Source organism: Parvimonas sp. oral taxon 393 str. F0440 (genome assembly GCA_000223315.2).
Taxonomy (GTDB): Bacteria; Bacillota; Clostridia; order Tissierellales; family Peptoniphilaceae; genus Parvimonas.
Map to the genome: position 1 here is coordinate 57,672 of AFUS01000005.1, position 461,373 is coordinate 519,044.

Genomic DNA, 461,373 nt, shown 5'->3' on the forward strand with positions numbered 1-461,373 from the left:
AAATTTGTTTCAGCTAATTTTTTCTTAGCTTCAATATCTCCGGTTTCCATATTTTCCGCTAAAATTCTTTCTTCGTCAGCACTAAGTAATGGTATTTTCCCAATTTCTTTTAAATACATCTTAACGGGATCATCTATATTAAAACCTTTTAAATCAGAAAAATCTTCTAATTTTATTTCTTCATCTTCAGAATCTTCTTTTTCATCCTCTAGGTCTATTAAATCATCAGTAATTTCAATATCTTCTAAATTTTCAATTTCATCGATAAACTCTACCTGATTTTCAGCTAACTTAGATTTTATTTCTTCAATATCATCAATATCAATAAAATTAAATAAATCTAACGATTCAAGATACTTATTATTAACAAAACCATTATGTTCATTAGCGTATTTAGTAAGTTCCTCTACTATTAGAATTTTTACTTCATCATATTCAATATCATTTAATTTATTATTCATGATGAACCCCTTTCTCAATATTTTTAAGATTTCTGTTTAATTCCATTAACTTTTCAACATTAAAATTTAAATTAGAAATTACTGCTTCATTATTTTTATCCATTTGCCTTAATTTTTCAATATTTCTAGTTGTTTTTCTAATTTCATAATTTAAAATAGTTATATCAAGTAACTTAATATAATCTAAAGTTGATAATTTAATTTGCTCATTATAACATTTAACAATATATTCTACTATTTTTAAATTATCAACATTATTCTTAAATTTCTCAATTAGAGCTGATGGAACAGTTATCGTATTATTCTTTACATTATTTTTGACATACCAAAAAATATCATATAAATTAGAAGTTTTACATAAATCTTCTAATTTATTACTTATATCTACTACATTATTTTCACATCTCATCAATAGTATAATACCCATTATTAAAACTTTTTTGTCAGAATTTAATAATAAATTTTCCGATTTATAATCCATTTCAATTTCTTTTCTTTTTTTCAATTATTTTATCTTTTTTATCAAAATTTAGAAAATCTTCTTTTAACGAATTTTTATCTATTCCAAACTCACTAGATATTTTATTTATATACAAATCTCTCAGTATATTAGTATCTATTTTTGTTAAAAAGTCTAAAATACTTTCATAAAAAATTGTATTATCAGTAATAGAATTACTATTTTTTTTGCTTTTTTTCAAAATTTCATAGTTAAAACCATTAATATCATATGGTGACTCTAAAAGTTTATTAAAGTCATTCAATCCATATTTTTTTATATAATCATCAGGATCCAATTTATCAGGAAGCATTATAATATTAGGTTTAACAGAAATTTCATTAAAAACAGAACTTGTTTTATTTGTTGCACTTATTCCTGCATTATCACCATCATAACATAAATAAACATTGTTTCTGAAATATCTTTTTATAAGTCTTGCCTGGTTTTCAGTAAATGCAGTTCCCAGCCCTGCAACAACATAATTAATTCCATTTTGATACAAAGATATAACATCCATATATCCTTCAACAATTAAAACTTTATCTCTTATATTATTTTCTATTATTTTATCAAGAGCATAAATATTATCACCCTTTTTAAAAATTACACTTTCAGGAGAATTTAAATATTTCGCACTATCATCAACAATAGTTCTTCCTCCAAAACCTATTACTTTTTTATTTTTATTTAAAATAGGAAACATAATCCTATTTCTAAACCTATCAACATAATCGCCAGTCTTAGTTTTGATTATAAGTCCAAGCTCTTCTGCAATTTCAATATCCATTTTTTTAAATTTTAACTCATTATAAAGAGCTTTCCAATTTTCATCAGCATAACCAATAAAAAAAGATTAATTGATTTTTGATTAATACCTCTTTTTAGTAAATACTGTTTAGGAACAGAATTTTCCATCATCTTTTTATAATAAAACCTTGCGACAAATTCATTCATTTCATAATATTTATCAAGATTTTTTTTATCTATATAATTAAAAGAGTTCTCATACTCTAATTCTATTCCAAATTTTTCAGCTAATTTTTTTAAAGCACTAACATAATCCAAAGATTCCAATTCCATAACAAATGAAATGCTATCTCCATGTTTACCACATCCAAAACAATGGAAAGTATTAGTTTCAGGATAAAGAAAAAAAGAAGGAGTTTTTTCACTATGGAAAGGACAATTTCCCATATAATATCTTCCGCTTTTTTTCACAGATAAATAGTCACTAACAACAGAAATAATGTCCGCTTTTTCCTTTATTTCCTCTATTTTCTCTTTTTTTATATAAGACATTTTTCATCACCTTAAGTTAAAACTGTTTAATTTGTATATGTTAAAATTCAAACAGAGTGCATTTATCATTATTCCAAGAACTCTTGAAAAATCATATTTAATATTGTTTAATTCAGATTTTTCAAAACAATCTAAATTGTATAATAAGTAAATAAAATCAAATTCATATTTATCCAATACATAATTGTATTTAGAATTTAATTTTAAGCTTGAATTTATAACTAATTCATATATATCAAAATTAAAAGCTTTCGCATTTTTATCATTATCAAATAGTAGATGATAACCGTTAAAAAGTAAATATTTAATTATAAAATAAGTTAATAACATTTTATAATCAGTTTTTTTAATACTCAATACTTCTTTTATTAAATTATAAATCTCTAAATTTTTAAGCTCTTGCACACTTGTTTTTAAAATTATTTCTGAGAGAATATTCAAAAACAAAATATGTTCTTTTGATTCAAAAGAAATAAAATCTACAAGTTCATATTCATTACAATAAAAAAATTCATTTCGATAATTTAATTTAAAATTATAATTAGAGTACATAGATAAATACATTTCAATACTTTTACTATAAATTGAAATAAGTCCAAACTCATCAGTATAAACTTTGAATATTTTTCCTTTATTCAAATATGTGCTTTCTGAAATAATATATCCATTTATGTTATTATAAATATTATTTTCTAAAATATCCAAACTCTTTCACCTTAAATGATTTATTTCTCCAGTCATCATCTATCTTAACAAATAATTTTAAATTGACTTTTGAATCTAAAAACTTTTCTATATCTAATCTTGCAGATTTTCCAATCTTTAAAATCATATCTCCATTTTTCCCAATTACCATACCTTTATGTGATTTTTTTTCAACACAAATAATTGCGTCTATATCAATTATTGGTTTGTTTTTCTTATTGAAAATTTTTCAATTAATACATTAATTCCATGTGGTATTTCATCTCTTAAGAAAGTAAGAGTTTTCTCTCTAATTATTTCTCCAACTATTTCTCTTTCAGTTTGATCTGTTATCATATCATCTGAGTAGTATTTAGGTCCATAAGGCAAATAAGATTTTATACAATCTATTAAATTATATACATTTGTTCCTTCTGAAGCGGATATAGGGATAATTTTTTCAAATAATTTCATATCTTTATATTTTGAAACAAGTTTACATATCTCCTCTGAATCCAAAGTATCTATTTTATTTATAATGCAAAGTTTTGGAAGATTTATCTTCTTTAACATATCAATTATTAATTTATCCAACTCTCCAATTTCAAAATTAACATCCACCATGTATAAAATTAAATCAACATCTTTTAGAGAATTTCGTGCTTCTTTTAGCATAAATTCTCCTAATTTATTTTTGGGATTTTGTATTCCGGGAGTATCTAAAAATACTATTTGAGAATCCAATGAATTATATATTAATTTTAAATTTGATCTCGTCGTTTGTGGCTTGTTAGAAATAATTGAAATTTTTTCTCCAATAATCCTATTTAACAAAGTTGACTTACCGACATTAGACCTTCCAACCAAACTTACAAATCCCGATTTTATGTCATTCATATTATAAATCCTCTGGACCAAAACTATAAGGTAATAACTCAGAAAATTTTATTATCTTATATTCTTGTTCGTTTTTTATTACAATTATTTCACAATCAATAGTGCAAAATTCTCTAATTACCTGTCTACAAACCCCACAAGGAAATGTCAAAGAATTTTCTTTACCGACAACTGCGATTTTTTTTATCTTTTTTCTCCATCATATATTGCTTTGAATATAGCCACGCGTTCTGCACAAATTGTAGGAGTATATGAAGCATTTTCAATATTACAACCACCATATATTTTACCTGATTCTGTTAATACAGCCGCTCCTACATTAAATTTAGAATATGGTGTATATGCTCTTTTTTGGCTATCTAAAGCACATTTAATCATTTTTTCATAAATATTCATTTAACCACCAACTATAACTAATATTTTAGGAATAAATATTAAAAGTCCAACTATTATAGATATAAAAGCTGAAACTAAAACTGCACCCGATGCCATGTCTTTAATAATTTTTATATTTAAATTATAGTCTTTACATAAAAAATCCATAATATTTTCAATGATAGTATTAATAATTTCTAAAGTCAAAACAACTGCTATCATAATTAATATTACAGATAATTCTACATAAGATAAATTAAAAATTAAAGAACACAACAATACTAACACAGAAAACATTATATGAAATCTAAAATTTCTCTCTGTTTTGAAAATGTATATTATACCTTTAAAGGCACAAAAAAAACTTTCCATAAAACTAGAATTCTTTTTCATTTTTAAAAACTTCCATTAATTTCATAGTTTCTTTTTCCTTATTTCTCATAATTATTTTTTCAGACTCATCAATATGATCATATCCTAATAAGTGAAATACAGAATGACAAACTAAATATAAAATTTCTCTTTCAATACTATGTCCAAACTCTTGGGCCTGTTCAATTGATTTTTCTGTAGAAATTATAATATCTCCTAGAATAAAAGGCATACCTTCTTCTGAAAATTCAAACTCCATCGGAAAAGAAAGCACATCCGTTTCCCTATCAATATTTCTAAATTCAGAATTTATACTCTTTATTTCTTCATTTGTAACAAAAGAAACTGATACCTCAATATTATCTATCATTTTATTTTCAACTTTTAGAGCTGTTTCGATACATTCTATAATTTTTTCTTTAAGATTATCTGTAACTATGAACGCATCTTGCCTATCATCAAAAAGAACATTCATTATTTTTTCTCCGCTAAGCTATCTTCATATTTTGTATAGGCATCTATTATTTTCATTACTATACTATGCCTTACAACATCAGAACTATCAAAATAATTAAAATTAATTCCCTTAATATTATTTAAAATTTTACTTACTGAAACAAGACCTGAAATTTTTCTTCTACCTAAGTCAATTTGAGTAATATCTCCAGTTATAACAGCTTTAGACTCAAAACCTATTCTTGTTAAAAACATCTTCATTTGTTCATTGGTTGCATTTTGAGCTTCATCAAGAATTATAAAAGCATCATCTAAAGTTCTCCCTCTCATATATGCTAAAGGTGCAACTTCAATGATACCTTTTTCTTTTAGTCTAAGGAAATTATCATAACCTAATATATTATATAATGAATCATATAAAGGTCTTAAATACGGATCTATTTTTTCTTGTAGATCTCCTGGTAAAAATCCTAAATTTTCACCTGCTTCAACAGCAGGTCTTGTTAATATTATTTTTGAAACAGTATTGTTTTTTAATGCTTTAGCAGCCATTGCAATAGCTAAAAAAGTTTTTCCTGTTCCTGCAGGACCAATACCGAAAGTAATTATATTATCTTCAATCGCAGAGATATATTTTCTTTGTCCTAAGGTTTTTGGCTTTATAGGTTTTAATTTTGCATTCAAACAAATAACATAATCTAACCAATCATTTAATATCTCTTTATTTTCAGATTTTACTTTTTCAATTATATAAGAAATTTTTTGCTTATCTAAATTTTCGGAAGGATTATCTTTAACTAAAAACTCAATAGTCTTAACACATAATAAAACCATTTTTTCATCTCCTGTAATAGATAAACCTTCCTCACTATTTTTTATAGATACATCAAATTTTTTAGAAATAAAATCTATATTAGAATCTAAATTTCCAAATAAATTCCGAATATCATCAATATCTAAAATCAAATTTTCAGTAACTTTATTCATTCTTTCTCCAATTATTTCCTTAACTCACTTCTGTTATTATCCAAAACAGTAATTAAATCTCTCAATTTTTCTTGAGTTTTAGATAAAACATCATCTACATAAGTATTAGTTTGCATTTTTATAGTTTTAGCGTTTTGTTCAGCTTTCAATAATATTTCATTTGCTTTACTTTCAGCAGCAACAACAACATCATTTTCATTAATCATCTTTTGATATCTTGCTTCAGCATCAGCTTTAATTTTAGAAGCTTCTTTATTTGCTTGTTCTAAAATTTGATTTGCATCTTTAGTTGCATCATTTAAAATTCTATCTTTTTCTTCGTGAATCCATTCTGCTTGTTTAATTTCTTCTGGAATATTTTCTCTCATTTCTTTCAATATAAAAAATAAAGCTTCAGAATCTACCATAACTTTCTTTGAAAAAGGTAAACTTGAACTTTCTTCTACTAAGTCTTCAATACGATCAATTAATTCTAAAATTTCCATTACTCATTCCTCCTAAATTTTTCACCTAATATATCTAAAACAACTTTGTCTACATATAATTCGATATTGCCACCATTAAAATACACATCCTTAACAACAGTTGAACTTATATGTTCATCTGATTTATCAGAGAAAAACAAAATTGTTTCCACACCACAAAGTTCCTTATTAACTTTAGCATTTATCTTTTCAGATTCAAAGTCTAAAGTATTTCTAACCCCTCTTACCAAAACACTGACATTATTATTACTAATATAATCACATAATAATCCATAATGAATATGTACGTCAATATTTTTATATTTTTTAAATATATCTGAAATAATATTTTTTCTTTCTTCAAGAGAAAAAAGAGCTTTTTTATTGAAATTATTTAAAATTACAATATCTACATAACCGAAAATATCTAATGCTTTTAAAATAATATTCTTATGTCCATTTGTTAAAGGATCAAAGCTTCCCGGAAAAATCACCTTCATAATTATTTTTTCCTTCCTAAAAAAATCACTTTAATTTTTGAATATTTCTTTTCTTTTATTATTTCAAAATTTTCTATAGAAATATCTTTATCCGTTTCTATAATAATTATTCCATCTTCTTTTAAAATATTATTATTCCAAATAAAATCCAAAGCCTTTTTTATATACTCATATTTATAAGGCGGGTCCAAAAATATATAATCAAATTTCAAACCATTATTATAAAAATAGTTCAAACAATCCATATAATCCTTATTTATGATTATTGATTTATCTAAGAATTCAGAATTTTCAAGGTTTTTTTTTGTGGTTTTCAAACTATCTTCTGAAAAATCACAAAAATATACTTTTTTAGCTCCTCTACTTAAAAATTCAATACCAATTGCTCCACTTCCACAAAACAAATCTAAAACAATAGAATTATAATCTATTTCAAACAGAATATTAAAAATAGATTCCTTAATTTTGTCTGTAGTTGGTCTAACACTATAATCTACAGGTGATAATAATTTCAATCCCCTCTTTTTACCAGATATTATTCTCATTTTCCAACCCTAATCTTAATATTTTTTACTTATAATATATATGAAATAAAAATAATATTCAAACAAATATATTCATACTGAATTATACCATAAAAAGATTAAATTTTCAACATTTTATTAAAAAACTTTTATGTAAAATATTATAAAAATTCAAACTTTTTTGTAAATAAAATATTTTTAAATTAAAAATAATTTTTTATAAAAGGAAAAATATGATATAATGTACTAAGATATAATTTACTAAAATATTATAATAGGAGGAGATATATGGACTTAAGAGAAAATTCTTTAGAAAAAAGCAAAATTATTGCTAATGAGTTAAAAACTTCTTTAGAAGAAAAAAATATTTTTCATTTAAGAGATATAATTTATGATACAAATGAAGTAACCCTTGCAAATATATTTGAAGAATATTTTGAAATTAAAGACATCCTATTTATGTTTAAAGTTATAAAAAAAGAAAAAACTGCTGAAATTTTTGCCTATCTTCCTCAAAATATGAAACAACAAGTAATAAATGGCTTACAAGATCACGAAATAAAAGTTATGTTAGATTATATGTTTACAGATGATATTAGTGAGTTTTTAGAAGAATTACCTGCTAATATAGTAAAAAGAGTTTTAAATTCTGCATCTAATCAAAGACGTAGTGAAATTAATATGATTTTAAACTTTAAAGAAAATAGTGCTGGGTCTGTAATGAGTACTGATTATGTTGAATTAGATCCGGAAATTACAGCAGATGAAGCTTTAAAAATGATTAAAGATAAGGAAAGGCTTGCAGAAACAATTTCTTATTGTTATATAACTAATAATCAACATATACTTTTAGGCTTTGTTTCAATGAAAAGTATATTATTAGCTTCTGCTAATACTTTGATTTCTGATATAATGGAAACAGATGTCATATCAGTAGAATGTGATGAAGACCAAGAAGAAGTCGCTAAAATTTTTACTAAATATGACCTGTTAGTTTTGCCTGTTGTAAATGATCAACATAGACTTATTGGAATTATTACAATTGATGATGTATATGATATTATTCAAGATGAAGTTACAGAAGACTTACAAAAGATGGGAGGTATCACTCCAATAGAAGGCTCTTACATAAATATGTCAATTATTGAAATGGTTAAAAGTAGAATAACTTGGCTTTTAATTTTAATGATATCAGCAACTGTTTCTGGACTAATTTTATCAAAAAATAGTGATTTAACTTTAAAAATCCCATCTTTGGTTATTTTTATTCCTATGTTAATGGATACTGCCGGAAACGCAGGAAGTCAATCAAGTGCAATGGTTGTTAGAGGAATTGCTGTTGACAATTTAAACATAGGTGATTTTAAATATGTTATTAAAACTGAATTTTTAAATTCTTTGATTTTAGGTGCTATTTTATTTGCTGTAAATATTCTAAGAATTTTAGTATTTATGCCAAAAATTTCAATGTCTATTGCTATTTTAATTTCAGCAACAATTTATATAATTGTCACTATTGCTAATTTAATTGGAGGAATTCTGCCATTATTGGCAAGTACATTGAAACAAGATCCGGCTTCAATGAGCGGACCGATTTTGACAACTGTTTGTGATGCTATTTCTCTTACAATATATTTTTCTTTAGCTTCATTATTTTTAGGGGGTGGACTATATGGAATATAACTTTTTAGAATACAGCAAAGAACAATTATCTTCCCTACTTCCTGAATTAATTAAAAACAAAAAAGTATTGTTAATAAGAGAAATATTTGATGAATATAATATAGTTGACTTAAGTGAAATATTTAGCGAATTAGAACTAGATGAAGCAATATTTGTATTTAAAATTTTACCAAAAGATATTTCTGCAGAATTGTTTACCTATCTAGATTCCGAACATCAAGAGAGATTAATTTCAGCATTGTCATCTATGGAAGTAAAAAACATTCTCGACAATATGTTTAGTGATGATATAATAGATTTTCTTGAAGAAATGCCTGCAAATGTAATAAAATATATTTTAGAAAATGTCCCTGCAGATCACAGGAAAGAAATTAATACCCTTTTAAGTTACGAAGAAAACACTGCCGGTTCTGTAATGAGTACAGATTTTGTAGAACTTCATGAAGAGGATACTGTTGAAGAGGCAATAATAAAAATAAAAAACAAGCTGAAATTGCTGAAACGATAAATGTTTGTTTTGTAATTGATAAAAAAAGAGTTCTTGTTGGTGTAGTAAACTTAAGAGATATAATTATTGCAAAAAATGATAAACTTATTTCAGAAATAATGGACAAAAACATTCACTATGTTTACACCAATACCGATCAAGAAGAAGTAGCTCGATTACTAAGCAAATATGACTTAACAACTATTTGTGTGTTGAATGATCAACATTGCTTGATTGGGATTGTTACCGCTGATGATGTTTTGGATATTTTGACTGAAGAAGCAACTGAAGACATTCATAAAATGAGCGGTATTATTCCAACAGATGGTTCATACTTAAAAACAGGAACTAAAGAAATGGTTAAATCCAGAATATCATGGCTTTTAATTTTAATGATTTCTGCTACTTTCACAGGATATATTTTACAGTATTTTGAAGATAAACTAAGCGCAGTAGCTATTTTATCTGCATCAATTCCAATTATAATGTCCACTGCAGGAAATGCAGGAGCACAAAGTTCAACAATGGTTATAAGAGGTATAGCTGTTGATGACTTAAGTATAAACGACATATTTATTGTCTTGAGAAAAGAACTTTTTGTTGGTTTGCTTTGTGGGGCGATATTATTTATTACTAATTTTATAAGGTTATTTATATTTGGATCAAAAAACACAACATTTAATATAAGTTTAGTAGTTAGCCTAACTATAACGATATCTTTAGTTTCTGCTAACATAGCAGGTGGAGTTCTTCCTTTACTTGCAAAAAAATTAAAAATGGATCCTGCGAGTGCAGCTGCTCCCCTTATTACGACTATAGTTGATGCAACAAGTTTAATAATATATTTTATGTTAGCAATAGTAATACTAAAAATTTAAAAACTCATAGTTTAGATATTATTCTAATATTTATAATATACAGAAAAAAGTGTAGATGAATTTATAAAACATCTACACTTTTTGTATTTACCATTTATATTATTTTTAAAACTATAAATTAACACAATACATAACAACCTTACCTAGTATATTAAATTCATCGTCTTTTGAAAATTTAAAATCTGTAAATGAATGATAAGTAGAAGCGGGTCTAAAAATTATATCATCTCCATCTCTAAAAAACAATTTTAAACTATACTCCCCATTATCAGAAAATACAACAATATCCTCATCTTCCAAGTTGTAAATAGGATAATTTAACTTAACAGCAATATAACTTCCATTAGGTATTATTTTATTCATACTCTCCCCGTTAACATGCATTATTAAAATATTATCATCGTTTGCGTATGGTCCCATAACAGAATCACTTATTTCAATTTTCTCAAAATCAACCTCATAATTAGGTCCATCTGGACTTCCCGCTGATACTCCATAAGGCAAATAATTATATAATGATGCCTTTGTAGAATTAGGTGTATTTGAATAATGTTCCCATCCCAAAATTTCTATTGGACTTGAATTATAAATTTCAGCTAACTTTACTAAACGATCAATTGGAATATTAGTAATTATATCATTTTCATATTTAAATAAATTTTGTTTACTTGTACCTATTAGTTCACCCGCATCTTGTAATGTAAGATTTGCTTTTTGTCTGAGCTCTTTTAATCTTTCACCTGTAGTCATACTATCACCTCTACTATTCTATAATAATTATACAATAAAATAACTTAAAAAGCAATTTATTTTTTATATTTTTAAAATTTTTATCAAAAGTATCTTGACAAGTTATTTTTTATAGTATATAATATTAGTAACTTAAAAAGTGATTTTTTGATTGGAGGAAACAATTATGCAAAAGAGAAAAAATAAGAATCAAGATATAAATACTTTAGAAATGGTTAAATTACTATTAACTTTCACAACTTTTACTTTATCCTGTTTTTTCATGATAATGTATGGAGTAACTGGAAAATTGATTTAATATAAATTTTAATTATTAAGAAATAATTTTTATTTTATTAATTGTTGAGCAATACTGGATTAAAGAAACATTTCAATATTGAAAATATTGAGATGTTTCTTTATTTTTGTTATAATTTTTATAATATATATATATATTAGGAGGATTTTATGAGAAATTATGATATCATTTTAGCAAGTAACTCACAAAGGAGAAAAGAGCTTTTAAAATTCATATACAATGAATTCAAAGTAATTCCTGCTAATATTGATGAAAGAAAATTAGAACAAAAATTTTTAAGTAAAACATTTAAAGATAATAAATCAAAATTTAGTGAATTATGTGATATGCTATCTTTCGAAAAATGTAAGGACGTAAGTAAAAAACATAGTAATTCTCTAATCATTTCAGCTGATACTATTGTTTATGATGATAAATATTTATTTGGAAAACCTAACAATCTGGATGAAGCCAAATATATGTTAGAGTATTTATCCGGAAAAGAACATATTGTACAAACCTCAGTTACAATATACTTTAATGATACTTTCTCAACATTTTGTGAAAAAAGTTATGTATCATTTTATGACTTAGACGATATTCAAAAAGAAACAATTGAATCTTATATAAAAAATGAAAATCCATATGATAAAGCTGGTGGATATGGAATACAAGATGGTGCTAGTCTTTTAATAAAACACATAAATGGTGACTATTTTAATATCGTTGGACTTCCAATTTCAAAACTGAATAGAAAATTATTAGAAATTATATATTAAAAAATCTAGTGACTAAACACTAGATTTTTTCAATTTATTATATAATATTATTCAATTAAAAATTTGAAATACTAGATATCATCAACTTTATAGAATATATTTGTCATTTTTAATAATTTCCCATTTACTTGTGGAATAAGCTCTCCAATACCAATAAAAATATTATCACAGTATATTTTAAATATTCCTTCTTGTTCAATATCGAATGTTTTTCGAAGTCCATTTACAATATGTTTAAAATACTTTTTATCAAAATTTATTCTTTTATATTCAAGTACATCCTCTATTTTCACCAATGAATTATATAATTGTTTTTCATCAAACTTTTTAAGTCTTTCCAAAGAAAAAGCATTTTCAATTTTAAAAATTCCATATTTATTTCTACATAGAGAACTCATATAGGCAAAATTATCAGTATCTAACGCTATATCATTAAACAATGAGCGAATATATGTTCCTTTAGAACAATTTACTTCAAAACGTATTTTATTATCATAAAAATTAAGAATTATGAGCGAATCAATTTCAACTTCTCTTTTCTCTCGTTCTACTTCAATTCCTAACCTTGCATATTCATATAATCTTTTTCCATCTTTTTTCAAAGCAGAATACATTGGTGGTGTTTGCAAAATTGTTTTGTTATTATAGCATTTTATAACTTCAAAAAATTTATTCTTATCCAAAAAGATTTCCTTAGAATTTAGACTTTCTCCCCAAATATCTAAAGTATCAGTCTCTATCCCTAAAGTCATTTCTCCTATATAACATTTCCCCATACTTTGAATATAGTCAACAATCTTTGTAGCATTGCCAATAGCAATAGGTAAAACCCCTGTTGCATTAGGATCAAGTGTTCCGGCATGTCCAACCTTTTTAGTTTTATATAACTTTCTAACAACATTTACTACATCTCTACTTGTAAATCCTTTTGGCTTATAAACATTTAATATACCATTAAAATTCATTTGGATACTCACTTTTCAATTTTTCTAAAAACAAATCAACAACACAATCAAAATTACCATCTATAAGACAACCAGCTGCTTTTGTATGTCCCCCACCATTAAGATGTTTACATACTTTAGATACATCAACAAATTCTTTACTTCTTACACTACCTTTAAATTGATTATCTTTTAATTCTTTAAATAGTATAGAAACTTCAAATCCATTTATATCTCTATAATAATTTACTATATCATCAAGCATATCCATTGTTAAATCTGTACCTTCAAAATCCGATTTAAACATTCCGATTACAGCAACTTTATTATCAAAATATAATCTTGCTCTATTTATTAATTTATTCTTAAGCATTTCTACTTCAAAACTGTTATTTTGATAAAGTTTTTTATAAATAAAATCTTTATCCGCTCCTAAATCATAAAGGTCTGCACAAGCTCTTAATGTAGAAGCTGTTGAAGTTTCGTATAAAAATCTATAAGTATCAGTATTTATTCCTACTAATAAAGCATTCGCTACATCTTTTGAAATATTAAAATTAAATTCTTTAAACAAATTATAAACTATTTCACAAGTTGAACTCATATTAGGAAACACATAATTTAAGTCTCCAAAATAATCATTAGTTTTATGATGATCTATATTTATAATTTTTTTTGCTCTTGTTTTAAAAAGCTCACCAACTTCTCCGGGTCTATCTATTTCTCCACAATCTACATAAATTAATAAATCTAAATCTAGCTCCTCAATTTCTTTTATATTTTCAAGAGTGTCTAGAAATAATAAATTTTTTGGAAAGTTATCAACCTTTATTCCAAATATATTTTTATTTAGATTTTCTCTAATACCGAGTATTACTGATATTGTAGACCCTATATTGTCTCCATCAGGATTTTTATGGGAAATAACTCCAATTTTTTCAGATGATTTTATTATATTTAAAATCTCTTCCGGACTATTGTTCTTCTTCATCAACATTACCATATAATTCTCTCTTTTCTCTGTCCTCTTTTGAAACTTTTATGATTAATTCATTCATTAATGCTGCTTTTTCAAAAGATTCATCTAATTTAAAAATTAATTTTGGAGTGTGTCTTAAATCTAAAGATTCTGAAATTTTTTTCTTCATATATCCGGTTGCACTTTCTAAACCTTTCATAGTTTTTTCTTTAGTTTTTTCATCTCCAAAAATACCTATGTTAACGTAACAAATGCCTAAATCATTTGTTACGCTAACTTTAGTTATATTTGTTATTGATGGATTTATTCTGTTATCTTTTATTCCATTATAAATAGCATCTGATAATACTCTATTTATTTCAGATTCTATTCTTCCTAATCTTTTTTCATTCATAAAAAACCTCTATCTTTCAACTTCCTTATCAATATAGGCTTCAATTATATCAGTTTCTTTCAAATCATTATAATTTGCAATTCCCAATCCACCTTCATATCCGGTTAAAAGTTCTTTAGCATCATCTTTAAATCTCTTCAATGAACTAATTTCACCCTCATGTAAAATTATTCCATCTCTAAGAAGTCTTACTTTTGCATTTCTGGTAATTTTCCCATTTAAAACATAAACTCCAGCTACAGTACCAATTCCAGGAACTTTAAATGTTGCTCTAACCTCTGCTCTTCCAATTACTTCTTCAACAAATGTAGGAGCTAACATACCTTTTACAGCTAATTTAATATCTTCAATTGCATCATAAATTACTCTATATGTTCTGACATCAACATTTTCATGTCTTGATAAATCAATTGCACCTTGTGAAGGTCTAACATTAAATCCAATTATTATTGCATTACTAGCTGCTGCAAGCATTACATCAGATTCATTAATACCTCCAACTGCACCATGGATTATATTAACCTTAACTTCTTCATTACTTAATTTTTCTAAAGAATTCTTAACTGCATCAATTGTTCCTCTAACATCTGTTTTAACAATAATTTTAATTTCTTTTAAATTACCATCTTGAATTTTATCAAATAAATCATCTAGAGAAACTTTATTTCCGGAAGCAATCATATTTTCTTTTTGTACATTTATAATTCTTTGAGCATATCCTCTTGCAGTTTTTTCATCTTTAACTGCATATATAAAGCTTCCAGCTTCAGGGACTTCCGAAAGTCCTAAAATAACAGCAGGCATTGAAGGTGTAGCTTTTTTAATTTTCTTTCCTTTATCATCAAACATAGCTCTAATTCTACCGGTAGATGTTCCTGAAATAACTATATCTCCTGAATTTAAAGTACCTTTTTGTACTAAAATTGTAGCAACAGGACCTCTACCCTTGTCAAGTTGAGCTTCTATTACAGTACCAATAGCCATTCTATTTGGATTTGCTTTTAATTCTTCAACTTCAGCAACCATTAGAACCATTTCTAATAGTTCATCAATTCCTTCTCCCGTTTTAGCTGATACAGGCATCGTAATTACATCTCCACCCCAATCTTCAGGTAATAGTCCATTATCAGCAAGTTCAGTCTTTACTCTTTCAGGATTGGCTCCATCTTTATCTATTTTATTAATAGCTACAATAATTGGAACTCCTGCAGCCTTTGAGTGATTAATAGCTTCAATAGTTTGTGGCATAACACCATCATCAGCTGCAACTACAAGAATTGATATATCTGTAACCTTTGCACCTCTTGAACGCATAGCTGTAAATGCTTCGTGTCCAGGAGTATCTAAAAATACAATTTTACTATTATTAATATTTACAGTATAAGCTCCTATATGTTGTGTAATGCCTCCGGCTTCTTGAGTTGTAACTTTAGACTTTCTAATATAGTCTAATAAAGAAGTCTTACCATGGTCAACATGACCCATTACAGTTACAACAGGCGGTCTAGTTACCAAGTCTTCTTTTTTATCTTCATAGTCAAGTGATAAAATTTCATTTTCATCTGTAATTTCAGGAGTTTCTAATACTACTGTTTTTCCAAATTCTTCTGCAATTAAACTTGCACAGTCAAAATCAATTTCTTGATTTAATCCTGCCATTATTCCAAGAGCAATCAATTTTGAAATTACTTGGGAACCACTTACTCCTAAAAGTTCTGAAAAATCCTTTACAGTTATACTTTCAGGAATTTTTATTTCTCCAACATTTTCTATTTTGTTTTCAAATTCTAAATCACTATCACTTTTAGTTTTATGATTGGCTTTATTTTCTTTTTTGCAGGTTTTAAAATAAGATTTGGATTTCTGTCTTCTCTCATTTTATGTTCATTTAATGACTTATTCTTTTTATTTTTTCTTGACCTTGAAGATGGGTTTTTCTTGCATCCCTTTTTTCTATTGATGGATCAACAACTTCAACAACATCATCTAAAAATTCTCTATTTCTATCATCAAACTTTCTTCCAAAATCTTTTTTATCCTTTGTAAAATTCTTACTATCTTTACCAAAACCATCTTTTTTATCTTTGTTAAAAGGTCTATTATCTTTATTGAAATTTTGTTTTTTATCCCTATTAAAGCCTTCTTTTTTATCCTTACTATATCCTTTATTATCTTTGTTAAAGCCTTCTTTTTTATCTCTATTAAAAGGTCTGTTATCTTTATTGAAATTTTGTTTTTTATCTTTGTTATAACCTTCTTTTTTATCTTTACTATATCCTTTATTATCTTTGTTGAAACCTTCTTTTTTGTCTTTATTAAAAGGTTTATTATCTCTATTATAATCTTCTTTTAAATTTCTATTGTCTTTATTAAAATTATCTTTTCTTTCTTTATTTACGTTAGTTTTCTTTTCATCAACTTTATTTTCTGATTTAACTACTTTTTTTCTTCTTTTTTAGACTTTTCAGATTCAATTTTTCTAAAGTGTCCAATTACAACTTCTAAATCTTTTCCTTCAAGAATAGACATATGACTCTTAACTTCTACTCCCAATCCGTTTATTATATTTATTAATTCCTTGCTTTGAAGATTTAATCCTTTTGCAAGTTCATGTACTCTAACTTTACTCATACTAGCACCCCTTTGCTATTTAATAGAATCTACATATTCTTTCAATTCTTCATAAAATTCTTTACTAATTTCTGATTCTAATGCAACATTTAATCTTTTATTTTTCTTAGCTTTATCAACACATTTATTAGAAATACAGATATAAGCACCTCTTCCGTTTTTCTTTCCTGAAATGTCTAATAAAACTCCTTCTTCTTTATTATTTACAATTCGTATTAACTCTTTTTTTCTTTTTGCTCTCCACAAGCAACACATTTTCTCATAGGAATTTTTTTCGTTTTCATACAATCTCCTATAGCTTAAAACCATTATCTATAAAATCTTGTTCCCCATCAAAACCGACTTCTATCAATCCGTTTTTTATATCTTCTTTATACTTTTCTAAACCTTTAATATCTATTCTCCAATTTGTAAGTTTAGCTGCAAGTCTAGCATTTTGACCTTCTTTACCTATAGCCAACGATAATTGTGAATCAGGAACAATTATTCTTGCTCTATTTTCACTTTCATTAGTAAATACAGCAACAACTTCAGACGGACTAAGTGAGTTTGATAAATATTCTTTTACATCTTTGCTGTAAACTATTATATCAATTTTTTCTCCTTTTAGCTCATTAATAATTGAACTTACCCTAGATCTTTTATAACCAACACAAGCCCCTACCGGATCTACATCATCATTTTTAGAAAAAACTGAAATTTTTGTTCTACTTCCAGGTTCTCTTGCAATTGATTGAATCTCTACAGTTCCATCTAAAATTTCAGGAACTTCCAATTCAAATAATCTTAGAACAAAATTAACATCAGATCTTGAAAGTAATACTTGTGCTCCTTTAGTAGTATTCTTTACCTCTTTAACATAAAATTTTAATCTTTCACCAACACGATAAACTTCTGTTTTTATTTGTTCTGGAGGAGTTACAATAGCTTCAAGTTTTCCTAAATTTATAAATAAATTGTTTCTATCAATTCTTTGAATTTGTCCTGATATAAGCTCTCTTTCTTTGTCTTGAAAGTCATTATATATTACTTCTCTTTCAGCATCTTTAATCTTTTGTATAACAATATTTCTTGCGGTTTGAGCAGCAACTCTCCCAAAGTCCATTGTTTTCAATTTTATAGAAACATCGTCACCAAGTGAATATTTTGTACTAATGGATTTAGCATCATCCAAAGAAATTTCAGTTATATTATCATCAACTACCTCAACTACCTTCTTAATAGCAAATAGTTCGACTTTACCTGTTGTTCTATTTATATTTATTTTTACATTTTCATATTCACCAAAATTTTTTTCATAACTTTTTAAAAGTGCTTTTTCTAAAGAATCAAAAATTATTTCTTTAGAAACTCCTTTTTCACGTTCAATTTCATCTAATGCTCTTAAAAAATCTGTTGTTCCTTTCATTATCTTCTCCTTAAATTTCAATTTGTGATTTAATTATAGCAATATCTTTTCTCAAAAAATCAAAACTTGATTTGCCAATTATTAAAGTTAATTTTTCATTATCAAAAGATTTCAAATTTCCTATAAATTCTTTCTCATTGTTTATCTTTTTATAACTTTTTACTAAAATTTTTTTCCCAATAAATGTTTTTAGTTGTTCATCATTTTTAATTTCTCTTTCTGCTCCAGGAGATGAAACTTCTAAAAAATATGAATCTTCTATAGGATCTACTTCATCAAGCCAATCACTAATTAAATTACTTGCAATTTCACAAGAATCCAAATCAACTCCACCATCTTTATCAATAAAAATTCTGAGCACATATCCCCTTGGTTCTTTAACATATTCTACATCTACAAAATATATACCTTTTTCTAAAAATATATTTGTAAATGTGTCTTTAATAGTGTTTAATAATTCAGTTTCTTTTTTCAATTTTATCTCCTTTCAACTACTAATTAAACTAAAACGAAAGAGTGGGATGACCCACTCTTAACTTAAAAGAATATTTTTATTTATTATAACATATATTATTTTTATTTTCAACTAATTTTATAATAAATTACATATCTCTACTTGCAACTATATTTGCACCAGTATCTAATACATTTTCTAAAATAACATCGCCAACTTTTATTGGAGAAATAACTTCAATTTTATTTAATTCTCTCATAATATCAAAAATCATATTTTTAGGAATTTCTGATGAAGTCTTAACAGGTAATCTATTGTGAATGGCATTCTTTATCTTCACAGTAGAAGTGATAGTTCTAGTTGGAAAAGTTAATTCTTTCTTTCCATAATTTGAACCTTTTGGACATTTATTTCCGATTACTTTATAATCATTTTCTTCATCAACAGATATTCTACAACCAACCGGACAAACAATACATACTATATCCTTCATTATTATTCATCTCCCTTTATCATTGAAATAACAATCTTATCAGTAGTAACAGACTCTACTTGCTTTTTTGTTAAGGCAATTTTTTCCATTTCTGCAGGTGCAACATGAGGTCTTTTAAATTCTTTTATAAGATTTCCATTCTCATCCGCAACTGAAATTACAATATTTTTTTCAACACTTTTAACTCTGAAAAATATTTCCAATCTATTTTCCATATTTTCAACTCTTATATTTTGAGGAACAGTATAAAAAATTCCTTCTCCATTTAGAATTTCAATTTTTCTAAAATTAGAATTAGAATTTTCTAAAATATATTTTGTGGCAGCTCTTCCTGCTTTTTGACTTTCTCCTGTAACAAAATCAACTAAATCATGGACATGACATACATTTCCACAAGCAAAAACTCCATCCATACTTGTTTCCATATTTTCAAATACAAAAGCTCCTTTAGTTCTTGAATCAATATCAATCCCAATTTCACGAGTAATTTCATTTTCTGGAATTAGTCCGACAGAAAGTAACAATGTATCACATTCCAATTCTATTTCAGTACCTTTTATAGGTATTCTATTATCATCAACTTTACTAATAACGACTTTTTCAAGTCTATCTTTTCCTATTATATCAGTAACTGTATGTGAAAGTAACAAAGGGATGTTATAATCATTCAAACATTGAACTATATTTCTTGCTAGCCCATTTGAATATGGCATAAGTTCAACACATGCAATGACTTCTGCACCTTCTAGAGATAGCCTTCTTGCCATAATCAATCCAATATCTCCAGATCCTAAAATTACAACCTTTTTCCCACACATAAGTCCTTGCATATTAACATACATCTGAGCAGATCCTGCAGTTAAAACTCCAGAAGGTCTATCACCTGGAATAGAGATAGCCCCTCTAGTTCTTTCTCTACATCCCATTGCAAGTATAATTGCTTTTGCTTGTATTACTTGATATCCATAATCTTTACTTATCGCATGAATAATTTTATTTTCATCAAAATCAAGAACCATTGAATTTAATCTAATCTCAACATTGTATTCTTTTGCTAAATCTATAAATCTTTGAGCATATTCTGGTCCTGTTAATTCTTCTTTAAAATAATGTAATCCAAAACCATTATGAATACATTGATTTAAAATTCCCCCTGCTTCTTTATCTCTTTCTAAAATTAATACTTTATCTATTCCATTTTTCTTGGCTTCACAAGCAGCTGCAAGTCCAGCAGGTCCGCCTCCAATAACCACCAAATCATAATTTTCTATATTAGACATTTTTCTCCCCTTCTTTTGTTCTTCCTGTTATTATATAACTTCCAAAATTTGTATTATAGACTTCTTCAGGAGGAATATTTAATTCTCTTGAAATAATATCTAATACTTTTGGACCACAGAATCCACCTAAACATCGTCCCATACCGGCTCCTGTTCTTTTCTTAACAGCTCCAAGAGTTCTAGGAGGTAAAGGCATTTTTAAAGAATCTATAATTTCTCCCTCAGAAACAGTAATACATCTACATATTATATTTCCATAAAGAGGATTTTCTTTAATTTTTTCAGCCCTTTCCTCAGGTGATAAATGTTTTATTCTAATAATTTTTCTACTATCTATATAATTTTCTTTTTCTATAAAGTTCACACCGATGTCTTTTAAAATATCTAAACACATTAATCCAATAGCTGCACAAGAAGCCAACCCTGGAGATTTTATTCCTGCCAAGTCAATAAAATTTTTACAACTTTTAGATTCTCTGATTATAAAATCAGCCTCTGTACTGTTTGCTCTTAATCCTGAAAAATTATTTATATTTTCCCAGTATGGAACATTAGAAATAGTTTTTGAAACTTTTTCCTTTACTTCATTTAATCCTTCAAAAGTTGTAGATTTATCAGAAAATTCTGAATTACTTTCAGCATTTGGTCCTATAATGATATTATTATGTGATGTAGGAGCAATCAAAACTCCTTTACCAACTTTAGATGGACATTGAAATAGTACATGTTTAACAAGATCTTTTTGACTCTTATCCAAAATAAAATATTGTCCTTTTGAAGGAATTATCTCAAATTCCTTATCACAAACCATATTATGAACTTTATCTGAATTTATTCCTGCTGCATTTACTATATATTTAGATTTATATGTATTATCATTTGTTTTACTAAAAATGTATCATCTTCTTTTATAATATCTACAACTTCACTATTTAATTTTATTTCAACCCCATTAGAAACAGCAACTTGTGACATTGCAATACATAATTCCCAAGGATCAATAACTCCGGCTCCTGGTGAATACAATGCTTTAGTAACAGTTTTATTTATATTAGGTTCAATTTTTTCAATTTCTTTTTTATCAATTATTCTTAAATTTTCAACACCGTTTTTAATTCCATTATCTAATAATTTCTCTAAAGTTTTTTCATCTTCTTTGTTGAATGCCAAAACCAATGAACCGCATTCATTGTATTGAACATCCAATTTTTTAACTAATTCCTTAATTCTCTTTGAACCTTCGACATTTAATTTTGCCATTAATGTTCCTGGTTCTGGATCATAACCCGAATGCAAAATTCCACTATTGGCCTTTGTCGTTCCATCAGCAACATCAATTTCTTTTTCAAGTACTAAAACTTTTAGATTATATTTAGATAATTCATAGGCAACGCTGGCGCCAATCACCCCACAACCTATCACTATAATATCATACATTTCTTGTATCTCCTGTTAATTATTCATATTTTTCATAAATGGATTATTTTCCTTTTCAAATCGTAAATTACTCTCTGCACCATGACCAGGTAATACTCTATAATCTTTTTTTAAATCATATAGTTTCTTTATTGAATTAATTATTTCGTCAAAACTTCCAGTGGGTAAATCGCTTCTTCCTATGCTCATTCTAAATAATGTGTCTCCTGAAAACATAACATTCCCCATAAGAATACATATACTACCGACTGTATGCCCTGGAGTTTCCATTATATAAAGTTTTTCTCCATAAAAATCAATTACCTCTCCATCATAAAGCCATCTATCAGCTATTAACTCTATATTTTTAAAAGGTGGAATTGACTTTGATAAATTTATAATAGGATCTTTTAGTAAATCTTTTTCTTTTATACTGGCATAAATTGGTACATTAAATTTTTCTTTTATTATATTTACAGCTCCTATATGATCTGCATGTCCGTGAGTAAGTAATATAAACTCTAAGTTTATATTTTCTTGTTCAATAAACTTAATTATGTCCTCACTATCTCCACCCGGATCAACTATAAAGCCTTTTTTTCATTATTATATACTATATAACAATTAACTGCATATACTCCAACAACAATCCTTTTTATATTCATCTTTATCTCCTAGTAACACTTTTTAGAATCCAATTGAATTGTAACTGGTCCATCATTTTCCAATAATACTTTCATGTCAGCTTGAAATTTTCCCGTTTTTACTACAATATGATTATCATAAAATAGTTCTAAAAATTCCTCATATTTCCTTTTAGCTTCAATACTGGATAAACTATTATCAAAACTAGGTCTATTTCCTTTTCTACAATCTCCATAAAGTGTAAATTGTGAAACAATTAATATTTCATATCCTTTATCTAAAACAGACAAATTCATTTTAAAATTTTGATCTTCAAAGATTCTGAGATTTAAAACTTTTTTAAAAATATATTTTAAATCAACATCCGTATCTTCCTTACCAAAACCGACAAAAAGAAGAAGTCCTTTTTTATTCTGGAAACTTCTTTTTTGTCAACTTCTACACTTGCAAAATTAACTCTCTGTATTATAGCTCTCATTAAGCACGTACCCTATATACGTCTAGTATACCCTTTAAAGATTTTATTTTATTGATTAATCTTTCTAATTCGTCAATATTTTTTATTTCAACTATAATATTTGTAATAAAAGTTTTATCCTTTCCTGTTTTTGCAGTTATCCCTACTAAATTCAATTTAGACTCCGAAATAATATGAGCTACATCAGCCAATGCGCCAACTTGATCTAAAGATATAACAGCAACTTCTACTTTATAATATAAATTTTTAGTATTAGTCCATTCAACAGCAATAAGCCTATCTCGGTTTTCAACATTTTTTACATTAGGACAATTACAATTATGAATAGAAATTCCTCTACCTTTTGTTATATAACCAACTATTTCATCGCCTGGAAGCGGATTACAGCATTTTGCAAAACTAACTTCTATATTATCAATACCTTTTACAATAACGCCTTTAGAATTATATTTACTAGAAGATTTTTCACTTTTTACTTTATTTATTATATCATCAGCAGATTCTTGATAGTAATCACTATAAAATTCCTTTAATCTTGGAATAATTTGTTTTAAGTTAATACTTCCAAAACCTATTGCTGCATACATTTCGTCAATAGTATTAAAACTTAATTTCTTTGCTATTTGTAAAAGCCAATCTTCTTTTAATATCTTACTATAAGTAAATCCTAATCTTCTAACTTCCTTTTCAAGCATATCTCTACCTTGAACAATATTTAAAGCCTTATTTTCCTTTTTAAACCATTGTTTTATTTTTGTTCTTGCTTGAGAGGACTTAACTATCTTAAGCCAATCTTTACTTGGTCCAGATGAATTTGGATTAGTAAGTATTTCTACAATATTTCCATTTTTTAATTTATAATTTAATGGAACAATTCTACCATCAACTTTAGCACCAACACAATTATTACCAACTGCAGTATGAACCTTATAAGCAAAATCTATTGGAGTTGCCCCAGCTATTAAATTTATGACATCTCCTTTTGGTGAAAAAACAAAAACTTCATCGGAAACAAAGTCCTCTTTAAAAGAAGTAATAAATTCTCTATTGTCATTTACTTCTCTTTGCCAATCCATAAGCTGTCTAAGCCAAGTTAATTTATCATCAAAACTAGTACTTCTATCAACACCTGCTTTATACTTCCAATGCGCAGCAATACCATATTCTGCTGTTTTATGCATTTCAAAAGTCCTTATTTGAACTTCAAAAACATCACCAGAATTACTAATTAGAGTATTATGCAAAGATTGATATAAGTTTGGCTTTGGAACAGCAATATAGTCCTTAAATCTTGAAGGAATTGGTTTCCACTTAGAATGAACTATTCCTAAAACAGCATAACAATCACTAATAGTTGGAACTATAATTCTAACTGCAGTTAAATCAAAAATTTCATCAAAACTTTTATTTTGTTTATACATTTTTTTATAAATACTATATAAACTTTTTGGTCTTCCGCTAATTTCTCCTTGAATATTGTGCTCTTTAAGACTTATGCTTATTTCTTCAATAATATCATTTATAATTTTTTCTCTTTCACTTCTCTTTTTCTTAACTCTTTCAGCTAAGTCATAATAAATTTCTGGTTCCAAGTATCTTAAAGATAAATCCTCAAGTTCCCACTTAACATTACTCATACCTAATCTATAAGCAAGTGGAGCATAAATTTCTAAAGTTTCTTTAGCCTTTTCCAATTGCTTAGCTTTTTTCATATATTCTAAAGTTCTTATATTATGGAGTCTATCAGCAATTTTTATTATTATAACCCTGATATCTGAGTTCATTGCTAAAAGCATTTTTCTCAAATTATCCGCTTGAGATTCTTGCTTGCTTTGATATTTTATCTTTTTAAGTTTTGTAACTCCATCCACAAGATTTGCAATTTCTTCATCAAACATTTCTGCCATCTGTTCAAAAGTAACTTCCGTATCTTCAAGAATATCATGCATAAGTCCTGCAATAATTGTTGCATCATCCATATATAAATCAGCTAAAATATTAGCAACTGCTACCGGATGAATAAAATATGGTTCTCCCGAATTCCTAAATTGACCTTCATGGCATTCTTTAGTAAAATTATATGCCTTTGTAATTTTTTCAACATCTGCATTTGGATTATAACTTTTAATTTTTGATAATAATTCCTCTAACATTTTGCTCACCTCCTACCTTATATCTTTTATAAGTAATTGAATAGATTTAGTATTCATATACTCATTAATTACAGGAGTATATAAAATATCTATAAATTTATTTTTAATATTATTCTGTTCTGATATAATGTCATTAGTTTTAAACTTTTCATTAAAATATTTAATATATTTTTCAAAATTTGTAAAAATAATTCCGCTAAATTCTAAATCATCTTGACTCAAGACTAACTTTATAACATTTTTATTTTTACCTATAATTGAAATCGACTTAATTTCTACATTTTTTGCACCGAATAAAGGTTCCGGATTTGCCTTGCCATAAGGTTCCAATAACTTTAATTCCTCAACAATATTATAATTTAATAATTTAAAGTCCAAAGAACAATCTATCTTAACTTTTTCTATAAAATTTTCTAAAATCAAATCTGAATTTTTATTTAATTCATTTCTTAATATTTCTAAATTTTCTTTCTTTATTGAAAAACCGGCTGCCATAGCATGCCCTCCCAGTTTTTCAAAAAGATTTGAAAAATCTCTAAGTTTTGAAATTATATTATAATCTTCAATACTTCTGCCACTTCCCTTTAAAATACCATCTTCTTTGGCATTAGAAAAAACTAAAGTGGGTTTATAATAATAATCTTTTATTCTTCCTGCAACAATTCCTGCAATTGATTCATGAATTTCATCATCATATACTACAATAATATCATCATCAAAATACTTATTATCTCTAATTTTCGAATTTATTCTGGAATATGCTTCATTAGTTAAATCTTTTCTCTTTTCATTCAACTCAACCAATTTTTTTGCATAATTACCAGCTATTTCTTCATTTTTTCTAAAAACAACTCTACACCTATACTTGCAGATTCTAGTCTACCAGCAGCATTAATGCAAGGTCCTAATTTATATCCTAATGAAGTAGTTGTAATCTTTCCAACTTCATTTTCTGCTTTTAACTTATTTATTCCAATATTATCACTTGAATTTAGTATTTCTAATCCTTTTTTCACAAAAAATCTATTCTCATCAACCAAATCAACAACATCACAAACTGTTCCCATTGAAACAAATTGTAGTAAGTCTATTAAATAATCTTCATCTCCACCTAACTCATCATATAATGCCTGCATTAATTTAAAAGCTACACCAGCACCACATAATTCTTTAAACGGATACTCACAATCTACTCTATGAGGATTAATAACAGCACTAGCTTTAGGCAATATTTGATTTCCTTCATCGTCAAAACACACTTGATGGTGATCTGTTATTATCATTGGTATATTCAAAGAATTACAATAATCCGCCACCTCAAAAGCTGATATTCCATTATCACAAGTTATAATTAAATCTACTCCATTTTTTTTAGCATTATCTACAATTCCTTTTGAAATACCATAACCATCTTCTATTCTATGAGGAATAGCAAAACTTATATTATCAGTAAAAAAACCTAGACCTTTCATTAAAACAACTGTTGCAGAATTACCATCTTGATCATAATCACCGACAATTTGTATATGTAAATTATTATCTATTGCATCAACTAGAATTTCGATTGCTGTATCTAAATCTTTCATCAAAAAAGGGTTATGAAGGTATTTATAATCAGGATATAAAAAATTTTTTACATTTTTATAGTCAATTTTTCTATTTGCTAAAAGTTGACAAGTTATATAAGAAAATTCACTATTATTTTTAAAATTTTCTTTAGTCAATCCATTATCAGACTTAATAAACCATCTTTTCATAAATACCTCCTTTTTATACTATCTATAAAGAAAAATAGACGAAATCCGTCTATTTAATAAAAACTAATTTTCTTCACTATCTTCCTCTTCATCATCTTCTTCAACAGAAGACTCTTCAGATTTGCTAACGACAGAATGAATAGCAGATTTAATAAATTCTATTTTTGTTCCATCATCAGATGTCTCAATTACAACTTCAGTATCGCTAAGTTCAACAATCTTACCTTTTATACCTCCAATAGTAATTATATTATCCCCTATCTTCAAATTATCTCTCATATCCATTATGGCTTTTTGTCTTTTCTTTTGTGGTTTAATCATAAGAAAATAAGCAATAACCATAAAACCACCTATAATAACTAATTGCATAGTTAACTGATCCATAATATTCCTCCTAAACTTAAATATACGACTATATTTTAACATAAAATGTATTTTATTTCAAATATTTATTTTAATATTTTTCAATCAATTCTAAATAAATTAGATAAAAGAGCTAATATTTTTCTTAGCTCTTTATCTTTTTAAAATACAAATTTATGAAATACAAATTTTTCCATTTATATTTTTAAAATTTATTGTGGAGTTTGGAGTAATTTTTCCTTCAATTATCTTTGTAGCTATTTCAGTTTCAATATTTTTTTGAATGTATCTTTTTATTATTCTAGCTCCGTAGTTAAATGAATAAGTTGAATCTAAAATTAACTTTTTACAATCTTCATCTAAATTAATCTTTACTCCAATATCTTTTAATCTGTTTTCAATTTCTGAAACAGTCATATCAATTATCTTATAAAGTTCTTCTTTTTGTAATGGTTTGAATAGTACTATATCATCAACTCTATTTAAAAATTCAGGTCTAAAAGAGTTTTTCAACTCTTTCATAACTTCATTCTCAGCTTCTTTTGTAATTTTGCCATTTTCATCAATTCCATCAAGCAAGTAAGTTGAACCTATATTGGAAGTCATAATTATAATAGTATTTTTAAAGTCAACCACCCTTCCTTGATTATCAGTAAGTCTTCCATCATCAAGAACTTGTAATAAGATGTTAAATACATCCGGATGAGCTTTTTCTATTTCATCAAATAAAATTACACAATATGGATTTCTTCTAACTCTTTCTGTAAGTTGTCCTCCTTCATCATATCCTACGTATCCCGGAGGTGCTCCTATAAGTCTTGAAACTGAATGTTTTTCCATATATTCACTCATATCTATTCTAACAAGATTTTTTTCGCTATCGAACATACTTTCACATAATGTTTTTGCTAATTCTGTTTTACCAACTCCTGTAGGTCCTAAGAAAATAAATGAACCGATAGGTTTATTTTCGTCTTTTAACCCACTTCTTGATCTTAAAATACAATCTCTAACTAAATCAATTGCTTCGTCTTGTCCAACAACTCTCTTATGCAAAATATCTCCGAGATGTAATAATTTTCTTTTTCTCCTTCGACCAATTTCTTTATAGGAATATTTGTCCACTTAGAAATTACTTCAGCTATTGTTTCTTCTGTAACTTCTTCTTTTAAATAACTTTCTTTTTCTTTTTTCTTTTCATTAAGTTCAGCTAATTTTAATTCTAAATTTGCAAGTTTTCCATATCTTAATTCTGAAAGTTTTTCAAAGTCATATTCTCTTTCAGCTTTTTCAATATCTATTCTGACAGAATCAATTTCAGCTTTCACAGATTTTATTTCATTAATATCTTTTTTATCACTTTCCCATCTAGCAAGTTCAACATTGTACTTGTTTTTCACATCGGAAAGTTCTTTTTCTAAGTTTTGCAACCTCTTTTTACTAATTTCATCAGTTTCCTTAACAAGACCTGCTTTTTCGATTTCTAATTGTAAAACTTTTCTTCTAAGGTCATCAATTTCTTGTGGCATTGAGTCAATTTCAGTTCTTACCATAGAAGATGCTTCATCCATCAAGTCAATCGCCTTGTCCGGTAAAAACCTATCAGTAATATATCTATCACTTAGAGTTACACATGCAATAACTGCAGAATCAGTTATCTTTATTCCATGATGAATTTCGTATTTTTCTTTTATTCCTCTAAGAATTGAAATTGTATCTTCAACAGTAGGTTCCTTTACCAATACTTTTTGAAATCTTCTTTCCAAAGCTCCATCTTTTTCAATATATTTCCTATATTCATCAAGTGTTGTTGCACCTATTGTGTGCAATTCTCCTCTAGCAAGCATTGGTTTTAACATATTTGATGCATCCAAAGCTCCGTCGGTTTTTCCTGCACCAACTAAAGTGTGAATTTCATCAATGAATAAAATTATTTCGCCTTCTGAATTTTTGATTTCTTCAAGAACAGCCTTTAATCTTTCCTCAAATTCTCCTCTAAATTTGGCACCTGCTATTAAACTTCCCATATCTAATGAAAAATTATTTTATTCTTTAATCCATCTGGAACGTCATTATTTACAATTCTTTGAGCTAATCCTTCAACAATAGCTGTCTTACCAACTCCGGGTTCGCCTATTAAAACAGGATTATTTTTTGTTCTTCTTGATAAAATTCTAATTGAATGCCTTATTTCTTCATCTCTACCAATCACAGGATCAAGTTTACCGTTTCTTGCTTCTTCTGTTAAATTTCTTCCATATTTTAACAATTCTTCGCTTGTACTTCCATCTTTATGTTCATTTTTCATATTCTTAATTCCCATCAAAGCATATTTAAAAGAGTTGTATGTTATGTTATACTTTCTAAAAATATCTGATGATTTTATATTCTTTTCTTTCAAAAGAGAAAGGTAAATGTGTTCAGGTAAAATTGTACTATCTCCTGTTCCTTTTATTTCATCTTCGGAATTAAGCAAAATTCTTTGATAAACGGTATTTGGATAAATATTAGAATCTCCATATTGTGAAGGTAAATTATCAAAAGCTATCTTAACATCATTTCTATAGCTGTCTATATTCACATTCATTATATTCAAAATCTTAATAATTATATTATCATTATCAATCAAAGCTTTGTGTAAATGAATATCTGAAATTTCAACATTTGCATTTTTTATTGCCAAGCTTTGAGACTCTTCTACAATTTTCATTGCATCACTACTAAATTTTTCTAAATTCATAATACTCCTCCTTTTTTTTGAATTTAACTTTTCACTTAAAAATTAAATTCAACATAATTAAATATTTATTGCATAATAATAAAACTTTATTCAACTTAACATATACATTCTGTAATAGATAAGTTAAATATCATTATTTTAATCTTATTTTTCCATTAATTTTTTATATAATTCTAATTTTTCACCTGATAAGTTTTTAGGATTATTTATAACTATTTCAAGATATAAATCTCCTGTTTTTCCTTTTAAATCAGTATATCCCTTGTTTGAAATTCTTATTTTTTTCATACTTTCTATCTTTGCAGGAATCTTAACTCTAACATTTCCGTTTAAAGTTTCAATAACCTTTGTAACTCCAAAATATGCTTCCCATGGATATAAACTAACTGTCTTTATTAAGTCTAAACCTTCAAGTCTATATTCATCATTTATAACATTTATTTTTACATATATATCACCATCAAGCTTATACTTATCTCCATTGACTTTTACCTTTTTACCTGTTGTAATTCCTCTAGGTATCTTAACAGTTATTTTTTTAGGAGAATTATTTATATTGACGTAAAGTACTCGCTCTATTCCGGAATATGCTTCTTTAACAGATAAATTCAAGCTAGTTTCATATTTTTGTCTTTGAGGTTGTCTTCCAAATCCTGAGTAAGAATTTCCAGAATATGCATTTGAATTTGTAAAACCATCAAATCCTGAAAATCCGCTAAAATGTGATGAAGTTTTTCCGCTTCCACCAAAAAACATATTAAAGAAGTCAGAAAAACCACCCATATCACTTCCACTATAGGAAGCACTAAAACCATAATTTCTTGGGTCAAAATTATCTCCACCACTAAAATTATAATTTGATCCGAACATATCATATTGTTTTCTTTTTTCTTTATCAGACAAAACTTCATAAGCTTCATTTATTTCTTTAAATTTATTACTTGCAGCTTCATTATTTTGATTAACATCAGGATGATATTTTTTTGCCAACTTTCTATATTCTTTTTTTATCTCTGCATCAGTCGCGTTCTTATCGACGCCTAAAATTTTATAATAATCTTTATATTCCATAAATTCCTCCTTGTTTTGACTTTCTTTGACCTTTAATTTTATTATACCCTATATAGAAAATTTAAACAATATTTTTATAAAAATTAAATATGATTTTTAACTTTATTTAAATTTTAATATTGATTTGTACACTAAAAATTCATACATGATATTGCATACAAAAATATAAACTATTTTACTTGTATTAATAATATTTATATTGTATAATTATATTGTATAAATTAATTTTTTGGAGGTAAATTATGAAAGAAATAAATGCTAAAGGTTTAGCTTGCCCTCAACCATTGATTTTAACTAAAAGAGCTGTTGAAAGTTCAGAAGAAAAAGATTTTTTAGTTATAGTTGACAATGATACTGCAGTAAAAAACTTAGAGAAATTTGCTAAAAGTAGCAATCTGGATTTTAAATTTGAGAAAATATCTGATAATGAATTTAATGTGTTTGTATCAAAAAATAACGAAACTTCTCTAAAGGAACCAAGTGCCTTTTGTTCTGTTGAAAACTCATCAGATACAGTAATAGCTATTTCTAAGAACTTTATGGGAAACGGCTCTGAAGAACTTGGAAAATTGTTAATCAAAGGCTTTGTTTATACTTCAAGTGAATACGAAAAATTGCCAAAAACACTAGTATTTTTTAATTCAGGTGTTGAATTGACTTGTGAAGGATCACCTTGTATTGATGACTTAAAGAAACTTCAAGAAAAAGGAGTGGAAATTATTTCTTGTGGAACTTGTCTTGATTACTTCGGATTAAAAGAAAAACTTTTAGTTGGTGAAATAAGTAATATGTACACAATATATGAGACTCTTTTCAATGCAGGAAAAGTAATTAATATCTAGTAAGCAAAAACCGGCTAATATTAGCCGGTTTTAACTTTAAATTATAATTTATATGATAATACTCCAATTATATTCTTTTCATAATTTTTTAAATTTTGTAATAATTTTTCAAAAGATGAATATCTAGTTATTCCATATTCTTCAACTAATATAACATTTTTTAAATTCATTATATTATTTAAGTCATTTGTTTTCAATATATTTACTTTATCAATATTACAATCATTTAACTTATTAATAATATTTGAATTTGAACTAATTATACTTAATTCTTCAATATTTTCATTATTAATTTTATATTTCAGAACTTCAAACAAATCATTATTATTTTTTATTTCTTGAACAAATTTTATATTATATTTTCTATAATCTCCTTCTCTGTTAATAGTTGGATCAAATATATACATAACAAAATTCATAATAGCAACTAAAATTATTAAGGCTATTTCAGTTGCAAAAACTTTTACTAATAATTTTTTCATACTATATCCAGTATTAATATTTTCTTTAGAACTAAGTTCTTTAGAATAATTAGATTCAACTTTTTCAATAGTAACATTATTATAAACAGATTTATATTTATTTATTAATTCATCAAATTTTTTTCAATCAAATCATTTACCAATTTACTTGGTGTTAAAATTTTTACAGAAACGCCTAAATTAGTTGAAATATAATTTACTACTACTTTTTTGTCCCAATAATCAAAATTTGAATTTTTTAAAGTTACGGCTGATGTATCTAATTCTTTAGCCATTTGTGATAACTCTTTATCACTTACGTCATTAAATAAATAAGCACCATTTAAATTAGATACTAGTAATTTTTCATAAAAATCAGAATATCCTCTTCTACCATATAGTGCATTTGCATTGTCAGTTTCCGGAGCAGTAATCTTATAAGCCAAATAAGTAGAATATTGTACCCCTTCTTTTACTACTGTTTTTTGTTTATCGTTTGTAAAACCAACGGACAAACCAAAACAACACTCAGTACTAAAAACGCTACTAAATTTAAAACTCTTTTTTATATATATTGGATAGTAAATCTCCAAATGAATAATTTTCAAACATATCATATCTCCTTCATTTTAAAAATTGTATAACAATTATCTTTTGATATTAATTTTGCTACTACAAATATTAATAACACTATAAACCAAAATTGGAATGTAAGTAATATTGAAAAACTTTCTGAAAAACTGCTTCTAGGCATAAAAAACAAATTATTCAATATTATTAATGTACAAATAAAGCGTAAAGTTTTATTCTTATAAGAAACATTAAGCATTCTTATAAATAAAAACCTAAAAATATACTAAATAAAAATACACCTAAGTATCCAAAATCAGTATAATTTTCCATTATAAAACTACTTCCTAATCCATGTCCTTGTAAATAATCATCTTTTATTGCTATATAAGAAATATTATGAGCATAACTATTACTTTTTATTGCTAATTCAATACTATTCGTTGTAGTTGTAAATGGCTTTGTATCAAACAATAACTTACCAAAATTTCCATAAGTAAAATATTCAATAATCGGTCCAAAAGTAAAATTTGTAAAACTTCTTACAGCAATATTGCTATTATACAAAAATCCTCTTGCTAAAACTCCAAAACTTGTTCCCTGTTTATAGATAAAATCTACAAATATATCAAATATCTTAAAATTCGAAACCTCAACATTATCTCTGACATAATTTAAAAGTCCCATACCAACAATTATTATTGGAAGACTTGTATAAATTAATATCCTTTCTTTTACTCCTATCCATTTATTTTTAATATCTTCTTGTCCTCTTATAAAGTAATATATAAAAGAAAATATCAAAGTTAAAATAAATGGATTTCTAGTCCCAATAACTAAGTATATTGCATTTGCAAACAAGTTGCTGATTAACACTATAGTAGCATTTCTTTTGTTTGGTTTAGATGCCAAATATATACACATAGAATATACTGTAAAAACTGACAATATATATGTAAAGTAAGGCAAATTACTTTTAAATGATGCATAATATGTGTAATAGGATGTATTTAACTTAAATATCAACCTTTCAATTAGCCTTAAAGTATAAAATGGATATGTCAATATATATACTGCAAGTGAAACAATTCTTACATTTTTTAACCAAATAATATTTTCTATTTTTCTACTTTTATCATCTAATTTTTTATTTTTTTAGTTTTTAATAATGCTTTAGAAATAATTCCTCCAATAAACAGTCCAGAAAGTGAAATCATAACTATAATAAAAGCAAAAACATAAGCATCTTTTTGATAAGTATTAAAACTATAATTTCTTAAATAATCTATTGTAGGTCTTGAAACTAAAAATATAAAAATAGTTATATAAAAAATAAATGTATTATATAATACTTTATATCAGTAAAGCAAAATATTATCAAGCTAACAAAAAAGGATAATAATGTAAAAAGTAATATATCCAATCTCTCTGTATATAAGTAGCTCACTCCAAGAAATAGAGTGAAAATAAAAGAAAATGCTGTAATTAAAGAATAAAATTTTTAAAAGTAATATTCATATAATTATCTCCATTATTCTATAATTTCATTTATATTTTTTATTTGTTCTGGAATAGTAAATTTTGTTATAAAATTTTTCATTTCTGATTTATCCGCTATTCTACAAGTTTCAAAAAAGTCAACAATATTTTCACAAGCTTCATCAATAGAGTTTACAATTCTACCAAATTTACCGTTATTTGAAAGTTCCTTTACTCCTCCAACATCTGTAGAAATAAAAGGAACTCCTAAAGCTAATCCTTCAACAATAGCACCTGAAAAACCTTCTTGTTTAGACATTGAAAACATCAAATCCATTTTTTTATATATTTATATGGATTTTTTGATATCCTAAAAAATGAATATAATCTTCCAAATTGTCTTTTTTTACCAACTCTTTTATATAATTTTCCAATTCTCCAGACCCTAAAAAATATAAATGATACTTTTTATTTAAATTTTTGTGTAATTTTTTAATTGTTTCATAGACTTCTAATGAACCTTTTAAGTTTTCAATTCTACCAATTACACAAATTGCATTTTTTTCAATATTAATATCTGTAACCTCATTTGATTTACCCAAAATACTATCAAAATCATAGCCATTATAAATAGTTAAAACTTTATCTTCGTACTCAGGATAAACCGAAATTATAGACTCTTTAGTTTTTTCTGATACAGAAATTATTTTATCAACCTCCTCTAAATGTTTTCTATGATTATTTCTTTTTTGAGAATCTTTCATAAAATCTTCAATACTTCCATGTATCCAAGCAAATTTTTTTACATTCTCATCTTTTGAAAATTCAAAAGGAGGATTGATTATAGTAAATGAAATTTCTATATCATATTTTTCTTTAACCATTATTTTTCTTACTAAATTTGGAAAAAACTTTCTTATTCTCCACAAAATAGCTCTTTTTACCTTAGATTGTCTATAATCTTGCCATGATTTTAATACTCTTACATTATCACTAACGGGCTCATAACCCTTATCAAAATGCTCAATTTCAAGTATATCAATATCATATTTTTCGCTATCAAGATTATTTACAATTGTTGATAATATTTTTTCAGCCCCTCCCCCTAAAGAAAAGGACCATAAAAAAATAATATTTTCTTTTTTTCAAATAATCACCTTATTTCCAAATTTCTTCATAATTTGTATAGCTATTTTTTAAATCTAAAAAGAGTAAATCATGATGCGGTATTTGTTTTCTTTGGGTGGTAATTTCATATAATCTCCAAATGCAGTTTTTAAATATCCATCATATCCAATAGGAATTGGCATTTTTGTATCTTCAAAGTCAAAATACTTCTTATCTACAAACCATTCTTTTCTATACACCTTTTTCATATAATACGGTCCAGAACAAAGCTCTGTAATATATTTTGAATCATCAATTTTATATTTAGTCATCTTTTTTTCCGCGAACTTCCAAATTTTATATCTAATGTTATTAGATTTAAAAATTGATAATAATAATTTAGAAACTTTTTTCTTTAAGCCTCCATGCTTTTCAGGTAAAACCTGAGCACAAAAAAGAGAATAAATAAGTCCCCACATAATTTGAAATTTTCGCTGTGTTTTTTTGTTTGGACAACCATCAAGAGGTAAAATATCTAATGCTATCCCATGACTTATATTTAAGCCTTTTTGGTACGGTTTAACAGCAGTTGTTTCATTATCTCTAATAGTTATAAAAAGGTTATGGTCAACTAAATCTTTATTAGCTTTAACAAGTGAATATTTTTTAGTATTTGCCTTTTCATTCCATATCATAACTAATTTTTCATAATCTTCTCTTGGCATAAAAAAGTCCAAATCATCATCCCACGGGATAAATCCAGAATGTCTTAAACTGCCAATAGCTCCACCACCACAAAGATAACATAATAAATTATTTTCTTCACAAAAAGAGACAAAATATTTTCCCATTTCTAAACTCTTAAGTTGTAATTCTCTTAAATTTATTTCTTCCATAATTTATAAAATTTTTATTAATTAAATATTCCACTTTGCAACAGTTTTAAAAGGAGTATTTAAGTCATTTTTGAAAAATCTGTGAATATCATCAATACTATTTATTTCATCATCTTCAAATACAATAGACTTAAATCTATTTTGAATTTTTTTGTTTTCAAGCATTTTTATAGCTTCTTCAAAATCTATCCTTCCTGATCTGGAGCATCCAATTAATGTTAATCCTTTCTCCAATATATCTCTAGTATTAACTGCAACTTTATTTTCACTAACACCCATCAACATAATTGAACCTTGAGGTTTAATATACTTTATTATGTTATTAATAGCATCTTCACTTCCGGGCCCTCCAGCACACTCAAATCCATGATCTGTAGAAAAACCTTCAGGAATATCATCACTTGAATATACCTCATCAACAAATGAAAATATTTTTAATTTTTCCAAGTTTCTGCCGACAACAACTATTTTACTATTAGGAAATTTATATTTTAAAACATTTGCCATAATAAAACCTAAACTTCCATTTCCAAAAATAGTTATAGTTTCTTTACTTTCAAGTGAGTTTTTTACAAACCTATCATAAGCATGAAAACCTACCGAAATAAACTCTAAAATAGAAGCTACAGGTAACTCAATGTTATTAAACTTAACAAGTCTATCTGGAGAGATTTTTACAAATTCTCTCATAAATCCATCATGACCACTTGACAAAAAATATGAGCCTTTTACATAATTTTCATAAATTCTTTCATCAAAATTACAAGGTGGTGTATTTGGAATCATTGAAACTAAATCTCCAACTTGAAAAGTATTTGTAGGATCAAAAACAACCTCACCACAAGATTCATGGATTGGAGCCATTGGTAATTTTTTTTCTAATACTTTCGGATCTCTTTTTCCTAAATAATATCTCTGATCTGCATGGCATAAAGATACATATAAAGGTTTTACAATAACTTTATCTCCTAAAAAGCTTTCATCAACATATTTAACTGAAATAAAACCCGGTTTCATTAATTGAAAAATTCTATTTATCATTTTAAATCTCCATTAACATTGCTTTAGCTATCTTTAAATCTGTTACCGTAGTAATCTTTATATTTGAAAAATCACCATTAACCAAAAATACTTTTTCTCCATTTAATACAAATATTTTACAAGCATCTGTTAAAATATTTTTTTCTTCATCTGTTAATTTATTATAGTATTCCATAAATTTATTAATTTTAAATGTTTGAGGGGTTTGTCCTTGAAACATAGTTTTTCTATCAGGAATAGATGAAATAAATTTACCATCTTTAGAAACAACAATTGTATCAAAAGCGGGTACTACTGTGTCAATAATATTATATTTTTTGCAATTTTCGATGTTTTCATCAATCATTTTAATTGAAACAAAAGGTCTAACTGCATCATGTGTCACAAGAATATCTTCATCTGTTAATCCATTATCATTATCAATAGCTGAAATAATATTTAAAATTGTAGAATTTCTATCTTTACCACCATCTACAACAACAATTTTTTCAGATAAATAATTATAATCTTTTTCTATTATATCAACAAGATAGGAATTCCAATCAGGATTTACTCCCACATAAATTTTGTCAATTTTGTTACTTAATAGAAATTTTTCAATTGTATGAATTATTATAGGTTTATCTCCAATATTTAAAAATTGTTTTGGGATATTGGAAATATTCATCCTACTACCTATTCCTCCGGCAAGAATACCAGCATAAATCATAGCCTAGTCCTCCTTATTATATGTTTTTAAAAATGATGGGATTTTTAAAAATCCTATCAGTGTGCCATATCCATAACTTATATGTAAAAGGAAAATACAATCGGAAGCAATAAATTATAAGGATTAAATTTTCCTTTAAAAATTGAACTTAGAGACATCAAAATATTCACTATAAGATATGAGCCAAATACCAATAAAAATAAGTATTTAGTAAAAAATAGTGAAATAATTGATACAAAAAGTGCAATCAAAAAAGCGAAAGGAATATAATGATATAAATTTAAACACTCGGGACAAACAGCAGTTGTAAGTCCTATCCACATTCCATTAGCTTTCTTTTGTTTAATCATTTTTGAAAGTGAATTTCTAGTATGTTGATAAGAAATAATATCATCATCATAACAAAGTTTATATCCAGCTTTTCTAATTCTATAGTGAAATTCATTGTCCTCAGTTCTTAATAATTTTTCATTAAAAAATCCAACTTTTTCCAATACTTCTCTTTTATACATTGCATGAAACATAGACTTAACATATTTTTTCCCTGATGCATTTCTAAAAGGTGCAATCCCACTACCAAACATAGATGACTCTGCTTCCAAAAGCATTTTTTTATAAGCAGTATCCTCATCAATAATATTTGGTCTTTTTCCTCCTGAAACATCTTCTCCTGATTCTATATTTCTAACATTTTTTTCTATAAAATCTTTTGGAACTGATGAGTGTGCATCTATTCTTACTAAAACATCCCCTGTAAAATTTCTTATCACTATATTCCATCCTGCAGATTGAATCTTTTTTGGATTATCTATAATTTTAACATCTAAAAAATCATTATTCTCTTTAAAATCTTGCATAATTTTTTTTGTATTATCTGTAGATATTCCATCAACTAAAATTATTTCAATCTCGCTATGGGGATATGTTTGTAATTCAAAATCTTTAAAAAGAGAAGGTAAAGTTTTCTCCTCATTCAAGGCAACTACACCAATACTAACCTTCATTATTTTTCCTCCAAAAAAACTGATAAAAATGTTTTAAACATAATTTTTATATCATACCAAAAAGAAAATCTTTCAATATATTCTAAATTATACTTCATTTTATCCGGTAAAATATAATTTACATAAATATCATCAATATTTGAATCATTATCTAAGTGTTTGGATATTATTTCATCCTCATCTTTATAATTTATACTGGAATATGATGTAAGTCCCGCAGGGAGCAATAAAGTCGCATACATATAATCAGAATACCTTTCAACATATTTTGTTACTTCAGGTCTCGTTCCAACAAAACTCATTTCTCCTAAAAATATATTAAAAATTTGTGGAAATTCATCTAATCTATATTTTCTTAAAAATTTTCCAACTTTAGTTATTCTCGAATCTGATTTTACAGTTACAAGTGTTCCAATTTTATCCGCATTTGAAACCATTGTTCTAAATTTAAAAATTCTAAATTTTTTACCGTATGTTGTAACTCTTTCTTGTCTATAAAATATACTCCCTTTAGAATCTAACTTTATAGCTATTGAAATTATAACTATCGGAATAAATAATATCAGTAAAATTAAAACAGAAAAAATAATGTCAAATATTCTTTTAAAAACTAAACTAAGTTTCTTTTTTGAAACTATTTCATAATATTTTTTTACAGAATCATTTTGAAACTCTGTAGGCAAATCTATAAATTTTATCAAATTATTTTCTCCTTATTTAAATGTCTGTAATATAATAACATATATTTAAAATAAAGTAAAATTAAAGAACTTTAACATCACCATCATAAACCAAACCACCAACAGTATCTATTGTTACAAGTTGACCGTCTTTAATTAAATTTGTTACATTTTCAGCACCAATAATTGTTGGAATATTAAAATGTAATGCAATTATTGCTGCATGAGAAGTTAAGCCTCCGGTTTCAACTATAATTCCTGATGCTCTATCAATAAATTCGACATATTCTCTATCCGTGAATTTAGATACTATTATATCTCCATCTTTAAATTTATTTTTTAAATCATCTTCACAATTTATTACACAAACTTTTCCTGTTACTGAATCTTTTCCAATTCCAAATCCCTTTATCAAAATTTTCCCAACTGTATGCACTTTTATTAAATTTGTTGTCCCTGCAACACCAACCGGTATTCCTGCTGTTAGTACAACTGTATCTCCATCATTAATATAATTTGCATTTAAAGTAGCTGATATTGAACGTTCAATAACTTCATCAGTATGTTCAGATTTTTTGAAATCAAGCTAGTAACTCCCCAAAAAATTTGTAATTTTCTTCTAACTTTTTCAGAATAAGTTACAGCTATAATATCAACAAATGGTCTAAATTTAGAAATTGATATTGGTGTAATTCCTGAAGCAGTTGCACAAATAATTGCTTTTGCTCTTAAATTTTCAGCAATTTCCTTTGTAGATAAACTAATTGAATTCATCGTATTTAAAGCATCATGTCTGTTTTTGTTTTTATACTATTTTGAAAATCAAATGAATTTTCTGTTGTAATAGCTATATTATTCATAACTTTAACTGCATCCTTTGGATATTTTCCTGCAGCTGTTTCACCTGATAACATAACACAATCACTTCCGTCAATAATTGCATTTGCTACATCTGTAACCTCTGCCCTTGTGGGTCTAGGATTTCTAATCATAGAATCCAACATTTGAGTTGCAGTTATTACAGGTTTTCCTATTAAATTACATTTTCTAATAATTTCTTTTTGAATTTTTGGAATAAATTCCGTTTTTATTTCAACACCTAAATCTCCTCTAGCGACCATTATTCCGTCTGATGCTTCTATAATTTTATCAATATTTTCAACACCTTCTTGATTTTCGATTTTAGATATAATTTTAATATCAGAATTATTTTCATCTAAAATTTTTCTAATTTCATAAACATCTTCAGGTTTTCTAACAAAAGAAGCAGCAATAAAATCTAAATCATTTTTTATTGCAAATAAAATGTCACTCTTATCCTTTTCTGTAATTGAAGGTAAATGTATTATTTCATTTGGAATATTCACGCCTTTATTGCTCTTAATTACTCCGTTATTTTTTACCAAACATTTTATTTCTTTATCTGTTTTTGAAATAACTTCCATTTCTACCAAACCATCATCAACTAGAATTGTTCCTCCAATTTTAACATCATCCGGTAGTAATTTATAAGAAACAGAACAAATTTCTTGATTTCCTAAAACTTCTTCAATTGTAAAAGTATAACTATCTCCTGATTTCAAAACAACTTCATCTACACTAAATTTTCCAAGTCTAATTTCAGGACCTTTAGTATCAAGCATTATAGCTATTGGCAAATCTAACTCTTCTCTTGCCTTTTTTATATTATCAATTCTAACTTGATGTTCTTCCTTGCTTCCATGCGAAAAATTCAATCTACATATATTCATTCCACTAAGCATTAATTCTTTTAAACTTTCAACTGAATCTGAAGCAGGTCCAATTGTACAAATTATTTTTGTCTTTTTCATAATTATCTCCTAAATAGATAGTTCATCAACTATATCATATAAATCTTTATTAAATATTTTTTTGCTTGAAACTGCAACTTCTATAGAAATATATTCAATACTATTATTTCTATATGCCAATGCTAAATTTGTTTTATCTTTTAATAATAACTTAACAGCCATACTTCCCATTTGACTTGCAATTATTCTGTCAAATGAACTTGGAGTACCTCCTCTTTGAATATGTCCAAGAACAGTTACTCTTGTATCTATATTCGCCTTTTCTTGAACTTGTCTTTTAAGCTCATAAGGGCTTAAAATACCTTCTGTTAAAACAATTATATGATGTAACTTTCCTCTTTTTCTACCACGAATTATCTTATTACAAACTTTATCTATATCAAAGTCAACTTCCGGAACTATTATACTTTCTGCTCCTCCGGCAAGCCCGGAATTTAAAGCAATATCTCCACATTTTCGTCCCATAACTTCTAATATATTAGCTCTTCCGTGTGAAGATGAAGTATCACGAAGTTTTGATATAGCATCTATAACTGTATTTACAGAAGTAAAAAATCCTACCGTATAGTCAGTATATCCCATATCATTATCAATCGTACAAGGTATAGCTATCGTCTTTATTCCATATTTACTTAGTACATTAGCTCCTCTAAAAGTACCATCCCCTCCTAAAACTACAAGCCCTTCTATACCGTATTTCTCTAAATTTTTAACTGCCTTCTCCTGACCTTCTATAGTCATAAATTCTTTACTTCTTGCACTACCTAATATAGTTCCCCCTTTTTGAATTATATCAGCAACACTGGATACATTCATTTCAAAAATATCCCCTTTAATAAGACCATCATATCCAAATTTTACACCATAAATTCTAATATTATGATAAATACACGTTCTTACAACTGCTCTTATTACAGGATTCATTCCTGGAGAATCACCTCCACTCGTAAGAATAGCAATTTTTTTCAAAATATACCTCCATTAGTTTATACGAAAACAATCTTTTCCAAAATTATTTTCTAATTCAATAAGTAAATTTTCATTTTTTAAATCAAATTTATTTTCTAATCTTAAAGTTTTATTGTTAGATAAAATATACAAAATTACTTGATTTTCTCCACCATATTTTTCTGAAAATTCTCCAAGTTTTTTCTTAATATTATTATCAAAATTTTCTAATTTTATATATAGTTTCTTACTATAAATTTCTTCAATTTCCTTAGCATCAATTATAGTATAATTAGTATTTCCAAATGAATTAACAGCTACTTTAACTGATATTTCATAAATTTTCCCTTTATGAATATCTAAATCCATTACATCTAAGAGTTCAATACTACTTGAAAAGTCTTCAACATTTACAGTTTTTAACATTTTATTTTTTTATTTCTTCTTGTTTTTACAGAATTTACATAAACTATTACTTTATAGATACCTTTGTCTAAAACTTTTAAGTCAATCAACTTCATAGTTTTTTTAGATTTTATATATTCTTTATAATCATCTAATGGATGTGAAGAAATATAAAATCCTAAAACTTCTTTTTCAAATTCAAGAATATCGTCCTTTGAAAATTTTTCAGACTTAACAAATTTTTCTTGCATAAAATCCGAACTGATTAAAGAAAGCTGTCCCGATAATTCATTTTTACTTTTTGAAACTATTTGTGTAAATAAAGTTTCAAAAGAATTCAAAATTTCTATTCTGCTTTCTTCTATTTCATCAAAAGCCCCCGACTTTATTAAATTCTCAATAGATGTCAAATTAATATTCTTTGAATCTTTTAATTTTTCTAAGAATTCTTTGAAATTTTTAAATTTCCCATTCTTTCTTTCTTCAATTATATCTTTAGCTAAAAGTCTGTTAAATCCTTTTATCTGTGAAAAACCTATTCTCATAAAATTTTTTTCTGTACTAATTTTATAAAAACTAAAGTTTACACTTGGAAGTAAAATCTTTATACCCATCTTTTTAATTTCTTGAAAATATTGAAAAAATTGTCTTTCATAATTAATAACAGAATTTAAAAGGCAAACCATATATTCAAGTGGATAATAATATTTTAAATATGCAGTCCTATAAGCATTTAATGAATAACAAGCACTATGTGATTTATTAAATGCATAATTTCCAAATTCCACAATTAAATCAAAAATATTTTGTGCAAGTTTCTCATCCACTCCATTTCTAACACAACCTTTAATTTTTATACTACCATCTAAATTATCCAAGCCATAAATAAAAATCTTTCGATTATATTCCATAATATCCATATGTTTTTTCCCGATGGCTTTTCTTAAATTATCCGCTTGCCCCCAAGAATATCCTGCAAGCTCTCTAGCAATCTGCATAACCTGTTCTTGATATACAATAATTCCATAAGTAGATTTTAAATACTTTTCTAAACGCTTATCTAAATATCTAATACCATTAGGATTTCTTTTATTTTTTATATAATTAGGTATTTGATTCATTGGTCCTGGTCTAAATAGAGAATTTGCTGCAACTAACTCATTAAAATTATCTGCTTTTAAATCTTTTAAAAACAACCTCATACCTGTACTTTCAAATTGGAAAACTCCAATTGTTTCTGCAGTTTTAAATAAATTTAAAACATTTTTATCATCTAATGAGATTTTTTCTATATCGATATCTTTATTATATTTTTCTTTAACAAGTTTTATAGTATCATCAATTACTGTAAGAGTTCTAAGTCCTAAAAAGTCCATCTTTAAAAGACCTAATTCCTCTAATTCTATCATATTAAATTGTGTTACAATATTTTCTCCACTTTTTGAAAGTGGAATATATTCTGTAAGTTCTTCCTTAGTTATAACAATACCTGCAGCATGAATTGATATATGTCTATGAAATTTTTCAAATTTTTCAGAAGTGTTAATAAGTTTTTTTATATTTATATCTTCATCATATAATTTTTTTAATTCTAAACTATCTCTTAATGCATTTTTAAAAGTAACATCCAAATTATTTGGAATTAGTTTTGCTACTTTATCAACAGTTGATAACTTATATCCTAAAACTCTACCAATATCTCTAACTGCAGCTCGGGGTTTCATAGTTCCAAAAGTTACAATTTGAGAAACATGATTTTTTCCATATTTTTTATTACATAATCAATAACTTCTTCACGTCTTTCATTACAAAAATCTATATCAAAATCAGGCATAGATATTCTTTCAGGATTTAAAAATCTTTCAAATATCAAATCATACTCTATTGGATCTATATCAGTAATTTCTAAACAATATGCGACAATTGAATTGGCTCCGGACCCTCTCCCCGGTCCTACAGGAATTTTATTTTTCTTAGCAAAATTTACAAAATCCCAAACAATAAGGAAGTAATCTGTAAATCCCATTTTATTTATAATTGAAAACTCATAATTAACTCTTTTTTTGATTTCATCAGTAATATTTTCATATCTATTTTTCATGCCTTCAATAATTAAACTATGCAAATAGTCTTCCTTTGTACTTACACCATCAGGAACCTTATATTCAGGCAAATGATATGTTGAAAAATCAAATTCTACATTACATCTTTGAGCAATCATTTTTGTATTATATATTGAATCTTTAAGCGAAGAAAATATTTTTAACATTTCTTCTTCACTCTTTAAATAATATTCTGATTTAGTAAAATTATCTTCCTTTAATTCAGACAGTAAAACTCCTTTAGATATACATCTTGCAATATTAAATAAGTTAAAATCTGTATTTTCTAAGTAATGGACGTCATTAGTTACAACAGTTTCTACATTAACTTCATTTGCAAATTCCAAATACTTATTTATCATCAATTCATCTTTTTCTTCAAAATGAAAATTTAATTCCAAGAATAAATCTTCTTTATTAAACAAACTTTTAAAATTTAATATTTCATTTTTTGCACTTTGAATATCATCTTTATACAAACATTTTCGAATAAAACTTCTCTTTGAACCAACTATTAAAATTAAATTTTTAGAATATTTTTCAAGTTCATCAAAAGTAATAAATTCTCCAGTCCTATTTTCAATAACATATAAATTAGAAACCAATTTACATAAGTTTTTATAACCGAGATTGTTTTTAGCCAATAAAATTATATTATAAAATTCGTTATTCGGGTATAACAAAGTTAACTCACAACCAATAATTGGTTTTATTGAATTTTTCTTACATTTTTTATAAAAATCAATAACACCATACATATTATTATAATCTGTAATAGCCATAGCTTTAAAATTTAATTCTTTTGCTTTTTCTATTAATTTCCCCATAGGATTATAATTGTTCAACAGACTATATTCAGTATGAACATTTAAATGTACAAAATCATTAGCCAAAATTATCACCTCTTTATTGATTTTACCATATTTTTAATAATTTTTAAATATATTTTTGTTAATCACTTTATATTTTTATTATTTTATGTTACAATCTTATAGTATGAAGGGAGAAATGATATGAAATTTACATTAATAACCAATAATATTGACTTATATGAAAAAGTAAAAAATAAGAAAGATTTAGACATAATATTTAACGAAAAATATACATATGGAGATGTTTTGGATATAGTTAAGAAAAAACTTCAAGATGGTTATGAACTTTCTACTCACCCTCTTTGTGGAAGTATAAAACCTAACGAGACACCTTATAGATCTATTTTAATAACGAAATCCAAAGAATTAGATATTAAAGGAATAATAATAATTGATGAAGCAATAGAAACTTATAAAAAATTCCAAAATAATATGAAAACACCTCTATGGATTGATAGAGTTCTTAGAGATTTTAGGTATGTTGACTCTAATATTCTTGTTCAAACAATTGAAAAATTAGGAATAGAATAACTATTTAAAAGCCTTTTACATAATTATTCTAATTAAATAAAATAAAATTTAAAAACAAAAAATACCATGTTATTTTTACAAGAAAAACCGCTAATTTTACTTAGCGGTTTTTCTTTATCTAATTTATTAATAATATGAAAACAAGAAGTATTATTCCAAAATTTATTTTTCAGAATCTTTTTCTTCGTCCTCATCATTTTCTACAACTTCTTCTTTAGGAAGAACTATTCTAACCTTTTTAACTCTATGTTCATAAATTGATAAAATATTATAAATAACGCCATTATCTTCAACAGTAAGCTTTTCCCCGTCATTTGGAATATAGCCTAAAAGGTACATAAGCATTCCACCTAATGTATCATAATCTTCAGAATTCTCATCAAGTTTTAGATTACAAGCATTATTAACATCCTCTATTTCACAAGCACCTGTGGCAATAAAATGTCTATCATCTATCTTTTTGATAGCAGGATTAGTTTTCTTATCATACTCATCATCTATTTCTCCCATAACTTCCTCAATCAAATCTTCCATAGTAACTATCCCTGTAAAACCACCATATTCGTCAATTAATACAGCCATCTGATTTCTCGAATTTTTAAGTTCAAGAAATAAGTCATTTATATTCTTTCTTTCTGGAATAAAATATGCAGGTCTCAAAATAGAACGTATATTAACATTTTCAAATCCAACTTTATATGCCTCTAAGAAAAAGTCCTTAATATATAAAATTCCTATTATATTATCAATGTCATCCTCATAAACTGGAACTCTTGAATACCTCATTTGCATTAATGTTTCAAAATCTTTATCAGGTTCATCAATATCAATCATAAATACTTCAGTTCTTGCAGTCATTACTTCTTCTGCTAAAATGTCATCAAAAGAAATTACACCATCAATCATTTCTCTTTCAGTAGGATTAATTATACCTTGTTCTTGACCTACTTCTACAATAGATTTTATTTCCTCAAGAGTAACTTTAGCTTCAACTCCAGTTGTAGGAACTGAAAAAATCTTTAATATGATATTTGTAGATAAAGATAGCAAATAAACAAATGGACTCATAACTTTATAAACTAAATTTATAGTTCCAACTGAAAATAATGCAAACTTTTCAGCATTTTGTAAAGCTATTCTCTTAGGTACAAGTTCTCCAAAAACTAAACTAAAATACGCTAAAATTATTGTTATTAAAATAAGAGAAACTCTATTTGCAAAAGGAATTGATAAACTTTCTAAAACGCTTCCAAATTTATCTGAAAGTCCTACTGCAGCAGAAGCTGATGTAAAAAATCCTGCAAAAGTGATACCAACCTGAATTGTTGATAAAAACTTTGAAGGTTCTTTTAAAAGTTTCTCAACTTTAATAGCCCTCTTATCTCCTTGTTCTGACAAAGCTAATAACTTCTTTTTATCCATAGAAACTATTGCCATTTCTGATGCAGCAAAGAAAGCATTAGCTAAAGTTAATAAAATTAAAATAATAATTTGAAAATAGACCTCGGGTCCACTATCCATAATAACCTCCTAAAAATTATTTATTTAGAAAAATTATACCAAAAAATTTAAATTTTGCAAATTTACATATAAATTATTATATCTATCTAAATTTTAAAAAATAAAAAGTGTATAAAATACACTTTTTATTAAAGTAATATATTAAATTTATTTTAATAACATTCCACCATAATTTAGAATAACTTGAGCAAATACTAATGCTACAACTGTCATTAACTTAATTAAAATGTTTAATGATGGTCCTGAAGTATCCTTGAAAGGATCACCTACAGTATCTCCAACAACTGCTGCTTTATGTGGTTCTGAACCTTTTCCGCCATGATGTCCTTCTTCTATATACTTTTTAGCATTATCCCAAGCACCACCAGCATTTGACATAAATATAGCCATTAAAACACCTGTTACTAATGAACCTGCCAATAATCCACCAAGAGCTTCTGCTCCGATTAAAAGACCAACTAGCACAGGAACAACTACAGCTAATAATCCAGGAATAACCATTTGTTTTAAAGCTGCCATAGTAGAAATATCAACACATTTTCTATAGTCAGGTGTTCCAGTTCCTTCCATAATTCCAGGAATTGTTTTAAATTGTCTTCTAACTTCTTGAATCATTTCATTAGCAGCATTTCCTACAGCTTCCATAGTTAATGCTGAGAATAAGAACGGTAACATACCACCGATAAACATACCTGCTACTACTTGAGGTTTTGTAACATCTATTGAAGTTAATTTTACAGCTTGAGTATATGAAGCAAATAATGCTAATGCAGTTAAAGCTGCAGAACCAATAGCAAATCCTTTACCAATAGCTGCTGTTGTATTTCCAACTGAATCCAGTTTGTCAGTAATATTTCTAACTTCATGAGGTAATTCACACATTTCTGCAATACCACCTGCATTATCAGCAATTGGGCCATAAGCATCTACTGCGATTGTCATACCACATGTAGAAAGCATACCAATAGCTGCTACAGAAATACCATATAATCCTTGACCAGCATTTGAAAATCCATTTGAAGCCATATAAGATACTAAAATACCTATAGCTATTACTATAATTGGACCAGCTGTTGATTTCATTCCAACAGCTAAACCGGAAATGATATTTGTTGATGAACCAGTTTCTGATTCTTCTGCTATATGTTGAACTGGTTTTTTATCTCCTGAAGTATAATATTCAGTAAATTGTGAAATAATCAAACCAACTAAAATACCTGCAACTGATGAAACAAATGCAGAATTATTTCCTAAAATTTTATTACTTAAAAAGTAAGTTACTATAATAGTTAAAATTGAACTTACAATAGTTCCCATATTTAATGATTTTTGTGGATCTTTATCTCCTCTTACACAGAACAATCCAACTAATGATGCTAAAATACCAGCTGCAGCAAGTGCTAAAGCAAATATAATACCTTCTTTACCAAAAGCAATTGAACCAAGTGTGATACCGGATAAAATAGACCCTACATATGATTCAAAAAGGTCAGCACCCATACCAGCTACGTCTCCTACGTTATCACCAACATTATCAGCAATAACTGCAGGGTTTCTAGGATCATCTTCAGGAATTCCTGCTTCAACCTTACCTACAAGGTCAGCCCCAACGTCAGCAGCTTTTGTATAGATACCACCACCAACTCTTCCGAATAAGGCAATAGATGATGCTCCAAAACTGAATCCTGTAACAATATTAACATCTCCAACTAAAAAGTAGCAAACTGTCATTCCTAAAATACCTAATCCAACTACAGAAAGACCCATTACAGCTCCACCTGAAAAGGCAGTTTGAAGTGCTTTTCCCATTCCATATTCTTTGGCGGCATTTGCAGTTCTAACATTTGCTTTTGTAGCAGCTTTCATTCCAAAAAAACCTGCTAAAATTGAACAAATTGAACCAGCTAAGAAGCAAACTGCAGTAAGTAGATTAATGGCAACCCCCAAAATAATTGCTACAACAATAACGAATATAACTAAATATTTATATTCACGAACTAAGAAAGCCATTGCACCTTCTTCAATATAACCTGAAATTTGTTTCATTCTTTCATTACCAGGTTCAATTTTTGTAATGCTTAAATATTTAATATAAGCAAATACAAGTGCAATAGCACCTACGGCAATTGCACTATAAAAAATTAAATTAGTATCCATTTTTTCCTCCTAAAATTTTTTATTTAATCGCAGCCATAGCAATAGCTACTATAAAAAACACAACTGATGCTATAATAGTAATTTGACTTAAAACAGCGTCTCTAGATTTTTTTCCACCTTTTCCTGAAATATTAGTTTCTGCAGTCAAAGATGCAACACCATCTGACTTAGATTCTTGCATAAGAACAGCAACTATTATTACAATACTAGTAATAAATAAAATTATTTCCATTAAAACTTGCATAACACACCTCCGTATATCTTAATTAACCTGCTAATAATAATATCATATTTGCATACAAAAATCAACTTAAAATATTGAATTTTGAGTTGATTTTAAAAATAAATTATAATTAAATAACTTATTAATATAAATGGAACCAATGGTATTTCATAATGTTTCAATTTTTTTAAATTTCTAACTATTAAAATTTTTACTAAATAAAAAATTCCTGCAACTATAAAAGTAAATAACCCTATATAAATAACTGTGTACCAATCTGATGAAAAACCAATAAAAGATAGCACATAAATATCTCCCGTTCCAAAAACTTCCGTTCCATAAATTAATTTAGAAATACCATATATACTCCCAAATAAAATCATTCCAGAAATCAATCCCCAAAAAGAAATAACAGAATAATTTCCATAGATATTTAATAATAAAATAGGTAAAGCAAATATCATAATTATATTTAAAAAAATATTTTTACAAATCATATCAGTAAATGCACAAATATATATACATAAAAAACAAAGTAAATTTATCATATATAATATGTCATTATTTAAAAACAAGTATATAAAGTATAAATTTACAAGAAATATAATTATAAAATTTAATATATTATAATATCTTTTTAAATAAGAAATTGATACCTTTATAACATCCTTTTTATTTAAAAGTTTAATATCGATTGATGAAACAAATAAAAAACAAAAAACTTAATATTCCACCTATAAAATACATATTAGTATTTTCTTTCTATTTTACTATCTTTCATCAATGCATCCATTTTTTTACATAGGCTACTTGTTCTTTAGCTTTTATTATATTTTTCTCAATTTCATCCTTAACTGATTCTAAAGCTAATTGTTTAGGATTTCTTTTTGATTCTAATTTTATTAAATGATATCCAAATTGTGTTTTAACCGGGTTAGTAACTTTCCCTACTTCAGCATCTATACATGCATTTTCAAATTCTAAAACCATTTGACCTTGAGTAAATTCTCCTAAATCTCCACCTACCTCTTTAGAAGGACACATAGAATGTTCTTTTGCTAAGTTTTCAAATTTTTCTCCATTTTCACAAAGTGCTTTTAATTCTTTCGCTTTGTCTTCACTCTCTACTAAAATATGTTTGGCATTAAAAGTATATTTACTCATAAATAAATTTTTATTTTCTTCATAATATTCTTTTATTTCTTCATCACTGGCATGAATATTATCAAATAATTCATTTAAGAAATGTTTTGCTAAAATAGAACGTTTAATTTCATTAATCTCTTTAACAAAAGCTTCACTTTCATCTAACTTTCTATTATAACAATCTTGAATTATAAGTTCTTGTTTTACTAATTCTTCACATAATTGTTTTTTCCCTTCAGGATTTTTATAAGGTAATGCTCTGTTTCCCATTAATTCTATAAATCTGTCAACATCACTTTCTAAAATTTCCACTCCATTTACAACCGCCATTACTTTGCTTTCCATAAAAAATTCCTCCTTAAATTAATTTGATTCCATTTCCTTCAAATTTAATTTTTTTAGTCTTTAAAAGTCTTCCCACAGCCTTTTTAAAAGATGACTTGCTCATACCACAAATATCCTTAATTCTGTCAGGATCACTTTTATCATTCAAGTCTAAAAATCCACCTCTAACTTTAATAATATCAAAAAGAATATCAGCATTATCATTTATTTCAATATGAGATAAGTTTTTCAAAACTAAATTTAAACGTCCATCTTTTTTTACCTTTGAAATTCTAAAATTAATCGGCTCTCCAATTTCTAAAACTCCAACAATATCTTTATTCTCAATCATTGCATCATATTTTTTATCTACAGCAACAAAAGCACCATAATCTTTATGAATTGAATAGATAATTCCTTCAACCCAGTCACCTTCTTTGTAAGGTGAATCAGAAGTTAAATAATCTCTTATTTTCATTGTTGCACAAAGTCTCTCAGACTTGTCTATATATAAAGCAACTAAATATTTTCTTCCCTTTTCAAGTTTCATAGATTGTTCTTTGAAAGGTAAAAATAATTCTTTTTCAAGTCCCCAATCTAAAAAAGCACCAATTTTTGAAATATCCATTACTTCTAATGTTTCAAGCCTTCCCATAGAAATTTTTGGAATTTTCCTTGTAGCAACAAATCTAGCTTGATTATCTTTGTAAATGAAAACTTCAAGTTCATCGCCTATTTTATCTGTTTCTAAAACTTCTTTTTTTGGCAATAATATATCAAGTTTTTCATTTTTCACATCTTTTATACCGATATAAGCACCATTATTTTTAAAGCGTTTTATAATCAATTTTTGAAATTCTCCTAGATTATACATATTTTCTCCTTTATTTTATATTTTCTTAAAAAATTGTTATACAACTAATTATATTATAATTCCATTTTGATTATTAAATCAAAATTATTATAATGAGACATTTATAGCTTTACAATCGGTCGTAAAACTATAGATATTATACCATAATTTCTTTTTTATTGCTAAGATTAATGTTATTATGGTGAAATTACTTTATCTTTACCACTTGGCGTAAAGCTAAAGTAATTATACCTTAATTTCTTTTTTATACCTTAACTATTGTTATTATGGTGAAATTACTTTATCTTTACCATTTGGCGTAAAGCTAAAGTAATTATACCATAATTGTCTAATTAATGTAACTATGAGAAATTAAAAAATTAATAGTTCATTTTGAAATATTATAAAAATGTAGTATAATATTTATATAAATACTTACTAAATAAGGAGTTTAAATATGTTTTATATAAAAAGAAGATACATTTTGATTTTATTTTCTGCTTTTTTACTAACATCTTGCAGTAAGACAGGGACTAAAAATGTTGATAAAGTAAATAATGAAATAAAAAATTCAACATCACAATTTTCTCTAAATACAGAAGAATTAACCGTATTGGAAAAACCCTATGGTGATTTTTCAGATGAAGACAAAAAATTATTTAATAAAATATTAGAAAAATATAATAAATTTAAAAATGAATCATCTAATGATATAGCATTTGAAACAAAAATATTGGAAAAACTTCAAGAAATTGAAAATTTTTATGGTAAAAAATATATAAATTTTAAAAATGAATCTTCTATTGATGTTAAAGTTGAAGAAAAACTACTTAATCAAAATTCAAAAACAGAATTAAATAAAAAAGATTTTCCTTACGACAACTATTTAATAAAACTTACTGGAAAAGGTAATTTTAGGTATATAGTAAATAATAGAACAATTTCTGATGAAGTTTTAAAAGAAAATGAAAAACCAAGATATATTAGAATCAAAATATTAGATAATTCAAGTGTAGAATTTAATGGTGATATAATAGGAATTATATTCAAAGATAACATACAGTACAATAAATTTAAAAATTTTCCAAGTGGAATTTTCGATGTAGATACTGATATTAAACATGGTAATTATAAACTGTCAAATACAACGAAAGATACTATTATAAAAACAATTTCAAAAAACAATGAAGTGAAAGTTATAAAATTAAAAGAATCACACGAAATAAGATTGGAAGTCGGAATGAAATTTATAATTTCAGGAGTTGACTATATTACACTAGAAAAGATTGATTAAAAAAGGAGACCATAAAAGGTCTCCTTTTAAATTATTGTTAAATAACAAACTCCAGATATCTAACCTAACACAAAGTGTCATTGAAAGGTGAGTTGTTATTTTAATGATTTAGGTTTTCCGATAATCTCTGAATAAAGTACAGCTTTCGATAAACTTTCCTTACCCTTTAGAACAAACTTTTTTGTTTTCTTTCAATCAAATCGTCTAAAGTTAAAATATCTTTTCTCAGTGATACTCTCTCAGTTTTTCGAGAATTGTACATTTGACCAATTCCTTCAAAAGAAGTATTCATAATACTTTTACCTTCGATAGAAGTTGTCATAGCTGTCTTACCTTCATAAGAAAAATTTTCAATAGAATTTCCTTCAATACTAGAAGTCATAATAGTTGTTCCCTCAGGACTTTCATAATCTTCAAAATTATTAGTCTTATAAGTCTTGCTTTTTGAACTATTATTATTCTTATTTTTTTAGTCTTAGACTTATTTGAAGTTTTTACAGTATCATTCTGATGTTTATCGTTTCCTACTTCATCAATTTGAGCTTTTATATTATTAATCTCAGATTTTAAATCGTCAATAAAAGACAAAAAGCTTTTTTCATTTTTCATAGAAATTCACCTCTATTCTGAAAGTGATTCTCTCATCTTAGTATCAGATTTTAAATTCTTTAACTTTTCATATTCATATACAGAAATATTTCCTTCTTCAAATGCTTTTGCAATAGCAAGTGGAATTTTACTTTCTGATTCGACAACTTTTGCTTTCATTTCTTCAATCTTAGCTTTGTTTTCTTGTTCAACCGCAACTGCCATAGCACGTCTTTCTTCTGCTTTTGCTTGTGCTATTTTCTTATCAGCTTCAGCTTGATCTGCTTGTAATTGTGCTCCTATATTTCTACCAATATCAACATCAGCGATATCGATAGATAAAATTTCAAATGCTGTTCCTAAATCCAGTCCTTTTGCCAAAACCGTTTCTGAAATAGCATCAGGATTTTCAAGCACTAAACTATGTCTTTCTGCACTACCTACAGTAGTAACTATACCTTCTCCAACTCTGGCAATGATAGTTTCTTCACCGGCACCACCGATAAGTCTTGAAATATCGGCTCTAACTGTTACTTTTGCAATAACTATCACTTCAATACCATTCATAGCAACTGCTGCTATTTTTGGAGTATTGATAACTTTAGGATTTACACTGACTTGAACAGCTTCCAACACATCACGTCCGGCAAGGTCAATTGCTGTTGCCATTTCAAAAGTCAATTCAATATTTGCCTTTTGAGCTGCAATCAAAGCATCAACTACATTATTTACATTACCTCCTGCCAAATAATGTGCTTCTAATTCTGAAATGTTAATTCTAACATTAGCCTTTGTTGCTTTAATCAATGGATAAATAATTTTTGACGCTCTAACTCTTCTTAGTTTCATTCCTATAAGATTCGAAATCTTAACCTTAACTCCACTGAATAAAGCTGTAACCCAAAGACCTACGGGAACGAAATAAAAGAATCCGAACACCAAAACCACTGCTAAAATAACAATAATACTATTAGTTTTTGGTAACAATTTCATAACTGTTTGTGGTAACATTCTCATAATTAAACCCTCCATTTTTTATTTACACTAACGTGTATGCTTATATTATATCACTTTTTATAAAAAATTCAACAAAAAAGAAACCAATTTATAAAATTGATTTCTAAAAATCATTTCCCTCACATTTTATTTTTGCACTAATTTCATTATTATTTATTTCTAATTCATCAACTAAATGTTTAACAATTCTAAGTCCACGTCCTGAAGTTGTCATATTAATATCTCTATTTTCATTGAAAATATAATTTATTCCGTCTCCCTCATCTTTAACATTTATATGTATACAATCCATATTAACACAGACTTTTAAATTTATACCTTTTTCTTTATTACATTTATTACCATGTTCATAACTATTTATAACTATTTCATTTATAACAATTCGGATATTGAACATCAGTTCTTCATCTCTGATAACACTTGATAATTTCTCCAAAACAAAAGAAACAGCCTCATCAATATCATCCAAATCACTTTTAATAACCTTAATATATTCAAAGTCCATAATTTTCTCCTAATTATTAATATTTTTTATATACCCAATCAAAAATAATTGTTAACATTTTTTTATTTTATTTGCATATTTAAAAAATTTCTAATATAATATATACATTATGAGGTGATTAAAATGTTTTTTAAAAATAAAAATTTATATAAAATAGACTTATTTATTCTTATTTCTTTAGTTTTAATAATTCTAATTGGATTGCTAAATTTATATAGTGCAACATTAAGTTTAAAGAGAAACTTTATGCTATCGCAATCTATTGCAACTATACTTGGTTTTATCTTAATGTTTATATTAATTGCGGTAAATATACAATTTTTAAAAAGACTATATTTACCTATTTATATAATTTCAATAGCACTTTTAATTTTGGTACTTATTATTGGTACAGGAGATTCTGTTGGTGCAAGAAGTTGGATAAAATTAGGTCCTATTTCTTTTCAACCATCTGAATTTGTAAAACTTGGTATGATTATCTGTTTAGCAACTGTTATTGAAAATAACAGTGCAAAATTGAATGAACCTAAAACTTTAATTAAAGTTTTGATTTTCGCTTTTATTCCAGTTGGATTAGTCCTTATGCAACCGGATTTTGGAACTGCTTTTGTATTTATACTAGTAATAGGATCTATGCTTTTTGTGGCTGGAATTAGCTTAAGACTTGTAGTATATACATTAATTACTGCTATTGCAAGTTTACCTGTTTTTATTTTAGCTTGTCTCCTTATCAAAAGAATAGAATCTTAAACTTTTTAAATCCTGAAAGAGACATAACAAATACCGGATATCAAGCAGTACAAGGAAAAATAGCCGCAGGTTCTGGAAAATTTATTGGAAGAGGACTTTTTAAAGGTCCCCAAAATCAATTTAACTTTATTCCAGAAAAACAAACAGATTATATATTTCCTGTCTTTGTTGAAGAAATGGGATTTGTTGGAGGAACAATTTTAATTGGTTTATACACAATTATGTTATACAGATTTGTAAGACTTTCCAAAAAAACAGCTAATAAATTTAATCAAATGTTAATTATAGGGATATGTGCAATGTTTTTAGCACATATTTTTGAAAATATTGGAATGACTATTGGACTTATGCCTATAACCGGTATTCCTCTACCATTTTTAAGTTATGGTGGAACTTTCCAATTAGTAAATTTAATAGCAATGGGAATTGTATTATCCATATCTTGTGAAAAAACTCCGCTAGACTTTATGTAGTATATTTTTATTTTTTTCAATAATAATCTAATAGTTAAAATATATTTAAAAACTCAGTGCTAAAATGCACTGAGTTTTATAATTCATAGTAATTTTTTTCAGTTGATAGATAGTCTACTACTCTTACGACTTTATTTCCCTCAAGATAAACTCTTGGAATTCTCATATTTATTCTACAGATTATATCATAGACATTTGTGTTTGCCATTTCTGCAATTTCAAAGATATCAAGTTTCATATTTTTATATTCACCATAAAGTAAAACTGTATCTCCAATTTTTACATCTTCAATTTCAGAAACATCTATCATTGTTTGATCCATACATACTTTTCCTAAAATTTTAGCCTTTTTATTATTTATCATTACGTAACCCTTATTACTTAGTTCATAAGGATATCCATCTGCATAACCTACAGAAATTGTTGCAACTTTAATAGTCTTATCTGCACAGAAAGTTCTTCCATATCCAACTGTATCTCCTTTGTGGATATATTTTACATTACTAATAGTACTTACAAAACTTACAACTGTATCCATTTTTGTTTTAGAATTTTCTTTTACATATTTTGATGGATAATGTCCATATATTCCAATTCCAACTCTAACCATATCATAATAATAATCATGAAGCAAAGAGCCACCATCATTTGCTATATGTAACATAGGTATTTTAAGATTTTCTTCTTCTAATAATCTTTTAACTTTCTCAAATTTTTCTACCTGTAATTTGGTAAATGAAAAATCATCAATATCTGAAACACATAAATGAGAGTACATTCCTTTAACAACAATATGTTTCATAGAATAAATCTCTTTTAAATAATCTTTTAACTTATCATCAATTAGAAATCCAAGTCTATTCATACCAGTATCTATTTTAATATGAATTTTACATTTTTTTCTACACTTTTCTGAAATTTCATTTAATTCTCGTATCATTCCGATATTGTATACAGTTAATTCTACATTATTCTTTATTAGTTTCTCAAATAAAGCATTTGGAACATAACCTAAAATTAAAATAGGTAATTTAATTTTCTTTTTTCTTAGTTCCATAGCTTCTGAAAAGTTTGCTACACAAAAATAATCTGCACCTTGTTTTTGTAAAAATTCAGCGACAGTACAAGCTCCAAGTCCATATGCATTTGCCTTTAAAACTATTCCAACTTTTGCACCATTGCATTTTTCTTTTATTTTCAAAAAATTGTTTTTTAAATTATCTAAATCAACAAAAATCAATGACTGATTTTCATACATAATATCACTTCCTAATATATTTAATTGCTTTTGGTAAAAATTTAATTATATCTGAAGCTATTATAGAATCTTCACCAATTTCTTCTTTAGCAAAATCCCCTGCTAATCCATGTATAAAAACACCAAGTTTTGCAGAATTAAAAACACTTAATCCTTGTCCAAGTAAAGATAATATAATACCTGTTAAACAGTCTCCACTTCCTGCAGTAGCCATTCCACAGTTTCCAGTGTTATTTATGCATAATTCTTTATTCGACTTAACTATGGTATTTTTTCCCTTTAAAACAATAGTAAATTTATAATTTTTTTCAAAAAACTTATTTACAATCCCTAATCTATTTTTCTTAATATCTTCTAAATCATATAATGACATCCTGGAAAATTCAACTTCATGAGGAGTTATAATAATATTATCTCTATTTAAAATATCTGATTTAATGTCTTTTAAGAAAAAAATAGCATCTGCATCAATAACTATAGGATTTTGAAAATTTTTTATAATCATTTCTAAAATTTTTCTATTTTCTTCATTTCTTCCTAATCCACATCCAATAGCTATGGCATCTAAATTTTTTATTTTTTCAATTATTTCGTCTACATATTTAAGAATAAAACAGCCTCTATTGTCATCATGAATAGATAAAACTATATTTTCAACAGCTTTTATTTGTAGAATATTAGAAATAGAATTAGGACAAATATTATATACAAGTCCACTACCGGTTCGAAGTGAAGCTTTAGCACACAAATCAACACTTCCACACATTCCTACACTACCACCAATTATTCCAACTTTACCAAAATCACCCTTATGTCCATCAACTTTTCTATTTGACATAAGATTTTTATAAGCTAAAATGTTTTTAGTATCTAATTCTATACTTAAAAATTTAACATCCACTACTGCAATTGCATATTCAGAATCATGGGAAACAGAGCAAGAAATTTGTTCTATTATTTTAAATATTTCATTATGAATTATTAAATCAGGTTTACCGGAAAAATTATGTATAACTTCCACATCAATAGGTGAAATATTTCCAAATCCTGTACCTATTGCCTTAACAAATGCTTCTTTTAAGCAAAAAATACCAGCTATTGTCTCATCCCTTTTCCCAGTAGATGAAATATAATCAATTTCTTCACTTGTAAAATATCTTTTTATAAATTTTTCCAAATTTTTCATTTTTGAAAATCTGGTAATACTACAAATATCTATTCCTATCATTATTCAAATTCATCCACTTCTTTTTTAACAAAATTATTTTCTAAAGAATTATATAAATCTTCATAATTCAAAGCCAATATTTCCTCTGGTCTCTCAACATCTTTTAGGAAATTTCTAATCTTATTCTCTATTTCTTTCATACTCTTGAAAGTAATTAAATTTGGAGAATATGAATTACAAATAAATTCCATCACAACATAAGAAATATCCCATTTTAATTTTGACTTATCATCATTTGAAATATCTAATTCATCAACTGCACGTTTTACCCTTTTAACAACAGCATATACGATAAATTCTGAAAATAGTACAAATTCTTCACAAAAATCATTTTCTTCTATATCTTGAATAACTGAAAAAATCAAATTCCATTTAAAATCCTTATTTACCAATTCTAAAAGACCTGTTCCAAATTTCTTACATAAATCATTTTTAAATTCAATTGTATCACAAATTTCGAACGTTTCTCCAATAGTAATAGTTCTGTTATTTGCCCCGCTAAGTCTATTTAATAATTTAACAAAATAATCTTCATAGCGCATAGAATTATGAAATTTGTTTTTAGAAAAAATATAATCTACAATAATATTAGCACAATCTTTAAAATCAACTACAAAACCTGTACTTTCTTTAATTTTAACAGAATACAAATCATGCAACATCTTAGAAACAATTGTTTTTAACTGAATTTTTGATGAATCATAATTACTTTTATCTTCCACATTCTTTAAATGATTATACACACTTTGTAGTTGATTATCTATCATTGTTAAATTAGCTTTAATTGAAAACATTATAGAACGAATAAAATCTTCAGTTATCATATAATTATAGTTTTTATACAATACACTATGATCTATTTCTCCCCAAAATATATTTACTAAAGATTTTATTTGTAATTCAAAATTTACAAAATATCCACCTTCAACAACATATCTTCCATCAACTTTGTATATCTCAAAACCATTTTTTTGAAATGTAGGTTGTTTTTCACTTAGTTTTAATTCTATATTTGAATTTAGTTCACTTCTATAAAATCCATTATCTAACTCAACGGTAAAATTTTTTGAAATTTCATCAAAAATTTTCTTTTCATCATCAATAAATCTACATTCAACTCTTATACCAATTAAGTCTGGAAGATTTTCTATTGCTAATTTATGATTAGGATATCTATAATAATAATTATTTCTTAATAATTTTTCTCTTATACTATCTTCACTTTTTATTCTAGCATTTGTATTTATAAAAAAATCACAATTCAAAAAAATATCATTAAAAAATTTTTTAATGCATCAGATGAACTGGAAATAAACTCCATATTATTGTCCATATGCGCAATTGATTTTTCTAAAAATTGAAAAATTTCAAGTTTCAAAAAAACACCTCCAATCACAGAAATATTTTACCATAGATTGAAAATATTTACAATGTAAAATATTTATAAAAAAAGACTGCTCTCGCAGTCTTAAAATTTATAAACTATCTACAACTTTCTTTAATCTGTTTAATCCATCAGTAAGCATTTCTCTATTACAAGCGATATTCATTCTGAAGAATAATTTTGCATTTTCTCCATATGTTATTCCTGAATTTAGTAATAATTTTCCTTCATTAATAAGTTTTTGATGTAACTCATCATGATCAATATCAAATGCTCTAAGATCTAACCATAATAAGAAACTGGCTTGTGGTCTTTTTACTTTAACTTTTGGAATTTCTCTATTTATAAAATCAATTGCAAAATCAATATTCTCTTCAATATAACTCATACATTCTTCAAACCATTCTTTACCATAAGTATAAGCTGCTACAAATCCAACAGCTGCAAAACTTGCCATGTGGAAAATACCATATCCTACTAATCCGTTTATAAATCTATTTCTCAAATCTTCATTTGGAATTATGGCAACAGATTGAGCTAAACCGGCAATATTAAAAGTTTTACTAGGAGCAGTTAAAGTAACAGTATTATATAAAAAATCATCGTTGATTGATGCAATTGGTGTATGTTTATAATCCTTAAGAATTAAATCACCATGAATTTCATCTGCAATCATCAATACATTGTGTTTTCTACAAATTCTTCCATATTCTTCTAATTCTTCCTTAGTCCAAACTCTACCAACCGGATTATGTGGACTACACAATACACTTAATTTTACATTATTTTCTATAATTTTCTTTTCAAAATCATCAAAATCTATTACATATTTGTCTTCTAATTCAATTAATGGATTTTCAACAACAACTCTGTTATTTAAAGTTATAGCATTAAAGAAAGGAGGATATACAGGAGTATTTATAATAACAGAATCTCCCTCTTTTGTATTGTGCAAAATTGTATTAGCAATTCCGGGTACTACACCGGGAACAGGAACTATCCATTCTTTCTTTATATCCCAGTTATTTTTTCTTTTTGCCACTTTATAAATGATGTAAAGAACTTTTCACAAGGACAGTCATATCCTATTACTCCATTTGATATTGGCTCTTTTAGTGCTTCTAATATTTCATCACAACACTTAAATTCCATATCTGCAATAGACATAGACAAAATTGAATGATCATTTTTTGGTGCACCTGCAGAAATCATATTATTCCATTTTTCAGCATGTGAATTTTTTCTGTCTACATATTCATTAAAATCATAACATTTTCCCATAATAACATCTCCTAAAAATTTACATTAATCTATATTAACTCTTTGATTTCGTCCACCTTATCTAATTTTTCCCAAGGTAAATCTAAATCATTTCTTCCAAAATGTCCATAAGCGGCAATTTGACGATATATTGGTCTTCTTAAATCTAAAATATCAATAATTGCAGCAGGTCTTAAATCAAATACTTTATTTATTATTTCAATTATTTTATCATCAGAAATTTTTCCTGTTCCAAAAGTATCAACATAAATAGAAAGAGGCTTAGCCACCCCAATAGCATAAGAAATTCCTATTTCTAATTTTTCACATATTCCACTTGCAACAATATTTTTAGCAATATATCTTGCCATATATGCTCCTGATCTGTCAACCTTTGTTGGATCCTTCCCAGAGAATGCTCCCCCACCATGTCTTCCAAATCCACCATAAGTATCAACAATTAATTTTCTTCCAGTTAAACCGGAATCGCCCATAGGTCCACCGATTTCAAATCTTCCTGTAGGGTTCACATATATTTTAGTATTCTCATCAATTAAATGTTCTGGTATTACTTCATCAATAACCAATTCTTTAATATCTTTTTCAATTTGTTCAGTTTTAACAGAAGGCCCATGTTGTGTAGAAACTACTATAGCTTCTATTCTTGTAGGAGTACCATCAATATATTCAACTGTTACTTGGCTCTTTCCATCAGGTCTTAAATAAGCTAATATATCATTTTTTCTAACATAAGCTAATCTTTTTGTCAATTTATGAGCCAAAGTAATTGGTAAAGGCATAAATTCATCTGTTTCTGTACAAGCATAACCGAACATCATACCTTGATCTCCTGCTCCAACTGAATTATATTTATCTTCATTTCCTTTTTTATATTCTAAAGCACTGTCAACTCCTAATGCAATATCTCTTGACTGTTCATTTATACTTGTTAAAACTGAACAAGTTGATGCATCAAAACCAAATTTTGCTCTAGTATATCCTATTTCCTTTAAAACATTTCTTACAATACTTTGTATATCAACATACTTAGAAGTTGTTATTTCTCCAACAACCATAACAATTCCTGTAGTAGTTAAAGTTTCACATGCAACTCTTGCAACTGGATCAACCTTTAAAATCTCATCTAAAATAGCATCAGATACCTGATCACAAATTTTATCTGGATGACCTTCAGTTACAGATTCAGATGTAAATAATATTTTTTTCATCTTTACCTCCTTAAATTTTTCAAGTAACACAACTGCATGAGATGAAATTCCTTCCTCTCTACCTTCAAAACCCAGATGTTCAGTTGTAGTTGCTTTGACACTTATATTTTCAATATCAGTTTCTAAAACTTTAGCTATATTTTTTCTCATTTCTAAAATATAACCTGAAAGTTTAGGTTTTTGAGCACATATAACACTATCAACATTTCCAATTTTATATCCCTTTTCTTTCATAAGCCTAACAACTTCTTTAGTCATTATTAGAGAGCTTATATCTTTATATTTAGGGTCATTATCAGGAAATAATTTTCCAATATCACCTAAACATAATGCTCCAATTATAGCATCATTTATTGCATGAACTAAAACATCTGCATCACTATGTCCTAAAAGACCTTTAGAATGCTCTATTTTAACTCCACCAATTATCAAATCTCTACCAACAACTAACTCATGAACATCAAATCCAAGTCCAATTCTCATATTAAATGCCTCTTTCTAATAATATTCTTGCATAATTAATATCTTCTATTGTTGTTATTTTTATATTTGAATATTCACCTTCAACAAGTTTTATTCTTACATTTAATTTTTCAACTATAGAAGCATCATCAGTAACAAAACCATTTTCTTCAAAAAATTTCTTATATCCCTCTAAAATTATATTCTTTTCAAAAGCTTGAGGAGTTTGAATATTATATAATGAACGCCTATCAGGAGTAGAAACCACTTCTAAATCAGAGGAAATAATCTTCACAGTATCCTTAGCTTTTACACCGGTGATAACAGCTTTATAATTACTCAATTCATTTATAACATTTAAAATAGTTTTCTTACTTATAAGCGGTCTAGCTCCATCATGACAGATAACAAAATTTGAATCATTTGATACTTCTTGTAATCCATTAAAAGTAGACTCTTCTCTTGAAGAGCCTCCTTCAACTAATTTAATATTTAAAGAAACACTTTTTATAATATTATTAAAATAATTAAAAAATTCTTTTTTTGTCACTAAAACAATCTCATAAATTTCAGGTATATCAACAAAAGCATTAATAGTTCTCTCAATAACAGATTGTCCACATAAATCTAAAAATATTTTATTTGTCCTTAATCCCATCCTATTTGAGGAACCAGCTGCAACAATTACAACAGAAATTTGTTTTGCCATAATTTCACCTCGACTTATATTGTACCATATTTGAAAGTAATTTTCTATAATTTATCGTAAAATTTATGAGTTTAGTATATATTTCACATATAGTTTATTTTAAATAATTAAAGTACATACATATTTTTTCAAAAATTTTTTTATTAAAATAAATATATCTAACACTTCATCTTAACTTAATTCATTAAATTATTTTTTATTTTTCAACAAAAAAGCGATGAATAATCATCGCCTTTAAAATTGTCTTATTGTCTTATTTTACAAGATCATATTTATATTGTTTTACACCTTGTGCATTACTTACATTAGTGTATCCTAATTTTTTTAATTTTTCAAAAGCTTGTGAACTTCTGTTTGCAGTGTTACAATAAACAATAATTTTTGCATCTTTTTTAGGAACTTTAGCTTCAATATCTTTTTCAATAGTTTCTAATGGAATATTTATAGCATCTTTAATATGTCCTTCATTATATTGTTCAGCAACTCTAACATCTATTACAGTAGCACCTTTCTTTTGTTCTTCTAAAACTGTTTCACCTTTCATTAAATCAGATGCTTTTTTATCATCTTTCTTTTCAGTTTGCTTTTCAGCTGGTTTATTTTCAGACTTTGCTCCACAACCAACTAAAGTTGTTGCTGTTACTAATGATAAAAGTAACATTTTTGATAATTTTTCATCAATTTACCTCCTAAATTTTAGTCAATAAGATAATACCATACATTCTAAAATATGTAAAATAGTTTTTTCTTATCAATTCAGTTTATTAATAAGTTTTTTCTATATAACAATGTTTTTTATGTTATTAGTTATATTTTCCCAACTAAATTGAATAATTTTACTAGAAAAATCTCTTTCAAAATTATTATCATATAAGTTAATTATCTGATTTTCTAAACCTATACTCAGTCTTTGAATATAGTCATCTACCTCACTATCAGCTACTTTATCTGTATCAAACAATTTAGGCATTTTTACAAACTCAATATTTTTAGACTTTACTATATCTTCCCCAACAAAATCAATAAAATTTTCAAGTTCATTCATAACAACTTTTAATCCGCATGCAATTGCTTCTATCGTAACAAGTGAAAGTCCTTCATAAAAAGACGGCATTATAAAAATATCACATGATCTAAACAAATCAGATATTTCTTTCTTGCTCATATAACCATATAATTTAACTTTATCAGATAATTTTTTTGAAAACTCAATTATTTCTTTACATTCTTCTCCTGTTCCGTTTCCTGCTAAAATTAATTCTACATTATATTTATCTTTTATTTTTTCAAAAGCTTTAAGTAGATATATAACTCCCTTAGCTCTGCTAAATTTTCCTGCATATATTAGCTTTATTTTAGAATTTCTATCATATATTTTTTCTTTATCATCATAGTAGAAATCAGTATCATATCCACCACCAATAACATAAACTTTATCTTTATTAAAATTAAAGACTTTTTCTATTTCATACTTTTGTTTTTCCGATAAGGCAAAAATACCATCAAGTTTTGGAATATTAGCTATTATAAAGTCTTTATGAATATCATTTTTATAAAGTTGTCTTAAATCTGTTCCATGACAAAAAGCAAAAATTTTACAGTTCAAATTAAGACTTGCTACAATAGATGTCATTATGTATAAATGATTTGTAAAAATGATATCAGGATTAAATTCCTCAACAATTTTTATTATTTTATTTTTAAAAACTTCAATATATTTCTCTAATTTTTCTCCCACTAAATCAGAGAATAGAAAAGACTCATATGGCATTACATCACTCATACCAACTACTGGAAAAGGTAATTCGTCACTTTTAAATTTTATTATTTCAACATCATTAAAATTTACATCAATAACATCATCTGAATTCATTGCACAAACAACTTTTTGAATATAATTCATAGACTTAAAATTTTTATATACTTCTGTTAAATATATACCACTCCCAGTCTTTGATGGATACTGACTAATTAAATGTAAAATTTTCAATTTAATAACTCTCCTTAAATACAACTATACAATACAATTAAAAGACATAATATTAGTTTGTGACTTTGTTTTAATTATATCATATTATTATTAAATTGTAAAAAAAAAAGCTCCACACGGAGCAAATATAATGTGTTGGATCCATACACACTATATTATGCTTGTGTTGAAGCATCATGTAATTTTTTACTTAATTTGCTAACTTTTTTCGCAGCAGCATTTTTATGAAATACGCTGTTTGTTGTAGCTTGTTTAAGTCTCTTATCAATTTTTCTTAGTAATTCATTAGCTATTTCTAAATTATTTTCTTCTACAGCTAATTCGAATTTTTTAATATAAGTTTTAATTTCAGATTTTCTACTTTTATTTTTAAGAGTTTGTTTTTTTGTAACATCAATTCTCTTAAGTGCTGATTTAATATTTGCCATTTTTTTCACCTCCTCAAAAATAACAGTAATATTATACTATAAATGTATTAACTTTTCAAGTCTTTTTAATAAATATTTTTAGGTTTATCTACATACAAACTAATTTGTAGATATTTTTACAATACCTATATAAATAAATAAAAAAAACTGTGAATATACATCCACAGTTCAAATATTACATTAAATCAAATAAACTTACTTGATTTGTTTGCTGTAAGTTATTTAAAACTCCATGTTCTTTTAAAGATTCTAAAGCATTTTTATTAATTTTTGTTCTCTCTTGAAAATCTTCAATAGATATAAATGGTAATTTTCTAACTTCTTCATATATTGATGTTGAGTTAACATCACTTACAAAGTCCAAAGCTCTAAAAGGAGGTAAGATTTTTCCTTTTCCATCAAGTAAAAATCTTGATGCATCAGACCTTTCTAAATCTACCTTACTAGCAACAATGCCTCTTAAATACATTTCTTCAGCAACTTCAAGAATATCATATACATCCTGTTCTTTTTGTGATGCTAATTTCCCTAATTCCTTTATCTCTTTCATTTTAGTTTGAATCGCTGTAAGCCCTTTAAAAATTAAATTACCAGGATAATTATCTATTTTAGTTGTAAAATAAGTTGCATAAAAAGCTTCAGGATAATGAACTTTAAAATATGCAATTCTATAACTCATCATTACATATGCAACAGCATGTGCTTTTGGGAAAAGATACTTTATTTTTTACAGGATTCTATATACCATTCAGGTATTTTATTTTCTCTCATATAAGACTCTGTTTCCTCATCAAGACTTTTTCCTTTTCTAACTGTTTCCATTATCTTAAATGACCGTTTATTATCAAGACCATTAAATATTAAATAAGTCATTATATCATCTCTTGTACAAATAGTTTGTTTTAACGGTATTCCTTTTTTTATAAGCTCCTGTGCATTTCCAAGCCATACATCTGTTCCATGTGATAAACCAGAAATTCTTATTAATTCTGTTAATGTCTTTGGCCTAGTATCGAGTAACATCTGTCTTACAAAGTTTGTCCCATATTCCGGTATTCCAAGAGTACCAACTCCATCTTTAGAGATGTTGTCAATAAATTTCAAACTGTCAGTAGAATAAAATATATTCAAAGTTTCCTTATCATCCATAGGAATATTTAAAGGATCTACTCCTGTTAAATCTCCCAAATGTTTTATTATAGTAGGAACATCATGACCAAGTAAATCGAGTTTTAAAATTCTACCACTTATAGATTTATAACTAAAATGTGTTGTTTTTGTTTCAGAAGTTGGATCATCTGCAGGAAATTGTATAGGTGTAAAATCATAAATTTCTTTATTATGTGGTACAATCATTACACCGCCGGGATGTTGGCCACTAGTTCTCTTTACTCCAACTATCTTTCTAACATATCTTCTGATATTCCCAGCTGTAAGTGATAATTCATTCTCTTCTACATATTTTTTTACATAACCGAAAGCAGTTTTGTCAGAAACAGTACCAATAGTTCCGGCTCTATATACTTTATCTGATCCAAATAATTCTTCTGTATATTTATGACAAGTAGATTGATATTCTCCCGCGAAATTTAAGTCAATATCAGGTTCTTTATCTCCATCAAATCCTAAGAAAACTTCAAAAGGAATATCATGTCCATCTTTAATCATATTAATTTTACATTCAGGACATTCTTTATCAGGCATATCAACTCCAGATTGTCCACTATATTCTTCATGAAACTCTGAATGTTTACATTTCGGACAAATATAATGTGGAATAAGTGGATTTACCTCTGTTATTCCAGCCATAGTAGCTGCAAAAGAAGACCCTACTGATCCTCTTGAACCTACCAAATATCCATCATCATTTGAACGCCAAACTAATTTTTGTGCAATTATATATAAAACTGCATATCCATTTTTTATAATAGAACCTAATTCTCTTTCAAGTCTATCTTCAACTATTTTAGGTAAATGCTCTCCATATATAGATTTAGCTTTATCATAACATATTTTTCTTAACTCTTCATCAGCACCTTCAATAAAAGGTGGAAATGTCCCATTTGGAATAGGCAAAATGTCATCAAGCATGTCTTTAAAAATATTAGTATTTTTTACTACAACTTCATAAGCTTCTTCTTTTCCAAGATATGAAAACTCTTCAAGCATCTCATTTGTAGTTCTATAATAAAAAGAACCTTCTTTTTCAAGGTTTTTTCTACCTTGACCATATAAAATAACATTTCTAAAAATATAATCATTTTTATCCAGATATTTTACATTTCCAGTTGCAACTACTAACTTTCCTAATTTTTTGCCAATTTCATAAATTTTTTTATTTATCTCTTTTAAATTATCAAAATTTAAAACTTTACCTCTAAAAAATAGATGCTTTAAATTAGATAAAGGTTGAATTTCAAAAAAATCATAAAATTTTGCAATTTCTAAAATTTCCTCTTCGCTTTTTTCTTCTATAAAAGCTCTGAAAAGTTCTCCATCCCAATTTCCTGAACCGATTAAAAGACCTTCTCTATACTCTTTTAATCTCGACTTTGGAAAACCTGCAACTCTTCTAAAATATTTCATCAATCCTTCGGAAACCATTTTATAAAATCCACTTAATGCTTCCATTTTCTTTACATATATTATTGAATTATAAGAAATATTTTTTGCAACAGGCCATTTAGTTTCTAATGTATTTATATTTTCATCAAAAACCTTACCTTCTTTTTCAATAATCTTTATAAGTTCCAAAAGAATTCCTGAACAAGCCTCAGCATCAAAACTTGCTCTGTGATGATTTAATAATTTTACTCCTAATTCCTTACATAATGTATTAAGTTTATGATTTTTTAAATGTGGTAATACTGACCTTGCAAAACCCATTGTGTCTATAAAAGTTGGATTAAATTCAAGATTTAATCTCTTACAATTTGTTTTTATAAAAGAAATATCAAATTCCGCATTATGTGCAACAAAAACTGCATCTTTAGAAAATTCTAAAAACTTAGGCATAATCTCACTAATCAACGGCTTATCTGCTACCATCTCATTAGTAATCCCTGTAATCTCAGTAATCTCTTGAGTTATCTCTTGCTCCGGATTTATTAATTCATTAAAATATTCAACTACTTTTCCATTTTCAACACGAACAGCACCAATTTCTGTAATATTATTTTTCAAATGTGAAAGACCTGTTGTTTCAATATCAAATACTACAAAAGTATCAAAATTAACCCCTTTTTATAATTATATAAAATTCTAGGATTATCTTCTAATAAATTTAATTCCAGACCATATAATGCCTTTATATCTCCTTTTCCAAATAAATCCATCATCTGAGGATAAGCTTGAACAACGCCTATATCAGTTACACCAACAGCAGTATGTCCCATTTCTTGTAATCTTGACTTTAATACTTCCAAATTAACACATCCATCAAGACCACTCATCTGCGAATTCAAATGTAATTCAACTCTTTTTTCTGAAGCATTATCGACAAATACATAACGAGGAGTTTCTTCCATACCATCTATCATCATGGAAATTCCTTTTGCATATTGGTCATATTCAACCCTTCCTACCGCTGTTATATAAATTCCATTTGCAATAGATTTAGAGTTAATTTTCTCATTAAAAATTTGTAATTTTTTATCATCCAAAAACAATTTACAACTCATTGCAGATGTTTCATCTTCAATATCAAATAATGCTAATTTTTTGCCATTTTTTAATTCTCTTATCTCTAAATCATATACTCTACCTTGAATTTTAGAAAAACCTGAATTTTGATCTAAATCTGAAATCTTTAATAGTATATCTTTATCTGAAATCTTTTTACCAATTTTGAAAATCGTATTTTCATCCGATGGTTCTTTGATAATTCTTGATTTTTCAACTTTATTATCATTTTCTTTTTGAATTTCTTTTCTTTTGTTTTCTAATTTGTTTTCAAGCTTTTCAGAACATTTTTCTTCTCTAGGAAATAAAGTATTAAGAATAAGTATTTCAATATCTTCACTAAATTTTCCAGAAACAAATTCTTTTACATCATTTAAAAAAGAATTTGAAAGAAGTTTAAATCTGCATAAAGAATTTGAAATATATATTTCAATATAATCTTCTAAAAAATTTATTCTATCATTATTAGTTAATGAAAATCCGTGATTTTTTAATAATTTTTGAACTTCACTTACAAATTCATCATAGTTTAAATAATAAAAGTATTTATATGGACAATCATTTTTTGAAAAAGTTTGAACTGAAAATTTTACTTCTCTTCCATTAAAAATCTCGTGAAGTTCTTTATCTAAAACAACAAGTTCTTCTATCCCAACATTTTCGGAGTTTGTAAGCAATCTAAAATCTATTTTTTCATCACCAAAAACAAACTCATCAATTATAAAATCATCTGACAAGCTATAATTTTTTCGTTGTGAAAATAAAACTTTTTAAACTCCTATACATATTATTCCTCCAATTTATTTATTTCATTAATAAGCTCTTTAAGTAAATCTTTTTCTTCTACTTTCTTTATGATTTGCCCCTTTTTGAAAATAAGTCCTTTCCCATTTCCTCCAGCTATCCCTAAATCAGCCTCTTTTGCTTCTCCGGGACCATTAACAGGACATCCCATTATTGCAATCTTTAGATTTTTATTTATATGCTTTAACTCTTTTTCAGCTTGTTCAACAATATTAATTAAATCTATTTTGGTTCTTGAACAAGTTGGACATGAAATTAAGTCTATACCATCTTTTAAAAGTCCTAAAGAACGTAAAATTTCCTTTCCAACTTTAACTTCCTCTACAGGATTACCTGTTAAAGAAACTCTAATAGTATCACCAATTCCTTTAGATAAAATGATACCAATTCCTACAGAAGATTTTATCGTTCCTCTAAAACTTGGACCTGCCTCAGTAATTCCCAAATGTAATGGATAATCACATAAACTGCTTAAAAGTTCATATGATTCAACACATATAGGGACATTACTTGATTTTATTGAAATTTTAATTTGGTCAAAATTCAATGATTCCAAAAATTCTACTTGGTCTAAAGCACTATAAACTATAGACTCTTTATTAACTCCATTAAATTTATCAATAAATTTTTGATTAACAGATCCGGAGTTTACTCCAACTCTAATTGGTATATTATGATACTTACAACATTCCACAACTTCTTTAACTTTTTTTCTTCCACCAATATTTCCAGGGTTAATTCTTAAACAATCTGCGCCATTTTCTGCAGCTAATATTGCAAGTTTATAATCATATTGTATATCAGCAATAAAAGGTATTGTAGTCAAAGCTTTTATTTTCTTTATTGCTAAGGCATCATCTAAATCATTTACTGCTGAACGACTAATATTACAACCATCTTTTGCAAATTCATTAATTTGATTTACAGTAGATACAACATCTTTAGTAATTGTATTAGTCATTGATTGTATAGAAATAGGAGAACCCCCTCCAACAGGTACGTTCCCCACATAAATTTTCTTTGTTATTTTTCTTTCCATTAATTTACTCCAAAAAATCCAAGTCTTATTACATCTTTAAATGAAACAAATAAAATAAGACCCATTAAAAATATAAATCCTATAGTATGAATAAGTCCCTCTTTAGATCTTGAAACAGGTCTACCTATAATTAACTCTATGAACAAGAAAATCAATCTTCCTCCATCTAAAGCAGGTATAGGTAATAAATTTATGAAACCTAAATTCACACTTAAAAACGCTGTAATGTATAATAACGAATACAATCCGTTACTTGCTGCACTACTTATTGCCCCAACAACTCCTATAGGTCCAGATAATTGACCTACGCCAACTTTTCCAGTAAATAATTGTCTTAAGATATCAAACATTGAGCCTATGAAGTAAAAAAATGTGTTCAAACTTTCCTTTACTGAAACTAATAAATTTCTTTCCAATTTTGAAGTAATACCTAAAACTTTTTCTTTAGAATTTTCAAATTTTACTTCAATTTCCTTTTCCTGTCCATTTCTTATTACTTTTATAATAGTTTCCTGTTTTTCCAATTTAGATAAACTTGTTTGAATATCTTTCCAAGAATCTATTTTATTTTCTCCGATATTTACAATTTTATCTCCTGCTTGTATTCCATACTTTTGAGCAATAGAATTTTCCTTAATACTTTCTATTGTTGTCGTTTGATGTCCTCTAATGCCAAACAATGCAAAAAGAATAACAAATGCTAAAATAAAATTAAATAGTGGTCCTGCAAAAATAGTTAAAATTCTTCCTCCTATCGTTGCACCGTTAAAATGTCCTCTTTTTGAAAAATCAAGTTCTTCTTCTCCATCTTCTTCATCCTCGCCTTCCATAGCACAAAATCCTCCTAATGGTAAGGCTCTGATAGAATATAATGTCTCTCCTCTTTGTTTTCCAAAAAGTTTAGGTCCCATCCCAACAGAAAATTCATTTACTTTAATTTTAGCCCTTTTAGCAAAAATAAAATGACCAAACTCGTGTACTACGACTACAACCATAAATACTAAAAGTGCTACTATTACTTTTATAATCATTAAATACTACCTCCAAATATATAAAAAAGAATATACACTAAAGGAGTTACAAAAATTATACTGTCAAATCTATCTAAAAATCCGCCATGTCCTTTTATAATATTACTAAAATCTTTTATTCCTATTTCTCTCTTTATTTTAGAAGCAAATAGATCTCCTAATTGAGCTACAATGGAAAGTACAATCCCAGAAAATATTATAAAAACAATATTAAACTTCAAAATATAAAAATTAAATAAATTTAATAATATTAATGATCCAAAAATTCCTCCTAAAGATCCTTCAACAGTCTTTTTTGGACTTATACTTGGATATAATTTGTGTTTTCCAAAAATCATACCAAATAGATAAGCAAATGTATCAGTTCCCCAAGAAATAAAAAACACAACCCATAAAAGATTAGTTTCTCCCAATCTTAAAAAAACTCCCATAGGTACTGTAATATAAATAAAAGAAAACAATAATTTTCCTAAATTTTCAATATTAATTTTATTAAAAAATAAATAATATATGGAAACAACAAGAAAATATAATGCAAAAAAAGTTAATACTAAATCTTTATTTGAAGTTCCTATAGAATATAACATAGCCATAGAAAACAACATACTATGACATATCAAAAATATATTATTTAATTTAAAAGTTCTAAACAATTCAATTAAACATAAAACTGCAATAGCCATAGTGTAACCCACAAGTGCATAGCCTTTAAAATAGATGCAAATAAAAGATATTATTAACATCAAAGCCCCACTTATAGTTCTATTGATAAAACTATTCATTAAATTCCCCCAAACCTTCTATTTCTATTTTGAAAGTCATATATTGCATCATACAAATCATCAGCATAAAATTCCGGCCACAATACATCAGTAAAATAAAATTCTGAGTATGCTAATTGGTAAATTAAGAAATTACTTATCCTTTTTTCATTTCCTGTTCTTATAATTAAATCAACTTCTGAATTTTCTTTTGTATATAAATACTTTTTAAAACTTTCTTCATTTAAATCATCTATTGAAAATTTCCCTTGTGAGATATCATTATATAAATTTTTTATTGAAGAAATAATTTCAGCTCTTCCACCATAATTCAATGCGATATTTAATACCATTCCAGTATTATTTTTTGATACATTTATACTGTTATCGAGTAGTTTAACTATAGAACTTGGTAATTTACTATAATCTCCTATAACCCTAAAAATTATATTATTATCTAGAATTCTTTTTAATTGAGAATTTATATAAAAGACTAAAATATTCATGAGACCATTTACTTCTTCTTCAGGTCTTTTCCAATTTTCAGTCGAAAAAGCATATAAAGTTAGAGTTTTAACCCCTATTTTACAGCACTCCTCAACAATATCAACAACTCTATTCATTCCCTCTTTATGTCCGGCAATTCTGGGCAAAAATCTATTTTTTGCCCATCTTCCATTACCATCCATAATTATACCAATATGTTTAGGTATATTTGTAAAATCTATATCTTTCATTAAATTTCCATTAATTCTTTTTCTTTTGATTTTGTAATTTCTTCAACTTCTTTAACAAATTTATCCGTAACTTTTTGAACTTCTTCCTCAGCTTGTCTTAATTCATCTTCACTGATTTCTTTATCTTTTTCCATTTTTTTCAATTTATCAATTCCATCACGTCTTAAATTTCTAATAGCAATTTTTGCATTTTCAGCATATCCCTTAACAACTTTAACTAACTCTTTTCTTCTATCTTCAGTTAATGCAGGGAAAGGTAATCTTATTACTTTTCCATCATTTGATGGAGTTATGCCTAGATTTGATGCTAAAAGAACTTTTTCTATTGGAGTTATCAAAGAAGCATCCCATGGTTGAATAACTAATAATCTTGCTTCCGGAACAGAAATTGATGCAACTTGTTTAATTGGTGTATCAGTTCCATAATAATTAACAGAAAATTGATCTAATATAGCTGGATTTGCTCTACCAGCTCTTACTGTTGTTAATTCTGTTTCATAAGATTCTATTGATTTTGTCATTTTTCTTTCTAATTCTTTAATTATCTCTTTATACATTTTATTTCCCCCTTACAATTGTTCCTACTTTTTCTCCTCTTGCAACTGCAACTAAATTTTCAGGATTATCAATTCCAAATACAATAAGTGGAATATCATTATCCATACAAAGAGAAGTAGCAGTAGCATCCATTATACCTAATCCTCTATTTAAAATTTCTATATAAGATAACTCTTCAAATTTCTTGGCGTCCTTAAACTTATTAGGATCTTTATCATAAATACCATCTGTACCCGTTTTTCCAAGTAAAATTACATCTGCATGCATTTCGGCGGCTCTTAAAGCTGCTGTTGTATCTGTTGAAAAATATGGCATACCAGTACCTGCTCCAAAAATAACTATTCGACCTTTTTCAAGATGACGTTCAGCCTTTCTCTTTATAAAAGGTTCTGCAACTTCATGAACATTAATTGCAGTTTGAACTCTCGTTGGAATACCCATATTTTCAAGTGTAGCTTGTAATCTTAAGGAATTTATTATAGTTGCAAGCATACCCATATGGTCAGAAGTTGAACGTTCTATCTTTTCACTTGAACGACCTCTCCAAAAATTACCACCACCAACTACAATACAAATTTGAATACCTAAATCATATACATCTTTAACTGATTTACAAATTTTTTCAATTGTTTCATCATCAAGTCCATGTCCGATTCCACCTGATAAAGCTTCTCCACTTAGTTTAATAACTACTCTTTTTAAATTTAAATCCATAAGATAGTCTTTCTCCTTTAATTTTATACACAATAAGTGTATCATTTTTTCGAAAATTTTTCAATATTTAAAATATATTTATAAATATATAAACTTCAAAAAATATATTAAAATTAAATTTTGCATTTAAGTAATATAAAAAAGATTGAAATATAATTCCAATCTTATCTTATTTTTTATCAATAAAATATTTTATTTTTTATCTTTTTTCATTTCTCGCTCTATTTCATCTTTAACTTTTGGAGAAAGTTCATCTTTATTATTCTCCATACCTTTAACTGTATTTTTATATTGATTAACTAAATCCTTAGCTTCTTTATAAGCATTTATATATTCGTTGTCATCACTCTCTATTCCATATTTATTCAAATTATCAACATATTCTATCCCCAAAAGTGTATCTAAAATCGTAAATTCATCTTTGATTTCAAATCTATAATTTGGATAAAACTTACTATCAGAATTTATATATTTTTTCCCGTTCCTTACTTCTATTTTTAGGTTAAAGGCTTCAAAGAATGCTTCTTCTCTGTTTGGCTTTTTAAAAACTTCTCCATTCTTATCAACTATAACACCTGAATTTTTGTTCCAACAATAGTCAGGATATTTTATATTAACTTTATCCATATGAAATACAATACGTCCATTGTCATTTGCTAAAAATACTTTATTTCTAAACTTTTCTATACTAATATTAGAACTTTTACAAGAAGAAAAAAGAATTAAAAAGCAAAAATTAAAAATTAAAATTTTAAAAAATCTTTTCATCATTTTTTACATCTCCATAATTTTCTCCTAAAAGTTGGTGCAACTCTACCATAAAGTTTTCCCTTATAAAGAGCATATTTCTTTCCTCTTTTATTTATTATTTTTATAAAATACAAATATCCGCTATAGGAAATTCCATTTCTGTATTCGGTTTTTCAAAATTTATCTACCGGATTCTTAATATATAAACTATATCTGATAGTAGCAGAATATATTATATCGACATCATTAAATTCAGCAATTTGATTTTGAAAAACTAGATTTTCCTCAATAGCACTAATTCTAATAGAATTCATACTAAAAAGCAAAAGAGAAAATGTTGTTAATAAGACTTTAAAATTAAAAAGTTTAATTTTTTTACTCATAATAACCACCTCCGTATATTATTTTCATTATACCACATTAATGAAACGAATTCAATAATCATTACTGTAAATTATATAAAAAAAGACAAACAGCAATGTTTATCTTAATTCATAATTATATTTTCACTTATATTTTGGATAAACTCGTCAACATTTCTTTTTACAACTTGATTTTCTTCTTTTTCAAAATTAAAATCATATTTCAAAAGCTTATCAACATATTTTATAGCTAATTTTAAAAGCTCATAATCTTTTTGAATATTTAAAATTTTAAATCTAGCTTCTCCTGATTGACGATATCCAAGTATATCGCCATATCCTCTTAGTAAAAAATCTTGTTCAGAAATATAAAAACCATCATTTGATGAACACATTATATCCATTCTCTTTTTTACATTTGTACTTTTATTATTACTAACTAAAATGCAAAAACTTTCATAATTTCCTCTTCCTATTCTTCCTCTTAGTTGATGTAATTGACTAAGACCAAATCTTTCTGCATTGTAAATTACCATTATATTTGAATTAGGAACATTAATTCCAACTTCTATTACAGTAGTTGCAACTAGAACTTTTATTTTTCGGTTTTCAAAATTTTTCATTATCCTATCTTTGTCAACGGGTTTTATCTTCCCATGTATAAACTCAATTTCAACGTCTTGAAAATATCTTTCTTTTAGACGTTCATATAAATTTATAACTGACTGTAATTCCAATGTATCGCTCTCATCGACAAGTGGACAAACAATATATGCCTGACGTCCTTCTGATATATGTTTTTTATAAAATTCATATATCTTTCTTCATAATTTTCATCCACAAAATAAGTATTTACCTTTCCTCTACCACTAGGCAATTCATCAATAGTAGAAATATCCAAATCACAGAACATAACAAGACCGACAGTCCTAGGTATAGGAGTTGCACTCATTACTAATATATCCGGATTTTTTGATTTTTTAGAAAGTAAAAGTCTTTGTTTAACACCAAATCTATGTTGTTCATCCGTAATAACAAAACCTAAATTCTTGTAAACAACTTTTTCTTGAAAAACAGCATGTGTACCAATTATAATATCAACTGCTCCATTTTCAATCTTTTCTCTAATAACTTTCTTTTCCGATTCTTTTAAACTTCCAACTAACAACTCAACTTTTATATTATATTTTGAAAAAAGTTTTTTGGCACTTTCATAATGCTGTCTAGCTAAAATTTCAGTCGGAGCCATTAAAACTGATTGAAATCCATTTTTTATAACATTAAACACAGCAATAAAAGATATAATTGTTTTTCCACAACCTACATCTCCTTGAACTAATCTATTCATTTGCTTATCGCTAGTCATATCTTTAAAAATATCATCTAAAACTTTATTTTGTGAATTTGTCAATTTAAAACTCAATGATTTTATAAAACCAAATGTTTCATCTTTTATCTCAAATTTAATAGCATCCTCATTATTTCTCTTTAATTTTTTCATAGAGAGTTGAAAGTAAAAAATCTCATCAAATGAAAGTCTTCTTTTTGCTCTAATAAAACTTTCATTATCTTTTGGAAAATGAATATTTCTAATTGCAGTATCATAACTTTCCAATTTCAATTCTTTTAAAATATTATTCGGTAACTTTTCTTCAAAAAAAGAATTACTATTTAATAAATTTTTTATAATCTTTACAATGTCTAAGTTAGAAATTCCTTTACACAGATGATATTGAGGAATTATACTTCCAACAACATTCGTTTTATTTTGCATTGTAGGAGCTTGAATTTCCACATTTTTTCCAAACAACTTTACTCTACCATACATTTCATATACATTATTAATCTTTAAATTTTTTGAAATAAAAATATTATTAAAATATACAATTGTGCAATAATTCATTTCTTCATCCATTGCTAAAAATTTTGTAACTCTAATATTTCTTTTCTTTCTATTTTCCATTAAAGAAATAATTTTTAATCTAAATGAGTAACTTCCTTCATCTGTAATTTCAGAAATTTTTTTAAATCTTGTAGTATCAATATAAGAATATGGATAATACTCTAATAAATTATTTACTGTAAAAATTCCAAGTTTATTTAAAAGAGATAATTTTTTCTCTCCTATACCTTTAATATCTTTTAATTCCATAATTATCCTTACAAAAAAAGTCCTTACGGACTTTTCTTTATTCAACTGAAATTAAATAATAATACAATGGCTGACCACCATATACCAATTCAACTTCAACATCTTCATATTTTTCTTCAACAATTTTTGCTAATTTATTAGCATCTTCTTCTTTTACATCTTCCCCATAATAAATACTTACTATAGAAGAATCTTCATCAACAAGTTGATCAATAAGTTTTTCAAAAGTATCTTCTATTTTCTTTTCAGAAATTGTAATTTTATTTTCATTCAATCCCATGAAATCATCTTTTTCAATCCTAACACCTTCAATTTCAGTATCTCTAAGAGCATAAGTAATTTGTCCTACTTTTACATTTGAAATTGCTTCAGTCATAAGTTCAATATTTTCTTCAACAGATAAAGATTCATCAAAATTAAATAATGAACTAAATGCTTGAGGGATTTGTTTTGTCTTTATCACATGAAGTCTTTTTGTAGAGATTTTTGCAGCTTGTTCAGAAACAAGTATTATATTACTATTATTTGGGAAACAAAAATATCATCAGCATTAATCTTTTCAACTGCATTTAAAATATCTTCAGTTGAAGGATTCATAGTTTGTCCACCTGTAATAATTTCATCTACACCCATACTCTTAAATATTTCATCAATTCCTTCTCCAGTTGAAATAGAAATAAATCCATATTTTTTATGTTCTTTAACTTCTTCAGAATGTTTAGCTTCTGCAACTTCCTTATCAGTATGATGTAAATGATTATGTTGTCTTCTCATATTATCAATTTTTAAGTCATGTAAAGGTCCAAATTCTAAAGCCCATTCAATAGCTTGACCGGGATGATTTGTGTGAACATGAACTTTTATAATATTATCACCTTTAACAACAATTAAAGAATCTCCAATACTTGCTAGTTTATCTCTTAAAATTTCATATTCTTCTGAATCACTAGTAACCATAAATTCAGTACAATATCCAAATTTTATATCTTCATCTTGTTGAGCAGCTAAATGTTCAATTCTTGCAGGCTTATTGAATTCATAATTATTTTTAATTTCAACAATTTCATCACCTAAAGCGCCTTCTAAAAGATACATTAATCCACGACCACCAGCATCAACTACTTCTGCCTCTTTTAAAATAGGTAGTATTTCAGGAGTTTTTTCTAAACTTCTAAAACCCTCTTTTAAAATTTCTCTGCAAAATTCAATTTGATCGTCATAATTTGTATAATTAGCTTCAGCAAATTCTCCCATTTCTCTTATAACAGTAAGAATTGTTCCTTCAGTAGGTTTAATAACTGATTTATATGCTACTTTATACGCATTTACAAAACAATCTTTAATTGTTTCTACATCAAGGGTAACACTTTCTTTGCTTCCTAAATAAAAGCCTCTCAAAATTTGAGATAAGATTACTCCTGAATTTCCTCTTGCACCCATCAATGCTCCATCACTAATTGCTTTTGTAACATCAGCACAAGTATTAATTTTTGAATTTTCTAAATTTTTTATTGCTGATTTCATAGTCAAAGACATATTAGTACCTGTATCTCCATCTGGAACCGGAAATACATTTAAGCTATTAACTATCTCTTTATTTGATTCAAGATAATTACGAGCTCTTACAAATGTCATTTGTAACTGTTCACTATTTATCATAAATTCCTCCTAATTATCTTCTAATTTAATTCCATGTACATTAACATTAACTTTTTTAACTGTTAGTCCTGTCAAATTTTCAACATTATATTTTACATTTTCTATTATATTTTCACAAACTGTTGATATTTTTATTCCGTATTGAATAACAATATGTAAATCTATAAAAATATTATTTTCTTTAATTACAACATTAACACCCTTACCTAAATTATCCCAACCTAAAAGTTGATAAATTCCATCTTTAGGAGAAACATTAGCCAATCCGCTAACCCCATAACTTTCTCTTAACACATTAGCTACGATTGTTTTAATCACAGTTGGATTAATAGAAACTTTACCTAATTCATTATTAAATTCCATAAAATACCTCCTAATTTATACATAAGTATATAGATTACTATATCAAATTTTAACAAAAAAATCAAGATTTTTATATATCTTTAATTGCAGATTCCCATTTTACTTTCATAACAAAAAGAAAAATATAAATGCTGCCATACAGTTTGAAAATAAGTTTCCCCAAAAAATAGAATATACTCCTAAATACTTTTCAGTAAAAATAATAAAAACATATCTTAGTAACCAAACTCTCATTATTCCAGTTAATAATGGCATTTTTGTTCGTCCAAGACCAATAAAAACTCCTTGTTCAACTGTAAATATCCCAAAACCTATTACTGAATACATATAAATTGTTAATGCCTTATTAGTTATAGTAGTAATTTCCGGATTTTTTTGGAATAATTCTACAATATAAGGATTTAAAGGTGTAAAAATAATAATTATTGCAAAAACAATTATTAAAGAAAATAAAATACCATAATAAAATATTTTTTTTGCATTCTTTGAATTTCCATTTCCTATATTCATACTTATCATTGTAGTAACTGTAGTTCCTACACTTGTTGGTAATACGAAATATATTGAATTTATATTTGATGCAATTGTAGAAGCATTAAGTGCAATAGATCCATATTTTACAACTTCTTTATTAATTAAAAAGAATCCTATATAAACTAAAATATATGATAAAACACTTGGAATAGCTAAATTCATCGTCTTTTTAATAAAATTTAAATCAAATTTAAAATTTTTCATAGAAAGTTGCATATCCGACTTTTTTATAAATAAATCATAATACATCCAAATACCAATTAAAAAGTAAGACATAAAAGATGCAGAAACTGCTCCAAAAACTCCCAAATTCAAAATTGATAAAAAGACAGTATTAAAAATTATCTTAAAAACTAATAAAATTATCATACGTAAAAATGGAGCTTCAGGATGTCCAGTTCCATTTTTTATAGAATTAAAAATAGATGCCATAAATAAAAAGGTAAAACAAAAGAATAAAGTCCCAAATATTGAAAAACATGTGCAGAAAGTTCCACATTAACTCCTCTTGATATTACATACGATAAAATAATACATAAAGGTGAAAGTAATAGTCCTATCACAAAAGATAAAACTAAAATTTGGACTGATGCTTGTTTAGTTTTCTCAATATCTCCTTTTCCATACATTTGCCCTATTATTGCCGAAGCAGCAACACTTAATCCTTGTGAAAAAGCATTTAATATATTTATTACAGACTGTGAAAAACCAATTGCTCCTGCAATAACATAACCAGCTTTATTATTTAAAAATAATCCGTCTGTAATTGGAATTAAAGATTGCACTACTCCCATCATAAATATAGGGATAGTCAAAATAAAAATTGTTTTCATAACATTTTCACTTAAAATCATATTTCGACGTTCTTCAGAACTTTTATTTAAAAATTTTATATTCATAATAATCACTCCAATTAGATTATATACCTTAATATATATTTTTTCAATCCACAATGCTTATCATCCAATAGGAAATACAAAAAATTTTTTCATTAAAAATAGCTGTCGATTTTTCGACAGCTATTGAAAATTAATATTCAAATTTTTATAATTCGATATCAAGTAAAGCACCAATTGAGTTATCTAATTCTTGATTTTCAAATTTTGTTTCTTCTTGTTCTTCTTCAACAACAGCTTCTTGTTCTTGTTGTTCTTCTTCAACAGTTTCTACAACCGGCTTTTCAAGAAGTTCTTTTATAGATAAAGATATTTTTTGATTTTCTTCATCAATGTTGATGATTTTTACTTCAACTTCATCTCCAATATTTAATACATCTGATGCTTTTTCAATATGATCATGAGAGATTTGTGAAATATGAACTAAACCTTCAACATTTTCTTTCAATTTAACAAACGCGCCAAAATCAACAAGATTTATAACTGTTCCAGTTACAACATCTCCAACAGAATTATTTTCTAAGAATAATTCAAATGGTTTCTTTGTCAATTGTTTTAAACCTAAAGAAATTCTATTTCTTTCTCTATTAAGTTTTAAAATAACAACTTCAACTTCATCTCCAACAGATAAAATATCAGAAGGTTTTTTAATTCTATTCCAAGAAATATCTGAAACATGAATTAAACCGTCAACATCACCTAAGTTAACGAATGCTCCAAAGTCAGTTAATTTTCTAACAGTTCCTGTTAAAACATCATCAACTGATAATTTACTCCAAGCCAAGTCTAATTTTTCTTGTAATTCTTTTTCTTCAACTTCTCTTCTTGAAAGAACAACTTTTTTCTTTCTTTCATCAATATTTATTATTGCACATTCTAATTTCTTACCAATATATGGTGTAAAATCTTTTACGAAGCTAGTTGTAATATGACTTGCAGGAATAAAAGCATTAATACCATCAACAGTAGCTAATAGGCCTCCTTTAACTTCTTTTACTACTTCAGCTTCTACCAACTCTTTATTATTGAATTTTTCAACAAGATTTTGCCAATCTTTCAGTGATTCTACTCTTCTAGTTGATAAAACTACATTACCTTCTCCGTCATCAAGTTTAATTACATAAACGTCAATTTCTTGTCCTTCATGAAATAAATCTTTAGGTTTTTTAGTAATGTCAGAAGATAACTCATCAAGTTTAATAATCCCATCACTTCTATAACCGATATTTACCATAACTTCAGTTTCAGTAACATAAATTATAGTTCCTTTAACTACGTCTCTTGGATAAATTTTCTTAATACTCCCTTCTATTTGTTCCATAAATTCATCCTTGCTTAAAATTTCCATACCTTCAACTACCTCCTCTATTAACCAATCCGGAGTTGAAGCGCCGGCGGTTAATCCTATTTTCTTATATTTTACCATATCTTTCAATGGTAAATCTAAAAATGTTTCAATCCTATATACATATTTACAATGCTTTTTAGCTACATCATAAAGTTTATTTGTATTTGAGCTACTGTATCCCCCAATAACAATCATACAATCTACTTTTTTAGAAATTTCTTCGCAAGAATTTTGTCTTTTTGAAGTTGCATCACAAATTGTATTTTCAATTATAACATTTTCATTCCTATCCTTTATTATATCAGAAAATTGAAAAAATTTCTCTACTAAATTGGTCGTTTGTGAAATAATATATAAATTTTTTTGTTTTTTATCATTTCTGCTTCTTCTTTTGTATTTATTACACAATATTTTTCACCACAATACCCAACCATAGCTTTAATTTCCGGATGATTTTTATCTCCGATAATTATAATTTCATATCCATTTTCAACTTTTTTTTCAATTTTTCTATATATATTCAACAGAACAGGACAAGTACAATCAATACATTTATGTCCATATTCTATCATTTTTTTCTTAATACTTGGATGTATTCCATGAGAACGCAAAACAATAGTTCCTTTTGTTTCTTTCTCAAAATCATCTATTACCTTAAGCCCCTTTTTATCAAATCTTTCCACAACTTGTGGATTGTGAATTAATTCTCCATAGGAATACACTTTTTCATCATTTTGTTTTTCATTTAAAGTATTTTCAGCCAATTTTACAGCCCTTTTAACTCCAAAACAAAAACCCGCATTATTTGCTACATAAATCTCCATATCTTCCTTGATAAATCTTATAGAATAATTCCTCCGTTAATTTATCAATAGCCTCCGAATCCTCCATATTTTCAAAATTACTAATTTCAATCATAGGATAAATATCAACAGTTATTTTAGAAAAAATTTTGTATGTTCCCTCAATATGAATTGGCAAAATATTTACTTTATTTTTTAAAGCAATTAAGGCAACCCCTTTTTTCATATTTTTTATATCAATAGTTTTAACTCTTGTTCCTTCAGGAAAAATTCCTAAAATATTTCCTGATCTAATAACTCTAAAACAAGATTTTATAGCTTTTAAATCAGTATTTTCTCTATCTATAGGTATAACTCCTAATTTAGTAAAAAATTTTGCTGATAATTTTTTTTCAAAAATTTCTTTTTTCGAAAGAAAAAATATTTGTTTCTTAGTTAATGTTGCTAGAATAACAGGATCAAAAATATGAGTATGATTCGCACTTATTATAATCGGCTTATCATCTTTTAAATTTTCAATTCCATTTACTCTTACTCTATAAATTATTTTTATTAGAACAGAAACAATAGCAAGTAAAAATTTATACATTATTTTCTCCTCTAATATATGATAGAAATTCTAAAATTGTTTCTTTAAGTGTCTTATCTGTAGAATCTATTTCAATAGCATCCTTTGCCTTTTTTAAAGGAGAAGCTTCCCTATTCATATCATCAAAATCTCTTTTTTCGATACTTTCTCTAACTTGTTCCAAATTAAGACCTTTTTTTCTTTCACTTTGCAAAAATCTTCTTTTTGCTCTCTCTTTTGAAGATGCTGTCAAATAAAATTTAAAATCTGCCTTTGGAAATATTATAGTTCCAACATCCCTACCATCAAGAACACAACTACCTTCCATTCCTATTTTTCTTTGTATAGCTACCAAATGATTTCTAACATAATCATAACTTGAAACTAAAGAAGCCCCTTTTGAAATTTCATCAGTTCTAATTTCTTTTCCTAATTTTACACCATCTACATAAAGATAATTTGATTTGTAAGTAAAGTCTGTATTTTCAAGAATTTCTTTGATTTTTTCATGATTATCTAAAGGAATATTATTAGAAATTAGTTTATAAGCAATTGCTCTATACATTGCTCCAGTATCTATATAATTAATCTTTAAAATCTTAGAAAGTTTTTTTGCGATGGTACTCTTTCCAACTCCTGAAGGTCCATCTATCGCTATAATATAATCCATAATTACTCTCCTTCTATACAAGAAACTCCGGCTAAATGCCCGGTTGAAAATGCAATGGTTAAGTTATATCCTCCAGTATTAGCATCAACATCTAAAAGTTCCCCTACAATATATAAATTTTTTATTAGCTTACTTTCCATAGTAGAAGCATTAACTTCCTTTACTGAAACTCCCCCAATAGTAATAATAGCTTCACTTAGCGGTCTTAAGCTCTTAAAATTAAACTCTAAATTTTTAATTGTTTCAACCAGTTTTTTTCTATCTTCTTTACTTAATTGATTAACTTGAATTTCACCATTAACTTCGGATTTTTCTAAAACAAGTTCAACCATTGAGCCAATTAATACATTTAAAAGTACATTTTTTAAATTTTTATTTTTATTTTGATCAAATTCTCTTAATAATCTAAGATCTAAGGTATGTTGATCAAGTTTTGGTTTTAAATCAATAGAAACTATATAATCTTTTGAATTATCAAAATACTTACTTGATTTTAAAACAATTGGTCCACTAAAACCTGTATGTGTAAAAAGCATTTCTCCAAACTCAGAATGTATCAATTTTCTATTAGTATTATTAATCTTGAAATCTACAAATTTTAAACTTACTCCTGAATATTTTCTAATATTCTCTTTTACATCAATTCCTACAAGACCGGCTTTTAAATCTGTAATTGTATGCCCTAATTTTTTAAAATCTCATGTCCTTTCCCTCTTGAACCTGTAAAAGGATATGATTTTCCTCCTGTCGCAAATACAACTTTATCAAAAAGACCATAATCTTTATTGCAAACTAATTGAAATTTATCACCAATAAGTTTAACGTCTTCTATTTCAGTATTTAAAATAATCTTAACACCTTTAACATTTAGTGCTTTTTCTAATGCTTTTATAACATCACTTGATTTATCTGAAAGAGGAAAAACTCTTCCTCCACGTTCAACTTTTGTCTTTAACCCATATTCGTCAAAAAATTTTAGTATATCTTCATTAGTATATGAATATAAACTGCTATATAAAAAGTTTTTATTTCTATTTATTTCATCAAAAAATTCATAAATTTCTTTTGAATTTGTAATATTACATCTTCCTTTTCCAGAAATATAAATTTTTTTCCCAATTTTTTCATTTCCATCAAATAAGAATACATCGTTATTCTCATTTTTTGAAAAAATGGCACTCATAATGCCAGATGCACCTGCACCAATAACTGCTATTTTTATAAAATCACTACCTCAAACTTAATAATTTACCTCATATAAGTATAAAATATTTTTTGCAATTAGTCAAATATTTTTATTAATATTTTTGAGTTTGTTTATTTAAAACAATATTATTTAAATGTAATAATAAGTTATATATATTATATTAAATTTCTCATATAAAATCTTTTAGTAAAATAATACAAAAAAATAGGAAGATAAATATCTTCCTAAAAATTTTATAAATAATTATTCAGCTGAAGTAAATGAAGGTCTTTCAACAAAACCACTCTTCAAACATGTAGTACAAACATTAATTCTCTTTACAGAACCGTCAACAACAACTCTAACTTTTCTGATGTTTGCTCCCCATGATCTACTGCTTTTTCTATTTGAGAAAGTTACTTTATTTCCAAATAATTTTGTTTTATCGCAAATTGCACATCTTTTTGACATTTTCATACCTCCTTTTACAAACTCATATTTAACAGTAGTATTATACCATACAGATTGCTCTTTTGCAAGTATTTATATAATTCTAATTTAATATTTTTTTAAATTCATCTATAATCTAATAATACTACTTTATTTTAATATTTTCTAAAAAGTTTTCTACATTTTCTTCTGTTATTATTTCTACTCTAAGTTCTTGTGCCTTTTTTAATTTTGAACCCGCTTTTTCACCAACAACTAAAAAGTCTGTCGATTTGGCTACTGCAGATTGAACTATGAGTCCATTTTGAGAAAAGATATCTTCCAAATCTTTTCTCTTGTAATTTTCAAAAGTTCCTGTTATTACAATTTTTTTATCTGTAAACTCACTTTTTGATATTTCTTCATAAGGAATTATTTCAATTCCCTTTTCAAGTAATTTATCCAAAGCATCTTTGCTATATTCATCATTAAAAAATTCAAAAATAGAATTTGCCACAATTTCTCCTACATCATTAATTTGTAACAGTTCATCAACGGTTGCTTTTCTTAAATTATCTAAATTTTTATACTTTTTAGCTAAATCTTTTGCAGTTTTAATACCAACATTTTTAATTCCAAGTGCATAAATAAAATTTTCAATATTAACTTTTTTACTATGTTCTATTGAATTTAACAAATTATTTGCCTTTTTTTCTTTGAATTTATCTAATGTTAGAAGTTCATCATATTTTAAGTCATATATTTTATAGACTTTATCTACTCCTAATTTATCAAACAATGATTCAATAGTCTTTTCACTTAGTCCTTCTATATTCATTGCATTTTTGCTTGAAAAATGAACAAGTGAAGAAGTTAATTGTGGCGTACAGGCAAGTGTATTTGTGCAGAAAAAATGTACTCCATCTCTAATTAATTCACTATTACAATAAGGACAATGTGTTGGCATTTTTATTTCCATCTCATTTTCATTATTCTCATCCATTGTTCCAAGAATTTCAGGAATAACATCATTTGAACGTCTTATCAAAACTCTTGAATTTATTTTTACTCTTTTTCTTAAAATATCATCATAATTATTTAAAGTTGCTCTTTGAACAGTTACATCTCCTATTTCAACAGGCTCTAAAATTGCAGTTGGAGTAACTTTTCCTGTTCTTCCTACATTCCATATAACTTCTTTTAAAATTGTACTATATTCTTCCGCTTCAAATTTATAAGCTATTGCAAATCTAGGAAATTTATTTGTATATCCAAAAAAGTCTCTAAGCTCAAAATCATTAACTTTAATTACAACCCCATCAGTTAAATAATCAACTTTTTTTCTTAATATATCTATTTCGTTTATTTTATCTTTAATTTCATTCATATTATGACATTTTTTTTCATATCCATTAACTTTAAATTTATTATCTTTTAAAAATGAAATCATTTCTTCTTGAGTTTTGAATTGTTCATCAGACTTAAATCCAACATTATAGATAAAAGCATCTAAATTTCTACTTGCAGTTTTTTTAGGGTCCAAATTTCTAATCGCTCCTGCTGCAGCGTTTCTAGCATTCTTTAAAGGTACTTCTGCAGTCTCATTATATTTTGTTAGAGCAGAAAAAGGCATAATAGCTTCTCCTTGAATTTCAACTAAACCTTTATAGTCAATTTCAAGGGGGATACTTTTTATTGTCTTTACTTGTTCAAAAACTTCTTCTCCATATACTCCATTACCTCTAGTAGATGCAGAAACTAAAATTCCTTTATCATAAGTCAAATTTATAGTTAATCCATCAAATTTAAATTCAACATAATACTCCAAAGTCTTTTTCGTGTTATTTATAGAATTGTATTCATTCAAAAGTTTTTTGCATCTATTATGAAACTCTTCAAGCTCTTCAAAACTTTGAGCCTTTTGTAAACTATAAAGTTCTTTTAAATGTGTATGTTTTTCAAATTTTTCTAAAACTTCTCCACCTACTCTTTGAGTTGGAGAATTTGGTAAAATTACGCCTGCTTCTTTTTCTAATTTTAGAAGTTCATCATAGAGTTTATCATACTCAGCATCACTTACAATAGGTTCGTCTAAAGTGTAATACTGATATGCCCAAAGATTTAATTTTTCTACAATTTCTTTCATTTTATCCATAATTAAGCCCTCTTTATACGCTTGTCTTTCTTTAAATCAAACAATTTAATTCCTTCTCCATCAAACGCAACCATAAGCATTACTTTTGTTCCAGCCTTTTCACATTTTATAACAGTTCCCATACCATATTTTTCGTGTATAATCTTTTCTCCAACTTTATAAATATCTTTAGATGAAGTTTTAGTTGGTTTTTGATGATGATTTAATGGTTTGTCCAGTTTTGTTCTGCCTAAATCTGAATTAGAAACATAAGTTCTGGAATAATCTGTATAAGCATCATTTCTAATTTTTGAAGTAGCAACTCTTTCTTCGTCAAAATTAAATTCAAGATTAATACTTTTGTCATCAACATAATTTATTATTTCATCAACAAAACTTGAAACTCTATAAAGATTTAATTTTCCATACATAGTCATACTCTTTGTAGATGAAATAAAAAGTTTTTCCTTTGCTCTAGTTATAGCAACATAAAATAAACGTCTTTCCTCTTCAAGTCCATCATCTCTCTCTTTAATCGACCTTTCACTCGGAAATATTCCTTCATTCATTCCGATAATAAATACAACCTTATATTCAAGTCCCTTTGCAGAATGAATTGTAGTTAAAGTAACAGTTTCATCTACATCTTCTGTCTTATCTATATCTGATAAAAGGCTATTTGTTTCAAGATATTCTAGTAATTTAACTCCTTTATAGTTATTAGAAATTTCTTCTAAAAACAAATTTATATTTTCTGACTTTTTTTCAAAGTCTTTTTTTTCATTATCTCTTAAATAATCTAAAAACTTAATAGTATCTAAAAGCTCTTTAACTAAGATTTCTATATCTGTATCTTCAACACAGGTGATAAAACCAAAAATCATATCTCTAAAATCTTCGAATTCTGTTCTTAATTTTTTACTTATAGATTCTAAAAATTCATTTCTAAAAAGTCCATCAAAAAGACTTATATTTTCTAAATTGCAATAATCCTCCAATTTTTGTAAACTCACATTCCCTATAGAACGCTTAGGATAATTGATTATCCTTCTAAAAGCATTATCATCTTTGGGATTTGCAATTAGCTTTAAATAAGCTAAAATATCTTTTATTTCTTTTCTGTCATAAAACTTAAGTCCACCGACCATTTTATATGCAATTGAATTTTTTCTTAGAGCATTTTCAATGGCAAAAGATTGAAAATTTGCACGATATAAAACTGCGATATCTGATAAATTATAACCTTCAAAAATCAAATTTGAAATATTTTGCGCAACTTCTATTGCCTCATAATTTTCGTTTTGATAGCTTTTATAAATTATTTCATCTCCGCCCTCTTTTTTAGTCCAAAGATTTTTTCTTTTCTATTCACATTATTCTTTATAAGTTCATTAGCACAATCTAGAATCTTCTGTGTTGAACGATAATTTTCTTCAAGTAAAATTATTTTTGAATTAGGAAAGTCATTTTCGAAATTCAAAATATTTGAAATATTTGCACCTCTCCAACCATAAATTGATTGATCAATATCTCCAACAGCACAAACATTTTTATATTTTGATGCTAAAAGTTTTATAATTTCATATTGAGCATCATTTGTATCTTGATATTCATCAACATAAATATGTTTAAACTTCTCAGAATAGTAATCTAAAACTTCAGGACATTTTTTGAAAAGTTCAATTGTTTTAAAAATAAGATCATCAAAATCCAAAGCATTATTTTTAATTAAAATCTCTTCATATTTTTTATAAATCTTTTCCACTACATCAGTACTATTTCCAAAAGAAAATACTTTGTAAAATCACCAGGTTTAACATTTTTCCCTTTAGCATCGCTTATAATTCCAATAACAGCATTTTTAAATTCTCCAAGAACATTTTCCCAAATAGGATTTTGTTTAAAAATTTCCTTCAAAACTAATTTTTGATCATCTCTATCATAAATTGTAAAATTATTTGAATATCCAATTTTTTCTATATTAAACCTTAAAATTTTAGAGCAAATTGAGTGAAATGTTCCAATCCACATGTTTGAAATATCTCTTTGAAAGATATTTTCTATTCTCTCTTTCATTTCTTTTCCCGCTTTATTTGTAAATGTAATTGCTAAAATTTCATATTCACTTACATTTTTTTCCAAAACCGCATAAGCAATTTTCGTAGTCAGTACTTTTGTCTTTCCACTTCCAGCACCTGCAAGTACCAATAACGGAGAACCGAAATGCTCTACTGCTTCTAATTGCCTATTATTTAAACCTTTTAATAAATCCATACATAACCTCATTAATATCTTTAAAAAAGCAATGGAATTACCATTGCTTTTTTAAAATTTATTTTTCAATAGCTTGAACAATATCATTTGAAATTTTTACAATTTCTATATTTTCAATATTTTTAGCTTTTATTTGAACATTTTTTCCAATATCATCTTTTTTTATCGAAACATAAAGTTCTATTAAATCTGCACTAAGATTTGCTAAATCTGATTCATAACCTTTTACAGTAACTTTAACTTTATCTTGTAAACCTTTTAAAATAACAGCTTTTCCAGTTTCATTTTCTATTACTATATTTGAAGTATCTACTTCTATTGTCTTTTCAATCTTTTTGTCTACATCAATATTAATAACTACTCGAAGATCATTATTTACTAATGTAACATCTGAAGGCAATTCCAAATTAAGACTATATGAACCAGATTCCTTTATTTGTGATAAATCAAAAGGTTTAGTATTTATCTCTGAAATTTGTTCTAAACTTGTTAAATTTCCAACTATGGAAACTACATTAGGAACAATATTCTTTTTTAAAATTTTGACATCACTAGGTGCTGAATTTATCTCAACTAATTTTATTGGCACTTCTTTAAAGTTCTTAAATCCAATAGAGACATTTGTGTCGGTTTTACTAATATGAACTTTTTTAACTTCCTGATTTGACTCATCTACAGGAATAATTTTAGATTGAACGACTTCATCACTATCCTTATTGGTAACATCAACGACACAAACAACTTTTTTTACTTTATTTACATAACTCACAGGTCCACTAACAGTAACTTCAGAATCCGCAGGTTCTTTTATAGCAACTACTTGATTTTTGTTTTTTATCTGACCTACCGTTTCAACCTCAACTTTATAAGTCTTATTTATTTCTTCGTCCAATGTTACAAGTAAATCATTCTCTGAAGCAGATTTAAACTGAACATTATACGGAACTTTATAATTAATTGAAAGTCTATGAGCTCCTGAATAAATTGCATTTTGCATATTAACTTCAGCGACAATATCACTTTTATTTACAGAATAAACATCACTTCTTTTTCCTGTTATTGTAACTGTAACTGTCGGATTTTCGGGACTAATTCTAACAAGTTTTTTGGAATCCAGGACAGATTGATTTTTAAAACTTATAGGAACATCATTAAATTGTCTCGTAACCACAGGATTAACTCCTCCAATAACGAGAAACCACATAACAACTCCAACCGCCAATGAAATCAATTTTAATTTAAAATCTTTTTTTACTGATTCTACTATACTCTTTATATTAATCTTTTTTAACAATTTTATCACCTTGATTTTCAACAATTTCACTAACTTCTTCTTTTATATCTTCAATAATTTCTTTTTTAACTTCTTCTTTAAGCTCTTCCTTATTTACTACATCTTCTGATATTTCTTTATTTTCAAATAAATTTTGGAAGATTTCTTTAAAAGTACTGTTATTTTTTTCTTCAATAACAAAATTTTCAACTAAATAGTTCATCAAGTATTCTTTTGGTACATCTCTGTTAATCTTTGCTTTTTCACAAATAGAAACATATCCCGTTTCTTCACTTACAACTATTACAATTGCATCAGACTTTTCGGAAATACCAATACCAGCTCTATGTCTAGTTCCAAGCTCCATTGAAATTTCTTTATTATCTGTTAATGGTAAAAAACAAGAAGCTGCAATAATACGATCATGACTAATAACTACAGCTCCATCGTGCAATGGAGTGTTAGGAATAAATATATTCATAAGTAATTCATAAGAAATATCAGAATTAATAGAAATACCTGTTTCAATAATATCTCTAAGTCCTGTTTTCCTCTCCAATACCATCAATGCACCAATTTTCTTATCAGCTAAAGAATAAGTCGCCTTGACAAGTTCTTCAATTACATTTACATTACTACTTGAAACTTCAAAATTTACCGGTTTTAATAATTTATTATTTCCAATATGTTCCAAAACTCTTCTAAGTTCAGGTTGAAATACTATTAAAATAGCAATAAAACCAACAGTAACTGCATTATTTAAAATCCAACTTATAGTGTAAAGTTTAAAAAACTCACTAAGTTTTGATGCTATAAAAATAAATAAAATACCCCTTATAAGTTGAGTTGCTCTTGTTCCTCTTATCAAAGAGAATAACTTATAAAACATAAAACTGACTAAAAATATATCAATAATATCTGTTATCCTTATTGTTGATAGCAAAAAAAACATTTTGTCTAAACCCATAAAATCACATCTTTCTAATTTTTATAATTTCCATATTAATTATAATATAATATTAACTAAAATTCAACTTTTCAATAATATTAAAAAATTAGCTAAAGAAACTTCTAATAAGAACCCCACCCTTCCACGATGCTTCGCATCGGGTGGGTTCCCGGGAACCTTGTTGTTTCACAATAAAAAAACTTTCAATTAATTTGAAAGTTTTTGTAATTCATATTCTATAAAAACATAATCTCCAATATTTTTCTCTTTTCCTGTATTTAATTCTATGACTTTTAAAATTTTTCATTATTTCCCTTTAATTTTAATTGATATTCTATAAATGCTCCTCTAAATTGTTTTGCAAAAATCTCAGCAGGATTTTCAGTTTCATATTCAACTATTTTTATTTTTTCAGGTCTTATGAAATTATCATCGTCTATTTTATTTGAATTTCCAATAAAGGATAGTGAAAACTCACTATTAGGAGAATTGTATAATTCAGTGGCTGTTGAATTTTGAATTATTTGTCCATCATTCATTAAAATAACTTTATCAGCCATTGTAAAAGCATCTTCTTGGTCATGGGTTACCAATATTGTGGTCATTTTAAAATATTTTACAAGTTTCTTTATCTCATTTCTCATTGTAATTCTTAAGTTTTTATCAAGATTTGAAAATGGTTCATCAAGCAAAATTAATCTTGGACTTATTACTAAACTTCTAGCAAGTGCAACTCTTTGCCTTTGCCCACCAGAAAGTTCATGAATTTTTCTGAATTCATATCCTTCAAGTCCAACTATTTTTAAAATTTCCATAGACTGTTTTACTCTATCATATTTTTTACATTTCTAAATTTTAAACCATAAGCTACATTTTCTAAAACATTTTTATTGCTAAAAAGTCCATAGGACTGAAAAACAGTTGAAACATTTCTCACTTCAGGATTTAATGAACTTATATCTTCTCCATTTAAAATTATTTGACCGGAATCATTTTTAATAAATCCTCCAATTGAATTTAAAATTGTAGTTTTCCCACAACCCGAAGGACCTAATATACATAGAATACTACCTTCATCAAGTGAAAAGTTTACATCTTTTAAAACTTGTTTTTCCCCATATGTTTTACATAAATTTTTTACTTCTAAAAACATAAAAATCTCCTATTTTCTTTAAAATATAATTAATCAACACAAATAGCAAACTAAAGCTTAAACAAATCATAATTATCAATAGAGCCATTACTGAGGCTATATTATATTTACCACTATTTATAACATCAAACATAACAAGAGTTAATACCTTTTGTGCTGGATAAACAATAAAAATAATAGAGCCCACAGTAGTCATTGTACTGTTAAATCCATTTATCATACTAATAACAAAATTATTTCTAGTATGAGGTAAAACTACATCTTTAAAAATAAAGAATTCATTTGCACCTAAATCTTTTGCACTTAAAATTTGATTTTTATCTATTGTTTCCAAACTTGAACTAAATACTTTTGTAGAAAAAGGCAGTTGCTTAAATGTAACATTTAAAATTACAATTAAAGCTGTTCCCGTAATATAAATTGGATAATTATTAAAAGCTAATATATATCCTATACCAAAAAATGTTCCAGGTAACATATATGGCATCGTAGCAATAAAATCGAAAATTTTTAAAAATCTTACTTCTCTTATATGAATATAATACTGTAGTAATAATCCAATTAGACTTCCAAAAAAAGCTGATATTAAAGAATAATATATACTTCTAAAAACTGTTTTATCTATATGATCTTTGATATCTAAAAAATGCTCAAGTGTAAAATAAATTTTTCCTTTTGAATAGTCTGTAAATGCAGATAAAATTATTGATCCATACTGTAAAATTAATAAAATCAAAAATAATGCTGATAACAAAACCACAAAAGAATAAATAATCCCTTTTTTACCAATATTTACTTCAGATATATTTGATCCAAAACTCGTATTTGAAATTATTTTTGAATTTTTAATGTAAAATATAAATGTAAATATAACCGGAATACAAAGTATTATATTCATAGCTCCTGCCTGAACAATATTTCCATCAGAAATAAAAACATTATAGGATTTCGAAGCTAAAGTTTCAAAAGAACCACCTATAATTAAAGGTGTTGAAAAATCCGCAATACTTCTTATAAAACTTAAAATTGCAACAACTTTAATACTTGGTAATAATTGAGGTAAGATTATATCCAAAATTATATTATTTGTCTTTGCTCCAAGTGACCTTGCACTATTTATCTGTTCCTTATCAATGCTATCAAGTGTAGAAATAATCATTAGAGCACTTAAAGAAATAAGCCCAATACTTTGCATTAGAATAATCCCAAAAGGTCCATATGCATTCAATGACAAATTAAAAATATCATGTGTTATAAATCCTCTACGTCCAAATAGTTTTATATAAGCTAGAGATGAAACAAAAGGTGGTGATATCATTGTAATCATTAAAATAAATGAAATCAATCTTTTAATACTCTTTTTTATGTTAAAACAAAATACCCCTATAGAAACTGATACAATTGTTGTAAGTATAGTAGCAAAAAATGCTACAAATAATGAATTATATAAAAGTTTACTCTGTGTTCTTAAAAAAACAAATCCTTCTAAAGAAAATTTTCCACCAATAAAAAAAGTAGAAATAAAAACTTTTAAAAAAGGAAACAAAATAAAAGTAAATAAACAAAAAACCAAAGTAAGAATAATAAATATATCTATAAATTTAAAATATTTTTTCATAACTATAATTAATTAAGAACCCCACCCTCCCACGATGCTTTGCATCGGGTGGGTGCCCGGGAACCTTGTTGTTTCACAATAAAAAGGGAGATTTCTCTCCCATTTTTATTGTAAAATAACATGCCTCCTTATACTAATACGATGTAAAGTATATTAGAATCTTATTTTCCTTGTGTTAACTCTGCCCATCTCTTAAGAATATCATCTCTTTGTTTACCAAAACTTTCAATATCTTCTTTAATAAATTTATCCTTTGGTAAACCAAGTTCATATCCTTTAGTTCCATCAATAACCATTTGTCCACCATCTTTACCATCAAGCTCAGCAATCATTTGTTGAATTTCAGGTCTTAAAATAAAGTCTTCAAAAGCTTTTGCAACTTCAAGATTTGGACTGTTTTTAAATATTGCAACTCCTTCAGGAACCCAGCATAAACCATCTTCAGGATAAATTGCTGTTAAATTATTTTTTTCAGCAACATCAAATGATGATTTATCAATTGGAATTATACCAATTCCAAATTCTCCGGCAACAGTTTTTTCTTGAGGATCTTTTCCTCTTTTTCCATAAAACTTAACATTATCATTTAATTTTTTGAAATAATCCCATGCTTTTTCTTCGCCATATAGGTCAATAAGTCCTTTTACATTAGCAAAACTTGTTCCTGAAACTGCAGGGTTTGCCATTATTATTTCATCTTTATATTTAGGATCTACAATTTCAGCCCAAGTTTTTGGAACCGGAAGTCCTTTTTCTTGTAAAATTTTATTATTTACTAAAAATCCAACAACTGTAACTCCCTTTGAAATCCAATATCCTTCATTATCCTTAAATCCTTCTTTAATCTTATCAAATCCTTCAGGTTTATACATTTCTAAAAGCCCATCTGTTTTTGCTTTCATAAAAGCATCTATTCCACCACCGAACCATACGTCAGCACTTGGTTTTCCGCCTTCAGCTTTTATCTTAGCAATAACTTGCCCACTTGACATTGAAAGAAATTCAACTTTAGCTTTTGTTTCTTCTGAAAACTTATCAAAAAGTTTTTTATACTTTTCAGATGTCGCAACTACATTTAATGTTTTTCCTTCAAAGTTCTTAGTAGTTTCTACTTTTGTTCCTTCTTTTTTATCTTCTGTTTTTTTAGCTTGACAACCGACTAATACTAATCCTGCAACAATCAAAGATAAAATTCTTGATTTTTTCATATCTTCCTCCTAAATTTATAGTCACCATAATTTACAAAAATTATGGAATAAATAAATGTAACTTTATAACAAAGTATAAAGCTATATATATTATAGCATATATTTTAAATTTATCATAATTTTTTAACAATAAAATTTAAACTTATTATAATAAAAATAATACTATTTTAACAGATTATTCAGAAAGATATTAATTATGTAAAAAATTGTTTTAGATAACAAAACTTTATAAAATTATAAATTTTATCTATATTATATAATAATCATTGTTAAAATATAATATAACAATACTATTTAATTGATAATATTTTTAAAGCCTTTATTTATTAATATTTTTTAATATTTATGTTTTAATTTAGTGTTTTTGTGGAATAAAATAAAGGTATGTATTTCATTACGGGAGGTGTTGTATGAAAAAAGAAAGAAGTGAAATGATTTTACATGGAAATATTTACAAAATTATTGCAATTATATCTATCCCAATTATTTTAAATAATTTTATTCAGCAATTATACTCTCTTGCAGATGCATTTTGGCTTGGAAAATTAGGAACTGCTGAATTTGCTTCAACAAGTTTTACTTGGCCTGTTATATTTTTATTTAATTCAATTGGTATCGGTCTTTCAATAGCTGCAATATCATTAATTTCGCAATTATTGGGAAGAAAAGATTTTTTACACGCACAAAAATATGCAGATACTTTGATAAATATTTCTTTATTATTCTCAATTGTATTTATGTTATTGGGATATTTTAGTTCTAATTTAATAGTAAATCTTATGGGTGCTAGTGGAGATCTTGCAAAATACAGTATAATATATTTAAAATATAGCTATTTTGGAATTCCATTTATATTTCTATATTATATATATTCATCAATTTTATCCGCTCAAGGAAAAAATACCATTCCTACTATGATTAGTACAGTCTGTGTTATATTAAATATGATTTTAAATCCATTTTTTATTTTTGATGTAATTCCATTTACTTCTCTTACAGGACTTGGTCTTGGAGTAAAAGGTGCAGCTTTAGCAACTGTATTAACACAAGGAATTATGTGTTTAGTTGGTTTACTTCACTTAAGAATAAATAAAGATTTAATAAAATTAAATTTAAATAGCTTAGTTTACATAAAATGGGAAAAACCTATTTTAAAAAGAATCTACAGAATTACATTACCTTCAGTAATTGGACAAGTTGGTTCAGCTATAGGTTTCATGATAATGAACTCATTTATTCAAAGCTATGGAACTGAAACTGTAGCTGCTTATGGAATGGTTAACAGGATTAGTGGATTACTAAATATTCCACCTGGTGGAGTTGGTACTGCCATAACTTCAATAATTGGACAAAATATTGGAAATAATAATATAAAAAGAGTAAAAGAAACATTTAAAAAAGCATCCATCATAATAATTATAATGTCATTGATTATTGCATTTATAAGCTTTATATTTAGATATGAAATATTGTCATTCTTTATAAGTGCCCCAAAAGATTCAGTTCTTATGGTTCAAGCAAATAGCTATATGTTCTATACATTAATAACACTTGTAATGCTAAATATGTTTTTCGTATATCAAGGACTTTTCCAAGGTTCAGGAAACAGCAAATATTCAATGGCAATTGATATGATAAGACTTTGGATAATAAGACTTCCTTTAATACTTTTCTTCAAGTATTTAACAGGATATGGAGCAACCGGAATTTGGCTTGCAATGGCAATTTCTAATGTTTTGGTTAGCATAATTGCTCATTTTATATATTTAAAAGGTGGATGGCAACAAGGCTCATTCTACAGATAAAAAAATTAGGTTGGAAAATTTCCAACCTAATTTTTTTATCATAATTTTTATTAAAATTTCTAAATTACAAAAAAGACAGCGATTAATCACTGTCTTAAAAAATATTTTTATAATCCCATTTGTTTTGCAACTTCTTCAGCAAAGTTTTCTTCTTTCTTTTCTAATCCTTCGCCTACTTCGAATCTAGTGTATTCTACTATTTCAATATTTCCACCTAATTCTTTTGCTTTATCATTAACAGCTTCTAAAACTGTTTTACTATCATCTAATACATATTGTTGACTGAATAAAGCATATTGTTGATCAATCAAAGTATTATCTTGAATAAATCTTTCGATTTGTCCTGGTAAAATTTTATCCCAAATTTTTTCAGGTTTTCCTTGTTTCTTTAATTCTTCTTTTAATTCTTCTTCTTCAGCTTTTAAAACTTCATCAGTAATTTGAGACATTGAAGCATATTTTGGAATTCTCTTTAATTGTCTTCCAAGTCTAACTAATTCTTCATTTTCTTTTTCAATTGAACCTTTAAGAGCTAAATATTCTTTTTCAACAAATTCTGAATCTAAATCTTTATAACTTAAAAATTGTGGTTTCATCGCTGAAATATGCATACAAACATTTTGTAATAAATCTTTTGCACCTTTCTTTGTAGCTTCGCTGTCACAGTTAGCTTTAAGGATAACACCTACTTTTTTATTAAAGTGGACATATCCACAAACTATACTACTTTCGCAACATGCTTTAGCAAATGCTAATCTTCTTACTACAATATTTTCTCCAATTGAAGAAATTTGTAATTTTAAGAATTCTTCAAAATTAGTTCCATCTATATTTGATGCATTTAATTCTTCTATATTTTTTAATTCATTATCAAATACATGTTCAGTAACTTTTTTAGTTAATGCTACAAAGTTTTCGTTTTTAGCAACGAAATCTGTTTGTGAATTTACTTCTGTAAGAGCAGCTTTAGTATTATTTTCATCAATAACTAAAGTAATTAAACCTTCAGCAGCAACTTTGCTAGCTTTTTTAGCAGCTTTAGCTAACCCTTTTTCTCTTAAAAATTCAATAGCCTTTTCCATATCTCCATTAACTTCTTGTAATGCCTTTTTACATTCCATCATTCCGGCACCGGTAGTTTCTCTTAACTCTTTTACCAATTTTGCAGTAATTTCCATAAAACCCTCCTATAATATATAATCTATAAAAAACAAGGTAAGGATAAATATTAAAAATTTGAATCCTTACCCCTTTAAATTCCACTTTCTAATTATTCAGCTACTTCTTCAGAAACTTCTTCTACTTCTACTGTAACTTCTTCAACTACAACTTCTTCTGCTTCAACTTGTTCTCCTTGTTTAGCTTCAACAATAGCATTAGCAATTGTACCTGTTAATAATTTTACAGCTCTAATAGCATCGTCATTTCCTGGAATAGCTATATCAACTTCATCTGGATCACAGTTAGTATCAACAACTCCTATAACAGGAATACCTAATATTTTTGCTTCATTTACAGCAATTTTTTCGTTCTTTGGATCTATAACGAAAAGAACATCTGGAAGTTTTTCCATTTCTTTAATTCCGCCTAAGAATTTTTCTAACTTTTCAGCTTCTCTTCTTAATTTAATTACTTCTTTCTTAGGTAATCTTTGGAAAGTTCCATCTTCTTCCATAAGTTCTAATTTCTTTAATCTTTCAATTCTCTTTCTTATAGTCTTATAGTTAGTTAACATTCCACCTAACCATCTATGACTAACATAGAATTGTCCACTTCTTTTTGCTTCTGTTTCAACAGCTTCTTGAGCTTGTTTTTTAGTTCCAACAAAAAGAACTCTTCCACCATCAGCAACAATTTCTCTTACGAAATCATATGCTTGTTCAATTTGTTTTACAGTTTTTTGCAAATCTATAATATAGATTCCATTTCTTTCTGTAAAAATAAATCTTGACATTTTTGGATTCCATCTTCTAGTTTGATGTCCAAAATGTACCCCTGCTTCTAATAAATTTTTCATCAAAATTACTTGTGACATTTTCTTACCTCCTGTTTTTTAGCCACCCATATTCATCAACTTGACAAGAACCTCTTTAGGCAACACTTGTTCAATCCGAATATGTGATTTTTCACCAAAATATTATAACATATTATATATTATTTTCAATACATATATATATTTTTTACAAAAAAATCAGACTCAAGGTCTGATTTTTTCATTCATCATCAAAATTATTTATTTACAATTTCTTTAAGTGATTTTCCAGCTTTGAATACTGGTGCTTTTGATGCTGGAATTTTAATAACTTCTTTAGGGTTTCTTGGGTTTCTTCCACTTCTTGCTTTTCTTTCTCTAGCTTCGAAAGTTCCAAATCCAACTAATTGAACTTTTTCCCCTTTAACTAATGTTTCTTCAACAGTTTGAATAAAAGCGTTTAATGCTCTTTCAGCATCAACTTTTGTAATTTTTCCTTTTTCAGCCATACTAGCTAATAATTCAGATTTGTTCATTAAAATTTCCTCCTAAATACACTATTATATTTAATAATTGCCTATAAAAATGGTATCTTAACCATTGTGCAATATTATTATATATTAATTTTCAAAAAATATCAAGCAATTTAGCCGATTATTTGAAATTTTTTATTGGTAAATAGCTAACTTCTTTTTGAATCTTTTCAAATTCAGTCTTAAATTTTTCTGACATGATAGTTTTTTTCAATCCTTGCTTAATACGTGACTTACTTTCATCAGAAAATTTATCATATTCTTCAACTATTTCATTTAATTTTATTATATGATATCCAAATTTACTCTTAACAGGTTCACTGATTTCTCCAACTTTCAATTTAGCTGCAGCATCATAAAATTCTTGTACCATAACTCCCTTAGTGAAAGTTCCCAAAAGACCTTTATTTTTTTAGCAGATGGATCTTTTGAAACTTCAACGGCTACATCTTCAAATTTTTCTCCGGCTTCTAAACGGCTCTTAACTTTTTTAGCATCTTCTTCATTTTCAACTAAAATATGACTTGCATTAATTTGTGGACCGTCAAAATTACTTCCCTTATATTTTTCTGTGATTTCTTCATCAGTTGGTTCGAAATTTTCAGAAAACCAAGTTTGGAATTTTGTAGAATATAGATTATCTTCAATCTTATATTTTAATTCATCTTCACTAAGTTTAGCCTTTTCAAGTTCTTCATTAAACTTGTCACCTAATTGCTCTTTAACTTTATTAAAATTATCTTCTATTTCTTCTTTTGTTACAGTTACTTTAGCAATTTCTTCTTCAGTTTTACCTTCATCTTTATATTCTTTTTCTAATTTAGCAAATTTTTGCTTAACAACTTCAATATTAGAGAACATTTCTAAGATGTTTTGTTTTAGATTTAAAGAAGCTTTTTTGCCCTCATCAGTTGATTCATCATATTTTGCCTTTTGCTCATCTGTATAAGATGCAATTACTCTGTCATATTCTTTTTGAATTTGTTCCTCAGTAATATACTTATCCCCAATTTTTACCATAGCTCCTCTTGGCGCTTTAGCACAAGCAGTAAAAAGCATAGCTGAAAGTACTATTACACTTGCAAATTTTATTAATCTATTTTTCATACTTCTCTCCTTTTTGACTAATATTTTAATCTTTTGATATTATACATCATTTTTTAATAATGTCAAAGTTTTTTTAACAATTTTGCTTTAAAAATAGCAAATTTTCAACAAAATCAATACTTTCTTCTAATTTTTTCTTATCATAATTATAAATCAATTCAGCATCTTCATTAAAATTAAACTCTATTTTTCTAAATAATGAATCAGAAATTCTGCCGATTAACTCTAAAATACCTCTATCTGTCTGTTCAAACTTAAATACAACTGATTTTTCTCTCTCAATTATTTTAATAAAATTCAACTCTGTAGAAATACTTTTCAAATATGACACATTCATAACATTTAATACTGTTTTTGGAACATCTCCAAATCTGTCAGTTAACTCATCATAGATTTCATTAAAATCTTCTTTCGATGTTATTCCTGCAATTTTTCTATACATATCGATTTTTTGATTACTGTCTCCTATATAATTTGAAGGAATATATGCATCAACCGAAAGTTCTATTGTTGTTTGATTTTTAATTTGTAAATTTTCTCCCTTAACAGTTTTTATACTTTCTTCAAGCATTCTTACATACATTTCATAACCAATTGTTTCTATATGTCCGGATTGACATTCACCCAAGATATTTCCTGCCCCTCTAAGTTCTAAATCTCTCATAGCTATTTTAAAACCTGAACCAAATTCAGAAAAATCTCTTATAGCCATAAGTCTTTTTTCTGAAATTTCAGTTAAAACTTTATCCTTTTCATAAGTGAAATATGCATAAGCTCTTCTAGTTGATCGTCCTATTCTTCCCTTTAACTGATAAAGTTGAGATAATCCCATTTTATCAGCATCATATATAATCATAGTATTACAATTTTTTATATCCATACCTGTTTCAATAATTGTAGTACATAATAATATATCATATTCTCCTTCTTGAAAATCATACATAATATTTTCTAACTCTTTGTTGGATAATTTACTATGTGCCATTGCAATTCTTGCATCAGGAACAAGCTTTGACAATTCAACATACATCTTATCCATATCTTTAATTCTATTATATACAAAATAGACTTGTCCACCCCTATCTATTTCTTTATAAATAGCTTCACGAATTACAGAATCATTATATTCTAAAACAAATGTAGCGATTGTTACTCTTTCCTCAGGTGCATCATCTAAAATACTCATATCTCTAATTCCTACTAAGCTCATTTGCATAGTTCTTGGAATCGGTGTTGCAGATAGAGATAAGACATCAATATTTTCTTTAATTTTTTTAATGATTCTTTATGTTTAACCCCAAATCTTTGTTCTTCATCTATTATTAGAAGCCCTAAATCTTTAAATTCTAAATTCTTTGATAATAATTTATGCGTACCTATGAGTAAATTTACTTTCCCGTTTTTCACATTTTTTAAAATCTCTTTTTGTTTTACAGGACTTCTAAATCTGCTAAGCATTTCTATTTCAACAGGAAAATCTCCAATTCTTTCAATGGCAGTATTATAATGCTGTTGAGCAAGTATTGTAGTAGGAACTAAAAATGCAACCTGTTTATCATCCATCATAGCTTTAAAAGCTGCTCTTAAAGCTACTTCAGTCTTGCCGTAACCTACATCTCCACAAAGCAATCTATCCATAGGTTTAAATTGCTCCATATCTCTCTTGATTTCATTAATTGCCCTAAGCTGTGAATATGTTTCTTCATAAATAAAACTGTCTTCAAATTCTTTTTGCCATGTTGTATCTTCTGAAAATGCAAATCCTCTTATTTTATCCCTTTTCGCATATAGTTGAACTAAATCTATTGCAATTTCATCTAAAACTTTTTTAGCACGAGTTTTTGTTTTAACCCAATCATTAGAGCCCAATCTATTTAATTTTGGTCTATATCCGTCTTTTCCGATATATTTTTGAATTAAATTCATTTGATCTGTCGGAATATATAATTTATCATTTCCTTTATATAAAATTAAGATGTGATCCTTTACAATACCATCAACTTCTATCTGTTGAATTCCTCTATATTCTCCAATTCCATGATTTTCATGAACAACAAAATCTCCGACATTTAAGTCAGTGTAATCTAGTAAGGTATCTTTACTTTTCTTTTTACTTTTTTAGAAGTCTTTTTTACAGTACCATAAATTTCTTTATGTGTTAAAAAAAGAACTTTTTGAATAGGATATTCAAATCCAGATTCTAAATTTAATGTAGAAATCCCTAAAATAGAGCTTTTTAATTCAAATTCTAATCCTTGAAATATATTTGAATTTATATTCTCAGCAAATAAAATTTCCTTTAGGTTATTCGCTTTTTCAAATGAACCGGCAAAAATTACAATTTTATATCCTCTCTGCAATTTATATTTCAAACTCTGAAATAGCATATCAAATTTTCTATTGAATATTTCAGACTCAATAGTTTTTAAATTTACTATACTTTTAGGATTTATTATTTTTGTTCTTTTCAAAAGTTGTGTAAAATTTATTACGCTAAATTCTTTAATTCTTCTTAAGATATTTTCAAAAGGAATTAAAATATCTTTATGAGAATCTAAAATCTCTGCGTTTTCAATAGAAAAAAGTACATTTTCATGAAATAAATTTTCTATTTCCAAATTTCTGTCATAAATTTTTAAAATATCTTCTGTGCAAACTATAGAATCTTGATCCAAATAATCTAAAAGTGTCGAATAACTACCTTTTCTTATATAAGGTGAAATTAAATCCATATTTGAAATATGATAATTTTCCTTTAAATCATTATAAATTTGATAAAATTTTTCTGTTGCTTTTTCAATATCTTTTCCAAATAATTTTAACTTTTGTAACTTCTCAATATCTTTATTCAAACCGTTTAAAATATTTTCAACATCTGCTTTTGATAATACCATTTCTTTTGCAGGTATTATTTCTACCTTCTGCAACTTTTCAACAGATCTTTGACTGTTTATGTCAAAAACACGTATAGAATCAACATCATCTCCAAATAACTCTATTCTTATTGGATTTTTAAAATTTACAGGAAATATATCAAAAATAGATCCTCTTATTGAAAATTGTCCCTTTGCTTCAACAAAATCAACTCTATCATAATGCATTTTAATTAAATTTTCTGTTAATTCTTTAAGATTTACTTCCGAATTTTCGTTAATGTAAATATAATGTGATTTAAAAAAATTTGGTGTACTTATCTTCTTTGACAAAGCACCTGCAGTTGTAATTATTATGAATTTTTCTTTAGAAATAAGTCTATTCATTATCTCTATTCTAATATTTTCAAGATTTGTTTCTAAACTATTTATATTGTGAAATCTTATCTCAAAATTAGGATAAACTACAACTTTATCCCCTACTAAATTTTTTAATTCATCACAAAGTTCGTTAGCTCTATTATCATTTTCGACCAATAAAACTAAATTTTTATTTGGCAAATCGTTGAAAATAGAATACACTAAATGGAACAAACTCTCTTTTATAAGTCCATTACAATAAATAGGAACATTATTTGATTTTAAATTTGAAATCATATCCAAATATGATTCATTATTCTTTAAAAAATCAATTAAAAAATTCATAAATAACCCCTTGTTCACAAAAAATATAGAGGAATATTATTCCTCTATACACATTCCATTAAATTTACACATTGCTTTGTCAACATCACTTTTTATTATTTCCTCAACTGCATCTGCGGAAATTTCTAATACTTTTTTCAAAATTTTCTCCTCTGAAGATGAAAATTTACTTAAAACAAAATCTTTTAAATCCATATAATCCGGACATTTTCCAACACTTACCCTTATTCTAGGAAAATTTTCTGTTTCCAAATGATAAATTATTGATCTTAAGCCATTATGTGTCCCAGCACTTCCCTTTTTTTAATTCTAACAGTACCAAAGGGAATATCTATATCGTCTAATATAACTATAATATTTTCCGGCTTTATTTTGAAATAATTTACTGCATCTATAACTGCTTCTCCGGACAAATTCATATAAGTAAGTGGTTTTAAAAAAATACATTTTTTACCAAACATATTTATTTGACCGAAAAAAGATTTAAATTTTTCTTTATTCATATTGATACTATACTTTTCAGCTAATATATCAACAACTCCATAGCCTACATTATGTCTGGTTCCAACATAATTTTTGCCTGGGTTTCCAAGACCAACTATTAAATATACATTATCTTCCATCAAATAGCATACTCACCGGTCTGTTGTTATTTATTCTATCAATAGCCTTTGCAAAATATTGTGCAACCGATACAACTTCAATTTTTCCACCTAAATTCTTTTCTTGAGGAATAGTATCTGTTACAACACATTTTTCAACTTTTGAATTAGCAATATTTTCAATTGCTTTCCCCGAAAATACTCCATGACTTGCAGTAATATAAACTTTCTTTGCTCCCTTTGCTATTAAAGCATTTGCGGCATTTGTAATAGTTCCTGCAGTATCAATAATATCATCTACAATTATACAAGTTTTTCCTTCAATATCGCCTATAACATTCATTACTTCTGAAACATTTGGACGTGGTCTTCTCTTTTCCAAAATTGCTATAGGTAAATCTAAATAATTAGAGAAATTTCTAGCTCTTGTAACTCCACCTAAATCAGGAGAAACTACAACCATATCATTTTTATCTTCATCTTTTAATTCATCCTTGAAGAAATCTGCTAGTGGTTTAATAGCAGAAAGATGATCTACAGGAATATCAAAATATCCTTGAATTTGTCCCGCATGTAAATCCATAGTTATAACTCTATCAGCACCTGATTTTTCAATCAAATTAGCAACCAACTTTGCAGTTATCGGTTCTCTGGCTTTTGTCTTTCTGTCTTGTCTTGCATATCCATAATAAGGGATAACAACATTAATTCTTCCTGCTGAAGCTCTTTTAAAAGCATCAACCATAATTAACACTTCCATAAGATTGTCATTAGTAGGATTGCAAGTAGGTTGAATAATATAAACATCATAACCTCTTACAGTCTCTTCAACTGAAAGATTAATTTCACCATCACTAAATTTCCCGATATTTATTTCCCCCAATGGCATATCAAGACATTTACAAATATCTTCTGCAAACTTTCTATTTGCAGTTCCTGAAAAAATTTTCATAGGTCCAGTATAAGCTAACATAATTCCTCCTAAAATACTACTTTTTTATTTTTAAATTCTTTTTATAAACCCAATTTTCTTTTTCAAAAGTTTCACAACGTCCAATTACTAATGAACCTTCATTTTCTACGTCTGATACAACAGTTGTACCGGCAGCAATAAAAGTATCATTTGCAATTTTTACCGGAGAAACTATATTGGAATTGCTACCCACAAAACAGCCATCTCCAATTTCAGAAATATGTTTGTTTTTTCCGTCATAATTTACTAAAATACAACCGCAACCCATATTTACATCTTTACCTACAATTGCATCCCCAATATAGGATAAATGCCCTGCTTTAGTATTTTCTCCAACAGTTGAATTTTTAACTTCAACAAAATTTCCAATATGCACTGAATCTTTTAAAACACTCTTTGGTCTAAGATGTGCAAAAGGTCCCATAGTAACAGAATCGCCAACTGTACTATTTTCTATGTAAGAACTCTTAATAACAACATCATTTCCTATATCAGAATTCTCTATAAAAGTATCTCCAGTTATATATACATTTTCTCCAATAACAGTATTTCCAATAATTCTAGCTCCACTTCCAATAAATGTATCTATTCCTATACTTATTCCCTTTTCAATAACAGTATTTTCTGGATTTTCCATTATAACACCATTTCTCATATACTCTGAATTTATCCTATAACGCATAATTTTTTCAGCTTCAAATAATTGTAGCTTAGAATTTATACCATAAATTTCTTCAATGTCATCAAGTTTATAAGTTGAAACATTCTCTCCATCTTGAACTAAAACTTTAATTGCATCTGTAAGATATAATTCATTTTGAACATTATTTTGATCTATCTTTGTTATTGAATTTTTTAATGCTTTTCCATTAAAAACATAAATTCCTGAATTTATTTCTTTGACTCTCTTTTCTTCAATAGTAGCATCCTTATCTTCAACTATTTTTAAAAATTTACCATTATTGTCTTTTATAATATGACCATATCCTGTAGTATCATCAATAAATGCTGTAAGAACAGTTGCTTTTGAATTCATAGCAATATGTTCTTCTAACAATTTTTGCAAAGTTTCTCCTTTTATTAAAGGAGTATCCCCACTCAAAATTAAAACATTATCGTCATCACTGATTTCATCTACAGCAAGTTGAACAGCATAACCTGTTCCATAAGGATATTCTTTACCGATTTTTTGTTCTTTATATAATACCTTATCTCCAAACTTATCTTCAACTTCAACTTTATTTTTCCCTACAATAATTATAGTTTTATCACTACCTGCATCACAACTAGCATCATAAACATAATCAATCAAAGTTCGATTAACTATTTTATGTAAAACCTTTGATTTCTTACTTTTCATTCTAGTTCCTTCACCTGCAGCTAATATGATTGTAATATTCATACTCTAACTCCTAACTATAAAAATTTTTATAACATAATATAAAATTTATTTAAATCTTAATTTTTTAGAAATAAATTCAGTTCTATTACTATGCATAAAACTACATTAATTATATCGTAATTCCTTTTTGATTATTCTTTTATGGTAATTACGATGAAATTAATATATCATATTTTCCTTTTTAGCCATTTTTTTATTGTAAAATATGATGAAATTTTATTTCTAATTCTTTTCAGAATTACAAATAAAATTATAGTTTATCACAAGGCATAAAACTTTTAAATTATATCGTAATCCCTTTTTGATTATTCTTTTATGGTAATTACGATGAAATTAATATAGTTTTATCACAAGGCATAAAACTATATTAATTATAACACATATACTTAAAAAAACAAAAGAGATATACGCAAATATATCCCTTTTAATCTAAATTTTTTTCTAATTTTTAAATTTTTTTGAAATGTTTTTTTAAAATTTTATTTCCAATTACAACACCAAGTCCTCCTAATATAAATACAATTAAAAGATTAATCAATCCATATGTTCCAGTTGAAAATTTTATCATCTCATTTATTGCACTCTCTGTAACTCCATTTTTTCCTACCCAAGTTTTCTTAAAAGATTCTAAGAAGAAATTTACCGGTATTATTTGCCCACATTCACTGCCAACTTGAATCAATCCAAAAGCTATAAATTGAGCAATTTTATTTTGATAACCCATATATGAAAGTATAATTTCTCCTATGATAAAGGCAATTGTATATGAAATAATCCATGGAAGATAAAATCCGACACCAGCCATTGCAATCAAATAAACACCTGAAAAAAGCAAAAAACTTCCTTTTTTCCCAACTTTATTACACATAAACACAAAAACAGTTCCTGCGAATAATCCTGCAATTCCAGGACTTATACAATGTGCATATGGTCCCAATGGGAATAATGCAAATGTTACAATCATTGAAACAACCAAATTTAAAGCTCCTAAAATAGCAACTAAAACTAAATCTTTAATTTTCATTTAATTTTCCTCCTTTTATCTTTTGAAAAATATTAGTTAATTGATTTTTTTCTTGTAAAATAAAATCTTCTGTTATTCTTCCGTCTTCAAGAAATATCACTCTATCTACAACCCTTGACAACAATTCATAGTCGTGCGAAATTAATATTATTGCTTTATCTTTTGCTAAATTTTTTATAATATCCGAAATAATAATCATATTGTTAAAATCCAAACCGCTGGTAGGTTCATCTAAAATCAAAATATCAGAATCACTTTTTGCACAAATTCCCATAAGTAATCTTTGTTTTTCGCCACCTGAAAGAGAGAATGGATGAGAATTTCTTTTATCATAAAGATTAATAGTTTTTAATATTTCTAAAACTTCATCTTCAGTTAAATCTTTTTTAGATAAGAAAAATTCTGAAAATACACTTTCTGAAAATAATTGATAATCTACATCCTGCATCAAGACAAATGGTAAACTTTTACTTGAAATTTTTCCAGAAGTTTTGTTATATATTCCAGAAATCAACTTAGAAATTGTAGATTTCCCAACGCCGTTTTTCCCTACAAGTCCAACTATTTCTCCTTTATAGACATCAAAAGAAATATCTTTGATAATATCTTTAAATATAAGATTATTTATTTCTAATATTTTTTCTTCTCTACTACATCTATTTATATCTGTTAATTCTCTATCAAATGGATTTAAACTTCTAAGATCTTCTGCACTATAATTTAAAGCATCTTTTCTATCTAAATTTACAATGAGCTTTCCATTGTTTATATGAATCAACCTATCAAAAATTTCTTTTAAATAAAAAATTCTATGTTCAACAACGACAATGGTATATCCATTTTTCTTTAATTTTAGAAAAATTTCTTTCAACAACTCAATTCCCAAGTAATCCAAATTTGCAGAAGGCTCATCAAATATTAAAGTTTTTGCATCTAATATTGAAACGCATGCAATAGAGATTTTTTGCTTTTCGCCACCAGAAATTTCTAAAACATTTTTATTTAAAATATTAGAAATACCAAAGAAGTTTGAAATATTTTTTATTTTTTCTACAATTTCTTTAACTTCATATCCTAGATTCTCCAAAGTAAAGGCTAGTTCAGAGGTTGTATTATCAGTAAAAAATTGTCCTCTTGGATTTTGAGAAACAGAACCTATTATTTTGCACAGCTCATAATTCTGACAATCCTTCGTATTTTTATCATCAATAACAATATTTCCTAAAAGTTCACCGTCATAAATATGCGGAATCAGCCCATTTATACATTTGTATATCGCAGATTTACCGGAACCGGAAGCTCCTGTTATTAACACCAACTCTCCTTTATTTATTTCAAAACTTATATCTTCTAAGGCTTTTTTATCAGAATCTTCATAAGTAAAACTTACATTTTCAAATTTTATCAATAAATCCACCTCCCCAAGATGCAACTAGTAAAATCAACATAACAATAAAAATAAAATCTACTATATCAAACTTTTTATAGTATATTGAATTCATATTATCAGTGCACATCGCACATCTTGTATATGCCGACTCCGTCATTTCATTTGCAATATTTGATGCTCTAAAAAGAGTCGGTACAATATAATATTCAAATCGTTTGATAGGTTTAGTAAATGAAACATCTATTCCTCTAAGTTTTAAGGAATTTTTTATAATTCTTTTTTCTGCAAAATAAATGGGAATAAATTTTAAAGTAATCGTACATGCAAATCTAATTTTTTTACCAAATCCCAATTTTCCTAAAACATAGATCAATTCACTCGTTCTTATATCTAAAACAATAAAACTTGCTATCATATATGTTGGACACATCTTTACATTTGAATAACTGATAAAACCTATGAAGGAGAAAAATGAATCATCAGGCAACTTTATATAAAAAACTATATACAAACAAATAAGATAAAAAATTAGAAATTTTATAAATCTTTTAGTTTTTCCACTATAAATTAAAATTAAAGAACAGATGCAAAAATAAATAATATCTAATTTGAAATTATTCCACACTAAAATTAATGTTCCAAAAATTAAATTCATAAAAATTAAGACAAATAAATTTATTCTACGCTGATTTAACAAATTAATTCCTCCAATCATTAAGAATAATAAGAACCCCACCCTTCCTCGATGCTTTGCATCGGGTGGGTACCCGGGAACCTTGTTGTTTCACAATAAGAACCCCACCCTTCCTCGATGCTTTGCATCGGGTGGGTACCCGGGAACCTTGTTGTTTCACAATATAAAGTGCTGTAAAAACAGCACTTATATTAATAACTATAATTTTCAGCTAAATTAGAATTTTTTACCATAGTATTGTAAACTTTAGATTTTTCTAAAAGCTCAATGTGATTTCCTTGAGATTCTATTTTTCCATTTTCCATTACTATTATTTTATTTGCATTTTCTATAGATTTCATTCTATGTGAAATTATCAAAACAGTTTTATTTTTAATAAGTTTATTTAAACTTTCTTGAATTTTCATTTCATTTTCTACATCAAGACTTGCACTAATTTCATCAAGCAAAATTATCGGAGCATTCTTTAAAAATGCACGAGCAATAGAGATTCTTTGTCTTTCTCCACCTGATAGTTTACTTCCATTTTCTCCAATTAAAGTATCGTATTTTTCAGGTAATTTTTCAATAAATTCTTCACAATTAGCAAGTCTTGCTGCCTCTTTTACTTGTTCATCACTTGCATTTTTATTCCCGAATCTTATATTTTCCAGAATAGAAGTATTAAATAGTGTAACCTCTTGAAAAACTATTGAAATATTCTCAAAAAGACTTTCTGTTTCTATATCTTTTATATCATTACCATCTATAATTATTTTTCCTCTATCATAATCATACAATCTTGACATCAATCTTAAAACTGTTGTTTTACCACAACCTGAAGGTCCAACCAATGCAGTAACTTCACCTTGTTTTGCAACAAATGAGATATTATTTATTACTTTGTTTTCTCCATATCCAAACTCAACATTTTTGAATTCTATATCAAAATTATTAAGTTTTTTTGCTTCTCCGGCTTGAGTTTCTGTACTTCTTAACTCTCTAATTCTCTGTAAATTTCCATCTAAATACATTATTTCCGCAAAATTTGCAAGCATTCCATTTACAGCATCAATAATTTTTGAAGCACATAATATATAACCTATTAGATAAAGAAGAGATGCCTCACCTTTTAAGTATAAAGCTGTTCCAAATAATATTGTAGTTCCTAATGCTAAATTTTGTATATTAGTTGAAATACTCAATGGAAGTACCATTTTACCTTCTGCTTTTATATGAATTTTTTCAGAATGGTCAATATCCTCATATATTTTCTTAGTAATTTTATCAACCTGTCCATAACTCTTTATTTCTTGTTGTAATTCAATTGATTCTTGGAAATCTTCTGAAATTCCTCTCATAACATTATAGTACTTTTTATTTCCATTAACTTGCATTTTTTTTGATAGAAGTAGGAATCCGGTTGAGAAAACAATCGGAATCAAGATACAAAGACCCAGCTTAAAATTTGAAATTAATAACATTGTTACTATTAATATTAAATAAACTATAAGACCTATAACCTTTGGAATAGCATGACTTATTGCATGTTCAATAGTTGCAACATCCTTCATAATTGTCTGAGACAAATCCGAAACATCATGCTTTGAAAAAAATGAAAGTGGTAAAGTTTTTAAAATTTCTGCTATTTCAATTCTAATATTTGCACTTTCTTTATATGTTTCATTATACAGACAATCATATTCTATTGACATTAAAACATACATTACGAGTAACATAATTATTACTCCTGCTATAAAAAAAGTAATATTATTTTCTTTTCCCTCAATAGTATTTTGAATAAAAAACATAAGCAAAATCATCGGAATCATTAAACTACAATATGAAAAGAATGATGCTATTGATGCCTTTACGATTCCGGCAGTTCCCTTATCAGTTAATTGAAACATTCTTTTAAGCATTTTCATAATTATATCCTCCATTCATTAGCTTGTGAGAATAAATCTTGTAAAAATTTATATCTTCCGCCAATTTCCATAAGTTCTTTATCCGTACCTCTTTCAACAATTTTTCCCTTATCGACAACTAGAATTTCATCTACATTTCTAATTGAACTCAATCTATGTGCAATCATAATTACAGTTTTATCCTTCATTAAATTAGAAAATGCCAGTTGTATCTCATGTTCATTTTCCGGATCGGATGCGGCTGATGCCTCATCTAAAATTATAATCTTTGCATCTTTTAAAATTGCTCTTGCTATCGCAATTCTCTGTATTTCTCCACCTGAAAGATGAACTCCCTTTGACCCTATTACAGTATTTTCGCGAGTTTCAAATTTATCTAAAATATCTTCACATCTAGCTAATTTTAGAGCTTTCATAACTTCTTCATAGCTTGCATTTTCTTTTCCAATCTTTACATTTTCAAAAATAGTAGTCTTAAATAGTTTTGAATTTTGAAAAACGAATGAAATATTACTCATAAGAGCTTCCTTTGAATAAGTAGAGATATTTTTTCCTCCTATTAAAATTTCTCCCTCATCAATCTTATAAAAACCAGAAATCAACTTTGCTATAGTTGATTTTCCACCGCCTGAAGAACCTACCAAAGCATAAGTTTTGTTTTCGTCAAGTTTAAAACTTAAATTTTCTAAAATATTAACTGTATCATATTTAAAACTAACATTTTTAAATTCTATATCATAAGCTGAAAAATTTTCATCATTTCCATACTTAATATTATTCACTTCCATTTCAGTAAAAAGAGTTTCTAATTTATCTACTGCCTGTGTCGCCATATATTGATGCATTCCAACATACATAATTCTCATAAAGCAATTAAATAAAGTTCCAATAAAGCAAGTGAAAAATATCAATTTAATCATTATTTCTACATTGCTTTTTATTCCTTTTGAAAACATAATAGCAAATGGAGTTACAAAAGCCGCAGCCCCGAGTAATATTATTTGAAATATTACAAAAGGTTGTTTACAGCTTTTACTATATTCATACGCACTTTTAGAATAATCCATAATAGAATCATAAAATGATTTAAAAGAAAATATTGAAGCTTTAAATATTTTTAAAACTTGCATACCTCTAACATATTCAACTGCCTCACTATTTACTCTTTCAAGGCACTTATTATATTTTTCCATAAACTTAACATCTCCATACATAAGTTTAGTAAAAATACCTGATAATATAGTTAAAATAACAGTAGCAATTCCCAAATAGACATCTACTGAAAACATTATAACAAATAAAAGTATAGGTGTTACCAATGCAAGAGTTATATCAGGAATTAAATGTGCAACTATCATGTGTGTATCCGTAGCATTATCATCTATTATTTTTCTTATACGTCCTGACTCATTAACATCAAAAAATGAAAATGAAGCCTTCATTAAATGACTTATTCCTGCTTTCCTAAGATTAGTTTCCAATCTAAAAGCAAATAAATGAGTAATTCCTACAGCTATAAAATAAATTAAAGACTGTAAAAGCATAATAACAAAAATAGTAATTGCGTAATTTTTTGCTTGAGTAATATCTTTTTTCAATAAAAATTCATTCAAAAATTTATACAAATACCAATATGGTAAAATTGAAAGTGCTGATGAAATAAGACTCATAAATATTCCAATATAAACGAGATACTTTTTATCCGGCACATACTTAAATAATTTCTTATAAATATTCATTTAATCCTCCTATTTTTATTAAATTTTCAAGTTGTACTTGATAATTATTTTAAAACGACGTACTCGTCGTTAAAATTATTATAGCACTTTTGATATTACTTTTCAATATCTATAATAATGATTTTTATTTTTATTTAAAAATTTTAAAAAAGTACCTAAAACTTACTTTATACTTCTAATCATCTAGGTTAACAAAAAATTAATTATTCCAAAATTAGTTCATTTAAAAAATTATAATGCTTAAATAATACTAAAAAATTCCACAAAAAAAGACACCTTTCGGTGTCTAAATTTATTAATTATTCTCCTAATTTAGTAGAAGCTAATTTAATTCCAGGTCCCATTGTTGTAGCAACAGAAACTGATCTTAAATATTTTCCTTTAGCTGCAGCCGGTTTAGCTTTTATAATAGCAGAAATTAAAGTTCTTAAATTTTCTTCTATTTTTTCAGCTCCGAAAGAAACTTTTCCTACAGGACAGTGAACGATATTAGCTTTATCAACTCTGTATTCAACCTTACCTGCTTTAATTTCTTTAACAGCATTAGCGATGTCAAATGTAACAGTTCCTGATTTAGGGTTTGGCATTAAACCTTTAGGTCCTAAAACTTTACCAATTCTACCAACAACACCCATCATGTCCGGAGTTGCAACTATTACATCAAAATCAAACCAGTTTTCAGTTTGAATTTTTTGAATGTAATCTTCTGCTCCAACATAATCAGCTCCGGCATCTTTAGCTTCTTGAACTTTGTTTTCTTTACATAAAACTAAAACTCTTAAAGTTTTACCAGTTCCGTGAGGTAATACTACAGTACCTCTAACTTGTTGATCAGCATGTCTTGAGTCAACACCTAACTTAACATGTAATTCAACTGTTTCGTCAAATTTTGCTGTTGAAGTTTTAACTGCTAATTCGCATGCTTCTTTTAAATCATATAAGTTTGTTCTATCAATTAATTTTAAACTTTCTAAATATTTTTACCTTTTTTCATTTATATCCTCCTTGTGGTGTTCGCTTTTTTGCTCCCACTTAATATTACTCTTCTACAGTTACTCCCATACTTCTAGCAGTACCTTTAACCATGCTTATAGCAGCTTCAACAGTTGCAGCATTTAAGTCAGGCATTTTTAATTCAGCAATTTCTCTAACTTGTTCTTTAGTTAAATTACCAACTTTTGACTTATTTGGTACTTTTGATCCTGATTCGATACCTAATTTTTCTTAATTAATACAGGTACCGGTGGAGTCTTAGTAATGAATGTAAATGATCTATCTTGGTAAACAGTCAATACAACCGGAATAATTAAACCAGCTTGATCTGCTGTTCTTGCGTTAAATTCTTTTGTAAATTGCATTATGTTAACACCGTGAGGTCCAAGTGCAGTACCTACTGGTGGAGCAGGTGTTGCCTTTCCTGCTGGAATTTGTAATTTTACTAATGCTTGTACTTTTTTAGCCATTTTATAGTTCCTCCTTAAAAACTAATGTGGTTTTTCGGGTGCTAAACCCCTCCCACTCTCGTATATCTCTGTTTTGAATATTTTTTCAAATTATTTTCAAATTTAATTTTTTATTACGTCACTAAAATCTAATTCAGCAAGCGTATCTCTTCCAAATAAAGAAACGAAAGCTTTTAATTTACCATTTTCTTGAGATACTTCTATTACTTTAGCAGTTAAGTCTTTAAATGCTCCATCTATAATTGTAATAGAATCTCCTTCTTTAATATCCACATCATTATATGGTTTTGTTGAAACACCTAATGCTTCAACTTCTTTTTCTGATAAAGGTACAGGTTTATTTCCTGAGCCTACAAATCCGGTTACTCCTCTAGTATTTCTAACTAAATACCATGAAATATCCGTAATTATCATTTTAACTAAAACATATCCCGGAAATAATTGTTTTTCTTTAATTTTTCCAGTTTCTGTTTCTTCTTTAACCGTTGGAACAACAACTTCAAATATATCAATGTCATTTCCACGATTAACAACTAACTTTTCAATATTAGCCTTAACTTTGTTTTCGTGCCCTGAATATGTATGAACTACATACCATTTAGCTTCTTTTTCTTTAATATCCTTTAATTCTTCTGTTGTCATATAAGCGGACTAAAGTCCTTCCCTCCTTAATAATTAATGGATGATTAAACCTAACAATTTTTTTAATACATTATCCAATCCCCAAATCATAGTTGAACTGATTATAGAAATTGCAACTACTGCAAGGCTGTAATAAAAAACACTTTTTTTAGAAGGCCATATTATTTTTTTAAACTCATGACGTACACCACGCATAAAGCTGTTCTTCTTTTGTTTTTGATCAGTAGTTTTTGCCACCATACTACTCTCCTCCAATCTCTAACTATTTTGTTTCTCTGTGAAGAGTGTGTTTTTTACAAAACTTACAATACTTATTTAATTCAATTCTGTTAGTTGTAACTTTTTTGTTCTTTTTAGTATTGTAATTTCTATTCTTACATTCTGTACATGCCAACACAACTTTATCTCTCATAGAAACACCTCCTTGAAAGCTAAATTTGAACATAATTATACATTATATTACTCATAAAATAATAACATAAAGTAAAATGATTGTCAAGCAATTTAAAACATTTATTATAAACTTTATTATAAAAATATTATAATTTTTTAATTAAAAATTTATGAATTCTATCTGTTCTCTCTATCTTTTTTAATAAGATTTCTAAGAGCAAGTATTGCTGTTTTTATCGCTCTATCTGTATCTTCTATTACATTATTAGAAAGATTTTGTTTAACTCTTTCTTGATTATTTACAACCAAAAATATTGAACCTGCTCTAGTATTCAAATAACTTGATACTATAAATAGTGCTGCTGATTCCATTTCACTTGCCTTTGTATGAAGTCTTTTCCAAGCTTCCCATTTATTTAATAATTCATAGCTTACCGGTTTAGTTTCAGGTTGATGTTGCCCATAGAATGCATCTTTACATTGAACAACTCCAACATGATATTTTTGTTTTGTTTCAATACAAGCATTTGTAAGCTCATTTACGATATTAAAATCAGCAACAGCAGGAAATTCTATTGGCGCATATTCTTTTGAAGTTCCTTCCATTCTGATGGCTCCTGTCGCTACTACCAAATCTCCAGCTTCAACATCTAATTCAATTCCACCACAAGTACCAACTCTTATAAATGTATCTGCACCGATTTTATGCAATTCTTCAACAGCTATTGATGTACTTGCTCCACCAATTCCTGTACTTGTTACAGAAACTTTTTCTCCTTCTAAAAATCCTGTGTATGTTACATATTCTCTATTATCTGCAACTAAAACCGCATCATCAAAATATTTTGCGATTAATTTACATCTTTTTGGATCTCCTGGTAAAATTACATATCTTCCAACATCTCCCGCTTTCATATCAATATGATATTGTTTTTCTTTTAATAATTGTTGTGACATCTATTTTTCCTCCTCGTTTTCTAAATTCAATACTAATTCATACGCTTCATTTTTTGAAATATTAAAACTATTTTTTAACATTTTTACAATATCCTTATTGCTATATCCATCATCTTTTAATTTTAATATCTCTTTTTTTATATCAATATCCACTTTCTCATCAGATATTTTTTCTATTATAAGAACTATTTCTCCTTTTACCCCTTTTTCAGAATAATAAGAAATAACTTCTTCTAAATTCCCTCTTTTATACTCTTCAAACAGCTTTGTTAATTCCCTACATACACATACATTAATATTTCCAAATAAGGTATATATATATTTTAATGTTTTTAAAAGTCTATGTGGACTTTCATAGAATATTCCTGTAACTTTCATATTTTTAAAACTTTGAAAATATTTTTTACGTTCCGAATCCGTTTTAGGAACAAATCCCATATAAACAAAACTTGTCGAATCAAATCCGCTACCACAAATTCCATTTATCAATGCACATGCTCCGGGTAAAATTTCATAAGATATATCTCTTTTTATAACTTCCTGTAAAATCACAAAACCGGGATCGTTTATTATTGGCATTCCCGCATCGGAAATTACAGAAACTATTTTTCCATCTTCTATATTACTTATTATTTCTTCAACTCTCTCACTCTCATTAAATTTATGATATGAAACTAATTTAGTATTTATATTATGAAATTTTAATAAGTTTAGGCTGTTTCTAGTATCTTCACAGTAAATTATATCACTTTTCTCTAAAACTTCCAACGCTCTAAGCGTGATATCTTTCATATTACCTATAGGTGTTGGAACAAAATAAATATTAGAAATTCTCTCCATAATATATCTCCTTAATTTTATCGGTATATTCTCCATTTTTATCATAAATATAAATATTATCTTCAACTAATAGATTACTATTACCGTTTTTAACCAACTCAACCATAAATAAATGTGGCTTTTTGTCAATATTTGTAGAAATAAGTTGAATCCTTTTAGGTTCTAATCTGAATTTTCTGGACTCACTTAAAACATCAACCAAACGTTCCATACTGTAAATCAAAAAAACTTTTCCTGAAGATTTTAGTTTTTTGTATGAAAAATCTAAAATATCTTCAAGTTTAAGTGCATATTCATATCTTGAAATCAAAAAATTCTCATCTTCATTTAATATTCCTGTATTCATTTTTTTATATGGAGGATTTGAGACAATATAATCAACTGATGAATTTTCAAAATCGTTATAACATTCTTTTAAATCTTTATTTAAAAGAATAACATTATTCAGTTTATTTTCAACAATACTATGCTCAATAAGCTTTGCATTTTCTTTTTGTATTTCTATAAGATATACAGTTTTTAAATTATTTAGAAAATTAATTCTAAAACCTATTATTCCGGTTCCTGCTCCGATATCAATTAATATCTTATCTTTTTTAACTTTTGAAAAATAGGATAGCAAAATTGAATCAATGCTGAAAGAAAATTTATTCTTATTTGCAAATATAACACCTTTGGTGTTAGGAATATAATGTTTGTCCATATAATAACCTCCGACCTATATATTTTACCATAAATACGCTTTAAAAGGAATTATTTTTATGATAGAATATACTAAGGTGATTATATGAAATTTACAAGTCAACAAGTTGATGCCATTAAACATTTTGAAGGTCCTGCTCTAATTTTAGCAGTTCCTGGTTCAGGCAAGACAACTGTATTATTAAATAGAATTTTAAATTTAATTAAAAATCATAATATAGATTCAAGTGAAATAATCTCAATAACTTTCAGCAAATCTCAAGGAATTGATATGGAAAAGAGATTTTTAGCTCAAAATCCTGAATTTAGAGGAAAAATTACTTTTAAAACTATTCACGCTTTTTGCTATGAGATAGTTAGAAATTATATGAAATTAAAAAATATCAAAAAAACTTTAATTGAAGGTAATAATGAATTCAATAGAATTTTAATTTTAAAAAGAGTGTATTATCAAAAAAATTACAAAAAACTATCTGATGAAGAAATTAATGACTTCTTTTCAATTTATGACTATACAAAAAATAAGATGTATGATTTTGAAGGATATTTAAGAAAAAATCATTTTATTTCAAATCGTTCTTTAATGTTAAAATTGTATAATTTGTATGATGAAATAAAAATTCAAAATAATTTTATGGATTTTAATGATTTGCTAATTTTGGCTAATGAATATATTTCAACGGATAAAAACTTTTAAAAGCCTTAAAAAATAGATATAAATTTTTCCAAATTGATGAAGGACAAGATACTTCAACTTTACAATTTGAAATAATAAGAAAGATAGTATTTCCAGAAAATAATGTATTCATAGTAGCAGATGACGACCAGTCAATCTATAGTTTTAGAGGTGCAAGTCCTGAAAATCTATTAAATTTTAAAGATATTTATCCAAATTCTAAAATATTTTTTATGGATAAAAATTTTCGTTCCACTAAAAATATAATAAAAATAAGCAATAAAATAATTCAAGGAAATAAAATCAGATATGAAAAATCTTCAAAACATACAACTGAAGAAAACTCTCAAATAATGTTATTTAAAGTTAAAAATTCAACTATTCAAGCAAGAGAATTAGTAAATAAAATTTCTGAAATAAATCCTAACGAAACTATCGGAGTTTTGTATCGTAACAATATATCTTCTCTATATGTAGCAGAAATGTTGAAAAATAATGATATTGATTTTTTTGTAAAAGAAAATAAATTCGATTTTTATTCTAACAGAATATTAAATGATGTAAAAAATATTCTTTTATTTTCTGAAGATACAACAGACCTAGAAGTTTTTAAAAGAATTTATTTTAAACTTAATGCCTATATAAAAAAGGACTTCATAACTAAATTGGAATACAAGCCCTATAATCAATGTGTATTGGAGAGTTTACTAGATTTGTACGAATTAAATGATTTTTATCTAAACAAATTTACATCCTTAAGAAATGATTTTAAAAGATTAAAAAGGATGAAAATGGAAGATAAAATTGACTGTATTCTCTATGAGCTAGGATATGGAGATTATTTGGATAATTTTAATGACTTTTCCAATTTAAATTATAATCTAATTTTTGACTTGATTAAATATTTATCCAAAGATTTAAAAACTTTCGATGAATTTATTGAAAAATTGGACAATTTAAAAGAATTACTTAAAAATGCTTCAAGTTCAAAATCCAATATATCAATTTCAACAATACATTCTGCAAAAGGTTTAGAATATGATAATGTATTTATAATTGACCTAATTGATGGAGAATTCCCACAAAAAAGCATATTAAATTCTTTTGATGAAAAATTATTAGAAGAAGAGAGAAGATTATTCTATGTTGCAATGACAAGAGCGAGAAAAAGACTATTTTTGTATACAATAAAAGAAAGAAACAACTTACCTGTTGAACCTTCAATTTTCTACAATGAATTAAAGAACAAGACCCCCACCCTTCCATGATGCTTCGCATCAGGTGGGTAGCCGGGAACCTTGTTGTTTCACAATAAAAATTAAAAAAGGAGCAAAGCTCCTTTTTTGTGTATAAATTATTTAGTTTTTGCTGCATTAGTTCCTGCTATAATTCCAAAAACTGTTATATCAGTAATTGAAACTGAGCCTAGTCTATTATTACCATGAATTCCACCCGTAGTTTCTCCTGCAGCGTATAATCCTTTTATAATATTTCCATTTTTATCCAATACATTTGCATCCTTATTTATCTTAAGACCACCCATTGTGTGATGAACTGCAGGAACGGCTTTTAAACAGTAAAAAGGTGCTTTATCTACTTTAAAACCTAATCTTCTAAGATTGAATAATGTATCTTTTCCATTTTTTGAATCTTCATTAAATTTATTTATTGTTGCTTTTAAATTTTCCTTATCTATTCCGAAAAAGTCTGCCATTTCATCAATTGAATTTACTTTACAAAGTTTTTTACCTTCTATCAAATTATTATATTCAACTTCATGAGTAGGCAAAATATTTGATTTTTTCATTGACTCTTCGTCCCAAATTTGATATGCAACACTATCTGTTTGAGCCTTAATTCCCATTGAAATTTCTCTTCTAGTACCCAACTCTTCAACAAATCTTTTTCCCTCTTTGTTTACGAGTATTGCACCACCAACAAGTCTTGTATCTCCTGTATATAAAAGTTTACCTGTCTCAACATCACAAACCGGATATAACTGAATTTTATCTAAATCTACGACATCAGCTCCAATAGCTTGTGCCATTTTTATTCCATCACCTGTTGAACCAGCAGAATTTGTTGATAGAATTTTATCATCAACTTCTTTATCATTATCATAAAGCATTTTTTTATTTGCTCCAAAACCTCCTGTTGTTAAAACAACTGATTTTGCATTTACAATCAGTTCACCTGTTTTTATTTTAGCTTTAACTCCAGTAACTTCATTGTCTTTTGTAATAAGTTCAAAAGCATTTGTCTCTGTTAAAATTTCTATTCCCAATTCTTCGGCTTTTGCGTGTAATTTATTTATCAATTCTTTTCCAGATTGTCCTTTAGGAATTAAAGATCTCTTTACTGAATGACCTCCAAAGAACATAAGTTCATCTGTCCATTCAACTTTGATATCATCTCTTAACCATTTTGCACCGTCAAGTGCATTATTAGCTAAAACATCTATAAGTTCTTTATCTCCTCCTGCTTTTTCAACATCTTTTTTAAATAAGTCAATACTGTCTTTTATATTTTCCTTTTCTTGTAACCAGTTCATCGGAGCTGCATATTCAGCACCTGAAATTAAAGTATTTCCTCCAATCAAAGGCAATTTTTCTAAAATTACAACATTAGCTCCTGCTTGTTTAGCTTTTATTGCAGCAATTAAACCTGCTCCACCTGACCCTACAACAACTACATCAACATTCATTTCTTTAGTTTCAAACTTTTCATTCATTGTAGGATTGTTTTTAAGAATTTTTTTATAATCGAGTCCGGATTTGTTTATAGCATCTGCAAGAGCGTTTATAAAAGCTTTTGAAGAATAAGTTGCTCCCGTTACTTCATCCAAATTAAAATCTCCTGAATTAACTTTTTCAATCAATTTTTCAATAGCAAGTTTTCCTACATCTTCCGTTTCAACACTTTCTTTTAATGATACTTTTTTTATTTTATTATTTTCGAAACTTACATCAATAACAATATCTCCGTTATGTCCTCTAGCTTTCCCCTCGTAAGTTCCATTAACTGCCGATTTACAGGAAGTTAAAAATAATACAAAAACAAGTAAAAATGATAAAACTCTAAATAATTTTTTCATAATATCCTCCAAATCTTACAAAATTAATTATATTGAGATTAAATTTCTCTTTATGTATATTGTAATTTTAATTAAAATTATTTTTATATTCATTTAATACATCAAAAATTTCATCAATATCAGTTAAAGTATTTATAGTATTTTTCACCTTGTTTGAATCTTTAAAACCTTTCAAATACCACAAAATATTTTTTCTCATTTCTCTTATTGCTATTCTTTCCGGTTTAAATTCCAACTCCAATTTATAATGCCTTTTTATAGTATCAATAACCTCTTCCAAAGTTGGAGAAGAATATTTTTTTGTTAAATTATAATCCTTAATTTGTTTAAAAATAAAAGGATTTCCAAGAGCATGACGTCCGATTGCAACTGCATCAGCTCCGGTTTCTTCTTTCATTCTTACATAATCTTCAACGCTACAAACATCTCCATTTCCAACAACTTTTATAGGAACATGATTTTTCAAAATTTTTATAGCATTCCAATCAGCTTTTCCTGAATAAAACATTTCTCTAGTTCTGGCATGTAATGTAATCATATATGCTCCTGCTTCAACAATAGCATCAGCAACTTCTAAAAAGTTTTTATTGTTTTCATCAAAACCCAATCTGATTTTAACACTCACCGGAACTTTAGAATTTTTAACCATAGTTGAAACTATACTTTTAACTTTTTTTGGCTCTTTCATCAAGTAGCTTCCCTCATGATTTTTAACAATTTTTGGAGCAGGACAGCCTAAATTCAAATCAAGTTGATATATATCATCTCTTTTATTGAATCTATTTTGTATTATTTCCGCCATAATATTTTCATCACTTCCAAAAACTTGTAATCCTACAGGTCCTTCCCTCTTATCAATATAAGTTATAATTGAAGTATTTTCATTATCATAATATAGTCCCTTTACAGAAACCATCTCTGTAAAAGTTAAACTTGCACCCATTTCACTTGCTAAAATTCTAAAAGCAACATCGCTAACTCCGGCAAGTGGAGCTAAAAAAATATCTCCGCCCAGCATATTATAACCCCTTTTTCATCTTATAAATTTCAAGCATTCCATCAAGAGTAAGTTTTTTATCTATAATATTAATTTTGTCTATATCTTTAGAAATTAAGCTGGAATATCCACCTGTTGCAACAACTTTTAACTTGGAAACATCAAAATCCATCTCTTTTACAATCTCATCAATCAACTTTTCAATAAGTCCAATATATCCGACAACCATACCAACTCTAATATTATCCATTGTATTTTTAGCAACAATTCTTTCAGGTTTAAAAAGCTCAACTCTTGGAAGTTTTGCAGTTTTTAAGAATAGTGCTTCAGATGAAATTCCAATACCCGGAATGATAGCTCCCCCTTGATAAACCGAACTTTCATCAACTACATCAAAAGTAATTGCTGTTCCAATATCTATAATTATCAAAGGAACTCCATATTTTTTAATTCCAGCAACTGAATTTACAATTCTATCTGCCCCTATAGTTTTAGGATTATCATGATTTATTTTAATTCCCAAAGCACAATTATCGTCAATAATTATTGGCTTTAAATTAAAATATTTTTTATAGCATTTTCAATTGAATGCATTACATCAGGAACAACAGAAGCTACAATAACATCTTCTATTTCTGATTTCTTAATATCATTAGCATTTAATATCTCTGTAATTGACATTGCATACTCATCACTTGTTTTATTTTTTATCGTATTAAGTCTAAAATCACAAATTAGTGAATATCCTTCATAAACACCTAATACGATATTTGTATTACCAACATCTATAACTAATAACATATTTTTCTCCAAATCATTAATAATTTTTTTCAATTACTTATTTCAATCTAATTTTAACATTTTTTATATTTTATTACAATTATAATATAAAAAAAAGAGTAATTTTATATAAAATTCTAAATCCTGGCAAAAGATTTTTAAGTATATGTCAAAATATAATATAAATTTAAAAATAAAAGTTATACCAATAATATTAAGCATTTGTATTACAATATAGAAAAACTGATAAGTCAAATAAATTATTGCTAACTGATATAACAGAATTTAATATGGTAAATTATTAAAAAAGATATATTCATAACCTATTCTAAATACTTTTAACGAAAAAATTATATCATATATAAAATAGGTTTTAGTCCTACAATAACTATATCAAATAAGTCATTAAAAGAACTTTAAATACTATTAACTCAAAGAAGAATTAACAATTCATACAAACTAAGGATTTTATTACTAACATAACAGTTTATTAAGGAATTAGAAAATAACAATATAAGACAAAGTATATTTTTTAAAACTATATAAGTAATTGGAAATATTTTTGGAATAATGAAACAAAAAATATTTTATGGATAAAAATATTCTTACTATTGAAAAATTAACAGAAGATATAAAAGAGTTTATTAAATGGTATAATACGAAAAATATTAAGGAAAATTTAAAAGGAATGTCTCCTATTTATTATAGAATTACATTCCTTTGAATAATATATTTAACTGTCCATGTTTTTGGCTTCAATTCATTTTCTAGCTTTTTAATAAAAGTAAAAATTATTCTTCATCTTTTCTCTTATATCCAATCACTCCTACAACTCCTAAAGCTAAGATTGATGTTAAAGCATAACTTACGTTTGATATATTTGTTTTTGGTAATTTATTTGCTTTTTTTGAAGTTCTATTCTTTTTAGAATTATCTTCCGGTTTAACATCTTGACCAGGCTTATTATTATCATTTCCCGGCTTGTTGTTATCTTCTCCAGGTTTGTTATTATCATTTTCCGGCTTGTTGTTGTCTTCTCCAGGTTTGTTATTATCGTCTTGTTTATCTCCGTAAACTACTGCATAAACACTGAAATGATTAGTTTTAAATGTAACTTCTCCATTTTCGTAAGTGAAAGGAATTTCTTTTAATCTACCATCTATATGATATAATTTTTCTACTTTTGCTTTTACTTTTATTGTAACAGTAACTTCCCCTTTTGGTTGTACTTCTCTGTTATTTGCATCTTTTAAGTTTATATCATAAGAGTCATATTCTTTTCCAACTAATTCACTTGGATTCACTCCTTTTGTTAAAAGCTTCCAGTCTTTTTCTAAAGTATTAGTATCTCCACTTACAACTATTGAACTATCTTCGTTTTTTAGTTCAACTTTTTCAACTTCAGGTTCTTGTGGTTTATCTACTAATGAATTTATTGCATCTCTTAGGTCTTTTTCTGCCTTATTTACTTCTTCTTGTGTAGCATCTTCTTTTGCTAAAACTTCTTCTGCTTTTGCCAATGCTTTATTCATCGCTTCGATTGATTCGTCAGTTTTATCCTTTGTTGTTTCCGGATTTTTTGCCTTATCTACTGCTTGTTGTAGTGATTCTTTATTTGCTTCAACCTGAGAATTTTCTTCTTTATATTCTATTACAGTATCATAAATGGATAAAGTTTTAGTATTTATATCAACAATATTTCCAATTTGATTAAAAGTAAGTTTAGTTAGACTTCCGTCTTTTTCTACTTGATATACATTTTTAGCTATTTTTCCATCTTTTATAGTTCTGTGAATAACAAAATTTCCATCTGCCATTTTTGAAACTTCACATCTTTTAACATTTATCAACTTAAATCTAAATAAATCAAAGTCCTTTCCTTCTAAACCCTTTACTAAACTTTTATCAGGTCTTATAGTTTGTAATTTTAAGTCTTTAAAATTCATTCCGGAAACTGTTGTATTTCCATTTGAACAAGTTATTCTTGTATTATTATCATTTTCTGTTCCTTTTTTTACTAAATTTAAAAAAGTTGCGTTTCCACAAGATGAATGATCAAATACGTATTTACCATCTCCCCATTTTTTAGGATGATTTGGTCCTCTTTCTGATTTATCAACAAGTGTAAAAGGAAAATTTTCAATTGCAAACTTATTATCCGGATCTTCAATTCTAACTGAATATTGAACATTTTCGTATAATTCTATTGGTGTTAAAGGAACTCCCCACTCGTCTTCAGGTAATGTTGTTGCAACAACTGTATCATATTCACTTGTAAAAATTACTTTTACTTTACTGTAATCTTGAGGGTTATTTTTATCTTGTTTAATTCTTACATAATTAATCTTATATTTTTCATTAATTTTTTCATGTGTTTCTAAAGGTCTAACAACTATTCTTTCTATGTTAAGATGTGCTCCGGTTGCATAAGGATTTTTAGTTTTATGTCTTATTGGTAAATTTCCATCTCCATTAGCCCTAAAGTAAAGTTCACTAACTTCTTTTATAAATGGAGCATCAGCCATTATAAAGTCCTTATTTTTATCACTAGTAAATAGTATATAATCATCTTTTTCGTAAACTTCTAAAGCTGGAAGTTTACCATTAATAGTTTTTATTTCTGCTACTCTTTCCTGTTTTGTAGCATTATATAAATTAAATGTTACTACCTCATTAGGTTTTAAATCTCTTTCCATATCATCTTCAAGAACTTTTATAGGTATTTCTGACATTGTAATTTTCTTATCTGAAAAGTCACATAAATCTTCAACACAATTTCCTGTAGATTTTTTCTTCATTACAAATTCTGTTAAAACTGTACCATCTTCTTTGTAAACTTTTAGCTCTCCATTTAATTTTTTTACATTAATCTTTATATCTGATAATTCATATTCAACATCTTCTACTAATTTAACATTATATTCTTCATTTTCAACCAGTTTAAATTTAACTACACCGGAATTTGATTTATATGTTACTTTGTTATTATCTCTTCCTATAACTTCAAAACTTAATTCCTTTGCAATAGGAGCATTCCCGCAAGAACCACAAAGTACATCAAATGTAAATTCTTTCTCAATAGGTTGAACCGGCGGTTGTGATTCCTTATTTTTTAATAATAAACTTTTTATTTCGATATTTCCATTCATTAACCTATAAATAGGTGTTCCAAAGTCAGAAACTCCTTTTATACAAGTAAATGTAACATCTTCCATTTCATATTTGACATTGGAAATTAATTTTATAGTATATGTTTTATTTTCTTCAACTCCAAAATTAATTGCACTATTATTATCCGGTTTTACAATTTTGGTTTTTCCATCACTTGTAACTTCAAATGATACATCCTTTATGCTTGATCCTTTTTCGTCTGTTACCAATAATGCTTTACTAATTTCATCTTCCGGATTAGATGGATTTGGAGTAGGAACTACAACCCCTTTCTTTTTTCAACTGTAATTGTATCAGCATCATCTTCTCCATCAAAAGAATATTCACCGTCTTCAACAGTTAAAAAGATATCATTTGCTTCGTAATAATTATTTTCTTCTAGAAAAACACTGTAAACGCCATCTTCCAATTTAGGCATTTGCGCGATTCCATCTTTAGAAGTAAATTCTCCAACTTTTTTTAGCGGATAACCTGTCTTAATTGTAAATTTTAATTCTCCAACAGTATTCTCGTTTTTCTTATTCTTCTTATCCCAAGTAACAACTTTTACTGGATGTGTTTCTTCGGCTTTTGTAAAAATATTTGAACTAATAATAGTTGTAAATACAATAATTAAAGCCAAAATACCTGATAAAATTTTCTTGATTTTCATTTTTTACTTCCTCTCTATAAAAATATACAATATGTTTTAGACTAATAAACATACAATACTATTATATATTTATATATATCAAAGTCAATACAGAAAAGCATTTCATTTAAAAATTTAATATTTATAATTTAAAAATAAGATAATCTTATAAAAAATAATTTAAAATTTCCAAAATACTTATCAATAGATTTAAGAACTTAAAAATGATATTTTAACAAAAAAAACGATTAAGAAGAAATCTTAATCGTCAAAATCTTATAAAATAAATATTAAATTACAATCCACGTTTGAAGAATTTACGGAATTCAGAAACTTCAGCAACACTTTGTGAAATTGATACTTTATATTTTGCACCGTTTACAAATCCTGGATCAAATGTTATAGGTTCAAATTGATAATGTACATTTTCTTTATCAGCAACACAATAACCTACAAATGTTTTTATTGTTGCTCCATTTTCTTTATTAAAGAATTCTGGTTCTCCATATTCTGATAATGTAGCATTTACATTAATTATAACAACTTCTCCCTCTTTATATCCTACAATAAAATTACTATGTTTTGTAACTTTTACAACAACAGCATTAGTCTCATTTTGCATATGACAGTAAATTAACTTATATTCGTCGCCGTTTTCTACACAAGAATTGAAAATTTCACGCATCCTTGCCTTATTTTTTCTGTTATCCTCATCACTTGCTCCTGTTATAGCTTTTTTAACAATATCAAATAATCCCACTATTATTTCCTCCTATATTAATATCATTATTAAAAATTTTTTCACTAAAATTATATCATTTTACAAAACACATGTCTATATTATCACATAAAAAAGTAAGGAACAAATATAAATCTGTTTCTTACTTAATATTAACTACTTATTTTTATTTTTTATAGATGCCTTTATAAAACCGTCAAATAATGGATGAACTTTATTTGGTCTTGATTTGAATTCAGGGTGGAATTGACAAGCAACAAAATAATCACTTCCAGTAAATTCTATAATTTCTACTAAATCAAGTTCAGGATTTATCCCGGAGAAAATAACACCGGCCTTTTCCAGTTCTTCTCTATATTTATTATTAAATTCATATCTATGTCTATGTCTTTCTTGAATTATTTCAGAATTGTAAAGTTCTCTTGCTTTAGAATTCTTTAGAAGTTTACAATCATAATTACCAAGTCTTAAAGTTCCACCAATATTTTCAACATCAAATTGATTTTCCATCAAATCTATAACTGGATATTTTGTAGTATCATCTTTTTCAGTTGAATCTGCTCCTTCTAGATTTGCAACATTTCTAGCTATATCTATAATTGCAATTTGCATTCCAAGACAAATACCAAAATAAGGAATATTATTTTCTCTTGCATATTTACTTGTTGCAATCATTCCTTCGATACCTCTGCCTCCAAATCCACCCGGAACAATAATTCCATCAAGCCCTTTAAATACTTCTTTAGCATTTTCTTCATTAACTTCTTCGGAATTTATCCAACGAATATTAATCTTATGAGCATTTTTGTAACCAGCATCTATCAATGCTTGAGAAACAGAAAGATAAGCATCATGAAGTTGAACATATTTTCCAACAAGTCCAATTTCTAATTCTGTTTTTACATTTCTATAAGAATCAATCATTTCTTTCCAATCATTTTTTACAATTGGTTTTCCTTCAAGAGATAGTTTATGTAAAACATACTCATCTAAACCTTGTTCTTGTAATTTAACAGGAACTTCATATATAAAATCTACATTTTCTGATTGTACTATAGCACCCTTTGGAACATCACAGAAAAGACTGATTTTATTTTTTATTTCATCAGAAATTCTTTCAGGACTTCTAACAACTATTATATTTGTCTTTATTCCTTGACTCATAAGCTCTTTAAAAGAATGTTGTGTAGGCTTAGTCTTTAATTCATTAGATCCAGGTATTGTAGGTACTAAAGTAATATGAATAAATAAAACATCCTCTTTTTTGTTTTCCGCATGAATTTGTCTAATAGCTTCAATAAAAGGAAGTGATTCAATATCTCCAACAGTTCCCCCAATTTCAGTTATGATTATGTCAGCTTTACTTTCTTCTGCAGCCTTATAAACATATCCCTTTATTCTATCAGTAATATGAGGAATTACTTGAACAGTCGCTCCATTATAATCTCCTCTACGTTCTTTTTGGATTACTTCACTATAAATTCTTCCTGTAGTAACATTACTTCTTTGAGTAAGCTCTTCATCAATAAATCTTTCATAATGCCCTAAGTCTAAATCAGTTTCTGCTCCATCTTTTGTTACAAAAACTTCACCATGTTGATAAGGACTCATAGTACCCGGGTCAACATTTATATAAGGATCAAATTTTTGCATAAATACACTAAATCCTCTATCCTTTAAAAGTCTTCCTAAACTTGCCCCACAGATTCCTTTCCCTATTCCAGAAACAACTCCTCCGGTAATAAAAATAAATTTACTCATCATATCCTCCTAAAAAAATTGGTCTTTTTTATCTCTAAATAGAGAAAAAAAAACCAATTTACCAAAATTTAATTTATTCTATTATACTTTATTTTTCTTATACTAATATGATAAAATATTTTTTAAATTATGTCAAGTACAAAAACAAATTATTTAATAAATTATATTCTTGATCTCAATTTTAATATCTTATAAAGTCTTAGTACTGAATAAATATAAGAAGCTAACCTCATTGTTACACCATATTCATCTTTTATATTCATTATTTCGTTATATGCTAATAACATTTTATATTCTACTTTATTTAAAACATCATCTTCTGTCATATCAATACCTGATATATTTTGAACCCATTCAAAATATGAAGCAATTACTCCACCTGAATTTGCTAAAATATCAGGAATTACTCCAATATCCTTTTGCCTTAAAATTCCATCGGCAATATAATCAACAGGACCATTAGCACCTTCAACAATTAATTTTGCTCTAATTTTTTTTGCTTCTTCTTCTGTAATTGCATTTTCTAAAGCACAAGGAATAAGCACATCTACATCTAAAGAATAAAATTGATCAATTGAAATATGTTTAGCATTTTCATAGTTAATTAAAGTATTATATTTTGCAAAATGAGAAATCAACTCTGAAATATTAAAACCGTCTTCATTATAGATTGTATAGATGCCGTGTTCACTATCATACTCTGAAATTGACAAAATATTACCACCCATTCTTGCTAAATGTTTTGCAGTATTAGATCCTACATTACCAAAACCTTGAATTGCAATCTTTGAATCCTTGATATTAACACCAATTTTCTTTAGTGATTCTCTTGTAATAACAGCAACTCCTACACCTGTAGCTTCTTTTCTACCATAAGAACCACCAAAACCTAATGCCTTACCTGTAAAAGTAGCAAGTGTATTATTACCGGTTAATTTTATATATTCATCTAACATCCAAGCCATAATTTTTTCATTAGTATTTACATCAGGAGCAGGAATATCAAATCTGTCTCCAATATATTTATAAAGTTCTTTTACATAACCTCTTGAAAGTTTTTCAAGTTCATTTTCAGATAATTCATCTACATCTACAATTATTCCACCTTTTCCGCCACCGAAAGGAAGATGAGTAGCTGAACATTTTAAACTCATCCAAATAGAGAGAGCTTTAACTTCATCGCCATTTACAGAAGGATGAAATCTGATACCCCCTTTATATGGCCCCATAACATCACAATGTTGCGAACGATAGCCTTTAAAAATCCTGAATTTTCCATCATCCATTTTAACAGGAATATTTATTTCAATAGTTCTTTCAGGTTCTTTTAAAAGTTCATATAAACTACCATCTAAATTTAAAATTTCACAAGATTTTTTTAAAATCATTTGGACATTTTCTAACGGATTTACACTATGCATACAATTCTCCTATAAATAATTTTCCCATTCTAAATATAAATTTTCCTTTTCTTTTATCAACTTAGATAAATCTTCGCTAATTTTTAAAAATTTATCTTTATTATTAAAAATTTCAGGATTTTGAATATCTTTGTTTAAAAGTTCAATTTTATCTTCAATTTCAAAAATTTTATTTTCAATTTCCTGTAATTTTTGTTTTTTAGCTCTTTCTTGTATTTCTATTTCTCTTTTTTTCTTCTTCTCTTTTTCAACTTCTGTTTTTGAAATTACTTTTTCTTCTACTTCATTTTTTTCATTTAACTTTTCTAAAAAATAGTCATAATTTCCATAAAATTCAGTTATTCTTTCGTCTTCCAAATACCAAATCTTATTGACTACCTTATTCAAAAAATATCTATCATGTGAAATTGTTAATACAGTTCCTGAATAATCAACAATTGCTTTTTCTAAAATCTCTTTGCTTTCGATATCCAAATGGTTTGTAGGTTCATCTAAAAGCAAAAAATTAGATTTGGATAACATAAGTTTCAAAAGTTCAAGTCTTGCTCTTTCTCCACCACTCAGTTCTCCAACTGACTTAAACAAATCCTCATCATAAAAGTTAAATTTTGCAAGATGACTTCTAACTTCAAAATTATTCATTCTTGGATAAGCATCCCAAAATTCTTCCATAACAGAATTTTGATTATTCAAAGTTTTTTGTTCCTGATCATAGTATCCAAGTGAAACTCTGGCACCTAAATCACAACTACCTTTAATTGGCTTTAAATCTTTACAAATAATTTTAAATAGAGTTGTCTTTCCAACTCCATTTTTACCAACAAGACCAATCTTATCTCCTTTGTATATATTTAGGTTTATATTATCAAATAAATTCTTATCAACAAATCCCATTGATAAGTCTGAAATTGTCAAAACATCTTTTCCAGATTCAACTTCCGGAACAAGTTTTAATTTCATAGAATTTTTATAAATTTCAGGATTTTCAACTAAATCAATTTTTTCAAGCAGTTTACGCCTTGAACTTGCCTGTTTTATAAATCGATTATTTCCATAATTTTCAAATCTTTGGATAATTTCTTTTTGTCTTGAAATCTCTTTTTGCTGCTTTTCATAGAGATGTCTATTTATTTCAAACTCTTTTTCACGTCTTGAAACAAATTCATCATAACCACAATTAAAACTTTTCAATTTCTTATTTTCTATCGAAAAAATCCTATTACAAACAGAATTTAAAAAATATCTATCATGTGAAATTATTAGACAACTTCCCTTGTAATCTCTAAGATAAGATTCTAAAAACTGAATTGACTCTATATCTAAATGGTTAGTAGGTTCATCGAGTAAAATCATATTTGACGGTTTAAGTAAAATTTTAGCTAGATGCAATCTACTCTTTTGTCCACCACTCAAATTATTTACAGATTTGGAAAAATCCGACTCTAAAAAGCCAAGTCCGAACAAAACTCCTCTAACCTTTGAGTTATATGAATAACCGCTATTCTCTTCAAAATAATGTCTTTTACTTTCATAAATATCAAAAAGTTTATGAATTTCATCTTCACTTAAATTTTTATTTCCCATTTCAATTTCTAATTCTCTAATTTCTTTTTCAAGTAAAATTATATCTTCAAAAACTTCCAAACACTCTTCATAAACTGTTTTATCGCTTGTATATGAAATATTTTGCCTTAAGATAGATAAATTTACATTTTTAGCAAAATTTATATCTCCACTATCAAAAGATAAATCTTTAGTCAGAATGTTAAATAAAGTAGTTTTTCCACTCCCGTTATCTCCAACAATTCCTACCTTATCTCTATCAGAAATTGAAAATGTCAAATCTTCTAATATATTCTCATTCAAAAACGACTTAGTTAAGTCATTAACACTTAAAATAATCATAAAGCACCCTTTTGGAAAATAAACTTGGATTCAAAAGAACTAACCTTTCCAACCGCAAGTAAAACACTAAAATAAATATATGCAGTTTGATGCCAAAGTATTGTAACATCCAACATACCATGTAAAATAACAACAACTGTTAAAGCAATTACAAGTCTAAATAAATTTCTTTTTCTTATACTATATACTAACTTAAATATTCCAATAAAAAGCGGAGCAATTACTAAAATACCGACAATTCCGAAATTTATAAGTATATCTAATACAATATTATGAGCATGATTAGCAGGATGAGTTACCCAACTTGTATTTTGATATGCCATAGGACCACTTCCAAACAAATAAGTTTGTTTAAATAATTTTATTGCATTTTCCCAAATCTCTTTTCTTGTTCCTAAAGAATTACCAATAAATTCATATCTAGGAAAAATCCTGTTTGAAAAAATCATTAGGATAACTATAACTACTGTAAATACTCCAAGAAATGCAAATACTTTTTTATTATTTTTTGTTAAAGAAAGTACTAAGGTTGCAATTAAAATTGTAGGTAAAGCAGTTCTGTTTTCAGTTAAAAAGAGAACAATGAATGCAAGTGTACTTACACACAAAAAATACAATCTATTATTTTTATCCTTATTAGATAAAAAGTAATACATCGCTATTATAATTATAAATTCACATATTGTCGCATAATAATTTGTATTAAAAAACGATGATATAGGTCTATGCAAAGACATATATTCTATAAATTCATACATCTTTAAATTCATACTTAATTTCTTATACAAAACTGAAAGAATAGTTAAAATAAAACAAAATATCGAAACAAGCATATATAAATTTATAATTTTTGAAAATAATTTTCTATTTATAATTGTTCTATAATACATAAAAAACATGGAGAATTCAAATATAATAATTGAAACTCCTATACCATATAAATTTTGTTTTAAAACAGATACAATAAATATAAGACCTGTAAATGCTAAAATATTCTTAACATAAGGAGTTCCTTTTAATACAGGAATAATTTTTCCGGTTACTAATAAATAGAAAAATAGAGCATTAAACGAAAAACTAAAAATAAAAGGTAAAAATACCGTAAATGAAACTATTAAAATTAAAAGTTCATCTACATTAAGCTCATACTTTTCTAATATTCCATTAACATAATTCATATATTTTAAGCCTCTCATAAGCTATCTAACAATATTTTTAAGTTGTAATTATTAACAACTTTTATTAATAATAAAATTTTAATCTAATATAAGTTTTATATATAAATTTTCTCAAAAAACAAATACAATTATTGTACTTTTCACTAAATTGATAATCTTTAAAACACTAAAATTTTTAATAAAACTTATTCCAATTATAGCATAAAAACAAAAAAATAAAACTCTTTAAAAAGAGTTTTATCCTATAATTATAAAGCATCAAGTTTTATAAAAATAACTTAATAAAAATATTCAACATAACTTATCTTACACCAGGATAATCTTTTAGACTATTCATATAATATGTAAGAGTCAATAGGCTTCCATCTAAATGTACATTTTCCAAAACAACATTTTTTGGTAATTTTAAGTCAATAGGTGCAAAGTTCCAAATTCCCTTTATACCACAAGCAACTAATTTATCTGTAATTTCTTGTGCAGGTCTAGCAGGAATTGCCAAAATAGCAATATCAACTTTTTCTTTAGTAACAACTTCTTCCAACTCTGAAATATCTTTTACAACAACGTCATTTTGTTTGCTTCCGATGATTTCTGGAGAATTATCAAAAATTCCTACAACCTTAAAGCCTTTTTTTCTAAATCCACTATAATTTAACAATGCACTTCCGATATTTCCAAATCCAATAATAACTACATTATAAGGTTTATCAACACCCATAATTTTTTCTAATTCAATTTTTAACTCTTCAACATTGTATCCATAACCTTGTTGTCCAAATGCTCCAAAATGATTCAAATCTTGTCTAATTTGTGAAGCAGTCAAACCTGTAATTTTACTTAATTCTTGGGAAGATACTCTAATTATTCCCTTATCTCCAATAAGTTCAAGGTATCTATAATATTTAGGTAAACGTTTTATAACTGCAACAGAAATTTTCTCATCTAACATAATAGCCTCCTACCATCTTTTTCTTTTTTAATTAATTTTTTTAATATGTAAATTTAAAAACGTACTCCCGTTTTAAGTATTATAACACCTATTCAAATTTATTGCAATATTTTTTACAATGTTTTTTACAATACATAACTAATTTCTTTAATCTTTGTCAGTTTATTCCTACTATAATAAAAATTTTTTAATACTTTTTAAACAAAATATCTTGAAAAATGTAAATAAAAGTTTTAAAATATAGTTAATATATTTTAGGAGGTAAACTTGAATAACTTTGAAATAATAAAAGAATGTCCAATTTTTGAAAATTTTACAATAGATGAAATAATGGAAATATTTTCAGTAGTTTCCTTTTACGAAAAACAATACAAAAAAATGATATAATTCTAGCTGAAAATACGAAAATAGAATATTTTGGAATAATTACAAATGGAAAAATAGCTGTGTCAAATTTTGACTACTTTGGAAATAGAAACATACTTAATGTTTTTGAAAAAGGAGATTCATTTGGTGAAGCCTTAGTTTCATTAGAAATGCAAATCCCTCATGAAGTGATTTCTCTTACAAATTCATCTGTAATCTGGATTAAATATAAAAGTCTTTGTAAATCTCAAAATTACCAAAAAATTCTAAATAATTTTTAATTATAATCTCTATGAAAAATTTAATTTTAAATAAAAAATTACACATTTTATCTAAGAGAACTACAAGAGAAAAAATTTTAGAATATCTTTCTAATCAAAAAAAGCTTCTATCATTAGATAGTAACTTTGAAATAAATCTAAATAGAAATGAAATGGCAGATTACCTAGCACTAGATAGGAGTAATCTTTCAAGAGAGCTTGGAAAATTAAAAAAAGAAGGAATAATAGACTTTGAAAAAACAAATTTAAACTACTATAAAAGACCTGTAAAATCACAGGTCTTTTGTTTTAAGAATTTAATTGTTCCAATCTCCATTAATAATTTTTCTATAATTTTCCGGATCAGTATCTCCTTCTGTATTAATCAAAAGAATAACAGAATTTTCATCTATTTTCATTTTTTCTTAATCTCTTCCATAGAAGGTTCTGCCAAAACTCCAAGTAATGCACCCATTGTTGAAGCACCTGATTCTCCAGAAATAATTTTTAAATCTTCTCCTTTATTAAAGGCGTAGGCTCTCATTCCATCAACTGCCATTTCATCAGAACCGGAAATGTAAAAATCAGTATAATTCCATATAATTGGCCAAATAAGACTACAAGTTGTTCCGCAATTCAATCCTGCCATAATAGTTGTTGGAGCTCCACCTACAGAATAAGATTTACCATCTCCTATCTCTGCAGAACGATAAATACAATCTGCAACATTTGACTCCACAATAGTAAATATAGGTTTTTATTTTTATAATGTTCTACAAAATATGCAATCATTCCACCAGCCATTGAACCAACTCCTGCCTGTAAAAAAATATGTGTAGGAATTACATTTAATTTTTCTAACTCATCAGTGATTTCATAAGCCATTGTAAGATACCCTTGAATAATCCAAGTCGGAATTTTCTCATATCCATCCCAAGATGTATCTTGAATTAATATCCAACCATGTTTTTTACTCATTTCTAAAGCATATTTTACTGTATCATCATAACTTAAATCTGTAATCTCTACTTCAGCAGGTCCAACTTTACGAATTGCTTCTGCACGAACTTCCGCTGTTCCATAAGGCATATATACATGAGCTTTACATCCAAATAATCCTGATGCCCAAGACACACCTCTACCATGATTTCCGTCTGTACATGTTACAAATTCAATCTGCTCAAGTCTTTTTCTATACTTATCAGATAATAAATCATTTAAACTTGTAGTATCCGGATTAAGATTTAATTCATCACATAAAATTCTAAACATCGCATAGCTTCCACCAAGCCCTTTAAATGCATTTAGTGAAAAACGCTTTGATTCATCTTTTACATAGATTGCACCAACATTCAACTTTGAAGCTAAATTAGTAAGACAAATTAGTGGAGTTTTCTTGTATTCCTCAATTTGCTTATGAAATTTCAATACAGCCTTCGCCTGTTCTTCTCCATATAATTTTATATCCAATTCCTTTTTTGTATTTGAACTTTCAAGAACTTTTATCTTTTCAAATTTACTATCCATTTTAAAATCTCCTTTCAAATTGACCGTAAAATTATAAAACTTAAAATTTAATATTCATTATCTATTTCATCTAATTCATCCTCAGTACATTTTCTTAAAATATGTTTTACTTTATTAAGTGGATAAGGAACATATTTTTCCTTATAATATTCTACACTTTTAACTTCCACTATTTCCACTTTGTTTTTATCTCCTGCAGGAACTAAAACATAATCTCCCTCACTGATGGAATCATCTGTAGTTATATAATAATAGTATTTATATGAATTTCTAAATTCAACTTTGCAATAAATAAATTCTCCATACTCACGTCTTGGCTTATCATAAAAATCCTTACTTAAAACTTCAATTTTATAAAAATATATCATAAAACTCTTAATTTCTTCAATTATTTCTTTCCATTCATAAGGAAGTCCTTCTTTATCATAAGAACCCTTAAGAACTTTTCTAGGAGATTTTTTAAAATCTACAATCATCTCATAATCTCTTTTTTCGTTAGGAATTTCAACAAAATTATCATTTTTTTCTCTAGTCTCAAGCATATTTGGATCATATAAAGCCTCTAATAAATCTTTAAAATGTTTATTTACATTTAATTTCATATAATAATTTACATCATCACTTATCTGAGTATGTTCAATAGAATTGCTATCCCTATCTAAAATAAGTTTTTCAGTATATACAAAATCCTTATTATCTACATTTTTAACATTCTTATAATCTAACTGAATTCGATTAATTTTATCATACTCATAATTATCAAATAAAATTAAATTATCATAATTCAATATTTCTCTAATTTTTTCGGAAAGACTTTCTCCATCAACTCTTATATTATATCTTAAATTACCTTCATATCTATAACTTTCATAATCTGAATCTGTAAGTTCCATTTGCCAATATCCAATTTCTTTTGAATGTTCTAAACTGTAATAAACATAATTATCCTCTAAAAATTTAGAAATCAGCTTAAAAATTTTCTTTACTTCTTTATCATCAATTTTAAAATTCTTTATACTTGTACTTTCCTTTTGCTTTTTCCAATAATAATAATTTGAAACACAGACCTCTCCATTAATATTTATAAAAATATTCTGTTCAATCTCCTTAAGTTCTTCATTAGGAAATCTATAACCAACATTATTTGAAGTTATTTTTATCTCATTTATTTTCTTTCCAATTGAAAAAGGATTCATCCTTAAAACATTAAGAATATGAGTAAAAATACAATCAATACATAAGCGATATTCTTTTATATCTCTACAATATTTAAAACCTTTAAATTTAATTAGTAAAATTGATGTAAGAGCAGCTAAATCTAAATAATGCTCTATAACATATTTTAATTTAATATGAGATTTAATTTTTCTAAAGAAATTCTTTGAAAAACGCAAGCCTGAACTTTCAAAAATATCTAATTTACAATATTCATTAAACATCTTATTAAAATTTTCTTAAATTCATATTCATTTACATTAGTAATATAATCTTTCCAATTATTTATAAATTGATAAAGACCTAATTTATCCATAATTACTCCATAAAAATATTTTAACAATTATTTTTAAAAATAGATTTTATAAAAAAATTCATATCATCTAAATTTTTGAATTTTTAACTGTCAACTATGAAAAAATTAAATATTTAATAGATTTTATAAATATTATTTTATTAATAATATTTATAAAATTTTCTAATAATACTGCTCATATTACATATAAAATGTAAGATATTTAATTACAAAAATAATTATTAAGATTTAAATAATACATTATATTCTTCAATTCTTCTACGTTATCTATTTTTTTGATTTACACTTATAGCAAACTCTGTACCCTCTATAAATAATCATTCTAATACAATAAGCTATAATTATATTTAATTCGTTTGGCTTTAAATTTTTCAAATCCCAATTAAATTCATTTTTTCCCCAGTAAATAGGTCTCTTATTTTCATCAACCATTTCATTCAAATAATTTTCGACTATAAAATCATCCCAATTTTTATTTTTATCAATCCATTCTGTCTTTATCCAATAATGTAAATTACTTTTCGATGACCTGAGAGATTTCCCATGTTCTATTTTTTCCCTAATTTTATCATCTTTTAAACTATCTCCATCTTTCTTCTCATTATTAAATATCTGTTTTATAAGATATAATTTTCGAGAAAAATTATCTGTTCCAACCTTTCCTCCCAAATTTCCTCCTTCACCTATTGGCAAGTAATTTCCAACTGTATGATAAATGTCTTTAAAAATTTTAAATAAACGAATTGACTCTAAATCAGAATTTTCATCTATAAATTTAAATACAGATACTGTTGTTAATACATCTCCAACGATATCAATAGAGTATTTTTCATCTTCATTATTTTTAGAAAGCCATGCTCCAGATGTTGTCATTTGATTCCTTTTCTTATTATATTTATTAAACTTATATTTTTCTAGAAAATCGTACTTTGTTTTATAAATATTTACAATTTCTTCTGATACCTCGGTATGTTCACATTTCTCAGATTTAATTTCTTTTAAATAAGGATATTCATTTATAATGTTTTTCAATTTATACATCTCCTTTCTGAATCTCAACTACCACTTCACAATGCACTGTTTTACTAAACATATCACATAGTTTTACTTTCTTTAATTCAAATCCACTGTCGATAAAATATTTTAAATCTCTTGTAAGTGTCGCTCTATTACAACTTACATATACAACTTTTTTGATATCATTTTTGATAATAGTATCTACAACCTTTTTATCAAGTCCTTTTCGTGGAGGATCTACGGAAATTATATCTATATTATTGTTTTTTAATATTTCTTCAATTTTTTCTTCACTTTTACCATATAAAAACTCAACATTTTTCACATCATTTAGTTTTAAATTTTCTTTAGCGTCTTTTACTGCATCTTTTACAACTTCTACACCGATTACCTTTTTAAAATTTTCTGAAAAATATATACTTGTTGTTCCTATTCCAGAATATAAATCCAATAAATTTTTATCTTTGTTTTCTCCTAAAAAATCTTTAGCTATTTTGTATAAATTTTCAGTTTGAAATCTATTTACTTGAAAAAAGCTCTTTGGAGAAATATTAAATTCATATTTTCCGATTTTATCAGTAAAATTCTTCTTTGAAAATATTAATTTACTTTCTTGTCCCATAATTATACTTGCTTTTTTAGGGTTTATATTTATATATCCACTTACTAATTTTTCATATTCATTTAAACTTTTTACAAAATTTTGAGCTTCTACTATATTTTCTTTTACAACAACTGTAATCATAATCTCAGACTTGTAATTTGACCTTATGCTGATATTTTTTAAAATTCCATCATCAGTATTTACATCATAGGACTTAATTTTAAATTCTTTTAATTTTCTTGTAAAAATGGTAAAAATTCATTTATACTCTCATCACTTAATGGACAATTTTCAAGTTTTATTTTGCTTTCCCCATTATCCACACAGTAACAAAGTTCAAAATTTTCATTTGTCTTTAATTCAATTTTATTTCTATAATTTAAGTTGTTTTTATTTTCTAAAATTTCAACATTTTCTAATTCTATGCCTATATTTTTTCTAAGGCTGTCTAAAAACATCTTTTTCTTTAATTCAAGTTCTTTTTCATATTTTAAATTTATAAAATGATAGATATCTGTTAGTTTTTCATCGTATAGATTTTCTCTGTATTCACTATATTTCAAATATTTTTTAACAAATCCGTTAGAAAATTTTTTCTTTTTTTGAGTAATTTCAACATCTACAATATCTCCAACAAGTCCACCTTTTACAAAAACTATTCCCTCTTCACTTTTTGCAACTCCAAGTCCCTCATTAGTATTGTCAATTATTTCTAAATTTCTTAATTCCATTATTTTCCTCTTTGTCTTGTAATTTCATATAATCCAAGTTTTGTAAATCCATGAAAATTCCAAATCTTATTATCAAAAATTTGTATTTCCTTAATTTTTTCTTCCAAAATTTCTTTTTCTTTTGTTTTCATATTTATAAAATCTACAATTATTATTCCCGAAATATCTCTAAAAGAAATCTGTCTAATAATTTCCTCAATTGCAATTAAATTTACAGATAATGCATTTTTACTTTTATTTGTTTCATTTGTTTTTTCTTTGAATTTACATCTATTACCGTAAGAGCTTCTGTTTCTTCTATAACTATATTTATATCTTCAACTTCAACTATCTTTTTATTTAATCCCTCTAGATATACTCCGATATTGTAGTCATATCTTGGAGAGTATTCCTCATCGTATTTTAATTCACTTTTCAAAAATTTATTATCTTTAAAACTCTTATATATCTCTTTATCATTTAATATACAGCAATATTTTTCATTATCAAATAGAAAGTCCTCTAAAAAATTCTCCTTTTTGTAGATTAATTTCGGAACCGGTAAATTATGTAAACTATCTACTATTTCTTGCATTTTTTTTACATTTTTTCTTATATCATTCAATAAAGTGTCTTCATCACAATCGACACTTTTTGTTCTCAATTTTACTGAAAAATTTGATTTTATATTTTTTATTTTACTAAATCAAAGTTATGTTCTTTTAATTTTTTGAAATCAAAATATCTTCTCTATTTTTGTAAGATATAACTGAAAACATTGAAGAAACAGAAAAATTCATTGAAACATTTGGTGCTTTTTCTCCTGCATTTATTTTGTAAATCTCAACAAAAATAACATCTCCAACTTTTACTTCTCCAATAGTATCTTTAAAGTCTAAAAATCCATTTTTTCCATTTTTAAGTTCTACAAAAAAACATTGTAATGAATCAACTTTTTTTACAACCCTTACTCTATATATATCTCCAATTTCAAAATCACTAAATACTTTTACAAAATAGGAGTTTAACTTTGAATTTATAACTTTTCCATATTCAATTTTTTCTTCATTTTTGTATATAAATAAATAATCTTTCAAAACTTTCTCCTATTCAACATATTCAAAATTATTCTTTTTATATAAAAATTTTTTCAACAACCCACAAAAATATACACAAAAAATATAATTAAGCTGTGCAAGATTATAATTATACTCTAAAATTAAATTTCTATCTTCTCTAATATTTCTCTCTTCACTTAAATTTTTCAATTTTTTAAAAATCTTATTAAATTGATAATAATAAAAACTTTGATGTATCACTAAAATAGCAATACTAACTAAAAACATAATATTAAAAAATAATTTAATCATAAAAACTCCATAAAAAAAGAACTTGGTTAATCCAAGTTCTATTTTACCATAAATTTATCTATAAGTTAACTACTTTCTACATATATCCCATTCCAGGATTCATTCCGCCAGGCATTTGTCCCATTGGTTCATCTTTAGTTACATCAGCAACAGCAGCTTCTGTTGTTAAAACCATAGATGCCACACTTGATGCATTTTGAAGTGCTGATCTAGTAACTTTTGTAGGATCAACAATTCCATTTTCAAGCATATTTACATATTTTTCACTTAAAGCATCAAAACCAATTCCAACTTCAGCATTCTTAACATTTTCAACGATAACTGAACCTTCTAAACCTGCATTGATTGCAATTTGTCTGACCGGTTCTTCAAGTGCTTTAACAATTATATTAACACCTGTTCTTTCGTCTCCATTAGTTTTTTCAAGAAGTGCTTTAACTTTTGGAATTACATTTAACAATACAGTTCCACCGCCAGGAACAATACCTTCTTCTACCGCTGCTCTTGTAGCTGCAAGTGCATCTTCTATTCTTAACTTTCTTTCTTTAAGTTCTGTTTCAGTAGCTGCACCAACTTGAATTACTGCAACTCCTCCAGCAAGTTTAGCAAGTCTTTCTTGTAATTTATCTCTATCATATTCAGAATCGCTTATTTCTATTTGATTTCTAATTAAAGCAACTCTTTCTTCAATAGCTGATTGTTCTCCTGCTCCATTAACGATAACAGTAAGTTCTTTTCCAACAGTTACTCTTCTTGCCTTACCTAACATTTCAATAGAAGTTTCTTTTAATTCATATCCTAAATCTTCTGAAATAACTGTACCACCTGTTAAAATTGCAATATCTTGTAGCATATCTTTTCTTCTATCACCAAAAGCAGGTGCTTTTACAGCTACACAGTTAAATGTTCCTCTTAATTTATTAACAACAAGAGTTGCCATTGCTTCGCCTTCTACATCGTCAGCAATAATTAAAAGTGGTTTTCCTTGTTGAACAATTTGTTCTAATACAGGTAAAACTTCTTGAATATTAGTAATCTTTTTATCAGTAATTAAAATATATGGATCTTCAAGTTCAGCTTCCATTTTTTCAGTATTAGTTACCATATATGGAGAAACATATCCTCTATCAAATTGCATACCTTCAACAACTTCTAAAGTTGTTCCCATACTTCTAGATTCTTCAACAGTGATAACACCGTCTTTTCCAACTTTTTCCATTGCATCAGAAATTAATTTTCCAACTTCTTCATCGGCTGCAGAAATTGATGCTACTTGAGCAATACTTTCTTTTGTTTCAACAGGTTTTGAGAATTCTTTAATTCCTTCAACAGCCTTATCAACTGCTTTTTTAATTCCCTTTTGAATAATCATTGGATTTGCTCCTGCTGCAACATTCTTTAAACCTTCTCTGATAATTGCTTGTGCTAAAAGTGTTGCTGTAGTTGTACCATCACCTGCAACATCATTTGTCTTAGTTGCAACTTCTTTAACAAGTTGTGCTCCCATATTTTCATAAGGATCTTCCAATTCAATTTCTCTTGCAATAGTAACACCGTCATTTGTAATAAGTGGTGAACCGAATTTTTTATCTAAAACTACATTTCTTCCCTTTGGTCCAAGAGTAACTTTAACTGTATTTGAAAGTTTATTAATACCAACTTCCATTCCTTTTCTTGCTTCTTCATTAAATTTAATTTCTTTAGCCATTTAAAAACCTCCTAATCTTCAACTACTGCTAAAACATCAGCAATTTTTACAACAATATATTCTTTTTTATCAAGTTTAACTTCAGTTCCTGCATATTTTGAGAATATTATTTTATCTCCAACTTTAATTAAATCTTTTTTATCTTCATCCTTTAAAATTTCATCACCAATTGCTAAAACTTTAGCAACACTAGGTGCTTCTTTTGCAGAAGTAGGAAGAACTATACCTGAACTTGTCTTTTCTTCTACCTCAACCATTTCTATAACTAATTTATCTCCTATTGGTTTTAATTTCATAACATACCTCCTATTAAAGTTATTAGCAGTCTATTAACTTGAGTGCTAATTAATTACAAATATATTATACCACATAAAACATAATTTATAAACATTTTTATAAAAAATTTTATTTAAAATATTTTATTATCTGATTTTATTTTTTCTTTAATAACTAACTCAATAATTTTCCTCGCAATCTATGATAATTTTGATAACAACATCTAAAGAAATATCATCAATTTATTCACATATAATATTTAATATAACAGAAATCTTAACCCAATTAGTGTGAGATCTCTCCGCTTCGGTCGAGATGACGTATTGTTGGATTTTCATTTCAAAGAAAAGTGACGTGAAATATTTTTTACATTCTAACTTGTAAACTATAAGTAACTTTTAGTATCAAAAAATCACTCAATTAGATTTTACTCTATTTGAGTGATTTTAAATTTAGAAGATTAATTAAATTGTAATATTATTTCTTCTCATTTTCCTTTTCTTCTGATTTTTTTGATTTTCAGTTTTTGATTTTTCTTCTACTTTCTTTTCTTCAACTTTTTTATCTAAATTATTAAGCTCTTTATTTTCTACAATATCTTTATTTGAATCTTCCTTTATATTATTTTTTTCTTCTGATTTTAGAGATTTATCCTTATTTGAGTTTTTATCATCTTTATTTTCATCAGCTTTTTTATCCTCAAAATTAGGAATGTAATTATTATCTTCTTCATCTTCATAATCTTCATCATCTGAAACAGCTTTTTTTGGCGCTTCAGGTAATTTCTTTTTATATCTAATCTCTCCATTTACTTTTTCAAAATCAGCTAAACTGAATGTTAATGTCTCATCATTTATATAAACATAAGCAATATCTCCAATAATATTTACATCTGTTTCATCTTCAAGATTATAAACTTTCATAAGATATTTCACTACTTCTTGTCTATCAACAGTTATTTTAGACTCAATTTCTGCATTTGGATTTTCAATTATATATTTTAGAGCAGATACTATTTCTTTTGCAGTACAATCTCCATATTGACCTGCTTTAGCATTTTGAATAATTTGCTTTATAGTTATTGCATGATAGTGATTCCCATGTAACCAATAAAAAATTCCTTTAGTTTCCCCGTTTGAGCCGTAAACAGCTAATGTTGTATTTAAATCTCCATAATGTCTCATTGCTCTAAGATTACTGTCAAGATATGGAATTACTTTATCTTTTATTTCCGCTTTTACACTTTCATAAGTAAATAATTCATTTTCATCTACACCAATATCAGAATGGTCACTTCCTTCTTTGATATATTCTGCATCAGGATAATGACTTTTTGGGTTTTCGTGAACAACTCCAACTTCCTTATCTCCAATATATAAATGCCAATGATCTCCATGATCTACAATTTTTGTTACACCTTTCGGCCATTCAAATGGTTTTTATTTTCATCTCCGTGATTACCTTGATATTCTCCAAATTCAGCTTCAGGATAAAGTGATTTTGGATTAGTATATGTGATTCCTTCATTCCCCTTTGAATCATAAATATGATAATGGTCTCCGTGTTTTAAAATCTTTACTATATCATATCTGTCAACAGGATTTTTTCCCAAAACATTTACTATATTTAGATTCTTTCTAGCTTCAAATAATTTTTCACTAGCACTTGGAACATTTGGTTTTTCATTTTCTGTATTATCTTGTGAATCTCCATGATTTCCTTTATATTCTCCAACTTCTGCATTTGGATATTTTGAAGTAGGATCAGTATAACTAATATACTCTTTACCACTTTCAGTATATATATGCCAATGATCTCCATGTCTTAAAATCTTTACAACTTTATCTTTTTTCTCTTCAATAATATTTGTATGTGAATAGTTATTTGAATTTCCTCTATTCCTATTAGAACTATGTGAGCCTACATAAGTTCCAACAGTAATATTAGGAAACATACTAGATGGATTTTCATAAGTTAAATATTCTTTTCCATCTGCTGTATAAACATGCCAATGGTCCCCGTGTTTTAAAATTGATGTTACATTTAATCCTCTTAACTTACTCTTTGAAACAACACTAACAAGAGAAAGTGAATTTCCATCGCCTAATTTTGAAGGATCTGTATAAGTAATATGTTCTTTACCGTCTTTCGTAAAAACATGCCAATGGTCTCCGTGCTTATATGACCTGACTATATCATCTTTTTTTATTTCCGCATCAATTAAAACTTCTGTAGTTTCATCTTTTTTATAATTCGTTTCTTTTTCTACAAATTCAAATTTTTTAGTAGAAGATTTTTCCTTTTCTTCCTGTTTTTTTGAACAGCTTGTAAGTAAAATTGCACTACAAACTAAAATCAAATTCATTTTATAAATTTTATTCTTTAAATTTTTACTCATAATATCTCCCTATTCACTAAAAGATTTAACTAAAGCATTTAAATTTAATTCCATTAACTTTAAATATCCCATTTCAATTTCTTCATCTGTCAAATTTTCCATTGTATATAAAGTATCTGTTTTTGTGTTAGTATTTTTAGCAAGTGTTTCTGCTACTTTTGGAGTTGCTTTTCCTTCAAAGAAAATTGTATTTATTTTATATTTCTTAACAAAATCTGCAATTTTTTGAAGTTGCTTTGCTGATGGTTCATCTTCCGGTGATATACCTGTTACTGCAACTTGCTTTAATCCATAATCATTTGCTAAATAGTTGAAAGCGGCGTGACTTACAACAAAATATTTTTGTTTACTCGTAACTTTTGAAAGCTCTGTTTCAAATTTTTTGTCTAAAGCTCTAAATTCATCTTGTGCTTTTTTTAGATTTTCTTTATAATATGCTTCATTTTCAGGATCTATTGAAGAAATTTTTTTATAAATAGTATCAAGTTGAATAATTGCATTTTTTACACTAAGCCAAGTATGTGGATTTATTTTATCATGTCCATGGCTATCTTCTTTTTCATCTCCGTGATTATGTTCTTCTTCCAATCCATCTCCACTTTCTAACAAAGTTAAACCTTGTGATAGATTTAAAAACTTATTTTTATCCTTAACCGTATCTTCAATCGCAGAAATAAAGGATTCCATATTCGCACCATTATATATAATCAAATCTGCTTTTATAATTTCCTGCATATCTCCTGCTTTAAGTTCGAAGGAATGTGGTTCTTGATTTCCTTTTATTATCGTTTTAACTTCCATTTTATCCCCGACAATTCTCTTTGTAAGATCAGTTACAGGGAAAAAAGTAGTATAAATAACTTTTTTGTTTCCTTTTTGTTCAGTGGTTTTTTGTTCTTTAGTTTGTTCATTTTTATTTGATGAACAAGCAACTAAAAACATACAACTAATCATAATAATTGAAATAATTTTTTAAATTTTGTATTCATAAAAATCCCCTTTATTTTTAATGCAAATAATTCTTATTTGTGTTAATATTATACTACTTATTTTTTATTTTTCAATAGTTAAAATCAAAATTTTTACAAAAAAATACTACTTAATTGAAAAATCAATTAAGTAGTTTTTAAATTTTATAAATCGTCTAAATCATCATCTATTACACTTGCTTTTGAATAAGCTGATGGTTTTGCTTCAAAGAAATCTGTCTTTATTGCATTTGGGTCTGAATACTCACTAACCCACTTCATGCTTTCTGGTTCTTCATCATAACCATCATAAAGTTTACCAAAGTTTAAAGCAGTGCTTCTTAAGTTTCCAAGATATTTTATATAATCTTCAACCATTTGCATTGTAAGACCTGGAATATTTTCCCCCAACACGTATTTTCCCCAAGCTATTTCTTGTTCTACACCTGTTTTAATCATATCTTTATATACAGCAACTTTTTCTTCTGTAAATAATTCCGGTTCTTCATTTTGTAATTCTAAAATCATTTTTTTGAATAACCAAAGATGCGTATTTTCATCTCTATTTATATATCTGATTTCTTGTACTGAGCCAGGCATTTTCCCATTTCTTCCTAAATTATAGAAAAACATAAATCCTGAATAGAAGTAAACCCCTTCAAGAATATAATTTGCAACCATTGTCTTTACTAAACTATATGGATCTTTATTTTCTTGAAACTCATTATATAAGTCTCCAATGAATTTATTTCTTGCAAGAAGATGTTCATCATCTCTCCATTGATATAAAATATTTGTTCTTTCTTCAGGAGAACATATACTATCTAACATATATCCATAACTTTGTGAATGGATAGCTTCTTGATAAGCTTGAATAGTAAGACAAAGATTAATTTCATTTGCTGTAATATATTCTCCAATATATGGAAGATTAGCAGTTTGAATACTGTCTAAAAATATAAGAAAACTTAAAACTTTATCAAAAGCAGTTTTTTCATATTCATCTAATATTTTATAATCTTTTAAATCTTGGAATAAATTTATTTCTTCCGGAATCCAGAAATTATTCATGGCATTACGGTACCATTCAGTAGTCCAAGTATATTTTACATTGTTAAAATCATTTAGATTTGTTGTATTTCCATTTATCATTTTTCTTTTTGATAATTCAATATCTCCATTTTCATTAAATAGAGCTTTTTTATTTAATTCCATAATATCTCCTTCCTATGCTGAACAGCTATCGCATTCTTCAATATCTAAACTCTTACTTCTAATATAATAAATACTCTTTAAACCAACTTCACAAGATAAAATCAAAAGATTTAAAATTTGACTCATCTTATAGTCTGTTGTAATATAAAGATTTAAACTTTGTCCTTGATCAATATGTCTCTGTCTAACTCCACCGGCTTTTATAGACCAAGTTTGATCTACTTCGTGAGCATTTTCATAAAGCCAAAATGTTTCAGGAGTTAAATCAGGAGCAACTCTCGGAATAATTGAACCTTTTTTCTCTTCAAGGAAATATCTCATCATAACAGGATCTACACCTGCTGTAGTTCCTGCGATAATAGAAGTTGAACCTGTAGGAGCAACAGCTAAAAGATAAGCATTTCTAAGTCCGTTTTTAGCAACTTTTTCTTTAAGTTCAATCCATTCTTCAGAATTGTATTCTCTTTTTTCAAAATATTTTCCATTTTGCCATTCTGAACCTTCAAAATATTTATAACTTCCTTTTTCTTCAGCAATCTTTGAACTTTCCTTAATAGCAAAATAATTTATTTTTTCATAAACTTTATCCATAAATTCTAAATGTTCTTCTGTTTGCCACATAATTTTATTTTTTACAAGAGCATGATGATAACCACTTGTTCCAAGTCCAATTGCTCTGTATTTTGCATTAGTTATTTTAGCAAAAGGCGTTGGATAGTAGTTTAAGTCAATTACATTGTCCAATGCTCTTATCATTGTAGAAACTACAAATTCCATTTCTTCATCATTTTTTAGGTCAATATTTCCTAGAACTAAACTTGCAAGATTACAAACTACAAAATCTCCGGCTTTAACATCAGTTACAACATGATCTTCTCCATCTATTTGTAAAATTTTATCTTCAACATCTAAAATTTCTTTCATATTTTGCATTATTTCAGTACAAAGATTTGAAGAGTAAATCATTCCCTTATGTGAATTTGGATTTGCATTATTTGCATTATCTCTATTAAAAATAAATGGAGTTCCTGTTTCAACTTGACTCTTTAGAATTAATTTAACTAAATCTTTTACAGTTAAAATTCTTTTATCAAGTCTTGGCTCTTTAATACAAAGTCTGTATTTTTCTTCCCACTCTTCTCCGTAAAAATCTTCCAAACAAAAGCCCATTACTTCTTTTACTTCATGCGGACAGAATAAATACCAATTAGAATTGATATTTTCCTTTGCTAAACGCCAGAATAAATTAGGGAAACAAATAGCAGGGAAAACATCATGAGCTTTCATTCTGTCATCTCCATTATTTGTTCTAAGATTTAAGAACTCCGGAATATCTCTATGCCATACATCTAAATATACAGCACAAGAACCTTGTCTAACTCCTAGTTGATCAACAGCAACTGCTGTGTCATTAGCAAGTTTTATCCATCTGATAACACCACCTGCAACCCCTTTAAATCCACGAATATCTGAACCATTGGCACGAACTTTCCCGAAATATAATCCCATTCCGCCACCATGTTTAGAAACTTGAGCAAAATTATCTATACTTCTGTAAATTCCCTTTAATGTATCAGGAACTGTATCTATAAAACAGGAAGAAAGTTGATGGAACGGCTTTCTTGCATTTGACATTGTAGGAGTTGCTACAGTTGCCTTTAAATTACTAAGCACATCATAAACTTTTTTTGCAAAAGAAACTCTATCTTTTTCAGGAATTGCAAGATGCATCGCAATACCCATAAACATTTCTTGCATTGTTTCAATTACTTTTTTATGTGAATCACAAATTAAATATCTCTTGTATACTAAATCTAAAGATGAATAAGTAAATAACTCATCTCTACTGTTATCTATATACTTTTCAAGCTCATCAATATCATCATTTGAATAATTTTCTAAAATATATTCTCCATATAAATTAGCTTTTGTTAAAACTTGTATCTTTGATTTAAAATCAACAATATGCCATTCTTTTTCATAATTTGAAATTTCTTTATGAATTTTATAAGCATAAATTCTAGCAGAAATATATTCCCAATTTGGATTTTCCTTTGAAGTCAATTCAGAAGATGCCTTTATCAAAAGCTCAACTTTTTCGTTCAAAGTTGAACTCGGTTTAACAAAGGATAAGAACTTTCTACATAATCTGTCAAGCTCATAACCCTCTGTTGAAAAATCTTTTTGAATTTTTGCAAGCACTTCAATCAAACTTTCATCTTCAATATATTCTCTAAAAGAATTTAATTCTTTTCTTAGTGAATTTCTCTTTTCTCTATATAAGATATAACTTTTTAAAGTTTCATAATGATTATTCTTAGTTAAAGTCTTTTCAACATAATCTTGAACTTCTTCAACACTTATACTTGAATTTTCATCCTTATCTTGTAAAATACTTTCAAATACCTCTTCTGCCAATTGTTTTGAAAGTACCTTTTTATCTTCATCACCAACACTAATAAATGCTTTATAAATTGCATTTTCTATTTTAGAAATATCAAATGATACTTCTGATAAATCTCTCTTTATAATCCTCAACAAAATCACCTCCGCAAATTTATACCCATTATAAAACAAAATATATATAGAAATCAAATTTTATTTTTAACTATATATAGTATGTTTTATAGTATTTTCAAAAATTTTTTGGTGGAAATAAAAATATCACTACAAGTAGTAAAAAATTTTTTTAAATTTTTCTTAAACTAAGAATATAATAAAAAATATGATATAATATTCGTGATAATAAAAATTTTTTATGAAAGGAAAATTCATGAGACTTAGAAAAAAATGGTGGGCAGTTCCGGAAATGAAAGAAAATGCTCAAGTAATATTTAATGCAGAAACTTAAAAGGAAATGGAACGAAGAATTTAAAATATAATCCAATAAATCTTGAACTCGGTTGTGGAAAAGGAAAATTTATAAGTGAAATTGCCGATGTAAATAAAGATATTAATTACTGTATATTAGATTTAGACACAAATGCAATAGTATATGCAACCAGAAAAATCAGAGATTTGGAATTATCAAATGTTCGTGCAATTCCCACAAATATTGAAAAAATTGATGAATTTTTTAACGAAAATTCTATATCCAGAATTTACATAAATTTCTGTAACCCTTGGCCAAAGAAAAGACATCATAAAAGAAGGCTAACTCATCCCAACTTTTTAGCAAAATACAATAAATTACTTGTAGAAGAAGGAGAAATACATTTCAAAACAGATGATGACAATCTCTTCGAAGCAAGTTTAGAATACTTTAACGAAAATGGTTTTGAAGTAATACTAATTACATATGACTTAGCAAACTTTGACTATCCACAAAACATAGAAACAGAATACGAAAATAAATTCAAATCATTAGGAATAAAAATAAAATTCTTAATAGCCAAGAAGAAATAATTATAAAAACAAACAAAAAGACAGCAATTCATACAATTGTTGTCTTTTTAATTTATAAACATTCAAATTATAAAGTTTTTAACTTTTCAATTAAATCTTCAAAACTTCCTTTTTCACAATTTACTTTACATTCAGGATAAGTATAAAGATAATCCGTTACTAAATAACAATTCATCCCTGCACTACTCGCAGCAAATATATCTTGTCTTTCATCATTTCCAATCATCAAACAGTCTTTCGGTTCAACATCCAATTTTTCACATAAATCTAAATAATACTTTGGATTTGGCTTTGAAAAAGAACTATTACTATAATGAGTAACATAATCGAAGTCATCAATATCTAGTCCTGTCCATTTCAATCTAACTAATGCATCTATAGGAAAAACTGGATTAGTAGCAAGAACAACTTTTCTTCCATTCTTCTTTGCAAGTTCAACGGCAACTTTCGCCAAACTATTTTCAGTTGAACACTTTTTTAACTTAGTAAAAAACTCATTTGCATAAAACTTTTTCAATACTTCTTTAACATTAGATAAATCAATATTTATATTACTATTAAACTTATCCCAAAAGGCCTCTTCATTAGTTCTCTTTCCATCATTTTTAATTATTTCATGAGTTGCAGTCCAAATAGTTTCAACAAGCTTCTTACTATCAATATTATACTCTGAAAAAACTTTTGACAATTCCGCAAAATAAATATCAACAAATAATTTCTCATCTAAAGGAAGCAAAGTTCCATCCAAATCAAAAAATATAGCTTTCATTTTTCCTCCAAACATATTACTAATTACATCAAAAATTATATAAAAAGTAATATTAATTCAAAATTTAAAGTCTTTTAAAGAATAAATATATTATAACCTATTTTTTTACAAATTAGCAAATGAATAAAATAAATATATTAAGCATTAAAAATTTTCCCAAAATAATGTATTGTTAATAATTGATTGATATTTTCCTTTTCCTTAACATTAACATTACAGTATGTTTCTATTTAAACGAATTGTAAAGTAACTATTAAGCATCATGAATATAAATTTACATTACATTATGTTTCCATCTATACAAAAAGTTCGGTGTTAATGAAATTTATCAAATATATTTATTTACATTAATGGAATAATTACCGTTAAAATGAATGCTAAAAGAATACTTGCAACACAAAATATAATAAGCTTATTCATTTGACTTTTCGTATTGAATCCAAAGTTGTCATATCCCTTCGCTCCGGCAGTTTCAGGGTAAATCTTTGCAGGCAACTTTAACTTTGTAAGCATAAGATAATCAAAAAATATGATATCAAATAATTTATATCCTTCAGTGATAATGAAAAATCTGATGAATGCACCAAAAAAAGACATATCAGTTTTTACCGTATCAACCATAGCCCATATAAAAACCGCTATTACTCCAACAAATCCGACTATCATAATACATACACCAATTATATTCACCCAAGAAGCTCTGTCCGGTATCTTCTCCATCATTTCCTTTATATCATCAGGTGCACCAAAATGTTTAGAGCCGAACTTCGGAATCACAATAATAAAGTCCATCATCATAAATATAGCTAATAGACACACCAGTCCCAACATAATAAGCGTCTTAATCATCTAAATTATTTCTCCTATAGTTTAATTTTATTCTTACAAAAATATTTTCAGTTTATATGCATATTCTTTCGGATACTCGTGCAAAAATTGTCCGTGTCACATACTTTCAAAAACTTCTGTTGAAATTTTAGCCAGATATCCTTTCAATTTCTTTTCACCCTTAGCTGAAATAGATTCTTCACTTCCACGTCAAAACAAGACCGGGTTAGAAAATTTTCTTAAATTATCTATAGTTTTTTGAATTATGGTAAAAAAATTTTTCCTATATCCCCTTATCTAATCAATCCTTAAAGTGGAATAATTTAAAAATTCTTTTAGTTTCTTTTTGAACAGTTTATCTTTCAGAAGCACTTCAAGCAATGTCGCAATTTACATTACAGTATGTTTCTATTTAAACTTAGCTGCAAAACCAATCGTGCTTTTTATAGCTAAACTCATATTTACATTACAGTATGTTTCTATTTAAACCACGAAACAGAGCTTGTACTCGGAAGAACAATAAAATTTACATTACAGTATGTTTCTATTTAAACTTAAGAAAGAAATATTATGGTTACACATAGAAGGATTTACATTACAGTATGTTTCTATTTAAACATTGTTCCACTTCATAAACTTGCACAATACAAACTTATTTACATTACAGTATGTTTCTATTTAAACAAAAAAAGAAATTTCAAAGTTTAAAGAATAATGCTCAATTTACATTACAGTATGTTTCTATTTAAACGCGAAGAAACTTGCTAGAATGAATGCTGAAGAAAATTTACATTACAGTATGTCTCTATTTAAACACTTGTTACATCATATACAACGAAAGAAGATGAAGATTTACATTACAGTATGTCTCTATTTAAACAAAGAAGTTGAAGATAAGAAGTTAGATTTTTCTAAATTTACATTACAGTATGTTTCTATTTAAACTAACTAATGTATTTAAAGAATTATTAAAGAAAGAAATTACATTACATCCTTTTGTAAAATAATGGATTCATAATTTTTCAATTTACATCCAATAATATTTGCGCTTTATATTACTATTATATTTTTTAAAAAACTATCAATAATATTTAATCTTGTTCTAATCATAAAAGTATATCTTTTCTATGATCTTATTGATTCAGTTTAAAACAAACTATTCATTATATACTGCCAAATAATTTAATATATAAGTACAATGATTTTAGCTAAAATTAAAGCCACTAAAAATAAAACAGGAATAAAAATAATTCTCTTTTTAATTACATCTAAAACACTAGGTATATATTCACTATCCTCTATGCCTTTGATTTTTAAATTTTTGCTGTTCTTAGTCCATAAAATATCCATAACCGCTCCATCAAAGATATTCCAAGATTGAAGAAAAATATTTAATTGAATAAATGCCTGTTTAAAATCATTGATTTTATTCCACAATCCAACAATTAGTATCAAACTTCCAAACATTAAAATAATAAATAAAGAATAAAATATAACCTTATTTCTTTTAACTGTTTTATAATCTGTATAACCAAATTCAACAACCTTATCTATAACGGATTTAGGATAAAAATATACAATATTAATCGCATTACCTCTATATGACAAAGCTACTAATAATGTGAATAATAAGCAATATAAAATTACTTGTAAAAATAAAATATCCATTTTAACATAGCCCCTCCTATATATGTTAAAATACTTAGTGCAATCGGAAAATATAGTTGCTCCTATAGTACACCCTGCTCTAATTCCAAACTTAATTTATTTAACCTTTAATAAATGACTCTTTTATTTCAGACAATTTTTTTAGCTTTTTTTCAAATACCACTTCATTCATCCCATTTTTAATTGCAATCTCATAATAATCATTGAATTCAGGATGATTATTTTCTTTTACAACTGCTAAAAGTTCTGCAAAATATCCCCAAGCATTATTGAAACTTTTTGTTGAACTATAATCTTCTCTTTTTGGCATCCACTGTAGCTTTACAAAGAATTTATTCAGTATCCTACTCCAAGTTTCTACATCATTATCATAACAAAAAAACTTTGTCTCAAACAGACTGCCAAAACGCCTGTCCCAAAATTTTACATTGTCAGGCAAATACCATATATCACGGCATATCAATTCCTTTATTATTCTTTCAAGTATTTCAGCAGGAAAACCACCTACACAATCATAACTTCCAGCAACTGAAGTATGTGTAGCTTCCTCTTTAAGTTCTTCATAAGCTGTACTGCTATCAAGTAATAATAAAGCAATTTTAGCCCTATGTCCAAATGTTTTTCCCGCACTTAGTATTTTGTACTTATTAAATTCGTTCATAAGACAGACCTCCTAAAACTTTATAATAATGTTGTATCAAACAATACAAAGGAAACATTTATTATAATTAGTTTTGTAGTTTTTTATATTATAGCATAATTGCTAATCAAAATACAGAAATAACTCTATTAGGATTAGCAATATAGTAATGACATTTTCACTACTCACAAACAAGACTTGAATCGCCATCTCAATGTCAAAAATATAACTATCCTACGAAATTACAGTATGTTTCTATTTAAACTCATATCACGCAAACGGGCTAGACTATGTACCACATGAATTTACATTACAGTATGTTTCTATTTAAACCACTATATTACACATGTTGGCATATATATATATAGGAAAATTTACATTACAGTATGTTTCTATTTAAACAAAACTCTACAATTCCTACTTTTGGTGTTCCATCATTTACATTACAGTATGTTTCTATTTAAACTCAGCAGTTGTTGCAAGTGCGACAGGTCGTACAAATTTACATTACAGTATGTTTCTATTTAAACTATATTCAACACCTTTTACGGTCCAAATTTCAAAATTTACATTACAGTATGTTTCTATTTAAACGACGGAGAGCAAATCGGGGAAACCACTTATAACTCATTTACATTACAGTATGTTTCTATTTAAACTAAAAAATGCGGGAACGAAGAATACTTTTATGAAAATTTACATTACAGTATGTTTCTATTTAAACTATCTCAGAAAAGATATTGAAAAGAATTTACTTTTATTTACATTACAGTATGTTTCTATTTAAACTTTGGAAATTATTATTTTGTTGAAACCAAAGCACCAAATTTACATTACAGTATGTTTCTATTTAAACTTCAGGTGTTGACAATGCGATAACATCAAAAGTAATTTACATTACAGTATGTTTCTATTTAAACAATTTATCAGCTCAACTTATTGATACTTTTAATACATTTACATTACAGTATGTTTCTATTTAAACAACAGGAGCATATGTAATAGAGGATAAAGATGTAGCATTTACATTACAGTATGTTTCTATTTAAACAAATAAAGCACATATACTAAAGTTGTTCCAATCCCCTCATTTACATTACAGTATGTTTCTATTTAAACCTATCAACAACACCTTTAACAACTCCATATGCGGCTTCAATATTTACATTACAGTATGTTTCTATTTAAACAGATCTTTTTCCTTTTCTTTTTCTTGAAACTACCATATTTACATTACAGTATGTTTCTATTTAAACGCTTTAAAAAGTATCTCTGTATTTTTTTCGATACAATTTACATTACAGTATGTTTCTATTTAAACGTAACAATTTTTTAACAGAAATCAGCAACTATCAAATTTACATTACAGTATGTTTCTATTTAAACGGAGATAACATACTCCCTTTTTTTACTTAGAACTAATTTACATTACAGTATGTTTCTATTTAAACCTTTAGCTTAAGAGCTGTTAATACTAAAAATCCAAAAACATTTACATTACAGTATGTTTCTATTTAAACTGAGTATATTACTATGAAAGAAAAACCCTTATTACATTAATTTACATTACAGTATGTTTCTATTTAAACAAAGAATTTTTTTTGCAAGATTTTTAAATCGTGAAATATTTACATTACAGTATGTTTCTATTTAAACAGTAAAAGAAAGTTTAAAAACTTTTAATCTTGACAATTTACATTACAGTATGTTTCTATTTAAACGCTGCTTGGGGAATTGTTAAGGTTGCAAGTATAATTTAATTTACATTACAGTATGTTTCTATTTAAACCGTGTAGAAGTTTTATATCTTGATGATTTTCTACAATTTACATTACAGTATGTTTCTATTTAAACCTAGAAGTGTGGAAGAAGCAAGAGAAATTATAATAAATTTACATTACAGTATGTTTCTATTTAAACCCATTGCAACATTATAGAAGTGTGTTACGATAGCATTTACATTACAGTATGTTTCTATTTAAACGCTGCTTGGGGAATTGTTAAGGTTGCAAGTATAATTTAATTTACATTACAGTATGTTTCTATTTAAACTATGATAGACATTAAAGTAATCGGTTCAGGTAGTAGATTTACATTACAGTATGTTTCTATTTAAACTTGAAACTTTAACAAAAAACGAGAAAACTATTATTGATTTACATTACAGTATGTTTCTATTTAAACGCATCCTTTAAATGATGATAATATTGTTGCGAAAAGATTTACATTACAGTATGTTTCTATTTAAACAGCTATATCCGTTTCGACATAGATGGTATGGAAATATTTACATTACAGTATGTTTCTATTTAAACTCTCCATTTTCATTATCCAACATCAAGTTATAAACATTTACATTACAGTATGTTTCTATTTAAACGTGGGTAAAATATTGTAATACCTTTGTTGTAATATCATTTACATTACAGTATGTTTCTATTTAAACTGGCACATAATATACAAGATTTAATAGGTGCATTATTTACATTACAGTATGTTTCTATTTAAACAAAACAACAATATTTGATGCTTATAGCTGGCTTTTGATTTACATTACAGTATGTTTCTATTTAAACTTTGATAATGTTAAATCTTTTACATTTATAGACATATTTACATTACAGTATGTTTCTATTTAAACTCAAATTTATGCTCTAGCATAATTCAACTCTTAAATTTACATTACAGTATGTTTCTATTTAAACTTTGAAACGAGAAAGTCATATTTTTTAAAAGCCTTTGATATTTACATTACAGTATGTTTCTATTTAAACCGCATAACGAAATACTAAAGCAAGTATTTTCTAAATTTACATTACAGTATGTTTCTATTTAAACTTGAAACTTTAACAAAAAACGAGAAAACTATTATTGATTTACATTACAGTATGTTTCTATTTAAACGCATCCTTTAAATGATGATAATATTGTTGCGAAAAGATTTACATTACAGTATGTTTCTATTTAAACAGCTATATCCGTTTCGACATAGATGGTATGGAAATATTTACATTACAGTATGTTTCTATTTAAACCTCTCTGTCCTGTCTGCTGAAAAATTCATAATTTTATTTACATTACAGTATGTTTCTATTTAAACGGTGGACAGTTTGAAAGAGACAATTTTAGAATTAATATTTACATTACAGTATGTTTCTATTTAAACAATACCTTATAGTGAAGACATTTTGTTGACTGTTAGATTTACATTACAGTATGTTTCTATTTAAACTTCGCCTAATGTTATGAAAATGTATCTATCTTCAATATTTACATTACAGTATGTTTCTATTTAAACTTCTCTTCTTATGATTTCCCATTTTTCTTTTTGCCCATTTACATTACAGTATGTTTCTATTTAAACCATTTCAAAAATGAATCAAGTTATAAGTGAATTTAAATTTACATTACAGTATGTTTCTATTTAAACTCTCTACCTCTGCTCATATTGTCAATTCCACGATAAATATTTACATTACAGTATGTTTCTATTTAAACAAAAAGTGATTTTAGAAGCAATACAAAAGCAAACATTTACATTACAGTATGTTTCTATTTAAACTGAAAAAGCTGTCAATGATATTTTAAAAGCGGAAATATTTACATTACAGTATGTTTCTATTTAAACTTAAAAGGGGCTTTTGCGACGATAGGAACAATAATATTTACATTACAGTATGTTTCTATTTAAACTGATTTTTTGGACCTTTAGCAAAAACTATTCTTCCATTTACATTACAGTATGTTTCTATTTAAACACTTTTACAACCTTTAACTTTTTTGTGTCTATTTTATTTACATTACAGTATGTTTCTATTTAAACTATAATTTTCTTAAAATTGTATTTATATTGTTTCCTTGATTTACATTACAGTATGTTTCTATTTAAACAATATTAATTTTTTACAAAATTAATATTATTAGTATTTACATTACAGTATGTTTCTATTTAAACCAAGAAAGTTACGGTAAAGAGCCTGACATTTTCCATTTACATTACAGTATGTTTCTATTTAAACACTCTTGGAAATGGAATAAAGACTGCCGCTAAAGTATTTACATTACAGTATGTTTCTATTTAAACGATATTTTATAATAACAAAAATAAAAAATAGAAAGAATTTACATTACAGTATGTTTCTATTTAAACTTTTTCAGGCTAGTGAAAGCAAGTATGACGGAAAAATATTTACATTACAGTATGTTTCTATTTAAACCGGAGCATGATGTTTATCTTGAGCCGTTCTTTGGTATTTACATTACAGTATGTTTCTATTTAAACGCAAGACTAGCAAAGCCAACAAAAGAAGTTGCAAAATTTACATTACAGTATGTTTCTATTTAAACTTTTGTGCCATTTGTGCAATGCCTAAAACAACAGCATTTACATTACAGTATGTTTCTATTTAAACAAAGGCAAAAAATAATCTTGATGAAGAAAAGATAAATTTACATTACAGTATGTTTCTATTTAAACAGGTAGCTCTGTACATATTGAAAATACTACCATTAATTCGAAAATTCTGTCTACCTACAAAATTTTTTTGAAATTTTACACTAAATTTTTTAACCAAAACAGAATTACTTGAAATTTTAACATTTTTTTAATCTGTCGAACCTCCAGTAAATTTCACATACTGAAGGTTGACAAATCATCTTTTTTAATAATTTTACTATCCTTAGTTTAATATATTGAAATTCAAATTATTCAATTATATTTAATTCAATCAATCCGTATGGTAGCATTGTTTTTTCATCAATATAAAATCCATTTTGCACATTATTATTTTGATTAAGCTCAGATAGACTACCTAAAATTCCCTTATAACCACCTAAAAATACTATATTTTATTATTTTGTATTTGTTGTATTAGTTTTTGAATATTATCTTTAATCTTTTTCAATTTTTCTAAATAATTTTCATTATCTTTACTTTTTTCTACCTGATCTTCTAATTTTCTATCCTCTATCCAAGACTCAATATTTGTTATCCTTCTTTCTATTTCTTCCATATAATTATTTAATTTATTTTTAGTACTTTCAAAACTATCTTCTAATTTGTTTTTGAAGTCTACAGATACGTCACATCTAAATAAGACTTCAGTTTCAAATTTTTTTCCACTTCCAATCATCTCTATAGCTACACTAGGAAAAAAGGTTTCAAATTTTGGGGTTTTATAAATAGTCTTTTGCTTATTATCTTTATTTTTCTTCTTGTCGTTTTGATATAAGTATTGAAATTTATATAAATTTTTTAATTCTATATTTTCATTACTAATCTTAATATCTTGAAATAAAATGCTACTTCTAAAGCTATTGTCATCTTCATTTTTTGTACCCGATAATAATGCTCCTTTTAAAGAAGATGCTGGAATATAATACTCTTGTGCATATAAAAATTCATTTTCAGGTAATAAATCTCTCTCTTCATAACTATAAAAAGGATAAATAATATTTATATTATCAATATTTACTATGTTTGAATTTTTTATATTTTTCTTAATATTTTTATAGTCAACACCCTTGTACAATGCTTTTTCCATTCTAGGAGATAAAATCAAGGATGAAATAGTTGTAATTTTAAGTTTCACCATTTACACCTCCAATTTAATAAGATAAGAGTTACCAAAAATAATTGCATTTTTCTTATATAAAGGATTATATTTACTATTATCTATACTTTTCCCAACTTTATATAATTCTGTTTTATCTTCTTTTACTTTAATAACACTCCCTGCAGTTACAAAACTAATTACTTTAGATATTTCATTTTCTATTTCAAAAGGCTTTCTGTCAGATGTATATATATCTAAAACTGAATTATTCTCATCAATATTATCAAAATTTGGTAATAAAACTCCAATATTAAGATAATTTGCATTTGTAGATGATATCTCCTCATCTTCTTCGCTTATAATTTCAATATTATGAATACTGTACTCATTATAACCCGAGCTTCCTTTCCCTCCTAAAAAACATGGAATTTCAGATTTATCACCTATTGTCTTCTGTTCAGAAATACTATTTTTCATATATTTCAAAATATTTGAAATACAAGTTCCTTCCATTACCTTAACAAAGAAACTAAATTCTTTTACAAAATTATCTTCTTTATCTACAAAAGAAAGAATAGGTAAAGAATATGCAACATTTGGTAATCCTGGAAGTTCTTTAATTTGATTTTCTAAACGAAATTTTTGAATGAAAGTTTGATTTTTCTTTATATAATTAAAATTTTTCATCTTTTTTACATTAATTATTTCTTTACTTTCTGAAAGTATCAAAAAATCATTCAATTGACATCTCTCAATAAAATCCATATTTTTAATAGATTCATAGATATTTTTAGCAGATAAATTATTTATATTTTCAGATAAACTATTATATTTATTTTTTATTTTATCTAATTCTAATTTTAAATTATTTATTTCATCATTTAATTTTTCTTCTCTTCTTTATTTAATTCGATACTCTCATTTTTTTTTATATTATTTTTGCTTATTAATTCTTTAACTATCGATTTGCTTTCAATATTTAATTCATTTTGTTCTTTTCATATTCTTTAATTTTTCCTGATTTTCAGCTAACTTACATTCTAAGTTTTGAAGAATAAACGCTTTAGGTGTAGGATAATACCCAGTAGGCATTAAATTTGAAATCATACATTTTTCTTTCTTTTCCTTAACCCCTTTTACAAATATGCTAATCTCATCTTCAGTGCAACATTTCTTAGAACTGTTAATTAAAAAACCAAAAAGTCTTTGAGAATCAGGTATAGTTGTCATTTCTCCTATTTTTTCAATTTAACTTCATATGTTATCATTTCATTCATCCTTTTTTATTCTAATCAATTATTTCTACTTTTATTTGTCCATATCCTCTTGACTTTGAGTTGCCAATTCTATACAATCCACAATTAAATTCTTTCAATACTTTTTCAAGCTCATCTTTTATTAATCCTTCTTTTGAAGAATCTTCTCTTTCCATAGAAAATGGATTATAGAATCTAATAATTCCTTCAAACTCAACACCGGGTTTTATAACTTTATAGGTTCTTGGATTACTAAATATATTTCCGTCTTTTTCTTCCAAACTATTTTTTGTATCTATTAAAAAATAATCTTCTTTTCTATTCTTACATTTTGATACCCTAAAATCAGAGCAAAATAATCTAGGCATACCATTAACTCCTTCAATTCCAAAAATATATTCTGATTTGAAATTTTCGTTTTTATACTTTAAATTTGATATTATTTTATTAATTTTTTCAGTCTTATTTATATCTTCATTCTCATATTTCTTTAAAGTTTTTTCAATAACAGATTTTATATATCCAGTAGTATCTTCCATTTTATATTGATATTTTTCTCTAATTAAATTACGCAATGCTCCTTTAAAAGCTGAACCATGAATAATTGGGTTCCCTTTTTCATCTGTAGTTGTTGACTGATCAACTCCTCCTACGGAAAAACTTTCCGTTTGGTTTCCAATTAAACAACAAGAAACTGTAGTTATTTTTATTTTAATTTCAAACATAATTTCATCCTCCTTTATTTTTCTATAAAATATTATACTCTATTTTTGTTTATATATTATTTTCTATATATGATAATATTTTAAATTCGTTTATTGTTGTGGTTTTTCTTAGAATTTTTTTCTATCGTTTTTAAGATAATTCTTTGTTCATTATATTTAAAAAGTAGTATAAGTTTATCCAACCATTGTGAATCATTTTTATCTTCAAATTTTTTTCTAAATTTTTCCTCGTCAAAATTCATAGTATGAATGCTATTTTCTTGTTCTGCTTCTTTTTGATTAAAACTGTTATTATAGTTTATAAACATTGTTAGGACTTGTTCTTTTTTCCCCAGTTCCATTAATCTTTTTGCTCTATAAAATATTGCTGGCTCAAAATGTACTGATACATATAATTGTTTCACTATTTTTCCTGTTTTTATAGGGATTTTATTTATAAACAGTTTTTCTATACAATTTTCATTTAACTTGCTTAATAAAAAGTTTATCGGTTTATGAAACATAACTGAACGTATTCTTCTCTTTTGATCAGCTTTAGAAACTTCTTCAGATGAAATGATATATTGATTTGTATTAGTTTCTAAACAATAATTATCTTTTAAAAATAACAGTACTAATTTTAACTTTGGAATTAGGATATTAGCTATTTTTCCGCATTCAAAATATCTTTCAGAAGCTCCTTTTTTATCTTCAAGCAAATGGGATAACCAATAATATTTGAAATATAATTCCTTATTTTCTCCTATGTTATTGATTTCTCCAGCTCTAAGATTTGGCATTAAGAAATACAAAGCATACAACATTTTCCTTTCTTTATCTTCTTCTATTTCCAAATTTATTAGAAAATTATGCAATGCTGTCCTTGAAAATATTTTTTCATCCATCATCTTTTTAAGTTCTCCAAGTTCACTACGAAAGCGGAAAAATGAATCATTTTCTTTGAATCCTAGACCTTCTTTATAAATGAAAAACAGATTGTTTGCCATACATATTCCGACAATAGAGTCAAATGATTTTTTAGTTTTCATACTTATCTTAGCTTTAGATAACTCTTTTTCCACTATTTGCCTATAATATCTTATCGGCTGATGGTTATTAACAAAAGCAACTCCAATCGCTATTGATAATTCTATGTTATTCGAATTGCTTTGCTTTATTTTTAACTCTTCATTAATTTCTTTAATCAAAGTACTTAATATTATTATAGAGTCGAATAGAGCATCAATCCTTACTGCATAAAAAATATCATCTCCCGCGACATAAAATGGAACCATTTTTTTAATTAATTTATCTCCATTATCATTATGTTCTTCAATCATTTTTCTAATATTATTTAAGGAAATTTTTTCTGATAACAACTTACTTAATTGTAAATATTCATCATAATTGTCAATTGCCTCCATTATTCTTCCGAGATTATTAATGTCTGCTTTTACAATAGCAATCTTTCCATTACTACTGTCTGTTTCATGATTTTCGTCCATTACAACTAAATCATCCATATTAGTTAAAAATATATTTTCTTTATCATTTTTAGTTTCAATTAACTCTTTCTGGTTCTTTATTTCTAATTCTGTAAACCTAAATAATACTTCACTATTATCTTTTATAACTTGTGATTTAGTATTATTACTTTTAAGTAACCTTTCTGCTTCTCTTAAAATATTTATACTATCCATTTTATCAACAGAAAAAACTACATAATTCAAAAAAATATTTCCCTGATAATCTTCATAAACCTTTTGATATAACTCTTTTAACTTAATTTTAATATCTTCTTTTGATAATTCACAACAAAAAACTACTTTTCCTGAAATCCAAAGAATCTTGTTTTCATCTTCGGACTTAGTATCTTCAAGGTTAAATTTAATTTCAATTTCCTTCAAAATATTGGTTGCAACGTTATTAGATGCAGAAATAATATTTTTAAGAGTTTTTTCATCTGCTTGAGTTTTATCAATCGCCTGAAAAATATATCTCTGAACTTTTTCAACAGTTATTGCTATAATAGTATGCATAAACTATTCCTCCTTTATATCTTTATTAAACATATCTACATAATCTAAATGTGGAAAGAATATTGGATTATTTATTAACATTAAAAGTTGATTGAATTGAAAAATAAATGATAGTAATGTATGATTACCATCAACAACATATGTTTTGCTTTTTAAATCATACTCTTTAAGTTTATTTATTTCTTCATCATTTATAATATAATCTTTTATATAATTTTCCAATTTTTTCTTTTCTTCTTTTAAGTTTTCACCATCTTCTATAAAATTAGTACTATGATTACAATTTAAGAACCAATCAAATAAATTAGTATATTTTTATTATACTTAATATTTAATCTATTTTCTATAGCATTTAATGTAATGTCAAATCCACACTCCATAAAATCACTCTTTCCAATATGACAAAAAATTTTAATCGGAGTTGTACTAGTTTGAGAAGAATATTTTTTATACTTTACACCATAATGTATCCCTTGAACAATCCTCGTTATAGAATTTTTTCCTGTCTTTAAATTATCTATTGAAGAACACCAATCTTTCAAGGCTGCTTTTGTTTTATCTGATTTTGTAATCTTACTTTTACATTCAATAACAGCTGCTACAGCTTCAATAGGAATAAATTTTAAAGTTCCATATCTAAAAATATAAGGAGTATATTGTTCATCATAAACAGCTAAGTCAACTTCTTTGGAACAATGTCCAAAAGAATCCATAATAAAGACTCCTCTTTCAATATTAAATTTTTTTGGTACTAATCTTTCAAATAAATTTTTCCAAATTTCTTCCCTATTGGAACCAAGAGTGGTACCATGCTTACAAGAATAATTTAATTGTGTTACTAACTCTTTTTCTAAATTATCATAATTATCTATGATATGTTGAATATGATTTTTTTGTCCATAACTACCTCCATTATCATATATTTTTTATACTATAAATTTAATTATCTTAAATAAAATTATCTGTAGCTCCGTTGTCTATGCCTAGGATTTCTTTTTCGAGCCATTTTTCGTCTCTACTGTTAAATATTATTAGTGAATCTCTATCTTTTCTTATTATTTTGGCTAATGATTTTTTTAAGGTAAATAGTTGGGATTTGGTTAATTCTCCTTCGAATACCGAATTTTGTACATGAGAGAGATATTTTTTACAAGTTTTGAATGTATCTCTCCACACTTTTGCACCTTTTTCATCAAGCACTATATCATAAACTAATATTATATACATTTCTACCACCAAAGTTTAAAGCTTTCATATTCTTTTTCATTCATTAGATGTTTTACAAGTTTATATGCCTCTAATCTAATTAAATATTTGTAACTTACACTTTTTCCTAAAGTTTTATGCTTTATAGTTTTATTTAATCTATCTTCATATTCTTTTAAAACTATCTGGGAACCTTGTTTTGTAAATTGAAGATAATTTAATCCTTCTATGAAGTGCTTTTCTGTAATTTGCTTTTTATTTAAGAGTGAAAAAATCATTCTATCCCCTATAAGAGGTTTAAATATCTCTGCTATATCAAGCGCAAGTGAAAATCTTCTATCTCCGGGAGAATGTAGATAACTAACAGTAGGATTTAATTGTGTTATGTATATTTGTGAAAGTACAGTCGTATAAATTAGTGTATTTACAAATGAAATTAAAGTATTTATTAAATTATCCGGTGGACGCTTTACTCTTTTTTCGAAATTTATTTCTTTATCAATAATTGTATTCCATGAGTCATAATAAACTTTATGAATATTTCCTTCTATCCCCATAAGTTCAGAAATATTGGTTTGTAAATCAATATGTCTTTTTAAATTTGAAATAATCTCAATAAATTCTTTTACATTTTTCCCTCTTTCATTATAGTACCTTAAGTTTCTTAAAATTCCCTCTGTTGCTCCCTTAACAAATTCTTTTGCTAGAACAAGTCTTTTATCGTCATTAGAAAAGTATTCTACCTGTTTTACGAGTAATTTACCTGAAATATTTTGTTCTTTTGGATAAAAACTGCCTGTATAAAAATTATAATAGTTAAAAAAATGTACAGATATTCCGTATTTTGAAAGCATATTTATCAAACTCGTATTAAAGCCCATTTCAGTCATAACATAAATATCTGAAACAGTTTCTATTGGAATATCTTTTTTATTTCCGTTGTTCGTACAAATCTGTAAAGTATTATCTTTTCTTTTTAAATCTGATTCAGAATATATAAAATAGCTTTTTTCATAACTCCTCCCTATATTAGACATATATCACAATATGCACAATTTTTACATAATTTTATCTTTTTAAATTCAGGGGGCTTTTCACTTTCAACCAAAGTTCTTATTTCTTCCAAAATTTTTGGTATTTTTTCAAAATCTTCCAATTCCAATTTAATTATCTTACTCTTTCTTAGAAGAGGATAGTCCAAAACTCCCGTAATGTCTTTAACTCCTTCATTATGTAAAATCCAAAGATAATATTTTATCTGTTCAATAGAGGCTTCCTCCATTACTTTACTCTTTTTTACTTCATGAATTATATTTTTATCTTTTATATAATCTATATTTATAATATTTTTTACATTAATATGCTTTTCTTCTCCACTATAAAATTCTTCATCAATGGATTTTCCTATTGAAACATCTTCATTTGTATGCTCCATTGTAATCCCATTATAAAAATACCAAAGTTTCCTTTTACAAACAAAATTGTAATAAACCATTATCCCCGTAATTTCTCTATCCATAAAATCACCTATATAAAACTATCATATTCATATTCATAATCTGTTTTATTAACATCAATTATTTTTTCAAATCCTACACCGTCTAACAACTTACCTTCTTCAGAAGTCAATCTTATAAATCCTTTTTCATCATATTTACAATATACTTTGTATAAGTTTATATTTTTTGATATTTCAATTTTTTCTTTTAAATATTTAGTATCATATAAACCAACAGATACAGTATATTTCATAAGTTCGTCTAATTTTTTAGTATATTTTAACTTTAATTCTATTTTTTCATCTTCAGATTCACTGCAAATTAATTTGCTCTTTATATCTTTAAGTTCATTTAATATTGAATTTATCTCATTTTCATTTAAAAGTCCTCTTTCAACATCTACAGGAAAAACATTAAATGATATAATATCTCTAAATGTCTGTTTAGTTTCAGTTTCTATTCCCAAATCTCTTAATGATATATTAATATAATTATATCTGTCCTTGTATTCTTTCAAAAATGCAGACTCCTTTATTTTTTCAAAAGTGAAAAATTCTTTTATTAAATTCTGTTTATCCTTTTCAGTTAAAATACCATCCCCTTTTTGTTTAATTGCTTCTTTACTTAAATCATAAATTTCTTTATAAATAAATCCTTTTTTTGAATCTTTGTTTTCTTTTAATAAATTTTTATTTATTTCTGTAAAAACATAGCAGTTATAATCATTAACTTCTTTTTTCCCTTTTCTATTAACTCTCCCAAGTCTTTGAAATAAGCCATTTAAATCTGAAAGTTCTGTAAATAAGAAATCAAAATCTATATCTAAACTGGCCTCCACTATTTGCGTTGATATCCAAATTTCATTTCCTATATTTTCAGTTTTTCCAATTTCTATTATTTTATTTTCTTTTTCATTTCTTTCTTTTTTTATAAACTTACTGTGTAAAATATTTATATTTACTAATCCCTTTTCTTTCAAATCTGCAAAAATTTCTTGAGATTTTTTTATGGTATTACAAACAACTAAATATTTTTTATTATTTGAATTGTTTTTCACATAATGATTATAAATATATTCAGAATTAAGTTCTTCCTCTACTACTTTTACATTATGTCTTTTCATATCATTTGTAAATTCTTTAGTAATAAATTTATATTTTTGCTCCTCTTTGTTCAAATAATCAAAATTTTCTGTAAACAATAAGTCTTTTATGAAAGGTGGAAAAGTTGCTGTAATTATGCAAACTTTCCCACCTATTTCAATTATATCCTGTATTCCACGAATAAGAGTTGCAAGAAGCTCAGGACTATATGCCTGTATTTCATCTATAACAACTTTTGAATAACTCATCATAGCATTTTTAAATTCAAATCCTTTACTTCTAAAAACAAAATCAAAAATCTGATCAGGAGTTGTTATATTTAAAGGAATAGAAAACTTTTTACTATTTTCGTAATAGGATAAAATTTTATCATTATCTTCACCTTCAAAATTCTCAAGATACATACTCAAAGTGTCGCTATGCAATAATGCGAGCTTTTCTTCAATTTCTTCACCATTACAAATATTATTTCTAATCCTGTAATAAATAGAATTTATAGCTGTTTTTAAAGGCAACACAAAAAAGCCTTTGGTATCACCAATCCAATGTAATCCCGCTTCAGTCTTTCCCATTCCTGTCTGTGCAATTACTATTAAATTTTCTTTTTATTTTCCTTACAAAAATTTTGTAATTCATTCCAACTAGCTTTGTCATCTTCTCTTTTCCAACCGTTCAGCAAATTATCCAATCCCTTTTCCAAAAAATCAGGATAAAATTCAACAGGAATATGAGCACTTGCAGAATAATCACATTTATTAAGTAGTCCTAAAATTTTTATAAAGTTCATTTGATTTTCTTTATAAGAATCTTTAATCTTTTTTAAATTTCTATCTAATTTTTCTTTTCGATTCTTGTCTAAATCAGGATAAATATTTAAAAGTCTCTCTAATATCAACTTTCTATTGTCTTCACAAGTTATATATTTAAAATTATTAATATAATGATGATGATTTAAAATTGCATAAGATGCCAAATTATTCTCATTAAGAAAACTATTAGAAAAATTATTTAATTCAATATACATCATATAATATGACAATATATTATGAGGAACCTCTTTAAACTTATCAAATTTAGTATTGTTTTTAAGCCTTTCAGTAAATAAAAAATCTGCCTTACCTACGTCATGGTATATAATTGCTCTTTCTAAAATTTTACTATCTTCAGTATCTATATAATTCAAACTTATAAGTAATTCTAAACATTTTAATAAGTTTTCTGTATGCTCTTCAATAGTTTCATCCGGTTTTGCAAGTGACTCTGCTATAAATCTATTTTTGAAAATTTCCATTTAATCTCCTAAACTAAACTAACAATATAACCATCTTCATCCAAATAAATATTTTTATCTGTGGATTTATTATATTCTTTTAATTCATCAAAGTCTATTTTGTATTCAGATAAATAACCAACTCTGTACTTTTTAAATTTTCTTTTTCCATCTTGTATTTCATAATTTTTATTAATATAATAATTAGTACCTCTGGCTTCTATTTTTTCAGTTATCTCTTTAAAAATATCTTTTAAAAATATTGTTTCTTGTTCAATTGCATCTGTAGGAACATATCCACTATTATACATAAATTCAATATCATTCGGATTATCTTCATAAATATTAACAAATTTAACTTCTTTTATCTCTACAAAATCTTCACTTCTTCCAAGTGATGTTAAATTGTATATATTTTTTTCAACAGTATCCAAAACTTCTTTAGAACCCCTAATATGAACTACCAAATCTACATCATAAAGAACTTCATAATATTTAATAGAAGTAGTTAATGAAGCATAATAAGAATACGGAATTGCATATTTACTATTTTTCTCTTCATCAAATTGTAATTTTTCAAGCTTTATTTTTGAATTTAAATCATTAATTTCAGACAAAAGATTTTTATATTCCTCTGATTTCTTATCAAATTGTTTTTGTCTCATTTTAAGTTTAGAAATTTCATCTTTTATACTTTTTTCAAAATTTTAAAATCATCTGACTTCTTTTGATAAAATTCTCTTAGATTACATATTCTGATGTATTCTTTCAATTCTTCTTCATCATATATATCTATAGTAGTCCGATTCTTAAAACTATTTTCTTGAGGTTTTAAGGCTTTAGCAATAATTTTATATCCTTCATTAAAAGTATCAGGATTTTTTAATTTAACTAAAATTCCTCTATCATCCATAACATTATTTAAAAAGGTTTGATCCTTATACATTTCTTTCCCTAAGGATTGAAATCTACCTTGAATACTTATATCCATATCTTTGTATTCTTTATAGTTACAAGCATTATGAATTGCACCGATTATGGTTGAATAAGGTGGAAGTGGATAAGTCATTTTATTTTCTGAAGTTTCCTCTTTTTTATAATTAGCTTTATTTTGATGTAACTTTATCCTTAAAAGTTTATCCTTCATAATATTTTTTTACATCCCCTTTTAACTTTTCAAAAAATTCAGTAACACTTATAGGATTTAACTTTTCTTTTATTTCCTTTTCATTTACAAAATTTCCACCTTCAATAAATGCTATTTTATAATCTTCTTTATTTAGCCTTTCAATCAATTCATCAGTTATTTTTAGTGTGCTTTTTGTAACATTCACGACATTATCAAAATAGTGAGTTTTACAACTTCCAATTCCTCCAAATATTAGTAAAGGCTCAGAATTATCAAGATTTCCTTTAACAACTAATGATAAATTTTCTATTGTTTCCAATATTAAATTTACTCTTTCAATTTTTTCTGAAACTTCCGCCTCTGAATCAAAATTTTCATCAACACCCACTTTGTCTAAATCAAATGTTATACTGTATTTCTTTAATGATTTATCAAACTCATATTGATATGGCATAAGTCCAGATTCTCCGGCTTTTTCTTGTAAATTTATTCCATTATCTCTAGCATAAGTTGATGCTAAACATAAATTGTTGTGAAATCTTGTTTCATTAACAAATTCATCACATGCAACCGCATCTGTTAAATAAAATGAACTTTTTCTTATAACTGTTAAATTGTTAGTATTCATATATCCGCCTTCAAGCGCTCTACAATTTGATGCATTCAATTTTTCAGTAACTTCTTTTTGGGTTACTTTTTTATCAACTACAACCTTCAAATCATCATACATTCCACTTTGAGTCATAATTGCATTTTTCATACTTTCTCTGCTTCTGGTAGCATAAATTTTACCATTTTTAAAAACTTTTTGTACAGATGATGCATTCCCCAAACTTTCTCCATAATTTGATGTAATATTACATATAATAGTAAGTGTTAATCCTAAATTTTTCTTTTCTTTATTTTCCATTTTTAAATCCTCCTATTTGTTTTCGTTATTTCCATTTTTATTATTATCTTCTTTAACACGCAATGCATTTACAAATGTATATGCCACATTTTTATTTTTTCAAAATCTTTGAATAAATAATATGCAAAATCAAATGTTACAGAACTATAAGATGAAAGTTGAAGTAATGTTACTGAAAACTTTTCATAATCTTTAAAAGTCAAACATGAAATTAATTTATTCCTATATGCATCGATTTTTCTAGGTGTGTCTTTTAATTTAATAACAACTTTTTCTGCACTTTCCCTTGCATTAAACAAATTAAAATTCATTTGTTTCTCTTCCTTTTCAAATTGCTCTTTTTCTTTTTTGTTATTCACCATAATATCAACTCCTTCGTATATTTTTTGATTTATTCTAATTAATTGACTAATTAAAAAACTATGGTTATCTATTTTGTTTTCTTTGCTATCTTTATTTTTCCCTTACTGCCATCTCTAAGGAGCTTATCAATCAAATAATCTAAATACTTAGTATATAAGATACAATCAATAACTTCATCTAAAATCGGTTCATATTCATCCGTTCTTAATTTGCAAGGACTGTTTATTGCTTTAAAAATATTATCATCTTTTATATTTGAAATTTTTTCGAAAATTCTAATAGCGGAATTTCGTAAAAACATTGTTTCAAAATATTCCTTATTTTCCTTTTTACCATTTTTAATCTGCATATTTTTAGATATTATTTCAACTTCATAATCTAAAAATCTTGAAACATTTTTTGTAGTAAAAAACAAATTTAACTTAAAGTTTTTAAAAATCCCCACTGAATTTTTTTCATCTAAATCCAAATTTTTATCTGTTAAATAATCATTTGATTTTAATAACATATCAGTTGAAAAATTATTATTAATAAAAAATGAACTATCTCCTTTTGAAAACGCAAAAGGAATATAATCAAACTCACAATAATCCTCATATACATAAGTATTATAGTCCCAATTGAATGATAAAGATTTTGTCTTTCTCCCTTGATCAACATAATATCCCAATAACCTACATATTTTTTGTTTTTCTTTTCCCATACAACTTGGATTACAAAATTTCGAATACATTGATTTTGCCCCTTCAAATGTCTTTTTTATTAATTCAAGCTTATTATCAGATATTTTCAATAAAATATTATCCTTGTTTTTTATAGAAATTTCATCATTTTTAAATGTATTTTTCATTATTGTATTCCAAAAACTTTTTAAATTTTTAACTTTTTCTTCATCAAAATCTTCAGAATTTAAAAGATTTTCCAACCTTTTATGATGCATTTTATCTTTAAAATATTCTTCTGCAAAATCATAATATTTCTCTTCATTTTTTGATATATCTATATCATCAAAATTATATAAAAGCACATCACTTCTTCCATTATATTCTGTTGAATAATTGAGTTTATGATATTTTAGATACCTTATAATTCCAACTGCAGCTGCTGAAAATCTCCAATCAGAAAATTCTAATTTTCTATCATATCCGTTAAAATTACCTTTATCTTCTATCATTAAATCATCTCCCAAGAATCTATAAGCTGTAATAGTCCGAAACCTGATGCATTTTTACTTCCGACAGACGAAATCAGCATTTCGTTTAATAAGCTATTATCGGCATTAATTATAATTACTCCTAAACTAGCATCGATATACAATCCATAAAAAAGTACAACAGCTTTTTTCATTTCAGAAATATCCATCTTCATATCATCAATAGCGTTGGAATAATTTGGAAAATGGATTTTTAAATTTTCTTTAAATTTATCAAAGAAATCATCATCTTCAACAGTTATATGTCTGTCTGTATTATCTCCTCTATTATGGTCACGAATGACAAGAGGAGAACAAAATTTAAATCTTGCACAATTTCCAACAATCTTTTTTTCATTTACAATTTTAGCATCTGTTAAAACTATAAAATTATTTTCAGAAATTTTAAATTCCTTATCTTTATATTCTAAAAACGAATTGAAAAAGATAGTTCCAACATCTTTTTTTGGAGCTTTAAAAGTAATCTCAAAATTATTTTCTCCAACTTCAATTCTGTTAGGAAAAAATTTAGGTTTAAAAAATTTAACTGCCCATGAATATTTTTTTCATCACTTTTGATATAATCATCCCCAAAAAACTTTTCAAAAAATTCACCATTAGAATAATTTGATACTGCTGTTTTAAAAAATTTAATACAGAAACGATGATAATCTTTAGGGATGAAATTATTATCTGTTTTAAATTTTAAAACGATTTTCATAACGAACACCTCTCTTTATATTAATTTATTATTATCTTATTTTAATTTAAAATTTTAATATTTTAATCAAATGTCTTAGGTTCATAAATTTTATAATATTTTCCTTTGTATTTTATTATATTTTCCTGCTTTTCATATTCGTTTGTAGAAGAATCTTTTACCTCTGCTTCGTATAAGTCGGATTTTATTAATAGCTTTCCTTTTTGGTCATATAATTCAATTTTTTTGTCTTTCATTTTAGATACATTTTTTATTTCACTCTTAAAAATTTCTTCAAGAATAGATTTTTCTTTTAGTTCTTTAAAATCACTTACTCCGTTTTCAATCACGATTGTGTATGAAATGTTATAAATATTTTTTGTAGTTTCATGATCATCAAGACTCTTTATTTCAAAAAGTAATATTATTACTATAGAGACTAAACTTATTATATATTTTATTTTTTCAGATTTCTTTGATATTATGATGAAAAAGATGTCTTCTAACAAAGCCAAAACCCATACAAATAATCCTATAACTACCAAATCTACAATAAAAAAGAGTATAATTACTAAAGCGACAATAATAAAATGAAATAATCCATAAAATTTTAAAATCTTTTCAGGATTTTTCATTTTAGGATTTCTCATTAAAATATTATATGCTTCAGAAACATACTCCTTATTTCTAATCTTATAGAACATAATTCCTATATATACATATCTTGTCAAAATTAAAACCATTAAACCATAAAAAACAAGTATCTCATTGTTATCCTCCTAGTAATCTTATTAATTTATAACTTAAGATGATTATAACAAATTAAACTAATATATTCAACAATTTAATGAAAATATTTTCATAAAAAAATAGCGAAGTTTTTCTTCGCTATTCTTTACAAATTTTTATTAATTAAAATAATTCTTTTTTTATTTTTTCATAAACTGCATCAACTGTAAATCCATATTTTTCAAATAATAGATTTGCAGGTGCTGATGCTCCAAATGTGTCAAGACCTATTGAAATTCCATCTAATCCAACATATTTACCCCAGCCGAATGTTGATAGAGCTTCAATGCTGACTCTCTTTCTGATGTTATTAGGTAATACTCTTTCTTTATATTCTTTACTTTGCTTTTCAAATTCTTCCATACATGGCATTGATACAAGTCTTGTGCAAATATTTTCTTCTAAAAGTTTTTCACAAACTTTGTAAGCTAACCCAACTTCTGATCCTGATGCAATAATAATCATTTCAAAGTCTTTTCCAAAGTCTTTTAGAACATATCCGCCTTTTAGTGCTTCTGCTGAAGTTTCTTCTAAATTAGTCAATTTTTGTCTTGTAAGTGCTAAACAGCTTGGAGTTTTTCTATTTTTTAATGCAGATATCCAAGCATAAGCTGTTTCTTTTGCATCACAAGGTCTATACATTGAAACATTTGGTGTAGATCTAAACATTGCCAAATGTTCAATTGGTTCATGTGTAGGTCCGTCTTCCCCAACTCCAATGCTATCGTGAGTTAAAACATAGATAACGCCTTGATTCATAAGTGCAGAAAGTCTTACAGCAGGTTTTAAATAGTCGCTGAAAACAAAGAATGTTGCACAATATGGTAAAAGTCCTCCATGTAATGAAATCCCGTTACAGATTGCAGCCATTGCATGTTCTCTTACTCCAAAGTGAATATTTTTACCGCTTCTGTTTTCAGGTGAATAGTAGTCAAATTCTTTCATTGTTGATTTGTTTGAAGGTCCTAAATCCGCTGAACCTCCAAAAAGATTTGGTAATAATCTAGAAAATCTGTTTAATACAATTCCACTTGATTCTCTTGATGCCATATCTTTATCAAATTCAGTAATTGATGAATCGTTTAAGATTTCTTCGTCAATTTCTTCTTTCATAAATTTTTGGAATAAATTATATTTTTCAGGATATTTAACTTTGTATTCTTCAAGTAATTTTTCCCATTCATCAACAAAAGTATTCTTTCTTTCAACAACTTCTTTCATATATTTTTTAACTTCTTCCGGAACATAAAAACTTTCTTCATATCCCCAACCAATATTTTCTTAAATGTTGGAATATTATCTTCTCCTAAAGGTTCTCCATGTGCTGAAGCACTTCCCTCTTTGGTTGAACCATATCCAATTTTTGTCTTTATTTCGATTAATGAAGGCTTATCAGTTAGCTTTGCTCTTTCTATCGCTTCTTTAATTTCGTTAATATTATTACCGTCTGCAACAAAATAAGTATCCCAACCTAAAGCTTCATATCTGCCTCTTACATTTTCACCAAAAGCAGTTGAAGTATCCCCTTCAATAGTAATATTATTGCTATCGTATAAAACTATAAGTTTTCCAAGTTTTAGTGTACCTGCAAGTGAAGATGCTTCATTGCTGATTCCTTCCATAAGACAACCGTCTCCAACGATTGAATAAGTATAGTGATCTACTATTTTACAATCGTCAGTATTAAAAATTGAAGCTAAATGACTTTCAGCTAATGCCATACCAACAGCCATTGAAACACCTTGTCCAAGTGGACCTGTTGTAGCGTCTATTCCTGCAGTATGTCCATATTCAGGATGTCCCGGAGTCAAACTGTCAATTTGTCTAAAATTCTTTATATCTTCAATACTAACACCATAATCGAATAAATGAAGTAATGAATATAAAAGCATAGAACCATGTCCTGCTGATAAAATAAATCTATCTCTGTCAAACCAATTTGGATTTTTAGGAGAAATCTTCATACAATCATTAAATAAAGTAAATGCCATTGGTGATGCTCCAAGTGGAAGTCCGGGATGTCCTGACTTTGCTTTTTGAATAGCATCAGCACTTAATGTTCTCATAGTATTAATACATAAATTCTTAATTTCCATATCATTTCCTCACTTAAATATATTATTTTTTTAAATAAACTTAACGAACTTATTATATCAATAAATACATTTTTTTCAATAGAAAAGGTAGTGCATCACACACTACCTTTTAGCATTTTTTATTCTATTTATTTTCGTCTTCATCAACTACTTCATAGTCAGCATCAACTACATCATCTTTCTTTGGTTCTGCTCCTTGTCCTTGTGGGTTAGCATTTTGATATAATTTTTCTGAAATTTTGTAGAATTCTTGAGTTAAAGCGTCATTCTTTGCTTTAATGTCTTCTACATTGTCAGTTGTTATTGCTGATTTTAAATCTTCTAATTTTGCATTAACTGCAGATTTTTCATCTTCTGAGATTTTTCCTTCTAAATCTTTCAAAGTTTTTTCAGTTTGATAGATTAAAGATTCAGCATTATTTTTAGTTTCTACAACTTCTTTTTTCTTCTTATCTTCTTGAGCAAATTGTTCTGCTTCTCTAACTTTCTTATTAATTTCATCTTCAGATAATTTTGTTGATGCAGTAATTGTAATCTTTTGTTCATTTCCTGATCCTAAATCTTTAGCACTAACATTTACAATTCCGTTAGCATCTATATCAAAAGTAACTTCAATTTGTGGAACTCCTCTTGGAGCAGCAGGAATACCTGTTAATTGGAATCTTCCTAATGTTGTATTATCATGAGCAAATTCTCTTTCACCTTGTAAAACATGGATATCTACTGCTGTTTGTCCATCTGCAGCAGTTGAGAAAATTTGACTTTTTTTAGCAGGAATAGTTGTATTTCTTTCGATTAATCTTGTCATTACACCACCCATTGTTTCGATACCTAATGACAATGGAGTTACGTCTAATAATAATAAATCTTTAACTTCTCCTGTTAAAACACCACCTTGAATTGCAGCACCGATAGCAACACATTCATCAGGGTTAATATCTTTTTGTGGTTCTTTTCCAATTAATTTTTTAACAGCTTCTTGTACAGCTGGAATTCTTGTTGAACCACCAACTAGAAGAACTTTATCAATTTCAGATGCAGTAAGTCCAGCATCACTTAATGCTTCTCTAACTGGAACTAATGTTTTATCAATTAAGTCTGAAGATAATTCTTCGAATTTTGCTCTCTTAATATCCATATTTAAATGAACCGGCGCTCCATCAACAGCTGTAATAAAAGGTAAGTTTACATTTGTAGTCATTGTTGTTGAAAGTTCTTTTTTAGCTTTTTCTGCAGCATCTTTTAATCTTTGCATTGCTGTTACATCTTTACTTAAGTCAATACCATTTTCTTTTTTGAATTCTGAAATCATATATTTCATTAAAACTTCGTCAAAATCATCTCCACCAAGTCTATTGTTACCTCTTGTAGCTAATACTTCAAAAACTCCGTCTCCGATTTCCAAAATAGAAACGTCAAATGTACCACCACCAAGGTCAAATACCATTATCTTATGTTGTTCAGTATCTTTATCCATTCCATAAGCAAGGGCTGCAGCAGTTGGTTCGTTTATAATTCTCTTAACATCTAAACCGGCAATCTTTCCTGCGTCTTTTGTAGCTTGTCTTTGGCTATCTGTAAAGTAAGCAGGAACAGTTATTACAGCTTCTGTAACAGTTTCTCCTAAATAACTTTCAACATCTGATTTAATCTTTTGTAAAATCATTGCAGAAATTTCTTGTGGGCTATATTCTTTATCATCAATCTTTACTTTATAATCTGTACCCATTTCTCTCTTAATAGAAGTTATTGTTCTTGCTGCATTTGTAATTGCTTGTCTTTTAGCAGTTTCTCCTACTAATCTTTCTCCATTTTTTGTAAAAGCAACAACTGAAGGAGTAGTTCTATTTCCTTCTACGTTTGCTATAATTGTTGGTTCTCCACCTTCCATAACAGCTACTGCTGAGTTTGTTGTACCTAAATCAATACCTATAATTTTTGACATAATCTTTTCCTCCTTATTATTCACTAACTTTAACCATACTTGGTCTAATTACTTTATCTTTAATTTTATATCCTTTTTCAAAAGTTTCCAATACGATACCACTTTCTACTCCATCTTTACTTTCAGTCATAACTGCATTATGTAAATTCGGATTAAAAACAGCACCATCACTCTCTATTTCTTCAACCATTTCTGTCTTTAAAACTGATTCAAATTGATCTTTAATCATAACAAAACCTTTAATTGTATCATCCTCTAAATTAGCATGAGTAAAAGCTCTATTAAAATTATCTAAAACAGGTAATAATTTTAAAATTAAGTCTTCATTTGCAAGTATAATAGAATTTGATTTTTCTCTTTCAGTTCTGTTCTTGTAATTTATAAAATCAGCTTGAAGCCTTAAAAGTTGATTTTTTAATTCTTCAATTTCTGAATTTAATTTTTTTCAACTTCATCAGAAGAGTTTTGTTCTAAAGCTTTTTCTTCCACTTTTTCAGTAGTTTCTTCTTTAATCTCATCTTCTAATTCTTTTTTATCTTTTTTCAACTATTTCGCCTCCCGTCATTTTAAAATATCTCTAAATCTATCATTTAAACTTAACATAGTCGATATTATCTTTTCATAGTCCATTCTTGTCGGACCAATAACTGCAATTTTCCCTTTACTTCCGTCTCCAAGGTCATAAGATGTAGCAACTATTGTATTTTCATTTAAAAAGTCTTTATTATTTTCACGACCTATGCTCACATATATTTCATCTCCGCTATAACTCAAGAACAAATTCTCCAATTCACTTTTATCCTCTAAGAAATGTATAAGCTCTTTAGCTTTATTCAAATCCCTGTATTCCGGAAAATTAAATATATTGGAAATTCCTTCTAATTCAATACTGGATTTTTCAGTCTTTGAAATCTCATTACCTATTAAATCTGAAATGTCTGTTATAAAAGGAATTTTTGAAACAAAAGTAAGCTTCAAGTATTCCAGTCTTTCGTTTAAATCAGATACTTTAACATTTATTAAATACTTCTTTAAATAAAATATTAAATCTTGTAAAATCCCTTCATTAAGTTCTGTTTTTGAATCAAAAACTGTATTAATTACTTTTCCATTATCAAAAACTAATACTAAAACATAACAATTTCCACTAATATTTATAACATCGATACTCTTAACTGAACAATCCATATAATCTGTAATCATTGTTGCCGTTATACATTCCGTTACCTCCGAGATAATTTTTGCGGATTCTTTAAAAATTTTACTTTTTCATTGATATGTTTTGATAAAATGTCGATTCCGTACGTATTTTTAGAAATCTCATCAAAATGAGAAGACAATAAATAATTAACATAATGTCTGTAAGCCTTATCTGATGGAATTCTTCCGGAAGATGAATAAGCCTTATTTAAAAAACCAAGTTCTTCTAAATCGCTCATCTCATTCCTTACCGTTGCCGAACTTACTCCCATATCGTATTGTTTTGAAATTGTTCGAGACCCAATAGGTTCAGATGTATTGATATAACTATCTATTATGGCATATAAAATCTTCAATTTTCTATCATCAAGCATTTTATCACCTCTTTTTAGCACTCAATCTATTAGACTGCTAACAATATTATATTACTATTATTCCCCTATGTCAAGTTTTAAAACATTTTTATTAAAAATTTTTTATTAGCTGTTTATCAAAAATTTTAAAGCTGATATACAGGTTTTTTGTAAAAAATTAATTCGTCATATAACATATAATGTAAAAAGTTTTTTGAACAGTTGACAAATTTTGATAATATTGTTATTATTATCTTGTAGAAATTGTTAATTAAATTTAAAATACTTATTTTAGATTTAATTATGATTTAATATTGTATTATATTAATGGTACAATAAAATTTTACTTTATTAGTTAAAATTTAAGGAGGACTTTTAAATGAAAGTAGCAGTTGTATATTGGTCAGGTACAGGTAATACTGAAAAAATGGCTGATTGTATCGCCGAAGGAATTGAAAATGCAGGTTCTGAAGTTGAAGTAATCTTCTGTGACGATTTTGGAGCAGATATGTTAAATGATTATGATTTAGTTGCATTCGGTTGTCCGGCAATGGGAGATGAAGTTCTTGAAGAATCAAGCTTTGAACCAATGTTCGAAGAAGTTGAAGAAGAATTAAATGGAAGAAAAATCGCTTTATTCGGATCTTATGAATGGAATGAAGGACAAAAATGGATGAAAGACTGGAAAGTTAGATGTGAAGGCGTTGGAGCTAAAATCGTAGCTGAACCACTTTGCGTATATGATTGTCCTACACCTGAAGACGAAGATGACTGTGTAGCATTTGGAGAAAAAATCGCTAAGGCATAATTCATTAAAAAACAAAAAGTAGCCAATGAGCTACTTTTTTTATGTTCTTAATATCAAAAATTTTAAATTATAAAGTTGTTACATCAGCTTTTAACTTATAAATAACATCTTTTCTCTCTACGATTATATTTACTTTTTTGAAAGTTCTTCATCGTTTTTTATTCTTTGCAATAATTTGTTTGACGGATTAATTGTATAAGCATTACCGAATCTTCTAAGCATTGATAAGTCTCCGGTTGTATCTCCATAGGCATAAGACTTTTCGATGTCTATATTATATTTTTCAATGATTTCATTACAGACTTCATCCTTTCCTTCGCTATGCCACATCGGTACAATTTCTCCTGTGAATTTTCCATCTTCATCAAATAAATATTTTGTTGCTCTAAATTCTGTAACACCATATTTTTCAGCCATTTCCTTAACCAAAAAATCAGGGCTTCCTGAAATAAAAAATATTAAATGCCCATTAGCTTTATGAAATTCTAACTGATTTCTTGAAAATACATAAACCCTTTCAAATACTTTTCTTATAGATTGCTCTGCAATAAATTTATTATATTGGATATCAAAGCCTTTTAAGTCACTTCTATATTTTTCTGAAAGTGCTTCAATATAGGCATCATATGCCCCATATCTATTAACATATTCCATATATAACTGCTTTACATCATCAACCCAAACACTTTCATCTAAGATTTCATATTTTATAAGTCTTTTAAAATGTTCAATCATAAGAGATTCTCTTGCTATAGTTCCGTCAATATCAAAAAATGCGGCTATATTAGACATACAAACACCTACTTTCTCTTAAAATTCATAAGAATTAAAGCAAAAAACAGCGAAACCACTCCACTTGTCCCAATAATCATTGAATAATAAAGCGAATTAATTCCTCTTGCAGTCAAAATATTTGTCCATCCATCTGCTAAAAATACCGTTCCAACAACAATTAAAATAAATGCAGGAATGAATTTAATAAATCTATTTTTCAATAAACTAAGTAAATATGTTAAGAGCATTGCAACAAATATTGCAAGTAAGACGATACCGACTGACAATCTCTTTTTCACTAAAATTTCAAACAATTCTTTCATACTAACTCCTATTTTTTAATTCTTCTTTAAGTTCAGGTAAAGATTTAAGACAAATTTCTCCTTCGCTTATTCCCAACAAATTCAAAACTTCACACAAATCATCATAATTGGAAACTTCAATTTCCATATATGGATAAGGATAAACTTCTTTATCCCATATATCAATGTCAATATGAGCATTTCTTAATTTATATGATGTTCTGAATTTTCTCTCTATATCCAGTTTATCATAGCCTAAAAAATTTAATATTTTTAACATTTCTTCACTATTTTCTAAAGAAACATTATATTCATTAAACTCTTTTAAAATTTCATTTTCTTTATGCTCTTTATATGTTAATTCTGAATTAATTTCCTTTCCATCTCTATCTAAAAGTTTTCTAATTCTTAAAAAGCTTCCATTTGGAATACAATCCAATTTTGAAGATGTAAGTCTAATGTTTTCCTGATTTTCACTTTTTAAAAACTTCGCACCTAAATTTTTCAATTTAGTTTTTATTTCTTCAACATCTATATTTAAAATTTTAACTTCTAATTCTTTTTCCATTTTATCTCCTAATAAGTCTTGGGATAAATTTTAAGTAGTCTGCAGAAATACAATGAAATTCTATTCCGTCGACTACTTCATCTACAACATTATTCAAAGAATATGCATGAAGATGTCCGTATAAAACAATTTTTATATTATGTTCCTTAACAAATAGTCCAAAGTCATTTAAAGTTCTATCTTTTTCTACCGGTGGATAATGAAAAAGGCAAATTATCTCCTTTTCCTTATTTTTTACGGAATCATAGCTTAATTTTAATCTCATAAGCTCTCTGTTATATATCTTTCTGTCTGTATCTTCTGAGAATTCGGATGACTTTGGAGAAACCCATCCCCTAGTTCCAATAAAGACATATCTTTCCGTTTCAAAACTATTATTTTGTAAAAAGAACATATTTTTCAAATTTAAACCATTTACCTTACTTAGACTACTCCACCATAAATCGTGATTACCTTTTAAAAAATTTTCTTTCCGGGAAGACTTTCAATTCTCTTTAAATCATTATATGCTTCTTCAATTTTTAAAGCCCAAGAAATATCTCCGGGAACGACTACATAATCATCCTCTTTTACGATTTCTCTCCAAGACTTAAACATTCTTTCTTCATAATTTTCCCACGCGGAGCCGAAAACCTCCATTGACTTATCTCCAGTATAATCTAAATGCAAATCAGATAAACCGTATATCATTCTAACTCCTAAACAAATTTTTTAACCTTTTCAATACTTTGACTTGCAACCATATATCCTTCCTTATACAAATCAATAACATCTTCCATATTAGTTGTAAAAGATTTGAATTTTAAAGGATTAACCGGTGCAAAAACTAATGCTTTTTCTTCCCTTTCAAGTTTATCTACTAAATCCATAGTTTCATTATATTTATTTTTTCATTTTCCATTGATTCAATAAATTTAGGATAATCTTTATATGCATACCTTACTATATCACTAATTTCTGAATTTTCTCTTCTATATCCTCTATTTTTTGCAAGCAAAACTACAAATTTATCATAACCTTTTTCAATTGCTCTCTCAAGTGGATTAGTATTGTACATTCCTCCATCAAAATATGGAAATCCATCAATCATTACACATTTTGCCATATCCGGAAGTGATGATGAAGCTATTATTTTTTCAACCATATCCGAAGTGTTCTTTGCATCCTTTGATGAAAAGAATTTATAACTACCGTCAAGCAATGAAGTTACTCCTGCTTCAAACTCTCCTTCTAAATTCTTATCGAATTCAGGAAAAACATATAAACTATTAACCATTGATACTAAATCAATCGGCTCTGAAGAATTCTTCAACATTTCCATATTTTTTAAAAATTCTTGAAATAATTTATTAACATCAAATTTTATTCCACTAAAAAACTCAAATCCTGTAATAGCTCCGGCAGATACTCCGACAACATAAGGAAACTTTATTCCATTCTCTTTAAAACAATCTAAAACACCTTTTAAAAAAGCTCCCCTCATTGCTCCGCCTTCAATTACCAATGCAACTTTATTTTCCATAAAATACCTCACGTCTTATTAATTATATTTATTATTTTACCATATTTTTAGTAATTTCTCAAACAAACAAAATATCAAATTTATAATATTTTCTTAGTTCAAATTATTTTTAAAATATTTAATTTATCTAAACAATTAATTCATTTATAATTTTATTTATAATCCAATCTTTATAAGTAAATTTAATTTTTTTAATAATTATTTGATTAGAATAATTTTATATGATATAATTTTACTACAGTATAATCAATTGGCATAAATAAAGTGCTTATCCATTTGTACAATATAGAAATCTCAAAAATTATAAGAAAATTTGTCTTTTATATATTATTTTTATAGATAATTAGGAGGAAAAAATGAAGATTGGAGTAAGAACACCAAGTGTTAAAAAGATGACTAGCTCAAGAACAACTGGAATGATTAATAGAAAAGCAAAATCTTCTTTTAATCCACTGTATGGAAAATCAGGAATGGGTATAGTAAATAATCCTAAAAAAGCTATTTATAATAAAGTATATAATAAAACTACTGTATCTATTAAAGATATAAATATTGATATTGATATGGATAATAGTGAAGAAGATGAATACGAATCTTATAGTAAATCAAAATATAATATATTATACTTATTATCAGGATTTTTGAATATATTTTGTGGAGTATTATTATGTTCATCAAGTATATTACTTAGTGGAATTGGCTCATTTAGTATTGTATTAGGGATATTAAGTATTATCAAATATATAATAATCATAATATCCACAAAAAAGCCCCCACAAGATAGAAACTAATCTGTAATGATGTGATAAACCATTAATCTTGCAAATTAATTATATCACAATTGAACTGCTATGCTTAAATAACACATAATTAATACAACGTTGAGAATTAAAGAATTTTCAACATTGTATTGTTTATATTACCATAAAATCAAAAAATATACGAAAAAAGTAAGCCTATTAAACTTACTTTTTTGTAGTTTGAAAACAAATTTATTAATTAATATAAATTAAAATCATATCCATTATTTATAAATTTTTATTTAACAACTATATTACAAATTTTTCCCGGAACAAAAATTTCTTTTACAACAGTTTTTCCTTCTATAAATTTTTTAACATTTTCGTTATCATAAAGTGCTTCTTTAAAATCTTCAAATTTTGCATCTTTTGGAATCATTAATGTTGTTCTTACTTTTCCATTTATTTGAATAGGCATTTCAACTTCAGAATCAATTGTTTTAGCTTCATCATATTTTGGCCAAGTTTGTTCAAAGATATATCCACCAAAATTCATTTCTTCCCATATTTCTTCAGTAATATGTGGAGAAACTGGATTTAATAAAATCAAGAATATTCTTAAATCTTCTCTTGAAATTTCTTTTGCTGAATAAAATTCATTAATTAAAGTCATAAGAGCTGCTATTGCAGTATTAAATTTAAGACTTTCAAAATCTTCTGATACTTTTTTAATTGTCTTATGGATTGATTTTTCCAAAGATTTTGTCATTTCTTCGGATGAATTTGTAATTTCTTGTAATTTCCAAACTCTATCTAAGAATTTTCTACAACCGTTAATTCCACCGTCAGACCAAGACGCACTTCTTTCAAAATCTCCTAAGAACATTTCGTAACATCTTAATGCATCTGCTCCGTATTTATCAATCATTTCATCAGGATTTACAACATTTCCTCTTGATTTAGACATTTTTTCCCCATTTTCTCCAAGAATCATTCCATGTGATGTTCTCTTAAAATATGGTTCTTTTGTATTAACAACACCTATATCATAAAGGAATTTATGCCAAAATCTTGAATACAATAAGTGCAATGTTGTATGTTCCATACCACCATTATACCAGTCAACTTGATTGAAATATTTTAAGGCATCTTTTCCAACAAGATTTTCTTTATTATTAGGATCCATATATCTTAAATAATACCATGAAGAACCAGCCCATTGTGGCATTGTATCAGTTTCTCTCTTTGCCTTTCCTCCACATTTAGGACAAGTACAATTTACAAATTCATCAATCTTGGAAAGTGGAGATTCTCCTGTTTCTGTAGGTTCAAATGATTCAAGTTCAGGAAGTCTTAAAGGTAATTCTTCTTCCGGAATTGCAACCCAACCACATTTTTCACAATTTACTAAAGGAATCGGTTCTCCCCAATATCTTTGTCTTGAGAAAACCCAATCACGAAGTTTAAAGTTTGTCTTTTTATTTCCGATACCAAGTTTTGATAGATATTCAAAAATCTTTTCTTTTGCTTCTTTAACTGAAAGTCCGTTTAGAAAATCTGAATTAACCAAAATTCCGCTATTAGTATCTGTATATGCTTTTTCTTGCACATTTTCCCCGCCACTAACAACTTCAACAATGTCTAAACCAAATTTTTTAGCAAAATCAAAATCTCTCGTATCATGTGCAGGTACTGCCATAATTGCTCCGCTTCCATAAGTCATTAGAACATAGTCAGAAATAAATACAGGAATTTCTTTTTTAGTACAAGGATTAATTGCAGTTATTCCGTCAATTTTAACCCCTGTTTTGTCTTTATTCATTTCAGTTCTTTCAAATTCTGATTTCTTTTGAACTTCTAAAATGTATTTTTCAATTTCTTCTTTATTCTTTATTCTATCTTCGTATTTTTTAAGTAATGGATGTTCACAGGAAATAACCATATAGGTAGCCCCGAAAATTGTATCGGGTCTTGTAGTATATACCAAAATAGTATCATCAATATCTTTAATTTGGAATTTAACTTCCATACCATAACTTCTGCCAATCCAATTGATTTGTTGTGTTTTAACTCTGTCAATAAAGTCAACTTCTTCAAGGTCATCTATAAGTCTGTCTGCATATTCAGTTATTTTTAACATCCATTGATTTTTAACTTTATGAATAACTTCACTACCACATCTTTCACAACAGCCACCGACAACTTCTTCATTTGATAAACCTACTTTACAAGAAGTACAGAAGTTTATTGGCATTTCCATTTTATATGCAAGTCCTTTTTCGAACATCTTCATAAAAATCCATTGTGTCCATTTATAGTACTCAGGATCTGTTGTATTTATTTCTCTATCCCAATCGAAAGAAAATCCGATACTCTTTAATTGTTTTTTAAAATTTTCAATATTGTTTTTTGTTACTACTTCAGGATGAATTTTATTTTTCATCGCATAGTTTTCAGTTGGTAAACCAAAGGCATCCCAACCCATTGTAAACAATACATTTTGTCCTTCAAGTCTTCTTTTTCTACTTACAACATCCATTGCAGTATATGGTCTTGGATGACCTACATGAAGTCCTTGACCTGATGGATATGGAAATTCTATTAAAGGATAGAATTTTTCTTTATCATTAATTTCACATTTAAAAGGTTTCTTTTCATCCCAAATATCTTGCCATTTTTTTTCGATATTTTTTGGATCATAATTTTTCATAACATTCCTCCATTCGTAATAAAGTAATAAAAAAACTTCCGCCTCATAAAGAGACGAAAGTATAAATTCCGTGGTACCACTCTAATTAGTATTAAACTCACTCTAAGATTATAACGTAATCAACGGCATTTGCATTTTATGAACAAGTTCAATACTTCAAAATATTATTTTCCACCAAACAATAACTCTCTAAAAATTTGAATATATTTACTACTTTCAATCAAAAATTTTATAAAATATAACAAAAGTATAATACCATATTTTTATTTTTTTCAATACATTATAATTTAAAATCAAAGTTTTCTCTAATAAATTTCTTAAAAAAATATAATTTAATATTCCTTTTAAAAAGGTACAAAAAGAAATAACAGCCCAAATATAAGTTATATCCAATTTTAGATAAAAAACCAAATAAGCTAAAGGAATTCTTAATGCATTTGAAAAAGTGCTTATTATAGTTGGTGTTTTTGTATTCTTAAGCCCGTTAAACATTCCTGAAATTCCAATTTCAAGTGCTAAAAATATCTCCGAAAAGGCTAAAACTTTTAAATAACTAACACCCATTCTAATTGTATCTAAATCATCTCTTATAAATAATTTGATTATATAATCTGATGAAAAAACAGAAAGAATGAACAGAAAACTCCAATTCCTAAAATTATCCTAAGTCCTTTTTTATAACCGGAAGCTATATTTTCATAATTTTTTGCTCCATAATTTTGTGCTATCAAAGCACAAAGTGCAATGGAAAAGCCTTCAACAGTCATCCAGTTTATAGCTTCAATTTGTACTGCAACATTCTCAGCAGCAACTGCATTTTCACCCCAATTAGCTATTATTCTAAGTAAAATAGTTGAGATAAAAGCAAATATACAGGATTTAAAAGCTGTTGGAACACCTAGTCTTAAAACTTCCTTAAAGGTTGGATTGTTAAAATTTTTAACTAAATTTATTCCTTTAAGGATTCTTCCGTCTAAAATTGAAAATATCATAAAAATACTTGTAACAATAATTTGAGATAGAGTAGTAGCAATTGCAGCTCCACTAACCCCAAACTCAGGTAATCCAAAGAATCCATAAATCAAAATCGGATCTAGAATTATATTTACAATAAGACCGATTGAATTTGCTATAAAAGGAACTTTACTATTTCCTGACCCATTAAATACTCCAGAAAATAGCGGATTTAAAAAAGTAAAAGGCAGTCCTAATAGAACAATCTTTAAATAGCTATTTGCAAGTGAAATTACTACTTCGCTTTTTATATTGAAAAATTTAATTATATCAAGTCTAAAAATATATAATAATATTCCAAATGTTATAGACATAAATAAATTTATGGCAACGGAAGTGTCGATATATTTTCTAAATTGTTTATCATCTCTAGAACCTACACTATACGCAACCCCTATTTCTATTCCTGTCTTTGAAACTAAAACCAAAGAATTTGCAAACCACATAATAAATGCGACTATTCCAACTCCTGCAATTGCTTCAGTTCCAAGTTTTCCAACCCAAAATGTATCCATTAGAGTGTAAGACATTTGAATAAAGGAAGTTGTCATTATTGGAATAGACAACATTACTAAATTTCTATAAATCCTATTATCTAATAAATTAATTTTTTCATAAGTAATTCCTACAATTTTTTTAATAAATTTTTAATATGTTCAACACTTTTCTTGTACTTTTTATCACAAAAATTACAAGAAATTTCTATATCTTTTCCATCTTCTACTATATCATTAAGCTCTTTTTTACCTAAACCCAATAACATATTATCTATTTTTTCATCACTACAATTACATTTATAATGAATAATCTTCTCTTCAATAATTCTTATATTAAAGATTTTCAAAATAGAACAAATATAATCATAAAAACTCATATCATCAGTTTTTGAAGCAAGATAATTTTCAAGTTCTGTTTTAAACATATCTGAATAGATTTTAAATTGTGATAAATCTTTTTCAGTATAATTTGGCAAAAGCTCCATCATAAATCCAAAAGAAATATAACTATCTTCAAGCTTTTTTACTTGTAAATCAATAGAAGTTACAGTTTGATTTGATGCACTAAAATAATTAGTAAAATTTTCACTAATATCTGAAGAAATTATACTTGTTTGTCCAATATAAGGAGCTTTAAGTCCTAAGTCCTTTATCAAAACAAGTATTCCCTTATCTCCTATAAAGTCCTTTGAAGATTTTCCTTTTTCATAAATTTTATCATATTTACTTAAATTTTTATTTTCCAAATATCCTGTTATAAAAGAATTATTATACAATTTTGAAATTATAAGACCACATTCTCCATTTGTCTTTAACTTCAAATCAATTGTATCTGTATCATTTTTTAAATCAGAATAAAGCAACGCATTCATCGTTAAAACTTTTCCCATCTCAATATTTGCACTTACAGAACTCTTTTGTAATTTTTCAAAATCATTTACTATATCATCTGTAAAGGCAAAGAAAAATCTCATTGAATTATGCTCATCAATACATCTTAATATTTTTGCCATAAAAACTCCTTAATATTAATTATATATAAAAATTATATACTAAAATTTTAAAGAAATCAATTGATAAATTAATATCTTTTTCCATATTTTTTCTTCGCAATTTCAGTATATTTTTTAATAAATTCTCCTTTTGATTCTGTATAAGCATCTCGATTATGTTCAAATTTTTTCCACAGAGATAATTTTAATCTTTCATACTCTTTTGCAATTTCAGAATTTTCAAATAAATAGTCTCTAAAATACAATTCATCATTATCTCCCGCTAATCTTATATGCAAATGAAATACTTTTTTAGCAAATCCTTTTTCAGTATAGCCTTTATTCATAGAAATTCTCTTTTCATCTTCACTCATACAAAGCCAATTATTTTTTAATAATATCTCTTTTACAAACTTAAAATCTTCATTATCATTAATCTCTAAAAGAATATCCACAATATTTTTTGCCCATATTGTAGGAATATATGTACTTCCTATATGCGAAATTCTGTAAATTTTTTCATTTTGAATTAAAGATAAAATATTTGCTTTTTCATCTTCATACCAAGTTTTCCATTCATCATTATGTTCAACTAGAAATATTGGAAAAATTTCCCATAATTCCTCTAAACTCATTTCATTTAATTTTTTACTCATAAAATTTCCTTTTGTTTGAATTTAAAAAATCTCCTAAAAAAAGGAGATTTTACTTCTTGATTAATATTAATATCATAACATACAAAAGTATGTAGAAATTGAATTTTCATTTAAGAAAAAACAATCTTATAATTTAACAACACCAGAAGCTTGAGGACCTTTAGCGCCATCAACTATTTCAAATTCAACAGCTTGTCCTTCATCTAAAGTTCTAAATTCACCAGTTTCTTCTAATGCTGAATAATGTACAAATACATCTTCTCCATTTTCAGTAGAAATAAATCCAAATCCTTTAGCTGCATTGAACCACTTTACAGTTCCTTTCATATCCTTTAATCCTCCAATACTATATAGGAAATATGTAGTAATAATACTACCTTCATACTATAACACAATTAATAGAATAAAGCAAGTAATTTTTATTCATCTTCAAGCATACTTAATTGATTTTCCATTTGCTTTCTGATTTTTTCTTTTTCATAATAACATTTTCTGCAAAGAGGCTCATAACTTTCTGAAGCTCCAAGTTTTATTCTTTCATCATCATGTGTCTTTCTATAACTAACCCAAGCATCAACTCCGCAATTCGCACAAACTGCATGATGTTTATATAGATAATCCGCTCTTGGCATTAATTCTTTTACCAACTCAAAAGGCTCTGCTTTAAAGTCCATATCAAGACCTGCAAGAACAACTGTAAATTCATTTTCTAAAAATAAATTTAAAGTTTCAACTATCTTATTTATATCACCCTTTATGAATTGTACTTCATCAATACCTATAATACTTGCAGTACTGGTTTTCATATATTCAATAATTTCGTCAATATCTTCAACAGGGATTGCCCTCATCTTAGTATTATCATGAGTAACTATTTCTTTATCTGCATATCTGTTATCAAACTTCGGTTTAAATACCACAGTTTCATATTTTGCAATTTCAAATCTATTTAAGTCTTTCCATAAACTTGAAGTCTTTCCCGAGAACATACTACCTGTATGTAAAATTAATTTACCTTTATATTGATGCATAATTAACCCTCAAAAACTTTTTCTTCAATTGATAAAATTACAATATCTTCTACCGGCTTGTCGTTTGAACAATAAGTATTTGCGATTTCATCAACTACTTCCATTCCCTTAAATACTTGACCAAAAACAGTATGTTTAAAGTCTAACCAGAATGCTCCTCCAAGTTTCTCATAAGTTTCTACAACTTCATCAGGATACACTTTTTTATCTGAATTTTTTAAATAATTTACATAATCATCAGAAATTTTACTGTTTTGAACTATAAAAAATTGACTTCCATTAGTATTAGGACCGGCATTTGCCATTGACAAAGCTCCTCTAAAGTTTCTAAACTCACCATCAAATTCATCTTCAAAAGATTCTCCCCAGATACTTTCTCCACCCATTCCTGTACCTGTTGGATCTCCACCTTGAATCATAAAATCTCTTATAACTCTATGGAAAATAACTCCATTATAATATCCTCTTTTAGCCAATGTTATAAAATTTTCACAAGTCCTAGGAGCAACTTCATTAAATAATCTAAAAGAAATTTCTCCTACATTTGTCTTCATTATATAAACTTTTTCTCCAATTTTAGGCATTTCCAATTGTTTCATAATCTTACTCTCCTTTAAATAATTTTTTCTTAAAATTGCTCTATATATTAATGTTATATATCGTCCCTTTAAAAATTGTTCATCTTCAAATTCACCCTCAACTTTAAGTCCACATTTTTCCATTACTTTTCCTGAAGCAAGGTTTTCTTTTATATGCATTGCACAAACTCTATTAACTTTTAAGGTATTAAAAGCATAGTCAAGCATAAAATTTAAAGTCTCCGTCATATAACCTTTGTTCCAAAAATTCTTATTTAAAACATATCCGAATGATAAAGAATTATTTTTTATATCCGCTTTAAATTCAAAAGAACCTATACATTTATTAGAAATTTTTTCAACTATTGCAAAACAATATTTATTTTTCATAAAACAATCAGTAATTACTTTTTCAGTTTCCAAAATATTTTTGTGTTTATCCCAAGTAACGAATTTACAAGTTTCATCATCACTTCCAAACTCAAAAACATCATCTATATCATCTAAACTGAATTTTCTAAAAATTAATCTTTCACTTTGCATAATAACTCCTTATTAAATTCCAATCCTGTTTTATTTAAAATACTGAAAAAATACTCATCAGGCAAAACCATAAAACTTAACTTTTTCTTTGTAATAGGATGTAAAAATTCAAGATAGTAGGAATGTAACATCTGTCCATTAGCCTTTATCTTTTCATTCTTATTTCCATAAGTTTCATCTCCTATGATAGGATGATTTAGACTGTTGAAATGAACTCTTATCTGATGAGTTCGTCCGGTATGCAGTGTAACATCAACTAATGAAAATTTTAAATTTGAAGTTAAGATATTATATTCTGTAAGTGCCTCTTTTCCAGATTTACTTTTTACACTCATCTTTTTTCTGTCTTTTTCATCTCTTCCAATAGGCTTATCTATAAATCCATTCTCTTTAGAAAAACTTCCATTACAGATTGCTAAATATTTTTTATTAATTTCTCTATTGGCAAACATTTCAACCAATTTTAAATGGGTTTCGTCGTCCTTTGCACAAATTATAAGACCTGTTGTATCTTTATCAAGTCTGTGAACAATTCCGGGTCTTTCGGAATTAATCATTGATAATTTACAATGATTTAAAAGAGCATTAACCAAAGTATGTTCTTCATTTCCCACAGCCGGATGAACAACCATATTTCTAGGTTTATTTATAATTATGATATAATCATCTTCATATACAATATCTAAATCTATATCTTCAGCAACTAATGTAATTTCTTTCTTCTCAGGAATAGAAACTGTAATTTCATCTCCTATTTCTAAAATTACATTCGGCTTTATATTTTTATTATTTACAAAAACTAATTTATCTTTTATCAATTTTTGAATTGAAGTCCTTGATAAATTAGAAATTTTTTCGGATAAAAAAACATCACATCTAATTTTTTTATCACTAATATATTTTAATTCTGTCAAAAATTACACTCTCCAATCTATCGGTTTAACTCCCTTGCTAATCAAAAATTCATTAGCCTTAGAAAATGGCTTACTTCCAAAAAATCCTCGATGAGCAGAAAAAGGAGAAGGATGTGTACTTGTAATTATAAAATTATTTTCATCTTTTTTTATCAAATTACTCTTTGAAATAGCAAAGCTACCCCAAAGAATAAAAACTTTAGGATAATCAAAATTTGAAATTATTTCAATTACTCTGTCTGTGAAAATTTGCCAACCTATATCTTTATGTGAATTTGGCTTTGCCTTCTCAACAGTTAGTGTAGCATTTAATAAAAATACACCTTGTTCAACCCAAGCAGTTAAATCCCCATGATTTGGAGGAGTTATCCCTAAATCTGAATTTAATTCAAGATATATATTTCGAAGTGAAGGAGGTATTTTCTCTCCTCTATTTACTGAAAAACTCATTCCATTAGCCTGATTTACACCATGATATGGATCTTGTCCTATGATAATAACCTTGATGTCTTTTGGAGATATTTTATCAAAAATAGTAAAAACACATTTATTGGGTGGAAATATAGTTTTATTTTTATATTCCTCATTTAAAAAGTTTTTCATCTTAACAAAATAGTCTTTTTTAAATTCATCCTTTAAATATTCATTCCAAGCTCCATAATTAGACATCATCTTAATTCTCCTTTTTAGTAAATGATAAAACTATAAGTAAGAAACAGGCTACACAAATATAAATATCTGCAAAATTAAAAACCGGAAAATCATATAGCCCACCAAATCTTGTATGAATAAAATCCACAACAAAAGAATATCTAATTCTATCTATACAATTTCCCAATGCTCCACAAGCAATTAAAGCAAATAGGATTTGTTCAACTTTAGACATTTTTTCTTTATTTTTACTTATATAAAATAAAATTCCAAAAAATGCAACCAAAGAAATAAAAACAAAGAAATATTTATATCCTTTAAAACTACCAAAAGCTACTCCTGTATTTTCTACATAAGTAAATTCTAGCCAATTTTTAATTAAAACTACAGAATCAGCACCTTTTAAATTGGCTACTGTAATATATTTTGTAAGTTGGTCTAAAATTAATCCAACAATTATAATTACGTATATCATATAGAATACCTCTTAATATTGACAACAAATTTATTCTTTTTAGTTAAGCCTCCAAAATTATCGACTTTGAATTTTCCTTCTTTTCTTATTGAAATAATATCATTTTCGTTTATCTTCTTGTCAAAGTCTTTATATTCCTCATAATTCAAATTTACATTTCCGGCTTTAATGTATTTTTGAGCAATCTCTCTTGAAGTTCTAGCAAGTTCTTTAACAAAGCAGTCCAATCTCAAACCGGAAACTATTATTTTTTCATCCTCATATTTTTTAAAATTAGATGGAATAAAATTATTATTCAAAATTTCCAATTTTAAATCTTGCCCTGCAAATTTTAATCCATTAGAAAATAAAAATGTTCCTATCGGCTTCAAACAATAAATATACCAATATCCGTCAACTTTTATTATTTCTCCGACTTTTTCACGATTTATTCCCAAATGGAGAATACTTCCCAAAATATTTCTATGTTCTATTCCTGAAATATCTTTAAATTTCAAAGTTTCTAAATAATCATTTAAGGAATAGTTTTCTCTATAAAAAATTAAAATTTTTCTCTCATAATCTTCTTCACTAAAGATAATATCAAAATTCAAATCTATATTTTTTAAAATTCTCTCTACATATTTAAACTCCAATGGTGTAAAAAAATTAGAAACAAATACATCTTTATAGTTTTTTTCCATAGAAACAAGACCATCTAAAAATTTATTGATGGTCTTTTTTATTTCTAAATTATTAATATTATCTAATATCTTTATTTTATCAAATGATTTCATTTAATTATATTTGATAAAATCCGTTGTTTTCAATTTGATCTTTAACTTTTCCGTCGATATCAATTCCCTTAGGAGCTAAGATAAAAATATCTTTTGTAACTTTTTGGATTTTTCCTGATAGAGAATAAATTCCTCCGCTTACAAAATCAAAAATTTGTCTTTTCTTATCAACTTCCAACATTTCTAAATTTAAAACAACAACTTTTCCTTTTAAAACATCGTCTAAAACTTGTGTTCCATCATCGAAAGTAATTGGTTCTCTAATAGAAATCAAAAATCTGCTAATATTTGGCATTGTAACTATATTGGATTTTTCCTTTTCAAAAGCTAATTTACTACTAGCACTTCTAGCATAACTTTCTCCTACTGATTTAGCTTGTTTTTCTACAACTTCCTCTTCTTCATAATCTTCATATTCGTCATCTAAGTCATCACTTCCAACAAATTTTTTAATTTTGTCCATAAAACCTGCCATAATATTCCTCCTCATTTTTTTATATTTTTTATAACAAATGAAAATTTAAAATTTTCTAATTGTAAGCTTTCTTATTTTTTATTTCGAAGCAACAAGGTTCCCGGGTACCCACCCGATGCGAAGCATCGTGGAAGGGTGGGAGTCTTATTTGGAAACCACTCCATAATCTCTTTTTCCGAAAATTGAAGTTCCAATCCTAATAAGAGTTGCTCCTTCTTCTATGGCAACAGTATAATCATTACTCATTCCCATTGATAATATTTTCATATCTATATTTTTAAAATTAAGTTTTGAAATCTCATCAAATAATGATTTCATCTTTTTAAAATAAACTCTGGTCTCTTCAGCATTCTCACAACATGGGGCAACTGTCATAAGTCCATTTACAAAAACATTATCTCTTTTTGAAACTTCTTTTATAAAATCGAGTACATCTTCTTCAAAAATTCCTGATTTACTTTCCTCTTTTCCAATATTAACTTCAACTAAACAATTTACAACAATTCCTTTATTTTTAGCTTCCGCTTCCAATTTGTCTAAAAGAGAAATTCTATCTAAAGAATGTATTAATTCAACTTTATCAATAATAGATTTAACCTTATTGGTTTGAAGATGTCCAATCATATGAAATTTAATTTTTCCTTCAAAATATTCATATTTTTTTAAAATTTCTTGAACTTTATTTTCTCCAAAAGTATTAAAGCCTAAGTCTATAGCTTCTTCAATTTTTTTAATATCAACTGTCTTTGAAACAGGTAATAAAAATATTTCATTTTCATCTCTATTTGAATTTTTACAAGCTAGAGATATTTTTTCTCGTATATTATTTATATTTGCTTTCATTACTTTAAAATTGCACCTTCTTTAAATTTACTTGCATCTTTCAATATATTAGAAAAAATTCCAACTGAACCATTTTTCGAATCAATATAAACTTTTGAATTTACCTTATCAATATAGTTAACTTTAACCTTTACTCTTGTTATATTATTAAAAGAATCTACAGTCAAAACATAGTACTCATCACCTTGAGATATAAGAGCAGTTATTGGAAGCTCATAAGAACTATAAACAGTCTTTATTACATTTAAGTCAATAAATCTCTTATCTGAAATTTCATTAAAAGCTGATGAAAATTCAGCAACTATTAAATCATATTCTTCACCTGTCTTTAGCCTTTTAATTATTCCTGTAGCAACCGAATCTCCTATATTGACCTTTATTTTCTTTTCCACATCTATATCTTCCAAAGTCCCTTTTTTAACTCTAATACATAAATAATATTTCAAATTATCTACAATTTTTATTCCATCAATACTTGAAATACTATTAGAACTATCAAAGTTAAAATCTTTTTCATCTATAGATTCTATAACAGAAAAATCATATACATTCTCCAGGCCGTCGATTTTATTTAATACAACTCCGGAATTTTTAGAAACAATTTTTCCTGTATTGATAGTATCATTTATTAATGAATATCTGAAAAGTTTATCTGAGCTATATTTTTTCCCAAAAGCAATTTTACTCTGTTCACTTGAAAGTATTTCAAAGGTCTTTGCAAAATCTTTATCTCTAACAAATTTTAAAATATTTTCTAAATCAATTTTTTCCACTTTAGAATCTTTATTATCCGCTTGGTTTTTTAATGACTGAACTTTTTCGGATAAATAATCTTTAAAATTTTGATCAATTTGTGAAACATCAACTTCGCCTATTTCTTTGTTAACACCAATTTTTGAACTATCAACTTCTATATTGCTTTTCCCAATGTAATATAGGTACTCATCCTTTATAACTAATGCTTTAGATAAAATGTTTAAATCATAAGTCTTAGGATTTTCTAAAACCATTATATCATTATTTAGATTTTTACTAAAAAAATATTTTTTATTAAAAACAAACTTACAAATATAATTATAATGACAAAACCAAAATGTTCCTTAGCATTAGGTAAAATTCCTTTGCGTTTCTTCATATAATACCCATTAGTTCTAATTTATAATATTATAGATTACTATTCTTATAAATTATATCCTCTCTCTTTGGACCGTTAGAAATCATTTTAACAGGAACTTCCAATTCTTTTTCGATAAATTCTATATATTCTCTACATTCAATCGGTAGTTCTTCATAATTTTTAATTCCTCTAATGTCTCTATTCCAACCTTTTAAAACTTTCCAAACCGGATTTGCCTTTTCAAGCTTATCAGTTGTTGGAAAATCTCTAGTAATTTCACCGTCAATTTCATATCCAACACAGATAGGAATTTCTTCCAAATATCCTAAAGCGTCAATAACAGTCAACACTGCTTCCGTACTTCCTTGAACTCTACATCCATATCTTGAAGCTACTGCATCAAAAAATCCTACACGTCTTGGTCTTCCTGTTGTAGCACCATATTCACCCTTATCTCCGCCACGTTTTCGTAGTTCTTCCGCTTCTTCTCCAAAAATTTCACTAACAAAAGCACCTGCTCCTACAGCACTTGAATATGCTTTAACAACAGTAACAATATCTGTAATTGCATAAGGTGGAATTCCCGCACCAATTGCTCCATATCCTGCTAAAGTAGATGAAGAAGTAACCATTGGATATATTCCATGATCTGTATCTTTTAATGAACCAAGTTGTCCTTCAAGTAAAATCTTCTTTCCTGATTTTATAGCATCATTTAAGAATTTTGATACATCACATACATAAGGCTTGATTGCATCTCTCCAAACAAGCATAAGTTCATATAACTCTTTTGCATCAATTTTTTCTTTATGATATAAATTTTCTAAAATTACATTCTTGTATTCCACTACCCTTTGAACCTTTTCAAATAAATTATCTCCAAATAATTCATTAACTTGAAAACCGATTTTTGCATATTTATCTGAATAACAAGGTGCAATTCCTGATTTTGTAGAACCGAATGAATTTTTTCCAAGTCTTTCTTCTTCATAAGAATCAAAATCAATATGATAAGGCATTACAAGTTGTGCTCTGTCTGAAACTAAAATATTAAGATCAGGAACATATTTTTTCCTTCAAATACTCAATTTCTTTAAGTAAATAAGGTATATTAAGTGCTACACCATTACCTATTACTGATGTCGTATGTTTGTAAAAAACTCCTGAAGGCAATAAATGTAAGGCAAATCTTCCATATTCATTTATGATAGTATGTCCCGCATTGGAACCACCTTGAAATCTAACAATAATATCAGCATTTTCAGCTAACATATCTGTTATTTTTCCCTTTCCTTCATCTCCCCAGTTTGCTCCTACTACTGCTTTAACCATAGTTCCTCCTAATATTAAAATAAAAATTTATAATAAAATCCAATATTATATAAATATATTGTCCAGCTAAAAAACACAAGTCCTACTAAAGAACCAAGAACAACATCCGAAAACCAATGTACACCTACAATAATTCTACTTATTGCAATACTTAGACCAAATAAAATACCGACAGCCAACCAAAAAGGTAATGAACTGTGTCCTTTAAATAAAACATACATAATTGAAGGATAAAAACTCAATCCTATGCAAGAATGTCCACTTGGGAAACTATATCCCCAGTATTTTATATCAGAATTTGAAACCGGACGTTCTCTTCTAAATAAAAATTTAAAAGAGTTTAAAAATATCATATTAAAGAGTGACGAATTTAAAATCGCACTGGCTAGTACATAATTTTTTTCAGAAACAGAATAGAAAAAAATCGGAAAAATAATAATAAGTGAAGTTACAACATCACCCATTGATGTTATATGTTTCATTGAAGTTTTTAAAAATCTTAAATTATTATTTTGAAAAAATTCTTTTAATTTTAAATCTATTATAAAATTCTGTTTCTTTAATTTATTTCCAACTACTGATGTAAAAGCAAATACAACAATAGTAAAGATAATCAAATATAACATTAAACCCTCCAAAAATTAAGATATAGAAATTTTGCTAAATTATAACAAAAATATCCTAAAATAAGTCCTAGAATAACATCAGTTGGCCAATGAACCCCTAAAATCACTCTACTTATAGCAACCAAAAGTATAAGTATATAAACAATTATATCAAAAAACCTACTTTTAATTTTATCGGCTAATAAAAATCTAAAGGTTAAATAAAAAGCTGATATATTCATAGAATGTCCACTTGGATAACTAAAGCCCCCCATATTTATAACAAAAAATTCAACAGGCCTTTTTCTTGATACAATATATTTTATTAACTCATTTAAAGCATATACAACCAATAATGTAATAATTAGAAACAAAAACGCTTTTTTTAAATTATTATAATAAAAATATATTCCAAATGGAACAAACAAGATAATACAAGTTTTTCCATCTCCCAAAGATGTTATAAATTTAGTAAAATTCAGGAGAATAGCATTTTTAATAAAAATATTATTATTTTGAACTGAAGTCATTATTTTATAATCAATACTTTCAGTTAATTCAATACTCTTTAAATAAAAACCAAATAAAATACTACCTAATATAATTACAGAAAATAAAACAACAAATTGTCTTAATTTTATTTTTTCCATTTTTCCTCCTAAATCAGACTAATTATATCATAAATTGACTTATTAATCAAAAATTTTAACATTTTTAATAAAAAACTACTATAAAATTACAAAAATTTAACAGTAGTTTATTTTAAAATTAATCATTCAAAAAAATTTTTTAAATCTTATAAAAAAAGGTTCAGCTCATATTGAGCTGAACCAATAATTTTTTAATTTAATATTATAATCCTAATACTTTTGATAATTCAGCTTTGTCAAAGCCAACCATTTCTACATCATCAACACAAATTACAGGAACACCCATATGTCCTTTTGCCATTAATTCTTTTCTGGCTTCTAAATCTGTTGAAACATTTTTTTCAACATATTCTACATTATTTGCCTTTAAAAATTCCTTTGCTTGTTTACAATAAGTACAAGAATCACTTGAATATACCACTACTTTTGCCATTTTAATTTCCCCCTAATAGATTTTTTAATTTATAAAATATTTCCAATATTTTTACAGTAAATTTATACCCTTTGATTTTTTATTTAAACAAAGTATAAATTATTTTTATCTTATAAAAGTATAAATAATTCTAATTTTAGTTTTAATCAGCTATAAGTTTTCATACTCTCTTGCAATGTTTTTAAAATCTTCGAGTGATAATTTTTCTGCTCTTGTCCTAGTATCTATATTTAGATTTTCTAAAACCTTAATAATTTTCTCTTTTTCAATACCGGATTTACAAAAAGAATTTAAAATAGTCTTTCTTCTATTTTCAAATCCATTTTTAATAAGTTTGAACATTGTTTTTTCATACTCAAATCTTTCCTTTTTAAGTTTCATATTTACAACTGCACTATCTACATTAGGTGCGGGAACGAATACATTTCTTGAAACATTAAAAGCTATATTTGCATCAGCATAATATTTTACAAACATACTAATACTTGAATTATCTTTGCTATTTTCATCTGCAACAAGTCTTTGAGCGACTTCTTTTTGAACCATTATAGTTATGGATTCCAAATCTAAATCACTTTCTAAAAGTTTTGTTATTATTGGCGTAGTTACATAATATGGTAAGTTTGCAACCACAACTATTTTCTTTTGGATAAATTTTTCTTCAATAAGCTTTTTCAAATCTATTTTTAGAGCATCGGATTGAACGAATTCAAAATTATCATATTCACTAAGTGTATAATCTAAAACTTCTTTCAATCTTGTATCAATCTCTATTGAAACAACTTTTCCTGCTTTTTCAAGTAAAAATTTTGTAAGAACTCCAAAACCCGGACCTATTTCTATTACTCCATATTCTTTATCCACAGCAGAAACTTCAACAATCTTTTCCAAAATATTTCTATCCGTTAAAAAATTTTGTCCAAAATTTTTGGAAAAGGAAAAACCAAATTTATCACAGATTTCCTTTATTACTGATAATTTATATAAATCCATTTTAAACTTCCTTTCCCAAAATTTTTTCAACAGCTGTAATTAATTCACTTTCAGTTATTCCAAAACTATTTAGTCTATTAATAAATTGCTTTGAATTGCAATATCCAATTTTAAAATAATCACAAAGTTTTTCTCTAAGCTCTTTACTATTTCCCATACCACTAATGCCTAGAGAAGTTAAAAGGCTTAAATCTATTTCATCTTTTCTTTCAAAAACAGTTACTTTTGCATTTTCAATTGCTTCAATAATATCTTCAACCTTTGCATTTTCAACCCCGACATTGTCACCTTTAAGTGCAAGGTTTCGACTTAAAAATGCATTTTTACAGTTTGGTATTACTCTATTTATATTTTTTCTAATCTTTTCTCCTGCATAGTCGGGATCGGTAAAAACTATTATTCCACACTTTTCATTTGCCTCTTTTAATTTTTTAAGCAAATTTTTAGAAAAATGTGTTCCATTTGTTGCAATAACATCACAATCAAAGGCAGATTTTACTTTTGAAATATCATCTTTCCCCTCAACTACTATTATTTCTTTAATTTTTTTCATTTTAATCCTCTATTGAAAAAAGATTTCTAACATTGCTATTAGTATTATAGATTAAATCATTTAATTCCATTTCTTTAAGTTCAGCAACTTTTTCAGCAGTGAATCTTACAAATTTCGGCTCATTTCTCTTTCCACGATTTGGTTCAGGAGTTAAATATGGACTGTCAGTTTCCACAAGTAAATTATCAAGTGGAATAGTTTTTACCATATCTCTAACATTAACTGCATTTTTAAAAGTTACAGCCCCTGAAATTGAAATATAATAACCAAGCTCCATAAATCTTTTTGCCATCTCGCTTGAACCTGTATAGCAATGCATTACACCTATGACTTTGCCTTTAAATTCAGATAGAATGTCATAAGTATCTCCCATTGCATCCCTTGTATGAATTATAACAGGAAGATTTCTTTTCTCAGCAATTTCTAGCTGTTTTCTAAAGATTTCTTTTTGCTTTTCTCTTGGGGAATTGTCATAATAGTAATCGAGTCCAATCTCTCCAATAGCAACTATTTTATCATTAAAAGACATTTCATAAACTTTTTCCAAATCTTCATCAGTTACATCTTCAACTTCATGAGGATGAATTCCTACTGCTCCATATACTTTATCATATTTTTTTACAATTTCAATGATTTTTTCACTTGATGCAATATCGGAAGCAGGATCGACTATAAAGTCGATTCCATCCTCTTCAAAATTAGAAATTATAGCATCTCTATCAAAATCAAATTTTTCGTCATCAATATGACAATGACTATCTACTATTCTCATTATGATACCTTTGATCCTTCTTTAACATCATTTAAAACAGTTAATACACTTAAATTTTCATCGTCTGAAGCAGCAAGTATCATTCCATTGCTTTCAACTCCTCTTAAATTAACCGGTTTTAAATTTGTAACAACAATAACTTTTTCCCTATAAGGTCCTTTTCAGAATAGAATTTACTTATTCCTGATACAATAGTCCTAACCTCTCCGCCAATGTCAATTTTAGAAACTAAAAGTCTATCAGCCTTTGGATGAGGCTCGCATTCTAAAATTTTTCCTACTTTAAGTTCAACTTTTGCAAAGTCATCAATTGTTATAAGTTCATTTTCTTCAACAGTTTCTTTCACTTCATCAGCTCCTGAATTTTTCTTTTTCTAAATTCAATTAATTCAGAATTTTTTTGAATAATTACTTCTAGTTCTTTATCAATATCAAGTCTGTCAAATAAATTTTTACCTTTACAAACTTTTGTACCAACTTCAAGTAATCCAAATTTAGTTAAGTCTTCATAAGAATAATCGGAGTAACCTATTTGTTCATTTATTTTAGATGAAGTTTCTTTCATAAAAGGCTTAATTAATCCTGAAATAATTCTAATACTTTCAAGTAAATTATAAATTACAGTTTTAAGTCTTTCTTCTTTTTGTTCTTTAATCAAAGTCCAAGGAGTTGTTTCATCAATATATTTATTTGTTCTTCTTACTAATTTCCATATTTCTTCAAGAGCCATTGAAAAATTAAGTTTATCCATCAACTCTGCAACTCTATCTCTTGTAGTTATAGCAATTTCGATTAAATCATTATCAAGTTCTGTTAATTCTGTCTGAGAAGGAACAATACCACCAAAATATTTTTCACACATTGCTACAGATCTTGAAACTAAATTACCTAAATCATTTACAAGGTCTGAATTAATTCTATTTAACATTTTTGTATAAGTAAAATTACCGTCTTGTCCAAAAGTAAATTCTCTTAGCATAAAATATCTTAATGCATCCATTCCATATCTTTCTATAATTGGTTCAGCATAAACAATATTCCCTTTACTTTTACTCATCTTATCATCGTCAAATAAAATCCAACCATGTCCAAAAATTTTCTTTGGAAGAGGTAAATCTAATGCCATTAAAATTGCAGGCCAAATAATTGCATGGAAACGCATAATCTCCTTGCCAATTAAATGAACATCACAAGGCCAAAACTTATTGAATTTTTCTTCATCAGTTCCATATCCAATTCCTGTTAAATAACAACTTAAGGCATCTATCCAAACATATACAACATGCTTTTCATCAAAAGGAACTTTAACACCCCAATCAAAACTTGAACGTGTAACAGATAAATCAGTTAATCCTTCGTTAATGAAACTTATCATTTCATTTTTTCTTGATTCCGGTTGAATAAAATCAGGATTTTCTTCATATAATTTTAAAAGTCTATCTTGATATTTAGAAAGTCTAAAGAAATATGTTTCTTCTTCACTTGGAGAAACTTCTCTACCACAGTCGGGACATTTATTTCCTTCAACAAGTTGGCTTTCAGTCCAAAAGGCTTCACAAGGAACACAGTACATACCTTTATAACTTCCTTTGTAAATTTCTCCTTTTTCATAAAGTTTTGTAAAAATTTCACTCACATTTTTTTCGTGAATTTTATCTGTACTTCTAACAAAAGCATCAAAATCAATATCTAAAGTTTTCCAAAGTTCCTTTGCACTTTCAACTATCGGATCAATATACTCTAAAGGTTTTTTTCCTGCCTTAATAGCAGATTCTTGTAATTTTTGACCATGTTCATCAGTACCAGTTGTAAAAAATACATTAAAACCTTGAGCCTGCTTATATTTCTTTAAAACATCTGCAACAATTGTTGTATAAGTATGACCCAAATGTAAATTACTATTTGGATAATAGATAGGTGTTGTCAAATAAAAGTTTTTCTTTTCCAAAATAAACCTCCTAATTTTAAATCTTTATTTTACTTGCTAATCCAAATATTTCTTCTCCATCAACTGAAATGCCATTGCAATAAACAACTTTATTTTTCATATCTTCATTGTAAGGAGCAGAAAATCTTATATAATTTCTTGTATAACCTACAAGTTTATTTCCATTAATATTTTCTTCAAATAAAACTTCATGTTTTTCTGAAAGTTCTTTTTTCAAAAATTCTGTCGTCATTTCCTTTGATAATAGGATTAATTCATTACTTCTAAATTTCTTCACATTTCCGTCAACCTGATCTTTAAAATCATAAGCAGGAGTTCCCTTTCTCTTTGAATATTTAAAAACATGAATTTTAGAAAATCCTATTTCTTTTACAAAATTTAATGTCTCTTGGAAATCCTCATCATTTTCTCCGGGAAATCCTACAATAATATCGGTTGTAAGAGCAACATTCGGAAAAATTTCCTTAATCATCAAAACTTTCTTTCTATACATATCAGTTGTATATCTTCTATTCATAAGTTTTAAAATCTTATCACAACCGCTTTGTAAAGACAGATGAAAATGCTCACAAACTTTTTTGCAATTCTTTAATCTAATTAAAAAATCTTTAGAAATAATTCCGGCTTCTATGGAGCTCAGTCTTATTCTGTCAAGATTTTCTATTGTAGATAATTTTTCTATAACATCAATTAATCTAATATCATTTCCTAAATCAAGTCCGTAAGAACCGACGTGGATTCCTGTGATAATAACTTCCTTGTATCCATTATTTGCAAGTTTTACAGCTTCTTCATATATATCATCAATTGGTCTTGACTTAATAGGCCCTCTTGCATAAGGAATTATACAGTATGTACAAAACATATTACAACCCTCTTGAATTTTTATATATGCTCTTGTTTTGCTCTCTTGATTTTCTATTGACAATACATCAAAACCGCAATCTTTTGTAAGTTCTGAAACGATATTAAACTTTAAATTTGATTTCTTTGATTCTTCACATAAATCGACTATTTTAGCTCTATTTTTAGTTCCGATTATTACATCTACATCCTCAATCTCAGAAATTTCATCAGGAGCAACCTGTGAATAACAACCTACAACGGCTAAAATAGCATTTTTATTTAATTTTTTTGCTCTGGAAATAAATTGTCTTGATTTCCTATCACTCAAATTTGTAACGGTACAGGTATTTATAACATAGACATCGGATATATCATCCTCATTACAAATCTCATACCCTCGTTTCTTAAATAACTCCTGCATAGCCTCAGTTTCATACTGATTAACTTTGCAACCTAGAGTTAAAAAACTAACTTTATTCATAAACCTCCTACATAAATTCATATTGTAAAATTGAAAGTAAATTTATGCCTGCAGTTTCCGTTCTTAAAATCCTAGCTCCAAGTCCAATACTGAAAGCTCCATTATTTGTTAAAAATTCAATTTCTTCTCTTTCAAAACCGCCCTCTGAGCCAATTAAAATAAATATATCTTTACCGGAATTTTCTGATTTTATTTTCGTAATTACATCCCTTAAGGAAATATTTTTATCCTCTTCATAAGCTACAAGTAAGTAATTATCTCCTACAAAATTTATAATATCCTTAAATCGAATTAATTCATTAATTTTAGGAACAATTAATCTCTTTGATTGCTTTGATGCCTCATAAGAAATTTTTTGCAATCTTTCAATTTTTTTATTCTCTTTTTTCTCATCAATTTTTACGATACATCTTTTAGAATTTACCAAAGTTATATCATAAACTCCAAGTTCAACCGCTTTTTGAACTATTAAATCCATTTTTTCACCCTTTGCTAAACATTGCAATAGATGAATTTTAACTTTTGATTCAGTATTTTCTGAAATTTTTTCCAAATTATATACAGAAATATACTTATCACAAATCTCTATATTCCCAATATAAAGCTCTCCTAAAACTACTACCTCAATTTTTTCATCCTCTGTAATTCTAAGAACTTTCTTTATATGATTATAGTCATCTCCATATATTTTAACTTTACCATCCAATATAGGCTCATCAGTAAAAAATCTATGCATTTTTTCTCCTTGCAATAATACAAACCCAATCTTTGTTTTTGTTTACTTCCAAAATTTCAAAATTATTTTTTAACAAGGCATTTTCAACATCGGAATACTTTTCTTCAATTATTCCTGAACCGATGAAAATTCCTTCAGATTTTATAAATTTACTTATATCATCTAATAATTTTACTAAAATATGTGCAAGAATATTAGCAACTATTACATCCGCTTTTGAATTTAATTTTTCACACAAATCTCCATGATGAACTACAATTCTATCCTCAACTTTATTTAGTTTAGCATTTTCTAAAGTCGCTTCAACACCTAGAATATCAATATCTACGGCTTCTACTTTTTTTGCTCCAAGTTTCAATGCTCCAACAGATAAAATTCCACTTCCGGAGCCTATATCAAAAACTGTTTTATCTTTTAAATCCACTTTTTCAAGAGCTTCTAAACATAGAGCTGTAGTTTCATGAGTTCCTGTTCCAAAAGCCATTCCGGGATCTAACTCAATCATAACTTCATTTTCAGATAAATTATAATCTTCCCAAGTTGGCTTTATAATAAAATTCTTACCAACTTTTGTAGGTTTATAGTACTTTTTCCACTCATTTGCCCAATCTTCAGTTTTGATTTTAGAGTCTATTTTCAAAATGACTTTTTCGTTGTATTCTCTTTCAAATTCTGAAATTCTCTCTTGTAAAATCTTAAGATTTTCTTCAAGCTCATCATCATTTTTTAAATAAGTCTTAACAGTGATAAAATCACTTTTTTCAAAATCTTCCTCATCTAAAACTACCCAATAAGGCTTTTCTTTTGCAAACTCTTCATAATCTCTTGAATCTTTTATATTTATTCCATCAATATCAAATAAATAAAGTATTCCAACTATATTGTCTTCAAATTTATTTTTTACTACAACCTCAATTTCAGTCCAATCCATTATTCAAATAGCTCCTTTACCTTTTCAAAAAAGTTTTTCTTATGCTCTGTCAAATGTTCTTCTCTCTCATTAGAAAATTCTCTTAAAAGTTCCTTTTGTCTATCAGTTAAATTCTTTGGAGTAATAATTTTAACTCTAAAAGTTAAATTACCTTTCCCATAGCCGTTTACATCAGAAATTCCCCTATCTTTAAGGGTAAATTCTGTACCTGTCTCTGTTCCCTCAGGAATAGTATATTTTTCTTTTCCCTCTAAAGTTGGAATTTCTACCTCTGCTCCTAAAGTTGCCTCAGTGAATGAAATCGGTAATTCATAAAAAACATTATTACCATTTCTTACAAATAATTCATGAGATTTTACTTTGAAAATAACATAGACATCTCCATTAGGTCCACCATTTTCCCCACAATTTCCTTGTCCTTTTAAAGTCATTATATTATTTGTATTTACACCCTTTGGAGCTTTAACAGTAAATTTCTTTCTGACTAAAACATACTTTTTGCCTTTACATTTTTCGCATTTTTCTTCAACAATTTCTCCTGTACCATTACATTCATTACATAATTCTTCAGAAACTACTGTTCCAAAAAAACTTTGCCTTTGAACTCTAATACTTCCACGTCCATTACATTTTTTACAAGTAACTTTTTTAGTTCCAGGTTTAGCTCCACTACCTGAACAATTATTACAAACAGTTTTTACATTTACAAAAAATTCTTTTTCTACACCATTTACTGCTTCAAAGAAATCTAAATCCAAATAAAATTCAATATCTTCTCCTTTTCTTGGTCGATTTGAATTTCTTGCAGAAGATCCGAAGCCTCCAAATCCACCGAAGCCTCCAAAATTCCCAAAAATACTTTCAAAAATATCTTCCATATCAGAGAAGCCTCCAAAACCTCCGCCTCCTGCTGCATTTGCATTAAAGCTTGCTTCGCCATAAGTATCATATTTTTGTCTTCTATTATCATCACTTAAAATTTCATAAGCGAAATTTACTTCTTTAAAATTTTCTTCTGCTTCTTTATTATCAGGATTAACATCCGGATGATATTTTTTGCAAGTTTTCTATATGCAGATTTTAACTCTGCTTTACTACAATTTTTTTCAACCCCTAAAATTTCATATAAATCTCTCATACTCTCTCCTAAAATAATTAATTTATAATAACTCAATATATTATTTTACCATAAAATGAACTTTCTTTCCAGTATTTTAATTGAAATTTAAACAATTTAACTAAAATAAAAACAAAAAAAGATTGGGAAAAACCCAATCTAAAATTAATGAATTTTAAATATTATAAATTAAATTATTATTAAAAATTTTCTAAAATTAATCTTGCAAGTTTATCTTCATTATGTCTTGAGTATCCTGAAGATTTACTAATTAAACTATCCTCTAAAACTCTTATTTTTAATTTTTTTAAATATTCTCTCTCTTCATCACTTAATAACAGTTGACTTGCACTTTTTCTTTTATATTTTATATCTACATCTTCTGGAATTATTTCATTATTTACAACAATTGTATCAATTTTAATTCCTTCACAATGCTTATAAATTGCGTTTAAATGATCAGTAACCTTATAATCGAAGGTTTCTGTTGATTGATTAACAACATTTAAAATAAAGCAAATTTTTGCCTTTGTATTAGTTAATGCTTCACCTATTTCAGAAATTAACAAATTAGGAATTACAGAAGTGTATAAACTTCCGGGACCTATTAAAATTACATCTGAATTATAAATTTCGTGTACAACTTCATTAAGTGGTTTAGCATATTTTGGAGAAATGAAAACTCTATTTATTCTGCTGCTATTTTCATCTTCCAAATTTAAAGCTGTTATATTACTTTCGCCCTCAATTATTTCTCCGTTTTCAAGTTCTGCAAATAATTTTATATTATCCAAAGTAACAGGTAAAACTTTACCGGTTATTGCTAAAATATTTGAAGTTTCTTGTATTCCAAGAATAAAATCCTTATATATATCAGCCATTGCAACTAAGAATAAATTACCAAAACTTTGTCCCTTTAGATTTCCCTCTTTAAATCTATATTTCATCAATCTTTCCATTGATTTTTCAGTATTTGCAAGAGAAATCAAACAAGCTCTGATATCTCCCGGTGGAATAACACCTAAATCATCTCTAAGCATTCCGGAACTTCCACCGTCATCAGCTACGGTTACAATTGCAGTAATATCTTTAAAATATTTTTTCAAACCTTTAAGAATAGTAGAACTTCCAGTTCCTCCTCCTATGGTTACAATTCTAGTATCGTCTACCATAGTCTTTCATCCCTGTGAGAAATATTAACATTAGAATGTTCTTTTTTAAGTTCTGAATAAATTTTTTCAGCCAAACAAACAGAACGATGCTTTCCACCGGTACAGCCAACTCCGATAGTCAACATATTTTTCCTTCAGCCTTATACTTTGGAATTAAAAATTCTAATAAATCCACAATCTTATTTAAAAATATCTTTGAGTCTTCAAAATTCATTACATAATTTTGAATTTCATCGTTAGTTCCATTTAAACTTTTTAGTTCTTCAATATAGTATGGATTAGGTAAAAATCTAACATCAAAAACCAAATCAGCTTCAACTAAAATACCATTTTTAAATCCGAAGGACTCTATATTTATAACCAAATCTTTTTTATTCCCATTAAAAAATAATGTATTTAATTTATTTTTAAAGCTACTTGCAGAAAGTCTTGTAGTGTCGATGATAATATCGGAATTATCCTTTATCTCACTGAGCATTTCTCTTTCCAATTCTATAGAATCTGACAAGGCTCCATTTGGATTTACCGGATGAGGACGTCTTAATTCCTTATATCTATTTATTAAAGTTCTATTACTTGCATCTAAAAATAAAACTTTTAATTCACAATCCATTTTTTTCAAATTTTGAATTGTTTCTGATAAGTCTTCAAAAAATCTTGCTCTAACATCAATAACTATCGCTAACTTTTCTATAGACTTTGTAGAATTATTAATTAATTCAACAAAATCTACAATAAATTTTGGAGGGAGATTTTCCATACAATAATAACCCATATCTTCAAAATGGTTTAATGCCAATGTCTTTCCTGCTCCACTCATTCCTGTAATTATAACTGCTTCCATAACCTAATCCTTTAAAATTCTTACTTCCGTTTCCAATTTAACACCGAATTTTTCAAAAACAACTTTTTGAACATACTCTATAAGTTCCATGACCTCTTTAAAACTCGCATTTCCTTTATTAACTATAAAACCTGAATGTTTTTCTGAAACCCAAGCATCATTTATATGATAGCCTTTAAGACCGGCATCTTCAATTAGTTTAGATGCAAAATGTCCTTCAGGCCTTTTGAATGTACTTCCCGCAGAGCCAAAATTCAAAGGTTGTTTTGAATTTCGTCTATCTCTTAAATCTTCATAGACAGCATTTATTTCTTCTTTATTTCCCTTTTTAATTTTAATTTTATGCTTGTAATGATATAATTTTTTCTTTGAATTATACTTTTTCTGTAAGAAAAATCTAAATCTTCGTTCTTTAATTCTTTCAATTCAAAATTATCTAAATCCAAAACTTCAACAGATTCAACGATATCTTTCATTTCACCGCCATAGGCTCCTGCATTCATATAGATTGCTCCACCTATTGTTCCCGGAATTCCTGAAGCAAATTCAAAACCTGTTAAAGAATTTTCATAAGCCACCGGATAAACTTCGGATAATTTTGCTCCCGATTTAACTATTAAAGATTCCCCTTCAACTTTAATCATTGAAAATTCACTCTTTAATTTTATTATAACTCCATTATAACCTTCGTCCGGAACAAGTAAATTTGATCCATTTCCAATTACAAAGAATTTAATATTATTTTCTCTACATATTTTTATAGCTTCAACAATATCGGAAACTTCTCTAGGCTCAATTAAAGCTATACAATTACCGCCTATTTTAAATGTTGTATGATTTTTTAAAGGTTCTTCATATCTTACAACACAATTTAATTTACTAAATAACATTTTTACCACCTATTTTGATTTATTTTTTATCTCTTCCATTATTCGCCTGTTTAGTTCCTCTGCAGCATTATATCCATACATCTTTTGACGCATATTTCTTGCTGCAACCTCAACAATTAAAGCTATATTTCTACCCGGTTTTACCGGAATTACAATATATGGAAGTTCAATTCCCAATATATTTTTAAAATTATCATCAAGACCTAATCTGTCATATTCCTTATCTTCTACCCAATTCTCAAGTTCAATTACAAAATCAATTTCAGTAGATCTCTTTATTGCTCCAGAACCATATAATCTTTCAATATCTAAAATTCCAAGCCCTCTTATCTCCAGGAAATGTCGAATGTTTTCAGGAGATTCTCCATAGAGCTTATTGTCTATTTTTATTATATCGACAGCATCATCCGCGACCAATCTATGTCCATTAGAAATAAGTTCCAAAGCTGTTTCACTCTTTCCTATACTGCTCTTTCCAATTATTAAAATTCCCATACCGAATACTTCAAGTAATCCGCCGTGAATTCTAATTTCCTCACTTAAAGCAAATTCCAAAAAAACATTCATATTAGAAATAAGCTTTGTAGTTCCATAATCTACTCTTAAAAGCGTTCTATTATGTTTTTTTGCCAAAGAATAAACTTCATAAGGTATGCTAATTCCATAACTGTAAATCAAAGCAGGAATTGAATAAGAAAAAATTTTATCAAAAATATTTCTTCTTTCGTCAAATGGTAAATATTTATTATAATATTCATGCTCCGGCTGACCGATTATTTGAATTCTTTTATATGCGAAATTATCAAAAAAGCCACATAACTGAAGACCGGGTCTGTTAACTTCATTAAAATCAATTTCTATCTTATCGTAATCATCACTCTTATAAACAATCTCTATCCCAAGTTTTTCAACCAGATCTTTTAATAGAACACTTTTTTTCATATTATCCCTCATTATTAAAAAATTCAAAAATATTTTTAGCAGTTTTATTATCCATTTTATCAACCATAAGAAGCTCTTCTATACTTGCCTTTTTTATTGCAGAAATGCTTCCAAAATGGGATAATAGTTTAATCTTTTTCACTTCTCCGACTCCCTTTATCTCATCAAGAACAGAATTTTGTAATTTTTTATTCTGTAAACTTCTATGATAGTTTATAGCAAATCTATGAACCTCTTCTTGAATGTCAAATAAAAACCTATATATATTAGTATTTATATCCAACTCGATATAATTATCTTCAAAAATTATTCCTTTAGTCCTATGTTTGTCATTTTTAACAAGTCCTATAACCGGAACATCTAAATTTTTCTCCAAAAGAACTTCCTTTGCTACATTTACATGTCCCTTTCCACCGTCCATTAAAATTAAATCAGGCATTTCAGAAAAACTGCTTCCAACGGAATTTATTTTTTCATCTAAAAATCTGTTAAATCTTCTTGTAAGCATTTCTCTATGACTTGAGTAGTCATCTTGCCCTATAACTGTCTTTATCTTAAATTTTCTATAATCTTTAGAACTCTTAAAACCATTTTTATAGACTACCATACTTCCGACATTAAAATCTCCAGAAATATTTGAAATATCATAACATTCAATTCTATTTAAATTGTCAATTTCTAAAATATTTTTAAGATAATTAATAGCTTCTAAATATTTTATATTTATATTTTTACTATCAAAAATATGTTTAGTTAAAATTTCATTTGCATTTTTTTGTAAAATCTTCATTTGATCAAATTTTACACCTTTTTTTGGATTTTTTACAGAAATTGAATTTTCAGAGAAAATATTTGATAAGAATAACGAAATCTCATTCAAAAATTTTTCATCCGAATAATCAATATATACTTCTTTAACCTTGTTATGATGACTTATGTAAAATTGCCTTATAACATTTGAGAATAGCTCTTCAACTTCCAAGTCCAAAATATTTTCAACAATGAAATGTTTTCTATCAACTACAAGTCCATCATTTACAATAAAAATTGCAACAACCAAAATATTCTCAGCATAAGCATAAGAAATCAAATGATACTCCTTAAATTTCTTGATATTAAAAATCTGCTTAGTAAATAAATAATCAATTTCACTTAAGAAATCTCTATATTTCATCGCAAGTTCATATTCTTCTTTTGCTGATGCCTGTTTCATTCTATTTAGTAAAATTTCTTTTATCTCAGTTGTATCTCCTGAAAGAAACTTAATAACTCTTTTAACATCATTATTATAATTTTCTCTGTCTATATTTTGAGTACATGGTGCTGAACATCTTTCCAAATAATAGCTCATACAAGGTCTTTGTAAAAATTTTCCCTTGTCAAAATTTAATTTACAATCTCTAATATTGTAAATCAATATTGATAATTCCATCAATTTTTCCAAGTCTGAAATTGTAGGAAAAGGCCCAAAATATTGAGCCTTATCATCCTTTACATCTCTAACTTTTAAAATTTTAGGAAATTTTTCATTTGTAATTTTTATATAAGGATACTGTTTGTCGTCCTTTAAATTTATATTATACTTAGGTCTATTTTTCTTAATCAGATTTGCTTCTAAAACTAAACTTTCCGTTTCGTTATTTACAATTATATATTCAAATCTGTGAATATGTTCTACCATAGATTGAACTTTTTTGTATTTGTGATTTGTAGTAAAATATGACCTAACTCTATTCTTTAAAGAAACGGACTTTCCAACATAAATAATATTGTCATCCTTATCATACATTATATAAACTCCCGGTAAATCGGGTAGTTTTTTTAATTCATAATTTATATCAAATTCTCTTAAATTTCCTTGCATTGTTCTCTTAAGTATTCTAAATCATGTCCACTTAAATATGGAGATAATTTTTCATAACACATCTTATTATAATCATTTAACCAAGTAATTTCTTCTTCACTCATTAATGATTTATCAACAGGTCTTGTATCAATAGGTACAACTGTTAAATTGTCAAATTTTAAGAATTGACCAAATTCAGTCATTTCATCTTTAACACAAACCATTATACTTTCAATTCTAATTCCATGGCTACCGCTAATGTAGATGCCCGGTTCGTCAGAAGTTACCATTCCAACTTCCATTGGATATTCATTTCCGGCAGTACCTATTCTTTGAGGTCCTTCATGAACATTTAGTACATGACCAACACCATGTCCTGTTCCATGATTGAAGTTAATTCTTTGTTTCCATAGATTATATCTGGTAAAAGCATCTAAATATCCACCATTTGTTCCTTCTAAGAACTTAGCTTCCATTAAAGCAATATGTGCCTTTAAAACCAAAGTATAGTGATAAATTTCTTCCGGTTTTAATTCTCCAAGCGCAACAGTTCTAGTAATATCTGTTGTTCCGTCTAAATAATGACCACCACTGTCTATTAAATATAATCCTCTTGGTTCAACCTTTACAGGATGTTCGTGACTTGGTTTATAATGTGGCATTGAAGCATTTGCACCATAAGCGGAAATTGATTCAAAACTGTCTTCAATAAATAAATCTTGTTGTTTTCTAAATTCCAATAATTTTTCTGATGCAATCATTTCAGTTATAGTTCCTGTTGAAACACCTGTTTCCAACCAATTTAAGTATCTAACCAATGCAACTCCGTCTTTAATGAATGCATTCTTAGTATTTTTTATTTCAATTTCATTTTTATGACATTTCATTATTGAAGTAAGATTTAAGCCTGTAACAACATTTACTCCTCTTCCGATTGATGAATAAACTGCTACATTTGTCTTTTTTGTTTCTAAATATAAAGTTTTCTTTGCCTCAATATCAGAAATATCTCTTGCTATAACTTCATAAGCTTTAATTGAAATATTATTTTCTTTCAAATAATCTGCAACTTCCTGTGATAACTTAGATTTATCGATATATAAATTACATGAATTTTCAGAAACCAATAAATATGAAATTACAACAGGATTACATTGAACATCATTTGCTCTAATATTTAAAACATAAGCTATATCATCTAGTGATCCGATAAAATGATAATCTATTCCTTTTGACTTCATCATTTCTCTAAGTCTTGCTATTCTATCTGAAGTTGATTCTCCTGAATATTTTTCATCAAAAATATAAACTTTACTATCAGGTTTTGCAGGACGACCTTCTTCATTCCAAATTTCTCCAACATAATCAACATCAGTTATAAATTCAAAATTAGGTAATTTTTTATTAAATTTTCATATTCTGCAACAGAAGTATTATTACCGTCAAAAGCAATTCTTCCTCTATTTGGAAATTCTTGTAATAAAAACTCTTCAATAGAAATTGATTCAGGAACACCAATTTTATAAAGTTCTACTTCTCCTACAGCCAATTCTTTTGCTGCTTGAATAAAATATCTTCCATCAGTCCATAATCCTGACTTTTTATTAGTAATAACAGCAGTTCCTGCAGAACCTGTAAAACCAGTTATAAACTCTCTAGTTTTATAATAATCTGCTAAATATTCAGATTGATGAGGATCTGAGCTAGGTACAATATAGGCATCTATATTTCTTTTAGCCATCATTTTTCTCAACTTACTTATTCTTTCATTAATCATAATAATTACCCCCTTAAAAATTTAATTTTAACAATTATATTATAGCATTGTAAATTTAATATTTCAATAAATTTTAAAAGTAATAATAAAAATCTTTTTAAAAGCAAAAAAATAGATACTATTTTAAAATAGTATCTATTAAAACTAAATATAATTACTTCTTACCCTTTAAATCTTTAGCAATTAATGCATCAAGAACTAACTCATAACCTTCTGCACCGAATTGTAATGATCTATTTACTCTACTAATTGTAGCTGTTGATGCTCCTGTTTCAAGTTCTATTTCATTGTAAGTTTTTCTAATCTTTAAAAGTTTAGCAACTTCCAATCTTTGAGAAATAGAATTTAATTCACGCAAAGTACAAACGTCTTCAAAGAAAGCATAACAATCATCCTTAGTTTTCAACATTAATATTGCTTCAAAAAACTCATCCAATTGTTTTGATTGTAATTTTTTAAATTTGACATAACATACCTCCACTTTTTTATTTATTTCTTTACTTAATTATACTTCATTATATAATTATAGTCAAGTGCTAAATTAAATTTTATAAAAATAAAATTGGCGGGAATATGTGGGAATCGAACCCACCTAAGAAGCTACAAACTCCTTATGCTGGTTTTGAAGACCAGAGAGCACACCAGAACTCATCTACTCCCATAAAACAACATTAAGTATTATACATTATTTAATTAAAAAAATCAACCTTTTTACAAAAATTTTTCATAAATAAGTTGATTTGAATTCTAAATAGTATATTAAATAAAAATTTTTATTTTTCTGAAAATTCTCCTATTTTTTCTGTTATCTCGTTAATTTTACTAACTCTATCAAATTTAACTCTCTTGATAGATTTGGAAAATATTGCAGAAATCAAAACCCCAATCGCTATAGAGCCTGCATGTGCAACAGTGCTTATTCCACTATCTAAAGCTAATAAATACTGATTCTTTGCAAAATATTCCATAGTATGATACATTCTATATCCGGGAACCAACATTACAATTCCAATATACATAAATACCGTAGACGGCATTTTCAATTTTACAGAAAAATACTCTGCAAAAAGTCCGACAACTACAGATGCAATTAAATTACTGACTGAATTACCCAAATGTTTACTACAAAAATAATAAACAATCCAACTAATAGTTCCTGTGATTGTGCAATAAATTATTGCTTTTTTTGGAACTATAAAAAAAATTGAAAATGCAATACTCGAAACAACAGCACAAATAATATTTAAAAATAAATCCATAAAACCACCTATCCAAAAAGTCTAAGAACTAAAACAACCCCTACTGCAATAGAAACTGCTGTAAATATTGCAGACATTATACCTATTATTCCGGACAAAATATCTCCTGATAAAATATCTCTCATTGAATTAGTTATCTGTATTCCGGGAAAAAGCGGAACAATTGATGCAATCATAATACTTGATAAATTTTCTATATGAACAAGTCTTGACATAGTCATAACAAAAAGAGCTACTGCACTTGCAGATAAAAAAGTTGCTATAAATGAAGGCAATCTATATTTTTCAATATAAATTATAAACGACATCTCAACAAGCATAGCAATACATGCAGGAATAAAATCACCTAAAGTTCCACCAAAAATAAATGCTAAAAACGGAGCGGACAAAGTAATTAACAAAACAGTAGCTACATTACTGTAAGAACTCCTATTTTTAATATTTTTTAATTCTATAAAAGCTTCATCAATATCAACTTTGCCTGAAACAATATTTCTTGACAAATCATTTAATAAAGCAATTTTTTCTAAATTTTTTCCTGAATCATTTAATCTTCTCATACTTGTATAATTTGTTCCATTATATACAAATGAAATCATAACCATATTACTTAAAGCAAAAGTATTTACAGCTTTAATATTTTTAAAAGATTTACAAATTCTATTTATACTATCCTCCACTCTATAAACTTCTCCTCCATTGTAAAGCAAATAGTAAGAAAATTTAATACTAAAATTTAATAATCTCTTTGCTTCATAATCGTTATTTATAGAATTAATCTTCATCGTTGTAGTCATCATTAATACGTTCTTCCATTTCTTTTAAAAATTTCCTTTTTGAACGGACAACATAAAAAATCAACAAAAACAAAATACCGGGAACAATCAACATAACAGGATTTTTTACAAAATCTGAAATAGCTTCCATTCTTTTCTTATAATCTTCTTCGGATTTTTCATTAACTGCTTCTATTCTTTGTTTTTTTTCTTCTTCTGTCAATTCATCATAGTTTTTACTAAAATCATCTTTAGGCTTAGCATATTTATTGGCTTCCAATCTTTTATTTTTTCAATTTCATCAAGATTGGGAACATACTCTCCTTTATTTATCATATTTTGAAATAATTTAACCTCAGCATTATGGGGATCTTTGTCATTTGCTAAAAATAGAGTCTCATAATTTCCGGAAGTGGCTTTAAAAATCCATGTTAAATCTAAAGTATTATCTTTTTTTAAAATACCAACAAAATAATCTCCTTTTGCAGGAATTAATCTACTATAACTGTATTCTTTAAATTTTGGAACTTCTATTTCATCAAGATTTTCTCCTAAAAATATTGTAGTAACTTTAACTTTAAATTTCCCATTTGAATCTTCAACAATATTTCCTATAAAAAAGCTTCTATAGTCCATATCATAAATCCTATTTGCCCTATCAAAATTATTATCTGCAAAAGAATTTTTAGAAATAAAGTTAAAACTTAAAACTGAAATTAAAAATACGATTAAAACTCTTTCTATGATATATTTTATATTAAAAAATTTATTCTTCATAAAATCACCTCTAATATATTTTACCATAAACTTTTAATAAAAAATAGAGAAGAAATAAATTCTTCTCTATTTTTATAAATTTTAAGCTTTTTTATTCAATAATTAAAAAGAATTTAGTTAATTTACTCTATAACTATAAATTACTTAACTTCTTTTTTGTTTTAGTATAAATAAACATTATAATTGGTAAAACAACATAACCAACTACCATAGATATAATTGCTTTAACATTTGTTACAAGTTCACCTGTACTATCCTTAACTGAAAATTGTCCTTTCCAATTAAATTTCACAAGAAGTAAAATAGAAAGTAATAATGCTATTAAAGGAATAATAACATCAGTAACCATACTCTTCTTTGTATCTAAAACAGTTTCCTTTGATTTTCCAAAATAGAAAATTACAACAGCTAAAGGCACAATTAAAAATTGAACAAAACGTGAAATTGAACTTATAATTGCTATTCCTGTTGAATCATATCTAAAACTTAATGGAATAATTATTGCAAAGATAGCTGTAAATAAAAATGCAGGTAATGGTAAATCATTTGATAATCTCTTTGCGAAAATTTCAGGAACTTGTTTTTCTTTTGCCATAGCTTCTAAAACACGTGGTGTATGGAAAGATGCAGCTACATTTATACCGAACATTGAAACTAAAGCTCCTAAAACTACAACTTTTTCTAATATAGGATTAGTGAAAATTGAAGCTAAAACAACAACTTCTTTTGATTGAACTAAAGCAACCGGATTAACATGCATACCTACTAAAACTATTCCAAAGTAAATAGCAGCAATAATACCAATTGCTAAAGGAATCGCTTTTGGTAAATTCTTTTCCGGTTCTTCCATATCTTGTGAACCACTTGCTACTGATTCAAATCCAGTGAACGCATAAAAAGCAGCAATTACAGCAGTTACAAAAGTAGTAGTTGTCATTTCTTTAATCAAAGGAGTTCCATCTTTAGCTTTTAATAAACTTAATTCAGACAAATGTGATTCTCCAGTATAAATTAAAATTGCAACACCGGCTATAATAGTAACTACTAAAGCTAAAACTTTTCCTATTGTAGAGATATCACTAATTAATGTTAAAAGTTTAGTACCAAAAATATTAATTAATAATAGAATTGACATTAAAACTAAAAAACCTATTGTAACATAAGTTAAATTAGCAGAATCTAATCCAAATATTTTTAAAGTAGTTCTAACAACGAATGTTCCCATTGTTCCCCAAGCTATACTTGCAGCAATAACTCTTGTAACACCTACATATTGTCCTATAGTATTTCCAAAAGCTGCTTTAGAATAAGCATAAGCTGCTCCACTTTTTGAAACATATTTTGCAGCAGAAGCAAAAGTAATAGCCAGCATAGAAGTAAAAACAGCAGCTACTAAATAAATCATTGGAGCCTGAGTACCGGCTGATTTAGCAACACTACCAGGTGATAAAAATATACCTGTTCCAATTATTGAATTTATAGTCAAAAGAACTATTGACCAAAATCCCATTTTTTTCTTATCCATTAAATAATTCCTCCTTCATAGTTTTAACATTATTAAAACTATTTATTTTTCTTTTTTCAACATTCTTTACAAATTCATCAAAAATTCTTTGAGAATCTAAATGTTTTACTGACAACATTTCCGGATGCCATTGTACTCCCACTACAAAACAATCTTCTGTAATTTTTTCAATAGATTCAACCACTCCATCATCACTCTTTGCAACAACCTTAAATCCAGGAGCAACATCTTTTAATATTTGATGATGGAAACTATTTACTTTATATTTTTCACCCAAAATATTTCTTAAGAAAGTTCCTTCTTCAAATTTTACAAAATGAGTAGCTTGAGCAGGATTATCCCCTTGATTATGCTTAATTTTAACAAAATCTGCATAAGATAAATCTTGATACAAAGTTCCTCCATTTATAACATTAATCATTTGATATCCTCTACAGATACCAAAAACAGGTTTCTTTAGACTTACAGCTGTCTTATAGATCTCCATATCAAAAACATCTCTTTCCGGAAATACTTCACCAATTTTTAGTAGTGGTTCTTCTCCATAATTATATGGATCTATATCATGACCACCTGATAAAATAATACCATCAACATTTTGAACCATTTCTCTTATACTTTCCAAATCTTCGTTAAATGGAATTATAAAAGGAATACCACCGGCTCTTAATATAGCTTCAACATAATCTTGATTTACATATGATCTTCTATAACCTGAAAAAGTATTACCTTTACTAATTAAAATACTTCCTGAAATACCAATTACTGGTTTCATAAAATCGCCTCCTTAAATAATGTCCTAACAATTATACCATTAAAGCTAAAAAAATTCAATATAAAATGACATTAATTCATAATTTGATATGTATAAATTTTATCATATAAAGACCTAGGACTTAAAGTAGAATTTAATGATAGCATTACATATAATAAAATAAAAAAGCAAATTCTATATCAAATAATAGATAATCATTGTTAGTTTATATATTATACCCACATTTTAGTATAAGAACTTAAAAAATATATAAAAAATAAAATAATATGGAAAATTATTTCTTCACAATAAAAAAAGAACCAAATATTTTGATTCTTTATCTAAAGTTTAGTAATTACATTAATGTAATTACTCTATTTGGCGTGCCATAGAGGATTCGAACCCCTGGCCTTTTGGTCCGTAGCCAAACGCTCTATCCAGCTGAGCTAATGGCACATAATAGAAAACTCAGAATAAATTCTGAGTTCTTGGAGCGGAAGACGAGATTCGAACTCGCGACCCTCGCCTTGGCAAGGCGATGCTCTACCACTGAGCCACTCCCGCATATATGGAGCTGGTGGGAGGACTTGAACCCCTAACCTACTGATTACAAGTCAGTTGCTCTACCAATTGAGCTACACCAGCATAATAATTGGCGACCTGGATGGGACTCGAACCCACGACCTCTAGCGTGACAGGCTAGCATTCTAACCAACTGAACTACCAGGCCGTATTTGGTGGGCACAATAGGGCTCGAACCTATGACCCCCTGCTTGTAAGGCAGATGCTCTCCCAACTGAGCTATGCGCCCAAATATAAACCCAATAAAAAAATGGTAGCGGAGAAGGGATTTGAACCCCTGACACTGCGGGTATGAACCGCATGCTCTAGCCAACTGAGCTACTCCGCCACATAAAATTAAGTGGTGACCCCACCGGGATTCGAACCCGGGTTACCGCCGTGAAAGGGCGATGTCTTAACCGCTTGACCATGGGGCCTCAAAACTGGTGCCGAGGACCGGAATCGAACCGGTACGATGAGTTAACATCGCAGGATTTTAAGTCCTGTGCGTCTGCCAGTTCCGCCACCCCGGCATAATTGGCTCCCAGGGTGGGGCTCGAACCCACAACCTACCGGTTAACAGCCGGGTGCTCCACCATTGAGCTACCTAGGAGTTTGGCTGTTTTCTATTCTCCCAATACGAGATGTACTAGTACCTTCGACGTTTAAGAGCTTAACTTCTGTGTTCGAGATGGGAACAGGTGTATCCTCTTAGCAATTACAGCCATACTTATTTGTTTAATTTTGCTGTTAAGCTCTACGAGCTTTCACTGTCGAAACTTACCATTTGTTTCACAAATGGAGTTTCTTAGTATCTGACCTACGACGCAATCATAGATTGCTGTTAGGTCATTAACTTCTGTGTTCGAGATGGGAACAGGTGTATCCTCTTAGCTATCACAACCATACTTAATTTATTATTTTTTTGTTAAGCTCTGCGAGCTTTCACAATAAAAAAATCATTTTAAATAAACAAAAAACCATTCTTTCGAGTGGTTTGTTTGGCTGTTTTCTATTCTCCCAATACGAGATGTACTAGTACCTTCGACGTTTAAGAGCTTAACTTCTGTGTTCGAGATGGGAACAGGTGTATCCTCCTAGCCATCACAGCCATACTTATTTGTTTGTTTAATATATTTCTGTTTAAAACCCCTACAACTAAAGAGTATATATTTCTGGTCAAGCTTTCGATTTATTAGTATCAGTTAGCTTTGATGTTGCCACCTTTACACCTCTGACCTATCTACGACATTTTCTGTATCGAATCTCTCTTGCATTTCTGCAACAGGAAATCTCATCTTGAGGGGGGCTTCGTGCTTAGATGCCTTCAGCACTTATCCCTTCCAGACTTAGCTATTCAGCATTACCATTGGCATGATAACTGATACACCAGCGGTCTGTCCATCCCGGTCCTCTCGTACTAAGGACAGCTCCTCTCAAATTTCCTTCGCCCACGATGGATAGGGACCGAACTGTCTCACGACGTTCTGAACCCAGCTCGCGTGCCTCTTTAATGGGCGAACAGCCCAACCCTTGGGACCTACTCCAGCCCCAGGATGAGACGAGCCGACATCGAGGTGCCAAACCTCCCCGTCGATGTGAACTCTTGGGGGAGATAAGCCTGTTATCCCCGGGGTAGCTTTTATCCGTTGAGCGATGGCCCTTCCACTCGGTACCACCGGATCACTAAGTCCTAGTTTCCTATCTGCTCCACTTGTTGGTGTCGCAGTTAAGCTCCCTTTTGCCTTTGCACTCTTAGAATGATTTCCATCCATTCTGAGGGAACCTTTGAACGCCTCCGTTACTCTTTAGGAGGCGACCGCCCCAGTCAAACTGCCCAACTGACAGTGTCCTTATACTCGCTTCAGAGTATCAAGTTAGAAATTTAGTATCAAAAGAGTGGTATCCCAACAGTGACTCCACGAAAACTGGCGCTCTCGCTTCACAGTCTCCCACCTATCCTGTACATTTAATACCAAATTCCAATGCCAGCCTACAGTAAAGCTCCACGGGGTCTTTCCGTCCTATCGTGGGTAAGTCGCATCTTCACGACTACTACAATTTCACCGGATCCTTTGTTGAGACAGTGCCCAAATCATTACACCTTTCGTGCGGGTCGGAACTTACCCGACAAGGAATTTCGCTACCTTAGGACCGTTATAGTTACGGCCGCCGTTTACTGGGGCTTAAGTTCTATGCTTCGATTGCTCTTACATTTCCCCTTAACCTTCCAGCACCGGGCAGGTGTCAGCCCCTATACTTCATCTTTCGATTTAGCAGAGACTTGTGTTTTTGGTAAACAGTTGCTTGGGCCTATTCTCTGCGACCACTCTATACTCCTTGCGTTTGCATCTCACATCTAATGGTACCCCTTCTCCCGAAGTTACGGGGTCATTTTGCCGAGTTCCTTAACAAAGGTTCTTCCGCGCGTCTTAGGATTCTCTCCTTGCCTACCTGTGTCGGTTTTGGTACGGGTATCTTCTCACTCAATAGTACCTTTTCTTGGCAGTTTGGAATCTGTTGCTTCACTACTTATTTTTCGCTCCCCATCGCATCTCGATATTAAGAATAGGGATTTGCCTCTACTCTCTACCTACTTGCTTAGACGTGCTCTACCATTCACACGCTCAACATATCCTCCTGCGTCAGTACTTCTCTCAAACATTCAAAGATAGTACAGGAATCTCAACCTGTTGTCCATCGCTTACGCTTTTCAGCCTGGGCTTAGGTCCCGACTTACCCTGAGAGGACGAGCCTTCCTCAGGAATCCTTAGGCTTTCGACGGGAGGGATTCTCACCCTCCTTTTCGCTACTCATGCCAGCATTCTCTCTTCTGTAAAGTCCACTTCGTCTTACAACTTAGCTTCGTCCCTTACACAATGCTCCTCTACCACTAATTTAATTAGTCCACAGCTTCGGTATTAGATTTTAGCCCCGTTCATTTTCGGCGCTCTACCACTTGACCAGTGAGCTATTACGCACTCTTTAAATGTATGGCTGCTTCTAAGCCAACATCCTGGTTGTCTAAGTAGTAAAACATCCTTTCCCACTTAATCTATATTTAGGGACCTTAGCTGGTGGTCTGGGCTCTTTCCCTTTCGACTATGAAGCTTATCCCACATAGTCTGACTCCCAATCATCATTTATCAGGTATTCGCAGTTTGATAACTTTCGGTAATGTCTAACACCCCTACGGTATTCAGTGCTCTACCCCCTGTAAACTAAATTGAGGCTAGCCCTAAAGCTATTTCGAGGAGAACCAGCTATCTCCAAGTTCGATTGGCTTTTCACCCCTATCCACAAGTCATCCGATAGCTTTTAAACGCTACCCGGTTCGGTCCTCCATGAAATTTTACTTTCACTTCAACCTGCTCATGGATAGATCACCTGGTTTCGGGTCTATGGCATACGACTTTTCGCCCTATTCAGACTCGGTTTCCCTACGGCTCCGTAACTTCATTACTTAACCTCGCCGCACACCATAACTCGCTGGCCCGTTCTACAAAAAGTACGATATCATCTCTCTTAAGACTCTATCTGCTTGTAGGCATAAGGTTTCAGGTTCTATTTCACTCCCCTCCCGGGGTTCTTTTCACCTTTCCCTCACGGTACTATTCTCTATCGGTCACTGAGTAGTATTTAGCCTTAGGGGGTGGTCCCCCTATATTCACACAGGATTTCTCGTGTCCCATGCTACTCTTTTAAAGTCAGATTCAGTCAGATTTCGTTTACAAGACTTTCACTTTCTTCGGTTGATCTTCCCAGACCATTCAACTATCTTTCCTCTTCCTTAACTTAATTTGGGCTCTTTCCATTTCGCTCGCCGCTACTTTGAAAATCGAATTTTTTCTTTCTTTTCGTCTGGCTACTTAGATGTTTCAGTTCACCAACTATTCCCTCTTGTTGCTATGTATTCACAACAAGATACTTGAGGTTTGCTCAAGTGGGTTTCCCCATTCGGACATTCCCGGATCAATGGATATTTGCTCCTCCCCGAGACTTTTCGCAGCTTGTCACGTCCTTCTTCGGCTCTCAGTGCCAAGGCATTCACCTTATGCCCTTGGTCGCTTGACCAGAAATATATTTCTCTTTAATTGTCAGGTTTCTTGGTGGAGATGAGGAGATTCGAACTCCTGACCCCCTGCTTGCAAGGCAGGTGCTCTCCCAACTGAGCTACACCCCCAAAATGTTTTTTTACGACAGTATAAATTTTTGGGGGTTTTGCGTACCCGGCTTTGAAATTTACAAAAATTTATTTTTGTTTAAATTTCTAAGAATTGGGTGCACCCCCACTCAATAATTATTAAGTATTTACTACTAATTATCAAATGTTTTATACTATCCTAGCTATTTACTTCTTTTAGTTAGCCTTACAGCTTTTGGTTTAAAATTAAAAAATCGAACCAAAAACAGTGATAAAACTAAGAATTTATTTTGAACTGTCGTTCTTAGTACTCCTTAGAAAGGAGGTGATCCAGCCGCACCTTCCGATACGGCTACCTTGTTACGACTTCACCCCAGTCATTAACCCTACCTTCGACGCCTTCCTCCTTGCGGTTAGATCGGCGGCTTCGGGTATTGCCAACTCCCATGGTGTGACGGGCGGTGTGTACAAGACCCGGGAACGCATTCACCGCAACATTCTGATTTGCGATTACTAGCAACTCCGACTTCATGTAGGCGAGTTGCAGCCTACAATCCGAACTGAGATTGGCTTTTAGAGTTTTGCTTGACATCACTATCTTGCTTCTCGTTGTACCAACCATTGTAGCACGTGTGTAGCCCAAGACATAAAGGGCATGATGATTTGACGTCATCCCCACCTTCCTCCGATTTATCATCGGCAGTCTCTCCAGAGTCCCCATCATTACATGCTGGTAACTGAAGATAAGGGTTGCGCTCGTTGCGGGACTTAACCCAACATCTCACGACACGAGCTGACGACAACCATGCACCACCTGTATAGCTGTCCCGAGGGACTTATCAATTTCTCAATAACTCAACTATATGTCAAGCCTTGGTAAGGTTCTTCGCGTTGCTTCGAATTAAACCACATGCTCCGCTGCTTGTGCGGGTCCCCGTCAATTCCTTTGAGTTTCAGTGTTGCCACCGTACTCCCCAGGCGGAATGCTTAATGTGTTAACTTCGGCACCGAGATTTGACTCCCAACACCTAGCATTCATCGTTTACGGCGTGGACTACCAGGGTATCTAATCCTGTTTGCTCCCCACGCTTTCGTACCTGAGCGTCAGTAAAAGTCCAGAAAGTCGCCTTCGCCACCGGTATTCCTCCTAATATCTACGCATTTCACCGCTACACTAGGAATTCCACTTTCCTCTCCTTCACTCAAGCCTTCCAGTTTCAAGTGCTTAATGAGGTTAAGCCTCACGCTTTCACACCTGACTTAAAAGGCCGCCTACGTACCCTTTACGCCCAATAATTCCGGACAACGCTCGCCCCATACGTATTACCGCGGCTGCTGGCACGTATTTAGCCGGGGCTTCCTCCTATGATACCGTCATTATCTTCTCATAGGACAGAGCTTTACGATTCGAAAACCTTCTTCGCTCACGCGGCGTCGCTGCATCAGGGTTCCCCCCATTGTGCAATATTCCCCACTGCTGCCTCCCGTAGGAGTTTGGACCGTGTCTCAGTTCCAATGTGGCCGTTCATCCTCTCAGACCGGCTACTGATCGTTGCCTTGGTAGGCCTTTACCCTTCCAACTAGCTAATCAGACGCGAGCCCATCTTACACCGATAAATCTTTGACCCCTATATCATGCGATACTGTGGTCTCATGCGGTATTAATCGTCGTTTCCAACGGCTATCCCCCTGTGTAAGGTAGGTTGCTCACGTGTTACTCACCCGTTCGCCACTTTCATTTTACTTCCATTCCCGAAAGAATTTCCACAAAAATCACGTTCGACTTGCATGTGTTAAGCACGCCGCCAGCGTTCGTCCTGAGCCAGGATCAAACTCTCTATTAAAAGTTCGTCTGCTCTCGCTGACTTTTGTTACACCAAATTATTGTTTTTCTTTGTACTCTCAAAGTTTTTATCACTGTTTACTTTTCTTGGTTCATGTCACTATCTGCGACTTTATTAGTATATCATCATTATTTCTATTTGTCAATACCTTTTTTAAAAAATATTTTAAAAATTATAATATTTTAATAGTGTTAATTTGTTTTTTAATGATATATTAATCAGTTGTTCTTCAAGTGCCTTAATATTATATCAGTCTTATTCTTTCTCGTCAATACCCTTTTGACATATTTTTTAATTATTATTTCTTTTTTTATTATATTTTTATTTTTTTCTACCTTTAGTAGAAATCTCATCTATGTTTATTTTTAGTATATAGATTTTTTCAATATTTTTTTCTATATATTTCATTCCTGATTCTATGAAGTCTGGAGAATATTTATATAATATTGATTGTATTCCTATGTTTTTTTCTACGTCATCAATTATTGAAATTTTTCCAAATACAATTACAGACATATATTTTGTCGAAAACTGGTTTGGTAATCTCTCAACTTTATCTACCACCGTAAAAGAAATTTTAGAATTTTCTTCTATATTTTTTAATTTATGTCCACCTTGATTTGTACAATGAATATATATTACATCATTATAATATGCATAGCTCACTGGTATTCCATAAGGTTGATTACAATTATCAGACGTTGAAAGCACTCCATACTCTCCGTTTTTTAGTAATTCTTTTCCCTCTTCCACACTGAGTTCTCTATCTTTTCTTCTCATTTCCATAATTTTACCCCTTTACTATTTTTTTCTTCTTACATTTTTAAATAACAAAAAAGACAAGCATCACTGCTCATCTTTTTGTTTTATATCGGAACATTATATGAAAAAGCAACTAAATAAACTCATTGTTTTATTTTAATATAATACAATTTTTTATTTATGCTCTATATCTGATATTATTATATCATATTTGTAGATTATTTCAATATTTTACTTATATTAATTTTCTATAGATATTTGTTGTATTATAAGATTTTCTTATAAAAACTTGTCTTTCATATTTATCCAATACCAGTTTTCGTTAAATACTAATTTATATAACTTAAACCTAGACTTTCTAAATTCAAAATAAGCTACATCTGTATATCCCTTTTCAATTCCATCTGCTACAAAACTAATTTTTTTATGTTGATTTTCTAAAGGAACTATTTTCAGAGTAGAAGTATCAGGAATTACCAATGAATTTGTAATTGTTCTGTATACTTTAGAAAATACAGGGGCCAATGGAGTTAATTGAAATCCCCTTAAAGACGGATACATTATACTTCCTCCTGCAGACATATTATATGCAGTACTTCCTGATGGTGTAGAAATTATTAAACCATCTCCCGCAAAAGTTTCAAGATGATTTCCGTCAATATAAACATCCAAATGTATAATCTCTGAACTATTAGATTTAATAACAAAATCATTTAAACATTTATTAGAAAACACAATATCATTTGTTTTTAAATCACATTCCAATAATCTAATTTTATCAACAGTATATTTTTCTTCTATATAATCATCTATAAATTTTTCTATTTTATTAAAACTAATTTCTTGAAAAAAACCGAGAGTTCCCGTATTTATTCCAACAAAAGGTACTTTTGGAAAGTCGGAATTATGTACTCCTCTTATAAAGGCTCCATCTCCTCCTATACAGACTGTTAATTCGGCGTTTTCATTAAAAGTTTCTGAAACTTCAAAACCTCTTTTTTCAAATAATTCCTTCGTCTTTATAAATGCCTCTAATGACTTTATGTTATCATTAAAAAATATATTTATTAATCTTTTCATAATTTCACCTTTTATTTTAATCTATAAAAATATTTTAACACATTAAACATATATAAGCAAGAAAAAAGGAGCTTTTGCTCCTTTAATACTACACATTTTTCTTTTTCTTAATCTTTTTTAATCTATAAAAATCTTCCCTTTCTTTTTCCTCAAGAACTTCTGAAATATATTTTTCAGTTTCTTCAAGGTTAGGAATTTGAATTTTATCCAAAGCATTTGCTCTTTTTTGATTCTTTTTTATTTCTATAGATAATTTATAAACCGTATTTTCAGTTTCTGCAAGTCTATATACTAGTCTTTTTATTTTTTGAAACATTTTTATAGCTTCATCAATGGCAGGACTTGTCATATACATTCCATAATGTGGTCTTAAAGTTCCATGCTCGTATTTTACACTTGGAACATCTAGTCCCATTATAGATTTATATGAAATTTCAAAATTTTCCGACTTATCTATTGATAAAGAGATGTCTTGCACATTCATAACTCCCATAGTTATATTTGCCTCTTGTAAAATAGAGTAAGCTCTCTCAAATAGTACTTTTACATCTTCTTGAATTTCTTTCGCCTTTTCAATTTGTTGCATCATCTCTTTTATAAGAACAGTTCTTTTTTTATCTATTAGATTGTAACCTACTTTAGATAATTTTAAATCCTGTTTGATTTTTAATAGATTTGATTTTGTAGGAGCAATATTTTGAATCATATTACCACCTTCCATATTTTTCTATATATTTACTTTCCAATCTGTCTAGTTCAATTTTAGGGAATAGTTTGAATAAATCCCAAGCAATATCAAGTGATTCTTCAATAGTTCTGGATTCATCAAAGTTTTGGTTTAAAAAGTTTTGTTCAAACTCCCTACCAAATTCCATATAAATTTTATCTATTTGTGTTAAATCATCTTCTCCAATTATTTGTGATAGCGAACGAACTTCGATAACTTTTGAATAAAGAGCAAATAACTGAGATTGTACCTGATCATGATCTTCTCTTGTATATCCATCTCCAATGCCATCTTTCATAAGTCTTGACAATGAAGGCAAAATATTTACAGGTGGATAAATATTCTTTTGGAATAATTCTCTTGATAAAACTATTTGTCCTTCAGTAATAAAACCTGTAAGGTCAGGAATTGGATGTGTTATATCATCATTAGGCATCGTTAATATAGGAATTAAAGTAATTGAACCTTTCTTTCCCTTTACCATTCCTGCTCTTTCATATAAAGTAGAAAGATCTGAATACAAATATCCAGGGTATCCTTTTCTACTAGGAACTTCTTCTCTTGCAGAAGAAATTTCTCTTAAAGCCTCTGCATAACTTGTAATATCAGTCATAACTACTAAGATATGCATTCCTTCTTCAAAGGCAAGATATTCTGCTGCAGTTAATGCAGTTCTAGGTGTTGAAATTCTTTCAACAATTGGTGCATCAGCAAGATTTATATATGAAACAACTCTTGATGATGCTCCCGATTCTTCAAATGCACTTTTAAAGAACTCATAATCATCATATTTAATTCCCATTCCTGCAAATACTATCGCAAATTTGTCATCAGAATTTTTTAGTTTGGATTGTCTAACTATTTGAGCTGCTAATGCATTATGTGTCAAACCATTTGATGAAAATATCGGAAGTTTTTGTCCTCTAATTAAAGTAGTAAGAGTATCAATAGCTGAAATTCCAGTTTCCAAATAATCTCTTGGATATTCTCTTGCAACAGGATTCATAGGTCTTCCATTAACATTATATTTTTTCTCTGAAATAATATAATCTCCATTGTCAATCGGTTCTCCTACACCATTAAAAGTTCTTCCTAAAATATCTTTACTAAGACAAATTTCAAGTGGAGTTCCTGTAAAAGTAACAGCGGAATTTTGTGTTGAAATTCCAGTTGTTCCTTCAAAAACTTGAGCAATTACCTTATCTCCTTGAATTCTAACAACCTTGGCTCTTCTTCTTTCACTTCCATCTATTACTATATCCATCATTTCATCATAGCTGACATTATCTACACCTTTAAGTACAATCAAAGGTCCATCTATTTTTTCTAGTTTTAAATATTGTCTTTGCATAATTATCACCTACTCTCCCTGATTTTCGTCTATCAAAGCAGTATAATAGCTATTGATTTTTGCATTTAACTTTTCAAATGCTTCATCATAGTTTTCATTTGGAATATTATATTTCATCTTAATAACTTCTTCAAATAAATCATCATTTTTTATACGAGTAAGGGCAACTTGTTGTTTTACAGCTAAAGTACAATTCATATATAAATTATCTATTACTTTTAACATTTCAAATTGTTTTTTCAAAGGAACATAGCTATCTGTTTCATGCATTGCATTTTGTTGTAAAAATCCCTTTTTTAAAACTTTAGCTATTTCTATAACAATTCTTTGGTCATTTGGTAAAACATCTTCTCCAACCAATTGAACAATTTGATTCAATTTATTATCTTCTGAAAGAAGTTCCATCATCTTTGCTCTTAATTTTAAAAGTTCAGGAGATACATTTTCGTCATAATATTCTTTAATCAATGAAGTATAACCACTATAACTTGTAAGATAGTTTACAGCAGGATAGTGTCTTATATATGCTAAATTCTTATCCAAACCTATAAAGGCCGAAACAAATCTTTTAGTATTTTCTGTTACCGGTTCTGAAAAATCTCCACCAGGTGGAGAAACAGCCCCAATCACTGTAATTGAACCCTCTTTTTTTGAAAGAGTTTCAACATAACCTGCTCTTTCATAAAATTGTGCAATTCTTGAAGGAAGATATGCAGGATATCCTTCTTCTGCAGGCATTTCTTCAAGTCTTCCTGAAATCTCTCTTAATGCTTCTGCCCATCTTGAAGTTGAGTCAGCCATTATTGCAACATGGTAACCCATATCTCTATAATACTCTGCAATAGTTATTCCGGTATAGATTGAAGCTTCACGAGCGGCAACCGGCATATTTGAAGTATTTGCTATTAAAATTGTTCTTTCCATAAGCGGTTTTGAAGTTCTTGGGTCAATTAACTTTGGAAATTCTTCAAGAACATCTGTCATTTCATTACCACGTTCTCCACAGCCGATATAAACTATAATATCAGCATCAGACCATTTTGCAAGTTGATGTTGAGTCATAGTTTTTCCTGTACCGAATCCACCCGGAAGTGCTGAAGTTCCTCCCTTTGCTATTGGAAAGAAAACATCAAGTACTCTTTGCCCTGTTACTAAAGGTCTTGAAATTGGCATTCTCACATCTATTGGACGTGGAATTCTTACAGGCCATTTGTGATACATTTTTAATTTATGAATTTTTCCATCTTCATCTTTTATTGTTACTAAATCAGTTTCTAAATTATATTTTCCTGATGGTAAAGCTTCAATTACTTCACCACTAACAGTTGGTGGAACTAAAATTTTATGTTCTATAAAACTTGTTTCTTGAGTTGTTGCAAAAATTTCTCCTGCAGATAATTTATCCCCAACTTTAACAAGAATTTCAACATTCCATTGTTTTTCTTTATCAATGGAAACAAGTCCTATTCCCTCTGCAATAAATTCTCCTGTCATTGAATAAATTTGTTCAAGCGGTCTTTGAATCCCATCAAATATATTTCCTATAATTCCGGGACCTAATGTTACTGATAGTGGAACATTTGTACTTTCTATAGTTTCTCCAACTTTTAGTCCTTGTGTTTCTTCGTAAACTTGTATAGTCGCTACATCTTCGTCAATAGATATGATTTCTCCAATTAACTTTTTATCTCCAACCAAAACCATATCTCTAACTTTGTAAATTCCCATACTGTCTGCTTTAACAACAGGACCATTTATATCAATTATTTTAGGTATATTACACATTACCTTTCTCCTCATTACAATTATTAATTAATTGTTTATTCCTAATTCTTTTTTCAACTTAGCTAAAATCTTTTTGTATTTTGTAGTCAATAGAAAATCAAGTGAATAATTTAATCTATAAGTTCTTTCCGCATTTTCTATTTCAAAACCACCAACTTTTATATCAAGACTTTTTTCAACCTTAATATCTCCTAAGACATTTTTTATTATTTCCTTATCTCTTCCAAAACTTTTTTCATAAACATAAACAACATCATTAGAATTTATTTCTGATTTTACATTTTTTAATGTATTTTTTAAATATTCTTCACCTTTTTCAGTCATATAAGAATTATTCAATTCTTCTTTAAGAGCTTTAAAAAATTCATCATATATTTCTTTATTCGTATTTAAAATAATATCTTGACCTTCTTTTAAAGTTTTTGAACGAATTTTATCTGATTTATTTTCAAGTTTTGTTCTATAGTCTCTCTTTAATTTTTCTATTTCTTCATATTTTTTAGCTTTATATTCTGTAATTAATCTTTCAGTTTCAGAAGCAATTTTTTTCAATTCTTCGTCATACTTTTCATCAATTTCTTCATTTAGTATTCTTTTAAATGACTCTATCTTATCTTCAATTGTTATCATAAGATTTCTCCTTAAATATTAATTCCTATTGATTCATTTATATAGTTTGTAATGAAATTTGGATCTCTTTTCAAACCTGTTCTATCCGGTATCTCAACTATAAGTGGAAAAATATTTTTTAACTTAACTGCCATAACTTCTTCACTAATAAGATTAAAAATATTTTCAGTTAAAATTAAAATTCCAATTTCCTTATTATTTAGACAATCATTAAATTCTTCCAAAGCCTCTTCCCTAGTCTTTAAAACAACTCCTGTTATACCGGCTAATCTCATTCCTACAAGTGTATCTGTATTATCAGATATAAGATAACTTATCATAGAATTCTCCTAAACTCTTTGTAAAATCATAATTGAAATTATAAGACCGTAAATAGCAATACCTTCTGCAAGTCCAAGAATAATAAGTGTTTTTCCTAAAATTGAAGAATCTTCTGAAACGGCACCGATTGCTGCTGAACCCGCTTGACCAACGCCAATTCCTGTACCAATTGCTGCAAGACCGGTTGATAAAGCTGCTGCTAAATATCCCATTCCACTAGCAGAACTTGCTGTTTTTTGTGTAGTTTCTGCTGCAAATGCAACATCCGGAATAAGTCCCATTAAAAATAAAGCTAAAATTGAAAAAACATTAATCGCTATTGCCTTTTTTAATCCTGATTTTGTAGTTTTCTTTCCTTTTCTTAAATAAGATATACCTGTTAAAATAGTTGTTCCTATTCCTAAAGTTATTAATAATAAAGTAATTTTCATAATTTTCCTCCTAATTTTTTTCTTTTAAATCTACTTTTAACGGTTCATAATTTATTCCTTCACCATTAAAATATTTACTAAATAATTCATAATATTCCAATCTTATTGCTTGAATGAAAACTATAAGTCCTTCAAGACAAACAATAAATATATTTCCTAAAACAATCATAAATATATTTCCGATACTTGAACCCAGCATTTGTCCTAAAGCGTGAAATGCCATAAAAAGTCCAACGTGGTTAATTGCAAAAGCTCCAACTCTTATAAAAGAAAGAGTATTTGAAAAGAATCCCATAACGGTTTCAAACATTTCAAATCCGCTTTCAACAGGAGAAAATTCTTCCTTTTCTGCTGTCTTACTAATTATCGGAATAAGTTTCGGTTTCATAAACATCAATGTTGAAGTTACAACCAAAATTACAACACTTATTATTGTAATCATTGAAGATACATTTACACTTACATATTTTTTAAACAAAACTGTATTTAGAACAATTACTATAAATGAGATATAGAATAAAAATCCCGATAAACCATTTTTGTCAAAAAATAATTTTCCAAATTCTTTTCTCATCTTTAAATTTCTAAAGTTGATAAAATATGAAATTAAAATCATTAAAATACCAAGTCCGATAGTTGCAACAAGTATTGTATTGATATCTTCCATAGGTCTTATAACCAATGCAGGAATTAACTCTTCAATTCCAAAAACACTACCATATACAAATCCGAAAAACATTGATGAAAATCCAATTCTCTGGATAATTTTGGCAATTACACCAAGTTTTTTAAATAATAACATTCCTGCAATTACAAAGATTAGTCCCTGCCCTACATCACCAAACATCATTCCGAATAAAAGTAAATATGTTATAGCAAAAAACGGTGTTGGATCTGTTTCCTTATAATCCGGAATTGAATACATCTTTACCAATGCTTCAAAAGGTCTTAAAATAAAATTATTTTTTAACTTCGTTGGTATCTTGAAATTTGAAGGGATTTCATCATCATCCTCAAAATATATCAAGGCACTTTCTGAAACTTTTTTAATTGCATTCTTAATACTTTCAACTTTAGATTCCGGAACAAAAGCACTTAATAAAATAAAATTTTTACTTTCTGCAATATGTCCTTCAAGTTCTTCAATCTTTTCAATAATTTTATATCTGTAATAGAAACCTAAAATATCTTGAAAATATTTATCCTTAAATTCAGCTTTTTCCTTTAAAATTTCATCTTGTTCTCTTTCTAAACTCTCCAATTCAGCATTTTTATCTTTTATAAAATCCTTAAAAGAAATGTCTAAATTAGGAAGTTCAATTCTATCAAATGACAAAGAACGAATAAAATATTTTGTATCTTTTTCATAAATGGAAGGCGTAAATATTATAACAGTTTCACCATAACTACTAGTTCCTAAATGCACAACTATTCCCTTAATATTTTCATAATTTGCCTTTAATTTTATCCAAGAATTCTTTGAAATTTCTCCCATATCAAAATTAATATGTTTTAAATTGTAAAATTCAGATAATTTCATATCACTATCAGAAAAATATTCAACAGCATTTAATAAAATTTTAATTTCAGCTCTCTTTTTCCTATTCTCATCTTCTCTAGTTTTAATTGAAGAAGATTTTGCAGATATATCTTCTAATATTTTAAGTTTTTCGCTATAATTTAAATTTTGTAAATCATTTAACGTAACATCATCTTCTTTAATATTAAAGAAATCAAACATCTGATCTAAAAGTTCTTTATACTTTCTCTTTTTAAAAACTTTTTCTCTATGATATGGTCTTATTTTATCAACTTCAACACCCATATCATTAAAAATTCCTATTTGAGAATCCATATACTTCATTGTGAAATTTTCTGAATTTCCAGCATTTGTAATATGAATAGAGCCATTCATAACAATTTCTCTAAGAATACTGTGTGCATCCTGTTTTAAAGCAACAAGATTCATCATTTTCATTTTTTCAACAGCCAATTTAGCACCCCCTAACTAAATTAATGAATATTAATTAAATATTCTTTTACTTCACTTTTACTTAGTTTATACTTATTCGCTTCTGCTATTCTAATTAAGTTTTCATTTTGAATATTCAACTGAATAATGAACTTAAGTAAAGTGGAAATTGAATTATCATAGTCTTTAAGTTTCTTTAAGTGGCTAAGATAAACATATTCTTTAATATTTCTATTCGAAACAATAGTATTTCCATTTGCATCTTCAAGAGTATATCTTAATTTAGTTTTCTTTATCTTCTCAACAATAGCCTCAACACTATCACTATATATCAAATCTTTTAAAAAATCGCCTTTAATATATTTACCAAACCTCAAACTATAACTGTAAATTTCCTCATTCGGTAAATTATAATATTTTTTAGCTCTAATTATCCATTGAAGATTAATTGTATCTATTAGAGTAGAAAAATAATCATTAAAAATAACTTGACTCGATTTTGATAATTTATCAATTGCATTTTTCATTGTTAAAAAATACAAACTATCCAATTTCATTTCAACATGAAAATGTAGTCTAAAAATATCATCATCTGTTAGAGAAGCAATAGCTTTTTTATAAATCGTACCTTTCAATACTTCCAAAGCCTGATTAAAATTTTCACAATTTACAAGTTTAGAATAATCAATATGTTTATTTTTCTTATACATTATTGTATCTCTTTCCAAGTCAATCTTTTCGTTTTCAACAATACTTCTAAGAATTATTTTTATATCTTTAAATTCATATTTCATAAGCATAGCTTCTATAATCTTTTTATCCTCTCCGAAAAGGAAAAACTTTAATTTCTCGAGTAATTCAGCTTCAATCTTATTGAGCATAAACTCGGTGTCATATCTATTTCTCACAGATCTTTCTTCATACAAAGGAATTTCGTATTTATATAATATATTATTCTTTAAATAATCAACGATTTCATGCCTTTGTTCAAAAGATAAAATTTTATCATAATCGGACTCTTTTAAAATTCCCTTTCTTAAAACTCCGATTTTTGCATTAATTGAATGAAAATTATTCCCCATAAAACTCACCGCTTTCTAAAAGAGAATCAGCAAAATTTTTAATTAAGTTTTCTTTCTTTTCTTTAAAAATATCCTTTATTTCTTTAGACTTTTCGTGATATTTCACAAGTTTATCTTTATCTTCGTTCTCTATTGACGATAGATGTAATTTTAAATTTTCCTGTTCTTCTTGCAAAACCTTGTTATATTCATCATCTATAACTTTCATCTTTTCTTTTCTTTCTTGAAGTAATCTTTGTTTCTCAACTTCTAATCTTTGTTGATAATCCTCAGCACCCTTATCAATATCAAATATTTTTTGTATAAAACTTTCCATAAATGCCTCCTTTCTAAAAATTTCAAAGTAAATATAAAATTTTTTCCAAAACAAAAGCGCATTCGTAAAAATGCACTTTCAAATTTGCGATAAAAAATTAGAAAATTGTTTACGGAATGACAAGCTCAATTATTGTAAATAATTTTGAAATTTTATTCTCTAATATAATATTTAAATTTAATTTACAATAAGTTCATATAAAACAAACTTAATCTCGCCATAACCAACAATTTTAAATATAAAAATTTTAATTGTTCAATCAGTTATTATTTACCCTATATATTTAAAATATATTTTTTAGCATAAAGCTATTTGTCATATAATTTTACTAATGGCATTATTTTATCAGAATTTTTATCATCTACTTTTATTCCCCATCCACAAACTGGACAGGCTAAAAACTTCTTTGATGAAAATGGAAAAATTGGAATAAAAAATAGTGTAAACCATTTTCTATCATTATAAAGCGTCCATATTGAAGTATTATTACAATGGTCGCAATGACATTCTTCTTTTGTTTCTCCTATTTTTTTACTTCTTACTTTTGAACCATAAAAAATTATCATTTTTCCTCCTAAATACTATAATTTATATTTAGTAATATACCCATCAAAAATTAAATAAGATTATATTTTAATCAGATTATCAAAATTACAATCTATTTAAAATATATTTTTCAAGAATTATTTTCATTACCCTTGAAAACATATATATTATACACCTATGTTTTTATAAAATCAAGAACTCAAATCACAATATTATAAGATTTTTTAAAAATTAATTCCTCTGTTTTAACTTAATATAATTACTGTCATCTTTATAATTTTTACAGAATTTTTCATACAAACATTTTTATCTCATTAAAAAATCAAAGTCAAGTTTTGACTTTGATTTTTACTAAATTTCAACAAATGCATTTATTCCAAATAGATATAATCCCTTTTTAGCGACTTTTTTTCCGGAAATGTCTTCAATTGCAGATTTATATAAATCCAATTGGACTTTGTATCTTGCCTTTACTTCTTCAATATTTTCTTTTGTTACATAATCCGTCTTGTAATCCAATAAAATCATTTCTCCATTTTCATTTTCAAAGAAAAGGTCAATTATTCCGACTACCATAATTTTTTCGTCTTCTGAAATATTTTCATCTTTAAATAGATTTTTCAATTTTATATTATAGTCAATGGCTTTTTCTTTAAATAATTTTTCAGATTTATTTGCAATATAGATTTCCTTAAAAATATCCGACTGAATAAATTTTACAATCCAATTAATATTTATCGTCTCTATTTCGTCCAAGCTCATAATATTTTTTTCAACAAATGAGTTTATTTGCAACTTTACTTCTTCTCTTATTTTTGAAATATCTTCTGTATCAAATTTTGAAAAGTCTAAGAGTTGCATTGCTAAATGGAAAATAGTTCCTTTTTCTGCAGAATTAAATCCGACTTTTTCTTCTCCTTGATGAATAAATGACGGAGTTTTTAAAGCAAAATTTTCTTTATAATATTTTTGATGTTTTTCTTCATCTTCTTCCTGAATCATCTTTTTAATTTCAGAAACAGTGATACTTGAAGGCTTATTCAAAACATTTTTATAAACATATTCTTTGTTAAATCTATCTTCCAAAAATTCTTTAACAGTTCGCATTTCTTTTTTAATTTCTAAAGAGTCGTTGTCTGAAATAATTTCATTTGTTTTAATTTCTTCTTTAATTCTTTGATATTCTATAAATTCCTCTTTTTTAGTATTTACATTTAATTGAAATTTCAAGTCTTCATTTCCTAAAAAGTTTTCTTCTCTTCCCAGACAATTCAAACTCTTTCCATAAACTGTAAGATTATCAATAGAGCTTAATATCCAATCAAGATAATTGTTTATTTTTAGAATTTTATAATTACTTATATTTCCTCTCTCATCAATTCCAGAGCTTATTTCTTCTTTTAAATTCTCATAATCTTTTACTCTTCCGGTTATTATAAGTTTTTCCTTTGCTCTTGTCATTGCAACATAAAGAAGTCTCATTTCTTCAGCAATTTGTTCGTTCTTTTTGAATTTTTCAATTTTTTTCTTCATAATGCTGTTGAATGAAGTTTTTTTATCCATATCATAAACAACTGCACCGAAACCAAGTTTTTGATGTAAAACCAAATTGCTGTCGTCAGCTCTGAAATTAAATTTCTTATTCGTATTCGCGAGAAATACAATTGGAAATTCCAAGCCCTTGCTCTTATGAACACTCATAATTCTAACTACATTCGCATCTTCAGAAATTAGTTTCGCCTCTGAAATATCACTTTTTAAACTGATTTTTTGAATATAATTTACAAAATTGAATAATCCTTTATAAGAATTTTTTTCATAATTTTTCGCCTTTTCGAAAAGTAACATCAGATTTGTTTTTCTCTGCTCTCCCATATCTAAAAGTCCGACATAATTATAGTATCCTGTATATTTGTATAAAAACCATATTAATTCATCAGCAGAAACTAAAGATTTTTTTTCTATAAATAATTTTAAGTCGGAAATAAATTTTGAAATTTTTTCTTTTAAACTTATTCTAATTTCTATGTCTTCATCTTCTAAAATTTTTATTAAAAGCTCATAAAATTTTAATTCTCTATCTACAAGTCTTATTTCGCTCAATTCTTTTGATGTAAAATTATAAATTGGAGAATACATTACAGAAATTAAAGGAATATCCTGCATAGGATTATCTATAATTTTAAGTAAATTAATTATTGTATCAACTTCAAAAGTATCAAAATATCCACCCGAACTCTCTGCATAAATCGGAATATTATATTCTAAAAATACTTCTTCCAAAATTTTTGTATTACTGCTTGGAGAACGCATCAAAATAACAATATCTTTGTAATCAACTTTCCTATAATCATCCAAATTTTTATCATAAACCTTAAAAGGATTTTCTTTATTGTTCATCATATTGTAGATTGTATTTGCAATTTTTATACATTCAAGTTTAAAAGATTTCATCTCCTCAAAGTCTTCTGAATATTCATCAGTTAAAAGTATCTCGTCTTCGTCCTCATCATCAGATTTTTCATCAACTAAAAGAATTTCAACTGCACCGCCGACATTTTCATCACTTTCCTTAAAACTTGCCATAGGGTTTAATCTTTCGTCGACAGTATAATCAAGTTCTCCTGTTTCTTTTTTCATTATTTTTGAAAAAATTAAATTTGTTCCCTCAAGAATTTCTTTTCTACTTCTAAAGTTCGCGTAAAGCATTATCTTTTTATTAAAACTGTCAATATCATCCTCAACTCTATAATAATTTTCATATTTTTCCATAAAAATACTTGGATCAGCCTGTCTAAATCTATAAATACTCTGTTTAACATCTCCAACCATAAATCTATTATTTTCTTTTGCAACTGCTGATAAAAGAATTTCTTGAACTAGGTTGCTGTCCTGATATTCGTCAATAAAAACTTCAGAATATTTTTCTTGATATTCCAAAGCTGTTTTAGACGGTCTAATATTTCCGTCTTCATCAATATCTACAAGTATCTCAAGTGCCAAATGCTCAATATCTGCAAAATCTACATAGTTAAATTTTTGTTTTCTCTCCCAAAATTTTTCCTTAAATTTAATTACAACATCGGAAATTGAACGAACATAAGGATAAATCAAATCACTTTCTCTCTTTATATTTTCTATATCTAAATTTAAAGTTTTAAGAGACTCTGAAATTTCCGACTTTATACTATCCAATTCTTTTTTACTTTATTATATATTTCTTTTACTTCTTCATCACATTTTGAAATTTTAAAACTTACAAAATTCGAATTTAAAAATTCATTAGTTGATATTTTAAGCTCATCAAACTTCGTATTGTCTTTTAAAAATTTCTTTAAATTTTCCTTTACGACAGACAAAGCATCTAACAAATTATTATACATATTTACATATTTTTCAAGTTCAGGATAATTTTCTATTTTTTTCAAATTATTTTTAATACTAAGTTCAAAAAATTCTAAATCCATATCTACATCTTTTGCTATATCCAAGATGTAATTTTCTAAATAAAAATCATCATCCTTTGTACTCGTATTAAAAAATTCTGCCTTTTCATTTAGCCAAATTTTTGGAAAAGGATGAGAATTCACAAAATTATTTACATTCAATAAAAGTTGTAAAAGTCCTTCATCCGTATTTTTCTTGGCATACCAGTCAACTAATCTCAAAAAGCTCTCATCATTATTTTCATAAAGCTCTTCAAATAATTCTTCCATAACTTCTTTGGCTAAAACTTCATTTTCACTTGGATCTATAACTTTTATATTGCTATCCAAATTTACCAAATGAGCATAAGATATCAAAACATCCTTACAAAAAGAGTCAATAGTTGTGATGTCAGCACCGCTAAGGAGCAGTAATTGTTTTTGAAGATGTTCATTTTCTTGATTTTCTTCAAGTTTTTTTTCAATAGCCTTACTTACTCTTTCTCTCATTTCAGATGCAGCCAATTTTGTAAAAGTTACAACAAGTAATTTGTTGATATCAATCGGATTTTTTTCATCTAAAACGAGCTCTATAATTCTTTCGATAAGTACAGCTGTTTTTCCAGAACCTGCTGCCGCAGACACAAGTAAATTTGTATTTCTACTTTCAATTACCTGTCTTTGCTCTTTAGTCCACTTTACTTCACTCACTATTTCTCACCTCTTTTCTCTTTATTTTCCAAATTCATTAATTCAAAAATCTCATTCGGTCTATCTTTTGTCAATAAGTTCTTAATATTATTATATTTATTATGCTTAATATCAAATCTGCAAATGGATTTATATTTACAATAATCACAAGGCTTTTTATTTTTATATCTGAAAGGTTTTATATCAATATTCCCTGCATAAATTTCTTCACAGATATCCTTAGTCTTATTTAAAACAAATTCATTTACAATTTCAAATTCATCAGTAGTTAAGCCCAATGTACTTGCTCCGATTTCTTGACCTTTTGACTTTAATTTAATAGGTAATATTTCAGAAGTCAAATTATCTGCATCCAAAGTCCTATCCAAATTCTTCAAAAGTTCCATATCCTTTATAACAAATCCTGTAAGTTTATTTTTCTTAAGTTTTTCACTATGATAACTTTCGTCGTTCATATCAAGCATTTTGGAATAAGTTTCAAATCCGACAAAATTTGTTGTAAAATCACTATAAAATAGTCCTGCAGGTTTATATCTTTCCTTATTGGAAGATAAAATTGCATTCATATAGACAAAAAGTTGTAGTTGTAGTCCTGCATAGACTTGATTTAAGTCAATATCTCTTTTTGAAGATTTATAATCAATAATTCTTAAAAAGTCAAAATTTTCTCCTTTAAAAACATCAATTCTGTCAATCTTACCGGCTAATTTAATCTCTTTTCCATTCTTTAAAGTATAAGTAATAGGTTTTATTGACTCATCTCCAAAAGCTGTTTCAAAACCTGTTGGAACAAAGTTTCCGCGTCTTACCTGTTCAGCCATAATTTCTATACTTTCAACAATATTTTTTTGTGTTATAGTTGAAAAATATTTATATTTTGGAGAGCTTTCAAGAATAAAATTAGACTTTTCAGACATTTTTTTAGTTAATTTTTCTACTTCCCTTTGGATAAATTCTCTATCAATTGTATTCCAATCAATATTATTTTCAAAAACTCCCTTAAAAAAGTCGTCAAAAATCTTATGACAATAAGTTCCATAATCTGCAGGAGAAAAGTCATAAACTTCTCTTTCCTTCGCTCTAAGTCCATAACTTATAAAATATGAAAAAGGACAACGCATAAAGTTCTCTAATTTTGAAATACTTACATTTCCACTTTCATAAAGAAATGAAGTATAATCTTTTATATTTTCTGTTTCTTTTTTGTAGTTCAATTTATCCTTTAAAATTTCAATCTTGTATTTATAATCTTTATCTTCTATCAAGAAATCAATTATTTCTCTAAAATTGAATTTGTCATTTTCACTCAATTTATTTGAATTTAAAGCCTCAATATTGGAAACTAAAATTTGATACAATCTCTCTTTAGAAAAAGTTTCAAAAATATCCATAATAGAAAAATCTTTTAAATAATCTATACTTACAACTTCCAAATTTCCAAAAATGAATTTAATTTTTTTCACAAATCTTGAAACTAAAAGGCTCTTTCCCTCTAAATCTGAAATTGGAAAAGTTATATACAATTTTTCTTTTGCAATGCTGAAAGTCTTATAACTCAAAAATTGTTCATCAGTAGTTTTTAGTAAATTGTTATTTGAAAAATTAAAGCCCATAGTTTTTAAACTTTCTTTTTCATTTTCACTGATTAAGTCATTATCCACTATGTTTTTCGGGAAGTTTCCATCATTAACTCCCAATACAAAAGCTATTTTTGTAGAAGGTTTTTTCATCCTGTCAACAGTTGTAATAAAGACTTCATCCTTTGAAGGTGGAACAATTCCAAGCTCAATATTTTCAAGTTCAGTCTTAATTAAATTTATAAATTTTGAGTAGGCAATCTTCTCCTCTCCCATAAATTCAACCATTTCATCCAAAACCGCTGTAAAACTTCCCCAAACTTGAGAATACTCTTTCGCCTTATATAAATTTCCTTCATTTTGGAAATTCATTACAAGATTGTTTATTCTATCAAAAAGTCCAATTTCCAAAGTGAATTCATATAAATATTTACAAATATCCTTTACAGTATTTCTACCTTTTAACTTATCATGCAAGTTTTTTATAGGAGTTATTACAATATTCTTTATCTCATTTATCTTTACAAGTTTTTCATCATCACTTTCTTCTTCAATACTATGAACAATGGACTTGTCCCAAGATTCATCAAACCAACGATTACCTTTTATTCCATTTGCAATTACATAATTTTCCAAAAGGAAAATATCTTCATCAGAAACTCCTGTAAGTCCGCTCTTCAAATATCTAAAAACAGAATCATAGGAATAATTTTTATCCTTCATATCCAAAATGGATAAAATTAGAATAACAATCGGATTTTCCATAATTGAAATCTTTTCGTCCAAGAAATAATCTATATTGTAATCGTCAAAAACTCTTTCTATTATATAAGAATATTCATCCAAACTTCTCATACATAGAGTTATATCATTATATCTATAACCTTTAATTTTAACCAATTTTGAAATCTCCTCTGCAATAAAGGAAACTTCATCATATATATTTTTAAATTTTAAAATTCTAATATTTTCAGAATCTTTAGAATATGGTTTTGGAGAAAAAGTACCGATATTTTTTTCTAAAAAAGATAAATCTTTAGAATTATAGTAGCTTTCATTTGAAAGTGAAATATTTTCAAGCAATGGAATATTATACTTTTCACAAATATTTTTAATATTCAAGATTGTTGAATTACTTCTTAAAAACATATTCATTTTTGAATGTAAGTTTTTAAAATCAGTTAAAAGAGAAAAATAAATATTTTTTGAAAAATATATTAGCTTTTCAATTACCAAGTATTGAGCAGGTGTAAAGTCCATATATTCATCAACAAAAATAGTTGCACCCTTGATACTTTCAAAATCGTCAAGTTTTTGGGCAAAAATATTTAAAGTATCTTCTGTATCAAAATATTTCTTTTCAATCAAATTCTCATAAGATTTATAAATATTGTATAAATCTTGCATTTTAAATTTCAAAGACTCATTTTTAACATTTTCTGTAAGTGAAAAAACATCTGAAACTGAAAAATCATTTTGTTTAAACTCTATTATCATATCCATAATATTGTTTACAAAACCCATTTTAAAATCATCGGACTTAAAAGTAATCAAATCCTTTGAAACCATATCCATAGCTTTAAAAGTCAAAAGACTTCTAGCACTTGTTGTAAGTCTTCTCTCCTTAAGTCCACCGACATTGGTAAAAACAATTTTACTTAAAGTTGAAAAACTTACAACTCTAATTCTAAAATTAGGATCAATATTTTTTTCATCTTCAAGCTTTTCACTTAATCCTTTTTCCATTTCATATGTAAATTTTTCCGGAACTAAAATATAAATAGGCTTTTTATCTTCTCTTTTTGCCTCTTCAAAGCAAAAATCTAAAATCTTACTAGTCCTATCTGCTCCAATTCTTCCTGTTATAAATCCAACTGCCACAATAATTACCTCTTTCAATCTGATATAATTATTTTATCATATTTTTATATAACAAAAAGATAGTATGTCAAAATAAAAAATTTTGCCACACTATCTTCATATATTTTTAATCTAATTCAAATTTCCCTGTGTATAATTGATAATATCTTCCTTGTTTTTCAATCAATTCATCATGAGTTCCCATTTCTAAAATTTCTCCATTATCCAAAACAATTATTCTATCTGAATTTGAAATTGTAGAAAGTCTATGGGCAATTATAAATACAGTTCTACCTTCCATTAAAACATACATAGCTTTTTGAACGACATTTTCTGTTTTTGTATCTATTGAGGAAGTAGCCTCATCAAGAATAAGAACAGGTTTATTCTCAAGTAAAGCTCTTGAAATTCCAAGCAACTGTCTTTGGCCTTGAGATAAGTTTTCTCCACCACTTCTTAAGACAGTATCATATTGTTCTGGAAGTTTTATTATAAATTCATGAGCTCCTGTTTTTTTACAAGCTTCAATACATTCTTCTCTTGTAGCTTCTAAATGCCCGTATCTAAGATTTTCTAAAACAGTTCCCGTGAATAAATTAGTTTCTTGTAATACAACTCCTACATTTTTTCTAAGGTCAGCTTTTTTTATTGAATTTACATTTATTCCGTCAAATAAAATTTCTCCACTATTTACATCATAAAATCTATTTATAAGATTTGCAATTGTTGTTTTACCACTACCAGTAGCCCCAACAAGTGCGATTTTTTCTCCTTGTTTTGCAGTAATATTTATATTTTTTAAAACTGTTTTTTCCTTATTATAACCAAAAACAATATTTTTTATATCAATATTTCCTAGAACTTCTACTTTTTCTCCATTTTCTTTTACAAATTCATATTTATCTTTTTCTTGTTCTATTTCAACTTTACCCTCATCTACCTCAGGCTCTTGGTCAATTAGAGCAAAAACTCTTTCAACACCTGCTAAACCCATAATGATTGAATTTAATTGCATTGAAACTTGGTTGATATTTCCTGAAAATTGCTTTGTCATATTTAAAAATGGAACTACTATACTTATACTAATTGCCATTCCTGAAAAACTTAAATTATATACATTAAAATAAATTAAAAGTCCTCCTACTATGGCTACGACAACATAAAGAATATTTCCAATATTATTTAAAATAGGTCCTAATATATTAGCATAAGAATTAGCTTTTTGAGAATCGTCAAACAACTTATCATTAACTTCATTAAATTTTTTCATTGACTCATCTTCATAATTAAAAACTTTAACAACTTTTTGACCATAAATCATTTCTTCTAAATAACCTTCAGTTTTCCCCAATGATTTTTGTTGTTCAATGAAGTATTTTCTTGAATGTTTACCAACATATTTTGTTACATAATACATGGCTACAACACCTAATAAAACTGTAAGAGTCATCCAAAAACTAAAATATAACATTATGCCAAAAACTGTTATAACAACAACTAACGATGCTAAGACATTTGGTAAACTTTGAGAAATCATCTGTCTTAAAGCGTCAACATCATTTGTATAATAACTCATTATATCGCCATGACCTTCAGTATCAAAATACTTCAAAGGAAGAGATTGCATTTTTACAAACATCTTTTTTCTCATTTGATATAGAGTTCCTTGAGTTAGTGTTGCCATTGCAAGATTATACACAGCTGTTAAAACTAAAGAAAGTATATCAACTGCAATTAGTATTAAAATTAACCCCATCATTTGTTTTGAAAAAACAGACCATGAAACTGAAGGATCTCTAGCTTCAAGTAAACTTACAATTCTTTGTATAAATAGACTTGGAATTGAACTAACACCAGCTGTAAATACTATTCCAACTAAGACTAAAGGAAAAAGTACAGGATAAGCTTCAAAAATTTCTTTTAAGACTCTTAATAAAGTTGATTTTTTATTATTCTTCATCTACAACTCCTCCTTGTGTTAAATATAAATCACGATATAATCCCTCTTGTTTAACAAGAGTTTCGTGATTTCCACTAGCTACCACTTCACCCTTTTCGATTACCAAAATTATATCTGCATTTTGAACGGATAGTATTCTTTGAGCAATTATAATTTTTGTAGTTTCAGGCATATAAGTTTTTAACCCTCTTCTAATCAATTCATCAGTTTTTGTATCAACAGCAGATGTGGAGTCATCAAAAATTAAAATTTTCGGTTTCTTAAGTAATGCTCTTGCAATACAAAGTCTTTGTTTTTGACCACCAGAAAGATTTGCTCCACCTTGTTCGATATATTCATCATAACCATTAGGCATTTTGTTAATAATTTCAGTTGCTTGAGCAATATTGCAAACTAAATCAAGTTCTTCATCAGTTGCACTTTTATTTCCCCATTTTAAATTTTCTCTTATTGTTCCGGAGAATAAAGTATTCTTTTGAAGAACCATACCTACTTCTTCTCTTAATAATTCAATGTCAATATTTTCAATATTAATATTGTCAATTAAAATTTCTCCTGAATTAATATTGTAAAGTCTTGGAATTAATTGAACTAATGTACTCTTTCCAGAACCGGTAGCTCCAATTATTCCAACAGTACTACCTGAAGGAATTTTAAATGAAACATCATTAATTACATTCTCTTTCGCTTCTTCTGAATATCTAAAAATCACATTTTTAAATTCAATTTCTCCACTATTAATTTTTTGTGCAATGATTTTTCATCTGATATAGTTGATTCCGTATTTAAAACTTCTGATATTCTCTTTGAAGATTCCATTGCCATTGTCAGCATAACAAGAACCATTGAAAACATCATAAGACTACTCAAAATCATAAAACTGTAAGTCATAAGTGCAGACATTTGCCCTACATTGAAATTTGGATTAACTCCTGATACTATAACATATGAACCCAAAAATAAAATCAAAACAGTATCTACATATAAACAAAATTGCATTAAAGGAGCATACAATGATATTATTTTTTCTGCAAAAGTAAAATTATCTTTTACATCAGTTGCAACTTTATCAAATTTCTTAATTTCAAAATCCTCACGAACTAATGATTTTACAAGTCTTATTGCCTTTATATTTTCTTGAATAGTATTATTCATATCATCATATTTATAAAATATTTGTTTGAAAATTTTCATCGCTTTTATAAGTATAAATGCGAGCCCAATTAAAAGTATTGGAACAACTATAACAAAAATAAATGCAAGTTTTCCACCCATAATAAATGACATAACAAATGAGAAAACAAACATAAAAGGACTTCTAATAGCCATTCTTATTGTCATCATATAAGCATTTTGAACATTTGTAACATCAGTTGTAAGTCTTGTAAGTAATGACGAATTAGAAAAAGAATCTATATTTTCAAAAGAAAATCCTTGAACTTTTTCAAAAATATCTTTTCTTAAATTTCTAGCGAAACCTGCAGATGCAACTGCACTTTTCTTTCCCGCTAATATTCCAAAAGTTAAAGATAGCATTGCCATTACAACAAGAATTAATCCTTGATTAAATAAATCTCTAATTGGAATGTTTGATCTTATTCCATTTACTAAATTTGCAAGAATAAAAGGAATTATACATTCCATAATAACTTCAAAGACAATATAAATAACAGACATAATCGAGTCTTTTTTATATTCCCTTATACTTTTACTCAATGTTTTTACCATAAACTTCCTCCGTATAATATGTACTAAAGAAAAAACTTAAATATATCAATACTTAAGTTTTATAAATTTCCGAACTAAAAATCTCATTATTATTGTATACCCAATTAAAGCAAATTTTTAACTTTTTATTTTATTTTTAAACTAATTTTTTATTTTCTATTCTAATTATTCTATCTGCTAGTCTATTTGCCTGCTTTTCATTATGTGTTGAAATTATTATAGTATATTTTTTTGAAAGTTCTTTTATAAGAGATTCAATTATTATGGAATTATTTTCATCCAAAGAAGAACAGGGTTCGTCAAAAATCAAAACTTCTGGGCAAGTTGTAAGCATCCTAGCAATACAAAGTCTTTGTCTTTGTCCCCCTGATAATTTTGAAGGAGAAAGGCTTAAATTGTCTTTTACCTCATCATATAAATTTACACTTTCCAATAAATTTTTAACTTTTTCCTTTTTGTTTTTGATTTTTCCCTCATAAAATTCCATTGCATAGGTAATATTTTTTTCTATTGAAAAGTCAAAAGGTTTAGAGTCTTGAAAAAGTGTAGAGATTTTTCTTTTTAATTCAATTGGTTTGATGTTTTTAATATTTTCTCCTCTAAAAAATACATCTCCCGTATAACTTCCTCCATTTTCAATTAAAAATCCATTCAAGCAAGAAAGTAAAGTAGATTTTCCTGAGCCCGAGCTTCCCATTATACAGATTATTTCATTTTCCTTTATATCTAAATTGACATCTTCTAAAATGCTTTTTTCTTCGTAGAAGATACTAAGATTTTTTATTTCTAATATATTCAACTATTTTACCTCCGATATTTCTCATTATTATTTCAGATAATAAATTTAATATTATTAAAAGTCCAATTAAAACCATTGCCGTAGCATATGCCTTTTCAGTTGCGACTGATTGACTAAGTAACATATGCAAATGGAATGGTAAAGCCATAATAGGATTAAATAATCCGCTCGGTTTCGCCATAAATACAACTCCAGTCAAAAGTAAAGGTGCAGTTGCCCCTATGGCATAACTTCCAGCTAAAATTGAAATTGAAACTATTTTATTGGAAATGGTAGGTAGAATTAACTTCCTACACATATAAATTTTATCAATTCCCAAAGCATAACTGTCTCTTATGCTTTGTCTGTCAAATTCCTCGATTAATTTTTCAACATTTAACTCCACAAAAGGAAAAACCATTAGTGAAAGAGCTATACTTGCTGTAAATAAACTCTTTGGAATATTTAAAGTTACTATAAAAAATCCATAGACAAAAAGTCCAATTATAATTGAAGGAATTGATGAAATACATTGAATAAGAAAACTCAAAAGCATTTTAATAATTTTTGATTTGCAAAAAATTTTATTGTAAATCGCAAAACAAATACCTAAAACTGTTGAAAAAAACATAGATAAAACCATCAATAAGAATGATCCTATTATCGCATTTCTTATTCCACCATCTACTCCAAGTGGCATTCCTTTAGGATTTTCCGTTAAAAATTTTATATTTATTCCTGAAATCCCATTAAAAAAAACAAAAGAAAATATCAAAAAAATTGCAGTCATAACTATAAAAATAGATGCGAAGGCAAAAAGTTTAATTAAATTATCCTTAAATCTTATCATAATTTCTACTCTTTCTGTTAATAATAAATAATAAAATATTAATGATTAAAACTAAAATCAAAAGTATAAATCCACTTGCAAAAAGTGCATAATAATGTTCACTATAGACTTCACTCATACCTATTTCAAGTGCAATAAGTGAAGGAATCGTCTGTGCCTTTGACAATAATTTTGGAAAAATCGGTGCATTTCCTATAACCATCATAACTGCCATTGTTTCCCCTATTGCTCTGGAGAATGAAATCATAAAGCCTGTTAAAATTGAAAAATGTAATTTCTTTAAAACTACCTTTCTTATAAAGTACTCCTTACTTATTCCCAGAGCATCAGAATCTCTTTGATACTTTTTCTTTATGAGTTCAATAGTTTCAATAAGATTTGAAACAAAATAAGGTAAAATCATTATTGATAGTATAATACTACCTGCTAACACACTTTCTCCTGCAGAGACTTTAAATATTTTTTCTATATTTTTTACAATTATAATCATTCCAAAAAAGCCGTAAATTATTGAGGGAATACCTGCCAAAATGTTTATAAGCCATATTAGTAACACTCTAAATTTTTTTGTATAAAAACATAAATATAAAGCAGTTCCAATAGCTATGGGAAGTGAAATTATACAAGCTAAAATAGAAATAAATACACTTGCTAATAGTATATTAAAAATTCCGAAACTTCCGGAAACTTCCGTTGCATCCCAAACTCTTCCAAAAATAAATTTTAGAAAATTATTTTTAAGAAAAAATGGTAATGACTGATTATACAAAAAGACTATTAGAGTAAACAAAAGTAAGATTGTAAATAATGTAAAAATATAGACTGTATATTTAAAAACTTTATTTTTCATAATAACTCCAAAAAAGAGGAATACTAAAAAGTATTCCTCAGTATTTTCTTTATATTATTTGCTAGGAATGAATCCCATACTTTTTATAACTTTCTTTCCTTCTTCTGATTGAAGTAAATCTACAAATATTTTTTCAGTTGCAGTTAATTTTCCACTTTTCATAATGATTAAAGGTCTTGAAATATAGTAACTGTTATTTAAAATATTTTCTTCAGTAGGTTCAACATTATCAACTTTCATAGGAATTAACTTTCCTTTATTTTGATTAGTTATACCGTAAGAAGCATATCCGATAGCATTTTTGTTTTCAATAATTTTTGAAACCAATGCACCCATTGAAGGAGCTTGAATTGCATCTTGTTTAACCTTAACATCTTTCATTATTTTCTTTTGGAAAACTTCATGTGCTCCACCACCTAAATCACGAGTTACAACTACAATTTCTTCATCAGGTAAAGATGGATCTACTTGTTTCCAAGTTTTATACTCTCCGGAGAAAATCTTTATGATTTCTTCTTTTGTTAAATTTCCATTTTTAGCTTTTAAAATATTATTGTCAGGATTAACACAAATACAAAGAGCATCAAGACCTAAAGTATAAGATTCTAAATCCTTAATCTTTTCTTTTTCTGAATCCTTAATATCTCGAGCAAGCATTCCGAAATTTGCAACTTTATCAAGAACTGCCTTAACCCCAGCACCTGAACCACCTGATGATACAAAAATTGTTATATTTTCTTTTGGCAATGAAGAATCAACCTTATCCCAAGTTGTATGTTTTTCAATAAAATCTGTAGCAATCTTATTGATTACAGGAGCTAAAGTTGAAGAACCGCTGAAACTGATTTGAGCATTTACAGTATCAGACTTAGTTTCAGTCTTCTTTCCATCATCTTTCTTTTCAGTATTTTGTTTTTGTCCTGAACAAGCAGTAAATAAAATACAAACTGCTAAAAGAACTGTTAATTTTTTTAAATATTTTTTCATAATATCCTCCTAAATAAATAACTACATCTATTTTACAACAAAGAAAATATAATGTAAAATAGATTTTCTTAATAGATATTTAGTATTCATAAGGAATTCTTATTGAAATTCTCTTAAATTATATTTTTAAAAAATTCTAAAACTTCTCCTAAGTTTTCAAAAATGTAATCTGCTTTTGTTTGATCTTGTCCGAAGAATTTATCTTTTATTGCAATTACTTTTATATTTGCATTTTTCCCTGCTTCTATTCCCCTCGTTGAATCCTCTATTACAAAAGCATCTTCGTTTGAAACTTTTAAAAATTCACAGGCTTTTAGATAGACATCTGGATTTGGTTTGCTTTTTTGACTTCATCAGAACTTACTATAAAGTCAAAGTATTCTAAAATTTCACAATCTTTTAGTGCCTTTTCAATTGTCTTTTTAGGACTTGATGAACAAACAGCAGTTTTTATTTTATGCTCTTTTAAAAATATTAAAATTTCTTTTACATAAGGATTTAAAATAGCTTTATAGTCTATAGGATTTTCTAAAAAATATTTCCTATTTTCTTCATCAATTTCAGAAATTGAATATTTTTTATTAAGCATCTCATAAAGTAAATTATATGTTCCTTCCATATTCGTACCGATTAGTCTAAAAGTATCTTCAAGTTTTCCTTTAAAACCTCTTTTGGAAATCCAGTCATAAGTTCCCTTCATATAAAACATTTCCGAGTCTATAATGACTCCATCCATATCAAAAAGTACAGCTTTCATATTATTTACCTCTATTTTTTAAACAATCATAATTATCACATATATATCTTATTAACTTTGTATAATTATCTTTATATTTTCTATTCTTTTTATTTTTATTGAATTTTTAATAATAAGACTTAAATTATCCAAAGCTAATATTAAAATCATCATTAAAAAAACTAAAAATCCGACTTTTAAATATGTTTTTAAATCTTCTGCTTTTGTAATATTGTTTTTTCCAATAAATAGAGATATTTTAACGGCTATGGATGTCAAAATTAATCTTATAGTTGCAAAAACTGCAGAAATAAATGATGAAATAATAATTATAGATATTAATCCTGATTTTATTATAAATGCTATAGCTATAGTTATCCCTTTACTTATAGCCTTTGTAATTAGCTCAAATGAATTTACATCAATATTTTTATTTTTTCAAGTAAAAATTTCTCTCTAATCAAATCTTTTTCTGTTGGAAATTTGCTAAAAATAAATTCTTCTAAATATTTTAAATTATCGTGATTTGTCTTAATATAGTCTATCACATCTCTATTAAGAAACTCTTTAAGCTGTAAACTATAACCAAAATATTCATTGTCAAACCATTTATCTATATCATTGTTTTTTGGAAATTCTTCATCTTTAATTTTAAATTTTACATCATTAATATTATACAAAATTAAAAACAACTCAAAACTTAAACATATAATATATGAATAATTAAATAAAGTTAAAAAGTAATTGTAAAATAAAAACTCCGATTTAAAAATAGAAACATATAACAGTAAATTCAAATTTAAAAATGCTAAAATTTTAACTAATAAATCTAATGGATTTAAAAAACTAAGTTTAACATTAGTATAATTTTTTAAAATAAAATAAATCATATTCATACTATTAAATATAAATATAAATCCTAATAAAATTTGTAAAAAATCAAATACATAGGATAATTGAAAATTCAACAAATAAAATGTAAATATAAAATAGATTAAATATATTACAACCCATAAAATATTAAATACAGTATTAAGCATTTTTATTTTTTCCCATATTTAATATTAAATTTTTCTAAACTTCTCCTTAATAAATCCATTTAACTCACCTTATTTCTATAAATTACAATTTACAAAAAAGCTATCCATTATGTCAAATCCCTTTTTTGTAAAGTATATTCTATCATCTTTTATTTCTACTACCTTATTTTCTAGTCCACTTTCAACAGCTTTTTTATTCTCCTCTAAAAAGTCCGACTTAAAAATACAGTTGTAATCGGAAATCAAAAATCCATCTTTTAAACGCATATTCATTATGATATATTCAAATTTTTTAGTTGAAATATCCAATTTTTCTCTAAATTCTATTGGAACATTTCCACTTTGTAATTCTTTTATATATTTTGCAAGATTAACTGTATTGGAATATCTTTCATCATTCAAATATGAATGTGCCGAAATTCCAAGTCCTAAATACTCTTTACAGTTCCAGTATTTTTTGTTATGAACAGACTCTTTTCCTATTTTTGCAAAATTTGAAACTTCATATTGTTTAAGACCAATTTCTTCTAATTTTTCAACAATTAGATAATACATTTTTCTTTCAGTTTCTTCATCTAAAAAATTCAATTTTCCTGCATTTTGTAAGGCTTTAAATTTCGTCTTTTCTTCAATAATCAAAGCATAATAGGAGATATGTTCGGGATTTATTTTTTTACGATTTCTAAGTCATACAAAATATCTTCAATAGTCTGACTTTGATAACCAAAAATTAAATCTAAATTTATATCAAAACCGAATTTTTTTACCAATTCAATACTCTCTAATGCTTCTTTTGAGTTGTGATTTCTTCCTAATTCTTTTAAGATTTTATCATTAAAACTTTGTACCCCTATTGATAGTCTATTTATTTTTGCTCTTTTATAGTATTCCAATTTTTTTTCATCAAAAGTTTTCGAATTTGTTTCAATAGTTATTTCAATATTATCTAAAACAGTGAAATTTTCTCTTAATTTTTCTAAAATATCAAAAATATATTTTCCGTCAATAAAACTCGGAGTTCCTCCTCCGATAAATATAGAATCTATTAAAAAATCTTTATTTCCTTTTAACTCTATTTCCTTTTTTAGAGCCTCAACATATTCTTTAATTTTAGAATTCGCCCCTTGAAATGCAGTAAAATCACAATAATTGCAAATTTTATCACAAAAAGGAATATGAATATATAATCCCAGTTTTTTCATTTTTCTCCCATTAGGCAAAAAGCCTATTGTCTAATAGGCTATTTTTCATCATATTTTAATACAGCTAAGAAGGCTTGTTGTGGTACTTCTACATTACCGATTTGTTGCATTTTCTTCTTACCTTCTTTTTGTTTTTCAAGTAATTTTCTTTTTCTTGAAATATCTCCACCATAACATTTTGCAAGTACATCTTTTCTCAATGCTCTTACAGTTTCTCTCGCAATTACTTTTGAGCCTATTGATGCTTGAATAGGTACTGCAAATTGATGTCTAGGTATTTCATCCTTAAGTCTTTCAACTATATTTCTAGCTCTGTCGTAAGATTTTTCACGATGAACAATTATTGAAAAGGCATCGACTAAATCTCCGTTGATTAAAATATCCAATTTAGTTAAATCAGAACGTTGATATCCTTTTAATTCATAATCAAGTGAAGCATAACCCTTTGTTTTTGATTTTAATGCATCAAAAAAGTCGTAAATAACTTCATTCAATGGCAAAATATATCTAAGACTAACTCTATGTTGATCGAGATATTCCATATTTTCAAAAATCCCTCTTTTATTTTGACATAAATCCATAATAGTTCCAACATAATCTTTCGGAGTCATAATATTTGCCTCAACAATAGGCTCTTCCATATATTCTATTTCAGTTTCTTTAGGTAAATTGCTTGGATTTTGAATTTCTAGGATTTCTCCCGTTTTTTTAGCAACTTTATAGATAACAGACGGAGCAGTAGTAATTATATTCAAATCAAATTCTCTATCCAGTCTTTCTTGAATAATCTCCATATGCAATAGTCCTAAAAATCCACATCTAAACCCAAAGCCAAGTGCAACGGAGCTTTCAGGCTCAAAGGATAATGAAGCATCATTTACTTGGAGTTTTTCTAAAGCTTCTCTTACACTATTAAAGTCTTCTCCTTCTGCAGGATAAATTCCACAATAAACCATAGGCACAACTTTTTTATATCCCGGTAATGGAGAGTCAGTCATATTTTCAAAATCTGTAATAGTATCACCAACTCTAGCGTCTTTTACATTTTTTATACTTGCAACTACATAACCTACATCCCCTGCTTTAAGTTCACCCGTTTGAACATTTCCGGATGCAGTATAACCAACTTCAGTTACTTCAAATTTCCCTTTAGTTGCCATCATATAAATAGTCATTCCCTCTTTTAGTGTTCCTTCAACTACACGAACATAAGAAACGACACCTTTATATGAATCATAATAAGAATCAAAAATAAGTGCTTTAAGTGGTGCATTTTCATCTCCGGTAGGAGCAGGAACATTTTTTACAATATCTTCCAATACATCTTCAATATTAAGTCCCTCTTTTGCGGAGACTAAAGGAATTCCCTCTGTATCAAATCCTGTTATCTCTTCAATTTCTTCTTTTACTTCATCTATTCTAGCAGACGGTAAATCTATTTTATTTATAACAGGTAAAATTTCTAAATCTTGTTCTAATGCTAAATATACATTCCCCAAAGTTTGAGCTTCAACACCTTGAGTTGCATCGACAACTAAAATAGCTCCCTCACAAGCAGCAAGACTTCTTGATACTTCATAAGTAAAGTCAACATGTCCCGGAGTATCAATAAGATTTAAAACATATGTTTCTCCGTCTTTCGCTTTGTAGAAAAGTTTTACAGCTTTTAGCTTAATAGTAATTCCTCTTTCTCTCTCAAGATCCATACTATCTAAAACCTGCTCTTCCATTTCTCTTTTAGTCATCATTCCTGTTTTTTCTATCAATCTATCTGCAAGTGTAGATTTTCCATGATCTATATGTGCAATTATAGAAAAATTTCTAATATTCTTCTGTTTTATTTTCATAAATTATTTTAAACCTCCAAAATTATTAAAAGGATAGTATCTAAATATAATTTTTCCAACAATATCCGATCTTGGAATAACTCCTAAATCTCTACCATCTCTACTATTTGACCTATTATCCCCCAAAACGAAAACATACCCTTTAGGAACTTCCCATTTTGTAGTATTATTATGTGGAGTTGTAACATTTGTACTCACATAGTCCTCTTCCAACATTTTTCCATTCAAATAAACTCTATCATTAATTATTTCAACAGTATCTCCTTCAACTGCAATAACTCTCTTTAAGTAGTATTTCTTTGCATCAGGAACATAAAAGTCGATTATATCTCCACGAGTTATATTTTTCTTCATAAAAAACAACTTACTAACCATAAGTCTATCACCATGATTTACAGTTGGATTCATACTCCTTCCATCTACAATCGTACTGGTAACAACAAATGTTTTTATTCCAAAACTTATTAAAAGAGCAAAAATTATAACTTTTGCATAATCCCAAAATATTTTCCCAAAATTCTTTTCATTCTTTTCTTGGACTATATTTTCTTTTTCTTCATCATATCTATCATCAATCATAATTTCCTCCAAATTTATACAAATATTTTATCATATTTGTTAATGTCTATCCACTAAAAACTTGCAATATAAAACATATCCAAAACCACCTAAAAATATCACAAGAAAAGGACTTATTTTAAAATAACTTACTAAAATTAAAACTATTAAGCTAATTAAATAATGAATAGCCTTTGACCTTGTCTTTTTCCCAAGTATTACAACCGCTGATGCTAAAACTGCAATTAAAGCGGGTTTAACTGCGACAAAAAATTTACTTACATAGTAATTCGCACTCATATCTTTAAAAAATATTGCTATTATAAGAATTGACAAAAAAGCGGGAAAAATTGAACAGAACAAGCAAACTAATGCTCCTGCCAAGCCTTTTAACTTATATCCTACTATAATGCTTATATTACAACCTAAAACGCCCGGAACACTTTGTGCTATACCAAGTGCATCTAAAAACTCTTCCTGCGTCATATATTTCTTTTTTTCAACAATTTCTCTATTTATAACCGGAATCATAGCAGCTCCACCGCCAACAGTTAGAGTGCTTATCCATAAAAATGTCTTAAATAATTGAAATAACATAATTACCTCCTAAACAATCCACATTCCGACTAGACCGGTTAAAAAAATCGCAATTATCGGATGTAAATTTTTATAAGTAGTTAAGTAAAAAATTATTCCAAAAGTAACAATCGAATAAAAAGTGTAAAAATCAGAATCTATAACAGCTACACAACTGGATGCAATTAATCCAAGTACGATAGGTCTTATTCCAATAAAAAATTTTTTATATGTATATTATCTTTAAATTTTTGCATAAAAAATACTATTAAAGTTATTAGTATAAAACTTGGCAAAACCACAGCTATTGTCGTAATTATAGATCCTAAAACTCCATTCCCGACTGTATATCCTACAAATGTTGCAAGATTAATGGCTATAGGGCCCGGTGTCATTTGAGAAATTGTAACAAAATTTATAAAGTCATTCATTCCAATCCAAGCATATTTATCTACAACAAGAGATATAATAAGTGGAATCATAGCATATCCACCACCAAAATTATATGCTCCTATAAATAAAAATACTAAAAATAAGCTAATTAAAATCATTTTATCTCCTCTTAGCTATTATAATTCTATCAAATCCTGCAAAATCTTTTTTTTGAAGTAAAATTTCAAAACCTTTTTCAACCAATAAATTGGAAATAATTTCCATTTGATTATATCCTATTTCAAAAGCCAAAACACCTTTTTCTGATAAATAGTCGAAAGATTTCTCTATTATTTCTCTATAAAAAAACAATCCATCTTTCCCTCCGTATAATGCATTTTGTGGTTCAAAAGACAATTCTTTTTCCAGAGTTTTCATATCAGCATCATCAATATAAGGAGGATTTGAAACTATAATATCAAAATTTTTCTCCTTTACATTTGAAAAAATATCACTTTCATAAAATTTCACATTTTTTAAATTTAATTTTTCTTTATTTCTTTTTGATAAATTTATTGCTTCTTTGCTTATATCAATACCATAAATTTGTGATTTTCTCAAATTATCTGCAAGTGCAAGGCTTATAGCTCCACTACCACAACCTATATCTAAAATTTTATCCTTTTTACAGTCCAATTTTAAAATTTCATCAACTAAAATTTCAGTTTCAAATCTTGGAATTAAAGCGGATTCGTCAACAAATAACTCCAAACCGTAAAATTCCCATTTTCCAAAAATATATTGTAAAGGATAATTTTGTTTTCTCTTTTCAACTATCTTTAAAAATTCGTCATAAATACTATCAACACAAAAATTCAAGTTAATTTTTAATTCAATAGGCTTTTTATCTGTTAAAAATTCTAAAATTAACCAATTTTCGTTTGTATCTCCATGTTTTTCAATTAATTCTTTTATGTTCATAAAAAACTCCTATTCTAAGAAATTTTAGAATATAATTCATAAACAAAATTATAAAAATCATCCGAAATGGTTACAAAAAATGAATACTCATTATATTTTAAAACGGCTGTTTTATCTTCTGAAGATAAAGAAATACTAAAAACATTATTATTGCTTTCAAAAGTTATAGTTATATCTTCTTTTTCCATAGTAAGTTCGGAATTGGAAACAAATTTACTAAATTCAATCTTAGAAATAATATCATCCATTAATTTCTTATCTTCTACAATATATTTTTTATCATTTTCAGCTTTAGTAATTACTATTTTATTTAACTCTTGAGAAGAAAGATGTTTTTTTTCTATTTTTAAAACATCATTTTTATTCATATCTGTTACTATATAATATTTTTCTCTCTCTTTTCTAACCTTAGCTCTTTCCAAACTTGAATGATAAAAAATCAATCCCAATCCTATAATTTCTATTAATAATACTAGAATAAATACAGGCTTAATATTTTTTTCATAAAACTCTCCCTAAAATATATAAACACTAATAATACAAATTTCTAATTATAATCCATTATTATTTTATCATAAATTGCAAAAAAATAAATTAAAATATCTTAAATTAGTATTGATTCTATTAAATAATAACACTACTATACATAAAAAAAGAGATGAATTTTTAATTCATCTCCTAAAATTCTTTTTGTAAATATTCCATAAAAGATTTTATATCTCTAAAATCTTTATATACTGCAGCAAAGCGAACATAAGAAACCTCATCAAGTGATTTTAGATATTTTAAAACCAGCTCTCCAATCTGAGTAGATTTTATTTCGTTTTTGTAGTTTTGTCTAATATCTTTTTCAATATTATCTATAACATCCTCTATCTCTTTATCTTGAATATTTCTTTTTTCACAGCATTTTTTTATTCCTGCAAAAACCTTATTTCTTGAAAAGATTTGTTTTGATCCATCTTTTTTAATACAAATATTACAAATTCAGGCATTTTTTCATAAGTGGTAAATTTGTAATTACATGTTTCACAAACTCTTCTTCTCTTTACATAAGTTTTATCATTTGAATTTCTGGAATCTAAAACTCTTGTAGTTTCTGCTCCACAATTAGGACATTTCATTATCTTAAGAAACTTGGAATATCTAAATCTAATCCGTCATCTTTTTTATCTGATGAAGGTTTTTTTCATAGCTTGATAGTTTTCTTATTCCTCCGGCAACTAGTGGATCAAAGCCTGTTGCTATAACAGTAATCTTGATATTATCCCCAAGTGATTCATCAACTCCTGTACCGAAAATAACATTAGCATCTCCATCAATAGCTTCTCTAATTAATTCTGCAGCTTCATGTGCTTCAAAAAGACCAACATTTGCAGCTGTAACATTAAGAAGAACCGCTCTTGCACCATCAATAGAAGTTTCAAGTAATGGACTGTTAATTGCCATTTTAGCAGCATCAACTGCTCTGTTTTCTCCACTTGCTATACCAATACCCATATGAGCAACTCCTTGATCTTGCATTACTGATTTAACATCTGCAAAATCCAAGTTAATTATACTTGGAACAGCAATTAAATCGGAAATACCTTGAATACCGTTCATTAAAACTTCATCAGCCATAGCAAATGCTTCCAACATAGTTGTTCTCTTTTCAGAAATTTGAATTAATTTATCATTTGGAATAGTAATTAGTGTATCAACTTTTTCTTTAAGTGCTTCAATACCTTGTTCAGCTTGAATAGCTCTTTTTCTTCCTTCAAAAGTGAATGGCTTAGTAACCACACCTACAGTTAAAATTCCCATTTCTTTTGCAATACCTGCAACAATAGGAGCAGCACCTGTACCAGTTCCGCCACCCATACCGGCAGTTACAAATACCATATCAGTTCCTTCAAGAGCTTTCATTATTTCTTCTTTACTTTCTTCTGCAGCTTTTTCTCCAACAGATGGATTTGCACCTGCTCCAAGACCTCTTGTTAATTTTTCTCCTATTTGAATTTTTGTTTCTATATCAATAGAATTTAAAATTTGTCTATCTGTATTTACAGCTACAAAATCAACTCCTCTTAGTCCGCATTGTTTCATTCTTGAAATAGCGTTGTTTCCACCGCCACCAATACCGAAAACTTTGATTTTAGCTAAATCATTTCCATATACTTCCATCTCAAATGCCATTATTATTTCCTCCTATATAGTTTTATACTTAATTTTTTAGGTAACCAATGTTATTATACTAAATTTTTTAATAAATTTCTACTATTTTTTACAATTATTGGATTTTCTCCAACATTTAGTATAATTTCAGTTGCATTTATTCCTTCTAATTGAATTTTCTTAATTAAAATTCCTATAATTTGTGTTTTCTTCGAATAGTCTTTTAAATCTCCAAATGTAACTTTTAAAGAATTTTTAAATTCTATAATTATTTCTTGATCATTTGTAAAATCAATACTGACAATATCAAAATAATATTCTTTAGTCAAAATATCCAATAAGAATTTAACCTTCGTCTCGTCTGTAGAAAAATCTTCCCCTACTTTTAATCCAGTTTCGGCAATGCCTTTTAATTGAGCTCCTGATGCTTTTGAATTATCAGTCGCTACTTCTTTAACTTTACCATAGTTGTCAATAGTAGTTAGTCCACTTGCAGTGTTTATATAAGCACTTACAAAATTTTCTTTAACTTCTATCTCTACTATATTAGGATAATTTTTTCTTACCTTAACATCTTCAATATTTGGAAGTTCTTTTAAATTTTTCTTGATTTTACTTGTAGATGCTAAGAATATGTTATCTCCAACACTTATTCCACTTTTACCAATTAATATTTCTTTTTCATTTGCAACATTTCCAATAACATTTATATAATCAATCTTAAATAAATCGTGAGTTAATCCAAAATATACCATTATAGCTGCTGAAGCTAATAAAAAAGCTAATAAAAACTTAAAGAATATTCTAAATCCACTTCTTCTTTTCTTCTTTCTTCCCTTTTTATCTATATAGTATTCTTCGTCATCCTCATCTTCTTCTAATTCATCTGTAGTATCTACTAAATTCTCATAATAGTTTGCTTTTTGACTAATATTCTCATAACCAGATTGAATTACTGAAGTTTCATCTTCTAAACTACCAAAGTCATCGTCATCTTCTTCTAATTCATCAAGAGAATTAAGAACTTCTTCTTTTTCAAATAAAGAATCATAGTTGCCTTCTTTACTCAAATCTTCTTCATTTGATATACTATATTGATTGAAAATTGATTCTTCCTCATTTACATTCTCAATAGAACTTTCCTCTTGATTATTTTCTACTAATGGTAGCACATCTGATTCTTCTATAGATTTTATATCTTCCACAGACATAACATCTTCTTCAGAATCTAAACTTCCAAAATCATCATCCTCATCATCAACATTTTCAATTTCCTCATTTTTCGACTCAATTATAGGTTCTTCTGTAATTAAATCATCTTCTATTTCTTCTATTTTATCATCAATTAGAATTTCTTCTGATTCTTTTTCTAAATCAACTATATCGTCTTTAAGTTCTTGAACTATTTCATCTTCAATGATATCAGTTGATGAAATATTTTCTTCATTTATACTTTCAGAAGAAGGATGTTCTTTCTCGTAATTCATTTTTTCAAAATCTACACTTTTAAATTCCTCAAAAAACGATTCATCTAAAGTGTTATTTTTAGACTTTATGTTGTCATATTCATAAAATTCATCATGTACCGAACTGACTTCATCTAATTTCTTTTTAACAAATATTTTAGGTTTTTTCCTTTGTTATTACTAGACATATCTATCTCCCTTTAAATTTATCATAAAATATTGAAACAAAATCTTTAACCGCATTAGGTGTAGCAAATTTTTTTGCATTTTCTTTCATTTGTTCAAGTTTATTATTATCAAAAATTATTTTTTCTATGTTTTCCCATAACAAATCTGAATTTAACTCTCTCTCTAGTATAAGCTCGGCTGCCCCAATTTCTTTATATGCCCTTGCATTAAATTCTTGATGATTCTCGGTAGTATATGCTTTTGGTATTAAAATACTTGCCAAACCTATCTTTGATATTTCAGCTAAAGTTATCGCTCCAGAGCTAGTAATAACTAAATCGGAAACTCCATAAGCCTTATCCATCTCAATCATATAAGGTAGAATTTTTACATTCTCACCAATTTTTATATCTTTTTTCCTCATATCTTCTATAAATTTCTCATAATTACTTTTTCCGGTTACATGAATTAGAGAAATTTCATTATTGTCATAAAATTTGTCTAATATTCCAATTATAGCTTTATTAAGTTCTTCACTTCCATTACTTCCTCCAAAAGAAAAAATATTTTTAGAATTTTCATCAAGTTTAAAAAACTTTAAGGCTTCTTTTCTATCTAAATTTTGAAATCTATTCCTAATAGGATTGCCTGTAACAATACATTTTTCATTGTTTTTAAAAAATTTAATTGATTCTTTAAAAGTAACAGCCATTGAATCAACATATCTTGACAGAATTCTATTAGTAATTCCAGGATAACTATTTTGTTCATGAAATATTGTATAAATCCCAAGTCTATGAGCTTTATATAAAACAGGACCCGTTACAAAACCTCCGGTTCCTATAACAACATCAGGTTTAAATTCTTTCAATATTTTCTTTGCTTGAGTTAATCCTTTAAGTAAAACAAAAATTGATTTGAAAAATTTCTTATTAATTTTTCTAGGAAGTCCCATAACTTCTATTGATTTATAATCTATATTTAAACTTGGAATTAATTCGCTTTCCATGCTGTTTTTAGAACCTATATATAAAATTTCTATATTCTCATCTCTTCTTTTTAATTCTTCAATTATTGCAACGGCAGGATATATATGTCCTCCTGTACCACCACCTGTTATAACAACTTTCATATTATCTCCCTTTTACATCATATCTGGCAATACTTAAAATAATACCAATCATTACTGAAGTCATAACTAAGGAAGATCCACCATAACTTACAAAAGGCAAAGTTACTCCCGTAGGAGGAATCGTCCCCGTAGCTGTTCCTATATTAACTAATGTTTGCAATCCAATTGAGAATGTAATTCCCAGTATTACCATCTTTCCATATAAATTTTTAACATTTCTTGAAATCATAATTCCCAGATATGCCAAATATATATATACTCCAATTAAAAAAACAGAGCCGATAAATCCAAATTCTTCAGCTATTGTTGCAAAAATAAAATCATTATGTGCTTCAGATAAGGTATATTTTTGTCTTCCATTTCCAAGACCAACGCCCCAAATAGAGCCATTTGTTATAGCAAAAAGTGATTTTATTAGTTGCCAAGATTTTGAATCTCTATATTTTAACGGATCAATAAATGCTTGAATTCTACTAGTTCTGCTATATCCGGATTTTAACATATATACAGCAGCAAAACTGGCAATTGAAATTCCAAGTCCGGAAAACATTATTGCCTTTTTATCCATACCTGCAATTATATACATAGCAGTCAAAGTTCCAATTATTATCAATGTATTGGAAAGGTCAGGTTGAATCATAACTGAAAACGCCGCAATTCCTGCTATCATTAAATATTTAAAAAATACATTTTTAAAAGTAAAATTCTTTTTATATTTATCGATAACATATGCCATCATCATTATAGAAGCAATTTTCATAAAGTCTGAAGGCATAAATGTTAAACCGCCAATTCCAACCCATCTTCTAGCATTATAAATATTGATTCCCAATGGAGAATACACTAAAAATCCCAGCAAAAATGCAAATATAAAAAAATTTTTACTTTGTTTTCTAAATTTTAAAATATTTACATATGAAACTAAGAACATAAATATAATCGATAAGCCAACAAATATTATATGTTTTCTTATTATATCTATTTCATTTCCCTTTAGTCTATAGCTATATGGCCAACTTGTACTAAATACCATTATACTTCCAAAAAGAAGTAAAAACATAACAACTATGACCAATTTTTTAGCATATTTATCAAATTTAATCATTACAATTCATTTACCAACTTCTTAAATAAATTTCCTCTTTCTTCATAACTTTTGAACATATCCCAACTTGCAGAAGCTGGAGAAAGTAATACATTATCTCCACTTTCGGCAATTTCAAAAGATTTTTCAACAACTTCTCTATAATCATTAACTATTATATTATTATCAAATCCATTTTTCTTCGCAGTATCATAAAATTTGTACTTTGTATCTCCAACTAATATTATAGCTTTTACTTTTCCATTAAAACAATTAAATAAAGGGGTAAAATCAACGTGTTTGTCATACCCACCCAGTATTAATATAATAGGTTTTTCCAAGGCTTCAACAGCTTTTATAGTTGAATCTACATTTGTTCCTTTTGAATCGTTATAAAATTTTATACCATTTAATTCTCTAACAAATTCGATTCTATGTTCAACACCACCAAAATTTTTACACGCAAAAATTATAGTATCTAAATCTATACCATAATTATAACAGATTGCAACAGAAATTAAAACATTTTGAGCATTGTGCTTTCCTAAAATTTTTAAATCTTTCATTGAAAATATCTTTTTATCATTATGATAAAAAGCATCTTCACTAAAATAAAAATCCGAATTTTTATTTTTTAATGAAATTTTTGTAACATTTGTATTTGTTACATCTAACTTACATAAAATTTCATCATCAATATTTAAAACAAGATTTCCATTTTTATCCATATTCTTAAATACTTTTAATTTATCTTCTATATAATTTTCAAAACTTCCATGCCAGTCAATATGATCCGGAGTTATATTTCCAATAGATGCAATAAAAGGTTTAAACTTTTCAATATTATGTAATTGGAAACTACTAACTTCTATAATATTGACAGTTTCATCATCTGAATTAAAAATTTTCCATAGCATTCCAATTCCGATATTTCCAACTACCTTCGATTTTATATTTGCGGTTTTAAAAATTTCTCCAACTAAACTTGTTGTAGTAGTTTTTCCATTAGTACCGGTAATTGCAATTATTTTTCTTTTTGGAAATAGAGTATAAGCTAATTCCAAATCTGTATATATTGGAACTTTTTTATTTGAAAAATATTTAATTATTTCATTAGATGGTTTAATTCCCGGACTTTTTACTACAAAATCAAAATCATAATCTTTATAATTTTTATAAATTTATAATTAAAATTTTTTAATTCTTCAAAAACTCTTTGCAATTCTGATTTTTCTTTATCATCATAACAATACACCTCAGCTTTTAGAGAACTGAGAGTTTTAATAGTTGAAATTCCTGATAATCCTAATCCTATAACCAAAACTTTTTTATCTACTATTCCCATAAAATACTCCTATTAAATATTAAAAAACAAATATACTGATATTATTGTCAATATCCCACTAATTACAGCAAAGGATGTTACAATTTGTGGTTCTTTATACCCTTTTAATTCATAATGATGATGGATAGGGCTCATCAAGAAAACTCTCTTTTTATTCCTAGTTTTATAACTAACAACTTGAATAATAACAGATAATGCTTCTATAACATAAATTCCGCCAATAATTGGCAAGTAGAAAATCATCCCATTTAATATACATATCGTTGCTATTGCACCACCTAACGCCATTGAACCGGTATCTCCCATAAATACTCTAGCAGGATATGAGTTAAACATAACAAAACCCATTAAACTTGCCATAAATACTAAAGAAAAGACTCCAACGCTTGGAAATCTTGAAGAACTTATTAGTCCAAGTCCTAAAAACACCGGAATTGATACTGAAGAAGAAAGCCCATCTAATCCATCAGTTAAATTTGTCGCATTTGCAGTTCCAATCATTACAAAAACTAATATTGGATAAATAAACCAACCAAAATTTACCGGACCTTTTACAAAAGGAATCAATTGGTATCTTAAATCTGTCCCTACAACTTTTTCTATAAAAATTATTACAATAATACTTATTATAAATTGAATAATTAATTTTTGAATTTCTGTAAGTCCTAAAGATCTTTTCATAACGAGTTTAAAAAAGTCATCCAAAAAACCAATAAGTGTAAAGCCTAACATTCCGATTAATACAGCAAATACTTCTCTAGAAAAATTACCTAAGAAAAATGTTGTAAGTATTATGGCAATTACAAAAAACACTCCCCCCATAGTTGGTGTTCCGGCTTTAGATAGATGACTTTGAGGACCATCATCTCTTATATTTTGACCAAGTTTAAATTTTCTTAGATATGGAATTGAAAATTTTGCTATAATAATTGTTAGAAAAAATCCAAGCAAAATACTCCAAATTGTAAATCTTGATATACTCATTTTATCATCTCCTAAATTAATCTTCAAATGTTAGAACTATTTCTTCATCTTTTGAAATATAACTTCCTATTTGTTTGTTTGAAGATACAAATTTTCCTTTACCTCCGGAAGTTTTATATTTATACCCCATCTTATTTACTACATTCATAGCTTGTTGATAAGACATATTTGAAAAATCAACAACTAATAATTTTTCATTTTCATCATCAGAAACGGTCAAATTAACTGTACTTCCTTCAACTAATCTCTTTTCGGGTTCTTCATTTTGTCCGGTAACAACAGATTTTGAAGAACCGGAACCTTCTATACTATAATTTAAATATTGTCCTTTTAAAAGTTCTGTTGCATATTCCAAGGTAAGACCTCTGACATCCGGAACTTTTGTCTTTCTTACTATAGCATTTTCATCATTATTATTATTTGTAATTTGCTTATAGTCAACTATTTCTTCAGCAAGTTTTTTTGCTAGTGGAGAACAAACACTTGTACCACCTACATTCGCTTTTGGTTCATCAAAAACAATCAAAATACTATATTTTGGGTTTTCGATAGGAAATGCAATATATAATGATGCAACTGTCTTTTGATCGTCATACTTACCATTTACCGCTTTAATTGTAGTTCCTGACTTTCCCCCAATTCTCACCTTATTAGAATAAACTTTGTTGACAATACCATCAGTTACACCATGTTCCATTAAAACTCTCATCTTATCACTTGTTTCTTTCGAAATAATTTGATTTTTAACTATGGCTTCATTATCTTTTATTTTAATTTTTCCTTCAGAATCTTTCTCAACATTATTAACACTAATTTGTGGTTCTAATAAATATCCTCCATTTACAACAGCGTTTGCCGCAGTAATCATCTGAATAGGAGTAACAGAAATACCATGTCCATAGCTCATAGTTGCAAGTTCTGCAGCACCTATATCTGATAATGATTTAGGTATCTGTCCAACAGACTCTCCCGGTAAATTAATTCCTGTTTTTTTACCAAAACCAAATCCATTTATATATCTATAAAATTTTTCTTTTCCTAAATGTCTAACCATTTGTACAAAAGCAGGGTTACAACTGTTATCTAGTGCCTCAGTAAAAGTCTCTTTTCCATGTGGGTTTTGCCAGTTAAAACATCTAAGTGTAATTCCGGGAATATCTTTAATAAACCCATTACAATAAAAAGTAGAATCTAAAGTATCTGTATTTTCTTCTAATGATGAAGACGCTGTTATAAGTTTAAATACAGATCCCGGTTCATAAGTATCACTCACCGCAGGATTTCTCCACATAGAAAATATTCTTTCTAATCTTTCTTTTTCTTCTAAACTATCAAATTCTTTAACTACATCTTCATCAAGAGGAACTGTAGGATTATTTGTATCATATTTTGGAAAACTATCCATAGCTACAATATCTCCATTTGTTACATCTGAGACGATAACTGTCATTTTAACCGGTTTTTCTTTTTCAAAATATTGTTGTCCATATTCTGAAACATACTTTTGAATTGTACTATCTATAGTTAGATATAAATCTTTTCCATCTTTTGCTTCAATAACATCCTCTACAGACTTATTTAAATTTTCTCTTATAACCCTTTTAGACCCATTTGTTCCAGAAAGAGTTTCATTAAGTGAATTTTCAACTCCACTTTGACCTCCATTTTCACTTGTATGACCAAGTACAAAAGGAGCTAAAGTCCCATCAATATAATTTCTACTCTGTTCTATTTCAATACTAATTATGGAAGAATTTATTTCTTTAATTTCTTTTGCCAATTCAGGACTTATACTTTTTTTTATTCTAAAGTTAGTACCCCTTTCCGCTCTGTCAAATATTTTTTTCTTATCAATCTCAAGAACTGAAAAAATTTCATCTAATTTTTTCTCTTCCGCTTCTCTAGCTTTTTGAGTATAAAGTTTAAATTTATCATATTCTAATACTGAAAAATACACCTCTTTATTATTAGTTACACTAACAATAAGAGAATTTTTAGACTTAACAGTTGCATTCTGTTCTTCAGTAATATCTTTCTTTATCAACAAATTATTATATTGATCTGCTTTTTCAAATATTTCTTCTTTATTCAACTGTAATATATCAAAGATTTTATCTAATTTCTTTGTTTCTGCATCTTTAAGTTTCGCATTAGATTTTTTATAACGATTATAATCAAAAGTAGAAAAATATCCATTATATACACTTATACTCTTTGCCAATGTATTTCCGTTTCTATCAAAAATCGAACCTCTTTTAGCTTCAAGTGAAGTATAACTTACTGAATCTTTAAATTGTTCAATACTATATTTATTATTTGAATATAATTGTAGATATGCCAATTTAAAAATTATAGTGCTAAAAATTATTATAAAAACAAAAAATAAAACAGCCGAACGAGAAGAGACTGTTTTATTTTTAATACTATATTTCTTATTTTTCATTTAAACTCCCCTGTTTAAGTTTAATAAATTAATCAATCTTATCCAAATATTTAACTTGTTCCTTCTTAGGAAAATCCATATTGTAATTAAGTCTTGCGAGCTTTGCAATCCTATCTACAGATTTATAAGGCTCAAGTTTCATATTATAATCATCTCTTTCAGTTTCTAACGAGCGAATTTCAGAGTTTAGTGTATTTATTATTCTATTTTGTTGAGCAATATTTAGATATCCATATAAAATTACTACACTAAAAACTAATGTAATAAAAGTGAATATAAAAAGTGTAATATTTTTATATAAACTGGATTCTCTGGTAATTCCGTAGGCTTTAGTGTTTTGTTCTGAAATTCTCTCGCCTGAAACATTAATATATTTTACTTGAGCCGTGCTCATATAAATCATCCTCCTAAATTTTTGAACAAATCCTCAATTTCGAACTTTTCGATCTTGAATTTTCATTCATCTCTTCTTCGGAAGGTATTATTGGTTTTTTTGTTAGAATTTTTATTTTTGGTTTATTATTACAAACACAAACATATAATTCTTTAGGACAAATACAACCTCTTGCTAATTCTTTAAAAGAATCCTTAACAATCCTATCTTCCAAAGAATGAAAAGTAATAATACATAATCTACCATCTTTATTTAGTCTATCTACAATGTCAGGAATAACTTTTTTAATAACTTCAAGTTCTCTATTAACCTCAATCCTTATAGCTTGGAACACTCTTTTTGCAGGATGTCCACCTTTTGCTCTAACTGATTTCGGAATAGCCCTTTCAATAATATCAACTAATTCGAAAGTAGTTTCTATTAACTTTTCTTTTCTATAATTAACTATAAATTCTACAATTCTCTTTGTCCATTTTTCTTCACCATAGTTATAAAAAATATATTCCAAATCTTCAGAATTGTAATAATTTACAACATCAAATGCACTCTTTTTAAGATCTCTGTCCATTCTCATATCCAATGGAGCATCAATCATATATGAAAAACCTCTCTGTCCGTTATCTATTTGATAGGAAGAAACTCCAATATCCAACAAAACACCATCAACTTTGTCTATATTGAAATAATCCAAAATTTCTTTAAAATTTTCAAAATTACTTTTATAAAACAAAACATTCTCTGATATTTTTAAAAGTCTTTCCTTTGCAACTGACAAAGCTTCCTCATCCTGGTCAACACAAATTAGTTTTCCGTTTTTTATTCTTTTTAATATCTCTGTTGAATGACCTGCACCACCAACAGTCAAATCTACATAAATGCCGTCAGGTTTTATATCTAAACCATCTATTACTTCATCTAACATTATCGGTATATGATTAAATTCCATAAACATATTCCTTAAAAATCAAGACCGTCAAATCTTTCAGACATAATAGCATCGTCGCTGTATTCAGCTTTACTATATTCATCCCATTTTTCTTTAGACCATATTTCGATTCTGTCTGAAACTCCGATAATCATTACATCTCTTTCAATTTCTGCAAATTCACGCAAATTTTTATTTACTACAAATCTTCCTTGCTTATCCAAATCGGTATTCATCGCACAACTACAAAAGAATCTTGTAATTGAACGAACATCTTTTTTACTAAAACCCTTTGAATTTAATTGTTCTGTAAATTCAATCCACTTTTTTTCAGTAAAAACAAACAGACAACCTTCAAGTCCACGAGTTACTATAAAATTAGCTCCCAGTTCATTTCTAAATTTTGATGGCATAATTAATCTGCCTTTATCATCTAAAGTATGTGGAAAATCTCCTAAAAACAATGCCATCACCCCCTAAAAACTAACTCCATTTTACTCCATATTATACCACAATTATTATTACACTTATATTTTATACTATTTTTTCATATTTTGCAACCCTTTTTAATAAAAATTTTTTAACAAATTAAAATTCATATTCTAATAAACTTCTCTAATTTTCAATATTTATAAAAAAATTATAAAAAAGTGGAGTAATTTTCCAAAAATATTTTTTAAATTTCTAAATTTATCTAATTTTTTATACAAAAAAACTACATAAAATAAATCTATGTAGTTAAAATTTTTTGTTTAAAAATATTAAATTGTAAATCATTAAATATCTTTCCCATATTTTCTATTCAAAAAGAATAATACACTTCCTATAATTACTCCAACTAAAGATAAGACTTGTGAAACTCTGAATCCTAAAAACATTAAGCTATCAGTTCTCAAACCTTCAACAAAAAATCTTACTACTCCATATAGAATTGCATAAAGGAGTAAAACCTCTCCCTTTTTCTTTTGATATTTTCTGATGTAAACCATCAAAAAAATAAAAATCAAAAAATTTCCAATTGATTCATATAAAAATGTTGGATGATATTTTTTCCCATCTATTATAACCGCCCAAGGTAAATTAGTTTCAGTTCCGTGAGCCTCTTGATTTATAAAATTTCCCCATCTTCCTATTGCTTGACCAAGAATTAGTCCCGGTGCACAAACATCAGCTAAATCTCTAAAATTAATTTTTCTATATTTACCAAAAAATAAACCACTATAATAGCTGCAATTACAGCGCCATATATTGCAAGTCCACCTTCTCTAATATTTATCATAGATAAAAAATTACCTTTGTAATTTTCCCATTCAAATACTACATAATATATTCTAGCTCCTATTACACTTATAGGTAATGCAAAAAGCAAAAGATTTGAAATCTCATCTTCTTTTATATTTCTGAGTTTAGAGTTTTTTGTAGCAACAAAAAGACCTGCCATAATTCCAAAACAAATTATAATAGCATACCACATTATATCTATTCCGAATAGAGAAAAAGCAACTCTGTCAATTTTTACTTCCATATTTCCTCCTAATTATATTCATAGTCTTTAAATTTAAGAAAAATATAAACTAAAAAAATACCTATAGTAGATAATACTAATACATTTAAAAACAAGATAAAGAAAAATTCTTCCGGTAAAATTCTTATCATTAAATCTGTTTCATAGTCTAAAAGCCATAAATCATTATTAAAAAATAATTTATGAAAATATATAAAACTTTCAGAAAAGAATAAAGAACAAATGCCTAAAAAGAAATTACAGTAATATATGTTATTAAAATATACTTTCTTATATATTTAAAAAATATAAAGTCATTTTTAAGTAATTTATATAAAAACACGACTAAAGTAATTATAAATAAAGATGTATAGACTACTCTATCAAGTTTAAAAAGTTTATATACATCTTCCATATGAGAAATTTCTTTTTTATTAAAATGATGTTTTAAAACTTCTTTATCTCCATTTTTAATAAATTCAACCAGTGAATTACTTGCACTTTCTATCCATTCTTTAGAAAGTCCTGACTCTTCTTCAATTTTATATTCATTATGAAAATTATTATAATAAGAAATATCTTTAGCCATAAAATCTATTGAATATAATAAAACAAATAAAATAATACTTAAAGAAATCAAAAAAGCAAATGTTTTTTTCATCTTATTCTACATCTAAATCTTCCGGTATTTCCCAATTATGATAAACATTTTGAACATCATCATTATCTTCAAGTTGATCTATCATCTTAACCATTTTCTTTATATTTTCAGGATTTGTAATTTGTGAATTGTTGCTTGGAACGTATTCTAAATCACAAGCACTAAAAGTATATCCTTTTTCTTGTAGTGCATCTCTTAAAGTAATGAAGTCTGCAACTTCTGAATATACTGTATAAACTTCTTCATCAGATTCAAAATCACTAGCTCCATTTTCTAGAGCAAAGTCCATTAAATCATCTTCTTCAGCTTGTTCTCTTGTAATAACAATAACCCCTTTTTTCTCAAACATAAATAAAACTGAACCATTTTGTCCCAGATTTCCACCATGTTTATCAAAAGCATGTCTTACATCTGCAGCAGTTCTATTTCTGTTATCTGTTAAACATTCAACTACAACCGCAATACCTTCCGGACCATATCCTTCATAGATTATAGTTTCATAGTTGCTTGCATCTCCATCCCCGGCACCTTTTTTTAATGCCCTTTCAATATTATCGTTAGGCATATTTTCAGCTTTAGCTTTTTCTATGGCAGTTTTTAAAGCGGGATTGTATTCAGGATCTGCTCCACCCTCTTTAACTGCAACAATTATATATCTAGCAAGTTTTGTAAAAATTTTACCCCTTCTTGCATCTTCTTTTCCTTTTTTATGTTTAATCGTACTCCATTTATTATGTCCTGACATAATTACCTCCTAAATCCTTTAGCAAAATTTCTCTTGTGTTCAGAAAATTTTACCATCTTTTTTATTTTCTCTTCTATATTTTTATCTAATTTTTCATTATTTATAAATTTCTCTAAATCATCATAGGAAAATCCCATTTCATCTTCATCAGTTTGATTTTCAAAAAGTCCTGCACTTGGAGGCTTTTGAATTATTTTATCGGGAACACCCAAAAATCTTGCAAGTTCATAAATTTCCTTCTTTGTAAAATCCACAAGTGGCATAAGATCAGAACCACTATCCCCGTATTTAGTAAAATATCCAACAGTAAATTCTGATTTATTACTTGTTCCAACAACCAAATATTTTTTAATTGTCCATAATAATACAAGGTTGTCATTCTAAGTCTCGGCTTAACATTTGCATAAGCCATTAGATTATCTCCTTTTTCAACGGAATCTGTAAAAATGGAATATGTTTTAGACAAGTCTACTTTAATTGCATTAAGTTTAAATTTATCAATAACCAACTTAGCATCTTTTTCGTCTTCTTCAGAACTGTTTATCGGCATCATTATAGCTAAAGATTCATCATTAAAGGCTAGTTTTGAAAGTGCAGCAATAACAGCTGAATCAACCCCTCCACTTAGTCCATAAACTATTCCTTTGCAATTAGCTTCTTTTACAGAACTTCTGAGCCATTCAACAAGTTTATCAACAACTTCTCTCATAATACACCTCCTTATAATCTTTATTATTTAAAATTAATATCAATCTAATTTTTAATTTTATGCAATTTTTAAAAATAGCGCAAAACTGTAATTATTATATCAAAATTAAGAAAAATTTCTACAAAATAAATAAAAAAGCTATGATTTAATTCATAGCTTAATTTTTTCCTGATATTCTCTAAAACTTTTATTTACATCTGCAAGATGGAAATTATGATGATTTTCTCTTTGATCCACTGGTGGTAATTTCATATAATCTCCATATAAAACTTTTAAATATTCATCATATTTTTCGGGAGCATTGACTTTTAAATTTTCAAAATCAACCTTTACTCCCTTTCCTAAAAACTCTCTCTTAAAAGGCGATATATAAAAATTATCAACCAAACAAGCAACATATTCACAGTCTTCAAATTTTGGATTATCTTTTGGAACAGACATTTTTGAAAGATCTGTTTTTAGTTTGTTCGGTATTGTCTCACCAATTTTATATGCCAATTTTTTTCCAAAACCGCTTATAGCATTTGAAAAAGCATTAGTATCCGCTTCTTCAAATACAGGCTTTTCCTTTACCCTTAAATCTAGAACTTTATTTTGTCCTTTAATATATCCATCAAGAGGAAAAACATCTATAAATACTCCATGATTTATATCTACATCAATTACATGCTTTTCAAAAAGCGTAGTATCACTATCACGAAGTTTTGCAAAATTCAAAGCATAATTAGGATCAGAAGTCATTGTTTGAATAAAATAATTTTCAGGTAAATACTTACTTCCGTCTCTCACAAATTTGTCATAATCTTCCCTTGGCATACAAACATCAATATCATCATCCCATGGAATGAAACCTTTATGTCTAATTGCACCAAGTAAAGTTCCAAATCCAATATAATAAGTTAAATCCATTCTTTCACAACAAGAAACAAAATTTTCTAAAATTTCCAACTGCTTCTCTTTCAATGATTCAAAATCTATATCAAATTTAGCTTTTTTATATTCACTTTTCATTTTCCAAGTATTTTGTGAATCAAATTTAAAAATCATTATTTTTCTTCCTTTGGTAATTGTAACATTATTATATAACCTATAACAAATAGTGGAATTATACCAAGAATTGAATATCTAGGATTATGTGTTATTGTAGTTATTAAACTCATAATAAATGGTCCTACTATAGCGGCAAATTTCCCGAATATATTATAGAATCCAAAAAATTCATTTGCATTTTCTTTTGGAATTATCTTTGCATAATAACTTCTACTCAACGCTTGAATTCCACCTTGAGCTGATGCTATAAGTGTTGATAATACAAAAACATGAATTAAATCAGTCATAAAATATGCAAATATTACACAAATCATATATGTCAAAATACCAACTTTAATCATATTCCTAGTTCCAAATTTATCAGCTAATCTTCCATAAACAATAGCGAAAGGAAAAGCAACTATTTGAACATAAATTAAAATTCCTAAAAGCACAAGTGTATTAAACTTATCTGCATCTAAAACAGATGTAGCATAAGGTATAACCATCTTTATGATAGTATCTACTCCATCTATATAAAGGAAGTAAGAACATAAAAATATAACAACAACCTTATTCTTTTTAATATCTTTTAATGTGTGGAAAATTGTTGAAAAACTTTCCTTAACCGGATTAGGAACAGGTTCAACTCCATATACTTGATCAACATTTTTATACATTGGAATTGTAAGTGCTAACCACCAAAGAGATGTTATAACAAAACCAATTTGATATCCTAAAGGATTTTGCATCCCAAAAATCAAAACAGCTCCCAAACAAAACATAAAAGGTATTACACTTGCTATGTATCCGTACGCAAATCCTGCTGTACTAATTTTATCCATTCTCTCATCATTAGTTACATCAACTAAAAATGCATCATAAAAAATATTAGATCCTGCAAAAGTTACACTTCCTAAAATAAAAAAAGCCATCAATAAAGGCAATCCGAACTGTCCTGCAAAAGATAAGAACAATGTCGAAAAAATTGCAATAATTGAAAATAATGTAAATAATTTTTTCTTCATACCTTTAAAATCAGCTATAGTTCCAAGTACCGGACTTAAAATAGCTATAATAATACTGGCAAATGAATTGTAATATCCTAAATTCATTTCATTTCCACCGACCATTCCGAAATAAATCGGGAACAAGGCAGTAGTAATCGCCATAGAATAAGCAGAATTTGCACAATCATATAAAATCCAGCTCAATTCTTTCTTTGAATAACCGAACATATTTTTCCTCCAAATAATATAATAACAAAAAATTAATTTAAGCTATATTTTACTTCAAAATTTACCAAAAACATAAAATGTAGCATTATGACCGACCTATTACCATATTCATAATTAAAATCATATATTATTAATTTTTTAGCAAAGCTATTATATCATATTTAAAAACGATTGTCCATTGTTCATACTAATTACTAAACTTTTAAATAAAGTAATTTCAAAACTTTTAAAATACAAATATATAAAACAAAAAAGAGAAGAAATCACAAAATTTCTTCTCTTCCATTTATACTTAATTATTTTAAAATATAAACTTTTACATTTCTTCTTCCAAAAGCATTTGCTTGTGCTTTATTAGTAAAACAAAGATCTATTCTATTTCCTTTTATAGCTCCACCTGTATCTTCTGCAACAGCATAACCATAACCTTCAATATACAACTTAGTTCCTAAAGGAATAACTCTTGGATCTACTGCTACAACTCCATATCTAAGAGGAGTCCCTAATCTTGTTGTACTGTAACCACCATTTTCAGAAGGATCGTCAGTATATGAAGTAGCATTCATAACTAGAACTTTACTGTATTCAAAACTTCCGTCACTACTTTTACTACTTGATGATTCATCATTAGACTTTTCTGTTACATTTTTTTCCTCTTCTTTTGGAACTATTTTACCGTCAACTAATTTTTCATTTGATTTTACTGTAACTTTTTCTGAAACTGAATTTTCAGCTTTTTTATCTGAATTTGAATCTGATACAGTAATTTCACCTTTATCCTTATTGACTTCAAATCCCGTAACTTCTTCTTTATTTACTGATGATAATAAAGATCTAAAGTTTACAAATTTACCCAACTCATCAGTTGATACATAATGTAAATTTTTACTTCCAGATTCAGAAATTAGTCTTTCAACATCTAAATTCATAGATTTTGAATCCATTACTAAATACTCATATCCACTCTTATCAGCTAAAATATAAGAACTTAACATATCAGTTAAATTTTTATTTTCTGATAAAACAACATTTTCGTTTTTTCTTAATGAGTATCTATCTTTAAATATTTTCAATAAATCTTTTCCATCTAAAGAATAACTCTTTATTTCTTTTTTATCTTTTTCAGATAAATCATATATTTTTGCTTTTGCCTCATTTGATAGAGATTCAACTCCATCGTAGAAGTATATATTTTTTCCATTTTTAACTTCTGAAATGATATTTTCATCAATTTGTTTTGTTGAATCATAAATATACAAATTCATATTATATATTCTTGCATAATGAACAGCACCCAAAATATCAGAATCATTTCCGGAATCAACAGCCAAAAGATCACGATTACCTAAAAATTTATTTACATGATAATTCGTATCCTCAGGATTGTCCGAACCAATTCTGTTAAACTTGATACCTAAATCATTAAGAATATCATCTGAAATTGAACTTTTATCTCCAACAACATACACTTGCTCACTGTTTTTTAAAATAGCCTTAGAAGTATCATCAATATTATTATCCTTAACAGGAATAACAACTCCGCCCTTATCTAATGAAAGCAAACCTGCCAAACTGAAGCTAATTTTGTCGTCTATATTAACTACATAAGATATTTTAGATGCACTACCTTTAGTGTTATCTAAAATTCTGTTGTTTACTTTTTCAATAGTTTTAGTTTCGGATTCTGATGAAATTACAAAACCTTTAACCTTTTCGTCTGCAAGTGATTTAGATGAAAATCCAGAAAATGTAGCATAAATACACAAACATGCTAAAACACTTCTAAATATTGCCCTTTTCAAATAATCACTCCTTAATTAAATTAATCAGGTCAATTAGCTTTAACCTGATAATAGAATTATAATGATTTTGTATAAAATCGTCAATTTATTTAAATGTTTTTTAAAAAAATCATAAAAAACAAAAAATTAACAATGTTTTAAATCGGAGATTAGTATTTATAACTTTTTTGTAATTTTTTAAAATTCTAATTCCCTATTTTTCAAAGGTTACAGAATAGTTACAAAAAAAATCAAGATTTTCGAAAAAAATACTCGAAAATATTAAAAAAATGTAATATTTGCTGTTTTTAGGCTTTTTTCTCTTTGTTTTTCCTTGAATTTACTATATATGACATTAATGACATAGAGAAAATAAGGCTAATTCCAATTAAACTGTATATACTTACAGACTCTCCAAGTATTACTTTTCCAAGAATTACAACAAATACAATTCCTAAGTAATTAAATATACTTACATCTGAAGCATTAGCATATTGATAACTAATAGTTAGTCCAAATTGCCCAACAGCTGATGCGACACCTATCAATATTAAATATATAAAAATTTTCAAATCCGGAATCATCAAATTTTTGAATATAAATGGAAAACTGAAAATAGTTGAAAATAATGAGAACACAAAAATTATAGTTTCAGTCCTTTCAGCTTTTCCAATTCTGGAAACACACATATATGCGATAGATGCACTAAGTGCAGAACTCATTGCAACCATCGCAGGAAATAATCTGGAATTAAATTGTGGTCTTACAACAAAAATAGCACCAATAAAAGAAAAAGTTAAAGTTAAAAATCTTTCTAGAGTAAATTTTTCTTTAAATAAAAAACATGCAATCAACACTACAAAAATAGGGCTAGTTCTCTGCAATATTCCGGCATCTGCAACAACCATATTATTTATAGCATAAAATTAAAAATTACTCCCATATATCCGAAAGCTGATCTCATGAGAAGTAATTTCCTATTTCTTTTTTCACCCAAAAAGCTACTACCTCTTATAAGTATGTATATAGCACAAATTATTAACATAACAAAATTTCGCATAAAAACTTGTTGCATAAGTGTAAATTTGCCTGATGTCAGCTTTACAAAAATTTGCATAAAACTAAAACCAAGCGTAGAAATAATCATAAAAATAATACCTAATTTTAAATTTTTATTTCTGGAATTTTCTACCATAAAACCTCCTTTTCAAAAAATAAATGCCACACAAGTGGCATTTATTAAAAATTAATTTTAAGAAATTATTATAATGATGCTTCATAATCAGCGTCATTAGTTAATTTTTCTAATTCAGCTGGATTAGACATTTCAATTTTGCAAACCCATGCAGCATAACAATCTTTGTTAATTTCACCTGGTTCATCGTCTAATAATTCATTAACTTCAACAATTTTTCCTGAAACAGGAGCATTAATATCACTTGCAGCTTTTACAGATTCTACAGATGCTAAAGAGTCACCTGCTTCAACTTCATCATCAACTTCTGGAAGTTCAACATAAACTATATCTCCCAAGTGATCTTGTGCATAATCAGATAATCCAACTGTTGCAATATTTCCTTCAACTTTTACCCAATCATGATCTTCAGTATAAAGTAATCCTTTTTCTACTCTCATTCTAATATACCTCCTAAAATTTTTACTATAACAACATATCCAACTATGTACTAATTTATTGGACATCTACTATAAATATTATAGTATACTTAAATTATAGTGTAGTTTGCAAAAAATTTCAATACCTTTTATTACTTTTTTAGAACTTTTTTACAATTTATTCAATAAAATCGAAAATTTATTAAGTTTTGGTATTTAAAAATATTTTTTGCACCTAATTTCACATTAAATAAAAGATACTGATGATGTTAAGACTGTGAAATTATAACATAAATTCACACTTAAAATTTTTACAATCTTAAAGCTAAGATATTGTAATAAAAATTTTTTATATTTTATTAATTCACAAGAATATTATTAAAATTTAGATTTTTTTACAGGAAAACTTTTATTTTTACATATTTTTTGCTTTTTACAATTGATTTTTTTATAAATTGTTGTATAACATGTGTTAATATATTTTTTTAATAAATTTTGTGTAATTCAATATTTTTTAAATTTCAAAATTTTCAATTTTGAATATTTATATATTATAATTATTATTAAAATTTTTTAAAAATATGTTTAAATAAAATAATTTAATCTAGGAGGAGAAAATATTATGTGGGAAACAAAATTTCAAAAAGAAGGCTTAACATTTGATGATGTACTTTTAATACCGGCAAAGAGTGAAGTTCTACCAAAGGATGTTAATTTAACATCACAACTTACTAAGAAAATCAAATTAAATATTCCTGTTATTTCTGCTGCAATGGATACTGTAACAGAACATAAGATGGCAATTGCTATGGCTAGAGAAGGTGGACTTGGTGTAATACATAAAAATATGCCAATTGAACTTCAAGCCGAAGAAGTTAAAAAGTTAAACGTTCAGAAAGTGGCGTTATTAATGACCCATTTTTCTTAACTCCGGATCATAATGTTCAAGAAGCTGAAGATTTGATGAGAAAATATAGAATTTCAGGTGTTCCAATAGTTAATTCAATGGAAGAAAAAAATTAGTTGGAATTTTGACTAATAGAGATTTAAGATTTTTAGAAGATTATTCTGTAAAAATAGATACAGTAATGACAAAAGAAAATTTAGTAACAGCTCCTTCTCATACTACTTTGGATGATGCAGCAAAAATTTTAAGAAATCATAAAATAGAAAAATTACCTCTAGTAAATGATAAAGGAATTTTAACAGGCTTAATTACTATCAAAGATATAGAAAAAGTTGTTAAATATCCAAATTCAGCAAAAGATGCTCAAGGAAGACTTCTTGTTGCAGCTTCAGTTGGAACAGGTGCAGACACTTTTGAAAGAGTTGAAGCTCTCGTAAATGCAGGTGTTGACGCTCTAGTTATAGACACTGCTCATGGTCATTCTATGGGAGTTGTTAATAAGGTTAAAGAAATTAGAGAAAAATATCCTGACCTTGATATTATTGCAGGTAATGTTGTAACAGCAGAAGCAACTAGAACACTTTTTGAAGCAGGTGCTGATGTTGTTAAAGTTGGTGTTGGTCCGGGATCAATTTGTACAACAAGAGTTGTTGCAGGTGTAGGAGTTCCACAAATTACAGCTGTTTATGATTGTGCTACTGTTGCTAGAGAAATGGGAAAAACAATTATTGCAGATGGTGGATTAAAATATTCAGGAGATGTTGTTAAAGCTCTTGCTGCAGGTGGAAATGTTGTAATGTTAGGTTCAATGCTTGCAGGAACTGATGAATCTCCGGGAGAATTTGAAATTTACCAAGGAAGAAGATTTAAAACTTATAGAGGTATGGGTTCTCTTGCAGCAATGGAAAAAGGATCAAAAGATAGATACTTCCAAGAAGAAGGTAAAAAACTTGTTCCGGAAGGCATTGAAGGAAGAATTCCTTATAAGGGAACTTTAGCAGATGCAATTTACCAAATCGTTGGTGGAATTAGAGCCGGCATGGGATATACAGGTGCTAAAGACTTACAAACTTTAAGAGATACTGCACAATTTGTTAAAATGACAGGTGCTGGACTTATTGAATCTCACCCACATGATGTTCAAATAATTAAAGAAGCTCCAAACTATTCTAAATAGAGAAAAAGGCTATTCGTTTTAAAGCGAATAGCCTTTATTATTTTTATAATCAGAATACCATTTAGGTATAATTGTTTTAAAATTTTCATAATTTTCAAAAGTCTTATAAAATCTTCTTTTCATTCCAAGAATTTCTTTTTCTCCAAATTTTTCAGCCCATTTAATTGAATACAAGGTATAACAAGCTACATAAATTGCTTGAATCTCCCAAAATTCATTCGGAACATCATCTTCAAAATATGAATCAATCTGTCCGACACAGTATGGAATACTAAATTCTATACCAAAACTTTCCAATTTATAAAATTCTTCATAAGAGTCGAATATTTCCCAACGATTAAAATCTATAACTCCTATCTCATTATTTTCCATTAAAATTAAATTTGAAGGGTGAAAATCTCCATGTAAATAAGAATAATTCCCACAAATTTTATCTACATTTCTTTTAACATATTCAATAAAATTACTGTCATTTTCAACTCTCACATCAGATGACTCATATTTTTCTATTTTATCCAACAATTTTATTTTAAGGCTATCATCATAATTTTTGTCCTCAACTTTTAGACTGTGAATAGCTTTTAGAATTTTCCCCGCTTTTCTTCCAAGTAAATATTGTTCTTCGCTTGAAAGTTTTGGAAGCACATCACTTAAATCAACTCCGTTAATCCAAGATAAGAGCATATAAACATTCTTTTTATCATTACATATTCCAAAACTTATAGGCTTTGACATTTCAAAGCCTAGTTTAGAAAATTTTGAAATAACTTCATATTCTTTCTTTTTTTGTTCATAAAGAGAAATGTCAGATAATCTAAAAAGCAAATACTCATCTTTATTTTTTAATTTTATCTTAAACTTTTCATCTTTAGAATATCCTTTATTTATTTTCTCAACACTTTCTACATCTTCCAGTTCTTTTATATCTTTTAAAAATTCAAACATATATTCTCCAATTAATTATTGATAAACTGCTCTACTTCCTCCAATCAATTTCGGTCTAGAAGTTAATGCTGTTAAATGTGCATTTCCTATTTCTTTTATTGATAATCTTACCGGTATCTGAACAAATTTAACATGCATTCCGATTGATGTATCTCCTATATCAAGTCCTGCTTTTGCAACTATTTTTTCTACAACCACAGGATTTTTAAATAATTCGTATGCAGAAGTAGCTACTCCACCACCTGCATTTTTTGTGGAACTACATTAACTATTTCAAAATTATTTTTAATCGCAACTTCTTTTTCTATAACTATTGCTCTATTCAAATGTTCACAGCATTGAACAGCAAAATTAACTTTAATTTTATCTAACTTTTCTTTTATAGTTTCAACAATTAACTTTCCTACTTCAATATCAGTGTCTTTTCCTATATGTTTTCCTTTTACCTCACTTGTACTACAACCTAAAACAAAAATGTCTCCCTCTTCAAATTTAGCTTTTTCAATAAGTTCATCCATACAAACTTCTAAATCTTCTCTAATTTTACCTAAATCCATAACGACCTCCTAAAAAGTACTAATCTTTTTAACAGTTTTTAAAAGTAAGATAAATCCTGTTATAGCAGAAATAAAATCAACTATCGGATAACTAATCCATGCTCCTAAAACTCCAAATCTTCCTACCATAATTATAACTATCGGAATATATAAAAGTGTTTCTCTATAAATTGATAAGAAAAAATTATATTTTTCCTTACCGACTGATTGGAAAAAGTATATACAAATGTAATAAAAACTTAAAATTGGAAAAACTAAAATTACATATTTAAAACTATCTGTTGCCATTTGTAAAAGTCTTTCGTCTTTTAAAAATAGACCTATAATAAATTTAACATTATAATTCATAAATATCCATATAAGAGTGGATAATGAAAATACAAAAATAAATCCTGTTTTTAAAATTTTCTTGATTTTAACAAAATTTTTTGCACCATAGTTGAACGAAATAAGTGGTTGAATTGAACTGCTTACTCCTATCATAGCAACAAACATAAACATAGAAACTTTTGTTATTACTCCTACTAGAATAATCGCATCATTACCGCCAACCGGTAAAAGCAAATGATTAAGGACACTTATTAATATAGCATCTGAAAATTCTATTATAAATGAAGAAAAACCTATTGCTAAAATATTAAATGAAATTTTCGAGTCAAGTCTTGGAATTAAGCTGAAATTATTTTCTTTCTGTAATTTTTTTACAAAAACAAATGAAAATAAAAAAGATATAAATTGGCTCGAAATAGTGGCAATCGCAGCTCCTTCTACAGCCATATTCAAATTTTTAATTAAAATATAATCTACAACTATATTTATTAAAGCTCCAATACTTGAAGCAATTAGCATAACTTTCATATTTCCGTAAGCTATGTTCATATAACCGAAAACCGTTGTAAATGCTAAAAAAATACTGCCACATATAACAATTCTTAGATATTTGATGGAATACATCAGAATATTATTTCTAGCTCCTAAAAACACGCAAATATTCTCAACAAAAAGAATTGATATTATTGTAACTGCAAATATAATAAGTAAAGTTAGTCCATTTACAGCTGTGGTATATTTTGTTATATCTTTATTTCTTTTTTCTCCAAGTCTTCTGGAAATTAAATTTGAAACTCCTATACCAAGACAAACAGAAATTGCAATAACAAGTCTTTGGAGCGGAAAAACTACACTTAAAGCCCCGATTGAATCAGCTCCGACATATCTACCAACGAAAAATGTATCAACCATATTATATAATTCCGCAATAAGAATACTCAAAATTCCCGGTATTGCAAAATGTAATATCGCCTTAACTATATTATTTTCGTAGTAAATACTTTTCGTGTCCATTTTTATAAACCTCTTTAATCCTCATAACCATTTGGATTATTTACTTGCCATCTCCAACTGTCTTCACACATTTCTCTTATTCCATATTTAGCTTCCCAACCAAGTTCTTCCTTTGCCTTAGTAGAATCAGCATAACATTCTGCAATATCTCCGCTTCTTCTTGGAGTAACTACATATTTTATCTTTTTACCTGTAACTTCTTCAAAATTTTTAATCATATCAAGAACACTATAACCTTCGCCTGTTCCAAGATTATAAATTCTAACAGCCTTACTATCTTCAAACTTTTTAATTGCCTTTATATGACCTAATGCTAAATCTAAAACATGAATATAATCCCTTACACCTGTTCCATCTTTTGTTTCATAGTCATCTCCAAAGACTCTAACATAATCCAATTTACCAACTGCTACTTGAGTTATATATGGAACTAAATTATTTGGAATTCCATTCGGATTTTCTCCTATTCTACCACTCTTATGAGCTCCAATCGGATTAAAATATCTAAGAAGAATAACATTCCATTCATTATCAGAAATATATAAATCTGTAAAAATTTCTTCTAAAAATAATTTTGTTCTTCCATAAGGATTAGTTACAGAAAGTGAAAAATCTTCTTTTATAGGAACTGATTTTGGCTTCCCATAAACTGTTGCAGAAGAACTAAAAATTATATTTTTTACATTAAATTCTCTCATAACTTCTATAAGTTTTATACTTCCATTAATATTATTATCATAATATTCTATAGGTTTTTCAACAGATTCTCCAACAGCCTTAAGTCCTGCAAAATGAATTACTCCATAAATATCATTTTCCGAAAAAATCTTTCTAAGTATTTCTTTATCTCTAATATCGCCTTTGTAAAATTTGAATTTTTTACCACTAAGCTCTTCTATTATCTTTAAAACTTTTTCACTGGAATTGTAAAAATTATCAATTATTACAACTTCATATCCTTCATTTAAAAGTTCTATACAAGTATGAGAGCCAATATATCCAGCCCCTCCGGTAACTAAAATTTGTTTCATATTTATCTCCTATTTTATATTCTTAATTAATTCTCTACATCTAATTTCATCTTTTTTTAATTGTTCTATGAGTTCCTCAACAGAATTAAATTTTATATTATCCCTAAGTCTTTCCAAAAAACAAAGTTCAATATTTTTCCCATAAATATCTCCATCAAAATCAAATATATGAGATTCTATCGTGCATTTTTTATTATCAAAAGTCGGATTATATCCAACACTTGAAAAACTAAAATATTCCTTTTTATCTACTATAGTTTTAGTAAAATATACTCCCTCTTTTACCATAACATAATTAAAAGAAATCTCCAAATTTGCTGTAGGATAGCCAAGATTTCTACCTCTTTGAAAACCGTGAGTTACTTTTCCCTTTATTGAATAATTATCTCCCAACAAATCATTTGCCAATTTAATTTTTCCTGATTTTATGTATTCAATTATTTTTGTACTGCTGATTTCAATATCACCATAGTTTAATTTATCAACAATGGTACAAGATAAACTTTTTTCTTTCATATATGATTTTATAAAATCCGTATTTCCTTCACGATTTTTTGAAAATCTGTAATCTTTTCCAACCACAATATGCTTTATATTTAGATTAATAGTTAAAAAATCTAAAAATTCTGTTGGAGAAAGATTTTTAATTTTTTCAGAAAATTCAATACTAAATACATAATCTATTTTAAAACTCTCAAGTTTTTTAATTTATCCTCAAAGGACATTATCCTACTTGCATTTTGATGAAAAATCAAATCTTTTGTATGATTTTCAAAAAGAAAAACTGCACTCTTATAACCTTTATTTAATTTTACATTATTTAATTCCGAAATCAATTTTTGATGTCCTCTATGAAAGCCATCAAAATTTCCTAGAGCTACAACAATGTCATCAAATTTAAAATCACTTTCCAAATTTAATTTAAAATGCTCCATAAAAACCTCTTATTTAATCCATATTTTACAATAATTATACACCAAAAAGTACTTAATTTCAATTTTAGAAATAGTAAGCCCTTTAAGTCTATAAAAAATCTTATTTTTACCACATAAAAAAACACGTTCGTTCTGAACGCGTTCTCTCTATAATTTTTCTATTACATCTAGTATATCTGTTAAGCAATCAGTGTCTATTTTTTCGGCTTCACCTTCATCAACCATTTCAGGTATTTTTTTATCAAGAGGAATCTTTGCAACATTAGTAAGTCCGAATTTTCTTGAAATATAAGGTAAATCACTTTCACCAAATATATTTACTTCTTCATTACAGCAAGGGCATTTAAAATAACTCATATTTTCAACTATTCCAATAATTGGAATATTCATCATTCTTGCCATTTTAACCGCTTTTTCTACAATCATAGAAACCAAATCCTGAGGAGATGTCACAATTATAATTCCATCTACAGGTAATGATTGGAAAACTGTTAGTGGAACATCCCCCGTTCCAGGTGGCATATCAACAAACATATAATCTACATTTTCCCAAACTACATCTGTCCAAAATTGTTTTATTACTCCACCTATAACAGGTCCTCTCCAAATGACAGGATCTGTTTCTTTTTCAAGCAATAAATTTATACTCATTATTTTTATTCCATTTTCAGTTCTACAAGGAATAATTCCTCTTTCATCAATTTTAGCTTTACTATCAATTCCAAAAGATTTAGGTATTGAAGGTCCTGTAACATCAGCATCTAAAATTGCAACTTCCTTACCTCTTTTCATCATTCCGGTAGCAAGCATGGAAGTTATTAAAGATTTTCCAACTCCACCTTTACCACTAATAACACCAATTACTTTTCTTATATCGCTAAATTGATTTTGATCAACCAACAAACTTTCAAACTCTTCTGACACTCCACAACTTGATGCACTAGCACAACCGGAGCATCCTCCTGAACTACAACTATCGCTCATAATAACCTCCTATATTTTCAATTCTTCAGAAATATACATTTTATAGTAAATTCCTTTTTATCTAATAATTCTAAATGTGTTCCCTGTTCTAAAATATTTCCTTTTTCTATTAAAACTATTTTATCACAATGCTTTATCGTTGATAATCTATGTGCAACTATTATAGATGTCTTTCCCTCTAAAATATCTTTCATTTTATTTTGAATAATTTTTTCAGTTTCAGTATCTATTGAAGAAGTTGCCTCATCTAAAATTAATAATTTTGGATTTTTTATCAATGCTCTTGCAAAAGAAATTAATTGTTTTTGTCCATTTGAAATATTATAGCCCGTTTCGCCAATTACAGTATCAATCCCATCCGGTAACTTGGAAATAAACTCATCTATACCCAATAAATTACAAACCTCAAAGATTTCCTCATCTGTTGCATTTGCATTTCCAAATTTTATATTTTCCTTTATAGAAATTGAGAAAAGTTGAGGTTGTTGTAAAACATATCCCAAATTATTATAAAGACAAGTCTTATCAATATTTTTATAATTTATACCATCGAGATAAATATCTCCGGAAGTTGGATTATAAAATTTACAAATCAAATTGACTATTGTTGATTTTCCACTTCCCGTACTGCCAATAAAGGCAACACTTTCTCCTTTTTTAATTTCAAAATTAAAATCTTTTAAAATTAATTTATCATCATCAAAATAGTGAAAACTTACATTTTCAAACTTTATATTTCCATTAAAATTAAAATCAATTTCTTTTTTCTCAAGAATTTCATCTTCTTCATATAAAATTTGAAAAACTCTTTCAGCTGATGCCTGTGCAGATTTTAAATCTGTAAAAATTTGTGCAAGCATTTTAAAAGGTTCAAATATTTGAAAACTATAAGTTAAAAAGCTCAAAAAAGCTCCGTAAGTCATAACATTTTTCATAACTGAAATTGATGAAAAATTAAAAGCAAAACCTACGCCAATACTTGCTATAAACATTACTGCAGGAACATAAATAGCAGATATCAAAATGGATTTTAAATTATTTTTCTATATTTTTCGTTATAATGCATAAATTCTATTTTCTTTTTATCTTCAATTCCGAGAGCTTTTATAGTCTTTATATAACTTAAAGACTCTGTGTAACTTCTTATCATTTTAGAGTTATAATCCCTTACTTTTCTTTGAAATTTCAAAATATTTTTTTGAAAAAGTAAAGTTACTAAATATATTACAGGCAACATTAAAAATAACATCAAAGTCAAAGTATAACTTAAGTAAAGCATAACAAAAATTGAAATTAACAATACAATTATACTATAACTTGCATCTATAACTCCCCAACTAAAAACTTCACTTAGTTTTTGAACGTCGGAAGTCAATCTGGAAATTAACTCTCCGGTTTCATATTTCTTTATATTTGTTATAGAAAATTTTTCAATCTTTTCAAAAACTGATTTTCTAATCTCCTTTGAAACTTGATATTCAAGTTTTCCTCCAAAAACATAGAAACTATAAATTGAAAAAGTCGATAAAATTACAAGGCAAAAAAAGCTAATTCCTGCAACAATAAATCCCTTTAAATTTTGCTTTGTTATAAAATCATCAGTTAGCAATTTTATTGATAAAGGAACTACTGCTTGTAAAACTCCCGAAATTATAACTACAAACATCAGCATATAAAGTTTTTTATATTCAATTTTATAAAATTTTATTAAATCTCTAAAAACATTTATATTTACAGTTTTCTTTTTATTCATTATTTACATCATATTCCTTACTTTGAATTTCATTTATTTTACTATATATTCCATTTTTCTTTATTAGCTCAATATGTGTACCACTTTCAACTATCTTTCCTGCATCCATAACAATTATATTATCACAATTAGTAATAGTTGAAATCCTGTGAGAGATAAAAATAGAAGTAAATTTTTTATCCATTGACTTAAGTGCATTATTTATCTTTAAATCCGTATTCATATCGACAGCACTTAAACTGTCATCTAAAATCAATACTTCAAAAGGCTTTAACAAACTTCTGGCAATGGAAATTCTCTGCTTTTGTCCACCTGAAAGATTTACACCGTTGTCAATTACTATAGTTTCATATTTAGATGAAAAATTCAAAATCTCATTATGTATAGATGAAATTTTAGTAGCATTATAAATAGAATTTTCATCAATATCATTATTTACAATTTTTATATTATCCAAAATTGACATATTAAAAAGTTCACTATCCTGCATAATTGCAGAGATTTTTTCTCTAATATATCTTTTATTTATCTCTTTTATATTTATTCCGTCGATTAAAATTTCTCCACTCGTAGCTTCAAAAAATCCAAGTAAAAGATAAACTATCATACTTTTACCACTTCCGGTAGAGCCGATAACTCCAAGACTTTCTCCTGCATTTACAACGAAACTTATATTATCCAAAATAATATTATCATTAACTTTTAAGCTAACATTTTTAAATTCAATCTTTTCAGAAAAAGATACATCTCTTATGCCATAATCATAATCCTCTTCAGGCAAATCCAAGACTTCATAAATTCTAGAAATAGAAACACTCGCTTTAGCCATATCGCTAAGCAATTGTCCCATCTGTCTAATTGGCCAAATAATCATATTTATATAGATAACAAAGGCAATTAAATCTCCGAAATTCATCTTACCTGTAATAGTTTCATATCCTCCAACTACCAAAATTACTGCAAGTTGTAGGAAAGTTAAAAAGTCATTCACTGCTCTAAATCTAGCAAAAGTTTTCATAAAATTATTTTGAGTTATATTAAATTCTTCGTTTTTTTCTCTAAAGCGATTTAAAATATAATCTTCTCTATTAAATGCTTTTATAACCCTTATATTAAATAAAACTTCTTTTATAAAAACCATCAGTTTACTTTCTGCTTCATCTGTTTTTTTGAAAATTTCACCGATTTTTTTATAAAAAACATAAGATAAAACAGAAATGACAAGACAAAGACTTATACTTATCATTGCAAGTTTAAAATTAATCAAAGACATAACGATAATTACCAGAATAATTGTCGCAATAGATCCAAAAGCATTGACAAGTTGAGCTGCAAAAAGTTTTCTTACAGTTTCAATATCTGAAGAACTCCTTTGAATTAAATCTCCTGTAGAATACTCTTTCAAACATCTTATATCTATATTTAAAAATTTATTATACATTTTTTCTTTTAAATTAAAAATTAAATTTTCACAGGCAACATTAGAATAATAATTCCTCAAAAATATAAAAATACAACTGATTCCTGTTAAAATAACTATTACAAAAGCTAATATGTATATATTTCCTCTAAGAAAATCTCTACCGCCTATAAGATTAACGGCCTTTCTTAAAATATCGTATTTGTACTCCTTATTTCCAATTATTGAATCTACAGTAATCATAATTACAATAGGTGTCATTCCGGAAAAAATTTGTATAAAAATTGTTGAAATCATAGAAAGAAAATAAGTCAATCTATTATTTTTCAAAATCTTCCAAAAAAGTTTAATTTCTTTCAACATATCACCTCAAAACATACTTACTTATATTTTAATCTAAATTAGAAAAAAGGCAAATTTATTTGGATTTCTAAAGTTTTTTTGTTATAATACTTTAAGAGGTGATTTTATGTGCACAACTTTTTCTATTTTTAGAAATGGAGAAACACTACTTGGAAGAACTATGGATTTAAGAGCCTATCACAGATATGAATTTAAGTTCTTTCCTAAAAATTTTAACTATGAAGAAGATGTTTTTGGAAACAAATTATATACTAAATACAAAATTATGGGTGCAACTTTTAGAGATTATGACCATTTAATTGACGGAATAAACGAAAAAGGTCTTTTAGGCTGTACCAACTCCTTTAGAAATGCAATAAATTTCAAAAGCGAGCCTATGAATTCAAAATTAAATTTAACATCTACAAAACTTTTAAATGTATTTTTAACAAATTGTGAAACCCTTGAAGATATAAAAAATCTGGCTCCAAAATTATATATTGTAGAAAAATCTCTTATTGATGAAAATAACTACTCAAGACATTATCATTATATGTTTACAGACAAAAATAATAAGAGCTTAATTGTAGAAATTGAAAATGGAAATTTAAAAGTTTACGAAAATGAATACAATATAATGACAAACAGTCCAAGTTTTACAAAGCATATCAGAAATTTAAAAAAATATTTAGAAAAAAGAGAATTAAAGGGAAATATTTTCACTCCTACAAAAAGATTTATAAGAGCATACATAGAGTTGGAAAATTTAAAAGATAAAAATTTTTCGAAAAGTAACGAAAATATTCTATTTAGTTCTTTAAAAAAATTTACAATTAATAAAACAGACTTGGAAAATCTTCCAGAAGATTCACAAAATATAACCCTTTACTATTCCGTATCAAATGCAAAACTTTAAATATTATTTCAAATATACAAATTTAGAAAATATAAATCTTTTTTCATTTTGACGACTTCAAAGAGGAAAATAGTAAAACAACAGTTCAATTTATTTAATGAAAAAATGACTTTACAAAATGTAAAGTCATTTTAAATTTATTTAAAATTTTATTCAAATACTATTTTATAATTTTCTTTTATTTCCTTTGTAGTATTTAGGAGATCTGTAATAACTTTCTTTGCAACCTCATTTGACTGTTCAAAAACTCCGCTTTCTCTTGCATTAGCTTCTGCATTTTCCTTACCATTTTGAGTAAACTCTGCATAGTCACCAACTTTAACTGGATTAAAAATAGAATTTTTTTCATCATAAACTTTTATGGATTTCATATCCAACTCATTTGATAATATTTTGGATTCAGGCAAAGTAACTTTTATAGTTTTATTAGCATTATCAACCTCAACCTTAGTTTCAGACAAATCTATTCCAATTTTCAAAACACCTGTATAAGTTACTATAAAACTGGATTTTGTAAATGGTAACTTAATATTAAATAATGTATTCCAATCTTCTCTACTAGCTAATTCTTTGTACTTATACTGAATAGTAGCTAATTCTTTCAATTCTTTAACCTGTACTCCTATAGTTTCATTAGTTATTTTAGCTTTCCCATTATCTGTTCTGAACCAAAAATAAGTTCATCCTCCAACTATTATAATCAATAGTAAAACCATTGGCATAGAAACAGCTTTTTTTGAAAAATTCTTCAAAGTATTTTTCATTTTAATAATCCTCCTAAATAAATATAATAACGTAACCATTATATATATATAGGATGTCAAGTATTTTTTATTCCATAATTAAAAAAGCGAATAAATTATACTTTATTCGCCATATCAATTATTTTTTTGAATCTATGATTTACTCCCGATTTGCTGATTTTTAAAATCTCTGCCAATTCCTTTAATGAATAGGTTGGATTTTTTAATCTCAATTCGCAAAGTTCAAGTAAATTTTTATCTATATTTTTTTACCATATCTCTTATAAAGTTTGTTTATTGCATCAATTTGAGCAAAAGCGGTATTTAAAGTTTTATCCAGATTTGCAGTTTCACAATTTGTAAGTCTATTGGTATTATTCTTTATTTCCTTTATCATCTTCGTTTCTTCAAACTTAAACAAACTATTTACAGTTTCAACAAGTGAAAGAAAATCTGAAATCATCTCGCTGTCTTTTATATATACGATATATTGACCTTTTTTTCAAGACTTTTTGCCTTTATTCCAAATACCCTCAAATATTTTATAACAAGTTTAGCCAATTCTTCAGAATTCAAAGTGAATTCCAAATGGTAACTTTTGTCCGGATTGGCTATTGAACCCGCTCCCAAAAAAATTCCACATAAAAAGTTTTTAATAAAATTTTTACTTTTTGTTGAATCTTCATATAAATCATCTTTTGGAAAAAGACTATCCAAATCAGAGAAAAAAGTATCTCCTAAAAATCTTCTCGAAATTTCTTCATCTTCTATTACAATTTTATATACATTATTCTTTCTTAAATTTGAAATCTTGGAAACTATGATTTTCCCATCATAAGAATATAAAAATTTAAAAGTTTAAAATTCTTCTTATAATTGAATTATTTGTAGTTTCAAAACGAATTATAAAAGCAAAATTACTGAAAACTATTGTTCCATTAGTTCTTATGAAAGCAGAAAGCTCAGAAATAGCAGACTCCCTTTCTACTATTTCTCTTCTTGAAAGTTCATTTTTTAAATCAGTTGAAAAAGCCATTATCTTCTCTTTCTCTTTTCATAAAAATAATTTGCACTCTTTAACATATTTCTTTCAGCATCATGCTTTACTAATTTCATAGCCTTATCATACGGTAAAAATATTGCTTCTACAAAGCCTTCCTCTCTCTGTGGAATTAAATTCAAATCTTCAGGCTCCATATAAAAATAATGAACTGTTTTTTCACCTTTTCACCGTCATTATGTTGATAATCATATTTTACAAATCCTAAATACTTTATAATTCTGGCTTTTATTCCGGATTCTTCTTGAACTTCTCTAATAGCGGCAATCTCTTTAGTTTCATTATTTTCAAGTCTTCCTTTCGGTAAAACCCATTCATTGCTAAATTTCTTTAACAACAGAAATTCACCATTATGAATTACAACTCCACCGGCACTAACTTCTAGCATAATCCCTCCTATTGTCTTTTCACTTATCTTCCTAATATTATAACACGAATTTAATGTACATTCAATTTATATAGTCAAAGTAATTAATTCAAGTTAAATTATATTTTATTCCCGAAAAATATAAACAATTATGCAATAGAACTGTATTATATTTGATTATCTAAGAAGAATTATGATATAATATGTCTTGTGTATTTTAGATTAAAAAGATTGTTAAAAGGAGATTATAAATGAAATTAGGAATAGTTGGACTACCAAATGTTGGTAAAAGTACATTATTTAATGCAATTACAAAAGCGGGAGCTGAATCTGCAAATTATCCTTTCTGTACTATAGATCCTAATGTAGGTCTTGTAAATGTACCTGATGAAAGATTAAATAAATTGACTGAACTTTACAATTCAAAAAGAACAATACCTGCAGTTATAGAATTTTATGATATTGCAGGACTTGTAAAAGGAGCAAGTAAAGGTGAAGGTCTTGGAAATAAATTCTTATCACATATCAGAGAAGTTGATGCGATAGTTGAAGTTATAAGATGTTTTGAAGACGAAAATATTGTCCATGTAGACGGAGAAGTTAATCCTCTAAGAGATGTTGAAACTATCAACTTGGAACTTATATTATCAGACCTTGAACTAGTTGAAAAAAGATTAGAAAAAGCCAGAAAGTCCTTAAAGGGTAATAAGAGTTTCCAAGAAGAAGTTGACCTTTTAGAAAAAATATTACCTGTTTTAGAAGAAGGTAAATCAATAAGATCTTTAAATTTTGATGATAACGAAAAAGCAATTTTGAAAAACTTTTCTCTTCTTAGTGTAAAGCCTATAATTTATGTTGCAAATGTAAATGAAGACGATATGCTGGATGAAGGAAAAAGTAATGAATATGTAAAAGTATTAGATGATTTTGCAAAGAACGAAAATTCAGGTATTGTAGTTATTAGTGCTCAAATAGAAAAAGAAATTTCCGAACTTGAAGAAGATGAACAAATTGAATTTTTAAATGATTTAGGTATATCTGAAAGCGGAGTTTCAAAATTAATTAAAGAAAGCTACAATCTTTTAGGACTTATGAGCTTTTTAACAGCAGGTCCTGAAGAAACAAGAGCTTGGACAATTAAAATCGGCACAACTGCAGTAAATGCCGCAGGAAAAATACATTCAGATATTCAAAGAGGATTTATCAGAGCTGAAATTGTAAATTATGATGATTTAATTTCTCTTGGAAGTATGGTTACCGCTAGAGAAAAAGGTCTTGTAAGACTTGAAGGAAAAGAATATATTATGCAAGATGGAGATGTAGTATATTTTAGATTTAATGTTTAAAAGTTAATTAAGACTAAAAAGACTGTGCAATTAAAAACACAGTCTTTTTTGTGAAATAATAAATATTATTTTCCTAAAATACTTTTTACTTCTTCGTCTTTTAACTCATAGTTATAAAATAATTTATAAAATTCTTTTACTTCTTTTTCCATATCATATTTATAAATATCCGGATATACTAAATTACCAAGCCATTTCATTCCAATTACTCTATTAACTGCTGGTGGCCTTCCGAAGAAGTTATATGGTCCACTAGGAGCATAGAAAACTTTATTTTCCTTTAAAGCTTTTAGAGTTTTAAAAGTTTCTTCTCCTTTAATTTGTTCAGCTAATTCTTTTGATTCAAAAATAAAGAAATCCGGATTTGCTTCTGATAATTTTTCAAAAGGAATTTCATTTCCTGAACCGCCTTGGACTTTTTCTACAGTAATTGCATTTTGAGCTCCGATAAATTCGATAATATCAGCGTGGATAGATCCTTTTGCATTTGCAAATAGTCCTGTTTTTCCTCCACCGTAGTAAACTTTTTTAACATCTTTTATCTTTGCCTTATTTTCTTCAATTTCCTTATATGTCTTCTTGATATAATCAGAAAGTTCTTTTCCTCTTTCTTTATTCCCTAAAACTTCGGAAAGTCTGTCAAATGCTTCAGGTAATTTGTCAAGAGTTAACTCAATGAAAACTACAGGGATTTTTAATTGTTCTTGTAGCTTGTTTAAGTCTTCTTCAATTCCTTTTTCTTTTCACCCATATCAATTATTACATCAGGTTTAGCATTAATAACAGCCTCCATATTAAGATTTGCTTTCTTTCCATAGAACGCTCCAAATTCAGGCAAATTTTTCAACTCATCAGATATATACTTTTCTGTACTCTTTGAAAATTTTGATGCTACACCAACTAATTTATTCGGTTCAAAAATATGCAACATAACTTGTGCAGGATTTCCTGATGGAGCAACTCTTGTAATGTTTTGTTTTAAAGTAACTTCTCTTCCCAAGTCATCTTTAAAAACTCTAGTTTCGTTCTTTGTCTCTGTTTGTTCATTTTTCTTTTCAGCAGGTTTCGAACAAGCTGTAAAAAGAAGTCCGAAAGTTAAACAAAGAGCTAAAATTCTCTTAAATTTTTTCATATTTCCTCCTTCTCCACCACTACAATGGCTGTGTTTTTAGGTTTACAATAATATTTTGTAAAAATTTCCCCATTGTAATTGTAATCTATATCTTTTACATTAGATATCAAATTAATTCCTTTTTCGCCATACCATTTATTTAAGTACTTAATAACTTCTTCATCATCTTTTAACGGTTGACCAAATTCAAAAGTTTGTCTGTAAATTTTATAGGGAATTTTTCTATCATCTAAAAACTTACAAATATCTTGAATAGTATTTTTATTCGGATTATGAACAATACTTTTTTCAACATCATTTCGTATTATTATCATCCTTTTAGTAAATAAGTTAAAAAATTGTAAAAATAATCTTCAATATCTCCAAAATGACTTAATAAAATATTATCTTTTTCCCCAATTTTTTCAAGAAGCTCCCCACTATAACAATTAGAACAAATTGTCTTGAAATTTTTAATTTTGTTTTTTGCAATATTATCCTCCAAAAGATCTAAAACTTGCTCATCATAATCTACCCCAATTATATCACTGAAATAATCAGATAATTTCATAGGTAAAATACCTAATCCACAACCGAAGTCAATAAGGCTTTCTCCTTTTGGAATGATTTTTTTGATTTCTAAAGTCATATTATCGTGGTATTTAGTATATTCTGAAGCAACTAAATACCATTTTATTCTATCTTCATTCCAAAACATAATCGCGTCTAACCTCCTTATAATCAGGAATACAAAATTTTCCGTTTTCAGTTTCAATTAAATTTATAGGAACATTATATAATTTCTCTAAAAGTTCCTTATCCAAAATAGATACATCTCCAAAAAAACTTTCCTTATTTTTTCTAACTATAAGTACCTTATCTGCATAAGTCAAAGCGTGATTAGGATTATGAGTTGTAATTAAAAATCCTATATTTTTTTCTTCAATGAATTACAAATTTCCATTATCTTTAGCTGATTTCCATAATCTAAATTAGCAACCGGCTCATCCATAAAAATATAGTTATTGGCTTGCAACAATGCTCTTGCAATTAAAACAAGCTGTCTTTCTCCTCCGCTGATTTGCCTGTAGTTTTTATCTTTTAAATAAGAAATCCCTAAAGTTTTTAAAATTTCAACAGATTTTTCATAATCTTCATTAGTTGTTTTATAAAAAAATCCGTCTTTTTTAGAATAATTCCCCATTAATATAACATCAATAACTTTATAGTCAAATGCAGGAAAATGAATTTGCGGAATATAGGAAATAAATCTTGAAAGTTTTTTGCTGTCCAATATTTTTAAATCATTATCATCAATCAATACTTTGCCGTTTTTTATAGGAATTAGTTTTAAAAGTGCTTTTAAAAGAGTTGATTTGCCGGCACCGTTCTCTCCCAAAACACAAATTATTTCTCCTTTGTTTAGAGAAAAACAAATATCTTTTAATATTTCATTTTTCCCATAAAAAACATTTAAATTCTTAACCTCTATCATAATCTCTACCTTTTTTATAAATCAAATACAAGAATATAGGCGCTCCAATAAAAGAAGTAATTATTCCGATTGGAATTTCTGATGTAGTAATATTTCTGCATAAAATATCCACAACAAGTAAAAAACTCGCTCCTAAAAGTCCGGATGCAGGAATTACAAATCTATAATCATCTCCAAAAATAAGTCTTGAAAAATGTGGTATTACAAGTCCAATCCAGCCTATTATACCGGTAACTGCAACACTTGAAGCAGTCATTAATGTTGCAAAAAATATTATAATAAATCTTATTTTGTCAGTATTAAGTCCAAGAGTTTTAGCCTCTTCTTCTCCCATTGTAAAAATATTTATCTCTATTTTATATAAATTGGAAACTATAAGACCAATTACTATTGGAAAAAATATAAATTTAAAATCAATCATTTTTACAGAAGCGAAAGATCCCATAAGCCAATATGTTATACTTGGAAGCTGATTTTCCGTATCTGCAACGAGTTTTACAAAAGATATTAAGGAAGAAAACAAACTTCCTATCATCATTCCGGTTAAAATAAGTCCTAAAATTCTATCACTTCTAAAAATTTTACTTAAATTATAAGTTACAAAAACTGAAATTACACCTAAACTAAAAGACAAAACTGTTATTTCAAAAAATTAAAATACATAAGTATTCCAAAAGCACTTCCAAATGCTGCAGCCTGTGTTGTCCCTAAAATATCCGGACTTACCATAGGATTTTTTAAAAGTCCTTGATACAATGCTCCACTTGTAGAAACTCCCGCTCCTACCAACATAGCACATAGTACACGCGGTACTCTTATATTCCAAATCACCGTACTTGCAGGTGAATTGTCAATTATTCCATAAAAAATTCTATTTGTTATTACTTTTATTACATCAAAAAACTTAATTGGATATCTTCCAATACTAAATGAAAAAATAAAAGCTAAAAATAAAAAACTAACTAAGAATAAAAATTTTATCCTTATTTTTTATCTATCATATCTATCTTCTCCAAAAAATATAACGTTATATAGATTATAAAATATCAAAGTTAAAAAGTCAATTAAATTATTGATTTATGAAAGAAACATTTTTATATTTAATTGAGAATTTATATGCGCAAGATATTATTGTCTATAACGAACTTTTTCATAGAAAAACATGACAGTGATAAATATATAAGATATTCTTACTTTAGAAATATATTGTGCAAAAACTAGGAGGTTCTGTTATGACATCAAAAGAATTATATCTTAGAATATTATTTACTATTCTAATAATCCAAAGTGTATATGTTCATAAGAAATATGTTGTACCGACTTTAAAAAATAATGGGGCTTATGAAGGATATAAATGGTATTTAAGAATCGGGTTAACAGTTGTTGTTTTGATTGTAGTTTATATGGTGTACATTTTATTTATAGCTCGATGAACTCTTATAAAAAATATATGAAAATTAGGAGGTTCTGTTATGACATCAAGAGAATGGTTTCTTTTTGTATTATCTTGGCTTATGATTTTTTATATACAAATCCTTTATAAAAAATTTGTAATACCTAGTATAGAAAAAGAAAATAATATATCACTTAAAAAATTTGTAATATATAGTAGAATTGTATATTTTGTAATTGTTGTAGGATTACTTTATTTTATGATATTTTTTAGGTATTAATCTAAAAAAATAATTTCAAAATTGATATATAAATAGCATAAAAAAAGGCAATGTTTTCGTAACATTGCCTTTTTCTCACATAAAAATTAAATACATTTTAGAAATATCTCCATATTAGTTATTCAATCTTAAAAATTCTTCTAATGTAAGCTTATTTTTTAATATTTTATTTGCATTATCTACTCCAACATAGCGAAAATGCCAAGGTTCAAATCTATAATTGGTTTTATCTTCCTGATTTTCAGGATAACGAAGAATAAAACCATACTTATGAGCATTTTTCATAAGCCACTTAAATTCTTCTGTTTCCTTGAATTCTTCAGTTAGATTTTTTTCCTCATCTTTTCCAATTATATCCAAACTTTGTCCTATCTGTGATTCATTATGTCCAGCAATAGTGTACATTGCATAAACAACTTCTCTATCAGACTTAGGAGCTTTTTTATGAAGCTCTTTTTGTTCTTCATAACTTATAAAACCTTTATATAAATCTAAAGTTATTTTTCTCTATTTGCATCAACCTTCATTAATTCAAATTGCTTCTCAACAAATTTATCCATTTGTGGATTAAAATCACTTGGTAATTCATATTCAGTATTTACTAAAAGAATACCTTTAATAACTTTGAATTTTTTATCCTTAGATACATTTTCTATTTTTTACTTTCTATATAATAAAATTTTTCATTAAATTTAATTTTGCTAATACCATCTTTATATCCATAAACTTCCAGATATTTTCCCTTTTCGACATTTCCATTTTCTTTTAGAAGATCAGAATTATCATAAATAGGTGTTTTTTCTAAAGTTTTTGCATAATTAGTTAAAAAATCTGAAAAATCGGTAATCTCCGATGAAGTTATATTTTCAAAATTATAAGGCATATTTTTTTCTGTTTCCAATTTTTTATTTTTATTTTTTAAATAAAAAAAGATTAATAAAGCAAAAATTAATACAAAAATAGATATTAAAACAACAAATTTTCTACTTTTTGTTTTTTTCAAAATAGTCCCCTCTAATTTATATTATCATATAATTAAAGGGATTTAGAAAACTAAATCCCTTTAAACTACTTTTTATTCAACATCTAATACTTTTCTTCCTTTATACATTCCTGTGTCAGGATTAACTCTGTGAGGTACAACCAATTCATTAGTTTCAGGATCTCTAACTAGAGCCACTTTAGGTAGTCTATATGAAGATGCTCTTCTTTTATCTCTTTTTGCTTTTGAAGTTTTTCTCTTAGGTACTGCCATTATAACACCTCCTCTGAATTCTTATAACATATACCTCCGTCTTAAACGGATAACAGAAGTATTATACTACAAAAAATTTAATTTGTCAACATTATTTTACTAAATTCATAGTATCTCTTGCAATCATTAATTCTTCATTTGTAGGAACAACTAAAACTTTTACTCTTGAGTTATCAGCTGAAATAACAGCTTCTTCTCTTGTATCATTTTTAGCATCATCAATAATGATTCCATATTCTTCCATATTTTCTAATATTAATTTACGCATTGAAGCTGAATTTTCTCCAATTCCACCAGCGAAAGAAATCGCATCAATATGACCTAATTCAGCCATAAATCCACCAACATATCTTCTTACTCTTGTAATAAACATATCTAAAGCAAGTTGTGCTCTTTCATTTCCTTTTTCAGCAGCTTCTTCTAAATCTCTAAAGTCTGAGCTTAATCCTGAAACTCCAAGAACTCCGGATTTTTTATTTAAAATTTGATTCATTTCATCAGCTGAATATCCTTTTTCATTCATTAAGAATGTCATAACTGTAGGATCCAAATCTCCACTTCTTGTTCCCATTACAAGTCCTTCTAACGGAGTTAATCCCATTGTTGTATCATAACATTCTCCGTTTTTAATTGCAGCGATTGATGATCCATTTCCTAAATGAACTGTAATAATATTTAAGTTTTTCTTATCTGTATTTAACAATTCAGCAGTTCTTAAAGTTACATATCTATGGCTTGTTCCATGGAAACCGAATTTTCTAAGTCTATAATCTTCATAGTATTCATAAGGAATCGCATACATAAATGTTCTTGCAGGCATAGTTTGATGGAATGCTGTATCGAATACTGCAACATTTTGTTTTCCAGGAACTAAGCTTTCACAAGCTTCAATACCCATTAAATTTGCCGGGTTATGTAATGGCCCAAATTTAATAAATTCTCTAACTTTTGCTTTTACATTTTCATCAATAATAGTTGATGCTGTTAATTTATCTCCACCATGAAGTACTCTATGTCCAATTGCATTAACTTCGTCCAAGCTCTTAACAACTCCATATTTTTCGTGAACTAGAGCATCAAAAACATGTTTGATAGCTGCTGTATGGTCTTTCATCGCTTCTTCAACAACTAACTTTTCATTTCCAACCTTGTGAGTTAATTTTGAACCTTCAATACCAATTCTTTCAACTAATCCTTTACATAATACACTTTCATCAGTCATATCAAATAATTGATATTTTAAAGATGAACTTCCACAGTTAATAACTAAAATTTTCATTAATTTCCTCCTAATTTTTAAAAAAGCATATTTTACATACACAAATATTTTACTATTTTGCTCTCAATAAGTCAATACAATTTTTTATTATTCTCTACAACCAAGAGCTATTATTCTTCGAAAATATCAACTTTTTCCTTTTTAATAGTGTTTTTTCTTTGCTTAAGAATTCCCATAATAAAAAACACTATTCCACAAATTACAAAACATGATCCAAAAATCGCAGTTATCCAAAATGGTGCATTTTTTCTTTAATATATTTTAACATTGAAATTAGCAACATAATTCCAAAAGCAAATTGTGAAACTCCAATAGAAATAAACATTGAAAATTTTTTTCTAACTTGCTTATTAATCTCGTTACTATCTGTATATAATTCCAATGGTCCATTAGCTTTATTTTTTCTCATATATACCCTTCCAGCATATTCTGCAACGATAGTAATTCCACTTTGTTCTAAAAAATTAAGATACTCTTTTTTCTTATTTCCACGATAATTTGGAATATCAATTTTATATTGATACTTAGCGGGTGAAACATCTTCAAACTCATAATTTCCATTGCTATATCCTATTAACATAAGTCCACTTTCACCTTGTTCATTTAACCATTCTTCTTCTTTACAAATATCCAAAAAAGTCTTTTTAACTGTTGTTTTCATTGATTTTCTCCTTTACTGTTTTTGAATTTTTTAATAATTCTTCTAAACGAATTAATTCCAACTCGAAATATTTTTTTCCTGTATCTGTAATAATATATTCTATTTTTCTATCTTGTGGATTATTATCCAACTGTCTAATCCAACCCTTTTTTTGTAATGTATCTAATGCACCATATAGAGTTCCTGCTCCTAGATTAACACGATTGTTTGTCATCTCTGCAATGTCTTTCATTAAAGCGTATCCATGTGCAGGATTATGAAGACGAAGTAAAATATAAAAAACAGATTCTGTCAAAGCTCCACTATTTGTTTGTCTTCCCATTATTTCCTCCTTTATATTACGTTTTATGATATATCGTAACTAAAGTATATCATAAAACGTAATAGTTGTCAACACTTTAATTAAAAAAATTTATTTTGCACAATAATAGTAAAATCAATGCTTATAGAATGTTTTTACAATTTAAAAGCAGAAAATCTTTCGACTTTCTGCTTTTTTTAAATTATTTTTTTATTTTAATTTTATTTTCATTGCCATTTATGAGTCTTACAATATTACTCTTATGTCTATATATGCTTAAACTTGCTAAAAGAAAAAATGTTGATAAAACATAAAAATTTCTATATACAAAAAATATATATGATATTGGTAAAACTAAAGTTGTTGTAAGCATTGATGCCAATGAAATGTATTTACTAAGTATAACTATCGTTACAAATATTAAAATCGCTACAATTGCAATTTTATAGTCCAAAAACATTATAAAGCCGAAAGATGATGCAATCCCCTTTCCACCTTTAAAATTTAAAAATACGGGCCAATTATGTCCTAAAACTACAAATATACCGGCTAATAACACGCCATATAATCCCAAGAGCTTCATTCCAATAAAACAAGCTAAAATTGATTTTAAAACATCAATAATAAATGTTAAAACTCCTGCCTTTAGTCCAAAAACTCTCAATGCATTTGTAGTCCCTGCATTTTTACTTCCATAATCTCTTATATCTTTATTAAACAATAGTTTTCCAAAAATCATACCACCTGAAATATTACCTAAAAGATATGCAATAGCTATGCAAATGATAAATTTAAACATTTTCTTCTCCTCTTGCTCTAAGTTCAAAAACTATAGGAGAAGAAGTAAAAGAAAAATTCTTTCTTATTTGATTTTCTAAATATCTCAAATAAGAAAAATGCATCAACTCCACTTTATTAACAAATATTACAAATTTCGGTGGTCTTACTGAAACTTGACTTGCATAGAAAATTTTAAGTCTTTGTCCTTTATCAGTAGGTGGTGAATTATGAACAACTGCATCATTTATAATATCATTTAAAATTCCTGTTGAAATTCTAGTACTATAATTTTCATCTGCAATTTTGATTGCCTCAAACAATTTATCAATTCTTTGTCCTGTTTTAACTGAAATAAAAACAAGTTGAGCATAAGGAACGAAACTTAATTTAGTTCTTATATCATCTTCAAAAGCCTTATATGTCTTATTATCTTTAACAATCAAATCCCATTTATTAACCGCAATAATTAAAGCCTTATTTTGCTCTTTAGCAAATCCTATAACTTTTGTATCCTGTTCGGTAACTCCTTCTGTTGCATCAATTAAAAGAATTGCAATATCTGATCTTTCAACTGCATTTAAAGTTCTTACAACACTATATCTTTCCAAATTTTCAGTTATATTCTTTTTTCTTCTAAGCCCTGCAGTATCAGTGAAAATATAAGTTTTTCCATCTATTTCAACTCTTGAATCAATAGAATCTCTAGTAGTTCCGGCAATATCAGAAACAATCATTCTTTCTTCTCCAAGAATTCTATTCATTAAAGAGCTCTTACCTACATTAGGTTTACCAATCAATGCAATTTTTGTTACTTCATCCTCTTCGCCCGTATATTTGTTTTCAGGAAACTCTTTAATTATTTCATCAAGTAAATCCCCAAGTCCAAAACCTTGAGTTGCAGAAATAATATTTAATTTTTCATAACCAAGCTCATAAAATTCATAAACTTCCATAGGCGTTTTATGAGTGTCTATTTTATTTACGGCTAGTATAATAGGTTTCTTAGTTCTCCTTAGATAGTTTGAAATTTCTCTATCTTCATCCATTAAACCATTTCTTCCATCAACTACAAATAAAATTACATCTGCATTTTCCATTGCAACATCAGCTTGAGCTTTAATCTTTTGTAAAATTATATCATCACTATTAGGCTCTAAACCTCCTGTATCACAAAGTATAAAATGTTTATTTTGCCATTCTGCATCTTGATATAATCTATCTCTTGTAACACCCGGAGTATCTTCAGTAATAGCTATTCTTTTATTTATAAGTTTATTAAAAAGTGTTGACTTGCCAACATTTGGTCGTCCAACTACACAAACTAAAGGTCTTTCCATAAATTCACCTCCATCTTCTTAATATATATTTTAACATATTTTGTTATTTAAAAAAATAAGCTCCTCTAAGGGAGCTCATTATTATACTGGATAAATAGAAACTTGTTTTTTATCTCTACCTTTTCTTTCAAATCTTACAACACCAGAAACTTTAGCAAAAAGTGTATCATCTCCACCCTTACCAACATTTACTCCTGGGTGTATTTTTGTTCCACGTTGTCTAACTAAAATATTTCCTGCAAGAACGAATTGTCCATCCCCTCTTTTAGTACCTAATCTTTTAGCTCTACTATCACGACCGTTCTTAGTACTACCTAAACCTTTTTTACTAGAAAAAAGTTGTAAATTAATTTTTAACATACTCTACACCTCCTTATAATAAATCTCAATATATTTATTATATACTTCTTTCAATGATATAATGCCAACTTCAAAAGTTTTTATTATCGTTTGAATATCTCTAATTTTAGTTTCATCAAATTTTTCAATATCTATCATCATCTTTAAATATCCGTCTCTTACTTCCAAATTCAAATCTTTAGAATCTATGGAACAAATCTTTTCAATAGAATTAGGTGTATTCATAGATAAAATAGATAATGATGCACAGAGAATATCATTCTCTTTACTAAAATCAGCATGTCCATCCATTTCAAATCCATAATATAAATCTTTTTTCTTAAAAATATAAATATTAGTCATTAAAATGCAATACTTTCAATCTTAACTTTTGTAAATGGTTGACGATGTCCTTTTTTCTTTCTATAATTTTTCTTAGCTTTGAACTTGAAAATTATAACTTTCTTTCCTCTTCCATGTCTTTCAACAGTTCCTTCTACCTTAGCTCCTTCAACTACTGGAGAACCAACTTTAATATCTCCATCTTTAGAAACTAAAAGAACTTTATCAAAAGATACTTTAGAACCTTCTTCAACATTTAATTTTCAACAAAAATGCTTTGTCCTTCTTCAACTTGGTATTGTTTACCACCAGTTTCAATTATTGCGTACATAGTGCACCTCCTCATTCTTAAGACTCGCCGAATTAGGTGCTATGCTTCAAAAACCTAATCCGTGCGGTAACACAACAAGTAGTATAACATAAAATCAATAAAAAATCAAGATTTTTAAAAATTTTCACAAAAAAAGAGTTATATAACATTTGTAGATTAAAAGATTGAAATTTCAACAAAACTAAATATTTATATTATTTAGTTTGTGATATAATTATTGTAGTCTTGTGCTAATAACAAGACTACAATAATTTCATTATAATTAGCTTGATTTAATTATCAAAATGAAATTATAATATAATAAATACAGTCTAGCCACAATGCACTAAACTGTATTTATTGCATCAAAATTACCTTAATAGTAATTTTTAATATGATGTTTTATTTTACTTTTAAAATAAGATAAAAAGTAATTAATATAAAAATAAAATGATTGTTATTTGAGGAGGTTTTTTATGTCAGAGAAAAAATAAAAAATATACAATCTAAACAAACTAAAAATGAGAAAAAAAGTTTTCTAAAAACAATTTTCAAAGTTTTAAATATCACTATATTGACAATTTTAATGATTGGTGCAGGAATAACAGGTATTTTTGCAACTACATTTGTCGATATTATGAAAGAAACACCGGTTGTAGATGCAACCAATATGAACGAACTTATGATTCAATCATCAAAAATACTTGACAGAGATGAAAATTTGGTTGAGAAAATAGAAAATTTAGAAAACAGAACAATAGTAAAACTAAAAGATGTTCCTGAACATTTAATAAATGCCTTTATTTCTATTGAAGACGAAAGATTTTATTCCCATAAAGGTGTTGACCCAATTGGAATAGCAAAAAGTCTTTTAGATACTGCTAGAGGAAGACTTAGAGGTGGTTCAACTATCGCTCAACAATTAGCGAGAAATATGTATCTTTCAAACGAAAAAAAGATTGAAAGAAAGTTAAAAGAAGCATATCTTGCTATAAAAATAACAGATACTATAAAAAGAGAAGGTGTTCTTGAAGCATATTTAAATAGAGTTTTCTTGGGACAACATTCCTATGGGGTTCAATCTGCAAGTCAAGGATATTTTTCTAAGGATGTAAAAGACTTAACTATTGCAGAGTCGGCACTTCTTGCGGCAATCGTTCAAAGTCCTACAAACTATTCTCTTTATAAAACTATAAAGCCGGAAAATGTAAGTGATGAATCTGCTGTAATAAAAGATCTAAACATCGGTGGTCAAGTTTATAAAGCGGTATACAATCCGAAAGTATTGGACAGACAAAAATATGTTTTGAAAAAAATGTATGAACTTAAAAAAATAACTAAAGAAGAATATGAAAATGCACTAAACGAAGACGTATTTTCCGCTATAAAACCTAATAAAGGTTTTGAAAGAGAAGTTTCAACTTATTTTACTGAGTATGTTAAATACCAAGTAGCTGAAAAGTTAATGAAAAAGTACAATTATACAAAAGAAGAAGCCTGGAATAAAATTTACAATGGCGGACTTACTATTCATTCAACAATGGATCAAACTATTCAGAAAAATTTAGAAAAACTATACAGTGATTTTGCAAATGTTATGAAAGCTCCAAAGAGAGGAAATCCTGCTTTCGCTTCTTTTAACAAAGATAAATCAAGTAATATCACTGATTCAAAAGGGAAAATTATACTATATAAAAAATCTAACCTTATTGACGGAAATAATAATATAATAATACCAAAAGGTGAGTTTACTGTAAATGAAGATAAATCATTAGAAATAAAAAGCTCAAGGGTTTCAATTTATCAAAATGTATTGTCAATAGCAAGTTTTTATACAGTTAACGACCAAAATAACCTAGTTACACATGGAATTGGAAACTTTCAAATTCCGGAAGGAAATTTAACTTCAGAAAGCGATAAAAGTTTTAAAATTAATGCAGAATTCTTTGAAACTTATAAAGATTTTTATAGTATAAATGATAATGGAAGTTTATCTTTAAATTCAAAGTATTTCCAAATAGATGAAAAAGGTACATTGCAACCCCAATCATCTTCCGTTGTAATGAATCATAGAACAGGTGAATTAATCGCTATAATTGGTGGTAGAGAAACAACCGGACATCCCCTAAACAGAGCTTACAGAGTTCCAAGACAACCTGGTTCAACAATGAAACCATTAGGTGTTTATACTCCCGCATTGGATAATGGATATACTGCAGCTACCGGAATTGAAGATGCCCCACATTATAATGATAAAAAAGAACTTTGGCCAAAAAACTGGTATAATGGCTATAGAGGATTGCAAACTTTAAGACAAAGCCTTGTACAATCTATAAACGTAAATGCTGTAAAAACTTTAGAAGATATTGGAATTGAAAAATCTAAAGAATATTTAAAGAGATTCGGTTTGATAAACGAAGAAAATGAATTGGATGATACTTATGTTTCAAGATCAGAAAGTGTGGATTATAACGATGAAAACTTGTCAAGTATGGCTTTAGGAGCTATGACAAGAGGTATAACTAACTTAAAAATGACCGGAGCTTATGCTGCAATAGCAAATGACGGAAAATATCTTGAACCTATTTCATTTACAAAGGTTGTTGATTCAACAGGAAAAGTTATTTTAGAACCGGAGCAAAAACAAAGAGAAGTTACTTCTAAAGAAAATGCTTTTATTATGAGAGATATTTTAAAAGGTGTTCCGGATGCAATGGCAAAAGGTGCAAAACATCCAACTATAGAAGTATCAGGAAAAACAGGTACAACAAGTGATATTAGAGACTCTTGGTTTGTAGGATTTACTCCATATTATACAATTGGAACTTGGATAGGATTTGATAATCAAAATATTGAACTTAGTAACAATAATTCTATGGCTGCTACACTTTGGGGAAAAGTTAATAAAATAGTTTTAGAAGGAAAAGAACCTAAAAAGTTTGATCCACCTTCTGAAAATATAATTCAAAAATATGTTTCTATAAGATCCGGTTTACTAATACCTGAAGGTTCAGGAGGAGGAATTTACGAATACTTTGTAAAAGGTACTGAGCCTACAAAATATGAAGAATTGTATTATATAATTTATCAAATTGATAAAAGAAATGGAAAATTGGCAAATACTACAACAAAAGATAAGTATATTGAAAACAAAAAGTACTATATAAAACCGGAAGCTTATAAGGAAGGTAAAACTGATTATGCTCAAGGAGATTTTATAAATCCACCTCCAACAGAAGTTTCTGAAATAATAGATTCGGATAATTCACAAAATCCTACTGATGACAATAATTCAAATAATAATAATAACAATAACAACAATAACGGAGAATAAAATTACGATAAAAAGAGTTGCAATTAGCAACTCTTTTTTAGTATACTTCATCTATTATTCCACCACCGACTACTATATCATCCAAATAAAATACAGCTGATTGTCCTTTGTTCGGAGCTCTTACCTGTTTTTCAAATTCTACAAATAGCTCATTATTTTTATAAAATAATATTGCTTTTGTTTCACTTTGTCCATGTCTTACTTTTACACTTACTTCTAATGGCTTTTCCAAAATATCAAAAGGTATAAAATGTTCATCCCTAATTCTTATTTTATCTTTGTAAAGTGAATCTTCATCTGATAATGTAACAGTATTATCTATTGCATTTATTTTTGAAACGAAAACTCTCTTCCCTAACGCGATTCCAAGTCCTTTCCTTTGTCCTACAGTATAGTAAACTATACCTTTATGTTTTCCAAGTTTATTCCCATTTTCATCAATAAAATATCCTTCCTTTATCAATTCAGGATTTCTCTGTTTGATAAATAATCCATGATCTCTATTTTGAACAAAACAAATTTCTTCACTGTCTTTTTTTGAATAAGTCAAAATATTCTCATCTCTAGCGATATTTCTTACTTCATCTTTTATTAAATCTGCAAGTGGAAATAATGTTTTTGATAAAACTTCTTGACTTGTATTATATAAAAAATATGTCTGGTCTTTTTTTGAATCCTTTGCTCTTTTTAATAGATATCTATTATAATTTTTGTCAAACTCGACTTTTGCATAATGTCCCGTAGAAATAAAATCTGCTTTTAGTGGCTTTATTTTCTCTACAAAACTATTAAATTTAATATATTTATTACAAGCAACACAAGGATTTGGAGTGTAACCAAGAGAGTACTCTCTTACAAAATTTTCAATTACTTTTCTATCAAATTCTTCCCTAAAGCTCATTGTATAGTGCTTTACTCCCATAGCTTCAGCAACAATTTTTGCATCCATAACAGAAGATAAAGAACAACAGCCCTTTTCTTCATCATAAAGATGCCCTTTAGGTACTAAATTCATAGTAACTCCAATTACTTCATATCCATCTTTCAATAACAAATGGCAGGCAACACAACTGTCGACCCCGCCACTCATTCCTAAAATAACTCTTCTATTCAAAATTACCTCACTAATAACTGATAATTATTCCGCCTTCATTTTCATAAGTTGAAGATAAACCTCTTGCAGGAACAATTAAAACATCTTTAAAATTATATCTTTCAACAATTTTATCCTTTATTTCTTTTGCTCTTTCTAAACAATTACAATGAGTTATAACCAATATTTTTTCTTCAAAATTAGAACCATTTGCACCTATTGCATCAATAAGCTCACTATATGCCTTTTTTAGACCTCTAACTTTCTTATAAATATCTATTTCTCCATCAACCCCCTGCATAACAGGTTTTATTGAAAATGCAGATGCAATCATAGCTTTTATTTTAGAAATTCTACCATTTTTTATTAAATTATCAAGACTTTCTAAAACAAAAATATATTCATTTCTGAAATATATTTTGTAACATCATCAACTATTTCTTGAAATGACATTTTTTTATCTATACATTCTTGTAATTTCAATGCAACTAATGTTTCACTAGCTGCAGCAGATTTTGTATCAAAAACATGAATTAATCTTTTGCCTTTTTCAAGTACCATAGTTTTTGCCAAACAAGCATTAGAATATGTTGCACTTAACTTTCCAGATAAAGTAAGACAAAAAACTTCTTTTGCATCTTCAAATTTATCCATAAAAAGTTTAGGAGAAGGTGCTGCTGTTTTTATAGAACTAGCATTTCTCATTGCTTGAATATATTTATCGACATCTAAATTCTCATCATCTAAATAATCAACATCATCCAGTTGTAATGTCAAAGGAACTAATTCGATATCTAGTTTACTTTTCATCTCCTCAGTTAAATCACAACAACTGTCAGCAACTATCAATCTTTCTTTCATACTATCCTAACCTCTCTTCAATAAATTTAGCAAGTTTTTTAGCTTCAACTTCTAATTCTTTTTGATTTTCTCCTTCAATCATCACTCTAACTAAAGGTTCTGTTCCAGAAGGTCTTATTAAAACTCTTCCATTTCCTGAAAATTTTTCTTCTATTTTCTTTATTTCAGCAACTATTTCTTTATCTTGTGAATAAGCATTTCTGTTTTCTAATTTAACTTTTGCATTTACTAAAACTTGTGGATATGAAATCATAAGTTCATTAAAATACGATAATTTATTTATACTACTTGCAACTAATTCACAAATTTTTAGAGCTGTAAAAGTTCCATCTCCTGTCGTACTGTCATTTAAGAAAATCATATGTCCTGATTGTTCAGCTCCAAGAATATAGTCATGTTCAAGCATTTGTTCAAGAACAAATCTATCCCCAACTTTTGCTGCAACAAAATCAACATCTATTGAATCCAAATATTTCTTTAATCCGATATTACTCATAACTGTTCCAACAACAGCATTATTTGTAAGTTCATCTTTTTCTTTATAAGACTTTGCCATAGCTGCCAAAATATGATCTCCGTCCATAATATTCCCTTTTTCATCAACAGCTAAACATCTATCAGCATCACCATCAAAGGCAAATCCCATATCAACATCATTTTCTAAAACAGCTTTTCTTACAACTTCCATATTTGTACTACCACAATTTAGATTAATGTTCTTGCCATCAGGTGCAGTATTTAAAGATATAACTTCCATTCCAAGTTCTTCAAATAATTTTCTGGCAATTTTATAACTTGCACCATTTCCAAAATCTACAGCTATTTTTAAGTTTGAAAAATCCGCATCTACTCTTGATTTTAAATAATCTGTATAAATTGAAACTGCCTCTTTTTCTTCCGTAAAAATTCCTTCGTGAATTTCTCCAAAATCAAAATTTTCATCATCTAAAATATTTTCTACTCTAAATTCAATATCGTCTGAAAGCTTAAATCCATCTTCATTAAAAATCTTTATTCCATTATATTTAAAAGGATTATGAGATGCAGAAATAACAGCACCTCCAACCGCTTTAAAATATTTAATTAAATAAGCAACAGTTGGTGTAGGTGCAATTCCAATGCTAACTACATTAAATCCCATTTCCAACAACCCTTTTGCTAAACTATCTTCAAGATTTTTTCCGCTTTCTCTAGTATCTCTACCTATTATAAATAATTTTTCTTCTTTATCTTTTAAATATATCCAACAGATTTTCCAATTTTATAAGCCAGTTCGTTAGTTAAATTTTCGCCATAAACCCCACGAACTCCATCTGTTCCAAAATAATTACCCATTTTTTCTCCTATTTAAGTTATAAATTTATTCACGATTATATACATAATCAAAGTAATTATATCATAAAATCTTAAAAAAATCATTATTTGTAATAAAAAATAATGTATCAATGCACTACAACCATTTGTTTTTTAGTCATTATCAGTACAGATACATTATCTTTATTTAAATCTTTTCTTTTATTTTAAATTGTGCCATTAATATACTTACCAATGTTATTCCAATTACAATAAGATAAATTGATTTGTTTTGCTCAAAGCCTAAAATCCCTTGTGGAATTAATTTTGAAATCCAAAGATAAACTCTGTCTCCAAAATATACTCCCATCGCAAAAAACAATTGAAATATTCCCATACTTACATTTCTATCTTCCTTTTCAAAATATTGCATTGCCATTGAAATCAGACAAGTATATGCAATTCCATATCCAAAACCGTTAAATACATATCCTAAAAATGCTGGAAGATAAGAATTCGTTAATAAAATTATTATATAAAAAACTAAATTTGAAGCCAGTCCTAAAACCAAAGTTTTTTCAATTCCGATTTTCTTTGCAAAATACGTTCCTGCAAGTACACTTGCAATAAGTTGAGGAAATGCGAATAAAACATCAATATACGCCAAAAATATTGGGGGCATATTCAAATTAACTTTTGCATAGGCAATCATATTTGCACCGGATGTTGAAAACTTTATAAATGAAACTAAAATTGCTATCAAACAGATATAGAAATATCCTTTAAATTCAAAAACTTTCTTTACTTTCTCAAAGCTAAATCTCTTTGCAGAATAAGAAACGTCTTTAACAAAAAAAGTTAAAATTAAAGCTACAATTGAAATTGTTGCAGAAAGAGTCCAAAGCAATTTAAAATTTTTATATGTTCCATAAGTTGATAAATATTGAATGGGTGCTGCTATAAATTCTGCTAAAAGTGGTGCTATTGATAATATAGATGCAGAAATTGCTGCTTTTTCTTTAGAAAAAGTCTCTGAAAACAACACATTGAAAACCGCAAGCATTGAAGCACATATTCCCATAGCTATTGATGAAAAATAAAGGCTACTATAACTTGGCTTTAAAACCACCATCAATGATGCCAATGTCAAAACAAAAAGTGCAATTTGAATAAATATTTTTTTCCTATTAAAAATATCACTTAATATAAAAATAGGTAGTCTTATAAAACAGCTTATAAGTCCATATGCAGAAGTTATCTGTGCTGCTAAAACAATTGAAAAGCCTAGCCCTCCCTCTTCCATAGGACTTATGGCATAAAGCTTTCTATATGCTCTAACTACAGTTATTCCACTCCAAAAAAGTACAAATAACCAGAATATAAGTTTTTGATTTCTGTCTAAATCATATTTTTTTGAAATAAAAAATATAATTATAAAAGTTAAAATTATCATAAAAATTGATGAATAAAGTTTATACATTTTTCACTCCTAATTCTTTGGCTTAACTGCCAAAATTTTACCACGTCTTATATATTTCTTTAAATCTAATTTATGTCCCCATTTTGCAAGGTATTCTTCAGTTAATTCCTCTTCAATTATTGTATAGAGTTCAAAACCGACATTTTTTAAAATACTCTTTAACTTCTCCGAAGTTATAGATCCTGCGACTCAAGTAGCATAAAAAATCGGTTCATCTTTAACCCACGATGGCAATTCATTAAACTGAACAATATCCGAAATTGAAATTCTTCCTCCAGCTTTTAAAACTCTAAAAATTTCAGAATACACCTTTTCCTTATCTTCACATAAGTTTATAACACAATTTGAAATTACACAATCAACAAAATCGCTCTCAACTTTAAGATTATCTATATCTGAAACTCTAAAATCTGTATTTAAAAATCCTTTTTTCTCTCTTATGTAATTTGCTTTTTCAATCATTTCAGAAAGTCTGTCAATTCCAATAACTAAGCCTTTTTCTCCAACTATTTTACAAGCCTTAAATACATCCATACCTTTGCCACAACCCAAATCTAAAACAATTTCACCACTTTTTAGATTAGCATTTTGAATTGGATTTCCACAGCCCAAGCCAAGATTTGCTCCGTTTTCTATATCTTCTAAAGTATAACCTAAACTTAAAGCAATTTTCTTTTCTATTTCTTTACTATTATCGCTATCTCTTAATCCATCATTTACAGCTATATTTTTATATAAATCATCTATAGCTTTTTTACTATCACAACATTTCACAATAAGCCTCCATACAACTTAATTATTTTATCACAAAATACAATATTAGTCTAATTTAGTATTTAATATTTACCACAATATAATTTCAACTTAACAATTCTAATTTTTACCGTCATATATATCTTGATTTTTTTCTAAATTCCCTGTATTATATGGGTATAAGATAACTAGGAGGTGCAGTTATGAAAATAACAAAAGATATGTTAATAGGAGACATTATCCAAATTCATCCGGATGCTGTTGAAATTCTATTTAATTTTGGACTTTCTTGTGTAGGTTGTCCTGCAAGTCAAATGGAAACTCTTGAAGAAGCTACAATGGTTCATGGACTAAATTTAGATTTACTTCTTGATGTCTTAAATGAAAATAACACTTCAGTTTAGAACAAATTCCTCACCTTTCACAAAAGTGTTCGGTGAGCAGTACATAAAAAAATCGCGAGTAAAGTTATCGCGATTTTTTATATATTATATACTTATTTTTTATAATTTTTCTAATAATTCTTTTACAAATTCAAAAGTTCTTTGAGTTGAAGGAATATTCAATCTTTCAACAGGACTGTGAACATCTTTCATTGTAGGTCCTATTGATATCATTTCCATATCAGGGAATGTATCAACAAAAACTGCCGGTTCTAATGCAGCGTGAACAACTTCTACTTTCATTTCTTTTCCTGTTAAATTCTTATAAACTTCTAATGCAGTATCTCTTAATTTTGAAACTTTTGCAAATTCCCAAGGTTTATAATAATCTTCTAAAGTATATTCAACACCATTTTCTTCATAAACTTTCTTTACAATATTAGTATATTCTTCAAAAGTCTTAGGATTTGAACTTCTTAATGAAAGTGTAAATCTAACAAAATTTCCATCAAATTTAATCATAGCAAAGTTATCTGAACATTCAACGATTGAAGGATATTCTTCCATCATTGAATACACTCCATGAGGAATATTTCTAATTACATTTTCAATTTTTTCTTGACATCCTTTACATAAAACTTCTTTTTCATTTTCAACTTTTTCTATGGAAACTCTCATATCTTTATCAAGTGGATATTCACTAATTAATTTAGAAAAATCAAGATTAAAATTGTCGGAATCACTCGTAAAAATAACTTTTGCATCTCTAGGAATAGCATTATGTTTAGTTCCACCTTCAATACTAACTAATCTGTAATCCGCTATTTCTTTAACCATATCCATAGCTCTAAGAGCAAATTTTAATGAATTTCCTCTTTGTTGATGAATTTCCATTCCGGAGTGACCACCAAGCATATTATTTACAGATAAAACAAAAGTATTTTTCTTATCATTTTCTTCAAATTTAACCTTCAAAGTTCCCATAACATTATGTCCACCTGAACAACCTGATAAAAGCACTCCTTCTTCCTCTGCGTCAATATTTAAAAGTTTTCTGCCTTTTAATAATTCTCTCTTTACAGCTCTAGCTCCTGCCATTGTTCTCTCTTCATCAGTAGTTACAAGCAATTCAAGTGCAGGATGTTTAGCTTCTTTATCTTCCAAAATAGCAAGTCCCATTGCAACTGCAATTCCGTCATCAGCTCCTAGAGTTGTACCTTCGGTCTTAACCCAATCTCCATCCACAATTACAGGAATAGGATCAACTAGAAAATCATGTTCAACTCCGTCAGATTTTTCAGCAACCATATCCATATGTCCTTGAATAACAACGGGTTCATGGTTTTCATACCCTTTATATGCAGGTTTTCTTATAACAATATTGTTGCTTTCGTCTTGAATAGTTTCTAGTCCTAAAGACTTTCCAACGCTGTATAAATAATCGCTGACTGCCTTTTCATTTCCTGATTCTCTTGGAATCTTTGTAAGCTCTTCAAAATAATAAAAAACTCTTTCAGGTTTTAAATTTTCTAACATAATTGCCTCCTATTTATTATATTCATCAAATTCTTCTATGCTGAAAAGTATTTTTTCCCCATCATTTATTACCATTGCAGGAATTCCTATTGAGCCTTTTTCTTTTGCAAAATCAAATGCAGAATTTTCTCTAAATTTTAAAAATTTTTTAAGATTTGCTAAATTTTCAGTAATGTCTAAATACAAATACTTAACTCCTCTTTCATCAAGTGCCTCTTTCATAACTATACAATCAGGGCACATACTTGAACCAAAAACAACTTTTTTCTTAACCATAATACCTCCTAAAATTCTAAAGACTTTTCAATAAAATCTTTTAGTTCTGAGATTTTTATTCTCTCTTGTTCCATAGTATCTCTAAATCTAACTGTTACACAATTATCTTCCAAAGTATCAAAATCGACAGTTATACAGAATGGAGTTCCAATTTCATCTTGTCTTCTATATCTCTTTCCGATACTTCCTGAAACATCTGTATCTATCATGAAATATTTTGAAAGTTCATTATAAATTTCATCAGATTTTTCTGACAATTTTTTAGTAAGTGGTAAAATTGCAGCCTTAAATGGAGCTAAAGCAGGATGAAGTCTTAAAACAGTTCTAACATCTCCTTCTCCTATTTCTTCATCATCATAAGCATTACATAGGAAAGCTAGAGCAACTCTATCAGCTCCAAGTGAAGGTTCAATACAATATGGAATATATTTTTCATTTGTAACCGGGTCAATATATCTTAAATCTTCTCCGGAAACTTCAATATGTCTTGATAAGTCATAATCCGTTCTATCTGCAATTCCCCAAAGTTCTCCCCAACCGAATGGGAATAAAAATTCTATATCACAAGTAGCTTTACTATAAAAACTCAATTCTTCTTTTTCATGATCTCTAAGTCTTAAAGCTTCTTCATTCATTCCCAAAGATAATAACCAATTAAAAGAATAGTTTTTCCAATATTCATACCATTCTAAATCTTCTCCAGGTTTGCAAAAAAACTCTAATTCCATTTGTTCAAATTCACGAGTTCTAAAAGTAAAATTACCGGGAGTAATTTCGTTTCTAAAAGATTTACCAACTTGTGCAATTCCAAAAGGAACTTTTTTTCTTGAAGTTCTTGCAATATTTTTGAAATTAACAAAAATACCTTGTGCAGTTTCCGGCCTTAAGTAAATTTCAGATTTACTGTCTTCAGTAACACCTTGAAAAGTTTTAAACATAAGATTGAATCTTCTAATTCCGGTAAAATTTTGTTTTTTACAATTTGGACAACAAATATTTTTTCTTTCATTAGTTCTTCAACTTTTTCATTTTCCCAACCGTCAACATTTATATCCCCAAGATTATTTTCAAAATAAAAATCTTCAATGAGTTTATCAGCTCTAAAACGAGATTTACATTCTTTACAGTCAATTAAAGGATCACTAAAACTTCCAACATGACCTGAAGCAACCCAAACTTCCGGATTCATCAAAATTGCACTGTCAAGACCAACATTATATTTAGATTGTTGAACAAATTTTTGCCACCAAGCCTTTTTTACATTATTTTTAAATTCAACACCTAAAGGACCATAATCCCAAGTGTTAGCAAGTCCTCCGTAAATTTCTGACCCTGGATATATTATTCCCCTACTTTTACATAAAGAAACAATTTTTTCCATACTCTTTTCTGATTTCATAATATTCCTCCTAAAAATAAATAAACAAAAAGGCCATATCGTAAGGGACGATATGACCGTGGTTCCACCCTAATTATGTTAAAAACATCACTCTAAAAAAATTACTCCCGATTTCCCCATAATACAAAAATGTAATTTTTCACCAAACAATCACTCTCTAAAAATTTTGTACTATTTTTTATCGTTCAACGTAAATATTAACAATTTAATTCTAACATATTTAGATTTTAAAATCAATACTAATAAACTATAACTCTCATTCCAACATAAGAATTACTGTAAATATATCCCATTTTACTAGGATGAACATTTACGCAACCATGTGATCCTCCCCATCTATAGTAATTACTATTAGAGAAAGCAGAATATGGTTGCCAATTTGCATCATGAATTCCATAGCTTCCATGGAATGGCATCCAATATTGAACCCATGAAGCATATCCCGGACCTCTTAATATCCTTGAATATTCTTTTGAAAGAACTCTGAAATTTCCTCTTACAGTAGGACTTACAGGCTTACCGCTTACTATACCGATTCTGGAAATTATACGTCCGTTTCTAACAAGCCATAGTTTTTGATCGCTTAAACTTATAACTATAAAGTCACCATTTACATAACAACTTCTACCTGTATCTCTAGATATCCAAACACCATCTGAAACATACCAATCAGAATCAGCTAAACCTACTTCTTCTCCATCTAAATAAGATTTTCCGTCGTAAAATCCATTAGCATATTTTCCATTCACAAAATATCTTTGTCCATTCCCATCTGTTGCATATCCTGTATGTTTTTCTCCGTTTTTAAAGAAATACCAATCATATCCGTCATCATGCCAACCATTTGCAGGATATTTACTTCCATCATAATAGATTCCGTTTATATAAGTATTTCCTGATGATTCTAAACCATCTTTATATAATTTTTCATTATATCTTCCGTTGGCATATTTTCCTTTTACAAAATATCTCTTTCCGTTGCTGTCTACTGCAAATCCCGTATGTTTTTTACCATCCACAAAGAAGTACCATGCATTTCCGTCGTCATACCAACCATTTGCAATCTTACCTTCTCCATAGAAAATTCCTTGGATATAGGTATTAGCATACTTTCCTTCTATAAAATACATCTCTCCGTTGCCATCTACAGCTTTTCCCGTATACTTTTTACCATTTTTGAAGAAATACCATGCAAAGCCGTCGTCATACCAACCATTTGCAGGACTTATATTTTCATCGTAAAATATTCCATTTACATAAGTTCTTCCTTTTGACTCCAAACCGTTTTTATATAATTTGCCATCATATATTCCGTTGGCATATTTTCCTTTTACAAAATATCTTCTTCCATTTGCATCTGTTCCAAATCCATTATGTTTTTTACCACTTTGAAAGAAATACCATGCTTTCCCGTCATCACACCACCAATTTGCAAGTTTTCCATCTTTATAAAAAAGTCCGTCTATATAAGTATTTGCATATTTTCCTTTCACAAAATACATTTCACCGTTCCCATCTACGGCTTTTCCTGTATATTTTTTACCATCTTTAAAGAAATACCATGCAGTTCCATCATCATACCAACCATTTGCAGGTTTTATATTTTCATCGTAAAATATTCCATTTACATAAGTTTGTCCTTTTGATTCTACACCTTCTTTATATAATTTACCATTATATATCCCATTGGCATATTTTCCATCTACAAAATATCTCTTTCCATTAGCATCTATTCCATAACCATTATGCTTTATACCTTTTTGGAAAAAATACCAATCAGTTCCGTCATCACACCACCAGTTTGCAATTTTTCCTTCAGTATAAAATATATCATCTATATAAGCATTGGCATATTTTCCGTTTAAAAAATATCTCTTTCCATTAGCATCTATTCCATAGCCCTTATGTTTTTACCTTTTTGGAAAAATACCAATCAGTTCCGTCATCACACCACCAATTAGCGGGCTTCCCATCCTTATAAAAAATTCCATCTACATAAGTATTCGCATATTTTCCTTTTATAAAGAGCATTTCACCATTTCCATCTACGGCTTCTCCTGTGTATTTTTTACCATCCATGAAGAAAAACCATTCATTTCCGTCATCATACCAACCACTTGCAGGCTTTGCATCATATCCGTAAAAAATCCCATTTACATAAGTATTTCCTTTTGACTCCAAACCATTTTTATATAATTTCCCATTATATATTCCGTTGGCATACTTTCCGTTTGAAAAATATCTTTTTCCGTTTCCGTCTACACCATAACCATTATGTTTTTTACCGTTTTGGAAGAAATACCATGCATTTCCGTCATCGCACCACCAATTAGCAAGTTTTCCATCCTTATAAAAAAATCCATCCACATAAGTATTCGCATATTTCCCATTAATAAAATACATCTCACCGTTTCCATCTACGGCTTTTCCTGTATATTTTTTACCATCTTTAAAGAAATACCATGCTTTACCATCATCATGCCAACCATTTGCAGGTTTTCCATCAGAACCATAAAAAATTCCATCTAAATAAACATTTGTTGAAACATCTCCATTTTTATATAAGATGCCATTATATACTCCATTAGCATATTTTCCATCTACAAAATATTTATTTTGATATTCACCTGTAAATTTTTTACCATTTTGGAAAAAATACTTTTCATTACCATCTTCTTTCCATCCATTAAAGCCTTCTGCAACGACAACAGCTTTATCTGTATACTTATTTAAAACTAATACATTTAACATAAGCAAAGACAAAACTAAAAAAATTCTTGATAAAAATTTCTTTTTCATAACCCCTCCTATGTAAAAATTTAAAACATATAAAAACTTAAAATTTAACTAGATTTTGTTTTAAATATTTATTTAAAATACTGAATATAGTATATACAAAATATCTAAAAAAGTCAATTGAATTTTAACAATTATTCCTGTTACTTTCACACAAAAAAACTGTTATGAATCAAATATTCATAACAGTTTTAAATTTTTATTCTTATAGTATTATTTCTTACCTTTTGATACCTTTTTATTATCTTCTGTAAGGTAACTAAATCCTTCTCCTGAAACTTCGCTAACTGTTAAAACATTTACAAATGCTTTACTGTCGAAGTCTTTTATATAATTCATAACTTTAATATATTCAGGTCTTGTAAGAATTGTTTCAATCATAACTCTTTCACTCTTGTAGTATCCTCCCTTTACTTCATAAAGTGTACTACCTCTATTAATTACATGAAGTATATAATCATTAATTTCTTCCCATTTTTGAGAATGGATATATAATTTAATTCTAGTTTTATAACCTGTAAGAACTTTATCAATAACAATTGCATTAAATAATATACCAACTATTGCATACAATGCAGCATTAAGTCCATAGGCCGCATAACCCATTACTACAACTGAAAAATCTGCAATAAAAAGTCCTACACTTATATCTATATGAAAATACTCATTCAAAATTTTTCCAACAATATCAGTTCCACCTGTAGATGCGTTTTGATTTAATGTCAAAGCTATACCAACAGCAGTAACAACAACCCCTATAACCATACTCATAAATGCAGTATCAACTAAAGGTTGAATATTAGGAAACAATTGTTCAAAACCTATAAGTGAAAATGACAATACAATTGTAGCATATATACTAAGTCCCCCAAATTCTGTTCCTACTAACAAAAAAGCTAAAATAAACAAAATGACATTTATTGCAAGTTGGAACGTACCAACAGATACACTAGGAAAAAACTTTGCAAGCGCTATTGAAAGTCCGGATGTTCCCCCAATTGTCAAATTATATGGAACCATAAAAAAGTAAACTCCTGCTGAAACTAAAATAGCTCCTAATGTCGTAATTAAAATTTTATTAATCTTACTTGAATTCATATTTAATCCCTCCTACTAACTTACTGTACAAGTATAACAGAACTTTTCAAATTTTACAACAACCAAACTGTATAACTATTGATTTTTTTATAAAAAAAGTTTACAATTATTTTATAGTATATTTTACATTGGGTAAAATATAAAAATTTAAAATTTTAATTTACAAATTTATTGTAAATTAAAGTACATAATTATCGGAGGCTTATATGATTAAACAAATTGAATTAAACTTAGAAACTATCGAATCCATGTTATACTTATGGACTGCATTAGCTGAAAAAGAAAAAGTTGCTGAAAGCTTTTTTGTTGATGTTGCTAAACAATACCCACTACAAGCTATTAAAACTAACGATTTCAATGAAGAATCAGTTAGAAGAGTTTTATCTGCTATTCAAAACAGAGAATTACTTTCTACAGCTACTAAAGAAGAAAAAAGATTTTGGAATAACAATATGTGGATGATGGAAGACCTTGAGCTTCCACAACTTATGGCAAAACCTATAAAAGTTCTTAATGTAAATCATCTTATTGATGAATTAAACAAAGAATTTCCAAATAATGATAAAGAGATTTTAAAAGTATATATTGCTCCATTACATTTGGATGATTACTATATAGTTGACGGAAATTTAATTATCAACTTCTTTAGAATTATGTTACCGGATGGAGAAAATGCATTTATTGATGGAAAACCAATTGATGAATATATTCTTGAAAAACTAAGAGAAGTTTTAAAATAATTCTTAAATGATTAATATTAGATTTTCATAATACAAATAAATTAATTACTTTAAGGAATGTGACCTGTAATTATCAGGAAACATTCCTTTTTAATTATCTGCAATTATTCTAATGTTATAGCGATTAATATGATCTATTACCATTTTATCAATATTTAAAGAATTTTTTTAGTCCAATATTTCCTATTTCTATATTTTAAAAACTATTAAAAATTTATAATATTTATAATAAAAAACTATTGTTATAATATCATTTTTTAGGTTACTTATTATTTTATCTTAATATATAATATATTTAAAAACTTATAATTTTTATCATTTTTGATAATAATTATCTTTTATTTATTATAATTTTATGTTACAATGTAATTGTGAGGTTTCTCACAAAAAAATTTTTTAAGGAGAGTGATACAAATGGCATTAACAAATGAAGTTCTTAAGTCATTTAAAGAAAGATTTAATTCTTGTAAAACAAATAAGGTTGTAGCTGCAAGTGTTTCAAAAGTCGGTATAAATGAAGCATCTACAAATCATGAAGTCTATAAGAGACACGATTTTCAATTTTCCGATATTACAAAAAAAGGTGAAATAACAAACCAAAAATCAAGTGGTAGATGTTGGATGTTCTCTGCATTAAATGTTGCCAGAGTTTCTACTATGGAAAAATTAAACTTAAAGACTATGGAATATTCTCAAACATATACTCTATTTTGGGATAAACTTGAAAAAGCAAACTTCTTTTTAGAAAGTATAATTGAAACGTTAGACGAAAAAACAGATTCAAGAGTTGTTTCTCATCTTTTAACTGCTCCTGTGCAAGATGGCGGTCAATGGGATATGTTTAAAGGTCTTTTAGAAAAATATGGTGTTGTTCCTAAAGGAATCATGCCTGAAACATTCCACTCTTCAAACACAAGAGATATGGAAGCAATACTAACTAAATATCTTAGAAAAGCTGCTTGTGATATGAGAAGACTTCATAAAGCAGGCAAATCTTTAAAAGAAATTGAAGATTTAAAAAATGAAACTCTTTACGCAGTTTACAATATTTTAACTAAATGTTTAGGAGAAGTTCCTGAAACTTTTACCTATGAATACAGAGATAAAGACGAAAAATTCCACAGAATATCAAATATTACTCCTAAAGAATTTTTCGACAAGTATGTTGGTTGGAATTTAAAAGATAAAGTAAGCTTAATCAATGCTCCAACCGATGACAAACCTTACGGAAAAGTTTACACTGTAAAATTCTTAGGAACAATTAAAGAAGCAGACAAAATAAAATACGTAAATGTTCCTATAGAAGTATTGAAAGAAAGTGCTATAAAATCAATTAAAGCCGGAGAACCTGTATGGTTTGGCTGTGATGTAATTAAGTTTTTAGAAAAACAAAAAGGAATTATGGACTTAGATATGTTCATATATGATGACATATTCCCTACTTTAGAAAACTTTACAAAAGCTGAAAGACTTGATTATCATGAAAGTGTATTAACTCATGCAATGGTATTTACAGGAGTAAATCTTGATGAAAATGGAAAACCATTAGAATGGCAAGTTGAAAACTCTTGGGGAGATACAGTTGGAGATAAAGGTATTTTTTCAATGTCTGATGAATGGTTCGACGAATACAACTATGAAGTAATGGTTGACAAAAAATACGTTGATGAAAAATGGTTAAAAGCTCTTGACGAAGAAATTGTAGAACTTGAACCATGGGATCCATTTGGTGCATTGGCAAGATTAAAATAATTTAAAAATTGTACAAAAAATATATATAGTACAAAAAAAGGAAGTGTTCAAAAACACTTCCTTTTATTTTTATATATTTTATACATTATTATTGCAGCTGCTATTGATACATTTAAAGACTCCATTGAATTATCCATATCTATTTTTAAATGTTCATTTGAAATTTTAAGCATTTCATCTGAAACACCATTTGCTTCATTTCCCATAACAACAATATTTTTTCATCAAAATTAAATTCTTCCAAAAATTTTGAATTTTCACTTAAAGTTGTAGAAATTATTCTATAACCATCTTTTTGAAGTTCTTTTACTCTATCAATATCACAATTTATAATATTCGTTCTAAATAATGCACCCATAGTTGCCCTTAAAACTTTAGAATTATATTTGTCTACACAATTTATAGTCAATATATCCTTAATTCCAAAAGCATTTGCAGTTCTAACTATTGTTCCAAAATTTCCCGGATCACTTACATTTTCTAAACAAATTATATTTTTAGAAGAAATATTTTTATCCTCAATATAATTTACAACAGTAATAACTCCTTCTGAATTTGTAAGTTCAGTTAAATTCTTAAATAATTTTTCAGATAAGATTATAACTTTATCTAAATATTTTTCATTAAAATCAAAGTTTTCAATAAATTTTTCAGTACAAATTATATTTTCAATATTTAGATTTTCGTTTATTGCTTCTAATAAAAGTTTTTTGCCCTCTAATAAAAATAATTTGTATTTATCTCTATTCTTTTTCAAATACAGACTTTTAAATAATTTGTACTTTTTATTTTCTTTACTATCTATTATTTTAAATTCCATCCTATACCAACTTACCAATTCGGTCATTTCTTCCTGCAACAAGAAGAATATCACTATCCTTTATAACATAGTCCGCTCCGACATTTATCTCCAAACCATCCTTATTTTTTATTGCGACAATATTTACATGATGTTTGTTTCTAATTTCAGATTCCTTTATTGATCTTCCAATCCAATCAGCAATCGGTGAAATTTCAACAAGAGAATACTCATCAGACAAATTAATGGAATCTAAAATATTTGAATTACTAATAGTATTTGCTACTCTTATTCCCATATCTCTTTCAGGAATAATAACTCTATCAGCTCCTATTTTCTTAAGAACCATAGCCTGAACGCTATCAGTAGCCTTGGCAATAATTTTTGGAATACCAAGTTCTCTAGCTTCAACAGTTGCAATAATTGAAGTTTTGTAATCAGAACCTATTGCAACAACACAAATATCAAAATTTGTAAGCCCTAATTCCTTTAAACTTCCATCAACACTAACATCGCAAACTATGGCATGAGTAACCTTATTCGCAATGGAATTTATAATCTCCTCATCTTTATCTACTACCATTACTTCATTTCCAAGTCTTTCTAAGGTGATGGCTAAACTCATTCCGAATCTTCCACAACCTAAAACAACAATTTGTTTCATAATATCTCCTATCCAACAATAACATTTCCATTTGAATACTTAAATTTCTTCTTATTGACTTTTTTATAAAAAGAAAAATAATTGTAAGAGGTCCTACCCTTCCAATAAACATCAATATAATTATAATCATTTTTGTAATATCTTTCAAATGCGGAGTTAAATCCTTACTAAGACCAACGGTTGCAAAAGCTGAAACCGTTTCAAAAAGCAAGTCTATAAAACGATAATCTTCTATTAAAGTTAAAACAAAAACTACAGCATTGACCAATAATATAGATATAACAAAAATACCTATTGCCCTTTTAACTAAAGAAAAAGAAATTCTCCTTTTAAAAACCTCTATCTCATTATTATTTTGAATAAAAGAAATAGTAGTTACAATTAATAAAAATATTGTGGTAGTCTTTATCCCACCTGCTGTACTTGCGGGTGAACCCCCTATAAACATCAAAAATATACTTAAAATCGTTGAAGATTCAGTAAACCCTGTTTGATTTATAGAAGCAAATCCCGCCGTTCTGGTAGTTACAGACTGAAAAAACGAATTTATTATTTTATCAAAAAGGTTAAAGCTTTTCAAAGTCTTTACATTGGAATATTCTAAAATAAAAAATGCAATTGTCCCAAATATAAGTAAACCTAAAGTCATTACCAAAACAATCTTAGTATGCAAAGAATATTTTCTATAGTTTAATTTATAATTATTTATATCAATATATACATTAAATCCAAGTCCCCCTAAAATTATCAAAAAAGAAATAACTAGAAGTAAATATGGATTTGTATTAAAACTTTCCAAACTATTTTCACCCAAAATATCAAAACCGGCATTACAAAAAGCTGATATGGAATGAAAAATAGAATAGAAAATTCCCTTTAAACCTAGCTTTGGAACAAATGTAAAACAGAGCAAAAATGCTCCCAATCCTTCTATTATAAAAGTTGAAAAAATCACATATCTTATAAGCCTTACCATTCCTGTAAGTCTTGTTGTCCCCATCTGTTCCTGAATTACAAGCCTATCTTTCAAAGTTATCTTTTCACCTAAAATCATTGCTACCATGGTAGCCATTGTCATAAAACCCAAGCCTCCGGCTTGAATTAAGAGCATTATAATAAATTTCCCAATATAATTAAATTCGTTGGTGATATTTATGGTCGATAACCCTGTTACACAAACAGATGAAGTTGATATAAATACACAATCTAAAAAATTTGTAAAATTTAGGTTTTTAGATGAAAAAGGTAAAAACAAAAGAATTGATCCAACGGTTATAATTAGAAAAAACCCTAAAGTTAAAACCGCAGGTGGATTTGTTTCAAGCTTATCTTTTAGCTGTTTTATAAAATCTTTCAATATAACCTCCAATAAGAACCCCACCCTTCCACGATGCTTTGCATCGGGTGAGTACCCGGGAACCTTGTTGCTTCGCAATAACAACCCCACCCTTCCACGATGCTTTGCATCGGGTGGGTACCCGGGAACCTTGTTGCTTCACAATAAAAAATCCCTTCAATTATGAAGGGACATCTCTCTATCTTACTAATTCAACTAATTTTTTGAATCCTTCAGGATCATTTATAGCCATTTCAGAAAGCATTTTTCTATTCATATTAATATTATTTTTCTTAAGTCCATACATAAATTTGCTATAACTTAAACCATATTGTCTTGTTCCGGCATTAATTCTTGCAATCCATAAGCTTCTGAAATCTCTTTTCTTTCTCTTTCTTCCGATGAATGCATAAGTCATTGATTTCATAATTGCTTGGTTAGCAACTTTGAATAATTTAGACTTCGCACCATAATAACCTTTAGCTTGTTTTAATACTTTTCTATGTTTTTTTCTTGCATTTAAACTACGTTTTATTCTTGCCATTACTCTTTACCTCCATAATTAAGGAATCATATTATTGATTCTTTTTTGATCTCCACTGCTGATAACTGCTGATTTTCTTAAATTTCTAATTCTCTTTGGTGATTTTTTACTTGTTAAATGGCTCTTATATGCCTTAAATCTCTTAATTTTTCCAGTACCAGTTCTCTTGAATCTCTTAGCTGACGCTCTATGTGTTTTCATTTTAGCCATACCTAAAACCTCCTATTAATCTTGTTTTGGTGATAAAAACATTGTCATATTTCTACCTTCCATTACGGAATCTTTTTCTACATTTCCAAATTCTTCAGTAAGTTCCTTAAATTGATTTAAAACGACCTTACCAATATCAGTATGTCCCAATTCTCTACCTCTGAATCTTACAGAAACTTTTACCTTATCTCCGGCTTTTAAGAAGTTATTTGCATGTTTTGCCTTAACTTCTATATCATGCTTGTCAATACTCGGAGTAAGTCTAATTTCTTTAACATTCATAACTTTTTGTTTTTTCTTGACTCTTTTTCTTTCTTTAATGAATCATATCTATATTTTCCATAATCTAAAATTTTGCAAACAGGTGGATTAGCATTAGGAGAAATATTTACAAGATCCAATTTCTTTTCATTTGCCATTTCCAATGCTCTTGAAATTGGAACAACTCCAATTTGATTACCTTCTGCATCAATTAATCTAACATCTTTTGCTCTAATCTCTTCATTAATTAAAAGCTCTTTTATAATAACACCTCCACAAAAAAAACGGCGAGTAAACACCCGCCATAATAATTACAAAACTTAAATTATTAACATAAACCTGAAACAAAATAGTAACAAGGTGAGAGCGAGTACTCTACTTCATTCATCATATTACTTGGATATTTTACCATATATAAATAAAATAGTCAAGTAATTTTTAATAATTTTTTAGTTTTCTTTTTCAAATAAAAATTTCATATATCCTATAAAAACATATAGTACAATCAAAGTCGCTAATATTTCTTGGAAATTAACTAATAATTTTAAAGCTGAATTAGCTCCGTATAATTTTGTAACATATCCATTAAATAATTTTGTAGCAATTGCACTTATTACAAGTGGGAATGTAAATCCTGAAAACCCAGGAGAAAATTTCAATTTCAGTAATTTTGGTAAATTTACTAAAACTACTAAATAGAAAAATAGTGAAAATCCAAACAAAACAGCAGCGAAAGTAAAATTCTTTTCAGGAAAAGCATTCAAATATCCTGCAAGTGCAAGTGAACCAGGTGCTGATAAAATTGCAAAAGTTGGCTTGGCAGGTTCAGGAATTTCTTTAACTTTAAATACTCTATAACAAACAACAGGTATTAAAATTAAATATGCTACTAAAGCAAACCAAAAACAAATTTGTCCTAACTTTAATTGTCCTGCAGCTCCTGCAGTAACACTTGCTGTTGCAATACCAACATAAACTATATACCAAGATGGAAATACTTTTTTATTGAAAAATTAGGTAAAAATTTCAAGCTAAACCAAATCATTAGCAAAGTATGTAATATAACACCAACAAGCCAAACTACTACAGCTAAAACTGATGAATATGGCTTTGCATAGCTACTAAGCAAAATAGTAGCCATTGTAATTGTTAAAAGAACACTAGCAGCAACCGGATTATCCAAAACGGTTTTTAATTTAGAATTTAGCACAACAATTTTTAAAACAAAAATAATATATAAGATAAGTGCTACTCCACCTATACATAATCTTACAACATTACTATAAGATTGTAACAGATTTCCAAGCGCAAACATTGATAAAATCAAACCTGCAATTGGAATAGGTAATTTTTTCAAAAGATTCATATAATTCTCCTTTACTAAATTTTTTAGAAATTATAGTTAGGAATTTCTTTTTAAGAAATTCCTAACTATAATAAATTTATTTGTTTATTGGTCCACCTAAATATGTTCCTGTATCATAATTTTTATTTAATTCGATTACAGAATCATCCATATGATTCTTTTTCATCTTCTTAATTATTTTTCTCTTGTTCCCATTACGTTCAAATGGATTTGTTGTTTCCATAATTCCTTGAACAACATTGTACCAATGTTTCCAAGCCATTCCAATTCCTAATTCATCCGGATGCCAATTTGCCATTAATCTAGTTCCAGGACATAGGAATGTAATATTAATTGTTCCATGTTCATAAGGAAGAGTTGTAAGATCATGACAAACAGCTTGTAACCCAACAGTTTTCATTTCTGGAGAATATCCATTAAAATAAGAATATCCATGAACAACTCTCATTATGTTATATGCTTTTTCAATCATAACAACAACATCTGGTTCAACTTTAAAATTTTCTAAAGGCATTATTGCTATACCATAAACCTTGTCTTTTAAAAATATCATATCATCAGAAACACTCTTTGATGTCTTAACATCATTATAAATATTTTTACTAAATCTTGCTTCTCCAGATGCCATCTTTGGTGGTGCTTGATTAAAGCCAAAAGCAACCGCACCGTTTGGGCACCCTTGATGTACCTTTCTTACCTTTATGTTTGAACCTTTAGATGCTAAATTAACAGCATTACAATATGTAACTTTACTTTCTCTTTCAGGTACTTCAAAATTTTCATAACTTTCTTCATCGTGAAAAAACTTCACACCTACAACTTTACGATTTAAATCTAAATACGAATCGATAAGTTTTACACTTTCTTGAATATCCATTCAAAACCTCCTATTTAATTTTTATATTTATATTTATATTTGATAAAATACTTTGCGAATTAGCAAACAAATATAATCAATATTATATTATCATAGGATTAAGAATAAGTCTAATACTTTTTTTCTATGGATAAACATTATTAATAATTTATTTTTATCATAAAAATATTTGCTTGACTTTTAAACATTTAATAACTTTCTGAAAGTATAAAAAAACTTATGATAACAAATTTACCATTTTTATAAATATTTTACATAACATCGATATTTATAGTCCTATTATTTTTATGCAAAAAAAGAAATGCTAATAATCGCATTTCTTACTTCATTGTCAATTTGACTTTTTGTTTTTCAAGGTCAATTTCTAAAATCTTAACCTTAACTATATCGCCTACTTTTAAAACTTCTGACGGATGCTTTATAAATTTATTTGAAATTTGTGAAATATGAACAAGTCCGTCATTTTTAATTCCAATATCTATAAAAGCCCCAAAATCAACAACATTTCTTACAGTTCCCTTTAATTCCATTCCAACTTCCAAATCTTCAATGGAAAGAACATCGGATCTTAAAATTGGTTTCGGCATATCCTCTCTTATATCACGACCGGGTCTTTTAAGTTCTTCAATTATATCCTTTAAAGTCAATTCTCCAACTTCCAATTCTTTTGAAAGTTTTGAAATATTAATCTTATCCAAATCTTTTCCGTAAAGTTTTCCTGCAATCTCATAACTTTCAGGGTGAACAGCAGTATTGTCAAGTGGATTTTCTCCATTTCTAATTCTCAAAAATCCTGCTGATTGAGTATATGCTTTAGGACCTATTCCCTTAACTTTTTTTATTTCATCTCTATTTTTAAAAGCTCCATTTTCATCACGATATGAAACTAAATTTTTAGCCATAGTTTTTGTCATTCCTGAAATATAGGATAATAAAGAAAAAGAAGCAGTATTAACATCAACTCCAACCTTATTTACACAGTCCTCAATAACATCAGATAGAGTTTCTGTCAATTGTTTTTGATTTACATCATGCTGATATTGTCCTATACCAATATGTTTTGGTTCAATCTTTACAAGCTCAGCCATTGGGTCTTGAATACGTCTTGCTATTGATATTGCACCTCTAACAGTTACATCTAAATCCGGAAATTCTTCTTGCCCAAGTTTTGATGCAGAATAAATTGAAGCTCCTGCTTCATTTACAATTGAATAGAATAAGTCTTCTTTTTTCAATTCATTTATCAATTCAACAACAACTTTTTCAGTTTCACGACTTGCAGTTCCATTTCCAATAGCAATTAAACTTACATCATATTTTTTAATAAGTTTTGCCAAAATTTCCTTGCTTTCCTTTATCTTTTCTTGCGGTTTTGTTGGATAGATATTTACATGATCTAAAACTGATCCCGTTTTTGAAATAACTGCCACCTTACAACCCGTTCTATAACCGGGGTCAATTCCTAAAACAACTCTGTCAAGAATTGGAGATTGCATAATATAAGGTTTTAAATTTTTACCAAAAACTTCAATAGATTGTGTATCTGCCTTTTCCTTTAAATTTGCTCTTATTTCAGTTTCTATTTGTGGGAATAAAAGTCTATTATATCCATCAACAACTGCTTCTTTTAAAAATTTATGACAGAAGTTTTCATCATCCATACATAGTGCAAATAAAATCTCCCCGATATTTTTTTCATCACTTAACTTTATAGAAACTTTTAGAGCTTTTTCCTTTTCTCCTCTATTTATAGCAAGTATTCTATGTGCTGGAAGTTTAGAAATCTTTTCAGAAAATTCATAATACATATCATAAACATTGTTTTCTTCTTTTCCTTTTTCAGAAACCAAAACTCCATTCCTGTCAGCATCATTTCTTAAAATATCTCTAAAATCTTTATCTTCTGAAATCATTTCCGCAATGATATCTAAAGCTCCCGCCATAGCTTCTTCAATAGTTAAAACTTCTTTTTCTTCGCTAATAAATTCAGAAACTTTTTGTTCAAAATTATTTTCATTAAGTTTTCTATCTAAAAGCAAATCAGCAAGTGGTTTTAGACCTTTTTCCTTTGCAATAGTTGCTCTAGTTCTCTTTTTAGGTCTAAATGGAAGATATATATCCTCAACTTTTGAAAGAGTTTCAGCATTTATAATCTCATTTTTCAATTCATCTGTCAACTCTCCAAGCTCGTCAATTAATCTTATAACATCTTCTTTTCTCTGTTCTAAATTTCTTAAATATTGTAATTTTTGTTCTAAATTTCTAAGTATTTCATCATCTAAATTTCCTGTAACTTCTTTTCTATATCTTGCAATAAAAGGAATTGTATTTCCTTCATCTATAAGTTTTACAGTATTTTCAACTTGACCTATTTTTATATTTAATTCTTTTGCAATTTGTTCAAAAATATTCATTCTTACCTCTCTACATAAAAAAGGGAGCTTACGCTCCCTAAAATTCTAACAAAATAATTATTTTGCAGGTGCACTATGGATTGATTTTCCTTCTAATTGATGAATCGCTTCCATAAATGCTTCTGATAGAGTTGGGTGAGCGTGAATCATCTTTCCTATTGATTCAACTCCCATATTATTTGCCATAGCAACAGTTCCTTCATGAATCAAGTCGTTTGCATGAGGTCCGATAATATGGATACCTAAAATTCTCTTTAAGTCTTCAGTTGCAAGAACTTTTACAAAACCATCAGCCTCTCCTAATGAAACAGCTTTACCATTTCCACTGAACATAAATTTACTCTTAACATAAGGAATATTTTGAGCAATAACTTCTTCTTCAGTTAAACCAACTTGAGCAACTTCCGGTAAAGTAAATGTACAAGCAGGAACGATATCTAAATTAATTTCAGGATGTTCTCCCATTAATTTTTCAACAACATGAATTGCTTGAGCACTTGCAACGTGAGCAAGTTGAACATTTCCATAAACAACGTCACCAATAGCATAAATATGGTCAACATTTGTTTTAAATTCTTTATCAGTAACTACAGCTCCTCTTTCAGTAACAACTCCGGCTTTTTCGATTTCTAATCCATCAATATTAGCTTTTCTTCCTGTTGCTAAAAGAACCATTGTACCTTCAGCCTCTTCAACTTTATCTTTATCAACTCTGTTAGCTGTAACTTTTAATTTTCCGTTTTCTTCTTTAATTTCACTTGCACGAACTTTATTTACAATCTTAATTCCTGCTCTCTTGAAAATACTTGGAATTCTCTTTTGAATTTCTCCGTCAGTTGCAGGTAAAACACCATTAGTCATAACAGTTACCTTTGAACCGAATTGAGCATAAATACTTGCAAATTCCATTCCGATAACTCCACCACCAACAACTATAAGTTCTTCAGGAATTTCTTTTAAATCTAAGAACTCATCACTTGTGATTACATTAGGTAAATCAGCTCCTGCAATTGGTGGAATACTTGGTTTAGAACCTGTTGCAATAATTATGTAATCAGCTGTTACATCTTTTTCTGAACCATCATTCAATTTAACATGAATTGTATGTGGATCAACAAAAGAACCAAAACCTTTTAAGTATTCAATATTAGGATAAGAACCAATTAAAAATTCTACCCCACCTACGATTTTTTCAACAACTTCGCATTTTCTTTCATTAAGTCTTATTGGATCAATTTTACATTCGTCCATAAGTAAACCGAATTCTGCTTTTCTATGAATATTTTCCATAATTTCAGCATTTTTCCAAAGTGTTTTTGTAGGGATACATCCTCTATTTAAACAAGTACCACCCGGTCTATCAGCTTCAATAAGTACAACTTCTGCTCCCATTTGTGCAGCTCTAATAGCAGCCTCATATCCTCCTGGGCCTGCTCCAATAACAGCTATTTTAGTCATAAAACACACTCCTTAATTATTTTATTTTAAGTTTTCACTCACTTAAAATTATATATCAAAAATACTTTTTTTCAAGTTTTTAAATAAATTTTACTATATTTGCAATAAACTATTTCAAATCACTTACATTTGAACAAAGTAATTTATAATCAATATAAATAATTTTATAAAACACTTGTCTTTACGATAAATGAAAGTATTACAATACCTGTACTAAATACGATATGTCCAATTATTGCACTTTCTATTCTTTTTGTCTTTAAAAAAACATATCCAAAAGTCAAGGATATAATTACAGCTTCTACTACTAAAGGAAGTGCATGTTTTATATTTATAAGTGCAAACAATATTCCCGCTAAACAAGCCGGTGTGAATAATCTGACAAATTTGTATCCACCTTCATATAAATCATATAAATAGCCAAATACTACATTTCTATAAACTATTTCAGTTACAAAAGGAATAATAAATACTAAATTTATCAATGCGATTTTATTATTAGAAACTACATTTTTAATTCTAATAAATTCCCCTGTCATATCATAAGGATAACCTAAAAATCCTAAAATTTTAAATAAAATTTGAATTACAACTAGTAAAACTATCCCTGAACATGCCCCAATCAAAATAGATTTTAATAAAGATTCCTTTTTGCTATCTTTGGATATTGAATTTGTAGGGAATTTTTTACAAAACAAATATACAATAATCGCAAAAATCAAAGTTAAAGCAATATTTATATTTGTTAAGTTTTTAATCACAAATTCTGATTTTATATACTTATTTACCAATGTAGGAAATCTTGAAATTCCTAAAAAATACACCAATGATATCAAGAATGATACAATAAAATTTTTTGTCTTAACACTCATAACTTCCTCCTAAAATTTTTATTTTATAATAAGTTTTTTATGTCTAAATTAGAAAAATCTAATAATTGTTAAAAATATATTAACCAAAACATGAACTGTTATAGCTGAACTGATTCTCTTAATATACAAATATATAGCTGAAAAAGATATTCCATAAATTATATACTGAATCATAGCTAAATGAAATACACCATCATGTATTGAACCGAAGATTATTGATGATACTACTATAGATGTTATTATCCTAATATATTTATTACAACCCGAATGTAAATCATATAAATATCCAAATAATATTCGCCTATACACCATTTCTTCATATATACTCACCAAAGACATCGAAAATAAACTTACAAACAAATTAAGTCTTTCAGCACCCCTAATATTTTTTGCATTCAAACTATAAACCTTAAGTTTGAGAATACTTTCAATGTACAAAGCAAAATATATAATCAACATAGTAAAAACAAAAGCCAATATCGAAATTATTATAGATTTTTTTAAGTCCATTTTTTCTGAACTATCTATAGAATTTAATTTTCCATCAAATACATACTTTATAATAAAAAATATTATACAATTCCCAAATAGGCAACAAATCCCACCAACAAAGAAATTATTTACAATTGGATTTTCAAAAATTTAAAAACAAATATTTTTCCAAAAAATAAAGAATTTAAAATTTTCTGCCTAAAGATGAATTCAAAAAATAGAAACATTAAAACAGGAAAAATCCACTTTTTAATATTTTTTACATTTACCATAATTTCCCTCCTAGACAAATAATATTTATAAAAGATATAAACTATATTTCCATAATAATTGAGCTAAATAATAGTAAGAATAAATCGTAAACTTATATTATATAAGAAATGTATAGCTATGGCTGATGAAATTCTCTTAGTATAAAAATAAACAATAGTAAAACTTATACCCGCCATAACATAAAAAATCATTCCAGAACTAAAGACTCCATCATGGACTGCTCCAAAAACAATTACCGATCCCAACAAAGATGTAATAAATCTTACATATTTATTGCATCCTGAATGTAAATCATATAAATATCCAAATAATAATTTTCTATATACAACTTCTTCAAAAGTAACAGTAAAAAATGTAAAAATAACATAAATAAATTTATTTCGCATATACATGTCTCTAATATAGATAGCAGCTGCACTATTGACTGACGAACCTAAAACATCATATATAATATAAGTTAATAAATAAAATATGATTATTGTTAAAACAACAGCCAAGACTACTATTATAGCAGATTTTTTTATACTAATTTTATCAGAACTATCTATTGAAGTTAATTTTTCTTTGAATATAAATTTAGAAATCAATAAAATAATTACTGCAACAGCAAAATTTAACAATCCAAAAGAAAAAGTCTTATTCAAAAAAGAGTTTTCAAAGAAATTAACAACTAAATAATCCCTATCTAATAAATATTTTACTAAATGCTGTCTATAAATAAAATCACAAAAAACAAACATTAAAACTGGTGCTACCCATTTTGTTAAGTTTTTTACATTTACCATAATTTCCTCCTTTGCAATTTTTTTAAAATATGAATTATATTTTTCTAAAAAAATATTATAATTAAGTTACAAAAATATTCATAATAGCTAAAAACAAGTTATTTAGAACATGCACCGTCATAGATGCAGAAATTCTTTTTGTATAAAAATATACACTGGAAAAAATTATTCCATATATTACATAATAAATCATAGCAGGATGAAAAACTCCATCATGTGTTGCTCCAAAAATTACTGAAGACACCAGAACTGATGTTACAAATCTTACATATTTATTACATCCCGAAAGTAAATCATATAAATATCCAAATAAAATTTTTCTATATACTATTTCCTCGAACATCGGTCCTGTAAAAACTGAAATAAAAACTGTAAATTTAGTATATTTTAAGGAATGTAAAGTCATTTCAGAATTCTTACTTTTTATAGCTACACCCAAAATATATGTTAAAAATTTACTGAATACAAAAAGAATATTATGGTTAAAATCAATATTACAATAGAAAATAAAAAGCTCTCTTTTAATCCTTTTTTTGAAGAAGCATCTATTGAATTAAATTTTCTATTATATATATACTTAGAAATTAACAACACAGATATAATTATAAAAATATATCCTAATCCTTGAAATAAAATTACATCAAAAATATAATCTCCAGTAAATTTGAATTTAATAATAAAAGGTAAAATTTTCTTTTAAAAATGAATTCGCAAAAAATAAACATCAAAATTGGCAATATCCACTTTTTAAAGTTTTTACATTTAATAAATCAGTTTTTCCCATAAAAAACTCCTTAATCATAAACAAGCAAATTATTATGCTAAATTTCTAAATTTCTTAAAATTAATTCTATTTAATAAAATTTTCTAAATCTTTTTACAATAATGTAACTATTACAAATACAGAATTATGTAACCCATGAGCTATAATACTTGGAATTATGCTCTTTGTATATAAATAAAGCGATGAATAAATAAGACTTCCGAACAAATGACTTATTGCACTCGGGGCAAAAACTCCGTCGTGAATACTACAAAAGAAGATTCCTGAAATTAAAAATGAAGTCATAAACCTTACATACTTATTACAACCTTGATGCAAATCATATAAATCGCCAAAAATAGCCTTTCTAAAAACAAATTCTTCAACTATTGGTATAAGAACAATAGTCTCAAAAACAAAATAATAATTACTTTTTACTAAATTTTCCATAAATATACTGTTCTTACTTTCAAAATGAAAGAAATACTTTATAAAATTTCCTATGACAAAGATTCTTATAATTTCCATAAAAACAAAAGCTAATATTGTAATAATAGCAATTTTTAAAACGCCGATATTGTTTTTATGTTTTTTCACTAAAAATAATGAAAATAGTATGAATATAACTGATAAAATAAAATTTTTAATAAAATTGTACATAAGTATTTTATCAGTATCATATATATTTTTTATCATGTTCTTTAATATTTCGTCCGAAATAATATATAATAATATCACTACTATTCCCAAAACAAACTCTTTTGTTTTATTCTTCAAAGCCATAAGTTTAACCCCCAATTTTGATTTACAATTAATTTTTAAAAATAAAATTCATCATATTTTACCTTAAAAAGCATAAATGCAGTACAATAATTGCTATGCAAAGTAATGATACCATAAAGAAAACGTATTTGTCAAATGAATTTCACAAAATTTTTAAAAAACAAGAAAATATTGATAATTATTTTTTATTTTATTGAAAACACTATATTTGTCAATAAAAATATTATAATTATTTATTATTTTTTCTTATTATTATATTACTATTCTTAATTTTTAAAATTTTAGGTAAACATTTTTATAAAAATTATTTTTAAAACCCATAAAAAAACTCCAAAAGTTTTTACACTTTTGAAGTTCTAATTATAAAATAAAAACATTCACTTAATATTACTCTGTAAATCAAATCCCTAATATGTCATCTCGACCGAAGTTGAGCGATGCGAAACGAAGCGGAGAGATCTCATAAAGCTCCATTAAGAATTGTATTTGATAAGTGGATTAAATTTCGAATCAAAGATTTGAATAATCCTTACGTCAAACTTACTGTCATTTGGAACAAAATCATCTCCAATAATATTTCTAGATATTTTTCACAAATACGAATTTATTTTTTGAAGACATTTCTTCAATAAACGCATATCCATCTTTGTCAAATTTCTTTATATCTTCAATATTTTCAATTTTATTTTTAGTCATAAAATTAAGCATCATTCCTCTAGCTTTTTTGAAATCGTAGAATGTTTTTTAGTTTTCCATCAACTTTTTCATAAAATCCAAAATCCAAAATTTGATTCTCTGAAATGTACTTTCTAACTGTTTTTGAAAATTCCTCACTTGCAAGATTAACAATAAAATCTGTGTCTTTTAAAATGTTCTTGGCAATATCATCTTTCCAAAAATTATATAAATTTCCCATTTTTGTTTTCATAAGAAAATCAAGTCTATATGGATTAATTAAATCAAAAGGTTTAAGCACCCCATAAAGTGCAGAAATAATAATTAAATGCTCCTTTATATACTCTAAATCGCACTCATCAAACTCTTCTCTTTTTATATTTTTATAACACATTCCGTCATACATATAAAAGGCCTTGCAATAATCTTTTGAAACCAAAACTTCAGGAATATTCTTTAAAATTTCATTTGTTTTATCAGAAAATTCAACTCCTGAAGAAAATCTCTCACAAGTTTTAGAAATCGTCTTTGCAGGTGATAAAATTATTTTCATATTTCTCTCCTTAAATATTAATTAAATAGTATAACTAAATCTAAAAAATAAATTATTATCTTGATTATATAAAAAAATTACATAGACGTCAACTTATCAAAAAATAGCACCGAAGTGCTATTTTAAAAGTATTCATATAAAATTGTTATTGAAGTTTTTAATTCTTCATCATAATTTTTTATCAGTTCTTCAAGTTCTGCTTTTAAACTGTTTTCGTCAAAATTTTTATCTAATTTGTTTCCATCTAATGCTAATTGCAAACCTACAAAGTATTTATTTCCTTGTTTGTAGATTGCAAAGTCATGCATTGATTTTATATAACTAAACTGATTTTTCCAATTTTCAGTAATTTCTTTTAATTCAATTTCTCTTTCCGTAAAGTTTCCACCAACAGGCTCAACATGGATTACCAATACAATTTCATATTTTCATAAATTTCTTTTTCAATAAGGCTCATAAGATTGTGTGCTTTGATTAAACTCATTTCAGAATCAACTTCAACATCAACAGTTGCAATTGTTTTAAGATGTCCATATCTATGAAAAGTGTAATTGTGTATTCCTAAAATTTCTTTGTGCTTTTCTATATCTGACAAAACTGACTTTATCAATTCTACACTTGGTGCTTCTCCAATAAGTTGACTAATTGTTTCCTTTGCCAAAGAGAAACCTGAGAATAGAATAAATGCAGAAACTATTAGACCTACAACTCCATCAACCGGAAAAGTAGTATAGTTAGCAAAAATCATTGCAATTAAAACAACTGAAGTTGTAAAAACATCACTCAAACAGTCAATTGAAGTAGCCTTTAAAATGCTTGAATCTATTGCTTTGGAAAGTTTTCTATTGAATAAACTCATCCAAAGTTTTATAAAAATAGAAATCACTAAAAAAGCAATTCCTATTTTCCCCATAATAATTTTTTCAGGATTTATAATTCTTTCGATAGATGTCTTTGCAAATTGAACTCCTACAATCATAACCATCATTGAGATTATTAAGGTAGTTATATATTCAACTCTTCCATGTCCATAAGGATGATCCTTATCCGGAGGTGCAGAAGAAAATTTAAAACCTAAAACTGTTGCAAAGGAATAAATTGCATCCGAGAAATTATTTACTGCATCAGCAGTTATTGAAACTGAATTTGCTAAAATTCCAATTACAAATTTTGATACTCCCAAAGTAACATTTAAAAATGTTCCTATCATTCCTGAAAGATATCCGACTTTTTTTCTATCATATTTATCTGTATTTTCTATTTTTGAAATATTCAATATTTTTTTCTCTAACATATTTACTCCATAAACAGTACAATATTTCCGGTTTTAATTGTCTTTTTTATGTCTATAATTCTTTGGTTTGAAGAACCTCGAAATTTCAAAGTTAAGTCTTTTAATCTATAATCAAATCTTCCATCAACTAAAACATCACATTCTTTTAAAAGCTCGAATCTATCATCATCTTCAAGAATTTCTTCAAAAGTATATCCTGAATAAATCCAAATATTTTTATTTACACTTTTCTTAATATCTCTTACAATTTCAAGGAGTTCTTTTGCGTTTTGCATTGGTTCTCCACCAAGCAAGGTAAGACCCGCTACATTTTTATCACGCAAATAGTCTATGACTAAATTGGTAGTTTCTTTTGTCCAAAGCTCCCCAAAATTGAAATCCATATATTTTCTATTAAAACAATCTTTACAATTATGTGTACAGCCAGTTACGAAAATACTAGTTCTGATACCAACACCATTTGCAACATCATAAGCTCTTATCTGACCATATCTCATATTAATCCCTCACTATATATGAAGCACCCTTGCCTTTATTTCTTTAGTTCTACCTTCATTCCAGAAATTTTCTCCAAGATAACCGCAAGTTCTTCTAGTTACATTCATTTTTTGTTTATCTTTATTATGACATTGAGGACATTCCCATTCATTATGATCATTTATGATTATTTCCCCGTCAAATCCACAAACATGGCAATAATCTGATTTTGTATTAAATTCAGCATATTGAATATTATCATAGATAAATCTAATCATTTGTTCAACTGCTTCAACATTATGGTTCATATTTGGAATTTCTGCATAGGAAATACAACCACCAGTTGATAATTTTTGGAAATCTTCTTCAAATCTGAATTTATCAAAAACCGAAATATTTTCTCTAACATCAACATGATAACTATTTGTATAATATCCCTTATCTGTTACATCCTTTATTTCTCCATATTTTTCTTATCTATTGTACAGAATCTATGAGTTAAACTTTCAGCAGGAGTTCCGTATAATGAGAATGACATTCCTGTTTCTTCACTCCAACTATCAGCAGCTTCTTTAATCTTTCTCATAACTTTAAGAGCAAATTCTTTTCCTTCTTCTGTTGTATGACTAACACCTTTTACACACATTGTAGCTTCATACAATCCGATATAGCCTACAGAAAGAGTTGAGTATCCATTTTCCAAATATTTCTTAATGCTTTCGCCCTTTTTAAGTCTTGCAATAGCTCCATATTGCCAATGAATAGGAGAATTATCGCTCTTTACATTTTGAAGAAGTGAGTTTCTGAATAAAAGTGCTTTTTTTACAATTTCAAGTCTTTTTTCCAACATTTCAAAGAATCCTTCTTCATTTTCCATATTTAAAATTCCTATTTGAGGTAAATTCAAACTTACAACACCTTGATTAAATCTACCTTCAAATTTATAGTTTCCATTTTCGTCTTTATATGGTGCTAAGAATGATCTACAACCCATAGGTCCAAATACATTTCCTTCATAATGTTCTCTAAGTTTTTTTGCAGAGATATAATCAGGATACATTCTCTTTGCAGTACATTTTGCAGCAAGTTTTGTTAAATAATAATATTTACTGTCTTCTCTTACATTATTTTCATCCAAAACATAAATCAATTTAGGAAAAGCCGGTGTAATATAAACACCTTTTTCATTTTTTATTCCTTCTAATCTTTGTTTTATTATTTCTTCAACAATTTGTGCAACTTCATCTTCATATTCAAAACCGTCTTCAACATACATAAATAGAGTAACAAAAGGACTTTGTCCATTTGTAGTCATCAAAGTATTAATTTGATATTGAATAGTTTGAATACCAGCTTCTAATTCTTTCTTCGTCATTGCTCTTGCAATATTTTCGATATCTTTTTCATCAGTTAAAATTTCTTTTGCAAGTTTTAAATGTTTTTCATAGCTCTTTCTTAGATATTTTCCTAAATGTGCAATATTTAAGCTTTGACCTCCAAATTGTCCTGATGCAACCTGTGCAATTATTTGAGTCATAACTGTACAAGCAACTTGGAATGATTTTGGAGTTTCAACCATTTTACCATTAATTACTGTTCCATTATCAAGCATATCTCCAATATTAACTAAACAGCAATTGAACATAGGTTGAATTAAATAGTCCATATCGTGAAGATGGATAGCTCCTTCATCATGTGCTTGAACAATATCTACAGGAATTAACATTCTTCTTGCGATATCCTTTGAAACTTCCCCGGCAATCAAATCTCTTTGAGTTGATGCAAGAATTGCATTTTTATTTGAATTTTCATTTATAACATCTAAATTTGTCTTATCAAGAAGCCCTAAAATACTTTCGTCGGTAGTATTTTTAAGTCTTTTAAAAGTTTGAACAGCCTTATAATTTTCATAAGCTCTTGCAGTTGCAGGATTTCCATATTTAATCAAACTGTAATAAACATGGTCTTCTATATCATATATACTCATTTTCTTTCCGATTGTTGTTGCAAAAGTTTCTATCTCTGATGCAATCTTTTCTGCCAATCCTTCTTCATATATTCCAGTACTGCTATGCATTGCTTTTTTTATTGCGATAGCAATTTTATTTGCGTCAAAATCAACTTCTTGACCATTTCTTTTTATTACCTTAATCATAACTACCTCCATAAACACTTAAAAATTCTCGGTAGTAAGATTATACCATCAACAATATATATTGTCAACAAAAACACTTACTACTATATATAGTATATTTACCCATTTTATAGCTTGAAATCCATTGTAAAATATTTTATATCAACAAGTAGAACAAATATTTAAAAAAATTTTTTAATTTTCTTAAAAATATTTTATGCAAGAAAAAACTGATACAAATTTTTAAAAATTCATATCAGTTTGAATACTTTTTATTTCATTTTTATTGTCTTTTATAGTTTTTATTCCAAACAAAAAATATATAATATGGAAAAACCAAACTATTACTAAAATAATTCTTCCAATCTTTGTATTTTTCATAAAATAAAAACCTGTACCCATTGTCAAGGTAAAAAGAATATAATCTTTAATTTTTGTTTTAATAAAAGACCTTTTCTGTTTGCAATTTTTTCTATATTATTTTTATATAATTTAGTTCCAACAAACCAATCATGTAATCTTTTAGAACTTCTTGCAAAACAATACAATGTTATCATATAGAATGGAAATGAAGGTAGTATCGGTAAAAAAGCTCCCATCGTACCTATTACAAAAAATATTAGTCCTATTACAATCCAAGTGTATTTTACAAATTTAATTTTCATATATTACCCCCATATCTATAATACGATAATGATAACATATTTCATCTTAATCTTCAAGGCTATATTTTAAAGCATTTACCATTTTCTACTCTATATACAACATCTGAAAATGATACTGTACTCATTCTGTGAGAGATCAAAAATACCATTCCCTTACAATTTTCTTTAATCAAATTCAAAATTATTGATTCATTTAAAGTATCTAAATTACTTGTAGGTTCATCAAAAATATAAACATCCGATCTTTTTAACAATGCCCTCATAAGTTCAAGTCTTTGCATTTCTCCACTTGAAAAAATAACTTTTTCAGAATTTATTTTAGTATCGAGTCCATTTTCAGTTGATAAAATCTTATCTTTTAATCTACATTTTTCTGCAATTTCTAAAATTTCTTCATCGCTAATCTTTTCATTTCCTAAAACTAAATTTTCTCTGATTGTTTGAGAAAAAATTTGTGGAAATTGTGGAATATAAGCAATTTTTTCTTGTAGTTTTCTACTGTCTATATCTAAAATATCCTCATCATTTAAAAATATTTTTCCGGATTTAGCCATATACCATTTCATTACCATTTTCATCAATGTACTTTTTCCGGATCCACTTTCTCCAACAAGTCCGACAATTTTTTTATCTTCAAAATGTAAATTCAAATTTTCAAAAATATTCTTATCTCTATTAGGATAAGAGAAATCAACATTTTCAAATTTTATTTCATTTAATTTCTCAATTTCTTTATTTCCATCATTTCCAATAGGCTCATTTTCATCTAATAAACTAAAAGTTTGTTTTGCAGCTTGTAATGCACGACCCAATCCTAAAGGAAGTCTGCTTAACTCTAAAAAAGGAGCAAATGATGAACTGAAAACAACCAATGTAATTACTGCATCTTTAATACTTATTATATTTTTATTTACAAGTATAAATTCCGCAAAAGCAAAAGTAAAAACTCCAAAACCTATTGTTAAAAAACTAAATGAAAATTGTAAGAAATTTAATTTTGCAACATTTCTTTCCTTTTTATTTACAATTCTGCTTTCTTTTGTCAAATTTTCAAATCTTTCCTTTTCAACTCCAAGTTGAAGTAAATCTTTCATCCCTCTTAAACTTTCCAAGAAATATGAAGTATATGATTTTCTATATTTTTGTTGAATTTCAAGATGTGGTTTTAATTTGCTTGAAAATACATTTGGAATAATAACTGCAAGTATAAAATATACAATTATTGCAATTAAGCTTAAATGAAAATTATATTGTAAAAAATATACAATTAAAACTATTGAAACAATAGTCCCTGTTGTAATTGGAGCTAGAGTATGTGCAAAGAATACTTCCAACGCTTCAACATCTTCTCCTATCAGTTTAAGTAAAGCCCCGCTGTCTTGAGAGTCAAGTTTTGACGGAGCAAGTCTTCTAAGTTTTGAAAAAATTTCTCTTCTAAAATCAGCCAAAACATTAAAAGCAACAAAATGTCCGAAATAATGCTCTCCATATCTGAAAAGTCCTCTTGAAATCGCAAGAATGACTAAAACTATCAAAGATATTATTTTTATTTTTTCTCCATTAAGTGCATCAAATCCCAATGAAATAATTCTTGCAGGAATATATACTGTAATCAAAAAGCCGAAAACAGCAAAAAATACAGCCAACAAAATTACTGGGAGTAATTTTTTCATAAAATTTATAAGTCTGATAATCAATTTTATACTATCTTTCATTTAAAATTGCCTCCATTTCATTTTGTTTATCCAGTAACATCTTGTATTCATAATTTGAATTATATAAATCTTCAGGTTTTCCAAAATCCCAACTTTTTTCTTTTCCCATAAATAAAACGAAGTCAGCTTTATTAACCTGTTTCATCTTATGAGAAATAAACATAACAATGGAATTTTTAGAAATCATTTTGATTAAATCCAAAATCGCTATTTCATTTTCGGTATCAACACTTGAAGTCATTTCATCAAAAATGTAAATTTTTCTATTTGCAAGTAAACTTCTAACACAAATTATCTGTTGTCTTTGACCAGGAGAAATCAATCTTCCGTTTTCTCCGATAATTGTATTAAAACCATCAGGCAAAGTCTTTACAAATTTTAGAATATGTTTCTCCTCAATCCATTCTAAAATTTCGTGTTCAGATAATTTTGTAGCTTTTTTCAAATTATCCATAATGCTTTCATTAAAGACATAGGAATCAGGAGATACATAAAAACCTAGAGAATTTATATCAGACTTTGAAAAATCTCTTAAAGATTTTCCATCTATCAAAATCTCACCGGAATAATTCTCAAGATTTTTAAACAAAACTTTAGCAAATGTACTCTTTCCAAGTCCACTCTCTCCTGCTATTGCGAATAAACTACCTTTAGTGATACTTAAATTAATATTATTTAAAACATTTCTATCATCATACGAAAAAGATAAATTTTTAAATTCAATATTATCTATACTTTCCAATTCTATATTTGAGATGTCTTTTTTCTTTTCTAACTTAACACTATCTAAAAAAGTAAAAATTCTATCTGCCATCTTAGTATTCATCATAAGTAAATGCATACAGTATCCCAGTTCTCTGATTGGAGTAAAAAACTCAGTTGCAATCAAAACAAAGAAAATAAAATTAAAAATTGATATATTCCCTTTTGAAACTGAAAGAACTGCTAAAAATCCTGAAATTGCAATTCCAAGATACATAACTCCGTCCATATATCCAACTGATTGAAGTTGAAATTTTAAAAGTTCCATAGTTGAAAGTCTGAATTTTTCGGCGGATTCATTAAATTTTTTCTCATAAATGGCATCAGCACTATAAGAATAAAGAGTATTTAATCCCTTTAAATCATCCATAAATAAATTGCCTACATCCATATAAGTCGACCAATAATGTTGCATAATTTTTGCTGAACGCTTTTGTATTAACACTATTGAAACGGGAATAAATGGAATACTGATTAAAAATACCAAACCACCTAAAGGATAAATAAAGGCTACAACCAATAAAATTGTCGCACAGTTAAAAAATGTCCTTAAAGTTGTAGATAAATAATTGCTGTAAAATGTATCCAAACTGTCAATTCCTTGAGATGCAACAGTAAGCACATCAGCTGTTGAATAACCTTTAAAAACTTCTTCTTCACTTTTGGAAAAGGCATCAAAAAATTTAACTTTTAAATTATCTCTCGCAAATTGAGATGCTACTCCTTGGTATCTTTTAGCAAAAATTGAAATCCCAAAACCTAAAATATTTAATCCTATAACAATTATTGCATAAGTAAAAAGGCTAAACTCCATTTTATTATATAAATTAGAAAAGCCTTTTGCTATAAATCCAAAAGAAATTATTCTCATCAAAAACTGAATCCAAGATAAAAAAGATGCTATATAGACAAATCTCATCCTATCTCCCAATTCTTTTTTTAATCTATTTTTTAATTCTTTTCGCCTTTCACGACTTATTTTTTGCTTTTGAATTTTTGTACTGAAATCACTATCCATAAAAAACTCCTTATACAAATTAATATTAACTATTTATATGATACCCAATTAAGAAGATAATTAAAAATATAATCAATCTCAATATATCCCTGAAAAAATACCACGTTATGTGGTATTTAAAATTATTTTATCTTTCCAACTTCTTCTACAACTCTATTTATTGCATCTTCAGAAGACATTTCAACATTTTCCATTTCTCTTCTTGTTGAAAATTCAATTATATTTTCATTAGCTTTTTTACCAACAGTAATTCTTAAAGGAATACCAATTAAATCTCTGTCATTAAATTTAACGCCTATTCTTTCTTTTCTATCATCAAGCATAACTTCAACACCTTGAGTTTCCAATTCATCATGAATTTTTTCACCAAGTTTCATTTGATCTTCATCATTAATATTTACAACTGTAACTATTGCGTGATATGGTGCGACTTGAATTGGCCAAATAATTCCTTTTTCGTCATTATTTTGTTCAATAATCGCAGTAATACTTCTTGTAATACCAATACCATGACTTCCCATCCAGAAATATTGACTAACACCATTTTCGTCCAAGAAAGTTACATTTAAAGATTTAGAATATTTTGTTCCAAGTTGGAAGATATTTCCAACTTCTATACCTCTTGCAAATTTCAAAGGCTTACCACTTATAGGACAAACATCTCCCTCTTGAACCATAAGTAAATCGTCTGCAATTTCTCCGTCAAAATCTCTTCCAAAATTACAATTAATGTAGTGATGGTCTGCCTTATTTCCGCCAACAACTGTATTTTTCATAAGAGTAACCCTCTTATCTAAAATCTTTCTTACTTTTAAGTTTACAGGTCCTGTATATCCTGCAGATGAACCTATTTTTATAATAGTTTCTTCATCCATCATTTCAACTTCATGTTCAGGAACTCCAAGATAAGCGCAAAGTTTTGTCATATTAAGCTCTCTATCTCCCGGAATAAATGCTATAACAGGTTCTCCTGCAACAATCAAATCTATCGCCTTAATACATTTTGATGCATCTTGTTTTAAAAAGTTTCCAACATCTTCTATTGTTTTACAATTTGGAGTATAAACTAATTCAAGTTCCCTTTCATCTCCACTTTCGTCAACTTTGTAAATAACTTCTGCTTTTTCATCAGTTGCTGCATATCCACTCTCATCACAATAGCAGATTACTCCCTCTCCAACATCAGAAAGAGCGATAAATTCATGTGAACTATTACCTCCCATTGCTCCTGCATCTCCGGCAACAATTTTATAATTAAGTCCTAATCTATTAAAAACTTTTTCGTATGCTTTCCACATTTCTTTATAAGATTCCATCATCATTTCAGGACTTTCATCAAAAGTATAAGCATCTTTCATTGAAAATTCTCTAGCTCTATTTATACCAAAACGTGGTCTTTTTTCATCACGATATTTAGTTTGAATTTGATAAATATTTAAAGGTAATTGTTTATAACTCTTAATTTCTCCACTTATCAAAGTAGTAAAATATTCTTCAGCAGTAGGTCCAAGACAAAATTCTCTTTCATTTCTATCTTTAACTTTGAACATTTCAGGTCCAAAAGTTTGCCATCTTCCTGATTCTTCCCATATTTCCTTTGGTTGAAGTGCAGACATTAAAATTTCATATCCACCCATTCTATCCATTTCTTCTCTTACAATATTTTCTACTTTTCTAATTGCTCTATATCCAAGTGGAAGATAAGAATAAACTCCTGCAGCAGTTTTTCTTATCATTCCTGCTCTTAAAAGCAATTTATGACTTATAATTTCTGCCTCTTGAGGATCTTCCCTAAGTGTTGGCATATAATATCTTTTCATTTTCATAATAAATTTCCTCCATAATAATAAATTAATTTTTGTGATGATTTTTATAAAATGACTTCTATAATTAATAAAAAAAACGGCAATCATCTCCAAGAGACGAAAGCCGTGGTACCACTCTAATTTATACTCAAAAGCTATAAGGCACAACCCTGTATTTTTAATACAAGTTCAAAGATAGGTTCAATTACCTGCATAAAAGTTTTTCACCAAGCAACTTCTCTCTACATATACATAAATAATCTACTATTTCTTATCATCACTAAATATCTAACAAATAAATTATATTAAATTTAGCATAAAAAGTCAATATTAAATTATTAAAACTAAAAATTGGAACAAAAAAGGCTGAGTATAAACTCAACCTAAATTTTTTATTCTTATTTATGACAACAAGGTTTTGAAGCTCTTAAGAACCAAACATTCTTTTCTAGTTCTCCAATTTGATCTTCTAACATTGAAACAATTATGAAATCTCCATCATTATCAGCTTCTTCTCTAATTTTTGTAGCTTCTTCTTTAAGAGCAGCTAAATCATTCATAACTATTTCGTTAACTTCATCAACTGTTACTTTCTTAGATTCTAATTCTTTAACAGTAGCATTAGCAACATATTCTTTTAATGATGCAAATGGGAATCCACCTCTCATTTTAATTGCTTCAGCAACTTCATCATACCATTCGAAGAATTTGTCATATAATCCTTCTGTAAAAATATGTGTTTGATAGAAATTTCTTCCTTCTACATTCCAGTGTAAGTTATGTAATTTAGTAGTCATAACTGCAATGTTTGATAAATAAACATTTAAACTTTTAAAATCTTTCATTTTTATCCTCCTAATATATTATCATTTACAAACATTATATACCCAATTAACAAAAAGTAAAATTTTTTTATAAAAATTTTTTAAAAATTTTTTTGCTTGTTTGTGGAGATAGTTTATTTAAAATTGTATTTAAAAACTTGTATATGGTTGTACTAATAAATATTTTTCACAAATTCATTTCCCAAATGGAAATTGATAGATTTTTTTAATTTCAAACATTAGAAAAAGCCCTAAATTGTAACGTTTTTGTAATTGATTTTATTTTATTTTCTGTTATAATCTCTAATGAACAAAATTATGAAGGATAAAAAATGAAAGACTTAAAAAATATAATTAACAATATAAATTTAGATAGATTAAAACAAATAAAAATAAGAAATTTTTTTAAAAAAGACAAAAAAATAATTAATGATACAAATCATATTAAAAGTTTTGACGGACTTCGTGCGATAGCGGTTATTTTGGTAATGCTATATCATACAATTCCTCATATTGTTTCCGGAGGATACTTGGGAGTTGTAATCTTTTTAGTGTTAAGCGGATATTTAGTAACCGATAATTTCTTAAGAGAAATGGATGAACATAAATATTTGGATATTATAAAGTTTTGGAAAAAAAGATTTATAAAATTGTATACTCCACTTCTTCCAATGCTAAGTATTGTCAGCCTATTCGTATTATTATTTTTTAATGATATGTTAAGAGGATATGTGGGAAATTTATTTAGTTCCCTTTTTGGGATAAACAATATATATCAAATAATACATGGACTCTCATATTTTGACTCACACGGAAATCCAAACCCTTTTACTCATTTGTGGTCTTTAGGATTAGAAGTTCAATTCTATTTAATATGGCCAATTTTAATCTCTTTACTATATAGGACATTTAGGTTAAAAAGAAAAAGCATTGCGGTAGTAATAATTATTTTGTCACTTTTTTCAGCAACTACAATGTATATCTTATATAATCCTAATACTGATGTGTCTAGAATTTACTATGGTATAGATACTAGAGCTTTTAGTTTTTTAATTGGTGCATTTTTTGCATGTATATATCCAAGAAATAAAGTTCAAGAAGTAAACTTTTCAAAAAGTGAAAATATATGTATTGATATTTTATCAATTTTGCTTTTTGCTCTAATAATCTATACATCTGTAATATTAGATGCAAAAATGGAGATAGTTTATAAATTTGGAATGTATTTTTACTCATTTTTAATAGGATTATTAATTATTACAATACTTTTAAAAGATAATATAGTTAATAAATTTCTGTGTCTTACTCCTCTAACTGAAATTGGAAAGAGAAGTTATAGCCTTTATTTATGGCAATATCCAATAACAATATTTATCGGAGATTATCTAAAATGGAGTAAAATCTCAATTGTCTATTTAATTTTAATAGAACTGTTATTTTCAATAATTTTTGCAGAAATAAGTTATAGAATTTTTGAAAGAAAAATTAATTATTTAGGTTATATAAATGAAAAATGTAATGAAGATATAAAAAATAGAAATCTATTTTCAGCAATTGGTATTTTGGCAATATTTATAATATTTTCAACATCCATTCTATCAATTACTCAAAAATCTGATGACATTGAAGAATTGAAAAATAGACTTGAAAATATACAAAAAGAGAACAAAGAAAATTCACAGTTAAATAATTTTGAAATTTCAAAAGAAAATTTTGATATAAAAAACCAAAAGAACATATTGAAAATATTGATTTTTCTACAATTGACATTACCTTTATTGGAGACAGCATAATGCTTTCCGCTTCGGACAAAATGAAAGATGAATTTAAAAATGCTATAATAGATGCAAAAGTTAGCCGTCAAGCATGGGATTTACCAAAAGTTTTGGAGAATTTGAAAGAAAAAAATAATATAAAAGATATTGTGATAATTCACTTGGGAAGCAATTACAAAATAAATAAACAGAAATTCAAAGCAAATTTACTTTCTTTAGAAAGTAAAAAAATATTTCTAATAAATTGTGTCATTCCGGATCCTTGGGAAGAACAGGTAAACACAACTATAAAAGAAATTGCTGAAGAAATGGAAAATGTAGAAATGATAGATTGGTATGCTGTTGCTAAAAACAAAAAAGATCTTTTCTACAAAGATGCTACTCATCCAAATGAAGAAGGTGTAAAAGAATATATAAATCTATTAAAAACTGAATTAACTAAACATTTAAAAAAGGGGCATTAAGCCCCTTTTAGTATTTTTATATTTTTTTAATTTTCGCTCCGCTGTATTCAATACTCTTATTTACAAGTACATCCAAAGCGTCAATGGTATTTATATTTTTAGAAATATCCAAAAGACTAAGTTCTGTACAAGCTATTATTCCAATAGTTTCATCATCACAATATTTATTTAGAATTTCAATAAAGTCTTTATTCTCTAAATTATTTGTCTCCTTAATCTTGTAAATAATATCCATAACGGAATTTTTATCGTCTAAAGTAATTTCCTTTACCTTTATTCCATTTTTTTCTGCATATTTATTGTAAACTTTTGAATTAAGAGTTCCAAGAGTTCCAAAAACTGCTATATTTTTTATACCTTTTCTTTTGATTTCTAATATAGTTTCTTCAATCATATTAATAATTTTTAAGTTTGCAAAGTTTTTAAATTCATCATAAAAATAATGACTTGTATTACAAGGAATAGCAACTACATCTACACCAATTTTATCCAAAATTTCTAAATCCTTTTTTATTTCATTTAAAAAATCAGTATCTTTTTTTTCTATGATACATTTTGTTCTGTCCGGCATTGTTGAATGATTTAAAACTATTAAATCAATATGTTCATTATCATTGTGTGCCTCAGTATTTAAAACAACTTTATCATAGAACTTAACAGTTGCTAAAGGTCCCATGCCTCCGATAACTCCTAATTTATACACTATTTCCTCCTAAATATTTTTCTAAAAACTTTTCCCAATAGAATTTTATTAAAGAAAAACCAAGGTTTTAAATCATCAGTAGCAAAAATTGCAGGAGCCCATTTGCTTGAAAATGAAATCTTTAAAGATTTCAAAATTCCAACTTGTTTTGTTTTCTTATAACGCCAAATTGCAACCATATCTTCAAAACCATAAATAAAAGCGTAATTTGTATCGTAATCAATATACTTACAATCACTTTCTTTTAAATTTCCGGTTAAATCAAGATAAGCAATATAAGGCATATTAATTCCAACTTTATAAATCAAATTGTTAAAATTAGTAGTCCTAGCATTTATTTCTATTAGATAGATTTCTCCTGTTTTTTCATGTCTTTTATATTCTATTTCACCAAAACCTCGATATCCTATATTTTCTAAGAAAGGCTTTGACATATCAATTAATTTTTGATTGTATTTTTGAATTGTAAAACAAGATGCCCCAAAATTTATTGGCCATTGTCTTTGCTTTTGAGCAGTCATATAATGAGTAGTCTTTCCACTTCTATCAATGTAATAATCATAAGTCAACATACAATCGTCAAAACCTGGAATAATTTCTTGAACAAATATTTCAATATCATTGTCTTTTGCTTTTTTTATTCCATTTTCCATCTCTTCAACATTATTACAGATAAAAACTTTATTTCTAAAAATCTTAGTAAATTTTACAGTATCAACAGGCTTGATTATACAAGGAAATCCAACTTCATTTTTTACTTTTTCAACCAAATTTTCGTCATTTGCATTAATTGTTGCCGGAATTTTAACTCCATTTTCTTTTGCAATATCATATAAAGTCCATTTATCCAATAATTTTGAATTAAGTCCTTTAGCTTGACTGATTAAATAATATTTTTCCAATTCATCATAATATTCATCTATAAATTCAACATATTTATCATGTGTTGGGAGTAAAACAGGTTTTTCTTCTTGTTTTTTTCCATATTCTATCAATCCTACAAAAGCCTCTTCTCCAAATTTATTCAAATTATCAATTTTTAAAAATTCAGATATATATTTTGACTTTGCTCCATAGGAATTATCAAAGTCATAATCACAAGCTACAACATGAATTCCTTCACGTCCTAAACATCTTATTATGCTAAGTCCTATATAGTAATTACAACCTAAAACAACAGCTTTGTTCATTCTTTTACCTCTTAATTAAAATATTGTTCATACCATTTTAAAAATGTATAAATAGTATAAATTTTACGACCATTATTGTTTTTATTATTAAAGTGATCGTCAAGAAGTGAATTGATTTTTTCCACATCAAAAAATTCACTTACAAAATCCTTATTGAAAGTTTCTTTAACAATATTATAATATTTTTCTTCCTTAATCCATAAAACAAAAGGAACAACAAAACCTAACTTTCTTCTCTTAGCCCAATCATCAGGTAATTTGTTCAAAGCAGCTTTTCTAAAAGCATATTTTGTTATTTCATTATGAACTTTATGTCTTACAGGAATTGTTCTTGCAAGTTCCCACATCTTTTTATCTAAAAGTGGAACTCTAAGCTCAATAGAATTTGCCATAGTCATCTTATCTGCTTTAAGCAAAATATCGTCAACTATCCACATTTTCATATCAAGATATAATCTCTTAGATACATCATCCATATCTTTAACTTCATCATAATATTTTTTAGTTAAATCTCTTGAAGTTTCAGAATTTTGATATTTTTCTTTTAAAAGTAAATTAGCTTGTTCATCAGACATTATTTCTGCAGGTCCTATATATCTATCTTCAACCTTTTGACCATATTTCATTATAATTGTCTTTCCGCTAAAATGCTTTTTATCCTTATATTTATTATATAACTTATTTCTTAAACTAAATGGTAATTTTTTGTAAATTCTTTGTGGAAGAGCCTCTGCATATTCATTATATCCGGCAAATAATTCATCTGCTCCTTCCCCTGATAAAACTACCTTAACTTGTTCAGATGCAAGTTTTGACAAGAAATATAGAGCAACAGAAGAAAGATTTGCATGTGGCTCATCTGAATAGTATTGTACTTTATTTATTCCGTCAAAAAATTCATCAGGAGTTATTATTTTAGAAAAGTTTTCAATCCCTAATCTATCTGAAAGCTCTTTTGCATAAACTGTTTCATCAAAGCCTTTATTATCAAAACCTACAGAAAAAGTTTTGTTAGGCATTGCTGTTGCAACAACATAACTTGAGTCAACACCACCTGACAAGAAAGAACCAATTTCAACATCACTTATCTTGTGATACTTAACTGATTCTTCAACTTCTTTTTCTATCTTGCTTACAGCTTCATCAAAAGTCATTTCCTTATAATCAAGAGTTAAATTGTAATAGCTCTTTATTTCAAGTTTCCCATTTTCAAAAATATAATAATGTCCCGGTCTAAGTTTCTTTACACCTTTGAAAAATGTTTCTTCTAAAGGATTGTATTGAAAAACTAAATAATGCTTCAATGCTTTTTCATTAATTTCTTTTTTAAACTTTGGATATTTTAAGAACGACTTAACTTCTGAACCGAAAACAAAATCTCCATCAATCATTGTATAGTAATATGGTTTTATTCCAAAATGATCTCTTGCACCAAAAAGTTTTTCTTTCTTACTATCCCAAATAGTAAAAGCAAACATTCCTCTTAATTTAGCTAAAATGCCTTCTTCACCATATTCTTCATAACCATGTAAAATAACTTCCGTATCGGTATTAGTTTTAAATTTATATCCCTTTTCTAACAAATCATCTTTTATTTCTTGGTAATTATAGATTTCTCCATTAAAAATTATAGCCACATCATTATTTTCATTTAAAATCGGTTGTGAACCTTCATTCAAATCAATTATACTTAATCTTCTAAAGCCAAAATTAATTCCATTGTCAAAATAATATCCGTCACTATCCGGACCACGATGAATTATTTGATTATTCATCTCTCTTATTACATTTTCATCTTTTACATCTTTACTGTAAAATCCTACAAATCCACACATAATTTCTCCTTAAAATTCTTCAAAAGAATTAACAACTGAATCATTTAATTATCAAATCATTTCTAATATACAAACTAATTTAATTATATCATATACTAAAATTTATTTCTATTCTTTATAATTTCTTTAACAGTTTCTATCTCGCTATATGGAAAATATTCATCTCCTATAACTTGATAAGGCTCTGCACCCTTTCCCGCAAGTAATACAATATCATTTTCTCTTCCAATTTCAAAAGCATATTCTATTGCCTTTTTTCTATCTTCAACAACTGTATAATTGTTTTTATCACAATTAGAAACTAACTCACTTACTATTTTGCTAATAGACTCATGTCTTGGATTATCTGATGTAAAAATAACTTCATCAGAATTTTCCAAAGCAATTTTTCCTAAATCAGGTCTCATGCTGGAATCTCTATTTCCACCGCTATGACCTATCAAAGTAATAATTCTATTGTGAGGAACTTTATTCAAAGTTTCAAGCACATTTGTAAGTCCGTCAGGTGTATGAGCAAAATCAATTATTATTTTAAAATTTTCATTTGATTGAACGATTTCCATTCTACCACTCACACCTGAAAAACTCTTTAGTGCTTCAATAATATCTTGAATAGAAATTCCCTTTACATATCCTGCACAAATTCCTGCTAAAACATTATAGACATTAAAAACTCCAACTAAATTAGTTTCAACTTTATATACTTCGTCTAAAAAATGTAAATCAAATCTCATTTTCCAATCATCAAATGAAATATTATCAGCAAAAAAATCAGCATTCTTATCATTTATTCCATAAGTAATAATTTCTGATGGAATATGTTCAGCATATTTTTTTGAATATTCGTCATCACTATTTAAAATAGCTGTTTTTAACTTTCCATTCTTTAAATTATGTCCTAATTGTGTAAATAAAAGCTCCTTTGTATTCGCATAATTTTCCATTGTCTTATGCAATTCCAAATGTTCATGAGACAAATTTGTAAAAATTGCACAGTCAAAATCACAACCTAAAACTCTATCCAAAGCTAATGCATGAGATGAAACTTCCATTACACAACATTTACAATTTTCAACTACCATTTCATTTAAAAATCCTTGCAAATCTACAGAAATAGGAGTTGTATTTTTTGTAGGAATTATTCTATTTCCTATTTTGTGATGTATTGTTCCTATTAGACCTGTTTTCATATCACAAGTTTCAAAAATATGATTAATTAAATAACTTGTAGTTGTCTTTCCGTTAGTTCCTGTTATCCCAACCATAAATAATTTTTCACTTGGATATTTATACAACACATTAGCTAGAAGTCCCATAACTTTTAATGTATCTTTAACATAAACAACGGGAATATCTCCTGACTTGTCAGATACATCTTTTGACGCTATTAATAATTTAGCACCATTTTTTACAGCACTTTCAACAAACGAATGTCCATCTACAGTATTACCTTCTATGCAAATAAAAGCAGTATTTTCTTTTATATTTCTATTATCTTGTGAAATATAGTCTATATTTATATTTTCAATATTTCCATAAATTTTTTTACCTTTATAAAAGATAACAATTCATTAGCTAACATATCTAACTCCTATCTATAAAATATAGTATTCAAAAAACATATAAAATTTTTAAAATACTCACACTTTCTAATAATTTTATATAAACAAAAAAGGTCTCATAAGAGACCTTGGAGGCGACATCCAGATTTGAACTGGAGATGAAGGTGTTGCAGACCTCTGCCTTACCACTTGGCTATGTCGCCAAATTGAAATGGAGCGGAAGACGAGATTCGAACTCGCGACCCTCGCCTTGGCAAGGCGATGCTCTACCACTGAGCCACTCCCGCAAATGGTGCCCAGAGGCGGAATCGAACCACCGACACGAGGATTTTCAGTCCTCTGCTCTACCGACTGAGCTATCTGGGCATATAATATTCAATTTTTCGAATTTTTTATATTATATATACTTACTTTTTTCAATTTTTAGATAGCTCATTCTCTCGTGCTTCGCACTAGACTAAGATATTAACTCAAAATATCTTCGATTTCATCTCGATATTTTGGTTACTCTCTTATACCGACTTTTCGCTATCTGGGCATAATATTCAATTTTTCGAATTTTTTATATTATATATACTTACTTTTTTCAATTTTTAGATAGCTCATTCTCTCGTGCTTCGCACTAGACTAAGATATTAACTCAAAATATCTTCGATTTCATCTCGATATTTTGGTTACTCTCTTATACCGACTTTCGCTATCCAGGCATATAATATAACCTAAAAATTAATTGGTGCACCTTCAGGGGCTCGAACCCTGGACACCCTGATTAAGAGTCAGGTGCTCTACCAGCTGAGCTAAAGGTGCATATTCAGTACCTAAATAGTATAAAGCATTTGTTTTAATTTGTCAAGTCTTTTATTGTACTTTTTTAAAATGAACTTGAAAAATTTTATAAAATCTATTTTATATAAAAAAATTGAGATGTCAGACATCTCAATTAAATATTAAAATATTTTTTTATTCTTTCTGCAATTTTTTCGTAATCATTAGGTTTAAATTGCTCTATATCAAAATTATGTTCTATATCCGAAACAATTGCAATTAATTTTTCTTTTTCAGAAATTATTTTTGTTGAATATCCCGTTCTATAAATTTCAATTCTATCTAAGTTTTCCCATTTATATCCTTCAACTAAAATAAAATCATATTCAGTCATTGTTTTTAGAACATCATCTAATGATTTTTCATAATTTAAGTTTTCAACTGTTATTACTCTATTAGGACTTACCATTTTTACACAACTAGCTCCAGACTGTGAGAATATATAACTATCTTTACCCTCTCTGTCAAAATCAAATTCTTTGTGATGATGTTTTACAACTCCTACTTTTAATCCTTCTTTAGAAAATATTTTCAACAAGTTTTTTATCAAAGTTGTCTTTCCAACATTAGAACATTCTCCAACTATGGAAATTGCCCTATTTTTCATATAAAAACTCCGTTTCAATAATTTCTCCCTTAGATATTTCAGTTTGACTTGGAACAATAACTATGGAATTTTTTGAAACCATTGTAGATAAAACGCCGGATTCCTGTCTTTCTTCAATTTCTGTAAAGAATTTTCCGCCTTTGTAGAAAGTATTTGCTCTTAAAATTCTATTTACTTTCGCCTTATTATTAAATCCGTTAATTAATTCACTTTTAACTTTAAGCATATCAACATTTCTATTTTGTAATTTTAAAATTACAGGTCTAACATAAAGATAGAAATTCATAAAAGATGCTGCAGGATTTCCGGATAATGCAAATATGAATTTTCCTTCATATTCTCCAAAGAAAACATGTCCGCCCGGTTTTGCCATAACTCTTGTAAAAATGGTTTTAACCCCTATTTTATCCAATGCAGTTAAAACAAAATCACTATCTCCAACAGAAATTCCACCTGTAGAAATAACTATATCACTATTTCTTATAGCTTTTTTATACATATCAACCAAAGTATCCAAATCGTCATTAACTTTCCCATATTGAATAACTTCTGCATTATAGACTTTTGCAAGTTGCTCTATCGTATAACTGTTACTATTTCTTATCTTTCCGTCTTCCATTTCGTCAGTAACATCAAGCAATTCACTTCCTGTAGCAAACACACTTACTGTAGGAGCTTTATAAACTTTAATAAAGGGAATTCCAAGACTGGCTAAAACACCGATTTCTGCAGGAGTTAGAAATGTACCTTTTTTAATTATTACATCACCTTTTCTTACGTCTTCACCAAGTCCGATTATATTTTTATTTTTACCAATTGGAGAAAAAATTTTAACTTCTTTTTCGTTAAATTCAGTATCTTCATACCTCACTATGCAATTTGCTCCGCTTGGAACTTTTGCACCTGTCATCAATCTAACAGCTTGTCCTTTAGAAACTGACTTTTCAGAAACATCCCCTGCCATTATAACATCAATAACTTCCAATGTAATAGGATTATCTTTACTTGCATTTACAACATCCTCTTCTCTAAAAGCATATCCATCCAATGGTGATTTGGCAAAATTAGGTATATTAACTTTTGAAATTATATCCTCAGCAATAACTTTTCCTAAAGCATCATTAAAATATAAATTTTCAAATTTTTCTTCTACATTAATTTCTTCAGCCAGTTTTCTAGCTTCTTTTAATTCAATTGGTGAAAAATTATTAATTATCATGTTCATCTCCTATATTTTCATAATCATATTTTTTTCTAAGTTCTCTTTCTCTAAGTCTTTTTTCTTTTCTTTCTCTTATTTTTCTTTTTTGGTCAAAAGAATAAATATCGTTAAGATTTATTAAAGTATTTAGAATAAATATGATAATAGTAATTACAGAAAGCCACTTATTTCCACCTATAATTTTGAAAATAAGTGCTAAAAATATTATAATTCCAATTCTAAAATTAACTTTTCTTCCTAATAATATTGGCTCTAAAACCAATCTTACACTCAATATTGTAAGATATAATATTGCTAAATTAGATGAAATTACTTCTTCATGTTTAACCAGATTAATTAAAATCTGATAAGATAGATAAAGTCCATTTCCTATTATTGGAACAGCTTCTAAAACCCCCATAATTAATCCGGCTTTAAATTTTCCCGGATAATTCATAAGGTAAACAGCAACTAATGAAGTAAGTAATGCCAATAAAATCAGTATCCCTTGAACTTGTAAATAATCTTTAAAAGTTTTTTTGCCTTTTCTTAACATAGCTTTTATATAGTTTAGATACATCTTCATTCCTCCTTTACATTTTTTCTAATAATTGATACATATTTTTTTTATAATTATCAACTCCCGGCTGATCAAAAGGATTGACCTCCAACATATAAGCGGAAATTGCACAAGACATTTCAAAAAAGTAAATCAACTTTCCAATATTATAAGCATCAAGTTTTGGAACTTTAATTCTAATCGTTGGAACATCTCCATCCGTATGTGCCTTTCTTGTCGCCGTAACAGCAACTTTATTTATATCATTTAGTGATTTTTTTGCCAAATAATTTAATTTGTCAAAATCCTCTTCTGAAAAAGGAATAATAATATCATTTTTTAAGTTTTCAACCTCAATTATAGTTTCAAAGGTTATTTTATTTCCGTCTTGAATCATTTGCCCGAAAGAATGTAAATCTCTTGTGAAAATAGCACTTTCTACATAAAGTCCTTTTCCATTTTTCCCCTCACTCTCCGCAAATAATTGTTTCCACCATTCTTGAAGATAGGAAAGTTTAAATTCATGAGCGACTAAATATTCTATTTCCTTTTTTTCATATCTAAACATTACATTTCTGATAATTGCATATTTTAAAGAAATATTATCCAAGCTTTTTTTAGTATATTCTTCTAAACCGTCATTTGCTCCAAGTAAAATTGCATCAGTATCAATACCTGCACACATAATCGGAAATAGTCCAACTGCTGTTAAAACCGAAAATCTTCCACCTATATCATTAGGAACGCAAAAAGTTTCATAACCAACTTTATCACTAAATTCTTTTAACAATCCACACTCTGCATCAGTTGTAACAATAATTCTATCTTTTGCATCTTTTCCATATTTTTCTTCACATAATTCTTTTAAAACCCTAAAAGCAATAGCTGTTTCAAATGTACTTCCTGATTTTGAAATCACATTTATATAAAAATCTTTATCTTTTATATATTCTACTAATTCATTCAAGTAATCTCCACTTAGATTATTTCCGGCAAATATGATATCTAATCCTTCTTGCTTGAAATAAGGCTTTAATGCCTTTATAATAGCTTTGGAACCGAGAAAACTACCTCCTACTCCAATAACGATAAGAACTTCTGATTTTTTAACTTTTTCAGAAAGTTTTTTCATTCTTGAGTATTCTTCTCTATCATAAACTTCCGGATGAGTTACCCAACCTAAAAATTTATTACCTAATCCATTTTTATTTAAAATATAATCTAATGCCTTAAAAGCCTCTTTTTCATAATTATTAAAGCTTAAATCCTCTGAAAAATCCAGCTCAAAATTATCTGTCATTATAAAACCCTCATACTTAATAATGCAATATCATCTTCTTGAATTCCACATCTAAATTCAGAAACATCTTTAACCAGTTTATCTAAGAGCTCTTCATCAGATAATGAATTTTTATATTTATTTACTACATTAAAAAATCTTTCTTCTCCATATTCTTCTCTATTTTTATTTTTTGTTTCAGTAAGTCCATCTGTATAAAATAAAACACAATCTCCATGACAGAGTTTTGCTTTCCCTACGGAGTATCTACTATCTTGAAATAACCAAGAGATAGGCAAACCGCTTAATTCTAATCTGACATTTTTATCCTTATTAAATAAAATCGGTATAGAATTGTGCCCTGCATTTGAATATTCAAACTCACAAGTTGCTTTATTGTAAATACCTAAAAAAATTGTAAAGTACATTTCTAAATTAAGTTTTGAAAATTCTTTTGATAAAGCTCTTATTATTTCTCTCGGATGTTCAATTTTTCTTCCATGAATTAACATTCTAACAGAAAATTTTATAAACATTGTTACCATACTTGCAGAAATACCATGTCCCATAACATCAGCAATATAAACACATGTTTTATTATTTGGTAATTCAATAACATCAAAAAAATCTCCTGATAATTGATCTGATGATATATATTTATATTCCAAATTTAATCCTTCACTATGACTTAATTTAGACAATAAGGTCTTTTGTATATCTGAAGCTGTCAACATATCATTTTTTATCATCTGTTGATATTTTATTAAATCTTTTTGAAGTCTATTTCCCTCTGTAATATCTCGAAAGACTTCAATACAACCCCAATATTCATTTTTGTCATCAAAAATCGGACTACTCTTTACCAAAAAATCTCTTTCTCCAACTGACAACAATTCAGTTTCAACATCTTCTTTATGTCCAATCGGAGCAACACATTTTAAAGAAGAAAAATTTTTGTCATTTTTATGTATATCCTCATCAGAAAACACACAAAACTTTCCCTCTTCATTTTCTAAAAATTTCTTCATACTGGAGTTGGTATAGACAATAAGTCCGGTTTTATCAAAAACTCTGACTAAATCTTCCATAAAATCTACCAGTTCAAAATTACAATGTGTAAATTTATCCATATACATACTGTTTTCTCCTGTTATTTTGGTTTAGGACCGTAAAATTGATAGAAATCAACTTTAATTCTTCCATTAAATAACTTTCTCTTTCTATCAGCTTTCCTTCCATATAGTCTTTCAAAATTTTCCATACTTGTTATCAAATATACAGACCAAGTATCTAATTCTTTAAACTTTTTCCCAAAATCTCTATAAAGCCTTTCAACTTCTTCAATATCCCCCATACGTTCACCATAAGGCGGATTTGTAACTACAACACCATATTCATTATATAAATCAACATCTCTCATATCTTTTATAAAGAATGAAATCTCATCCTCTACACCTAAAATATCGGCATTATCTCTAGCTCTTAAAATCGAACGTCTATCTATATCTGACCCTAAAATTTTTAATTCTCTATCATAATCAATTAATGCTCTTGCTCTATTCTTTTCATTTTTTAAAGCATCTTTATCCAACAAATTCCAATTTTCAAAAGCAAAATTTCTCATAATTCCGGGAGCAATATTTCTGCCTATCATATATGCTTCAATGCAAAGAGTTCCGCTCCCACAAAAAGGATCATAAAAAACTCTGCTCGGATCCCAAAAAGATAGACTAATCATAGCACTCGCCAAAGTTTCCTTAAGCGGAGCATCTCCTGCTCTTTTTCTATATCCTCTTTTATGTAAAGCCTCTCCTGAAGTATCAACAGTAACTGTTGCAATATCCTTTAAAATGGACACTTCTATGTAATACAAAGCATCTGAAGTTTCATCAAACCACTCAACTCCATAAACATTTTTAAGTCTGTCAACAATTGATCTCTTTGTAATCTTTTGGATATCGGACAAACTGAAAAGTTTGGACTTTACACTATTTGCATTTACAGGAAATTTGTCATTTACTGAAATTAATTCTTCCCATTTTATCTTCTTAATTCCTTGATATAAATCTTCAAAACTTAAAACTTTAAATTCATCCATTTTAAGTAAAATTCTCTCTGCACATCTAACCCATAAATTAACTTTTGCTATATCATTTACATCTGCTAAAAACTCTACTTTCCCATCAGAAACCTTTATATCATCAAAACCAAGTTTTATTATCTCTCTTTTAACAATAGCTTCCAAGCCAAAAGCACAAGTAGCAATTAAAGTTATTTTTTTCATTATATCTCCATTTATATAAAAATCTACTATGATAAAAACTCATCCATCATTGATATAATTATACCAAATTTGCATAAAAAAACAAAATAAATTGAAACTTATGGAATTTTTCTGAAATTTTTGTTATAATATACACGACTTTATTATGAAAAACCAAGGAGGAATTTATGAAAAATATTTCAACAAAATCTATAACAAAAATTGGAATATTAAGTGCTATAGTAATTATTTTATCACTTTCTCCTATTGGATTTATTCCGTTGGGACCTGTTAGAATAACTACTGTTCATATACCGATAATTTTAATAGCCTTAATCGAAAAACCTACAGTATCTTTTTTTGTCGGACTAATTTTTGGATTATTTTCTTTTATTCAACATTTATCCGGAATAAGTCCACTATCTTTTATGTTTATAAATCCTATGGTATCAGTGCTTCCAAGAGCATTAATAGGAGTAGGAACATATTATACATTTAACTTTATAAAAAAATATATCAAAAATATATTTAATGTTGTATTTGCAAGTATGATAGGAACAATGATTAATACATTCGGTGTTCTTTCTATGGCTTATATATTTTGTGCAAATCAAATATATGAAGTTTTAAAAATTAATCCTGCAAAATTTTTAGTCGGAGTAGCTGTTTCAAACGGAATCCCGGAAATAATAGTATGTTCTGCGTTAGTTCCTATGATTTATAAAAGTTTACAAAAATTTTAAAATTTTAAATTTTTAAAAAATGAGTGGTTTCATAATCACTCATTTTTATATACAAAAAAGAACCTTGAAAAATCAAAGTTCTAAAAATTCTTTATTAGCTTGCCTTTAAACTTACTTGTGATGTCAAAACATCAAAATAGGAATAAGAACAAGTTCTGGTTTTATGTTCTTCAGTTTCAATCTCAACAGTAAAAAATGATGTAAATACATCTCCAATTACTCCCTTAATCTCAACATATTCTTCTTTACTTCTTCTAATAGTAATCAATACTTTTCTTCCAATGTTGTTGCTCAAAACTCTTTTAATCATAACTAATTTTTCTTTTGTATTCATAACAGCACCGCCTTTTGTATATTTTAACATAAAAAAGAAATAAAGTCAAATTACTAAATTTTGACAAAAAACAAAAAACTGCATATATCTTATAAAAAATATATGCAGTCAAACATATCAATTTAAATTTATTTGTTTTTTTCTTAAGATATATTATAACCATAATCGCTATTAAACTTAAAAGTCCCACGATTAAAAATAAATTTTTACTGCTATCAACATTCATCAATGGAATAAAATTATTAAATTTTCCCATAAGAACCTCCATCTATCTTAAAATTGCTATAAATATTTTTTCAACTGACAATTGAAAATTCACATTATTATACAAATTTTCTCTAACAATCTCTATAGTTTCTAAAATTTTTACCACTTTATTTTTATCAAAATTAACATTATTCTTAAATATTTTCAAAATATTTTTATCTGAAATGTCTTTTCCGGTCTCTAAAAAAATGTAAAATTCTTTAAAGAAATTATACAATAGTGGTATGAAATCTCTATCTTCTTTCAAGCTAAGTAAATATTCCTTATTTTTAGAATCATAAATAGCTAAAAATTCACCTTTAAGTGAGAGAGATAAAATTTCTAATAATTTACCATAATCTGAATAATCGAAATTTTCAGAAGAATTCGCCTCCGAAATGAATATACATCTACTCCTTATAGTTGATAATAATTTATATCTTGAATCAACTAAAATACAGATTATAACATAGTCAAAAGACTCTTCAAGAGTTTTCAATAGAGCATTGGATGATTCAGCTCTTAAAAACTGACCGCCTTTTATGATGACCAATTTATATTTTGACTCTAAAGGCCTTTTTTGAACGTATTTAATCATATTTCTAATTGAATCGATAGAAATGAAATTTCTTTCACTTTCAACTATCATCAAATCAGGATGTGTTTGTTCTTCAATTTCTCTGGAAATTTTAAAATCTTCTTCCGGATTTAAAACCTTTAAAGTTAATTCTTTAGAAACCTTATCTAAAAAAGTCTCACTTCCCTCAACAATATAGTTTTGAGAAAAATCATAAATATCAATCTTTTCCTTGAAAAGAGTATAATTCATAGATTACATCCTTATTAATTGATTCATATTTAGAACAAACATTACAGTATTGGCAGTTTTATCATCAATTGTTTCTTTGTTTTTTGAAATATTTAAAATCATTTCTTTTACTCTATCTACTTTTTCATCTTCAATACCTATTAATATAGTAGTATTTCCTTTTCTGAAAAATCCACCTGTTGAAGATAATTTTGTAGCTCTAACTTTATTTTCTGAAAGTTCAGTTAAAACATCTTGAACTATGTGGTCTTGTATAATTGCTATAATAAGTTTCATAAAATCACCTACATTCTTACAAAATCTACAACATCTAGAACAAAAATAGTAGCTCCGCCTACTAAAACTTCCATTGGGAAAGGAATATAAGCATCACCCGGCATTGTAACACTTAAAACAGATGTTGTAATTTCTCTTGATTTACAATTTTCTTCAATTACTTTCAAACATTCTTCTAACTTTTCTTCTTCAACCCCAATTAAAAGAGTTGAGTTTCCGGCTCTTAAAAATCCACCTGTTGAAGCAAGATTTGTCATTCTGAAACCTTTTTCAGTTAAATCTTCTTGTAGTGGGTTCAAGTCTTGATCTTGAACTATTGCAATTATCATCTTCATAGCAATTCCTCCAATTTTTCATCTATTATATTTTTTACATTTTCGAAAACTTCATCCATACTTTTAGTGGCATCAACTTTTCTTAAAACTTTATCGTCTTTCATTTGCTCAAGAAGTTCCATATAAGTATCATAAACTCTACTATGGAAATCATCTCCGGAAAGTTCAAGTCTATCGGCATTTTCATTTAAAGACTTCCTCTTTAAAGTCGTCAATGGATCAACATAAAAGAAAATAATCATATCCGGATTAACTCCATCTATAGCAAAATCATTTATCTTTTTTACATTTTCAACTCCAAGTTCTCTACCTCCACCTTGATAAGCAAGCGAACTTAAAACAAATCTATCTGAAATAACAATATTTCCCTTTTCTAAATTCGGTTTTACAAGTTCATCGATATGTTGAGCTCTACTTGCAGAATAAAGCAATGCTTCTGTTCGTGGTGACATATTATCATTGTCATTAGATAAAATAATCTCTCTAATTTTTTCTGATATTTTTGTTCCACCCGGCTCTCTAGTAAAAATTATCTTTTCGTTATCTTTATAGTATTCCTTAATTAAATTTATTATTGAAGTCTTTCCACATCCGTCAGGCCCTTCAAAAGTAATAAATAATCCCATCTTTTAACTCCTTAAAATGAATAAAATAAATATGATAAAATTATTCCTACTATTCCGAAGCTACCTACTAAAAAATAGCTTAAATAGGTAAATGGAACAATAACAATTTTAAAAATTGCTAAAATATATAAAATCACATATCCTATTATGGAATTCAAAATAATCTTTTTTATAATTTTTAAAGGGAATTTTAATAATTTAAAAAGAATATAAATTAAAACAATTCCAATAATATAAGAAATAATACTATTTTCGAAAAAGAATTTACTTAAACCGGCAAAATCAAGTGATTTTAATGAATCTAAATACATTTTTTCAAATTTTTCCAAAGTATCACTCTCCTATTCTTACTATTATTTTATCACAATGTAAAGATTTTATCAATTAAAACGTACAAAAAACAAATATAATATAAGACAATCTTATTTTTAAAAAAATTCGTTTAAAAATATATTTATTGAGCTTTAATTTTTGATTTTTATATATGAACCCCACCCTTCCACAATCCTTCGCATCGGGGTGGGTGCCCGGGAACCTTGTTATTCCACAATAAAAAAGTTAGGGAGTAATTTTTAAATTTTACTCCCTAACCTTAGTTATTTAACTTTTTTTATTATAATCATATATCATTTTTAAATCAAATTTTATATATTTGTATCTTTATTTTGATTTCTTTTTTTCAAGAATAACATTATTCCACCTGATATAGCTAAAATTCCTGAATAAATTGATGTACTTGTTGCAATTCCCGTCTTAGCTAATTTTGGTTTTTTAGGTTTTTCAGAAGGTGTTGAAGGTGGTAAAGCTGGACTTTCTGTATTAACTACTTTTATTCCATCTTTCATATTTCCTAAATAACTTACCTTGAATATCTTATCATCAAATTTAACTGAATTATTCTTTTCTCCAACTTCCTTAACTGTGTACTCATAAGTTTTTGAATTTTCTATTGATTCATATACTTTTAGATTTTTGAATTCTCCTGTCCAGTTGTTTTCTTTATTCAGTTCAAGCTTTTGTCCTGTCGCTTCCCCATCTCTGTATAATTCAACTTCAATTTTATCTACAGGTGCTGTAATTTCATTTCCATTTGTTCCCAACCACTCTTTTGTTACTTTTAGATTTCTTGTTGGCGGTATCATTGGTGTCCACGGATTTTCAGGTTTTGACGTTTCTTTCTTATCTGTTACTGTTAATTTATTTCCATTTGCTTTTACTTCATTTCCATTTGCATTCGTAACTGTAACTTTTCCTTGTTCGTCTACTTCAAAGATAATATCCGTAACTTTTAAATATCCGTTAGGAGCTACTTCTTCATGGAATGTATATGTTCCGGCTTTCAACTTAAATGTTTCACTTTGATTTTCTTTAGATATCCATTCCTTTACTAATTGTCCTTGTTCATCTTTTATTTGAATTTTCGCTCCCGCTATTTCTTTACCTGCTATATTTACCTTGCTGAAAACCACTTCATTTTCAATTTCTTCTTTAGGTAAAATTCTAAATGTCTGTGATTTATCATTCGGATCTTCGTGTGTTAATTCTTGTTTCTTATCCGGTTTTCCGTCTCCATCTGTATCTATTACATTTTCCATTGAAACTACCGTTTCAAAAACCACATAAGATTTTCCTGCTTCTAAATTAAGTTTTCCAAAATTTAATGTCCATTCACCTTTTCCTGTTGTATCCGCTTTTAAATCATCACCACTATTAACTACAGAAACCGGATGTCCCGGATTAACAAGTTCTCCATCTTTTACTTCATAAATTTTGCCTATCACATCATATTTTTCGTTTGGATAAAGTCCTTTATATGTTATCTTGTCTGAAACTTCAACCCCACCTTCAATATCCTTTGCTTTTAATGTTGCAACTTCATTTTCAGTTGAAGTTTTTCCTCCAGCCATTACTGTTGTCTTTATTTCTCCAACTGGTTGGTCTTTTTTCAATCTACCGGTTACAATAGCCTGATATCCGATTTGACCTTGAACCCCATCGGGTTTATAACCACGAAGTTCAAAATCAGCAGGCACATTGATACTATCTACGGCTTCACGCAATAAGTATACTGCTTTTTGACCCTGTTTTGAGTATTTATAAAACCAATATTGGTTACTATCTTTATCAACTTTGTAACCATCTGTATAACGCCATATTTCATTTTGAACAACAGTATAAAATTCATTAATTGCATCTTGTGGAGTTGCCCACCCGGATCTTCCGATAACATCAGTGGGATCTTTCAAATAAATATAAATAAGTTTAGATACTTTATTCCAAAGTTCATCATGACCTGTAGAAACAACTCCTGGTAAGTGATTATCTCTAACAAGTTTATTAAAACTCTCCTTATTTAGATTTAACATTTGTTCATATACACCAAAATATTCATCCTTTGCAGCATCATATCCAGGATATTTTTTGCTATTTGCCATGCAAAAACCGAATAGCTCGACTGGAGTATGCGATTCATCCGATGTAACCATCCCTAAACGATTTTTATTCCCTGCTGAGTAATATTTACCATCCGGTGATACTCCTGTAGCATCATTAGGAAAACCATCAGCTTTAGTTTTTGAAGATGGTTGAATCACACTTGATATTACCATCAAAAATATAATCAAAAACGAAACTGTACTTTTAAAAATTTGCATACTTCTTTTTTTCATTTTATTACTCCTTCCATATTAAAGTGTAGACTATTTACATTTATAAATAGTCCTAAAACTTTGAATTACTGAACTTTATGTAAAAACTATCAGCAAATTTAAATTATCATATAAAAATAATTAAAAATGCATTCGATTTCTTCCAATTAATATTTAAAATTAATAACTAAATTTTTTAAATTTTATTAGCTAAATTATAGCATAATATGAGATAAACTGTCTACTATTTTTACACTTTTTTTAATATTTATTTTTATATAAAAATATCGTTTTACCTATTATAATTATTCTTTTTTATCAATCTCATCCTGTGACTTTATGACTATTTATATTTAGATGTTTTCTTATAATTTTCTTAACTATAAAACAAATAAACTTCCTTAATATTTTTATCTTTTCAATTATTTTTTAAAAAGCACAGTGAAAACCCCACCCTTCCACGACACTTCGCATCGGGGTGGGCACCCGGGAACCTTGTTGTTCTACAATAAAAAAGTTAGGGAGTAATTTTTAAATTTTACTCCCTAACCTTAGTTACTTAACTTTTTTTATTATAATCATATATCATTTTTAAATCAAATTTTATATATTTGTATCTTTATTTTGATTTCTTTTTTTCAAGAATAACATTATTCCACCTGATATAGCTAAAATTCCTGAATAAATTGATGTACTTGTTGCAATTCCCGTCTTAGCTAATTTTGGTTTTTTAGGTTTTTCAGAAGGTGTTGAAGGTGGTAAAGCTGGACTTTCTGTATTAACTACTTTTATTCCATCTTTCATATTTCCTAAATAACTTACCTTGAATATCTTATCATCAAATTTAACTGAATTATTCTTTTCTCCAACTTCCTTAACTGTGTACTCATAAGTTTTTGAATTTTCTATTGATTCATACACTTTTAGATTTTTGAATTCTCCTGTCCAGTTGTTTTCTTTATTCAGTTCAAGCTTTTGTCCTGTTGCTTTTCCATCTCTGTATAATTCAACTTCAATTTTATCTACAGGTGCTGTTATTTGATTTCCATTTGTTCCTAACCATTCTTTAGTTACCTTTAGATTTCTTGTTGGCGGTACAATTGGTGTCCATGGTATAAGTTTTTTATTTGTAACAGTTAATCCTATTTGTTGATTTCCACCATAAATTACTTTATACCAACTATCTCCAAGCTTAATATGATTTCCTACTTCTCCTACTTCTTTTACAGTGTAAACATAATCATTTCCCTGTGCATCTGCTTTATCAAGATTTGTCCAAGTATAAGTAGTATTTCCATTGCTTAATTCAACTGGTTCTCCTTCTGCTTGTCCGTTCTTTAGAAGTTGTAATTTAATTGTAGGATATTCATCTTCATCAACAACCCATTCTTTAGTTACTTTAACTTCTGTTTTTATCTTTGTATTCTTAATTATGATAGTTCCATTTTGAGTTTTTTCATAACTAACTTCATAACCGGCAGGCACATTCTTTTCTACTACTTCATACTCGATTTCTGTTCCGTCTGCTTCGTACTTGTCTAAACCTTCAAATGTATGCTTCCAATTTTCACTAGCTTTTAGTTCGTGTTCTTGGATTACATCATTACTTCCTACTTTTCTAAGTTCTACAAGTACAGAATTTCCTACATCTCCTACCCATCTCTTTTCTACAGGGATATTTACCTTTTCTACATTTGTATTTGTAATTGTGAAGCCATCTTCCATTGTTCCTTCAATAGATGATATATATCCTGCACCAACAGATTTTTCAACTACTTCGTATTTGATTTCTGTTCCATCATCTTCATATTTTGGTAAATTTGTAAATGTATGTTTCCAGTTATCACTTGCCTTTAATTCATATTCTTGTAAAACATCATTACTTCCAACTTTTCTAAGCTCTACAACAACAGAATTTTTTGCCGGTCCTACCCATTTCTTTGTTACGGATACTTCCACTTTTTCTACATTTGTATTTGTAATTGTGAATCCGTCTCCCATCGTTCCTGTAACTTCTGATGTATATCCTTCAGGTACATTCTTTTCTACTACTTCATATTTGATTTCTGTTCCATCATATTCATATTTTGGTAAATTTGTAAATGTATGTTTCCAGTTATCACTTGCCTTTAATTCATATTCTTGTAAAACATCATTACTTCCAACTTTTTTAAGTTCTACAATAATAGAATCCTTCGCAGGTCCTACCCATTTCTTTGTTACGGATACTTCCACTTTTTCTACATTTGTATTTGTGATTGTAAAGCCATTTTCCATTGTTCCTTCAATTGATGATATATATCCTGCACCAACAGATTTTTCAACTACTTCATACTTGATTTCTGTTCCATCATCTTCATATTTTGGTAAATTTGTAAATGTATGTTTCCAGTTATCACTTGCTTTTAATTCATATTCTTGTAAAACATCATTACTTCCAACTTTTTTAAGTTCTACAATAATAGAATCCTTCGCAGGTCCTACCCATTTCTTTGTTACGGATACTTCCACTTTTTCTACATTTGTATTTGTAATAGTAAAGCCATTTTCCATTGTTCCTTCAATTGATGATATATATCCTGCACCAACAGATTTTTCAACTACTTCATACTTGATTTCTGTTCCATCATCTTCATATTTTGGTAAATTTGTAAAGGTATGTTTCCAGTTATCACTTGCCTTTAATTCATATTCTTGTAAAACATCATTACTTCCAACTTTTTTAAGTTATACAATAATAGAATCCTTCGCAGGTCCTACCCATTTCTTTGTTACGGATACTTCCACTTTTTCTACATTTGTATTTGTAATTGTGAATCCGTCTCCCATCGTTCCTGTAACTTCTGATGTATATCCTTCAGGTACATTCTTTTCAACTACTTCATACTTGATTTCTGTTCCATCATCTTCATATTTTGGTAAATTTGTAAATGTATGTTTCCAGTTATCACTTGCCTTTAATTCATATTCTTGTAAAACATCATTACTTCCAACTTTTTTAAGTTCTACAATAATAGAATCTTTTGCAGGTCCTACCCATTTCTTTGTTACGGATACTTCCACTTTTTCTACATTTGTATTTGTAATAGTAAAGCCGTTTTCCATTGTTCCTGTAACTTCTGATGTATATCCTTCAGGTACATTCTTTTCAACTACTTCATACTTAATTAGTGTACCATCATCTTCATATTTATCTAAACCTGTAAAGGTATGTTTCCAGTTATCACTTGCTTTTAATTCATATTCTTGTAAAACATCATTACTTCCAACTTTTCTAAGCTCTACAATAACAGAATCTTTTGCCGGTCCTATCCACTTCTTTGTTACTGAAACAGAAATCTTTTCATTTGGTTGATTAACTATATTTTTTAGAGCAATTTTATCATTTCCAGTAAAGTCACTTTCTTCAACAAAAACAGGTTCTGTTAAAGGTAAATAACCACTTGGTGTTTTTGTTTCAACCAGTTTATATTTATCTAAAACTAAATTTCCAATTTCTCCAGTTCCATCTGCACCTGTAGTAATAGTTCCAACCTTTTGGTTATTACGTACACGAATAACATCAAACTCAACACCGGATAATGGTATACCATTTTTGCCTGTTTTGTTTACTTTAATCTTATAAACATATCCTTCACCACCACCGCTGGCATCAGTAATTTTATAAGATGCACTATAACTAAAAGTTTTATCGCCATCTATAAGTTCTACTTTATTTTTAAATATTTCACCAACTACCGGTTCATAGGATATTTTAACTTTATATCTAATCATCATTCCCTTACCGGCAGGCCTATTTCCAATATCAAGCGTAAACTTATTTCCCTCAACTTTAAGTTTATCTTTATATTGTGCGGTTATATCTGATTCTTCAGTAAATAAGATATCCGTTCCTGTTGCATTACTAACCCATTTACCTTCAAGTATCTTAAAAGAATCCTCAATATATTGAACACCCGGATTCAAAAGTGTATCAGTTACCTTAGCATTAACCATTTCTTTATTAGTTTGATTAATAGCTATTTTATAATGACCGATAGTTTTATTTCCACTATCCATCCATCCACCTTTAATCAATTGAACTCCTGTAACTTGATGTGGATTATAAGTAACAGTACCCGCTTGAATAACTGTTCCATCTCCTTTTGCAGTAAGTGTTACAGGGATAACACCAGTTTGAGTTTGTGTTCCACTATTAATTTGAATATTAAAATAAAATGAGCCCTTAACACCAGAATGCTCTTCTGCATATTTTGTATAAGTAAGAACAACTTTCATAGGACTTTCATCAACTAATTTTCCATTTGCAATGATATTATTAGATGCATCTTTAATCTCAAAGTTAAATGGAGCTGACGGTGCAAACCCTACAGGCAAAGTTAGTGTTGTCGTATCTCCCTCTTTTACTTGATTATTTGGCAATGCATACTCTGCATTTACCCTAAATGCTTTCCAAGCGTCCATTGGAGCTGTAATTGGATTCCCTTCTAAATCTGTAACAAATGCTTTTGTTATTACATTAGAAGACAATTCTTCAGCATGTGATGTAATTCCGGATTGTAATACAATCGAGAAAACCATAACAAACGCAAGAAAAATACTTAAACTTCTTTTAATAAAATCCCTTTTTAACTTTCCAGTCATTTTTTCTTCCCCTTCCTAATATTTTTAAAAATGTAATTATTTAGTTTGGAAATAAATTTAAAGTTTAATTTATAGATAAAATCTACAAATAAAATGTTCCCCAACATTTATAAAAAGTCTTTAAATTTATATTAAATTCCTTAAAATATATAATTTATTACCCATATATAAACTATACCATCATTTTGTTTTAACTTTTAAATTTAGTTTTATATAATAAAATTATTACAGTTTTACAACCAAGGTATAATATAAATAATTATATCACAAAACTATAGTAAATTCCAATATTTAAAATAAATTTACTATTTTTTAACCCAATAAATTTATATTATAATACTTAACTTGTTATCAATAATTTTCAAAACTTTTTAATTATTTTTAATATATTTTTTTGCAACAAAAAAGCTGAAGAATTTCTATCTTCAACTTTAAAACTAAATATTACTTACTACATTATCTTTTTAAATATATTTAATTTCTTCAAATCAAAAGGTGCATATCTAAAAGGTAAATCCAAAATTGTTTTATTTTTTACAATTCCTTTTTTATGGCTTAATAAATCAAAACCATATTTTCCGTGATAAGAGCCCATACCACTGTTTCCTACTCCACCAAAAGGAATATGATTATTTGCAAGTTGCATTATTACATCATTTACACAACCTCCACCATAAGAAATACTGTTAATAATATATTCTGCATTGTCTTTATTTTGTGAAAAAATATAACAAGCCAAAGGCTTTTCTCTTTCTTTAATTATATCAACAACTTTATCTATATCATCATACTCAATAATCGGTAACAAAGGTCCAAATATTTCATCTTTCATAATCTCATGATCAAATTCTACATCAGGAAATATTGTAGGTTCAATCTTTCTTTCATTGTCATTACTCTTTCCCCCAATCACATTTGACTCAGTCTTTATTAAATTTAAAAGACGTTCATAATGATGATGATTAATAATTTTCGGATAAGATTTATTATTTACAGCATCAGGATATCTTAATTCAATTTCTTTTTGTAAAGATTTAATAAGTTCTTCTTTTACATTTTTATGAACAACAATATAGTCTATTGAAACACATGTCTGTCCCGCATTTAATAGTTTCCCCCATACGATACGTTTTGCTGAAAGTTTAATATCAGCTGTTTCGTCAATAATACAAGGACTCTTCCCTCCTAATTCTAAAGATACAGGAATTAAATTTTCACTCGCTACACGCATTATAATTTTCCCGACTCTTGCACTTCCGGTAAAAAATATAAAACCATATCTTTGACGTAAAATTTCATCATAATCAAGTTCAGAATCTACACAGTAAATATATTCTTCTTCAAATGTTTTATTTATTATATCTCTAATAATTTTTGATGTATTTTTGCTCTCTTTTGAGCATTTTATAACAGCACAATTTCCTGCAGCAATAGCAGCAACCAGTGGAGAAAGCGACAAATTAAAAGGATAATTCCATGGTGCCATTATTAACACAACTCCATAAGGTTCTGAATAAACATAGCTTTTAGCAGGAAATGTTCCAAGACTTCCTCTCACTCTTTTAGGCTTACTCCACTTCTTTACTTTTTTCAATGCTTCACGAATTTCACCATATACTATTCCAATTTCAGTCATATAGGCTTCTGCTTCAGATTTTGAAAGATCCTCATATAATGCAGATAGTATTCGCTTTTCATTAGCTCGAATTACTTTTTCAAGTTTTTGTAAGATACTAATCCTATATTCAACAGATTTTGTAGTATTTGTTTTAAAAAACTCTTTTTGTTTTTCAACTATATTTTTAAATTCCATATCTTTATTTTCTATCATACAGCACTCCTTGTTTTACATATCCAACTTCGTATGCCAAACTCTTTAAAAATATTATTCTTTTAAAAAGATTTTACTTTTTACTTATATCGTTTAATTTTATATATCTTACAATACCCTCTTAATTACACTTCAAATTTCTTTTGTATTTTCTTATTTTAATCTTATCTTTCATTAGCATTATTTTTAATTCTTTTCCATTTAATCCTACTTCCAATAATTATTAATGGAGTACACAAAATCATATAAAGATAATAAAATCGATATTTTACAGTTGCTGTATATTTAACTTCTCCCGATATAGCTTTCATTTTTTCATCTTTTATTATTTCTCTAATTCTATTAACAGTTATTTTGTTTTCATCTGATAATAATTCTTTCAATACTTCTTTATCAGTAATTTCAAATACAGTATCTTTTATAAGTTGGCTATTTCCTAAATTATCAAAATAATAATATTTCCCATTTTTTATCCAAACAGAACCTATTACATTACTATTTATAGATTTTACTTTTTCCCAACCTTCTTTTTTGTCAAAACTAACTATTTGAGAATTTATTGAATACAATCGTCTTCTATTAAATCTACGTGCAAAAAGATATTTTTCATAAGAACTTAAAAAATAGATATTTTCTTCATCACAGAACACATTATCATCTAAATGCTTAATATTTCCCTTAAAATTATTTTCTCCAATTTTTACTTGCTTATTTTTTCTTTGATTATAAAAATATACTCCATCATTTGAAATGAAAAATAAATTACGAATATGTGAACTTTTATTTCCAATTACTTTATAAGGAGTGAAATTTTCGTCAAATCTAAGATTACCTTTAAAAACTTCTCCACTCTTTTTATCATAAAGCAAATCATCACCCTGCTCAGCTGAAACAACTTCCAATTCTCCACTATTCTTTATAGGTAAAAGCTCATCTTTATAATAAACATTATTTTTATCACAAAAATACTCTCCACGATTAGAAACCTGCTTTATAGTATTAACATCTGCATTTTTAAGCACTTTGCCTTTATAGTAAAGAACATCTCCATCTGTTGCAAAAAATAATAATTCCTTAAAATTTGAAATTTTCTTTTCGATTTCTACTTTGTGATATGGATAAATATAAGATTTAGGCTTTTTATCCTTAAAAAAAGCATGAACTATATGTCCAAAACCTTCTGAAAGATAAGAAATCTCATCATTTCTCTCAGAAAGCGGAGAACAAAAATAACTGCTTTTGCCATCAGTATAATATCCATTTCCAATATAAGAAATATTTTTTGGATTAAGGTCTTCAATTTTCACATTTCCAAAATAAACATGATTTTTATCAATTCCAACAACAGAAGGATGATAAGTATCACCTGTGTTAATTACACTAAAAGAATCCATATCCGCATCCTCTACAATATAATATCCACCACTTGGAATAAGTGCATAAATCTTATTATCATATTTATAAAAAATGCTATTGCCAATTCTCTCTCCACTTCTTTCAATATTTACATAAGTATCATCTCCCACGAGAAGCTGACTAAATGTAAAAAAAGCAATTGCTAAAATAAATAAAATTAAACAAATACCTAAAATTTTTGAACGAATACTTTCATTCTCTTTCCTATCCAAATTACATCATCCCTCATAGTTAAACTTATTTTATTCTCACTAATATCATTTTTTAATACTATCAAGATAAAAATCTAAAAGTTATTAAAAATTATAATAAAGCACAATTTTTGCTTTTTTATAAATAAAATTCTCAAATCATTCATATTTTTTTACTCTTTCAAAATGAGATTCTACTACATTATCCATTTGTTCGGCAATTTTATCAAATGAGCAATTTAAATCTAGAGTTTTTACACTTATTTGATTGCCATGCATCTGATATACATTATCCGGATGAATTGTTTCATCTGTCTTTGCATATAAAAGCATTCCGGATACTGTTTTATTTTGATTTTCAAATTGATAATCACAATTTTTTACATAGGTAAAAATTTGATATAGATTATTTGAGTGAATCTTACGTTTATCAAACTGCATTTGGGTTGTCTTCCCATAATATTTAGCATCAATAATCAAAATACTATCTTCATTCTGAATATATATGTCGCTTTGCATAATTGGAAGCATTTCTCTGACACCATCATCCAATGACCACGGAATTTGAGAAGCTCTAACAGATAATTTTGGATAATGTTTCTTATAGTACTCAAGTATAAATTTTTCATAAAGACGACTCATTCGTTGATCATCTAGAAAATCCATCATCTTCATAGTTCCATCTTTATTGGTTTGTATTAATCCTTTAACTATAAGATAACATATTGCAATCAACATTTGATAGTGTTTGTTATTTCTATTATATTTAAAATTCCAATTTATATATCTTATATTAATAGTCTCAACATCTCTAAAATATATCATTAATTTTCTAAGCTCTTTTTTCTTTTTTTAGATAATTTTGAAGTTAAGAGTGTTTCAACCGTTGATTTTATAATTCTATTCATTGTACTATTTACTGAAAAATCATCATAGGCACAAATTAATTTTTTCTTATCATACTATTATTTTTATGGATTCAGATATTTCTAATTTGCCTCTAACAGATGTTAACTCCTCTGTTTGTAAAATATACTCTCTTTCAAGTCCTCTTTTAATTTGTCCGGATATCCCTTTTATTAAAATCTCTGCCATTAATTCCAAAGTATTGTCAAATTTTTCAGTAGCTAATTTTTTATATCCTTGTTGATTAAGAACTCTAAAAGCATATGACAACATATAGTAAATATTTTGTATTGGAATCATTTAATTGCACTCCTAAGATTGATAATCCAATTATTTACCTTGGAAGGTTCGTCAAACCAATATTCTTTTAAAAGTGGAATTAATTCATATTCTACAATTCCTGATAATACTTTATCATCTATTTTATCTTTACTTAAGTTACATAGATAACTATGCCCAATACAAAATCCATCTCCCAAAGATTCATCACTTGAAATAATATCATTAAGACTTTTTACACATTCTATAAGTCTATTAAATTTATCATTTTTTAAGCTATTTCTATACTTAATAAATCCATCAGTTACAAATCCCGGCTTAATATCATAGAATGAAAATCTTCTTCTTAAAGCATAATCTAACATAGCCAAACTTCTATCTGCAGTATTCATCATACCTATAATATATATGTTTTTTGGAACAGAGAATCTTTCATCAGAATATAAAAGTTGTAATGATTGTCCACGCTTATCATTTTCAATAAGCATAAATAATTCTCCAAATATTTTACTCAAATTACCTCTATTAATTTCATCAATAATAAAAAAGTAATCATTTTTTCATCAATTTCCGCCTTTTTACAAAAATTATAAAAAGCTCCATTTTTTAATTCAAAACTATTTTTTGTAGGTCTATATCCCATAATAAAATCTTCATAAGAATAACTTTGATGAAATTGAACCATCATTACTCTATCAATATCTTTTACACCCATTATTGAATAAGCCAATCTTTTTGCAACAAAAGTTTTTCCAACTCCAGGTGCACCTTGTAATATTAAATTCTTTTTCTTTTTTAGAAGGGTTGCTAAATTATCATATTCTTCTTCTTGCATATAAACTTCTGATAAAAAATCATCTTTATTATACTTTTGAATTGCTTTTTCAAATTCTTTTAAATCTACTTTTTTCTCATCTTCATATATTAAATTTAATCTCTCTTCATCATCTGCAAACGAAAAACTTATTTTAGTATTATTTTTTCTTTCTTTTTATCTCGATTTACCTGCTCAGAATAATTCCATGCATCAAATGATAATTCTTTAAAGTCTTTCAAAACACTCCTAGAACTATTCAAATAAGATTTTAAACAATCTCCTATCATCAAATACTCTTTTGCAGAAAATTTTGATTTAATTAGAGGAAGTTGTTTAACAATATCAACCGGAATTTTTCCGGATTTATAAATATACCACTCATTTCTACTATCAAAATTTAAAAAAGTATCTGGTGAAATCCAATACAAACCCATTGTAATTTTACTATTACCATTACCTTTTATATTAATAGCTAAATCAAAATAATCTGAAAAATCCTTTCTTCGAATTTCTGAAGGGTCTTTTACATAAGCCAATGCTGACTCAAAAAATCCCCATAAATTATTAATATCATTATCTTCGCGATCACCTATAAAATAGTAAAAAGTTGCATTTTGAGGAGTTAGTAAAGGTAAGCCATCAAATGATGTTGGAATTTCTGATACAACATCAAACAATTCAGATATAGCCTTAAGTATTTTTATACGATTTTCATCCTTAATATTCTTGTTAAAAAGAGCAAATACAGTAAAAGGATCAATATCAACAATATTATTCTTTCTTTCTAAAGTTGGTAATTTTATACCTGCCATTTTAAAAACAGATTTTACCTTTTCTATAAGTTCTGCTCGACTATCCTTATACTCTAATAATTTTAATGCAAATTCTTCATAAAAATTTACCCAGTTAAATCGATTTCTTTCACTCATATTTCTTCCCTCCCAATATAAATTAAATTAACTATAATATTTCTCAACCAAATAAGCTTTTTAAAACTCTTTATTTTAATTATCTTAAATAATTTTATTTCTTATATTAATATCTTAATATATTATATCATATCTATCCACTCTTTTCTCTTTGTTTTTTATTAAAAAAAAGTTGCTATAATTGATTATTCAATCAACTATAGACAACTCTTTTAGAGTATTTTATTTAATTTATTTTTATAATGATTACTCAATATCAGCTATAATATAACAAATATCTTCTAAACTGCATATTCTATTATATCTCTTAGAATATTATCCAAAATCCATATACAAGAAATAAGAATATAAAATTATTTCTTCTTTTTCAAATCACGTCTTATTTTTACTAATTTATCTGCAATCATATTACGAGATTCACTCATCCTAAAAGAAGCAATTCTGCTTAATGTTCTACCATATAATCTGCTATGTCTTTCAAAAATTTTATCTACAGTCAAAGTCATTCTATCTTGGAACTCTTCTTCAAGTTCAGCAATATTTCTTTGGAAATTAGTCAATCCGGAAACTGTAAGTGTAAAATCAGAAGAATGTATAGCCAGTAAAACAACAGCAAGAGCTATTGCAAAATTATTAGGAATTGTCACATAAATTTTTTCAAAAAGTGGAATAAAAAATTCCATTATAACAATTGCTCCAATCCCAAAACCAACAGAAGTAATCGCACAAGTCCTTCCATTTATATTAAGTGGCATATCACTGTAATCCCACCATCTAGCATGAAATAATTTTTCAAGCACATAAGATGTTGGATATTCTAATACCATACTAGCAATAAATCCCATAATAAATATTTGCCACCAAGAAAGATGAGAAATTTTACCCATTGAAATAAGATCATAAAAAATCAATCCTAAAATCGAACCAAAACCATAAATCGGACATAATGGTCCATACAAAAATCCACGATTTTGCCATTTTCTCTGGTCGATAGTGCAGTATATACTTTCCCATATCCAGCCCAAAACACTAAATGCAAAATATGCATTCAAATATCTAATTAATTCCATAATACTCCTTTTAAAAATATAATTCTATAAAATAATCTTCTTTAATTCTTCTAAATCTAAACTATAAATAAATTATGTAATAAGCTCTGGAAACCGAAAGTTTCCTATTTAAGTTTCATCACACCATATCTTCACTTTACTATATTTTTTATTTTTCGCGTAAGCAAAAACTTTTGAATTTCTAATATAGGTAAATATATTTTCACTTAAATCTTCATCCCATATTGACTCAATCATCATTTTATTTTCATTATCAGGCTCATATAAAATATCCACATGGATTTGATAAAATTCTTCATCTTCATTTGGAAATTGTCTAACTAAAGAAATTTGAAACATCGGCTCATCTCTAAAAGTAGTAAATGTTCCTGTCTCAAATAAAATCATATCTTCTTCAAATGGTATATTGCACATCTGTTCGAATACATTGACAATTTCCTCCAATGAAATTTTATCAGTTATCTTGTCTTTCAAAAAATTAATTAGTTTATCCATTAATCTCCTCTTTCCTATCCCTATAAAACGAAATTCATTAAATAAATTTATGTCTAACACAATCCACCATAAAACATGAATACTCAGGATATAACTTTAATTTTCCCTCAGGTCTTGAATCTCCACTTTTTATTTTAAAAATCATTTCTTCAAAATTACTTTTATCCTCTTTCCAACTAGCAATAGTTTCCTGTTTCTCTTTTTCACTCTCATAATCTTCATCAGAAATAGCTTCACTTATAGCTTCTTCAAAATACTTTCGATTCTTTTCTTCAAGACTAAAAAATCTTTCCTTTTGATTTTTTAACCAAAGAACATAAAAATACTCTTCCCACTCTGCGATATAATAGTACTCAACACAATCTCCACAAAGATTTAAAAAAATGTCATACTCTTCAAGAGCATAATAGACATCAATAATTTGGTCTTCTGAAACATCATCTGTATTTAGATTATATTTTAAATCTTGTCCAGGTTTTACTTTCTCTACATAAGAATTTGCTTTTGTCTTGTTGCCAAGACACACTTCACAATAAGCCAAACACAATAACAGACGCATTCTATTAGGATAAACTTCTAGTAAGTTTAAAAATATTTCTTTTGCTTTTTCATATTCTTTAAGTTCAAATAAAGATACTGCATAGTTAAAAGAAGTAATATAATTTTCATCCATTTCTCTTGCTGTCTTGAAATAATTATGACTTATTGATAAGACTTTTTCATCTTTAGAATATTCATACTCACTAAAATAATAAAGACCAAGACCTGTATAAGTTTCTACAAATGGTGAATTTAAGTCTTTAGCTTTGTTCAAATACATTAAACTATCCCTAGAAAAATCATCCCAAAAAGCAAGATTAGTATATATTCTTGCTTTATCAATATCTCCTAAAGAATTTTCAAACTCATTTAAAAATTTCTTTAGAAATTCAATATAATCAAAATTTTCATCTCTTAATTCCATCTCAACAGAAGCAAGAGTACAAATAACATCAACATTCGATGGGCATTCACTTTGCTTATCTAAAAGATAGTTTTTCATTTTTTCGAGATATTCTTTTGAAGTTTCAAAGTCTGTTAAAAAAGATTTATTATATCTTTTTTCATATTCTGTTTTTAATTTATGCCAGTATGATTTTATTTTGTTTAACATTTTAATCACAATACCTTTTCTATTTATATAATTATACTTGCAATATTTACTGTATATTTTCAATTTTTCTAATATCCATTTATCTACTACATTAAGGCATTTTTATAAATCTATTACTGTTTCATCTATAAATACATACTATTTTATCCTACCGTTATCTTTTTTATCTATTATTTTATTAAGATAATAATCTAATGTATATAATTCACCTCTTGAAAAAATTAGGTGACTTTCAACCTATTTACTTCTAGTTTATTCTACCATTAATTTATAATTCTGTCCACAAGTCCAAAAAATTTAAGTTGATTTCGTAATAGATTTTTCATGTTTAAATTTGATTTTTATTATAACAGACTGTAAATTTAAGTTGGTTAGAGTTGGTTTATTTTCAACAAACAAAAAAAGGCTTATCCAAAACTAGCATTATATTCTAACGATAGTATTTGGAATAAGTCCTTTTTAACACAATATTTACTATTTATCTTCAACCATATAAATGATAAATCTATCTTTAGTATTTATCATTGTAATCTCAAAAGCACAGATATCAACTATATTCTATTTCTTATCACCTATTTTGTCTTCTTGAGCTTTTTCTAACCAAGTTTTAAACTCCCAACGAAGTGGTGTAATACAAATTTTTTCTCTAATATCATTTTGATACTTAAGGTACTCATCATAATTGTCCCATCTACTCCAAGCATCTACTGGTCTTTTTATCCCAAGTTCTTTTTCAACTACCTCCAAAATATACTTGTCAACTGGTATATGTAGGTACCCAAAAATATTATCAAATGAGTATACTTCAAGTATAAATAAATACTTAATAGTCATATTAACCCATTTTTGAACTTGCCCATAAGTAAGTTGTATTTTTTCTTATTACTTTCTTTAGTAATTTTATATTTTTCAATTTTTTACTTTTTTTAATTATTTTATCACATAATCCACGATGCCATGTATCAAAATCGTCCTGATTTTTAATATTATTTAAAATGTGCTTTTTATTTTCATTTTCAAAAATAACTTTTACCTCTTCTTTCAATTTAGATATCGCTTCAGAGATATCTTTTAAGTTTAATGTTCGACACATATCTCGATAAGCTCTATTAACTGCTGCCTCTATTAGATTAGTTAAATCACCAAAATAGGAAAACTTTAAAAATTTAAGAGTATCTTCATCAACATTGATTTTTAATGTTTTATCTTTTGTATTATTCATATTAGCATCTCCTATTTATATAAATATTTTTAAATAATTAGCTTTAAAATCAATACTGGTTAAATCAACTACATTTAACTCCTTCTACAAAAAATATAGTAATTCAAGCAAGTTGATGATTGAATATATTAGTAACTGGTTATTGTTCAAATGCCTTTAAAAGTGTATTAGCAACAATATTAGCCCCTGCTGCAGAAGAATATTCCGAAAATGATTTACCCTTATACCATTCTTCTTGACTAATGTTAATATTTTCAATCCAATATTCTACTTCAGAAATAAATTGTTCTAAATAATAAGGTTTATTTTGCTTCTTCAATTGCAAAATTATATATTTATTTATTGCTGAAACACCTATCGCCCCTTGAAGAACCGCACTATTCACGGATTCTTCTACAAATAAATTAGGCCACCTAAGTTTTAGTGCATCCCAGATTTTTAAATATATATACTGAATTTTATCAATTATCTCATTTAACTTATTTTCATTTTCCCAATCAATTTCAATAATTTTATACTTATTAAAATAACTTATTAACATTTGAATGCTTTTAACAAAAGAATTAAGACTTATAGTTTCATATGAATTATTAGTTGGGGTACCTTCCAAGAGTATCCTATTATACCATAATGAATTTTTATCATTATTAAGATTAATCGCTAATTCAACAGCTAAAAATTCTGTTTTAGCTATTGTCAAATCACTAGAAGAAGTTCTATCTTTGTTAATTATATTTTTCAAAACATATGCTAGAGAAGTATCCACTTTTTTTGATGTTTTATTAATTGTTATAAAAGTATCTACTTCTAACTCTTCAGTAGGTTTCTCGAGAATCACAACAGACAATTCGCAATTTTTTAAAGAATTGTATTTGTCTGAATCTTTTTTTTCTAGTTCTTTAAAAGCTTCTACTCTATGTTGACCATCAACAATATTAAGAATTGTATCTTCTGTATATTCTTCTTCTGAAGCACATATTATTGAAGTAGGCAAATAAAATGGATTCTCTTTTAAGTATTTTACAATATTTGAAACATGATTTTTGTTTACTTGCCTTTGATAACCAGTAAATTTAATATTATCAAATGTTCTAACCCTAGTATTTCTAACTAACCAATCTACAGTTTTAATATCATGTATGATTTTACAGTCACATTCTTGTTTTATAGTTTTCATAATTCTATTCCTCTTCTTTCGTATTATCTTTTTTCTTAAAATAAATTAACTTATTATTTATTTTTTATTAATATCTTTTTCCACTTTTATTATATCATCAATTAACTCTTTATATTCTTCTATTATACCATCAATTAAATAATTAGGTGAATTTTTTATATCATCAATTAAAGATTTAAATGGTACCGCTTCATTTACCACTTCATTTACAACTTTATTTATCAAATACTTTAAAAAGTCATTATCGTCCTTCAATTCATAAAGAACCTTTACTATTTCGCAGAATTTTTTGATTTTATAATCATCAAAATCTTTCATAAATTTATCTATAGTGGAACCTTCCTTGAATTTATTTATAAATTTATAAAGATCCTTCACTATTTGGCAGTTTTTTTTGATTTTATAATCACCAAAATCTTCCATAAATTTATATACCTCTTCATCTACATATTTATCTTTAATTTCTTTCTTTATATATGTTTCGCTTAAAAGTTTCTTTCCAATATATTCATCAATATATTTTTCACTATTTTCAATATATTCAGTTAATTTAAAAAAATTAGTATAATCATCATTCAATATATTTATATCATTTGATGACAGTATGTCTTCAGAATATTTAAAAAATAATTCATTTTTAATTAATCTCTCATCTATATTAATGGAATACACCGCTTTAAGTTGTTTATCTGCACCACTTAAAATATTATAAAGTCCTTCTACAATATTTTTTTTAAAATCTTGACGCGAATCATATACTTTGCTTTTATAAATTGTACTATGCTCAACTTCTCCCCATACATCATTTAAGAATGATTTAACTTGAACTTCAAACGAAAATTTCTCATCTGTTTTCTTGTATTTACATGCAATTTTATATATATCATGACCATTTTGTTGTCTGGTATTTGGCGATGGTTCAATTTCTATATCATTATTTTTTTTCAAATATTTTTTTAGATCTTCAAAAATTTTATTTTCATCTTCTTTAAAATAACAATTTATTCTAAAGCCTATTAAATCAGGTAAATTTTCGCGAATTTTTTCTTTAATTTCTGTATTATTACTATTATTATTAATTCCCCATTTATTTATATAATTTTTTCTTTCTAATTTTTCTTTTAAACTTTCCTCACTTTTTATACGTGAATTAATCTCTTTTGATATCATTTTTTTGGATAATTCTTTTTTTCGGATAATTCTTTTTTTTCGGATAATTCTTTTATAAAATCCTTTAAAATTTTTCTATTTCATTTCGTGTTTCTTGAAGTTTTCTTTGAAACTCTGCGTCTATAAAAGCATTCATTATATCTTCAATAAAATCCATCTCTATCTCCTTTTTTACTCTAATAAATTATTTACATTAAAATATATGCTTGTATATTAAACAAAAATTATTAATATAAAATTTTTGTACTATTCTTATAAATTGCTTCTTTTCCATCCTCTTCAATTCTTTACAACAACCCTTCCATTAATTCCTTAACATATTCTTTCAAATCTTTTATCTCTAAAAATGATGGATCTAAGTGACATAGAAAGTGCCAGTCTTTTGTTTCTTTTTTTCTGTATAGGATTGCTTCTCCATCTTCACTTCCGAAAAAGCTTCTATCTACTTCATAGCCTTTGTTTTCTAAGAAATCTTTTATCATATTGTATTTAGTTTCTCTTTCTTCAATATAAGCCTTTACTTCTTCGTTGTTAATTACATAAGCATCTATTTTTGAATATCCATCTATAACTTTATCTTTTGTGACTGATAGATTAGAAATTTCTTTCCAAATAATTTCAACATTCTCTTCAGAATTAAACATAAATCTGGATAGTGGTACAATATTTTCGTTATAGATAATTTCCATATAATCAGGTATATTTTTAGGATTAAAATATTCATATTCTATATTATCTTCTTTTTCTATGGCATATCCAGGTATTTTAGATACGAATTCTTTTCCTTCTTCTAAAGAATCAAATACTACTAAATCTTTTGAATAATCATTTTGATACAATTCCAATATATACATATATTAACCTCCAAATCTTAATAAATAATTCATCAAATACTAACTTTTTCCTTTGATTCTGATAATTTCTTTGATAACAAAATAAGTTCGGGGCTTATTTCAATTAATTCATCATTTACAACCACATAATTCTTTATATTTATATTTTCTAAGTTCATCATTTCTCTTAACTCATCTTGAATATAATGCATCTGAATACAATGTGGTGATTCATCAACTGTGGCAAAGATAATATTATGTACTTTTCCTGTTCTAATCATACCACCTATTTTTGTTATAGCCATATTAACATGAGTATTTTCAAGGCATAAATTATATATATTTTTAGAAATTTTTTCTAATTTTTCATAGCCCTTTGGTTGCATATATTTAAGACAAGTACCAACTATAATAATAGTCTCATCTATATCATATATATTACTAGTCATTACTTCTTTCATAAATTATCTCCTCTCCAACAACGCCACTGTCTCACAATGGAACGAGCGAACTCTATGTTTTCTATCTGTATATAAGAACATATCTATGAACACTTTAACGATTGGTAAAGCTATCGTAAAAAGATTTTAGACATGCAAACTCGGATTTATATTAAAATCTACTTCCATTTTCATCAATGGCATTCTTTTTCGCCCCTAATATTTCACCCATTGGTTTAACATCTATTTTGTTCCCAAACGAATACGTCTTACACCATTCTTTTACTTTTTCTATACCTTCTTTATCTTTTGCAGAGATTGTCCATTTTAACGGCTGAATATACTGTTCAACTAGTTCAAAATATTCCCTATCAACATCACCCATTCCTTGTCCCAAAACAACTACTTCATCAATATGTTTTAAATTTTTTAGGTAATCTTTTAATTTATTAGTTTGCTTTTCTTTTTTATTTGCAATATAAAAATCTACCAATGACTCATATTGCATATCTATATAATAATCATTCCATCCGCCTTCTTCATAGTAATACTTAATATCTCTAATCCTTTCTTCCTTTTCCACAATCGAAAGCTTTTTATCTTGCTCGATTTTATTTATCTCTTTTTCTTGGTCTAAGACCATTTCAGAATTAAGTTTTGATTTAAATATATAAAAATCCACACTCTCATTTCCAAAACCCAATATTAAATCATCATTATTCTGATAAAATCCATGAATATGAAAAACGGGCTTTGAATAATAAAACAATGATTCAATAGTAGATGTATAGTTGAAACTAATTATTTCATCAACAGTTGAATCAAAAAAATTGGGACAAAATATTGTTGATAGAGTTTTGATTTTATCCTCTGCCATTTGTATCATTTTTATTAATGCTTCTTCTCTTACTTGAAGTAGGTTAGCTGTATAATCCTCTACCTTCCAAATAACACTATCCCTATCATATTCATGATCAGAATTATAGTTAGGCCATTCTACTATTTCTTCGCCAATACTTTCTAAATCTATACTGGCCAATCTCTCCTCAAACGTTGACCAATCTACCCCATAATATAAATAAGCTTCTTTTGCTGATTCAAAGCATTCAAAAGGTATTTGCTCCAACTGATTCACAAAATCAGTTGTACTTGTTGGTAAATCAAAAAATAAATCAAATCCGTTTCCTATAATAAATAATTTTGCCATAATAACTTTCTCCCTAATATCTTTATTTATTAATTTTTATGCTCAGTCACATACTTTGCAATAGCAAACTAGTAATTACCTGTAGACTCATATCCATGTTGACTTTGCTATTTTTGTTATCTTCCTAGATTTCATTTATCACTGAGTAAATGTATTAAATACTTCTAAGTAGTTCCCAGATTAAAGAACATTTCACGTCAATTATCTGCCTCACTTCTTTCATAAATTATCTCCTCTCCAACAATGCAACAGACTCACAATGAACTGTTCTTGGGAATTGGTTGAAGATTTTTAATGTTTTTAGTTCGTAGCCATTTTGTAGTAGGATTTGAACATCTCTTTTTTGTGTTTTTGGATTGCAAGAAATGTATACCATTGTTTTTGCTCCGCAGGAGATTATTTTTTCCAATGCTTTTTGGTTTATTCCATCTCTTGGTGGGTCTACTATGATTACATCTACCATTTCTTTTCTGTTTTCAATTTCTTCTAGCACATCTCCGGCTATGAAAGTACAATTTGTTAATCCATTTTCTTTAGCTGACTTGTTCGCACTTTCAACTGCTTCTTCTACAATTTCTATTCCATAAACAGCTTTTGCTTTTCTTGCTACAATTTGTCCTATTGTTCCCGTTCCTGAATATAAATCAAAGACTACTTTGTTTTCTATGTCTCCACAGAGTTCAATTGCTTTTGAGTATAGATTTATTGCTCCAAATACATTTGGTTGGAAAAATGAAAATGGTGTTACTTTAAATTCCAAGTCAAATATTTTTTCTGTTATGTATTCTTTTCCAAAAATTATATTTATTTTTTCCGGAACAACAGCATCTGCAAGCGAGTCATTTTCAGTATGCACGATAGATTTAATATTTCCTTCAAGTTTCAATCCTAGAAGCATCTCTACAAAACTTTGTTTATTAAACTCACTTTGCGTTGTCGTTACGATATTTACCATTATTTCGCCAGTTGTCAATGCATAACGAATGATTAAATGTCTTAAAAGTCCTTCGTGAGTTCTCTTTTTAACAAATGGAAGATTTTTTTCTCTTACAAAGTCGATAATTGCATTTCTTATTATTTCAAAATCACTATGTACTAAATTACATTCTTTTGTGTCAACAACTTCGTAAAATCTATTCTTCTTATGCATTCCGAGCATTATTGGACTGTCTTTATACATATCTGCAAAAGTATATTCCATTTTGTTTCTGTATGCTGTTTTTAATGGACTTTCAAATATTTCAGGTTCTTCTGAATATACATCTTGAAAAAGTTCCTTTATCTGTCTTTGTTTTAGTTTAAGTTCATATTCATAAGGAACACTTTGATAGCTACAACCTCCACATTCCAAATAATTTGGACAAGTTGTGTTAGTTTCAAGTGGACTTTTTTCTAAAATTTCCAAAAGTTTAGCTTCCATATGTTTTTCTCTTTTTCTTCCAACGACTACAGAAACTTTTTGTCCTTCAATTCCACCTTTAAAATTTACTTTCTTATCTTCAAAAGTAAATTCGGACATATTTAGAAAATTGACTTTTTCAATTATTCCCTCTATATATTTTTTCTTTCTTCTTCCCATATATTACCTTTCTTAAAAGTATAATCTACTTATTATTCCTTATAATACTAAATACTATCATAAATAAATCTGGATTTTTTAAAGTGATATTATAACTTTTATTACCTATTTGTAACATTATTCCATCTTTTAATTTTGATAATGAAGTAACCTTATCAAAAGTTATATCAATTGGAAATTCAGTAGAATTATATATAATTCTATTAGTAGTAATATAAATAATCCCTTTATGAGTAATTCTTTGATTTTCTCTAATAACTTTTTTATCAGAACTACCCGTTCTAAAACTTAAACCTTTTGTGATTTTAACATTAAATCCTGCACCACTTCCTTTATATCCAGTAACAACTGATTTATCTTTATAAATATATCCTACATCAGCAAAATGACATTTTTCGCCATCAAAAAGCATTAAATTTTCAACATATAAATTAGGTAAATTTCCATTTTTAATCATTGTTTTGCTTTCTTTACTCATTATAGATTTTTCATATGATGCGTTTTTTAATTCCTTAACAAAATCAAAAATCCATCCAAAACCAAAAAGACCAAAAGTAAACAAATACAAAATTCCTTTTCCATATTTTTTATCCATAAAATGATGAATACCGGTAAAACCAAAAAGACCTATAATTAATAAATGACTATTCATAGCTACCTCCTAATAATTAGAAGAAAAGAGCGAAATAACTTCACTCTTTCCCCTAACTTATCTATTTATTTCTTCCACAACATTTTTTATATTTTTTACCGCTTCCGCAAGGACATGGGTCATTTCTTCCAACTTGTTTTCCTTTAACTACTGTAGTTTGTTCATCTTGTACATTTGTTGAAACTTCTTTTGCGGCTCTTTCTCTTTCGATTTCAGCTCCTGCAGGTTGAATATTGAATAATCCTCTTAAAACGTCTGCTCTGATTGATTCGTTCATTTCGTTAAACATTTCAAAGCCTTCAGCTCCGTATGCTCTTACAGGGTCTTGTTGTCCATAAGATCTTATACCGATACCTTGTCTTAATTGATCCATAGCATCTATATGATCCATCCATTTTCTGTCAACAACCATAAGCATTATTACTCTTTCAACTTCTCTCATTTGTTCTTCACCGATTAATTCTTCTTTTTCAGCATAGAATTTTTGAGAAACGTCAGTAATGTAAGATTTTAATTCTTGTTTGTTTAATCCTTTCATTTCTTCAAAATCTAAAAGATTATGTGGTAAATATGCATTTTCAATTGCCATTTTTAAATCGCTTAACTCAATCACTTTTCCAGTAGAATATTGTTCAACTGTTGCATCTATGAATTCAATCAGCATTTCTTGAATACTATCTTTCATATCTTCTCCGTCAAGAACTGCACGTCTTTCTTTGTAAATTACATTTCTTTGCACATTCATAACGTCATCGTATTTTAATACATTCTTTCTGATACCAAAGTTATTTGCTTCAACTCTTTCTTGAGCTCTTTCAATTCTCTTTGTAACAGTACCAAATTCCAATACTTCATCCGGGTCATAATTTCTATTCATGGCAAATTTTTGTATAGCTTCTCCACCAAATAAACGCATTAGGTTATCTGTAAGGGAAACGAAAAATCTTGATTCACCAGGGTCTCCTTGACGACCTGAACGACCTCTTAACTGATTGTCAATACGTCTTGATTCATGTCTTTCAGTACCAACGATGAAAAGACCACCTGCTTCAATTACTTTCTTCGCATTTTCATCAGTTTGAGCCTTATATTTTTCATATAAGTTCTTAAATACTTTTCTAGCTTCTAAAACTTCTTCATCGTTTGTTTCCCAGAAAGAATCCAAATTATCTAAAATGTATTGAGGTGTTCCATTTTTCTTCATTTCATGTTTAGCCATAAAATCAGGGTTACCACCTAAAAGAATATCGGTACCACGACCTGCCATGTTTGTTGCAATAGTAACTTTACCGAAAACCCCTGCTTGAGCAACTATTTCAGCTTCTCTTGCGTGGAACTTAGCATTTAACACATCATGTTCTATTCTTTTTTTCTTAAGCATTGCACTTAGTAATTCAGAAATTTCAATTGAAATTGTACCAACAAGTACAGGTTGACCTGTTGCATGAATTCTTTCAATTTCTTCAACAATTGCTTTAAATTTAGCTTCTTCTGTTAAATAAACTCTATCGTGATGATCTATTCTTATAACCGGTTTATTTGTTGGAATTTCAATAACATCCATATGATAAATTTCATTGAATTCATCTTCTTCAGTCTTTGCAGTTCCTGTCATACCAGCCAATTTTTCATACATTCTGAAGTAATTTTGATAAGTGATTGTAGCAAGAGTTCTAGATTCAGACTTGATTTCAACACCTTCTTTAGCTTCAATAGCTTGGTGCAATCCTTCACTATATCTTCTACCTTCCATAATACGTCCAGTAAATTCATCTACGATTAGGATTTCTCCATCATCACTTACAACATAGTCAACATCTCTTTGCATTGTATTATTTGCTTTTAAAGCTTGATTTATATGGTGCGCTACTTCCATATTAACTGGATCTGAAAGGTTTACAAGTCCAAAAAATTCTTCTGCTTTTTCAGTACCAATTTCAGTTAAGTTTGCAGTTTTATGTTTTTCATTAACTACAAAATCAACAGTTTCTTCTCTTAGCTCTCTGTTGTAAAAGTCTTCATTTTCTTCACTTGGATCTGCAATTCTTCCCTTTAAACTCTTTACAAATCTATCAGCAAGTGCATACAAGTCTGTTGATTGATCTCCTTCACCTGAAATAATAAGTGGAGTTCTAGCTTCGTCAATTAAAATTGAGTCAACCTCATCGACGATTGCATAATTAAGTCCTCTTTGAACAAGTTCTTCTTTATAAACAACCATATTATCTCTAAGGTAGTCGAAACCGAATTCTGAGTTTGTACCATAAGTTATATCACAATTATAGTTTTCACGTCTTTCATCATTTGAAAGTCCGTGTAAAATACAACCTACTTTCAAGCCTAAAAATTCGTGAATTTTACCCATCCACTCTTTATCTCTCTTTGCAAGGTAATCATTTACTGTTACTATATGAACACCCTTACCTGTAAGAGCATTCAAATATGAAGGCAAAGTGGCAACTAAAGTTTTTCCTTCACCTGTTTTCATTTCGGCAATTCTACCTTCGTGTAGAACAACCCCACCAATTAACTGTACTCTATAATGTTTCATACCTAAAACTCTATAAGCAGCCTCTCTAACAGTTGCAAAAGCTTCAGGTAATATATCGTCTAAAGTTTCACCATTTGCTAATCTAGTCTTAAATATTTCTGTATTATTTCTAAGTTCATCATCTGTTAATTTTGAATATTTTTCTTCGTAGGACATTATTTTATCTACGATTGGGTTTATCTTTTTAACTCTTTTTGCAGAAGAATTAAAAATATCACTAAAAAATCCCATAACTCACCTCTATCTAAAATATATATTTTCTCACAAATGATATTTTACCATAAATACACAAAATTTACAAATTTTCACAAAGAATTTATACAAATAATTTTTCCCGTTTTAATGTAAGATATTGACAATTTTTTTAAAATCTTATAAAATAATTTGGTATTCGTGTGATACCAATAGTAGCCTATTTTTTAGGCAGAGTAGGAAACTTGCATTAAGTGTTACAAGATGGGATGTTGCTTGTAAACGAAGAGAATTCTCGTGGTTAGTTTTCGCATCCACTGTTGGCATTGATTTTTGAAAGGAGAAAAATGAAAAAAAATAGGTTTACAACCACACAATTAGCTATATCAGGACTTATGATAGCTTTAACAGTTATTTTGTCTTATCAAAATATTTATTTATTCCCACCTAGAAGTGGAAGAATTACACTTAGATTTATACCTATGATTTTCTCAGGTATATTATTAGGACCTACACTTGGAACTATGATTGGTGGAGCTTCTGATCCATTGATTTATTTCATGACTTTGGGTTCTCCCGGAATGTATTTTCCGGGATATATGTTTACTAATATGATAATGGGATTTTTCCCGGGACTTATACTTGGAAAAAATATTGAAAAAGAAAGTAAACTTTCCATAATTTTAAAAGTTGCACTTATATCAATTCTTTCTTTTACAGTTACAATATTTTTAGACAGCTTTTGGCTATCTATCACAAGAGGTAAAGGATTTTGGTATTATGTTGCTTCAAGAACATTGCCAAATTTAATTCAAATGGGAATTACTTTTGTTGCAATTTTAGTTTTAACTACAAGAATAAAAAAACATACAGATAAAAATTTTAATAAAGAAAAATCATAAACACGAATTAACAACTGGCTGCAATTGCAGTCAGTTTTTTTGTGAGTAATTAATGTGTCTATAACACATTTTACTTTTGCTAAAGCAAAAGTATGAGATCTCCACAGTCGATTGTATCCAAATCAAGATTTGGACAATCTTTGCGTCAGACCTACTATAGATTATTTACAAGCAATAGTATTTCTGAAAGAAATTCTAAAATATTTTTTATGTATCTTCGATACATTTACTTTTGCTAAAGCAAAAGTATGAGATCTCTCCACTCCGTTTCACTTCGGTCGAGATGACGTGTAAGGAGCTTTACTATGCTAAGTATTTTGACGTGAATTAGTTAATTCTCTTTACAAGTAAATAATCTAAGTTAGGGCTAGATTCGCTACACTCAGCTTCGCTTCGTTTCGCTATGCTCAACTCCGGTCGAGATGACGTATTAGGAGATTTACTTTGCTAATTGTTTTCACGAGAAAAAATTACATTAATTTGAATAATAATATATTTGATTTGTTATTTAAACATATAAAAAATATAATGTGAAAAATGTAAAACTTTGTTCTATGTTTGTCAATATATCTATAAAAATGTATTGTCTTTAAATATTTTATTTGTTATAATATAGCTAGTAAGTTTAAGGAGGGAGCTATGAAAATTAATGTAAATTCTGAAATTGGAAAATTAAAATCAGTTTTACTTCACAGACCTCATAAAGAACTTTTAAACTTGACACCTTATTTACTTGATGAGCTTCTTTTTGATGAAATTCCGTTTTTGGATAATGCACAAAAAGAACATGATATGTTTGCAAACATTTTTAGACAAAATGGATGTGAAGTGTTCTATCTTGAAGATTTGTGTGCTGAAAGTCTTTATGATGACGGTATAAGAACTGCTTTTATTGAAGAATTTTTAGATAATGCAGATGTTCATGTAGAGAATGAAAAAAGATTATTAAGAGAATTTTTATTTTCTATCAAAGATAATAAAGAATTAGTTTTAAAAATGATGGAAGGTGTTAGAAAGAATGAAGTAGATTTAAGAGAGCCTTCAACTTTGAGCGAACTTGTTTCAAAAAATGATTTCTTCATTTCAAAACCGCTTCCAAATCTATATTTTACAAGAGATCCTTTTTCATTTATTAAAGACGGAGTAAGTCTTCATACAATGTGGTCCGTTACAAGAAGAAGAGAAACTCTTTTTGGAAAACAAATATTTGAACATCATAAAGAATTTAAAGGAATTAAAAAGTGGTATGATAGAACAGATATTCCTTCTATCGAAGGTGGAGATATCTTAGTTTTATCTGAAGATGTTGTTGCTATCGGTATTTCTCAACGTTCAACACCAATAGCCATTGAAACTATTGCAAAAAGACTTCTTACTGATGAAAACGGAGTAAAAACCGTACTTGCTTTGGTAATTCCAAACAACAGAGCTTTTATGCATCTTGATACTGTTTTAACTTCAGTTGATAGAGATTTATTCACTCTACATCCTGAAATCGAAAAGACATTGGAAATTTATTCATTAAAATTAGTTGATGGAAAAGTAAAAGTTGAAGTTGAATCAACTGATATAGAAGTTGTATTGAAAAAATATTTACATGTTGATAAAATTGACTTTATCCGTGAAGGAAAAGGTGGACTTTTAGATACACATAGAGAACAATGGTCTGACGGATATAACACATTAGCTATCGCACCTAGAGAAGCTATAGTTTATGATAGAAATACTATAACAAATCAATTACTTGAAGAAAAAGGAGTAAAACTTCATAAGATTGATTCAGGTGAATTATCTAGAGGACGTGGGGGTCCAAGATGTATGAGTATGCCTCTATTTAGAGAAAATTTATAATAAAAAGATTTTAATTAAAGCACAGAATTTCTGTGCTTTTTCTATGCCTTATTTTAGCACAAAAAAACAACGGATTTTTACCCGTTGTTTTTCAAAGTTTTTTATTAAACTCTTTCTACAAATAATTTTCCAACTTCTCCGTTGAAATCAACTTCTTCTGTATCCAAGCTGTCAACAAAAGTCAATTCAACACCCAAAGTTTCATTCATTATAAATTCTTTGTAGTTTTCAACTGCTTTTTTCAATCTTTCTAAACAAGCACATTTTATTCTAATTTCATCAAGAACGTCAAAATCAGCAGATTTTCTCATTTGTTGTATTTTTGAAATTATTTCTCTTGCAAAGCCTTCGTCAAGTAATTCATCAGTTAAAGTAGTATCTAAAATTACGAAAAGATTATTTTCCATTGTAACGTCAAAGCCTTCTTTTGCACTAACTTTTACGTCAACATATTCTTTTAAGATTTCAGTTTCTTCTCCATTTAGATTTACAAAAACAGATCCTTTTTCAAGTTTTTCTATAAATTCTTTTGCATTTGTTTCATTTAAGAATTTTCCAAATTCTTTAATTTTAGCTCCTAAAATTTTACCACAAACTTTGAAATCCGGTTTTAACATATAATTCATAAAGCCTGATAAATCTTTTTCGAATACAACTTTTTTAACATTAAGTTCTTCCTTAATCAATTCTTCTAAGTCGCCAATTTTTTCTTTTAAAGCAAAATCTACAACTATTTCAGAAAGTGGTTGTCTAACTTTAATCTTAACTTTTTCACGACTTGCACGACCAATTGTTACAAGATTTCTAACGATATCCATTTTTTCTTCCAACGCTTCATCAATTAGACTTTCATCACATTCAGGAATGAAATCTAAATGAACACTCTTCTTATCAGTTAAATTACGATACATTTCTTCTGCAACAAAAGGCGTAATAGGTGCAATAATCTTTGAAACCCCAAGTAGTATTTCATAAGTTGTATTGTAAACAGCCTTTTTATCGTCATCAACTTCTGTATTCCAAAATCTTCTTCTATTTCTTCTGATATACCAATTTGATAAATCTTCTATTACAAAATCAGAAATTGCACGAACAACCTTTGTAACTTCAAATTTATCCATATTTTCACTATACATTTTCAAAAGATTATTGAAACGTGACAATATCCATCTGTCTATTTCAGGTCTCTTATCGTAATCTACAAAGAACTCTCTTGGATCTATATCATCAGTTCCTGAATAAAGTTGGAAGAAATTGTAAGTATTCTTGAAAGATCTGAAGAATTTACTTTCAATTTCTCTAAGTCCTTCAACGTCAAATCTAGTTGGAACCCAAGGTGGTGAAACATAAAGTGAATAAAATCTCACTGCATCTGCTCCGTATTTATCAAATAATTCAATCGGATCAATTGTATTTCCACGGGATTTGCTCATCTTCTTGCCATCTTTATCCAAAATTAAATCATTTACTAAAACATTTTTATATGGAGATTTTCCAGTTATTAATGTTGAAATCGCAAGTAATGAATAGAACCATCCACGAGTTTGGTCAATTCCTTCACTAATGAAATCTGCAGGAAATAATTCTCCAAAGTTTTCCTTGTTTTCAAAAGGATAATGATGTTGTGCAAAAGGCATCGCTCCGGAGTCAAACCAAACGTCAATAACGTCTTTTTCTCTTGTCATTGTGCCACCACATTTTTCACATTTTAAATGAACATTATCTACATAAGGTCTATGCAATTCTATATTTTCGTCAATTTCTTCAATACTTCTTTCAGCCAATTCTTTTCTTGAGCCTACACTTGTGCAATGACCACAATCACATTTCCAAACATTGAAAGGAGTTCCCCAATATCTTGAACGGCTGATTGCCCAATCATTTAAGTTTTCCAGCCAGTTTCCAAATCTCTTTTCCCCAACAAAATCAGGATAGAAATTTACAGCCTTTGCATTTTCAATTAATTTATCTTTATATTTAGTAACTTCAATATACCAAGATGGTTTTGAATAATAAATTAAAGGTGTATGACATCTCCAACAATGTGGATAATTATGTTCAACCTTTTGTTTTTTAATGCCTTATTATTTTCAAAAAGATATGTGATAATATCAGCATCACATTCCATAACAGGTCTGCCTTCATATATTGTAGTGCTGAATTTTCCCTCCTCATTAACAGGATTAATCAACGGAAGATTGTATCTTCTTCCTGTTTGATAGTCGTCTTCCCCAAAAGCCGGAGCAGTATGAACAATACCTGTACCGTCTTCAACAGTTACATAGTCAGCAAGAGTTACAAAAAATGCTTTTTGTTTTGTTTCAATTTCAGGAATAAGTTGTTCATATTCCCAATATTCCATATCTTTTCCTAGGAATTTTTCTACAACTTCATAATCTTCTCCTAAAACTTTAGTTGCTAGATTTTCAGCTAAATAGAAAAATTCTTCTTTATATTTCACCTTTACATAAGTTACATTAGGATTTACAGTCAAAGCAACATTAGAAGGAAGAGTCCAAGGAGTTGTTGTCCATGCGATAAAGTAAGCATCTTCATCTTTCTTCTTAAATTTTGCATAAACAGTAGTAGTCTTAATCATTTCATAACCTTGAGCAACTTCATGAGAAGCAAGACCAGTTCCACAACGTGGACAATATGGTAGAATCTTTGCTCCTTCATACATTAAACCTTTTTTGAAAATCTCATCTAAAAGATTCCATACAGATTCAATATAATTGTTGTCAAGAGTGATGTAAGGATTGTTCATATCTACCAAGAAAGCCATTCTTTCAGACATTTTTCTCCATTTACTTTCATAAAAGAAAACTGATTCTCTACATTCCTTACAGAATTTTTCTACACCATAATTTTCAATATCTTTTTTACTTGTAAGTCCTAATTTCTTTTCAACTTCAATTTCTACAGGTAGTCCATGAGTATCCCAACCTGCTTTTCTCTTTACTTTAAACCCTTTCATAGTTTTATATCTACAAGTCATATCCTTTAGAGTACGACTTATAACATGGTGAATACCGGGTTTAGCATTTGCTGTAGGAGGACCATCATAAAAAATATAATTATCATGTCCATCTCTTGAATCTACAGATTCATGCAACAAATCTATCTCATTCCAATATTCAGATATTTTCATTTCTCTATCCTTAACGGACTCTTTTGAAAGTTCTCTAAACTTTGCCATATATACCTCCATTTTTTCTATAAAAAATCCCTAAGATAAAATCTTAGGGACGAAATTTTTCCGTGTTACCACCCAAATTATTTAAAATTAAAAAAATCTTAAATCACTCAAAAATCTTTAACGAGATTAACCAAAAAACTCCAAGTTGATACGAGTTTGCTTCATAAAATAGTTTGCACCTAACACTATCTCTCTGAGTTAATTCACAAGCTCCGTCCTCTTCATCATTTACTATAAAATACGAGCATTATTATACTATAAAAGCATAAAAAAGTCAAATATTTTATTCAATTCATTTAATAAACATTCAAAATAACTTTTTATTTTAAGCAATTTATAAAAGTGGTTTATTTTTCGATATTTCTCTTTTAATAATTATAAAATTATTAAAAATATTTATTTATATTAAATTTCTCTTATTAAAACAAGCTAATTTATGTTTGTTATTATATTTTTAAGGGTATTAAAATAAATATATCTTATACAATATTATTGGAGGTAGAAATGAATATTTATGATTTTAAAGTAAATGATATTGACGGAAATGAAGTTTCAGTGGAACAATTTAAAAACAAAGTTTTACTTATAGTAAATACAGCCAGCAGTTGCGGTTTTACTCCGCAATTTGAAGGATTACAAAAGTTATATGATGAGTATAAAAATAAAGATTTTGTCGTTTTAGGATTCCCTTGTAATCAATTTAAAAATCAAGATTCTGGATCTAATCAAGAAATTAAAACATTTTGTAGTATGAATTATGGAGTAACTTTCCCTATGTTTGAAAAAATAGAAGTTAACGGAAAAGACACTCACCCGTTATATAAATTTTTGAAGTCAAAAAAATCCGGCATTTTGGGAAATAAAATAAAATGGAATTTCACAAAATTTCTTGTAGATAAAAATGGAAATGTCGTTTCACGATTTGCTCCGACAACAGAGCCGAAAGATATTGAGCAACATATATTAGAACTTTTAAAATAATTTAAAAAAATGCATTGTCAAATAGACAATGCATTTTTAAATTTCTTTTCTATTTAATACAAAAATAGATGTAAAAATCATCAAAATTGTAAGTAATATTGTAGTTGTAATTGAATATTTATAATCCGAAAATGACATACTTTTCTTAATGAAATTAATATTGTCAGAGATTAAAAACATCGGTAAAAACTTAGCTATTTTATCATACATTCCAATTAAAAATTGTAAAGCTACTATTATAACCACAGTTGATAAAGCTCCAGCAGTATTTCTAAAAACAAAACCTGCAAAACATTCCAAGATTATCAAAAATAATCCAAATATCCAAATTGGTATTGACGCCTTTATTGCAAGTAATATCTCAACATTTTCTTTAAATATATAAGTTGTATATATGTTAAAGATTAAACAGTAAATAATGAAAGATACTGTCCAAAGTATAGATGCAAAAAACATTTTAGAAATTACAATTTGAAATCTAGGTAATCCCTTTGCAACTAAGTTTACTAATGTTTTTTTAGAAAACTCATTTACTATATAGTTACTGAAAATTATAGCTATAAATATAAAGCCAAGTTGAGTTACATTTTTAAAAAACTGTGTCCATGAATCTATAAAAGTAGGCTCTTGAAGTCCTTTAGCTAGTTCTTCTCCCAAAAATGATTTTAAAATTTCAGGAGAAATTTTCGCTGTAACAGGACCTAGAATTCCAAGAAATAAAAATATAAAAAACATTATAAATAATTTTTTATTTCTAATACTTTCGAGATATTCTTTCTTTAACAATGCTATAAATACTTTCATTTTATCACCTCTATAAATAAATCTTCTAATGAAGGCTTAATTATATTATAGCTACCAATAAGCAAATCATTATCCAAAACAGTTTTAAATATTCTATTCTCGATATATTTCAAATTTTCAAAAGAAGAAAATATTGCATAGCAATCATTTAATTCAACTTTAATATTATTAGTTTCAAATTTATTTAAAAATAAATCCCTATCTTCAATATTAAAAAATTCTACTGAAATTTTATCTTTTAACCCCATATTTTTGATGTCGGATATATTTCCATTTAAACAATTAACCCCATCATTCAATATCAAAAACTCATCGCAAACTCTTTCAACATCTTGTAGGATATGAGTTGAGAATAAGACCGTTGTATGCTCCTTAATCTTTAATAGTATATCCAAAATTTCTTTTCTACCTATTGGATCTAAAGCTGAAGTTGGCTCATCGCAGATTAGTAATTTAGGTTTATTAAACAGAGCCTGAGCAATTCCAAGACGTTGCTTCATTCCTCTGGAAAATTTTCCTATTCTCTTATTTTCATCTTTGAGTCCGACTAAATGTAACATTTCTTCTGTTCTTTCTTTAATTTCTGATTTTGATAATCCCGTAATTTCTCCACATAAATTCAGATACTCTTTTGGAGTCATGTAGTCATAGAATTCCGGAACATCAGGCAAATATCCAATAAATCTATTAGTTTTCGTATTTCCAAAATTTACTTTTTCATCAAAAACTAAAATCTCTCCACAATCAGCTTTTAAAAAACCTAAAATAATTTTCATAGTGGTTGTTTTTCCAGCACCATTTTTTCCTAGAAATCCAAAAATCTGTTTTTCTTTGATACTAAAAGACAAATCTTTGATAACATCATTTCCATTAAAAGTTTTTCTTAAACTATTTACAGTTAAAATATTCATTATTCTTCACTTCCAAATACAAAATATGAAATAGGTCCAATAGTTTGAATAAGAATTATCACACAAATCCATATCAATCTATTTCCACATCTATAATTTTGATGTTTTAAACAATGTCTTAATGCAACTACTAATAATGTTATATTTATAATAATAATTGGCAATAAAATTAAAAAATGTTCTCTTAAAAAGTCCATAATCTCCTCCTATTTATCCACAAAATTCTTTAACTTTTCATAAAGCTCTTCAGTTTTCTCATTAGTTCTCATATTAATATAAACCGGCTTTTCATTTTTTCTACTTATCTTTATGACCTTATCAGTCTTGTTGAAAATATAAAGCCTAACATTTCCTTCTCCTTCTAGAGAGAAATTACCATAAGATTTTTCTTTGGTAGCTCCACCATTAATCCTAATAGCTCTTTTTTTAGGAAATTTATCAAGCAATTCTAAATTTTCAATATCACTTTGTTTTATATTTTCTTTATAAAGCATTGTTGAAATTTTTACAGTATCTGAAATTTCAACTTTCCAGTCTTCTTCAAAAGTTAAAGCCAATGCAATTATAATAACAAATGCTACAAGTATATTCGAGAAGGCAAATAAAATTTTTCCTTTTTTATTTCCACGATTAATAACTGTATTACCTGAATTCATAGGATCAGAAACTAAAATCCTTGAATCATTCGGATTTTTATATCCAAAAATATCATAGTATTCATCTTGATCTTCAACAAATTTATCATCTTCAATATTACTGCTTATTTCCATATCAATTTTATTAACAGTAGATATAATATAAAAGATAAAAAATGTAATCAGTATTATACTTGCTACAAAAGGAAGAAAAGAGTATTTATCCATTTTTTGTAAATATATTAAAACTAAAAATAAAACAGAATATACATTTACTAAAGTAAAAATTTTATTTTGAAGTTTTATAATTTTAATTTTATTTATATATAAATTCTTTTCTTTGTTATCACTTATAACTGATATTTTAGACCTTCTCCAGAAAAGTCCCATAAATATCATTGCTATTAAAGTTGTTGACAAGCAAATAAACAAAATTAACTCCATATCAGAAAAAGTTCCAAAAATAGAAAATCCCCCAATAAAAACCACCAAAGGAATTAACCAAAGGAAAATTGGAAGTTTCTGTTTATCTATTTCTTTTGAAACTGTAAAATCCACATATTTTCTCGTAAAACTTGCAAAGTTCTTTTCCTTTTTTAGCTTTCTCATTTGTTTTATATATTTATTTGACAAAAATCCCAGAGAACCCAAATAAGAAAATATTATTCCGATAAAAAATAGAATTTCTATATCAGTTTTAGTAAGTAGTGGTAAAAATGAAATTATAAAAAACACTAAATGAAGTAATTTAAAACTCTTTAAACCTTTTTTTCTAATTTCTTGAACTTCCTCATTATCTACCTCATTTATAGGAATTGTAGTAAGTAAAATTTTCCCATTATTATAAGAAAATCCTTTCTTTTGAGAAAAATAACTTATAGCAAAAATCATCCATAGACATCCAATTAAAATCAAATCGTAAATCATACTAAAAACTCCTTTCTATAAGTTCAAGCAAGAACTCTTTTCCAAGTTTTCTCATCTTAACCTCATTAATTAAATTTTGTAAATTTTCCTTTATGTTTTCAATATTTTTTTCGTACATCTAACATATACAATCGAGCCTATACGTCTGTCAATCTCTATAATATTTTCACTTTTTAAAATTCCATAAGCCTTATTTACAGTCATAGGATTTATTCCAAAATCTTTTGCAAGCTGTCTAACAGATGGCAATTCATCTCCATTTTTTAAATTTCCCTCTGCAATTTCTTTTATAATTCCATTACAAATCTGAGTGTAAATAGGAACTTCCGACAAAGTATCAATAAAAAACATTTTTCTCATCTCCTTGTATTATATATTATAATACAGCTAATACAAAAAGTCAACAAAAAAGTTTAGCTTTTAAGAAACTTTTAATCTTAATTGCTAAACTATTCTAAATATTTTTATACCATTTCAACTTTGTTTTTTGATTTCCAAAGATATAACAACACACAACAAATTGTTATTAAAACACAAGATAAAATTGTTCCTTCTAAGCCAAAAATCGGATCATAAGCGAAACTTCCCTTTACTGAGCTCCCGATTTTGAAAATGGAGTAAGGAACATTATTTCCACTATTTGGTAATCCTAATAATATACTTTGAGTAAAATTCCACATTGCATGTAATCCCATTACCATCCACAAACTGTCGAAATAATATACAAGCATTGACGCAAAAACGCCAAAAATTAATATACAGTAAAATGGCAAAATAGACATTCCGTTATTGAACAAATGTAAAGCCGCAAAGAATAGTGAATTAAATATAATTGCAAAAGCCGGACTATTAGTAGATTTTAATAATCTCTGATACATAAATCCTCTACATAATAACTCTTCTGCAGAAGATTGAACAAAAACTGCGAAAAATAAACCAAAAGCACGAAATATTTCAAATTGACTAAATCGTAAAGTAAAATCTCCATTTATCATGGCAATTAATGCACAGAGTCCATTTAACACAAATCCTATAAATAATCCCCAAAATAGATTTGCCATATTATTTCCTTTAGTCTTTGTTGTTATTTTATCAATAATATAATGATTATTTTTAAAAATGAATAGTACAAAAAGAACTCCAATCCATATATCAATGAATAAAATATACATAATAAATGTATAAATATATACATCACCTCTAATTAATCCGGATGTAAATAATCCCTTAACTAACCTAGATATAAATAATCCTCCTATTATTTCGCTTATGAATAAAATTGCATAGCTTATTATACAAATCCACAATATATATAATACATTAACATACCATTTTTTATCCTGTATATTTTCCATAATTAAATCTCCTTTTTCAAAATTTATACTTATATACTTATACTATATATAATACAATTAAATTAAAAAGTCAACAGTTGGAAAATTAATAATTTTGACTGTAAAAATCCCTTTCACTAAATATAGAACTTTATAATATATATTATAATTATTCCATCATACCTTTCGTTATTTCACAATGAAATTTCTCCACTCCGTTTCACTTCGGTCGAAATGACATGTTAGGAGATTTGCTTTGCTTAATACTGTAATATGTATTTTTTATATCCAATTTTAAACAAAAAAAGTTTAGCAAATAAGACATAAAAATCAGCCTTAATTACTAAACTTAATTTATTTTTTATTTACTTTTATATACGATAACCGGAGTGTTGATTTGAACATTATCGTAAATTTGTTTTACTTTATCAAGTGGAGTATTTATACAACCATAGCTTCCTGATGTTTTGTATATGTTTCCACCAAATTTTCCATTTCTCCAAGTTGCATCGTGAATCCCTACACCTTTCCAATTTATCGGCATCCAATAGTCAACATGAGCAACATAATCATATCCTTGCGGAGATAATCCTTTAAGATTTCTATCTTTTTCTCTACTCCAAACTTTCATAACTCCTATTTGGGTTTCAACCTTTTTACTTACATCTCCGGTAACAACATCCGTCTCTAAAAGAAGCTTTCCATCTTTGTAAAACCACATATGTTGTCTGGTTAAGTCTATTTCAATATAGGTATTACCTATATCATCCTCTTTATCGTAGTATAATCCCTTGTGTATGAAAACAGGTTCGATAGAATCAGATTCATATTTTAACAGTTTTTCTACTAAAAGATCTTTTGTCTTATTAACATCAATTTGCCATCCATATATTCCATCTTTACCGGGAACAACAACCTCTCCTTTTCCGGTAGTTTGGAATTTTCTATCCATTCCAAAAGTATCATATTTTATAGCAAGTCTTCTAACATAATCTCTTGCCTTTTGTTCATCCGGCTTTAATTCACCATCAACAAAGGTAAAAATATTTGCCAAAATTTCCCCGTCTAACACTTCTTTATTTGAACCGATATTAAATTCATACTTTAATTTCGAAATTTTTTCATACTTTGAAAGAGCATCTTGTAATGACGGATCATCTTTTTTCAACTTTGGTTGCTCTGAAATTGTACTTAAATCAATACTTTCTTTTCTTTCAGATAAAGCAATTAAAATAGCTTCTTTTAATTTTTCCTTGGTTGTATAAGTTCCGGAAATTTCGCTTTGAATTTGATACTTACCGTCTTTATAAATAATCTTCGCATCTTCCGGATGTTTAAGACCTTTTAAAATTAAAGTATTTTTGAAAAATTCTTCAAATTTATCATTGTCATAACTTATATTTACTTCTAATTTAAAATCACGACTTGTAAAAAACGCTATAGGCCAAGTAAATTGATTTTGTAAAATTTTCTTGTCAGCTAAATATTCTTCATTATAATTAATCTTTTCAGGTTTAAAAAAATCACTTTTTCCATCAGCACGATTTAACTTAATAGAAACATCTGTCCAATCCTTATTGAAAACATCATCTATCATTACAAAGCTTACATCATTTCCATTTACTTTAGTATTAGGTAAAGCTATAAAAGAAAATATAATAACTCCCAATAAATAAATTGATAAAATCAATGCACCCAAAAATATTCCTATTTTTTTAAATAATTTTTTCCCTGAATCTGATTTTTTGCTAATTTTAATCAAAAAATACACCTCCATTCTTATGAGAATATATTAATAATAATTTAATATATACCATAATTTTAAGTATTATAATCATTTTATTTACTTATTTTAATATATCAAAAGAATAATCAATTAATATTATCATCTAATTTTATCATATTTAATTTTAAAAGTAAAATTTTTAAAAACTTGTATTTCCTTAATTAAAAGTTTATAATATATTTAGTAAGGAGGAAGATAAATGCTTAACATTTTTTTAATTTCCGACTCTACCGGAGAAACTGCGGAACAACTTGCACGTGCCGCTCTCGCTCAGTTCAACAACATTGAGTACACTTTTGAAAGATTCTCTCATATAAGAGAGTTTTCAGACCTTTCAGAGATACTAAACAAATGTAAAGATACTGAGAATTCAATTTTGTTTTATTCTTTAGTTGATGCTCCACTTTTGGATTATGTTAAAAAGTTTTCAGAACTACATTCTATAACTAATGTAGATTTACTTTCTGCATCTATTTTAGCAATTCAAAGAGTGAGTAATATGGCTCCCGGAAATACACCCGGCGCTCTTAGAAAACTTAATGAAGAATATTTTAAAAGAATTGACTCTATAGAGTTTGCCGTTCGTTACGATGACGGAAAAGATCCGAGAGGAGTTTTAATTGCTGACCTTGTAATAATAGGAATTTCTCGTACATCTAAAACACCGTTGTCAATGTATCTTGCAAACAAAAATATTAGAGTTGCAAATATTCCACTAGTACCTGAAACACCGGTACCGGAAGAATTATTTAAAGTTTCGCCTAAAAAAATTATAGGCTTAACAAACTCTCCGGAAAAGTTAGAAAGCATAAGAAAGGAAAGACTAAAATCTTTAGGTCTTCCTGATAATAGTATTTATTCAAATTCAAATAGAATACTTGAAGAACTTGAATATTCTAGCCGAATAATGAAAAAAATAGGCTGTCCCGTAATAGATGTATCAGCAAAAGCTATCGAAGAAACAGCTGACATTATCTTAAAACATCTGTTAAAAATTAATAAGTAATTGGAGGAAAAAAATGAGCAAATTTGTTTACAATTTTGATGAAGGCAATAAAGACATGAGAGCTTTATTGGGTGGCAAAGGCGCTAACCTTGCCGAAATGACTAACATTGGACTAAATGTTCCTTTTGGTTTTACTATTACTACTGAAGCTTGTAATAATTTTTACAAAAATGACGAAAAAATTTCTGAAAGTCTAATTGAAGAAATTAAAACTCATATTAAAGACTGTGAAAGCAAGCTACAAAAAAGTTTTTCAAGTACAGAAAATCCTCTATTATTTTCTGTAAGAAGTGGTGCCGTTATATCAATGCCTGGTATGATGGATACTATTCTTAACTTAGGTCTTAACGATAAATCAGTTATCGGTCTTGCAAATTCTACAAATAATGAAAGATTTGCATTTGATAGTTACAGAAGATTTATCCAAATGTTCAGCGACGTTGCTATGGAAATCCCAAAAATTTACTTCGAAAATGAACTTGACAGAATTAAAGAAGAAAAAAATGTAAAGTTGGATACAGAATTAACTGCTGAAGATTTAAAAATTTTAGTTGAAAAATTTAAGAAAATTTTTAAAGAAGAAACAGGCAAAGAATTTCCACAAGACCCAATCGAACAATTAATCATAGCTATTAAAGCAGTTTTCAAATCTTGGATGAATCCTAGAGCTATCGTTTATAGAAAATTAAACGGTATTGACGATTCACTAGGAACTGCTGTAAATGTTCAAGCAATGGTATTTGGTAATATGGGTAACACAAGTGGTACCGGTGTAGCTTTCTCTCGTAATCCAAGTACAGGAGAAAATAAATTATTCGGAGAATTTTTAATGAATGCACAAGGCGAAGACGTTGTTGCAGGTATTAGAACTCCGGAATCAATTGAAAAGTTAAAAGAAATTATGCCTGAAGTTTATGATGAATTCTTAAGAATTGCAAAAGTTTTAGAAAAACATTATAAAGATATGCAAGACCTGGAATTTACAATTGAAAAAGGTAAATTATACTTATTACAAACAAGAAACGGAAAAAGAACTACAGATGCCGCAATAAATGTAGCAGTAGATTTAGTTAATGAAGGATTAATTTCAAAAGAAGAAGCTATTTTAAGAGTTGAACCAAAGAGTTTAGACCAACTTCTTCACCCTATCTTCAATGCTGAAATGATGAAAAATACTCCTATTTTATCAAAAGGTTTAGCCGCTTCTCCGGGAGCTGCAAGTGGTAAAGTTTATTTCCACTCAAAAGATATAGTTGATGCAGTAAAATCAGGAGAAAAAGTAATCTTAGTTCGTCAAGAAACTTCACCGGAAGATATCGAAGGAATGATTGAAGCTGAAGGTATCTTAACTGCAAGAGGCGGTATGACTTCACACGCTGCCGTAGTTGCAAGAGGTATGGGTAAATGTTGTATCGCAGGAGCAAGTGAAATCAAAGTTGATGAAATCGAAAAAGTTATAAAAACTCAAAACGAAGTTATCAAAGAAGGAGATGTAATTTCTCTTGACGGAACAACAGGAATTATTTACAAAGGCGAAATTGAAAAATTAAATCCACAATTAACTGGAAACTTTAAAATCTTTATGGATTGGGTAAATGAAATAAAAGTTTTAGGAGTTAGAGCAAATGCTGATAACCCTAGAGATGCAAAACAAGCTGTTGAATTTGGAGCTGAAGGAATTGGACTTTGTAGAACTGAACATATGTTCTTTGACAAAGATAGAATTCCTGTTGTAAGACAAATGATTCTTTCAGAAAATACTGAACAAAGAGTTGAAGCATTAGAAAAAATTAGACCAATGCAAGAAAAAGATTTCTATGATATCTACTCTGTATTAAAAGAAAAATCAGTAACAATCAGATTACTTGATCCACCTCTACATGAATTCTTACCTTATGAAGACGAAGATATTAAAAACTTAGCAAAGGAAATGAATATCGACGAAGGTCATCTAAGAGATGTAATTACAGATTTGGAAGAAGTAAATCCAATGCTTGGACACAGAGGTTGTCGTCTTGCAGTTACTTATCCTGAAATATATAGAATGCAAGCAAAAGCTATAATAAATGCTGCAATAAAAGCACAAAAAGATTTGAATATCTCAATTACTCCTGAAATAATGATTCCATTAGTTGGAGAACTTGAAGAATTAAAATATGTAAAAAGAGAAATCGTTGAAGAAATCGAAATGACTCTAAAAGAATTGAACGAAAACATTAAGTACAAAATTGGAACAATGATTGAAATTCCTAGAGCTGCCCTACTTGCTGATGAAATCGCAACAGAAGCTGAATTCTTTAGTTATGGTACAAACGACTTAACACAAATGACTTTTGGTTTTTCAAGAGATGATGCTGGAAAATTCTTAAATGAATATGAAAATAAAAAATATTCGACTTTAATCCATTTGCAAAATTGGATCAAAAAGGCGTTGGTAAATTAGTAAAAATGTCTTTCAAACTTGGAAGAGAAACAAACCCTCATCTTCATGTAGGAATTTGTGGTGAACACGGTGGCGATCCTGATACAATTGAATTCTTAAATTCTGTAGGAATCGACTATGTATCATGTTCTCCTTTCAGAGTGCCAATCGCAAGACTTGCAGCAGCACAAGCAAAAATAAAACAAAGTAAATAAACTTTAACTAGAAGAAATATAAAAAATAATGGATAGCGAAATGCTATCCATTTTAATTTATAACAAAATTTTTACTTTTTATTTTTTCTTCTTAACTTTTGGGAAAGGTAATTCATCATACATTACATCAAATAAACCTTTTAGATACATTTTATCTTCCACATTATCAACCAAAAGCATTTCCTTTGCTCCCTCGTATGGCAATTGAAATTGTACCTCAGAAACATAGTCAATAGCTTTCTTTGTAGCTTTTACTAAAAATCTGTCATCATATATTCCACCTATAACTTTTTCTTTATAATAGATAATATACTCTCCCATCATAGCCCTATATTTTATATCTTCAAGTTCAGATAACTGTTCCAAAATATATTCTAAATATTCTTTACTTGATGCCATAATAACCTCCTAAAAAATTATATATAAATTTTTTAAAATTTTCTTGTTTAATTAAAAACTCATCATGTGTTGCAACTAAAACAATTTTATTCTTATCTTTTAAGTTATTTAAAATTTCAAAAACAATTTGCTTTTTATCTTCTTGCAAATAATTAGTAGGTTCATCTACTAAATAAACATCAGCATCTATTCCATTTAAACAATTCAGATAATATAGTTTTTTCTGCCCCATAGATTTTTTTGTTAAATCTTCATCTATAAAAAATTCACTGTCTAAAACCTCACTATTTAAAAAGAAAATATTATTATAGTATTCGTTTTTTCTAATTGAATCATTTATCAATATTTCACCACTATATCTTTCTGTTATTCCTAAAATATTTGTAAATAATGTTGTTTTTCCGGAGCCGTTTTCTCCTAAAATCAAATAAACATTTCCCTTTTCAAATTTTTCATTTACTTTTGTTATTCCAAAAAGGGAATACTCTTTAAGTTCCAAACTATCAATACTATCATTATTTTCATCTAATTTTTTTACATTTAAAAACTCATAAAAATTATTTATTATTGTCTTTTTAGACATATATTCTTTATAAAAATCTACATAAAATTCAACAGGCGTCCAGAAGTGAGAAACATATAAACTAAGAGCAAAAAATGCTCCAATACTTAACTTTCCCCTGTAAACTTCAATTCCTGAAATAATATTTACAACTAAAATCATAAAATTAAGACAAGAATAAGACAAAATATTATTAAAAAAGCTTTCAAATCTATATTTTTTCTTTGAATAATAATTATATTCTCTTGTAATAGAGTCAATTTTTTTGAATTTGTTATTATTTTCCCTAATTAAAAATCTGAATTTATATGCATCTGATAAATATTTCTTACATTTTTCAATAGTATTAATCCAATTACCTGTTAAGATTTCAAATCTATGTTCATATTTTTTAGTTAATAAAATAAAAATTGGAATTAATATCATAACTATTAAAGAAATAAGAACTGAGTATCTAAACATCATAATCAAAAGTGCAACCAAATAGACAAAATTTACAATACACAAAATAGGATTTTCAAATATAAACTTATTTATTAATTCATAGTTCTGTCCTAAATTATGATAAATATTACTGCTTTCTAACTTGCTCTTCTTTTCATCAAAACATAAAATATTTTTATACACAGTATTTAATATATTTTTATACGAATTTGTTTCACAAACTCCCAATGATATATCATCAAAATAAAAATAATTTGAGAAAAAATATAAGCGAAAACATTTAAAATAGCAAATAAAATCATATTACTTTTATCTTTTCCGATTATGGAATCAATAAATTTTTGAGATAAAAAAGGAGAAATTATAAACATAGATTTAACTGCAAGTTTAATAAAGGCTCTTTTATAAATTAATTTTTTATCCACAAATTTAATAAGTCTATACATATATCACCTCAAGCTAAATTTTTTAGTTACTATTTATTATATAAAAATACTTTTTGTAAAGTATTTTTCATCTATATATTTATGATCTATAACTATTATTGTTTTTGACTGCAAAAATTTCATAACATCGTCAAATATTTCATAAAAAAGAGATTCATCAAGTCCTGTACTTATTTCATCAAAAATATATAATTCACAATCCTTATACAATGCTCTGGCTAAAAGTAATCTTGTTTTTTCTCCACCTGATAAGGTGCTACTATCAAATCCGATGCTATTATCTGAATATTTTTCAATAACTTCTTCTAATCTACATATCTTTATTATTTGTTTCAATTTTTCTTTTTCAATATTCGATTTGAAAGTAATATTATCTATGATTGACATATTAAATAATTTATTTTCTTGAAAAACTGCCGATAAAGATATTGTTTTATTTTTCTTTCCATCAATTAAGATATTTCCTGAAGTAGGCTTATACAAATTTGTAATCAATTTTGCTAATGATGATTTTCCAGAACCGGTTCTTCCATTAATCTTAACTTTATCATTTTTATTAATAATAAAATTAAATTCACTTAAAATTTGATTATCACCATAGTTCAATGATACATCTTTAAATTCAATAACATTAAAGTTTTTCTGTAAATCAATATTTTCTCTTTCAAGCATTTCAAAAGTATTGTCTATTCTCTTAACAGAGTTTTTAAATGCTGAAATTTCTTTTTGATTTTCTATTATATTAAATATCGGGTCAGTAATCATAGATGCATATAAAATTATTGCAATCAACGCACCAATGGACAAATTATTTTGACTGACACGAATTCCTCCGATAAGAATCAAAATAGCCATAATTAGATTAAACAACAATCTTACAAGTGTTTGAGAAATATTTTTTATATTTACAATTTTTTTATCCAATTTATTTAATTTGCTATTTTCAGAAGTAAAATCCTTACTAAAAAATTTTTCTTTATTAAATAATTTTATATCTCTTGCACCAACGATAATATCAAATAATTTATTTATAACATTTAATCTCTGAATTTGACTCCTTTCGGAAGCAATTTCCGAACTATTTAAAATTTTTTGAATAAGAATCATTGATACAGAAGAAATAAGCAACATTGATATTAACATAATATAATCATATTTTATTATTATAATTGCACCTATAATAAAACTTGATATTGAGAAACCTAATCCAAAAACTAAAGGAATAATTTTATCATCAAGTGATTTTAAATCATCAATTATAGAATTAAAAACATTACTTCCCCCAATTTTTTCAAGCAAATCAATTTTTGTATTGAGAATACTTTCAATAATTTCATCTTTTATATCTCTATTTAGATTCAATTCAAACTTTGACCCAAAATTTATAAGAATTATCTTAAATAAATCAATTAAAATATATATAAGTGAATACAATATAATATATTTAAAAAACTCGACTGTATAACCAGTAGTCAAAGAATCTATAACTTTTTGAATTAATACCATAGGAAAAATGCTGAAACTTCCGACAATAATTCCAGATATAAATAATATAATTATTTTATGAATATTCTTTTTATACTTACTTTTTATCATCGCTTTACTCCTAATTTCAACATTTTATTATGATATTTCAATACTAAATCATAATTTCACTTTTATTATATCATACTAAAAAACTTTTTCAAAATAGTAAATTTTAAGGCATAAATTCATAAAAAAAGTCGGGATTTCCCGACTTTTTATGCTAATTTTGAATATTCTATTGCTATTTTACTTGCAAGTTTTGCGTTATTGAATACTAATCTGATGTTAGCTTCAAGGCTCTTTCCATGTGTAAGTTTTTGAACTTTATCAAGTAGGAAAGGTGTTGTGTCTTTTCCTTTTATTCCATTTTCGTCCGCTTCTTTTAAAGCATCTAAAATTGTCTTGTCAATTAATTGTCTATCCATTGAATATTCTTCCGGAATAGGATTTGCAATTACAACTCCACCATTTAGTTCTAAATCCCATTTAGCTTTTAAAACTCTTGCAATTTCTTCTTCTGAATTTATTTTACTAACTTTAAAATCACTTTCTCTTGTGTAAAATGCAGGTAATATATTTGTCTGGTATCCATAAACAGGAACTCCCTTTGTTTCTAAATATTCTAAAGTAAGTCCCATATCTAAAATTGATTTACAACCTGCACAAATAACAGCAACATTTGTATTTCCTAATTCTTCAAGGTCTGCTGAAATGTCCATAGTAGTTTCTGCTCCTCTGTGAACTCCACCGATTCCACCAGTTGCAAAAACTTTAATTCCTGCCATTTCTGCACAAATCATTGTTGCAGCAACAGTTGTTGCTCCATTTAATTTATTAGCAACAACATAAGCTAAATCTCTTCTTGAAGTTTTTGTTACACTAAGTCCGGCTTTCCCGATTACTTCAATTTCTTCTTTTGTTAGCCCAACTTTAATTTCTCCATTTATAATAGCTATTGTAGCAGGAATTGCTCCATTTTCTCTAACAACTTTTTCAACTTCAAGAGCTGTTTCAACATTTTTAGGATAAGGCATACCATGTGATATTATTGTTGATTCCAAAGCTACAACCGGTTTATTTTCTTTAATTGCATTTTTTACTTCTTCACTAACTGTTAAATATTTTTCTAATTTCATAACTTCCTCCAAAATTTAATAGATTTTTTTCACTTATATTTTTACTTACTGTATCCATAGATTGTGCAGTTATAAATCCTGCAACATTTCCAAGTTTTGCACATTCTAGAATATCTTTTTCATTAACAACACCAAAAATTATTCCACTCATTGCAGCATCACCACAACCTGAAGTATTTTCAATCTTTGGTTTTTCGTTTATCCTTACTATTCCATTTTCATTTTTATCGGCATATAAAATTCCCTTTTCGCCCATAGAAATAAAAACTTTTTTAACACCTTTTTCTAAAAATACATTCACAATCTTTTCTAAATCACTTTCATTTTCATAAGGAATGTCAGTTAATTCTTCTGCTTCATAAATATTCGGTTTTAAAAGATAGATGTACTTTAATAATTTCTTAATTTTTAAAGCCTTTTTTCTAGAAACACAATCTACAATTATCTTTGAATTAGGGCAATTTTTACAGATGTATTCAAGCACATCTTCTCTTAAATTTGTATCCATAACTATATATTTATAACTCTTAATTAAATCAATAAGTTTAGAGATAAATTCAATATTGATTTCATCCAAAACTTCCATTGAAGAAATGGCAGTAAATAAATCATTATTTTCATCCAAAATAGAAATATAATTTGACATCCCTCTATTTGTTAAAAATTTACTGTTTGAAAAATCCAGCCCAATTTTTTTCAAATAATCTTTAATTTCTCTTGAATAGACATCATCACCAAATACAGAAATAAATTTATTATCTATTCCCATTTTAAGTAAATTTTCAGCAATATTTTTTGCAACTCCTCCAAAAGAATATTCCAAAGTTCCCGGATTGGAATCTTTCATATTTATTTTTTCAAAACTTTTTGCAATAAAATCAATATTACATCCACCAATTACACAAACTTCTTTTGATAAATTAGAATTAATCACATAGGCTCTTCCGACCAAATATCCTTTTTTAATCAAATTTGAAATATGAACTGCAACAGACGATCTCTTTATATTAAGTAAATCAGCTAGTTCATTTTGAGAAATATAAGGATTTTCTTTTATTATTTCTAAAAGTTCTTGCTCTCTTTTTGTCATAATACCTCCTTAAACAACAGTTTATTATATTATATCAAATGTTTATATAAAAATCAATATTTTTAAATAAAATAATAAATGAAAAATAAGTTGTTAGGATATTTACTTTTAACGTCAGAATATTAAATAAAGTTTTCTCCCTTATACGTCATCTCGACCGGAGTTGAGCAAAGCGAAACTAATCTAGCCCTAACTTTGATTATTTACTTGTAAATAATCAATAGTAGGTCTAACATAGTCATTGTAGTCTTATCTAATACAATGACTATGGAGATCTCATAAAGCTCCGTTATGTAGAATTAGATTTATCTAGTTGATTATTACAAAATTAACTATTTAGAAAAGTTTTTTAAAACTTATTTTTGCTTATAACAAACAACCGTATTTCTAGAAAAAATTATAAATTTTTTTGTATGTATCTTCGATACATTTACTTTTGCTAAAGCAAAAGTATGAGATCTCTCGACTTCGCTCGAGATGACGTGTTGGGAGATTCTCTATGCAAAGTATTATGACGTGAGTGTTCTTAATTTATATAAAGATTAAAATTATTATTATTTATTTACCTTTAACGTCTGGCTATTAAACAAAGTGTTCTCCCTTATACGTCATTTCGACCGGAGTGGAGAAATCTCATAACTACTTTTTTAAAAGTAAACAAAGTTAGGGCTAGATTGACTGCGCTTGAGATGACGTGTTAGGAGATTTTCTTTGCTATGTATTATGACGTGAACTTTTTTATTTTCTATAACGTTTAAAAAACATATAAGAACCTCACCCTTCCACGATGCTTTGCATCGGGTGGGTGCCCGAGAACCTTGTTACTTCATAATAAAAACCTCACCCTTCCACGATGCTTTGCATCGGGCGGGTGCCCGAGAACCTTGTTACTTCGTAATAAAAAAAGTCCTTAAAATAAAGGACTTTAGTTAATTCAAAAAATTAAATTTTAAACAGCTTAGAATTTTTTCTTTTTTCTTCTTGCTGCCTCTGATTTTTTCTTTCTCTTTACACTTGGCTTTTCGTAATGTTCTCTTTTTCTATATTCTGAAAGCACTCCAGCACGTGCACATTGTCTTTTAAATCTTTTCAACGCATTATCCAAAGATTCGTTTTCGCCAACTCTGATCTCTGCCATGATATCCCCCCTCTCTTATATAGACAAACTGTCTTGAGAAATAACATAAATATTATACAACAAAAATGATATAAATTCAAGTAAATTCACTATATTTTTTCAGTATAATTGATAAAATTTATAAAAAATTTTAAGATAATTTTAATTTTAGCCCGGTGGCCAATTTAAACTACGTCCTGCAAGAACGTGAAAATGTAAATGCTTAACAGTTTGTCCACCGTCTTCATTACAATTATTTATAATTCTATAACCTGATTCATCAAATCCCATTCCCTTTGCAAGTTCGGAAATTTTTAAAAATATCTTTCCAACTACTTCAGAATTTTCCTTATCTACGAAATTACAAGATTCAATATGTTTTTTAGGGATTACTAAAAAATGAATCGGAGCTTGAGGGGATAAATCATTAAATGCAATTATATCATCATCTTCATAAATTTTATTTGATGGAATTTCTCCATTAACAATTTTGCAAAATATACAATCCATTATCTCACCTCCATATAATAAATATATCAAAATCAAAATAGATAAGCTCTATTTTAATTATTGTATATTATAACATATTCCAAATATCTTTACAATAAAACAATACTCTCACAAAAGCATATATTATCCATTTTTTATAGAAATTATAATTTATACATCATCCCAATATCAATAAGCTCTACATTGTCTTCAAATGTGAATTTTTCAAATCCTGATAAACTTGTAATCCAATAAGTAGCTTTTTTATATCTAAAATTATAAGACTTATTAATCAAATTGTCTAAAACATCTTGTTTAACTTTACTATTATTCCACTTAGCTTCAACAAATAAAAATTCATTTTCATTATCATAAGCTAACATATCAATTTCAGATTCTTTTTTTAACTCTCTATCTGTTCCCCACCAATTACCATAATCAGTTGGAATAAATGAAAATTTTGACTTTTTTAATCTCTCTTCAAAATATTCAATAGAGATTTTTTCAAAAACATCTCCCATATAATCATTCAAATTTTTTTCTATGCTTTCATATAAAACTTCTCCCAGTCCTATATTTATCATATTTAAGTTGGTTTGAACAAATTTATACCAAAATAGAAACATAGTATCTTTTATAACATAAATAGGTCTTTTTGTTTTTCTATTGAGTACAGGCGTCTTTTTTTCTATAATTCCAAGCTCTATAAGAGAATTTAGATAATGAGCTAAACCACCACTAACTACATTTAATTTTGTGGATATTTCATTTAGTTTACTAGCTCCTGCGGAAATAGAAAATAAAATATCATTATAAAACTTTGGCTGTCTTAATTCTTGTTTTAATAGATTAAGAGGTTCTTCATACAAACGACCATTTGGTTTTAAAAAAATATTTATTATATTTTCTTTTAAAGACAAATTTTCATCAAAAAATGTCAAATATTCTGCAACCCCATTAGTTAATCCAAAAACTATTGATTTTTCTTTATCTGAATATGAATTGACAAACTCTCCGGATTCCAAATAATTAAAAGCATTTATTTTAAATTGACTTGTTCTTCTTCCATACAAAGGACTCTTGTACCCTAAAACTTGTTCTTCCATAAAACTCATAGATGACCCACAAAGTATAAGAAATAATTTACTTTTTTCTCTATATTCATCTATCAAATTTTGTATTAATGATGAAATATATGGTGCTGATTCAGCTAAATAAGGAAATTCATCAATAACAAAAATTATCCTTTTATCTATACTATATTGAAATAAATATCTTAATGCACTTTCGAAATTACTGAAATCAGGTAATCCCTCTAAATTTCCACAAGTCTTATATATCGCTTTTGAAATTAAACTAAGATTTATTAACTCATTTGATTCAGTAGCAACAAAATAATAGCCCTCTTTGTCTTTTATAAATTCTTGAATTAAATAGGTTTTTCCAACTCTTCGTCTTCCATATATTACAGATAAGGCAAATTTTCCATTTTCATATTCTAAATTTAACTCTTTTAGTTCATATTTTCTTCCAATAAATTTCATAAAATCACCTCAATATAATTATAATATAAAACAACACGATATGCAATAGTATATTATTGCATATCGTGTTGTTGCATTTTTTTGCTTAATTAAATAATTTATTTTTTACAAAATATCAACTTGACACATTTTCATAGCTTCTAATGCTGTGTTATGACTTTGTGGAGTAACTCCCGCACAACATTTACTATCTACAATTAATTCAACTTCAGGTAAAAATCCTTTAATCATTAAAGTATTTACAATCACACAAATATCTGTGCAAATTCCAACAAATTCTATACTTTCAATTTGCTCTTTTTCGTTTAGGCTTTTTAAATACTCAACCAAGTCGCTAGAGCCAAAACCTGCTTTTTCAAAAATTTTACAGTTTTCTTTATAGATACCTTCTCTGATTTTCCAAGCGTCAGTTCCTTTAATACAATGTTTTATAGGAAGTTTTCTTCCCTCTTGTGTATTTAAGTAATTATCATCGTGAGTATCCATTGTATAAATAATTTCTCCGTCAAAGTTTTTAATTTTTCCTTTAATTTAGGAATCATATTTATAGCCTCTTGAGTTCCCAACTTACCATCAACAAAATCATTTTGAACATCAATAACAACTAATATTTTCATAACCAGCCTCCAAAAAGTTTTTTATAAAAAAATCTAAATATTTTAATCAAATAAATTATATACATTATTTAATCTTTTGTCAAATTATAAAATTTATCATTTACAATATATCTATAATATTTCAAAAATATTACACTCAAGATAAATTCATTTACGAATTGTGCAAATGCAACTCCAAATAGAGATAAATCAAAAACTTGTGTTAATATCAACATTAAAATAAGACTTAAGATATTTACCCCTGCCGTTGTTTTTAATAAAAACATATTTTTATTCAAACCTTGTAAAGCACATTTGTATATGTATGAATATGAACTACAAATATTTGCAACTAAGAAAAATATCAAAAATTTTGTAGCAATATTTTGTACAGAAACGTCATCTGTAATAAGTTTAGGTAAATATTCTCTAAAAATAAAGAATAATGCACTTCCAAAGATAAATAATATAGTTGTAATTTTAACTGATATTTTAGGATAATCTATCAAATTTCTAATGTTTTTCTCTCCGGAACTTATGCTTATCAAACTCAAAGTCGCAGAACCATAGATATGTTTAAAAGTAAATAAAAACATAATTAAATTTGTAATTATTGAATATCCAGCAAATTCGTTATTGCCTATTCTAATAACAATCATATTGAAAATAATGACAAAAATAGTTCCGTCAAAAATTTCCTGTATCATAATAGGAAAAGCTAATTTAAAATGATTAATTCCATTTATAAAATAGCTTTTTAATAATTCAAATTTTAAATTTAATTTATTTTTCAATACAAAAATGTAAATAAGAAGATTTACAAACATTGAAAAAACTGTAGTAAATCCGACCATAGTAATTCCAAATTTTGGGAAACCAAACTTTCCAAGAACGAACAAATAATCTAAACCCAAATTTAAAACTGAAGAAACAGTAGATCCTATTAAAATCCACTTTGTCATATTTGAAATTCTAAAATATGCCCCAAATGTAAATAAACATAGTTGTAATAAGACACAAAAACTCATAGGATATGAGAACAAAATGCCCTGTTCCAAAGTTTCCCCAGACAAATTATAAAATATTTTTAAAAAATATGTCTTTCCGAGCAACATTAATATTAAGAATATAATTCCCATAAAAATATTGATAGCAAGAGATGAAAAGAATTCATAATTTAGACCTTTTTCATCTCCCTGTCCCAGTTTTTCTCCAAGTTTAGTATTTATAATTATTGCAGTCGCTCCCAAAACTCCACTTATAGTATATAATGTTGAAGAAATCAAATTTACAGCATTAAATGCAGGTGTTGAAACTCTTGCAACAATAGCAATATCGGATAACTCCAAAATATAACTTAGGATAAAATTTACCATAAGTGGAAAAGCGAATTTGTTAAGTTCTAATCTTTTATTTTTCATTTTTCTTTTTCTTTAAATCAATTTCAAAATCGCAATTTTCGTCGGAACATTTTAGTGCATGTTTAAATCTGTTTTTAACTTCAACTAAGAATTTTCCACATTTTTCGCATTTTTTATCAGCTATAGGCTTGTCCCAAATTGCATAATCACATTCAGGATAATTTTCACAACCGTAAAAAACTTTTCTCTTTTTGGATATTTTTTCTATTATTCTTCCACCACATTTAGGACACTTTACCCCAGTATCTTTAACTTCCTTTTTTATATAATTACAATCAGGAAATCCGCTACAACCGATAAATCTACCGAATTTTGTCTTTTTGACAACTAAATTTTTACCACATTGTGGACATTTTTCATCAAGAACTTCATCTTTTATTTTATAATCCTCTGAATCCCCCTCAGACTTTTTCAAAAATGTTTCAAAAACAGCATAGAAGTCAGAAATAACTTTTTTCCAATCCTTTTTATTTTCAGCTATTTCATCAAGTTTTTCTTCCATTTCCATGGTGAATTTTTCGTTTATAATTGTTTCAAAGTTGGAAACTAAAAACTTATTTACATTTTTCCCCAAATCTGTAGGAATTATTTTTTTATTCTCAATTAGAATATAAAATCTGCTTGTCAAACTATTTATAATACTTGCATAGGTACTTGGTCTCCCAATTCCATTTTCTTCAAGTTTTTTAACCAAAGTAGCCTCTGTAAAATTGGCAACCGGTTTTGTAAAATGTTGACTTTGTTCTATTTTTTCTGCATTTATTACATCTTTAACTTCTAATTTAGGTAATGGTTCATCTTTAATATCACTTGAAGTATATATTTTTGAAAATCCGTCAAATAAAGTATATCTTCCATTTAATTTATAGATACAATTATTAGAATTTAAAACTATTTGTGTACTTTCATAACTTTCTGCCTTCATTTGAGATGCGACTGTTCTTTCCCAAATTAATTTATAAAGTTTATATTGATTTGCAGTTAAATAGCTTTTTATTTTTTCAGGACTTCTAAAAATACTACTTGGTCTAACCCCCTCGTGAGCATCTTGAGAATTCTTTTTCTTTAAATTGTATTCATTTCCTTTACTTGCATAGTTTTTCCCATAATTTTCGGTAATGTACTCGATAGCCTCTGCAACTATTTCTGATGAAATTCTAGTTGAGTCAGTTCTCATATATGAAATTAAACCGACAGAGCCATCTTTGCCTACATTAATCCCTTCATAAAGTTGTTGAGCAATACTCATTGTCATTGAGCTTGAAAAACCTAATTTTCTTCCCGCTTCTTGTTGCAATGTACTTGTAGTAAAAGGTGGTTGTGGTTTTCTCTCTTTTTTTACCTTTTTTACATCTTCCACGATAAAATTGTCTTTATCTGTTTTTTCTACAACTTTTAAAGCCTCTTTTTCATTTTTTATTTCTTTTTTACTATTTTTTTATTTTCATATTCTCCATAATAAAGTGATTTAAACTCTATATTTTGAACATTATGTATCCCTTCAATCTTCCAAAACTCTTCAGGAACAAAATTATCTATCTCTTCTTGACGTTCACAGATAATTTTTAAAGTTGCAGATTGAACACGACCTGCAGAAAGTCCACTCTTTATTTTTTTCCAAAGAATCGGAGATAGTTTATATCCTACAAGTCTATCTAAAACTCTTCTGGCTTGTTGAGAATTTACTAAATTCATATCTATTTTTCTTGAATTTTTTATAGATTCTTTGATACTTTTTTTAGTAATTTCGTGAAATTCTATTCTGTTATTTGCATTAATATCAAGTCCTAAAAGATAGGCTATATGCCAAGAAATTGCTTCCCCCTCTCTGTCGGGGTCGGTTGCAAGATATATATTTTCAGAATTTTTGTAAAGTTCTTTTAATTCTTTAATCTTAGACGCTTTTCCTCTTACATTTATATATTCAGGTTCAAAATTATTTTCTATATCTATCCCCATTTTGCTTTTAGGTAAATCTCTTATATGTCCAACACTTGCTACAACTTTGTAATTACTTCCAAGCATTTTGCTGACTGTTTTAGCCTTTGTTGGAGATTCTACTATAACTAAATTTTTATACAAAACTAACTCCTTACACAATCTTACTCATTGAAATATGTTCTATTCCAACTTCAACAAAAATATCATCATTGTCTTTAGTATAACCTAACATTTCATAAAAGGTCATTGCATGATATTGAGCTGAAAATCTAATTGTTTTCTTTTCATTTTCTTTTTAAATTTTTTTACAGTTTCTTCCATACTTATAAATAAAAACTTTCCTACTCCTTTTCCTCTGCAAGATTTCTTTACACAGGCTCTTCCAAAATAGACAATGTCTTTATTTATATTCATAATCCTTGCAGTAGCAAGAAGCTCATCTCCTTCAAAAACTCCAACATGAATTGTATCTTCTAAACTATCTCTGTCATCAACTTCATATTCAAGTGGGACTTTTTGTTCATCGACGAAAACTTCCTCTCGCAAAGCGAATGCCTTTTCCATTTCTTCGCTTTTTAATATTCTATATTCCATAAAAACATCTCCGTATAATCTATAAACTCTCTATATGTTATATAATTTAATTCATTTTGTCAATATATTTTTATAATTTCACAATTAAAAAAGTGCCAATTTTATAAAATTGACACAAAAATTTAATTTTATTCTATTATATATGCACTTACAATTTCTCCATAATAAGCTGTATGATAATCCCTGTTTGCTCCATAAAAATCTCCTGACACATTTTCAGGATAATTTTTTTCCTTTATTTCCTTAGGAATTGCATTTTCATCTTGTTTTTGTTTATAAATAACCTTACATTCCAAAGTTAAAGACAATTCTTTAATAGCTGGAACATCTACAATTTCAGATTCAACTAAAGTTAAATTCAAATCTTTAATTTTATCAGTATCTCTTCCTGACTTTGTACCACAAACTCCAATTATATTTTTATCAAAATCATTCAAAAAAATATTTACAGTAAATTCTCCACTTTCATCAAGTAGTTTTTTTGTATAACGACTTTCTCTAACAAATGCTGTAAAAATCGGTCTATTCCATTCTATTCCCAAAGTTCCCCAAGAAATTGACATTGTATTTACCTTTTCTTTTGATTTTGTTGTAAGCAAAACACCTTTTTCAACTGCTAACATTATTTCTTTCGCATAATCAAAAACATTAATTTTTCTTTTCATAATTTTCTCCTAAATTGCAATCGGAATATCTTTTATTTGTTCTCCGCATTTATAATTTTCTATTATAACATCATCTGATGTAAAATCGTAAAAGTTTTTAACATCAGGATTTAAAGTAATCTTTGGAGCTGGAAATTTTTCCCTAGTAATAAGTTCTTTTATAATCGGAACATGTCTATCATAGATATGAGCATCAGCTATTACATGAACAAGCTCTCCAACTTCCAAATTACATTCTCTAGCAAGCATATGAATCAAAATTGCATATTGACAAACATTCCAATTATTTGCTGCCAAAATATCTTGACTCCTTTGATTTAAAATAGCATTCAGCTTGTTCCCTGTAACATTAAAAGTCATACTATATGCACAAGGATATAAATTCATTTCTGATAAGTCTTCATGAACGTAAATATTTGTAATTATTCTTCTACTATAAGGATTGTTTTTCAAGTCATAAATAACTCTGTCAACCTGATCAAACATTCCTTCCTTATATTTATGTTTAACTCCAAGCTGATAACCATAAGCCTTTCCGATACTTCCGTTTTCATCAGCCCATTCATCCCAAACATGACTCTTTAAATCCTTAATATTATTGGACTTCTTTTGCCATATCCAAAGCATTTCGTCAGTACATAATTTTATAGCTGTTTTTCTAAGTGTAAGTGCAGGAAATTCTTCCGCCAAATTGTATCTATTTACAACTCCAAATTTTTTTATCGTATATGCCTTTGTTCCATCTTCCCAAACAGGACGAACTTTTTCTCCCTTTGTATCTACTCCGTTTTCGAGTATATCTTTACACATTGAAATAAATATATCATCTGCTCTACTCATAATTATCTCCTAAAATTATTCTACAATAAGAATAACATTTTTATTAAAAAAAGGCAAATTCATTAAAGTGTTTTTCACAACATATTGCTTATAGTTTTTGCTATATTTCAAAATATTTTTAATTTCTATATTAAAAATACTTGATTTAAGTTTTGTGATATGGTATAATACCTAAAGTGATTAATTTACAATATTTAAGCGAGGTGAATACAATGAAAAAGGGAATACATCCAGAATATAATAAAGTAGTTTTTATGGATACAACAAGTGGATATAAATTCATCTGTGGTTCAACAAAAACTTCAAATGAAACAATAGAAATGGAAGACGGTAACACTTATCCATTAATTAAAATCGAAATCAGTTCTGACTCTCACCCATTCTACACAGGTCGTCAAAGATTTGTTGAAAAAGGTGGTAGAATTGAAAAATTCAAAAAAGATACAATATGGACTAGTAAAAAGCAGAGCAATCTGCTTTTTTTGTTGCAAAAAATCATGGGCTTTAGGAGACTTCTCGACTATTGCTTGTTTACAAAAAATAGTATTTATGAAAGAAACTCTATAATAATTTTAGTATGTATCTTCGATACATTTACTTTTGATAAAGCAAAAGTATAAGATTTCCGCAGTCGATTGTATTCCAAATCAAAGATTTGGACAATCTTTGCGTCAGACCTACTTTTGTTTACAAGTAAACAAAGTTAGGGCTAGATTCATTTTGCTAACGCTACAGTCGAAATGACGGATAAGGAAAAAAACTTCGTTTAATAGCTTACCGTTAAATGTAAATCAGCTTACGAGTTATTTTAAAAAATTATAACAAATAAAATATTTAACATCATAAAACTTAACAAAGCAAAAAACAACAAAAAAGAGCTGTTTTCACAGCCCTTTTAAATTAGCAACCACCTTTTAATTTTTTACTTCTTATATAAATCTTTGGGAATTTATCATGCTGATTAAAATATCCCATAAGTTCAAAAAATTGAAAAGCTCTTTTCTGTTGATCAACGGTCATATTTGTTTTTTCTCTTATGAATTTTTTAGCCCTTTTTGAATAAACAAAATATCCGTCAGCATTTATATCCTTAATAACTATATCATATAAATCATAATACTCTTGCTTCATCATTGTCCCCTTTTGCAGATTGTATTTCGTACCAAGTTTTATATTTACCATTCAAAGCGATAAGCTCGTCATGTGTACCTGTTTCTAAAACTTTTCCATTCTCTATCATAACTATTGTATCACAATTTTTTACTGTGGACAATCTATGTGCAATAATCATCGTACTTCTACCCTGTTTCAAAACATCAATTCCATAATTGATTATTTTTCCGTTTCAGTATCAATATTTGCAGTTGCTTCATCCAAGATTAAAACTTTCGGATTTCTTACAATGGCTCTTGCAAAGCAAATGATTTGTTTTTCTCCAAGAGATAAATCTGAACCGCTTATCGCCAATTCATAATCTAAATTATCATTTCTTTTTTGTAAAAGATTTTTACCACCAACTTTTATAATCGCATCTAAAACTTCACTTTCAGTTATATTTTCTTCTTTAAGAGTAATATTATCTCTTATACTTCCTGTGAAAATATATGGATCTTGAAGAACTACAGCCATTTGTTTTCTGTAAGATGCTTTACTTAGTGTTTTTATATTTTGTCCGTCAAGTAAAATTTCTCCTTTTTGATTGTCGTAAAATCCTAAAATCAAATTCATTATAGTTGACTTTCCACTTCCGGTAGCACCTACAAAGGCAATAGACTTTCCTTTGTCTAATTTAAAATTAACATCCTTTAAAACAGGAACATTTTCTTTGTACTCAAAGCCTACATTTTTAAATTCAATATTTCCTTCAAGGTCAATTTCTCTATCCGTAGTTTTTTCTTCTTCTATTTCAAAAATTTTGATTATTCTGTCGCAAGAAACAAGTGCAGTCTTATATCTATTTATTTGTGATAAGAAATTCATAAAAAGCCTTAAAATTCTTTTATTATATTCAATTAAAATATACAAAATCCCTACACTCAATCCCAAGCCATTAATCTTTAAAATTGTAAATACTAAAACTATCATAGCATTTGTAAAAATCATTACAAAGTCAATTAAATTCCAAGAGAATAAAGCATTTAATATAGTTCTTTTGATATAATTTTTTTCAACTTCCTTATTTTCTTTTTCAAAAGACTCAATCATCAAATCTTCATTCCCATAGACTTGAATTACAGGTAATGATTTAATCGTTTCATTATAAATTGAGCTTGTAATTCCCTCATGTTTTCTTATCGTCTTAGTAACTGCTGTAAGTTTTTCTCCGTAATATTTAGTTACCATATACATAAGTGGTAAATAAATTAAAACAATTAATAGCAGATATGGACTGATATAAAACATAACAGTAAGCATCATTGCCAAATTCAACACAAAACCCAAAAGATCATTTAAAAGAGTTTGATATAACTCTTTAATTGTATTAGTATCTGTTGTAAATCTTGAAACCAAATCTCCGGCATAAGAACTGTCAAAATATTGCATTTTAAAGTTTTGCATATGTCTTATTAAACTGAATTGAATTTTATATGCAATATTACAAGATAGTTTATTAAAACAAATTCTTACAAAGAATAAAAATACTAAAAGCAATACATTAAGTCCCAGATATAATAGTGCTTTTTGAACAATAAAAGAATAAAAATTTTCCATATTTACTAAATCTGCATCTATAATTGAAGAAATTACAGTTGGTAAATATACATCAAGAAAAACTCTAAATACAGTACAGATTGAGCCTGTAAAAAACAGGAATTTTTCTTCTAAAAGGTAGGAAGTTAAAAATTTTAATTTACTATTTTTCATCTTCTTCCTCCTTATCCAAACTTTGATACTCAAATTGTTCCTTATACCAAGAATCTCTAGAAATAAGTTCTTCATGAGTACCTCTGTCGATTATTTCTCCATTGTCCATAACTAAAATCAAATCAGAATGTTCAACTGCAGAAATTCTATGAGAAATAATTATATTTGTCCTATTTTTTCTATTTTCCTTAAGAGAATTTACAATTTTACTTTCAGTATTCGCATCAATTGCAGAAAAAGAATCATCTAAAATTAAAATTTCAGGATCCCGATATAAAGCTCTCGCAAGAGAAATTCTTTGCTTTTGTCCTCCGGAAAGTCCAAGTCCACGTTCTCCAACAATAGTTTCAAGTCCTTTTTCTAAATTTTGTATATCTTTGTAAAAGTCTGCCTTTTTTAGAACATTTATAATTTTTTCGTCATTTTCTGCAATACTTCCAAACAAAATATTTTCTCTGACTGTTTTAGAAAGTAAAATATTTTCTTGACTTACATATCCGAATTTATTTCTTACTGACGTAATATCATAGTCTTCATAAGGAATATCATTAATAAAAATCCTATTTTTATCAAAATTATAAAATCTTAAAATCTGTTTAACTAATGTACTCTTTCCACTTCCACTTTTTCCAACTATTCCTAAAGTTTCTCCTTTATTTAACTTAAAACTGATGTCTTTAAGTGAAACTTCTTTTTCTCCGGGATAAATAAAAGAAAAGTTTTTAAATTCCATAGTGGAAAAGTTCTCTAAAATCTTATCTCCATTTTCTATTTCCGTCTTATCATCAAGTAAAAGATTTATTCTATTTATTGAAACCAGAGCTCTTTTATAAGTATTTATACAATCTCCAAGTCCCCAAAAAGACCAAGCTAAAGTTTCTCCAAGTCCAAAAAATACCACTAACTTTCCAATTGTAATACTACCATCTCTTACTAAAAATGCTCCGTAAAAAAGTCCTATAATCATAGAAATTACTCTTATAAAAGAGTTTGAAAGAAATGTTAACATCCATAGATTAGCTTCCATAAAAGCTAAATCAAAATAATATTTAATGATTTTAGAAATATTTTTTTGTCTTACTTCTTCATTTACATAACTTTTTATAAGTTTTATTCCTTCTATTATTTCTAAAATCTCTTGACTAGACTTTCCAAAAGTTAAATTCATTTCTTCACTTACTTTTCCAACTTTTTTACTTACTATATTTGTAATAATAGCTGTAAAGATAAAAGGAAACATAACCGCAATCGTCAGCTTCCAAGATAGGAAAAATACTAAATATGATGCACATATTAAAGGCATAAACATAGAATCACAAACTAATAGAATTCCAAAACTGAAATATTCAAATATATATTTAGTTTCATTATCTGCAAGTCCAATTACATCTCCTGCAGTATTTTTTTGAAAAAAGTCGGGAGATTTTTTTAAAATTTTTCTAAAAATTATATCTTTATAGTACATCTTAAGTTTTGCCCCCGAGCCAAAGACCAAATATGAAAAAGTCATAAAGCTTAAAAAGTTAATCACTCCCAAAAATATCATTAAAGCTACATATTTATAAATTTTTGTAACATCAAAATTCGGACTTTTAAACAAATCCACAATTGTTCCGGTTAAAGTTACTATATAAATTAAAATAAAACCACTAATTATATCAAAGACACAACCAAGTAAAAATCTGGTTTTTGCCTTTTTAAAGCCGTCTCGGACAGCCAAATAAATCCCCATTTAATCACCTTCTTCCATTTCAAAAAAAGCTCTTCAAAAAGAAGAGCATTTTTTAAATTTTATTTACTTATTTTTTCTTAAAAGTTGCAACTGATCCTCTTTCAATTATTCTTGAAGGTAGAATTGTAACATCTTTTAATTTTCTTCATTTCTAAGTTCCTTAATCAACTTTCTCATAGAAATTGCACCCATATCATAATATGGTTCTTCTATTGTTGTAAGAGCAGGTCTGTAAATTGAAGCAATTAAATCATCTCCAAACCCTGCAACTGAAATGTCTTGCGGAACTTTAAGACCGTTATCGTAACAATAACTAATAAAACCGATAGCTAAAGCATCTTCACTCGCAAAAACTACAGTTGAATTATTTTCCTTGATAAGTTTGAAAATTTCTTCTCCCATATCATATCCTGTTTGAACTGTAATATCTTTTGCATTTATAAGTGCCGATTTTACTTTTCTTTCTGCAACAGCTTCATTAAATCCTGCAAGTTTTTCTCTACCGATTCTACTTGTAATATCTTCGCTAATAAAAACGATACTCTCATGACCTTCATCTACAAGATAATTTGTCATTTTATTACAAGTTGATTTATAATCTATACTTACAGTATGTTCATCTGTATATTCGTAAAATTTATCAAGTCTTACAAAAGGAATATTTTTACTTTTCAACTTAAACAGTATTTCAGGATTAATCTTTTCACTAATCATAATTATCCCTTCAACCTGTTTAGTGCACATAAATTCGATAATCTTATGCTCTACTTCAATATCTCCGTATGTACTGGAAAGTAAAATATCGTAATTATACATTCTTCCGATTTCTTCAATTCCTCTAATAATTTGTGCCATATATGAAATGCCAATATCTTTCACAATAACCCCAATCATATTTGATTTTCTCATTACAAGACTTCTTGCCAATTCATTAGGCTTAAAATCCAATTTCTTTATCGCATCTAAAACCTTTCTTCTGGATTCCGGACTTACAGGTTTTGATTCATTCATAACTCTGGAAACAGTTGAGATAGAAACTCCTGCTAACTTAGCTACATCTTTTATTGTAGGTGCTGACATTTTATCACTCCTTTAAAATAAATATATAATTATAATTAAATCGTTTACAAACTTCAACATAATTATATCATAGTTTTTAATAAAATAAAACAGTTAAGGAAAATAAATTCACGAAATTTTCCTAAAAAACACATAATTTTCTAATAATAAAAAATTTTTCAAAATTAAATTTTCACAATAAAAAAAACTGTAAAATGATTTTCATTTTACAGTAAAAAATTTTACTTTTTAATTTTAATATATAAGCTGTAAAAAATAGCAGAAATAATCAATGCAACAAAACATATCCCGATTTCTATTCCTACATAATTAACCAAAGCTTTATTAACAGGTAAAAATCCTCCTGTCAAATCAGAAAATACAGGATAATTAAAAGTATTTTTCCACTTCCATAGATAAGAAAAAACTAAACTTAACCCAAACTGACTTATTATCAATATAATATTAATAGCAAAAGAAATCATAGCCTTTCCAATTATAAAACTCGTCTTTTTCATTGGAAGTGTAAATAAAAATCCCTTATGATAATAAAAATCTAAATAAGTTGTTATAAAGAAGTAAGATAGAGCCATCAAAAAAATTACAGCTAGAATATACTTTATATTATTATATTCAAGCAAAACACCGTCTAAAGGGGCTTCTTCATATTGAAAAGTTCCATTTGCTTTTATTACTTCGGATAACCTTTCTTTTTCGTGATTAGCATAACTTTTTGACATAGAAAAATTTATTTCATTTTCTTTGATTTCAATGATTTTTTCGTACATCAAAATTGCACTTTCCATATAGCCTCTATCGTCTCCGCTGTGCTTTAGTTTTAAAGTCTTTTCTGATATTTCAAGAGATTTTTTTAATAAATCCATTTTTTCTTCATCAGCAGAATACCTACAAGGTGACTTTCCGTCAGCAGGATATAAAATTTCTCCTATTTCTTTTTTTATCATAAGTAATTCATGCTTTTTATCGGCATCGACTTGCTGATAATTTAAATAATTTTTATAAAACAGAGAAGCTAATAAAACTAATATAACTCCTAAAATTACTACAAATATTCTACTTCTTATAAATTTTTTACATTCTAATATCAAAGTATTCATAACATTCACCTACTCAGCAAACAGTCTTTGATACATCTGTTCAGACGCATTTATATGCTCTCTTATTTTAATTAATTTTATGCCTTTATCCTGTATTGCCTTAATTGCATCGTCAAAAGAATTCTTTTTAAATTGACAAATAATCATACCTTTTTCAATTTCGGCACTTACTACAAATGGAGATAAAATTTCTAAAGTTTGATCATTTGAAGTAGTATCAATGGCATAGATTAAAAATTCGTCTTCTACAATTTTTTTGACAATTTTTTTATCCTTTATGAATAAAAGATTATCGGTTAATTGACTAATTTCTCCTAAAAAATGTGTAGATAAAATTACCAGAGTTCCCCTTTCTGATATTTCCTTTAACATAACTCTAAGCTCTATTTGACTGCTAGGATCAAGTCCGTTAAAAGGTTCGTCAAGCAATAAAACTTCAGGATTATTAATAAGAGCAATAGCTAAAAGTAATCTCTGCTTCATTCCCAAAGAATAAGTCTTTACAGCTCTTTTATAAAATTTTTCAATCTTTGTTAAACTTACAATTTCTTTTATTCTAGTCTTAGGCAATTTTTGTATATTTGCGACAAATTTCAAATGATCAAGTCCTGTTAAATTAGGAAATAAAATACTTGCATCCTGTAAATACGACAATTTTTTAAAAATTGCATTATCTCTATTATCTATCCCATTTACAGTAATCTGTCCGGATTGATAGCTAATCAAATTTGTAATACAATCTAAAAGAGTAGTCTTTCCGGTTCCATTAGGTGCAACCAAAGCCCAAACCTCTGCATTTTCAAGTTCTAAAGACAAATCATTTAAAACTACATTCTCTCCATATCTTTTAGTAAGATTTTTTATACACAAACTAGGCATATCCATTCCTCCTTCTATCTTGAATAAAAGCTATACAAATCAATAAAATTGTTAAAATACAAATTCCAATTGCTAAAATTTTACAAGATTTATCAAAACTATAAGTAATGGTTTTAGATAAAATATTTATACTGCCATCTGCAATTTTCCCAACTCTCCAGTATGAAAACGGATTATACCATTTATTAAACATCTGTAAAGTCGCTATCAGTCCAAAGGATAAAATAACGGATTTTACACTTGATTTTACAAAAGTTGAAATTGCACTTGTAACAAGGAAAATAAATATTCCATAGAGCAAAAACAAAATCAAACTTTTTGTTAAAACATCAGATATTGGAACAATCTTATATCCAAAACTCATAAGTGAAAAATAATCACTTTTTACAATATAAGTTGTAATCGGATACTTAAAAGATGATGACCCGTTTATTAAAAATTCTATTCCAAAAAATATTGTAGGTATCAACAGTCCAAGTATAATCGTTAAAATTCCACCTGTGAAAAGTCCCGACGATACAATCCTAAATTTACTTGCCCCTGATGTCCTTAAAAATCTAATTGTTTTATTTTGACTCTCCTCAAGTTTTGAAAATAGAATTCCAAAAGTTACTACAATTATAAAAGTATAGATTAACATCAAATTATTTGTAAAAAAATCCCATAATCTATGTGAAGTTCCAACTAATGTTTTTTTGCTATGATAATCAAGAAGATTACTTTCTTCTGAAGTTCTAGGTTGATCAAATTCTGTTCTCTGTATATTCGAAGGATGAGCTGATGGAATATTATTTTCCTTTAAATACTTCAATATTTCGTATGTTATCTCTACTGTCAACTGATCTACAGTATAACTTACTCCCTTTTTTACAAATCCTTTTGAAATAAAATTTCCGTTGGGATCTAAAAAATGTTTTAATTCATCTTCATATAATACCTGCCAATTTTCATTTTTAATATTTTGGATTATTTCTTCATAACCCTTTATAATTTTAATTTTTCTTTTTTTATATTATTTAATTCTGTTTTTTCTTCATCTGAAATATTACTGCTTTCTAAATCTTTATCCACCTCTTTAATGTCCTGTTTAAATATATCTATAACTCTTTCTCTGCTAAAAATTTGTTCTTCCTTATTTTTATTATTTTCAATTTTTGAAATAGAAGATATAACAGTTCCAATAATTATAATTATAATAAGGAATAGAATATTCTTTTTCTGTTTAATAAAATACTTAAAAAACAAATTACACATAGCTACCTCCAAAGCAAAACGCAACAAAAAAACATTTTATATAAAATACATTTCAGAAAATCAATTTATCTATTTACTTTCTATCCTAGGTAAATCGTTACCACAAGAATATCATAATTGTTATTTTTTGTCAAATATTATACATATTTTCGAGTTATTTTATCTTGAATAAAAGCTATACAAATCAATAAAATTGTTAAAATACAAATTCCAATTGCTAAAATTTTACAAGATTTGTTAAAACTATAAGTAATAGTTTTAGATAAAATATTTATACTTCCGTCAGCAATTTTTCCAACTCTCCAATATGAAAACGGATTATACCATTTATTAAACATCTGTAAAGTCGCTATAAGCCCAAAGGATAAAATAACGGATTTTACACTTGATTTTACAAAAGTTGAAATTGCACTTGTAAATAGGAAAATAAATAGTCCATAGAGTAAAAACAAAATCAAACTTTTTATTAAAACATCAGATATTGGAACAATCTTATATCCAAAACTCATAAGTGAAAAATAATCGCTTTTTACAATATAAGTTGTTATCGGATATTTAAAAGATGATGAACCACTTATTAAAAATTCTATTCCAAAAAATATTGCGGGTATCAATAGTCCAAGTATAATCGTTAAAATTCCACCTGTGAAAAGCCCCGACGATACAATCCTAAATTTACTTGCACCCGATGTCCTTAAAAATCTAATTGTTTTATTTTGACTTTCCTCCAGTTTTGAAAAGAGAATTCCAAAAGTTACTACAATTATAAAAGTATAGATTAGTACTAAATTATTTGTAAAAAAGTCCCATAATCTGTGGGATGTTCCTATTAAAGTCTTTTTGCTATAATAGTCTAGAGCTTTATTTTCTTCTGAAGATCTCGGTTGGTCAAATTCTGTTCTCTGCAAAAACAAAGGAAGTGCTGAAGGAATATTATGTTTTTTTAGATATGTTAAAGTTTCAAATGTAATTTCTATAGTTGTCTCATTTACATTATAGTTATTACCTATTTGAATAGAAGCAAATCTCCCTTCGGGATCTTTGAGATGCTTTAAACTGTCATCATATAAATACTGCCAATTTGAATTTTCAATACTTTCTATATATTCTTTACTTTCTTCTATATATTTAGGGATAATTTCCTGATATTTTTCTATTAATTCCTTATCTTCTTCTGAGATATTATCCTTTTCAAGTTCATTTTTATAATGCTCCAGTTCATTTTTATATTCTTCGATATTTCTTTTACATCTTTCAATTTTTTCCTTATTAATTTTATTATTTTCAAACTTTTTTAAAGATGATGTCCCAAATCCAAGAATTATGAGCATAATAAGGAATAAAATATTTTTCTTCTGCTTTATAAAATATTTAAAAAATAATCTACACATAGATACCTCCCAAAGTAAAAACGTCAAAAGATAATTTATCTATTTACTTTCTCTTCTAGGTAAATCGTTACTACGAGAATATCATAATTGTTATTTTTTGTCAAATATAATAACTAGTATTTTTCATCTTATATTGATATAAAATAAAATTATATCATATAGTAAGATAATTTGAGATTGTATAATTTTAATTTTAAAATATCGTTCTTATTATTTATGTAGCTTTTAATTATGAAAAAATATTAAAAAATGTATTTCTATTTTCAATTTTAATTCTATATTCTTGTAGCAGTATAAAAAAAGATAAAGCATTTTTATACTACATAAGCATAAGTGAAAATTGTATAAAAAAACTCATCTAAGCATGTTAGATGAGTTTTTATTGTGAAACAACAAGGTTCCCGGGTACCCACCCGATGCGAAGCATCGAGGAAGGGTGGGGTTCTTATTTAATTATTTTTAAAATTTTACAAACACATTCTATAAATATTTTCTATATCTTCAGGTGTTAATTCTCTAAAGCCTTTTATACTTTCTTTTCCCTTACAAGCCTTCTTAGCCATAATAGCAAAATTTTTATCATCAATATTTACATCTTTTAATGTACTTTGTAATTTTAAGTCATTAAATAAAAATTCTGAAAGTTTTTCAATGGCTTTTTCTGCAATTTCTCTATCAGAAAGATTTTTATCTATGTCAAAAACATTAACTCCAAATTGAACATATTTATATATATTTTCATCATTTAAACAATATTGCATCCAACGTGGAGTTAATATTGCAAGTCCATGTCCATGAGTTATATCATAAAAAGCTGAAAGTTCATGTTCCATTGGGTGGCAACTCCATGCAGTTGATTTACTTCCATTTATAAAACCGTTTATTGCCCAGGAAGATGTCCACATTAAATTAGCACGAGCTTCATAGTTTGTAGGGTCTTTCATTGCTATCGGAGCATATTTTATAACTGTTTTCATAAGACCTTCCATAACACAATCAAGCATAAACAAATCATTTTCTGTTGTAAAATAAACTTCTAGGATATGACTTAAAATATCTGCTGACCCGCAAGCAGTTTGATACTCACTTACACTGTATGTATTTTTTGGGTCAAGAAATGAAACTTTTGGTAACATACACATTGAACCATTGCTTAATTTTTCATTTGTTTTAAGGTTTGAAATAACTCCGTCATTATCCATTTCAGAACCGGTTGCTGAAAGTGTTAATATAGTTAAAAGAGGCAGTGCATCTTCTATTTTTGCTCTTTTTTCTAAATCAAGAAAATCCCATGGGTCAAAATCAACTTTTGCTCCGGCACAAATAAATTTTGAGGCATCAATCGTTGAACCTCCACCAACAGCAAGAACCACATCAATATTTTCTTCTTTACATATTCTAACACCCTCTCTAACAGATTCTATTCTAGGGTTAGGTTCTATCCCTGAAAGTTCAAAAACTTCAAGTCCTGCACCTTTTATTTCTTTTATAACCTCATCATAAAGTCCTATTTTTTTAATGGAACCTCCTCCATAAGTTAATAAAACTTTTTTTCCATATTTTGACAATTCTCTTCCAAGATTGGAAAGTTGTCCTTCTCCAAAATATACCTTAACAGGAATATTGTAAATAAATGGTTTCATAAAAATCCTCCTTTAAATTTATTTTTTAATACTTCTAAATTAATTTTACCTCTCCTCTATACCTAGTTAAAGAATACCCTTATTTTAAAATAAGAAAACAAAAAAGAGAGAATTATTTAAAACAATCCTCTCTAATTTTTATTCTGTAAAAACAATATAACCATGTGATTTATTTTACCATTTTATTAAATATTCGCTTTGTTGCATAATGGGAAATCAACAAGATGATTAAAGAAAAGTCGAAAGGAATTTTTACTACAACTTTTATTAAAAAGCATAGAGTAAAAGCTATTACATCTAAAATCATAAATTGTTTCTCACTTGTGTATTTTTTTATAGTATCATATTTTATTTTTAGATTTCTAACAAGGATTACAAGAGCAACTACTCCAACTAATGCATCAATACTGAAATTAACTAAAAATTTATTATTTATAACAGCCCATAAAAATATATAAACAAAGTTCCCATCATAATTATGGTTAATCCTGTCAAAGATATCTTTGATTTATCTTCTGACATTTCTTTTGGTGTAATTCTTCTTGCCATTATTCAAAAATCACTCCGTCAGCACAATCAATTTTAATATTTGTTGAGAAGAATTCTTTTAATGCAGTAACCATATATCCTGTATCTTTAATTCCACAAGTTTCAAAACTTGAGTGCATTCCAAGTTGTGCAACCCCAATATCAAGAGCATGTAAACTAACTTGAATATTTGATAAGTTTCCAAGAGTTGAACCACCAACTTTGTCTGATCTGTTTGCAAAGTATTGTGTAGGAACATCTACTTTTTTACAAATTTCTAAAAATACTGCTCTACTGAAAGCGTCAGTTGTATATTTTTGATTTGCAGCTTCTTTTATAACGATACCTTTATTCATAAAAGTTCTATTTGTTGGATCATAAAGTTCTGGATGATTTGGATGAACAGCATGAGCATTATCACAACTTACTAGGAAAGATTTTGCAACTGCTTGATGATATTCATCAGTTCCAAATCCAAGAGAAGCATTAATTCTCTTTAGCGCATCTTTCATAAATGTTGACATTGCACCTTGTTTTGTGTTTGAGCCAACTTCTTCGTTGTCAAAAACAGCACAAACATTTATTGCCTTTGGATTTTTAGCATCTAAAAATGCTTTCATTGAAGTAAATGCACATTGTAAGTCATCAAGTTTTGGAGTTGAAACGAATTCATCTTTGTATCCCCAGATACATTGTCTTTGACGATTTACTAGGAATAAATCTTTTGCAACTATATCTTCAACTTTAACACCTAATTCTTCTGCAATCATTTTGTCAAAGTCACCTTTCTTTAATTCTCCTGATGAGAATAAAGGTAATAAATCAACTTGTTTATTGTAAGCATAACCGTTATTTATTTCTCTGTTTAAATGAATTGCAACATTTGGTATCATTAAAATATCTTTATCAATATAGAATAATTTATTTACAATATTTCCATTTTCTCTAACTAAAACTCTACCCGCAAGACTTAAAGGTCTATCAAACCAAGTTGAGTCAATCATTCCACCATAACCTTCAACATTTAATTTTAAATGTTCTCCCGGTGCATCCATTTCAGGAACAGCTTTAACTTTATATGTTGGAGAGTCGCTGTGTGCGGCTGTAATTTGGAAATGGTAATCGCTAAGTTCTTCTCCAACTTGGAAAGCTAATATACTTGAGTTATTTCTAGTAGTATAGTAATTTCCACCTTTTTTTATTTCCCATTTTGCATTTTCCGGTAAAAATGTATAACCGGCTTTATCAAAATATTTTTTCATTGTATCAACAGTATGGAACATACTTTTACTTGAATCAATAAAAGTTAATAATTCTTTTGAAATTTCAATATTATTCATATTAATACCTCCTATCATTTTAAATTTACCCTGTTTATTTTATTTAAAATCATAAAATATATTTCAAAGAAAATAAAGGAACCAAAGTTCCTTTATTTCTTTATAATCTACATTTTTTTATTATCTTCTCTTTTTCTAAGAACCGGTAAGATTAAACCTAAAGCAACTAAAACTGCTGGAGTTATAATCTTTAATACCATTTCGAATTGGTCTTTTGAGTACATACCTAATAAACAACAAGCTAATGTTACTAAGAAACACCAAGCACCAAAGAACAATCCAACTCCTCTATTTTTAGTAAATCTATAATGTCTGTCAAGTTCTTCTTTACCATATCTAAGAGCAAAGTAAGCTACGAATACCCACATATATCTCATCGGCATTACTACACCGTTAAGACGAGTAAGTTGTCTAAGAACTGTAGTAGCTCCCGGTACAAATGATTGAGCTAATATGATTGCTCCACCAAGGATTGCAACTAATGCGATACCATTTACATAAGCTCCTCTTTCGTTCTTCTTTAACAATCTTGTTGGGATATATTGACTTGCATTAGGGTCTTCTAATAACATTCTTAAAGGAGCATCTATACTGATTAATAATGTTGAGAATTGTCCAACAGTGTTAGCTGCTGAATAGATGATTAATAGTAAATCACCAACACCATAGTATTGTCCTAATTTTTGGAATGCCCAGTAAGCACCGTTTGCTGCATAAGAGTCAAATGCTTTTTTACTTGCATTAATTTCGTTGATATCGAACATAAGTCCCATAGCAACTGTTCCGAAGATAGCACTGATAACAACCATTAAAGTTGCAAACATCATAGCTCTAGGGAATTCTTTAGCAGAATCTCCTTCAATTTTATTTACATAAGGTGAAATCTTTTCAATACCACCAACTGCAAATACTAAGATTGATAAACTACTTAAATAGTTTAAGTCAACTTTAGGGAATAAGTTATTCCAAGCGAAATTTAATTTTAAATATCCACCATTTGGATTGATAACAGGTGCAGCATACATCATAAGAATAAATAAAATACCTAAAACAAACATACTTGAACCTGCAAGTGTTGCTAATCTCTTAATAGGACTTAAACCCCTTGATGCTAAATAACAGAATAATAGTAAAACACCAAAAGTAGCTAATTGAACATAGATAGTAGGAATACTGTCATATGCTTTAGCGTCTCTGAAAATCATAAAACTTAAAGCCTTAAGACCACCTGAACCTTTTCCGGCAATATAAGTAATATGTACTGCCCAGTAAGTCCAACCTGCATAGTAAGCTAATTTAGAGTTAGTAGTTTCTTGAATCCAAGATGTTACCCCACCACCTAAATCTTTAAATGTAGAACCAAGTTCTCCAACCATAAGTGCATACGGAATAAAATAAAATGCAAACATTAGTATCCAAGAAAATATTACTTGAGTACCATGAAAGTAAATATAACCGTTTAAAACATTTCCAAATCCCCAAAGTGTTGAGAAACACATAAATACAAGGGACTGCCATTTAATTTTCTTTTCGGAAACTTCCATTTTCATCCTCCTAAAATATAAATTTTTAGCTAAATTCTTAGCCAAACACAGTATACCAAATTTATACCTTCTTGTCAAAGGTTTTAAGAACAGGATAACGTTTTGTTTTTAATCTAAAAATATTATCACTTCACTCTATCGTTTCTGTAAATCACAATTCAACAAAAGACAAAAGACACCTTGCAGTGTCTTTTGATTATAATATTTTATCATATTTATTTTGCTTTTATTTCTGTCCAAGCATCTTGTAATTTTTCATTTGATTCGCCTAAATCTTTTAGTATGAATCCCTTTTCAAAAACTTCTTTTTTAGGAAATACTATATCACTATTTTTTAAACTTTCGTCCATAAGCTCTCTTGCTCCATCTATCGGTGAGCCATATTTTACAAAATTACAATTTCTTGCGGAAATTTCCGGTCTTGACATAAAGTCGATAAATTTAGCTGCTAAATCTTTATTTTCTGAAACCTTTGGAATTACCCAGTTATCAAAGATAAATATTGCTCCCTCTTTAGGAAAAACAAATTCTACATTTTTGTTTTCATCTTTTGCAAGTAGTGCTTCTCCACCCCAGATACAAGTTAATTTTGAATCTCCATTTATTAAATTATCTTTTGCTTTATCATCACCAACATAATTTTTAACTATTTTCTTTTGAGCGATCAAAGAGTTTTTGGCTTTTTCAATATCCTCAACTTTTGTTGAGTTTGGATCTAATCCTTCTTTAATCATAGCTATTGCCATTGTAAATCTACTTCCGTCTAACATTACAACTTCGCCTTTATTTTTTTCGCTCCAAAGGTCAGCCCAACTGTCAACTTTTTCTTGTTTTGATTTATCATAAGCAATTCCGATATTTCCAATAGTATATGGTACTGAATATTCAGTTGTAGGGTCAAAAACTAAATTTCTATATTCTTTTTAACCTTTTCCATATTTGGAATTTTATTTTTATCAAGTTTTTCCAACATATTTTCTTTAATCATAGTATCAACCATATAGTCACTTGCTACGATTACATCATATTTTTCAGCACCACTTTTTAATTTTGTGTAATATTCTTCGTTTTCTTCAAAAAATGTATAATTTACTTTACAGTTATATTCTTTTTCGAATTCCTTGATTGTTTCAGGATCTATGAAAAGATCTGTATTTGTTACATTTAAAACCTTCTTTTCTGAACTTTGTTCTGTTTTTTCTTCTTTTTTCTCTTCTTTTTTATCATTTTTCCCACAAGCTGTAAGAGATACAGTTGCAATTAAAACTAAAAGTAATACTAATAAATTTTTAATTTTTTCATTTTTTACCCCTTTATTTTTAAATATATATGTTATTGTTGAAATTAAAATTATTATTGCAAAAAGCAATGTTGACAATGCATTTATCTTTGGACTAATTCCCCTTTTAGTCATTGAATAAATTTTTACCGAAAGTGTTGCAACTCCATTTCCCGAAGTAAAATAACTAACAGTAAAATCGTCTAAGGACATAGTTATACAAACCAATGCCCCTATAATTAAATTAGGTATTAACTGTGGTAAGACAATTCTTTTAAAAACTTGAAATTGTCTTGCTCCCAAATCCATTCCCGCATCATAAAGACTCTTATCAAAAGTCAATAATTTAGGCAAAATTGCAAAGACTACAAATGGAACATTAAATATTATATGCGATAAAATTATCGTAAAATATCCGAAATTAAATTTGAAAAACACATACAGTATTATCATTCCAATAGCGATTACAATATCCGGAAGTATAAGTGGAAGATAAGTTACATTTGTAAAATAACTTCTAAGCTTTGGACTAACAGACTTATATATTGACCAAGCTCCAAGAGTTCCGATTACAAGTGCAAAGGCAGTCGCAATACCTGTTATGATAAGTGTTTGAAAAAAACTTTCATAACGGATTCGTCTTTAAAAAGCTCTGCATACCATTTTAAGCTAAAACCTGTAAAAGCATTGTTATATCTTGATTCATTAAAGGAAAATATCATCATAAATATAATTGGCATATATAAAAATATATAACACAAAAATAGATAAATTTTCCCGTTATGTTTTTTTACCATATTTTAAATCCTTCTACAAATTCACTCTCTGATTTATTTATAAACAATTTAAAAAGTATAAGACTTGCAAAAATTATAAAAATCATAATTAAGGAAATACTTGAACCTGTTTCCCAGTTTCTAGCCTGTAAAAACTCCCTTTGAATTAAATTTCCAACCAACATATTCTGACTTCCACCAAGAAGATCAGAAATTATAAAGGTTGTAACGGAAGGCATAAAAACCATAATACAACCTGATATTACTCCCTTAAAACTTAATGGAAAAATAATTCTTAAAAATAAATCTTTTCCTCTTGCTCCCAAATCTTTAGCACATTCAATATATTCTTTGTCGATATTTATAAGTGCAGTATATATTGGAAGTACCATAAAAGGTAAAAAGTTGTAAATCATTCCTATAATAATTGCAAAGTTGTTGTTTAAAAATTTTATCGGACTTCCTATAATTCCGATATTTATAAGCATTTGATTTATAATTCCCCGTTCTCTAAAAATACTCATCCAAGAGTAAGTTCTAAGTAAAAAGTTAGTCCATAAAGGCATAATGAATAATAAAACAAAGATATTTCTTCGCTTTTCGCTTTTTATTCTGCTTAAAAAAAGTCCCGCAGGAAAGCCTAAAATTAGACATAAAAAAGTTGAAATCAAGGATAATTTTAAAGACACAAAAATAATTTTCACATAAGTCGGTGTGAAAAATTTCTTGTAATTATCCAAAGTAAAAACAAAATTTTCATCTTTAACTTTAAAAGAATAATAAATTATAAAAATCAAAGGCACTATCGTAAATAAAGTCGTCCATAACAAATATGGCATTGCTCTAATTCTATATAAATGTTTTCTTAACATATTTCCTCCAAAAATAAATAAATCCAACTATTATTTTATCATCAAAAAGGTTATTAGACAAGTTTTTTCTTGTAAAGTTTTGCTATTTATAATATAATTAATATAAGAAAAATTAAAGGAGTTTTAAAAAATGAAATTAGTTTTAATAAGACATGGAGAAAGCGAGTGGAACAAATTAAATTTGTTTACAGGATGGACTGATGTAGGTCTTTCAGATAAGGGTGTTATCGAAGCAAATGAAGCCGGTTTTTCTTTAAAGGAAAATGAATTCGATTTTGATGTATGCTACTGCTCATATCTTAAAAGAGCTATTAACACTTTAAATATTGTTTTGGAAAGAATGGACAGACAGTGGTTACCTGTTATAAAAACTTGGAAATTAAATGAAAGACATTATGGAGCATTACAAGGCTTAAACAAGGCTGAAACTGCTGAAAAATATGGAGAAGAACAAGTAAAACTTTGGAGAAGATCCTTTGATGTACCACCTCCTGCACTTGATAAAGATGACGAAAGATGTCCTCATAATCAAGAGCCTTACAGAAATGTCGATAAGAGTGAATTACCTTATAATGAAAGTTTAAAAAATACCATTGAAAGAGTAATACCTTATTATGAAGATGTTATAAAAAAAGATATGTTAGATGGAAAAAGAGTTCTAATAACTGCACATGGAAATTCATTAAGAGCATTGGTTAAATATTTAGATAATTTAACAGATGAAGAGATTATTTCTGTAAATATACCTACAGGAATTCCTTTAGTTTATGAATTCGATGATGATTTCAAAGTTACAAATAAATACTATTTAGGAAATCAAGATGTAATAAATGCAAAAATAAATTCTGTTGCAAATCAAGCAAAGAAAAAGTAAATTTTTTTAAACAAAATAGGTTGAGGAATAAAATCCTCAACCTTTTAATTTTATCAATACTATCTTTATTCGAATATTGTAAAAGTAAAAAGCAACAATGTAACTTGTTGCTTTTTTATTGTGAAACAACAAGGTTCCCGGGAACCCACCCGATGCAAAGCATCGTGGAAGGGTGGGGCTCTTATTTATTAATCTTTTAATATAATTTTATTATGCCTTAGTAGCTTCAATATTATTTTTACTATTATTTTTACTATTATTTTCAAATATAGCAACAATAACAAATACAATTATTGCTGGGATTAAATAACCAAAACTTAAAGAACTAAGTGGTAATAATTTTATAAATCCAAAAATCCCTAAAGAGTCATTTAATACAGTTATAAATCCGATAATTATTGAAAGTATTGCTGAATATTTTATAGCTTTATTACATGGAATTTTATTTCTCAATATACTTGTCAAAATTAATATAATTATTGGTGGATACAATGTAAATAAAAGTGGAACTGCCAATTTTATTATTGCATCTACTCCAAGACAAGAGAATATAAAACTTGCAAAACAAACAATCATAACCCAAATTTTATAAGGTATTTTAGGCATTATTTCCGCAAAATATTCAGAAACTCCGCCTGTAAGTGCAACTGAAGTTGTAAGGCAAGCCAAAATTACTATAACTGAAAGCATTAAAATACCTATACGACCGAATAATGCATTTGTAAAGTTAAGTAAAATAACTGTACCGTTTTTTGCACCTTCAACATTTAATTTTGAACTTGCTCCTAAGAAACAAAGTCCTCCATAAACAATGCTTAAACAAATAAAAGCTATAATAGAAGAAGACAATATTACTTTTTTCTCTCTTTCTTTTCTAATTTTATAGAAAACTAAAGCATTTACTATAACCGCATTGAAAAGACCCGCACCAAGTCCGTCTAGTGTTTGAAAACCATTTAAAAATGATTCATACATTACTTTTTGTAAATCTTCTCCGGGTTGAATTTTTCCAACAGGATAAATTATACCTGTGATAATCATAATAATTAAAAATACAAGTAATGCAGGTGTTAAATATTTTCCAATAAAATCAACTATTTTTTCAGATTTTATACAAATAAAATATGTAATAGTAAAAAATACCGCTGTAGTTATAATTAAACTGTTGAATCCAAAGTTTGCAACCCCCAAATTATATGTAATTGCACCTGTTCTTGGTATTGCTACCAAAGGTCCTATACATAAAGATATACAAACTAAAACTATTGTCCCCAAATATTTTCCTAAAGGTTTTACAAATTCTGTGATACCTCCGGAAGAAAATACACAATAAAGTGATATCATTGCCAAAAGTCCATCAGCAGCCATATATAAAATAAAAGCTATAAGCCAATAAGAACCGGAAGTATATCCCAAATATGTTGGAAATATTAAATTTCCAGCACCAAAGAACATTGCAAATAAGCTAAAACCTATTACAAATATTATATTTACTTCTTTTTTCATAATCCCTCCTAAAGTAAAAAACGATTTCGTAAGTAATATTAACATAAAATATAAAAACATGCAAGGTATGGCAACTAAAAAAATTATCTTTAATTTTTCTAATTTATTTTATAATATGAAGTATATAAAACTAAAAATAAATAAAGTTTATTGTAAAAAAATTATGTTTACTAATTGCTAATAATTAATAAAAAGAATTTCAATAATATGATTTACACCTTTTACAACAAAAAAGGGAACTACAAAGTTCCCTTTTAAAATCATAAATTTAATTATGCTAAAATCTTAGTAACAACGCCTGATCCTACTGTTCTTCCACCTTCTCTGATGGCAAATCTTAAACCTTCATCAATAGCGATTGGAGTAATTAATTCGATTATGAATTTAGCGTTATCTCCAGGCATAACCATTTCTACGCCTTCTTCTAATTGGATATTACCAGTTACGTCAGTTGTTCTGAAGTAGAATTGTGGTCTGTATCCTGAGAAGAATGGAGTATGTCTTCCACCTTCTTCTTTAGTTAATACGTAAACTTCTGATTCAAATTTAGTATGTGGGTTGATTGAACCTGGTTTTGCAAGAACTTGTCCTCTTTGGATTTCGTTTCTTTGAACACCTCTTAATAATAGACCGATGTTATCTCCGGCAGCAGCTTCATCTAACATCTTCTTGAACATTTCAACACCAGTTACTACAACTGTTCTTCTTTCAGTAGTTAAACCTACTAATTCAACGCTATCTTGAACTTTTACTTTACCTTTTTCTACTCTACCTGTAGCAACAGTTCCTCTACCTGTGATTGAGAATACGTCTTCTACTGGCATTAAGAATGGATTGTCAACATCTCTAACTGGTTCAGGAATGAAAGCGTCAACTTCTTCCATTAATTTAACGATTTTATCTCCCCATTCTCCATCTGGATCTTCAAGAGCTTTTAAAGCTGAACCAACTACGATTGGAGTGTTATCTCCATCATATTCATATTCACTTAATAATTCTCTAACTTCCATTTCAACAAGTTCGATTAATTCTGGGTCATCAACTTGGTCTTCTTTATTTAAAAATACAGCAATTCTAGGAACGCCTACTTGTCTTGCAAGTAAGATATGTTCTCTTGTTTGAGGCATTGGACCGTCAGCAGCACTTACTACTAAGATAGCTCCGTCCATTTGAGCAGCACCTGTAATCATGTTCTTAACATAGTCGGCGTGTCCTGGGCAGTCAACGTGTGCATAGTGTCTGTTAGCTGTTTCATATTCAACGTGAGAAGTTGAAATTGTAATTCCTCTTTCTCTTTCTTCTGGAGCCTTGTCAATATTTGCATAATCAACGAATTCACCAGTACCAAATCTCTTATTTAATACTAAAGTGATAGCTGCAGTTAAAGTAGTTTTACCATGGTCAACGTGACCAATAGTTCCGATATTAACGTGTGGTTTAGTTCTTTCAAATTTTTGCTTAGCCATTTTACTAAAGTCCTCCTAATCTATTTTTTTGCTCTCTCGCCAATTACTTTTTCTGCAATTGCTTGAGGCACTTTTTCATAATGATCGAATTGCATTGAATATGTTGCACGACCTTGAGTATTACTTCTTAAGTCTGTTGCATATCCAAACATTTCAGCTAAAGGTATAAATGCATCAAGTACATGAACACCATTTTTAGGATTCATCCCCTGGATTCTACCTCTTCTTGATGAAACATCTCCCATAACATCTCCTAAATATTCATCCGGAGTTGTTATTTCAACTTTCATCATCGGTTCTAAAAGAACCGGAGCAGCTTTTGATACTGCTTGTCTAAATGCCATTGAACCAGCAATCTTAAATGCCATTTCAGATGAGTCAACTTCATGGTATGAACCATCATATAAAGTAACTTTAACATCTAAAACAGGATATCCTGCAAGTACACCTGCTTGAGTTGCTTCTTCAATACCTTTTTGAACAGGTCCGATATATTCTTTTGGAATAGCTCCCCCTACGATATTATTTACAAACTCAAAGCCTTTACCAGCTTCTTGAGGTTCAATTTTAATTTTACAGTGTCCATATTGTCCACTACCACCAGATTGTCTGATGTATTTTCCTTCAGCTTCTGCACCTTGAGAAATAGATTCTCTGTAAGAAACTTGTGGATTACCTATATTAGCTTCTACTTTGAACTCTCTTAAAAGTCTGTCAACGATGATTTCTAAGTGTAATTCACCCATTCCTGAAATGATTGTTTGACCAGTTTCTTCATCAGTATAAGTTCTAAAAGTAGGATCTTCTTCTGCTAATTTGTGTAAAGCTATACTCATTTTTTCTTGAGATGCTTTTGTTTTTGGTTCGATAGCAACAGAAATAACCGGTTCAGGGAATTCCATTTTTTCAAGAATTACATGGCTATTCATATCACAAAGAGTATCTCCAGTTGTAGTATCTTTAAGACCTACTGCTGCTGCGATGTCTCCAGCTGATACGCTGTCAACTTCTTCTCTCTTGTTAGCATGCATCATAAGAATTCTACCAATTCTTTCTTTTTTGCCTT

Annotated in this window: 437 protein-coding genes, 15 tRNA genes, 4 rRNA genes, 51 pseudogenes, 2 CRISPR repeat arrays, 1 riboswitch and 1 other annotated feature (2 of these 511 running past the window's edge); of the genes and pseudogenes, 39 read left to right on the plus strand and 468 right to left on the minus strand. The window is 27.4% G+C overall.

Annotated features, from left to right (window positions below; all coding sequences use genetic code 11):
• From rpoD to rsmD, 13 genes and pseudogenes are all read right to left on the minus strand, one after another.
• Positions 1 to 461: the beginning of an RNA polymerase sigma factor RpoD gene (gene rpoD, locus HMPREF9127_RS04685; RefSeq protein WP_009448821.1), read on the minus strand. It extends 688 nt beyond the left edge of the window; 461 of the gene's 1,149 nt are visible here — the first part of the coding sequence; the start codon lies at positions 459 to 461; its stop codon lies off the left edge, out of view.
• Positions 454 to 966, minus strand: coding sequence for a hypothetical protein (locus tag HMPREF9127_RS04690; RefSeq protein WP_255261714.1), 513 nt, complete (start codon positions 964 to 966; stop codon positions 454 to 456). Before HMPREF9127_RS04690 ends, rpoD begins: the two co-directional genes overlap by 8 nt.
• Entirely contained in the window at positions 944 to 1,807 is an 864-nt protein-coding gene (locus HMPREF9127_RS07490) for a toprim domain-containing protein (RefSeq protein WP_255261742.1), read from the minus strand. The genes HMPREF9127_RS04690 and HMPREF9127_RS07490 overlap by 23 nt, the downstream gene beginning before the upstream one ends.
• Positions 1,762 to 2,262, minus strand: a complete 501-nt coding sequence (locus tag HMPREF9127_RS07495; RefSeq protein WP_009448521.1) for a CHC2 zinc finger domain-containing protein — start codon at positions 2,260 to 2,262, stop codon at positions 1,762 to 1,764. The genes HMPREF9127_RS07490 and HMPREF9127_RS07495 overlap by 46 nt, the downstream gene beginning before the upstream one ends.
• A gap of 6 nt (positions 2,263 to 2,268) precedes the next feature.
• Entirely contained in the window at positions 2,269 to 2,967 is a 699-nt protein-coding gene (locus HMPREF9127_RS04700) for a hypothetical protein (RefSeq protein ID WP_009448592.1), read from the minus strand.
• A pseudogene (era, locus tag HMPREF9127_RS04705) lies at positions 2,948 to 3,843 on the minus strand (GTPase Era). The gene HMPREF9127_RS04700 and the pseudogene era overlap by 20 nt, the downstream one beginning before the upstream one ends.
• 1 nt (position 3,844) lies before the next feature.
• Positions 3,845 to 4,239, minus strand: a pseudogene (gene cdd, locus HMPREF9127_RS04710) (cytidine deaminase).
• A complete protein-coding gene (locus HMPREF9127_RS04715; protein WP_009448874.1) occupies positions 4,240 to 4,611 on the minus strand; it encodes a diacylglycerol kinase family protein in 372 nt (123 codons plus the stop codon).
• Positions 4,595 to 5,065, minus strand: a complete 471-nt coding sequence (ybeY, locus tag HMPREF9127_RS04720; RefSeq protein WP_009448767.1) for an rRNA maturation RNase YbeY — start codon at positions 5,063 to 5,065, stop codon at positions 4,595 to 4,597. The genes HMPREF9127_RS04715 and ybeY overlap by 17 nt, the downstream gene beginning before the upstream one ends.
• Positions 5,065 to 6,033 (minus strand): PhoH family protein, encoded by a 969-nt coding sequence (locus tag HMPREF9127_RS04725; protein WP_009448950.1) that lies wholly within the window; start codon positions 6,031 to 6,033, stop codon positions 5,065 to 5,067. Before HMPREF9127_RS04725 ends, ybeY begins: the two co-directional genes overlap by 1 nt.
• Before the next feature lie 11 nt (positions 6,034 to 6,044).
• A complete protein-coding gene (locus HMPREF9127_RS04730) occupies positions 6,045 to 6,518 on the minus strand; it encodes a hypothetical protein (protein ID WP_009449011.1) in 474 nt (157 codons plus the stop codon).
• The gene (gene coaD, locus HMPREF9127_RS04735; RefSeq protein ID WP_009449099.1) at positions 6,518 to 6,997 is read right to left on the minus strand and encodes a pantetheine-phosphate adenylyltransferase; all 480 of its coding nucleotides are present in this window, start codon (positions 6,995 to 6,997) and stop codon (positions 6,518 to 6,520) included. The genes HMPREF9127_RS04730 and coaD overlap by 1 nt, the downstream gene beginning before the upstream one ends.
• A gap of 2 nt (positions 6,998 to 6,999) precedes the next feature.
• The gene (rsmD, locus tag HMPREF9127_RS04740; RefSeq protein ID WP_009448597.1) at positions 7,000 to 7,542 is read right to left on the minus strand and encodes a 16S rRNA (guanine(966)-N(2))-methyltransferase RsmD; all 543 of its coding nucleotides are present in this window, start codon (positions 7,540 to 7,542) and stop codon (positions 7,000 to 7,002) included.
• 267 nt (positions 7,543 to 7,809) lie between these two features.
• Between rsmD and mgtE (HMPREF9127_RS04745) the strand changes: the two genes are divergently transcribed.
• From mgtE (HMPREF9127_RS04745) to mgtE (HMPREF9127_RS09150), 3 genes are read left to right on the plus strand one after another with little or no spacing between them, the layout of a single operon-like run.
• Positions 7,810 to 9,204 carry a magnesium transporter gene (gene mgtE / locus HMPREF9127_RS04745; RefSeq protein ID WP_009448710.1) on the plus strand — a complete coding sequence of 465 codons (1,395 nt, stop codon included), beginning with the start codon at positions 7,810 to 7,812 and terminating at the stop codon, positions 9,202 to 9,204.
• Positions 9,194 to 9,712, plus strand: coding sequence for a magnesium transporter MgtE N-terminal domain-containing protein (locus tag HMPREF9127_RS09145; protein ID WP_009448749.1), 519 nt, complete (start codon positions 9,194 to 9,196; stop codon positions 9,710 to 9,712). Before mgtE (HMPREF9127_RS04745) ends, HMPREF9127_RS09145 begins: the two co-directional genes overlap by 11 nt.
• Before the next feature lie 14 nt (positions 9,713 to 9,726).
• Positions 9,727 to 10,569: a magnesium transporter gene (gene mgtE, locus HMPREF9127_RS09150; protein WP_255261743.1), complete on the plus strand. Its 843-nt coding sequence runs from the start codon at positions 9,727 to 9,729 to the stop codon at positions 10,567 to 10,569.
• 111 nt (positions 10,570 to 10,680) lie between these two features.
• Here the strand turns inward: mgtE (HMPREF9127_RS09150) and HMPREF9127_RS04755 are convergent, their stop codons facing one another.
• The gene (locus HMPREF9127_RS04755; RefSeq protein WP_009448692.1) at positions 10,681 to 11,319 is read right to left on the minus strand and encodes an XRE family transcriptional regulator; all 639 of its coding nucleotides are present in this window, start codon (positions 11,317 to 11,319) and stop codon (positions 10,681 to 10,683) included.
• A 166-nt stretch (positions 11,320 to 11,485) separates the two neighbouring features.
• Between HMPREF9127_RS04755 and HMPREF9127_RS09155 the strand changes: the two genes are divergently transcribed.
• Positions 11,486 to 11,617 carry a hypothetical protein gene (locus HMPREF9127_RS09155; protein ID WP_009449143.1) on the plus strand — a complete coding sequence of 44 codons (132 nt, stop codon included), beginning with the start codon at positions 11,486 to 11,488 and terminating at the stop codon, positions 11,615 to 11,617.
• Between the two features lie 149 nt (positions 11,618 to 11,766).
• Entirely contained in the window at positions 11,767 to 12,375 is a 609-nt protein-coding gene (locus HMPREF9127_RS04760; RefSeq protein WP_009448533.1) for a Maf family protein, read from the plus strand.
• Positions 12,376 to 12,446: 71 nt separating this feature from the next.
• Here the strand turns inward: HMPREF9127_RS04760 and truB are convergent, their stop codons facing one another.
• The 20 genes and pseudogenes from truB to HMPREF9127_RS04850 all read right to left on the minus strand — a co-directional run bounded on the left by truB (position 12,447) and on the right by HMPREF9127_RS04850 (position 31,581).
• On the minus strand, positions 12,447 to 13,340 hold the full coding sequence (gene truB / locus HMPREF9127_RS04765; RefSeq protein ID WP_009448996.1) for a tRNA pseudouridine(55) synthase TruB: 894 nt from the start codon (positions 13,338 to 13,340) through the stop codon (positions 12,447 to 12,449).
• Positions 13,330 to 14,322, minus strand: coding sequence for a DHH family phosphoesterase (locus HMPREF9127_RS04770; RefSeq protein ID WP_039849471.1), 993 nt, complete (start codon positions 14,320 to 14,322; stop codon positions 13,330 to 13,332). The genes truB and HMPREF9127_RS04770 overlap by 11 nt, the downstream gene beginning before the upstream one ends.
• Positions 14,294 to 14,692, minus strand: coding sequence for a 30S ribosome-binding factor RbfA (rbfA, locus tag HMPREF9127_RS04775; RefSeq protein ID WP_009448885.1), 399 nt, complete (start codon positions 14,690 to 14,692; stop codon positions 14,294 to 14,296). The genes HMPREF9127_RS04770 and rbfA overlap by 29 nt, the downstream gene beginning before the upstream one ends.
• 9 nt (positions 14,693 to 14,701) lie before the next feature.
• Positions 14,702 to 16,465, minus strand: coding sequence for a translation initiation factor IF-2 (gene infB / locus HMPREF9127_RS04780; protein WP_218015502.1), 1,764 nt, complete (start codon positions 16,463 to 16,465; stop codon positions 14,702 to 14,704).
• A gap of 663 nt (positions 16,466 to 17,128) precedes the next feature.
• Complete coding sequence (locus HMPREF9127_RS04785; protein WP_009448508.1) at positions 17,129 to 17,323, minus strand: translation initiation factor IF-2 N-terminal domain-containing protein; 195 nt, start codon at positions 17,321 to 17,323, stop codon at positions 17,129 to 17,131.
• A 15-nt stretch (positions 17,324 to 17,338) separates the two neighbouring features.
• A pseudogene (rnpM, locus tag HMPREF9127_RS04790) lies at positions 17,339 to 17,607 on the minus strand (RNase P modulator RnpM).
• A gap of 8 nt (positions 17,608 to 17,615) precedes the next feature.
• Entirely contained in the window at positions 17,616 to 18,731 is a 1,116-nt protein-coding gene (gene nusA, locus HMPREF9127_RS04795) for a transcription termination factor NusA (protein WP_009448665.1), read from the minus strand.
• Positions 18,732 to 18,741: 10 nt separating this feature from the next.
• Positions 18,742 to 19,206 (minus strand): ribosome maturation factor RimP, encoded by a 465-nt coding sequence (locus tag HMPREF9127_RS04800; protein WP_009448738.1) that lies wholly within the window; start codon positions 19,204 to 19,206, stop codon positions 18,742 to 18,744.
• Positions 19,207 to 19,333: 127 nt separating this feature from the next.
• Positions 19,334 to 19,678: a DUF1667 domain-containing protein gene (locus HMPREF9127_RS04805; protein WP_009448932.1), complete on the minus strand. Its 345-nt coding sequence runs from the start codon at positions 19,676 to 19,678 to the stop codon at positions 19,334 to 19,336.
• Between the two features lie 2 nt (positions 19,679 to 19,680).
• Positions 19,681 to 20,958 carry an NAD(P)/FAD-dependent oxidoreductase gene (locus tag HMPREF9127_RS04810; RefSeq protein ID WP_009448835.1) on the minus strand — a complete coding sequence of 426 codons (1,278 nt, stop codon included), beginning with the start codon at positions 20,956 to 20,958 and terminating at the stop codon, positions 19,681 to 19,683.
• Complete coding sequence (locus HMPREF9127_RS09160; protein ID WP_009449116.1) at positions 20,951 to 21,769, minus strand: FAD-dependent oxidoreductase; 819 nt, start codon at positions 21,767 to 21,769, stop codon at positions 20,951 to 20,953. The genes HMPREF9127_RS04810 and HMPREF9127_RS09160 overlap by 8 nt, the downstream gene beginning before the upstream one ends.
• A gap of 38 nt (positions 21,770 to 21,807) precedes the next feature.
• Positions 21,808 to 22,395, minus strand: coding sequence for an NAD(P)/FAD-dependent oxidoreductase (locus HMPREF9127_RS09165; RefSeq protein WP_009448600.1), 588 nt, complete (start codon positions 22,393 to 22,395; stop codon positions 21,808 to 21,810).
• A 15-nt stretch (positions 22,396 to 22,410) separates the two neighbouring features.
• On the minus strand, positions 22,411 to 22,962 hold the full coding sequence (locus HMPREF9127_RS07800) for an MBL fold metallo-hydrolase (protein WP_482198253.1): 552 nt from the start codon (positions 22,960 to 22,962) through the stop codon (positions 22,411 to 22,413).
• An 86-nt stretch (positions 22,963 to 23,048) separates the two neighbouring features.
• Positions 23,049 to 23,497: pseudogene (gene dtd / locus HMPREF9127_RS07805) on the minus strand (D-aminoacyl-tRNA deacylase).
• The gene (locus tag HMPREF9127_RS04830) at positions 23,497 to 25,650 is read right to left on the minus strand and encodes a RelA/SpoT family protein (RefSeq protein ID WP_009448960.1); all 2,154 of its coding nucleotides are present in this window, start codon (positions 25,648 to 25,650) and stop codon (positions 23,497 to 23,499) included. The pseudogene dtd and the gene HMPREF9127_RS04830 overlap by 1 nt, the downstream one beginning before the upstream one ends.
• A 12-nt stretch (positions 25,651 to 25,662) precedes the next feature.
• Positions 25,663 to 26,445: a DHHA1 domain-containing protein gene (locus tag HMPREF9127_RS07810; RefSeq protein ID WP_255261716.1), complete on the minus strand. Its 783-nt coding sequence runs from the start codon at positions 26,443 to 26,445 to the stop codon at positions 25,663 to 25,665.
• A gap of 29 nt (positions 26,446 to 26,474) precedes the next feature.
• On the minus strand, positions 26,475 to 27,407 hold the full coding sequence (locus HMPREF9127_RS07815) for a single-stranded-DNA-specific exonuclease RecJ (protein WP_009448585.1): 933 nt from the start codon (positions 27,405 to 27,407) through the stop codon (positions 26,475 to 26,477).
• Between the two features lie 63 nt (positions 27,408 to 27,470).
• Positions 27,471 to 27,791 carry a preprotein translocase subunit YajC gene (yajC, locus tag HMPREF9127_RS04840; RefSeq protein ID WP_009448507.1) on the minus strand — a complete coding sequence of 107 codons (321 nt, stop codon included), beginning with the start codon at positions 27,789 to 27,791 and terminating at the stop codon, positions 27,471 to 27,473.
• 153 nt (positions 27,792 to 27,944) lie between these two features.
• Positions 27,945 to 30,510: pseudogene (locus HMPREF9127_RS04845) on the minus strand (ATP-dependent Clp protease ATP-binding subunit).
• A 144-nt stretch (positions 30,511 to 30,654) separates the two neighbouring features.
• Complete coding sequence (locus tag HMPREF9127_RS04850; RefSeq protein WP_004833301.1) at positions 30,655 to 31,581, minus strand: DnaJ domain-containing protein; 927 nt, start codon at positions 31,579 to 31,581, stop codon at positions 30,655 to 30,657.
• 242 nt (positions 31,582 to 31,823) lie between these two features.
• Between HMPREF9127_RS04850 and yedF the strand changes: the two genes are divergently transcribed.
• Positions 31,824 to 32,423, plus strand: a complete 600-nt coding sequence (gene yedF, locus HMPREF9127_RS04855; RefSeq protein WP_009448845.1) for a sulfurtransferase-like selenium metabolism protein YedF — start codon at positions 31,824 to 31,826, stop codon at positions 32,421 to 32,423.
• A 41-nt stretch (positions 32,424 to 32,464) separates the two neighbouring features.
• Here yedF and HMPREF9127_RS09170 read toward each other — a convergent pair whose 3' ends face one another.
• The 15 genes and pseudogenes from HMPREF9127_RS09170 to dnaE form a co-directional block, all read right to left on the minus strand.
• Entirely contained in the window at positions 32,465 to 32,905 is a 441-nt protein-coding gene (locus tag HMPREF9127_RS09170) for a hypothetical protein (protein WP_009448904.1), read from the minus strand.
• Between the two features lie 104 nt (positions 32,906 to 33,009).
• Positions 33,010 to 33,501: a hypothetical protein gene (locus HMPREF9127_RS09175; RefSeq protein WP_255261717.1), complete on the minus strand. Its 492-nt coding sequence runs from the start codon at positions 33,499 to 33,501 to the stop codon at positions 33,010 to 33,012.
• Positions 33,498 to 34,594, minus strand: a pseudogene (locus tag HMPREF9127_RS08435) (O-antigen polysaccharide polymerase Wzy family protein); the annotation flags it as partial. The gene HMPREF9127_RS09175 and the pseudogene HMPREF9127_RS08435, both read right to left, overlap by 4 nt.
• Positions 34,594 to 34,791, minus strand: a pseudogene (gene wzy, locus HMPREF9127_RS09760) (O-antigen polysaccharide polymerase Wzy); the annotation flags it as partial. The pseudogenes wzy and HMPREF9127_RS08435, both read right to left, overlap by 1 nt.
• A gap of 194 nt (positions 34,792 to 34,985) precedes the next feature.
• A complete protein-coding gene (locus HMPREF9127_RS08445) occupies positions 34,986 to 35,252 on the minus strand; it encodes a glycosyltransferase (protein WP_255261718.1) in 267 nt (88 codons plus the stop codon).
• Between the two features lie 22 nt (positions 35,253 to 35,274).
• Positions 35,275 to 36,066 (minus strand): glycosyltransferase, encoded by a 792-nt coding sequence (locus tag HMPREF9127_RS08450; protein WP_482198254.1) that lies wholly within the window; start codon positions 36,064 to 36,066, stop codon positions 35,275 to 35,277.
• 69 nt (positions 36,067 to 36,135) lie between these two features.
• Positions 36,136 to 36,936 carry a LicD family protein gene (locus HMPREF9127_RS04875; protein ID WP_009448535.1) on the minus strand — a complete coding sequence of 267 codons (801 nt, stop codon included), beginning with the start codon at positions 36,934 to 36,936 and terminating at the stop codon, positions 36,136 to 36,138.
• Between the two features lie 21 nt (positions 36,937 to 36,957).
• Entirely contained in the window at positions 36,958 to 37,977 is a 1,020-nt protein-coding gene (locus HMPREF9127_RS04880) for an alcohol dehydrogenase catalytic domain-containing protein (RefSeq protein WP_009448801.1), read from the minus strand.
• 1 nt (position 37,978) lies between these two features.
• Positions 37,979 to 38,686, minus strand: coding sequence for an IspD/TarI family cytidylyltransferase (locus tag HMPREF9127_RS04885; protein WP_009449106.1), 708 nt, complete (start codon positions 38,684 to 38,686; stop codon positions 37,979 to 37,981).
• Positions 38,687 to 38,763: 77 nt separating this feature from the next.
• Positions 38,764 to 39,690: a glycosyltransferase family 2 protein gene (locus HMPREF9127_RS04890; protein ID WP_009449023.1), complete on the minus strand. Its 927-nt coding sequence runs from the start codon at positions 39,688 to 39,690 to the stop codon at positions 38,764 to 38,766.
• Complete coding sequence (locus HMPREF9127_RS04895) at positions 39,690 to 40,391, minus strand: sugar transferase (RefSeq protein WP_009448844.1); 702 nt, start codon at positions 40,389 to 40,391, stop codon at positions 39,690 to 39,692. The genes HMPREF9127_RS04890 and HMPREF9127_RS04895 overlap by 1 nt, the downstream gene beginning before the upstream one ends.
• A 61-nt stretch (positions 40,392 to 40,452) precedes the next feature.
• Positions 40,453 to 42,202 (minus strand): annotated as a pseudogene (pyk, locus tag HMPREF9127_RS09765) (pyruvate kinase).
• 9 nt (positions 42,203 to 42,211) lie between these two features.
• Positions 42,212 to 43,171, minus strand: a complete 960-nt coding sequence (gene pfkA / locus HMPREF9127_RS04905; RefSeq protein ID WP_009449024.1) for a 6-phosphofructokinase — start codon at positions 43,169 to 43,171, stop codon at positions 42,212 to 42,214.
• A gap of 12 nt (positions 43,172 to 43,183) precedes the next feature.
• A complete protein-coding gene (locus tag HMPREF9127_RS04910) occupies positions 43,184 to 43,576 on the minus strand; it encodes a hypothetical protein (RefSeq protein ID WP_009449078.1) in 393 nt (130 codons plus the stop codon).
• Positions 43,570 to 46,559 (minus strand): annotated as a pseudogene (gene dnaE, locus HMPREF9127_RS09770) (DNA polymerase III subunit alpha). The gene HMPREF9127_RS04910 and the pseudogene dnaE overlap by 7 nt, the downstream one beginning before the upstream one ends.
• Before the next feature lie 111 nt (positions 46,560 to 46,670).
• Here dnaE and HMPREF9127_RS04920 point away from each other — a divergent pair.
• A complete protein-coding gene (locus HMPREF9127_RS04920) occupies positions 46,671 to 47,060 on the plus strand; it encodes a GrdX family protein (protein ID WP_009448798.1) in 390 nt (129 codons plus the stop codon).
• Positions 47,061 to 47,222: 162 nt separating this feature from the next.
• Here HMPREF9127_RS04920 and HMPREF9127_RS04925 read toward each other — a convergent pair whose 3' ends face one another.
• From HMPREF9127_RS04925 to HMPREF9127_RS04950, 6 genes are all read right to left on the minus strand, one after another.
• On the minus strand, positions 47,223 to 48,581 hold the full coding sequence (locus HMPREF9127_RS04925; RefSeq protein WP_009448577.1) for a hemolysin family protein: 1,359 nt from the start codon (positions 48,579 to 48,581) through the stop codon (positions 47,223 to 47,225).
• Between the two features lie 147 nt (positions 48,582 to 48,728).
• Positions 48,729 to 50,738, minus strand: coding sequence for a sodium-translocating pyrophosphatase (locus HMPREF9127_RS04930; RefSeq protein WP_009448975.1), 2,010 nt, complete (start codon positions 50,736 to 50,738; stop codon positions 48,729 to 48,731).
• Between the two features lie 19 nt (positions 50,739 to 50,757).
• The gene (secG, locus tag HMPREF9127_RS04935) at positions 50,758 to 50,982 is read right to left on the minus strand and encodes a preprotein translocase subunit SecG (protein ID WP_009448672.1); all 225 of its coding nucleotides are present in this window, start codon (positions 50,980 to 50,982) and stop codon (positions 50,758 to 50,760) included.
• Between the two features lie 92 nt (positions 50,983 to 51,074).
• Positions 51,075 to 51,458, minus strand: a complete 384-nt coding sequence (locus HMPREF9127_RS04940) for a hypothetical protein (RefSeq protein WP_009449084.1) — start codon at positions 51,456 to 51,458, stop codon at positions 51,075 to 51,077.
• A 283-nt stretch (positions 51,459 to 51,741) separates the two neighbouring features.
• Positions 51,742 to 52,452: a peptidylprolyl isomerase gene (locus HMPREF9127_RS04945; RefSeq protein WP_009448621.1), complete on the minus strand. Its 711-nt coding sequence runs from the start codon at positions 52,450 to 52,452 to the stop codon at positions 51,742 to 51,744.
• Positions 52,453 to 52,465: 13 nt separating this feature from the next.
• Positions 52,466 to 53,305 carry a CvfB family protein gene (locus HMPREF9127_RS04950; protein ID WP_009448810.1) on the minus strand — a complete coding sequence of 280 codons (840 nt, stop codon included), beginning with the start codon at positions 53,303 to 53,305 and terminating at the stop codon, positions 52,466 to 52,468.
• A 436-nt stretch (positions 53,306 to 53,741) separates the two neighbouring features.
• On the opposite strand from HMPREF9127_RS04950, the gene HMPREF9127_RS04955 reads away from it, so the two are divergent.
• Positions 53,742 to 54,578: a hypothetical protein gene (locus HMPREF9127_RS04955; protein ID WP_009448940.1), complete on the plus strand. Its 837-nt coding sequence runs from the start codon at positions 53,742 to 53,744 to the stop codon at positions 54,576 to 54,578.
• A 166-nt stretch (positions 54,579 to 54,744) separates the two neighbouring features.
• On the opposite strand, the gene HMPREF9127_RS09195 is transcribed toward HMPREF9127_RS04955, so the two are convergent.
• The 4 genes from HMPREF9127_RS09195 to HMPREF9127_RS04975 form a co-directional block, all read right to left on the minus strand.
• Entirely contained in the window at positions 54,745 to 54,960 is a 216-nt protein-coding gene (locus HMPREF9127_RS09195; RefSeq protein ID WP_009448653.1) for a hypothetical protein, read from the minus strand.
• Positions 54,957 to 55,187, minus strand: a complete 231-nt coding sequence (locus tag HMPREF9127_RS09200; RefSeq protein ID WP_009448797.1) for a hypothetical protein — start codon at positions 55,185 to 55,187, stop codon at positions 54,957 to 54,959. Before HMPREF9127_RS09200 ends, HMPREF9127_RS09195 begins: the two co-directional genes overlap by 4 nt.
• Before the next feature lie 12 nt (positions 55,188 to 55,199).
• On the minus strand, positions 55,200 to 56,183 hold the full coding sequence (gene floA / locus HMPREF9127_RS04970; protein ID WP_009448555.1) for a flotillin-like protein FloA: 984 nt from the start codon (positions 56,181 to 56,183) through the stop codon (positions 55,200 to 55,202).
• A gap of 103 nt (positions 56,184 to 56,286) precedes the next feature.
• Positions 56,287 to 56,688: an ATP-binding protein gene (locus tag HMPREF9127_RS04975; protein ID WP_009448570.1), complete on the minus strand. Its 402-nt coding sequence runs from the start codon at positions 56,686 to 56,688 to the stop codon at positions 56,287 to 56,289.
• 123 nt (positions 56,689 to 56,811) lie between these two features.
• Here HMPREF9127_RS04975 and HMPREF9127_RS09205 point away from each other — a divergent pair, with 123 nt between their 5' ends.
• Both HMPREF9127_RS09205 and HMPREF9127_RS09210 read left to right on the plus strand, forming a co-directional pair.
• Complete coding sequence (locus tag HMPREF9127_RS09205) at positions 56,812 to 57,438, plus strand: FtsW/RodA/SpoVE family cell cycle protein (RefSeq protein ID WP_009448976.1); 627 nt, start codon at positions 56,812 to 56,814, stop codon at positions 57,436 to 57,438.
• Entirely contained in the window at positions 57,408 to 57,911 is a 504-nt protein-coding gene (locus tag HMPREF9127_RS09210) for an FtsW/RodA/SpoVE family cell cycle protein (RefSeq protein ID WP_009448899.1), read from the plus strand. The genes HMPREF9127_RS09205 and HMPREF9127_RS09210 overlap by 31 nt, the downstream gene beginning before the upstream one ends.
• A gap of 76 nt (positions 57,912 to 57,987) precedes the next feature.
• Here HMPREF9127_RS09210 and alr read toward each other — a convergent pair whose 3' ends face one another.
• The 43 genes and pseudogenes from alr to HMPREF9127_RS05165 form a co-directional block, all read right to left on the minus strand.
• Complete coding sequence (gene alr, locus HMPREF9127_RS04985; protein ID WP_009449039.1) at positions 57,988 to 59,169, minus strand: alanine racemase; 1,182 nt, start codon at positions 59,167 to 59,169, stop codon at positions 57,988 to 57,990.
• A 4-nt stretch (positions 59,170 to 59,173) separates the two neighbouring features.
• The gene (locus HMPREF9127_RS04990) at positions 59,174 to 60,397 is read right to left on the minus strand and encodes an NAD(P)H-hydrate dehydratase (RefSeq protein WP_009449132.1); all 1,224 of its coding nucleotides are present in this window, start codon (positions 60,395 to 60,397) and stop codon (positions 59,174 to 59,176) included.
• A complete protein-coding gene (locus HMPREF9127_RS04995; RefSeq protein ID WP_009448684.1) occupies positions 60,397 to 61,662 on the minus strand; it encodes a GTP pyrophosphokinase in 1,266 nt (421 codons plus the stop codon). The genes HMPREF9127_RS04990 and HMPREF9127_RS04995 overlap by 1 nt, the downstream gene beginning before the upstream one ends.
• 210 nt (positions 61,663 to 61,872) lie before the next feature.
• On the minus strand, positions 61,873 to 62,823 hold the full coding sequence (locus HMPREF9127_RS05000) for a MalY/PatB family protein (RefSeq protein WP_009448756.1): 951 nt from the start codon (positions 62,821 to 62,823) through the stop codon (positions 61,873 to 61,875).
• Positions 62,793 to 63,062, minus strand: coding sequence for a hemolysin accessory protein (locus tag HMPREF9127_RS05005; RefSeq protein ID WP_009448958.1), 270 nt, complete (start codon positions 63,060 to 63,062; stop codon positions 62,793 to 62,795). Before HMPREF9127_RS05005 ends, HMPREF9127_RS05000 begins: the two co-directional genes overlap by 31 nt.
• A gap of 29 nt (positions 63,063 to 63,091) precedes the next feature.
• Positions 63,092 to 64,270 carry a methionine adenosyltransferase gene (gene metK, locus HMPREF9127_RS05010; protein WP_039849510.1) on the minus strand — a complete coding sequence of 393 codons (1,179 nt, stop codon included), beginning with the start codon at positions 64,268 to 64,270 and terminating at the stop codon, positions 63,092 to 63,094.
• Positions 64,271 to 64,285: 15 nt separating this feature from the next.
• Positions 64,286 to 64,753, minus strand: a pseudogene (ispF, locus tag HMPREF9127_RS08070) (2-C-methyl-D-erythritol 2,4-cyclodiphosphate synthase); the annotation flags it as partial.
• A 1-nt stretch (position 64,754) separates the two neighbouring features.
• Positions 64,755 to 65,441 carry a 2-C-methyl-D-erythritol 4-phosphate cytidylyltransferase gene (gene ispD / locus HMPREF9127_RS05015; protein ID WP_009448657.1) on the minus strand — a complete coding sequence of 229 codons (687 nt, stop codon included), beginning with the start codon at positions 65,439 to 65,441 and terminating at the stop codon, positions 64,755 to 64,757.
• Positions 65,442 to 65,694: 253 nt separating this feature from the next.
• On the minus strand, positions 65,695 to 66,102 hold the full coding sequence (locus tag HMPREF9127_RS05020) for a rhodanese-like domain-containing protein (RefSeq protein WP_009448921.1): 408 nt from the start codon (positions 66,100 to 66,102) through the stop codon (positions 65,695 to 65,697).
• Positions 66,103 to 66,219: 117 nt separating this feature from the next.
• Positions 66,220 to 67,431 carry a glycosyltransferase family 4 protein gene (locus HMPREF9127_RS05025; RefSeq protein WP_009448871.1) on the minus strand — a complete coding sequence of 404 codons (1,212 nt, stop codon included), beginning with the start codon at positions 67,429 to 67,431 and terminating at the stop codon, positions 66,220 to 66,222.
• 155 nt (positions 67,432 to 67,586) lie between these two features.
• Positions 67,587 to 67,859 (minus strand): 30S ribosomal protein S20, encoded by a 273-nt coding sequence (gene rpsT / locus HMPREF9127_RS05030; RefSeq protein WP_009448813.1) that lies wholly within the window; start codon positions 67,857 to 67,859, stop codon positions 67,587 to 67,589.
• Between the two features lie 175 nt (positions 67,860 to 68,034).
• The gene (locus HMPREF9127_RS09215) at positions 68,035 to 68,541 is read right to left on the minus strand and encodes a helix-hairpin-helix domain-containing protein (protein WP_009449010.1); all 507 of its coding nucleotides are present in this window, start codon (positions 68,539 to 68,541) and stop codon (positions 68,035 to 68,037) included.
• 38 nt (positions 68,542 to 68,579) lie between these two features.
• Complete coding sequence (locus tag HMPREF9127_RS05035) at positions 68,580 to 71,042, minus strand: PolC-type DNA polymerase III (RefSeq protein WP_009448951.1); 2,463 nt, start codon at positions 71,040 to 71,042, stop codon at positions 68,580 to 68,582.
• A 32-nt stretch (positions 71,043 to 71,074) separates the two neighbouring features.
• Entirely contained in the window at positions 71,075 to 72,277 is a 1,203-nt protein-coding gene (locus HMPREF9127_RS05040; RefSeq protein ID WP_009448886.1) for a PHP domain-containing protein, read from the minus strand.
• 50 nt (positions 72,278 to 72,327) lie between these two features.
• On the minus strand, positions 72,328 to 73,383 hold the full coding sequence (gene ispG, locus HMPREF9127_RS05045) for a flavodoxin-dependent (E)-4-hydroxy-3-methylbut-2-enyl-diphosphate synthase (RefSeq protein ID WP_009448721.1): 1,056 nt from the start codon (positions 73,381 to 73,383) through the stop codon (positions 72,328 to 72,330).
• Positions 73,383 to 74,414 (minus strand): RIP metalloprotease RseP, encoded by a 1,032-nt coding sequence (gene rseP / locus HMPREF9127_RS05050; RefSeq protein WP_009448709.1) that lies wholly within the window; start codon positions 74,412 to 74,414, stop codon positions 73,383 to 73,385. The genes ispG and rseP overlap by 1 nt, the downstream gene beginning before the upstream one ends.
• Positions 74,414 to 75,196: a phosphatidate cytidylyltransferase gene (locus tag HMPREF9127_RS05055; protein WP_009448641.1), complete on the minus strand. Its 783-nt coding sequence runs from the start codon at positions 75,194 to 75,196 to the stop codon at positions 74,414 to 74,416. Before HMPREF9127_RS05055 ends, rseP begins: the two co-directional genes overlap by 1 nt.
• Positions 75,196 to 75,912: an undecaprenyl pyrophosphate synthase gene (locus HMPREF9127_RS05060; RefSeq protein ID WP_009448559.1), complete on the minus strand. Its 717-nt coding sequence runs from the start codon at positions 75,910 to 75,912 to the stop codon at positions 75,196 to 75,198. The genes HMPREF9127_RS05055 and HMPREF9127_RS05060 overlap by 1 nt, the downstream gene beginning before the upstream one ends.
• Entirely contained in the window at positions 75,912 to 76,469 is a 558-nt protein-coding gene (frr, locus tag HMPREF9127_RS05065) for a ribosome recycling factor (protein WP_009448725.1), read from the minus strand. The genes HMPREF9127_RS05060 and frr overlap by 1 nt, the downstream gene beginning before the upstream one ends.
• A gap of 1 nt (position 76,470) precedes the next feature.
• Positions 76,471 to 77,184, minus strand: a complete 714-nt coding sequence (gene pyrH / locus HMPREF9127_RS05070) for a UMP kinase (protein WP_009448659.1) — start codon at positions 77,182 to 77,184, stop codon at positions 76,471 to 76,473.
• Positions 77,185 to 77,376: 192 nt separating this feature from the next.
• Positions 77,377 to 77,955 carry a hypothetical protein gene (locus HMPREF9127_RS05075; RefSeq protein WP_009448634.1) on the minus strand — a complete coding sequence of 193 codons (579 nt, stop codon included), beginning with the start codon at positions 77,953 to 77,955 and terminating at the stop codon, positions 77,377 to 77,379.
• A gap of 152 nt (positions 77,956 to 78,107) precedes the next feature.
• Positions 78,108 to 78,317, minus strand: a complete 210-nt coding sequence (locus tag HMPREF9127_RS05080; protein ID WP_009449061.1) for a hypothetical protein — start codon at positions 78,315 to 78,317, stop codon at positions 78,108 to 78,110.
• Between the two features lie 104 nt (positions 78,318 to 78,421).
• Positions 78,422 to 79,114, minus strand: coding sequence for a helicase-related protein (locus tag HMPREF9127_RS09220; RefSeq protein ID WP_482198255.1), 693 nt, complete (start codon positions 79,112 to 79,114; stop codon positions 78,422 to 78,424).
• The gene (locus HMPREF9127_RS05085) at positions 79,012 to 80,448 is read right to left on the minus strand and encodes an ATP-dependent DNA helicase RecG (protein WP_009448880.1); all 1,437 of its coding nucleotides are present in this window, start codon (positions 80,446 to 80,448) and stop codon (positions 79,012 to 79,014) included. The genes HMPREF9127_RS09220 and HMPREF9127_RS05085 overlap by 103 nt, the downstream gene beginning before the upstream one ends.
• A 37-nt stretch (positions 80,449 to 80,485) precedes the next feature.
• Positions 80,486 to 82,107 (minus strand): annotated as a pseudogene (locus tag HMPREF9127_RS05090) (DAK2 domain-containing protein).
• Between the two features lie 9 nt (positions 82,108 to 82,116).
• Positions 82,117 to 82,470, minus strand: coding sequence for an Asp23/Gls24 family envelope stress response protein (locus HMPREF9127_RS05095; protein WP_009448525.1), 354 nt, complete (start codon positions 82,468 to 82,470; stop codon positions 82,117 to 82,119).
• 105 nt (positions 82,471 to 82,575) lie between these two features.
• The gene (locus HMPREF9127_RS09225) at positions 82,576 to 83,436 is read right to left on the minus strand and encodes an MATE family efflux transporter (protein ID WP_009448851.1); all 861 of its coding nucleotides are present in this window, start codon (positions 83,434 to 83,436) and stop codon (positions 82,576 to 82,578) included.
• Positions 83,412 to 83,903 (minus strand): MATE family efflux transporter, encoded by a 492-nt coding sequence (locus HMPREF9127_RS09230; protein ID WP_009448750.1) that lies wholly within the window; start codon positions 83,901 to 83,903, stop codon positions 83,412 to 83,414. The genes HMPREF9127_RS09225 and HMPREF9127_RS09230 overlap by 25 nt, the downstream gene beginning before the upstream one ends.
• A 145-nt stretch (positions 83,904 to 84,048) precedes the next feature.
• The gene (rpsA, locus tag HMPREF9127_RS05105; protein WP_255261720.1) at positions 84,049 to 85,656 is read right to left on the minus strand and encodes a 30S ribosomal protein S1; all 1,608 of its coding nucleotides are present in this window, start codon (positions 85,654 to 85,656) and stop codon (positions 84,049 to 84,051) included.
• Positions 85,575 to 86,072 carry a LytB-like protein gene (locus HMPREF9127_RS09235; RefSeq protein WP_009448811.1) on the minus strand — a complete coding sequence of 166 codons (498 nt, stop codon included), beginning with the start codon at positions 86,070 to 86,072 and terminating at the stop codon, positions 85,575 to 85,577. The genes rpsA and HMPREF9127_RS09235 overlap by 82 nt, the downstream gene beginning before the upstream one ends.
• Positions 86,050 to 86,640: a lysophospholipid acyltransferase family protein gene (locus HMPREF9127_RS05115; RefSeq protein ID WP_009449118.1), complete on the minus strand. Its 591-nt coding sequence runs from the start codon at positions 86,638 to 86,640 to the stop codon at positions 86,050 to 86,052. The genes HMPREF9127_RS09235 and HMPREF9127_RS05115 overlap by 23 nt, the downstream gene beginning before the upstream one ends.
• Positions 86,633 to 87,289 (minus strand): (d)CMP kinase, encoded by a 657-nt coding sequence (gene cmk, locus HMPREF9127_RS05120; protein WP_009449003.1) that lies wholly within the window; start codon positions 87,287 to 87,289, stop codon positions 86,633 to 86,635. The genes HMPREF9127_RS05115 and cmk overlap by 8 nt, the downstream gene beginning before the upstream one ends.
• A 2-nt stretch (positions 87,290 to 87,291) precedes the next feature.
• Positions 87,292 to 88,472 (minus strand): annotated as a pseudogene (locus tag HMPREF9127_RS09775) (BaiN/RdsA family NAD(P)/FAD-dependent oxidoreductase).
• A 267-nt stretch (positions 88,473 to 88,739) separates the two neighbouring features.
• The gene (rpmB, locus tag HMPREF9127_RS05130) at positions 88,740 to 88,946 is read right to left on the minus strand and encodes a 50S ribosomal protein L28 (RefSeq protein ID WP_009448982.1); all 207 of its coding nucleotides are present in this window, start codon (positions 88,944 to 88,946) and stop codon (positions 88,740 to 88,742) included.
• A 124-nt stretch (positions 88,947 to 89,070) separates the two neighbouring features.
• The gene (ligA, locus tag HMPREF9127_RS05135; RefSeq protein ID WP_009448702.1) at positions 89,071 to 91,059 is read right to left on the minus strand and encodes an NAD-dependent DNA ligase LigA; all 1,989 of its coding nucleotides are present in this window, start codon (positions 91,057 to 91,059) and stop codon (positions 89,071 to 89,073) included.
• Between the two features lie 2 nt (positions 91,060 to 91,061).
• Entirely contained in the window at positions 91,062 to 91,475 is a 414-nt protein-coding gene (locus HMPREF9127_RS09780; protein WP_482198256.1) for a hypothetical protein, read from the minus strand.
• A 63-nt stretch (positions 91,476 to 91,538) separates the two neighbouring features.
• Positions 91,539 to 92,803, minus strand: a pseudogene (locus HMPREF9127_RS09785) (ATP-dependent helicase); the annotation flags it as partial.
• On the minus strand, positions 92,803 to 93,312 hold the full coding sequence (locus tag HMPREF9127_RS09260) for a UvrD-helicase domain-containing protein (RefSeq protein ID WP_009449022.1): 510 nt from the start codon (positions 93,310 to 93,312) through the stop codon (positions 92,803 to 92,805). The gene HMPREF9127_RS09260 and the pseudogene HMPREF9127_RS09785, both read right to left, overlap by 1 nt.
• A gap of 58 nt (positions 93,313 to 93,370) precedes the next feature.
• Positions 93,371 to 94,615 carry a CdaR family protein gene (locus HMPREF9127_RS05145; RefSeq protein WP_141557529.1) on the minus strand — a complete coding sequence of 415 codons (1,245 nt, stop codon included), beginning with the start codon at positions 94,613 to 94,615 and terminating at the stop codon, positions 93,371 to 93,373.
• Positions 94,590 to 95,552: a diadenylate cyclase CdaA gene (cdaA, locus tag HMPREF9127_RS05150; RefSeq protein ID WP_009449083.1), complete on the minus strand. Its 963-nt coding sequence runs from the start codon at positions 95,550 to 95,552 to the stop codon at positions 94,590 to 94,592. The genes HMPREF9127_RS05145 and cdaA overlap by 26 nt, the downstream gene beginning before the upstream one ends.
• A 275-nt stretch (positions 95,553 to 95,827) precedes the next feature.
• On the minus strand, positions 95,828 to 96,349 hold the full coding sequence (locus HMPREF9127_RS09265; RefSeq protein ID WP_009448913.1) for an ABC transporter ATP-binding protein: 522 nt from the start codon (positions 96,347 to 96,349) through the stop codon (positions 95,828 to 95,830).
• 8 nt (positions 96,350 to 96,357) lie between these two features.
• Complete coding sequence (locus HMPREF9127_RS09270) at positions 96,358 to 96,687, minus strand: ATP-binding cassette domain-containing protein (protein ID WP_009448842.1); 330 nt, start codon at positions 96,685 to 96,687, stop codon at positions 96,358 to 96,360.
• Positions 96,659 to 98,032, minus strand: coding sequence for an ABC transporter permease (locus HMPREF9127_RS05165; protein WP_255261721.1), 1,374 nt, complete (start codon positions 98,030 to 98,032; stop codon positions 96,659 to 96,661). Before HMPREF9127_RS05165 ends, HMPREF9127_RS09270 begins: the two co-directional genes overlap by 29 nt.
• A gap of 19 nt (positions 98,033 to 98,051) precedes the next feature.
• Here HMPREF9127_RS05165 and HMPREF9127_RS09275 point away from each other — a divergent pair, with 19 nt between their 5' ends.
• Complete coding sequence (locus HMPREF9127_RS09275; RefSeq protein ID WP_255261722.1) at positions 98,052 to 98,321, plus strand: hypothetical protein; 270 nt, start codon at positions 98,052 to 98,054, stop codon at positions 98,319 to 98,321.
• Between the two features lie 145 nt (positions 98,322 to 98,466).
• On the opposite strand, the gene HMPREF9127_RS05170 is transcribed toward HMPREF9127_RS09275, so the two are convergent.
• On the minus strand, positions 98,467 to 99,513 hold the full coding sequence (locus tag HMPREF9127_RS05170; protein ID WP_009448993.1) for an ABC transporter substrate-binding protein: 1,047 nt from the start codon (positions 99,511 to 99,513) through the stop codon (positions 98,467 to 98,469).
• 410 nt (positions 99,514 to 99,923) lie between these two features.
• Between HMPREF9127_RS05170 and HMPREF9127_RS05175 the strand changes: the two genes are divergently transcribed.
• Complete coding sequence (locus tag HMPREF9127_RS05175) at positions 99,924 to 101,318, plus strand: MATE family efflux transporter (protein ID WP_009448564.1); 1,395 nt, start codon at positions 99,924 to 99,926, stop codon at positions 101,316 to 101,318.
• Between the two features lie 107 nt (positions 101,319 to 101,425).
• Here HMPREF9127_RS05175 and tsf read toward each other — a convergent pair whose 3' ends face one another.
• The 25 genes and pseudogenes from tsf to HMPREF9127_RS05285 all read right to left on the minus strand — a co-directional run bounded on the left by tsf (position 101,426) and on the right by HMPREF9127_RS05285 (position 123,237).
• Positions 101,426 to 102,496 carry a translation elongation factor Ts gene (gene tsf, locus HMPREF9127_RS05180; protein WP_009448789.1) on the minus strand — a complete coding sequence of 357 codons (1,071 nt, stop codon included), beginning with the start codon at positions 102,494 to 102,496 and terminating at the stop codon, positions 101,426 to 101,428.
• 92 nt (positions 102,497 to 102,588) lie between these two features.
• Positions 102,589 to 103,353, minus strand: coding sequence for a 30S ribosomal protein S2 (rpsB, locus tag HMPREF9127_RS05185; RefSeq protein ID WP_009448745.1), 765 nt, complete (start codon positions 103,351 to 103,353; stop codon positions 102,589 to 102,591).
• Between the two features lie 194 nt (positions 103,354 to 103,547).
• Positions 103,548 to 103,826, minus strand: a complete 279-nt coding sequence (locus tag HMPREF9127_RS05190; protein ID WP_004833235.1) for an HU family DNA-binding protein — start codon at positions 103,824 to 103,826, stop codon at positions 103,548 to 103,550.
• 118 nt (positions 103,827 to 103,944) lie between these two features.
• A complete protein-coding gene (locus HMPREF9127_RS09280; protein ID WP_009448869.1) occupies positions 103,945 to 104,196 on the minus strand; it encodes a peptidylprolyl isomerase in 252 nt (83 codons plus the stop codon).
• The gene (locus tag HMPREF9127_RS05195; RefSeq protein ID WP_009448970.1) at positions 104,160 to 104,930 is read right to left on the minus strand and encodes a peptidylprolyl isomerase; all 771 of its coding nucleotides are present in this window, start codon (positions 104,928 to 104,930) and stop codon (positions 104,160 to 104,162) included. Before HMPREF9127_RS05195 ends, HMPREF9127_RS09280 begins: the two co-directional genes overlap by 37 nt.
• 73 nt (positions 104,931 to 105,003) lie before the next feature.
• The gene (locus HMPREF9127_RS09285; protein ID WP_255261723.1) at positions 105,004 to 106,140 is read right to left on the minus strand and encodes a TRCF domain-containing protein; all 1,137 of its coding nucleotides are present in this window, start codon (positions 106,138 to 106,140) and stop codon (positions 105,004 to 105,006) included.
• Positions 106,137 to 106,856 (minus strand): DEAD/DEAH box helicase, encoded by a 720-nt coding sequence (locus HMPREF9127_RS09290; RefSeq protein ID WP_009448628.1) that lies wholly within the window; start codon positions 106,854 to 106,856, stop codon positions 106,137 to 106,139. Before HMPREF9127_RS09290 ends, HMPREF9127_RS09285 begins: the two co-directional genes overlap by 4 nt.
• A 36-nt stretch (positions 106,857 to 106,892) precedes the next feature.
• A pseudogene (locus HMPREF9127_RS09790) lies at positions 106,893 to 106,964 on the minus strand (hypothetical protein); the annotation flags it as partial.
• A gap of 50 nt (positions 106,965 to 107,014) precedes the next feature.
• Positions 107,015 to 108,508, minus strand: a complete 1,494-nt coding sequence (locus HMPREF9127_RS09295) for a transcription-repair coupling factor family protein (RefSeq protein WP_009449067.1) — start codon at positions 108,506 to 108,508, stop codon at positions 107,015 to 107,017.
• 36 nt (positions 108,509 to 108,544) lie between these two features.
• Positions 108,545 to 109,131: pseudogene (gene pth, locus HMPREF9127_RS07855) on the minus strand (aminoacyl-tRNA hydrolase).
• A complete protein-coding gene (locus HMPREF9127_RS05215; protein ID WP_009448643.1) occupies positions 109,121 to 110,083 on the minus strand; it encodes a ribose-phosphate diphosphokinase in 963 nt (320 codons plus the stop codon). Before HMPREF9127_RS05215 ends, pth begins: the two are co-directional and overlap by 11 nt.
• Before the next feature lie 16 nt (positions 110,084 to 110,099).
• Positions 110,100 to 111,485 (minus strand): bifunctional UDP-N-acetylglucosamine diphosphorylase/glucosamine-1-phosphate N-acetyltransferase GlmU, encoded by a 1,386-nt coding sequence (gene glmU, locus HMPREF9127_RS05220; RefSeq protein WP_009448593.1) that lies wholly within the window; start codon positions 111,483 to 111,485, stop codon positions 110,100 to 110,102.
• 448 nt (positions 111,486 to 111,933) lie between these two features.
• The gene (locus HMPREF9127_RS05225; protein ID WP_009448836.1) at positions 111,934 to 112,509 is read right to left on the minus strand and encodes an MptD family putative ECF transporter S component; all 576 of its coding nucleotides are present in this window, start codon (positions 112,507 to 112,509) and stop codon (positions 111,934 to 111,936) included.
• Entirely contained in the window at positions 112,499 to 113,926 is a 1,428-nt protein-coding gene (locus HMPREF9127_RS05230) for an ABC transporter ATP-binding protein (RefSeq protein WP_052635958.1), read from the minus strand. Before HMPREF9127_RS05230 ends, HMPREF9127_RS05225 begins: the two co-directional genes overlap by 11 nt.
• Positions 113,904 to 114,596 carry an energy-coupling factor transporter transmembrane component T gene (locus HMPREF9127_RS05235; protein WP_009448794.1) on the minus strand — a complete coding sequence of 231 codons (693 nt, stop codon included), beginning with the start codon at positions 114,594 to 114,596 and terminating at the stop codon, positions 113,904 to 113,906. Before HMPREF9127_RS05235 ends, HMPREF9127_RS05230 begins: the two co-directional genes overlap by 23 nt.
• A 188-nt stretch (positions 114,597 to 114,784) precedes the next feature.
• A complete protein-coding gene (locus HMPREF9127_RS05240) occupies positions 114,785 to 116,503 on the minus strand; it encodes an ABC transporter ATP-binding protein (protein WP_052635966.1) in 1,719 nt (572 codons plus the stop codon).
• Positions 116,503 to 118,239, minus strand: a complete 1,737-nt coding sequence (locus tag HMPREF9127_RS05245) for an ABC transporter ATP-binding protein (protein WP_009448500.1) — start codon at positions 118,237 to 118,239, stop codon at positions 116,503 to 116,505. Before HMPREF9127_RS05245 ends, HMPREF9127_RS05240 begins: the two co-directional genes overlap by 1 nt.
• Before the next feature lie 299 nt (positions 118,240 to 118,538).
• Positions 118,539 to 119,195 (minus strand): 50S ribosomal protein L1, encoded by a 657-nt coding sequence (gene rplA, locus HMPREF9127_RS05250; protein ID WP_039849475.1) that lies wholly within the window; start codon positions 119,193 to 119,195, stop codon positions 118,539 to 118,541.
• An 82-nt stretch (positions 119,196 to 119,277) separates the two neighbouring features.
• A pseudogene (rplK, locus tag HMPREF9127_RS05255) lies at positions 119,278 to 119,702 on the minus strand (50S ribosomal protein L11).
• Between the two features lie 102 nt (positions 119,703 to 119,804).
• Entirely contained in the window at positions 119,805 to 120,344 is a 540-nt protein-coding gene (gene nusG / locus HMPREF9127_RS05260; protein WP_009448700.1) for a transcription termination/antitermination protein NusG, read from the minus strand.
• Between the two features lie 33 nt (positions 120,345 to 120,377).
• The gene (gene secE, locus HMPREF9127_RS05265; protein ID WP_009449147.1) at positions 120,378 to 120,584 is read right to left on the minus strand and encodes a preprotein translocase subunit SecE; all 207 of its coding nucleotides are present in this window, start codon (positions 120,582 to 120,584) and stop codon (positions 120,378 to 120,380) included.
• Positions 120,585 to 120,606: 22 nt separating this feature from the next.
• On the minus strand, positions 120,607 to 120,756 hold the full coding sequence (gene rpmG, locus HMPREF9127_RS05270; protein ID WP_009372623.1) for a 50S ribosomal protein L33: 150 nt from the start codon (positions 120,754 to 120,756) through the stop codon (positions 120,607 to 120,609).
• 158 nt (positions 120,757 to 120,914) lie between these two features.
• Positions 120,915 to 121,694, minus strand: a complete 780-nt coding sequence (gene udp / locus HMPREF9127_RS05275) for a uridine phosphorylase (protein ID WP_009448994.1) — start codon at positions 121,692 to 121,694, stop codon at positions 120,915 to 120,917.
• A complete protein-coding gene (rsmI, locus tag HMPREF9127_RS05280) occupies positions 121,695 to 122,534 on the minus strand; it encodes a 16S rRNA (cytidine(1402)-2'-O)-methyltransferase (RefSeq protein ID WP_009449073.1) in 840 nt (279 codons plus the stop codon).
• Positions 122,518 to 123,237: a tRNA1(Val) (adenine(37)-N6)-methyltransferase gene (locus HMPREF9127_RS05285; RefSeq protein ID WP_009448697.1), complete on the minus strand. Its 720-nt coding sequence runs from the start codon at positions 123,235 to 123,237 to the stop codon at positions 122,518 to 122,520. The genes rsmI and HMPREF9127_RS05285 overlap by 17 nt, the downstream gene beginning before the upstream one ends.
• 84 nt (positions 123,238 to 123,321) lie before the next feature.
• Here HMPREF9127_RS05285 and HMPREF9127_RS07515 point away from each other — a divergent pair, with 84 nt between their 5' ends.
• The 3 genes and pseudogenes from HMPREF9127_RS07515 (at position 123,322) to HMPREF9127_RS07520 (ending at position 125,180) form a co-directional block, all read left to right on the plus strand.
• Positions 123,322 to 123,933, plus strand: coding sequence for a UvrD-helicase domain-containing protein (locus tag HMPREF9127_RS07515; RefSeq protein WP_009448724.1), 612 nt, complete (start codon positions 123,322 to 123,324; stop codon positions 123,931 to 123,933).
• A 32-nt stretch (positions 123,934 to 123,965) separates the two neighbouring features.
• Positions 123,966 to 124,064 (plus strand): annotated as a pseudogene (locus HMPREF9127_RS09795) (UvrD-helicase domain-containing protein); the annotation flags it as partial.
• 81 nt (positions 124,065 to 124,145) lie between these two features.
• Positions 124,146 to 125,180 (plus strand): 3'-5' exonuclease, encoded by a 1,035-nt coding sequence (locus HMPREF9127_RS07520; protein ID WP_009448739.1) that lies wholly within the window; start codon positions 124,146 to 124,148, stop codon positions 125,178 to 125,180.
• A gap of 86 nt (positions 125,181 to 125,266) precedes the next feature.
• Here the strand turns inward: HMPREF9127_RS07520 and HMPREF9127_RS05295 are convergent, their stop codons facing one another.
• The 3 genes and pseudogenes from HMPREF9127_RS05295 to HMPREF9127_RS09800 all read right to left on the minus strand — a co-directional run bounded on the left by HMPREF9127_RS05295 (position 125,267) and on the right by HMPREF9127_RS09800 (position 128,804).
• Positions 125,267 to 127,006, minus strand: a complete 1,740-nt coding sequence (locus HMPREF9127_RS05295) for a flavocytochrome c (protein WP_009448971.1) — start codon at positions 127,004 to 127,006, stop codon at positions 125,267 to 125,269.
• A gap of 67 nt (positions 127,007 to 127,073) precedes the next feature.
• A complete protein-coding gene (gene dusB, locus HMPREF9127_RS05300) occupies positions 127,074 to 128,024 on the minus strand; it encodes a tRNA dihydrouridine synthase DusB (RefSeq protein WP_009448896.1) in 951 nt (316 codons plus the stop codon).
• 1 nt (position 128,025) lies between these two features.
• Positions 128,026 to 128,804 (minus strand): annotated as a pseudogene (locus tag HMPREF9127_RS09800) (type III pantothenate kinase).
• Between the two features lie 568 nt (positions 128,805 to 129,372).
• On the opposite strand from HMPREF9127_RS09800, the gene HMPREF9127_RS07865 reads away from it, so the two are divergent.
• Positions 129,373 to 129,507: an IS3 family transposase gene (locus HMPREF9127_RS07865; protein WP_009448945.1), complete on the plus strand. Its 135-nt coding sequence runs from the start codon at positions 129,373 to 129,375 to the stop codon at positions 129,505 to 129,507.
• A gap of 67 nt (positions 129,508 to 129,574) precedes the next feature.
• Here HMPREF9127_RS07865 and HMPREF9127_RS08455 read toward each other — a convergent pair whose 3' ends face one another.
• The 8 genes from HMPREF9127_RS08455 to HMPREF9127_RS05345 form a co-directional block, all read right to left on the minus strand.
• Positions 129,575 to 132,163, minus strand: a complete 2,589-nt coding sequence (locus HMPREF9127_RS08455) for an FIVAR domain-containing protein (protein WP_009448685.1) — start codon at positions 132,161 to 132,163, stop codon at positions 129,575 to 129,577.
• Positions 132,164 to 132,213: 50 nt separating this feature from the next.
• Positions 132,214 to 132,606: a hypothetical protein gene (locus tag HMPREF9127_RS05315; protein WP_009448713.1), complete on the minus strand. Its 393-nt coding sequence runs from the start codon at positions 132,604 to 132,606 to the stop codon at positions 132,214 to 132,216.
• A gap of 274 nt (positions 132,607 to 132,880) precedes the next feature.
• Complete coding sequence (locus HMPREF9127_RS05320; RefSeq protein WP_009448727.1) at positions 132,881 to 133,345, minus strand: hypothetical protein; 465 nt, start codon at positions 133,343 to 133,345, stop codon at positions 132,881 to 132,883.
• A 135-nt stretch (positions 133,346 to 133,480) separates the two neighbouring features.
• Positions 133,481 to 135,085, minus strand: coding sequence for a CTP synthase (locus HMPREF9127_RS05325; protein WP_009448818.1), 1,605 nt, complete (start codon positions 135,083 to 135,085; stop codon positions 133,481 to 133,483).
• Between the two features lie 161 nt (positions 135,086 to 135,246).
• Positions 135,247 to 136,506: a Glu/Leu/Phe/Val family dehydrogenase gene (locus HMPREF9127_RS05330; protein ID WP_009448599.1), complete on the minus strand. Its 1,260-nt coding sequence runs from the start codon at positions 136,504 to 136,506 to the stop codon at positions 135,247 to 135,249.
• Between the two features lie 9 nt (positions 136,507 to 136,515).
• On the minus strand, positions 136,516 to 138,411 hold the full coding sequence (locus HMPREF9127_RS05335) for an ABC-F family ATP-binding cassette domain-containing protein (RefSeq protein WP_009448666.1): 1,896 nt from the start codon (positions 138,409 to 138,411) through the stop codon (positions 136,516 to 136,518).
• Complete coding sequence (locus tag HMPREF9127_RS05340; protein WP_009449114.1) at positions 138,408 to 139,607, minus strand: O-antigen ligase family protein; 1,200 nt, start codon at positions 139,605 to 139,607, stop codon at positions 138,408 to 138,410. Before HMPREF9127_RS05340 ends, HMPREF9127_RS05335 begins: the two co-directional genes overlap by 4 nt.
• Positions 139,608 to 139,890: 283 nt before the next feature.
• Positions 139,891 to 140,538 carry a redox-sensing transcriptional repressor Rex gene (locus HMPREF9127_RS05345; RefSeq protein WP_009448526.1) on the minus strand — a complete coding sequence of 216 codons (648 nt, stop codon included), beginning with the start codon at positions 140,536 to 140,538 and terminating at the stop codon, positions 139,891 to 139,893.
• A gap of 422 nt (positions 140,539 to 140,960) precedes the next feature.
• On the opposite strand from HMPREF9127_RS05345, the gene HMPREF9127_RS09310 reads away from it, so the two are divergent.
• Positions 140,961 to 141,185 carry a cyclic nucleotide-binding domain-containing protein gene (locus HMPREF9127_RS09310; RefSeq protein WP_255261753.1) on the plus strand — a complete coding sequence of 75 codons (225 nt, stop codon included), beginning with the start codon at positions 140,961 to 140,963 and terminating at the stop codon, positions 141,183 to 141,185.
• A 394-nt stretch (positions 141,186 to 141,579) separates the two neighbouring features.
• On the opposite strand, the gene HMPREF9127_RS09315 is transcribed toward HMPREF9127_RS09310, so the two are convergent.
• The 16 genes and pseudogenes from HMPREF9127_RS09315 to HMPREF9127_RS05420 all read right to left on the minus strand — a co-directional run bounded on the left by HMPREF9127_RS09315 (position 141,580) and on the right by HMPREF9127_RS05420 (position 157,026).
• The gene (locus HMPREF9127_RS09315) at positions 141,580 to 141,903 is read right to left on the minus strand and encodes a PALP domain-containing protein (RefSeq protein ID WP_009448730.1); all 324 of its coding nucleotides are present in this window, start codon (positions 141,901 to 141,903) and stop codon (positions 141,580 to 141,582) included.
• On the minus strand, positions 141,858 to 142,691 hold the full coding sequence (locus HMPREF9127_RS05355) for a diaminopropionate ammonia-lyase (RefSeq protein WP_009448968.1): 834 nt from the start codon (positions 142,689 to 142,691) through the stop codon (positions 141,858 to 141,860). Before HMPREF9127_RS05355 ends, HMPREF9127_RS09315 begins: the two co-directional genes overlap by 46 nt.
• Positions 142,692 to 142,738: 47 nt before the next feature.
• Entirely contained in the window at positions 142,739 to 144,130 is a 1,392-nt protein-coding gene (locus tag HMPREF9127_RS05360) for a hypothetical protein (protein ID WP_009448754.1), read from the minus strand.
• Between the two features lie 359 nt (positions 144,131 to 144,489).
• Positions 144,490 to 145,254: a hypothetical protein gene (locus tag HMPREF9127_RS05365; protein WP_009448683.1), complete on the minus strand. Its 765-nt coding sequence runs from the start codon at positions 145,252 to 145,254 to the stop codon at positions 144,490 to 144,492.
• 1 nt (position 145,255) lies between these two features.
• Positions 145,256 to 146,101 (minus strand): 23S rRNA (uracil(1939)-C(5))-methyltransferase RlmD, encoded by an 846-nt coding sequence (rlmD, locus tag HMPREF9127_RS09320; protein ID WP_482198257.1) that lies wholly within the window; start codon positions 146,099 to 146,101, stop codon positions 145,256 to 145,258.
• Positions 146,074 to 146,574, minus strand: a complete 501-nt coding sequence (locus HMPREF9127_RS09325; protein ID WP_009449111.1) for a TRAM domain-containing protein — start codon at positions 146,572 to 146,574, stop codon at positions 146,074 to 146,076. Before HMPREF9127_RS09325 ends, rlmD (HMPREF9127_RS09320) begins: the two co-directional genes overlap by 28 nt.
• Positions 146,574 to 147,217, minus strand: a pseudogene (locus HMPREF9127_RS05380) (ribonuclease E/G). Before HMPREF9127_RS05380 ends, HMPREF9127_RS09325 begins: the two are co-directional and overlap by 1 nt.
• 58 nt (positions 147,218 to 147,275) lie before the next feature.
• A complete protein-coding gene (locus tag HMPREF9127_RS05385) occupies positions 147,276 to 147,650 on the minus strand; it encodes a S1 domain-containing protein (protein ID WP_009448881.1) in 375 nt (124 codons plus the stop codon).
• A 9-nt stretch (positions 147,651 to 147,659) separates the two neighbouring features.
• Positions 147,660 to 147,923: a hypothetical protein gene (locus HMPREF9127_RS05390; protein WP_009448512.1), complete on the minus strand. Its 264-nt coding sequence runs from the start codon at positions 147,921 to 147,923 to the stop codon at positions 147,660 to 147,662.
• Positions 147,924 to 147,999: 76 nt separating this feature from the next.
• On the minus strand, positions 148,000 to 149,631 hold the full coding sequence (groL, locus tag HMPREF9127_RS05395) for a chaperonin GroEL (RefSeq protein WP_009449110.1): 1,632 nt from the start codon (positions 149,629 to 149,631) through the stop codon (positions 148,000 to 148,002).
• An 11-nt stretch (positions 149,632 to 149,642) separates the two neighbouring features.
• Entirely contained in the window at positions 149,643 to 149,927 is a 285-nt protein-coding gene (locus tag HMPREF9127_RS05400; RefSeq protein ID WP_004833192.1) for a co-chaperone GroES, read from the minus strand.
• A gap of 444 nt (positions 149,928 to 150,371) precedes the next feature.
• The gene (locus HMPREF9127_RS09330; RefSeq protein WP_009448883.1) at positions 150,372 to 151,091 is read right to left on the minus strand and encodes a hypothetical protein; all 720 of its coding nucleotides are present in this window, start codon (positions 151,089 to 151,091) and stop codon (positions 150,372 to 150,374) included.
• 302 nt (positions 151,092 to 151,393) lie between these two features.
• Positions 151,394 to 152,305, minus strand: a pseudogene (locus tag HMPREF9127_RS09335) (hypothetical protein); the annotation flags it as partial.
• A 9-nt stretch (positions 152,306 to 152,314) separates the two neighbouring features.
• The gene (locus HMPREF9127_RS05410; protein ID WP_009449033.1) at positions 152,315 to 153,259 is read right to left on the minus strand and encodes a metal ABC transporter solute-binding protein, Zn/Mn family; all 945 of its coding nucleotides are present in this window, start codon (positions 153,257 to 153,259) and stop codon (positions 152,315 to 152,317) included.
• A gap of 179 nt (positions 153,260 to 153,438) precedes the next feature.
• Positions 153,439 to 154,488: a ribonucleotide-diphosphate reductase subunit beta gene (locus HMPREF9127_RS05415; RefSeq protein ID WP_009449082.1), complete on the minus strand. Its 1,050-nt coding sequence runs from the start codon at positions 154,486 to 154,488 to the stop codon at positions 153,439 to 153,441.
• A gap of 12 nt (positions 154,489 to 154,500) precedes the next feature.
• The gene (locus HMPREF9127_RS05420) at positions 154,501 to 157,026 is read right to left on the minus strand and encodes a ribonucleoside-diphosphate reductase subunit alpha (RefSeq protein ID WP_009448639.1); all 2,526 of its coding nucleotides are present in this window, start codon (positions 157,024 to 157,026) and stop codon (positions 154,501 to 154,503) included.
• A gap of 348 nt (positions 157,027 to 157,374) precedes the next feature.
• Between HMPREF9127_RS05420 and trmB the strand changes: the two genes are divergently transcribed.
• A complete protein-coding gene (gene trmB / locus HMPREF9127_RS05425) occupies positions 157,375 to 157,893 on the plus strand; it encodes a tRNA (guanosine(46)-N7)-methyltransferase TrmB (protein ID WP_255261756.1) in 519 nt (172 codons plus the stop codon).
• 67 nt (positions 157,894 to 157,960) lie between these two features.
• Here trmB and HMPREF9127_RS05430 read toward each other — a convergent pair whose 3' ends face one another.
• The 30 genes and pseudogenes from HMPREF9127_RS05430 to HMPREF9127_RS09345 form a co-directional block, all read right to left on the minus strand.
• Positions 157,961 to 158,662 carry an HAD family hydrolase gene (locus tag HMPREF9127_RS05430; RefSeq protein ID WP_009448642.1) on the minus strand — a complete coding sequence of 234 codons (702 nt, stop codon included), beginning with the start codon at positions 158,660 to 158,662 and terminating at the stop codon, positions 157,961 to 157,963.
• Between the two features lie 342 nt (positions 158,663 to 159,004).
• A complete protein-coding gene (locus tag HMPREF9127_RS05435; protein ID WP_004833183.1) occupies positions 159,005 to 159,511 on the minus strand; it encodes a hypothetical protein in 507 nt (168 codons plus the stop codon).
• Positions 159,512 to 159,544: 33 nt separating this feature from the next.
• Positions 159,545 to 159,748, minus strand: a pseudogene (locus tag HMPREF9127_RS09805) (alpha/beta fold hydrolase); the annotation flags it as partial.
• Positions 159,749 to 159,878: 130 nt separating this feature from the next.
• Positions 159,879 to 160,435: direct repeats of the CRISPR family, unit length 30 nt; unit sequence ATTTACATTACAGTATGTTTCTATTTAAAC.
• Positions 160,436 to 160,672: 237 nt separating this feature from the next.
• Complete coding sequence (locus HMPREF9127_RS05440) at positions 160,673 to 161,158, minus strand: hypothetical protein (RefSeq protein ID WP_009448553.1); 486 nt, start codon at positions 161,156 to 161,158, stop codon at positions 160,673 to 160,675.
• A gap of 100 nt (positions 161,159 to 161,258) precedes the next feature.
• A complete protein-coding gene (locus tag HMPREF9127_RS05445; protein WP_009449142.1) occupies positions 161,259 to 161,819 on the minus strand; it encodes a hypothetical protein in 561 nt (186 codons plus the stop codon).
• Between the two features lie 214 nt (positions 161,820 to 162,033).
• Positions 162,034 to 166,275: a CRISPR direct-repeat array (repeat unit 30 nt; unit sequence ATTTACATTACAGTATGTTTCTATTTAAAC).
• Between the two features lie 364 nt (positions 166,276 to 166,639).
• Positions 166,640 to 167,392: a DUF4795 domain-containing protein gene (locus tag HMPREF9127_RS05450; RefSeq protein ID WP_009448556.1), complete on the minus strand. Its 753-nt coding sequence runs from the start codon at positions 167,390 to 167,392 to the stop codon at positions 166,640 to 166,642.
• Positions 167,393 to 168,118 (minus strand): hypothetical protein, encoded by a 726-nt coding sequence (locus HMPREF9127_RS05455; RefSeq protein WP_218015499.1) that lies wholly within the window; start codon positions 168,116 to 168,118, stop codon positions 167,393 to 167,395. It lies immediately after the preceding gene.
• Positions 168,119 to 168,337: 219 nt separating this feature from the next.
• On the minus strand, positions 168,338 to 168,583 hold the full coding sequence (locus tag HMPREF9127_RS05460) for a hypothetical protein (RefSeq protein WP_009449093.1): 246 nt from the start codon (positions 168,581 to 168,583) through the stop codon (positions 168,338 to 168,340).
• Between the two features lie 58 nt (positions 168,584 to 168,641).
• Positions 168,642 to 169,334: an RAMP superfamily CRISPR-associated protein gene (locus HMPREF9127_RS05465; protein WP_009448857.1), complete on the minus strand. Its 693-nt coding sequence runs from the start codon at positions 169,332 to 169,334 to the stop codon at positions 168,642 to 168,644.
• Positions 169,335 to 169,414: 80 nt separating this feature from the next.
• Complete coding sequence (locus tag HMPREF9127_RS05470) at positions 169,415 to 171,352, minus strand: Cas10/Cmr2 second palm domain-containing protein (RefSeq protein ID WP_009448596.1); 1,938 nt, start codon at positions 171,350 to 171,352, stop codon at positions 169,415 to 169,417.
• A gap of 3 nt (positions 171,353 to 171,355) precedes the next feature.
• Positions 171,356 to 171,574, minus strand: a complete 219-nt coding sequence (locus tag HMPREF9127_RS07530) for a hypothetical protein (protein WP_009448695.1) — start codon at positions 171,572 to 171,574, stop codon at positions 171,356 to 171,358.
• Between the two features lie 62 nt (positions 171,575 to 171,636).
• Positions 171,637 to 172,275: a DUF6602 domain-containing protein gene (locus HMPREF9127_RS07535; RefSeq protein WP_482198258.1), complete on the minus strand. Its 639-nt coding sequence runs from the start codon at positions 172,273 to 172,275 to the stop codon at positions 171,637 to 171,639.
• Positions 172,276 to 172,300: 25 nt separating this feature from the next.
• Positions 172,301 to 172,579 (minus strand): CRISPR-associated endonuclease Cas2, encoded by a 279-nt coding sequence (cas2, locus tag HMPREF9127_RS05480; RefSeq protein WP_009448575.1) that lies wholly within the window; start codon positions 172,577 to 172,579, stop codon positions 172,301 to 172,303.
• A gap of 2 nt (positions 172,580 to 172,581) precedes the next feature.
• Positions 172,582 to 173,595, minus strand: coding sequence for a type I-B CRISPR-associated endonuclease Cas1b (gene cas1b / locus HMPREF9127_RS05485; protein ID WP_009448985.1), 1,014 nt, complete (start codon positions 173,593 to 173,595; stop codon positions 172,582 to 172,584).
• Positions 173,583 to 174,077, minus strand: a complete 495-nt coding sequence (cas4, locus tag HMPREF9127_RS05490) for a CRISPR-associated protein Cas4 (protein ID WP_009448852.1) — start codon at positions 174,075 to 174,077, stop codon at positions 173,583 to 173,585. Before cas4 ends, cas1b begins: the two co-directional genes overlap by 13 nt.
• A gap of 8 nt (positions 174,078 to 174,085) precedes the next feature.
• Complete coding sequence (gene cas3 / locus HMPREF9127_RS05495) at positions 174,086 to 175,732, minus strand: CRISPR-associated helicase Cas3' (protein ID WP_009449141.1); 1,647 nt, start codon at positions 175,730 to 175,732, stop codon at positions 174,086 to 174,088.
• 20 nt (positions 175,733 to 175,752) lie between these two features.
• Positions 175,753 to 176,451: a CRISPR-associated endonuclease Cas3'' gene (locus HMPREF9127_RS08460; RefSeq protein WP_009449049.1), complete on the minus strand. Its 699-nt coding sequence runs from the start codon at positions 176,449 to 176,451 to the stop codon at positions 175,753 to 175,755.
• A gap of 8 nt (positions 176,452 to 176,459) precedes the next feature.
• On the minus strand, positions 176,460 to 177,095 hold the full coding sequence (locus HMPREF9127_RS08465) for a hypothetical protein (protein WP_009448538.1): 636 nt from the start codon (positions 177,093 to 177,095) through the stop codon (positions 176,460 to 176,462).
• 23 nt (positions 177,096 to 177,118) lie between these two features.
• Entirely contained in the window at positions 177,119 to 177,577 is a 459-nt protein-coding gene (cas5, locus tag HMPREF9127_RS08470) for a CRISPR-associated protein Cas5 (protein WP_009448529.1), read from the minus strand.
• A complete protein-coding gene (cas7i, locus tag HMPREF9127_RS05505; protein ID WP_009448609.1) occupies positions 177,567 to 178,469 on the minus strand; it encodes a type I-B CRISPR-associated protein Cas7/Cst2/DevR in 903 nt (300 codons plus the stop codon). Before cas7i ends, cas5 begins: the two co-directional genes overlap by 11 nt.
• 68 nt (positions 178,470 to 178,537) lie before the next feature.
• Positions 178,538 to 178,903 (minus strand): hypothetical protein, encoded by a 366-nt coding sequence (locus HMPREF9127_RS08475; RefSeq protein ID WP_218015507.1) that lies wholly within the window; start codon positions 178,901 to 178,903, stop codon positions 178,538 to 178,540.
• Positions 178,900 to 180,006, minus strand: a complete 1,107-nt coding sequence (gene cas8a1, locus HMPREF9127_RS05510) for a type I CRISPR-associated protein Cas8a1/Csx8 (RefSeq protein ID WP_009448625.1) — start codon at positions 180,004 to 180,006, stop codon at positions 178,900 to 178,902. Before cas8a1 ends, HMPREF9127_RS08475 begins: the two co-directional genes overlap by 4 nt.
• Entirely contained in the window at positions 180,006 to 180,536 is a 531-nt protein-coding gene (gene cas6 / locus HMPREF9127_RS05515) for a CRISPR-associated endoribonuclease Cas6 (RefSeq protein ID WP_303659954.1), read from the minus strand. The genes cas8a1 and cas6 overlap by 1 nt, the downstream gene beginning before the upstream one ends.
• A gap of 271 nt (positions 180,537 to 180,807) precedes the next feature.
• On the minus strand, positions 180,808 to 181,467 hold the full coding sequence (locus HMPREF9127_RS05520) for a hypothetical protein (protein WP_009449031.1): 660 nt from the start codon (positions 181,465 to 181,467) through the stop codon (positions 180,808 to 180,810).
• A 169-nt stretch (positions 181,468 to 181,636) separates the two neighbouring features.
• A complete protein-coding gene (locus HMPREF9127_RS09810; protein ID WP_482198259.1) occupies positions 181,637 to 182,626 on the minus strand; it encodes a transketolase-like TK C-terminal-containing protein in 990 nt (329 codons plus the stop codon).
• A 48-nt stretch (positions 182,627 to 182,674) separates the two neighbouring features.
• Positions 182,675 to 183,609 (minus strand): annotated as a pseudogene (locus HMPREF9127_RS09815) (transketolase family protein); the annotation flags it as partial.
• A gap of 124 nt (positions 183,610 to 183,733) precedes the next feature.
• Positions 183,734 to 185,554 carry a molecular chaperone DnaK gene (gene dnaK, locus HMPREF9127_RS05530; RefSeq protein ID WP_009448911.1) on the minus strand — a complete coding sequence of 607 codons (1,821 nt, stop codon included), beginning with the start codon at positions 185,552 to 185,554 and terminating at the stop codon, positions 183,734 to 183,736.
• A gap of 16 nt (positions 185,555 to 185,570) precedes the next feature.
• Positions 185,571 to 185,981 (minus strand): nucleotide exchange factor GrpE, encoded by a 411-nt coding sequence (grpE, locus tag HMPREF9127_RS07895; protein ID WP_482198260.1) that lies wholly within the window; start codon positions 185,979 to 185,981, stop codon positions 185,571 to 185,573.
• A gap of 134 nt (positions 185,982 to 186,115) precedes the next feature.
• Complete coding sequence (locus tag HMPREF9127_RS09340) at positions 186,116 to 186,757, minus strand: HrcA family transcriptional regulator (protein ID WP_009449057.1); 642 nt, start codon at positions 186,755 to 186,757, stop codon at positions 186,116 to 186,118.
• 20 nt (positions 186,758 to 186,777) lie between these two features.
• Entirely contained in the window at positions 186,778 to 187,128 is a 351-nt protein-coding gene (locus HMPREF9127_RS09345; RefSeq protein ID WP_009449115.1) for a hypothetical protein, read from the minus strand.
• A 358-nt stretch (positions 187,129 to 187,486) separates the two neighbouring features.
• Here HMPREF9127_RS09345 and HMPREF9127_RS05545 point away from each other — a divergent pair, with 358 nt between their 5' ends.
• Positions 187,487 to 187,915: a flavodoxin gene (locus tag HMPREF9127_RS05545; protein WP_004833660.1), complete on the plus strand. Its 429-nt coding sequence runs from the start codon at positions 187,487 to 187,489 to the stop codon at positions 187,913 to 187,915.
• A gap of 129 nt (positions 187,916 to 188,044) precedes the next feature.
• Here the strand turns inward: HMPREF9127_RS05545 and HMPREF9127_RS05550 are convergent, their stop codons facing one another.
• The 7 genes from HMPREF9127_RS05550 to HMPREF9127_RS05570 are packed head-to-tail and all read right to left on the minus strand — an operon-like array spanning position 188,045 to position 191,081.
• On the minus strand, positions 188,045 to 188,707 hold the full coding sequence (locus tag HMPREF9127_RS05550) for an HAD family hydrolase (RefSeq protein WP_009449107.1): 663 nt from the start codon (positions 188,705 to 188,707) through the stop codon (positions 188,045 to 188,047).
• A gap of 8 nt (positions 188,708 to 188,715) precedes the next feature.
• Positions 188,716 to 189,012 (minus strand): hypothetical protein, encoded by a 297-nt coding sequence (locus HMPREF9127_RS05555; RefSeq protein WP_009448566.1) that lies wholly within the window; start codon positions 189,010 to 189,012, stop codon positions 188,716 to 188,718.
• 1 nt (position 189,013) lies between these two features.
• Complete coding sequence (locus HMPREF9127_RS05560) at positions 189,014 to 189,559, minus strand: class IV adenylate cyclase (RefSeq protein ID WP_009448807.1); 546 nt, start codon at positions 189,557 to 189,559, stop codon at positions 189,014 to 189,016.
• Position 189,560: 1 nt separating this feature from the next.
• Entirely contained in the window at positions 189,561 to 189,962 is a 402-nt protein-coding gene (locus tag HMPREF9127_RS09820) for a Ser/Thr phosphatase domain protein (RefSeq protein WP_009448872.1), read from the minus strand.
• A gap of 53 nt (positions 189,963 to 190,015) precedes the next feature.
• Positions 190,016 to 190,249, minus strand: coding sequence for a conserved domain protein (locus HMPREF9127_RS09825; RefSeq protein ID WP_009448859.1), 234 nt, complete (start codon positions 190,247 to 190,249; stop codon positions 190,016 to 190,018).
• A gap of 8 nt (positions 190,250 to 190,257) precedes the next feature.
• On the minus strand, positions 190,258 to 190,428 hold the full coding sequence (locus tag HMPREF9127_RS09350; RefSeq protein WP_009449008.1) for a DUF6363 domain-containing protein: 171 nt from the start codon (positions 190,426 to 190,428) through the stop codon (positions 190,258 to 190,260).
• Positions 190,419 to 191,081 (minus strand): patatin family protein, encoded by a 663-nt coding sequence (locus HMPREF9127_RS05570; RefSeq protein ID WP_009448873.1) that lies wholly within the window; start codon positions 191,079 to 191,081, stop codon positions 190,419 to 190,421. The genes HMPREF9127_RS09350 and HMPREF9127_RS05570 overlap by 10 nt, the downstream gene beginning before the upstream one ends.
• A gap of 356 nt (positions 191,082 to 191,437) precedes the next feature.
• Here HMPREF9127_RS05570 and HMPREF9127_RS05575 point away from each other — a divergent pair, with 356 nt between their 5' ends.
• Positions 191,438 to 191,872: a hypothetical protein gene (locus HMPREF9127_RS05575; protein ID WP_004833669.1), complete on the plus strand. Its 435-nt coding sequence runs from the start codon at positions 191,438 to 191,440 to the stop codon at positions 191,870 to 191,872.
• A 247-nt stretch (positions 191,873 to 192,119) separates the two neighbouring features.
• Here the strand turns inward: HMPREF9127_RS05575 and leuS are convergent, their stop codons facing one another.
• The 115 genes and pseudogenes from leuS to gcvH all read right to left on the minus strand — a co-directional run bounded on the left by leuS (position 192,120) and on the right by gcvH (position 290,041).
• Positions 192,120 to 194,531 carry a leucine--tRNA ligase gene (gene leuS / locus HMPREF9127_RS05580; RefSeq protein WP_009448582.1) on the minus strand — a complete coding sequence of 804 codons (2,412 nt, stop codon included), beginning with the start codon at positions 194,529 to 194,531 and terminating at the stop codon, positions 192,120 to 192,122.
• A gap of 216 nt (positions 194,532 to 194,747) precedes the next feature.
• A complete protein-coding gene (locus HMPREF9127_RS09355; RefSeq protein WP_009448853.1) occupies positions 194,748 to 195,095 on the minus strand; it encodes an MATE family efflux transporter in 348 nt (115 codons plus the stop codon).
• Between the two features lie 38 nt (positions 195,096 to 195,133).
• Entirely contained in the window at positions 195,134 to 196,060 is a 927-nt protein-coding gene (locus HMPREF9127_RS05585) for an MATE family efflux transporter (RefSeq protein ID WP_009448775.1), read from the minus strand.
• Between the two features lie 110 nt (positions 196,061 to 196,170).
• Positions 196,171 to 197,055 carry an Hsp33 family molecular chaperone HslO gene (locus HMPREF9127_RS05590; RefSeq protein WP_009448847.1) on the minus strand — a complete coding sequence of 295 codons (885 nt, stop codon included), beginning with the start codon at positions 197,053 to 197,055 and terminating at the stop codon, positions 196,171 to 196,173.
• Between the two features lie 68 nt (positions 197,056 to 197,123).
• Entirely contained in the window at positions 197,124 to 197,690 is a 567-nt protein-coding gene (locus HMPREF9127_RS05595) for a GrpB family protein (protein ID WP_009448935.1), read from the minus strand.
• 126 nt (positions 197,691 to 197,816) lie between these two features.
• A complete protein-coding gene (locus HMPREF9127_RS05600; protein ID WP_009448979.1) occupies positions 197,817 to 198,017 on the minus strand; it encodes a cold-shock protein in 201 nt (66 codons plus the stop codon).
• Positions 198,018 to 198,109: 92 nt separating this feature from the next.
• Positions 198,110 to 198,721: a thymidine kinase gene (locus HMPREF9127_RS05605; protein WP_009448715.1), complete on the minus strand. Its 612-nt coding sequence runs from the start codon at positions 198,719 to 198,721 to the stop codon at positions 198,110 to 198,112.
• Positions 198,722 to 198,723: 2 nt separating this feature from the next.
• A complete protein-coding gene (locus HMPREF9127_RS09360) occupies positions 198,724 to 199,320 on the minus strand; it encodes a peptidylprolyl isomerase (RefSeq protein ID WP_255261761.1) in 597 nt (198 codons plus the stop codon).
• 66 nt (positions 199,321 to 199,386) lie between these two features.
• Positions 199,387 to 199,842 (minus strand): annotated as a pseudogene (locus HMPREF9127_RS09365) (GNAT family N-acetyltransferase); the annotation flags it as partial.
• Positions 199,824 to 200,756: an RluA family pseudouridine synthase gene (locus HMPREF9127_RS05615; RefSeq protein ID WP_009448563.1), complete on the minus strand. Its 933-nt coding sequence runs from the start codon at positions 200,754 to 200,756 to the stop codon at positions 199,824 to 199,826. The pseudogene HMPREF9127_RS09365 and the gene HMPREF9127_RS05615, both read right to left, overlap by 19 nt.
• Before the next feature lie 3 nt (positions 200,757 to 200,759).
• A complete protein-coding gene (locus HMPREF9127_RS05620) occupies positions 200,760 to 201,428 on the minus strand; it encodes a uracil-DNA glycosylase (RefSeq protein ID WP_009448949.1) in 669 nt (222 codons plus the stop codon).
• A 1-nt stretch (position 201,429) separates the two neighbouring features.
• Positions 201,430 to 201,882 (minus strand): signal peptidase II, encoded by a 453-nt coding sequence (gene lspA / locus HMPREF9127_RS05625; protein WP_009449030.1) that lies wholly within the window; start codon positions 201,880 to 201,882, stop codon positions 201,430 to 201,432.
• Positions 201,879 to 202,658 carry a YlmH/Sll1252 family protein gene (locus HMPREF9127_RS05630; protein WP_009449045.1) on the minus strand — a complete coding sequence of 260 codons (780 nt, stop codon included), beginning with the start codon at positions 202,656 to 202,658 and terminating at the stop codon, positions 201,879 to 201,881. The genes lspA and HMPREF9127_RS05630 overlap by 4 nt, the downstream gene beginning before the upstream one ends.
• 4 nt (positions 202,659 to 202,662) lie before the next feature.
• The gene (locus HMPREF9127_RS05635; RefSeq protein ID WP_009448687.1) at positions 202,663 to 203,133 is read right to left on the minus strand and encodes a cell division protein SepF; all 471 of its coding nucleotides are present in this window, start codon (positions 203,131 to 203,133) and stop codon (positions 202,663 to 202,665) included.
• A 144-nt stretch (positions 203,134 to 203,277) separates the two neighbouring features.
• Positions 203,278 to 203,976 (minus strand): YggS family pyridoxal phosphate-dependent enzyme, encoded by a 699-nt coding sequence (locus HMPREF9127_RS05640; RefSeq protein WP_009448722.1) that lies wholly within the window; start codon positions 203,974 to 203,976, stop codon positions 203,278 to 203,280.
• Positions 203,976 to 204,986: a biotin/lipoyl attachment domain-containing protein gene (locus HMPREF9127_RS05645; RefSeq protein ID WP_009448757.1), complete on the minus strand. Its 1,011-nt coding sequence runs from the start codon at positions 204,984 to 204,986 to the stop codon at positions 203,976 to 203,978. The genes HMPREF9127_RS05640 and HMPREF9127_RS05645 overlap by 1 nt, the downstream gene beginning before the upstream one ends.
• A gap of 154 nt (positions 204,987 to 205,140) precedes the next feature.
• Positions 205,141 to 206,112 carry an adenylosuccinate synthetase gene (locus HMPREF9127_RS05650; RefSeq protein ID WP_009448939.1) on the minus strand — a complete coding sequence of 324 codons (972 nt, stop codon included), beginning with the start codon at positions 206,110 to 206,112 and terminating at the stop codon, positions 205,141 to 205,143.
• A 37-nt stretch (positions 206,113 to 206,149) separates the two neighbouring features.
• Positions 206,150 to 206,425, minus strand: coding sequence for an adenylosuccinate synthetase (locus tag HMPREF9127_RS09370; RefSeq protein WP_009449014.1), 276 nt, complete (start codon positions 206,423 to 206,425; stop codon positions 206,150 to 206,152).
• 14 nt (positions 206,426 to 206,439) lie between these two features.
• On the minus strand, positions 206,440 to 207,051 hold the full coding sequence (locus tag HMPREF9127_RS05655; protein WP_009449101.1) for a phosphatase PAP2 family protein: 612 nt from the start codon (positions 207,049 to 207,051) through the stop codon (positions 206,440 to 206,442).
• Complete coding sequence (locus tag HMPREF9127_RS05660) at positions 207,051 to 207,680, minus strand: phosphatase PAP2 family protein (RefSeq protein ID WP_009448608.1); 630 nt, start codon at positions 207,678 to 207,680, stop codon at positions 207,051 to 207,053. Before HMPREF9127_RS05660 ends, HMPREF9127_RS05655 begins: the two co-directional genes overlap by 1 nt.
• A 202-nt stretch (positions 207,681 to 207,882) precedes the next feature.
• Positions 207,883 to 208,113, minus strand: a complete 231-nt coding sequence (locus HMPREF9127_RS05665; protein WP_009448586.1) for a glutaredoxin family protein — start codon at positions 208,111 to 208,113, stop codon at positions 207,883 to 207,885.
• Between the two features lie 150 nt (positions 208,114 to 208,263).
• Entirely contained in the window at positions 208,264 to 209,106 is an 843-nt protein-coding gene (gene rsmA / locus HMPREF9127_RS05670) for a 16S rRNA (adenine(1518)-N(6)/adenine(1519)-N(6))-dimethyltransferase RsmA (RefSeq protein ID WP_009448517.1), read from the minus strand.
• 1 nt (position 209,107) lies between these two features.
• Positions 209,108 to 209,659, minus strand: coding sequence for a ribonuclease M5 (rnmV, locus tag HMPREF9127_RS05675; protein ID WP_009448671.1), 552 nt, complete (start codon positions 209,657 to 209,659; stop codon positions 209,108 to 209,110).
• Position 209,660: 1 nt separating this feature from the next.
• A complete protein-coding gene (locus HMPREF9127_RS05680) occupies positions 209,661 to 210,431 on the minus strand; it encodes a TatD family hydrolase (RefSeq protein WP_009448782.1) in 771 nt (256 codons plus the stop codon).
• A pseudogene (metG, locus tag HMPREF9127_RS05690) lies at positions 210,431 to 212,378 on the minus strand (methionine--tRNA ligase). The gene HMPREF9127_RS05680 and the pseudogene metG overlap by 1 nt, the downstream one beginning before the upstream one ends.
• A gap of 16 nt (positions 212,379 to 212,394) precedes the next feature.
• Positions 212,395 to 213,705, minus strand: a complete 1,311-nt coding sequence (mtaB, locus tag HMPREF9127_RS05695; RefSeq protein ID WP_009448660.1) for a tRNA (N(6)-L-threonylcarbamoyladenosine(37)-C(2))-methylthiotransferase MtaB — start codon at positions 213,703 to 213,705, stop codon at positions 212,395 to 212,397.
• 7 nt (positions 213,706 to 213,712) lie between these two features.
• Entirely contained in the window at positions 213,713 to 214,441 is a 729-nt protein-coding gene (locus tag HMPREF9127_RS05700) for an RsmE family RNA methyltransferase (RefSeq protein ID WP_009448905.1), read from the minus strand.
• On the minus strand, positions 214,434 to 215,372 hold the full coding sequence (gene prmA / locus HMPREF9127_RS05705; protein WP_009448527.1) for a 50S ribosomal protein L11 methyltransferase: 939 nt from the start codon (positions 215,370 to 215,372) through the stop codon (positions 214,434 to 214,436). The genes HMPREF9127_RS05700 and prmA overlap by 8 nt, the downstream gene beginning before the upstream one ends.
• Positions 215,372 to 216,510 (minus strand): annotated as a pseudogene (gene dnaJ / locus HMPREF9127_RS05710) (molecular chaperone DnaJ). The gene prmA and the pseudogene dnaJ overlap by 1 nt, the downstream one beginning before the upstream one ends.
• A gap of 179 nt (positions 216,511 to 216,689) precedes the next feature.
• Entirely contained in the window at positions 216,690 to 217,661 is a 972-nt protein-coding gene (locus HMPREF9127_RS05715) for a gluconeogenesis factor YvcK family protein (RefSeq protein WP_009448849.1), read from the minus strand.
• Positions 217,655 to 218,505 (minus strand): annotated as a pseudogene (rapZ, locus tag HMPREF9127_RS05720) (RNase adapter RapZ). Before rapZ ends, HMPREF9127_RS05715 begins: the two are co-directional and overlap by 7 nt.
• Positions 218,506 to 218,508: 3 nt before the next feature.
• Positions 218,509 to 218,763 carry a UDP-N-acetylenolpyruvoylglucosamine reductase, C-terminal domain protein gene (locus HMPREF9127_RS09830; protein WP_009448764.1) on the minus strand — a complete coding sequence of 85 codons (255 nt, stop codon included), beginning with the start codon at positions 218,761 to 218,763 and terminating at the stop codon, positions 218,509 to 218,511.
• Positions 218,764 to 218,810: 47 nt separating this feature from the next.
• Complete coding sequence (gene murB / locus HMPREF9127_RS05725) at positions 218,811 to 219,395, minus strand: UDP-N-acetylmuramate dehydrogenase (RefSeq protein WP_009448924.1); 585 nt, start codon at positions 219,393 to 219,395, stop codon at positions 218,811 to 218,813.
• A 9-nt stretch (positions 219,396 to 219,404) separates the two neighbouring features.
• The gene (gene hprK / locus HMPREF9127_RS05730) at positions 219,405 to 220,337 is read right to left on the minus strand and encodes an HPr(Ser) kinase/phosphatase (RefSeq protein ID WP_009448658.1); all 933 of its coding nucleotides are present in this window, start codon (positions 220,335 to 220,337) and stop codon (positions 219,405 to 219,407) included.
• A gap of 1 nt (position 220,338) precedes the next feature.
• A complete protein-coding gene (gene uvrC, locus HMPREF9127_RS05735; RefSeq protein WP_009448763.1) occupies positions 220,339 to 222,201 on the minus strand; it encodes an excinuclease ABC subunit UvrC in 1,863 nt (620 codons plus the stop codon).
• A pseudogene (locus HMPREF9127_RS05740) lies at positions 222,186 to 223,960 on the minus strand (aminopeptidase P family protein). Before HMPREF9127_RS05740 ends, uvrC begins: the two are co-directional and overlap by 16 nt.
• A gap of 154 nt (positions 223,961 to 224,114) precedes the next feature.
• Entirely contained in the window at positions 224,115 to 224,441 is a 327-nt protein-coding gene (locus HMPREF9127_RS05745; RefSeq protein WP_009448786.1) for a YerC/YecD family TrpR-related protein, read from the minus strand.
• Between the two features lie 82 nt (positions 224,442 to 224,523).
• A tRNA-Sec gene (locus tag HMPREF9127_RS08220) sits at positions 224,524 to 224,620 on the minus strand.
• Positions 224,621 to 224,733: 113 nt separating this feature from the next.
• Positions 224,734 to 225,219, minus strand: a complete 486-nt coding sequence (locus HMPREF9127_RS05750) for a threonine/serine exporter family protein (RefSeq protein WP_009448906.1) — start codon at positions 225,217 to 225,219, stop codon at positions 224,734 to 224,736.
• An 8-nt stretch (positions 225,220 to 225,227) separates the two neighbouring features.
• Entirely contained in the window at positions 225,228 to 226,019 is a 792-nt protein-coding gene (locus tag HMPREF9127_RS05755) for a threonine/serine exporter family protein (protein WP_255261724.1), read from the minus strand.
• A complete protein-coding gene (locus HMPREF9127_RS09380) occupies positions 225,994 to 226,275 on the minus strand; it encodes a hypothetical protein (protein ID WP_255261725.1) in 282 nt (93 codons plus the stop codon). Before HMPREF9127_RS09380 ends, HMPREF9127_RS05755 begins: the two co-directional genes overlap by 26 nt.
• Positions 226,215 to 226,772, minus strand: a complete 558-nt coding sequence (locus HMPREF9127_RS05765) for a hypothetical protein (protein WP_009448545.1) — start codon at positions 226,770 to 226,772, stop codon at positions 226,215 to 226,217. The genes HMPREF9127_RS09380 and HMPREF9127_RS05765 overlap by 61 nt, the downstream gene beginning before the upstream one ends.
• Before the next feature lie 133 nt (positions 226,773 to 226,905).
• Positions 226,906 to 228,297: an APC family permease gene (locus HMPREF9127_RS05770; RefSeq protein WP_009448569.1), complete on the minus strand. Its 1,392-nt coding sequence runs from the start codon at positions 228,295 to 228,297 to the stop codon at positions 226,906 to 226,908.
• Positions 228,290 to 229,072, minus strand: coding sequence for a gamma-glutamyl-gamma-aminobutyrate hydrolase family protein (locus HMPREF9127_RS05775; protein WP_009449035.1), 783 nt, complete (start codon positions 229,070 to 229,072; stop codon positions 228,290 to 228,292). Before HMPREF9127_RS05775 ends, HMPREF9127_RS05770 begins: the two co-directional genes overlap by 8 nt.
• 358 nt (positions 229,073 to 229,430) lie before the next feature.
• A tRNA-Arg gene (locus HMPREF9127_RS05780) sits at positions 229,431 to 229,507 on the minus strand.
• Between the two features lie 33 nt (positions 229,508 to 229,540).
• Positions 229,541 to 229,615, minus strand: a tRNA-Gly gene (locus tag HMPREF9127_RS05785).
• Between the two features lie 5 nt (positions 229,616 to 229,620).
• Positions 229,621 to 229,696 (minus strand) — tRNA-Thr (locus HMPREF9127_RS05790).
• Positions 229,697 to 229,704: 8 nt separating this feature from the next.
• Positions 229,705 to 229,781, minus strand: a tRNA-Asp gene (locus tag HMPREF9127_RS05795).
• Positions 229,782 to 229,786: 5 nt separating this feature from the next.
• Positions 229,787 to 229,862 (minus strand) — tRNA-Val (locus tag HMPREF9127_RS05800).
• A gap of 22 nt (positions 229,863 to 229,884) precedes the next feature.
• Positions 229,885 to 229,961 (minus strand) — tRNA-Met (locus HMPREF9127_RS05805).
• 13 nt (positions 229,962 to 229,974) lie between these two features.
• Positions 229,975 to 230,049: transfer RNA gene (locus tag HMPREF9127_RS05810), tRNA-Glu, on the minus strand.
• Positions 230,050 to 230,056: 7 nt separating this feature from the next.
• Positions 230,057 to 230,145 (minus strand) — tRNA-Leu (locus HMPREF9127_RS05815).
• A 5-nt stretch (positions 230,146 to 230,150) separates the two neighbouring features.
• Positions 230,151 to 230,225, minus strand: a tRNA-Asn gene (locus tag HMPREF9127_RS05820).
• Positions 230,226 to 230,341: ribosomal RNA gene (rrf, locus tag HMPREF9127_RS05825) — 5S ribosomal RNA — on the minus strand.
• Between the two features lie 270 nt (positions 230,342 to 230,611).
• Positions 230,612 to 230,727 (minus strand): 5S ribosomal RNA (gene rrf, locus HMPREF9127_RS05835).
• Between the two features lie 60 nt (positions 230,728 to 230,787).
• A 23S ribosomal RNA gene (locus HMPREF9127_RS05840) occupies positions 230,788 to 233,686 on the minus strand.
• Between the two features lie 33 nt (positions 233,687 to 233,719).
• Positions 233,720 to 233,795: transfer RNA gene (locus HMPREF9127_RS05845), tRNA-Ala, on the minus strand.
• 279 nt (positions 233,796 to 234,074) lie between these two features.
• Positions 234,075 to 235,600: ribosomal RNA gene (locus HMPREF9127_RS05850) — 16S ribosomal RNA — on the minus strand.
• Together the 16S, 23S and 5S rRNA genes with 10 tRNA genes alongside form the textbook arrangement of a ribosomal RNA operon.
• 321 nt (positions 235,601 to 235,921) lie before the next feature.
• Positions 235,922 to 236,386 (minus strand): pyridoxamine 5'-phosphate oxidase family protein, encoded by a 465-nt coding sequence (locus HMPREF9127_RS05855; RefSeq protein WP_009449068.1) that lies wholly within the window; start codon positions 236,384 to 236,386, stop codon positions 235,922 to 235,924.
• Between the two features lie 255 nt (positions 236,387 to 236,641).
• Positions 236,642 to 237,442 carry an NAD(+)/NADH kinase gene (locus tag HMPREF9127_RS05860; RefSeq protein WP_009449064.1) on the minus strand — a complete coding sequence of 267 codons (801 nt, stop codon included), beginning with the start codon at positions 237,440 to 237,442 and terminating at the stop codon, positions 236,642 to 236,644.
• Positions 237,443 to 237,530: 88 nt separating this feature from the next.
• Positions 237,531 to 238,148, minus strand: coding sequence for a V-type ATP synthase subunit D (locus HMPREF9127_RS05865; RefSeq protein ID WP_009449117.1), 618 nt, complete (start codon positions 238,146 to 238,148; stop codon positions 237,531 to 237,533).
• Between the two features lies 1 nt (position 238,149).
• Positions 238,150 to 239,520, minus strand: coding sequence for a V-type ATP synthase subunit B (locus HMPREF9127_RS05870; protein ID WP_009448719.1), 1,371 nt, complete (start codon positions 239,518 to 239,520; stop codon positions 238,150 to 238,152).
• 9 nt (positions 239,521 to 239,529) lie between these two features.
• The gene (locus tag HMPREF9127_RS05875; protein WP_009449021.1) at positions 239,530 to 241,305 is read right to left on the minus strand and encodes a V-type ATP synthase subunit A; all 1,776 of its coding nucleotides are present in this window, start codon (positions 241,303 to 241,305) and stop codon (positions 239,530 to 239,532) included.
• A gap of 27 nt (positions 241,306 to 241,332) precedes the next feature.
• Positions 241,333 to 241,935 carry a V-type ATP synthase subunit E gene (locus HMPREF9127_RS05880; protein WP_009448957.1) on the minus strand — a complete coding sequence of 201 codons (603 nt, stop codon included), beginning with the start codon at positions 241,933 to 241,935 and terminating at the stop codon, positions 241,333 to 241,335.
• An 11-nt stretch (positions 241,936 to 241,946) separates the two neighbouring features.
• Positions 241,947 to 242,255, minus strand: coding sequence for a V-type ATP synthase subunit F (locus tag HMPREF9127_RS05885; RefSeq protein ID WP_009448490.1), 309 nt, complete (start codon positions 242,253 to 242,255; stop codon positions 241,947 to 241,949).
• 9 nt (positions 242,256 to 242,264) lie between these two features.
• Positions 242,265 to 242,687 carry an ATP synthase subunit C gene (locus HMPREF9127_RS05890; protein WP_009448805.1) on the minus strand — a complete coding sequence of 141 codons (423 nt, stop codon included), beginning with the start codon at positions 242,685 to 242,687 and terminating at the stop codon, positions 242,265 to 242,267.
• Between the two features lie 10 nt (positions 242,688 to 242,697).
• Positions 242,698 to 244,680: a V-type ATP synthase subunit I gene (locus HMPREF9127_RS05895; RefSeq protein WP_009449059.1), complete on the minus strand. Its 1,983-nt coding sequence runs from the start codon at positions 244,678 to 244,680 to the stop codon at positions 242,698 to 242,700.
• Between the two features lie 20 nt (positions 244,681 to 244,700).
• A complete protein-coding gene (locus HMPREF9127_RS05900; protein WP_009448495.1) occupies positions 244,701 to 245,741 on the minus strand; it encodes a V-type ATPase subunit in 1,041 nt (346 codons plus the stop codon).
• Positions 245,731 to 246,057: a hypothetical protein gene (locus tag HMPREF9127_RS05905; RefSeq protein ID WP_009448861.1), complete on the minus strand. Its 327-nt coding sequence runs from the start codon at positions 246,055 to 246,057 to the stop codon at positions 245,731 to 245,733. The genes HMPREF9127_RS05900 and HMPREF9127_RS05905 overlap by 11 nt, the downstream gene beginning before the upstream one ends.
• 308 nt (positions 246,058 to 246,365) lie before the next feature.
• A complete protein-coding gene (locus tag HMPREF9127_RS05910; protein WP_009449133.1) occupies positions 246,366 to 246,623 on the minus strand; it encodes a zinc-ribbon domain-containing protein in 258 nt (85 codons plus the stop codon).
• Between the two features lie 331 nt (positions 246,624 to 246,954).
• On the minus strand, positions 246,955 to 249,798 hold the full coding sequence (addA, locus tag HMPREF9127_RS05915) for a helicase-exonuclease AddAB subunit AddA (RefSeq protein ID WP_009448620.1): 2,844 nt from the start codon (positions 249,796 to 249,798) through the stop codon (positions 246,955 to 246,957).
• Entirely contained in the window at positions 249,786 to 250,739 is a 954-nt protein-coding gene (locus HMPREF9127_RS09385; protein ID WP_009449090.1) for a UvrD-helicase domain-containing protein, read from the minus strand. Before HMPREF9127_RS09385 ends, addA begins: the two co-directional genes overlap by 13 nt.
• Positions 250,739 to 254,197, minus strand: coding sequence for a PD-(D/E)XK nuclease family protein (locus HMPREF9127_RS05920; protein ID WP_009448777.1), 3,459 nt, complete (start codon positions 254,195 to 254,197; stop codon positions 250,739 to 250,741). The genes HMPREF9127_RS09385 and HMPREF9127_RS05920 overlap by 1 nt, the downstream gene beginning before the upstream one ends.
• A gap of 106 nt (positions 254,198 to 254,303) precedes the next feature.
• Positions 254,304 to 256,136, minus strand: a complete 1,833-nt coding sequence (locus tag HMPREF9127_RS05925; RefSeq protein WP_009448652.1) for an ABC transporter ATP-binding protein — start codon at positions 256,134 to 256,136, stop codon at positions 254,304 to 254,306.
• On the minus strand, positions 256,126 to 256,848 hold the full coding sequence (locus HMPREF9127_RS09390; protein ID WP_009449091.1) for an ABC transporter ATP-binding protein: 723 nt from the start codon (positions 256,846 to 256,848) through the stop codon (positions 256,126 to 256,128). The genes HMPREF9127_RS05925 and HMPREF9127_RS09390 overlap by 11 nt, the downstream gene beginning before the upstream one ends.
• Positions 256,845 to 257,864, minus strand: coding sequence for an ABC transporter permease (locus HMPREF9127_RS09395; RefSeq protein WP_009448833.1), 1,020 nt, complete (start codon positions 257,862 to 257,864; stop codon positions 256,845 to 256,847). Before HMPREF9127_RS09395 ends, HMPREF9127_RS09390 begins: the two co-directional genes overlap by 4 nt.
• 136 nt (positions 257,865 to 258,000) lie before the next feature.
• Positions 258,001 to 258,663, minus strand: a complete 663-nt coding sequence (locus HMPREF9127_RS05935) for a phosphate ABC transporter ATP-binding protein (RefSeq protein ID WP_009448510.1) — start codon at positions 258,661 to 258,663, stop codon at positions 258,001 to 258,003.
• The gene (locus HMPREF9127_RS05940; protein ID WP_009449046.1) at positions 258,635 to 259,492 is read right to left on the minus strand and encodes a PstA family ABC transporter permease; all 858 of its coding nucleotides are present in this window, start codon (positions 259,490 to 259,492) and stop codon (positions 258,635 to 258,637) included. Before HMPREF9127_RS05940 ends, HMPREF9127_RS05935 begins: the two co-directional genes overlap by 29 nt.
• Positions 259,479 to 260,342, minus strand: a complete 864-nt coding sequence (gene pstC, locus HMPREF9127_RS05945; protein ID WP_009448673.1) for a phosphate ABC transporter permease subunit PstC — start codon at positions 260,340 to 260,342, stop codon at positions 259,479 to 259,481. Before pstC ends, HMPREF9127_RS05940 begins: the two co-directional genes overlap by 14 nt.
• A gap of 54 nt (positions 260,343 to 260,396) precedes the next feature.
• Entirely contained in the window at positions 260,397 to 261,329 is a 933-nt protein-coding gene (locus tag HMPREF9127_RS05950; protein WP_009448520.1) for a phosphate ABC transporter substrate-binding protein, read from the minus strand.
• Between the two features lie 113 nt (positions 261,330 to 261,442).
• Positions 261,443 to 262,086 (minus strand): annotated as a pseudogene (locus HMPREF9127_RS05955) (HAD family hydrolase).
• A 51-nt stretch (positions 262,087 to 262,137) separates the two neighbouring features.
• Positions 262,138 to 262,344, minus strand: coding sequence for a hypothetical protein (locus tag HMPREF9127_RS05960; protein WP_009448772.1), 207 nt, complete (start codon positions 262,342 to 262,344; stop codon positions 262,138 to 262,140).
• A gap of 137 nt (positions 262,345 to 262,481) precedes the next feature.
• Complete coding sequence (locus HMPREF9127_RS05970; RefSeq protein WP_141557531.1) at positions 262,482 to 262,955, minus strand: hypothetical protein; 474 nt, start codon at positions 262,953 to 262,955, stop codon at positions 262,482 to 262,484.
• A gap of 225 nt (positions 262,956 to 263,180) precedes the next feature.
• Positions 263,181 to 263,744: a HemN gene (locus HMPREF9127_RS07550; RefSeq protein WP_009448675.1), complete on the minus strand. Its 564-nt coding sequence runs from the start codon at positions 263,742 to 263,744 to the stop codon at positions 263,181 to 263,183.
• A gap of 26 nt (positions 263,745 to 263,770) precedes the next feature.
• Entirely contained in the window at positions 263,771 to 264,307 is a 537-nt protein-coding gene (locus HMPREF9127_RS07555; RefSeq protein WP_009448732.1) for a coproporphyrinogen-III oxidase family protein, read from the minus strand.
• A gap of 38 nt (positions 264,308 to 264,345) precedes the next feature.
• A complete protein-coding gene (gene lepA, locus HMPREF9127_RS05980) occupies positions 264,346 to 266,154 on the minus strand; it encodes a translation elongation factor 4 (RefSeq protein ID WP_009448622.1) in 1,809 nt (602 codons plus the stop codon).
• Between the two features lie 3 nt (positions 266,155 to 266,157).
• Positions 266,158 to 266,733 (minus strand): signal peptidase I, encoded by a 576-nt coding sequence (gene lepB / locus HMPREF9127_RS05985; protein ID WP_009449070.1) that lies wholly within the window; start codon positions 266,731 to 266,733, stop codon positions 266,158 to 266,160.
• Between the two features lie 39 nt (positions 266,734 to 266,772).
• Positions 266,773 to 267,309 carry a chromate transporter gene (locus HMPREF9127_RS05990; protein ID WP_009448651.1) on the minus strand — a complete coding sequence of 179 codons (537 nt, stop codon included), beginning with the start codon at positions 267,307 to 267,309 and terminating at the stop codon, positions 266,773 to 266,775.
• Positions 267,310 to 267,494: 185 nt separating this feature from the next.
• Positions 267,495 to 267,839, minus strand: coding sequence for a chromate transporter (locus tag HMPREF9127_RS05995; protein ID WP_009448925.1), 345 nt, complete (start codon positions 267,837 to 267,839; stop codon positions 267,495 to 267,497).
• A gap of 1 nt (position 267,840) precedes the next feature.
• Complete coding sequence (prmC, locus tag HMPREF9127_RS06000) at positions 267,841 to 268,641, minus strand: peptide chain release factor N(5)-glutamine methyltransferase (RefSeq protein WP_009449005.1); 801 nt, start codon at positions 268,639 to 268,641, stop codon at positions 267,841 to 267,843.
• Positions 268,642 to 268,655: 14 nt separating this feature from the next.
• Positions 268,656 to 269,084, minus strand: coding sequence for a hypothetical protein (locus tag HMPREF9127_RS06005; RefSeq protein ID WP_009448567.1), 429 nt, complete (start codon positions 269,082 to 269,084; stop codon positions 268,656 to 268,658).
• A 235-nt stretch (positions 269,085 to 269,319) separates the two neighbouring features.
• A complete protein-coding gene (locus HMPREF9127_RS09405) occupies positions 269,320 to 269,628 on the minus strand; it encodes an ATP cone domain-containing protein (RefSeq protein ID WP_482198261.1) in 309 nt (102 codons plus the stop codon).
• Positions 269,556 to 269,765, minus strand: coding sequence for an NrdR family transcriptional regulator (locus HMPREF9127_RS09410; RefSeq protein WP_009448554.1), 210 nt, complete (start codon positions 269,763 to 269,765; stop codon positions 269,556 to 269,558). Before HMPREF9127_RS09410 ends, HMPREF9127_RS09405 begins: the two co-directional genes overlap by 73 nt.
• 28 nt (positions 269,766 to 269,793) lie before the next feature.
• Positions 269,794 to 270,819 carry a cell division protein FtsZ gene (gene ftsZ / locus HMPREF9127_RS06015; RefSeq protein WP_009448664.1) on the minus strand — a complete coding sequence of 342 codons (1,026 nt, stop codon included), beginning with the start codon at positions 270,817 to 270,819 and terminating at the stop codon, positions 269,794 to 269,796.
• A gap of 53 nt (positions 270,820 to 270,872) precedes the next feature.
• Positions 270,873 to 272,285, minus strand: a complete 1,413-nt coding sequence (locus HMPREF9127_RS06020; protein WP_009448897.1) for an FtsQ-type POTRA domain-containing protein — start codon at positions 272,283 to 272,285, stop codon at positions 270,873 to 270,875.
• A 169-nt stretch (positions 272,286 to 272,454) separates the two neighbouring features.
• Positions 272,455 to 273,564: an undecaprenyldiphospho-muramoylpentapeptide beta-N-acetylglucosaminyltransferase gene (gene murG, locus HMPREF9127_RS06025; protein WP_009449140.1), complete on the minus strand. Its 1,110-nt coding sequence runs from the start codon at positions 273,562 to 273,564 to the stop codon at positions 272,455 to 272,457.
• Between the two features lies 1 nt (position 273,565).
• Positions 273,566 to 274,669 (minus strand): FtsW/RodA/SpoVE family cell cycle protein, encoded by a 1,104-nt coding sequence (locus HMPREF9127_RS06030; RefSeq protein ID WP_009449053.1) that lies wholly within the window; start codon positions 274,667 to 274,669, stop codon positions 273,566 to 273,568.
• A complete protein-coding gene (gene murD, locus HMPREF9127_RS06035; protein ID WP_482198262.1) occupies positions 274,669 to 275,829 on the minus strand; it encodes a UDP-N-acetylmuramoyl-L-alanine--D-glutamate ligase in 1,161 nt (386 codons plus the stop codon). Before murD ends, HMPREF9127_RS06030 begins: the two co-directional genes overlap by 1 nt.
• Positions 275,790 to 275,993 carry an alanine dehydrogenase gene (locus HMPREF9127_RS09415; RefSeq protein WP_009448539.1) on the minus strand — a complete coding sequence of 68 codons (204 nt, stop codon included), beginning with the start codon at positions 275,991 to 275,993 and terminating at the stop codon, positions 275,790 to 275,792. The genes murD and HMPREF9127_RS09415 overlap by 40 nt, the downstream gene beginning before the upstream one ends.
• 12 nt (positions 275,994 to 276,005) lie before the next feature.
• Positions 276,006 to 276,977 (minus strand): phospho-N-acetylmuramoyl-pentapeptide-transferase, encoded by a 972-nt coding sequence (mraY, locus tag HMPREF9127_RS06045; RefSeq protein WP_009448515.1) that lies wholly within the window; start codon positions 276,975 to 276,977, stop codon positions 276,006 to 276,008.
• A 16-nt stretch (positions 276,978 to 276,993) separates the two neighbouring features.
• Positions 276,994 to 279,420, minus strand: a complete 2,427-nt coding sequence (locus HMPREF9127_RS06050) for a penicillin-binding transpeptidase domain-containing protein (RefSeq protein ID WP_009448800.1) — start codon at positions 279,418 to 279,420, stop codon at positions 276,994 to 276,996.
• A 28-nt stretch (positions 279,421 to 279,448) separates the two neighbouring features.
• Positions 279,449 to 279,814, minus strand: coding sequence for a septum formation initiator family protein (locus HMPREF9127_RS06055; RefSeq protein ID WP_009448488.1), 366 nt, complete (start codon positions 279,812 to 279,814; stop codon positions 279,449 to 279,451).
• 13 nt (positions 279,815 to 279,827) lie between these two features.
• Complete coding sequence (gene rsmH / locus HMPREF9127_RS06060; RefSeq protein ID WP_009448914.1) at positions 279,828 to 280,760, minus strand: 16S rRNA (cytosine(1402)-N(4))-methyltransferase RsmH; 933 nt, start codon at positions 280,758 to 280,760, stop codon at positions 279,828 to 279,830.
• Positions 280,761 to 280,771: 11 nt separating this feature from the next.
• Complete coding sequence (gene mraZ / locus HMPREF9127_RS06065; protein WP_009448623.1) at positions 280,772 to 281,209, minus strand: division/cell wall cluster transcriptional repressor MraZ; 438 nt, start codon at positions 281,207 to 281,209, stop codon at positions 280,772 to 280,774.
• Positions 281,210 to 281,515: 306 nt separating this feature from the next.
• A pseudogene (gene lgt / locus HMPREF9127_RS06070) lies at positions 281,516 to 282,264 on the minus strand (prolipoprotein diacylglyceryl transferase).
• 8 nt (positions 282,265 to 282,272) lie between these two features.
• Positions 282,273 to 282,542, minus strand: a complete 270-nt coding sequence (locus HMPREF9127_RS09420; RefSeq protein WP_482198263.1) for a lipoprotein intramolecular transacylase Lit — start codon at positions 282,540 to 282,542, stop codon at positions 282,273 to 282,275.
• Positions 282,491 to 282,904 (minus strand): lipoprotein intramolecular transacylase Lit, encoded by a 414-nt coding sequence (locus HMPREF9127_RS06075; RefSeq protein WP_009448531.1) that lies wholly within the window; start codon positions 282,902 to 282,904, stop codon positions 282,491 to 282,493. The genes HMPREF9127_RS09420 and HMPREF9127_RS06075 overlap by 52 nt, the downstream gene beginning before the upstream one ends.
• A gap of 1 nt (position 282,905) precedes the next feature.
• Positions 282,906 to 283,649 carry a YebC/PmpR family DNA-binding transcriptional regulator gene (locus HMPREF9127_RS06080; RefSeq protein WP_009448967.1) on the minus strand — a complete coding sequence of 248 codons (744 nt, stop codon included), beginning with the start codon at positions 283,647 to 283,649 and terminating at the stop codon, positions 282,906 to 282,908.
• Between the two features lie 2 nt (positions 283,650 to 283,651).
• A pseudogene (nadE, locus tag HMPREF9127_RS06085) lies at positions 283,652 to 284,358 on the minus strand (NAD(+) synthase).
• Positions 284,359 to 284,508: 150 nt separating this feature from the next.
• Positions 284,509 to 285,405 carry a LicD family protein gene (locus HMPREF9127_RS06090; RefSeq protein ID WP_009448908.1) on the minus strand — a complete coding sequence of 299 codons (897 nt, stop codon included), beginning with the start codon at positions 285,403 to 285,405 and terminating at the stop codon, positions 284,509 to 284,511.
• Positions 285,405 to 286,625 (minus strand): MFS transporter, encoded by a 1,221-nt coding sequence (locus HMPREF9127_RS06095; protein ID WP_009448541.1) that lies wholly within the window; start codon positions 286,623 to 286,625, stop codon positions 285,405 to 285,407. Before HMPREF9127_RS06095 ends, HMPREF9127_RS06090 begins: the two co-directional genes overlap by 1 nt.
• Before the next feature lie 296 nt (positions 286,626 to 286,921).
• A complete protein-coding gene (locus HMPREF9127_RS06100; RefSeq protein ID WP_009448633.1) occupies positions 286,922 to 288,427 on the minus strand; it encodes a 3D domain-containing protein in 1,506 nt (501 codons plus the stop codon).
• A 287-nt stretch (positions 288,428 to 288,714) separates the two neighbouring features.
• On the minus strand, positions 288,715 to 289,314 hold the full coding sequence (locus HMPREF9127_RS06105; protein ID WP_009448698.1) for a DMT family transporter: 600 nt from the start codon (positions 289,312 to 289,314) through the stop codon (positions 288,715 to 288,717).
• Positions 289,315 to 289,319: 5 nt separating this feature from the next.
• A complete protein-coding gene (locus tag HMPREF9127_RS09425) occupies positions 289,320 to 289,601 on the minus strand; it encodes a hypothetical protein (protein ID WP_009448781.1) in 282 nt (93 codons plus the stop codon).
• A gap of 68 nt (positions 289,602 to 289,669) precedes the next feature.
• Positions 289,670 to 290,041 (minus strand): glycine cleavage system protein GcvH, encoded by a 372-nt coding sequence (gene gcvH, locus HMPREF9127_RS06110; protein ID WP_009449025.1) that lies wholly within the window; start codon positions 290,039 to 290,041, stop codon positions 289,670 to 289,672.
• Positions 290,042 to 290,642: 601 nt separating this feature from the next.
• Between gcvH and guaB the strand changes: the two are divergent.
• Positions 290,643 to 292,104 (plus strand): annotated as a pseudogene (guaB, locus tag HMPREF9127_RS06115) (IMP dehydrogenase).
• A gap of 18 nt (positions 292,105 to 292,122) precedes the next feature.
• On the opposite strand, the gene HMPREF9127_RS06120 reads toward guaB, so the two are convergent.
• The 9 genes and pseudogenes from HMPREF9127_RS06120 to HMPREF9127_RS06160 form a co-directional block, all read right to left on the minus strand.
• Positions 292,123 to 293,049 carry an aminoglycoside phosphotransferase family protein gene (locus tag HMPREF9127_RS06120; RefSeq protein ID WP_009448573.1) on the minus strand — a complete coding sequence of 309 codons (927 nt, stop codon included), beginning with the start codon at positions 293,047 to 293,049 and terminating at the stop codon, positions 292,123 to 292,125.
• Positions 293,050 to 293,064: 15 nt separating this feature from the next.
• Positions 293,065 to 293,606, minus strand: a pseudogene (locus HMPREF9127_RS09835) (TIGR01440 family protein).
• Between the two features lie 9 nt (positions 293,607 to 293,615).
• A complete protein-coding gene (locus HMPREF9127_RS06130) occupies positions 293,616 to 294,950 on the minus strand; it encodes an MATE family efflux transporter (protein WP_009448953.1) in 1,335 nt (444 codons plus the stop codon).
• A 14-nt stretch (positions 294,951 to 294,964) separates the two neighbouring features.
• Entirely contained in the window at positions 294,965 to 295,981 is a 1,017-nt protein-coding gene (gene galE / locus HMPREF9127_RS06135; RefSeq protein ID WP_009448854.1) for a UDP-glucose 4-epimerase GalE, read from the minus strand.
• A 9-nt stretch (positions 295,982 to 295,990) separates the two neighbouring features.
• Positions 295,991 to 296,916 (minus strand): annotated as a pseudogene (locus HMPREF9127_RS06140) (bifunctional riboflavin kinase/FAD synthetase).
• Positions 296,917 to 297,063: 147 nt separating this feature from the next.
• On the minus strand, positions 297,064 to 297,900 hold the full coding sequence (locus HMPREF9127_RS06150; protein WP_009448619.1) for an Mrp/NBP35 family ATP-binding protein: 837 nt from the start codon (positions 297,898 to 297,900) through the stop codon (positions 297,064 to 297,066).
• Positions 297,901 to 297,917: 17 nt separating this feature from the next.
• Positions 297,918 to 298,892: an ABC transporter ATP-binding protein gene (locus HMPREF9127_RS09440; protein WP_255261726.1), complete on the minus strand. Its 975-nt coding sequence runs from the start codon at positions 298,890 to 298,892 to the stop codon at positions 297,918 to 297,920.
• 38 nt (positions 298,893 to 298,930) lie between these two features.
• Positions 298,931 to 299,653 carry an ABC transporter transmembrane domain-containing protein gene (locus HMPREF9127_RS09445; protein WP_009448802.1) on the minus strand — a complete coding sequence of 241 codons (723 nt, stop codon included), beginning with the start codon at positions 299,651 to 299,653 and terminating at the stop codon, positions 298,931 to 298,933.
• Positions 299,646 to 301,436, minus strand: a complete 1,791-nt coding sequence (locus HMPREF9127_RS06160; protein ID WP_039849486.1) for an ABC transporter ATP-binding protein — start codon at positions 301,434 to 301,436, stop codon at positions 299,646 to 299,648. The genes HMPREF9127_RS09445 and HMPREF9127_RS06160 overlap by 8 nt, the downstream gene beginning before the upstream one ends.
• 106 nt (positions 301,437 to 301,542) lie before the next feature.
• On the opposite strand from HMPREF9127_RS06160, the gene HMPREF9127_RS06165 reads away from it, so the two are divergent.
• A complete protein-coding gene (locus HMPREF9127_RS06165) occupies positions 301,543 to 302,331 on the plus strand; it encodes a linear amide C-N hydrolase (RefSeq protein ID WP_009448793.1) in 789 nt (262 codons plus the stop codon).
• Between the two features lie 149 nt (positions 302,332 to 302,480).
• Here the strand turns inward: HMPREF9127_RS06165 and HMPREF9127_RS06170 are convergent, their stop codons facing one another.
• The 6 genes and pseudogenes from HMPREF9127_RS06170 to HMPREF9127_RS06185 form a co-directional block, all read right to left on the minus strand.
• On the minus strand, positions 302,481 to 302,936 hold the full coding sequence (locus tag HMPREF9127_RS06170; protein WP_009448691.1) for a DUF4230 domain-containing protein: 456 nt from the start codon (positions 302,934 to 302,936) through the stop codon (positions 302,481 to 302,483).
• A 254-nt stretch (positions 302,937 to 303,190) separates the two neighbouring features.
• On the minus strand, positions 303,191 to 303,307 hold the full coding sequence (locus HMPREF9127_RS09840; protein WP_009448502.1) for a helix-turn-helix domain-containing protein: 117 nt from the start codon (positions 303,305 to 303,307) through the stop codon (positions 303,191 to 303,193).
• Between the two features lie 26 nt (positions 303,308 to 303,333).
• A pseudogene (gene whiA / locus HMPREF9127_RS09845) lies at positions 303,334 to 303,899 on the minus strand (DNA-binding protein WhiA).
• A gap of 25 nt (positions 303,900 to 303,924) precedes the next feature.
• Positions 303,925 to 304,110, minus strand: coding sequence for a sporulation regulator WhiA N-terminal domain protein (locus tag HMPREF9127_RS06180; protein WP_009448891.1), 186 nt, complete (start codon positions 304,108 to 304,110; stop codon positions 303,925 to 303,927).
• Positions 304,110 to 304,271: an NUDIX hydrolase gene (locus HMPREF9127_RS09450; RefSeq protein ID WP_255261727.1), complete on the minus strand. Its 162-nt coding sequence runs from the start codon at positions 304,269 to 304,271 to the stop codon at positions 304,110 to 304,112. The genes HMPREF9127_RS06180 and HMPREF9127_RS09450 overlap by 1 nt, the downstream gene beginning before the upstream one ends.
• Positions 304,253 to 304,522, minus strand: a complete 270-nt coding sequence (locus HMPREF9127_RS06185; protein WP_009448909.1) for an NUDIX domain-containing protein — start codon at positions 304,520 to 304,522, stop codon at positions 304,253 to 304,255. Before HMPREF9127_RS06185 ends, HMPREF9127_RS09450 begins: the two co-directional genes overlap by 19 nt.
• A 230-nt stretch (positions 304,523 to 304,752) precedes the next feature.
• Between HMPREF9127_RS06185 and ychF the strand changes: the two genes are divergently transcribed.
• Positions 304,753 to 305,847, plus strand: coding sequence for a redox-regulated ATPase YchF (gene ychF, locus HMPREF9127_RS06190; protein ID WP_009448825.1), 1,095 nt, complete (start codon positions 304,753 to 304,755; stop codon positions 305,845 to 305,847).
• A 65-nt stretch (positions 305,848 to 305,912) separates the two neighbouring features.
• Here ychF and HMPREF9127_RS09455 read toward each other — a convergent pair whose 3' ends face one another.
• From HMPREF9127_RS09455 to HMPREF9127_RS09490, 9 genes and pseudogenes are all read right to left on the minus strand, one after another.
• Positions 305,913 to 306,047, minus strand: coding sequence for a hypothetical protein (locus tag HMPREF9127_RS09455; RefSeq protein WP_009449062.1), 135 nt, complete (start codon positions 306,045 to 306,047; stop codon positions 305,913 to 305,915).
• 111 nt (positions 306,048 to 306,158) lie between these two features.
• Positions 306,159 to 306,578, minus strand: a pseudogene (locus tag HMPREF9127_RS09460) (ABC transporter substrate-binding protein); the annotation flags it as partial.
• A complete protein-coding gene (locus HMPREF9127_RS09465) occupies positions 306,563 to 306,979 on the minus strand; it encodes a TroA family protein (RefSeq protein ID WP_009448595.1) in 417 nt (138 codons plus the stop codon). The gene HMPREF9127_RS09465 and the pseudogene HMPREF9127_RS09460, both read right to left, overlap by 16 nt.
• Positions 306,976 to 307,293, minus strand: a complete 318-nt coding sequence (locus tag HMPREF9127_RS09470; RefSeq protein ID WP_009448497.1) for a hypothetical protein — start codon at positions 307,291 to 307,293, stop codon at positions 306,976 to 306,978. Before HMPREF9127_RS09470 ends, HMPREF9127_RS09465 begins: the two co-directional genes overlap by 4 nt.
• Positions 307,290 to 307,676, minus strand: coding sequence for a 50S ribosomal protein L11 methyltransferase (locus HMPREF9127_RS09475; protein WP_009448491.1), 387 nt, complete (start codon positions 307,674 to 307,676; stop codon positions 307,290 to 307,292). Before HMPREF9127_RS09475 ends, HMPREF9127_RS09470 begins: the two co-directional genes overlap by 4 nt.
• Positions 307,663 to 307,851 carry a hypothetical protein gene (locus HMPREF9127_RS09480; RefSeq protein ID WP_009449105.1) on the minus strand — a complete coding sequence of 63 codons (189 nt, stop codon included), beginning with the start codon at positions 307,849 to 307,851 and terminating at the stop codon, positions 307,663 to 307,665. Before HMPREF9127_RS09480 ends, HMPREF9127_RS09475 begins: the two co-directional genes overlap by 14 nt.
• 35 nt (positions 307,852 to 307,886) lie before the next feature.
• The gene (locus HMPREF9127_RS06205) at positions 307,887 to 308,453 is read right to left on the minus strand and encodes an ABC transporter ATP-binding protein (RefSeq protein ID WP_009449050.1); all 567 of its coding nucleotides are present in this window, start codon (positions 308,451 to 308,453) and stop codon (positions 307,887 to 307,889) included.
• Positions 308,440 to 309,087, minus strand: coding sequence for a FecCD family ABC transporter permease (locus tag HMPREF9127_RS09485; protein ID WP_009448997.1), 648 nt, complete (start codon positions 309,085 to 309,087; stop codon positions 308,440 to 308,442). Before HMPREF9127_RS09485 ends, HMPREF9127_RS06205 begins: the two co-directional genes overlap by 14 nt.
• A 5-nt stretch (positions 309,088 to 309,092) precedes the next feature.
• Positions 309,093 to 309,440 carry an iron chelate uptake ABC transporter family permease subunit gene (locus HMPREF9127_RS09490; RefSeq protein ID WP_482198264.1) on the minus strand — a complete coding sequence of 116 codons (348 nt, stop codon included), beginning with the start codon at positions 309,438 to 309,440 and terminating at the stop codon, positions 309,093 to 309,095.
• Positions 309,441 to 309,685: 245 nt separating this feature from the next.
• Between HMPREF9127_RS09490 and HMPREF9127_RS06215 the strand changes: the two genes are divergently transcribed.
• Positions 309,686 to 309,886, plus strand: coding sequence for a hypothetical protein (locus tag HMPREF9127_RS06215; RefSeq protein ID WP_039849488.1), 201 nt, complete (start codon positions 309,686 to 309,688; stop codon positions 309,884 to 309,886).
• A gap of 39 nt (positions 309,887 to 309,925) precedes the next feature.
• A complete protein-coding gene (locus tag HMPREF9127_RS06220) occupies positions 309,926 to 310,126 on the plus strand; it encodes a hypothetical protein (protein WP_039849489.1) in 201 nt (66 codons plus the stop codon).
• 114 nt (positions 310,127 to 310,240) lie between these two features.
• Here the strand turns inward: HMPREF9127_RS06220 and HMPREF9127_RS09495 are convergent, their stop codons facing one another.
• The 11 genes and pseudogenes from HMPREF9127_RS09495 to rplU all read right to left on the minus strand — a co-directional run bounded on the left by HMPREF9127_RS09495 (position 310,241) and on the right by rplU (position 316,751).
• A complete protein-coding gene (locus HMPREF9127_RS09495) occupies positions 310,241 to 310,627 on the minus strand; it encodes a M15 family metallopeptidase (RefSeq protein ID WP_482198265.1) in 387 nt (128 codons plus the stop codon).
• Positions 310,628 to 310,778: 151 nt separating this feature from the next.
• Positions 310,779 to 311,129, minus strand: a complete 351-nt coding sequence (locus tag HMPREF9127_RS09500) for a hypothetical protein (protein ID WP_009448548.1) — start codon at positions 311,127 to 311,129, stop codon at positions 310,779 to 310,781.
• A 72-nt stretch (positions 311,130 to 311,201) separates the two neighbouring features.
• Positions 311,202 to 311,381, minus strand: coding sequence for a 50S ribosomal protein L32 (gene rpmF, locus HMPREF9127_RS06235; protein WP_009448574.1), 180 nt, complete (start codon positions 311,379 to 311,381; stop codon positions 311,202 to 311,204).
• A 91-nt stretch (positions 311,382 to 311,472) separates the two neighbouring features.
• Positions 311,473 to 312,660, minus strand: a complete 1,188-nt coding sequence (locus HMPREF9127_RS06240; protein ID WP_009449040.1) for an acetate kinase — start codon at positions 312,658 to 312,660, stop codon at positions 311,473 to 311,475.
• Between the two features lie 226 nt (positions 312,661 to 312,886).
• On the minus strand, positions 312,887 to 313,321 hold the full coding sequence (locus HMPREF9127_RS06245) for a DUF2812 domain-containing protein (protein WP_009449135.1): 435 nt from the start codon (positions 313,319 to 313,321) through the stop codon (positions 312,887 to 312,889).
• Positions 313,305 to 313,643 carry a PadR family transcriptional regulator gene (locus HMPREF9127_RS06250; RefSeq protein ID WP_009448501.1) on the minus strand — a complete coding sequence of 113 codons (339 nt, stop codon included), beginning with the start codon at positions 313,641 to 313,643 and terminating at the stop codon, positions 313,305 to 313,307. The genes HMPREF9127_RS06245 and HMPREF9127_RS06250 overlap by 17 nt, the downstream gene beginning before the upstream one ends.
• A 181-nt stretch (positions 313,644 to 313,824) precedes the next feature.
• Positions 313,825 to 314,421: a glycerol-3-phosphate 1-O-acyltransferase PlsY gene (gene plsY, locus HMPREF9127_RS06255; protein WP_009448610.1), complete on the minus strand. Its 597-nt coding sequence runs from the start codon at positions 314,419 to 314,421 to the stop codon at positions 313,825 to 313,827.
• Entirely contained in the window at positions 314,414 to 315,739 is a 1,326-nt protein-coding gene (der, locus tag HMPREF9127_RS06260; protein ID WP_009448591.1) for a ribosome biogenesis GTPase Der, read from the minus strand. Before der ends, plsY begins: the two co-directional genes overlap by 8 nt.
• A gap of 81 nt (positions 315,740 to 315,820) precedes the next feature.
• A complete protein-coding gene (gene rpmA / locus HMPREF9127_RS06265) occupies positions 315,821 to 316,099 on the minus strand; it encodes a 50S ribosomal protein L27 (RefSeq protein WP_004832215.1) in 279 nt (92 codons plus the stop codon).
• A gap of 3 nt (positions 316,100 to 316,102) precedes the next feature.
• The gene (locus HMPREF9127_RS06270; protein WP_009448624.1) at positions 316,103 to 316,441 is read right to left on the minus strand and encodes a ribosomal-processing cysteine protease Prp; all 339 of its coding nucleotides are present in this window, start codon (positions 316,439 to 316,441) and stop codon (positions 316,103 to 316,105) included.
• Positions 316,441 to 316,751 (minus strand): annotated as a pseudogene (gene rplU / locus HMPREF9127_RS07915) (50S ribosomal protein L21). The gene HMPREF9127_RS06270 and the pseudogene rplU overlap by 1 nt, the downstream one beginning before the upstream one ends.
• A gap of 10 nt (positions 316,752 to 316,761) precedes the next feature.
• Positions 316,762 to 316,830, minus strand: a sequence feature (ribosomal protein L21 leader region).
• Positions 316,831 to 317,304: 474 nt separating this feature from the next.
• Here rplU and HMPREF9127_RS06275 point away from each other — a divergent pair.
• Positions 317,305 to 320,064, plus strand: a complete 2,760-nt coding sequence (locus tag HMPREF9127_RS06275; protein ID WP_255261728.1) for a transglycosylase domain-containing protein — start codon at positions 317,305 to 317,307, stop codon at positions 320,062 to 320,064.
• 37 nt (positions 320,065 to 320,101) lie between these two features.
• Here HMPREF9127_RS06275 and mnmA read toward each other — a convergent pair whose 3' ends face one another.
• From mnmA to HMPREF9127_RS06300, 5 genes and pseudogenes are all read right to left on the minus strand, one after another.
• The gene (gene mnmA, locus HMPREF9127_RS06280) at positions 320,102 to 321,178 is read right to left on the minus strand and encodes a tRNA 2-thiouridine(34) synthase MnmA (protein WP_009449076.1); all 1,077 of its coding nucleotides are present in this window, start codon (positions 321,176 to 321,178) and stop codon (positions 320,102 to 320,104) included.
• A gap of 10 nt (positions 321,179 to 321,188) precedes the next feature.
• Positions 321,189 to 322,018, minus strand: a pseudogene (locus HMPREF9127_RS09850) (DegV family protein).
• Position 322,019: 1 nt separating this feature from the next.
• Positions 322,020 to 323,353 (minus strand): annotated as a pseudogene (gene glmM, locus HMPREF9127_RS06290) (phosphoglucosamine mutase).
• Between the two features lie 166 nt (positions 323,354 to 323,519).
• The gene (locus HMPREF9127_RS06295) at positions 323,520 to 324,791 is read right to left on the minus strand and encodes an MFS transporter (protein ID WP_009448856.1); all 1,272 of its coding nucleotides are present in this window, start codon (positions 324,789 to 324,791) and stop codon (positions 323,520 to 323,522) included.
• A 189-nt stretch (positions 324,792 to 324,980) separates the two neighbouring features.
• Positions 324,981 to 325,565, minus strand: coding sequence for a methyltransferase domain-containing protein (locus HMPREF9127_RS06300; protein ID WP_009448843.1), 585 nt, complete (start codon positions 325,563 to 325,565; stop codon positions 324,981 to 324,983).
• Positions 325,566 to 325,747: 182 nt separating this feature from the next.
• On the opposite strand from HMPREF9127_RS06300, the gene HMPREF9127_RS06305 reads away from it, so the two are divergent.
• On the plus strand, positions 325,748 to 325,948 hold the full coding sequence (locus HMPREF9127_RS06305; RefSeq protein ID WP_004832232.1) for a DUF1858 domain-containing protein: 201 nt from the start codon (positions 325,748 to 325,750) through the stop codon (positions 325,946 to 325,948).
• A 99-nt stretch (positions 325,949 to 326,047) separates the two neighbouring features.
• Here HMPREF9127_RS06305 and HMPREF9127_RS06310 read toward each other — a convergent pair whose 3' ends face one another.
• The 6 genes and pseudogenes from HMPREF9127_RS06310 to HMPREF9127_RS06335 form a co-directional block, all read right to left on the minus strand.
• Complete coding sequence (locus HMPREF9127_RS06310; protein ID WP_009448902.1) at positions 326,048 to 327,463, minus strand: aminoacyl-histidine dipeptidase; 1,416 nt, start codon at positions 327,461 to 327,463, stop codon at positions 326,048 to 326,050.
• Positions 327,464 to 327,472: 9 nt separating this feature from the next.
• Entirely contained in the window at positions 327,473 to 327,739 is a 267-nt protein-coding gene (locus HMPREF9127_RS06315) for a glutaredoxin domain-containing protein (RefSeq protein WP_009449129.1), read from the minus strand.
• Between the two features lie 8 nt (positions 327,740 to 327,747).
• Positions 327,748 to 328,734, minus strand: coding sequence for a glycine--tRNA ligase (locus HMPREF9127_RS06320; protein ID WP_482198266.1), 987 nt, complete (start codon positions 328,732 to 328,734; stop codon positions 327,748 to 327,750).
• The gene (locus HMPREF9127_RS09660; protein WP_009448598.1) at positions 328,623 to 329,138 is read right to left on the minus strand and encodes a glycine--tRNA ligase; all 516 of its coding nucleotides are present in this window, start codon (positions 329,136 to 329,138) and stop codon (positions 328,623 to 328,625) included. Before HMPREF9127_RS09660 ends, HMPREF9127_RS06320 begins: the two co-directional genes overlap by 112 nt.
• A 239-nt stretch (positions 329,139 to 329,377) precedes the next feature.
• Positions 329,378 to 331,937, minus strand: a pseudogene (locus HMPREF9127_RS08100) (L,D-transpeptidase).
• A gap of 210 nt (positions 331,938 to 332,147) precedes the next feature.
• Entirely contained in the window at positions 332,148 to 333,032 is an 885-nt protein-coding gene (locus HMPREF9127_RS06335; RefSeq protein ID WP_009448965.1) for a YitT family protein, read from the minus strand.
• A gap of 206 nt (positions 333,033 to 333,238) precedes the next feature.
• Between HMPREF9127_RS06335 and HMPREF9127_RS06340 the strand changes: the two genes are divergently transcribed.
• Together HMPREF9127_RS06340 and HMPREF9127_RS06345 are read left to right on the plus strand one after the other, a co-directional pair.
• On the plus strand, positions 333,239 to 333,772 hold the full coding sequence (locus HMPREF9127_RS06340; RefSeq protein ID WP_009448602.1) for a TDE2712 family protein: 534 nt from the start codon (positions 333,239 to 333,241) through the stop codon (positions 333,770 to 333,772).
• Positions 333,773 to 334,186: 414 nt separating this feature from the next.
• Positions 334,187 to 335,524, plus strand: a complete 1,338-nt coding sequence (locus HMPREF9127_RS06345; protein WP_009448557.1) for a C1 family peptidase — start codon at positions 334,187 to 334,189, stop codon at positions 335,522 to 335,524.
• A gap of 47 nt (positions 335,525 to 335,571) precedes the next feature.
• Here the strand turns inward: HMPREF9127_RS06345 and HMPREF9127_RS06350 are convergent.
• The 27 genes and pseudogenes from HMPREF9127_RS06350 to HMPREF9127_RS06465 all read right to left on the minus strand — a co-directional run bounded on the left by HMPREF9127_RS06350 (position 335,572) and on the right by HMPREF9127_RS06465 (position 361,364).
• Positions 335,572 to 336,371: pseudogene (locus tag HMPREF9127_RS06350) on the minus strand (TrmH family RNA methyltransferase).
• Positions 336,346 to 336,987 (minus strand): potassium channel family protein, encoded by a 642-nt coding sequence (locus HMPREF9127_RS06355; RefSeq protein ID WP_039849493.1) that lies wholly within the window; start codon positions 336,985 to 336,987, stop codon positions 336,346 to 336,348. Before HMPREF9127_RS06355 ends, HMPREF9127_RS06350 begins: the two are co-directional and overlap by 26 nt.
• The gene (locus tag HMPREF9127_RS06360; RefSeq protein WP_255261729.1) at positions 336,911 to 338,344 is read right to left on the minus strand and encodes a TrkH family potassium uptake protein; all 1,434 of its coding nucleotides are present in this window, start codon (positions 338,342 to 338,344) and stop codon (positions 336,911 to 336,913) included. Before HMPREF9127_RS06360 ends, HMPREF9127_RS06355 begins: the two co-directional genes overlap by 77 nt.
• A 178-nt stretch (positions 338,345 to 338,522) precedes the next feature.
• On the minus strand, positions 338,523 to 338,867 hold the full coding sequence (rplT, locus tag HMPREF9127_RS06365) for a 50S ribosomal protein L20 (protein ID WP_004832268.1): 345 nt from the start codon (positions 338,865 to 338,867) through the stop codon (positions 338,523 to 338,525).
• An 18-nt stretch (positions 338,868 to 338,885) separates the two neighbouring features.
• Positions 338,886 to 339,077 carry a 50S ribosomal protein L35 gene (gene rpmI / locus HMPREF9127_RS06370; RefSeq protein ID WP_009448580.1) on the minus strand — a complete coding sequence of 64 codons (192 nt, stop codon included), beginning with the start codon at positions 339,075 to 339,077 and terminating at the stop codon, positions 338,886 to 338,888.
• A gap of 15 nt (positions 339,078 to 339,092) precedes the next feature.
• A pseudogene (gene infC, locus HMPREF9127_RS06375) lies at positions 339,093 to 339,637 on the minus strand (translation initiation factor IF-3).
• A 150-nt stretch (positions 339,638 to 339,787) separates the two neighbouring features.
• Complete coding sequence (locus tag HMPREF9127_RS09515; protein ID WP_482198267.1) at positions 339,788 to 340,318, minus strand: TDT family transporter; 531 nt, start codon at positions 340,316 to 340,318, stop codon at positions 339,788 to 339,790.
• On the minus strand, positions 340,315 to 340,704 hold the full coding sequence (locus HMPREF9127_RS09520; protein ID WP_009448867.1) for a TDT family transporter: 390 nt from the start codon (positions 340,702 to 340,704) through the stop codon (positions 340,315 to 340,317). The genes HMPREF9127_RS09515 and HMPREF9127_RS09520 overlap by 4 nt, the downstream gene beginning before the upstream one ends.
• A 76-nt stretch (positions 340,705 to 340,780) precedes the next feature.
• Entirely contained in the window at positions 340,781 to 341,581 is an 801-nt protein-coding gene (locus tag HMPREF9127_RS06385) for a DUF169 domain-containing protein (protein WP_009448834.1), read from the minus strand.
• A 320-nt stretch (positions 341,582 to 341,901) separates the two neighbouring features.
• Positions 341,902 to 343,995 carry a Tex family protein gene (locus HMPREF9127_RS06390; protein ID WP_009448918.1) on the minus strand — a complete coding sequence of 698 codons (2,094 nt, stop codon included), beginning with the start codon at positions 343,993 to 343,995 and terminating at the stop codon, positions 341,902 to 341,904.
• Between the two features lie 57 nt (positions 343,996 to 344,052).
• Positions 344,053 to 345,453: a dihydrolipoyl dehydrogenase gene (gene lpdA / locus HMPREF9127_RS06395; RefSeq protein WP_009449002.1), complete on the minus strand. Its 1,401-nt coding sequence runs from the start codon at positions 345,451 to 345,453 to the stop codon at positions 344,053 to 344,055.
• A 164-nt stretch (positions 345,454 to 345,617) separates the two neighbouring features.
• Positions 345,618 to 346,325, minus strand: a complete 708-nt coding sequence (locus tag HMPREF9127_RS06400) for a CPBP family intramembrane glutamic endopeptidase (RefSeq protein ID WP_009448540.1) — start codon at positions 346,323 to 346,325, stop codon at positions 345,618 to 345,620.
• A 48-nt stretch (positions 346,326 to 346,373) separates the two neighbouring features.
• Positions 346,374 to 347,089: pseudogene (locus HMPREF9127_RS09855) on the minus strand (CPBP family intramembrane glutamic endopeptidase).
• A gap of 63 nt (positions 347,090 to 347,152) precedes the next feature.
• Positions 347,153 to 347,875, minus strand: coding sequence for a CPBP family intramembrane glutamic endopeptidase (locus HMPREF9127_RS06410; RefSeq protein ID WP_009448806.1), 723 nt, complete (start codon positions 347,873 to 347,875; stop codon positions 347,153 to 347,155).
• A gap of 61 nt (positions 347,876 to 347,936) precedes the next feature.
• A pseudogene (locus HMPREF9127_RS09860) lies at positions 347,937 to 348,600 on the minus strand (CPBP family intramembrane glutamic endopeptidase).
• A 152-nt stretch (positions 348,601 to 348,752) separates the two neighbouring features.
• A complete protein-coding gene (locus HMPREF9127_RS06420; RefSeq protein WP_009448503.1) occupies positions 348,753 to 349,421 on the minus strand; it encodes a CPBP family intramembrane glutamic endopeptidase in 669 nt (222 codons plus the stop codon).
• A 579-nt stretch (positions 349,422 to 350,000) separates the two neighbouring features.
• Positions 350,001 to 350,649, minus strand: a pseudogene (locus tag HMPREF9127_RS06425) (YaaA family protein).
• Positions 350,650 to 350,771: 122 nt separating this feature from the next.
• Complete coding sequence (locus HMPREF9127_RS09540; protein WP_009448680.1) at positions 350,772 to 351,062, minus strand: hypothetical protein; 291 nt, start codon at positions 351,060 to 351,062, stop codon at positions 350,772 to 350,774.
• Positions 351,056 to 351,943: a cation diffusion facilitator family transporter gene (locus HMPREF9127_RS06430; protein WP_009448920.1), complete on the minus strand. Its 888-nt coding sequence runs from the start codon at positions 351,941 to 351,943 to the stop codon at positions 351,056 to 351,058. The genes HMPREF9127_RS09540 and HMPREF9127_RS06430 overlap by 7 nt, the downstream gene beginning before the upstream one ends.
• A 2-nt stretch (positions 351,944 to 351,945) precedes the next feature.
• A complete protein-coding gene (gene nrdG, locus HMPREF9127_RS06435) occupies positions 351,946 to 352,440 on the minus strand; it encodes an anaerobic ribonucleoside-triphosphate reductase activating protein (RefSeq protein ID WP_009448590.1) in 495 nt (164 codons plus the stop codon).
• A 12-nt stretch (positions 352,441 to 352,452) separates the two neighbouring features.
• Positions 352,453 to 354,575, minus strand: a pseudogene (gene nrdD / locus HMPREF9127_RS06440) (anaerobic ribonucleoside-triphosphate reductase).
• A 222-nt stretch (positions 354,576 to 354,797) separates the two neighbouring features.
• Positions 354,798 to 354,935, minus strand: a complete 138-nt coding sequence (locus HMPREF9127_RS09545) for a hypothetical protein (RefSeq protein ID WP_255261731.1) — start codon at positions 354,933 to 354,935, stop codon at positions 354,798 to 354,800.
• A 23-nt stretch (positions 354,936 to 354,958) separates the two neighbouring features.
• Positions 354,959 to 355,219 carry a YbaN family protein gene (locus HMPREF9127_RS09550; protein ID WP_009448522.1) on the minus strand — a complete coding sequence of 87 codons (261 nt, stop codon included), beginning with the start codon at positions 355,217 to 355,219 and terminating at the stop codon, positions 354,959 to 354,961.
• Positions 355,220 to 355,278: 59 nt separating this feature from the next.
• Positions 355,279 to 356,934 carry an ABC transporter ATP-binding protein gene (locus HMPREF9127_RS06450; RefSeq protein ID WP_009448612.1) on the minus strand — a complete coding sequence of 552 codons (1,656 nt, stop codon included), beginning with the start codon at positions 356,932 to 356,934 and terminating at the stop codon, positions 355,279 to 355,281.
• Positions 356,924 to 358,714, minus strand: a complete 1,791-nt coding sequence (locus HMPREF9127_RS06455) for an ABC transporter ATP-binding protein/permease (protein WP_009449038.1) — start codon at positions 358,712 to 358,714, stop codon at positions 356,924 to 356,926. The genes HMPREF9127_RS06450 and HMPREF9127_RS06455 overlap by 11 nt, the downstream gene beginning before the upstream one ends.
• A 122-nt stretch (positions 358,715 to 358,836) precedes the next feature.
• Complete coding sequence (locus HMPREF9127_RS06460) at positions 358,837 to 360,540, minus strand: proline--tRNA ligase (RefSeq protein WP_009448498.1); 1,704 nt, start codon at positions 360,538 to 360,540, stop codon at positions 358,837 to 358,839.
• 377 nt (positions 360,541 to 360,917) lie between these two features.
• Entirely contained in the window at positions 360,918 to 361,364 is a 447-nt protein-coding gene (locus tag HMPREF9127_RS06465) for a Dps family protein (protein ID WP_009448888.1), read from the minus strand.
• 311 nt (positions 361,365 to 361,675) lie between these two features.
• Between HMPREF9127_RS06465 and HMPREF9127_RS06470 the strand changes: the two genes are divergently transcribed.
• Positions 361,676 to 363,136, plus strand: a complete 1,461-nt coding sequence (locus HMPREF9127_RS06470; protein WP_009449047.1) for an acyltransferase family protein — start codon at positions 361,676 to 361,678, stop codon at positions 363,134 to 363,136.
• A gap of 20 nt (positions 363,137 to 363,156) precedes the next feature.
• On the plus strand, positions 363,157 to 363,582 hold the full coding sequence (locus HMPREF9127_RS06475) for an SGNH/GDSL hydrolase family protein (protein WP_218015500.1): 426 nt from the start codon (positions 363,157 to 363,159) through the stop codon (positions 363,580 to 363,582).
• A gap of 16 nt (positions 363,583 to 363,598) precedes the next feature.
• On the opposite strand, the gene HMPREF9127_RS06480 is transcribed toward HMPREF9127_RS06475, so the two are convergent.
• From HMPREF9127_RS06480 to HMPREF9127_RS06545, 14 genes are all read right to left on the minus strand, one after another.
• Positions 363,599 to 364,285, minus strand: coding sequence for an aspartate/glutamate racemase family protein (locus tag HMPREF9127_RS06480; RefSeq protein ID WP_009448832.1), 687 nt, complete (start codon positions 364,283 to 364,285; stop codon positions 363,599 to 363,601).
• Positions 364,285 to 365,475 carry a carboxylate--amine ligase gene (locus tag HMPREF9127_RS06485; RefSeq protein ID WP_009448729.1) on the minus strand — a complete coding sequence of 397 codons (1,191 nt, stop codon included), beginning with the start codon at positions 365,473 to 365,475 and terminating at the stop codon, positions 364,285 to 364,287. The genes HMPREF9127_RS06480 and HMPREF9127_RS06485 overlap by 1 nt, the downstream gene beginning before the upstream one ends.
• An 11-nt stretch (positions 365,476 to 365,486) precedes the next feature.
• The gene (asnB, locus tag HMPREF9127_RS06490; protein ID WP_009448796.1) at positions 365,487 to 367,310 is read right to left on the minus strand and encodes an asparagine synthase (glutamine-hydrolyzing); all 1,824 of its coding nucleotides are present in this window, start codon (positions 367,308 to 367,310) and stop codon (positions 365,487 to 365,489) included.
• Between the two features lie 95 nt (positions 367,311 to 367,405).
• Positions 367,406 to 368,878, minus strand: coding sequence for a UDP-N-acetylmuramoyl-L-alanyl-D-glutamate--2,6-diaminopimelate ligase (locus tag HMPREF9127_RS06495; protein WP_052635962.1), 1,473 nt, complete (start codon positions 368,876 to 368,878; stop codon positions 367,406 to 367,408).
• 123 nt (positions 368,879 to 369,001) lie between these two features.
• Positions 369,002 to 369,075 (minus strand) — tRNA-Cys (locus tag HMPREF9127_RS06500).
• Between the two features lie 9 nt (positions 369,076 to 369,084).
• Positions 369,085 to 369,159, minus strand: a tRNA-Gly gene (locus tag HMPREF9127_RS06505).
• A 3-nt stretch (positions 369,160 to 369,162) separates the two neighbouring features.
• Positions 369,163 to 369,238 (minus strand) — tRNA-Phe (locus tag HMPREF9127_RS06510).
• A 365-nt stretch (positions 369,239 to 369,603) separates the two neighbouring features.
• Positions 369,604 to 369,679, minus strand: a tRNA-Lys gene (locus tag HMPREF9127_RS06515).
• Between the two features lie 133 nt (positions 369,680 to 369,812).
• Positions 369,813 to 370,304 (minus strand): molybdopterin-guanine dinucleotide biosynthesis protein B, encoded by a 492-nt coding sequence (gene mobB, locus HMPREF9127_RS06520; protein WP_009448618.1) that lies wholly within the window; start codon positions 370,302 to 370,304, stop codon positions 369,813 to 369,815.
• Complete coding sequence (locus HMPREF9127_RS06525; RefSeq protein WP_009448523.1) at positions 370,294 to 371,523, minus strand: molybdopterin molybdotransferase MoeA; 1,230 nt, start codon at positions 371,521 to 371,523, stop codon at positions 370,294 to 370,296. The genes mobB and HMPREF9127_RS06525 overlap by 11 nt, the downstream gene beginning before the upstream one ends.
• Positions 371,513 to 372,091 (minus strand): AI-2E family transporter, encoded by a 579-nt coding sequence (locus tag HMPREF9127_RS06530; protein WP_255261732.1) that lies wholly within the window; start codon positions 372,089 to 372,091, stop codon positions 371,513 to 371,515. The genes HMPREF9127_RS06525 and HMPREF9127_RS06530 overlap by 11 nt, the downstream gene beginning before the upstream one ends.
• Positions 372,092 to 372,098: 7 nt before the next feature.
• Complete coding sequence (locus tag HMPREF9127_RS06535; RefSeq protein WP_009448594.1) at positions 372,099 to 373,364, minus strand: glucose-6-phosphate isomerase; 1,266 nt, start codon at positions 373,362 to 373,364, stop codon at positions 372,099 to 372,101.
• Positions 373,364 to 374,473: a SpoIIE family protein phosphatase gene (locus HMPREF9127_RS06540; protein WP_255261733.1), complete on the minus strand. Its 1,110-nt coding sequence runs from the start codon at positions 374,471 to 374,473 to the stop codon at positions 373,364 to 373,366. Before HMPREF9127_RS06540 ends, HMPREF9127_RS06535 begins: the two co-directional genes overlap by 1 nt.
• 20 nt (positions 374,474 to 374,493) lie before the next feature.
• Positions 374,494 to 375,627 carry a THUMP domain-containing class I SAM-dependent RNA methyltransferase gene (locus HMPREF9127_RS06545; RefSeq protein WP_009448762.1) on the minus strand — a complete coding sequence of 378 codons (1,134 nt, stop codon included), beginning with the start codon at positions 375,625 to 375,627 and terminating at the stop codon, positions 374,494 to 374,496.
• Between the two features lie 167 nt (positions 375,628 to 375,794).
• Here HMPREF9127_RS06545 and HMPREF9127_RS06550 point away from each other — a divergent pair, with 167 nt between their 5' ends.
• Positions 375,795 to 376,349 carry an ECF transporter S component gene (locus tag HMPREF9127_RS06550; protein ID WP_009448814.1) on the plus strand — a complete coding sequence of 185 codons (555 nt, stop codon included), beginning with the start codon at positions 375,795 to 375,797 and terminating at the stop codon, positions 376,347 to 376,349.
• Positions 376,350 to 376,443: 94 nt separating this feature from the next.
• Here HMPREF9127_RS06550 and HMPREF9127_RS06555 read toward each other — a convergent pair whose 3' ends face one another.
• From HMPREF9127_RS06555 to secA, 30 genes and pseudogenes are all read right to left on the minus strand, one after another.
• A complete protein-coding gene (locus HMPREF9127_RS06555; RefSeq protein WP_009449060.1) occupies positions 376,444 to 376,713 on the minus strand; it encodes a Veg family protein in 270 nt (89 codons plus the stop codon).
• A gap of 238 nt (positions 376,714 to 376,951) precedes the next feature.
• Positions 376,952 to 377,758: a hypothetical protein gene (locus HMPREF9127_RS06565; RefSeq protein ID WP_009448887.1), complete on the minus strand. Its 807-nt coding sequence runs from the start codon at positions 377,756 to 377,758 to the stop codon at positions 376,952 to 376,954.
• Between the two features lie 3 nt (positions 377,759 to 377,761).
• Positions 377,762 to 378,034: a cyclic-di-AMP receptor gene (locus HMPREF9127_RS06570; RefSeq protein ID WP_009448816.1), complete on the minus strand. Its 273-nt coding sequence runs from the start codon at positions 378,032 to 378,034 to the stop codon at positions 377,762 to 377,764.
• Positions 378,035 to 378,042: 8 nt separating this feature from the next.
• Positions 378,043 to 378,369, minus strand: a complete 327-nt coding sequence (locus HMPREF9127_RS06575) for a cyclic-di-AMP receptor (protein WP_009448942.1) — start codon at positions 378,367 to 378,369, stop codon at positions 378,043 to 378,045.
• On the minus strand, positions 378,366 to 378,995 hold the full coding sequence (tmk, locus tag HMPREF9127_RS06580) for a dTMP kinase (RefSeq protein ID WP_009449095.1): 630 nt from the start codon (positions 378,993 to 378,995) through the stop codon (positions 378,366 to 378,368). The genes HMPREF9127_RS06575 and tmk overlap by 4 nt, the downstream gene beginning before the upstream one ends.
• Before the next feature lie 11 nt (positions 378,996 to 379,006).
• On the minus strand, positions 379,007 to 379,324 hold the full coding sequence (locus HMPREF9127_RS06585; RefSeq protein ID WP_009449000.1) for a pro-sigmaK processing inhibitor BofA family protein: 318 nt from the start codon (positions 379,322 to 379,324) through the stop codon (positions 379,007 to 379,009).
• Positions 379,325 to 379,639: 315 nt separating this feature from the next.
• Complete coding sequence (locus tag HMPREF9127_RS06590) at positions 379,640 to 381,664, minus strand: thioester-forming surface-anchored protein (RefSeq protein WP_009448571.1); 2,025 nt, start codon at positions 381,662 to 381,664, stop codon at positions 379,640 to 379,642.
• Between the two features lie 582 nt (positions 381,665 to 382,246).
• The gene (locus HMPREF9127_RS09555) at positions 382,247 to 384,196 is read right to left on the minus strand and encodes a Cna B-type domain-containing protein (RefSeq protein ID WP_009448494.1); all 1,950 of its coding nucleotides are present in this window, start codon (positions 384,194 to 384,196) and stop codon (positions 382,247 to 382,249) included.
• Positions 384,179 to 384,334: pseudogene (locus HMPREF9127_RS09560) on the minus strand (Cna B-type domain-containing protein); the annotation flags it as partial. The pseudogene HMPREF9127_RS09560 and the gene HMPREF9127_RS09555, both read right to left, overlap by 18 nt.
• Before the next feature lie 36 nt (positions 384,335 to 384,370).
• Positions 384,371 to 386,287: a Cna B-type domain-containing protein gene (locus tag HMPREF9127_RS06600; protein WP_009448734.1), complete on the minus strand. Its 1,917-nt coding sequence runs from the start codon at positions 386,285 to 386,287 to the stop codon at positions 384,371 to 384,373.
• Positions 386,288 to 386,738: 451 nt separating this feature from the next.
• Positions 386,739 to 388,118: an aldehyde dehydrogenase gene (locus HMPREF9127_RS06605; RefSeq protein WP_009448694.1), complete on the minus strand. Its 1,380-nt coding sequence runs from the start codon at positions 388,116 to 388,118 to the stop codon at positions 386,739 to 386,741.
• 164 nt (positions 388,119 to 388,282) lie between these two features.
• The gene (locus tag HMPREF9127_RS06610; protein WP_009448959.1) at positions 388,283 to 389,746 is read right to left on the minus strand and encodes a DKNYY domain-containing protein; all 1,464 of its coding nucleotides are present in this window, start codon (positions 389,744 to 389,746) and stop codon (positions 388,283 to 388,285) included.
• Between the two features lie 138 nt (positions 389,747 to 389,884).
• Positions 389,885 to 390,633 (minus strand): annotated as a pseudogene (locus HMPREF9127_RS08480) (5-methylcytosine restriction system specificity protein McrC).
• Between the two features lie 49 nt (positions 390,634 to 390,682).
• Complete coding sequence (locus HMPREF9127_RS09865) at positions 390,683 to 390,931, minus strand: 5-methylcytosine restriction system specificity protein McrC (RefSeq protein ID WP_009448923.1); 249 nt, start codon at positions 390,929 to 390,931, stop codon at positions 390,683 to 390,685.
• Complete coding sequence (locus HMPREF9127_RS09565) at positions 390,928 to 391,425, minus strand: AAA family ATPase (protein WP_255261734.1); 498 nt, start codon at positions 391,423 to 391,425, stop codon at positions 390,928 to 390,930. Before HMPREF9127_RS09565 ends, HMPREF9127_RS09865 begins: the two co-directional genes overlap by 4 nt.
• On the minus strand, positions 391,422 to 391,745 hold the full coding sequence (locus HMPREF9127_RS09570; RefSeq protein WP_009448916.1) for an AAA family ATPase: 324 nt from the start codon (positions 391,743 to 391,745) through the stop codon (positions 391,422 to 391,424). Before HMPREF9127_RS09570 ends, HMPREF9127_RS09565 begins: the two co-directional genes overlap by 4 nt.
• A gap of 128 nt (positions 391,746 to 391,873) precedes the next feature.
• Positions 391,874 to 392,656, minus strand: coding sequence for a hypothetical protein (locus HMPREF9127_RS08240; RefSeq protein ID WP_009448900.1), 783 nt, complete (start codon positions 392,654 to 392,656; stop codon positions 391,874 to 391,876).
• 353 nt (positions 392,657 to 393,009) lie between these two features.
• Positions 393,010 to 393,726: a putative ABC transporter permease gene (locus tag HMPREF9127_RS06625; RefSeq protein WP_009448753.1), complete on the minus strand. Its 717-nt coding sequence runs from the start codon at positions 393,724 to 393,726 to the stop codon at positions 393,010 to 393,012.
• Positions 393,727 to 393,834: 108 nt separating this feature from the next.
• A complete protein-coding gene (locus HMPREF9127_RS06630) occupies positions 393,835 to 394,221 on the minus strand; it encodes a hypothetical protein (RefSeq protein ID WP_009448616.1) in 387 nt (128 codons plus the stop codon).
• Positions 394,222 to 394,258: 37 nt separating this feature from the next.
• Positions 394,259 to 395,374 (minus strand): hypothetical protein, encoded by a 1,116-nt coding sequence (locus HMPREF9127_RS06635; RefSeq protein ID WP_009448532.1) that lies wholly within the window; start codon positions 395,372 to 395,374, stop codon positions 394,259 to 394,261.
• Positions 395,375 to 395,932: 558 nt separating this feature from the next.
• Positions 395,933 to 396,121, minus strand: coding sequence for a hypothetical protein (locus HMPREF9127_RS08495; RefSeq protein WP_009449149.1), 189 nt, complete (start codon positions 396,119 to 396,121; stop codon positions 395,933 to 395,935).
• Positions 396,122 to 396,209: 88 nt separating this feature from the next.
• Positions 396,210 to 396,596 (minus strand): hypothetical protein, encoded by a 387-nt coding sequence (locus HMPREF9127_RS08500; protein WP_009448991.1) that lies wholly within the window; start codon positions 396,594 to 396,596, stop codon positions 396,210 to 396,212.
• A gap of 139 nt (positions 396,597 to 396,735) precedes the next feature.
• On the minus strand, positions 396,736 to 397,773 hold the full coding sequence (locus HMPREF9127_RS06650; protein WP_009448736.1) for a DGQHR domain-containing protein: 1,038 nt from the start codon (positions 397,771 to 397,773) through the stop codon (positions 396,736 to 396,738).
• Positions 397,774 to 397,830: 57 nt separating this feature from the next.
• Positions 397,831 to 398,943, minus strand: coding sequence for a nucleotidyltransferase family protein (locus HMPREF9127_RS06655; protein ID WP_009448668.1), 1,113 nt, complete (start codon positions 398,941 to 398,943; stop codon positions 397,831 to 397,833).
• 287 nt (positions 398,944 to 399,230) lie between these two features.
• The gene (locus HMPREF9127_RS06660; RefSeq protein WP_009448776.1) at positions 399,231 to 399,797 is read right to left on the minus strand and encodes a hypothetical protein; all 567 of its coding nucleotides are present in this window, start codon (positions 399,795 to 399,797) and stop codon (positions 399,231 to 399,233) included.
• Between the two features lie 32 nt (positions 399,798 to 399,829).
• A complete protein-coding gene (locus HMPREF9127_RS06665) occupies positions 399,830 to 400,237 on the minus strand; it encodes a hypothetical protein (protein ID WP_009448860.1) in 408 nt (135 codons plus the stop codon).
• 151 nt (positions 400,238 to 400,388) lie between these two features.
• Complete coding sequence (locus HMPREF9127_RS06670) at positions 400,389 to 401,423, minus strand: AbiH family protein (RefSeq protein ID WP_009448962.1); 1,035 nt, start codon at positions 401,421 to 401,423, stop codon at positions 400,389 to 400,391.
• Between the two features lie 226 nt (positions 401,424 to 401,649).
• Positions 401,650 to 403,002: a 23S rRNA (uracil(1939)-C(5))-methyltransferase RlmD gene (gene rlmD / locus HMPREF9127_RS06675; RefSeq protein ID WP_009449097.1), complete on the minus strand. Its 1,353-nt coding sequence runs from the start codon at positions 403,000 to 403,002 to the stop codon at positions 401,650 to 401,652.
• Positions 403,003 to 403,027: 25 nt separating this feature from the next.
• Positions 403,028 to 403,654 carry a TM2 domain-containing protein gene (locus HMPREF9127_RS06680; RefSeq protein WP_009449122.1) on the minus strand — a complete coding sequence of 209 codons (627 nt, stop codon included), beginning with the start codon at positions 403,652 to 403,654 and terminating at the stop codon, positions 403,028 to 403,030.
• A gap of 61 nt (positions 403,655 to 403,715) precedes the next feature.
• Entirely contained in the window at positions 403,716 to 406,436 is a 2,721-nt protein-coding gene (gene secA / locus HMPREF9127_RS06685; protein ID WP_009448589.1) for a preprotein translocase subunit SecA, read from the minus strand.
• Positions 406,437 to 406,627: 191 nt separating this feature from the next.
• A riboswitch (THF riboswitch) is annotated at positions 406,628 to 406,719 on the plus strand.
• A gap of 25 nt (positions 406,720 to 406,744) precedes the next feature.
• Here secA and HMPREF9127_RS06690 point away from each other — a divergent pair.
• Positions 406,745 to 407,299 carry a folate family ECF transporter S component gene (locus HMPREF9127_RS06690; protein WP_009448667.1) on the plus strand — a complete coding sequence of 185 codons (555 nt, stop codon included), beginning with the start codon at positions 406,745 to 406,747 and terminating at the stop codon, positions 407,297 to 407,299.
• Between the two features lie 639 nt (positions 407,300 to 407,938).
• Positions 407,939 to 409,150, plus strand: coding sequence for an arginine deiminase (locus HMPREF9127_RS06695; RefSeq protein ID WP_009448486.1), 1,212 nt, complete (start codon positions 407,939 to 407,941; stop codon positions 409,148 to 409,150).
• Positions 409,151 to 409,254: 104 nt separating this feature from the next.
• Here the strand turns inward: HMPREF9127_RS06695 and ileS are convergent.
• Positions 409,255 to 412,349 (minus strand): annotated as a pseudogene (gene ileS / locus HMPREF9127_RS06700) (isoleucine--tRNA ligase).
• Positions 412,350 to 412,853: 504 nt separating this feature from the next.
• On the opposite strand from ileS, the gene HMPREF9127_RS06705 reads away from it, so the two are divergent.
• Complete coding sequence (locus HMPREF9127_RS06705; RefSeq protein ID WP_009448998.1) at positions 412,854 to 413,330, plus strand: glutathione peroxidase; 477 nt, start codon at positions 412,854 to 412,856, stop codon at positions 413,328 to 413,330.
• Between the two features lie 36 nt (positions 413,331 to 413,366).
• Here HMPREF9127_RS06705 and HMPREF9127_RS06710 read toward each other — a convergent pair whose 3' ends face one another.
• The 7 genes from HMPREF9127_RS06710 to HMPREF9127_RS06740 form a co-directional block, all read right to left on the minus strand.
• A complete protein-coding gene (locus HMPREF9127_RS06710) occupies positions 413,367 to 414,134 on the minus strand; it encodes an ABC transporter permease (protein WP_009448804.1) in 768 nt (255 codons plus the stop codon).
• Positions 414,131 to 415,045: an ABC transporter ATP-binding protein gene (locus HMPREF9127_RS06715; protein ID WP_009448546.1), complete on the minus strand. Its 915-nt coding sequence runs from the start codon at positions 415,043 to 415,045 to the stop codon at positions 414,131 to 414,133. Before HMPREF9127_RS06715 ends, HMPREF9127_RS06710 begins: the two co-directional genes overlap by 4 nt.
• A complete protein-coding gene (locus HMPREF9127_RS06720; protein WP_009448946.1) occupies positions 415,045 to 415,242 on the minus strand; it encodes a PLD nuclease N-terminal domain-containing protein in 198 nt (65 codons plus the stop codon). The genes HMPREF9127_RS06715 and HMPREF9127_RS06720 overlap by 1 nt, the downstream gene beginning before the upstream one ends.
• A gap of 9 nt (positions 415,243 to 415,251) precedes the next feature.
• Positions 415,252 to 416,607 carry a hypothetical protein gene (locus HMPREF9127_RS06725; protein WP_009448878.1) on the minus strand — a complete coding sequence of 452 codons (1,356 nt, stop codon included), beginning with the start codon at positions 416,605 to 416,607 and terminating at the stop codon, positions 415,252 to 415,254.
• 90 nt (positions 416,608 to 416,697) lie between these two features.
• Positions 416,698 to 416,958, minus strand: coding sequence for a GntR family transcriptional regulator (locus HMPREF9127_RS06730; protein ID WP_009448980.1), 261 nt, complete (start codon positions 416,956 to 416,958; stop codon positions 416,698 to 416,700).
• Between the two features lie 113 nt (positions 416,959 to 417,071).
• Positions 417,072 to 417,962: a CPBP family intramembrane glutamic endopeptidase gene (locus tag HMPREF9127_RS06735; RefSeq protein ID WP_009448504.1), complete on the minus strand. Its 891-nt coding sequence runs from the start codon at positions 417,960 to 417,962 to the stop codon at positions 417,072 to 417,074.
• Positions 417,963 to 418,302: 340 nt separating this feature from the next.
• Positions 418,303 to 419,712, minus strand: coding sequence for a L,D-transpeptidase family protein (locus HMPREF9127_RS06740; RefSeq protein WP_255261771.1), 1,410 nt, complete (start codon positions 419,710 to 419,712; stop codon positions 418,303 to 418,305).
• 214 nt (positions 419,713 to 419,926) lie between these two features.
• Between HMPREF9127_RS06740 and HMPREF9127_RS06745 the strand changes: the two genes are divergently transcribed.
• Positions 419,927 to 420,733, plus strand: coding sequence for a pyruvate, water dikinase regulatory protein (locus HMPREF9127_RS06745; protein WP_009448678.1), 807 nt, complete (start codon positions 419,927 to 419,929; stop codon positions 420,731 to 420,733).
• A gap of 13 nt (positions 420,734 to 420,746) precedes the next feature.
• Positions 420,747 to 423,370: pseudogene (gene ppdK, locus HMPREF9127_RS06750) on the plus strand (pyruvate, phosphate dikinase).
• Positions 423,371 to 423,448: 78 nt separating this feature from the next.
• Here ppdK and HMPREF9127_RS06755 read toward each other — a convergent pair.
• The 17 genes and pseudogenes from HMPREF9127_RS06755 to thyA all read right to left on the minus strand — a co-directional run bounded on the left by HMPREF9127_RS06755 (position 423,449) and on the right by thyA (position 438,181).
• Entirely contained in the window at positions 423,449 to 423,769 is a 321-nt protein-coding gene (locus HMPREF9127_RS06755) for a TfoX/Sxy family protein (protein ID WP_009448626.1), read from the minus strand.
• Entirely contained in the window at positions 423,756 to 424,958 is a 1,203-nt protein-coding gene (locus HMPREF9127_RS06760) for an ATP-binding cassette domain-containing protein (protein ID WP_141557536.1), read from the minus strand. Before HMPREF9127_RS06760 ends, HMPREF9127_RS06755 begins: the two co-directional genes overlap by 14 nt.
• 5 nt (positions 424,959 to 424,963) lie before the next feature.
• Complete coding sequence (locus tag HMPREF9127_RS08505) at positions 424,964 to 425,221, minus strand: hypothetical protein (RefSeq protein ID WP_009449015.1); 258 nt, start codon at positions 425,219 to 425,221, stop codon at positions 424,964 to 424,966.
• 36 nt (positions 425,222 to 425,257) lie between these two features.
• The gene (locus HMPREF9127_RS06770) at positions 425,258 to 426,817 is read right to left on the minus strand and encodes an ATP-binding cassette domain-containing protein (RefSeq protein ID WP_009448790.1); all 1,560 of its coding nucleotides are present in this window, start codon (positions 426,815 to 426,817) and stop codon (positions 425,258 to 425,260) included.
• Positions 426,818 to 426,963: 146 nt separating this feature from the next.
• Positions 426,964 to 427,884: a pseudouridine-5'-phosphate glycosidase gene (locus HMPREF9127_RS06775; protein ID WP_009448868.1), complete on the minus strand. Its 921-nt coding sequence runs from the start codon at positions 427,882 to 427,884 to the stop codon at positions 426,964 to 426,966.
• Positions 427,856 to 428,974: a carbohydrate kinase gene (locus HMPREF9127_RS06780; protein ID WP_009449081.1), complete on the minus strand. Its 1,119-nt coding sequence runs from the start codon at positions 428,972 to 428,974 to the stop codon at positions 427,856 to 427,858. Before HMPREF9127_RS06780 ends, HMPREF9127_RS06775 begins: the two co-directional genes overlap by 29 nt.
• Before the next feature lie 958 nt (positions 428,975 to 429,932).
• On the minus strand, positions 429,933 to 430,112 hold the full coding sequence (gene rpsU / locus HMPREF9127_RS06785; protein ID WP_004832359.1) for a 30S ribosomal protein S21: 180 nt from the start codon (positions 430,110 to 430,112) through the stop codon (positions 429,933 to 429,935).
• 147 nt (positions 430,113 to 430,259) lie between these two features.
• Positions 430,260 to 430,601 carry a histidine triad nucleotide-binding protein gene (locus HMPREF9127_RS06790; protein ID WP_009448547.1) on the minus strand — a complete coding sequence of 114 codons (342 nt, stop codon included), beginning with the start codon at positions 430,599 to 430,601 and terminating at the stop codon, positions 430,260 to 430,262.
• Positions 430,602 to 430,744: 143 nt separating this feature from the next.
• Positions 430,745 to 432,124: an ATP-binding protein gene (locus HMPREF9127_RS06795; protein ID WP_009448638.1), complete on the minus strand. Its 1,380-nt coding sequence runs from the start codon at positions 432,122 to 432,124 to the stop codon at positions 430,745 to 430,747.
• Between the two features lie 105 nt (positions 432,125 to 432,229).
• Positions 432,230 to 432,610, minus strand: a complete 381-nt coding sequence (locus tag HMPREF9127_RS06800; protein ID WP_009448493.1) for a cysteine hydrolase family protein — start codon at positions 432,608 to 432,610, stop codon at positions 432,230 to 432,232.
• Positions 432,583 to 432,741 (minus strand): hypothetical protein, encoded by a 159-nt coding sequence (locus HMPREF9127_RS09575; protein ID WP_255261735.1) that lies wholly within the window; start codon positions 432,739 to 432,741, stop codon positions 432,583 to 432,585. Before HMPREF9127_RS09575 ends, HMPREF9127_RS06800 begins: the two co-directional genes overlap by 28 nt.
• A 68-nt stretch (positions 432,742 to 432,809) precedes the next feature.
• Entirely contained in the window at positions 432,810 to 434,141 is a 1,332-nt protein-coding gene (locus tag HMPREF9127_RS06805; protein WP_009448696.1) for an MATE family efflux transporter, read from the minus strand.
• A pseudogene (gene topA / locus HMPREF9127_RS06810) lies at positions 434,131 to 436,166 on the minus strand (type I DNA topoisomerase). Before topA ends, HMPREF9127_RS06805 begins: the two are co-directional and overlap by 11 nt.
• A gap of 67 nt (positions 436,167 to 436,233) precedes the next feature.
• Positions 436,234 to 436,329 (minus strand): hypothetical protein, encoded by a 96-nt coding sequence (locus HMPREF9127_RS09580; protein WP_255261736.1) that lies wholly within the window; start codon positions 436,327 to 436,329, stop codon positions 436,234 to 436,236.
• Positions 436,326 to 436,676 (minus strand): GNAT family N-acetyltransferase, encoded by a 351-nt coding sequence (locus HMPREF9127_RS06815; RefSeq protein ID WP_009448870.1) that lies wholly within the window; start codon positions 436,674 to 436,676, stop codon positions 436,326 to 436,328. The genes HMPREF9127_RS09580 and HMPREF9127_RS06815 overlap by 4 nt, the downstream gene beginning before the upstream one ends.
• 128 nt (positions 436,677 to 436,804) lie before the next feature.
• The gene (locus HMPREF9127_RS06820; RefSeq protein ID WP_009449041.1) at positions 436,805 to 437,341 is read right to left on the minus strand and encodes a flavin reductase family protein; all 537 of its coding nucleotides are present in this window, start codon (positions 437,339 to 437,341) and stop codon (positions 436,805 to 436,807) included.
• 9 nt (positions 437,342 to 437,350) lie between these two features.
• A complete protein-coding gene (gene thyA, locus HMPREF9127_RS06825; RefSeq protein WP_009449102.1) occupies positions 437,351 to 438,181 on the minus strand; it encodes a thymidylate synthase in 831 nt (276 codons plus the stop codon).
• Between the two features lie 212 nt (positions 438,182 to 438,393).
• Here thyA and HMPREF9127_RS09585 point away from each other — a divergent pair.
• Positions 438,394 to 438,638: pseudogene (locus HMPREF9127_RS09585) on the plus strand (type B 50S ribosomal protein L31).
• Positions 438,639 to 439,081: 443 nt separating this feature from the next.
• Here the strand turns inward: HMPREF9127_RS09585 and HMPREF9127_RS06835 are convergent.
• The 16 genes from HMPREF9127_RS06835 to HMPREF9127_RS06900 all read right to left on the minus strand — a co-directional run bounded on the left by HMPREF9127_RS06835 (position 439,082) and on the right by HMPREF9127_RS06900 (position 456,461).
• Positions 439,082 to 439,312 (minus strand): hypothetical protein, encoded by a 231-nt coding sequence (locus tag HMPREF9127_RS06835; RefSeq protein ID WP_009448783.1) that lies wholly within the window; start codon positions 439,310 to 439,312, stop codon positions 439,082 to 439,084.
• Entirely contained in the window at positions 439,293 to 439,493 is a 201-nt protein-coding gene (locus HMPREF9127_RS09590) for a P-loop NTPase family protein (protein ID WP_255261737.1), read from the minus strand. Before HMPREF9127_RS09590 ends, HMPREF9127_RS06835 begins: the two co-directional genes overlap by 20 nt.
• A 20-nt stretch (positions 439,494 to 439,513) precedes the next feature.
• A complete protein-coding gene (locus tag HMPREF9127_RS06840; protein WP_009448941.1) occupies positions 439,514 to 441,046 on the minus strand; it encodes an ABC transporter ATP-binding protein in 1,533 nt (510 codons plus the stop codon).
• Positions 441,036 to 442,766, minus strand: coding sequence for an ABC transporter ATP-binding protein (locus tag HMPREF9127_RS06845; protein ID WP_255261738.1), 1,731 nt, complete (start codon positions 442,764 to 442,766; stop codon positions 441,036 to 441,038). Before HMPREF9127_RS06845 ends, HMPREF9127_RS06840 begins: the two co-directional genes overlap by 11 nt.
• A gap of 147 nt (positions 442,767 to 442,913) precedes the next feature.
• Complete coding sequence (locus tag HMPREF9127_RS06850; protein WP_009448992.1) at positions 442,914 to 443,858, minus strand: LacI family DNA-binding transcriptional regulator; 945 nt, start codon at positions 443,856 to 443,858, stop codon at positions 442,914 to 442,916.
• Between the two features lie 221 nt (positions 443,859 to 444,079).
• Positions 444,080 to 444,955, minus strand: a complete 876-nt coding sequence (locus tag HMPREF9127_RS06855) for a hypothetical protein (RefSeq protein WP_009449079.1) — start codon at positions 444,953 to 444,955, stop codon at positions 444,080 to 444,082.
• Between the two features lie 9 nt (positions 444,956 to 444,964).
• Positions 444,965 to 445,834 (minus strand): ABC transporter ATP-binding protein, encoded by an 870-nt coding sequence (locus tag HMPREF9127_RS06860; RefSeq protein ID WP_009448655.1) that lies wholly within the window; start codon positions 445,832 to 445,834, stop codon positions 444,965 to 444,967.
• Positions 445,827 to 446,831, minus strand: a complete 1,005-nt coding sequence (locus HMPREF9127_RS06865; protein ID WP_482198268.1) for an ABC transporter permease — start codon at positions 446,829 to 446,831, stop codon at positions 445,827 to 445,829. Before HMPREF9127_RS06865 ends, HMPREF9127_RS06860 begins: the two co-directional genes overlap by 8 nt.
• Positions 446,819 to 447,088: a hypothetical protein gene (locus HMPREF9127_RS09595; protein WP_009448787.1), complete on the minus strand. Its 270-nt coding sequence runs from the start codon at positions 447,086 to 447,088 to the stop codon at positions 446,819 to 446,821. The genes HMPREF9127_RS06865 and HMPREF9127_RS09595 overlap by 13 nt, the downstream gene beginning before the upstream one ends.
• A 137-nt stretch (positions 447,089 to 447,225) precedes the next feature.
• On the minus strand, positions 447,226 to 448,479 hold the full coding sequence (locus HMPREF9127_RS06870; protein WP_009449069.1) for an ABC transporter permease: 1,254 nt from the start codon (positions 448,477 to 448,479) through the stop codon (positions 447,226 to 447,228).
• Between the two features lie 467 nt (positions 448,480 to 448,946).
• On the minus strand, positions 448,947 to 450,122 hold the full coding sequence (locus HMPREF9127_RS06875; RefSeq protein ID WP_009448809.1) for an iron-containing alcohol dehydrogenase: 1,176 nt from the start codon (positions 450,120 to 450,122) through the stop codon (positions 448,947 to 448,949).
• 548 nt (positions 450,123 to 450,670) lie between these two features.
• Complete coding sequence (locus tag HMPREF9127_RS06880) at positions 450,671 to 451,990, minus strand: M18 family aminopeptidase (protein ID WP_009449006.1); 1,320 nt, start codon at positions 451,988 to 451,990, stop codon at positions 450,671 to 450,673.
• A gap of 107 nt (positions 451,991 to 452,097) precedes the next feature.
• Positions 452,098 to 453,534, minus strand: a complete 1,437-nt coding sequence (locus HMPREF9127_RS06885) for an APC family permease (RefSeq protein ID WP_009448768.1) — start codon at positions 453,532 to 453,534, stop codon at positions 452,098 to 452,100.
• A 215-nt stretch (positions 453,535 to 453,749) separates the two neighbouring features.
• Positions 453,750 to 454,400: an ABC transporter substrate-binding protein gene (locus HMPREF9127_RS09600; RefSeq protein WP_482198269.1), complete on the minus strand. Its 651-nt coding sequence runs from the start codon at positions 454,398 to 454,400 to the stop codon at positions 453,750 to 453,752.
• A gap of 38 nt (positions 454,401 to 454,438) precedes the next feature.
• Complete coding sequence (locus tag HMPREF9127_RS09605; protein WP_482198270.1) at positions 454,439 to 455,449, minus strand: ABC transporter permease subunit; 1,011 nt, start codon at positions 455,447 to 455,449, stop codon at positions 454,439 to 454,441.
• Positions 455,450 to 455,603: 154 nt separating this feature from the next.
• Positions 455,604 to 456,461, minus strand: coding sequence for an ABC transporter permease (locus tag HMPREF9127_RS06900; protein WP_009448936.1), 858 nt, complete (start codon positions 456,459 to 456,461; stop codon positions 455,604 to 455,606).
• Between the two features lie 130 nt (positions 456,462 to 456,591).
• Between HMPREF9127_RS06900 and gpmA the strand changes: the two genes are divergently transcribed.
• Entirely contained in the window at positions 456,592 to 457,335 is a 744-nt protein-coding gene (gene gpmA / locus HMPREF9127_RS06905; RefSeq protein WP_009449128.1) for a 2,3-diphosphoglycerate-dependent phosphoglycerate mutase, read from the plus strand.
• A 210-nt stretch (positions 457,336 to 457,545) separates the two neighbouring features.
• Here gpmA and brnQ read toward each other — a convergent pair whose 3' ends face one another.
• The 3 genes from brnQ to fusA form a co-directional block, all read right to left on the minus strand.
• Positions 457,546 to 458,841 (minus strand): branched-chain amino acid transport system II carrier protein, encoded by a 1,296-nt coding sequence (brnQ, locus tag HMPREF9127_RS06910; protein ID WP_009448654.1) that lies wholly within the window; start codon positions 458,839 to 458,841, stop codon positions 457,546 to 457,548.
• Between the two features lie 272 nt (positions 458,842 to 459,113).
• A complete protein-coding gene (tuf, locus tag HMPREF9127_RS06915) occupies positions 459,114 to 460,307 on the minus strand; it encodes an elongation factor Tu (RefSeq protein ID WP_009449131.1) in 1,194 nt (397 codons plus the stop codon).
• Positions 460,308 to 460,327: 20 nt separating this feature from the next.
• On the minus strand, positions 460,328 to 461,373 hold the 3' portion of the coding sequence (gene fusA / locus HMPREF9127_RS06920; protein WP_009449112.1) for an elongation factor G. The gene runs 1,030 nt beyond the window's last position; 1,046 of the gene's 2,076 nt are visible here — the last part of the coding sequence; its start codon lies off the right edge, out of view; its stop codon occupies positions 460,328 to 460,330.

Bases quoted from the DNA above. Each gene is read 5' to 3' on its own strand.
- HMPREF9127_RS09810 (WP_482198259.1), bottom strand. From the start codon at position 182,626: ATGAAAGAAGAAATTGACGAAGAAATCTTAAACGATTCATCAATTACT.
- HMPREF9127_RS05075 (WP_009448634.1), bottom strand. From the start codon at position 77,955: ATGATGAAAAGATTTTTTAAAATTTTAATTTTTAATTTTTGCTTTTTA.
- HMPREF9127_RS06775 (WP_009448868.1), bottom strand. From the start codon at position 427,884: ATGAAATTAGAAAAATATTTAACAGTTAGTGAAGAAGTAAAAAATGCA.
- HMPREF9127_RS09440 (WP_255261726.1), bottom strand. From the start codon at position 298,892: ATGTTTATAGCAAGTATTGGCGTAGGTTTTGCTTTTAATTTTTCATCA.
- cas3 (WP_009449141.1), bottom strand. From the start codon at position 175,732: ATGGGAAAGACTGAAGCGGGATTACATTGGATTGGTGATACCAAAGGC.
- HMPREF9127_RS06430 (WP_009448920.1), bottom strand. From the start codon at position 351,943: ATGTTAGAGAAAAAAATATTGAATATTTCAAAAATAGAAAATACAGAT.
- HMPREF9127_RS06535 (WP_009448594.1), bottom strand. From the start codon at position 373,364: ATGACAGATAATTTTGAGCTGGATTTTTCAGAGGATTTAAGCTTTAAT.
- HMPREF9127_RS09360 (WP_255261761.1), bottom strand. From the start codon at position 199,320: ATGAAACAATTGGAAATGCCTAAAATTGGAGAAAAAGTTTATATAATG.
- HMPREF9127_RS05330 (WP_009448599.1), bottom strand. From the start codon at position 136,506: ATGCATAGTGTAAATCCGTTAGAAAATGTCCAAATGATTTTAAAAAAA.
- uvrC (WP_009448763.1), bottom strand. From the start codon at position 222,201: ATGCAAGGAAATTTAAGAGAATTTGATATAAATTATGAATTAAAAAAA.
- rbfA (WP_009448885.1), bottom strand. From the start codon at position 14,692: ATGAATGAAAAAAGATTAGGAAGAATAGAATCTGAAATAAATAGAGTA.
- HMPREF9127_RS09455 (WP_009449062.1), bottom strand. From the start codon at position 306,047: ATGAAATGGCTTGGTAATTTAGTATATCCGGATATTTATAAATATGAT.
- HMPREF9127_RS04990 (WP_009449132.1), bottom strand. From the start codon at position 60,397: ATGATAGGAATAGATATTTGTAGTATTACCAGATTTTCAAAAATGAAA.
- HMPREF9127_RS06130 (WP_009448953.1), bottom strand. From the start codon at position 294,950: ATGGACACGAAAAGTATTTACTACGAAAATAATATAGTTAAGGCGATA.
- HMPREF9127_RS07555 (WP_009448732.1), bottom strand. From the start codon at position 264,307: ATGAAAAAACTGGGATTATATATTCATATTCCTTTTTGTGATAAAATT.
- HMPREF9127_RS06680 (WP_009449122.1), bottom strand. From the start codon at position 403,654: ATGAATAGTCATTTATTAATTATAGGTCTTTTTGGTTTTACCGGTATT.
- HMPREF9127_RS09195 (WP_009448653.1), bottom strand. From the start codon at position 54,960: ATGACTTCTAGTATTGAAGGAAATTCTATTGAAAATTTTTCTTATGAA.
- HMPREF9127_RS09520 (WP_009448867.1), bottom strand. From the start codon at position 340,704: ATGAATCTTTTGAAAAAATTACCTATTCCAATTGCAGGTTTGATTTTA.
- lepB (WP_009449070.1), bottom strand. From the start codon at position 266,733: ATGATTGATGATAGATATGATGAAGAAAAAGAAAATATAGTCCAAGAA.
- HMPREF9127_RS06795 (WP_009448638.1), bottom strand. From the start codon at position 432,124: ATGAAATTTATTGGAAGAAAATATGAACTAAAAGAGTTAAATTTAGAA.
- HMPREF9127_RS05865 (WP_009449117.1), bottom strand. From the start codon at position 238,148: ATGATTCAAAATATTGCTCCTACAAAATCAAATCTATTAAAAATCAAA.
- HMPREF9127_RS09355 (WP_009448853.1), bottom strand. From the start codon at position 195,095: ATGGGTGTTAGTTATTTAAAAGTTTTAGCCTTTTCGGAGATATTTTTA.
- HMPREF9127_RS05455 (WP_218015499.1), bottom strand. From the start codon at position 168,118: ATGGATTTTATTGAGAGATGTCAATTGAATGATTTTTTGATACTTTCA.
- rsmD (WP_009448597.1), bottom strand. From the start codon at position 7,542: ATGAGAATAATATCTGGTAAAAAGAGGGGATTGAAATTATTATCACCT.
- mtaB (WP_009448660.1), bottom strand. From the start codon at position 213,705: ATGAATAAAGTTAGTTTTTTAACTCTAGGTTGCAAAGTTAATCAGTAT.
- ispG (WP_009448721.1), bottom strand. From the start codon at position 73,383: ATGGAAAGAAAAATAACAAAGAAAATTTATGTGGGGAACGTACCTGTT.
- HMPREF9127_RS06635 (WP_009448532.1), bottom strand. From the start codon at position 395,374: ATGTTAAACAAAATAAAATCATACTGGCATAAATTAAAAACAGAATAT.
- prmC (WP_009449005.1), bottom strand. From the start codon at position 268,641: ATGAACATAAAAGAATTAATTGAAAAACATGGAGATACAAACGAAAAT.
- HMPREF9127_RS04955 (WP_009448940.1), top strand. From the start codon at position 53,742: ATGTTTTATATAAAAAGAAGATACATTTTGATTTTATTTTCTGCTTTT.
- pyrH (WP_009448659.1), bottom strand. From the start codon at position 77,184: ATGGATTTAAATTTAAAAAGAGTAGTTATTAAACTAAGTGGAGAAGCT.
- HMPREF9127_RS06545 (WP_009448762.1), bottom strand. From the start codon at position 375,627: ATGAAAAAAATAACTTTAATTGCTACTTGTGCTTTTGGCTTGGAAGCT.
- HMPREF9127_RS05855 (WP_009449068.1), bottom strand. From the start codon at position 236,386: ATGGAAATGAGAAGAAAAGATAGAGAACTCAGTGTGGAAGAGGGAAAA.
- HMPREF9127_RS06705 (WP_009448998.1), top strand. From the start codon at position 412,854: ATGAATATTTATGATTTTAAAGTAAATGATATTGACGGAAATGAAGTT.
- HMPREF9127_RS09475 (WP_009448491.1), bottom strand. From the start codon at position 307,676: ATGTTTTGGAATGAAGATAGAATAAAATGGTATTTAGTTGCTTCAGAA.
- lepA (WP_009448622.1), bottom strand. From the start codon at position 266,154: ATGAAAATAAAACAGAAGAATATTAGAAATTTTTCTATAATTGCACAT.
- HMPREF9127_RS06590 (WP_009448571.1), bottom strand. From the start codon at position 381,664: ATGAAAAAAAGAAGTATGCAAATTTTTAAAAGTACAGTTTCGTTTTTG.
- cdaA (WP_009449083.1), bottom strand. From the start codon at position 95,552: ATGGGTTTAGACAAAATGTTTTTTTTGCTATCAACAATAAGGATAACA.
- HMPREF9127_RS04760 (WP_009448533.1), top strand. From the start codon at position 11,767: ATGAGAAATTATGATATCATTTTAGCAAGTAACTCACAAAGGAGAAAA.
- HMPREF9127_RS04880 (WP_009448801.1), bottom strand. From the start codon at position 37,977: ATGATAAATAGAATTTTTCAATTAATGAAACCGGGTTTTATTTCAGTT.
- HMPREF9127_RS06625 (WP_009448753.1), bottom strand. From the start codon at position 393,726: ATGGAATTAATTAGATATTTGAATGCATATTTTGCATTTAGTGTTTTG.
- HMPREF9127_RS05890 (WP_009448805.1), bottom strand. From the start codon at position 242,687: ATGAAAATTACTTTATTATTAATAACTTTAGGAATAGGAACAACTATT.
- HMPREF9127_RS06670 (WP_009448962.1), bottom strand. From the start codon at position 401,423: ATGGCAAAATTATTTATTATAGGAAACGGATTTGATTTATTTTTTGAT.
- HMPREF9127_RS04890 (WP_009449023.1), bottom strand. From the start codon at position 39,690: ATGAAGGTTAGTATTGGTGTAGTTGCCTTGAATGAGGAGAAAACTTTA.
- mgtE (WP_009448710.1), top strand. From the start codon at position 7,810: ATGGACTTAAGAGAAAATTCTTTAGAAAAAAGCAAAATTATTGCTAAT.
- HMPREF9127_RS09290 (WP_009448628.1), bottom strand. From the start codon at position 106,856: ATGAATTTAATTCAAAAATATATCGGAAAAGACGGATATAGACCAAAA.
- HMPREF9127_RS04830 (WP_009448960.1), bottom strand. From the start codon at position 25,650: ATGTTAGAGGAATTATTATCAAAAATTAAAAGTTATAATCCAAATGCA.
- HMPREF9127_RS07495 (WP_009448521.1), bottom strand. From the start codon at position 2,262: ATGTCTTATATAAAAAAAGAGAAAATAGAGGAAATAAAGGAAAAAGCG.
- HMPREF9127_RS09340 (WP_009449057.1), bottom strand. From the start codon at position 186,757: ATGATTACAGATTATATGGATTGTTCAGTTAAGAGTATCGATGTTATA.
- HMPREF9127_RS09660 (WP_009448598.1), bottom strand. From the start codon at position 329,138: ATGAAATCAGAAAAGAGTATGGAAAAAATTGTTTCTTTATGTAAAAGT.
- HMPREF9127_RS06835 (WP_009448783.1), bottom strand. From the start codon at position 439,312: ATGAAGCAAGAGTATTATGATTTATATGATATAGTTATTAAGGATATA.
- HMPREF9127_RS04885 (WP_009449106.1), bottom strand. From the start codon at position 38,686: ATGATTTATGCTGGTATTCTTGCCGGAGGAATAGGTAGTAGGATGAAT.
- HMPREF9127_RS05450 (WP_009448556.1), bottom strand. From the start codon at position 167,392: ATGGTGAAACTTAAAATTACAACTATTTCATCCTTGATTTTATCTCCT.
- tuf (WP_009449131.1), bottom strand. From the start codon at position 460,307: ATGGCTAAGCAAAAATTTGAAAGAACTAAACCACACGTTAATATCGGA.
- HMPREF9127_RS05680 (WP_009448782.1), bottom strand. From the start codon at position 210,431: ATGAGAATAGTAGATAGTCATTGTCATATTGATGACGAAAAATTTGAT.
- HMPREF9127_RS06340 (WP_009448602.1), top strand. From the start codon at position 333,239: ATGATTAAACAAATTGAATTAAACTTAGAAACTATCGAATCCATGTTA.
- HMPREF9127_RS09370 (WP_009449014.1), bottom strand. From the start codon at position 206,425: ATGGTTAAAGCAGTAGTAGGAGCAAACTGGGGAGATGAAGGAAAGGGA.
- asnB (WP_009448796.1), bottom strand. From the start codon at position 367,310: ATGTGTGGATTTGTAGGATTTTACAGTAAAGATGTAAAAGATGAAAAT.
- HMPREF9127_RS09545 (WP_255261731.1), bottom strand. From the start codon at position 354,935: ATGAAAAATACAAAGATTGGAAGAATTATTTTAGTAATAGTTTGGTTT.
- HMPREF9127_RS05860 (WP_009449064.1), bottom strand. From the start codon at position 237,442: ATGAAAAGATTAATAAATATATTTTTTAATGATAACATAAAGTCATTA.
- HMPREF9127_RS09415 (WP_009448539.1), bottom strand. From the start codon at position 275,993: ATGGGAATAGTAGATAAAAAAGTTTTGGTTATAGGATTAGGATTATCA.
- HMPREF9127_RS06240 (WP_009449040.1), bottom strand. From the start codon at position 312,660: ATGAAAATTTTAGTTATTAACTGTGGAAGTTCATCTTTAAAATATCAA.
- HMPREF9127_RS06470 (WP_009449047.1), top strand. From the start codon at position 361,676: ATGAAAGACTTAAAAAATATAATTAACAATATAAATTTAGATAGATTA.
- cas2 (WP_009448575.1), bottom strand. From the start codon at position 172,579: ATGTATATAATATTAGTTTATGATATAGTGCTTGATGAAAAAGGTGCA.
- plsY (WP_009448610.1), bottom strand. From the start codon at position 314,421: ATGTTTAAATTTATCATTTGCATAGCTATTGCATATCTTTTAGGTAAT.
- HMPREF9127_RS09825 (WP_009448859.1), bottom strand. From the start codon at position 190,249: ATGATATACGGTTTATCTGATTTGCATTTAGATTATACTGGAGATAAG.
- frr (WP_009448725.1), bottom strand. From the start codon at position 76,469: ATGTATAAAGAGATAATTAAAGAATTAGAAAGAAAAATGACAAAATCA.
- cas8a1 (WP_009448625.1), bottom strand. From the start codon at position 180,006: ATGATAGAAGATAAAGGTAATTTTAACGGATATGATAGAAAATTAGAA.
- HMPREF9127_RS04945 (WP_009448621.1), bottom strand. From the start codon at position 52,452: ATGGAAAGCAAAGTAATGGCGGTTGTAAATGGAGTGGAAATTTTAGAA.
- HMPREF9127_RS09280 (WP_009448869.1), bottom strand. From the start codon at position 104,196: ATGGTACAAGAATTTTATGATGCTGCAGCTAAATTGAAAGTTGGAGAA.
- HMPREF9127_RS04920 (WP_009448798.1), top strand. From the start codon at position 46,671: ATGAAATTTACATTAATAACCAATAATATTGACTTATATGAAAAAGTA.
- HMPREF9127_RS06755 (WP_009448626.1), bottom strand. From the start codon at position 423,769: ATGGCATCAAGTAAAGAATATTTAGAATATATTTTGGAACAGTTATCT.
- HMPREF9127_RS06900 (WP_009448936.1), bottom strand. From the start codon at position 456,461: ATGTTAAGAAAACATTTATATAGAATTAGAGCAATGCCATATTTGTTA.
- HMPREF9127_RS05215 (WP_009448643.1), bottom strand. From the start codon at position 110,083: ATGTTAGCTTATACTGGACCTATGAAAATTTTTTCAGGAACTGCAAAT.
- pstC (WP_009448673.1), bottom strand. From the start codon at position 260,342: ATGAAAAATAAAGTTTTTAAATATACAGTCTATATTTTTACATTATTT.
- HMPREF9127_RS05750 (WP_009448906.1), bottom strand. From the start codon at position 225,219: ATGGATTTATTTTTAAATATTATTTGTGCTGTTGTTTCGAGTATTGCA.
- HMPREF9127_RS06780 (WP_009449081.1), bottom strand. From the start codon at position 428,974: ATGACAAAAAGAGAGCAAGAACTTTTAGAAATAATAAAAGAAAATCCT.
- HMPREF9127_RS06050 (WP_009448800.1), bottom strand. From the start codon at position 279,420: ATGAAAAATAAGAAATATAGTATTAAAAATAAAACAGTCTCTTCTCGT.
- HMPREF9127_RS04975 (WP_009448570.1), bottom strand. From the start codon at position 56,688: ATGGACTTTGAATATATTAAGGTTATTAAAAGTGATTTGGATGATATT.
- HMPREF9127_RS06105 (WP_009448698.1), bottom strand. From the start codon at position 289,314: ATGGTTGTTGCAGATGCCGGAATATTGCAGAGAACTAGCCCTATTTTT.
- HMPREF9127_RS06530 (WP_255261732.1), bottom strand. From the start codon at position 372,091: ATGAAGATGTATCTAAACTATATAAAAGCTATGTTAAGAAAAGGCAAA.
- HMPREF9127_RS06315 (WP_009449129.1), bottom strand. From the start codon at position 327,739: ATGGTTAAGAAAAAAGTTGTTTTTGGTTCAAGTATGTGCCCTGATTGT.
- HMPREF9127_RS05665 (WP_009448586.1), bottom strand. From the start codon at position 208,113: ATGGCAAAAGTAGTGGTATATTCAAGTGATTCTTGTACTTATTGTAAA.
- HMPREF9127_RS05570 (WP_009448873.1), bottom strand. From the start codon at position 191,081: ATGGAAAATAAAGTTGCATTGGTAATTGAAGGCGGAGCAATGAGGGGA.
- HMPREF9127_RS05345 (WP_009448526.1), bottom strand. From the start codon at position 140,538: ATGTTAGATGAGAAAATTTCTGTTGCAGTTATAAAACGTTTACCTAAA.
- mraY (WP_009448515.1), bottom strand. From the start codon at position 276,977: ATGAGTATATCAAGATTTACAATTTGGAGTATTTTGCTTGGATTTTTT.
- HMPREF9127_RS05080 (WP_009449061.1), bottom strand. From the start codon at position 78,317: ATGAGTAAAAAAATTAAACTTTTTAATTTTAAAGTCTTATTAACAACA.
- HMPREF9127_RS08465 (WP_009448538.1), bottom strand. From the start codon at position 177,095: ATGAGACAAAAACAATTTGATAAGAAATCAGAGGAATATAAAAATCTT.
- rsmH (WP_009448914.1), bottom strand. From the start codon at position 280,760: ATGGAATTTAATCATATACCGATAATGTTAGATGAAGTAATAGATGGT.
- HMPREF9127_RS04930 (WP_009448975.1), bottom strand. From the start codon at position 50,738: ATGGATACTAATTTAATTTTTTATAGTGCAATTGCCGTAGGTGCTATT.
- HMPREF9127_RS06730 (WP_009448980.1), bottom strand. From the start codon at position 416,958: ATGTTTTTTATTGATACTTTGTCGGAAGTTCCTATTTACACTCAGATT.
- HMPREF9127_RS06450 (WP_009448612.1), bottom strand. From the start codon at position 356,934: ATGAAAGATAGTATAAAATTGATTATCAGACTTATAAATTTTATGAAA.
- rnmV (WP_009448671.1), bottom strand. From the start codon at position 209,659: ATGAAAAAAATTAAAGAAATAATAGTAGTTGAGGGGAAAGATGATATT.
- HMPREF9127_RS09330 (WP_009448883.1), bottom strand. From the start codon at position 151,091: ATGAGACATTATGGAGATTTAAATACAACATTAGCTGTTTACGGCTCA.
- rpsU (WP_004832359.1), bottom strand. From the start codon at position 430,112: ATGGCAGAGATCAGAGTTGGCGAAAACGAATCTTTGGATAATGCGTTG.
- HMPREF9127_RS05575 (WP_004833669.1), top strand. From the start codon at position 191,438: ATGAAGATTGGAGTAAGAACACCAAGTGTTAAAAAGATGACTAGCTCA.
- HMPREF9127_RS06850 (WP_009448992.1), bottom strand. From the start codon at position 443,858: ATGTCAGCACCTACAATAAAAGATGTAGCTAAGTTAGCAGGAGTTTCT.
- HMPREF9127_RS09425 (WP_009448781.1), bottom strand. From the start codon at position 289,601: ATGGTAGAAAATTCCAGAAATAAAAATTTAAAATTAGGTATTATTTTT.
- HMPREF9127_RS06090 (WP_009448908.1), bottom strand. From the start codon at position 285,405: ATGATTTTTAAATTTGATTCACAAAATACTTGGAAAATGAAAAGTGAA.
- HMPREF9127_RS09155 (WP_009449143.1), top strand. From the start codon at position 11,486: ATGCAAAAGAGAAAAAATAAGAATCAAGATATAAATACTTTAGAAATG.
- HMPREF9127_RS09270 (WP_009448842.1), bottom strand. From the start codon at position 96,687: ATGTTTTTAGAAGTAAAAAATTTATGTAAAACATATGGGGAAAAACAA.
- HMPREF9127_RS04715 (WP_009448874.1), bottom strand. From the start codon at position 4,611: ATGAAAAAGAATTCTAGTTTTATGGAAAGTTTTTTTTGTGCCTTTAAA.
- HMPREF9127_RS05325 (WP_009448818.1), bottom strand. From the start codon at position 135,085: ATGAGTAAATTTATTTTTATTACCGGAGGAGTTGTTTCTGGAATAGGG.
- HMPREF9127_RS09550 (WP_009448522.1), bottom strand. From the start codon at position 355,219: ATGAAAATTAAATTTGTAAAATACACTTGGATTGTAATAGGACTAATA.
- HMPREF9127_RS05765 (WP_009448545.1), bottom strand. From the start codon at position 226,772: ATGAAGAATAAATTTTTTAATATAAAATATATCATAGAAAGAGTTTTA.
- HMPREF9127_RS06220 (WP_039849489.1), top strand. From the start codon at position 309,926: ATGACATCAAGAGAATGGTTTCTTTTTGTATTATCTTGGCTTATGATT.
- HMPREF9127_RS05990 (WP_009448651.1), bottom strand. From the start codon at position 267,309: ATGTTATTTCAATTATTTAAGACATTTTTATGGATAAGCACTCTAACT.
- HMPREF9127_RS06150 (WP_009448619.1), bottom strand. From the start codon at position 297,900: ATGAGCGATAGTTGTAGTTCAGGAGGATGCTCCGGTTGTGCTAGTGCA.
- HMPREF9127_RS09225 (WP_009448851.1), bottom strand. From the start codon at position 83,436: ATGGCATCTATTTTTAATTCTATAAAAAATGGAACTGGACATCCTGAA.
- coaD (WP_009449099.1), bottom strand. From the start codon at position 6,997: ATGAAGGTGATTTTTCCGGGAAGCTTTGATCCTTTAACAAATGGACAT.
- der (WP_009448591.1), bottom strand. From the start codon at position 315,739: ATGGAAAGACCTTTAGTTTGTGTAGTTGGACGACCAAATGTTGGCAAG.
- HMPREF9127_RS05605 (WP_009448715.1), bottom strand. From the start codon at position 198,721: ATGCATCAATATAAAGGTAAATTAATTTTACATACAGGTAGTATGTTC.
- HMPREF9127_RS06885 (WP_009448768.1), bottom strand. From the start codon at position 453,534: ATGGAAGTTTCCGAAAAGAAAATTAAATGGCAGTCCCTTGTATTTATG.
- HMPREF9127_RS06800 (WP_009448493.1), bottom strand. From the start codon at position 432,610: ATGGATACTCACGATGATAATTACTTAAATACACAAGAGGGAAGAAAA.
- leuS (WP_009448582.1), bottom strand. From the start codon at position 194,531: ATGAAAAATTATGATCCAAAAAATATCGAAAAAAAATGGCAAGATATT.
- HMPREF9127_RS05195 (WP_009448970.1), bottom strand. From the start codon at position 104,930: ATGAAAAATAGATTAATAAAATTTGCAAGTGTAATAGTACTTTCAGCT.
- HMPREF9127_RS05775 (WP_009449035.1), bottom strand. From the start codon at position 229,072: ATGAAACCAGTAATTGGTATTTCAGGAAGTATTTTAATTAGTAAAGGT.
- HMPREF9127_RS06410 (WP_009448806.1), bottom strand. From the start codon at position 347,875: ATGGTAAATGTAAAAAACTTAACAAAATGGGTAGCACCAGTTTTAATG.
- HMPREF9127_RS04940 (WP_009449084.1), bottom strand. From the start codon at position 51,458: ATGATTTGTAAAAATATTTTTTTAAATATAATTATGATATTTGCTTTA.
- HMPREF9127_RS05640 (WP_009448722.1), bottom strand. From the start codon at position 203,976: ATGAAAGCAAATATAAATAATATACGAGAAAAAATATCTCTAGCTTGT.
- rpmG (WP_009372623.1), bottom strand. From the start codon at position 120,756: ATGAGAGATAAAGTTGTGTTGGCATGTACAGAATGTAAGAATAGAAAT.
- hprK (WP_009448658.1), bottom strand. From the start codon at position 220,337: ATGAAAAAAAGTGTTCTATTAAAAGATCTGGTTGAAAAACTTGGGATA.
- HMPREF9127_RS09555 (WP_009448494.1), bottom strand. From the start codon at position 384,196: ATGGAAAATGGCTTTACTATTACAAATACAAATGTAGAAAAAGTGGAA.
- HMPREF9127_RS05060 (WP_009448559.1), bottom strand. From the start codon at position 75,912: ATGAAAGATATAGATTTTACAAATATACCTAAACATATTGGTATAATT.
- HMPREF9127_RS05285 (WP_009448697.1), bottom strand. From the start codon at position 123,237: ATGGACAAACATTATATTCCTAACACCAAAGGTGTTATATTTGCAAAT.
- HMPREF9127_RS04925 (WP_009448577.1), bottom strand. From the start codon at position 48,581: ATGGATAGTGGACCCGAGGTCTATTTTCAAATTATTATTTTAATTTTA.
- HMPREF9127_RS09570 (WP_009448916.1), bottom strand. From the start codon at position 391,745: ATGCAAGAAGAAGAATATGATAATTTAGCAACCCTTCTAAAAAAGAAA.
- alr (WP_009449039.1), bottom strand. From the start codon at position 59,169: ATGTATGAAAATCAGTCATTGATTTTTGTTGATTTAGATAATTTAAAA.
- HMPREF9127_RS06335 (WP_009448965.1), bottom strand. From the start codon at position 333,032: ATGAATTCAAGTAAGATTAATAAAATTTTAATTACGACATTAGGAGCT.
- HMPREF9127_RS05400 (WP_004833192.1), bottom strand. From the start codon at position 149,927: ATGAAATTAAAACCAATAGGAGATAAATTAGTTATAGAAATGGTTGAG.
- HMPREF9127_RS06655 (WP_009448668.1), bottom strand. From the start codon at position 398,943: ATGATATCAAAAGAGATTAATTCACGTATAAAAAGTGAGGAAAGTTTA.
- HMPREF9127_RS06555 (WP_009449060.1), bottom strand. From the start codon at position 376,713: ATGTTAAAATATACAAAAGGCGGTGCTGTTATGAATACAAAAGAAAAA.
- HMPREF9127_RS05715 (WP_009448849.1), bottom strand. From the start codon at position 217,661: ATGGTAGACGATACTAGAATTGTAACCATAGGAGGAGGAACTGGAAGT.
- HMPREF9127_RS06185 (WP_009448909.1), bottom strand. From the start codon at position 304,522: ATGCTAGAAGTTAGTGCCGGTGGAGTTGTAATTCATAATGGTGAATTT.
- HMPREF9127_RS05465 (WP_009448857.1), bottom strand. From the start codon at position 169,334: ATGTTTGAAATTAAAATAAAAATAACTACAGTTTCTTGTTGTTTAATT.
- HMPREF9127_RS05410 (WP_009449033.1), bottom strand. From the start codon at position 153,259: ATGATTAGTTGTATGTTTTTAGTTGCTTGTTCATCAAATAAAAATGAA.
- lpdA (WP_009449002.1), bottom strand. From the start codon at position 345,453: ATGACTAAAATAGCTGTTATTGGAGCAGGCCCAGGAGGATATGAGGCT.
- HMPREF9127_RS06600 (WP_009448734.1), bottom strand. From the start codon at position 386,287: ATGACTGGAAAGTTAAAAAGGGATTTTATTAAAAGAAGTTTAAGTATT.
- HMPREF9127_RS09575 (WP_255261735.1), bottom strand. From the start codon at position 432,741: ATGAAAATATTAGTTGTTATTGATGTTCAAAATGATTTTGTTGATGGT.
- HMPREF9127_RS08505 (WP_009449015.1), bottom strand. From the start codon at position 425,221: ATGTATAGACTTATTAAATTTGTGGATAAAAAATTAATTTATAAAAGA.
- HMPREF9127_RS09235 (WP_009448811.1), bottom strand. From the start codon at position 86,072: ATGGAGATTTATGTAGCAAATAATGCGGGTTTTTGTTTTGGAGTTAAA.
- rpmA (WP_004832215.1), bottom strand. From the start codon at position 316,099: ATGTTAAAAATTAATTTACAACTTTTTTCTAGTAAAAAAGGTTTAGGT.
- HMPREF9127_RS05645 (WP_009448757.1), bottom strand. From the start codon at position 204,986: ATGGTTTTAGAAAATCCTAAGACTTATGATTTAAACATTTTATCTAAA.
- HMPREF9127_RS06575 (WP_009448942.1), bottom strand. From the start codon at position 378,369: ATGAAGATGATAATTGCAATAGTTCAAGATCAAGACTTGAACCCACTA.
- groL (WP_009449110.1), bottom strand. From the start codon at position 149,631: ATGGCTAAAGAAATTAAATTTAATGAAGAAGCAAGAAAAGGAATGGAA.
- gpmA (WP_009449128.1), top strand. From the start codon at position 456,592: ATGAAATTAGTTTTAATAAGACATGGAGAAAGCGAGTGGAACAAATTA.
- HMPREF9127_RS06570 (WP_009448816.1), bottom strand. From the start codon at position 378,034: ATGAAACTTATTATAGCAATTATACAAGACCACATAGTTCAAGATGTT.
- galE (WP_009448854.1), bottom strand. From the start codon at position 295,981: ATGAAACAAATTTTAGTTACCGGAGGGGCTGGATATATTGGCTCTCAT.
- HMPREF9127_RS09205 (WP_009448976.1), top strand. From the start codon at position 56,812: ATGTTTTTTAAAAATAAAAATTTATATAAAATAGACTTATTTATTCTT.
- HMPREF9127_RS06080 (WP_009448967.1), bottom strand. From the start codon at position 283,649: ATGTCAGGACATAATAAATGGAGTACGATTAAACATAAAAAAGGAAAA.
- HMPREF9127_RS05340 (WP_009449114.1), bottom strand. From the start codon at position 139,607: ATGAGAGGCTTAAAATATATGAATTATGTTAATGGAATATTAGAAAAG.
- HMPREF9127_RS09200 (WP_009448797.1), bottom strand. From the start codon at position 55,187: ATGAAAAATGAAAAAAGCTTTTTGTCTTTTATTGACGATTTAAAATCT.
- cmk (WP_009449003.1), bottom strand. From the start codon at position 87,289: ATGGATTATATTATAGCGATAGATGGACCTTCAGGAGTTGGAAAGAGT.
- HMPREF9127_RS06855 (WP_009449079.1), bottom strand. From the start codon at position 444,955: ATGAATACTTTGATATTAGAATGTAAAAAATTTATAAGAAGTAGAATA.
- secA (WP_009448589.1), bottom strand. From the start codon at position 406,436: ATGGGATTTTTTAGTGATATTTTTAATTCTTCTGCAAAAAGAGTTAAA.
- HMPREF9127_RS09265 (WP_009448913.1), bottom strand. From the start codon at position 96,349: ATGGAAATTTTAAAAATAGTTGGACTTGAAGGATATGAATTCAGAAAA.
- HMPREF9127_RS06475 (WP_218015500.1), top strand. From the start codon at position 363,157: ATGAAAGATGAATTTAAAAATGCTATAATAGATGCAAAAGTTAGCCGT.
- HMPREF9127_RS09410 (WP_009448554.1), bottom strand. From the start codon at position 269,765: ATGAAATGTCCTAATTGTGGAGCAGAAACTACAAGAGTTTTAGATTCC.
- HMPREF9127_RS05630 (WP_009449045.1), bottom strand. From the start codon at position 202,658: ATGAAATCATTTGATAAAATAAAGATATTAGATAATATTAATAATTTA.
- HMPREF9127_RS05190 (WP_004833235.1), bottom strand. From the start codon at position 103,826: ATGAACAAATCTGAATTATTAGCTAGTATGGCTGAAAAAGGAAAAATT.
- HMPREF9127_RS06455 (WP_009449038.1), bottom strand. From the start codon at position 358,714: ATGGATAGTGATTTCAGTACAAAAATTCAAAAGCAAAAAATAAGTCGT.
- tsf (WP_009448789.1), bottom strand. From the start codon at position 102,496: ATGGAAATTACTGCAAAATTGGTAAAAGAGTTAAGAGAAACTACCGGT.
- HMPREF9127_RS05055 (WP_009448641.1), bottom strand. From the start codon at position 75,196: ATGAATAGTTTTATCAATAGAACTATAAGTGGGGCTTTGATGTTAATA.
- HMPREF9127_RS05115 (WP_009449118.1), bottom strand. From the start codon at position 86,640: ATGTATAAATTTTTACTTGCTATTGTTTCTGTTCTAATAAAAATAATT.
- HMPREF9127_RS05430 (WP_009448642.1), bottom strand. From the start codon at position 158,662: ATGAAAGCTATATTTTTTGATTTGGATGGAACTTTGCTTCCTTTAGAT.
- HMPREF9127_RS06030 (WP_009449053.1), bottom strand. From the start codon at position 274,669: ATGATTAAATTTGATAAATATGCTAAAAAATTGGTCATAGTTGTTATG.
- udp (WP_009448994.1), bottom strand. From the start codon at position 121,694: ATGTCACAACAATTATTAAAAGAAAAACAATATCATATTGATATGAAA.
- HMPREF9127_RS08445 (WP_255261718.1), bottom strand. From the start codon at position 35,252: ATGTCTAAACAAGAAGGTTTTTCAGGTGCTATTGTTGAAGGATTAGCT.
- HMPREF9127_RS09595 (WP_009448787.1), bottom strand. From the start codon at position 447,088: ATGTGTAATTTGTTTTTTAAGTATTTTATTAAACAGAAAAAGAATATT.
- HMPREF9127_RS04755 (WP_009448692.1), bottom strand. From the start codon at position 11,319: ATGACTACAGGTGAAAGATTAAAAGAGCTCAGACAAAAAGCAAATCTT.
- HMPREF9127_RS06215 (WP_039849488.1), top strand. From the start codon at position 309,686: ATGACATCAAAAGAATTATATCTTAGAATATTATTTACTATTCTAATA.
- rpsB (WP_009448745.1), bottom strand. From the start codon at position 103,353: ATGTCACAAGTAATTTTGATGAAAAATTTATTAGAAGCAGGGGTACAT.
- HMPREF9127_RS05390 (WP_009448512.1), bottom strand. From the start codon at position 147,923: ATGATTAAATTATTTTTTAATATTATGTTTTTAGTTAGTATTGCTATT.
- HMPREF9127_RS06305 (WP_004832232.1), top strand. From the start codon at position 325,748: ATGAAAATAACAAAAGATATGTTAATAGGAGACATTATCCAAATTCAT.
- HMPREF9127_RS05910 (WP_009449133.1), bottom strand. From the start codon at position 246,623: ATGATAATTTTTTATGGTTCAAAAGTAAGAAGTAAAAAAATAGGAGAA.
- HMPREF9127_RS05700 (WP_009448905.1), bottom strand. From the start codon at position 214,441: ATGCATAGATTTTTTACTGATGAGCCTATATTGGATGGTAAAGTTAAA.
- HMPREF9127_RS05170 (WP_009448993.1), bottom strand. From the start codon at position 99,513: ATGAAAAAATCAAGAATTTTATCTTTGATTGTTGCAGGATTAGTATTA.
- HMPREF9127_RS06075 (WP_009448531.1), bottom strand. From the start codon at position 282,904: ATGAAAAAAACATTTGCTTTTTTGATTTCTTTAAGTATTATTTTATTT.
- HMPREF9127_RS04730 (WP_009449011.1), bottom strand. From the start codon at position 6,518: ATGGAAATTTTAGAATTAATTGATCGTATTGAAGACTTAGTAGAAGAA.
- HMPREF9127_RS05295 (WP_009448971.1), bottom strand. From the start codon at position 127,006: ATGAAAAAATTATTTAGAGTTTTATCATTTTTACTTGTTTTTGTATTA.
- HMPREF9127_RS05650 (WP_009448939.1), bottom strand. From the start codon at position 206,112: ATGCCTTATCATATTGATTTTGATTCTTATGAAGAAGAAAGACTTGGA.
- HMPREF9127_RS06400 (WP_009448540.1), bottom strand. From the start codon at position 346,325: ATGAGTGTTAAGACAAAAAATTTTATTGTATCATTCTTGATATCATTG.
- HMPREF9127_RS04725 (WP_009448950.1), bottom strand. From the start codon at position 6,033: ATGAATAAAGTTACTGAAAATTTGATTTTAGATATTGATGATATTCGG.
- HMPREF9127_RS05355 (WP_009448968.1), bottom strand. From the start codon at position 142,691: ATGGATAGTAAATTTGAAAAGATAAAAGTTCTTGAAAGTTCAAATACA.
- HMPREF9127_RS05085 (WP_009448880.1), bottom strand. From the start codon at position 80,448: ATGGAATTAAAAGATATTAAAGGTATAGGAGAGAAAAAATTATCTCTT.
- tmk (WP_009449095.1), bottom strand. From the start codon at position 378,995: ATGGGATTATTTATTACTTTTGAAGGGCCTGACGGATGTGGAAAGACT.
- HMPREF9127_RS05245 (WP_009448500.1), bottom strand. From the start codon at position 118,239: ATGAATATTTATAAGAAATTATTTAAGTATGTGCCGGATAAAAAGTAT.
- HMPREF9127_RS05520 (WP_009449031.1), bottom strand. From the start codon at position 181,467: ATGGTTTTAATTTTGACAAGATATGTATATATAGGAATTATGTTCTAT.
- ybeY (WP_009448767.1), bottom strand. From the start codon at position 5,065: ATGAATGTTCTTTTTGATGATAGGCAAGATGCGTTCATAGTTACAGAT.
- floA (WP_009448555.1), bottom strand. From the start codon at position 56,183: ATGAGAATGTTACCACAAACAGTTATGAAATTGTTACCAAAAACTAAT.
- HMPREF9127_RS05095 (WP_009448525.1), bottom strand. From the start codon at position 82,470: ATGGAATTTAATAATGAATTAGGTAAAGTTTCTATTAATCCAACTGTG.
- HMPREF9127_RS05635 (WP_009448687.1), bottom strand. From the start codon at position 203,133: ATGGCAGGTTTTATGGACAAAATTAAAAAATTTGTTGGAAGTGATGAC.
- HMPREF9127_RS06120 (WP_009448573.1), bottom strand. From the start codon at position 293,049: ATGTTTGAATTTTTAAAAGATATAAAAGAACTGGAAGATGTAGAAAGT.
- HMPREF9127_RS05460 (WP_009449093.1), bottom strand. From the start codon at position 168,583: ATGACAACTATACCTGATTCTCAAAGACTTTTTGGTTTTTTAATTAAC.
- HMPREF9127_RS06880 (WP_009449006.1), bottom strand. From the start codon at position 451,990: ATGAATAATATTGAAATTTCAAAAGAATTATTAACTTTTATTGATTCA.
- lspA (WP_009449030.1), bottom strand. From the start codon at position 201,882: ATGATATACGTAATTATAATTGTTGGATTAATTTTAGACCAACTTACA.
- HMPREF9127_RS05550 (WP_009449107.1), bottom strand. From the start codon at position 188,707: ATGTCTAATATAGCCGCATTTTTTGATATTGACGGAACTATAGCAAGA.
- HMPREF9127_RS09230 (WP_009448750.1), bottom strand. From the start codon at position 83,903: ATGAATATAAAATTTTTAAATAAAAGTTCTGAAGAACGTCGAAATATG.
- yajC (WP_009448507.1), bottom strand. From the start codon at position 27,791: ATGGATCAGTTAACTATGCAATTAGTTATTATAGGTGGTTTTATGGTT.
- rsmA (WP_009448517.1), bottom strand. From the start codon at position 209,106: ATGGATTTATATAAATTATCAGTAATAAAGGAAATCTGTGATAAATTT.
- HMPREF9127_RS06205 (WP_009449050.1), bottom strand. From the start codon at position 308,453: ATGATAGAGGTTAAGAATTTAAATGTTTTTTATGGGAAAAATGAAATA.
- HMPREF9127_RS09325 (WP_009449111.1), bottom strand. From the start codon at position 146,574: ATGGAATTAAGAAATTTAGAAATAATTGACAATACTAATGAGGGACTT.
- glmU (WP_009448593.1), bottom strand. From the start codon at position 111,485: ATGAATATTACAATCATATTAGCTGCAGGTGAAGGAACTAGAATGAAA.
- HMPREF9127_RS04810 (WP_009448835.1), bottom strand. From the start codon at position 20,958: ATGTCTAATATAGAAAATTATGATTTGGTGGTTATTGGAGGCGGACCT.
- HMPREF9127_RS06055 (WP_009448488.1), bottom strand. From the start codon at position 279,814: ATGAGCACGGCTCAAGTAAAATATATTAATGTTTCAGGCGAGAGAATT.
- HMPREF9127_RS05595 (WP_009448935.1), bottom strand. From the start codon at position 197,690: ATGAGTAAAAAATTAAATGAAATGAGTTTAGAGGAATTATGGGAAATT.
- HMPREF9127_RS06820 (WP_009449041.1), bottom strand. From the start codon at position 437,341: ATGAAAAGAAAAATTAATGTTTTTGATTATGCGAAAGAAATAATGTTA.
- yedF (WP_009448845.1), top strand. From the start codon at position 31,824: ATGAAAGAAATAAATGCTAAAGGTTTAGCTTGCCCTCAACCATTGATT.
- HMPREF9127_RS08500 (WP_009448991.1), bottom strand. From the start codon at position 396,596: ATGAATAATACAAAAGATAAAACATTAAAAATCAATGTTGATGAAGAT.
- HMPREF9127_RS09345 (WP_009449115.1), bottom strand. From the start codon at position 187,128: ATGCTTGATGATAGAAAATTGAAGATTTTATATGCCATAATAGATAGT.
- HMPREF9127_RS06355 (WP_039849493.1), bottom strand. From the start codon at position 336,987: ATGAAACAAATTGTTGTTTTAGGTTGTGGAAGATTCGGAATGAGTTTA.
- ychF (WP_009448825.1), top strand. From the start codon at position 304,753: ATGAAATTAGGAATAGTTGGACTACCAAATGTTGGTAAAAGTACATTA.
- ligA (WP_009448702.1), bottom strand. From the start codon at position 91,059: ATGGATAAAATGAAAGAAATTGTAGAAAAATTAAATCTTTGGGCATAT.
- HMPREF9127_RS06250 (WP_009448501.1), bottom strand. From the start codon at position 313,643: ATGGGAAGACAAACAAATAGTGGAGCTTTGACAGAATCTGTTTTTTAT.
- HMPREF9127_RS04910 (WP_009449078.1), bottom strand. From the start codon at position 43,576: ATGTTAAAAACTGTAAATGTTGAAGACTTTTCAAGTAGTATTGAACTC.
- mobB (WP_009448618.1), bottom strand. From the start codon at position 370,304: ATGAAAAATAGGGCAATTTCCATAGTTGGAGAATGTTCTAATGTTGGA.
- HMPREF9127_RS09165 (WP_009448600.1), bottom strand. From the start codon at position 22,395: ATGTATGATATTATAGTGATAGGTTGTGGGGTGATTGGCGCCAGCGTT.
- HMPREF9127_RS06310 (WP_009448902.1), bottom strand. From the start codon at position 327,463: ATGTTAGAAAATTTAAAACCTGAAAGAGTTTTTTATTATTTTGAAGAG.
- HMPREF9127_RS06295 (WP_009448856.1), bottom strand. From the start codon at position 324,791: ATGTATAAACTTTATTCATCAATTTTTATGATAATTTTAACTTTTATA.
- HMPREF9127_RS04770 (WP_039849471.1), bottom strand. From the start codon at position 14,322: ATGGTAATGTTGATGAAGAAGAACAATAGTCCGGAAGAGATTTTAAAT.
- rpsT (WP_009448813.1), bottom strand. From the start codon at position 67,859: ATGGCAAATATTAAATCAGCACTTAAGAGAATTGATGTTACAAAAAAA.
- HMPREF9127_RS06745 (WP_009448678.1), top strand. From the start codon at position 419,927: ATGCTTAACATTTTTTTAATTTCCGACTCTACCGGAGAAACTGCGGAA.
- nrdG (WP_009448590.1), bottom strand. From the start codon at position 352,440: ATGAGATATGGTCAGATAAGAGCTTATGATGTTGCAAATGGTGTTGGT.
- HMPREF9127_RS06870 (WP_009449069.1), bottom strand. From the start codon at position 448,479: ATGTGTAGATTATTTTTTAAATATTTTATAAAGCAGAAGAAAAATATT.
- HMPREF9127_RS06660 (WP_009448776.1), bottom strand. From the start codon at position 399,797: ATGTATATATTGGAATTGTATCAAAATGATTATTCAAAAGATTTAGTA.
- murB (WP_009448924.1), bottom strand. From the start codon at position 219,395: ATGTTATTTAGTAAATTAAATTGTGTTGTAAGATATGAAGAACCTTTA.
- HMPREF9127_RS05335 (WP_009448666.1), bottom strand. From the start codon at position 138,411: ATGATTATTTTAAGTGTTAATGACTTAACTAAGTCGTTTTTGAATGAG.
- HMPREF9127_RS06540 (WP_255261733.1), bottom strand. From the start codon at position 374,473: ATGGATAAATTTACACATTGTAATTTTGAACTGGTAGATTTTATGGAA.
- rsmI (WP_009449073.1), bottom strand. From the start codon at position 122,534: ATGGAGAGAATTTCTAATATTTATTTTGTTCCAACACCTATAGGTAAT.
- rplT (WP_004832268.1), bottom strand. From the start codon at position 338,867: ATGGCAAGAATAAAACGTAGTTTAAATGCAAGAAAAAAACATAGAAAA.
- HMPREF9127_RS09275 (WP_255261722.1), top strand. From the start codon at position 98,052: ATGTTAAAACAAAATACCCCTATAGAAACTGATACAATTGTTGTAAGT.
- ftsZ (WP_009448664.1), bottom strand. From the start codon at position 270,819: ATGGCATTTGAGATGGAAGTATATGGAAATGATTTAGCTAAAATCAAA.
- HMPREF9127_RS06815 (WP_009448870.1), bottom strand. From the start codon at position 436,676: ATGGAATATAGAATATTAAAAAGCGAAGAAATGGAAAAGGCATTCGCT.
- HMPREF9127_RS05755 (WP_255261724.1), bottom strand. From the start codon at position 226,019: ATGATGACTACAACGATGAAGATTAATTCTATAAATAACGATTATGAA.
- HMPREF9127_RS06630 (WP_009448616.1), bottom strand. From the start codon at position 394,221: ATGGATAAACTAATTAATTTTTTGAAAGACAAGATAACTGATAAAATT.
- HMPREF9127_RS09780 (WP_482198256.1), bottom strand. From the start codon at position 91,475: ATGACTATGTATGGAAAATTAAATCTTTATAGAGTTTCAAGTTTTGTT.
- rpmF (WP_009448574.1), bottom strand. From the start codon at position 311,381: ATGGCAGTACCTAAGAGAAAAACTTCAAAAGCAAAAAGAGATAAAAGA.
- HMPREF9127_RS05925 (WP_009448652.1), bottom strand. From the start codon at position 256,136: ATGAAGAATAATAAAAAATCAACTTTATTAAGAGTCTTAAAAGAAATT.
- HMPREF9127_RS06650 (WP_009448736.1), bottom strand. From the start codon at position 397,773: ATGAAAACTATAAAACAAGAATGTGACTGTAAAATCATACATGATATT.
- metK (WP_039849510.1), bottom strand. From the start codon at position 64,270: ATGAAAAAAATATTATTTACATCTGAATCTGTAACTGAAGGTCATCCA.
- brnQ (WP_009448654.1), bottom strand. From the start codon at position 458,841: ATGAAAAAAGAAGTAAATATAATATTTGTAATAGGTTTTAGCTTATTT.
- HMPREF9127_RS08460 (WP_009449049.1), bottom strand. From the start codon at position 176,451: ATGGAAATTTTCAAAAATAGATTTATAGCAGAGTCACTTGCAAAACCG.
- HMPREF9127_RS06725 (WP_009448878.1), bottom strand. From the start codon at position 416,607: ATGATTTACGATTTGATTTTAATTGGATGTCTATGGATGATTTTTGCT.
- dnaK (WP_009448911.1), bottom strand. From the start codon at position 185,554: ATGTCAAAAATTATAGGTATTGATTTAGGTACAACAAACTCAGCAGTA.
- HMPREF9127_RS06385 (WP_009448834.1), bottom strand. From the start codon at position 341,581: ATGGATATTCAAGAAAGTGTAAAACTTATCGATTCGTATTTAGATTTA.
- secE (WP_009449147.1), bottom strand. From the start codon at position 120,584: ATGGTGGCAAAAACTACTGATCAAAAACAAAAGAAGAACAGCTTTATG.
- HMPREF9127_RS06720 (WP_009448946.1), bottom strand. From the start codon at position 415,242: ATGGACTTTTTAAGAGAACATTTTTTAATTTTATTGCCAATTATTATT.
- HMPREF9127_RS09465 (WP_009448595.1), bottom strand. From the start codon at position 306,979: ATGAAAAAATTTAAGAGAATTTTAGCTCTTTGTTTAACTTTCGGACTT.
- HMPREF9127_RS09175 (WP_255261717.1), bottom strand. From the start codon at position 33,501: ATGATATGTTTGAAAATTATTCATTTGGAGATTTACTATCCAATATAT.
- HMPREF9127_RS04875 (WP_009448535.1), bottom strand. From the start codon at position 36,936: ATGGAAGAAATAAATTTAAGAGAATTACAACTTAAGAGTTTAGAAATG.
- HMPREF9127_RS05885 (WP_009448490.1), bottom strand. From the start codon at position 242,255: ATGATAAGTTATCTTATATCTGATAATACAGATACACTTGTAGGAATG.
- HMPREF9127_RS06875 (WP_009448809.1), bottom strand. From the start codon at position 450,122: ATGAAACCATTTATTTACAATATTCCTGTTAAGGTATATTTTGGAGAA.
- HMPREF9127_RS06805 (WP_009448696.1), bottom strand. From the start codon at position 434,141: ATGAAAAATAAAAGATTAGAACTTAACAAATTCGCTTTTCCACTTATG.
- HMPREF9127_RS05005 (WP_009448958.1), bottom strand. From the start codon at position 63,062: ATGGGAAAATGTTATGATTTTAATGAATATGTAGACAGAAAAAATTCA.
- cas5 (WP_009448529.1), bottom strand. From the start codon at position 177,577: ATGAAGGATAAACTTTTAAGGATAAAGTTACATCAAAATAAAGCTAAT.
- HMPREF9127_RS05940 (WP_009449046.1), bottom strand. From the start codon at position 259,492: ATGATAAGATTTAAGGATAATTTAATTAAACTTTTTGCCTTCGCATCT.
- HMPREF9127_RS07520 (WP_009448739.1), top strand. From the start codon at position 124,146: ATGGATAAAAATTTTCGTTCCACTAAAAATATAATAAAAATAAGCAAT.
- HMPREF9127_RS09215 (WP_009449010.1), bottom strand. From the start codon at position 68,541: ATGATGAGTTATAGAATTGCATATTTTAAAGTTCATTATCCTGAAGCT.
- cas4 (WP_009448852.1), bottom strand. From the start codon at position 174,077: ATGGATAGAGAAATTACGGGGATAATGGTTTATTACAATTTTGTTTGT.
- HMPREF9127_RS07865 (WP_009448945.1), top strand. From the start codon at position 129,373: ATGGATAAAAATATTCTTACTATTGAAAAATTAACAGAAGATATAAAA.
- HMPREF9127_RS06180 (WP_009448891.1), bottom strand. From the start codon at position 304,110: ATGGCTTTTTCAACTGATTTAAAAAATGAACTTTCAAGAAGAGAAATA.
- HMPREF9127_RS06605 (WP_009448694.1), bottom strand. From the start codon at position 388,118: ATGATAGAAAATAAAGATATGGAATTTAAAAATATAGTTGAAAAACAA.
- HMPREF9127_RS09445 (WP_009448802.1), bottom strand. From the start codon at position 299,653: ATGAATAAAAAGAAAACTGTAAATATAAATGTTTTTAGAGATTTAATA.
- HMPREF9127_RS06550 (WP_009448814.1), top strand. From the start codon at position 375,795: ATGAAAAATATTTCAACAAAATCTATAACAAAAATTGGAATATTAAGT.
- HMPREF9127_RS09170 (WP_009448904.1), bottom strand. From the start codon at position 32,905: ATGAAAAAATTATTAGTAAAAGTTTTTGCAACTGAAATAGCCTTAATA.
- HMPREF9127_RS04850 (WP_004833301.1), bottom strand. From the start codon at position 31,581: ATGGAATATAAAGATTATTATAAAATTTTAGGCGTCGATAAGAACGCG.
- HMPREF9127_RS06710 (WP_009448804.1), bottom strand. From the start codon at position 414,134: ATGAAAGTATTTATAGCATTGTTAAAGAAAGAATATCTCGAAAGTATT.
- HMPREF9127_RS05360 (WP_009448754.1), bottom strand. From the start codon at position 144,130: ATGTTTAATGAATATTGTAAATTAGATATTTTTGAAAGTTCAGGCTTG.
- HMPREF9127_RS05655 (WP_009449101.1), bottom strand. From the start codon at position 207,051: ATGTTATATTTGATTATCTTTACTATTGTTGTATTTGCTTTTACATCA.
- HMPREF9127_RS06690 (WP_009448667.1), top strand. From the start codon at position 406,745: ATGAAAAAAAATAGGTTTACAACCACACAATTAGCTATATCAGGACTT.
- HMPREF9127_RS09295 (WP_009449067.1), bottom strand. From the start codon at position 108,508: ATGAATTTTTTAATTGATTTTTTAAAGAATAATGAATCATATTTGGAT.
- HMPREF9127_RS09395 (WP_009448833.1), bottom strand. From the start codon at position 257,864: ATGGTAAAAACATTGAGTAAAAGTATAAGGGAATATAAAAAAGACTCG.
- nusA (WP_009448665.1), bottom strand. From the start codon at position 18,731: ATGAAAGGAACAACAGATTTTTTAAGAGCATTAGATGAAATTGAACGT.
- HMPREF9127_RS05620 (WP_009448949.1), bottom strand. From the start codon at position 201,428: ATGATGTCTAATTATGGAGCTTGGAATGAATATTTAAAGGATGAATTT.
- HMPREF9127_RS06715 (WP_009448546.1), bottom strand. From the start codon at position 415,045: ATGAATATTTTAACTGTAAATAGTTTAAGAAAAACTTTTAATGGAAAT.
- rlmD (WP_009449097.1), bottom strand. From the start codon at position 403,002: ATGGGAAGAAGAAAGAAAAAATATATAGAGGGAATAATTGAAAAAGTC.
- HMPREF9127_RS05660 (WP_009448608.1), bottom strand. From the start codon at position 207,680: ATGGAAAAAATAAAATTAAGACAATTTGTTGTTTTATTTTCTGTAATT.
- HMPREF9127_RS06095 (WP_009448541.1), bottom strand. From the start codon at position 286,625: ATGTTCGGTTATTCAAAGAAAGAATTGAGCTGGATTTTATATGATTGT.
- HMPREF9127_RS05870 (WP_009448719.1), bottom strand. From the start codon at position 239,520: ATGCAAAGACAATATTTAAAACTAGAAAAAATAGATGGACCTTTGATT.
- mraZ (WP_009448623.1), bottom strand. From the start codon at position 281,209: ATGGCATTGTTTTTAGGAGATTTTCCACATACTTTAGATGATAAAGGC.
- HMPREF9127_RS06565 (WP_009448887.1), bottom strand. From the start codon at position 377,758: ATGAATTATACTCTTTTCAAGGAAAAGATTGATATTTATGATTTTTCT.
- HMPREF9127_RS06465 (WP_009448888.1), bottom strand. From the start codon at position 361,364: ATGAAAGATTTTAAAAGTTTAAATGTTTATTTATCAAACATTGCAGTT.
- HMPREF9127_RS05905 (WP_009448861.1), bottom strand. From the start codon at position 246,057: ATGGAAAGTTTTATACAAAAAATATTTGATATTGATAAGGGTGCTGAG.
- prmA (WP_009448527.1), bottom strand. From the start codon at position 215,372: ATGGATTGGACTGAAATTGAGGTTGTAGTAAAAAATAAATTTGAAGAC.
- HMPREF9127_RS06860 (WP_009448655.1), bottom strand. From the start codon at position 445,834: ATGCCTAGTTTGTGTATAAAAAATCTTACTAAAAGATATGGAGAGAAT.
- HMPREF9127_RS09350 (WP_009449008.1), bottom strand. From the start codon at position 190,428: ATGGATTTAGTAGATAAACTTGAAAGGGAAGAAAAAGCATTAGTTTTT.
- HMPREF9127_RS05435 (WP_004833183.1), bottom strand. From the start codon at position 159,511: ATGATTAAGACGCTTATTATGTTGGGACTGGTGTGTCTATTAGCTATA.
- HMPREF9127_RS06770 (WP_009448790.1), bottom strand. From the start codon at position 426,817: ATGATAAAAAGTAAGTATAAAAAGAATATTCATAAAATAATTATATTA.
- murG (WP_009449140.1), bottom strand. From the start codon at position 273,564: ATGAAAGTTGTTATAACAGGTGGTGGTACAGGAGGACATATATATCCT.
- HMPREF9127_RS06245 (WP_009449135.1), bottom strand. From the start codon at position 313,321: ATGAAAACAACAGTTAAAAAGACTTTTTTGGATATTTGTAAAGAAGAA.
- HMPREF9127_RS05440 (WP_009448553.1), bottom strand. From the start codon at position 161,158: ATGGATATTTTATTTTTACAAGTAATTTTATATTGCTTATTATTCACA.
- gcvH (WP_009449025.1), bottom strand. From the start codon at position 290,041: ATGAGAGTAGAAAAAGGATTACTTTATACTGAAGATCATGATTGGGTA.
- HMPREF9127_RS06665 (WP_009448860.1), bottom strand. From the start codon at position 400,237: ATGAAAGAAGTAATGACTAGTAATATATATGATATAGATGAGACTATT.
- HMPREF9127_RS09450 (WP_255261727.1), bottom strand. From the start codon at position 304,271: ATGGAGCCTGAAGATTTGAATTTAATTCCACAGAGAGAGGAAGGCTTT.
- HMPREF9127_RS06420 (WP_009448503.1), bottom strand. From the start codon at position 349,421: ATGGCTTTGAAGAATAAAACAAAAGAGTTTGTTTTGGGAATAGTAGTG.
- HMPREF9127_RS07815 (WP_009448585.1), bottom strand. From the start codon at position 27,407: ATGAAAAGATGGTTTATTAAGTCTGATAATGGATTGACTAAAGAAAAT.
- HMPREF9127_RS05315 (WP_009448713.1), bottom strand. From the start codon at position 132,606: ATGAAAATCAAGAAAATTTTATCAGGTATTTTGGCTTTAATTATTGTA.
- HMPREF9127_RS09470 (WP_009448497.1), bottom strand. From the start codon at position 307,293: ATGATAATAATACGAAATGATGTTGAAAAAAGTATTGTTCATAATCCG.
- HMPREF9127_RS05770 (WP_009448569.1), bottom strand. From the start codon at position 228,297: ATGGATAAGAAAAAAATGGGATTTTGGTCAATAGTTCTTTTGACTATA.
- cas7i (WP_009448609.1), bottom strand. From the start codon at position 178,469: ATGGAAAATAAAGAAAAGAAAAATTTAGGATTAACACTTACTATTATA.
- HMPREF9127_RS05225 (WP_009448836.1), bottom strand. From the start codon at position 112,509: ATGAAAATTAAAGATTTAGTTTTAGTTGCTATTTTAGGAGCTTTAAAT.
- HMPREF9127_RS05175 (WP_009448564.1), top strand. From the start codon at position 99,924: ATGAAAAAAGAAAGAAGTGAAATGATTTTACATGGAAATATTTACAAA.
- HMPREF9127_RS09160 (WP_009449116.1), bottom strand. From the start codon at position 21,769: ATGGTTTGTGATAAGGAATTTGAGATAATTCCTTCAAAAGGACAATAT.
- cas1b (WP_009448985.1), bottom strand. From the start codon at position 173,595: ATGTCTAATATAGGGAGGAGTTATGAAAAAAGCTATTTTATATATTCT.
- HMPREF9127_RS05445 (WP_009449142.1), bottom strand. From the start codon at position 161,819: ATGAACGAATTTAATAAGTACAAAATACTAAGTGCGGGAAAAACATTT.
- HMPREF9127_RS06840 (WP_009448941.1), bottom strand. From the start codon at position 441,046: ATGAAAAATAGTAAATTAAAATTTTTAACTTCCTACCTTTTAGAAGAA.
- HMPREF9127_RS05600 (WP_009448979.1), bottom strand. From the start codon at position 198,017: ATGAAAGGAACTGTAAAGTGGTTCAATGCAGCTAAAGGATTTGGATTT.
- HMPREF9127_RS05560 (WP_009448807.1), bottom strand. From the start codon at position 189,559: ATGGAAAAAGAATTAGAAGTTAAAATTTTAAATATAGATGTTGAAGAA.
- HMPREF9127_RS05585 (WP_009448775.1), bottom strand. From the start codon at position 196,060: ATGGATACATTTTGGGTTGGAAAACTTGGAACTGAAGCAATTGCAGGA.
- HMPREF9127_RS09285 (WP_255261723.1), bottom strand. From the start codon at position 106,140: ATGAGCTTAGTAGGAATTAGAGATATGAGTATTTTAGATGATGCACCT.
- HMPREF9127_RS09260 (WP_009449022.1), bottom strand. From the start codon at position 93,312: ATGGATTTATTAAAAGGTTTAAATAATAGGCAATTAGAAGCAGTAGAG.
- HMPREF9127_RS04805 (WP_009448932.1), bottom strand. From the start codon at position 19,678: ATGAAGGATATAGTATGTATTGTTTGTCCGGTTGGTTGTAGAATATCT.
- HMPREF9127_RS05020 (WP_009448921.1), bottom strand. From the start codon at position 66,102: ATGTTACTTTTATCATTAGTAACAGCAACAACTTTAGTTGGTTGTGGA.
- HMPREF9127_RS06525 (WP_009448523.1), bottom strand. From the start codon at position 371,523: ATGATAATTAATAATTTTTCACCAATTGAATTAAAAGAAGCTAGAAAA.
- HMPREF9127_RS09865 (WP_009448923.1), bottom strand. From the start codon at position 390,931: ATGATTCCAATACAAAATATTTACTATATGTTGTCATATGCTTTTAGA.
- HMPREF9127_RS05970 (WP_141557531.1), bottom strand. From the start codon at position 262,955: ATGATTTATTTTATTTTAAAAAATTATACTAATGTTAAACTTAGTTTT.
- HMPREF9127_RS06270 (WP_009448624.1), bottom strand. From the start codon at position 316,441: ATGACTAATATTTATATTTTTAAGAAAAAAGATTTATATTATGGATTT.
- HMPREF9127_RS05555 (WP_009448566.1), bottom strand. From the start codon at position 189,012: ATGAAAGAATTGTTTGAAATTTTAGTGAAAAAGAGATTGTCAGTCGGT.
- nusG (WP_009448700.1), bottom strand. From the start codon at position 120,344: ATGACAACAGAAGAATTAAAGGATATTAAAGAAAAAGAAGCTAAATGG.
- HMPREF9127_RS06695 (WP_009448486.1), top strand. From the start codon at position 407,939: ATGAAAATTAATGTAAATTCTGAAATTGGAAAATTAAAATCAGTTTTA.
- HMPREF9127_RS05470 (WP_009448596.1), bottom strand. From the start codon at position 171,352: ATGCATACTATTATAGCAATAACTGTTGAAAAAGTTCAGAGATATATT.
- truB (WP_009448996.1), bottom strand. From the start codon at position 13,340: ATGAATTTTAATGGTATATTAAATGTTTATAAGCCAAAAGGATTTACA.
- HMPREF9127_RS05415 (WP_009449082.1), bottom strand. From the start codon at position 154,488: ATGGAATTAAATAAAAAAGCTCTATTTAATGAAAATGGAGATATTGAA.
- secG (WP_009448672.1), bottom strand. From the start codon at position 50,982: ATGCAAGTTTTAATGGAAATAATTTTATTTATTACTAGTATTGTAATA.
- HMPREF9127_RS06165 (WP_009448793.1), top strand. From the start codon at position 301,543: ATGTGCACAACTTTTTCTATTTTTAGAAATGGAGAAACACTACTTGGA.
- rpmI (WP_009448580.1), bottom strand. From the start codon at position 339,077: ATGGCTAAAATGAAAACACATAGAGCGTCAGCTAAGAGATTCAAGAGA.
- HMPREF9127_RS05880 (WP_009448957.1), bottom strand. From the start codon at position 241,935: ATGATAACAATTGAAGATAAGATAGAGTCATTTAAAAGAATACTAAAT.
- HMPREF9127_RS09580 (WP_255261736.1), bottom strand. From the start codon at position 436,329: ATGACCTTTTATGAAATGTTAGGTTATACTAAAGACAATGATGATATT.
- HMPREF9127_RS05590 (WP_009448847.1), bottom strand. From the start codon at position 197,055: ATGGCAAAAATATTAAGATGTATTGATGAGCATAATTCAATGAGATTT.
- HMPREF9127_RS06735 (WP_009448504.1), bottom strand. From the start codon at position 417,962: ATGGAAAATATACAGGATAAAAAATGGTATGTTAATGTATTATATATA.
- HMPREF9127_RS06020 (WP_009448897.1), bottom strand. From the start codon at position 272,285: ATGAATTACGAGAAAGAACATCCTTCTTCTGAAAGTATAAATGAAGAA.
- HMPREF9127_RS09145 (WP_009448749.1), top strand. From the start codon at position 9,194: ATGGAATATAACTTTTTAGAATACAGCAAAGAACAATTATCTTCCCTA.
- HMPREF9127_RS07515 (WP_009448724.1), top strand. From the start codon at position 123,322: ATGAAATTTACAAGTCAACAAGTTGATGCCATTAAACATTTTGAAGGT.
- HMPREF9127_RS05995 (WP_009448925.1), bottom strand. From the start codon at position 267,839: ATGATTTTAATTAGCTTATTTTTAGTATTTTTATTTATAGGAGCATAT.
- HMPREF9127_RS06390 (WP_009448918.1), bottom strand. From the start codon at position 343,995: ATGAATATTTTTGAACAAATTGCAAAAGAATTAAATATAAAAATAGGT.
- thyA (WP_009449102.1), bottom strand. From the start codon at position 438,181: ATGAGTAGAGCAGATGATATATTTATTTCAATGTGTAAAGATATACTC.
- HMPREF9127_RS06345 (WP_009448557.1), top strand. From the start codon at position 334,187: ATGGCATTAACAAATGAAGTTCTTAAGTCATTTAAAGAAAGATTTAAT.
- HMPREF9127_RS06790 (WP_009448547.1), bottom strand. From the start codon at position 430,601: ATGGATTGTATATTTTGCAAAATTGTTAATGGAGAAATTCCATCAAAT.
- HMPREF9127_RS04785 (WP_009448508.1), bottom strand. From the start codon at position 17,323: ATGAGTAAAGTTAGAGTACATGAACTTGCAAAAGGATTAAATCTTCAA.
- HMPREF9127_RS08240 (WP_009448900.1), bottom strand. From the start codon at position 392,656: ATGAGTGAAAGAAATCGATTTAACTGGGTAAATTTTTATGAAGAATTT.
- HMPREF9127_RS04950 (WP_009448810.1), bottom strand. From the start codon at position 53,305: ATGTATAATCTAGGAGAATTTCAAAAATTGATTATAAAACGCTTTAAA.
- HMPREF9127_RS05900 (WP_009448495.1), bottom strand. From the start codon at position 245,741: ATGGGGAATAATTTTCATTCAATTAATGCAAAAATCGGAGTTTTAAGA.
- HMPREF9127_RS06460 (WP_009448498.1), bottom strand. From the start codon at position 360,540: ATGAAAATGAAAAGATATTATATGCCAACACTTAGGGAAGATCCTCAA.
- rpmB (WP_009448982.1), bottom strand. From the start codon at position 88,946: ATGTCAAAAAGATGTGCAATTTGCGATAAAACAAAATTATTTGGAAAT.
- rseP (WP_009448709.1), bottom strand. From the start codon at position 74,414: ATGATTATAAAAGTAATAGTAGCACTTTTAGTATTTATGGTTGTAGTC.
- HMPREF9127_RS06160 (WP_039849486.1), bottom strand. From the start codon at position 301,436: ATGTTGAAAGAAATTAAACTTTTTTGGAAGATTTTGAAAAATAATAGA.
- HMPREF9127_RS05875 (WP_009449021.1), bottom strand. From the start codon at position 241,305: ATGTGTAATATACCTAAAATAATTGATATAAATGGTCCTGTTGTTAAA.
- ispD (WP_009448657.1), bottom strand. From the start codon at position 65,441: ATGGCAAAACAAATTTCTGTTGTAATTGTTGCAGCTGGTTCCTCAAAT.
- HMPREF9127_RS06485 (WP_009448729.1), bottom strand. From the start codon at position 365,475: ATGAACAAAGCTGTTGTTTTAGGTTGTAATTACTATATAGGACTTAGC.
- dusB (WP_009448896.1), bottom strand. From the start codon at position 128,024: ATGCTGGGCGGAGATATTTTTTTAGCTCCACTTGCCGGAGTTAGCGAT.
- HMPREF9127_RS05950 (WP_009448520.1), bottom strand. From the start codon at position 261,329: ATGAAAAAATATTTAAAAAAATTAACAGTTCTTTTAGCAGTTTGTATT.
- HMPREF9127_RS05545 (WP_004833660.1), top strand. From the start codon at position 187,487: ATGAAAGTAGCAGTTGTATATTGGTCAGGTACAGGTAATACTGAAAAA.